The organism is Hyphobacterium marinum (genome assembly GCF_036330325.1).
In the GTDB taxonomy this organism is placed as follows: Bacteria; Pseudomonadota; Alphaproteobacteria; order Caulobacterales; family Maricaulaceae; genus Hyphobacterium; species Hyphobacterium marinum.
This window is the reverse complement of the sequence record NZ_JAZDRO010000003.1, coordinates 1-394,286: the sequence shown is the minus strand read 5'-3', so window position 1 is coordinate 394,286 and position 394,286 is coordinate 1. Positions and strand designations below refer to the sequence as shown.

General features: G+C 63.5%; 378 protein-coding genes, 7 tRNA genes and 2 pseudogenes. 223 read left to right on the top strand and 164 right to left on the bottom strand.

The features are described 5' to 3' along the window. The 29 genes from V0U35_RS09645 to V0U35_RS09505 all read left to right on the top strand — a co-directional run. Positions 1–240: EF-Tu C-terminal domain-related protein (locus tag V0U35_RS09645; protein ID WP_507237444.1), on the top strand; the 240-nt coding region annotated here is incomplete at its 5' end. Positions 241–328: 88 nt separating this feature from the next. After that, positions 329–640, top strand: a complete 312-nt coding sequence (rpsJ, locus tag V0U35_RS09640; RefSeq protein WP_330196497.1) for a 30S ribosomal protein S10 — start codon at positions 329–331, stop codon at positions 638–640. Positions 641–644: 4 nt separating this feature from the next. Next, positions 645–1,484, top strand: a complete 840-nt coding sequence (gene rplC, locus V0U35_RS09635) for a 50S ribosomal protein L3 (RefSeq protein WP_373696393.1) — start codon at positions 645–647, stop codon at positions 1,482–1,484. Next, on the top strand, positions 1,481–2,119 hold the full coding sequence (gene rplD, locus V0U35_RS09630) for a 50S ribosomal protein L4 (RefSeq protein ID WP_330196496.1): 639 nt from the start codon (positions 1,481–1,483) through the stop codon (positions 2,117–2,119). Before rplC ends, rplD begins: the two co-directional genes overlap by 4 nt. Further along, a complete protein-coding gene (locus tag V0U35_RS09625; protein WP_330196495.1) occupies positions 2,119–2,427 on the top strand; it encodes a 50S ribosomal protein L23 in 309 nt (102 codons plus the stop codon). Before rplD ends, V0U35_RS09625 begins: the two co-directional genes overlap by 1 nt. A gap of 3 nt (positions 2,428–2,430) precedes the next feature. Further along, positions 2,431–3,267 (top strand): 50S ribosomal protein L2, encoded by an 837-nt coding sequence (rplB, locus tag V0U35_RS09620; protein WP_330196494.1) that lies wholly within the window; start codon positions 2,431–2,433, stop codon positions 3,265–3,267. A gap of 11 nt (positions 3,268–3,278) precedes the next feature. Further along, positions 3,279–3,557: a 30S ribosomal protein S19 gene (gene rpsS / locus V0U35_RS09615; protein ID WP_330196493.1), complete on the top strand. Its 279-nt coding sequence runs from the start codon at positions 3,279–3,281 to the stop codon at positions 3,555–3,557. Positions 3,558–3,561: 4 nt separating this feature from the next. Continuing rightward, positions 3,562–3,942, top strand: coding sequence for a 50S ribosomal protein L22 (rplV, locus tag V0U35_RS09610; RefSeq protein WP_330196492.1), 381 nt, complete (start codon positions 3,562–3,564; stop codon positions 3,940–3,942). Further along, positions 3,942–4,646, top strand: coding sequence for a 30S ribosomal protein S3 (rpsC, locus tag V0U35_RS09605; protein ID WP_330196491.1), 705 nt, complete (start codon positions 3,942–3,944; stop codon positions 4,644–4,646). The genes rplV and rpsC overlap by 1 nt, the downstream gene beginning before the upstream one ends. Positions 4,647–4,666: 20 nt before the next feature. Then, on the top strand, positions 4,667–5,080 hold the full coding sequence (gene rplP, locus V0U35_RS09600) for a 50S ribosomal protein L16 (protein ID WP_330196490.1): 414 nt from the start codon (positions 4,667–4,669) through the stop codon (positions 5,078–5,080). An 11-nt stretch (positions 5,081–5,091) separates the two neighbouring features. Next, positions 5,092–5,298: a 50S ribosomal protein L29 gene (gene rpmC / locus V0U35_RS09595; protein ID WP_330196489.1), complete on the top strand. Its 207-nt coding sequence runs from the start codon at positions 5,092–5,094 to the stop codon at positions 5,296–5,298. Positions 5,299–5,301: 3 nt separating this feature from the next. Beyond that, entirely contained in the window at positions 5,302–5,538 is a 237-nt protein-coding gene (gene rpsQ, locus V0U35_RS09590; RefSeq protein ID WP_330196488.1) for a 30S ribosomal protein S17, read from the top strand. A gap of 42 nt (positions 5,539–5,580) precedes the next feature. After that, complete coding sequence (gene rplN, locus V0U35_RS09585) at positions 5,581–5,949, top strand: 50S ribosomal protein L14 (protein WP_330196487.1); 369 nt, start codon at positions 5,581–5,583, stop codon at positions 5,947–5,949. A 2-nt stretch (positions 5,950–5,951) separates the two neighbouring features. After that, positions 5,952–6,269, top strand: coding sequence for a 50S ribosomal protein L24 (gene rplX, locus V0U35_RS09580; RefSeq protein ID WP_330196486.1), 318 nt, complete (start codon positions 5,952–5,954; stop codon positions 6,267–6,269). Next, a complete protein-coding gene (gene rplE, locus V0U35_RS09575; protein WP_330196485.1) occupies positions 6,262–6,822 on the top strand; it encodes a 50S ribosomal protein L5 in 561 nt (186 codons plus the stop codon). Before rplX ends, rplE begins: the two co-directional genes overlap by 8 nt. A gap of 49 nt (positions 6,823–6,871) precedes the next feature. Beyond that, positions 6,872–7,177, top strand: a complete 306-nt coding sequence (gene rpsN, locus V0U35_RS09570; RefSeq protein WP_330196484.1) for a 30S ribosomal protein S14 — start codon at positions 6,872–6,874, stop codon at positions 7,175–7,177. Between the two features lie 19 nt (positions 7,178–7,196). Then, a complete protein-coding gene (rpsH, locus tag V0U35_RS09565; protein WP_330196483.1) occupies positions 7,197–7,595 on the top strand; it encodes a 30S ribosomal protein S8 in 399 nt (132 codons plus the stop codon). Positions 7,596–7,608: 13 nt separating this feature from the next. Beyond that, positions 7,609–8,142: a 50S ribosomal protein L6 gene (rplF, locus tag V0U35_RS09560; RefSeq protein ID WP_330196482.1), complete on the top strand. Its 534-nt coding sequence runs from the start codon at positions 7,609–7,611 to the stop codon at positions 8,140–8,142. An 11-nt stretch (positions 8,143–8,153) separates the two neighbouring features. Then, positions 8,154–8,507, top strand: coding sequence for a 50S ribosomal protein L18 (gene rplR / locus V0U35_RS09555; protein WP_330196481.1), 354 nt, complete (start codon positions 8,154–8,156; stop codon positions 8,505–8,507). A gap of 11 nt (positions 8,508–8,518) precedes the next feature. Next, entirely contained in the window at positions 8,519–9,112 is a 594-nt protein-coding gene (gene rpsE, locus V0U35_RS09550) for a 30S ribosomal protein S5 (protein ID WP_330196480.1), read from the top strand. 12 nt (positions 9,113–9,124) lie between these two features. After that, positions 9,125–9,322 carry a 50S ribosomal protein L30 gene (rpmD, locus tag V0U35_RS09545; RefSeq protein WP_330196479.1) on the top strand — a complete coding sequence of 66 codons (198 nt, stop codon included), beginning with the start codon at positions 9,125–9,127 and terminating at the stop codon, positions 9,320–9,322. Positions 9,323–9,350: 28 nt separating this feature from the next. Next, positions 9,351–9,830 carry a 50S ribosomal protein L15 gene (gene rplO, locus V0U35_RS09540; protein ID WP_330196478.1) on the top strand — a complete coding sequence of 160 codons (480 nt, stop codon included), beginning with the start codon at positions 9,351–9,353 and terminating at the stop codon, positions 9,828–9,830. Positions 9,831–9,871: 41 nt separating this feature from the next. Continuing rightward, positions 9,872–11,218, top strand: a complete 1,347-nt coding sequence (secY, locus tag V0U35_RS09535; protein ID WP_330196477.1) for a preprotein translocase subunit SecY — start codon at positions 9,872–9,874, stop codon at positions 11,216–11,218. Beyond that, entirely contained in the window at positions 11,215–11,781 is a 567-nt protein-coding gene (locus V0U35_RS09530; RefSeq protein ID WP_330196476.1) for an adenylate kinase, read from the top strand. The genes secY and V0U35_RS09530 overlap by 4 nt, the downstream gene beginning before the upstream one ends. A 150-nt stretch (positions 11,782–11,931) precedes the next feature. Then, a complete protein-coding gene (gene rpsM, locus V0U35_RS09525; RefSeq protein WP_330196475.1) occupies positions 11,932–12,300 on the top strand; it encodes a 30S ribosomal protein S13 in 369 nt (122 codons plus the stop codon). A gap of 15 nt (positions 12,301–12,315) precedes the next feature. After that, positions 12,316–12,705, top strand: a complete 390-nt coding sequence (gene rpsK, locus V0U35_RS09520; RefSeq protein ID WP_330196474.1) for a 30S ribosomal protein S11 — start codon at positions 12,316–12,318, stop codon at positions 12,703–12,705. An 86-nt stretch (positions 12,706–12,791) separates the two neighbouring features. Then, entirely contained in the window at positions 12,792–13,811 is a 1,020-nt protein-coding gene (locus V0U35_RS09515) for a DNA-directed RNA polymerase subunit alpha (RefSeq protein WP_330196473.1), read from the top strand. Positions 13,812–13,847: 36 nt separating this feature from the next. Next, entirely contained in the window at positions 13,848–14,267 is a 420-nt protein-coding gene (gene rplQ / locus V0U35_RS09510; RefSeq protein WP_330196472.1) for a 50S ribosomal protein L17, read from the top strand. Positions 14,268–14,375: 108 nt separating this feature from the next. Further along, positions 14,376–15,824, top strand: coding sequence for a DegQ family serine endoprotease (locus V0U35_RS09505; protein ID WP_330196471.1), 1,449 nt, complete (start codon positions 14,376–14,378; stop codon positions 15,822–15,824). On the opposite strand, the gene V0U35_RS09500 is transcribed toward V0U35_RS09505, so the two are convergent. After that, the gene (locus V0U35_RS09500) at positions 15,821–16,225 is read right to left on the bottom strand and encodes a VOC family protein (protein ID WP_330196470.1); all 405 of its coding nucleotides are present in this window, start codon (positions 16,223–16,225) and stop codon (positions 15,821–15,823) included. The genes V0U35_RS09505 and V0U35_RS09500 overlap by 4 nt on opposite strands. Before the next feature lie 90 nt (positions 16,226–16,315). Then, positions 16,316–19,120, bottom strand: a complete 2,805-nt coding sequence (locus V0U35_RS09495) for an Ig-like domain-containing protein (RefSeq protein WP_330196469.1) — start codon at positions 19,118–19,120, stop codon at positions 16,316–16,318. A 118-nt stretch (positions 19,121–19,238) separates the two neighbouring features. Between V0U35_RS09495 and V0U35_RS09490 the strand changes: the two genes are divergently transcribed. Next, complete coding sequence (locus V0U35_RS09490; RefSeq protein WP_330196467.1) at positions 19,239–20,546, top strand: replication-associated recombination protein A; 1,308 nt, start codon at positions 19,239–19,241, stop codon at positions 20,544–20,546. Positions 20,547–20,626: 80 nt separating this feature from the next. After that, positions 20,627–20,998 (top strand): hypothetical protein, encoded by a 372-nt coding sequence (locus V0U35_RS09485; RefSeq protein WP_330196466.1) that lies wholly within the window; start codon positions 20,627–20,629, stop codon positions 20,996–20,998. 324 nt (positions 20,999–21,322) lie between these two features. On the opposite strand, the gene V0U35_RS09480 is transcribed toward V0U35_RS09485, so the two are convergent. Both V0U35_RS09480 and V0U35_RS09475 read right to left on the bottom strand, forming a co-directional pair. Then, positions 21,323–21,817, bottom strand: a complete 495-nt coding sequence (locus tag V0U35_RS09480; RefSeq protein ID WP_330196465.1) for a DUF805 domain-containing protein — start codon at positions 21,815–21,817, stop codon at positions 21,323–21,325. Positions 21,818–21,823: 6 nt separating this feature from the next. Then, the gene (locus V0U35_RS09475) at positions 21,824–22,441 is read right to left on the bottom strand and encodes a hypothetical protein (protein WP_330196464.1); all 618 of its coding nucleotides are present in this window, start codon (positions 22,439–22,441) and stop codon (positions 21,824–21,826) included. Between the two features lie 100 nt (positions 22,442–22,541). Here V0U35_RS09475 and crcB point away from each other — a divergent pair, with 100 nt between their 5' ends. The 9 genes from crcB to V0U35_RS09430 all read left to right on the top strand — a co-directional run bounded on the left by crcB (position 22,542) and on the right by V0U35_RS09430 (position 30,187). Next, positions 22,542–22,925, top strand: a complete 384-nt coding sequence (gene crcB, locus V0U35_RS09470; protein ID WP_330196463.1) for a fluoride efflux transporter CrcB — start codon at positions 22,542–22,544, stop codon at positions 22,923–22,925. Next, entirely contained in the window at positions 22,922–23,902 is a 981-nt protein-coding gene (locus V0U35_RS09465) for an RluA family pseudouridine synthase (RefSeq protein ID WP_330196462.1), read from the top strand. Before crcB ends, V0U35_RS09465 begins: the two co-directional genes overlap by 4 nt. Further along, positions 23,899–24,588 carry an HAD-IA family hydrolase gene (locus tag V0U35_RS09460; protein ID WP_330196461.1) on the top strand — a complete coding sequence of 230 codons (690 nt, stop codon included), beginning with the start codon at positions 23,899–23,901 and terminating at the stop codon, positions 24,586–24,588. The genes V0U35_RS09465 and V0U35_RS09460 overlap by 4 nt, the downstream gene beginning before the upstream one ends. Then, on the top strand, positions 24,585–25,334 hold the full coding sequence (locus V0U35_RS09455) for an ATP12 family chaperone protein (RefSeq protein ID WP_330196460.1): 750 nt from the start codon (positions 24,585–24,587) through the stop codon (positions 25,332–25,334). Before V0U35_RS09460 ends, V0U35_RS09455 begins: the two co-directional genes overlap by 4 nt. A 53-nt stretch (positions 25,335–25,387) precedes the next feature. Continuing rightward, on the top strand, positions 25,388–26,032 hold the full coding sequence (locus V0U35_RS09450) for a 2OG-Fe(II) oxygenase (RefSeq protein WP_330196459.1): 645 nt from the start codon (positions 25,388–25,390) through the stop codon (positions 26,030–26,032). 521 nt (positions 26,033–26,553) lie between these two features. Then, on the top strand, positions 26,554–26,697 hold the full coding sequence (locus V0U35_RS09445) for a hypothetical protein (RefSeq protein WP_330196458.1): 144 nt from the start codon (positions 26,554–26,556) through the stop codon (positions 26,695–26,697). Positions 26,698–26,706: 9 nt separating this feature from the next. Then, positions 26,707–26,892, top strand: coding sequence for a hypothetical protein (locus V0U35_RS09440; RefSeq protein WP_330196457.1), 186 nt, complete (start codon positions 26,707–26,709; stop codon positions 26,890–26,892). An 88-nt stretch (positions 26,893–26,980) separates the two neighbouring features. After that, on the top strand, positions 26,981–28,513 hold the full coding sequence (locus tag V0U35_RS09435) for an acyl-CoA carboxylase subunit beta (RefSeq protein ID WP_330196456.1): 1,533 nt from the start codon (positions 26,981–26,983) through the stop codon (positions 28,511–28,513). A 1,218-nt stretch (positions 28,514–29,731) separates the two neighbouring features. Further along, complete coding sequence (locus tag V0U35_RS09430) at positions 29,732–30,187, top strand: helix-turn-helix domain-containing protein (protein ID WP_330196455.1); 456 nt, start codon at positions 29,732–29,734, stop codon at positions 30,185–30,187. Between the two features lie 6 nt (positions 30,188–30,193). Here the strand turns inward: V0U35_RS09430 and V0U35_RS09425 are convergent, their stop codons facing one another. The 5 genes from V0U35_RS09425 to V0U35_RS09405 all read right to left on the bottom strand — a co-directional run bounded on the left by V0U35_RS09425 (position 30,194) and on the right by V0U35_RS09405 (position 38,499). Then, positions 30,194–31,084, bottom strand: coding sequence for a fatty acid desaturase family protein (locus V0U35_RS09425; RefSeq protein WP_330196454.1), 891 nt, complete (start codon positions 31,082–31,084; stop codon positions 30,194–30,196). 80 nt (positions 31,085–31,164) lie between these two features. Next, a complete protein-coding gene (locus V0U35_RS09420) occupies positions 31,165–33,039 on the bottom strand; it encodes a DUF885 domain-containing protein (protein ID WP_330196453.1) in 1,875 nt (624 codons plus the stop codon). Positions 33,040–33,130: 91 nt separating this feature from the next. Next, positions 33,131–34,975: a DUF885 domain-containing protein gene (locus V0U35_RS09415; protein WP_330196452.1), complete on the bottom strand. Its 1,845-nt coding sequence runs from the start codon at positions 34,973–34,975 to the stop codon at positions 33,131–33,133. Between the two features lie 132 nt (positions 34,976–35,107). Further along, positions 35,108–37,012, bottom strand: a complete 1,905-nt coding sequence (locus V0U35_RS09410; RefSeq protein ID WP_330196451.1) for a DUF885 domain-containing protein — start codon at positions 37,010–37,012, stop codon at positions 35,108–35,110. A gap of 104 nt (positions 37,013–37,116) precedes the next feature. Further along, a complete protein-coding gene (locus V0U35_RS09405; protein ID WP_330196450.1) occupies positions 37,117–38,499 on the bottom strand; it encodes a tetratricopeptide repeat protein in 1,383 nt (460 codons plus the stop codon). A 147-nt stretch (positions 38,500–38,646) separates the two neighbouring features. Here V0U35_RS09405 and V0U35_RS09400 point away from each other — a divergent pair, with 147 nt between their 5' ends. The 8 genes from V0U35_RS09400 to V0U35_RS09365 all read left to right on the top strand — a co-directional run bounded on the left by V0U35_RS09400 (position 38,647) and on the right by V0U35_RS09365 (position 49,825). Further along, a complete protein-coding gene (locus V0U35_RS09400) occupies positions 38,647–39,234 on the top strand; it encodes a hypothetical protein (protein ID WP_330196449.1) in 588 nt (195 codons plus the stop codon). 114 nt (positions 39,235–39,348) lie between these two features. After that, positions 39,349–39,612: a flagellar biosynthesis protein FliQ gene (fliQ, locus tag V0U35_RS09395; protein ID WP_330196448.1), complete on the top strand. Its 264-nt coding sequence runs from the start codon at positions 39,349–39,351 to the stop codon at positions 39,610–39,612. Continuing rightward, entirely contained in the window at positions 39,609–40,361 is a 753-nt protein-coding gene (fliR, locus tag V0U35_RS09390) for a flagellar biosynthetic protein FliR (RefSeq protein ID WP_330196447.1), read from the top strand. Before fliQ ends, fliR begins: the two co-directional genes overlap by 4 nt. A 3-nt stretch (positions 40,362–40,364) precedes the next feature. Then, positions 40,365–41,453 carry a flagellar biosynthesis protein FlhB gene (gene flhB / locus V0U35_RS09385; protein WP_330196446.1) on the top strand — a complete coding sequence of 363 codons (1,089 nt, stop codon included), beginning with the start codon at positions 40,365–40,367 and terminating at the stop codon, positions 41,451–41,453. A gap of 44 nt (positions 41,454–41,497) precedes the next feature. Next, entirely contained in the window at positions 41,498–44,035 is a 2,538-nt protein-coding gene (locus tag V0U35_RS09380; RefSeq protein ID WP_330196444.1) for an ATP-binding protein, read from the top strand. A 115-nt stretch (positions 44,036–44,150) separates the two neighbouring features. Then, on the top strand, positions 44,151–45,251 hold the full coding sequence (gene recA / locus V0U35_RS09375) for a recombinase RecA (RefSeq protein ID WP_330196443.1): 1,101 nt from the start codon (positions 44,151–44,153) through the stop codon (positions 45,249–45,251). A 133-nt stretch (positions 45,252–45,384) separates the two neighbouring features. Next, a complete protein-coding gene (gene alaS, locus V0U35_RS09370; RefSeq protein ID WP_330196441.1) occupies positions 45,385–48,036 on the top strand; it encodes an alanine--tRNA ligase in 2,652 nt (883 codons plus the stop codon). A 55-nt stretch (positions 48,037–48,091) separates the two neighbouring features. Then, positions 48,092–49,825, top strand: a complete 1,734-nt coding sequence (locus V0U35_RS09365) for a cation:proton antiporter domain-containing protein (protein ID WP_330196440.1) — start codon at positions 48,092–48,094, stop codon at positions 49,823–49,825. A 39-nt stretch (positions 49,826–49,864) separates the two neighbouring features. On the opposite strand, the gene V0U35_RS09360 is transcribed toward V0U35_RS09365, so the two are convergent. Further along, on the bottom strand, positions 49,865–50,380 hold the full coding sequence (locus tag V0U35_RS09360) for a hypothetical protein (RefSeq protein ID WP_330196439.1): 516 nt from the start codon (positions 50,378–50,380) through the stop codon (positions 49,865–49,867). 26 nt (positions 50,381–50,406) lie between these two features. Continuing rightward, positions 50,407–51,624, bottom strand: a complete 1,218-nt coding sequence (locus tag V0U35_RS09355) for an NADP-dependent isocitrate dehydrogenase (protein ID WP_330196438.1) — start codon at positions 51,622–51,624, stop codon at positions 50,407–50,409. A gap of 103 nt (positions 51,625–51,727) precedes the next feature. Between V0U35_RS09355 and V0U35_RS09350 the strand changes: the two genes are divergently transcribed. Then, positions 51,728–53,176: a hypothetical protein gene (locus tag V0U35_RS09350; RefSeq protein WP_330196437.1), complete on the top strand. Its 1,449-nt coding sequence runs from the start codon at positions 51,728–51,730 to the stop codon at positions 53,174–53,176. After that, positions 53,173–53,910, top strand: a complete 738-nt coding sequence (locus V0U35_RS09345) for an RNA methyltransferase (protein ID WP_330196436.1) — start codon at positions 53,173–53,175, stop codon at positions 53,908–53,910. The genes V0U35_RS09350 and V0U35_RS09345 overlap by 4 nt, the downstream gene beginning before the upstream one ends. Positions 53,911–53,927: 17 nt before the next feature. Here V0U35_RS09345 and V0U35_RS09340 read toward each other — a convergent pair whose 3' ends face one another. Continuing rightward, a complete protein-coding gene (locus V0U35_RS09340; RefSeq protein ID WP_330196435.1) occupies positions 53,928–55,031 on the bottom strand; it encodes a serine hydrolase domain-containing protein in 1,104 nt (367 codons plus the stop codon). A gap of 199 nt (positions 55,032–55,230) precedes the next feature. Between V0U35_RS09340 and rpsD the strand changes: the two genes are divergently transcribed. Both rpsD and V0U35_RS09330 read left to right on the top strand, forming a co-directional pair. Further along, the gene (gene rpsD, locus V0U35_RS09335; protein ID WP_330196434.1) at positions 55,231–55,848 is read left to right on the top strand and encodes a 30S ribosomal protein S4; all 618 of its coding nucleotides are present in this window, start codon (positions 55,231–55,233) and stop codon (positions 55,846–55,848) included. Between the two features lie 143 nt (positions 55,849–55,991). Beyond that, complete coding sequence (locus V0U35_RS09330) at positions 55,992–56,363, top strand: hypothetical protein (RefSeq protein WP_330196433.1); 372 nt, start codon at positions 55,992–55,994, stop codon at positions 56,361–56,363. Here the strand turns inward: V0U35_RS09330 and grxD are convergent. Genes grxD through V0U35_RS09315 form a run of 3 tightly spaced genes read right to left on the bottom strand, consistent with a single transcriptional unit; the run spans position 56,360 to position 57,806 of the window. After that, positions 56,360–56,695, bottom strand: a complete 336-nt coding sequence (gene grxD / locus V0U35_RS09325; RefSeq protein ID WP_330196432.1) for a Grx4 family monothiol glutaredoxin — start codon at positions 56,693–56,695, stop codon at positions 56,360–56,362. The genes V0U35_RS09330 and grxD overlap by 4 nt on opposite strands. Positions 56,696–56,733: 38 nt before the next feature. Further along, a complete protein-coding gene (locus V0U35_RS09320) occupies positions 56,734–57,579 on the bottom strand; it encodes an aldo/keto reductase (protein WP_330196431.1) in 846 nt (281 codons plus the stop codon). Next, positions 57,576–57,806 (bottom strand): BolA family protein, encoded by a 231-nt coding sequence (locus V0U35_RS09315; RefSeq protein ID WP_330196430.1) that lies wholly within the window; start codon positions 57,804–57,806, stop codon positions 57,576–57,578. Before V0U35_RS09315 ends, V0U35_RS09320 begins: the two co-directional genes overlap by 4 nt. Positions 57,807–57,892: 86 nt before the next feature. Between V0U35_RS09315 and V0U35_RS09310 the strand changes: the two genes are divergently transcribed. Next, entirely contained in the window at positions 57,893–58,930 is a 1,038-nt protein-coding gene (locus V0U35_RS09310; protein ID WP_330196429.1) for a M20/M25/M40 family metallo-hydrolase, read from the top strand. A 191-nt stretch (positions 58,931–59,121) separates the two neighbouring features. Here V0U35_RS09310 and purL read toward each other — a convergent pair whose 3' ends face one another. The 5 genes from purL to purC form a co-directional block, all read right to left on the bottom strand. Beyond that, the gene (gene purL / locus V0U35_RS09305; protein ID WP_330196428.1) at positions 59,122–61,326 is read right to left on the bottom strand and encodes a phosphoribosylformylglycinamidine synthase subunit PurL; all 2,205 of its coding nucleotides are present in this window, start codon (positions 61,324–61,326) and stop codon (positions 59,122–59,124) included. A 1-nt stretch (position 61,327) separates the two neighbouring features. Next, entirely contained in the window at positions 61,328–61,990 is a 663-nt protein-coding gene (gene purQ, locus V0U35_RS09300; protein WP_330196427.1) for a phosphoribosylformylglycinamidine synthase subunit PurQ, read from the bottom strand. A 4-nt stretch (positions 61,991–61,994) separates the two neighbouring features. Next, positions 61,995–62,234, bottom strand: a complete 240-nt coding sequence (gene purS / locus V0U35_RS09295; protein ID WP_330196426.1) for a phosphoribosylformylglycinamidine synthase subunit PurS — start codon at positions 62,232–62,234, stop codon at positions 61,995–61,997. Positions 62,235–62,363: 129 nt separating this feature from the next. Continuing rightward, positions 62,364–63,200 (bottom strand): TolB family protein, encoded by an 837-nt coding sequence (locus V0U35_RS09290; protein WP_330196424.1) that lies wholly within the window; start codon positions 63,198–63,200, stop codon positions 62,364–62,366. A gap of 59 nt (positions 63,201–63,259) precedes the next feature. Then, positions 63,260–64,018, bottom strand: coding sequence for a phosphoribosylaminoimidazolesuccinocarboxamide synthase (gene purC, locus V0U35_RS09285; protein WP_330196423.1), 759 nt, complete (start codon positions 64,016–64,018; stop codon positions 63,260–63,262). Between the two features lie 195 nt (positions 64,019–64,213). On the opposite strand from purC, the gene V0U35_RS09280 reads away from it, so the two are divergent. Beyond that, positions 64,214–64,537: a DUF1476 domain-containing protein gene (locus tag V0U35_RS09280; RefSeq protein WP_330196422.1), complete on the top strand. Its 324-nt coding sequence runs from the start codon at positions 64,214–64,216 to the stop codon at positions 64,535–64,537. A 1-nt stretch (position 64,538) separates the two neighbouring features. Here the strand turns inward: V0U35_RS09280 and V0U35_RS09275 are convergent, their stop codons facing one another. From V0U35_RS09275 to purB, 6 genes are all read right to left on the bottom strand, one after another. Beyond that, positions 64,539–65,027 (bottom strand): MgtC/SapB family protein, encoded by a 489-nt coding sequence (locus V0U35_RS09275; RefSeq protein WP_330196421.1) that lies wholly within the window; start codon positions 65,025–65,027, stop codon positions 64,539–64,541. 23 nt (positions 65,028–65,050) lie between these two features. Continuing rightward, on the bottom strand, positions 65,051–65,497 hold the full coding sequence (locus tag V0U35_RS09270; RefSeq protein ID WP_330196420.1) for a Cif family virulence factor: 447 nt from the start codon (positions 65,495–65,497) through the stop codon (positions 65,051–65,053). After that, entirely contained in the window at positions 65,494–66,054 is a 561-nt protein-coding gene (locus V0U35_RS09265) for a pyridoxamine 5'-phosphate oxidase family protein (protein ID WP_330196419.1), read from the bottom strand. Before V0U35_RS09265 ends, V0U35_RS09270 begins: the two co-directional genes overlap by 4 nt. Positions 66,055–66,125: 71 nt before the next feature. Continuing rightward, positions 66,126–67,145: a D-Ala-D-Ala carboxypeptidase family metallohydrolase gene (locus V0U35_RS09260; protein ID WP_330196418.1), complete on the bottom strand. Its 1,020-nt coding sequence runs from the start codon at positions 67,143–67,145 to the stop codon at positions 66,126–66,128. Positions 67,146–67,166: 21 nt separating this feature from the next. Further along, the gene (locus V0U35_RS09255; RefSeq protein WP_330196417.1) at positions 67,167–68,984 is read right to left on the bottom strand and encodes a L,D-transpeptidase family protein; all 1,818 of its coding nucleotides are present in this window, start codon (positions 68,982–68,984) and stop codon (positions 67,167–67,169) included. Between the two features lie 156 nt (positions 68,985–69,140). Continuing rightward, a complete protein-coding gene (gene purB / locus V0U35_RS09250; protein WP_330196416.1) occupies positions 69,141–70,442 on the bottom strand; it encodes an adenylosuccinate lyase in 1,302 nt (433 codons plus the stop codon). A 482-nt stretch (positions 70,443–70,924) separates the two neighbouring features. On the opposite strand from purB, the gene V0U35_RS09245 reads away from it, so the two are divergent. Continuing rightward, positions 70,925–71,611: a hypothetical protein gene (locus V0U35_RS09245; protein ID WP_330196415.1), complete on the top strand. Its 687-nt coding sequence runs from the start codon at positions 70,925–70,927 to the stop codon at positions 71,609–71,611. Between the two features lie 86 nt (positions 71,612–71,697). On the opposite strand, the gene V0U35_RS09240 is transcribed toward V0U35_RS09245, so the two are convergent. The 5 genes from V0U35_RS09240 to V0U35_RS09220 all read right to left on the bottom strand — a co-directional run bounded on the left by V0U35_RS09240 (position 71,698) and on the right by V0U35_RS09220 (position 77,034). Beyond that, the gene (locus V0U35_RS09240; protein ID WP_330196414.1) at positions 71,698–72,918 is read right to left on the bottom strand and encodes a threonine synthase; all 1,221 of its coding nucleotides are present in this window, start codon (positions 72,916–72,918) and stop codon (positions 71,698–71,700) included. Positions 72,919–73,126: 208 nt separating this feature from the next. After that, positions 73,127–73,816 carry a RadC family protein gene (gene radC, locus V0U35_RS09235; RefSeq protein WP_330196413.1) on the bottom strand — a complete coding sequence of 230 codons (690 nt, stop codon included), beginning with the start codon at positions 73,814–73,816 and terminating at the stop codon, positions 73,127–73,129. Positions 73,817–73,827: 11 nt separating this feature from the next. After that, the gene (gene map, locus V0U35_RS09230) at positions 73,828–74,661 is read right to left on the bottom strand and encodes a type I methionyl aminopeptidase (RefSeq protein WP_330196412.1); all 834 of its coding nucleotides are present in this window, start codon (positions 74,659–74,661) and stop codon (positions 73,828–73,830) included. Positions 74,662–74,773: 112 nt separating this feature from the next. Continuing rightward, positions 74,774–76,489 carry a M28 family peptidase gene (locus V0U35_RS09225; protein WP_330196411.1) on the bottom strand — a complete coding sequence of 572 codons (1,716 nt, stop codon included), beginning with the start codon at positions 76,487–76,489 and terminating at the stop codon, positions 74,774–74,776. A 77-nt stretch (positions 76,490–76,566) separates the two neighbouring features. Beyond that, complete coding sequence (locus tag V0U35_RS09220) at positions 76,567–77,034, bottom strand: acyl-CoA thioesterase (RefSeq protein ID WP_330196410.1); 468 nt, start codon at positions 77,032–77,034, stop codon at positions 76,567–76,569. Positions 77,035–77,112: 78 nt separating this feature from the next. Here V0U35_RS09220 and V0U35_RS09215 point away from each other — a divergent pair, with 78 nt between their 5' ends. Beyond that, positions 77,113–77,901, top strand: coding sequence for a competence/damage-inducible protein A (locus tag V0U35_RS09215; protein WP_330196409.1), 789 nt, complete (start codon positions 77,113–77,115; stop codon positions 77,899–77,901). Positions 77,902–77,992: 91 nt separating this feature from the next. Beyond that, the gene (locus V0U35_RS09210) at positions 77,993–79,894 is read left to right on the top strand and encodes a vWA domain-containing protein (RefSeq protein WP_330196408.1); all 1,902 of its coding nucleotides are present in this window, start codon (positions 77,993–77,995) and stop codon (positions 79,892–79,894) included. Positions 79,895–79,991: 97 nt separating this feature from the next. On the opposite strand, the gene V0U35_RS09205 is transcribed toward V0U35_RS09210, so the two are convergent. Both V0U35_RS09205 and V0U35_RS09200 read right to left on the bottom strand, forming a co-directional pair. Continuing rightward, positions 79,992–81,641 carry a M28 family peptidase gene (locus V0U35_RS09205; RefSeq protein WP_330196407.1) on the bottom strand — a complete coding sequence of 550 codons (1,650 nt, stop codon included), beginning with the start codon at positions 81,639–81,641 and terminating at the stop codon, positions 79,992–79,994. After that, complete coding sequence (locus tag V0U35_RS09200; RefSeq protein ID WP_330196406.1) at positions 81,642–82,262, bottom strand: helix-turn-helix domain-containing protein; 621 nt, start codon at positions 82,260–82,262, stop codon at positions 81,642–81,644. Positions 82,263–82,414: 152 nt separating this feature from the next. Between V0U35_RS09200 and V0U35_RS09195 the strand changes: the two genes are divergently transcribed. From V0U35_RS09195 to V0U35_RS09150, 10 genes are all read left to right on the top strand, one after another. Further along, positions 82,415–82,501: transfer RNA gene (locus V0U35_RS09195), tRNA-Leu, on the top strand. 141 nt (positions 82,502–82,642) lie between these two features. After that, positions 82,643–82,822, top strand: a complete 180-nt coding sequence (locus V0U35_RS09190) for a hypothetical protein (RefSeq protein WP_330196405.1) — start codon at positions 82,643–82,645, stop codon at positions 82,820–82,822. 54 nt (positions 82,823–82,876) lie between these two features. Beyond that, the gene (locus V0U35_RS09185; RefSeq protein WP_330196404.1) at positions 82,877–83,497 is read left to right on the top strand and encodes a hypothetical protein; all 621 of its coding nucleotides are present in this window, start codon (positions 82,877–82,879) and stop codon (positions 83,495–83,497) included. 102 nt (positions 83,498–83,599) lie between these two features. Continuing rightward, positions 83,600–84,814, top strand: a complete 1,215-nt coding sequence (locus V0U35_RS09180) for an efflux RND transporter periplasmic adaptor subunit (RefSeq protein ID WP_330196403.1) — start codon at positions 83,600–83,602, stop codon at positions 84,812–84,814. Beyond that, on the top strand, positions 84,811–85,608 hold the full coding sequence (locus tag V0U35_RS09175; RefSeq protein WP_330196402.1) for an ABC transporter ATP-binding protein: 798 nt from the start codon (positions 84,811–84,813) through the stop codon (positions 85,606–85,608). The genes V0U35_RS09180 and V0U35_RS09175 overlap by 4 nt, the downstream gene beginning before the upstream one ends. Beyond that, positions 85,609–86,820 carry an ABC transporter permease gene (locus tag V0U35_RS09170; protein ID WP_330196401.1) on the top strand — a complete coding sequence of 404 codons (1,212 nt, stop codon included), beginning with the start codon at positions 85,609–85,611 and terminating at the stop codon, positions 86,818–86,820. A gap of 29 nt (positions 86,821–86,849) precedes the next feature. Then, on the top strand, positions 86,850–87,461 hold the full coding sequence (locus V0U35_RS09165; RefSeq protein ID WP_330196400.1) for a DNA-3-methyladenine glycosylase family protein: 612 nt from the start codon (positions 86,850–86,852) through the stop codon (positions 87,459–87,461). A gap of 60 nt (positions 87,462–87,521) precedes the next feature. After that, complete coding sequence (locus tag V0U35_RS09160; RefSeq protein ID WP_330196399.1) at positions 87,522–88,475, top strand: hypothetical protein; 954 nt, start codon at positions 87,522–87,524, stop codon at positions 88,473–88,475. 80 nt (positions 88,476–88,555) lie between these two features. Then, positions 88,556–89,338, top strand: a complete 783-nt coding sequence (locus V0U35_RS09155; RefSeq protein ID WP_330196398.1) for a hypothetical protein — start codon at positions 88,556–88,558, stop codon at positions 89,336–89,338. Positions 89,339–89,392: 54 nt separating this feature from the next. Next, complete coding sequence (locus tag V0U35_RS09150) at positions 89,393–89,827, top strand: DUF1489 family protein (RefSeq protein WP_330196397.1); 435 nt, start codon at positions 89,393–89,395, stop codon at positions 89,825–89,827. Positions 89,828–89,831: 4 nt separating this feature from the next. Here the strand turns inward: V0U35_RS09150 and panC are convergent, their stop codons facing one another. After that, the gene (gene panC / locus V0U35_RS09145) at positions 89,832–90,704 is read right to left on the bottom strand and encodes a pantoate--beta-alanine ligase (protein WP_330196396.1); all 873 of its coding nucleotides are present in this window, start codon (positions 90,702–90,704) and stop codon (positions 89,832–89,834) included. Positions 90,705–90,773: 69 nt separating this feature from the next. On the opposite strand from panC, the gene V0U35_RS09140 reads away from it, so the two are divergent. The 3 genes from V0U35_RS09140 to V0U35_RS09130 all read left to right on the top strand — a co-directional run bounded on the left by V0U35_RS09140 (position 90,774) and on the right by V0U35_RS09130 (position 92,681). Then, complete coding sequence (locus tag V0U35_RS09140; RefSeq protein ID WP_330196395.1) at positions 90,774–91,247, top strand: SPOR domain-containing protein; 474 nt, start codon at positions 90,774–90,776, stop codon at positions 91,245–91,247. 88 nt (positions 91,248–91,335) lie between these two features. Continuing rightward, entirely contained in the window at positions 91,336–92,226 is an 891-nt protein-coding gene (locus V0U35_RS09135) for a division plane positioning ATPase MipZ (protein WP_330196394.1), read from the top strand. After that, positions 92,226–92,681: a DnaJ domain-containing protein gene (locus V0U35_RS09130; protein WP_330196393.1), complete on the top strand. Its 456-nt coding sequence runs from the start codon at positions 92,226–92,228 to the stop codon at positions 92,679–92,681. Before V0U35_RS09135 ends, V0U35_RS09130 begins: the two co-directional genes overlap by 1 nt. A 3-nt stretch (positions 92,682–92,684) precedes the next feature. Here V0U35_RS09130 and V0U35_RS09125 read toward each other — a convergent pair whose 3' ends face one another. Continuing rightward, positions 92,685–94,070 carry a D-alanyl-D-alanine carboxypeptidase family protein gene (locus V0U35_RS09125; protein ID WP_330196392.1) on the bottom strand — a complete coding sequence of 462 codons (1,386 nt, stop codon included), beginning with the start codon at positions 94,068–94,070 and terminating at the stop codon, positions 92,685–92,687. 161 nt (positions 94,071–94,231) lie between these two features. Here V0U35_RS09125 and V0U35_RS09120 point away from each other — a divergent pair, with 161 nt between their 5' ends. The 3 genes from V0U35_RS09120 to clpA all read left to right on the top strand — a co-directional run bounded on the left by V0U35_RS09120 (position 94,232) and on the right by clpA (position 97,777). Then, complete coding sequence (locus V0U35_RS09120) at positions 94,232–94,936, top strand: phasin family protein (protein ID WP_330196391.1); 705 nt, start codon at positions 94,232–94,234, stop codon at positions 94,934–94,936. Positions 94,937–95,115: 179 nt separating this feature from the next. Then, positions 95,116–95,445 (top strand): ATP-dependent Clp protease adapter ClpS, encoded by a 330-nt coding sequence (gene clpS / locus V0U35_RS09115; protein ID WP_330196390.1) that lies wholly within the window; start codon positions 95,116–95,118, stop codon positions 95,443–95,445. Positions 95,446–95,449: 4 nt separating this feature from the next. Beyond that, positions 95,450–97,777 carry an ATP-dependent Clp protease ATP-binding subunit ClpA gene (clpA, locus tag V0U35_RS09110; RefSeq protein ID WP_330196389.1) on the top strand — a complete coding sequence of 776 codons (2,328 nt, stop codon included), beginning with the start codon at positions 95,450–95,452 and terminating at the stop codon, positions 97,775–97,777. A 10-nt stretch (positions 97,778–97,787) separates the two neighbouring features. On the opposite strand, the gene V0U35_RS09105 is transcribed toward clpA, so the two are convergent. Next, on the bottom strand, positions 97,788–98,861 hold the full coding sequence (locus V0U35_RS09105) for a helix-turn-helix transcriptional regulator (protein WP_330196388.1): 1,074 nt from the start codon (positions 98,859–98,861) through the stop codon (positions 97,788–97,790). A gap of 165 nt (positions 98,862–99,026) precedes the next feature. Here V0U35_RS09105 and V0U35_RS09100 point away from each other — a divergent pair, with 165 nt between their 5' ends. Further along, entirely contained in the window at positions 99,027–99,848 is an 822-nt protein-coding gene (locus tag V0U35_RS09100) for a DUF2306 domain-containing protein (protein ID WP_330196387.1), read from the top strand. Between the two features lie 36 nt (positions 99,849–99,884). Here the strand turns inward: V0U35_RS09100 and V0U35_RS09095 are convergent, their stop codons facing one another. From V0U35_RS09095 to V0U35_RS09075, 5 genes are all read right to left on the bottom strand, one after another. Next, the gene (locus tag V0U35_RS09095; protein ID WP_330196386.1) at positions 99,885–100,313 is read right to left on the bottom strand and encodes an HIT family protein; all 429 of its coding nucleotides are present in this window, start codon (positions 100,311–100,313) and stop codon (positions 99,885–99,887) included. Between the two features lie 27 nt (positions 100,314–100,340). Further along, on the bottom strand, positions 100,341–100,754 hold the full coding sequence (locus V0U35_RS09090; protein WP_330196385.1) for a type II toxin-antitoxin system VapC family toxin: 414 nt from the start codon (positions 100,752–100,754) through the stop codon (positions 100,341–100,343). Then, positions 100,751–101,116, bottom strand: a complete 366-nt coding sequence (locus tag V0U35_RS09085; RefSeq protein ID WP_330196384.1) for a DUF7662 domain-containing protein — start codon at positions 101,114–101,116, stop codon at positions 100,751–100,753. The genes V0U35_RS09090 and V0U35_RS09085 overlap by 4 nt, the downstream gene beginning before the upstream one ends. Positions 101,117–101,209: 93 nt before the next feature. Further along, positions 101,210–102,352 (bottom strand): GNAT family N-acetyltransferase, encoded by a 1,143-nt coding sequence (locus tag V0U35_RS09080; RefSeq protein WP_330196383.1) that lies wholly within the window; start codon positions 102,350–102,352, stop codon positions 101,210–101,212. Between the two features lie 13 nt (positions 102,353–102,365). Beyond that, positions 102,366–102,827, bottom strand: a complete 462-nt coding sequence (locus V0U35_RS09075; RefSeq protein ID WP_330196382.1) for a RidA family protein — start codon at positions 102,825–102,827, stop codon at positions 102,366–102,368. A gap of 132 nt (positions 102,828–102,959) precedes the next feature. Between V0U35_RS09075 and V0U35_RS09070 the strand changes: the two genes are divergently transcribed. Then, positions 102,960–103,850 (top strand): alpha/beta hydrolase family protein, encoded by an 891-nt coding sequence (locus V0U35_RS09070; RefSeq protein WP_330196381.1) that lies wholly within the window; start codon positions 102,960–102,962, stop codon positions 103,848–103,850. Here the strand turns inward: V0U35_RS09070 and V0U35_RS09065 are convergent. Both V0U35_RS09065 and V0U35_RS09060 read right to left on the bottom strand, forming a co-directional pair. Further along, positions 103,819–105,090, bottom strand: a complete 1,272-nt coding sequence (locus V0U35_RS09065; RefSeq protein ID WP_330196380.1) for a DNA polymerase IV — start codon at positions 105,088–105,090, stop codon at positions 103,819–103,821. The two genes, V0U35_RS09070 and V0U35_RS09065, sit on opposite strands and share 32 nt — an antisense overlap. Next, entirely contained in the window at positions 105,087–105,965 is an 879-nt protein-coding gene (locus V0U35_RS09060) for an ROK family protein (RefSeq protein WP_330196379.1), read from the bottom strand. Before V0U35_RS09060 ends, V0U35_RS09065 begins: the two co-directional genes overlap by 4 nt. Positions 105,966–106,150: 185 nt before the next feature. Here V0U35_RS09060 and V0U35_RS09055 point away from each other — a divergent pair, with 185 nt between their 5' ends. Both V0U35_RS09055 and V0U35_RS09050 read left to right on the top strand, forming a co-directional pair. Continuing rightward, a complete protein-coding gene (locus V0U35_RS09055; RefSeq protein ID WP_330196378.1) occupies positions 106,151–106,516 on the top strand; it encodes a response regulator in 366 nt (121 codons plus the stop codon). Positions 106,517–106,527: 11 nt separating this feature from the next. Next, entirely contained in the window at positions 106,528–107,895 is a 1,368-nt protein-coding gene (locus tag V0U35_RS09050) for a PleD family two-component system response regulator (protein WP_330196377.1), read from the top strand. Between the two features lie 59 nt (positions 107,896–107,954). Here the strand turns inward: V0U35_RS09050 and rpmG are convergent, their stop codons facing one another. The 5 genes from rpmG to topA form a co-directional block, all read right to left on the bottom strand. Continuing rightward, positions 107,955–108,122, bottom strand: a complete 168-nt coding sequence (rpmG, locus tag V0U35_RS09045; RefSeq protein WP_330196376.1) for a 50S ribosomal protein L33 — start codon at positions 108,120–108,122, stop codon at positions 107,955–107,957. 86 nt (positions 108,123–108,208) lie between these two features. After that, a complete protein-coding gene (locus V0U35_RS09040; protein ID WP_330196375.1) occupies positions 108,209–109,402 on the bottom strand; it encodes an MFS transporter in 1,194 nt (397 codons plus the stop codon). Between the two features lie 39 nt (positions 109,403–109,441). Continuing rightward, positions 109,442–110,092 carry an NUDIX hydrolase gene (locus V0U35_RS09035; protein ID WP_330196374.1) on the bottom strand — a complete coding sequence of 217 codons (651 nt, stop codon included), beginning with the start codon at positions 110,090–110,092 and terminating at the stop codon, positions 109,442–109,444. After that, positions 110,089–112,350 carry a ribonuclease R gene (gene rnr, locus V0U35_RS09030; RefSeq protein WP_330196373.1) on the bottom strand — a complete coding sequence of 754 codons (2,262 nt, stop codon included), beginning with the start codon at positions 112,348–112,350 and terminating at the stop codon, positions 110,089–110,091. Before rnr ends, V0U35_RS09035 begins: the two co-directional genes overlap by 4 nt. A 23-nt stretch (positions 112,351–112,373) precedes the next feature. Continuing rightward, on the bottom strand, positions 112,374–114,950 hold the full coding sequence (topA, locus tag V0U35_RS09025; RefSeq protein WP_330196372.1) for a type I DNA topoisomerase: 2,577 nt from the start codon (positions 114,948–114,950) through the stop codon (positions 112,374–112,376). A 165-nt stretch (positions 114,951–115,115) separates the two neighbouring features. On the opposite strand from topA, the gene V0U35_RS09020 reads away from it, so the two are divergent. Beyond that, on the top strand, positions 115,116–115,316 hold the full coding sequence (locus tag V0U35_RS09020; RefSeq protein ID WP_330196371.1) for a hypothetical protein: 201 nt from the start codon (positions 115,116–115,118) through the stop codon (positions 115,314–115,316). Here the strand turns inward: V0U35_RS09020 and dprA are convergent. Genes dprA through V0U35_RS09000 form a run of 4 tightly spaced genes read right to left on the bottom strand, consistent with a single transcriptional unit; the run spans position 115,298 to position 119,312 of the window. Beyond that, entirely contained in the window at positions 115,298–116,428 is a 1,131-nt protein-coding gene (dprA, locus tag V0U35_RS09015; protein ID WP_330196370.1) for a DNA-processing protein DprA, read from the bottom strand. The two genes, V0U35_RS09020 and dprA, sit on opposite strands and share 19 nt — an antisense overlap. Then, entirely contained in the window at positions 116,425–117,024 is a 600-nt protein-coding gene (gene plsY / locus V0U35_RS09010) for a glycerol-3-phosphate 1-O-acyltransferase PlsY (protein WP_373696399.1), read from the bottom strand. Before plsY ends, dprA begins: the two co-directional genes overlap by 4 nt. Before the next feature lie 21 nt (positions 117,025–117,045). Then, a complete protein-coding gene (locus tag V0U35_RS09005) occupies positions 117,046–118,347 on the bottom strand; it encodes an amidohydrolase family protein (protein ID WP_330196368.1) in 1,302 nt (433 codons plus the stop codon). Further along, positions 118,344–119,312 (bottom strand): aspartate carbamoyltransferase catalytic subunit, encoded by a 969-nt coding sequence (locus V0U35_RS09000; RefSeq protein WP_330196367.1) that lies wholly within the window; start codon positions 119,310–119,312, stop codon positions 118,344–118,346. Before V0U35_RS09000 ends, V0U35_RS09005 begins: the two co-directional genes overlap by 4 nt. Before the next feature lie 86 nt (positions 119,313–119,398). Between V0U35_RS09000 and V0U35_RS08995 the strand changes: the two genes are divergently transcribed. From V0U35_RS08995 to V0U35_RS08985, 3 genes are all read left to right on the top strand, one after another. After that, on the top strand, positions 119,399–119,905 hold the full coding sequence (locus V0U35_RS08995; protein ID WP_330196366.1) for a GNAT family N-acetyltransferase: 507 nt from the start codon (positions 119,399–119,401) through the stop codon (positions 119,903–119,905). Next, entirely contained in the window at positions 119,906–120,823 is a 918-nt protein-coding gene (locus V0U35_RS08990; RefSeq protein WP_330196365.1) for an MBL fold metallo-hydrolase, read from the top strand. A 113-nt stretch (positions 120,824–120,936) separates the two neighbouring features. Next, the gene (locus V0U35_RS08985; protein WP_330196364.1) at positions 120,937–121,443 is read left to right on the top strand and encodes a DUF1993 domain-containing protein; all 507 of its coding nucleotides are present in this window, start codon (positions 120,937–120,939) and stop codon (positions 121,441–121,443) included. Between the two features lie 5 nt (positions 121,444–121,448). On the opposite strand, the gene V0U35_RS08980 is transcribed toward V0U35_RS08985, so the two are convergent. Both V0U35_RS08980 and ruvX read right to left on the bottom strand, forming a co-directional pair. Next, complete coding sequence (locus V0U35_RS08980) at positions 121,449–122,378, bottom strand: AEC family transporter (protein WP_330196363.1); 930 nt, start codon at positions 122,376–122,378, stop codon at positions 121,449–121,451. Beyond that, positions 122,375–122,830 carry a Holliday junction resolvase RuvX gene (gene ruvX / locus V0U35_RS08975; RefSeq protein ID WP_330196361.1) on the bottom strand — a complete coding sequence of 152 codons (456 nt, stop codon included), beginning with the start codon at positions 122,828–122,830 and terminating at the stop codon, positions 122,375–122,377. The genes V0U35_RS08980 and ruvX overlap by 4 nt, the downstream gene beginning before the upstream one ends. Before the next feature lie 358 nt (positions 122,831–123,188). Here ruvX and V0U35_RS08970 point away from each other — a divergent pair, with 358 nt between their 5' ends. The 4 genes from V0U35_RS08970 to V0U35_RS08955 all read left to right on the top strand — a co-directional run bounded on the left by V0U35_RS08970 (position 123,189) and on the right by V0U35_RS08955 (position 126,927). Then, positions 123,189–123,578 carry a hypothetical protein gene (locus tag V0U35_RS08970; RefSeq protein WP_330196360.1) on the top strand — a complete coding sequence of 130 codons (390 nt, stop codon included), beginning with the start codon at positions 123,189–123,191 and terminating at the stop codon, positions 123,576–123,578. Beyond that, positions 123,575–125,221: a hypothetical protein gene (locus V0U35_RS08965; RefSeq protein WP_330196359.1), complete on the top strand. Its 1,647-nt coding sequence runs from the start codon at positions 123,575–123,577 to the stop codon at positions 125,219–125,221. The genes V0U35_RS08970 and V0U35_RS08965 overlap by 4 nt, the downstream gene beginning before the upstream one ends. 39 nt (positions 125,222–125,260) lie before the next feature. After that, complete coding sequence (locus V0U35_RS08960) at positions 125,261–126,052, top strand: enoyl-CoA hydratase-related protein (protein WP_330196358.1); 792 nt, start codon at positions 125,261–125,263, stop codon at positions 126,050–126,052. 74 nt (positions 126,053–126,126) lie between these two features. After that, the gene (locus V0U35_RS08955; protein WP_373696398.1) at positions 126,127–126,927 is read left to right on the top strand and encodes a DUF817 domain-containing protein; all 801 of its coding nucleotides are present in this window, start codon (positions 126,127–126,129) and stop codon (positions 126,925–126,927) included. Here the strand turns inward: V0U35_RS08955 and V0U35_RS08950 are convergent. After that, positions 126,915–128,048, bottom strand: a complete 1,134-nt coding sequence (locus V0U35_RS08950; RefSeq protein ID WP_330196356.1) for a serine hydrolase domain-containing protein — start codon at positions 128,046–128,048, stop codon at positions 126,915–126,917. The genes V0U35_RS08955 and V0U35_RS08950 overlap by 13 nt on opposite strands. Positions 128,049–128,233: 185 nt before the next feature. Between V0U35_RS08950 and V0U35_RS08945 the strand changes: the two genes are divergently transcribed. After that, positions 128,234–130,195 carry an acetyl/propionyl/methylcrotonyl-CoA carboxylase subunit alpha gene (locus V0U35_RS08945; protein ID WP_330196355.1) on the top strand — a complete coding sequence of 654 codons (1,962 nt, stop codon included), beginning with the start codon at positions 128,234–128,236 and terminating at the stop codon, positions 130,193–130,195. Positions 130,196–130,262: 67 nt separating this feature from the next. Here the strand turns inward: V0U35_RS08945 and V0U35_RS08940 are convergent, their stop codons facing one another. Further along, positions 130,263–130,625 carry an endonuclease domain-containing protein gene (locus V0U35_RS08940; RefSeq protein ID WP_330196354.1) on the bottom strand — a complete coding sequence of 121 codons (363 nt, stop codon included), beginning with the start codon at positions 130,623–130,625 and terminating at the stop codon, positions 130,263–130,265. A 196-nt stretch (positions 130,626–130,821) separates the two neighbouring features. Between V0U35_RS08940 and gatC the strand changes: the two genes are divergently transcribed. The 8 genes from gatC (at position 130,822) to V0U35_RS08900 (ending at position 135,751) form a co-directional block, all read left to right on the top strand. Next, a complete protein-coding gene (gatC, locus tag V0U35_RS08935; RefSeq protein WP_330196353.1) occupies positions 130,822–131,109 on the top strand; it encodes an Asp-tRNA(Asn)/Glu-tRNA(Gln) amidotransferase subunit GatC in 288 nt (95 codons plus the stop codon). Beyond that, entirely contained in the window at positions 131,109–131,597 is a 489-nt protein-coding gene (locus tag V0U35_RS08930) for a GNAT family N-acetyltransferase (protein ID WP_330196352.1), read from the top strand. Before gatC ends, V0U35_RS08930 begins: the two co-directional genes overlap by 1 nt. A 10-nt stretch (positions 131,598–131,607) precedes the next feature. Further along, on the top strand, positions 131,608–133,059 hold the full coding sequence (gatA, locus tag V0U35_RS08925) for an Asp-tRNA(Asn)/Glu-tRNA(Gln) amidotransferase subunit GatA (RefSeq protein WP_373696397.1): 1,452 nt from the start codon (positions 131,608–131,610) through the stop codon (positions 133,057–133,059). A gap of 2 nt (positions 133,060–133,061) precedes the next feature. Further along, entirely contained in the window at positions 133,062–133,385 is a 324-nt protein-coding gene (locus V0U35_RS08920; protein ID WP_330196350.1) for a DUF2185 domain-containing protein, read from the top strand. A 10-nt stretch (positions 133,386–133,395) separates the two neighbouring features. After that, positions 133,396–133,614 carry a hypothetical protein gene (locus V0U35_RS08915; protein WP_330196349.1) on the top strand — a complete coding sequence of 73 codons (219 nt, stop codon included), beginning with the start codon at positions 133,396–133,398 and terminating at the stop codon, positions 133,612–133,614. Continuing rightward, positions 133,611–135,104 (top strand): Asp-tRNA(Asn)/Glu-tRNA(Gln) amidotransferase subunit GatB, encoded by a 1,494-nt coding sequence (gene gatB / locus V0U35_RS08910; RefSeq protein ID WP_330196348.1) that lies wholly within the window; start codon positions 133,611–133,613, stop codon positions 135,102–135,104. Before V0U35_RS08915 ends, gatB begins: the two co-directional genes overlap by 4 nt. A gap of 228 nt (positions 135,105–135,332) precedes the next feature. Then, positions 135,333–135,464, top strand: coding sequence for a hypothetical protein (locus tag V0U35_RS08905; protein WP_330196347.1), 132 nt, complete (start codon positions 135,333–135,335; stop codon positions 135,462–135,464). A 146-nt stretch (positions 135,465–135,610) separates the two neighbouring features. Then, entirely contained in the window at positions 135,611–135,751 is a 141-nt protein-coding gene (locus V0U35_RS08900) for a hypothetical protein (protein ID WP_330196346.1), read from the top strand. Here the strand turns inward: V0U35_RS08900 and V0U35_RS08895 are convergent, their stop codons facing one another. Together V0U35_RS08895 and V0U35_RS08890 are read right to left on the bottom strand one after the other, a co-directional pair. Further along, positions 135,752–136,693, bottom strand: a complete 942-nt coding sequence (locus V0U35_RS08895) for an isopenicillin N synthase family dioxygenase (protein WP_330196345.1) — start codon at positions 136,691–136,693, stop codon at positions 135,752–135,754. A 145-nt stretch (positions 136,694–136,838) separates the two neighbouring features. Further along, entirely contained in the window at positions 136,839–137,228 is a 390-nt protein-coding gene (locus V0U35_RS08890) for a hypothetical protein (RefSeq protein WP_330196344.1), read from the bottom strand. A gap of 230 nt (positions 137,229–137,458) precedes the next feature. Here V0U35_RS08890 and V0U35_RS08885 point away from each other — a divergent pair, with 230 nt between their 5' ends. Beyond that, positions 137,459–138,187, top strand: a complete 729-nt coding sequence (locus V0U35_RS08885; RefSeq protein ID WP_330196343.1) for a glutathione S-transferase family protein — start codon at positions 137,459–137,461, stop codon at positions 138,185–138,187. On the opposite strand, the gene V0U35_RS08880 is transcribed toward V0U35_RS08885, so the two are convergent. After that, positions 138,184–139,224 (bottom strand): hypothetical protein, encoded by a 1,041-nt coding sequence (locus V0U35_RS08880; RefSeq protein WP_330196342.1) that lies wholly within the window; start codon positions 139,222–139,224, stop codon positions 138,184–138,186. The genes V0U35_RS08885 and V0U35_RS08880 overlap by 4 nt on opposite strands. A gap of 358 nt (positions 139,225–139,582) precedes the next feature. On the opposite strand from V0U35_RS08880, the gene V0U35_RS08875 reads away from it, so the two are divergent. Further along, positions 139,583–139,855, top strand: coding sequence for an SEL1-like repeat protein (locus tag V0U35_RS08875; RefSeq protein WP_330196341.1), 273 nt, complete (start codon positions 139,583–139,585; stop codon positions 139,853–139,855). 19 nt (positions 139,856–139,874) lie between these two features. On the opposite strand, the gene V0U35_RS08870 is transcribed toward V0U35_RS08875, so the two are convergent. Next, positions 139,875–140,612 (bottom strand): polysaccharide biosynthesis/export family protein, encoded by a 738-nt coding sequence (locus V0U35_RS08870; RefSeq protein WP_330196340.1) that lies wholly within the window; start codon positions 140,610–140,612, stop codon positions 139,875–139,877. Between the two features lie 92 nt (positions 140,613–140,704). On the opposite strand from V0U35_RS08870, the gene V0U35_RS08865 reads away from it, so the two are divergent. The 3 genes from V0U35_RS08865 (at position 140,705) to V0U35_RS08855 (ending at position 144,178) form a co-directional block, all read left to right on the top strand. Next, a complete protein-coding gene (locus tag V0U35_RS08865) occupies positions 140,705–142,213 on the top strand; it encodes a GumC family protein (RefSeq protein WP_330196339.1) in 1,509 nt (502 codons plus the stop codon). 73 nt (positions 142,214–142,286) lie between these two features. Then, positions 142,287–142,922 (top strand): hypothetical protein, encoded by a 636-nt coding sequence (locus V0U35_RS08860; RefSeq protein ID WP_330196338.1) that lies wholly within the window; start codon positions 142,287–142,289, stop codon positions 142,920–142,922. Further along, on the top strand, positions 142,919–144,178 hold the full coding sequence (locus tag V0U35_RS08855) for an O-antigen ligase family protein (RefSeq protein WP_330196337.1): 1,260 nt from the start codon (positions 142,919–142,921) through the stop codon (positions 144,176–144,178). Before V0U35_RS08860 ends, V0U35_RS08855 begins: the two co-directional genes overlap by 4 nt. Here the strand turns inward: V0U35_RS08855 and V0U35_RS08850 are convergent. From V0U35_RS08850 to V0U35_RS08840, 3 genes are read right to left on the bottom strand one after another with little or no spacing between them, the layout of a single operon-like run. Next, the gene (locus tag V0U35_RS08850; protein ID WP_330196336.1) at positions 144,164–144,922 is read right to left on the bottom strand and encodes a polysaccharide deacetylase family protein; all 759 of its coding nucleotides are present in this window, start codon (positions 144,920–144,922) and stop codon (positions 144,164–144,166) included. The genes V0U35_RS08855 and V0U35_RS08850 overlap by 15 nt on opposite strands. Further along, positions 144,919–145,851 (bottom strand): glycosyltransferase family 2 protein, encoded by a 933-nt coding sequence (locus V0U35_RS08845; protein ID WP_330196335.1) that lies wholly within the window; start codon positions 145,849–145,851, stop codon positions 144,919–144,921. Before V0U35_RS08845 ends, V0U35_RS08850 begins: the two co-directional genes overlap by 4 nt. Continuing rightward, positions 145,848–147,305, bottom strand: coding sequence for a lipopolysaccharide biosynthesis protein (locus V0U35_RS08840; RefSeq protein ID WP_330196334.1), 1,458 nt, complete (start codon positions 147,303–147,305; stop codon positions 145,848–145,850). Before V0U35_RS08840 ends, V0U35_RS08845 begins: the two co-directional genes overlap by 4 nt. Positions 147,306–147,459: 154 nt before the next feature. Here V0U35_RS08840 and V0U35_RS08835 point away from each other — a divergent pair, with 154 nt between their 5' ends. After that, positions 147,460–148,554 (top strand): GNAT family N-acetyltransferase, encoded by a 1,095-nt coding sequence (locus tag V0U35_RS08835; protein ID WP_330196333.1) that lies wholly within the window; start codon positions 147,460–147,462, stop codon positions 148,552–148,554. Positions 148,555–148,598: 44 nt separating this feature from the next. Beyond that, entirely contained in the window at positions 148,599–149,732 is a 1,134-nt protein-coding gene (locus tag V0U35_RS08830) for a glycoside hydrolase family 5 protein (RefSeq protein WP_330196332.1), read from the top strand. Here V0U35_RS08830 and V0U35_RS08825 read toward each other — a convergent pair. The 5 genes from V0U35_RS08825 to V0U35_RS08805 all read right to left on the bottom strand — a co-directional run bounded on the left by V0U35_RS08825 (position 149,729) and on the right by V0U35_RS08805 (position 156,437). Next, complete coding sequence (locus V0U35_RS08825; protein ID WP_330196331.1) at positions 149,729–151,234, bottom strand: exopolysaccharide biosynthesis polyprenyl glycosylphosphotransferase; 1,506 nt, start codon at positions 151,232–151,234, stop codon at positions 149,729–149,731. The genes V0U35_RS08830 and V0U35_RS08825 overlap by 4 nt on opposite strands. Before the next feature lie 97 nt (positions 151,235–151,331). Continuing rightward, positions 151,332–152,429 (bottom strand): ferritin-like domain-containing protein, encoded by a 1,098-nt coding sequence (locus tag V0U35_RS08820; RefSeq protein ID WP_330196330.1) that lies wholly within the window; start codon positions 152,427–152,429, stop codon positions 151,332–151,334. 95 nt (positions 152,430–152,524) lie between these two features. Then, positions 152,525–153,478, bottom strand: coding sequence for a sterol desaturase family protein (locus V0U35_RS08815; protein WP_330196329.1), 954 nt, complete (start codon positions 153,476–153,478; stop codon positions 152,525–152,527). Next, positions 153,479–153,895 carry a glycosyltransferase family protein gene (locus V0U35_RS08810; protein WP_330196328.1) on the bottom strand — a complete coding sequence of 139 codons (417 nt, stop codon included), beginning with the start codon at positions 153,893–153,895 and terminating at the stop codon, positions 153,479–153,481. A gap of 73 nt (positions 153,896–153,968) precedes the next feature. Then, on the bottom strand, positions 153,969–156,437 hold the full coding sequence (locus V0U35_RS08805; RefSeq protein WP_330196327.1) for a TonB-dependent receptor: 2,469 nt from the start codon (positions 156,435–156,437) through the stop codon (positions 153,969–153,971). Positions 156,438–156,629: 192 nt separating this feature from the next. On the opposite strand from V0U35_RS08805, the gene V0U35_RS08800 reads away from it, so the two are divergent. The 6 genes from V0U35_RS08800 to V0U35_RS08775 all read left to right on the top strand — a co-directional run bounded on the left by V0U35_RS08800 (position 156,630) and on the right by V0U35_RS08775 (position 165,956). Then, the gene (locus V0U35_RS08800; protein ID WP_330196326.1) at positions 156,630–157,859 is read left to right on the top strand and encodes a serine hydrolase domain-containing protein; all 1,230 of its coding nucleotides are present in this window, start codon (positions 156,630–156,632) and stop codon (positions 157,857–157,859) included. Continuing rightward, positions 157,852–159,456, top strand: coding sequence for a GMC family oxidoreductase (locus V0U35_RS08795; RefSeq protein ID WP_330196325.1), 1,605 nt, complete (start codon positions 157,852–157,854; stop codon positions 159,454–159,456). The genes V0U35_RS08800 and V0U35_RS08795 overlap by 8 nt, the downstream gene beginning before the upstream one ends. A 10-nt stretch (positions 159,457–159,466) precedes the next feature. Continuing rightward, complete coding sequence (locus V0U35_RS08790) at positions 159,467–160,876, top strand: coniferyl aldehyde dehydrogenase (protein ID WP_330196324.1); 1,410 nt, start codon at positions 159,467–159,469, stop codon at positions 160,874–160,876. 4 nt (positions 160,877–160,880) lie between these two features. Further along, positions 160,881–161,630 carry an SDR family NAD(P)-dependent oxidoreductase gene (locus tag V0U35_RS08785; protein ID WP_330196323.1) on the top strand — a complete coding sequence of 250 codons (750 nt, stop codon included), beginning with the start codon at positions 160,881–160,883 and terminating at the stop codon, positions 161,628–161,630. Between the two features lie 203 nt (positions 161,631–161,833). Next, entirely contained in the window at positions 161,834–164,131 is a 2,298-nt protein-coding gene (locus V0U35_RS08780) for a penicillin acylase family protein (RefSeq protein WP_330196322.1), read from the top strand. A 139-nt stretch (positions 164,132–164,270) separates the two neighbouring features. Then, positions 164,271–165,956, top strand: a complete 1,686-nt coding sequence (locus V0U35_RS08775) for an alkaline phosphatase D family protein (protein ID WP_330196321.1) — start codon at positions 164,271–164,273, stop codon at positions 165,954–165,956. 549 nt (positions 165,957–166,505) lie between these two features. Here V0U35_RS08775 and V0U35_RS08770 read toward each other — a convergent pair. Next, positions 166,506–168,266 (bottom strand): N-acyl-D-amino-acid deacylase family protein, encoded by a 1,761-nt coding sequence (locus V0U35_RS08770; RefSeq protein ID WP_330196320.1) that lies wholly within the window; start codon positions 168,264–168,266, stop codon positions 166,506–166,508. 187 nt (positions 168,267–168,453) lie between these two features. On the opposite strand from V0U35_RS08770, the gene V0U35_RS08765 reads away from it, so the two are divergent. Beyond that, positions 168,454–170,619, top strand: coding sequence for a S8 family peptidase (locus V0U35_RS08765; protein WP_330196319.1), 2,166 nt, complete (start codon positions 168,454–168,456; stop codon positions 170,617–170,619). Here V0U35_RS08765 and V0U35_RS08760 read toward each other — a convergent pair. Continuing rightward, positions 170,616–171,536 (bottom strand): bile acid:sodium symporter family protein, encoded by a 921-nt coding sequence (locus V0U35_RS08760; protein ID WP_330196318.1) that lies wholly within the window; start codon positions 171,534–171,536, stop codon positions 170,616–170,618. The two genes, V0U35_RS08765 and V0U35_RS08760, sit on opposite strands and share 4 nt — an antisense overlap. A gap of 169 nt (positions 171,537–171,705) precedes the next feature. On the opposite strand from V0U35_RS08760, the gene V0U35_RS08755 reads away from it, so the two are divergent. From V0U35_RS08755 to V0U35_RS08740, 4 genes are all read left to right on the top strand, one after another. Then, positions 171,706–172,161, top strand: coding sequence for a baeRF12 domain-containing protein (locus V0U35_RS08755; RefSeq protein WP_330196317.1), 456 nt, complete (start codon positions 171,706–171,708; stop codon positions 172,159–172,161). Positions 172,162–172,252: 91 nt separating this feature from the next. Beyond that, positions 172,253–173,488 (top strand): parallel beta-helix domain-containing protein, encoded by a 1,236-nt coding sequence (locus V0U35_RS08750; RefSeq protein ID WP_330196316.1) that lies wholly within the window; start codon positions 172,253–172,255, stop codon positions 173,486–173,488. 4 nt (positions 173,489–173,492) lie between these two features. Next, complete coding sequence (locus V0U35_RS08745; RefSeq protein WP_330196315.1) at positions 173,493–174,632, top strand: SO2930 family diheme c-type cytochrome; 1,140 nt, start codon at positions 173,493–173,495, stop codon at positions 174,630–174,632. An 87-nt stretch (positions 174,633–174,719) separates the two neighbouring features. Continuing rightward, on the top strand, positions 174,720–175,028 hold the full coding sequence (locus V0U35_RS08740) for a hypothetical protein (protein ID WP_330196314.1): 309 nt from the start codon (positions 174,720–174,722) through the stop codon (positions 175,026–175,028). A gap of 96 nt (positions 175,029–175,124) precedes the next feature. Here the strand turns inward: V0U35_RS08740 and V0U35_RS08735 are convergent, their stop codons facing one another. The 8 genes from V0U35_RS08735 to V0U35_RS08700 all read right to left on the bottom strand — a co-directional run bounded on the left by V0U35_RS08735 (position 175,125) and on the right by V0U35_RS08700 (position 186,598). Then, the gene (locus V0U35_RS08735; RefSeq protein WP_330196313.1) at positions 175,125–176,951 is read right to left on the bottom strand and encodes an ABC transporter ATP-binding protein; all 1,827 of its coding nucleotides are present in this window, start codon (positions 176,949–176,951) and stop codon (positions 175,125–175,127) included. 32 nt (positions 176,952–176,983) lie between these two features. Then, positions 176,984–178,411 (bottom strand): sulfotransferase family protein, encoded by a 1,428-nt coding sequence (locus V0U35_RS08730; RefSeq protein WP_330196312.1) that lies wholly within the window; start codon positions 178,409–178,411, stop codon positions 176,984–176,986. A gap of 4 nt (positions 178,412–178,415) precedes the next feature. Beyond that, a complete protein-coding gene (locus tag V0U35_RS08725; RefSeq protein WP_330196311.1) occupies positions 178,416–179,264 on the bottom strand; it encodes a sulfotransferase family protein in 849 nt (282 codons plus the stop codon). Positions 179,265–179,387: 123 nt separating this feature from the next. Next, complete coding sequence (locus V0U35_RS08720; protein WP_330196310.1) at positions 179,388–180,620, bottom strand: ABC transporter permease; 1,233 nt, start codon at positions 180,618–180,620, stop codon at positions 179,388–179,390. Next, a complete protein-coding gene (locus V0U35_RS08715) occupies positions 180,617–181,300 on the bottom strand; it encodes an ABC transporter ATP-binding protein (protein ID WP_330196309.1) in 684 nt (227 codons plus the stop codon). The genes V0U35_RS08720 and V0U35_RS08715 overlap by 4 nt, the downstream gene beginning before the upstream one ends. A gap of 2 nt (positions 181,301–181,302) precedes the next feature. Further along, positions 181,303–182,787, bottom strand: coding sequence for an efflux RND transporter periplasmic adaptor subunit (locus V0U35_RS08710; protein ID WP_330196308.1), 1,485 nt, complete (start codon positions 182,785–182,787; stop codon positions 181,303–181,305). Between the two features lie 186 nt (positions 182,788–182,973). After that, the gene (locus V0U35_RS08705) at positions 182,974–184,038 is read right to left on the bottom strand and encodes a pentapeptide repeat-containing protein (RefSeq protein WP_330196499.1); all 1,065 of its coding nucleotides are present in this window, start codon (positions 184,036–184,038) and stop codon (positions 182,974–182,976) included. A 517-nt stretch (positions 184,039–184,555) separates the two neighbouring features. Continuing rightward, positions 184,556–186,598 carry a DUF3857 domain-containing protein gene (locus V0U35_RS08700; protein ID WP_330196307.1) on the bottom strand — a complete coding sequence of 681 codons (2,043 nt, stop codon included), beginning with the start codon at positions 186,596–186,598 and terminating at the stop codon, positions 184,556–184,558. Positions 186,599–186,926: 328 nt separating this feature from the next. Between V0U35_RS08700 and V0U35_RS08695 the strand changes: the two genes are divergently transcribed. Continuing rightward, positions 186,927–187,709, top strand: a complete 783-nt coding sequence (locus V0U35_RS08695; RefSeq protein WP_330196306.1) for a S1/P1 nuclease — start codon at positions 186,927–186,929, stop codon at positions 187,707–187,709. A 13-nt stretch (positions 187,710–187,722) separates the two neighbouring features. On the opposite strand, the gene V0U35_RS08690 is transcribed toward V0U35_RS08695, so the two are convergent. The 5 genes from V0U35_RS08690 to V0U35_RS08670 form a co-directional block, all read right to left on the bottom strand. Continuing rightward, positions 187,723–193,077, bottom strand: a complete 5,355-nt coding sequence (locus V0U35_RS08690; protein WP_330196305.1) for an SIR2 family protein — start codon at positions 193,075–193,077, stop codon at positions 187,723–187,725. Between the two features lie 110 nt (positions 193,078–193,187). Beyond that, positions 193,188–196,337 (bottom strand): efflux RND transporter permease subunit, encoded by a 3,150-nt coding sequence (locus V0U35_RS08685; protein ID WP_330196304.1) that lies wholly within the window; start codon positions 196,335–196,337, stop codon positions 193,188–193,190. Positions 196,338–196,343: 6 nt separating this feature from the next. Beyond that, positions 196,344–197,411 carry an efflux RND transporter periplasmic adaptor subunit gene (locus tag V0U35_RS08680; RefSeq protein ID WP_330196303.1) on the bottom strand — a complete coding sequence of 356 codons (1,068 nt, stop codon included), beginning with the start codon at positions 197,409–197,411 and terminating at the stop codon, positions 196,344–196,346. Next, positions 197,408–197,965, bottom strand: coding sequence for a TetR/AcrR family transcriptional regulator (locus tag V0U35_RS08675; protein WP_330196302.1), 558 nt, complete (start codon positions 197,963–197,965; stop codon positions 197,408–197,410). Before V0U35_RS08675 ends, V0U35_RS08680 begins: the two co-directional genes overlap by 4 nt. Before the next feature lie 161 nt (positions 197,966–198,126). Next, positions 198,127–198,217, bottom strand: a tRNA-Ser gene (locus V0U35_RS08670). A 1,065-nt stretch (positions 198,218–199,282) separates the two neighbouring features. Here V0U35_RS08670 and typA point away from each other — a divergent pair. Continuing rightward, positions 199,283–201,112: a translational GTPase TypA gene (gene typA, locus V0U35_RS08665; RefSeq protein ID WP_330196301.1), complete on the top strand. Its 1,830-nt coding sequence runs from the start codon at positions 199,283–199,285 to the stop codon at positions 201,110–201,112. A gap of 103 nt (positions 201,113–201,215) precedes the next feature. On the opposite strand, the gene V0U35_RS08660 is transcribed toward typA, so the two are convergent. The 5 genes from V0U35_RS08660 to V0U35_RS08640 all read right to left on the bottom strand — a co-directional run bounded on the left by V0U35_RS08660 (position 201,216) and on the right by V0U35_RS08640 (position 207,004). Beyond that, positions 201,216–201,590, bottom strand: coding sequence for a VOC family protein (locus V0U35_RS08660; RefSeq protein WP_330196300.1), 375 nt, complete (start codon positions 201,588–201,590; stop codon positions 201,216–201,218). Then, the gene (locus V0U35_RS08655) at positions 201,590–203,449 is read right to left on the bottom strand and encodes a M28 family metallopeptidase (RefSeq protein WP_330196299.1); all 1,860 of its coding nucleotides are present in this window, start codon (positions 203,447–203,449) and stop codon (positions 201,590–201,592) included. The genes V0U35_RS08660 and V0U35_RS08655 overlap by 1 nt, the downstream gene beginning before the upstream one ends. 157 nt (positions 203,450–203,606) lie before the next feature. Next, positions 203,607–204,134: a hypothetical protein gene (locus tag V0U35_RS08650; protein WP_330196298.1), complete on the bottom strand. Its 528-nt coding sequence runs from the start codon at positions 204,132–204,134 to the stop codon at positions 203,607–203,609. Further along, positions 204,131–206,077 carry an acetate--CoA ligase gene (gene acs, locus V0U35_RS08645; protein ID WP_330196297.1) on the bottom strand — a complete coding sequence of 649 codons (1,947 nt, stop codon included), beginning with the start codon at positions 206,075–206,077 and terminating at the stop codon, positions 204,131–204,133. The genes V0U35_RS08650 and acs overlap by 4 nt, the downstream gene beginning before the upstream one ends. 60 nt (positions 206,078–206,137) lie before the next feature. Continuing rightward, positions 206,138–207,004 carry an MBL fold metallo-hydrolase gene (locus tag V0U35_RS08640; protein WP_373696392.1) on the bottom strand — a complete coding sequence of 289 codons (867 nt, stop codon included), beginning with the start codon at positions 207,002–207,004 and terminating at the stop codon, positions 206,138–206,140. A gap of 96 nt (positions 207,005–207,100) precedes the next feature. Between V0U35_RS08640 and V0U35_RS08635 the strand changes: the two genes are divergently transcribed. The 9 genes from V0U35_RS08635 to hisIE all read left to right on the top strand — a co-directional run bounded on the left by V0U35_RS08635 (position 207,101) and on the right by hisIE (position 214,352). Continuing rightward, positions 207,101–207,460 carry a rhodanese-like domain-containing protein gene (locus tag V0U35_RS08635; protein WP_330196295.1) on the top strand — a complete coding sequence of 120 codons (360 nt, stop codon included), beginning with the start codon at positions 207,101–207,103 and terminating at the stop codon, positions 207,458–207,460. A gap of 524 nt (positions 207,461–207,984) precedes the next feature. Beyond that, positions 207,985–208,302: a YerC/YecD family TrpR-related protein gene (locus V0U35_RS08630; protein WP_330196294.1), complete on the top strand. Its 318-nt coding sequence runs from the start codon at positions 207,985–207,987 to the stop codon at positions 208,300–208,302. Then, a complete protein-coding gene (gene hisG / locus V0U35_RS08625) occupies positions 208,299–209,186 on the top strand; it encodes an ATP phosphoribosyltransferase (protein ID WP_330196293.1) in 888 nt (295 codons plus the stop codon). Before V0U35_RS08630 ends, hisG begins: the two co-directional genes overlap by 4 nt. Further along, on the top strand, positions 209,183–210,493 hold the full coding sequence (gene hisD / locus V0U35_RS08620) for a histidinol dehydrogenase (protein ID WP_330196292.1): 1,311 nt from the start codon (positions 209,183–209,185) through the stop codon (positions 210,491–210,493). The genes hisG and hisD overlap by 4 nt, the downstream gene beginning before the upstream one ends. After that, a complete protein-coding gene (gene hisB, locus V0U35_RS08615) occupies positions 210,490–211,623 on the top strand; it encodes an imidazoleglycerol-phosphate dehydratase HisB (RefSeq protein ID WP_330196291.1) in 1,134 nt (377 codons plus the stop codon). Before hisD ends, hisB begins: the two co-directional genes overlap by 4 nt. Positions 211,624–211,628: 5 nt before the next feature. Continuing rightward, positions 211,629–212,225 (top strand): imidazole glycerol phosphate synthase subunit HisH, encoded by a 597-nt coding sequence (gene hisH, locus V0U35_RS08610; RefSeq protein WP_330196290.1) that lies wholly within the window; start codon positions 211,629–211,631, stop codon positions 212,223–212,225. Beyond that, positions 212,225–212,959 carry a 1-(5-phosphoribosyl)-5-[(5-phosphoribosylamino)methylideneamino]imidazole-4-carboxamide isomerase gene (locus tag V0U35_RS08605; RefSeq protein WP_330196289.1) on the top strand — a complete coding sequence of 245 codons (735 nt, stop codon included), beginning with the start codon at positions 212,225–212,227 and terminating at the stop codon, positions 212,957–212,959. Before hisH ends, V0U35_RS08605 begins: the two co-directional genes overlap by 1 nt. Next, positions 212,941–213,708 carry an imidazole glycerol phosphate synthase subunit HisF gene (gene hisF / locus V0U35_RS08600; RefSeq protein ID WP_330196288.1) on the top strand — a complete coding sequence of 256 codons (768 nt, stop codon included), beginning with the start codon at positions 212,941–212,943 and terminating at the stop codon, positions 213,706–213,708. The genes V0U35_RS08605 and hisF overlap by 19 nt, the downstream gene beginning before the upstream one ends. Beyond that, positions 213,705–214,352 (top strand): bifunctional phosphoribosyl-AMP cyclohydrolase/phosphoribosyl-ATP diphosphatase HisIE, encoded by a 648-nt coding sequence (gene hisIE, locus V0U35_RS08595; RefSeq protein ID WP_330196287.1) that lies wholly within the window; start codon positions 213,705–213,707, stop codon positions 214,350–214,352. The genes hisF and hisIE overlap by 4 nt, the downstream gene beginning before the upstream one ends. Here the strand turns inward: hisIE and V0U35_RS08590 are convergent. Beyond that, positions 214,315–215,466 (bottom strand): hypothetical protein, encoded by a 1,152-nt coding sequence (locus V0U35_RS08590; protein WP_330196286.1) that lies wholly within the window; start codon positions 215,464–215,466, stop codon positions 214,315–214,317. The two genes, hisIE and V0U35_RS08590, sit on opposite strands and share 38 nt — an antisense overlap. Positions 215,467–215,514: 48 nt before the next feature. Beyond that, complete coding sequence (locus V0U35_RS08585; protein WP_330196285.1) at positions 215,515–216,867, bottom strand: formimidoylglutamate deiminase; 1,353 nt, start codon at positions 216,865–216,867, stop codon at positions 215,515–215,517. Between the two features lie 58 nt (positions 216,868–216,925). On the opposite strand from V0U35_RS08585, the gene hutI reads away from it, so the two are divergent. From hutI to hutU, 4 genes are read left to right on the top strand one after another with little or no spacing between them, the layout of a single operon-like run. Beyond that, positions 216,926–218,140: an imidazolonepropionase gene (gene hutI, locus V0U35_RS08580; protein WP_330196284.1), complete on the top strand. Its 1,215-nt coding sequence runs from the start codon at positions 216,926–216,928 to the stop codon at positions 218,138–218,140. Beyond that, positions 218,137–219,669, top strand: a complete 1,533-nt coding sequence (hutH, locus tag V0U35_RS08575) for a histidine ammonia-lyase (RefSeq protein WP_330196283.1) — start codon at positions 218,137–218,139, stop codon at positions 219,667–219,669. Before hutI ends, hutH begins: the two co-directional genes overlap by 4 nt. After that, a complete protein-coding gene (hutG, locus tag V0U35_RS08570; protein ID WP_330196282.1) occupies positions 219,669–220,481 on the top strand; it encodes an N-formylglutamate deformylase in 813 nt (270 codons plus the stop codon). The genes hutH and hutG overlap by 1 nt, the downstream gene beginning before the upstream one ends. Next, entirely contained in the window at positions 220,478–222,145 is a 1,668-nt protein-coding gene (hutU, locus tag V0U35_RS08565; RefSeq protein ID WP_330196281.1) for a urocanate hydratase, read from the top strand. The genes hutG and hutU overlap by 4 nt, the downstream gene beginning before the upstream one ends. Positions 222,146–222,289: 144 nt before the next feature. Here hutU and V0U35_RS08560 read toward each other — a convergent pair whose 3' ends face one another. From V0U35_RS08560 to V0U35_RS08545, 4 genes are all read right to left on the bottom strand, one after another. Then, positions 222,290–222,595: a GIY-YIG nuclease family protein gene (locus V0U35_RS08560; RefSeq protein ID WP_330196280.1), complete on the bottom strand. Its 306-nt coding sequence runs from the start codon at positions 222,593–222,595 to the stop codon at positions 222,290–222,292. A gap of 238 nt (positions 222,596–222,833) precedes the next feature. Continuing rightward, complete coding sequence (locus V0U35_RS08555; protein ID WP_330196279.1) at positions 222,834–223,880, bottom strand: 2-oxoacid:ferredoxin oxidoreductase subunit beta; 1,047 nt, start codon at positions 223,878–223,880, stop codon at positions 222,834–222,836. After that, positions 223,877–225,706, bottom strand: a complete 1,830-nt coding sequence (locus tag V0U35_RS08550) for a 2-oxoacid:acceptor oxidoreductase subunit alpha (protein ID WP_330196278.1) — start codon at positions 225,704–225,706, stop codon at positions 223,877–223,879. The genes V0U35_RS08555 and V0U35_RS08550 overlap by 4 nt, the downstream gene beginning before the upstream one ends. After that, the gene (locus tag V0U35_RS08545; protein WP_330196277.1) at positions 225,703–227,511 is read right to left on the bottom strand and encodes an FAD-dependent oxidoreductase; all 1,809 of its coding nucleotides are present in this window, start codon (positions 227,509–227,511) and stop codon (positions 225,703–225,705) included. The genes V0U35_RS08550 and V0U35_RS08545 overlap by 4 nt, the downstream gene beginning before the upstream one ends. 242 nt (positions 227,512–227,753) lie before the next feature. Between V0U35_RS08545 and V0U35_RS08540 the strand changes: the two genes are divergently transcribed. From V0U35_RS08540 to V0U35_RS08525, 4 genes are all read left to right on the top strand, one after another. Further along, the gene (locus V0U35_RS08540; RefSeq protein WP_330196276.1) at positions 227,754–228,956 is read left to right on the top strand and encodes a glycine C-acetyltransferase; all 1,203 of its coding nucleotides are present in this window, start codon (positions 227,754–227,756) and stop codon (positions 228,954–228,956) included. Positions 228,957–229,347: 391 nt separating this feature from the next. Further along, the gene (locus V0U35_RS08535; protein ID WP_330196275.1) at positions 229,348–230,565 is read left to right on the top strand and encodes a hypothetical protein; all 1,218 of its coding nucleotides are present in this window, start codon (positions 229,348–229,350) and stop codon (positions 230,563–230,565) included. 220 nt (positions 230,566–230,785) lie between these two features. Next, positions 230,786–231,823 (top strand): L-threonine 3-dehydrogenase, encoded by a 1,038-nt coding sequence (gene tdh / locus V0U35_RS08530; RefSeq protein WP_330196274.1) that lies wholly within the window; start codon positions 230,786–230,788, stop codon positions 231,821–231,823. Between the two features lies 1 nt (position 231,824). After that, a complete protein-coding gene (locus tag V0U35_RS08525) occupies positions 231,825–232,493 on the top strand; it encodes a nitroreductase family protein (protein WP_330196273.1) in 669 nt (222 codons plus the stop codon). Between the two features lie 4 nt (positions 232,494–232,497). On the opposite strand, the gene V0U35_RS08520 is transcribed toward V0U35_RS08525, so the two are convergent. Both V0U35_RS08520 and V0U35_RS08515 read right to left on the bottom strand, forming a co-directional pair. Then, positions 232,498–232,683: a superinfection immunity protein gene (locus V0U35_RS08520; RefSeq protein WP_330196272.1), complete on the bottom strand. Its 186-nt coding sequence runs from the start codon at positions 232,681–232,683 to the stop codon at positions 232,498–232,500. 105 nt (positions 232,684–232,788) lie between these two features. Next, positions 232,789–234,432, bottom strand: coding sequence for a long-chain-fatty-acid--CoA ligase (locus tag V0U35_RS08515; protein ID WP_330196271.1), 1,644 nt, complete (start codon positions 234,430–234,432; stop codon positions 232,789–232,791). 144 nt (positions 234,433–234,576) lie between these two features. Here V0U35_RS08515 and V0U35_RS08510 point away from each other — a divergent pair, with 144 nt between their 5' ends. Further along, on the top strand, positions 234,577–235,557 hold the full coding sequence (locus V0U35_RS08510) for a threonine ammonia-lyase (RefSeq protein WP_330196270.1): 981 nt from the start codon (positions 234,577–234,579) through the stop codon (positions 235,555–235,557). A gap of 307 nt (positions 235,558–235,864) precedes the next feature. Here V0U35_RS08510 and V0U35_RS08505 read toward each other — a convergent pair whose 3' ends face one another. Further along, a complete protein-coding gene (locus V0U35_RS08505; protein WP_330196269.1) occupies positions 235,865–237,895 on the bottom strand; it encodes a lytic transglycosylase domain-containing protein in 2,031 nt (676 codons plus the stop codon). Between the two features lie 148 nt (positions 237,896–238,043). Here V0U35_RS08505 and dapA point away from each other — a divergent pair, with 148 nt between their 5' ends. Beyond that, positions 238,044–238,925, top strand: a complete 882-nt coding sequence (gene dapA, locus V0U35_RS08500) for a 4-hydroxy-tetrahydrodipicolinate synthase (RefSeq protein ID WP_330196268.1) — start codon at positions 238,044–238,046, stop codon at positions 238,923–238,925. Then, entirely contained in the window at positions 238,922–239,380 is a 459-nt protein-coding gene (smpB, locus tag V0U35_RS08495; RefSeq protein WP_330196267.1) for an SsrA-binding protein SmpB, read from the top strand. The genes dapA and smpB overlap by 4 nt, the downstream gene beginning before the upstream one ends. On the opposite strand, the gene V0U35_RS08490 is transcribed toward smpB, so the two are convergent. After that, the gene (locus V0U35_RS08490) at positions 239,377–240,033 is read right to left on the bottom strand and encodes a uracil-DNA glycosylase (protein ID WP_330196266.1); all 657 of its coding nucleotides are present in this window, start codon (positions 240,031–240,033) and stop codon (positions 239,377–239,379) included. The genes smpB and V0U35_RS08490 overlap by 4 nt on opposite strands. Positions 240,034–240,036: 3 nt before the next feature. Beyond that, positions 240,037–240,594, bottom strand: a complete 558-nt coding sequence (locus V0U35_RS08485) for a LabA-like NYN domain-containing protein (protein WP_330196265.1) — start codon at positions 240,592–240,594, stop codon at positions 240,037–240,039. Between the two features lie 54 nt (positions 240,595–240,648). Here V0U35_RS08485 and folK point away from each other — a divergent pair, with 54 nt between their 5' ends. The 14 genes from folK (at position 240,649) to V0U35_RS08415 (ending at position 253,482) form a co-directional block, all read left to right on the top strand. After that, complete coding sequence (gene folK / locus V0U35_RS08480) at positions 240,649–241,152, top strand: 2-amino-4-hydroxy-6-hydroxymethyldihydropteridine diphosphokinase (protein ID WP_330196264.1); 504 nt, start codon at positions 240,649–240,651, stop codon at positions 241,150–241,152. 98 nt (positions 241,153–241,250) lie between these two features. Further along, a complete protein-coding gene (gene rpoZ / locus V0U35_RS14010; protein WP_373696391.1) occupies positions 241,251–241,616 on the top strand; it encodes a DNA-directed RNA polymerase subunit omega in 366 nt (121 codons plus the stop codon). A 6-nt stretch (positions 241,617–241,622) separates the two neighbouring features. Continuing rightward, the gene (locus tag V0U35_RS08470; RefSeq protein WP_330196263.1) at positions 241,623–243,854 is read left to right on the top strand and encodes a RelA/SpoT family protein; all 2,232 of its coding nucleotides are present in this window, start codon (positions 241,623–241,625) and stop codon (positions 243,852–243,854) included. A gap of 1 nt (position 243,855) precedes the next feature. Beyond that, complete coding sequence (pyrE, locus tag V0U35_RS08465; protein WP_330196262.1) at positions 243,856–244,443, top strand: orotate phosphoribosyltransferase; 588 nt, start codon at positions 243,856–243,858, stop codon at positions 244,441–244,443. Next, complete coding sequence (locus V0U35_RS08460) at positions 244,440–245,198, top strand: pyridoxine 5'-phosphate synthase (RefSeq protein ID WP_330196261.1); 759 nt, start codon at positions 244,440–244,442, stop codon at positions 245,196–245,198. Before pyrE ends, V0U35_RS08460 begins: the two co-directional genes overlap by 4 nt. Continuing rightward, on the top strand, positions 245,195–245,389 hold the full coding sequence (locus tag V0U35_RS08455) for a hypothetical protein (protein ID WP_330196260.1): 195 nt from the start codon (positions 245,195–245,197) through the stop codon (positions 245,387–245,389). The genes V0U35_RS08460 and V0U35_RS08455 overlap by 4 nt, the downstream gene beginning before the upstream one ends. 192 nt (positions 245,390–245,581) lie before the next feature. After that, on the top strand, positions 245,582–245,992 hold the full coding sequence (acpS, locus tag V0U35_RS08450; RefSeq protein ID WP_330196259.1) for a holo-ACP synthase: 411 nt from the start codon (positions 245,582–245,584) through the stop codon (positions 245,990–245,992). Then, on the top strand, positions 245,989–246,660 hold the full coding sequence (rnc, locus tag V0U35_RS08445) for a ribonuclease III (protein ID WP_330196258.1): 672 nt from the start codon (positions 245,989–245,991) through the stop codon (positions 246,658–246,660). The genes acpS and rnc overlap by 4 nt, the downstream gene beginning before the upstream one ends. A 4-nt stretch (positions 246,661–246,664) precedes the next feature. Further along, positions 246,665–247,615 carry a GTPase Era gene (era, locus tag V0U35_RS08440; RefSeq protein ID WP_330196257.1) on the top strand — a complete coding sequence of 317 codons (951 nt, stop codon included), beginning with the start codon at positions 246,665–246,667 and terminating at the stop codon, positions 247,613–247,615. Positions 247,616–247,822: 207 nt separating this feature from the next. Further along, positions 247,823–248,554, top strand: a complete 732-nt coding sequence (gene recO, locus V0U35_RS08435; protein ID WP_330196256.1) for a DNA repair protein RecO — start codon at positions 247,823–247,825, stop codon at positions 248,552–248,554. A gap of 79 nt (positions 248,555–248,633) precedes the next feature. Further along, entirely contained in the window at positions 248,634–250,976 is a 2,343-nt protein-coding gene (parC, locus tag V0U35_RS08430) for a DNA topoisomerase IV subunit A (RefSeq protein ID WP_330196255.1), read from the top strand. A gap of 53 nt (positions 250,977–251,029) precedes the next feature. Then, positions 251,030–251,584 (top strand): LemA family protein, encoded by a 555-nt coding sequence (locus V0U35_RS08425; protein ID WP_330196254.1) that lies wholly within the window; start codon positions 251,030–251,032, stop codon positions 251,582–251,584. Between the two features lie 9 nt (positions 251,585–251,593). Continuing rightward, positions 251,594–252,622, top strand: coding sequence for a M48 family metallopeptidase (locus tag V0U35_RS08420; RefSeq protein ID WP_330196253.1), 1,029 nt, complete (start codon positions 251,594–251,596; stop codon positions 252,620–252,622). A 47-nt stretch (positions 252,623–252,669) separates the two neighbouring features. Further along, on the top strand, positions 252,670–253,482 hold the full coding sequence (locus tag V0U35_RS08415) for a hypothetical protein (protein ID WP_330196252.1): 813 nt from the start codon (positions 252,670–252,672) through the stop codon (positions 253,480–253,482). On the opposite strand, the gene V0U35_RS08410 is transcribed toward V0U35_RS08415, so the two are convergent. The 7 genes from V0U35_RS08410 to V0U35_RS08380 all read right to left on the bottom strand — a co-directional run bounded on the left by V0U35_RS08410 (position 253,479) and on the right by V0U35_RS08380 (position 261,178). Next, positions 253,479–254,027 carry a GNAT family N-acetyltransferase gene (locus V0U35_RS08410; protein WP_330196251.1) on the bottom strand — a complete coding sequence of 183 codons (549 nt, stop codon included), beginning with the start codon at positions 254,025–254,027 and terminating at the stop codon, positions 253,479–253,481. The genes V0U35_RS08415 and V0U35_RS08410 overlap by 4 nt on opposite strands. Next, positions 254,020–255,612, bottom strand: a complete 1,593-nt coding sequence (locus V0U35_RS08405) for a TRAP transporter large permease (protein WP_330196250.1) — start codon at positions 255,610–255,612, stop codon at positions 254,020–254,022. Before V0U35_RS08405 ends, V0U35_RS08410 begins: the two co-directional genes overlap by 8 nt. Before the next feature lie 6 nt (positions 255,613–255,618). After that, a complete protein-coding gene (locus V0U35_RS08400; protein WP_330196249.1) occupies positions 255,619–256,398 on the bottom strand; it encodes a TRAP transporter small permease subunit in 780 nt (259 codons plus the stop codon). Between the two features lie 3 nt (positions 256,399–256,401). Beyond that, on the bottom strand, positions 256,402–257,529 hold the full coding sequence (locus tag V0U35_RS08395) for a TRAP transporter substrate-binding protein (RefSeq protein ID WP_330196248.1): 1,128 nt from the start codon (positions 257,527–257,529) through the stop codon (positions 256,402–256,404). Between the two features lies 1 nt (position 257,530). Beyond that, complete coding sequence (locus V0U35_RS08390; RefSeq protein ID WP_330196247.1) at positions 257,531–258,301, bottom strand: arginyltransferase; 771 nt, start codon at positions 258,299–258,301, stop codon at positions 257,531–257,533. 56 nt (positions 258,302–258,357) lie between these two features. Continuing rightward, positions 258,358–260,190, bottom strand: coding sequence for an SLC13 family permease (locus V0U35_RS08385; protein ID WP_330196246.1), 1,833 nt, complete (start codon positions 260,188–260,190; stop codon positions 258,358–258,360). A gap of 76 nt (positions 260,191–260,266) precedes the next feature. Beyond that, on the bottom strand, positions 260,267–261,178 hold the full coding sequence (locus V0U35_RS08380) for a flagellar motor protein MotB (RefSeq protein ID WP_330196244.1): 912 nt from the start codon (positions 261,176–261,178) through the stop codon (positions 260,267–260,269). 83 nt (positions 261,179–261,261) lie between these two features. Between V0U35_RS08380 and V0U35_RS08375 the strand changes: the two genes are divergently transcribed. Genes V0U35_RS08375 through V0U35_RS08365 form a run of 3 tightly spaced genes read left to right on the top strand, consistent with a single transcriptional unit; the run spans position 261,262 to position 263,635 of the window. Further along, positions 261,262–261,735: a flavin reductase family protein gene (locus V0U35_RS08375; RefSeq protein WP_330196243.1), complete on the top strand. Its 474-nt coding sequence runs from the start codon at positions 261,262–261,264 to the stop codon at positions 261,733–261,735. After that, positions 261,736–262,611 carry an NAD(P)-dependent oxidoreductase gene (locus V0U35_RS08370; protein ID WP_330196242.1) on the top strand — a complete coding sequence of 292 codons (876 nt, stop codon included), beginning with the start codon at positions 261,736–261,738 and terminating at the stop codon, positions 262,609–262,611. 7 nt (positions 262,612–262,618) lie between these two features. Continuing rightward, positions 262,619–263,635, top strand: a complete 1,017-nt coding sequence (locus V0U35_RS08365) for a TIGR00341 family protein (RefSeq protein WP_330196241.1) — start codon at positions 262,619–262,621, stop codon at positions 263,633–263,635. A 63-nt stretch (positions 263,636–263,698) separates the two neighbouring features. Here V0U35_RS08365 and V0U35_RS08360 read toward each other — a convergent pair whose 3' ends face one another. Then, positions 263,699–264,025: a hypothetical protein gene (locus tag V0U35_RS08360; RefSeq protein ID WP_330196240.1), complete on the bottom strand. Its 327-nt coding sequence runs from the start codon at positions 264,023–264,025 to the stop codon at positions 263,699–263,701. A gap of 146 nt (positions 264,026–264,171) precedes the next feature. Here V0U35_RS08360 and V0U35_RS08355 point away from each other — a divergent pair, with 146 nt between their 5' ends. Both V0U35_RS08355 and V0U35_RS08350 read left to right on the top strand, forming a co-directional pair. Next, positions 264,172–264,804 (top strand): trimeric intracellular cation channel family protein, encoded by a 633-nt coding sequence (locus V0U35_RS08355; RefSeq protein ID WP_330196239.1) that lies wholly within the window; start codon positions 264,172–264,174, stop codon positions 264,802–264,804. A 1-nt stretch (position 264,805) separates the two neighbouring features. Beyond that, on the top strand, positions 264,806–265,225 hold the full coding sequence (locus V0U35_RS08350) for a hypothetical protein (protein WP_330196238.1): 420 nt from the start codon (positions 264,806–264,808) through the stop codon (positions 265,223–265,225). Between the two features lie 303 nt (positions 265,226–265,528). On the opposite strand, the gene hemB is transcribed toward V0U35_RS08350, so the two are convergent. Further along, positions 265,529–266,515, bottom strand: a complete 987-nt coding sequence (hemB, locus tag V0U35_RS08345) for a porphobilinogen synthase (RefSeq protein ID WP_330196237.1) — start codon at positions 266,513–266,515, stop codon at positions 265,529–265,531. Between the two features lie 93 nt (positions 266,516–266,608). On the opposite strand from hemB, the gene V0U35_RS08340 reads away from it, so the two are divergent. The 8 genes from V0U35_RS08340 to V0U35_RS08305 all read left to right on the top strand — a co-directional run bounded on the left by V0U35_RS08340 (position 266,609) and on the right by V0U35_RS08305 (position 272,594). Continuing rightward, on the top strand, positions 266,609–267,745 hold the full coding sequence (locus V0U35_RS08340) for an isobutyryl-CoA dehydrogenase (RefSeq protein WP_330196236.1): 1,137 nt from the start codon (positions 266,609–266,611) through the stop codon (positions 267,743–267,745). Between the two features lie 64 nt (positions 267,746–267,809). Continuing rightward, complete coding sequence (locus V0U35_RS08335) at positions 267,810–268,067, top strand: type II toxin-antitoxin system Phd/YefM family antitoxin (RefSeq protein WP_330196235.1); 258 nt, start codon at positions 267,810–267,812, stop codon at positions 268,065–268,067. Beyond that, the gene (locus V0U35_RS08330) at positions 268,064–268,480 is read left to right on the top strand and encodes a PIN domain-containing protein (RefSeq protein ID WP_330196234.1); all 417 of its coding nucleotides are present in this window, start codon (positions 268,064–268,066) and stop codon (positions 268,478–268,480) included. The genes V0U35_RS08335 and V0U35_RS08330 overlap by 4 nt, the downstream gene beginning before the upstream one ends. Position 268,481: 1 nt before the next feature. Beyond that, a complete protein-coding gene (locus V0U35_RS08325; RefSeq protein ID WP_330196233.1) occupies positions 268,482–269,540 on the top strand; it encodes an enoyl-CoA hydratase/isomerase family protein in 1,059 nt (352 codons plus the stop codon). 3 nt (positions 269,541–269,543) lie between these two features. Next, complete coding sequence (mmsB, locus tag V0U35_RS08320; protein WP_330196232.1) at positions 269,544–270,437, top strand: 3-hydroxyisobutyrate dehydrogenase; 894 nt, start codon at positions 269,544–269,546, stop codon at positions 270,435–270,437. A gap of 83 nt (positions 270,438–270,520) precedes the next feature. Next, on the top strand, positions 270,521–271,012 hold the full coding sequence (locus V0U35_RS08315; protein ID WP_330196231.1) for a MarR family winged helix-turn-helix transcriptional regulator: 492 nt from the start codon (positions 270,521–270,523) through the stop codon (positions 271,010–271,012). Between the two features lie 119 nt (positions 271,013–271,131). Next, the gene (gene hemA, locus V0U35_RS08310; RefSeq protein ID WP_330196230.1) at positions 271,132–272,346 is read left to right on the top strand and encodes a 5-aminolevulinate synthase; all 1,215 of its coding nucleotides are present in this window, start codon (positions 271,132–271,134) and stop codon (positions 272,344–272,346) included. Next, positions 272,343–272,594: a DUF6898 family protein gene (locus tag V0U35_RS08305; RefSeq protein WP_330196229.1), complete on the top strand. Its 252-nt coding sequence runs from the start codon at positions 272,343–272,345 to the stop codon at positions 272,592–272,594. Before hemA ends, V0U35_RS08305 begins: the two co-directional genes overlap by 4 nt. Before the next feature lie 11 nt (positions 272,595–272,605). On the opposite strand, the gene V0U35_RS08300 is transcribed toward V0U35_RS08305, so the two are convergent. After that, on the bottom strand, positions 272,606–273,043 hold the full coding sequence (locus V0U35_RS08300) for a Ros/MucR family transcriptional regulator (protein WP_330196228.1): 438 nt from the start codon (positions 273,041–273,043) through the stop codon (positions 272,606–272,608). 217 nt (positions 273,044–273,260) lie between these two features. Here V0U35_RS08300 and glyA point away from each other — a divergent pair, with 217 nt between their 5' ends. The 10 genes from glyA (at position 273,261) to V0U35_RS08250 (ending at position 282,246) form a co-directional block, all read left to right on the top strand. Continuing rightward, a complete protein-coding gene (gene glyA / locus V0U35_RS08295) occupies positions 273,261–274,562 on the top strand; it encodes a serine hydroxymethyltransferase (RefSeq protein WP_330196227.1) in 1,302 nt (433 codons plus the stop codon). 13 nt (positions 274,563–274,575) lie between these two features. Further along, positions 274,576–275,061 (top strand): transcriptional regulator NrdR, encoded by a 486-nt coding sequence (nrdR, locus tag V0U35_RS08290; RefSeq protein ID WP_330196226.1) that lies wholly within the window; start codon positions 274,576–274,578, stop codon positions 275,059–275,061. Then, on the top strand, positions 275,058–275,735 hold the full coding sequence (locus V0U35_RS08285) for a RibD family protein (RefSeq protein WP_330196225.1): 678 nt from the start codon (positions 275,058–275,060) through the stop codon (positions 275,733–275,735). The genes nrdR and V0U35_RS08285 overlap by 4 nt, the downstream gene beginning before the upstream one ends. A 6-nt stretch (positions 275,736–275,741) precedes the next feature. Beyond that, positions 275,742–276,365 (top strand): riboflavin synthase, encoded by a 624-nt coding sequence (locus V0U35_RS08280; RefSeq protein WP_330196224.1) that lies wholly within the window; start codon positions 275,742–275,744, stop codon positions 276,363–276,365. Beyond that, positions 276,362–277,480 carry a 3,4-dihydroxy-2-butanone-4-phosphate synthase gene (gene ribB / locus V0U35_RS08275; RefSeq protein WP_330196223.1) on the top strand — a complete coding sequence of 373 codons (1,119 nt, stop codon included), beginning with the start codon at positions 276,362–276,364 and terminating at the stop codon, positions 277,478–277,480. The genes V0U35_RS08280 and ribB overlap by 4 nt, the downstream gene beginning before the upstream one ends. Continuing rightward, the gene (gene ribH, locus V0U35_RS08270) at positions 277,477–277,905 is read left to right on the top strand and encodes a 6,7-dimethyl-8-ribityllumazine synthase (RefSeq protein ID WP_330196222.1); all 429 of its coding nucleotides are present in this window, start codon (positions 277,477–277,479) and stop codon (positions 277,903–277,905) included. The genes ribB and ribH overlap by 4 nt, the downstream gene beginning before the upstream one ends. Continuing rightward, positions 277,902–278,390: a transcription antitermination factor NusB gene (gene nusB / locus V0U35_RS08265; protein WP_330196221.1), complete on the top strand. Its 489-nt coding sequence runs from the start codon at positions 277,902–277,904 to the stop codon at positions 278,388–278,390. Before ribH ends, nusB begins: the two co-directional genes overlap by 4 nt. Further along, complete coding sequence (thiL, locus tag V0U35_RS08260; protein WP_330196220.1) at positions 278,387–279,358, top strand: thiamine-phosphate kinase; 972 nt, start codon at positions 278,387–278,389, stop codon at positions 279,356–279,358. The genes nusB and thiL overlap by 4 nt, the downstream gene beginning before the upstream one ends. A 45-nt stretch (positions 279,359–279,403) precedes the next feature. Then, complete coding sequence (locus V0U35_RS08255; protein WP_330196219.1) at positions 279,404–279,904, top strand: hypothetical protein; 501 nt, start codon at positions 279,404–279,406, stop codon at positions 279,902–279,904. A gap of 170 nt (positions 279,905–280,074) precedes the next feature. Further along, a complete protein-coding gene (locus tag V0U35_RS08250; RefSeq protein ID WP_330196218.1) occupies positions 280,075–282,246 on the top strand; it encodes a sodium-translocating pyrophosphatase in 2,172 nt (723 codons plus the stop codon). A gap of 81 nt (positions 282,247–282,327) precedes the next feature. On the opposite strand, the gene V0U35_RS08245 is transcribed toward V0U35_RS08250, so the two are convergent. Next, on the bottom strand, positions 282,328–282,834 hold the full coding sequence (locus tag V0U35_RS08245; protein WP_330196217.1) for an outer membrane protein assembly factor BamE: 507 nt from the start codon (positions 282,832–282,834) through the stop codon (positions 282,328–282,330). Positions 282,835–282,975: 141 nt separating this feature from the next. On the opposite strand from V0U35_RS08245, the gene V0U35_RS08240 reads away from it, so the two are divergent. The 6 genes from V0U35_RS08240 (at position 282,976) to V0U35_RS08215 (ending at position 286,583) form a co-directional block, all read left to right on the top strand. Continuing rightward, the gene (locus tag V0U35_RS08240) at positions 282,976–283,476 is read left to right on the top strand and encodes a ubiquinol-cytochrome C chaperone family protein (RefSeq protein WP_330196216.1); all 501 of its coding nucleotides are present in this window, start codon (positions 282,976–282,978) and stop codon (positions 283,474–283,476) included. A gap of 71 nt (positions 283,477–283,547) precedes the next feature. Then, positions 283,548–284,612 carry a phosphate acyltransferase PlsX gene (gene plsX / locus V0U35_RS08235; RefSeq protein ID WP_330196215.1) on the top strand — a complete coding sequence of 355 codons (1,065 nt, stop codon included), beginning with the start codon at positions 283,548–283,550 and terminating at the stop codon, positions 284,610–284,612. Continuing rightward, positions 284,609–285,589, top strand: coding sequence for a beta-ketoacyl-ACP synthase III (locus V0U35_RS08230; protein ID WP_330196214.1), 981 nt, complete (start codon positions 284,609–284,611; stop codon positions 285,587–285,589). The genes plsX and V0U35_RS08230 overlap by 4 nt, the downstream gene beginning before the upstream one ends. Before the next feature lie 74 nt (positions 285,590–285,663). Further along, the gene (locus V0U35_RS08225; protein ID WP_330196213.1) at positions 285,664–285,969 is read left to right on the top strand and encodes an integration host factor subunit alpha; all 306 of its coding nucleotides are present in this window, start codon (positions 285,664–285,666) and stop codon (positions 285,967–285,969) included. A gap of 8 nt (positions 285,970–285,977) precedes the next feature. Further along, positions 285,978–286,412 (top strand): MerR family transcriptional regulator, encoded by a 435-nt coding sequence (locus tag V0U35_RS08220; protein ID WP_330196212.1) that lies wholly within the window; start codon positions 285,978–285,980, stop codon positions 286,410–286,412. A 93-nt stretch (positions 286,413–286,505) separates the two neighbouring features. Then, a tRNA-Pro gene (locus V0U35_RS08215) sits at positions 286,506–286,583 on the top strand. Positions 286,584–286,590: 7 nt separating this feature from the next. Here V0U35_RS08215 and V0U35_RS08210 read toward each other — a convergent pair. The 3 genes from V0U35_RS08210 to V0U35_RS08200 are packed head-to-tail and all read right to left on the bottom strand — an operon-like array spanning position 286,591 to position 289,501. Beyond that, positions 286,591–287,121 carry a paraquat-inducible protein A gene (locus V0U35_RS08210; protein ID WP_330196211.1) on the bottom strand — a complete coding sequence of 177 codons (531 nt, stop codon included), beginning with the start codon at positions 287,119–287,121 and terminating at the stop codon, positions 286,591–286,593. A gap of 57 nt (positions 287,122–287,178) precedes the next feature. Beyond that, on the bottom strand, positions 287,179–288,303 hold the full coding sequence (locus tag V0U35_RS08205; RefSeq protein WP_330196210.1) for an acyl-CoA dehydrogenase family protein: 1,125 nt from the start codon (positions 288,301–288,303) through the stop codon (positions 287,179–287,181). A gap of 13 nt (positions 288,304–288,316) precedes the next feature. Further along, positions 288,317–289,501 carry an acyl-CoA dehydrogenase family protein gene (locus V0U35_RS08200; RefSeq protein WP_330196209.1) on the bottom strand — a complete coding sequence of 395 codons (1,185 nt, stop codon included), beginning with the start codon at positions 289,499–289,501 and terminating at the stop codon, positions 288,317–288,319. Positions 289,502–289,680: 179 nt separating this feature from the next. Between V0U35_RS08200 and V0U35_RS08195 the strand changes: the two genes are divergently transcribed. Continuing rightward, positions 289,681–290,703: a COX15/CtaA family protein gene (locus V0U35_RS08195; RefSeq protein WP_330196208.1), complete on the top strand. Its 1,023-nt coding sequence runs from the start codon at positions 289,681–289,683 to the stop codon at positions 290,701–290,703. On the opposite strand, the gene V0U35_RS08190 is transcribed toward V0U35_RS08195, so the two are convergent. Further along, complete coding sequence (locus tag V0U35_RS08190) at positions 290,700–291,719, bottom strand: hypothetical protein (protein ID WP_330196207.1); 1,020 nt, start codon at positions 291,717–291,719, stop codon at positions 290,700–290,702. The two genes, V0U35_RS08195 and V0U35_RS08190, sit on opposite strands and share 4 nt — an antisense overlap. Further along, on the bottom strand, positions 291,692–293,119 hold the full coding sequence (locus V0U35_RS08185) for an alkaline phosphatase PhoX (protein ID WP_330196206.1): 1,428 nt from the start codon (positions 293,117–293,119) through the stop codon (positions 291,692–291,694). The genes V0U35_RS08190 and V0U35_RS08185 overlap by 28 nt, the downstream gene beginning before the upstream one ends. Positions 293,120–293,337: 218 nt before the next feature. On the opposite strand from V0U35_RS08185, the gene rplM reads away from it, so the two are divergent. Further along, positions 293,338–293,808 (top strand): 50S ribosomal protein L13, encoded by a 471-nt coding sequence (rplM, locus tag V0U35_RS08180; protein ID WP_330196205.1) that lies wholly within the window; start codon positions 293,338–293,340, stop codon positions 293,806–293,808. Continuing rightward, positions 293,805–294,305 (top strand): 30S ribosomal protein S9, encoded by a 501-nt coding sequence (rpsI, locus tag V0U35_RS08175; RefSeq protein WP_373696390.1) that lies wholly within the window; start codon positions 293,805–293,807, stop codon positions 294,303–294,305. The genes rplM and rpsI overlap by 4 nt, the downstream gene beginning before the upstream one ends. A 60-nt stretch (positions 294,306–294,365) precedes the next feature. Here the strand turns inward: rpsI and V0U35_RS08170 are convergent, their stop codons facing one another. Next, the gene (locus tag V0U35_RS08170) at positions 294,366–295,235 is read right to left on the bottom strand and encodes a helix-turn-helix transcriptional regulator (RefSeq protein ID WP_330196204.1); all 870 of its coding nucleotides are present in this window, start codon (positions 295,233–295,235) and stop codon (positions 294,366–294,368) included. Positions 295,236–295,413: 178 nt separating this feature from the next. On the opposite strand from V0U35_RS08170, the gene V0U35_RS08165 reads away from it, so the two are divergent. Further along, a complete protein-coding gene (locus V0U35_RS08165) occupies positions 295,414–297,036 on the top strand; it encodes an MBL fold metallo-hydrolase (protein ID WP_330196203.1) in 1,623 nt (540 codons plus the stop codon). Positions 297,037–297,104: 68 nt separating this feature from the next. Here the strand turns inward: V0U35_RS08165 and phaC are convergent, their stop codons facing one another. After that, the gene (gene phaC / locus V0U35_RS08160; protein WP_330196202.1) at positions 297,105–299,081 is read right to left on the bottom strand and encodes a class I poly(R)-hydroxyalkanoic acid synthase; all 1,977 of its coding nucleotides are present in this window, start codon (positions 299,079–299,081) and stop codon (positions 297,105–297,107) included. A 102-nt stretch (positions 299,082–299,183) separates the two neighbouring features. On the opposite strand from phaC, the gene V0U35_RS08155 reads away from it, so the two are divergent. The 9 genes from V0U35_RS08155 (at position 299,184) to V0U35_RS08115 (ending at position 304,357) form a co-directional block, all read left to right on the top strand. Continuing rightward, the gene (locus tag V0U35_RS08155) at positions 299,184–299,510 is read left to right on the top strand and encodes a hypothetical protein (RefSeq protein WP_330196201.1); all 327 of its coding nucleotides are present in this window, start codon (positions 299,184–299,186) and stop codon (positions 299,508–299,510) included. Positions 299,511–299,557: 47 nt separating this feature from the next. Next, positions 299,558–300,514 (top strand): class II fructose-bisphosphatase, encoded by a 957-nt coding sequence (gene glpX, locus V0U35_RS08150; protein WP_330196200.1) that lies wholly within the window; start codon positions 299,558–299,560, stop codon positions 300,512–300,514. Continuing rightward, positions 300,514–302,304, top strand: a complete 1,791-nt coding sequence (gene recJ / locus V0U35_RS08145; RefSeq protein WP_330196199.1) for a single-stranded-DNA-specific exonuclease RecJ — start codon at positions 300,514–300,516, stop codon at positions 302,302–302,304. The genes glpX and recJ overlap by 1 nt, the downstream gene beginning before the upstream one ends. 67 nt (positions 302,305–302,371) lie before the next feature. Further along, positions 302,372–302,446, top strand: a tRNA-Glu gene (locus tag V0U35_RS08140). Positions 302,447–302,593: 147 nt separating this feature from the next. After that, on the top strand, positions 302,594–303,121 hold the full coding sequence (locus V0U35_RS08135) for a cold shock domain-containing protein (RefSeq protein ID WP_330196198.1): 528 nt from the start codon (positions 302,594–302,596) through the stop codon (positions 303,119–303,121). Positions 303,122–303,177: 56 nt separating this feature from the next. Beyond that, complete coding sequence (locus V0U35_RS08130) at positions 303,178–303,753, top strand: DUF192 domain-containing protein (protein WP_330196197.1); 576 nt, start codon at positions 303,178–303,180, stop codon at positions 303,751–303,753. 66 nt (positions 303,754–303,819) lie between these two features. Further along, positions 303,820–303,896 (top strand) — tRNA-Pro (locus V0U35_RS08125). Between the two features lie 43 nt (positions 303,897–303,939). Beyond that, positions 303,940–304,245, top strand: a complete 306-nt coding sequence (locus V0U35_RS08120) for an ETC complex I subunit (RefSeq protein WP_330196196.1) — start codon at positions 303,940–303,942, stop codon at positions 304,243–304,245. Positions 304,246–304,280: 35 nt separating this feature from the next. Then, a tRNA-Arg gene (locus V0U35_RS08115) sits at positions 304,281–304,357 on the top strand. 1 nt (position 304,358) lies between these two features. Here the strand turns inward: V0U35_RS08115 and metC are convergent. Then, complete coding sequence (gene metC, locus V0U35_RS08110) at positions 304,359–305,504, bottom strand: cystathionine beta-lyase (RefSeq protein ID WP_330196195.1); 1,146 nt, start codon at positions 305,502–305,504, stop codon at positions 304,359–304,361. A 92-nt stretch (positions 305,505–305,596) separates the two neighbouring features. Between metC and V0U35_RS08105 the strand changes: the two genes are divergently transcribed. Further along, entirely contained in the window at positions 305,597–306,625 is a 1,029-nt protein-coding gene (locus V0U35_RS08105) for an amino acid ABC transporter substrate-binding protein (RefSeq protein ID WP_373696396.1), read from the top strand. On the opposite strand, the gene V0U35_RS08100 is transcribed toward V0U35_RS08105, so the two are convergent. Further along, positions 306,622–307,449 (bottom strand): sulfurtransferase, encoded by an 828-nt coding sequence (locus V0U35_RS08100; protein WP_330196193.1) that lies wholly within the window; start codon positions 307,447–307,449, stop codon positions 306,622–306,624. The two genes, V0U35_RS08105 and V0U35_RS08100, sit on opposite strands and share 4 nt — an antisense overlap. Further along, positions 307,446–308,447 carry a cysteine synthase A gene (locus V0U35_RS08095; protein WP_330196192.1) on the bottom strand — a complete coding sequence of 334 codons (1,002 nt, stop codon included), beginning with the start codon at positions 308,445–308,447 and terminating at the stop codon, positions 307,446–307,448. Before V0U35_RS08095 ends, V0U35_RS08100 begins: the two co-directional genes overlap by 4 nt. A 143-nt stretch (positions 308,448–308,590) precedes the next feature. Between V0U35_RS08095 and V0U35_RS08090 the strand changes: the two genes are divergently transcribed. Continuing rightward, on the top strand, positions 308,591–309,211 hold the full coding sequence (locus V0U35_RS08090) for a cupin domain-containing protein (RefSeq protein ID WP_330196191.1): 621 nt from the start codon (positions 308,591–308,593) through the stop codon (positions 309,209–309,211). 9 nt (positions 309,212–309,220) lie between these two features. After that, the gene (locus V0U35_RS08085) at positions 309,221–309,883 is read left to right on the top strand and encodes a DUF6134 family protein (protein WP_330196190.1); all 663 of its coding nucleotides are present in this window, start codon (positions 309,221–309,223) and stop codon (positions 309,881–309,883) included. On the opposite strand, the gene V0U35_RS08080 is transcribed toward V0U35_RS08085, so the two are convergent. The 4 genes from V0U35_RS08080 to V0U35_RS08065 are packed head-to-tail and all read right to left on the bottom strand — an operon-like array spanning position 309,880 to position 314,747. Further along, positions 309,880–311,127: a class I SAM-dependent methyltransferase gene (locus tag V0U35_RS08080; protein WP_330196189.1), complete on the bottom strand. Its 1,248-nt coding sequence runs from the start codon at positions 311,125–311,127 to the stop codon at positions 309,880–309,882. The genes V0U35_RS08085 and V0U35_RS08080 overlap by 4 nt on opposite strands. 10 nt (positions 311,128–311,137) lie before the next feature. Further along, positions 311,138–311,926: a DUF1365 domain-containing protein gene (locus V0U35_RS08075; RefSeq protein ID WP_330196188.1), complete on the bottom strand. Its 789-nt coding sequence runs from the start codon at positions 311,924–311,926 to the stop codon at positions 311,138–311,140. Positions 311,927–311,928: 2 nt separating this feature from the next. Beyond that, the gene (locus tag V0U35_RS08070) at positions 311,929–313,290 is read right to left on the bottom strand and encodes an NAD(P)/FAD-dependent oxidoreductase (RefSeq protein WP_330196186.1); all 1,362 of its coding nucleotides are present in this window, start codon (positions 313,288–313,290) and stop codon (positions 311,929–311,931) included. After that, a complete protein-coding gene (locus V0U35_RS08065) occupies positions 313,287–314,747 on the bottom strand; it encodes a cryptochrome/photolyase family protein (protein WP_330196184.1) in 1,461 nt (486 codons plus the stop codon). The genes V0U35_RS08070 and V0U35_RS08065 overlap by 4 nt, the downstream gene beginning before the upstream one ends. 117 nt (positions 314,748–314,864) lie before the next feature. Between V0U35_RS08065 and kdsA the strand changes: the two genes are divergently transcribed. Then, complete coding sequence (gene kdsA / locus V0U35_RS08060; RefSeq protein ID WP_330196183.1) at positions 314,865–315,713, top strand: 3-deoxy-8-phosphooctulonate synthase; 849 nt, start codon at positions 314,865–314,867, stop codon at positions 315,711–315,713. A 70-nt stretch (positions 315,714–315,783) separates the two neighbouring features. Next, positions 315,784–317,262 carry a D-glycero-beta-D-manno-heptose 1-phosphate adenylyltransferase gene (rfaE2, locus tag V0U35_RS08055; RefSeq protein ID WP_330196182.1) on the top strand — a complete coding sequence of 493 codons (1,479 nt, stop codon included), beginning with the start codon at positions 315,784–315,786 and terminating at the stop codon, positions 317,260–317,262. Here the strand turns inward: rfaE2 and V0U35_RS08050 are convergent, their stop codons facing one another. Beyond that, positions 317,263–318,477, bottom strand: a complete 1,215-nt coding sequence (locus tag V0U35_RS08050; RefSeq protein WP_330196181.1) for a DUF3089 domain-containing protein — start codon at positions 318,475–318,477, stop codon at positions 317,263–317,265. It abuts the gene before it with no gap. A 134-nt stretch (positions 318,478–318,611) separates the two neighbouring features. On the opposite strand from V0U35_RS08050, the gene V0U35_RS08045 reads away from it, so the two are divergent. After that, positions 318,612–319,283 (top strand): DUF502 domain-containing protein, encoded by a 672-nt coding sequence (locus V0U35_RS08045; protein WP_330196180.1) that lies wholly within the window; start codon positions 318,612–318,614, stop codon positions 319,281–319,283. Here the strand turns inward: V0U35_RS08045 and recG are convergent. Beyond that, positions 319,267–321,354, bottom strand: a complete 2,088-nt coding sequence (gene recG / locus V0U35_RS08040) for an ATP-dependent DNA helicase RecG (protein ID WP_330196179.1) — start codon at positions 321,352–321,354, stop codon at positions 319,267–319,269. The genes V0U35_RS08045 and recG overlap by 17 nt on opposite strands. 65 nt (positions 321,355–321,419) lie before the next feature. Here recG and V0U35_RS08035 point away from each other — a divergent pair, with 65 nt between their 5' ends. Together V0U35_RS08035 and mfd are read left to right on the top strand one after the other, a co-directional pair. Next, positions 321,420–321,704, top strand: coding sequence for an FAD assembly factor SdhE (locus V0U35_RS08035; protein WP_330196178.1), 285 nt, complete (start codon positions 321,420–321,422; stop codon positions 321,702–321,704). Then, positions 321,701–325,195, top strand: coding sequence for a transcription-repair coupling factor (gene mfd / locus V0U35_RS08030; RefSeq protein WP_330196177.1), 3,495 nt, complete (start codon positions 321,701–321,703; stop codon positions 325,193–325,195). The genes V0U35_RS08035 and mfd overlap by 4 nt, the downstream gene beginning before the upstream one ends. A gap of 4 nt (positions 325,196–325,199) precedes the next feature. Here the strand turns inward: mfd and V0U35_RS08025 are convergent, their stop codons facing one another. Then, positions 325,200–326,504 (bottom strand): diguanylate cyclase domain-containing protein, encoded by a 1,305-nt coding sequence (locus V0U35_RS08025; protein WP_330196176.1) that lies wholly within the window; start codon positions 326,502–326,504, stop codon positions 325,200–325,202. A gap of 299 nt (positions 326,505–326,803) precedes the next feature. On the opposite strand from V0U35_RS08025, the gene V0U35_RS08020 reads away from it, so the two are divergent. Continuing rightward, a complete protein-coding gene (locus V0U35_RS08020) occupies positions 326,804–327,721 on the top strand; it encodes a YihY/virulence factor BrkB family protein (protein WP_330196175.1) in 918 nt (305 codons plus the stop codon). On the opposite strand, the gene V0U35_RS08015 is transcribed toward V0U35_RS08020, so the two are convergent. Then, positions 327,718–328,767, bottom strand: coding sequence for a hypothetical protein (locus tag V0U35_RS08015; protein ID WP_330196174.1), 1,050 nt, complete (start codon positions 328,765–328,767; stop codon positions 327,718–327,720). The two genes, V0U35_RS08020 and V0U35_RS08015, sit on opposite strands and share 4 nt — an antisense overlap. Positions 328,768–328,925: 158 nt before the next feature. Between V0U35_RS08015 and V0U35_RS08010 the strand changes: the two genes are divergently transcribed. The 5 genes from V0U35_RS08010 (at position 328,926) to V0U35_RS07990 (ending at position 334,985) form a co-directional block, all read left to right on the top strand. Beyond that, entirely contained in the window at positions 328,926–329,630 is a 705-nt protein-coding gene (locus tag V0U35_RS08010) for a CoA transferase subunit A (protein WP_330196173.1), read from the top strand. Continuing rightward, positions 329,630–330,004, top strand: a complete 375-nt coding sequence (locus V0U35_RS08005) for a DUF2511 domain-containing protein (protein WP_330196172.1) — start codon at positions 329,630–329,632, stop codon at positions 330,002–330,004. Before V0U35_RS08010 ends, V0U35_RS08005 begins: the two co-directional genes overlap by 1 nt. 18 nt (positions 330,005–330,022) lie before the next feature. After that, positions 330,023–330,661, top strand: a complete 639-nt coding sequence (locus tag V0U35_RS08000) for a CoA transferase subunit B (RefSeq protein WP_330196171.1) — start codon at positions 330,023–330,025, stop codon at positions 330,659–330,661. 116 nt (positions 330,662–330,777) lie between these two features. Beyond that, entirely contained in the window at positions 330,778–333,876 is a 3,099-nt protein-coding gene (locus V0U35_RS07995) for an efflux RND transporter permease subunit (RefSeq protein WP_330196170.1), read from the top strand. Between the two features lie 8 nt (positions 333,877–333,884). Continuing rightward, entirely contained in the window at positions 333,885–334,985 is a 1,101-nt protein-coding gene (locus V0U35_RS07990; RefSeq protein ID WP_330196168.1) for an efflux RND transporter periplasmic adaptor subunit, read from the top strand. A 12-nt stretch (positions 334,986–334,997) separates the two neighbouring features. On the opposite strand, the gene V0U35_RS07985 is transcribed toward V0U35_RS07990, so the two are convergent. The 3 genes from V0U35_RS07985 to V0U35_RS07975 form a co-directional block, all read right to left on the bottom strand. Further along, on the bottom strand, positions 334,998–336,380 hold the full coding sequence (locus V0U35_RS07985) for an L-serine ammonia-lyase (protein ID WP_330196167.1): 1,383 nt from the start codon (positions 336,378–336,380) through the stop codon (positions 334,998–335,000). Between the two features lie 11 nt (positions 336,381–336,391). Continuing rightward, on the bottom strand, positions 336,392–336,658 hold the full coding sequence (locus V0U35_RS07980) for an Lrp/AsnC ligand binding domain-containing protein (protein ID WP_330196166.1): 267 nt from the start codon (positions 336,656–336,658) through the stop codon (positions 336,392–336,394). Between the two features lie 63 nt (positions 336,659–336,721). Further along, entirely contained in the window at positions 336,722–338,338 is a 1,617-nt protein-coding gene (locus tag V0U35_RS07975; protein WP_330196165.1) for an AMP-binding protein, read from the bottom strand. Between the two features lie 89 nt (positions 338,339–338,427). Between V0U35_RS07975 and pcaF the strand changes: the two genes are divergently transcribed. Next, positions 338,428–339,618: a 3-oxoadipyl-CoA thiolase gene (gene pcaF / locus V0U35_RS07970; protein ID WP_330196164.1), complete on the top strand. Its 1,191-nt coding sequence runs from the start codon at positions 338,428–338,430 to the stop codon at positions 339,616–339,618. On the opposite strand, the gene V0U35_RS07965 is transcribed toward pcaF, so the two are convergent. From V0U35_RS07965 to V0U35_RS07905, 13 genes and pseudogenes are all read right to left on the bottom strand, one after another. Continuing rightward, on the bottom strand, positions 339,615–340,010 hold the full coding sequence (locus V0U35_RS07965; RefSeq protein WP_330196163.1) for a RidA family protein: 396 nt from the start codon (positions 340,008–340,010) through the stop codon (positions 339,615–339,617). The genes pcaF and V0U35_RS07965 overlap by 4 nt on opposite strands. Beyond that, the gene (locus V0U35_RS07960; protein WP_330196162.1) at positions 340,010–341,179 is read right to left on the bottom strand and encodes an acyl-CoA dehydrogenase family protein; all 1,170 of its coding nucleotides are present in this window, start codon (positions 341,177–341,179) and stop codon (positions 340,010–340,012) included. Before V0U35_RS07960 ends, V0U35_RS07965 begins: the two co-directional genes overlap by 1 nt. A 4-nt stretch (positions 341,180–341,183) precedes the next feature. Further along, on the bottom strand, positions 341,184–341,993 hold the full coding sequence (locus tag V0U35_RS07955) for an enoyl-CoA hydratase family protein (protein ID WP_330196161.1): 810 nt from the start codon (positions 341,991–341,993) through the stop codon (positions 341,184–341,186). Between the two features lie 11 nt (positions 341,994–342,004). Continuing rightward, positions 342,005–342,763, bottom strand: a complete 759-nt coding sequence (locus tag V0U35_RS07950) for an SDR family NAD(P)-dependent oxidoreductase (RefSeq protein WP_330196160.1) — start codon at positions 342,761–342,763, stop codon at positions 342,005–342,007. Beyond that, on the bottom strand, positions 342,760–345,045 hold the full coding sequence (locus V0U35_RS07945; RefSeq protein WP_373696395.1) for a bifunctional salicylyl-CoA 5-hydroxylase/oxidoreductase: 2,286 nt from the start codon (positions 345,043–345,045) through the stop codon (positions 342,760–342,762). The genes V0U35_RS07950 and V0U35_RS07945 overlap by 4 nt, the downstream gene beginning before the upstream one ends. Continuing rightward, positions 345,042–347,111, bottom strand: a complete 2,070-nt coding sequence (locus tag V0U35_RS07940) for a 3-hydroxyacyl-CoA dehydrogenase NAD-binding domain-containing protein (RefSeq protein WP_330196158.1) — start codon at positions 347,109–347,111, stop codon at positions 345,042–345,044. The genes V0U35_RS07945 and V0U35_RS07940 overlap by 4 nt, the downstream gene beginning before the upstream one ends. After that, positions 347,108–348,349, bottom strand: a complete 1,242-nt coding sequence (gene kynU / locus V0U35_RS07935; protein WP_330196157.1) for a kynureninase — start codon at positions 348,347–348,349, stop codon at positions 347,108–347,110. The genes V0U35_RS07940 and kynU overlap by 4 nt, the downstream gene beginning before the upstream one ends. Then, entirely contained in the window at positions 348,346–348,975 is a 630-nt protein-coding gene (gene kynB, locus V0U35_RS07930) for an arylformamidase (RefSeq protein ID WP_330196156.1), read from the bottom strand. Before kynB ends, kynU begins: the two co-directional genes overlap by 4 nt. 6 nt (positions 348,976–348,981) lie before the next feature. Beyond that, the gene (gene kynA / locus V0U35_RS07925; protein ID WP_330196155.1) at positions 348,982–349,830 is read right to left on the bottom strand and encodes a tryptophan 2,3-dioxygenase; all 849 of its coding nucleotides are present in this window, start codon (positions 349,828–349,830) and stop codon (positions 348,982–348,984) included. Positions 349,831–349,930: 100 nt separating this feature from the next. Next, positions 349,931–351,763, bottom strand: a complete 1,833-nt coding sequence (locus tag V0U35_RS07920; protein WP_330196154.1) for a M2 family metallopeptidase — start codon at positions 351,761–351,763, stop codon at positions 349,931–349,933. A gap of 102 nt (positions 351,764–351,865) precedes the next feature. Further along, complete coding sequence (locus V0U35_RS07915; RefSeq protein ID WP_330196153.1) at positions 351,866–352,285, bottom strand: hypothetical protein; 420 nt, start codon at positions 352,283–352,285, stop codon at positions 351,866–351,868. Between the two features lie 365 nt (positions 352,286–352,650). Beyond that, positions 352,651–353,280 (bottom strand): annotated as a pseudogene (locus V0U35_RS14005) (division plane positioning ATPase MipZ); the annotation flags it as partial. Between the two features lie 134 nt (positions 353,281–353,414). Beyond that, entirely contained in the window at positions 353,415–356,648 is a 3,234-nt protein-coding gene (locus tag V0U35_RS07905; protein ID WP_330196151.1) for an amidohydrolase family protein, read from the bottom strand. Positions 356,649–356,835: 187 nt separating this feature from the next. Between V0U35_RS07905 and V0U35_RS07900 the strand changes: the two are divergent. Both V0U35_RS07900 and V0U35_RS07895 read left to right on the top strand, forming a co-directional pair. Beyond that, positions 356,836–358,452 (top strand): annotated as a pseudogene (locus tag V0U35_RS07900) (phytoene desaturase family protein); the annotation flags it as partial. Between the two features lie 18 nt (positions 358,453–358,470). Beyond that, positions 358,471–358,872 carry a DUF1801 domain-containing protein gene (locus tag V0U35_RS07895; RefSeq protein WP_330196150.1) on the top strand — a complete coding sequence of 134 codons (402 nt, stop codon included), beginning with the start codon at positions 358,471–358,473 and terminating at the stop codon, positions 358,870–358,872. A gap of 6 nt (positions 358,873–358,878) precedes the next feature. On the opposite strand, the gene V0U35_RS07890 is transcribed toward V0U35_RS07895, so the two are convergent. From V0U35_RS07890 to V0U35_RS07880, 3 genes are all read right to left on the bottom strand, one after another. Next, entirely contained in the window at positions 358,879–359,733 is an 855-nt protein-coding gene (locus V0U35_RS07890; RefSeq protein WP_330196149.1) for a universal stress protein, read from the bottom strand. Positions 359,734–359,743: 10 nt separating this feature from the next. Further along, a complete protein-coding gene (locus tag V0U35_RS07885; protein WP_373696394.1) occupies positions 359,744–361,252 on the bottom strand; it encodes a SulP family inorganic anion transporter in 1,509 nt (502 codons plus the stop codon). Positions 361,253–361,496: 244 nt separating this feature from the next. Next, positions 361,497–361,584: transfer RNA gene (locus tag V0U35_RS07880), tRNA-Ser, on the bottom strand. Positions 361,585–361,696: 112 nt separating this feature from the next. On the opposite strand from V0U35_RS07880, the gene V0U35_RS07875 reads away from it, so the two are divergent. The 7 genes from V0U35_RS07875 to mazG all read left to right on the top strand — a co-directional run bounded on the left by V0U35_RS07875 (position 361,697) and on the right by mazG (position 368,021). After that, positions 361,697–362,620, top strand: coding sequence for a septal ring lytic transglycosylase RlpA family protein (locus V0U35_RS07875; RefSeq protein ID WP_330196147.1), 924 nt, complete (start codon positions 361,697–361,699; stop codon positions 362,618–362,620). 94 nt (positions 362,621–362,714) lie between these two features. Next, on the top strand, positions 362,715–363,848 hold the full coding sequence (locus V0U35_RS07870) for a D-alanyl-D-alanine carboxypeptidase family protein (protein ID WP_330196146.1): 1,134 nt from the start codon (positions 362,715–362,717) through the stop codon (positions 363,846–363,848). A gap of 6 nt (positions 363,849–363,854) precedes the next feature. Next, positions 363,855–364,493 carry a dTMP kinase gene (tmk, locus tag V0U35_RS07865; RefSeq protein ID WP_330196145.1) on the top strand — a complete coding sequence of 213 codons (639 nt, stop codon included), beginning with the start codon at positions 363,855–363,857 and terminating at the stop codon, positions 364,491–364,493. Then, complete coding sequence (locus tag V0U35_RS07860) at positions 364,490–365,530, top strand: DNA polymerase III subunit delta' (RefSeq protein WP_330196144.1); 1,041 nt, start codon at positions 364,490–364,492, stop codon at positions 365,528–365,530. The genes tmk and V0U35_RS07860 overlap by 4 nt, the downstream gene beginning before the upstream one ends. 10 nt (positions 365,531–365,540) lie before the next feature. Next, positions 365,541–366,323 (top strand): TatD family hydrolase, encoded by a 783-nt coding sequence (locus V0U35_RS07855; protein ID WP_330196143.1) that lies wholly within the window; start codon positions 365,541–365,543, stop codon positions 366,321–366,323. Beyond that, positions 366,320–367,171, top strand: coding sequence for an MBL fold metallo-hydrolase (locus tag V0U35_RS07850; RefSeq protein WP_330196142.1), 852 nt, complete (start codon positions 366,320–366,322; stop codon positions 367,169–367,171). The genes V0U35_RS07855 and V0U35_RS07850 overlap by 4 nt, the downstream gene beginning before the upstream one ends. 40 nt (positions 367,172–367,211) lie before the next feature. Next, positions 367,212–368,021 (top strand): nucleoside triphosphate pyrophosphohydrolase, encoded by an 810-nt coding sequence (mazG, locus tag V0U35_RS07845; protein WP_330196141.1) that lies wholly within the window; start codon positions 367,212–367,214, stop codon positions 368,019–368,021. 3 nt (positions 368,022–368,024) lie between these two features. Here mazG and hflX read toward each other — a convergent pair whose 3' ends face one another. From hflX to dusB, 8 genes are all read right to left on the bottom strand, one after another. Continuing rightward, a complete protein-coding gene (hflX, locus tag V0U35_RS07840) occupies positions 368,025–369,332 on the bottom strand; it encodes a GTPase HflX (RefSeq protein WP_330196140.1) in 1,308 nt (435 codons plus the stop codon). Beyond that, positions 369,329–369,586 carry an RNA chaperone Hfq gene (gene hfq, locus V0U35_RS07835; RefSeq protein ID WP_330196139.1) on the bottom strand — a complete coding sequence of 86 codons (258 nt, stop codon included), beginning with the start codon at positions 369,584–369,586 and terminating at the stop codon, positions 369,329–369,331. Before hfq ends, hflX begins: the two co-directional genes overlap by 4 nt. Continuing rightward, positions 369,514–370,560, bottom strand: a complete 1,047-nt coding sequence (locus V0U35_RS07830) for a D-amino-acid transaminase (RefSeq protein ID WP_330196138.1) — start codon at positions 370,558–370,560, stop codon at positions 369,514–369,516. The genes hfq and V0U35_RS07830 overlap by 73 nt, the downstream gene beginning before the upstream one ends. Before the next feature lie 9 nt (positions 370,561–370,569). After that, complete coding sequence (locus tag V0U35_RS07825) at positions 370,570–371,922, bottom strand: potassium transporter TrkG (RefSeq protein ID WP_330196137.1); 1,353 nt, start codon at positions 371,920–371,922, stop codon at positions 370,570–370,572. Between the two features lie 65 nt (positions 371,923–371,987). Further along, complete coding sequence (gene trkA / locus V0U35_RS07820; protein WP_330196136.1) at positions 371,988–373,361, bottom strand: Trk system potassium transporter TrkA; 1,374 nt, start codon at positions 373,359–373,361, stop codon at positions 371,988–371,990. A 24-nt stretch (positions 373,362–373,385) separates the two neighbouring features. Next, positions 373,386–374,789, bottom strand: a complete 1,404-nt coding sequence (gene ntrX, locus V0U35_RS07815) for a nitrogen assimilation response regulator NtrX (RefSeq protein WP_330196135.1) — start codon at positions 374,787–374,789, stop codon at positions 373,386–373,388. Positions 374,790–374,792: 3 nt separating this feature from the next. Continuing rightward, the gene (locus V0U35_RS07810; protein ID WP_330196134.1) at positions 374,793–376,970 is read right to left on the bottom strand and encodes a sensor histidine kinase NtrY-like; all 2,178 of its coding nucleotides are present in this window, start codon (positions 376,968–376,970) and stop codon (positions 374,793–374,795) included. A gap of 142 nt (positions 376,971–377,112) precedes the next feature. Continuing rightward, entirely contained in the window at positions 377,113–378,096 is a 984-nt protein-coding gene (dusB, locus tag V0U35_RS07805; protein ID WP_330196133.1) for a tRNA dihydrouridine synthase DusB, read from the bottom strand. Positions 378,097–378,170: 74 nt separating this feature from the next. Here dusB and V0U35_RS07800 point away from each other — a divergent pair, with 74 nt between their 5' ends. Together V0U35_RS07800 and V0U35_RS07795 are read left to right on the top strand one after the other, a co-directional pair. Then, positions 378,171–379,340 (top strand): bifunctional 2-C-methyl-D-erythritol 4-phosphate cytidylyltransferase/2-C-methyl-D-erythritol 2,4-cyclodiphosphate synthase, encoded by a 1,170-nt coding sequence (locus V0U35_RS07800; protein WP_330196132.1) that lies wholly within the window; start codon positions 378,171–378,173, stop codon positions 379,338–379,340. After that, positions 379,337–379,831, top strand: a complete 495-nt coding sequence (locus tag V0U35_RS07795) for a CinA family protein (RefSeq protein ID WP_330196130.1) — start codon at positions 379,337–379,339, stop codon at positions 379,829–379,831. Before V0U35_RS07800 ends, V0U35_RS07795 begins: the two co-directional genes overlap by 4 nt. Here V0U35_RS07795 and V0U35_RS07790 read toward each other — a convergent pair. The 4 genes from V0U35_RS07790 to V0U35_RS07775 form a co-directional block, all read right to left on the bottom strand. Then, complete coding sequence (locus V0U35_RS07790; protein WP_330196129.1) at positions 379,814–380,314, bottom strand: type II toxin-antitoxin system RatA family toxin; 501 nt, start codon at positions 380,312–380,314, stop codon at positions 379,814–379,816. The two genes, V0U35_RS07795 and V0U35_RS07790, sit on opposite strands and share 18 nt — an antisense overlap. After that, complete coding sequence (lipA, locus tag V0U35_RS07785) at positions 380,311–381,279, bottom strand: lipoyl synthase (protein WP_330196128.1); 969 nt, start codon at positions 381,277–381,279, stop codon at positions 380,311–380,313. The genes V0U35_RS07790 and lipA overlap by 4 nt, the downstream gene beginning before the upstream one ends. A gap of 118 nt (positions 381,280–381,397) precedes the next feature. Continuing rightward, on the bottom strand, positions 381,398–382,621 hold the full coding sequence (locus V0U35_RS07780; RefSeq protein ID WP_330196127.1) for a DUF8173 domain-containing protein: 1,224 nt from the start codon (positions 382,619–382,621) through the stop codon (positions 381,398–381,400). A gap of 48 nt (positions 382,622–382,669) precedes the next feature. Next, complete coding sequence (locus tag V0U35_RS07775) at positions 382,670–383,536, bottom strand: DUF4097 family beta strand repeat-containing protein (protein ID WP_330196126.1); 867 nt, start codon at positions 383,534–383,536, stop codon at positions 382,670–382,672. 229 nt (positions 383,537–383,765) lie between these two features. Between V0U35_RS07775 and V0U35_RS07770 the strand changes: the two genes are divergently transcribed. Further along, positions 383,766–385,418: an AMP-binding protein gene (locus V0U35_RS07770; RefSeq protein WP_330196125.1), complete on the top strand. Its 1,653-nt coding sequence runs from the start codon at positions 383,766–383,768 to the stop codon at positions 385,416–385,418. Here the strand turns inward: V0U35_RS07770 and V0U35_RS07765 are convergent. From V0U35_RS07765 to lpdA, 3 genes are all read right to left on the bottom strand, one after another. After that, entirely contained in the window at positions 385,415–386,140 is a 726-nt protein-coding gene (locus V0U35_RS07765) for a hypothetical protein (RefSeq protein WP_330196124.1), read from the bottom strand. The two genes, V0U35_RS07770 and V0U35_RS07765, sit on opposite strands and share 4 nt — an antisense overlap. 104 nt (positions 386,141–386,244) lie before the next feature. Then, the gene (locus V0U35_RS07760; RefSeq protein ID WP_330196123.1) at positions 386,245–386,904 is read right to left on the bottom strand and encodes a bactofilin family protein; all 660 of its coding nucleotides are present in this window, start codon (positions 386,902–386,904) and stop codon (positions 386,245–386,247) included. Between the two features lie 80 nt (positions 386,905–386,984). After that, on the bottom strand, positions 386,985–388,397 hold the full coding sequence (gene lpdA, locus V0U35_RS07755) for a dihydrolipoyl dehydrogenase (RefSeq protein WP_330196122.1): 1,413 nt from the start codon (positions 388,395–388,397) through the stop codon (positions 386,985–386,987). 240 nt (positions 388,398–388,637) lie between these two features. On the opposite strand from lpdA, the gene V0U35_RS07750 reads away from it, so the two are divergent. The 5 genes from V0U35_RS07750 (at position 388,638) to V0U35_RS07730 (ending at position 391,520) form a co-directional block, all read left to right on the top strand. Then, positions 388,638–389,246, top strand: coding sequence for a phage tail protein (locus V0U35_RS07750; protein WP_330196121.1), 609 nt, complete (start codon positions 388,638–388,640; stop codon positions 389,244–389,246). Positions 389,247–389,287: 41 nt separating this feature from the next. Next, positions 389,288–389,881 (top strand): phage tail protein, encoded by a 594-nt coding sequence (locus V0U35_RS07745; RefSeq protein ID WP_330196120.1) that lies wholly within the window; start codon positions 389,288–389,290, stop codon positions 389,879–389,881. 15 nt (positions 389,882–389,896) lie between these two features. Further along, positions 389,897–390,502: a phage tail protein gene (locus tag V0U35_RS07740; protein WP_330196119.1), complete on the top strand. Its 606-nt coding sequence runs from the start codon at positions 389,897–389,899 to the stop codon at positions 390,500–390,502. A 118-nt stretch (positions 390,503–390,620) separates the two neighbouring features. Continuing rightward, positions 390,621–390,833: an alpha/beta hydrolase family protein gene (locus tag V0U35_RS07735; protein WP_330196118.1), complete on the top strand. Its 213-nt coding sequence runs from the start codon at positions 390,621–390,623 to the stop codon at positions 390,831–390,833. 15 nt (positions 390,834–390,848) lie between these two features. Then, the gene (locus tag V0U35_RS07730) at positions 390,849–391,520 is read left to right on the top strand and encodes an alpha/beta fold hydrolase (protein WP_330196117.1); all 672 of its coding nucleotides are present in this window, start codon (positions 390,849–390,851) and stop codon (positions 391,518–391,520) included. Positions 391,521–391,612: 92 nt separating this feature from the next. Here V0U35_RS07730 and V0U35_RS07725 read toward each other — a convergent pair whose 3' ends face one another. Further along, a complete protein-coding gene (locus V0U35_RS07725; RefSeq protein ID WP_330196116.1) occupies positions 391,613–391,984 on the bottom strand; it encodes a cupin domain-containing protein in 372 nt (123 codons plus the stop codon). Positions 391,985–392,219: 235 nt separating this feature from the next. Between V0U35_RS07725 and V0U35_RS07720 the strand changes: the two genes are divergently transcribed. Continuing rightward, positions 392,220–393,305: a serine hydrolase domain-containing protein gene (locus V0U35_RS07720; RefSeq protein WP_330196114.1), complete on the top strand. Its 1,086-nt coding sequence runs from the start codon at positions 392,220–392,222 to the stop codon at positions 393,303–393,305. Between the two features lie 18 nt (positions 393,306–393,323). On the opposite strand, the gene V0U35_RS07715 is transcribed toward V0U35_RS07720, so the two are convergent. Then, a partial coding sequence (locus V0U35_RS07715) for a 2-oxo acid dehydrogenase subunit E2 (protein WP_330196113.1) occupies positions 393,324–394,286 on the bottom strand: 963 nt, incomplete at its 5' end.

Here is a 394,286-nt window from a genome sequence, read left to right as displayed (position 1 = left end):
GAGGGTGGCCGTCACACGCCGTTCTTCTCGAACTACCGTCCGCAATTCTACTTCCGGACGACGGACGTGACCGGTGTCGTGACCCTGAAAGAGGGTACCGAGATGGTCATGCCGGGCGACAATGTGGAAGTGACGGTGGAACTGATCACGCCGATCGCGATGGACCAGGGCCTGCGCTTCGCCATCCGCGAAGGCGGCCGCACCGTCGGTGCCGGCGTCGTGTCGAAAATCATCGAGTAGTTAGGCAAGGCATAACGGCGAGGGGTGGCCCTGACATCGGTGGCCACCCCAAGCCTTTAAAGGAAACTGGAAAGACGGAATCGGACCCATGGAGCAAAGTATTCGCATTCGCCTGAAGGCGTTCGATCACCGCGTGCTCGATACCTCGACGCGTGAAATCGTCTCCACGGCCAAGCGCACCGGCGCAACGGTCCGCGGACCGATTCCGCTGCCGACACGCCTTGAGAAATTCACCGTGCTGCGTTCGCCGCACATCGACAAGAAGTCGCGTGAGCAGTTCGAAATCCGGACGCACAAGCGCCTTCTGGACATCGTTGACCCCACCCCGCAGACCGTGGACGCGCTGATGAAGCTCGACCTGTCGGCCGGTGTGGACGTCGAGATCAAGCTCGGAGCGTAAGATCATGCGCACTGGAGTTATCGCCAAGAAGCTCGGCATGACCCGGGTTTTCGCCGAGGACGGCGCGCACGTGCCCGTCACGGTGCTGCACATGGACGGCTGTCAGGTCGTCTCCCAGCGCACCGACGAGCGCGACGGCTACACCGCCCTGCAACTCGGTGTCGGCTCGGCCAAGGCCAAGCGGACCTCGAAGGCCATGCGTGGCCACTTCGCCAAAGCGCAGGTTGCGCCCAAGCGCAAACTGGTCGAGTTCCGCGTCTCGGGTGACAACCTGATCGACGCCGGTGCCGAACTGACGGCTGACCACTTCGTCGTTGGCCAGAAGGTCGACGTCGCGGGCAAGTCGATCGGTAAGGGTTTTGCCGGTGCGATGAAGCGCTGGAATTTCGGTGGTCTTCGCGCCTCGCACGGCGTGTCGATCTCGCACCGTTCGCACGGTTCGACCGGTCAGTGCCAGGACCCCGGCAAGGTGTTCAAGGGCAAGAAGATGGCCGGTCACCTCGGCGACGAGCGCGTCACGACCCAGAACCTGGAAATCGTGCGCGTCGATGCCGACAAGGGCCTGATCCTGGTGCTCGGTTCTGTTCCGGGTGCGGCGGGTTCCTGGGTTGAAGTCCGCGACGCCGTGAAAGGCGTCCGCGCCGACGACCTGCCGATGCCGGGCAAGTTCCGTTCGCTCGATGAGCAGAACGCGCCGGCCAAGGACGACAAAGCCGAAGCCCCGGCGGACGAAACCGAAACCGTGACGGCGGACGCCGAAGCGGCTCCGGCGGACGACGCGGCGGCGACGAATGAAGCGCCGGCGGCGGAAGCCACCACCGGTGAAGAGGAAACCAAGTCATGAAAGTCGATGTGAAGACCCTCGCGGCCAAGGATGCCGGCGCGGTCGATCTCGACGACGCGATCTTCGGCATCGAAGACGTCCGGGCCGACCTTCTGCAGCGCGTTGTCAAATGGCAGCTCGCGCGCCGTCAGGCCGGGACGCACAAGGTGAAGGAACGCGGCGAGATTGCCCGGACCAAGAAGCGTTATGGCCGTCAGAAGGGCGGCGGGACCGCCCGTCACGGCGCGCGCTCCTCGCACATCTTCGTCGGCGGCGGCGTGGCCCACGGCCCGCGCGTGCGCAGCCATGCTCACGAGCTTCCCAAGAAGGTCCGTGCCCTGGCGCTGAAGCATGCCCTGTCCTCGAAGGCCGGTTCGAAGACGCTCTTCGTCCTGGACGACGTGGACATGAAAGCCCCGAAGACCAAGGACGTGCGCAAGGCGCTCGCCAATTTCGGTGGCGGCAGCGTGCTGATCATCGACGGTGACGAGGTCAATGCGAATTTCGCACTGGCCGCGCGCAACGTCCCCAATGTCGACGTGCTGCCGGCACAGGGCCTGAATGTCTATGACATCCTGAAGCGCGATGCGCTGGTCCTGACCAAGGCTGCTGTCGAAAAGATCCATGCCCGCTTTGGCGTGGAAGGAGCGGCATAATGGCGACCAAGACCAAAATTGCCGCGAAGCATTACGACGCGCTGATCGCCCCGGTGATCACCGAGAAGTCGACGCTTCTGTCCGAAGCCGGACAGGTCGTCTTCAAGGTTCCGCTTACCGCGACGAAGACCGAGATCAAGGAGGCCGTCGAGGCCCTGTTCAAGGTCAAGGTGACCGGCGTCAACACGCTTCGCACCAAAGGCAAGACCAAGCGCTTCCGCGGCATTGCCGGCCGGCGCTCGGACGAGAAAAAAGCGATCGTGACCCTCGCCGAGGGTGACTCCATTGACGTGACGACGGGGCTGTAGGCCATGGCGCTCAAGACATTCAATCCGACTTCACCGGGCCGCCGCGCCCTGGTGCTCGTCGACCGCTCCGGTCTCCACAAGGGACGTCCGGAAAAGTCGCTCGTGGAAGGTCTGACCAAGAAGGGCGGCCGCAACAATGCCGGCCGCGTCACCGCCCGCCGTCGTGGTGGTGGTGCCAAGACCCTTTACCGCATGGTCGACTTCAAGCGCCGCAAGCTGGACGTCACCGCGACGGTCGAGCGTCTGGAATACGACCCGAACCGGTCGGCTTTCATCGCGCTGGTCAATTATGCCGATGGCGAGAAGAGCTACATCCTGGCTCCGCAACGCCTGGCGGTTGGTGACGAGATCGTCTCCAGCTTCAAGACCGACGTGAAGCCGGGCAATGCCATGGCTCTCAAGTCGATGCCGGTCGGCACCATCATCCACAATGTGGAGATGAAGCCGGAGAAGGGTGGCCAGATCGCGCGTTCCGCCGGGGCCTATGCCCAGCTGGTTGGCCGCGACGGTGGCATGGCGCAGGTCCGCCTGATGTCGGGCGAGCTGCGGGCCATTCCGGAAACCTGCTTTGCTACGGTTGGTGCGGTGTCCAATCCGGACCACATGAACAGAAATCTCGGGAAGGCGGGCCGCAAGCGTCTGCTGGGCAAGCGCCCGGCTGTGCGTGGCGTGGCCATGAACCCGATTGATCACCCGCATGGCGGCGGTGAAGGCCGCACCTCGGGTGGACGTCACCCGGTCACCCCTTGGGGCAAGCCCACAAAGGGCCGCAAGACCCGCAAGAACAAGGCGACCGACAAATTCATCATCCGCTCGCGTCATCAGCGGAAAAAACGGTAGGGAGCGCGAATATGCCGCGTTCAGTTTGGAAAGGTCCGTTTGTCGACGGATACCTCCTGAAGAAGGCCGAAGCCTCCCATGCGGAAGGCCGGAAAAAGCCGATCAAGACCTGGTCGCGCCGCTCGACGATCATGCCGCAATTTGTCGGCCTGACGTTCCAGGTGCACAACGGGAACAAGTTCGTCCCTGTCCTCGTCACCGAGGACATGGTCGGCCACAAGCTCGGCGAATTCTCGCCCACGCGGACCTATTACGGTCACGCGGCGGACAAGAAAGCCAAGAGGGGCTAGGGCGATGTCGAAGACGAACAATCCCCGCCGGGTTGCTGACAACGAAGCGCGCGCCAAGCTGCGCATGATCCGGATCAGCCCGCAAAAGCTGAACCTGGTCGCCGCTTCGATCCGCGGCAAGTCCGTTGAGAAAGCGCTCGCCGAGCTGGAATTCTCGCGCAAGCGGATTTCGCTCGAAGTGCGCAAGACGCTGCAGTCGGCGATCGCCAATGCGGAAAACAACCACGGTCTCGACATCGACTCGCTGGTCGTCGCCGAAGCCTATGTGGGCAAGAACCTCGTGATGAAGCGCTTCCGGGCGCGCGCACGTGGCCGCGGTGCCCGCGTGATGAAACCGTTTTCCGAACTGACCATCGTCGTTCGCGAAGTTGAGGAGGCCGCCTGATGGGCCAGAAGGTCAATCCGATCGGGCTCCGGCTCGGCATCAACCGCACCTGGGATTCGCGCTGGTACGCGAATACGGGCGAGTACGCCGAGCTGCTGCACGAGGACATCAAGATCCGCAAGATGCTCAAGGAGCGTCTGAAGAATGCCAGCGTCTCGAAGATCATCATCGAGCGGCCGCACAAGAAATGCACCGTCACCGTTCATACCGCCCGTCCGGGTGTCGTGATCGGCAAGAAGGGTGCGGAAATCGAAGTGCTGCGCAAGGATCTCCAGAAGATCGTCGGCGGCGAAGTCTTCCTGAACCTGGTTGAGGTTCGCAAGCCGGAAGTCGACGCCAACCTGGTCGCCGAATCCATCGCCCAGCAGCTTGAACGCCGCGTGGCTTTCCGCCGCGCCATGAAGCGCTCGATGCAGACGGCGATGCGCATGGGCGCGAAGGGCTGCAAGATCATCTGCGGCGGCCGTCTGGGCGGCGCGGAAATCGCGCGGACCGAGCAGTACCAGGAAGGCTCCGTGCCGCTGCACACGCTGCGCGCGGACATTGATTACGGTACGGCTGAAGCCTCGACCGCGATGGGAATCATCGGGATCAAGGTGTGGGTCTACAAGGGCGAGATCCTTGAGCACGACCCGCTGGCACAGGAACGCCGCCTTCAGGAATCCGGCGAGCAACGCGCTCGCACCGGAAGCCGGGCCGCTTAAGGGGACGACGGAGCGAAGTTATGCTGCAACCGAAACGCACCAAGTTCCGCAAGGCGCACAAGGGCCGCATCAAGGGTGCGGCCAAGGGTGGCTTTACGCTGAACTTCGGCTCGTATGGCCTGAAGGCGATGCAGCCGGAACGCGTGACCGCGCGCCAGATCGAAGCTGCCCGCCGGGCCGTGACGCGCCACATGAAGCGTGCCGGCCGCGTGTGGATCCGCATCTTCCCGGACGTGCCGGTTTCCAAGAAGCCGACCGAAGTCCGGATGGGTAAGGGTAAGGGCTCGCCCGAATTCTGGGCCGCCAAGGTCAAGCCCGGCCGGATCATGTTCGAAATTGACGGTGTGCCCGATGCCGTGGCGCGTGAAGCGCTCGCGCTCGGTGCTGCCAAACTGCCGGTGAAGACGAAAATCGTCACCCGGATCGGCGAGTAGGAGCTGAACCGATGAACGCTGCCGACGTCCGCGCGATGAGCGACGACCAGCTGAAGGAAGAGCTCCTGAAGCTGAAGAAAGAACAATTCAACCTGCGTTTCCAGCGCGCTTCCGGCCAGCTGGAGAACACGGCCCGCATCCGCAAGCTGCGCCGCACGATTGCGCGCATCGAGACGGCCCGGACCGAGCGTTCGGCGCAAGAAAGCAAAGGGAGCTAGGCGATGCCCAAGCGCATATTGCAAGGCGTCGTGGTCAGCGACAAAGGCGCGAAGACGGTTGTGGTCCGCGTGGAACGGACGTTCCTGCACCCGCTGCTTCGCAAGACGGTGCGTCGGAGCAAGCGCTACCACGCCCATGACGAGAACAATGCGTTCAAGACTGGGGATTCTGTGATGATCCAGGAATGCGCGCCCAAGTCGAAGCTCAAGCGGTGGGAGGTCGTTCCGGCCAACGCCTGATCCCAGGTGTGACGGAGCAGACCCCGATTTAGGAGGAATGCGATGATCCAGATGCAATCCAATCTGGACGTGGCCGACAATTCCGGCGCCCGCCGTGTGCAGTGCATCAAGGTGCTGGGCGGCGCGAAACGCCGGTACGCCCACGTGGGCGACATCATTGTCGTCTCGGTCAAGGAAGCGATTCCGCGCGGCCGCGTGAAGAAGGGCGAAGTGCGCAAGGCCGTGGTCGTGCGCGTCGCGAAAGACATCAAGCGCAAGGACGGTTCGGTGATCCGGTTCGACACCAATGCCGCCGTCCTGGTGAACAACAACAACGAGCCTGTCGGCACGCGGATCTTTGGCCCGGTTCCCCGCGAACTGCGCGCCAAGAACCACATGAAGATCGTCTCGCTGGCACCGGAGGTGCTCTAACCATGGCTGCGAAGATCAAGAAGGGTGACAAGGTCGTCGTCCTGACCGGTCGCGACAAGGGCAAGACCGGCGAAGTGATCAAGTCGATCCCGTCGGAATCGCGCGTCGTCGTGCAGGGCGTGAACGTGGTCAAGCGCCACAATCGCCCGTCGCAGGGTTCGCCCGGCGGTATCGAAACCAAGGAATTGTCCATCCACGTCTCCAACGTGGCGCTTGCCGACCCGAAGTCGGGCGAAGCGACACGTGTCGGCTTCACCACGCTGAAGGACGGCAAGAAGGTGCGCGTGGCCAAGAAATCAGGCGAGGTCGTCGATGGCTGACACCAAGACATATGAGCCGCGGCTGCGCTCGCGTTACCGCGACGAGATCCGTGACCGGCTGAAGGAAAAGTTCGGCTACACCAACCCGATGCAGATCCCCCGCATCGAAAAGGTCGTGCTGAACATGGGCGTCGGCGAAGCCGCCCAGGATTCCAAGAAGCTGCAGGGCGCGGTTGACGATCTGGAACGCATTGCCGGCCAGAAGCCGGTCAAGACCAAGTCCCGGACCTCCATCGCCGGCTTCAAGCTGCGCGAGGACCAGTATATCGGGACCAAGGTCACGCTGCGTCATGACCGCATGTATGAATTCCTCGACCGGCTGGTGACCATCGCTTTGCCGCGTCTGCGGGATTTCCGCGGCCTGAACGGCAAGAGCTTTGACGGTCGGGGCAACTACGCCCTGGGCCTGAAGGAGCACATCGTGTTTCCGGAGATCGACTATGACAAGGTCGAGAAGATCCGTGGAATGGACATTGTGGTCTGCACGACCGCGAAAACCGACGAAGAAGCGAAGGCCCTGTTGGCCGAGTTCGATTTTCCGTTTTCGAACTAACGCGACAGGAGAGCGGGACCATGAGGGTTCCGCACGCAGGAGGAAGTAAATGGCGAAGACAAGTGCCGTCGAGCGGAATCGCAAGCGCCAGAAGCTGGCCAAGCGCTATGCCGACAAACGCGCCGAGCTGAAGGCTGTCGCCCGCGACACCGAAAAGCCGGTCGAAGAGCGGTTTGCCGCTCAGCTGAAATTGGCTCAGCTGCCGCGCAATTCCGCGCCCAGCCGGATCCGCAACCGTTGCGAGATCACCGGCCGGCCGCGCGGTTTCTACCGCAAGCTGCGTATGTCTCGGATCGCGCTGCGCGACCTGGCCTCGAACGGGTTGATCCCCGGCATGGTCAAGTCGAGCTGGTGATTGGGAGGGTTGAAGAACAATGTCTATGAATGATCCTCTTGGCGATATGCTCACGCGTATCCGCAACGCCCTGATGCGCAACAAGAAGACGGTGGCGACGCCGGCTTCCGCGATGCGCAAGCGCGTCCTGGACGTGCTTCAGGCCGAAGGCTTCATCCGCGGCTACAGCGAAGTCGAGCATGCCGATGGCAAGCGCGAGTTCGAGATCGAGCTGAAGTATTTCGAAGGCGAACCGGTCATTGCCGAGATCCAGCGGGTCTCCAAGCCGGGCCGCCGTGTCTATTCAAAGGTGAAGGACCTGCCGCTCGTGTCGAACGGCCTCGGCATCGCCATTGTCTCCACGCCCAAGGGCGTGATGTCGGACAATGCGGCGCGCGAAGCCAATGTCGGCGGCGAAATCCTTTGCCACATCACCTGACGGGAGCGCACTGATGTCACGCATCGGAAAATTGCCTGTCGAAATTCCGTCAGGCGTAGAAGTCAATCTCAACGGCCGCGATCTGGCGATCAGGGGACCGAAAGGCCAGCTCGCGCTGACCCTGGTCCGCGACGTCAAGGCTTCCAAGGAAGCCGAAGGCATCGTGATCAAGCCGTCCGACGAGTCCAAGCGCGCCCGCGCCATGTGGGGAATGACGCGCGCCCTGGTCGCCAACATGGTGGCTGGTGTGTCGCAAGGCTTCTCCAAGACGCTCGAGCTTGAAGGCGTTGGTTACCGCGCCCAGATGCAGGGTTCGAACCTGAAGCTGGCGCTCGGCTACAGCCACGACGTCGTGTACGAGCCGCCGCAAGGCATTCAGCTGGCGACGCCCAAGCCCACCGAAATCACGGTGACGGGTGCCGACAAGCAGCAAGTTGGCCAGGTTGCCGCGGAAATCCGCCGCTTCCGTGCCCCCGAACCCTATAAGGGCAAGGGCGTGCGGTATGCCGGCGAGTATATCCGCCGCAAGGAAGGCAAGAAGAAGTAGGACGCGCAACGATGAAATCGAATCGGGAAAAGAACCAGCGCCGTGCCCTGCGCAACCGTTCGCGGTTGCGCAAGGTCGCCAATGGCCGCGCGCGTCTGTCCGTGTTTCGCTCGTCGAAGCACATCTACGCTCAGATCATTGACGATGTGAACGGCCGCACCCTGGCCGCCGCTTCCACCAAGGAAGCCGACGTGAAGGGTTCGGGCGCGAATGTCGCCGCGGCGAAGGCCGTGGGCGAGCGGATCGCGGAACGGGCCAAGAAGGCCAAGATCAAAGACGTCGTCTTCGATCGCGGCGGTTACATCTATCACGGGCGCATCAAGGCGCTCGCAGACGCTGCCCGCGAGGGCGGCCTGAACTTTTAAGGGAGCGGCTCATGGCGCGTAACAACGAAGATCGCGGACGTGGACGCGGTCGCGGCCGGGACCGGGACCGCGAGGAGCAGGGCGACGAACTCGTCGACAAGCTCGTTCACATCAACCGCGTCGCCAAGACGGTGAAGGGTGGCCGGAACTTCCAGTTCGCGGCGCTCGTGATCGTCGGCGACCAGAAGGGCCGGGTCGGCTTCGGACAGGGCAAGGCGCGCGAAGTGCCGGAAGCCATCCGCAAGGCGACCGAAGAGGCCAAGAAGTCGATGGTCCGCGTTCCGCTGCGCGAAGGCCGTACGCTGCACCACGATTCCCCGGGCCGTCATGGCGCGGGCAAGGTGGTTCTGCGCGCTGCGCCTCCGGGAACCGGCGTCATCGCCGGCGGCCCGATGCGTGCGGTGCTCGAAACCCTCGGCGTCCAGGACGTGGTGGCCAAGTCCACCGGTTCCTCGAACCCGTACAACATGATCCGGGCGACATTCGACGCGCTGAAGAACCAGCGCAGCCCGCGCTCGGTTGCTTCCAAGCGCGGCCTGAAGGTCGGCGACCTGGTGGCCCGGCGCAATGACGGGGCTTCGGCTCCCGAAGCGCTTGAGGCGTAAGGAGAGCTGATTATGGCTGCGAAGAAGAAAACACTGCGCGTGCGGCAGACGGGGTCCCCGATCCGCCGCCCGAAGGATCAGCGTCAGACGCTCGTCGGTCTCGGCCTCGGCCGTATCGGCCGCGTGCGTGAACTGGAAGACACCCCGGCGGTTCGCGGCATGATCGCGAAGGTCAGCCACATGGTGGAAATCGTCGAAGAGAAGGCCTAGAGCGCCCGGCTCTTTGAAGGAGAACGACATGCGTCTCAACGAATTGCGCGACAATGATGGCGCGACGAAAAAGAAGATCCGCGTCGGACGCGGCATCGGGTCCGGCAAGGGCAAGACCGGCGGACGCGGTGTGAAGGGGCAGAAGTCCCGTTCCGGCGTCGCGATCAAGGGCTTTGAGGGCGGCCAGATGCCGATCCACATGCGCCTGCCCAAGCGCGGCTTCAACAAGCCGAACCGTGCGTCCTATGCCGAGCTCAATCTCGGTGGTCTGCAAAAGGCGATCGACGCCAAGTCGATCGACGCAAAGAAGGCCATCGACGAAGCGGTCCTGGTCGAAGCCGGCGTGATCCGCCGCAAGACCGACGGCGTGCGCCTCCTTGCGAAAGGCGAGCTGAAGACCAAAGTAGACATCACCGTTGCCGGTGCGTCGAAGGCTGCGGTCGAAGCGGTCGAGAAGGCGGGTGGCAAGGTGACCATCACCAAGCCCGCTCCGGCAGCCGAGGAATAGGCGGCGCGTCATTCAACTCGCCGTTTTGACAAGGGGACGCCATGGCCTCCGCCGCTGAACAGCTTGCCCAGAACATCAACTTCTCCTCTTTCGCCCGCGCGAAGGAGCTGCAGAAGCGTATCCTGTTCACGCTTGGCGTCCTTATCGCCTACCGCATCGGGACGTATATCCCGGTGCCGGGGATCGATCCGGTTCAGTACGCCGCCGCGTTCTCGAACCAGTCGGGCATGCTGGACGTCTTCAATGTCTTCTCCGGCGGTGCCGTGGAGCGTATGGCGATCTTTGCGCTCAACGTGATGCCGTACATTTCTGCGTCCATCATCATGCAGTTGATGAGTGCGACCATTCCAAAGCTGGAACAGCTGAAGAAGGAAGGCGGGGAAGCGGGCCGCAAGCAGATCAACCAGTACACGCGGTATCTGACGGTGCTGCTGGCCGCCGCGCAGGGCCTGGCAATCGCCATGGGCATGTCCCAGTCCGATCCCAATACCGGTGCGTCCATTGCGCTCAATCCTGGCCTGTTCTTCATCATCACCACTGTAACGACCTTCGTCGGCGGCACCATGCTGCTGATGTGGATGGGTGAGCAGATCACCGCACGCGGCGTCGGCAACGGCGTTTCGCTGATCATCTTCGCGGGCATCATTGCCGAGCTTCCGCGCGTTCTCTTTGCGACGCTGGAACAGGGGCGCATTGGAGCCATCAACCCGGGCTTCGTGGTGGCGATGATCGCGCTGGTCCTGGCGATCCTGGTCTTCGTTGTCTTCATGGAGCGTTCGCAGCGCCGGCTTCTGGTTCAGTATCCGAAGCGCCAGCAAGGCTCGCGCATGGTCGGTGGCGAGACCTCCTTCCTGCCGCTGAAGCTGAACACGGCTGGTGTGATCCCGCCGATCTTCGCCTCGTCGCTGCTTCTCCTGCCGGCCACTGCTGCCAGCTTCATGTCGCAGTCGGGACCGGACTGGCTGCTCTACATCACGTCGAACCTGGGACCGGGCCAACCCGTCTTCCTGGCGCTCTATGCGGCGATGATCATCTTTTTCACCTTTTTCTATACGTCGATCGTGTTCAACCCGGAAGATACGGCGGACAATCTGCGCAAGTATGGCGGCTTCCTGCCGGGCATCCGGCCGGGCAAGCGGACGGCAGAGTATCTCGATTACGTGCTGTCTCGGCTGACGCTGGTTGGCGCGCTCTATCTGACCATCGTCTGCCTGATTCCGGAAATGCTGCGCGGCCAGACCGGCGCGTCCTTTGCACTCGGCGGGACCTCGATCCTCATCGTCGTGTCGGTCACGCTCGACACGGTCTCCCAGATCCAGTCCCACCTGCTGGCCCACCAGTATGAGGGCCTGATCAAGAAGACCAAGCTGCGGGGCCGTCGCCGATGAACCTCGTACTGTTCGGACCGCCGGGCTGCGGCAAGGGCACGCAAGCCAAGCGCATCGTCGAAAGCCGTGGCTGGATTCAGCTGTCGACGGGAGACATGCTGCGCGCCGCGATTGCGTCGGGTTCCGAACTGGGCCGCCGCGTGGACGGCATCATGGCCAGCGGAGCCCTGGTCTCCGACGAGATCGTCATCGAGCTGATCGCGGAGCGTCTCGGCGAGGCCGAAGCGGCCGGCGGGGCGATCTTTGACGGATTCCCGCGCACCGTCGCCCAGGCCAAGGCACTTGATGAGCTGCTGGCCAAGCGCGGACAGAAAATCGATTCGGTGATCCGTCTTGTCGTCGACAATGACGAGCTGGTGACCCGCATGGCCAAGCGCTCTGCTGAACAGGGCCGGGCCGATGACACGGTCGAGGCGTTCAAGACGCGCTTGTCCGTGTATGAAGAACAGACTGCGCCGCTGATCCCTTACTATGAGGGTCAGGGCGTCCTGCATGACGTGAATGGCATGGGCTCGATGGACGCTGTCAGTGCGGCCATTGCGGACGTGCTGGACAAGGGATGAAGAAACGCGCTTGACCCCGTTGACGGGGACAGGCTCGGCACTATAGATAGCGCCCTTCGCGAAACGGGCGGCGAGCGACCTTCTCCCTTCAAGGCAAGGGGGCAGGGCGCGCATCGTCCGTGAAGGCGTGACCAAGGTTAGGAGAGCATCGTGGCCCGTATCGCCGGCGTCAACATACCGACGAATAAACGTGTTGAGATAGCGCTGAGCTATATCCACGGCATTGGTCCTGCAAAGGCCAAGGAAATCTGCGAGAAGGTCGGCCTGGCCCGCGAGCGCCGGGTCCATGACCTGACCGACGCGGAAGTGCTGCAGATTCGCGAAGTGATCGACCGCGACTACCAGGTCGAGGGTGATCTGCGCCGCGACGTGGCCGTCAACATCAAGCGCTTGATGGACCTGGGCAACTATCGCGGCCTGCGGCATCGCCGCGGCCTGCCGGTCCGTGGTCAGCGCACCCACACCAATGCCCGTACCCGCAAGGGCCCGGCCAAGCCGATCGCCGGCAAGAAGAAGTAAGGGCGGAGAAGTCTTATGGCCAAAGAGCCGACACGCGTCCGCCGTAAAGAGCGGAAGAACATCATCTCAGGCGTCGCGCATGTGAACGCCAGCTTCAACAACACGATGGTGACCATCACCGACGCGCAGGGCAATGCGATCTCCTGGTCGACCGCCGGCGCGAACGGCTTCAAAGGGTCGCGCAAGTCGACCCCGTATGCCGCGCAGATTGCCGCTGAAGAAGCCGGCAAGAAGGCGATGGAACACGGCATGAAGACGCTGGAAGTGAACGTCTCCGGTCCGGGTTCGGGCCGCGAGTCGGCGCTGCGCGCCCTGCAGGCCGTGGGCTTCACCATCACGACCATTCGCGACGTCACGCCCATTCCGCACAATGGCTGCCGTCCGCCGAAGCGCCGCCGCGTCTAGACAAGCGCCGCTTCACGACAACGCATTACGCATCGCGCGTACCGGACCGGTCCAGGTCACGCGCGACACCGAGAGGGGCAAGACCCGTGATTGAGAAGAACTGGCAAGAACTGATCCGCCCGATGAAGCCGGAAGTGAAACCCGGCCACAATCCGGAACAGCACGCGACCATCGTCGCCGAGCCGCTCGAGCGCGGTTTTGGCATGACGCTGGGCAATGCCCTGCGCCGTGTCCTTCTGTCCTCGCTGCAGGGCGCGGCCGTCACCGCGTTGCAGATCGACGGCGTGGTGCACGAATTCTCGTCCATTCCGGGCGTGCGCGAAGACGTCACCGACATCGTCCTCAACATCAAGCAAATCGCCCTGCGCATGCATGGTGAAGGCCCCAAGCGCGTTGTCCTGCGCAAGACCGGCCCGGGTGTCGTCACCGCCGGTGACATCGAGGAAACCGCCGACGTTGAAGTCGTCAACAAGAAGCACGTCATCTGCACGCTCGACGAGGGCGCGGAGATCCGCTTCACGATGACGGTCAACACCGGCAAGGGCTATGTCCCGGCCGACCGCAACCGTCCGGAAGATGCGCCGATCGGCCTGATTGGCGTCGATGCGCTCTACAGCCCGGTCAAGCGGGTCGCCTACCGCGTGGAAAACACCCGCGAAGGCCAGGTGCTCGACTATGACAAGCTCATTCTCGACATCGAGACCGACGGAACCGTGACGCCGGAAGATTCCGTGGCCTATGCCGCGCGCATCCTGCAGGACCAGTTCCAGATCTTCATCAACTTCGAGGAAGCCGTCGAGCAGCGCCCGGCCGAGGACGACCGTCCCGAGCTGGACTTCAACCCGGCGCTCCTGAAGAAGGTTGATGAGCTCGAGCTGTCCGTGCGTTCGGCGAACTGCCTGAAGAACGACAACATCGTCTATATCGGCGACCTGATTCAGAAATCCGAAGCGGAAATGCTGCGGACTCCGAATTTCGGCCGTAAATCCCTCAACGAGATCAAGGAAGTTCTCGCCCAGATGGGTCTCCATCTCGGCATGGAAGCGCCGAACTGGCCGCCGGAGAATATCGAGGATCTCGCCAAACGTTTCGACGAGCACGCCTAGGCATCGGCCAGGCCTCTACTCAAAGGAGAATGCGTCATGCGCCACGGCGTCGCCCATCGTAAACTCGGTCGCACGACCACGCACCGCAACGCCATGTTCGCGAACATGGCCGCGTCGCTGATCGAGCACGAGCAAATCGTCACGACCTTGCCGAAAGCCAAGGAAATGAAGCCGTTCATGGACAAGCTGATCACGCTCGCCAAGCGCGGCGATCTGCATGCCCGCCGGCAGGCCATTTCCAAGGTCCGCAATGTCGAACAGGTGTCCAAGCTGTTCGAGACCCTCGGTCCGCGCTATGCCGAGCGCGCCGGTGGCTACACCCGCGTCCTGAAGGCCGGTTTCCGCCATGGCGACAACGCGCCGATGGCCGTGATTGAACTGGTCGACCGTGACCCGGAAGCCCGCGGTGCCGCTGATCGCGCCCGCGAGGCCGAGTTCGAGGCTACGGACGAGTAAGACTCTCGTCATTATGAATTCACGGGAAAGGCGGCTTGCTTGCGCAATGCCGCCTTTTTCTTATCTCAGTATCCGGTTTGAAGTCCGATCCACCTTAGGAGTATGCCCATGACCCGCCTTGCGCTGATTGCTGCAACCAGTCTGGCCGTCCTTCTGACGTCGTCCTGTGAGGCACAGGAGCCGGAAAGCCCAGCCCTGGCTGGTAGCGCACAGGAAACCGAAACCCTTGCCGAACCGAGTTTCCGGACCGTTCCGGAAAGCCAGACCCAGATGCAGCTGTCCTTTGCGCCGATTGTGCGCGAGGTCGCTCCGGCCGTGGTGAATGTCTATTCCTCGCGCGTCGTACAGCGCCCGGCGATGGACCCGTTCTTCGAGCGCTTCTTCGGACGCCAGGGCCCGCGCTCGCAAACGCAAAGCTCACTTGGTTCCGGTGTGATCATCGATCCGTCGGGTGTCATCATCACCAATAATCACGTGGTTCAGGGCGCGACCGAATTGCGCGTCGTCCTTAATGACCGCCGCGAATTCGAGGCGGAAATCCTGCTCGCCGACGAGCGCACGGATCTGGCGGTCCTGCGTATTGAAACCGACGTGCCTCTGCCCTCTGTCCCCTATGCCCAGCCGGGCGCAGCAGAGATTGGCGATCTGGTGCTGGCGATCGGCAACCCGTTCGGCGTCGGCCAGACCGTGACGTCGGGCATCGTCTCTGCGCTGGCGCGCACCGAAGTCGGCGTCTCGGACTTTGCCTTCTTCATCCAGACCGATGCGGCGATCAATCCGGGCAATTCCGGTGGTGCACTGGTCAATATGGACGGCGCGCTGATCGGCGTGAATTCAGCCATTTATTCCCGCTCGGGCGGATCGAACGGGATCGGCTTTGCCATCCCCATCGAGATGGTCCGGCGTGTCGTCGATGCGGCCCTGACCGAAGGTGAGCTGATCCAGCCCTGGCTGGGCGCACGCCTGCAGACCGTGACCGGGGATATCGCCGCCTCGCTCGATCTCGATCGCCCGCGTGGGGCGCTGGTCTCGGACATTTATCCGGGTGCCGCTGCCGAAGAAGCCGGGCTGGAACGCGGCGACATTGTGCTCGCCATCGACGGTGTGGACGTCAATGACGAGCCGGGTGCGCGCTTCCGCTATGCCACGCGCGCTGTTGGGGACACGGCGGACTTCACCGTGCTGCGCGACGGTGGCGAACGCACGATCCGCGTACCGGTCGACGTGGCTCCGTCCGACCCCGCTCCCGAACGCCGCCAGATTGCCGGCCGCAATCCGCTGGCCGGGGCCGAGGTGGCGAACCTCTCGCCGGCGTTCAACGAGGAAATCGGGTTCGACCCGTTCGTGCGCGGTGTCATCGTCCTCTCGGTGCAGCGCGGCTCGGCTGCGGACTATTTCGGCTTCCGTCCGGGTGACCGGGTGCTGGAACTGCAAGGCGCGCCGGTGACGACGGTCGACCAGCTGACCGATACGGTGGAACGCGATGATGACGTCAAGGATTGGCCCATCGCCATCGAACGGCGCGGCCAGCGCATGGAACGCACGCTTCAGCTCTAAGCGTCGTGGCCCTCTTTCAGCGTCACCACGCTCCAGACATGTCCGAACGGGTCGCGCAGCTTGCCCTGACGCCCGTAGAACTCGTCTGAGAGCGGGCGGATGACGCTTGCGCCGGCCTTCACGGCGCGGTCGAACCAGGTGTCAGCGTCGTCGACCGACAGGTTGATGGTGAAAGTCGTACGCCCATCCAGGCTCGGCGGGGCAACATTGCCGATCTGGTCCTCCATGTCCGGGAATTCGTCGGCCAGCATGACGATGCCGCCATTGATACGCAGCGCGGCGTGGCCGAGCTTGCCTTCCCAGTCATATCGCTCCAGCTCTTCCGCCTCGAAAGCGGACTTGTAGAAGGCGATGGCGGCGTCCCCGCCGCGAACGCTGAGATAGGGTACAACACCGTCCATGTTCCCGGCCCTCCTGCCGATTGCGCCACGCGCGCTCAGGACCAGTCTAGTCCCGAACGCGAAAGCTTTGAAACCGGGAGGGCGTACCGGCTAGCGCGTGTAGTTCTCGCACTCGGCCATCGTGGCGACGCCCTCGACCTTGCAGATCTGCACCTGGCCGAAATTATTGCCGGTGTTCGGTCCGCGGAAATTGACCGCGTAATAGGGCACTGGCCCGCGGCTTTGTTCCGGGAAGACACCGGCAGCAAGGCTGCCATCGCCATTCTCGCCATTGACGATGAAGTCGAACCGGTCGGTCACCGTCAGGCAGAGGAATTCGATGATATCCTCGGCCTCGTCGATGGAGACCGTGCCGGTTGCATCACCGTTGAAATTGGCCAGGCGGCGTAGCATCCGCGCATTGGTGGGGCGGTCCGGCATGCAGTTCGAAAAGGCTTCGAGATTGACCGTCCCGGTCGCGGGCTGTGTCGCCCCGGTCGAGTTGATCGCCTGGAACTGGAAGCTGACCGAGTTTCCGGTCTCGGGCAGTTCGATTTCGAGGATGCCGGTGATCTCATCGAAGGTGTGCGGGACGCTTGGCGGCGTCACGAGGGCGAACCGGTCAATGTCGCCGCCCGCATGGTTGTCTAGATCGACCCGATAGGTGCCGCCCAGATCGTCGCCTTCGGCGAAGCTGGACACAGTTGGCAGGGGCAGGGCGGTGATGGTCACGCCCACGCTGGCCGCGGTGGCGGCACCCGACCCGTTGAGCGCCTGATAGGTGAAGCTGTCGCTGCCCCCGACCGGGCCGGCCGTATAGGTGAACTCGCCGGTCGCCGCGTCCAGTGTGACCGAGCCGAGCGTGGGCTGGGACAGGATGGCAAAGGAGTCCGCGTATCCCGTTACGTGATCAGCCAGCGATCCACTGACAGTCTTGGTGGCCTGGACTGTTGCCGTGAAGGCCTCAACGGTGGGTGGCTCGAGACCGGCCTCGTTGCGGATGGCGACAGAGGTCGATCCGCGTACCGTACCTCCCACTTCCATCTGGACCTGGAAGCGGCTGCGGGACGCGAACGGTGTCGGCCAGGCCGTGCTGACGAAGACGGCGAAGGTCGGTGTCTCGCCGGCCCCGATGTCCAGCGTAAGCGTGTCTGCCGGGGGTGCCATGCACGCGCCGGTCCCGCCGGTCTGGCACACCTGTCCGGTTGCGGGCAGGGACGGGTCGAGCGACAGCGCCCGGACCGTGACGGTGCCGGCACCGCCGATATTCGCGGTTGCAACCGAGAAGGCCCCGCGGCGGCCGGCCGGGATGTCGACGATGCCATTGCCGTTCAATGTCGCAGCTAGCGCAATGATGTCAGGCCCGCCACCGGCATCGGAGCCGAGATTGACCGTGTTCAGCCCCGCCGTGATCTCGGCCATGGGCACATTCGCGCAGGAGGCAAAGGGGGCGAAAGAGACACCGGAGACATCGGTGGACGGCGTCAGGGAAATCACGAAGGTCTGGACGCCACGGGCCGGGATATCGACCGGCGTGTTGACGTCGCCAACGGCCCCGTTGGTCGCCGGGTCGGTCCGTTGATAGGTGAAGCCCGCGCGGTCGGGTCCGTGATGGGAGATCCGGCAGTCTTCGGCCACGACCGTGTTCGGATTGATCACGGTCATGAAGGCCGTTGCAGCCTGCCCAGTCTGAACAAAGCGGCTGGTCGGCAGGACGGCGGAACGCAACCGGTTCAGTGGAACAGCCGTCTGTCGGTTGCCCGCGACGCTGTATTCGCGCAAGGCGCGGGACGCGTCTGCGGCCCGGGGTTCGCCAACGGGAATTCCGCAGATACTGCCCCGGTCAGGACAGGTCCGGGTCGGATCGGAAAACTCCAGCTGGCGGGCCTGTCCGTAGGACATCAGCGAGCCATAGATGCCACCGAGCGCATAGTCGTTGCTGATCAGGAAACCGCGCGCCCAGTCGACCGGCAAGCCCTGGCTGTCATCTGTATCGAGCCCGTGGGCCAGACCGAGATTGTGGCCGGTCTCGTGGGCCATGACCGCGCCGTTGTGACAGACATTGTACTGGGGTGCGATATTGTACTCGCGTGTCGGGTCAAGAATGAACGCGATACCGCAGAAATTGTCGCGGCCAGACACCTGCACGCGGTTGATTGAGTAGATGTCCGCCCCTAGCCGGTCAATGGCGGCCCCGGCACCCTCAAACCCGTTGGTTTGGTTGAAGATTTCACTGAGCAGGGTGTAGCCCCCGCGTTCGGCGGGCAAATCGACAAAGCCCATATCGGCAATCGAGGCCGACATCGCGACGTTCGAGTTTTCGAAAGCGGTGGTGACGCGCCCGACGTCGGCTGCGGCGAGATCCACGAGGCCCCAGCCATACTGGTCGATCATGCTCTGATCGTAGGCATAGAACATGTCGACAACGCCATTGCCTGCACTCGGGGCCGAAACCGGAGGGCGGCCCGAGGTGAGCGGTGCCGGTACAGCATCTGGTCCCTGGGCGGTGTCCGGCGCGGGCCGCAAGGTGGCGTAGCCATTGCGGTGGCCCTCGACCTGCCAGCTGCGGCCATCGATCAGGAGCGTGCCGAAGTCGGCATTGAGGCCGCGCGACAGGTAGAGTTCACCTGCACCATCGAGGCTGTATGCCGACAGTGCGGTTCCGCCTGACAGCGTGGGGCCAACCGAGCGAATGCGCAGCGTCTCGGTCGATCCGTCCGGCATGGCGAGGTGCAGCGTTCGCCCCGCACGTTGAGCAAAGATGTCCGGATTGAGTTGGAGGCGAACGACGCGTTCGGCGACCGCCTGCTGGTCTTCGGCCACGTCGGACTCGAGCGTCCAGACAGACAAATCCTCTCCCGACGCGGCCGCAGAAAACGACAGCGCACCCAACGCAAACACAATTTTCCGGAACATTCCCAACTCCCTGACTGGCATCCAATAAACAAACAAAATCACAGGGTTGCAACAATTTAAAAACGCAATCTGACATGACAGGCTTCGCGCCGCGGCGGAAGCCGCCTAAAAGAAGCCCATGAGCAATTTGTTCGAAGCTGCCGGCCTTGATGACGGAGCTCCCCGGCCGCTGGCCGACCGGCTGCGCCCGAAATCACTCGATGAGGTCGTCGGCCAGGATCACCTCCTCGCCGGCACGGGCCCGATCGCGCGGATGCGGGCGCAAGGCCGGCTTGCCTCGATGATCCTGTGGGGTCCGCCGGGTGTGGGGAAGACCACTATTGCGCGCCTGTTGGCGACCGATTCCGGTCTCGAGTTCGAACCCATCTCGGCGGTCTTTTCCGGTGTCGCGGATTTGAAGAAAGTGTTCGACCGGGCGCGGGCCCGGCGGCAGGCCGGAAGGGGCACGCTGCTTTTCGTTGACGAGATTCACCGCTTTAACCGCGCCCAGCAGGACGGCTTTCTGCCCGTGGTGGAAGAAGGCGTTGTTACGCTGGTCGGCGCGACGACCGAGAATCCGAGTTTCGAACTGAATGCGGCGCTCCTGTCGCGCGCGCAGGTCCTGGTCCTCAAACGGCTGGATGCGGCAGCGCTCGGCCTGCTTCTGGACCGCGCGGAAGCGGAGACAGGCAAGTCGCTTCCGGTCGAGGCCGATGCCCGCGAGGGCCTGATCGCGATGGCCGACGGGGACGGGCGCTATCTGCTCAATCTCGCCGAGGAATTGTTTGCGCTCGACCGGACCGGGAAGATGGATCTGCGCGAGATCGGCGAGGTGCTCCAGCGCCGCGCGCCGGTCTATGACAAGGACCGCGAGGAGCACTACAACATCATCTCCGCGCTGCATAAGTCCGTGCGTGGGTCGGATCCGGACGCCGCGCTCTACTGGCTGGCGCGGATGCTGGAAGGTGGGGAGGACCCGCTCTACATCGTCCGGCGCGTCGTGCGCATGGCAAGCGAGGATATCGGCCTCGCGGACTCGTCGGCCCTCCACGCCGCGCTCGCAGCAAAGGATGCCTATGATTTCCTCGGCTCGCCCGAAGGCGAGCTCGCCATCGCGCAGGCGGTCGTCCACATGGCCTGCGCGCCGAAGTCGAATGCGGTCTACAAGGGCTACAAACGCGCGAGAGCGGCCGCGCGCGAGACCGGCTCGCTGATGCCGCCCAAACACATCCTCAATGCGCCGACCAAGCTGATGAAATCAGAAGGCTATGGCGCGGGCTATGAATATGACCATGACGCGGACGGCGGGGTTTCGGGGCAGGACTATTTCCCTGACGAGATGACGGACCGCCCGGTTTTCTACGAGCCAAAGGATATCGGCCGGGAAGCTGCCATTCGGGAACGGCTCGAACGCTGGCGCGCCAAACGGGTATCACGGCGCGGATAGACCTCGATTCGAAAATCCCTCTTGCCAGAGTTGCAGCGGGTGTGGGATTCTCGTTCCGTCCTTTGGGGGAGGGAATTTCCATGAAAGTTGATCGTCTGTTCTTGCTGCTTGGCTTGCTCTGGCTGCTGGGTGGCATGGCTCTGGGCGAGCATATGGGCCGCACGCAGGACCACGGCCAGATGCCGACCCACGCGCACATGATGCTGGTCGGCGGCGTGCTGTCGATCCTGTGGGCGATGATCTACCGCGTGTGGTCGGTGCCGCTGGGCATTATCGCCTGGATCCACCTGATCGTGCACCAGGCCGGGGCCGCTGTGATGATCTATGCGCTCTTCGGCCTCTATGGTGAAGGCGACCCGGCGACCTATGGCCCGATCGCGGGCATGTCAGCGGTGGCCATTATGCTGTCGGCGCTGATCATGCTGATCCAGGCGTTTCGTGCGAAGGGCTGAATCAAAACGGGAGCCGGCATGATGCGCGGCTCCCGTTCGTGAATTTCGTGCGCTCCGACCCGTTTGACCGGCCGGAGCGGGGATGGCCTGTTACGCAATCGTCGGGGCAATCGCGATGATCATCCCGCCGGTGACGGCGGCGACGAAAACGAGTTGCGCGAAGACGGCGAGGCTCTGGTTCAATCGACTCATGTGTTTACCCTGGTCTTTTTCTTGGCCCGGCGGCACATCCACCGGGCGAGCGCAGAGATAAACCTTTAGATTGCCGGGACAATCGCCGTTCGGCCAACAGAGCCATGCTGAAATGCATGGCTGGAGATGCATCTACTTTGGCGGCGGGCCGTAGCGGTTAGGGGCGGGATCGCCATCAGCGGCGACGGCATGCCAGCGCGTGAATTCGAGCAGGAAAATGATCGCGGCGATGGTGCCTATCATATAAAGGGCCCGGCCCTCGGCGAACGCCCAGGCGCGCAGCTCGGGCATCAGCCATGCCGCCAATCCAGCGATGGCGAGGAAGGGCACGGGCGTAATCAGCACCAGCCAAAGCCCGGTCCGCCCAAGATCGTGCAGCCGCCGGATAAGCCAGAACTGGTGCAGGAGGGTTTGGAGGGCGAGGAGCGCCAAGAATGCTCCGCCGGAATTCACCAAAGGAACGTCGGGGAAAATCAACCCTAGAAAGTGGCCGCCGATCAGAACCGCTGCAACAATAGGGAATATCCAGAGTGAACTCCGGCCGTTACCGAAGGGGCTTTGCCAGTATGGCCCGGCAGGTCCGGCTCGGCCAAAGGGATGGAGCGCAATGAGAACCGCTCGAAACATGCTGTACTAACCTGTTGCCGGCGGCGGACCGTAGCGGTTGGGTTCGGGGTCGCCGGGCGTTCTCAAGAGGTAGGCGTTGAACGGCCGGTAGACATGTGAGTGAAGCCAGAAGCTGGCGATCAGCGCTCCCATGGGCAAGACAACAAAGCCCACAATGAAAAGAATTCCCCAGATAACAGATCCGCCGAGACTACCTGTGGGGATGAGCCCGGAGGAGACTAATTCATTGGCTGCCAGGACCGCGAAAAGGAAAGCCCAGACCGGAATACGCCTGATGGCATAGCCGCTGAGCGAACGGTCGAGGTCGTGGAGCCGTTTGGCTGACCAGCAGAACCTTCGGTATTCTTCCAGCAGTAAGAGCGGAACAATTGCCCTTATAAAATAGGGCATTGGCATGACCAGCGCCTCCTCCAGCAAGCTTTCCAAAACCGGGAAGAGCTGACCAATGGCAACGCCGATCAGAATGATGGTCGGCCCCCAACCAATGAAAAACTGCACAACAGAGCGCCGGTTTTCGAGTGGCTCCTGTGCCATATCAATTGGGCGTGGCGTACGCCCGACGGGAAGCCAGGCACCCAGCCGATAGGTAATGTTCTCCGTCGTGTTCGGCGTCGCGTCCGTCATCTGGCAACTCTAGAAACGAAGCCACATCGCCTGCAACCGCTTTTCAGCCAATGCCATCCCCTTGCCACCTTGCGCGCACGGGCGTATCCCGCGCGGGAGTATGACCAATCTTCTTCTCATCGCTGCGGGCGGGGCCATCGGGGCCGTGTCGCGCCATCTGACCGGCCAGTGGGCGCTGCGCGCGCTGGGGCCGGAATGGCCGCACGGGACGTTCCTCGTGAACGTTATCGGCGGCCTCATGATGGGCGGATTCATTGGCTGGCTGTCGCAGGCGGGCCGGGCCGATGCCAATGCGCTGCGCGCTTTTTTCGCCGTCGGGATACTCGGTGGCTTCACGACGTTTTCGGCGTTCTCGCTCGATGTCGTGGTGATGATTGAGCGCAAGCAGTGGTTCAACGCGCTCGGCTATACGCTGGGCTCGGTCGTGCTGGCCGTTCTGGCGCTGTTCGTGGGTCTACTGATTGCCCGGCGGGTCTTCGCATGAGCGGGGTTCAGAAACTGACCATTGGCGAGGGCGATGACGGCGCGCGGCTGGACCGCTGGCTGAAGAAACGCTTTCCGCACGTCCCCAATGGCCGCATCCAGAAGGCGCTGCGCAAGGGCGAGATCCGCGTCGATGGCGGGCGGGCCAAAGCCGACACGCGCCTCGACGCTGGGCAGGAAGTGCGCATTCCGCCTTTCCCCGAGCCGAGCGAAATCCGCCATGACGACCGCCTGTCCAAGGACGAGATCGCCTATGCGCGTTCGCTGGTGATCTATGAGGATGCCGACGTGCTCGCATTCAACAAGCCCGCCGGTCTGGCCGTGCAGGGCGGGTCGAAGACGACGAAGCATCTTGATCGCCTCCTGTCCGCCTTCGGGGAGGGTGACCGCAAGCCGCGCCTCGTCCACCGGCTCGACAAGGATACGTCCGGCGTTCTGGTCGCAGGCAAGTCGCTCAATGCCGCCTCGAAACTGGCGAAAGCATTTCAGGCGCGCGAGACGGAAAAATACTACTGGGCGGTTGTTGTTGGCGTGCCGCGTCCAAGGACGGGCGAGATCAAGGGCTTCGTCAAGAAGAGCACGGACGGGGGTGACCGCGAGCAGATGGTTGCCGCCGAGCATGGCGAGCCGGGCGCGCAATACGCGCTGACCCGCTATGCCGTCGCCGCTGAGGCCGGGCAGAAGGCGAGCTGGGTCGTTTTGCGCCCGATCACGGGGCGCACCCACCAGCTGCGCGTTCACATGGCCGGCATGGGCTATGCCATTGTCGGCGACCGCAAATATACGTGCGACCGGGAAACGCCGGGCGAGCTGTCCAATCGCCTCCACCTCCATGCCCGCCGCCTGGTCCTGCCGCTGGGGCGCGACCGGTTGGTGATCGAGGCCCCGCTGCCCGAGCACATGGCGCGGACCTTCGCCGCGCTGGGCTTTGACGACGACCTCATCGACGAGGCGGAGATGGAAGAGGTGCTGGGATGAGTGCGCCGCTTGCCCTGTTTGATCTCGACGGGACGCTCGTTGATTCCCGCCGCCTGATCCACGCCTCGATGGACGACGCCTTCCGGTTAAACGGGCTGGGCGGCTGTGCCTACGATCATGTCCGCACCATTGTCGGGATCGAGCTCAGTGCTGCGATCCGGCTGCTCCTGCCGGACGATGCCGAAGACGCCTTGGTGGATGGCGTTTTCAACACCTTCCGGGAAACCTTTGTCAGGTTGCGTGAGGAAGATGCTTCACTCGAAAGCCTTTATCCCGGCGCGCGCCACATTCTCGAGACATTGGCCACCGATGGCTGGGTGCTGGGTGTTGCGACCGGCAAGCCCCGGCGCGGGCTGGATCATATTCTGACCACGCACGATCTCGGCGGTGTCTTCGCTACGCTCAACACCTCCTGTACCGGGCCGGGCAAGCCCGATCCGCGCATGGTCAATGACGCGCTGCGCGAGACCGGACTTGCGTCCGACGCTTGCGTGATGATCGGCGATACCAGCCACGACATTGCAATGGCGGTGAATGCGAAGGTTAGGGGGGCCGGTGTCACCTGGGGCTTCCACACCCGCGAGGAAATCGAAGCCGCTGGCGCGCACGACATCCACGACGATTTCGCCTGCCTTCAACGCGGGCTTGATCGCTTCGCGCGGGGCCGCAAGGAGGTTGCCGCATGAGCCGGTTCGAAACCAAGCCTGGCGTGAAAGTCCCCAGACCCGAGGACACGCGCCCGAAGCGCTTCTACAAGGCCGCCGGGACAACACCGGCGGACGGCGGTTTCGCGGTCACGCTTGATGGGCGTCCGGTACGCACGGTGATGAAGCGTCCGCTGGTCCTGCCGACAAAGAAGCTGGCCGAGGCGGTGGCGGCTGAATGGGATGCGCAGGGCGAGCGGGTCGACCCGCCGTCCATGCCGCTGACCCGGCTGTCCAATGTGACGGTTGACCAGGCCGGCGAGCGCCGCGATGCCTTCATCGCCGAAGTCCTGAAATATGCCGAAACCGATCTGCTGCGCCATCGCGCGGACGGGCCTGGTGAGCTGGTTGAAACGCAGACGCGCGTCTGGCAGCCTTTCCTTGACTGGGCGGAGCAGGATCTGGGCGCACACCTGCCGGCTGTCACAGGTATTCTGCCTGCCGACACGCGCCCCGAAGCGCTGGATGCGCTGAAGGCCCGCGCCGAGATCTACGATGACTGGCGGCTGACCGCGCTGGTCCAGGCGGCGTCCCTGTCCTGTTCGGCGGTGCTGGGCTTTGCGCTCGTGGAGGGCAAGGCCGATGGCGAGACGGTGTTCGCTGCCTCACGCGTCGACGAGGATTTCCAGGCGAGCCAGTGGGGCGAGGATTCCGAAGCCGCCGCCGCGGCTGCCGTTCTCAAAGGCGAGCTGCAAGCCTGCGCGCGACTCCTCGCCGCGCTAGGCTGACGGCACATCCGGGCCTAGATTGGCCCGTGAAAAAGAGTTCAGGAGCGTGAGCGATGGCGAAGACCGGCCCCGGCGGCATTCTCGATTTCGACGTTTTGCGCGGCGCGGCGACGCGGACCGAGCCCTACAGCTATTTCGTCGCGGAAGGCGCGCTCAACGCGGAGGAAGCAGCCTCGGTGCGCGCGGACTACCCCGAGATCGCCAAGCCGGGCTATCTGCCGCTGTCGAAGCTGGAAGCCACCGGCGCGTTCGAGCGGCTGATGGCTGATCTCAACAGCGCCGAGTTGGCGCAGGTGCTGACCGAGAAATTCGGTGTCGATTTCACCGACAAGCCACGCATGATCACCGTGCGCCGTCTGTCGCAGAAGTCCGACGGGCCGATCCACAACGATTCCAAATCGAAAATCCTGACCATGCTGACCTATCTCAATGCCGAGTGGGACGGCACAGGCAGGGGCTGTATCCGCGTCCTCAATGGCCCGGATGATTTTGAGGATTACGCCGAGGAAGTGCCGCCGCTGGAAGGGTATGTCTTTGCCTTTCTGCGCTCGGACAATTCCTGGCACGGGCATCTACCGTTCGAAGGCGAGCGCTATGTCGTCCAGACCACCTTCCTGACCAGCCAGGAAGAGCTCGACCGCAAGGAAAACCGCGGCGGGCTGCAGTATTTTCTCAAGAAGCTGAACCCGTTCCAGTAGGGCGGTTTTCGCCAAAGCGAAAGCTCATGTGATTTCCTCCTCTCCCCCTTGGGGGAGAGGATTGAGGTGAGGGGGTCGTGCCGGAGTGTGCTTGATCCTCGGCCAACCCCTTACCTTGGCCCTCTCCCCTTTTAAAAGGGGAGAGGGAAAGCTCTGTTTCCCACCCTCTCCGCCTCCCCCGGACCAAGTCCGGGGTCGACACCTCTCCCATCAAGGGAGAGGAGGAAGGACACGAGAAAGGGGAGAGGGAATACGGGTGTCGCGCATACGCGTCCCCGTGCTAGCGTCCCGGTGACCGCTACACCGAGTTTCAGCCCCGTGATCCGCCTTGCTGCCGCCGCCCTGACCGCTGCGCTCACTGCGGCGGCTGTCCATGCCCAACAGGCCGTGCCATGGGTCTATGACGCCACGTCTGTGTTTGGCTGGGAATACAGTGCGGACTCCACCGCTGAACTCGGCCTGCCGACCTGGATTCAGACGGGCGTTGCCCGGAGAATCGGTTCGCAAGCTGCAGTATTTCCATGGCTGAGATGGTTGGCGCCTCCTGGGCGGACTATGGCCAGTATTTCACATCGAGTACGCCACAGAGTTTCGCGGCGCAGATGGCGCAATCGGGCACGATTGTAACCCATGCCTATCTGACGACCGTGTTCGAGATGGATTGACGCCGGGCCATGCGCAACCTCCTGACCACCGACCATGAGGGCACACCGGTTGATCTGGTCAGCGTCATCATTGGTGGTGCCGACCACATGGTGACGATATCCTGCGGCCTGCCGGGCGGGATGCTGATGGGCCATCTCCAGCCCTTCCAGGATTTCATCGAGGGCGTCCGCATCGAAACGCAACGGCCGCGATAGCATCCCCCCATCCGCGTCCGGGAATTGCCCCTTCTGCCCCGCCGGTGCTAACTGGCGCAATACGAAATCACGACAGGATTGCCCGCCCATGAAAGACGTTCTCGAAGCGCTGGAGCAGAAACGCGACGCGGCCCGCAAGGGCGGCGGAGAGGCGCGGATCGCCAAGCAGCACGAGAAGGGCAAGCTGACCGCGCGCGAGCGGATCGAACTCCTCCTCGACGAGAATTCGTTCGAGGAATGGGACATGTTCGTCGAGCATCGCTGCACCGATTTCGGCATGGACGACAAGAAGATCCCCGGTGACGGCGTGGTTACCGGCCACGGCACGATCAATGGCCGCCTGGTCTATGTCTTCTCCAAGGATTTCACCGTGTTCGGCGGCTCCCTGTCGGAAACCCATGCCCAGAAGATCGTCAAGGTGCAGAAGGCCGCGATCCAGAACGGCGCGCCGGTGATCGGCATGTTCGACGCGGGCGGTGCGCGCATCCAGGAAGGCGTCGCGTCGCTCGCCGGTTATGCCGACATCTTCCTGCAGAATACGCTGGCATCCGGAGTGGTGCCGCAGATTTCCGTCATCATGGGCCCGTGCGCGGGCGGGGACGTCTATTCGCCCGCCATCACCGACTTCATCTTCATGGTGAAGGACACGTCCTACATGTATGTGACCGGCCCGGACGTCGTCAAAACCGTCACCAACGAGGAAGTCTCCCACGAGGACCTTGGCGGAGCATCGGTCCACGCGAAGAAATCCGGTGTCGTCGATGGCGCGTTCGAGAACGATCTCGAAGCGCTCGTCCAGATCCGCCGCCTCATCGACTTCCTGCCGCTCTCGAACCGGGAAACCCCGCCGACGCGGCCCGTCTATGACCGGGCGGAACGCTCAGAAGCCAGTCTCGACACGCTGGTACCGGGCAATCCGAACAAGCCCTATGACATTGTCGAGCTTATCGAGAAGGTCGCCGACGAGGGCGATTTCTTCGAAATCTCGCCCGATTTCGGCAAGAATATCGTCGTCGGGTTTGGCCGCCTCGACGGCCAGCCGGTCGGTTTCGTTGCCAACCAGCCGATGAGCCTTGCCGGCGTGCTCGACATCGACGCCAGCCGCAAGGCGGCGCGCTTCGTGCGCTTCTGCGACGCTTTCAACATCCCGATCGTCACCTTCGTCGACGTGCCGGGCTTCCTGCCCGGGACCAAGCAGGAGTATGGCGGCCTCATCAAGCACGGCGCGAAGCTGCTCTTTGCCTACGCCGAGGCCACCGTGCCGAAGCTGACCGTCATCACCCGCAAGGCCTATGGCGGGGCCTATGACGTGATGAGTTCAAAACACCTGCGTGGCGACGTGAACTATGCCTGGCCGACCGCGGAAATCGCGGTGATGGGCGCGAAAGGCGCGGCGGAAATCATCTTCCGGGCCGATGCGAGCGATGCAGAGAAGATGGCCGAGCACGCCAAGAATTACGAAGACCGCTTCGCCAATCCCTTTGTCGCGGCGGGGCGGGGCTATATCGACGACGTCATCCAGCCGCGCAATACGCGCAAACGCCTCATCCGGGCGCTGCGGACCTTGAAGAACAAGAAGGCCGAGAACCCCTGGAAGAAGCACGATAATATTCCGCTTTAGGGATTTTCCCCCGGCGGGCGAATGAGCTTCTCAATTGCCGAAGAGAGCTTCGGGGCGGCGATCAGTAACGCAAAAGCCAACAGTACGACCCAGTAAGGTGGGGTCGAAGCCAGGAGGATTGCAAAAGCGAGGATCGCCGTTGATCGATTGTCAGTTTGGGGAACCATCAGACGCACCTCGCCATTGAGCTGATTTGTGCGAATCAGATGGAAAAATTATTGGACCCCGATTTTTTCCACCTGTCAAACGCACCGTAATAGTTAATTGCAACATTTGTTCGTGGTTTGTTCGATTTGTAATTGTAAGAGGCTAGCAAGTTGTAATAATTTCAAATGCTTAGAGTTAGGAGTGCTAAATCGGTCTGCTCGTCGAGCCGGCGTTGTTTGTCATATTGATGTTGTGGGAGATGCCTGCGCCGGAGGGTATATTGCGGAAAATATACAGTAATCGTTTTTCTGTCCGGTGTGATCACGGTCCAATTGGGATAGCTGACGTTTCCAGCTTGAATTGACTAGACCCCGGTCTTTGCTGCGCAAAACCGGGGAACGTCAGTAAAGGCTTTGCGCACGCCTGCTCGAACAGATTTCTCCGGGGTTCCTGCGGAAGCAGGAATCCAGTCTTACGGTAATTCGCGCATCTGGATCCCGGCTTTCGCCGGGACCGCGTGAGTTGGATTTTCGCCGATAAGCCATGCCCGTTTCCCCGACGAAAGTCGGGGCCCAGACGTCCTGTTGACTGGGTCCCGGCTTCCGCCGGGAAAACAAATTCACACTTCACCGCAGGGCGAAGTCCCTCATGGTCCATGGATGCCAAGGCCCCGCCGGCGGGATCTTGGCATGGCCCGAATAACAGACCCCTCACCCCGACCCTCTCCCTGGAGGGAGAGGGAGAGCGCTTATTCTCCTTCCCCTTGATGGGGAAGGTTGCCCGAAGGGCCGGAAGGGGTCTGTTACCGCAACTAAACTCTGTCATCCCGGACGGCGAAGCCGATCCGGGACCTGAAACCCGGGCGCTCGATGTTCAAGGTCCCGGCTTGCCCCTACGGGTCAGCCGGGATGACAGCTCCCATCAAGGGAGAGGAGAAACGAACTGGCTCCTGACGGCCCGCTGGCATGACACTGGCGGGGTGTTGGCGGCCGCCTGACGTAGCGGTGGGTGCGGGGTTCGCGCTTTCTCCCGGGGTGTTTATGGTTCACCCAACGACTGGAGATCGTGACGATGGATATCACCCCCGATGCCGCGAAAATCAAACGCTGGCGCAATGAACGCGGCTGGTCGCAGGAACATCTGGCCGAACTGGCCGATGTCGGACTGCGTACCATTCAGCGCATCGAGAATGGCGAGAATGCCTCCCGCGATTCCCTGACCGCCCTGGCGGCGGCGTTCAATGTCGATGTCATGGCTCTGGCGCTCGATGCCAAGTCGGAGGCCGCGCGCATGGTCCGCGCCGAGCAGCTCAAAGGCCTCGCGGTGTTTCGCCTGGTGTTCTGGATTCACCTCGGCAGCTGGGCGCTGGGCATGCTGATCTTCGCCGCGATCTGTGTGGCCATGGGATATCTGATCATGCTGCCGCCGGCCATGTGGTGGACGGTCGGCCTCGCCGGTCACGGCCTGGCCCTGTTGATCTTCACCCTCGCGGTCCGCTTTCAGGGCCAGTTCGAGTCGGGGAAGTAGGGCGGCCTAATCCGCCCGTACGGCCTTCTTCAGCATGGCGGGATAGCCGTCCGTGACGCAATCAAACCCCGCGTGATAGCCGCGCGCATTCAGCGTGCGGTGCAGGCGGGGCAGGTTATAGGGCGGTACCGCCGCGAAGAGGTGGTGTTCGAGGTGGAAATTCACCCGGTTAGGCGCGACCAGCAGGCGCTCGATCAGGTTGGCGCGCGTGGTGTGGGTGTTGCGGCGCGGTTCGGGATCATAGCGGTCCATCGCCACGCCATGTTCACCGATATTGCGCATCCGCATCAGGGCGGGCAGCACGAAGAGGCGTGCGATCCACCATAGCGCATAGGCCCACAGGGCTCCGGCGAGCGTAAGGGCGGCCACCAGCACGGTCTGGAAGACGAGGAAGGGCGCTTTGCCGGCCAGCGTCGCGTCCTTCCAGGAGAATATGATTTCCTTCACGCCCGTCTGCCCGGTCAGGTCGCGGATGAATTTGCGGCGCAGGCTGTCCTTTGGGACGGGGTAATTCTCGACAAGGCGGTGGTCGGGATCGTCCGGCGTACCGGCATATTTGTGGTGGTCGAGATGATAGGCCCGGTAGGCGAGGAAGGGCGCGTCGATGGCCGCGCCGCCAATCCACTTGCCGGCGATTTCGTTCATCCAGCCGGTTCGGAATAGCGCCCGGTGCGCGCAGTCGTGCATGGCAATGGCGAAGGCGAGCTGGCGTCCGGCAATCACGAGAACCGCAAGCGGGCTGAGCCAGGGCTGCCAGATCGCGGCGGCGAAGGCTGCGGCCAGAAGGAGAAAGTCTCCACCCAGCATGGCGAGGCCCCGCCAGTCCGAGGCGCGCGACAGCGCCCGCAACTCCTCGCGGGAAAGGGCATCGGAGAGTTTGACCGGAGCCGTGGTCATGGGGTGGAGATTACGCCGCTTCGGTGCAGGGGGCAAAACAGCCCCCGCCCGTCGGGGCAGGGGCTGTCGGGTGCGCCCGGCTAGTTGGCGTTGCCGGAATAGGCTCCGCCAGAGGGGGAATGCTGCCGGGCGATCCAGTCATTGACCTGCTCTTCCAGGATGACGAGCGGAAGCGGTCCGTTCGACAGGATCAGGTCGTGGAAAGCGCGGATATCGAAGTCATCGCCGAGTGCGGCCTCGGCCGTGCGGCGCATTCCCAGTATCCGGTTCTTGCCAATCAGATAGGCGGTCGCCTGACCGGGCAGAACGACATAACGCTCGACTTCATTGGTGATATTGCCAATGGGGTTGGGCGTGTTTTCTGCCATGTAGGCAATTGCCTCTTCGCGCGACCAGTTCTGATCGTGCAGGCCGGTGTCAACCACGAGCCGGCTGGCCCGGAGCAATTCCAGCGCAAGCCGCCCGAAATTCATGTAGGGGTCCTCGTAGACGCCCATTTCGAGAGGGAGAAACTCGGCATAAAGCCCCCAGCCTTCGTTGTAGGCCGTATAGGCCGTGAAGGCGCGGAACATGGGGATGCCGTCCAGCTCCTGCTGGATGGAGCGCTGCATGTGGTGTCCCGGAATGCCTTCGTGATAGGCCAGCGTCGCCATCTGGTAGATGGGCATGTCTGCCATGTCGTAGAGGTTGGCGTAGTAGACGCCGGGGCGTGACCCATCGAGGGCCGGGTTCTCGTAGAAGGCCTTGCCGGCGAATTGCTCGCGGAAGGGCTCGACCCGCCACACTTCGATATCGGCCTGCGGCAGGCGTCCGAAATAATCCGGCAGGCGTTCGCGCATGTCGTCGATGATCGCGGTGGCGGTGGCGAGGTATTCCTCGCGGCCCGTATCATCGTTCGGATAGTAGAATTGCGGGTCGGTACGCATGAACTCGAAGAAGTCCTGCAGCGTCCCGTCAAAGTCCACTTCGGCCATGATGCCGCGCATCTCCTCGTGGATGCGGGCCACTTCCGACAGGCCGAGCGCGTGGATTTCCTGTGCCGTCATGCCGGTCGTGGTGTAGACGGCCAGCCGGTCGGCATAGAAGTCATCCCCGTCCGGATAGATCGACACGCTATCGGATTGCGTTGCCATCGACCGCTGGGCCTCAAGGCTTTCTGCCAGTCTGCGGTAGACCGGACCCCAATTCTCCAGCAGCGCCGTTTCCGCGCGCGCGAGCAGGACGTCACGCTCGTCCTGGCTGATCTCGAGGGCTGCGACCTTGCGCTGGAAATCCGCCCAAACCGGGTGATCCGGGCCGTCATCGAACGGCGCGCCACTGGCCAGTGCCCGAACTGTTTGCAGGACACGGTCATACACCCACTCCGGGGCAACAATGCCCATCCCGGCGCGGGTTTCGGACTCCTCGATCAGCACGTCCAGGAATTCGTCAACGCCTTCGATACGCTGGATATAGGCGTCGGCGTGGCTGACCTCGCTGATCCGGTGCTGGCCGCTCAGGATTGCGACTGTCCCCGTGTGCGGACCGAACAGCTGATTGAAAATGATACCGTGGCGGCGGAACGGGAAGCTGGCGCGCGCCCGTTCGGCTTCGTACTCGAACAGGCGGTAGGAAATCTGCGCTGATGCATCGAGGGCGTCGAAGTCGAAAGTCTCTCGCATATGGGTCAGCCGGGCCTGGCCCAGCTCGTACATTTCAACGCCAAACGCATCGGACGGATTGTTCCACCGGCCGTAATCCTCGTCGATGATGCCCTGGCCGGTTTTCGCGAGCGGAAACAGCTGGAGATCCGCGTCGAATATCTCGGCGAACCGGGCGTTCAGCCGGTCGCTCTCCGTCTGCTCGGCTTCAGACTGGACCGAACTGGCCGCGGCGAGGGTTTCCGCGAACGCCCCAGCGGAAACCCCACCAAGCGCAACGATGGCGCTGGCCGTTGAAATTAAAAACCGTTTCATTGTTCGTCATGCACCCCTTGGAGGAAAAGGCGCATGATGGCGATTGAATTATGAAACGGCTTTAGCGTTTAAATTAAGATTGCGACACGAACTAGCCGCCGCCGTTCTCGATCCAGGTCTGGACCCGCTCCTCGAATATGGAGAGCGGCATCGCGCCTTGCGTCAGGACGACATCGTGGAAGTCACGGATGTCATAGGCATCGCCCAGAGCCTCCTCGGCCACGCCGCGCAGGCGCAGGATCTCGTTCATGCCTATTTTGTAGGCCGTCGCCTGACCCGGATAGACGATGTAGCGGTCGATCGCATTCTGCACGTCACCCATCGGGTTGGGCGTGTTGGTCGCGAGATAGTCGATCGCTTCCTGCCGGTCCCAGCGATAGTGGTGAATGCCGGTGTCGACCACGAGACGGCAGGCCCGCCACAACTCCATCGCCAGCCGGCCGAAGTCGGAATAGGGGTCGTCATAGAAGCCGTATTCCAGCGGCAGGTATTCCGAATACAGACCCCAGCCTTCGGTATAGGCCGTGTAGCCGCCAAAACGGCGGAAGGCGGGCACGCCCTCCAGCTCCTGCATGATGGCGAGCTGCATGTGATGGCCCGGAATGCCTTCGTGATAGGCCAGCGCCTCCATCTGATAGGTCGGCATGTCGGCCATGTCGCGCAGATTGGCGTAGTAGATGCCGGGGCGCGAACCGTTCGGAGCTGGGCGGCCATAGAAGGCCTTGCCGGCTGATGCCTCACGGAATTCCTCGACCCGGCGGACTTCCAGTTCGGCTTCGGGGAAGGTGTTGAACATTTCCGGCAGCGTGTCGCGCATAGTATCGATCAGCGCGGTAGCTTCGGCGAGGTAACGTTCGCGGCCCTCGTCGTCATTGGAATAGTAGAATTGCGCGTCTGTGCGCATGAATTCGAAGAATTCCTGCAGCGTGCCGTCGAACCCCACCTCGGTCATGATGTCGCGCATTTCGCCATGGATGCGTTCGACTTCGGCGACGCCAAGCGCGTGGATTTCCTCGGCGGACATGTCGGTGGTCGTGTAGCCGGCCAGCAGGAAGTTGTAATAATGCTCGCCGTCCGGCACGTGCCAGATGCCGTCATCGGTGCCGGCAGTTTCGGCCTGTTCCTCGAACATGGCGATCAGCCGCTCATAGGCCGGGCCGACCGTGCCGGTCAGGGCGGCTGCCGCGTTGGCGATCAGGCGCGCGGTCTCGTCTTCGCCCAGCTCCAGAGCCGTTACCTTGGAGCGGAAATCAGCCATCAGCGGGCTATCCTCACCGCTGTCATCGAAGGGGGTGCCGGAAATGACATTGCGCGCCGTGACAATCATCGGCTCGTAGGTCCAGAGCGGGGTCGACACCCCCATGTCGAAGCTGGTGCGCGCATTGGCGATATTCTGGTCGAGATAGGTCCCGACATTGTTCAGCCGGCCGATATAGGCCTCGGCGTCCTCGACCGTATCGACCCGGTGCGAATTGATCAGGAAGGACGGGATGCCCATGTGCGGGCCGGAACGCGGTGTGAAGGTGTAATTGTGGTTCCGCCACTGCCAGGCGTCTTCGGCACGTTCGGCATCGTACTCGAACAGACGCCAGGACAGTTGCGCGCTTTCGTCGAGCGCATCGAAATCGAAATTCTCGCGCATGTAGGCGAGGTTTTCCTGGTTGATGCGAAGCGTTTCGGCGGCGAATTCCTCGGTGACCGTGTTCCACTGGTCATAGCTGGTCTTCATCCCCAGGAATGTCTGGGTCATGGGCGATCGGGCGATGCCGGCCTCGAAGACGTCCTGGAACCAGTCATTCAGCCGCTCGCTCTCGGTCTGTTCGGCTGCGGCCACCTCGGCGGCGGGCGCGGGCGTCTCCTGGTAGAGGGCTGACGATCCAGCGGTGAGGAGAGCGGTTGCCGAAGCACCAAGCGCGAGCAGTTTCAGGAGCGTCATGATCAGTCCTTTAGATAGGGTTCAACGGCTTGCCAGAAAGCCGCAAACGCGTTTGCAACGAAGGTGACGGTATCGGCAATAACTGTCCAGTCCGGCAAGTGAGCCGGATTGAACAGGCGTCGACCCGGGCAGTTATTCGGCGGCCGACGCCTCCTCAATGTAGTCGTCGACCATATCGCTCAGCAGGGATAACGGAACAGACCCGTTACCGAGCACGACGTCGTGAAATTCGCCGTAGTCGAAGTCGTCACCGAGCGCGTCCATCGCCCGTTGGCGCAGGTCGAGAATGGTCAGCATCCCCATCTTGTAGGATACAGCCTGCCCCGGCCAGACGATATAGCGCCGGACTTCGTTGGTAATGTCGCCTTCGGTCATGGGCGTGTTTTCCATCATGTAGTCGATGGCGTCCTGTTCGCTCCAGTCGAGCGCATGGATTCCGGTATCGACGACCAGGCGGGCGGCGCGAAAGACCTCGTATCCCAGTCGTCCGAAATCCTGGTAGGGATCGGTGAAGAAGCCCATGTCCTTGCCCAGATTCTCTGTGTAGAGCGCCCAGCCTTCGCCATAGGCCGAATACCAGGTCGTGCGCTGGAACATCGGCACATCATCCAGTTCCTGGCTGATGGCGATCTGCATGTGATGGCCCGGCAGGCCTTCGTGATAGGCGAGCGTTTCCATCTGGTAGACCGGCAATTCGCGCATGTCTGACAGGTTGACATAGTAGGCCCCCGGCTCAGACCCATCGAGCGGTCCGGGCTCGTAGAAGGCACCGGTGGCGGTTTCGATCCGGTAGTCTTCTACGGCGCGGACTTCCATCGCCGCTTGCGGCAAGTGACCGAAATAGTCCGGCAGCACATCGCGCATGCGGTCGATCATTGCCGTGGCTTCGGCCAGGTAGCGCTCCCGTCCGGCAACATCGTTCGAATAGTAGAATTCGTCGCTCTCGCGCAGGTGTACGAAGAAGTCCTGGACCGTCCCTTCAAAACCGACCTCGGCCATGATTTCACGCATTTCGCCGTGAATCCGGTCGACTTCGGCCAGACCGATATCGTGGATTTCCTGAGCCGTGACGTCGTTTCGCGTCGTGTAATTGGCCAGCTGGGACGCGTAATAGGCTTCGCCCCGCGGCAGGCGCGACACGCCGTCGATCTCGATCTGGCGGGCCCATTCGGCATGGGTTTCCATCGTTTCGATCAGCGTCTCGTAGGCCGGGCCAACCGAGTCGAGCAGGGCCGTCCGTGCGGCGTCGAGCAGGGCATTCGCGTCGTCTTCGGGCAGGTCCAGAGACGCGACTTTCGCCTGGAAGTCACTCCAGAGCGGGCTGTCCGTGCCGCTGTCATCGAAGGGCGCACCGGTGATCATACCGCGCGCTGTGTTGATCACGACCGGATAGGCAAATTCGGGCGGCAGAACGCCGTTGCGGGCGCGCTCATCGGCCTGCTCCACCGAAATGCGGATTGCGTCACCCAGGCCGTTCAGGCGGCTGACATAGGCTTCCGCCTGGTCCGCATCGGCGACGCGATGATAGCCGATCAGGATGCTGGGCAGGCCCGAATGCGGCCCGAAGAACTGGGTGTAGATATAGTTGTGATCCCAGAATTCGGCCTGTTCAATCTGGTTTTCAAGCACGAACTCGAAGAAGCGATAGGACACCTGAGCGCTTTCGGTCAGCGCATCATAATCGAAGTCGGAACGCAGCCGGGCGAGGTCGTTGCGGGTCCGCTCGACAGACGCCTCGAAGGCCGCGCGGCTGGGATCATCCCACTGTCCATAGGCTTCAAGATCATCGGTCAGTCCCAGCGTGGTCTGCGTGATCGGCGAGAAGGCCAGCTCCCGCTGGAACCGTTCCTCGAATAAGGCCATGAGGCGGTCGGTTTCCGTGGCTTCGGCCTCGGCGGCGTTACTGGTCGTATCCGCAGCGGCGGCGGTTTGGCCCGTGGCCGGCTGGTCTGTTGCGGCATCCACCGCATCGTTGTTGGCCGGGCCGCACGCGGCCAGCAGGGCTGCGGCGCTTACACTGAGAAGAAATACACGCATGTCGATGAAGACCTCCCCGTCCTCGAATTTGCGAATTCATTGACGCCTTCTTAACAAGAAGCGCGCAGGTTTAAAGCTGACGAATTGGTAATCTGCCCGGCGCGTTACCGTGCCGGCAAAACGGCGTCGACCAGGCGCTGGAAGCGGTCATCAGTGTGCAGAGGCGCGAAGGCGGGATCAATGAGCGCAAATGGGGCCGCGCCTGATCCGGCGGCAATTGCCTGCTCAAGGCGGGCCAGAGTCCCCTCCCGGTCGCCAACCAAAGCGTAGGTGTAGGCCAGTGCAAGATCGTCAACGGTCCCGTTGCGGTCGGCGGTGAGATAGCGGGACAGCCGCCACTGATTGAACGCGTCGACGGCCTGCTGCGGCGGAAGGTCAAGAATGGCGGACATATCCGCCTCGGACGTTCCGGTCTGGTCAAGGAGCGTTCGAACAGCAGGCAGGGCCTCCTGGTAGCGGCCCTGCATGACACGTGCGCGAAGAATGCAGAGGGGGAAGGCCGGGGAGCCCGGTTCGAGCCGGGAAGTCCGTTCGCACACGTCCGCTGCCGCGTCGTAGCGGCCGGCATAATAGAGGAACCAGCCGTAATCAGCCTCGATCAGCGTCGAGGCCGGATCGATGCGTCGAGCCTCTTCCATATGGGTGAGGGCTCGGTCGAAATCTCCGGCCAGCGCGTCCAGTGCCGCCAGACCATGGTGAACGGAGGCCCGTTCCGGATCGAGATCCAGAGCGCGTTCGAACGACTGCCGGGCGGCAGGCCAGTCCCAGTCCCGCAGCATGTACAACGCGCCAACGACGTCATGGGTGGCGGCTTCATCCGGTGCCGCAGCCTGGGCGCGCTGTACGAAAGACTGCGCCAACTCATAATCGGATTGTGCCAGGGCAGCCTTTGCCGCACCGGCAAGCGCCCGGGCGTCATCCGGGCTGTCGGCAAGGGCGGCCTCGAAATACGCAAGACTGCGACGCGCGGCATCCGGTCCGCTTCGGCCAAGCAGGTATTCGCCAAGGCGGACATCCTCCGAAACGGGCGGCGGGGCCTCCAAACGGTCCGCGCCATTGGTTTGCCAGTAGGTGAATACTGCCAGGCCCGCCGCCGTGACGGCGATCACCAGCGCCGTCAAGACGGCTTTTGACCGTCCGGCAGATTCCGTTTTCACCGGCGAGACAAACCGGTAGCCCTGTCGCGGCACGGTTTCGATGAAGACGGGGTTGGCCGCGTCGTCGCCGAGCGCGGCGCGGATCTGGCGGATGGCGACATGCGTGCTGCCAGTGAAATCGACGGTTCTGTCCGGCCAGACGGTTTCACGTATCTGGTCTTGCGTGACCAGGTCCCCGCCACGCGACAGCAGCAGGTTCAACAGACGCAATGGCTGAACCGGCAGGGCGACCTTGGCACCATTCCGATAAAGGCCCAGCGGGCGGGATCGGAGCCGATAGGGCCCGAACCGGTAACTCACAGCGCTGGGCGGGGTCGAGTGGTGCGGCATGGAGGGATTGTCGCGAGACAACGCGCAAAGGTCGAGGGGTTAAGCGCAAACAGAGGCCGCCGTAAGACTAATTAAGGCGATGCCGGCTTGCCTGTGCCGGTCGCAGGCGCAGGCTCCGGGCCGGTATCAATTGTCCCGGAGTGCCCCATGCTGGCCCTTGCTTCCCGAACCCTCATTTCAGCGCTTTTGCTGATTTCTCTCATGGCCGCGGCCCGGGCGCAGGACGCAACACCGGATCGCACGTTCGGCCCAATCGAAATCCATTTCGCACACATGCTGACAGGCAGCGGCCAGTGGCGGACGCCCAATGAGGACTTTGACCCGGAAGACCCCAACGGCATGTCGTTTTACGGGGCTGACTACCGACTGTCGGACGACCGGTCCCATGTCATTGCCGAGATCACGGGTGTCACGCCGGACGGCCGGCGGGCCGTGTTCTGGACGATCTACTTTTTTCACAACCCGGTGACGGGCGAGGTCGTGTCCTCCCAGGTGGGCTGGAATGGCGCGCTTCTGACCGGGCATGAATCTGTTCTCACCGAGCCTTTGGCCTTTGGCGACAGCCACGTCTCCGACCAGATCGCGCACAATCCGGACGGGTCGATGCACATCCTCCGTCACGAGATCATTCCGGTGGATCGGCGTACCCACACGACCCAGACCTATCGGCGGGGTGAGAACGGGAGCTGGGAGCCCCAGAATTTCCGGACCTGGACGCTGCAAGTGACCGACTAGGCCGCGCTGGGCTGTCCGCCCCCGCGTTTACCTTAATTGACTCTTTCTTAACGCGAACGGCGCGAGCGTACGCTTGGTTTCAGGCCTGATTTCTGGCGCACGGATTCGCGAAACATGAACGGCAGTGAAGTCATTGATCTGGGGCGCGATGCGATCTGGCTGATGCTGGCCATGTCCGCGCCGATCATGCTGGTCGGTCTGGCGGTCGGCGTGACCATTGCCCTGTTCCAGGCGCTGACCCAAGTGCAGGAAATGACCCTGGTCTTCGTGCCGAAAATCATCGCCATTTTCGTCGCGCTTCTGATTTTCCTGCCTTTCATGGGCGCGCTGATGTCGGCCTTCATGAACGGCATCGCTGACCGGATCGCGATGCCATGACGCTGGAACTCCCGGCGCTGATCTATGCCGCCGCGCTGATCTTTGCGCGGCTGGGCGCGATCCTGATGCTGATGCCCAGTATCGGCGAGCCATCGATCCCGCCGCGAATCCGGTTGGCGTTCGCGCTCCTGTTCGCGCTGGCGCTGGGCCCGGCCATCGCGCCGAGCCTGCCCCCCATGCCCGAACAACCGATGGCCATGGGCGGACTGCTGGTCTCTGAACTCTTGATCGGGCTGATGATCGGGGCCGTGTCGCGCATGTTCCTCTCTGCAGCGGCCATCGCCGGACAGGTGGTCGGCATGCAGTCGGGCCTTGCCATGGCGCAGTCCTTTGACCCGACGCAGGGGCAGCAGGGCGCGCTGATGGGCGCATTTCTGAACCTGCTTTTCATCGCGCTGATCTTCGCGACCAATCTGCACCATTTGCTGCTGCAGGCCGCCCGCGGGTCCTACATGGTCTTCCCCGCTGGCGAAATCCCGTTGATCGGGGATGCCGCGCAATGGGCTGTCACCGCCTTTGTCGATGCTTTCCGGATCGGCGTTCAGATTGCCGCCCCGCTAATCGTGTTCGGTCTCATCTTCTATCTGGCGCTGGGTGTGCTGTCGCGCCTGATGCCGCAGGCGCAGATCTTCTTCATCGCCATGCCGTCCAACATTCTCGCCGGGTTTTTCATCGTGGCGATTTCACTCGGCACGATGGCGATGGTCTGGCTGGAGCGCATGGAGCGTTTCGCGGTGGAGTTCGGATAGGCCATGGCCGACGATCAGGACCCAAGTCAGAAGACAGAAGAGCCGACACCGCGACGCCTTCAGGACGCACGCAAGAAGGGCGATGTCCCGAAATCGCAGGAAATTCCGGGCTGGTTCGTGCTCGCGTCCGGGCTCGTCGTCATGGGGGTGATGGGCCCCGGCATGGCACGGGAGCTGTCGGGCACGCTGACACTATTCCTGGCCAATCCGCACACGATGAGTGTCGACCCGGCCGGGTTGATGGCACTGGTCCAGTCCGCCGTCTGGCGCGTCGGACTGGTGGTCGCGTTCGCCTTTCTGCTGCTCGCCGGGGCGGGCCTGGCCGGTCATTTGATCCAGACGGGGTTCCTGTTCACCACCGAAAAGATGAACCCAAAGCTGTCCAAGCTGAACCCGGTGGACGGTGCCAAGCGCATGTTCGGCCCGCAAGGGATCGCGAACTTCCTCAAGGGCATGGGCAAGATGACGCTGGTCGCGGCGGCGGCCTTTTTAGTCGTCTGGCCCAAGCGGGACATGCTGGCCGAGCTGCCCGCGGTCGACCTCGCAGCCATCCTGACCATTGTCCGCGATTCGGCAGTTCAGCTGATGCTGGCGGCGCTCGCCGCCTATGCGGTGATCGCCGCACTGGATTTCCTGTTCCAGCGGCAGAATTTCATGAAGCGCAACCGCATGTCGCGGCGCGAACTCCGTGATGAGCTGAAACAGACCGAAGGCGACCCGATGGTGCGGGCCAAGTTGCGCCAGATCCGCCAGGACCGGGCGCGCCGGCGGATGATGGCCGCCGTACCCGAGGCCACAGTCGTTATTACAAACCCGACGCACTTTGCCGTGGCCCTGAAATACGAACAGGGCGAAACCGCCGCGCCGGTCTGCGTTGCCAAGGGCGTCGATGCCGTCGCGCTGCGCATTCGTGCGCTGGCCGAAGAGAACGCGGTACCCATTGTCGAAGACCCGCCGCTGGCGCGGGCGCTTCACGCCAGTGTCGATATCGACGAGGCAATTCCGAAAGAACACTACACGGCCGTCGCCAAGGTCATCGGCTACGTGTTGTCACTTTCCCGCGGGCGGGCCAGACGGCCCCAAGCGATGTAATCTTGATACGGACGGCGATTCGATTCGCCTGAAGGGAGCAGGGAATGGCTGGACTTGTGAAACCGCTCAAAGCGATGCGCTCGCCCATTCCGACCCGGGGGCTCGCGCGTGGCCTGTTCTGGATGGCGGGCCTGGGCACGGTCGGGGCGCTGGGCGTTGCCTTTTTCGCGGCTTCGGAAGCTGGCGGTCACGGTTTCATCCTCTTGTCAGGCGCAGCCGCGGCGGCCTTCCTCCTGCTTTACGCGCTTGCCGCCGGCGAGGCGGCAGGACGCTCCCTGAAAGAGAAGGCCAGCCGGACCGAGCCGCCGGGGGCCACGCGGCTCGCCTATGAGGCGCTGGAATATCTCGATGACCCGGTCGTCGTGACGGACCGGCGCGGCGCGGCACGCTGGGGTAATGCGGCCTATCGCGAGTTGAGCGAAGGTGCCGGACGGCTGGGCCAGAGCCTGGGCCTGCCGGCGCTCGACCGGGTCTGGCCGGGCGGCGGTGATGGAGCCATCTATCGCCTGTGCAAGGCTGCCGCAGCGGGCGAGGTGCGCCGTGAGCGCATGCCGGCCCTGTGCCGGGACGGTCACGATGATCGCCTGTTCGATGTCGAGGCCCGGCCCTCGGGGCCCTACAACATCGTCTGGCGGTTTTCGCCGGTTCACGACGTTCGCACTGGCGGTGCCGATGCGCCGGTCGACTGGACGGACCGCTCGCCTGTGGGACTGTTCTCGGTGTCTGCCGACGGGCAGCTTCTCGAAGCCAATACGACCCTTCGGTCATGGCTGGGAATTGAGGCCGGGCAACCACTTCCTGCGCTGGGCAAGATGCTGGCGGGCGAGGGCGCAAAGACCGTTCTGAAATCGCGCGGCAATCCCGATGTGTCACGCGTCGATGCACGCCTACTGGCGCGCGAAGGCGTTGAAAGCCCCGTCGCCGTGGCGATCGAGTGGGAGACCGGCAAAGCTCCCGTCGGCCGCGCGGTCGTCTATGGCCTGTCAGCGACCGGCGCGCCTCCCGGTGTCGCCCAGGCCATGACCGGGACCGCGCCCGCGAAGGCCGGGCGGACTTTCGACGAAATGTTCGTCTCGGCCCCGTTCGGGGTGGCCAGACTGGACAACGCCAATCCGGAGCTGTCGATCATCGAGGATGCCAATCCGGCCCTGATGCAGCTCTGCGGCGGCTCTGCCGTTCCCGGCGTGCGCTTTGCTGACCTCTTTGACTGGGGTGAAGGGCGTAACGCCGAAGAGACGTTCGCCAAGGCCATGAGCGGGCATGGCGAGCCGGCTGAAGTTGTCCTGAAAGGCGAACCGCGCCGCGATGCCCACCTGGTCTTCGCGGCTGCACGGGGCGGTAAGCGGGCGGCCTATGTGATCGAGATTACCGCCTGGAAGGAACTCGAGCGCCAGTTTGCCCAAGGCAACAAGATGCAGGCGGTCGGCCAGCTCGCGGGCGGTGTCGCGCACGATTTCAATAATCTGCTTACCGCGATCCGGCTTAACACCGACGAATTGCTGGGCCGTCACCCGGTCGGTGATCCGTCCTATGGCGAGTTGCAGTCGATCAACCAGACGGTCGCACGTGCAGCCGGGCTGGTGCGCAAGCTTCTGGCCTTCTCGCGCAAGCAGACTTTCCGCACCGAAACGCTGGAACTGCCCGACGTGCTGTCCGATTTCTCGGTTCTGCTGCGTCAGATCCTGGAGGAAAGCGTCAAGCTCGAGATCGTTCACGGCCGTCAGGTCGCGCCGATCCGCGCCGACAAGGGGCAGCTGGAAACCGCCATCCTCAACCTCGCCGCCAATGCCCGCGACGCGATGCGCGAATCGGGAGGCGGCACGCTGACCATCCGCACTTCGATGGCCACTGCGGACGATGTCCGCGCTGCCGGTGCCCCGAACCCGGCTGCGGGGGACTGGGTCCAGATCGCGGTGTCGGACGAGGGCTGCGGCATGAGCGCGGAAACCCGCGACAAGATTTTCGAGCCCTTCTTCACCACCAAGGCGGCCGGGCAGGGGACGGGGCTGGGCCTCGCCACGGTTTACGGCATCGTCAAGCAGTCCGGTGGCTTCCTGTTCGTGGACTCCGAACCGGGCAAGGGCTCGACTTTCCGTATCTTCCTGCCGGCTTATGAGCCGACCGAGGTGGAGAAGACCGAAGCCGCCGAAGAGAAGGCCGCCAAGGCGGTCGAGCCGGAACCCGCCGATCTCGCTGGCCGCGGACGCATCCTGCTGGTCGAGGACGAGGACGCGGTGCGCGCTATCGCCGCCAAGACGCTGACCAAGCGCGGCTATGAGGTGATCGAGGCGTGTGACGGTGAGGAGGCGCTCGACATCATTATCGAGCAGGAGGGCGGATTCGATCTCCTGATCTCCGATGTCGTCATGCCGGGGCTGGACGGGCCGGGGCTGCTGGAAAAGGCGCGCGACCGGCTGGGGTCCACCCGCGTCGTCTTCATTTCCGGCTATGCCGAGGAACAATTCTCCAAGACGCTGAGTGCGGAGACCGATGTCAGCTTCCTGCCCAAGCCGTTCACGCTGACCCAGCTCGCCGAGAAGGTGAAGTCGGAAATCGGCGCTGCGGCCAAGACAGCAGCCTGATTTCGTCAGGTTCCCGACCAGCTAAATGTTCCGGTTGTGTTCCCGGAACAAATGCGGTACATAGTCTATCAATTGCCCCGCTCGCGGGGACGTGAGACAAGGGAGCAGGACGCAAATGGCTGAAGGCGCGATTAGACTTGTGAAGAACGGTGATCCCAATAAACGCAAGGCGCTCGATGCGGCGCTGAGCCAGATCGACAGGGCTTTTGGCAAGGGCTCGGTGATGAAGCTGGGCGAACGCCCGCACATGGATATCGAGGCGGTTCCGACCGGTTCGCTGGGGCTGGACATTGCCCTGGGGATTGGCGGTTTGCCCAAGGGGCGCATCATCGAGGTCTATGGTCCCGAATCATCGGGCAAGACGACGCTGGCCCTGCACAGCGTCGCCGAAGCGCAGAAAATGGGCGGTGTCGCTGCATTCGTCGATGCCGAGCATGCGCTTGATCCGGTCTATGCCGGCAAGCTGGGCGTCGACGTGGGTGAGCTTCTGGTTTCCCAGCCCGACACCGGTGAACAGGCGCTGGAAATCGCCGACACGCTGGTGCGCTCCGGCGCGGTCGACATTCTCGTGATCGACTCGGTCGCGGCCCTGACGCCGCGCGCCGAACTGGAAGGTGAGATGGGCGACAGCCTGCCCGGCCTCCAGGCCCGGTTGATGAGCCAGGCGCTGCGCAAGCTGACCGGCTCCATCGCCAAGTCGCAGACCATGGTCATCTTCATCAACCAGATCCGGATGAAGATCGGCGTGATGTTCGGCAATCCCGAAACCACGACCGGCGGCAATGCGCTGAAATTCTATTCCTCGGTCCGGCTCGACATTCGCCGGATCGGCCAGATCAAGAACCGTGACGAGGTGATTGGCAACCAGACCCGGGTCAAGGTGGTCAAGAACAAGGTTGCCCCGCCCTTCCGTGAAGTCGAATTCGACATCCTGTATGGCGAGGGCATTTCCAAGACCGGCGAGCTCATCGATCTCGGCGTGAAGGGCAATGTGATCGAGAAGTCGGGCTCCTGGTATTCCTACAATTCCGAGCGCATCGGCCAGGGCCGGGAGAATGTGCGCCAGTTCCTGCTGGACAATCCCGACATCGCCGCGACGATCGAGGCTCAGGTCCGCAAGAATGCCGGACTGATTGCCGAGGAAATGCTGGTCGGCCCCAGTGCCGAGGACGATACCGGTGAGGGCGATCCGGGCGAGGATGCCATCGCCAGCTGATCGGCCAGCGTTGACGGCGGTGTGCGTGCGCACCGCCTGTCATCTGAAGTTTTAGCAAACAGGCGCTTGGCGATGCCGGGTGCCTGTTTCTATATGTGCGCGACAGACACGCCCGCCCCGGGAAGGACACTCTATGACGAGCTTGCGCGACATCCGCAGCGCATTTCTGGACTATTTCGCGCGCAATGGTCACGAGGTCGTGGCCTCAAGCCCGCTCGTCCCGAAGGACGATCCGACACTGCTCTTCACCAATGCGGGCATGGTGCAGTTCAAGAATGTCTTCACCGGACAGGAGAAGCGGGCCAATCCGCGTGCCGTCTCGTCGCAGAAATGCGTCCGCGCGGGCGGCAAGCACAATGACCTCGACAATGTCGGTTACACCGCGCGCCACCACACCTTCTTTGAAATGCTGGGGAATTTTTCCTTCGGTGACTATTTCAAGGCCGAGGCGATCGAACATGCCTGGTCACTGATCACCAAGGATTTCGGTCTTCCGGCCGACAAGCTTCTCGCGACGGTCTATGCCGAGGATGACGAGGCCGCCGCGCTCTGGAAGTCGATTGCCGGATTGCCGGATGAGCGGATCATCCGCATCGCCACGTCGGACAATTTCTGGATGATGGGCGATACCGGGCCGTGCGGCCCGTGTTCGGAGATATTCTACGATCATGGCCCGGATATTCCCGGTGGCCCGCCCGGTTCGCCGGATGAAGATGGTGACCGCTTCATCGAGATCTGGAATCTCGTCTTCATGCAGTTCGAGCAGCAGGAGGGTGGCGAGCGGATCGCTCTGCCCAAACCCTCGATCGATACCGGCATGGGGCTGGAGCGTACTGCTGCCATTCTCCAGGGCGTCCACAACAACTACGAAGTCGACCTCTTCAAAGCGCTGATCGCAACGTCTGAAGACGTGATCGGTGCGAAGGCCCAGGGCGAAGCGCTCGCCAGCCACCGGGTCATCGCCGACCATCTGCGCTCGACATCCTTCCTGCTGGCCGATGGCGTCAGCCCGTCCAATGAAGGCCGTGGTTATGTCTTGCGGCGGATCATGCGCCGGGCGATGCGCCATGCCCACCTGCTGGGTGCCCAAGACCCGGTGATGCACCGCCTGGTCCCGGCGCTCGTCGAGCAAATGGGCGAGGCCTATCCCGAACTTGGTCGGGCGCAGGCCGCGATTGAATCGACGCTGGAAGCGGAAGAGGAACGCTTCCGCCGCACGCTGGGCCGGGGGTTGGCGCTGCTTGACGAGGCAACCCGCGGGATGAAGACCGGTGATGCCCTGCCGGGTGAAACCGCGTTCAAGCTCTATGACACGTACGGCTTTCCACTTGATCTGACGCAGGACGCGTTGCGCGCCCGCGGCATGACAGTTGACGAAGCCGGGTTCGAGACCGCAATGGACCAGCAGCGGGAAACCGCGCGGGCCAGCGGATTCTCCTCGGGCGAGGTCGCACCGGATGCGGTGTGGGCGAAACTGCGTGAAACGACCGGTTCAAGCGACTTCCTCGGGTATGACAGTCCCGAAGGCGAGGGAGCGCTGAAGGGCATCGTGACCGGTTCGGCTCCGGTTGAAACTCTGGAATCGGGCCAGAATGCTGAACTGGTTTTTGACCGTACGCCCTTCTACGGCGAATCCGGTGGCCAGATCGGCGATGCCGGTGTGATCGAGTTTGCCAATGGCGCGCGTTTTGTCGTCGACGACGTCCAGAAGCGCGCCGGCGATATTCATGGCCATGTCGGCAAACTCGAGAGCGGGTCGATCCGGCTTGGCGATGCAGCAAAGCTGCTGGTGGACGATGGCCGCCGCCGCCGGACCCGGTCCAACCACTCTGCGACCCACCTTCTGCATCGCGCGCTTCGCGATGTGCTGGGCCCGCACGTGACCCAGAAGGGGTCCTATGTGGGCCCCGACAGGCTGCGTTTCGACTTTTCCCATCCCAAGGCGCTGTCGCCGGACGAGCTGGCGCGGATTGAAGCCGATGTGAACGCGGTTATCCGCCAGAACGACGCCGTGACGACCCGCGAAATGTCGCCCGACGATGCCATCAAGGCCGGGGCGCTGGCTCTGTTCGGCGAAAAATATGGCGACACGGTCCGCGTCCTTGCCATGGGCGAAGACACCGATAGCGGCAAACCCTATTCGGTCGAACTCTGTGGCGGCACCCACGTGGCGCGCACGGGCGATATCGCGCTCTTCAAGATCGTCGCAGAAGCGGCGGTGGCGTCTGGTGTGCGCCGGATCGAGGCGCTGACCGGCGAGGCCGCCCGCCTGTGGCTGGAGAACCAGGCGGGCCTCGCACGGACCGCGGCCGACGCGGTCAAATCGCCGGTGGCCGACCTTCCGGCCCGTGTTCAGGCCCTGCTGGACGACCGCAAGCAGCTGGAACGCCAGCTGGCGGACGCCAAGAAAAAACTGGCGCTCGGCGGCGGTGCCGGACCTGCGGACAGTGGCCCGGAGGATGTCAGCGGCGTCAAGTTTATCGGCAAGGTCGCCGAAGGCGTTGGTGGCCGAGACTTGCGCGGCCTGATCGACGAAGCCAAGGCCAAGATGGGGTCGGGCGTCGCTGTCTTCGTCGGCGTCAATGACGGCAAGGCTGCGCTGGCCGTGGGTGTGACAGAGGATCTCACCGGGCGGTTCAACGCCGTTGATCTGGTCCGTGCCGGGGCCGAAGCCATTGGCGGCAAGGGCGGTGGCGGACGCCCCGATTTCGCCCAGGCTGGTGGACCGGATGGCGGCAAGGCTGACGCGGCGCTGGAATCGATCCGCAAGGCTATTGCAGGCTAAACCGCGCCGCGAAATGCGCTAGGCTCACCGGATTGGAGAATCGGGAGCGCCGCGCGTGGACACTCAGCCCTGGTTGAAGGACGTTGTCGTCTTCCTGGTCGCGGCAGGTGTCGCGGCACCGGTCTTCCGTGCCCTGGGTCAAAGCGCCGTATTTGCCTTCCTGGTCACGGGAATTGCGCTCGGTCCTTTCGGGCTCGGCCGGTTCGCTGGCGAACTTCCCTTCCTCGAATTTGTTACCATCGGCGATCCGCATGCGGTCGAGCCCTTTGCCGAACTCGGTGTGCTCTTCCTGCTGTTTCTGATCGGGCTGGAGTTGTCGTTCGAACGATTGTGGGCGCTGCGCCGCTATGTCTTCGGGCTCGGCGGGCTGCAGGTCATTGCCTCGGCCGCCCTCATCGCGGGTGCCGCCGCGCTCCTTGGCCTGCCACCCGCGGCGGCGCTAGTGGCAGGGCTCGCGCTGTCCCTGTCGTCGACGGCGATCGTCATGCAATTGCTGACCGAATCCCGCCAGGCGGCGAGTGCGACCGGGCGCACGGCTTTTTCCGTCCTCCTGTTCCAGGATCTGATGGTCGCGCCCATCCTGATGACCGTGGCCTTCCTCGGTGTCGGGGAGGGGACACGCATTTTTGCCGCACTGGGCGAGGCGTTGGTCGCCGGCCTGCTGGCGGTGGGCCTGATCTTCCTGGTCGGGCGGTTCATCGCTCGCCGGGCCTTCCGGCTTGCGGCGTCCGCCGGCGGCCGGGACATGATGCTGGCCCTGACCTTTCTGGCCATTATCGGCGCGGCCGGCCTGACCGGATGGGCGGGCCTGTCGCTGGCGCTCGGGGCCTTCCTCAGCGGGCTTCTGCTGGGCGAGACGGAATATGGCCCGCAGATCGAGATCGACCTCGAACCCTTCAAGGGGCTGCTGCTGGGCCTCTTCTTCATGACGGTCGGGATGAGCCTCGATCCGGTCGGTCTGCTGCCCAACCTGCCCCTGATTGCCGGTCTGGCGGCCGGGCTTATTGTACTGAAGGGCGGTATCGTCTTCGCCGCAGCGCGCGGATTCGGCTTGCCCTCTGGGCGGGCCGTCCAGGTCGCAGGGCTGATCGGACCGGGCGGGGAGTTTGCCTTTGTTGTCGTCGGGGCGGCGATCGCGGCCAGCGTGCTGGCGCCGGGTATCGGCGGGATGATCACCGCCATTGCCGGCCTGTCGATGCTGGCAACGCCGCTGCTCGCGCGACTGGGCAGCCATGCGGCGCGAAAGCTCGCCCCGGCCGATCATGAGGTGGACGGTCCGGAACAACGGCCCGGCGGCCGGCAGGGTCATGTCATCATTGCCGGTTATGGCCGGGTCGGACGCACGATTGGTGAGCTGCTGGCCAGCGAGAATGCCGATGTGTTGGCGCTGGATATCGACCCGGAACGGGTCTCGGCCTGCCAGGATCGCGGGGTCGAGATTTTCTATGGTGACGCCAGCCGGTCCGAAACGCTGGCCAAGGCCGATGCGGCACAGGCGGCGCTTGTGATCATCACGCTCGATGATGCGGCAAAGGCCGAGAAACTGGCAAAGGCGCTGAAACAGTCAGCACCGGGCGCACGGTTCATCGCACGGGCGCGCGACCGGGACCATGCAGACCGGCTGCTCGCAGCCGGTGCCGATTTCGTCATCCACGAAACAGTCGAAGTCGGCCTTCAGCTTGCGGGCCGGGCACTGCAGGAGTTCGGCTTGTCACCCGATGCGGCCCGCGCCCGGCTCGCGCAGGTACGCGAGGCGAGTTATGCCGAACCGGATCTGGAGAGCGACTAGATTTGTTGTGTCACTGAGCCAGACTGGCTCGCGCAGGTCTTACCGGGGTTCGCCGGCTTTCAGCGCAGGCAGGAGACCCAGCCCTTCCCAGAGTGCGAGATAGACCAGAAATAACAGGGCGATGGCGGCGGCCGGCGGGTCCAGCCATCCGGTCGGCCGCAATACGGGCAACAGAACGAAGAGAATCAGCGTCAGCGATATGCTGAAGGAAACGGTCACCCGGATCAGGCGGCGCGCTGTCCGGCCGGCGCTCCAGGCCCCCAGACCGGCAATTGCGGCCAACAGAATGCCCGCGACCTCTCCAAGAGCGATCGGAGCATGGCCAAGTTGTTCCAGAATGGCGGCGAGGAAACTGCCGCCGACAAAGGCCCCGATGACGGTAACGACAATCCGGACCGACAGCCAGACGGGAGAAATCGCCGGTGCGGGCACGGTCTCGCCTTGGCGGGACATGAGGAGGGAGCCGATCCGCCGCCGCAAATGCGGCGAGCGGATCGCTTCAAACAGAATCGCAGCCACGAGGCCGCTCAGGACGGAAACCAGAAAAGCGTTCATTCCGGACCTGCCCGTACCCTTCCTTCTCAGCCCTTCATGGCGGTTTCGAAACGCTCGGCAACCTTCTCGAGGAAACCTTCCGTCGTCAGCCAGCCTTGCTGATCGCCGACGAGGAGGGCGAGGTCCTTGGTCATGTAGCCGGCTTCGACCGTCTTGATGATCGTGTCTTCAAGCTTGTCGGCAAAGCCCATCACGGCCTCGTTGCCGTCCATGCGGCCGCGGTGGTGGAGGCCCTGCGTCCAGGCAAAGATTGACGCGATCGAGTTGGTCGAGGTCTGCTCGCCGCGTTGATGCTGGCGGTAGTGACGCGTCACCGTGCCGTGCGCGGCCTCGGCTTCGACCGTCTTGCCATCGGGGCTCATCAGCACCGAGGTCATCAGGCCCAGCGAGCCGAAGCCCTGCGCAACGGTGTCGGACTGGACATCTCCATCGTAGTTCTTGCACGCCCAGACGAAGCCGCCCGACCACTTCATCGCGGCGGCAACCATGTCATCGATCAGGCGGTGTTCGTAGGAGATGCCGGCGGCGGTGAAGCTTTCGGCGAATTCGGCGTCATAGACTTCCTGGAACAGGTCCTTGAAGCGGCCGTCATAGGCTTTCAGGATCGTGTTCTTGGTCGACAGGTAGACCGGCCACTTGCGCTGCAGGCCATAGTTCAGGCTGGCGCGGGCGAAGTCGCGGATCGACTCGTCGAGATTGTACATGCCCATGGCGACACCGGAGGCGGGGAAGTCAAAGACTTCGAATTCCATCGGCTCGCCGCCGCCTTCGGGCTCGAATTTCATGGTCAGCTTGCCCGGCCCCGGAACCTTGAAATCGGTCGCGCGGTACTGGTCACCGAAGGCATGCCGGCCGACGACCATCGGCTTGGTCCAGCCCGGCACCAGGCGCGGGACGTTGGAGATTACGATCGGTTCGCGGAAAACCACACCGCCGAGAATGTTTCGGATCGTGCCGTTGGGCGAGCGCCACATTTTCTTCAGGCCGAATTCCTCGACCCGGGCCTCGTCCGGCGTGATCGTCGCGCACTTCACGCCTACGCCGTAATGCTTGATGGCCTCGGCGGCCTCGACCGTGATCTTGTCGTCGGTCTCGTCACGCTTCTGGATCGACAGATCGTAGTATTTCAGGTCGATATCGAGATAGGGCAGGATCAGTGTGTCCTTGATCATCTGCCAGATGATGCGGGTCATCTCGTCACCGTCGAGCTCGACAACCGGCGTATCGACTTTGATTTTGGCCATCGGATGGAATCCTTGTCATTTGAGGATGAGTTGCGCGGGCTATAACAGGAAGCGCGAACAGGTCAAAATGGGCCAGTGCAGGAACGGGTCTGCGGGGACACTTATGCGAATTGAATCCTGGTTTGCGGGCGGCGCTGCGGCGCTCCTGCTGATGTCGTGCGGCGCGCCGGCCGCGGTTGTCGACGACGCGGCGTCGGCGGACGGCTTGATGCTGGACGGAACGGGCGTGACCGCTGTCGTCACTGCCCTTGATGACGGACGGTTCGAGGTCGCCTATCGCTTCGCCGAACCGCAAACGGGCTATTTTTTCTCCCGGTCGGGCGGCGATTATCGGACTGCACACTGGGCGTCGCTGGACGATGGCGTGACGCTCGAGCGGGTTGGTGGTTTTGACACGCTCCTCTTCGACGGACCGCGCACCGAAGCGCGCTTCGTTGTCGAACCCTGGTTCGGTCAGATTACGGGCGACTATTCGCCCTACGTTCAATTTTCCGATGGCGCGGTGGCGCTGTTTACCGGCCAGTTCGAAATCCTGCCTGTCGCGGACCGCGATGCGGTCCTCGCGCTGGATGGCGACATCCGGGCCTGGAGTGGCGAGCAGCCCGTCCTGGGCGTCCGGATCGTCTCGCCGGACCGCATGGTGATGAATGGCGAAGTGCTGACCGGTCATGCCGACGATATCAGCCAGGGCGACGGCGCGTTCGTTTATATCGGCGACGGCGAGATCGAGACGGGCGAGAGTTTTGTCGGCGTACTCGACGGGGCATTGCCGGCCTGGATCCGGGAACGGTTCGATTCTGATCTGGCGACGATTTTCGGCGCGCTGGAAACGGGGTGGGGGTTCGAGCTGCCGCAGCGGGCCAGCGTGTTCTTCGCATTCGAGGGCTATGACAATCCCGGCTTTTCCAACAAGGGCGGGGCGACGCGGTCGCTGTTGATGCTGCAGTCGAGCGGTCAGGCCCTGCGGGAGCCATCCCCCCAGGTACTGGCCTATCTGCAATGGTTCTTCGCCCACGAAGGCGTACACCTGTTCCAGAATGCCGCGGGTCTTTATGCCTCGACCTCTGACCATGCCTGGATCACCGAAGGCGGTGCCAACACGATGGCCAATGCCGTTCTGGCCACGCTTGACGGTCTCCCGGAAGGGCGACGTCTGGCCGAATACCGCCGGTCCTATGCGGGCTGCCTGCGCAGTCTGGCAGCTGGTCCGTTGACCGAGGCGGTGCGCCGCGGCGACCATGAGGCCAGCTATCTCTGCGGTGACCTGATCGGCCTGATGAGCTGGGCGGCGACGCCGGATGCCGACATCTACATCATTGGCGAGGCAGTTGGCGGACGCACGACGGACCAACCAGGCACGACTGGTGAGATGTATTTCGCGACGTTGATCGAGCTGGGGGCCGACCCGGCCGTGGTCGACCAGCTTCGGGCCCTGGTCGGTAGTCGTCTGGCTGATCCGGAATCGGCACTGCGCGCCGCGATGGTGGCGTCGGGACTGAACCCTGTATTCGACGAGGCCGGGCAATTGAGCGAACTGGAATTCCCGCAATGACATCGCCAGCCTTCATTCTCGTGACGCCGCAGATGGGCGAAAATATCGGGGCAGCAGCGCGCGTGATGGGGAATTTCGGTCTGCCGGACTTGAGGGTCGTCGATCCGCGCGATGGCTGGCCCAATCTGAAGGCGGAATCGGTGGCGGTCGGCTCTCCTGTCCTGAAAAACGCGACGCTGACCTACACGCTGGACGATGCGATCGGCAATCTGACGCGGATCTACGCCACTACAGCCCGGCCGCGCGGGATGGAAAAGCGGGTGTTGACCCCGCGCGAGGCCATGGCCGAAGCCCGCGCCGCGACTGAGGCGGGCGAGGCAGTCGGCATTCTTTTCGGAGGTGAAAAGTCGGGCTTGCCCAACGAGGCGGTGTCGGGGGCGGACGCGATCATTACCCTGCCGGTCGAACGCGATTTCTCGTCGCTCAATCTTGCCCAAACGGTTGGCGTGCTCGCCTATGAGTGGCGGGCTGGCGATCCTGCGCCCGACGATTTCGAGCCTGTAAGCGACCCGGCGAGCAAGGCCGATATGGAACGGCTCTACGATCACTTCATTGAGGAACTCGACCGGGCGGGGTTCTTTCACCCGCCGGAGAAGACACCGCTGATGGTCAACAATCTGCGCGCCGCACTGGCCCGCGCCCGCTTTACCGAGCAGGAGGCCCGCACCTTCCGCGGAGCGATCAAGGCGCTCGCCCTCGGCCGCGGCAAGGCCCGGATCGTCCGGGAGGACTAGGCTCGCGTCCGGCGTTGTCAGTCAGCGGACGCTGCAATCGCTTCGATCAGCTCGTAGGCAAAGTCCGGGGCTTCGAAGCCCTTTGAATTGGCCTGGACCGCAAGGGCGATCCTCGTCTCGCTGTCATAGAGTGCTGCAGACCGGTAGCCGCCGAAATCGCCGCCATGAGACAGCCGGTATTCGCCGGTCTCATAGCGCCGGACAAAGATGCCTAGCCCATAGCCGCTCGTTCCGGCGTCGTTGAAGGCATTGATATCGCGGCGCATGATGTGCCCGGCATCGGCTTCAGCTCCGCTACCTCCGAGCGCGGCAAACAATCGCGCGAGATCGGCCGGTGTCGTGACCAGCCCGCCTGCCGCCCATTCGTGATCGAGATTGCGGTGCAGGCGGTGACCCGTGGCGGTGCGCCTTCGTCCGAACAGTCCCGGAACGTGGCCATCGGCAAGCCGGTCGAACTGGCGTCCGGCGAGCGGCGTGGTGTCGGTCATGACCTCATCGAGCAAACCGGTCTCGTCGAGGAGTTCGTGGTAAGTTCGGCCCGTGGCCACCTCGAGAACGAGCCCTGCCATGATGTAGTGGGTGTCCGAATAGGCGTAATGAGCACCCGGCTCGCCTGAGGGGCGGTCATTCGCGACAAAGGCAATCGTGTCATCGGGAGCGAATCCGCGATCGCCGCGCGTCAATCCGGCGAGAAAGTAGTCAATGTCTTCGAGATAGTCCGGCACGCCTGCAGAGTGATTGGGCAACATGCGCAGCGTGATGGCGTCCCGATTGCGGAGCCGGTCCCACCAGGGGCGGTCTGACAGCCAGTTCGAGACCGGCGCGTCGAGATCCAGCATGCCGTTCCGGGCCAGCTGGACGGCCAGCAGCGCCGTGACAGACTTGCCGACACTGCCCGAGAGGAAACGCGTTTCGCAGGTCACCGGGCTCCGGGTGCGGGTGTCGGCCATGCCGGCCACAGCGCATACCACATCCCCGTCCGGCAGAATGACGGCGACGCTGATGCCGGGTGCAGCCCCCTGTTCGACGGCAGCGTCGATGCGGGACTGGAGGGTGGCTTCGATCTGAGCGGAGCCAGCCGATGTGATGGCGAGGGCGAATGCTGCGAAGGCAATAAACATGCAGGCTGGTTACGGCGTATCGTGCGTGCCCGCAAGGCGCACTCACCTGTGCCCGTTGACATATCGCCCATCGTGGCTAAAACCCGCGCTTCACCGGCCTCCGTGGGGCTGGTGTGTGACGGAAGATGCGTGAACCGCCGTTTCAATCGCAGGATCCAATCCGGGAGCCTGCCGGGCCGCGTCGCAAAAGAGAGAAGACATGTCAAAGCGCCAGTCGCAAAAGTACAAAATCGACCGCCGGATGGGCGAAAACATCTGGGGTCGTCCGAAAAGCCCGATCAATTCACGTCCCTACGGTCCCGGCCAGCACGGTCAACGCCGCAAGGGCAAGACGTCCGACTTCGGCCTGCAACTGATGGCGAAGCAGAAGCTGAAGGGCTATTACGGCAACATCACCGAGAAGCAGTTCCGCCGCATTTATGCCGAGGCCCAGCGCCTGCGCGGTAACACCGCCGAACAGCTGATCGGTCTTCTGGAAAGCCGCCTGGACGCCATCGTCTACCGCGCGAAATTCGTGCCGACCGTCTTTGCCGCGCGCCAGTTCGTCAATCACGGCCACGTCAAGGTCAATGGCCGCAAGGTCAACATCGCGTCCTTCCGCTGCAAGCCGGGTGACGTCATCGAAGTGCGCGAAAAGTCGCGTCAGATGGCCCTCGTGCTCGAAGCACTGGAAAGCCAGGAGCGTGACTTCATCGATTATGTCGATGTCGACGCCAAGGCGATGAAGGCGACCTATGTGCGCACCCCGGATTTCGCGGAAGTGCCGTATCCGGTCCGCATGGAACCCAACCTGGTCGTCGAATTCTATTCGTCCTGACCGGTCCGGTTTCAGACTGACATTGAAGAAAGGCGCGGAAACCGGATTTCCGCGCCTTTTTTCCTGACTGCCGGAACCCAGCCTTGCCAGTGGCGCACCCGGTGTGATCAATTCCCCTTCGCTTTTCAGGAGACTCGATTCCCATGCTCATCCGCGCGCTCTGCCTTTCCGGTCTTCTTGCCCTTTCGGCCTGTTCGACGGTTCAGCGGATACCGGGGGTGCCGGGCGGAAACAGGGAAGACGAAACGGCGCGGCTGGAAACCATTCTCGACGCGCGTATCGTGGGCAACGACATTCTGGTCGTTCGGGTGGCGTCCAACGGTTGCACGCAGAAGGGCGACTTCGCGGTTACGGTCCGCCGGCGCGGCGGCGAGCACGACGTCACGATTGAACGCACGCGCGAAGACTACTGCCGCGCGCTGTTACCCAATGGCGTGGAAATCCCGTGGGGGTTTGAAGAACTCGGCGTCCGGCCCGGAAGCCAGGTCCGCGTCGTCAATCCGGTGGCGGGCTAGGCCGCAGCAGGCGCAACGCCTTTTTCGCGCAGATAGGTCTGCAACTCGCCGGCCTCGAACATTTCCTTGACGATGTCGCAGCCCCCGACGAATTCGCCCTTCACATAGAGCTGGGGGATGGTCGGCCAGTCGGAATAGACCTTGATACCGTCGCGGATCGCCGGGTCTTCCAGGACATTGACCGATGCATACTCGACCTGGAGATGATCGAGGACCTTGGCCACGACGGACGAGAAGCCGCATTGCGGAAAAACAGGTGTGCCCTTCATGAAGAGCAGCACGTCATTGCTGTCCACCAAAGCCTTGATGTCGTCCTGAATCGTGTCGGTCATGGGAGTGTCCTTTCGACGGGCATTGCCTTGGTCTTCAGCTAGGAGGGCGCGCGTGTGCGGTCAAGCCCGGCACGCCTGGCATTCTCAGCCAGGTGCGTGCCCCGCGTCGTCAGTGACAACACACTATCGACATGCGGATGCGCCAGCGCAGCGCTCATGGCGTCTTGCGGATTGCCACGCGCGGGTGGCGCAGCGGGGCCTTTGACGGTCTGCAGCGCGGCACGGGCGAGATACCAGAGGTCGCCCCGGCTGTGGGGCCAGCGCCAACGCCCTCCGGCCCCGGCCATGGCTTCAATCCCGATGACGCCAATGCCGGCGGTATGGGCACGGTCCAGGATATCGGCTTCTGTCTGGCTGAGGCCGCTGTGACAGGGGGCCATCAACACGTCAAACAGATCATGAGCCAGTACGGCTGCGGTCGCGTCTCCGCGCGTGCAAAGGCCGATATGCCGCGCTTTTCCAGCGGACTCTATCCGCGCGAGCGCCTCAAACAGGTCCGGGGTCAATTCATTGGAGTGGGGACCGTGCAGGAGCAGGATGTCGGCGTGGCCGGTTCCCAGGCGGGAAAGGCTGGCGTCGAGCGATGCGGTGATTCCGTCCGGAGAGAAATCACGCTGACCGCGCGCCGGAATGCCGGCCTTTGTCGCGATGATCAAGCGCGACCGGTCGCGGCCGGCGAGCGCCTCGCCCAGGCGGGACTCTGCTTCGCCATCGCCATAGGCCGGCCCGGTATCAAACAGGGTAAGACCCAGATCGATGGCCTGGTGGATCAGGGTGATGGTGTCTTGACGCGGCACGACCGGAGAGGCGTGGGGACCCGTCACGCCGAATCCGAGCGGCGACACCGGCAGTCCCGTCCGTCCCAGCGTGCGCACCGGCGTCACGGCGTACGGGTTTCAAGCGCCAGGGCGTGCAACTCGCCGCCCATCCGGCCCTGAAGCGCCGCATAGACAAGCTGGTGCTGTTTCACGCGCGGCATTCCGCGAAAGGCCTCGGCCGTGACGACGGCCCGGTAATGGTCGCCGTCGCCGGCCAGATCAATGATCTCGACCTTCGCACCGGGAATACCCTCCCGGATCAGGCTGGCAATGTCGTCGGCTTGCATGGGCATGGGTGGAATCGCCTCTGGTGAACGCGCTGGGTTCCCTTTAGACCAGAAAGCGAGGGACGGTCTCAACAGCCTCGGGAAAAATTCGCATGTTCACGCGCTTGTCCACTTCCGTTTTCGGGGCTCTTGTCCTGCCACTCGCCGCCTGCGTCAGCCTTGAGGCTGCGGCACAGGATACCGGCACCACACAGGCCGAGCTCGACGGCGCGGCTGCACTCGCAGACCTGCGAGCGCTCTCCGCTGACTTCATGGATGGGCGCGGCACCGGCACACGCGGCGCAGCCATTGCGCGGAGCTATATCACCGACCGTTTCACGGAAATCGGCCTGACGCCTGTCTATGAAGATTATGCGCGTGATTTCACCTACAGGACCAACAATTCGGATGAGGACCGCGAAGGCACCAATCTCGTTGGTCTGATCGAGGGGACGGGCGAGGGCGGACCGGTGATGGTGATCACCGCGCATTACGACCATCTGGGCAATTGCGATGGTGAAATCTGCAATGGCGCGGACGACAATGCGTCCGGCGTGGCAGCGATGATTGCCGTGGCCGGGGCGCTGGTGGCCGACCGACCGGAACATGACATCTACATCGTCGCGCTTGATGCCGAGGAAGTGGGTCTGCGCGGCGCGCGGGCGCTGGTTGCGGATTTCCCCATCCCTCTGGAGCGTGTGGCGCTCAACATCAATCTCGACATGCTTGCGATCAATGACGAGAACGAGCTTCCCGCCGCCGGAGCCTTCCATTTCCCCTTCCTGCGCGAACGCATAGAGCGGGCGGGTGCGGTCGAACCGGCGCAGCTTATCCAGGGCTATGATTCACCGGATTGGGGCCCGCAGGGCGACTGGACCTATTCGTCCGACCATGCCGCCTTCCACGATCAGGGCATTCCGTGGATCTATTACGGCGTTGATTTTCATGAACATTATCACCAACCGACCGACGAGTATGAAGTCGTTCACCAGGACTTCTTCGTGGCCAATGCCCGCACGGTCCTCAATGCGGTACGCCTGTTCGATGACGAGCTGGACGCCATTGCCGCCGACCTTGCCGAGATGCAGGCCAACGCACCGGTAGCGGAAACCACCGCTGAGGGTTCGATGGTCAAGCCCGGAATGGAATAATTCTTCCTCTCCCCTTTGGGGAAAACAAAGACACATGAAATCCCGGACGGCGAAGCCGATCCGGGACCGTGGGCCATGATGGAGGCCCCGGCTCTGCGCCGCTGGCGCGGCTCGGCCGGGGTTTCAGGTGTTGGCGCTGGGCGATCGGTTATCTCTTCGCTTTTCGAAAGCGGAGAGGGAAGCCGGAGGCCCTACCGCTCCATCAACGCGGGCAGGAAGGCCTCGTTGACTTCGCGCAGGGCGGCCAGGCTCGCTGCTGACTTGCCTTCCACACCGACCGCGTCACCGCCGGCGGCACCGACGAGACGGGCCGGGACACCGGCGTCGCGGGCGGCATCGAGCAGATCGGCCGCCTTGCCGGGGTCAACAGCCAGCAGATAGCGGGCCTGGTCTTCCCCGAAGAGGAAGCCGGTGAGCGGAACCGGCGTATCGGCGAGCAGGGTCGCGCCGACATTCGACCCCATCGCCATTTCGGCGGTGGCGACCAGAAGGCCGCCGTCTGAGAGGTCATGGACGGCCCTGGTCTCACCGGCGCGGATGAGGCCGCGCACGAAATCGCCATTGCGCTTTTCGGCGGTGAAATCCACAGGGGGCGGGGCACCGTCTTCGCGGCCCTCGACTTCGCGCAGATAGAGCGAGGCTCCAAGCTGACCGGTCGTGTCGCCAATGAGGACCAGCGCGTCGCCTTCGCTCATGCCGCCAAAGCCGGAGCGTTTCGTCAGGTCAGGGATCAGGCCGACCGCTCCGACGGCCGGGGTTGGCGGGATCGCGACGCCATTGGTCTCGTTGTAGAGCGAGACATTGCCCGACACGACGGGGAAGGAGAGGGCGGCGCACGCGCCGGCCATGCCTTCCACGCACTCGGCGAACTGGCCCATGATTTCAGGACGTTCCGGATTGCCGAAATTGAGGCAGTCGGTAATCGCGATCGGGTCTGCACCGGAAGCGGTCAGATTGCGCCAGGCTTCAGCCACGGCCTGCCGCCCGCCCTCAATGGGGAAGGCCTGACAGTAGCGCGGCGTGCAGTCGGTCGTGATAGCCAGCGCCTTGTTAGTGCCGTGGATACGCACGATGGCCGCATCGCTCGGGTCTTCAGAGCTCGCCGCCGTGTCAGCCATGACGTGGCGGTCATACTGTTCCCAGATCCATCGTTTCGACGCGAGATCAGGACAGACCATCAGGGTCAGCAGGGCTTCGGCGATGTCGTCCGGTTCAGCCACGTCCTTGCCGGTGATGGCAGGCGGGCGCGCGGCGCGCGTCCACGGACGCTCATACATCGGCGCGTCTTCGGCGAGCGGATCGAGCGGAATGTCGCAGACCGTCTCGCCCTTGTGGGTGAGCACCATGCGGCCGGTATCGGTCGTCTCGCCAATCGTGGCGACGTCGAGTTCCCACTTTTTAAAGATCGCCTCGGCGACCGGTTCCTTGCCGGGTTTCAGAATGAAGAGCATGCGCTCCTGGGATTCCGAGAGCATCATCTCGTAAGGCGTCATGCCGGTTTCGCGCTGCGGCACGTCGTCGAGATTCATCAGGAGGCCGACCTGGCCCTTGCCGGCCATTTCCACCGACGAGGAGGTCAGCCCGGCCGCGCCCATGTCCTGCACCGCCGCGATGGCGTCGGTGGCCATGAGTTCGAGACAGGCTTCGATCAGCTTCTTCTCGGTGAAGGGGTCACCGACCTGGACGGTGGGGCGTTTTTCTTCGCTCTCGTCGTCGAATTCAGCCGAGGCCATCGTCGCGCCATGGATGCCGTCGCGGCCGGTTTTCGAGCCGACATAGACGATGGGCTGGCCCGGCTCCGCGCCGCGCGCATAGAAGATGTTGTCGGCATCCGCGAGCCCGACCGCCATGGCGTTGACGAGGATGTTGCCGTCATAGCCGGAATGGAAATTCGTCTCGCCGCCGACCGTCGGCACGCCAACGCAATTGCCATAGCCGCCGATGCCGGCCGCGACGCCCGCGACGAGGCGGCGCGTCTTGGGATGGCTGGGCGAGCCGAAGCGCAGCGCATTCATCAATGCCACGGGACGTGCGCCCATTGTGAAAACGTCACGCAGAATGCCGCCCACGCCCGTCGCCGCGCCCTGGTAGGGCTCGATAAAGGAGGGGTGGTTGTGGCTCTCCATCTTGAAGATGCAGGCCTGACCGTCACCGATATCGACGACGCCGGCATTCTCGCCGGGGCCCTGGATGACCTTCTCGCCGGTTACCGGGAATTTCTTCAAGTGAACACGGCTCGACTTGTAGGAGCAGTGCTCCGACCACATCACCGAAAAGATGCCGAGTTCGACGATATTCGGCGCGCGGCCGAGAATTTCGACCGCCTTGGCGTATTCGTCCGCGGGCAGGTGTTCGGCGGCGATTTCCGGCGTGATGCCGTCAGCATACTGGGTCATGTCACGCACTCCCCAGCAGGCTTTCAAAGACGGGCAGGCCGTCCGTTCCGCCGTGGAATTCGTCCACCGCGCGTTCGGGGTGGGGCATCATGCCCATGACATTGCCGCGCTCATTGACGATACCGGCGATGTCGCGGGCCGAGCCGTTCGGATTGCGGCCATAGCGGAAGACGACCTGGCCATTGCCTTCCAGCCGGTCGAGCGTTGCCTCGTCGGCAAAGTAATTGCCGTCATGGTGCGCGACCGGGATGACGAGATCGCGCTTGCCGCCATAGGCGGAGGTGAACTGCGTATTGCCGTTTTCCACCGACAGCGGCGTCTTTTCACAGACGAAGAGCAGGTCGGCGTTGCGCATCAGCGCGCCGGGCAGGAGGCCCGTCTCGATGAGAATCTGGAAGCCGTTGCACACGCCCAGTACCGGCGCGCCGCGCTCGGCATGGGCCTTGACCGCCGGGATGATCGCCGAGGTGCCGGCCATCGCGCCGCAGCGCAGGTAGTCGCCATAGGAAAACCCGCCCGGAACCATGACGAATTCGGTACCGTCGGGCAGGGCGCTTTCCTGGTGCCAGACCATGGCCGGCTTTTCGCCGGTGACGCGGGCAATCGCGTCGTGGGCATCACGATCACAATTCGAACCCGGGAACACGATGACAGCGGATTTCATCGGCCTACTCGATCTCGACCGCGTAGCTCTCGATCACCGGATTGGCGAGGAGGCGTTTGCACATCTCGTCGACCCGGGCTTCGGCGGCGGCGGTGTCGCTGCCGTCGAGGTCGAGCTCGATCAGCTTGCCCTGACGGGCGGCTGTGACCTCATCAAAGCCCATATTCTTCAGGGCACCGGCAACAGCCGCGCCCTGGGGGTCCAGAACGCCGGGTTTCAGATAGACGTGGATGCGCGCTTTCACTGGCTCAACTCGCAATTGGGGGCTCGGATGTTGAGCACTCCATAAAGCGGACTCGCCGCCAGCGCAATTGAACGCGGGCATTCGGGGTGCAGTCGGGCGGATGCTCGCGGACCGTGCTTGCTAGTCAGTTCAGTCCTGGTCTGAACATCCGTGGATGGCCGGTAAATCGGACACGCTGACCCGGTAGAGATCGGTATCGCGGGAGAAATAGAAGACACGGCCGTCCGCGCTGGTTCCGGGCGCATATTCGGCGGCAGCCGTGTTGATGCCGGGGCCGAGATTGACTGGTTCGGACCAGCCGTCGTCCCCGAGGCAGGACAGGGCAAGGTCCGGTCCGCCAAATCCGCCATCGAGGTTTTCAAACACGATCATCCGGCGGCCATCAGGAGAAATAAGCGGATTGGACACGCGCGGGTCGCGGTTGATCGCGCCCGGCGCGACGGCCGTCTCGTAACCCTCAGGACCGTCTGGCCGGGCCAGCCAGATCTGCCGGTCGGCGCCAGTCCCGTCCCGGACGGTGGCGAAGGCGATGGTGCCGTCAGCGGCCACAGTCGGGTAGATATCCGGTCCCGGCCCGTTGATCGCATCAATGCGGCGTGGCTGGCCCCACGCGAAGCCGTCCCAGTGCACCTCCCAGATGTCCCAGTTGGGGGCGTCGTTACCGCGCAGGCTCATGAAGACGAGGCGGCCCGTGCCCGGCTGGAAATAGGCGTCGGCATCGCCCGCCGGATCGGCGAAGGGAACGGGTTCAGGGGCTGACCACGCGCCATCTGCGCCTCGGCGGCGCTGCCAGAGCTGGGGCAGGCTGTCAGGCGGCTGGAAGGTGAAGACGTTCAGCGTCCCGTCGTGATAGTCGCTCGGGGCGAAAGTCCGCCCCTCGGGCATGCCGGTTTCGACCCGTTCAATAACGGGATCAGCTTCGGGCTGGCTTGCGAACAGGCTCAGAACCAGAGGCAGAACAAGCATGGGGCAACTCCCGAAGCGGCAGACAGGTGAAGCGCGTCTGCCAACTCCAGCCAACCATCCTAGAGGTCGGATTCGTCGTTCGCGGCGCGCTGCGTTTCGCGCATGATACCGAGACGCCGCGCGACTTCAGCATAGGCTTCGGTCACGTTTCCGAGATCGCGCCGGAAGCGGTCCTTGTCGAGCTTCTCATTGGTCTCGATGTCCCACAGGCGGCAGGAGTCCGGGCTGATCTCATCAGCCAGGACCGTGCGGACCATGTCGCCCTCATAGAGCCGGCCGAATTCGAGCTTGAAATCGACCAGGCGGATACCGACTGCGGCAAACATGCCCGACAGGAAATCGTTGATCCGCAGGGTCAGTGAGATGATGTCGTCGAGTTCCTGCGTCGTCGCCCAGCTGAATGCCGTGACGTGTTCTTCGGCAACCAGCGGATCACCCAGCGCATCGTTCTTGTAGCAGAATTCGACGATGGACCGGGGCAGGGGCTCGCCCTCCTCGATGCCGAGGCGCTGGCAGATCGACCCGGCGGCCACATTGCGGCAGATAACCTCGACCGGGATGATCTCGACTTCGCGGCACAGCTGTTCGCGCATGTTGAGGCGGCGGATGAAGTGCGTCGGCACACCCATCCGGCCCAGATTGACCATCACGAATTCGCTGATGCGGTTGTTGAGGACGCCCTTGCCCTCCAGAGTCGCCTTCTTCTTGTTGTTGAAGGCAGTCGCGTCATCCTTGAAATACTGGACGATGGTCCCCGGTTCGGGGCCTTCGTACAGGATCTTGGCTTTGCCTTCGTAGATTTTCTTGCGGCGGGCCATGGCCGTGCTCCGTGGGCGAAAAAGCGCAACGCGGCCCGAATCGCTGTGCAGGGCCGCGTATCAGGGGCAGAAACTAGACTCGCTCCGCCAGTCCCGCAACGCGGCTGAAAGGTCCCGCGTTGCGCGATTGATTTAGGCGCTGGGCCAAGCTAACGAAAGCGCTCAACGCAGCCGGAATTACGGGGAGACGCCGCCATGTCGGGAATGGATGATCGCGAAAAGGGTTTTGAAGGGCGTTATGCGCTCGACCAGGAACTGGAATTCAAGGCTGTCGCCCGGCGCAACAAGCTGCTCGGCCTGTGGGCCGCGGAATGGATGGGCAAGAGCGGTCCCGACGCCGAAGCCTATGCCAAGGAAGTGGTGAAGGCCGATTTCGAGGAAGCCGGTCACGAAGACGTCTACCGCAAGGTGAAAGGCGATTTCGACCGCGAGGGCGTGGAAGTCTCCGAACACCAGCTGCGCCGCAAGATGGACGAGTTGATGGCCGAGGCCCGTCAGCAGGTCCAGGCCGGCCAGTAAGCTAGGCCCGGCTTTGCGACTCCTCCTTGCCGATGCGCTTCTGGAGGAGGCCGAGGGCCGTTAGGATCAGTACACCTATCAGGGTCGCCGCGAGACCGATCCCGTAGAATCCGGCACCCGCCGCCACGCCGATGGCCCCGGCCAGCCACATGCCGGCAGCCGTTGTCATGCCGTGAACCGCCCCGCGCGCCTGGATGATCGCGCCGGCCCCAAGAAACGCGACACCCGCTGTTACGGCCTCGATAATCCGCAGGAGGTCGGCCTGCGCGGCTTCGCCGGTTTCGGTGGACAGATAGGCCAGCTCGATGGCCATGATGGTGAAGAGGGCGGCCGCCACGCAGATCAGCATGTGGGTGCGCAGACCGGCGCGGTGCCGGTTCAGCTCGCGGTCGATGCCGATGGCCATGCCGAATACCGCCGCCGCTGCGAGACGGGACAGAACGGCGGGGTAGGGCGTATGCGTCGAGAAGATGTCAGCGACGGCATCCATCCTCACCCAACGCGGTGGCCCGTTCAGGGTTCCGAGAGTTCCGCCGGCAGTGCCAGCCCCTCGCGCTCATTGTCCCAGATCATGGCCATGATCCGCCAGCGTCCGTTTTCGTCGCGGAACAGCTGGATCGAATTGATGCCCCGGCGTTCCGGGGCCGTGTCTTTCCGATTGCTGCGCGCTTCATAGGCGCTCCAGGCATGGGCGATATTGCCGAATATCCGGATCTCGCAGCCCAGCGCGATCTCGAAGAAATCATTGTTGGCAAAGAAGTCGCGCGTATTGTCCCGGTACTCCTCCGGCGACATGATCGTCATTCGCGGATGCCCGTTTTCGTCAATTGTCGTGCGGATCTGGCGCGCTTCGGGGTGAAAGACGTCTTGCTGGGTTGACCAGTCGCGTGGTCCTGCGGGACCCGAGATCATCGCATACATGCGGGCGAGCACGTCGCGGATCAGGTCTTCGTCGCTCATTCGGAAGTCTCCGGACGGACAAGGCCGGGAAGGCCATCAATGGATTGGGCGTTGCTGGCATAGCGGCGTTCCCGCCACTCTTCATCTGACCGGTGGGCGTTGGTCCGCAGAAGCTGGTCGCGCTCGCCGGCAAATTCGTAGAACGGCACGCCCCAGCCGCAGGAATCCTGGATGCGGGTGATGTCGGCGGTGATGACGGCCCGGACTTTCCCGAGATCGGGAAAGGCCCCGACAGCTTCGTCGAAGCCCTCATCGCCAAAACAGACGGCTTCGCCCCTGCCGTAAAGCCGGAGAATATTTGGCTTCCCCTCAAACGCGCAGAACATGAAGGTGATGCGCCCGTTCTCGCGCAGATGGGCGACCGTCTCGATCCCGGACCCGCCGAGGTCGGCATAGGCGACACGGTTGGACCCCAAAATCCGGAAACTGTCATAGCCTTTCGGCGAGACATTCACGTGACCGGATGCGGCGCTGGGCGCGGTCGCGACAAAGAACATCTTCTGCGCGCCAATGAAGGCCGCGACCCGGTCGTCGATGGAGTCGTGGAGCTTGGACATGCGCGGAAGACTAGCGTCCCGGCGCGCGCGAAGCTCGTTACAAATCGTTCCGGTTTGTGTCCAAGACCGGCCTAGCCGTTCCGTCCCCAGCGCGCCGCGTGGCCGCGCCCGTCAATATGGACGAACGGACCATGGACAGCGTTGGCGCTATACGCCCCGATACCGCCCTCGGGCATGGCCGGATCGGCCGTGTAGAGACTTTCGGCATAGTCGTAGAGATATTCCGCGTCGGCGCGGGTAATCCGTCCGTCACCGTCGAGATCGTCCATCACGCCGTCCCCGCCCACGACATCGGGATAGATGTCGGCGGCATCGCCATACATGTGCCGGGAAAATCGCGCCGACCCGATCGCCGTGTTGTAGAAGGGCGTGCGATAGCCGCTCATCACGAAGAAGCTGGACGCCTCGGTCAGGCCCTCGGCCTGCATCGAGGCCAGCAGGGCTTCGAGGCGTGTGAGCATGGTGGGTGAAACCAGCAGGAATTTCGGCCAGTGGCCGGGCTGCTGCTTGCAGATGAACTGGCCGATGGTGAAGTTGGGAGAAACCGGCGCGTCCATGTCCGCCTCGGTCAGGCGGATAAGGCCTTCCGGGGCATCGGCGGGATATGTGCCGATCCGGTAGCCTTCGAGAATTTCTTCCTCGCCCAGCGGGGCGAGAACGAAAACCGAGACTTCGACCGTGCGGCCCGCAGCGTCAGTCATCACGAGGCGATGGGTGCCCGGTGTGTCCGGCGCAGTCCAGTCGGCCATGTCGGCGTCCTGGGCCAGCATCTCGCCATTCATTTCAATGCTGAGCGGCAGGTTGGATGCCAAGGCAATGGTTTCGCCCGGCATGACCAGATGGTGCCAGACCGGATGCGGGACAGTCTCGCCATCCAGCGAAACCGTGAGGGGTGTCGCGGAAAGGTCCACCGGTTCACTGGCCGCGATGGCGACTTCGCCGCCGTCAGGCGGTTCGGCCAGCGCGCGATCGGATGCCGGCTCGTTTGCGGCCTCGGCGGCCGCGCCGCCCAGCATCTGGAAATGAGGCAGGAAGGTAAGGCCGGCCCCGGCCAGGGCGGCGGCTGCCACCCCCGTCATCAACACTTTCATGTCGTCTGGTCTCGCTCGATATCAGCTTTCGCCATTACCGGGCAGCGTGAGTTCCCACTCGGCGAGGGCCGTAATCAGCGCCTCGTCGCGATCATAAATGTCGCGGTGGAACATCACCCCGCCCTGATCGTCCATCTCAACCGTGTAGTAGAGAATATAGACAGGAATGGGGCGATCCAGATCGACACGCAGCTCTTCGCCCGTGTCCCAGGCCGCGTTCATCGCGGTGACGCCCGCGTCCGCACCACCGGCCCGGGCGACCCAGCGCGCCATGTCTTCAGGATGTTCCAGGCGGATACAGCCCGACGAGAAGGCGCGGATCGAGCGGTCAAAAAGCGACTGGCTCGGCGTGCCGTGCAGATAGACCGAGTGCCGGTTGGGGAACATGATTTTCACCGGTCCCAGCGCATTGCGGGCGCTCGGGTTCTGCACCAGGCGGTATTGGTCCGCTACGCCTTCCGCGTTCCAGTCAATGAGGCTTCCATCGACGCGCTCGCCGGTCTGGCGGTCGAGGACGTAATAGCCGCCATTGGCCAGAAAATCGGGATTGCTGCGAATGTCGTCCAGCTTGTCGCGCTGCAGGATGCTTTCCGGGACATACCAGCGTGGATTGGCCACGATGTGCTCGATGGAGTCCGAGAAGATCGGCGTCTGGCGGCTGCGCATACCGACAATCGACCGCATCGAGATTGTCGCGCGGGCATTTTCATAGCCGTCGACCCGGAAGGCCGGGATGTTCACGCGGACATGGGTGTCGCCAAAGTCGCGCGGTGCCCAGCGCCAGCGCTCCAGATTGGCGTCAATCCGCGCCAGCTTCTCCTCGGCGGTGACATTCAGTGCGGCGATCGTATTCGGCCCCAGCACGCCGTCCGTCTCCAGCCCGTTATGTTCCTGGAAGTCGATGAGCGCCGCTTCCAGCGCGGCATCAAAGCGGTGGCTGGCCGGAACCGCGTCCTCGGCGTCATCTTCCGGCGTCTCGCTTTCCTTCATGTGGGATGGGGCGTTCTCTGCAAACAGCATGAGCCGGCTCGGCTCGGGTGCGAAGCCTTCTTCCCGCAAGCGCTGGCGCACGGTTTCCAGCACCGCGTGTTCGTCGCCGAGCTCCAGCGCGCCTTCGATGTCCGGAACGGGCGTAAACCCGCCCTGTTCAACGTGCCGCACGTAGATTTCTCGTGCCTCCAGCAGGGCCGTATATTCGGGATGGGCCGGGTCAAGGTCGCGATAGTCAAAACGGCCTTCACCCGCGAAAGCGAGCTGGCGATGCAGCGGTTCAGGGTCGACCGCTTCAATCTGGGCAGTCAGTTCCGGAACATCGTTGAGCGGGCCGTTACGCATGTGATCCGCCGCGGCAATGAAAACCCGGGACAACAATATGTCCGCTTCGGCGCGTTCAGCCGGATTGCGGCTGGCAAGGGCATTCACCGCCAGGTCGACGCGGTCCATCAGCGCCGGATCAACGGCGATGCCGCGCCGTTCCGCGTCACGCAAAAACACCTGCAGGTCCCGGGCACCGGACCGCGACCAGATCGGATCAAAAATGCGGGTGGCATACGCCTCGAGAAGCGGGGAGGGCTGGCTTTCTGCTGCTTCGACGGTGTCGGGCGAGGGGGCGGCTTCCATCAACCCGGTTTCGATCAGGGCCGAGACACTGCCCGCCGGGATGACACCGCTCGGGCCAGCCTGTTCGCCGACAATATCGGCTTGCGAGACGGCAATGCCGGCCTCGCTGAAGAAGGGGGCGGGCGTCGCGGAGTTCGATTGGGTGGTCATCGCGGTCGTGCCCGCCACGAGCGCGGCTGCGGCGCTGGTTGCGATCAGAATCGACTTGGAAAACAGCATGTCGGCACCTTTGTCCCGTGTTCAACACTTTGACAAAGGAACGCCGGAAACCCGGCGGGTTGTTCCAACTCACTGCAGTGAAAAAATGCAGCAAGTGAATGGAACCAAAGCAGATTTCAGGCGTTTGTTGGGTCTGGATTATGCGCTTGTGTGTCTTTAGTTCGCGAACACGCGCGCGAAAATCGTATCGACATGCTTGAGGTGATAGGCCTCGTCGAAACACGCATCGATCTGCTCGGTCGAGAGCAGCGTCGTGACCTCGTCGTCGGCCTTTAAGTGGTCGACCAGCTTTCCGCCCTCATCCCAGGTCTTCATCCCATTGCGCTGAACCAGCCGGTAGGAGTCCTCCCGAGAGGCTCCGGCCTGGGTCAGCGCCAGCAGGATGCGCTGGGAATTGTGGATACCGCCATAGGCCTCGAGATTTTCCCGGCAGCGGTCGGCATGGACGATCAGCTTTTCGATCATGCCGGCGGTGCGGTGCAGGGCGAAATCGAGATGGACGTTGGCGTCCGGTCCGATCCCGCGTTCCACCGAGGAGTGGGAGATGTCCCGCTCGTGCCAGAGGGCGACATTCTCCATCGCCGGGGTGACGGCTGAACGCACGAGGCGCGCCTGACCGGTCAGGTTTTCAGTCAGGATCGGGTTGCGCTTGTGCGGCATGGCCGACGAGCCCTTCTGGCCCTTCGAGAAATATTCCTGCGCCTCACGGACTTCCGAACGCTGGAGGTGACGGACCTCGATGGCGAGATTCTCGATCGCCGAGGCGATGAGGCCCAGCACGGCAAAATAGTTGGCGTGGCGGTCGCGGGGGATGACCTGGGTCGAGACGGGTTCGACCGACAGACCCATCTGCTCGGCGACATGGGCTTCGACGCGCGGATCGATATTGGCGAAAGTGCCGACCGCGCCGGAAATGGCGCAGGTCGCGATTTCCTCGCGGGCGCGCACCAGGCGCTCGCGGTTGCGGGCGAACTCGGCATAAAAGCGCGCGAATTTCAGCCCCATCGTCGTCGGCTCGGCGTGGATGCCGTGGCTGCGCCCGATGCAGACCGTGTATTTGTGTTCCTCGGCGCGGGTTTTCAGCGCGGCGAGCACCCGGTCGAGTCCGGCGAGCAAGAGGTCGGCGCTGTCGCGCAGTTGAACCGCCAAACAGGTATCGAGCACGTCGGAACTCGTCAGCCCCTGATGGACGAAACGGCTGTCCGGCCCGATGAATTCAGCCAGATGCGTCAGAAAGGCGATGACGTCGTGTTTGACCTCGGCCTCGATCTCGTCGATCCGCGCGACCGAGAATTCGGAGTCTTTGGCTTTCCACACGGCCTCGGCCGCGCTGGCCGGGACAACGCCCAGCTCGGCGAGCTTCTCGGTCGCGTGCGCCTCGATCAGATACCAGATCCGGTACTTGTTGGCGTCCGACCAGATGGCCGCCATTTCGGGACGGGTATAGCGGGGGATCATGGCAGCCTCGTCATTGCGCGTCGCGGATGGGCGGCGTGATGGGCCGGGCAGGGGCTTTGGTCAAGAGGAAGACCCCTCACCCTGACCCTCTCCCTGCAGGGAGAGGGAAACAGGTCCGCGCGTTCCAACCCTCTCCCTCGAGGGAGAGGGTGGCCCGTCAGGGCCGGGTGAGGGGGTCAGAGAGCTCCCCAATCCACCTCTTCATGCCGGTTCAGCGTCTTGGCGCGATCAGGCATCGGATATTTGAGGCCATTGCCGCAGTTGAACATCATGGCCGTCGCGTCATTTCAACCCGTTGTCGGAGTTGGCTGGTTGGTGGCAGTGGCCTACTGGCCGCAATCCGTACGGTTTTGATACCAAGTCGCCGCAATGCGAGTGCTTGCCGTGACCGGTAGGTCTTTAAATAATTCAATGAATTGCGTCCATGTTGACTCACCACATTTAATTCTTATCCTTATATTAGATTTACGTTGGGGAGATTTATGAAGAAAGCAATTGTATCCGCATTTATTGTCATGTTTGCAACGGGTTGCGCGATGTCGGGGATGACCTCGTTTGGCAATCAACCAACGGTCAATTTTGAGAACCAGTCCTTCGAGTTTCAGTCTGCAGAGGATGCAGGTGTCCTGTCAGAAGTCTTGGCAGTAACACTTTATGACGACGAAGGGTTTATTCCGGGTGACCCGAACTGGATACAAGTCACACTTCGGGTGTCCAACAATTCAGATAGCACGATTCACGTCACAGAAGTTCGCCAGCAATTAGGGACCGGTGCCATACTGCAGGTTGCAAGTTCAGGGTTGGAATTACTGGACCAGCCCAGTACCGCGCGGATGGTGGTGGAGGGAGCGACGCTTTCTGCTGGCGGCATGATTGTTGGCGCATTTGTGTTCCCGCCAGCAACGTTGATAGCAGGAGGAATTGGAGCATATCGTTGGCTTAGCCGCATGGATCGGCAAGAACGGGTCACAGAAGCCTTTCGTCGCAGATCGCTGGCAATGGGGTCTCTTCCCCCCGGCGGCAATATCACCGGCCTAGTTTGGGTACCCGCGCTGGAAGACTTTAGTGGGATGTTGGTAGTGGTGCAAAAGCAAGGCGATACTCGAACTCTTATTTTGCAGCGTTCATACAATGATGCACTAGCCGCGAATGAAGTAGAATTGGACTAATGCAATATATGTGCTGTTCTGTCTCGTAAGTGTGAAATGGGCCGTCTGATGTCATCAAGCCATCGAGTTTGAAGACACGCGCAATTCTAATATTTTCCCCAATCCACCTCTTCATGCCGATCCAGCGTTTTCGCGCGGTCCGGCATAGGGTATTTGAGGCCATTGCCGCAGTTGAACAACATGGCCGTCGCGTCGGACTCCAACCGTCTGTCCGCCACCGCCTGCCTGTAAGCGGCGAGCGTCGCCGCGCCTTCCGGGCAGAGGAGGAGGCCGTCTTCACGGCCGCAGAGCGTGCGGGCGTCTTCAATGGCGTTTTCATCAACCGCAATGGCAAAGCCGCCGTTCCGGCGCACCGCATCGAGAATCAGGAAGTCGCCGATGGCCTTGGGCACGCGGATGCCCATCGCCTTCGTGTGCGGGTCCAGACACTCCTCGGCGTGGGTTTCGCCGGCCTCATACGCCTTGACGATGGGCGCGCAGCCGGCCGCCTGAACCGCGATCATTTTCGGGCGTTCAGGACCGATCCAGCCGAGCGCTTCCATCTCGTCGAAAGCCTTCCACATGCCGATTAGGCCGGTGCCGCCGCCGGTGGGATAGAGGATGGCATCGGGCAGTGACCAGCCCATCTGGGCGCACAGCTCCAGCCCCATCGTCTTCTTGCCCTCGATCCGGTAGGGCTCTTTCAGCGTCGAGACATCAAACCAGCCCATCGCGTCCTTGCCCGCCGCGACCAGCGCACCGCAATGATGGATGAAACCGTTGACTTGGGTGACATGCCCGCCATGCAGGGCGATCTCGCGCAAATTGACTTCCGGCGTGTCCTCCGGCGCGAAGCTCCAGCTTTCCATGCCAGCGCGGCTGGCATAGGCCGACAGCGCTGCACCGGCATTGCCATTCGTCGGCATGGCGAGGCGTGACAGGCCATAGGACTTCGCCATCGCCACGGCGAGTGCCAGGCCGCGCGCCTTGAAGCTCCCCGTGGGCAGGCGGCCCTCGTCCTTGACGATCAGGCGGCCCGTGCCTCCGCAGGCACGCATGGTCGCGGGTACGTCGATCAGCGGCGTGTCGACTTCTCCCAGCGCGACGACGTCCGCGTCGCGCGCGACGGGTAACAGCTCGCGCCATTTCCAGAACCCGCCCTCGCGCGACCAGATTTCGCCGCGGTCGAGCAGCGGCTTCGCCTTCTCCAGGTCATAGCGCGCCAGCAGCGGCTTACCGGCGTCGGAAAGGTTGTGCGGCTGATCCTTCGAATAGCGCTCACCATTCGCCGAGCATTCGAGATGGGTGAAGAAATTCGCGAAACTCATCGCCTGTCCCGGCCGCCCGTGCCGGGACCTACCGGCGTGCGGTGATCTTGTCATCGCGAGAGGCGAGGGGACAAGGGGTGCAGTTTCCTCCTCTCCCCCTTGGGAGAGAGGATTGAGGTGAGGGGGTCCAGCAGAACAAGGCGCCAGCCTGTCACCAACCCCTCACCCCGGCCCTCTCCCCTATCTCAAGGGGAGAGGGGGAGAACCCCTAAATAAGCCCCAGCTGTTTGAAGCTGGCCGTGGTTTCGCGACCGATCACCAGGTGGTCGTGCAGGACGATGTCGAAGGGCTGGGCGGCCTCGGCCATCTTCTTGGTCATCACCACGTCGGAATGGCTGGGGGTCGGATCGCCAGAGGGATGGTTGTGAACGAGGATAATGGCGCTGGCCTCGTGGGCGAGGGCGCGTTTGACCACTTCGCGCGGGAAGACCGGGGCGTGATCGACCGTGCCGCGGCTCATGATTTCGTCGGCGATGAGGCGGTTCTTCTTGTCGAGAAAGAGGACGCGGAATTGTTCTGTACGCTCATGCTGGAGCGCGGTGCGGCAGTAATTGACGAGCGCCGACCAGGACGAGACCACCGGCTTGTCGATGACGCCTTCGCGGGCCATGCGCGCCGAGATCGCCTGCAGGAGTTTCAGATCGGCCGCGACACGCGCCGAAACGCCCTTGATTTCGGTGAGGCGCTCGATCGGGGCCGCCGCCACGCCGCCAAGATCACCGAAGGCGGCGATCAGTTCCTTGGCGAGCGGTTTGACGTCGCGGCGCGGGATCGCGTTGAACAGGAAGAGTTCGAGCAGCTCGTAGTCAGCGAGGGCATCCCCGCCCGCGCTGGTGAAGCGAGCCCGCAGTCGGTCACGGTGACCGGCATGATGGGGAGTTCCGTCCGCGCCCGCCATGCCGTCCCGGTTCAGCCGGAATAGGGGGGCTTGTGCTGCCCGGTCGGGGACTCGGTGAAGATTTCCACCCCGTCCTCGGTGACGCCCACCGAATGCTCGAACTGCGCCGACAGCGACTTGTCGCGCGTCACCGCCGTCCAGCCATCAGCGAGGATTTTCACGTCCGCGCGCCCAAGGTTCAGCATCGGTTCGACGGTGAAGAACATGCCGGGTCTCAACTCGGCACCTTCGCCCTTGCGGCCATAGTGAAGGATGTTCGGCGTGTCGTGGAAGATGCGGCCAATGCCATGGCCGCAGAAATCCTTGACCACGGAACAGCGGTTGAGTTCGGCATAGGTCTGGATCGTCGCGCCGAGGTCACCGAGCGTAATGCCCGGCTTGATCGAGCGGATGCCCGCCATCATCGCCTCATAGGTCACGTCGATCAGGCGTTCGGACTTCCGGCGCGACTCACCGGCGACATACATGCGGCTGGTGTCACCATGCCAGCCATCGACGATGGCGGTGACGTCGATATTGACGATATCGCCATCCTTCAGCGGCTTTGTTCCCGGAATGCCATGGCAGACGACATGGTTGATCGAGGTGCAGGACGACTTGGTGTAGCCGCGATAGCCGAGCGTGGCCGGCACGCCGCCATGGTCGAGCATGTATTCGCGGATCAGGTCATCGATTGCCTGCGTCGTCACTCCGGGCTGCACATGGGGGATGATGTAATCGAGCGTCTCGGCCGCCAGACGGCCCGCCTTGCGCATGCCTTCAAACCCGGCCGCGTCATGCAGCTTGATCCGCCCGTCGCGGGTCAGCGTGTCGTCGTCTTCCTGGATGTCGTAGGCGAGGTTCATTGATCGTCTTCGTAATGGCTTGTCTGTGGCACATATAGCGAGGGTGCGCGGTGATGGAAACGCCGCGCACCCTGAAGTTTTACACCGGGCCCGTTGATGGCCGGGTTAACACTCAGTCTCCGGAGCCGAAATACTCGCCGAAGAAATCACCCTCATTCCAGGTCAGCGCCTCGTCGGCATCTGCGATTTCGCGCGCGATGATGTAGTTAATGTTCGCGAACTTGGCCGCCTGGTCATAGAGCAGGTCGAGATCGAGCTGGTCGCTGGCCCGGTGATAGTGGGTGTTGAGAAAGCCCATGAAGCCTTCACCTTCGTCCCAGGCCGGGTTGGGCGAGGAGAATCCCGTCATCAGAAACAGGGACGGGACGCCCTGGCGCACGAAATTGTAGTGATCGGACCGAACGAAGAGGTTCTGCTGCGGGATCGGGTCATCGCTGATCGTTACCCCCAGGCGTGCGGCGGCGCGTGTGGCGATCGGGCCGAGTTCGGACCGTTCGGCACCAAACGCGATCACGTCAGAGAACTCATAGACGATAACCGGCATGTCCAGATTGACATTCGCGACCATGGCGTCATGCGGCACGGTCGGATTGGTTGAGAAATACTCCGAGCCCAGCAAGCCCTTCTCCTCGGCCGCGAGGGCAACGAAGACGACGGACCGGCGCGGCGCGCCTTCTTCCATGAAGGTGCGGGCGGTTTCGAGCATCACCGAAACGCCCGAAGCGTTGTCCACGGCACCGTTGCAGATGTGGTCTTCGGGACCTGATACGCGGCAGCCGCTGATCACGCCGGTCTGTTCCTCGGGGAAGGTGCCGATATGGTCGAGGTGGGCGGTCAGGATGACGTATTCATCGGCCAGTTCGGGATCGGTTCCGGGCAGGATGCCGACGACATTGGGTTCCTCGTAGAGTTCGCGGACCGACCGCTGGGTAATCGACACGCTTGTGCCGGTCGCGAAGCTGGAGGGGCCGTTTTCCATCGCCGCGACCGCCTCATCGAGCGACATCGGAGCGTCAGCGAAGATTTCGGCGGCGACATCGGCGGAAATGGTCGCGCTGGCGACGAGCTGGCGATATGCCTCCTCGGCGGCTTCGGGTGCAAGCTCCACGCTGGAGCGGCCCACGTAATTGCCATAGGTGCTGGCAAATTGCTCGGCCCCCATCGAAGAGATCGTGATCATGCCAATCGCGCCGTGCGCGGCGGCCGTGGCCCGCTTGGTCGAACTGCGCTGCTGGTGGGAACGCTCGTCGGACGCCATGATATCGGGCGCGCCGCTCATCACGACGACAATCCGGCCCGTCACGTCGATGCCGGCATAATCGTCATAGTCGTGATGGGGCAGGGTCAGCCCGTAGCCGACGAAAACAACCTCGCCTGTGGCCGTGCCGTCGTCGAGCGCGGGGTTGGCACTGATGAACACGTCCTCGCCATGCGTGTAGGAAACGGCATCCGCGCCTTCACCTACAGTCAGGGACGACGCGTCTGCGTCGACCGAAACCCGCTGGAAGGGGGCCATGGCGAAGTAGCCATTGTCATCGCCGCCGGGCTCCAGGCCCATGAGGCGGAACTGCGTCGCGACATAATTGGCCGCCAGCAGGAATTCTTCAGACCCCGCGTCGCGGCCGCCCATCAGGTCGTGGGCCAAAAAACGGATATGGGCTTCGATATTGCCAGCGGAGATATCCGGAAGGCCGGTACCCGCGGACCCGGTCTGTACCGTGGCCGAGTTAGCCGAGGCGGTGTCCATCGTGGTGGCGGCCTCGTTGCCTTGCGAACAGGCGCTCAGTCCCAGCCCGGCCGCGGCCAGGGCGGCATAAATCGCTTTCATGGACATCTCCCAGCAATCCAAATCAGTCAGCGCGCGGACTATAGGCACGCGGTCCGCCCCGGCAATGCGCAAGGGCTTTAATTTTCCGTCACGAGTGCGTCAGCAACGGCGGGCAGGACCCGGTAGTGCCGTTTCAGGGCTTCGCCCATACGGGCGGGGCGTCCGGTCGAAAGCTTGAAACAGACGAGCTTCCAGACGCTCCGGAAGACGGTGTCCCCGGTGTCGGCGCGGCGGAACTGGAAGCGGCGTTCGGCTCGCAGCCGTCTGTCCGACATCGTCACCCAGACGGCAGCTTCGATCCGGTCCCCCGCGCGCAGATGGCCGAGATAGTCAGCCTCGGACCGGACGATCGCCATGCCGAGGTCGTAGGTGGCGAAGTCCTTGCGCGGATACTCGGGAACATCGGCATCCCAGTGCGACCACGCCGTCTCGTCGGCCCAGTTGAGATAGCGCGCATTGTTGACGTGACCGAATTCGTCTTCGTCCGCCTTCACAGCCGTAATCGTGTGAATATGGGGGCAGGGCAGGTCCCAGCTGTCATGCATCTCGTCTCTCCCAACACGGTCGTCGCCAGCTATCACATCTGGTCCTATATAGCCTGTGAAAGTAGAGGGAAGGCCTCCATGGCAAAACCAAAACGCGTAACCGCAGGCGTGCTGCTGATTGGTGACGAGCTACTGTCGGGCCGGACCCGGGACGTCAATCTGCAGGAAATCGCGACCTTCCTCGCGCCGCTGGGCATTGCGGTGGCCGAGGCGCGCATCGTATCCGACGAGGCTGACCGGATCGTCATGGCGCTCAATGCGCTGCGCACGTCCTGCACCTATGTTTTCACCACCGGAGGGATCGGCCCGACCCATGACGACATCACGGCCGATGCGGTCGCGGCGGCTTTCGGTGTGTCCATCGACGTGCGCGATGATGCGCTTGCGGTGATCGAGGACTGGTATTCGCGCTCCAAGACACCGCTGACCGAGTCTCGCAAGCGCATGGCGCGGATCCCCGATGGCGCGAGCCTGGTCACCAACCCGGTGACTGGCGCACCGGGATTCCAGATCGGCAATGTCTTCGTGATGGCCGGGGTCCCGAAAATCATGCGCGGCATGCTGGAAGATGTCGCGCACAGGCTGGAAGGCGGGGCGGTAACCCACGCCATTACCGTCTCTGCGGGCGGGCTGCGCGAAGGCGACCTTGCCGAAGCGCTCCGCACCTTGCAGGCGGGTACACTGGAAGTCTCCATCGGGTCGTATCCCTTCTTTATCGAGACCCGTGACGGCGCGCCCAGGCGCGGCACCAACCTGGTCGCCCGTTCCACAGACCAAGGTGCCCTGAACTCCGCCGGGGAGGCCCTGATGCAGATCGTCCGGGACGCCGGTGGCGAACCGGTGCTGGAGGATGGCGCGAAGCGCTGAATCCCGAAATCGCCCTTTTTTGGCCCGAACCTCGTTGCTTTCGCCCGGAAGGGTAGTAGCGCTGGGGAATCGCAAGGGAAGGGGAGACTTCATGCGAAACCGTTTTCTGATGGGCGCGGCGGTGTGCGCCGTCGCGCTGACATCTTTTCCGCAAGCGCCGGAAGCGTCCGCACTGACGCAGCGCCGTCCGGCTCCTGAACAGGCCGATATCTTCGAAGCCTGTCCGACTCTGGTGGCCCATCGCGCCGGCCGCGAAAACAATGGTTATGCCGGTCGTATCCGGACCGCCGCCACCGGAACGCCGCCACCTCCTGCACCGCCGCCTCCGCCACCCCCTCCACCGCCGCCGCCACCGCCACCGCCTCCCGCTCCTGAAGCTGCGGACTCCAGCGATTCCGTCGCCGTTACCGGTAGTCGGCAGGAACGGGAATTCAGCGCTAACTCGCCGCTGCAGGTCGTTGATGCGGCGACAGTCGCGACAACGGGTTTGCCAAGATCCGCTGGTATCGCCAGTCCCCAACTGCAGCCCCAGCCCATGCCCGGCGATATCGACCGGGAGCGCTATGAGGACGTGGATGCCAACCCGGTCCGGGTGACGGCGGAAGAACCGGTCTCGACCTTCTCCATCGATGTCGACACGGCGAGCTATGCGGTCGTGCGCCGTTTCCTCAATGATGACAGCCTGCCGCCGCGTGACGCGGTGCGAATCGAGGAAATGGTCAATTATTTCGACTATGCCTACGACCTGCCGGAAAGCCTGGACGCGCCATTTGCGGCCAATGTCACCGTGACGCCAAACCCGTGGAATGCCGAGACCCAGCTCCTCCATGTCGGCATCCAGGGCTATGACATTCCGGCCGATGAGCGTCCGCGTTCCAATCTCGTCTTTCTGGTCGATGTCTCGGGTTCCATGGGAGCCCCGGACAAGCTGCCGCTGGCCATGGCCGGCCTGCACATGCTGACCGACGAGCTCGACGACGATGATACGGTCTCGATCGTGGTTTATGCCGGTGCCGCCGGGGCGATCCTGGAACCGACGCGCGGCGAAGACCGGCACTGCATCCATGCAGCGCTCGACATGCTCGAAGCGGGCGGGTCGACCGCTGGCGGAGAAGGCCTGCGTCTCGCCTATGAATTCGCCGAGGAGAATTTCGACGCGGACGCGGTCAACCGGGTCATGCTGCTGACTGATGGCGATTTCAATGTCGGCATCACGTCAGACGAAAGACTGGAAGATTTCGTCGCGCGCAAGCGTGAGAGCGGCATCTACCTTTCGGTGATGGGGTTCGGCCGGGGCAACTACAACGACCAGCTGATGCAGACCATCGCCCAGAACGGCAATGGCATCGCGGCCTATATCGATAGCGAGCGTGAAGCCCGGCGTTTCCTCGTGGAGGAAAGCTCGTCCGCGCTCTTCCCGATTGCCAATGACGTGAAGATCCAGATCGAGTTCAACCCGGCCATGGTCGCCGAATACCGGCTCGTGGGTTACGAGACCCGGATGCTGAACCGCGAGGATTTCAACAATGACGCGGTCGATGCCGGCGAGATTGGCTCGGGTCATTCGGTGACGGCGATCTACGAGATCACGGCGCCGGATTCAGACGCCCGCCTGGTTGACCCGCTGCGCTATGGTACGCCAGAGGCAACGGGTGAAGCCGGGACAGAATTCGCCTTCCTGCGTATCCGCTACAAGCGGCCCGGCGAAGACGAGAGCATCCTGATCGAACGCCCGGTGACACTTGATGACGCCGTGTCGGACCTGGGCGAGGCGAGTGCCGACACGCAGTTCTCGATCCATGTCGCGGGGTTCGCCCAGATGCTGCGCGGTGACCCGTATATCGCGGAAAGCGACTACGGGTTCGGATCGCTGGCACACGCCGCGTCGCTGGTCCAGGGCGAGGATCCGTACGGCTATCGCGCCGAGTTCGTGTCGCTGGTCGAGCGGGCGGGCCGCGTCGCCGACCAGTCGCCCCTAAAGCCCGGCAATTAGAGCCTGGAAAGACACGACGGCCCGGCTTCCTTTCGGAATCCGGGCCGCGATGCCCCCGCGCTGGCCGGTGATCGGCTGAGGGACCGAGAAGCCCCGGTCAGCGCAGCATGGCATCCCTCAAGCGCCGGTAGGGCGTGTCGAGATAGAAGTTCGGGTAGCGGTCGTCATTGGCGACCGAATGCCCGGCTTCGAAATAGATACGGGCGTCGCCTTCGATCCCGCCCATCAGCCAGGCCTCGGCGTCGTACTCGTCGGCAGCGTGGTGGTATCCGCCGGTCATGTAGGCTGCAAAGCGTGGCAGGATGTCGGGGTCGGCCTCGACCTGGGCTTCATTCGGGCTGCCCACGGCATAGATGCCCGGCACACCGACCTTGATGAACGGCCAGTGGTCGGACCGGAAAAATCCGCCCGCCGCCGGGTTGGAATCTTCCTGCAGTTCGCGGCCAAGCCGGGCCGCCGCGTCACCCAGAATGTCCTCCAGTTCGCTGGTCCCCAGTCCCGGAACGGTCATGGCCTGCCAATGATCGGCAAAGGGGAAGTGGGCATCCATGTTAAAGACCGCGACCGTGTCGGCCAGCGCGCAGGCCGGGTCGGAGATATAGTGCTCGGTACCCAGGAAGCCCCGTTCCTCGGCCGCCGTGGCGAAGAAATAAACCGAGCGGCGCGGGTTGGTGTCGAGCGATCCATAAGCCCGCGCCAGATTGATCAGCATCGCGGTGCCGGTCGCATTGTCGAGCGCGCCGTTGAAGATCGTATCGTCGGTCGGCGCGAGCGGGTTGATCCCCATATGGTCCCAGTGCGCGGTGTAGATGACGCACTCCTCGGGCGCTTCGCTGCCCGTGATACGGCCAACGACATTGTTGGTCTCGGCGAGTGAGACCTGGCCCTCCAGAGTCCCGGATGCCGTCAGCTCGCTTTCAATGGCCCGGAAACCGCGTGTCGCGGCTTCGGTATAGACGGTGTCGAAATCCAGTCCCGCCGCGTCGAAAATGCGCCGTCCGGCCTCCTCGCTGACATGGGCGACCATGGTCAGATGGTCACCGTCGTCCTCGGTGAGGAAATACTGGGTGCCGCCGACACCGCCGGACGACAGGGTTGCCCACGGATAGCCCGCGCTCTGTTCGGTATGGATCAGAATCACCGCGCTCGCGCCCTGCGCTGCGGCGGTCTCGAACTTGGTCCCGACGAGGCCGTGGACTGTCAGGGCATTGCCATCGAACAGGGTTTCGTCATTGGTAGCGGTGCCGGGATCACCCCGGAACAGGACCAGCGTGCGGCCGGTCAGGTCGAGGCCCGCATAATCATCCCAGTCCTCTTCCGGCGCGGTAATCCCGAAGCCACCGAAGACGACAGTGCTGTCCGTCAGTTCCAGCCTTTCCCCCGGTTGTCCGGCAAACAGGACATAGTCGCTCGCCAGCGCGAGGCCGAGGGTGCCGGAAGGACCGGACAGGTCGAAGTCCGCGGTATTCCTCTTGACGTATTCGGCGATGCCGAAGGGCTGGAAATAGCTGTCGTCAAAGGCCGGGCCGGCACCGGCTTCCTCGAACCGCGAAGCGATGTAGTCGATGGTCAGGCGTTCGCCCCGTCCGCCGGGGCCGCGGCCCTCGAATTCGTCAGACGCCAGAACGGCGACGTCGGCGGCGATATTTTCCCCGGTTATGGCGTTGTAGGCCGTGTCGAAGTCATCCGCAGTGGCCGGGGCGGCAAAGGCGAATGCGGCGAGCGATACCGCGATCATACGTGTCATCTAGCTGTCTCCGTTTGTCGAACCGGCGTTGCGGGTTTCGGGAAGGGGGGCGAGCGCCCAGGCGAGCGAGACGGGCCGCCCGTTTTCGGCATTCGACGACCAGAGAAGATCGGCGATGGCATCGAGATGGTCGTTGATGGCTGCGAGTGTCGCGGCATCCGGCCGGGCTGCGAGCCGGAAGAAACCGTGATTGCGTTCGGGGCCTTCTGCATGCGTGTCCGCCATGGAGAAGGCATCGGCCACATCACGCTCGGCCTGGCGCAGAATAGCCATGGCGGTGTTGGACAGGCGCGTCGCATTGGCGGGATCGCCGAAGGCCCGAAGAAGCCGCATTTTCGGGGCAGGTGTCCGGTACAGGGTCTGCGGCTTCTTCGCCCCGGGCATGCGGCGCTGACCGGCGATTTCCACGAGACCGACGGCCAGCAATTTCTTCACATGGTGATAGACGGCCGTCGGCTTCAGGGCCGCAGCATAGGCAAGGTCTTCGGGACACATGGGGCCGTCGACGGCGAGCCGGTCGAGCAGCGTCATGCGCGTGGCCGAAGCCAGGCAAACCATCTGGTCGGGATCGAGAATCCAGTAGGTGTCCGGGTGATCGGGGTCGATGTATGAGCGTGTCATGCACCCAAATAATCAAAATAACGCCAAATTATGAAATTAAAATTTGGACAGCCTGCAGACGAGCCCTGGTTCTGACTCCCGACTACGGTGTTCAGCGCGGCTTGTGGTCTAGGAAGCCGGCGGGAAACTTCATATGAATGCGGATCGTCAGTGCGGGCGTGGCGGAATTGGTAGACGCGCCAGACTTAAAATCTGTTGGGAGTAATCCCGTGCCGGTTCAAGTCCGGCCGCCCGCACCACTTTTTCCCGTTATGGCCAGCTCCCGTCCGGTGAAAGATTCCACCGGAGAGGCGACCTGCTTTCTAGCGCAACCCAAGCGCGATCTAGACAACACGCAAAAGTTGTGGATTCCTTCCCGGCGCTAACCAGGGGAGGAAAGCATGAAACTTGGACAGAAACTCGCCGGCGGGCTGTTGCTCGCCCTCGCGGTCGTCTCGCAGGCCATGGCCTCGCCGTGCGCCAGTGCCTGCCTCGGCCAGTGCGAAGGCCTCTATGGCGGGGATTTCACCATGTGTTTCGGCACATGCTACAATGCCTGCACGATGGCCGAAATCGAGTAGCGGAGCGGGCGCGGCGGGGCTGCGGTCCCGCCGCACCGTCCGGAGTTGCCTTTCATGATCGACGTATTTGCGGCGCTGACCCTTTTCCTGCAATCCGGGACGCAGAGCGACTTGTGTGGCCCGATCGGACCGATCACACCGCTTCAGCCCGGCTATTCCGCCACTTATGAGGGCCGGCTCAATGGCGCGCCCTATCCGGTGGTCCTTCGCAATGTCGTCGCGGGCAGCGACGGCCTGCGGGTCCGCTATCACCAGGGCGCGGGTGCCGGCGCTGACGAGATCGGCATGGACGAGGGCACGCTTCTCGACACGATTGGCGGCGTGCTTCTGCCCCTGCGTGTGCTGGGGTCTGGGGGACAGACTGTTCAGGAGTGGCGCTATAGCCGTGACCCCGGCCCGGCAATTGCGGCGCTGGCCCCGGGGCAATCAGTCCGGTTCACGGTTGAGGGGCCCGGAGGCCGCCGCGAGGAACACACGGTGACGCTGACCGGGTGCGGCGTGGTCGATGTCGGGAGCGAAACCCATCCGGTCCACACCTTCCATCTGCAATCGTCCGGTGACGGGCCCGCGCAGAACAAGCAGGTTTCCCTGTCTTCGCGGACGGGGTGGTGGCTGCGTGAAGAGAACAGCCGAACGGGACTTGTGATGACGGCGGTTACGCTTTCGGAGCCCTAGTGTGGGCAAGACTTTCTCAAGCATGGATTGTGAATTTTGTTGGCAGAATGCGGCCTGGCTGTTATATCGTCTCCTTCGGGCGAAGTAGCCGAGGGGGAGGGCATGAACGGACGCGCACTGGTCGCGATCCTGTCTGCCCTCGCACTGGCGGGCTGTAATGCTGCGGCCCGGGAATCCCGCACCCAGTACGAAACGGCCGCCGTTGAGCGCGGTGACATTCAGGACATCGTCCCGGCTGTTGGCCGCATTCAGCCCGCGACCCAGGTCGAGGTTGGTGCCGAGATTTCAGGCCGGCTGACCGGGATTTTCGCCGACTTCGGTGATCCGGTCGCGGAAGGCCAGTTGCTCGCGCGCATTGACCCGGCCCCGTTTGAAGCCCGCCTGACCCAGGCCCGGGCCGCGGCCCGTACCGCGCGGGCCCGTCATGAAGTCGCCCGGATCGAACAGGAGACGGCTGATCGGGAGCTTGAGCGCGGCGAGGCACTGGTCGAACGCGGCACGCTGCCGCAATCCCAACTCGATGAGCGCCGGGCAAGGCTCGATACCGCCACGGCCAGGCTTGCTGAAGCCGCCGCATCGCTGGAACTCGCCGAAAGCGGGGTTGAGCAGGCCGAATTCGATCTGTCCCGCACCGAAATCCGAAGTCCGATCGACGGCTTCGTCCAGGACCGGCTTGTCGAAGCCGGGCAGGCCGTCAGTGCTGCCCAGAGTGCTCCAACCCTGTTCCTGGTCTCGGCGGACCTGTCACGGGTCGAGATCGAGGCTCTGGTTGCCGAAGGCGACATTGGCCGGGTCCAGCCCGGAATGCGGGTCCGGTTCACCGTTGATGCCTATCCTGACGAGACCTTCGAGGGCGTGGCGGGACCGGTCAGGCCGTCGCCGCGCACGCAGGGGCGCTTTGTCAGCTATCCGGTCATCATAGAGGCCGAAGACCCGCAACAGCAGCTGTTGCCCGGAATGACGGCTTCGGTCGAATTAGTTCACGCCGAGGCCCGCTTCGTCCTTCGCGTTCCGGTCGCGGCGCTCTATGTGATTCCAACGGACTGGTTCCCCGAGGGGATCACCGACGATGATATACGCGCCGTCGGGATCGAACCGGATTTCCCGACCGAGAATTTGCGCCGGGCCGCCTATATCGGCCTTGTTGCCGGACGGATGATCCGCCAGGGCCAGCGCCGCCTGTTCGTCCTGCGCGATGGCGCGCCGCGCATGCTGGCGGTGCGGCTCGGGGCCGAGGACGAACAGTTCGTCGAAATACTCGAGGGCGACCTCGCCATCGGGGACCAGGTGATCACACGGGAGCTCGGGCCGTCATGACGTCCCGGGTGGCCCAGCGTCCCGACATCCGGGCCACCCTGCACCGCCTCTTCGGCTGGCTGCGGCCGGCCGCAGAGCCCGCCAGACCAGCTTGCTCCGAAGCGCTGCATATCCGGATCGACCAGTTGTCGCGTCACTACCGATCCGGCCGCGACAGGGTGACGGCGCTGACCCTGGCCGGGACGATGAGTTTCCGCAGCGGCGAAGTCACGGTGATCGCGGGACGGTCCGGTTCGGGGAAATCCACGCTCCTGAACATTCTCGGGGCACTCGACAGTCCCAGCGGTGGTGAATTCCAGATCGACGGCGGATGTTGCCTCAGTCTTTCCTCGTGGGGGAAGGCGCAGGTCCGCCGCAACAATATCGCCTTTCTGTTTCAGGATGGCGGCCTGATCGAACGGATGAGCGTGCTGGACAATGTCCTGCTGCCGCTTCGCTTTTGCTCGGACCGCCATGCCAATGCCGTGGAGCGGGCACGGGCCGCCATCGAGGCAGTCGAGCTTGGCGGCAAGGCCAACCGGCTCGTCCATTGCCTGTCTGGGGGTGAGCGCCACCGGGTCGGACTGGCCCGCGCCCTGGCCCGTGAAGCGCGCCTGCTGATCTGCGACGAGCCGACGGCCGCGCTCGATGCCACGACCAGTGAACTTGTGCTGCGCCTGTTGCGGAAGGAAGCGGAGCGGGGGGCGTGCGTGATCGTGGCGTCGCACGATCCGATTCTTCTCAAAGCCTCGCATTTCGCGACCCGCACGATCACGTTCGAGGGCGGGCGGGTCCAGTCGATCGAAGGCGGTTGAATGCGGCCGCTGCACGATGCGGCCCTGGCGATCTGGTCTGTGACCAGCCGGCCGCTGAGATCAGCCCTGATGGTTCTGATTCTCGGGACCGGCGTGGCGGCGGTCGTCCTGTCCATCGGTATCCTGCAGGGCTTTTCTGTCGAGATCGAGCGACTGTCCTATGGGGCGTATGCGCGGTCCGTTGTGATCTCGCCGAATTTCTATGCGCCCGAACGCGCCGTCTCGCCGCAACTGACCGATCTCGACCGGCTGCGTGACGGCCTGCCCCAGCCCATCGACGGAGCCGCTGCGTGGCGGATTGCGCGGCGCATTCCGGCGCAATCGCTCCACGGGCGGCGGGATATCGACGTTTACGGTGTCATGGGTGATTACCGGTTCGAGGCCGACATGCCACTGGCGAGCGGACGCCTACTCAGCCGTGAGGACTTGCAGGGGTCCCGGCGCGTTTGCCTTCTGGGGCACCAGGCAGCTGGCGATCTCCTGCCACGCGACGCCGGCCCGCTCCGCCGTATCCGGGTCAATGGCATTTCCTGTGATGTCGTCGGGGTGTTCGCGCCGGGTGATACCCGGCTGGCGGCACGGTTTGCCGATGCCGTGATCGCGCCCTTCCATGTCACGGCACGCTATTTCACGGCGAATACCAGCCTCGCGCCGGGAGAGGCAGACCGGCTGACCGTCGTGTTGCGAAACCGGGATGACCTCCATTCGGCGACGATTTCCGCAGACCGCCTGTTGCGGCGGCAATACGGGGCTCCGCTCTCGCAAGCCTCACCCTTCCTCTATGCCGATCCGGGGGCACCGGTTGCGAGCCTGGAGCAGCAACGCACGCTGATCGCGCGGCTATTGTTCGCGATCGCGGCGATTTCGCTGGCCGCAGCGGTGATCGGCTATGGGGCGAACACCTGGTCTGCCGTTACCATGCGGCGGCGCGATATCGGCCTGGTGATGGCCCACGGTGCCTATCCGGGGGATATCTTCCTCCAGTTTTCCGTCGAGAACCTGCTTCTCGGACTGGCCGGAGGGCTTGCGGGCATGGCGATGGCAGTGGCCGGCGGTGCCGTCATGGAGTCGATCTGGGGGTGGACGGTGATCCTGGATCTCGACGCCTTTGTGCTGGCCTCGGCGGTCGGTGCCGCAGCGGGCTTCGTATCGGGCGTGATTCCGGCCTACCGTGCCGCGATGCTGGACCCCAGCATCGTTGTCCGGAACTGATAGTCGCGCCAGCGACGCCGAGAAAACCAATGCCCCATCGCGCCATTCACGCCCGCTTTGTCGAGACCGCTGCCCCGATCAGCCCGGCGCTGGCCCGCGCGATCGAGATGGCCGGGCCGTTGGAGATGCGCAGCCGCGCCGATCTACCTTTTGGCGAGTATCTGTGCCGGGCGATCACAGGCCAGCAGCTGTCCACCAAGGCGGCCAGCACAATCTGGGGGCGGGTCGAGTCCAGTGCCGGGGGCGGTGATCTGTTGTCCCATTTCTGCGAGGACAATACTGATCTATTGCGGAGTTGCGGCCTGTCCGGGGCCAAGACCAGGGCGATCTGCGCCATCGCGCGCACGGCACGGGAGGGCGGGCTGGATGCGGAAGAACTTCGCGCCCTTTCCACACCGGATCGTGCCGCGCGCCTGACCGCGATCTGGGGTGTCGGGCAGTGGACGGCGGACATGATGAGCATGTTCTATTTCGGTGACCCGGATGTCTGGCCCGATGGTGATGTCGCTGCGCGCAAGACGCTGGAACGCCTGACCAGCCCGCGCCGCAAGACCGTCCGGACCGCTTCGTTCTTTGCGCCGCATCGCTCGTACCTGGCGCTTTACATGTGGAACCATGTCGATGCCCCGCCTGTGGAATAGGCGCTAGCGGCCAATTGGCCTGAATCCTGCTCGCCTGACACGCGAACAGGAGGAATGGCCATGAACGGGACAGGCGAAACGGTCACTGCGGGCGAAGTCGTCTCCGGTTGGGACGCAGGTACGCGCGCGAACTTCCGCCAGAAGGTCGTCGTCGCCCGCCACAATCTGCACGAACGCCCGGAATTCTCCGACGCTGCGCTGGCGGCCCTGATCGAGCGGCATCCGCGCGACATGACCGATTTCTGCACGATGGGCGACCTGGACGAGGGGGCTGACAGCTGGCGCGCCGGCGATCCGGGCGACCGCTCGGGAGCCGAGCTGATGGACAGCGTCCGCAAGGGCAAGCTGTGGATCAATCTGCGCCGCGCGATGACCGATGACGCGGTCTATCGCCCGCTCTTCGAGGCGATGGTCGCAGACATGAAGCGGCTTAATCCCGGCTACCGGGCACTCAATCACGAGAGCGGCATCCTGATTTCATCGCCGACGGCGCAGGTCTTCATCCATTCCGATGTGTCGGAGACCATTCTCTGGCATGTGCGCGGCAAGAAGCGCATTCGCGTCTATCCGGCCGAAGCCCCTTACGTGACCGACGAGCGTATGGAGGCGATCCTCCATCTCGAACAGACAGAGGACCTACCCTTCGATCCGTCCTGGGATGATGCCTGCGAGGCAGTCGACCTGGAGCCCGGCATGTTCACCGCGTGGCCGTTGCATGGGCCGCATCGGGTGCAGAACCTGGAAGGGTTGAATGTCTCGGTGACGATGGAGATCGTGACACCGGAATCGATGCTCAAAAACGGTGTGCTGCACGCCAATGGCGTTCTGCGCCGCAAATTCGGGATCAATCCGAAATCGGCGGATACGGACGGGCCGGGAGCATATCTGAAACTCGTCCTCTCCAAAGCTTCGAAGAAGCTGTTCCGCGAGAACAAGCCGATGCCCAAGAGCGAGCGCACCTTTGATATCGATCCCGATGCCCCCACGGGCTTCCGCGACCGGGGTGCGGCCTGACAGCTGCTTCTGGACGCACTGCGATCCGCGTGATCTAAATCGCTCTGGCGGGGCAGATCACGCTCGGGAGTTCTCGTTTCATGAAATGGATGATTGCCGCGGCCCTGCTGGCTGCGAGCTGTGCTGGCGCGTCTGCACAAGATGACCGCGCCCTGCCGCCGCTGGTCGAACGGGCCTTTGCCGCCGGGACCGAAGCGCCGGACGAGGCGCACTGGCAATTCACCATGGTCGCCGACATGGGCGAGCACGGGCAGTTTACCGCGCGGTTCGACAGCACCCGTCCCGAGGCCGAGCGCTGGACACTGATCGAACCGGCGTCACCCGACCAGATGAGCGATGATTTGCGGCAGACCTGGGAAAACACCCGTGAGCCCGATGATGATGACGCGGCAGAAGACGAAGCCGACTCCGACGACGGAAACAGCCGCTCTTTCAGTGTTGGCGGTGGCGGGTCCGGCCTGTTCTTCGGGGCCGGCAGTACGGATTTCATTGCCGGCGGTGTCCGGGAAATCCGTAACACGCCCAACCAGATCATCTACGCATTTGATCCTGACCTGGCCGATGACGACGAGGACGATGCCATGGCCCGCACGTTGGGTGAGAATCTGCGCGGCGAGCTGACAGTCGCGCGGCGCGATCCGTTCGTTGAACGCTTGCGCATCCATGCCCCGGCCTCGTTCAAGCCGAACTTCATGGTGCGGATTCACGCCTTCGAGATGGAGCTGGATTTCGAGCGGCGGGACGGTCTGCCGGCTCCGGTCATGACCCGCTTCCTGACCCGGGTCGAGGCCAGCGCAATGATGCAAAGGGTCAATCAATTCGTCGAGTTCCGCTTCTCGGACATCGTCTATACCGCGCCGTGAATTTTGGCCGCCCGCTTTGACGCCGGGGAGGAGTCGTCCTAGCTCAGCCCTGTCATGACGCTGCATCTCATCAAGCTGTGCGTGGGTGTGGACTCGGTGGAGGATCTTGAATCCTACCGGGCGGCCGACCTTGCGCGTGCAAAGGCTGCTGGCGAAGCGCCCGTGTCACGGCACGTAACGCGTATGACACCAAAACAGGCCGAGGACGTGCTGGATGGCGGCAGCCTCTACTGGGTGATCAAGCGGGTCATCCAGTGCCGCCAGCGTATCCTGTCACTCGACGAGGTGACGGGACGAGACGGCATCAAGCGCTGCGCCATCGTCATGGACCCGGAAATCGTGCGGACCGCACCGGCACCGCGGCGACCGTTTCAGGGCTGGCGGTATCTCAAGCCCGAAGACGCGCCGGCCGACCTGACCGAGGCAACCGGCGGGCTGGAACTGCCCGACGAATTGCGCCGCAAGCTGATCGAGATCGGGGCCTGGTAGGCCGTCAGGCGGGATCGGCCGCGAAATTGTCGATGAGGCGGGTTTTCCCCAGCCAGACCGCTCCGAGCACGCGGGCCGGCCGGTCGATGGGCCCGGCGGGCAGTTCGGCCAGCGTTTCCGCGCACCGCGCCTCGACATAATCGACACCGTCAAACCCGTTGGCGGCTTTGGCGAGGGCACGGGCCTGCGCGGTGGCGACATCATCGCCGCGTTCGAGTGCCTGGGCGAAGTCCTTCAGGATTTCATTGAGGCGGACCGCCCGGGCGCGCTCGTCCTGCGAGAGGTAGACGTTGCGCGAAGACAGGGCGAGGCCGTCGTCTTCACGCACGACAGGTCCGGGAATGATCGCGACGCCATGGTCGAGATCGGCGGCCAGCCGCCGGATGACGAGAAGCTGCTGGTAGTCCTTTTCGCCGAAGACGGCGATGTCAGGCCGGACCTGGTTGAACAGCTTGGCAACGACGGTCGCGACACCGTCAAAAAAATGTGGCCGAAAGTCGGTCTCCAGGCCTTCGGACGGGCCGCCGACCTGGACCTTTAGGGCAAAGCCCTCCGGATACATCGCCCGCGCAGTCGGTGCGTAGAGCAGGTGGCAGTGGGCTTCGGCGAGCTTCGCCGCATCGGTTTCGAGCGTGCGGGGATAGGCGTCGAAATCCTCGCCCGGTGCGAATTGTGCCGGATTGACGAAGACGCTGGCGACGACGCGGTCACAGTGGCGAAGCGCAAGCTCGACAAGGGAGATATGCCCGTCATGGAGCGCGCCCATGGTCGGCACGAAACCGACCTTCAGCCCGGCGCGCCGCCAGGCCATGACGGCCTTGCGCAAGTCCGCCGGAGTGTCGACGGCGGTAAGGGGCAAGTGGGGCAGATCGCTCATCCTGCCTCCGCGTCTAGCGCCACGTCTCAAGGGAGGCAAGCGCCGCCGACTCGCGCTAGGAGATCCGGCATGAACTGGCGATTCGCTTTTGCTTTGCTGATCCTGCCGCTCGCCGCCTGCGCGACGACGTCACCCTTTGGTGGATCATCGGCCATGCCGGAATCTGCGACCGAGCCCGTTGCCGAAGCGGTTGAACCGGTCGTCCAGGACGCCGCGGTGGTCATCGACCCCGAGCCACTGCCGGACATGACCGGCGCGCGCAGCCTGTTTCATGCCATCCACATTGCCTCCTACCGGGGTGAGGACACGGCGCGGTCGGGCTGGCAGACACTCTCGGCCATGTTCCCCGAGGCGCTGAACGGGCTGGCGCCGCGTGTCGAGGGCGTCGACATTCCGGGCCAGGGATTTTTCCTGCGGCTGAAGGCCGGCCCGTTCTATTCGGCGAGCGAAGCAGACGCGGCCTGCGCCCCCTTCCGGGCGGCAGGCGTGTGGTGTGTGCCGGTCGATTTTACCGGCGAAACGCTGGCCATGACTGGGGAATGATACCGCGTATGCGGCCCGCGCTTTCTAAGGGCCGCGAAACACTTAATCTTGCTTCCGGTCATGTCAGCCCGGTAGAGCCAGCAGGGTAATGTCCGAAACCGCGACCACGCAGGCGACCTCCAAGATCCGTTTTCCCTCCGGGGGCGGCGGTGCGCGCACCTGCCATGTCATCGTCATCGGCAATGAGAAGGGCGGGGCGGGCAAGTCGACCGTCGCCATGCATCTCGCTGTCGCCCTGATGCGCATGGGCCGGTCCATCGGCGTCATGGACCTGGATATCCGCCAGCAGACTTTCGCGCGCTATCTCGCCAACCGGCGGCGTTGGTGCGAGACACGCGGCGTCGACCTGCCCATGCCGATCGAGGAGTCGCTGGAGCCGAGTGCGGAACGCCACCTCGACGCCATCGAGGCGCAGGAGGCTGAGCGGTTCAAGGCCGCCATGGCCCGGCTGAAGGCCCAATGCGATTTCATCCTGATCGATGCGCCGGGCAGCGATACCTTTTATTCGCGGCTCGCCCACGGCGCGGCGGACACGATCATCACGCCGGTCAATGACAGCTTCGTCGATTTCGACCTTTTGGCCGAGATTGATCCGGACACCTTCCAGGTCGGCCGGCCCAGCCTTTATTCCGAACTTGTCTGGGATTGCCGCAAGCGCAAGGCGGTCAAGGAAAAGAAGTCGATCGACTGGATCGTCATGCGCAACCGGATGTCCATGCTCGACGCGCGCAACAAGCGCCGGGTGGGTGAGGGGCTGAAGGCGCTGTCGGCGCGGATCGGCTTCCGCCTCGCCCCAGGCTTCGGCGAGCGCGTCATCTATCGTGAGCTGTTCCCGCTCGGCATCACGCTGCTCGATCTCACCGAAGACGGGTCGGCGGTCGCGTTCACCATGAGCCATGTCGCCGCGCGGCAGGAGCTGCGCGATCTGCTGATCGTTCTGAAACTCCCCGGCCTCGCCGGTGAGCGGATACCGTTCTGATGTTGCCGCTGGTGCTGCTTGGCCTGGCGGGCCTCGTCGTGGCGATGGCCGTGGTTGGCGCGATGTCGCGGACCAACCCGAAACGGGCGCAGCGCTTGTCGCGCATGCTGCTGGGCGTCGGGGCCTGCTTTGTCGGCGCAGTCATGACATTGCGCGGCCTGGCCGTGCTGGGCACACCGATCATCGGCGTGGGGCTGGTCCTGCTTGGTCTTTCAGCACGGTCGCCGCGGGCGCAAGCCGGGGCGGGTGGTCCGCAAACGCCGCCGCGCCGCAGCGGAACGATGACACGGCGCGAGGCGCTGGAAATCCTGGGGTTGGAAGACGGGGCCGGCGAGGCGGATATCCGCGAGGCCTACAAGTCGCTGATGAAGAAGATGCACCCGGATGCGGGTGGCTCGGATGCACTGGCCCGGCAGATCCAGGAAGCGCGCGACACGCTGTTGCCGAAACGCTAGGGGTCAGGCCCCGGGAGCGACAGCGAAGCAGGCTTCGCCGCGTTCGGCGAGCAGGCGGCAGACGCTGCGAGCGGTTCCTTGCGTGACCCCTTCGAACCGGGCCCGGTAAACAACACGACCACCGCTGTCGACACCCGGCGTCGCCGTCCGCGCGCTGGTCAGGTCCGTCATCAGGTCGCGGATGGTCTCCAGCCGGGCCTGTGCGGCGGCTTGCGCGGAATAGGCCCCGACCTGGACCGCCCAGTCACCGGCGTCGGATTGCTCAACCGCCGCCGTGCGGACCTGCACCGGCTCGGCCGGAGGATCGATATCGCGCAAGGGAATAGCTTCCAGTTCTGCACCGTCAGTGTCCGGCGCGGACCCCGTTACCGGGGTGGCCGGCAGGCTGGCCCCGTCATCGACCGGATTGGCTTCGGCATCATCGGCCATGACCACGCGCAGGGCGGGCAGGGCGGCTGACGAGCCCTGTTCAGTCGGACCACGCAGATTGAGCGCGGCGACCTCCATGGCGATGGCGTCCTGTTCGCGGATCGGGTTGAGGCGCGGCGTCAGTTCAGCGGCGGCGACCAGCATGGTCTCGCGCATGCGCAGCGAGCGGAAGGCCGCATTGACCAATTGTGTGGCATGGGCGTCGCGCGAGGCGGCCGTCGGTCCGCCCATGACGACAGCGACGATGCGGCGGCCATCGCGTCCTGCAGTCACGGCGATATTGAAGCCCGAGGCGCGGATATAGCCCGTCTTCAAACCGTCCACGCCGTCGACACGGCCGACCAGATTGTTGTGCGAGCGGTAGGTCCGCCCGTCCCAGACGAAGCTGCGCTCGTTGAAATAGGAGGCGTATTGCGGAAAGTCGCGGCGCAGGGCGGTCGCCAGCCGGGCAATGTCACGCGCGGTCGTGGTCTGGCGGGAATCGGGAAGGCCGGAGGCGTTGCGGAAGGTCGTATGGGTCAGGCCCAGTTCGCGGGCGCGCTCGGTCATGCGCGTGGCGAAGGCGCGCTCTGTGCCCGCCAGATGCTCGGCCACGACCACGGCGACATCATTGGCGCTGCGGATGACCAAGGCGCGAATCGCCGTGCGCGCGTCGATCGTGTCCCCGACCGGTATGCCGAGGCGCGATGGTTCCTGGTCGGCGGCATGGCGGGAGACCGTCATCTCGTCGGTCAGCGCGACCTCGCCGTCCTCAATTGCCTCGAAGAGGAGGTAGAGCGTCATCATCTTGGTCAGGGATGCCGGATAGCGCTGGGCGTCAGCGCGCCGCGCATGCAGGACCTCGCCGGTGGATTCATCAACCACGAAAGCCGCATAGCGCGGATTATTGGCCTCTGCGGGGGTGACCGCAAAGGACAAGAGGGCGCTTAGCCCGACCATCCACAACACAAAGGCGCGCATGGGGCGGCATTCCAGCGGCGAAGGATTGCCAGCCCGTTAAAAAGGGCTGAACGAATATTTTGCTGCGCTGCACAAATTATCCTTGACGCAAGTGCGAACAATCCCCATACATATGCTGCAACCGCGAAATGCGGCTAACAGGAAAGAACAGGCAAAGCGCCATGAATGACAACAAGACCCGAGCTGTCGATGCTCCGGTGAAAGCCGTCGAAGCCGCCAGCACGGCCACCAAGGAAACGGCGAAAGCCGAAACCAAGGCCGCGAAAGCTGCGGTGGACGCGTCTGCGAAAGTGGCCAAATCGACCGTGAAAACCACCAAGACCGCCACCAAGAAAGCGGTCAAGACCCCGAAGAAAACCGTCCGCAAGGCCACCAAGGCGAAAGCGGCGAAGTCGAACACTCCTCCCCGTAAAGGAACCAAGATCATGACCAATGCCCAAACCAAGAAGGTCCAGGACACCATTCAGACCATGACTTCTGCCGGCAACGAAGCCTTCCGTGAAGGTTTTGAAAAGTCGCTGAAGTCAGTCAACGAAATCAACGCCTTCTCGAAGGACAACATGGACGCCGTGATGGCGTCTGCCACCGCCGCCGGCAAGGGTATCGAAACCCTCAATGCCAACGCGGTCGCCTTCGCCAAGAAGTCGATGGAAGACACCGTGTCCGCCACCAAGGCCATGACCACCGCGAAATCGGTCCAGGACATGATCGAAGTCCAGGCCGACTTCATGAAGTCCTCGATGGACGCCTACCTGGCCGAAATCAACAAGGCCACCGACCTCTATGCCGGTGCCGTGAAATCTTCGCTGAAGCCGCTGAACGATCGCGTCGCGGCGACGGTCGAAATGGTTCAGTCGCAGCGCTAAGCCGCGACAACCAGAGACAAGTCTCCCCACTGGCCCGGCGCGCGAGCGCCGGGCCTTTTCTTTTGTCCGATTGCCTTTTTCGTGCCGCACTGAGACGAAAAACTGCGCTCAACCGGTCGCAGGGGCTTTTCGCGAGCCATCCGATGCATATCTAATGGGGCAGGCCGAGAGCGGATTCGATGAACGATCGCCCCAAAAAGCCCACGGGTCCGGAACGCGAAACCGGCGTCGCGACCCGAACGCGCCCGCAGACCAAGAAGCCGTCCCTCTACAAGGTGCTGCTTCTGAACGATGATTACACGCCGATGGAGTTCGTCGTGGAGGTGCTTGTGCGCATCTTCAACAAGGCTCCGGAAGAAGCGGCCCGGATCATGCTTCACGTTCACCAGAACGGGGTTGGATTGTGCGGCGTGTTCACATTCGAGGTGGCCGAAACCAAGGTCGCCCAGGTGATGGATGCGGCGCGCCGCGCCCAGCACCCGCTGCAATGCACGATGGAAAAGGAATAGTCTGTTGCCCTCATTTTCCGCTTCGCTGGAAGACACGCTTCACCGGGCGCTCGGCTTTGCCAATGAGCGCGGCCACGAATATGCGACGCTGGAGCACCTCCTGCTGGCGCTGGTGGATGACGGTGACGCGAGCGCGGTGATGCGCGCCTGTGAACTCGATCTCGACGAGCTCCGCGCCACGCTGACCGAATATGTCGACAACGAGATGGGCGAGCTCAACGTCGATGATGACGAGGATGCCAAGCCGACGGCCGGCTTCCAGCGCGTGATCCAGCGCGCGGTGATCCATGTCCAGAACGCCGGGCGGGAAGAAGTGACGGGCGCGAATGTGCTTGTGGCCCTGTTCGCCGAACGGGAAAGCCATGCGGCCTATTTCCTCGCCGAGCGGGACATGACCCGCTACGACGCCGTGAACTTCATCTCCCACGGTATTGCCAAGAAGGCCGGTGCCGCCGAACCCCGTCCCGTAAAGGGCGCGATCGAGGACGAAAGCGAGAAGCCGGAAAAGGAAGAGGACGCGCTGTCGAGCTATTGCGTCGACCTCAATGCGAAGGCGAAAGAAGGCGGGGTTGATCCGCTGATCGGGCGCGAGGCCGAGGTCGAGCGCTGCATCCAGGTGCTCTGCCGCCGCCGCAAGAACAACCCGCTCCTGGTGGGCGACCCCGGCGTCGGCAAGACCGCCATCGCCGAAGGCCTGGCCCGCAAGATTGTCGAGGGCGACGTGCCTGAAATCCTGGCCGAAGCAACGATCTATTCGCTCGACATGGGGTCGCTGCTCGCCGGAACGCGCTATCGCGGCGATTTCGAGGAACGTGTCAAACAGGTCGTCAAGGAGCTGGAAGCGCGCGACAACGCCATTCTCTTCATCGACGAAATCCACACGGTGATTGGTGCCGGTGCCACGTCCGGCGGCGCGATGGACGCGTCAAATCTGCTCAAGCCCGCGCTTCAGGCCGGGGCGCTGCGCTGCATGGGGTCGACGACCTACAAGGAGTACCGCCAGCATTTCGAGAAGGACCGCGCGCTGGCCCGCCGCTTCCAGAAGATCGACGTGGTCGAGCCCAGCCAGGCGGACTCGATCAAGATCCTGCAGGGGCTGAAACCCTATTTCGAGGACTTCCACGACGTGAAGTTCACGAGCGACGCCATCAAGACCGCGGTTGAACTGTCGGCGCGCTATATCGGCGACCGCAAACTGCCCGACAAGGCGATTGACGTGATCGACGAGGCCGGGGCGCGCATGCGCCTGCTGCCGCAATCGAAACGCAAGAAGACGATTGGCGTGCGCGAGGTCGAGGATGTGGTTTCGAAAATCGCGCGCATCCCGCCGAAAACCGTGACGAAGGACGATGCCACGGCGCTGAAATCGCTGCCGGTCGACCTGCGCCGCGTCGTGTTCGGCCAGGACGATGCCATCGAGAAACTCTCCGCTGCGATCAAGCTCGCCCGGGCAGGCCTGCGCGAACCGGAAAAGCCCATCGGCTGCTATCTCTTCTCCGGCCCGACAGGCGTCGGCAAGACCGAGGTCGCACGCCAGCTCGCGTCCATCCTCGGCGTCGAGCTGCACCGGTTCGACATGTCCGAATACATGGAGCGCCATACGGTCAGCCGCCTGATCGGCGCGCCTCCGGGCTATGTCGGCTATGATCAGGGCGGGCTTCTGACCGATGCGGTCGATCAGCATCCGCATGCGGTGCTATTGCTCGACGAGATCGAGAAGGCCCACCCGGACCTCTTCAACATCCTGTTGCAGGTCATGGATCACGGCGCGCTGACCGATGCGAACGGCAAGAAGGTCGATTTCCGCAATGTCGTCCTGATCATGACGACGAATGCCGGAGCGTCTGATGCGGCCAAGGAAGCGATCGGCTTCGGGCGCGGCAAGAAGGACGGTGAGGATACTGCCGCCATCGAGCGGCTGTTCACGCCGGAATTCCGCAACCGTCTGGATGCCATCATTCCCTTCAATGGCCTGTCAGCGGCAATCGTCGGGCGCGTGGTCGAGAAATTCGTCCTGCAGCTGGAAGCCCAGCTTGCCGACCGCGGCGTGACGTTCGAGCTGACGGACGCAGCGTCCGAATGGCTCGCCAAGCGCGGCTATGATGACCGTTTCGGGGCGCGGCCGCTGTCGCGGACGATCCAGGAATATGTCAAGAAGCCGCTCGCGGACGAGATTCTCTTCGGGCAGCTGAAGAATGGCGGTCTTGTGAAGATCGATGTCGACGCCGCCGACGAAGACCGGCTCGATTTCGACATCACGCCGGGCGACCGGCTGAAACCGAAAAAGCCGCCCAAGGGCAAGACGAAGAAAACCAAGGAACCGGTGCGCTAGAGGCGTCGCGTCACGACGTGACGAGGCCTTTTGCAGATGCGTCGCCGTCCGCACCGCGCCGGTATTCGCGCGGTGTCTGGTCTGTCGCGTCCCGGAAGGCGCGGTTGAAGGGGCCCAGCGACGCGAACCCGCTTTCCAGCGCGATATCGAGGATTGACCGGTCAGCAAATGCCGGATCGCGCAGCATGGCCTTGGCGTGGTCGACGCGAAACCGGTTCACAAATCGATTGAAGTTCGCTTCGCCCAGCCCGGCGGCAATCGCGCGCGAAACCTTGTAGTCGCGCTCCTGCAAGCGGCGGGCTATGTCGGCGACTTTCAGATCAGCATCGAGATAGGCCCCGGACTCCACGAGCTTGCGGATCCGGCGGCCGAGATCGACATCGTCGGTCGACGGATTGAGCCGCGCCGGGGCGGGCAGGGGGTGCCGCAGCCGGTAGCGCAGGACGATGGTCATCGTGGTCAGTATGGTCAGCGCACAGGCTGCCTGAATGGTCGCCGTCACATCCGGCGAGATCACGTCGAGACGGCCATGATCAAACAGGAAGACGCAGATCCCAACGCCGCAGCCAAAACTGACAAGGAAGAGAATCCGCATTTGCCGCTCGCCGCGGGACAGGCGTGGGCCCCAGCCTTTCAGGCCCTCGCGGAAAGCGAGCGCGAGCGCCACTGAACTGAACAGGGTCTGGACGCCATCGAGCCGGTCGGATGCGCTGGCGATGAAACTCTCGCCCACCCAGCGGTCTGCCCCCGTCGCCAGTGCCATCTGGTCGAAAATTGTCGGTATGAAGATGCCCGCCAGAATGACCGCCGCGAACCAGCCGAACTCGAATGTCCGGCGAAAGAGCGCGCGCGCTGTCAGCCAGAATACCGAGCAGGTCGCGCACGTCATGACTGCGAGCAGGGGATAGGCCGGTCCCAGAGATGCCCCGAAAACCTCGATCAGCATCACCGCGACGAACCCGGCGCAGAATATCGACCACAGGCCGAAGAGGGGCTGCGGCAGGCGTTTGAAAAAATTGGCACCGATCCAGCCTGCCGCCATACCGGCGGATACCAGCTTAACCGTGGCTGCGAGTGCGAGCATGTCCCCCTCCGTTCGCCGCCATCATGCCCCAGCCCTGTGAATTCCTGCAAATGGCCGAAAAATCTTTCGCCGTTTTCCAAATCGGCGAGAGGACAGCCTGGCGATCCGCCATGTCTTGGCGCGATCCGGACTCCCCCCGGAGCGTTGGAACGAGAAGGAATTGCCATGGTGGCCATCGACACGCCGGCCCCGCGAAAGCGGCCAATCACCGCGCACTCACTTTTGAAGGCCAGTGCCATTGCCTGGTTCATACCTGCGGCTATCGGCCAATGGCTGTTCGCGTATTACGTGCTCGCGGCCTACGGTCCGTCGACGGCTACGGGACAGTGGTCGGAATGGGACCAGACCGGCCTGATGCAGGGCTACACGGTGGGGGACCTGATCGGAAATCTGGTCTTCATTTCCCACGTGCTGCTGACTGCCGTGATCACGGTGGGCGGAACCCTGCAATTGGTGCCGCCGCTCCGGAAGCGTTATCCGGCCGTGCACCGTTTCACGGGCCGGACCTTCCTGATCGTTGCGGTCATCCTTGCCGTGGGCGGCATCTGGATGATCTGGGGCCGGGGGAGCCGCCTGACCGATATCGGGGGCTGGGGGACGACACTCAACGCGGTCCTGATCCTGGTTGCCGCTGCCATCGCGGTGACGTTCGCCGTCCGGCGGCAGATTGACCGGCACCGGCGCTGGGCGATGCGGCTCTTCATCTTCGTCAGCGGCGTCTGGTTCACCCGTCTTGGCTACATGGCCTGGGCGATCCTGACCGGCGGGACCGGCATGAGCCGGTCACTGGACGGGCCGTTCGACCTTTTCATCGCCTTCGGCAGCTACCTCGTTCCGTGGGCCGTACTCGAGATCTATCTCGCGGCCAGCGACAGCCGGTCAGACGTGTTCAAACTGTCGACCGCGGGCCTGACACTGGCCGCCACCGCGGTCACGGCGATCGGTGTCTTCGGGGCGTGGAATGTCATGTGGAGTCCGCACATTTAACAGGGCGGGGCGACGAACCGGCCCTCTCGATGTCCGCTAGAGTGCGGCGGCGATCTTCGCGGCCTGGTCCTTCAGGACGTCCATGTCCGCCTGACCGCCGCCGTGGCGGCCGAGAGCCTCGCCCTCCCAGCGCGGGATAATGTGGAAATGGGTGTGAAAGACGGTCTGGCCGGCGGGCGCGCCATTGAACTGGGTCACGACGATACCGTCGGGATTGAACGCCTTGCGGGCCGCAGCCGCAAGGCGTTTGACCCGCACCATCGTCTCTTGCAGTGCGGCATCGTCGAGTTCGAGAAGGTTGCGTGACTTCGCCTTGGGCAGGACCAGGAAATGCCCGCTCGACTGTGGGAAGATATCCATGAAGGAGAGGACGTGATCGTCCTCGTAGACTTTCACGCACGGGGCCTCGCCGCGCAGGATTTTCGCGAAGATATTGGCGTCGTCATATGTGCCGGTGAGGCTCATGGGTTGCTCCGTCTTTGTTCCTGCGGCTCAGCAGGACATCACACCGACATGCCCCTCGCGTCCATACCGCAACAAGCATTTGTCACGCGTGACGATAACCAGACCGTCCTCACGAGCCGTGGAAAGTATGATCCGATCCGCTGGATCCTTGGGCGGGATACCTGGTAACTGCGCTGATCGTATCAGAATTTTCGCTGATGCCTCGATAACGGTTGCGCCCGACAATGCGACAAGGCGGTCAAACCACACTTCCGGCGGCATCGCGATGGAGATGCGGCCCCGTGCCGCGAGGGTCGCGATCTCCCAAGCCGTAAATGCCGAAACGTTCAAATTTCCTGTCTCTGCGGAGCTCTCTATGGCGTCGATCGCTGCATAGTCCATCCGGTCGCCATTCATCAGCCAGATCGCCGCGCATGTATCGAGAAGGAGGCGGTCGGTCACTTCAGACGGCCCGCATCCGCGCTCCAAAGCTCGCCGGCCGGGTCGGTCAGCTTGCCCGACTGTACCTGCACGAGATTGCGCAGCGCGCCGTGCAGAGGCGGGCGATGGGTATTCTTCACCGCTTGGATTCTGCGAAAGACCAGCCTTTCCCTTTCCATGTCGATGTTCTCCGCACGGTACCCGGCTTCGAGCCACGCGCGTTCATGAACATGGCTCGCACCCCGGTTTCCCCACCACGGGCGGTGCGTCCGGGCTGACGGCGGCAATGCCTTGCCGAGAATTTTCTCAATTTCATCAAAGGTCATGGGGACGGCGTCCCGGGATTGATCAGCTAGAAACCGTTCCAATGGTTCGTACTTCATGGCGGGTTCTCTCGTCGCAGGTGATACATAGATAAAATATGTAATCACTACCATAAATCATGTCAATTAACTATCTGGCGTGTCTCCGACGACTCAAGATTTCCGATACGGCATTTCGGTCGCGACTGCAGCGATTTCGGCGCGAACGGCGGCGCGTTCGCGCTCCAGATACTCGGTCAATGCGTCGCGCAATCCCGGATCGGCAATGTAGTGCGCCGAGCGGACCTCGACGGGGCGATAACCGCGCGCGAGCTTGTGCTCGCCCTGCGCGCCCGCTTCCACGCGTGAGAGGCCATGGTCGATCGCGAAATCGATGGCGCGGTGATAGCAAAGCTCAAAATGAAGCAACGGCTTTTCGACGAGGCTGCCCCAATACCGGCCGTAAAGCGCCTCGGAACCGATGAAATTCAGCGCGGCGGCGATAAAGCGCCCGTCCTGTTTCGCCATGACCATGAGGATATTGTCAGCCATTCGCTGGTGGACGAGATCGAAGAATTCGCGATTGAGATAGGGCGAACCCCATTTGCGGGAACCGGTGTCCTGATAACAGGCAAAGAAAACGTCCCAGTGTTCCGGCGCGAGCGCATCGCCGGTCAGTGAAACGACCTCCAGCCCGTCCTGGGCCTGCGCGCGTTCCTTCTTCAGCGCTTTTCGCTTGCGTGAGGAGAGGGCGGCAAGGAAGTCGTCATAGGTCTCATAGCCGTCATTGAACCAGACGAATTGCCGGTCGATGCGGGCCAGGAGGTCCAGCCCGTCGAGGTCGGACGCGTCCCGCTCCCCGGGAAAGTTCACGTGCCAGCCCGAAACGCCCCACTGGCCGGTCAGGCTGATTGCCGCTTCGGCGAGCGCACGGCGGACCCCTGTGTCAGGCGAAAGAAGGCGGCGGCCCGTTGCCGGGGTGAAAGGAACAGCCGATAGAAGCTTGGGATAATACCGCCCGCCGGCGCGCTCATAGGCATCCGCCCAGGCATGGTCGAAGACGTATTCGCCATAGGAATGCGCCTTGGCGTAGAGCGGCAGCGCGCCGCATAGCCTTCCGTTCTCGTCTTCGGCGATGATGTGGCGCGGCGACCAGCCGGTGTCGTCGCTGGCGCAGCCACTGGCTTCCAGCGCCTCGAGAAAATCCCAGCTCAGGAATGGATCGAATGCCTCTCCGGGCGGATTGGCGGCCGCGTCCCAGGCTGCACGGTCAACGCCGCTGAGCGAGGATATGGCGCGGAGCGTGATGTCGGTCATGCGGCTATGGCTTTCACGCCACCTCGAACACACCGTCGATTTCCACCGCTGCGCCAAGGGGCAGGACGGGGCAGGCAACCGCCGAGCGGGCGTGGCGGCCCTTGTCGCCAAACACTTCGACCATCAGGTCCGAACCGCCATTGATGACTTTGGGAATGTCTGTGAAGTCCGGAGCCGCGCAGACGAATCCGCCCAGTTTCACGACGCGGCGCAGGGCCGACAGGTCGCCGCCGCACGCCGCCTTGAGCTGGGCGACGAGATTTATGGCGCACAGGCGCGCGGCAGCCTGCCCCTCTTCGAGGTTCATCGTCTCCCCGAGACGGCCCGCAACGAGGCCGTCCGGTCCGATGGAGATCTGGCCCGAAATGAAGACCTGGTTGCCGCTTTTGACGAAGGGCACGTAATTCGCGACCGGCGCGACCGGTTCGGGCAGCGTGATGCCAAGCGCGGACAGGCGGGCGTCGATATCGGACATGGCGGAGGCTCCATCTGGATCGGTTTGACCCTTGATAGGGGCGGGCCGGGCCGTGCGCAACGCGGCTTGACTTGACGCGCGCGTCATCGGGCAGAAGGAGGCAAGAAGCGCGATTGAAGGACAAGAAACGCCATGACCGGCCACGATGTCCGAACCGAGTCCCTGACGATCCGGGCGCGTGACGGCTATCCGTTGGCCGCGCACGCAGTCGTGCCGGAGCGGCCAAAGGCGGCCGTGCTGATCTCGTCGGGGACGGGTTTCCCGAAGGAATTCTACACCCGGATCGCCGAGCATGGCGCTGCGCGCGGCTTTGCCTGTCTCCTCTACGACTATCGCGGCATTGGCGGTTCGGTTCCGGAAAGCCTGCGCGGCTTCAAGGCGGACATGACGATCTGGGGGCGGCGCGACATGCCCGCCGCCATTGACGCCGCCGGGGCGTTGGCACCGGGCAAGCCGCTTTTCACGGTGGGCCATAGCGTCGGCGGCCATCTGATCGGGTTTGCGCCGAATGCGGACAAGGCGCTGGCCCATGCCTTCGTCAATGTCGGGTCGGGCTATTGGGGCAAGCACGCGGCCCATTACAAGCCGCAAGCGTTATTCTTCTGGCTTGCTTACGGTCCGGCCTGTCTGGCCGCGCTCGGTCATATCCCTGGCGGCGGTTTGTGGGGCGGGACTGCGCTCCCGAAGGGCGTGTTCACGCAGTGGCGGCGCTGGTGTTTCCAGCCCGATTATTTTTGCGGTGAGTTGCCCGACTTGCGGCCGAACTGGTTTGATGATGTCACCGCGCCGATCCGGTCCTGGGGGATGACGGACGACCCGATTGCCAACCGCGCCTCGACGCCGGATCTGTTGCGCCTCTATTCGCGCGCGCCGGTCGAGGAGATCTGGCTGGACCCGGCCGAGCTCGGCCAAACGGTCATTGGCCACCAGGGCCTGTTCACGCGCAAGGGCGAGGCGTTCTGGCCCAAACCCTTCGACTGGTTCGAAGAGGTCATGGATCGCGGCGAAGCGACCGGCCCTTGATGACGGCCTTGCCGCCGAATTTCTCCCGTGCCCGGTCCATCGCCCGTTCGGCGGCAGCGCGCTTGAGCGCATTCGGATCGAGCAAGTCCCCGGCATCCGGAGCGGCATCCTCCAGTCCCGATAGGCCGATACCGATCAGCCGGTAGGCCGTACCGTTCGCCTCGGGCGCGAGAAGCTCACACCCGACCCGGTATAGCGTGTCGGCCAGCTGGGTTGGCGCGCGAAGTGTTCTCCGGCGGGTAATCGACTTGAACTTCGCCGTTTTCAGTTTGAGCGTCACGACAGTGCCGGAGACGGCTTTGACTTTGGCCTGGGCGGCGGTCTTTTCGCACAGCGACCAGAGCCGTGATTCCAGCCCGGCCCGGTCGGCAATGTCGCGATTGAACGTGGTTTCGCTGGAAATGCTCTTTCGCTCGCGGTCAGGGGAGACCCGGCGGTGATCCTCGCCGCGCGCCAGCCGGGACAGGCGCAATCCGGCTTCGCCATACCGCTGGGCCATCGCCTTGTCGCCGTGGCGCAGGACATCGGCGAGCTTGCGGATTCCATCGCGCTGCAGGCGGGCAGCGAAAGCGGGACCGACGCCAAAGACCGAACCGACCGGGCGGTCTTTCAGGAAATCACCCGCCTCGGCCTCACCGATCAGGGCAAACCCGTCCGGCTTGTCGAGGTCGGAAGCGGTTTTGGCAAGGAACTTGTTGTAGGAAAGCCCGACCGACACAGTCAGTCCGGTCTCGGTGAAGATGTGCCGCTGCAGCTCCAAGAGGGTCAGGGCGGGGGGGTGCCCATGCAGGCGCTGCGTACCGGTGAGGTCCAGGAAAGCCTCGTCGATGGAGAGCGGCTCGACCAGTGGTGTGGCCGCTTCCATCATTTCCCGGATGCGCCGGCCTTCGGCGGCATAGACGCTGCCGCGTGGCTGCAGGACGACGGCGTCGGGACAGCGCTTCAAGGCTTGGAACATCGGCATGGCGGACCGCACGCCATAGAGCCGCGCGACATAGCAGGCGGTCGCGACCACGCCGCGTTGCCGCCCGCCGATAATGACCGGCTTGTCGGCGAGGGACGGATCATCGCGCTTTTCGATCGCTGCGTAGAAGGCATCGCAATCGATATGGGCAATGGACAGCGCGTTGATTTCGGCGTGGCGCAACAGGCGCTTGCTGCCGCAAGCGGGGCAGGTGGACCGTGTCTCCGGTGGCAGTGGCGTCAGGCAAGTCCGGCAATAGCCCGGATCGGTGCTCATTCCTTCGCACTCCACAGCATCGCCGCACCGCGCACGCCGGATGCGTCGCCATGTTTGTGCCTGAGGACACGCGTGTTGAGCACGTCTGAGAAGACCTGATCGCGCAGGGCCGTCTCGACCGCTTCAGGCAGTCCGGCCGTATTCGATACCCCGCCACCGAGGATGATCGCGTCCGGGTCGAGAATGTTCACGACGGTCGACAGGGCGCGCGCCAGACGGCCGGCATAGATTTCGACTTCGGCGGGGCCTGCCAGAATGGCCGCACTGTCAGTCTGACGTCCTGTACGGCTTTCATGCTCGGCCGCAATCCCCGGGCCGGAGAGCCAGGCCTCGACACAGGAGACCTGGCCGCACCAGCAGTCCGGGCCGGGATACTCCTCTTCTGTCAGGCGGGGCAGGGCGGTGTGGCCCCATTCCCCGGCGATGTTCTGGGCACCGGAATGGAGCTGGCCGTCGATGACGATTCCACCGCCCACCCCTGTCCCGAGGATGACGCCGAAGACGGTGCGACACCCGGCTCCGGCCCCGTCGGTGGCTTCGGCCATGGCGAAACAGTCCGCGTCATTGGCGAATCGCGTGGGCCGACCCAGTGCCGCAGACAGGTCCGACCGGAAGTCACGGCCATTGAGCCAGGTCGAGTTGGCCCCGCGAATCAGTCCCGTTGCGGGGCTCGCCGATCCGGGATGACCGACGCCGACCCGCCCAATGGGTCCGTCTTGGCGTTCGAAATCTGTTACGAGCCCTGCAACGGCGCGAATCGCAGCGTCATAGCCAGAAGGCGTTGAAATCCGTTTGCAGGCAAGGGTTTGGCCCGCGTCGTCGAGCGCGATGGCCTCGATTTTCGTGCCGCCCAGATCAATGCCCGCCCTGACCATGGTTTTGCCCGGAATGCCTTTATGATTAAGGATGTTGTTCTTATCTTGTTCCGGAAGGGGAAGGAAGTCGCGCCCTGACTCACCGTTGATTAAGGAAGATCGGGTTTACTGTCTGCGGGGTGTCAAAGCGTGTGCGAAACGCGCACAACAAGCACGGGGAACGCGACGGCGTCATGCTTCAGGTCATGTCGAAGAAAGTTCTCATCGTTGAGGATAACGAGCTGAACATGAAGCTGTTTCATGATCTTCTCGAAGCTCATGGATACGACACGCTTGGCACCAAGGACGGGCTGAAGGCGCTGGAACTGGCGCGGGAGCACCGTCCCGATCTCATCCTCATGGACATTCAGCTCCCCGAAGTGTCGGGTCTGGAAGTCACCAAGTGGATCAAGGACGATGACGAGCTGTCCGGCATTCCGGTCGTCGCCGTCACCGCCTTTGCCATGAAGGGTGATGAAGAGCGCATTCGCGAGGGCGGATGCGAGGCCTATCTCTCCAAGCCGATCACGGTCACGACCTTTATCGAGACCGTGCAGCGGTTTCTGGCCTAGGGGACAGGACGATGAGCGCCCGCATCCTTGTTGTTGATGACCAGGAGCCGAATGTCCGGCTGCTCGAGGCGCGCCTGAAGGCTGAGTATTTCGAGGTGGTCACGGCCACGAACGGCTCCGATGCGCTGGTCGCTGCGAAATCCCAGCAACCCGATATCGTCCTGCTCGACATCATGATGCCCGGCATGGACGGGTTCGAGGTTTGCCGCCGGCTGAAGGCCGATACCGCGACACGCCATATCCCGGTGGTCATGGTGACCGCGCTCGATCAGCGCGAAGATCGTGTCTCGGGTCTGGAATGCGGAGCCGATGACTTCCTGACCAAGCCGGTCGACGATCTGACCCTGTTTGCGCGAGTCCGCTCGCTGCTGCGCCTGAAAGTCGTCCTTGATGAATTGCGGACCCGCGACAGCGCGACGCCGGATGCCGGCGATCTCGTCGACGCTGATCCCAAGGCCAAGCCCTGGGCGCTGATTGTTGCCGGTGACGAACGCGCCGGGGCTCATCTGCAATCGAAACTGCCTGCCTGCACACAGTCAAAGGTCGTCACCGACCCGGCCCTGGCGGCCCGAGTGGCGGTCAGCGGCGTTGATATTCTGCTCATCGACCTGACCAGCCCGAAATTCGATGGCCTGCGTCTGTGCGCCCGCGTGCGCTCGGAAGCGGCGACCCGCCATGTGCCGATCATTGCCGTGGTCAGCCCCGACGAGGTGGAGCGCAGCGTGCGCGCGCTGGATCTCGGGGTTAGCGACATCATTCACCGGCCGGTCGATGCGCAGGAGCTGAACGCCCGTATCCGGACGCAGTTGCGCCGGAAGACCTATGCCGACCGCTTGCGGGCCCGGCTCGACGAGAGCCTGGAAATGGCGATCACCGATCCGCTGACGGGGCTGCATAACCGGCGCTATATCGCGTCACGGCTCAACCAGGCAGTCGACGCGGCGGCCAATGGCGGGGCGACCGTGTCCGTGCTCATCGCGGACCTCGACCATTTCAAGCGGATCAACGACACGTTCGGCCACGAGGGCGGCGACGCCATCCTGAAACAGTTCTCCGACCGGCTGCGCGGCGGATTGCGCGCGCTGGATCTCGCTGCCCGCTATGGCGGCGAGGAATTCGTCATCGTGATGCCCGAAACCGGTCTGGAAGAGGCGCGCGCCGGGGCGGAACGTCTGCGCGCGGCGACCGCAAATAACCCGTTCAGCCTGCCGCGTGGCGAGGCCGCGAAGGAAGTCACCGTGTCGATCGGTGTCGCCGAATTCGCTCAGGGCGATTCTCCGGACACGCTACTGCGCCGCGCCGACAAGGCGCTCTACCGGGCCAAGGCGGAAGGGCGCAATCGCGTGATCGCGGGCGACGCCCAAACGAAAGCGGCCTGACGTTTCCGCCAGGCCGCATGAATTCCTGATATCCCGAAAACTCCGGGAGAGGCGCGATCCTACTTGATCTTGCCTTCCTTGAATTCGACGTGCTTTTTCGCAACCGGGTCGTACTTCTTCAGCACGAGCTTCTCGGTCATGGTGCGGGCGTTCTTCTTCGTCACGTAGAAATAGCCCGTATCAGCCGTCGAATTAAGGCGGATCTTGATGGTTGTCGGCTTCGCCATGACGAAATCCCTGAAAATGGTCCATGCGGAAAGGGCGGACACCGCCCGCCACGAAGGCGCGGAACATACGCGCGGGCGCGTCCTTGTCAACTGTCCTGCGCGCCCGTGCTGCGGCGCTTGCCGGCGGGCAGGGCGGCGAACAATAGAAAGGCCGCCGCCAGCACGGTCAGCATGATCAGAACGCCTTCCGGGTCGCGGGCATCCATGGCCCAGCCGCCCGCTGGCGGGGCGACAAGTGAGCCCAGGCCATAGGTGAAGATGAAGGCGGCGTTGGCGGCCGCAATCCCGCCGCCGGTAAAGCGTTCGCCGATCAGCGACAAGCCAATCGTGTAGAGCCCCATCGTCACGCCGACATAGACAAACATGATCGCGTAGATAGGCAGCGTTTCACTGCCTGCCAGCCAGACCGCGCCCGGTCCGGCGAGACAGATCAGCCCGATGGCCCGGATGGCGTTGGCGCGTCCGAACCGGTCGGCCAGCCAGCCCAGGGGAATTTGTAACACGATGCCGCCCACAGCACCGGCGGCCATCATGAAGCCGATAGCATGCGGCTCCAGCCCGATTCGCGCGCCATAGACCGGCATCAGCGAGAAGAAGACCGTCTCGGTTGCGCCAAAGAGGAGCGCCGCCGCAATGGCGAGCCGGGCGGTTCCGGCCGCGCGCAGCATGGAGACAAGGCCGGCGTCGTCTGTTCCCGGGGCTTCCACGTCGGGACCGCGCAACAGCGCAATGGGGAGCATGCCCGCGAGGAACAATGCGGCCCCGGCCAGCCACGGTGCCCAGCCTTCATGGCCGAGGCCCGCGAACAGCAGGCCGCCAGCCCCGAACCCGCTCGCCAGCGCTGTGGCATACATGCCGAGAATTGTCGCGCGCCGCGCCGGATCGGCGATCTGGTTGATCCAGGTCTCCGAGGCGACAAAGACAATGCTGACCGCGATGCCCATTGCAAAGCGGGCGACGAACCAGAAGGCGACGTCCGGGAAGAACGGAAAGAGCGGCAGGCTGAGTGCCGCGAAGGTGAGGCTCGCCAGGATCAGCGCTCGGCCCTTCACGATCTGCAACAGGCGGGGCACGAAGGGCGCGGCGGCTATCGTGGACAATGCGGCCACTGCGCCGTTGAGGCCCACGATCAGACCCGAACCGGTCATGGTTTCCAGGTTGAGCGCCAACACCGGCATCAGCAGCGTGAAGCCGCACCCCGACAATGTCGCGCAGATGATCGCCGCGGCCATGGAGCGCGGGCGGGCGAGATCAGGAGAGAGGAGGGCGCGGGCGATCATCCCCGCCCTATAGCGGGCCTTTCCGCCCGTGTCCCGTCACTAGAGCGTGTCGAGCCGGACTTTGCGGGCGAGTTCGCGGATATGGCGCGGGCGCGCCTCAGGGTCAGCGATATGGCGCTCGAGCTCGCCGAGCACGAAATGGGTCACCTTGGGCAGTTCCAGTTTCCGTGCCGCCTGAAGGTCGACCCAGCGCACATCCTCGAGCTCTTCGCGGCTGCAGGCGCCGGTCTCACACATGACTGATGAGATATCAGCGCGGAAGAACCACGCATCGAACCGGCGCACTCGTCCGGGCGGCGTGATCGCCCGCGCGATCAACGTCAGGCCCGAGAGGTCCGGCTTGGCTCCCGCCTCGCGAAAGGGCTCCCAGGCGGCGTGGCGCGAGCGCATCTGTCCGCGCCGGGCGATCAGGTGTCCCGTCTCCTCGGCGGTTTCACGGATGGCGGCGACCGCGATGGCGCGGGCACGCCGTTCAGACAGGACCGTCTCCATCGCCTCGCGCGAGCGGTCGTCGAGATCTCCGGAATAGGCCGCAAAATGGTCGGCGCGGTCGACGCGGCCGCCCGGAAAGACATAGCGCTGCGGCATGAAGGCATGGGCCGAGGAACGACGGCCCATCAGCACTTCCATCTCCTCGCCCGCGCCGCGCGTCAGCAAGAGTGATCCGGCGAATTTCGGCCGCAGCGTCACCGCCTGCGGCCCGTCTTGCGCTTGCCCTTGTGGCGCGGGCCGCGCTTGCCCGGCTTGCCGGGGCGGCGGCCTGAGGGACGCTTGCCATTCCGGCCTTCCGGCTCGGTCAACATGTCGAGCAACAACCCGCCGGTGATCGGCGCGGCCTCGTCGATACGCACCCGGACCGGCATGCCAAGACGATAGATCGCTCCGGTCCGCTGGCCGACGAGGGCGTGCGCTTTCTCGTCGTGATTGAACCGGTCGTCGCCAAGGCGGCTGATCGGGACCAGCCCGTCCGCGCCGGTCTCGTCGAGTTTTACGAAGGCTCCGAAGCGCGTGACACCCGTAATCCGTCCGGCGAATTCGCCGCCGACATGTTCGGCGAGATAGAGCGCGATGAAGCGGTCCGTCGCGTCGCGCTCGGCAGCCATGGCCCGGCGCTCGGCGGTCGAGATGTCACCGGCGATGGCGTCGAGCTGGCTGGCCTCGGTTTCGGTCTGGCCGTCATCGCCCAGCTTCAGCGCGCGGATGAGGGCACGGTGTACGGTCAGGTCCGCGTAGCGCCGGATCGGTGAGGTGAAGTGGGCATAGCGGCGCAGGTTGAGGCCGTAGTGACCCGGGTTCTCGATCGAATAGACGGCCTGGGACTGGGTGCGCAGGACAACCTCGTTGACCGTGAGATAGTGCGGGCCGCCCTTGGCCTGTTCCAGCAGGCGGTTGAAGCGGTCCGGACGCGGCGGTTCGCCCTTCGCCCATTTCATGCCAATGGTCGGCAGGAAGTCGGCCAAGGCGTCGATCTTTTCAACGCTTGGCGGTTCGTGGGCGCGATAGATCAGCGGGACGCGCTTCTGTTCGAGCGTTTCCGCGGCGGCGACATTCGCCTGGATCATGCACTCTTCAATCAGCTTGTGGGCATCGAAGCGGGAGCGTTCCTCGACACCCAGCACGCGGCCATCCTCGCCGACTTTCACCTTGCGTTCGGGTGCATCAATCTCCAGCGGGGCGCGGCGTTCCCGGGCGGCACGCAGTGCGGCGTAAGCGCCCCAGAGCGGCTTCAGAACGGGCTCGAGCAGCGGACCGGTCACGTCGTCCGGGCTGCCGCCGATGGCGGACTGGGCTTGCGTGTAGGAGAGCTTGGCCACCGAGCGCATCCAGCCCCGGATAAAACGGTGGCTGCGTTTCTCGCCCGATTTGTCGAAAATCATCCGTACGGCCATGCAGGGCCGTTCCTCGCCCTCTCGCAGCGAACAGAGATCGTTCGACAGTTTCTCCGGCAACATCGGCACGACACGATCCGGCAGATAGACCGAATTGGCCCGTTTGAGCGCCCCCCGGTCGAGCGGCGAGTCCGCGGTGACATAGGCCGCGACGTCAGCGATGGCGACGAGCACGATCCATCCACCCGCATTGGCCTTGTCGTCATGGGGTGCGGCCCAGACCGCGTCGTCATGGTCGCGCGCGTCGTCCGGGTCGATGGTGATCAGGGGAATATCGCGCAGATCCTCGCGATTGCCCTGGCGAACCGGTTTGATCTTCTCGGCCTGCGCCGCCTCGGCCTCGGAAAATCCGGTGGGTATGCCGTGGGCGTGCAGGGCGATGACCGATCCGGCTCCGGCGGCGCTGGCATCGCCGATCACTTCGACGATTTGCGCGGTCTTCAGCCCGTGGTGGCGCTCCTTGGCAATTCGGCAGAGCACAAGATCGCCGTCGCGTGCCTTCTCGGCGTCGCCGCGCACCGGGACGAGCTCATGGCGTGATTTGCGGTCGACCGGAACCAGCCGGGGCTGACCCTTGCCCTTTCTGAGGACACACAGAATGGCGTGCGCACTCTGGCCGAGACGGCGGATCAGGCGGGCCTCGTATCCGCCTTCGCCATCGGGTTCGAGGCGGACCAGCGCGCGGTCGCCGACCCCCAGGGCCGGTCCGCCGCGCCCGCCCGCGCCTTCGCCGGGAGCCATACGGATGCGCGGGGCGTCGCCGCGCGGCTTATGCGGACGGGCCAGAAGCTCGCCATCGGTGTCGCGGTCATGGATTTCCACGACGGTGACACCCGGTAGTGTCTCGGCAATAGCCCAGCCATGGCGGCCTTCGCGGTGGATCGCCTTTTCGGCTTCCAGAGCGCGCAGGGCCGATTTCAGCCCCGCCTTCTGGGCGCTGTTCAGTTTGAGTTCGCGGGCGATTTCACGCTTGCCGAAGCGACCCGCGCCCCGGCGGATCGTTTCGAGAAGGGTCTCACGGGTAAATCCGTCTTCGGCGTCGTCAAAGCTGGCGGTCAAACTGTCCTCTCAAGGGGCCGCCGCTAGTCCTTGGCCTTGGCAGCTTTGGCCGTTTTCTTCTGGGCCGGTGCCTTCTTCTTCGGCGCAGCTTTCTTCTTCGCTGCGGGCTTCTTCTTGCCGCCCTTGGCCTGTTTGGCGGCGACAAGCTCCATCGCCTGTTCCAACGTAACCGATTCCGGCTCGGTTCCCTTGGGCAAAGTGGCGTTGACCGACTTGTATTTCACGTAAGGCCCATAGCGGCCATTCATGACCTTCACCGGCGAACCGTCATGCTCACCGAGATCTTTCAGCGCCGTCGGGCCGTTGCCGCGCGGATTGTTCTTCTTGTCCTCAAGAACGGACACAGCCCGATTGAGGCCGATTTCGAAGACTTCGTCGATGCTTGGCAGGTTCGCATACAGCTTGCCATGCCGCACGAAGGGACCGTAGCGCCCCAGGCCCGCCTCGATGATTTCACCGTCTTCGGGATGCGGTCCGACAGGGCGGGGCAGGGTGAGCAGTTTGAGCGCTTTTTCCAGCGTCATGTCCGCCTTCGACCAGCCCTTGGGCAAGGAGGAGCGTTTTGGTTTGTCCTCGCCCGCAACGGCCATTTCTACATAGGTGCCGAAGCGCCCGTCCTTCAGGTAGACGGTTTCGCCGCTCTCCGGATCGGTGCCGAGATCTCCGTCGCCCGCGGCTTCGGCGTCCTCGTCGGTCGCGCCCAACTGGCGGGTGAATTTGCAGTCCGGGTAGTTCGAGCAGCCCAGGAAGGCCCCATACTTGCCCAGCCGCAGGCTGAGGCGGCCTTCATTGCAGGAGGGGCAGAGGCGCGGGTCTGAGCCGTCTTCCTTTTCCGGGAAGATATGCGGCGCGAGCGCCTCGTTCAGCGCATCCAGCACAGCGCCGATACGCAGCTCGCCAATGCCCTCGACTGCGGACGAGAATTCGGTCCAGAAATCGCGCAGAAGCTGTTTCCAGTCGAGCTTGCCGGCAGAGACCCGGTCGAGCTGGTCTTCCAGGTCGGCGGTAAAGTCGTACTCGACATATTTGGAGAAGAAATTCTCCAGGAAGGCGATGACAACCCGGCCCTTGTCCTCGGGGACAAAGCGGTTCTTCTCCATGCGCACATAGTCGCGGTCGCGCAGCACGGTCAGCGTCGAGGCATAGGTCGAGGGGCGGCCAATGCCGAGCTCTTCCATCCGCTTGACCAGCGAGGCTTCGGAGAAGCGCGGCGGCGGCTGGGTGAAATGCTGGTCGGCATGGGTCTTCTTCGCCTCGGCACCAGCGCCTTGCGTGACTTTCGGCAGGCGGTTTTCGCCTTCGTCCTCGGTGTCGTCCGTGCCTTCCTGGTAAAGCGTCAGGAAACCGTCGAACAACAGGACCGAACCGGTCGCGCGCAGCGCGAGATCGCCGCTGGCGTCAGACAGATCAATCGTGGTCCGTTCAAACCGCGCGCTTTCCATCTGGCTGGCCACGGCGCGTTTCCAGATCAGCTCGTAGAGCCGGGCCTGGTCTTCATCGAGGCGAAGGTCCTTCGGCGCGCGGGCGAAATCGGTCGGGCGGATCGCTTCGTGCGCTTCCTGGGCGTTGCGTTGCTTCGACTTGTAGATTCGCGGCGAGGCGGGCTTGTAGAGGGAGCCGAAATCGCGCCCGATCACGTCGCGGACCTGGCTGATGGCCTCCGGGGCCATGTCGACACCGTCGGTCCGCATATAGGTAATGAGACCCACCGTCTCGCCGCCGATATTCACACCCTCATAGAGCTTCTGGGCGGTCCGCATCGTGCGCTGGGCATTGAAACCGAGCTTGCGGGCGGCTTCCTGTTGCAGGGTCGAGGTCGTGAAGGGAGCGTAGGGGTGGCGTTTGGCAGGCTTGGCCTCGACGGCGCTGATCGACAGGCTGGCGGCCTTGATCGCGTCGGCTGCGGCGGTCGCCGTGTCGCGGTCACCGATGGAGAGCTTCTCGACCTTCTCGCCCCGGAAGCGGGTGAGGCGGGCGCGAAAGGGGTCCGAACCGCCCGAGACGATGTCGGCATCAACCGACCAGTATTCCTGCGGGCGGAATTTCTCGATCTCGAGCTCGCGCTCGCAGATCAAGCGCAGGGCGACCGACTGGACCCGGCCGGCCGAACGGGCACCGGGCAGTTTGCGCCAGAGAACGGGAGAGAGCGTGAATCCAACGAGATAGTCGAGGGCCCGGCGGGCGAGATAGGCATCGACCAGTTCCATGTCGATGGCGCGCGGATGGCGCATGGCCTCATCGACGGCCTGCTTTGTGATGGCGTTGAAGGCGACGCGTTCCACCCGCACGTCCTTCAGGACGCGGCGCTTGGTCAGCGCTTCGAGCAAATGCCAGGAAATCGCCTCACCCTCGCGATCCGGGTCAGTCGCTAGAATCAGCCGGTCGGCCCCTTTAACAGCGTCAGCAATCGCCTTGACCCGCTTGGCCGAGGCGGCATCGACTTCCCAGTCCATGGCAAAGTCGTCGTCGGGACGGACCGAACCGTCCTTGGGCGGCAAGTCGCGGACGTGGCCGAAACTCGCCAGCACCTCGAAATCGCCCCCGAGATACTTGTTGATGGTCTTGGCTTTGGCAGGCGACTCGACAACGACGACGTTCATGGAAGGTCCGGATTCGTGGGGATGACTGGCATTCGAATTTGGCGCGGGAACGTGGGGGAGGCCCTCGACTCTGTCAACTCGCGCCTGCCTTGCAATTTGAAAAAGCCCTGCGTACAAATACCCCTATAGGTTGATTGGCTTCGGGGGGATTCGCAGGTGCGGGAAATGGATCACGGGGCGGGCTTCGCCGCCATGCGCGGCAATGGCGGCAAGGACACGGCGGACTTTGTCGCCGATCTTCTTGAGAACCTCTCCACCCTGTCCCGCGAGGCCGGTCTGTACCGGTCCAGCGTCCTTATTGCTGCGGCGATATCCGTCGTACAGCTGGAAGCCCGGCACCGCGAAAGTCAGGACGGGTCGGGATAGGCCGCGCGGACCTGCCCGCCCGGCGCAACTTCGGCCCGGCCCGCCAGTTCTAGTTCCAGTAAAGCCGCCATGACCAAGCCGGCCGGCGCGCCGGTTTGCCGGGACAACTCGTCCGCCGAGACCGGTGACGGCGACAGGAGGTCGGCGATGCGCTCGCGGATGTTGTCGATATCGTCGTCTGCAATTCCGGCGAGGTCCGGATCCGGGCTGTAAGGCGGGGGAGACGGCTCGGCGGCGTCCCGGCGGAGACCACCCAGGATGTCGAGAACATCGTCGACACCTTCGACCAGCGCCGCGCCGTCGCGGATGAGCCGGTTGGAGCCCTTGGCGCGCGGATCGAGCGGTGAGCCGGGAACCGCCATCACCTCGCGTCCCTGTTCGGCGGCCAGCCGCGCGGTGATCAGCGAGCCGGACCGCATCGCCGCTTCAACCACCACGGTGCCGAGTGACAGACCCGAGATCAGCCGGTTGCGGCGCGGGAAATCGCGCGCGGTCGGTGACATGCCGAGGCGCGACTCGCTGACAATCAGGCCGCGCCGGGCGATCTCGCGATGCAACTCGGCATGTTCAGGCGGATAGATATGATCAATGCCGCCAGCGAGCACGGCGATCGTCCCGCCATTCAGTGAACCGTTATGGGCCGCGCCATCGATCCCGCGCGCCAGACCGGAGACGACGATCACCCCGGCGTCGGCGAGGCCCTGCGCCAGTTCCCGCGCAAAGCGCACGCCGACGGCCGAGGCATTGCGGGCACCGACAATGGCGCAGCTCGTCCGTTCGTTCGGATTGAGGGGGCCCATCACCGAAATGACGGGCGGGGGCGGGTCGATCTCGGCAAGGCGCGCCGGATAGTCCGGCTCGCAGGCCATCAGGATTTTCCCGCCGATCTCTTCAGTGGCCTCGAGTTCGGCTTCGGCCTCCTCGCGGGACGGTGAGGTCAGAGGAGTCGAACGACCGCCTCGCCGCGCGAGATCAGGCAGGGCGTCGAGGGCTTCAGAGGCAGTACCGAAACGCGCGATCAGTTTGGCAAACGTGACCGGCCCGACTTGCGGCGTGCGGGCGAGGCGCAGCCAGGCGGTCCGTTCGGACGGGCTGAGCGCCTCGCGGTTCAAGCCGGCTTTCTGCCGATGCGCGGCTCTTCGCCAGCGAGGATGCGCGCGATATTGGCGCGGTGCCGCCAATAGATGAGGACAGCCAGGAAGAGGGACAGCAGGGCAACGCCCGGCTTGTCGAACGCATAGGCGATGACGGGGGCCGCTGCGGCCGCGACGAGCGCGCTCAGGGACGACATGCGCATCAGGAGCGCCATGCCGATCCAGACGAGGGCCGCGAGCACACCGACCGGCCAGGCGACGGCGAGGATCGTTCCGAAGAAGGTGGCGACGCCCTTGCCGCCCTTGAAATTCAACCAGACGGGGAAGCAATGGCCGAGGAAGGCCGCACCGCCTGCAACAAGCCCTGCCTCGTAGCCGAGCAGCCACCAGAATATCAGCGCCGCAATCCCGGCCTTGGCGGCATCGAGAACGAGCGTGGCAGCGGCCAGATCCTTGCGGCCGGTGCGCAGGACATTCGTGGCACCAATATTCTTCGAGCCGATCTCGCGAATGTCGCCGAGGCCCGCCATGCGGGTCAGCACCAGGCCGAAGGGAATCGAGCCGAGCAGGTAGCCGCCAAAGGCGGCCATGGCGAAGGCGATGGCACTCCACATCGTCATGTCAATACTCGACCTCTAATTGTCTTGCGCAAACACCATCGCGCCTTTGACGAAAAGCTGCAAGACCCGGCCCTGGAATCGCCGCCCCTCAAAGACCGAGTTGCGCCGGACCGAACGTCCGTCCTGCGCATGCGCGACCCAGGGCGCATCGCCGTCGATGAGGGCAAGGTCGGCCGGTGCGCCGACCGCAAGCCGTCCTTGCGGCAGACCGAGCAGGTCGGCGGGGCCGGAGGTCACGGCGCGCAGTGTGTCGATCAGCTCGAGCTGACCATCATGGACGAGACCCAGCAGGGCGCCGAGCAGGGTTTCAACGCCTGTTGAACCCGGCACTGCATCGCCGAAGGGGCGGGCCTTGGCGTCGGCGGGCAGGGGCCGGTGGTCGCTGACAACGGCATCGACAAGCCCGGAGCGGATTGCCTCGACCATGGCCTGCCGGTCGCTTTCAGCGCGTAGCGGCGGGGTCAGGCGTTTGGTGCCGGAAAGGTCAGCAGCGTCGACGTCGTTGAGGGACAGATGAGCGATGGACGCCATCGCGCCAATCTCCAACCCTTTGCGCCGGGCACGGGAGAGGGCTTCGCACCCTTCCTCGGTGGAGAGCCGGTCAATGATGACGCGTCCGCCGGTCATTTCGGCGAGCGCCGCGAACCGGTCGATGGCCATGCGTTCGGCGATGGCTGGTTCAGCGGCAAGACCGAGGCGCGCCGCCCATTCGCTTTCGCTGGCCGCCGCGTCCGCGCCCAGTGTTGCGTCGCACGGGCGCAGCGCCACCCAGGTCTCAAAACCGCTGGCATAGGCGAGGAGGCTGCGCAGCGCGCCGGCGTCGGCGATTGCGCCGTCGCCCTGCGAGACATAGAGCGCGCCGGCATCGCCCATCAGGCCGATCTCGCTCATCGCCTCGCCGGCAAGGTTGCGCGTGGCTCCCCCAGCGGCGTGGAGGCGCAGGCGCTGCGGCCGGAAGTCGTGACGCAGGGCGCGAAGGCCTTCGGGCGTATCGAGCGGCAAGCTTGCATTCGGCGCGACGACCAGCGTGCCGATCCCGCCCGCTGCGGCCGCAGCGCAGAGCGTATCGAGCGTCTCCCCGCCGGGGGTAAAGGCCGGTTCTATCGCCGCACGCAGGTCGATGAGTGCTGGCGCGAGGATCGCGCCTTTCGCGTCGATCAGCTCGCCGTCGAAACCGTCATCGGTGAGGTGTGAGCCGCGCACGGCGGGACCGATGTCAACGATGCGGCCATTCTCGACCAGGAGGCCGCCGGCTTCGTCGCGTCCGCTCGCCGGATCAACGAGGCGGGCATTCAGGATGGCGAAAGCCCGGCTCATTGGCGGCGCTCCTCGTTCTTGCGGGCCAGCGTGCCGATGGCTTCCAGCACCGCCATGCGCATGGCGACACCGGCTTCGACCTGATCAAGGACGAGACTGCGCTCTTCGTCATCGGCGAGCGCGCCGTCGATCTCCACGCCACGATTCATCGGTCCGGGGTGCAGGACCAGCGCGCCGGGCGAGGCGGCTTCGAGCCGCCGGGCTGTTAGGCCGTAGAAATGGAAATACTCGCGCAGGGAGGGGATATAGCCCGCCATCATCCGCTCCTGTTGCAGGCGCAGCGCCATGACCGCATCGCATCCGTCGAGCGCGTCGTCGAGATCGTGGAAGACTTCGGCACCCCAGCGGTCGGCATCAAGCGGGAGCAGGGTGGGCGGGGCGCAGAGCCGCACTTCGGCCCCGAGCAGGTTGAGGAGCTGGACGCCAGACCGCGCGACACGTGAGTGGAGCACATCGCCAACGATCAACACCCGCCGTCCGCCCAGGGGCCCGAGACGCTGGGTCAGCGTGAAGGCGTCCAGAAGCGCCTGCGTCGGGTGTTCATTCATGCCGTCCCCGGCATTGACCACGGCAATACCAGTGGCATCAGAGACGAAAGCCGCCGCGCCGCAGGCCTTGTGGCGTACGACCAGTAGGTCGGGGTTCATCGCCGCCAGTGTCTTCACCGTATCCAGCAGGGTCTCGCCCTTGCTGGTCGAGGAGGAGGCCGCGGAGAAATTCACCACGTCCGCGCCAAGGCGTTTTCCGGCGATCTCGAACGAGGCCTGCGTCCGTGTGGACGGCTCGAAGAAGAGGTTGATCTGCGTCAGGCCGCGCAGTGCGTCGGCCTTTTTCGCCGGTGTGCGGCAAACCTCCAGCCAGTGCTCGGCCCGGTCGAACAGAATGTCGACATCCAGAGGGTTGAGATCGGCAATGGAGATTAGCCGCCGGTGGGGAAAGTCGTAGCTGAATTCGGCGCGCGTCATTCAAACGTCCTGACGATTTTCGGCGGTATACGGCGGGCGCGCGACTCGGGCAAGATGCGAGGCGAGCGGAAGGGGAGGCCGGTGCGGTGAAGATACGTCCTATGGCGCAGGCCGACGCGCCCGATGTGCTGCGCGTCTATGCCGAGGGTATCGCCACCGGTCATGCCACCTTCGAGACCGAAACACCTGACTGGGACGGGTTCGACCGGGCGAGGCTGAAAACGCCGCGCCTCGTCGCCGAGATCGATGGTCGGGTCGAAGCCTGGGCGGTCATGTCGGGCGTTTCCTCGCGTTGTTGCTATGCCGGGGTCGGGGAAAGCACGATCTATGTCGGCGAAGCCGCACGGCGGAAGGGCGTCGGCAGGGCATTGCTGACCGCCCTTATCGAAGCCAGCGAGGCGGAGGGCTACTGGACTCTCAACGCCGGTATTTTTCCGGAGAACGTGGCCTCCATCGCTTTACATGAAGCGTGCGGCTATCGTCGGCTGGGCCGGCAGGCCCGCGTCGGCAAGATGCGGCACGGGCCGATGGCGGGCCAGTGGCGCGATGTCGTCCTGATGGAACGCCGTAGCGACCGCGTGGGGGTGGAATAGATGATTTCGATACTGGCCAGCCTGCTGCTCGCGACTTCGCCGGAAACCTGTCCCATCGAACTCGTCGTTCTCGGTACCGCGCAGGATGGCGGTTCACCGCAGATGGGCCAACATGCCGACCCGGCCTGGACGGACGCCAGCGAGCGCCGCCTGACGGTTTCGCTGGGCCTCGTCAATCACGACACACGCACCCGTTTCCTGTTCGAGGCGACACCGGATATCCGCACCCAGTTCCGTGATCTTGACGCGATCGAGGCCGGTGACGGGGAGGGGCCGGTGCTTGACGGCGTCTTCCTGACCCACGCGCATATCGGTCACTACACCGGGCTAATGTTCCTCGGACATGAGTCCATGGGCGCGCAGGGCGTGCCGGTCTTTGCCCTGCCGCGCATGGCCGAGTTCCTGCGTACCAACGGTCCGTGGAGCCAGCTCGTCACCTATGGCAATATCGATCTGCGCGAGACGGAGGCCGATGACGGGTTCGGGATCACCGACGACGTCATGGTGCGAACCTTCACCGTTCCGCACCGGCAGGAGTTTTCAGAAGTCGCCGGATTTCGCATCGACGGGCCGAACCGCTCTGCGATCTTCATCCCCGACATCGACAGCTGGGAAGAATGGGAGGCGGAAGGCGTCGATCTCGACGCACTCATCGCATCAGTTGATCTCGTTTTCATCGACGCGACCTTCTACGCCAACGGCGAAATGCCGGGCCGCGACATGAGCGGTTTCCCGCATCCCTTCGTCACCCATTCGATGGAGCGGTTCGCACACCTTCCGCTGATCGAGCGGGCGAAGATCCAGTTCATCCACGTCAACCACACCAACCCGATCCGCTTTACCGGCAGTCCGGAAAGTCGGGCGGTGGAAGAGGCAGGTTATGGCATCGCAAGGCGCGGGGACCGGCATTGCCTGTAGGCTGGTAGCGTCTCGATAATGCTGCATGGCTGAAATTCGGACCGGGTCTCTCGTTTAGGCGCGAGCGAATACCTATCTGACGGCCTCAATCAATCACGGGGAGCGAACTTTCCATGTCTCACACAACGTCGGGCGTCGCGCTGGCGCAGATCGGCCAGTACTACCGCGCCATGGGTGGCATGCTGGCCACGGCCGCCGAACACGCCAAGGCGCACGGCGTCGAGGAGTCGGTGTATCTGAACTGGCGGCTCGCCGCCGACATGTTCCCGCTGGTGCGCCAGGTGCAGATCGCGACCGATTTCGGCATTCGTGGCCTGTCACGCCTGGCCGGAACCGATCCGGTCAGCCTGCCCGACACGGAAACCAGCTTTGCCGAGCTGCAGGCGCGCCTGACGAAGGCGATGGAGGTGATTTCAGGCCTCGACACGGCAGCCATTGACGCCGATCCGGCCGGCGATGTGACCTTCCCGGCGGGCCGTGACCAGACGATGACGCTGCCGCGCGGCGTCTACGCCACAAACGCCATAATCCCGAATGTCGGTTTTCACGCTTCCATGACCTACGCCATCTTGCGCCGGATCGGGGTCCCGCTTGGCAAGCGCGACTTCATGGGGCTGTAAGACCTTCAGACCGGCGCGATCCGTGTGGCGATTTCCATTGCTAGCGGAATGGTCAGCAGCGACAGCAGGGTCGTTGCCGTGACGTCGCCGGCGGTCAGGCGGCTGTCGCCGCCCATTTGTTGAGCCAGCACATAGGCCGACGCCGCGCTGGGGGAGGCGCCAACCAGCACGACAAGCGCAAACGCGTCGCCTGTCGCGCCGAGCATCCACGCCATCAGGCCGAACATGACCGGCGCGATGGCGAGTTTCAGCACGACCGAAATCGCCAGCAGGTGTGGACGTTCCTTCAGCGCCGCAAAGTCGAGCCCAGCGCCCACAGACAGCAGGATCAACGGCAGCGCCGCCCGGCCGATCAGGGCGAGGATGTCGGCGACGGCTCCACTCTGGAACAGGCCCAACGCATTGGCGGCCGCGCCGGCAAGGCAGCCGAGGATGAGCGGGTTGGTGACGATCCGCAGTGCCACGCTGCGCAGGTCCGGCTTTGCGCCTTCGCCCCAGACCGACAAAACGGTCACGGCCATGATGTTCACGATGGGGATCGTGACCACCATGATCAGCGAAACCAGCACCTCGCCCTCGGTTCCCCAGGCAATGACGGCGAGCGCGAGGATGAGAAGACCGTTCCAGCGTGCCCCGGCCTGGAAGATCGAGGTGAAGGATGGCCCGCTCGCCGGGATCAGCGGGCGCAGGGCAAGGATCAGCGCTCCCATGCCGAGGAAACCCGCGGCTACCGCCAGGATCGCCGGGCCTACCGTAATCCCGTCGAAGTCAGCCGTCGAAATGACCGAGAAGAGCAGGGCAGGTGACAGGCCGACATAGGTCAGCCGCGTGATGCCTGGCCAGGCGTCGGCCTTGACCAGACCCGAGCGCCGAAGTGCCCAGCCCAGGGCGATGACGCCAAAGACCGGCAGGAGCGAGGCGAGAAGCGGGCTCATGCCTTTGGTGCCGCGATGGCATTGATCGCGCTTTGCAGGATCACGGCGGCGGCATGGGCGTCAATGACAGCCTTGCGGTCATCCCGCTTAATGCCGAGCGCGATCAGGCGCTCTTCGGCTTCATGGGTCGATAGGCGTTCGTCCTGATAGGCGAGGGGAATGTCGCGCAGGCGCAGGAGGTTGGTCCCGAGCGCGCGCGCCGACTGCACGCGCGGCCCGGCACTGCCGTCCATATTGACCGGCAGGCCGATCACGAGGCCACAGCATGTGAATTCGTCATAGAGGGTGAAAATGCGGGCGGCATCAGCGGTAAATTTGCCGCGCCGGATCGTCTCGACCGGAGTGACGATGGCCCGGTCGCTCGAACTGACTGCCACACCTATGGTTTTTGCGCCCGGATCGAGTCCGAGAAGCGGGCCGGGCGGCAGATCGGTCAGGGCAAGTTGCGGCATTGGCTCTCCCCTGCGCCCGATGGCTGGCAAGGTCAAGCAGCGGCCCGGAATTCGCGTGAGAGGTGAAAGTGATTGCCTAATGGGCCGTGTCAGGCGTGTAGTCGGAAGAAATCAGAACCGACGGCACTACACCCTATGCGCGAATGTGCGGACATTTCGGCCTGCTTGGGGGGGGGATGACGAGCCGCTATCTGGCAGAAATGTCAGAGAAAAAGCGGGCTATTGCCGCATGAGTTCAGCCTGCGTGTAAATTCGCCTTACAGGAGAAGGCGCTTTCCTTAAGATAAATTAACAAGATGGTTTCTTATCGAGCTCGACTTGGGGTAAACTCGGGCGAGGAAATCGGAGGGGACGCCGTATGGAATTTCTCGACACCGTCAAAGGCTGGTTCGCGCCGGTCTGGGACTTTTTTGAACCGGGCCTGATCGCCTACGCCGGTGACGGCGCGGCCATCAGCTGGATGCCGCTGGCAATCCAGCTGGGCGTGATCGCCCTTGTGCTCACCATCCTGATGCGCAGCTTCGGGGCTATTCTCATCTTCACCGTTGTCGGTGTAATCATCCACGTCATCGTGGATGTCGTCATGCCGATGGTCCGTGAAGGCGCGGCCTTCGCAATGCCGCCCTTCATGGCCGATGGTGGCGTCAACATGGTCTATCTGGGCTATCTCGCGGCACTCGCCGCCGGATACTTCCTGGCCATTATTGTCCTGTCCATCCTGAAAGGGCTGGTGTTCCGGGGCGATTGATCGGGTTCCTGGGGAGGGACTACGACACGAGAGCGGCCGTCCGGGTGACCGGGCGGCCGTTTTTGGTTTCGGTTGAATTCAATGAAGCATTTCCAGAACATTTGGTGACACAGTTTTCCTGCTTTATTTTGCCTTCGTTTCGATTGGAGAAGAGGGAGAGGCAATCGATGGGAAGCGGAAAAGCAGTAATTCTGGTCGCACTGTTGCTCATGGTGTCGGCGTGTTCCCAGCCAGGTGCCAATGAGCTCCGGCGAGCCAATGAATGGATGGAGATTGGCGAAACGGAAAATGCGCGAACGGAAATCTACGCGCTGATCCAGGAATATCCCCAGCATATCGAAGCCCGGCGTTTGCTCGCCGAGAGTTTTTTCATGGATGCCCGAAGTGGAAGAAATGCCGCGACGAATCTCGAACGGGCGCTGGGCGTCATGAATGAGGTCAGGCGGATCGATCCCGACAGCGAAGTGATCTCAGAGATCCGGGAGGGCTCGATCAGGGTTCTGAATGAGGCCCTGCTTCGCGCCAGCGATTACCAATTGCGGGCACTTCTTAACATTGCGGAGCAGGTTCATTCAGTCGAAACTGTAGATCCGCTGCTTATGGTAATGGGTAATCCTGACGATACCCTTGCCAATAGGGCGCTTGAAATAGTGGGTGTAATTGACCCTGATTATATTGTGCCCCGGCTTCGTGCTCTTGCTGACAGTTCCGATGCTCACGTGGCGGAGCGCTCAATTCTTCTACTTTGGGAACAATTTGGAGAGGATTCGGCCCGGGCCAGAGCAGCAGAAATTTATTTCGCACGACTGCGAAACTCCAGCCAGCTCGACGGTGCTCGCGCTTTGGCGCGTCTCCTGAGGCGGACAGGTGTCGCCGAGCTTGGCCAGCCCTTGCGCGAATTTATCGAGGGCAATTATCGCAATAGCCGGATCGGCGGCGGCGTGGTGGCCGCATTCGAGCTTTATTCGTCGGAATTTCCCGACGAAGCGGATGCGCTTGTCGGTGACTATCTATCCGGTACAGTCAGATCGAACATATCGGCCCGGGCGTGTTCGAATTTCGGCCTGGCCGTCCAGGCGCATCTGCAGCGCAATTCCAGTGAGAGGAATATCGAATACGCGCGGGCATTGCTTGGTCTTTATGTCCTGGAGCAAAGTCAGCGCAGCGACTGCAGGGCCCGGCTCGAGGCCACCGCAAACGCGCTCGACAACCAGAGTTGGCATACGCTTCGCACGTTTTACTCGCCTGGTGGCTGGGCGATCTTCACAACCATGATCCCCGGACACCTGAATGATCTTCGCGGGGGTGCCAATCCCTCCAGCTACGCGGCCCGTCGCTGGGATTTATATGCCGATCCTTCCGGTGAAGCGGCCCGCCGGGTCCAGCGTCTTCTTGCTGCCTTGGGCCCCTATAGTGCATTTAGCGGTGGACGGCGAATTCGGTTTGAACCGTACTACCTTGGATGTGAAACGCCCACGGAGTGCAGACTGTATATGAACCTCGTTGAGACTTCGCGAGGAAATACCCGTGGCGTTGGGCGTCTCCTGGTCCGTGTACAGTCCATTGGTTCGAATGCCGACCAGCCGTGGGTGATTACCGGAGTCGACACAGCCGAGTTGGACGGTCAGAACCTGCTTGAATAGAAATGTTGCGAGCACCGAAGCTTTCAAGGCTATATCGACATGTCCGACCCCGTCCTTCTGAATATCACCCGCGGCCAGACCGCCGTCGTCACGCTGAACCGGCCCGAAAAGCGCAATGCTTTCAATCGCGCGATGATCGACGGGCTGGCGGAAATCTTCGAGCTCATCGCCAAGAACGACGACGAGGTCAGGGTGGTCGTCCTGCGCGGGGCGGGCGAGACGTTCTGCGCCGGGGCCGATCTCAACTGGATGCGGGATGCGGCTGATTACACGCTCGACCAGAACCGCGAGGATGCCGAAGCGCTGGCCGAGATGCTGCGCCGGCTCCATGACCTGCCGCAGATGACGATCGCCCTGGTGCAAGGCGCTGCCATGGGCGGCGGGGCCGGTCTTGTCGCGGCCTGCGACATCGCCGTGGCGGTCAAGGATACCGCCTTCCGCTTCTCCGAAGTGCGCCTGGGACTGACGCCGGCGACGATCTCGCCCTTCGTGGTGAAGGCCATCGGGCCGCGCTGGGCGCGGGCGCTGTTTGCGAGCGCCGAAAGCTTCGATGGCGACTTCGCGCACAAGATCGGCCTCGTCCAGTATCTTGTTGAAAACGCCGATGAACTCGGCGGCATGAATGAATATCTGGTCAAGCTCGGCTTTGCCGCCGCGCCCGGTGCTGTCGCCGACGCCAAAGAGCTGGTCGATCACGTCACAGGCAAGGATATCTCCCACGGGCTGATGAAGGATCTCGCCAAGCGCATCGCCCACCGCCGGGCCAGTGATGAGGGAAGGGAAGGCCTCACCGCCTTCCTGGAAAAGCGCAAACCGAACTGGGCGGAGTAGAATTACGGGTGAGTCTCTGTCGCGATCCGCGCGGGTGGCTGCATGACCGGCATGTCGCCTGGCGTGCGGCGTTCGTGCGCGGCTGGTTTACCCAATTCCTGTTCGAATTCATCAGCTTCGGAGTGAAGCAGGCATGGGCCTGCCTGTTTGGCGGGGCGATGGTGGTCCTGCTGCTGGCCACGCATTTCTTCTATCCGGACGATGCGCCGCTGGGGCGGTACGACTTCCTGACGCTGTCGGCACTGGCGATCCAGATCGCCTTGCTGGCCACGAAACTGGAGAGCTGGGAGGAGGCGCGGGTCATCCTCGTCTTCCACATCGTCGGCACGGCGATGGAGATTTTCAAGACCGGGGCGGGCTCCTGGATCTACCCCGAAGACGCCTTCCTGCGTATCGCGGGCGTGCCGCTTTTCTCCGGCTTCATGTATGCGTCTGTTGGCAGTTATATCGCTCGTGTCTGGCGGATTTTCGACTTTCGTTTCGTCCGCTTCCCGCCACTTTGGCTCCAGGGGCTTCTGGCGCTGGCGATCTACATCAATTTCTTCGCCCATCACTACACGATCGATATCCGGCTCGGCCTCTTCGTGGCGACGGTGCTGATCTACGGGCCGTGCCTCCTCTGGTTCCGTCCCGATGAACGCGAGAGGCCGATGCCGCTCGTTGTCGGCCTGCTGCTCGTTGCGCTGTTCATCTGGTTTGCGGAGAATATCGGGACTTATGCCCGGGCCTGGGCCTATCCCGGTCAGGACGGGGAGAGCTGGACCCCGGTCTCCATTCAGAAACTGGGGTCCTGGTATCTCCTGATGATCATTTCCTTCGTCCTCGTCGCGGGGGTGCACCGGCGCGGCAAGGGGATCAAGGATCAGTCGAGATAGCCCTCCGCAATCCGGGTCGCATAGCCGAGGATATCCTGCGGCGTGCCGCCGAGATTGCTCATCAGGGCCACGGCAACACCATGTTCCGGATAGACAACCAGGACGGCACGCGCGCCTTCCTGCATCCCGGCATGGTGATAGCGGACCCGTCCGGTCGCGTCGGTATCGATCCGCCAGCCCAGGCCCACCAGCGTCTCTTCGCCATCGGCGAGTGTCTGGTTGGTGAACATGTCGGTGCGGGTGGCCTCTGACAGGAAGCCGTCACCAAGGACGCCGGCACCGAAACGCACCAGATCGGACGGCGTGGCGATAAAGCCGCCACCCGCCCATTTGTAGGCCGGGTTGATGTCGAGCGCGTTGGCGACCTCGCCGGTCACGGTGGCGTCGATGCGCTGCTGCACGAAGTCGATCGGGTCATAGAACCCGACACGGTTCGGCGTCACCTGCAGCGGCCGGTCCGGACCGAGCGTGTCGAGCCCGAGCGGTACGGTGATCTGGGCTTCCACCAGCGAGAGGAAGTCTTCGCCAGTAGCGGCCTCCATGACGGCTGCGGCGAGCGTGTAGCCGAACGTCGTATAGGCGTAGGCCGTGCCCGGTTCGTTGACGAGCGGGTCCTCGATGAAGAGAGCAAGCGCCGATGCGGAATCCGGATAGAAGCGCCGGTCAATAATGCCGCCGGGAGCGGTGGGGTCAAAGTCCGCTCGGCCATAGTGGCGAACGCCGCCCTGGTGACCGAGCAGCTGGCGCAGCGTCGTGGCGCGGTGGTGTTCGGGCAGGTCCGGCATCCAGGTCGAGATCGGCGCGTCGAGATCTATGACGCCGTCATCGGCCAGGCGCGCGGCGAGGGTGGCCGTCACGACTTTCGACACGCTGCCCAGCCGGAAGCGGTGGGAGGTCCGGGCCGGAGTGCCGGTTTCGATATTGTCGGTACCGAACGCTTGCGCCCAGGCGATATCGCCGTCGGCCCAGACGGCACCGGAGAAGGCTGGGACCGGTGTTTCGGCCATGACTTCCACCATTATGGCGTTGGCGGCTTCGCCGGGAGGAACCTGGGCCAAAGCGGTGGCCGGGGGGCTGAACAGCAGGAGCAGGGCGAGCAGGCGCGGGAGTGTGGTGATCATGGGAATGTCCTTCCTCTTTTCGGGTTTCAATCGACCGTCACGACGCTAGAGCGCGGCTCTCGCCCTCGTCAACTAATTAATTAGTATATTAATCAGGACCGACGACCCGAGTGTCTGCCGCCTTGACCTGAAACGGGTTTTCAGGCGCATAGGGGGAAGCACTGAAACGCCGCAACGGGACGCCCATGTTCAAGACATTGCTCATCGCCAACCGGGGCGAGATCGCCCGCCGCGTCATGCGCACAGCGCGGCGTATGGGGATCAGGACCGTGGCGGTCTATTCCGAGGCCGACGCGGATGCGCCCCATGTGCGCGAAGCCGACGAAGCGGTGCTGATCGGTCCGGCCCCGTCATCGGAAAGCTATTTGCGTGCGGACAAGATCCTCGAGGCGGCCAGAGGGACCGGTGCCGACGCCATCCACCCGGGCTATGGCTTCCTGTCAGAGAATGCCAAATTCGCCGAGGACTGCGCCAAGGCGGGGATCGTGTTCGTCGGGCCACCGGCTGATGCCATCCGCGCGATGGGATTAAAAGATCGGGCCAAGGCGTTGATAGAACAGGCTAATGTGCCGGTCACGCCGGGTTATCATGGCGATAATCAGGACCCGGAACATCTTAAAAATGCCGCCGATGCGATCGGCTATCCGGTGCTCATCAAGGCCATCGCCGGGGGTGGCGGCAAGGGGATGCGCAAGGTCGACCGGGAAAAGGACTTCCTGGCCGCTCTGGAAAGCTGCCGCCGCGAAGCACAGAAATCCTTTGGCGAGGATGCGGTCCTCATCGAGAAATTCATCACCAATCCGCGCCATATCGAGGTCCAGATCTTCGGCGACAGCCGCGGCCGGGTCGTGCACATGTTCGAGCGCGACTGCTCGCTGCAACGCCGCCACCAGAAAGTCATCGAGGAAGCGCCCGCACCGGGCATGACGCCGAATGTGCGCGCCGCCATGTGTTCGGCCGCCGTCCAGGCCGCAAAGGCCGTTGGCTATGTCGGGGCCGGAACGGTGGAATTCATCGTCGACGGGTCAGGCAAACTTCGTGAAGACGGCTTTTATTTCATGGAGATGAACACACGTCTTCAAGTGGAACATCCGGTCACCGAGATGGTCACCGGGCTTGATCTGGTCGAGCTTCAGCTACGCGTTGCCGCCGGCGGGTCGGTCCCGGAACAGGACCAGATTTCCCTCAAAGGCCACGCCATCGAGGCGCGTCTCTATGCCGAGGACCCGGCGAGCGGTTTCCTGCCGAGTATCGGCCCGCTCGACATTCTCGACCTGCCGACCGGCGATCCGCGCATTCGTGTCGATACCGGCGTGGAACAGGGCGGTGAGGTCTCGCTGCACTATGATCCTATGATCGCCAAGGTGATCGCCTATGGCGGCGGGCGCGACGAGGCAATCGGTGCGCTGAAAGGCGCTCTGGCCGAGACCCATGTCTATCCGGTCAAGACGAATGGCGGTTTTGTCATCCGTTGCCTGGATGATGCCGACTTTGCGTCCGGCAATGTCTCGACCGGTCTTATTGGCGACAAGCTCGATGATCTCCTGCCGCCGAAATTCGAGCTCCAGGCGGCGCTCCTTGCGGCCCGCGCCGTGCTCGACGCCGGGCCCGGTCACGGCCGGGCCGGGGGCGTCTGGTCCGCCGGTGACGGCTTCCGGCTGAATGCCGATCCGGTGCGCCAGGTCCGCTTTGTCCGTCCGGGCGAAACCGATGCCATACCGGTCAGCCTCTCGAGCGGCACCGGGCGTGACATCACCGGTATGATCAACGGCAATGCCGTTGCGGTGTCTGCGAGCCTTGCGGCTTCTGCGCGGCTGGTGCGCGATGACGCCGGCCTGACGGTCTTTGCCGGCGGCGAAACCCACCGTTTCGATATCCCGCGTCCCGACGCGGCGGCCGATGCACTCCAAGCCGGTGGGCTGGTGAAGGCCCCGATGCCCGGCAAGGTGCTCTCGGTCTCGGTCAAGGATGGCGACACGGTCTCCAGGGGCGACACGCTGCTCGTGCTCGAAGCCATGAAGATGGAACACGCGCTGACTGCCCCGCGCGACGGGGTGGTGGAGAGCGTCTCTGTGTCCGCTGGTGCCCAGGTCGGGGAGGGCGACGCGCTCGTCACCCTCGCCGAGGATGGCGAAGAGGCGGCTTAGGGTATTCTGGTTGGCGCGAGGCGCGCCTCACCCTCTCCCTTCAGGGAGAGGGAAGACGGCGAAGCCGTCAGGGTGAGGGGTCTTTTCGCCTTGCGTCGAGCATTCGCAGCGCATCGAGAATGCGCTCGTGGACGCCATCGGGCGTTTCATTGACGTCATTGTTCCAGAAGCGGATGACCGTCCAGCCGAGGGCTTCCAACGCACGGGTTCGGATTTCATCGGTAGTGGAGTTGGCATGTTGACCGCCATCGACTTCGATCACCAGCTGGAGTTCGAAACAGGCGAAGTCGAGCACGTAGGTCTCGATCGGCTGCTGACGCCGGAACTTGAAACCAAGCGGGCGCTGCCGGAGCATGCGCCAGACCGCGTGTTCTGGTCGCGTCATGTCACGCCGCAACCGGCGTGCAACGGGTGTCAGGCGTTCAGGCATCGGCCAAACCTAGCATGAAGACCCCTCACCCAACCCTCTCCCTGCAGGGAGAGGGCTAATTCGCGTCAGCCACCTTCCCCATCAAGGGGAAGGAGAGCGCCACAACAATCCCCTTCACACAGCGAAAATCTTGCGCTGCAGCACGGGCGTTGATACTCACCGGGCTTCGCTTTTTCCAAAGGCCGGAGCCGTTCCCATGTCCGTCACTCAGGATGATGTCCGCCGTATCGCCCGCCTGGCCCGGATTGCCGAGCCGACCGAGCGCCTCGAGGCGTTGACGGGTGAACTCAACGGCATCCTGCAATGGGTCGAACAGCTCAATGAAATCGATGTCGACGGTGTCGAGCCGATGACGACGCCGGTGGCGTTTCCGCTGCCGCAGCGCGACGATGTCGTGACCGATGGCGACAAGCGCGATGCTGTCCTGGCGAACGCGCCAAAGTCGGAAGAGGGCTTCTTCGTGGTGCCCAAGGCGGTGGAGTGATGACCGTCACGGTAGCGGCCGAGGATCCGCGTTCAGACGATGCGCGCGCGCTGATCGCGGCGCTCGATGCCGAATTGTCGGGTCTCTACGAGCCGCAATTCAATCATTTCGTCTCGGGTGAGGGTCTGGCCGGTCCGGGCATGCGGTTCTTCGTGGCGCGTGACGGGTCGGGCCAGCCGGTCGGCTGTGTCGCCATGCGGCCCTATGAGGGTTTTGCCGAAATCAAGCGCATGTTCGTGGCGCACGGAGCGCGCGGGCAGGGCATTTCACGCCTTTTGCTCGACGCGGTCCACGATGCGGCGCGCGCGGACGGGTTCGAATTCATGCGTCTGGAAACCGGTGACCAGCAACTCGCAGCAATTGGCCTTTATGAGTCGGCCGGCTACCGGCGCTGTCCGGCCTTTGGCGATTACCCTGCCGATAGCCCCCATAATTTCTGTTACGAGATCCGGCTTTCGCCGGCTGAAACGATGGTTTCCCATGTCTGATCTTCTGTCCCTGTCGCTTACCGAGATCACCGCGAAGCTGAAAAGCCGCGAGGTGTCCGCCACAGAGCTGGCCGACGCCGCCCTGTCGGCAAGCGAGGCGGCCAATGGTGCGCTGAACGCGTTTTCCAGCTTCGATGCCGACAAGACGATGGCGATGGCCAGGGCCAGCGACGACCGTCTGGCGAAGGGCGAGGGCGGCCTCATCGAAGGCGCGCCCATCGCCATGAAGGACCTCTTCGCGGTCGAGGGCGTCGAGACCGCGGCCTCGTCGAACATCCTGAAAGGCTTCAAGCCGACCTATGAGTCGACCGTGTCGGCCAAGCTGTGGGAGGCGGGCGGCGTTTTCCTCGGCAAGACGTCGATGGACGAATTTGCCATGGGCTCGTCGAACGAGACCTCGAACCAGGGACCGGCGGTCAATCCGTGGCGCACGGGCGACGCGAAACTCACCCCCGGCGGATCGTCGGGCGGGTCCGCAGCGGCGGTCGCAGCCGATCTCTGCTTCGGCGCAACGGGCACCGATACCGGCGGATCTATCCGCCAGCCGGCGGCCTTCACCGGTACGGTCGGTGTGAAAGGCACATATGGCCGTTGTTCGCGGTGGGGCGCGGTGGCGTTTGCCTCCTCGCTCGACCATCCGGGGCCCATCGCCAAGACAGTGCGCGATGCCGCCGTGCTGATGCAGGCGATGTCGGGGCACGATCCGAAAGAGTCTACCTCGCTGCCCAATGCCGTGCCGGACTTTGCGGCAGCAGCGGAGCGTGCGGTGAAGGGCATGCGCATCGGCGTGCCGAAGGAATACCGCATGGACGGCATGCCCGAGGAAATCGAGACGTTGTGGTCCCAGGGCGTCGACATGCTGAAAGATGCGGGCTGCGAGATTGTCGACGTGTCGCTGCCGCACACGAAATATGCGCTGCCGACCTATTACATCATCGCGCCGGCGGAAGCCTCGTCCAACCTCGCGCGCTATGACGGCATGCGCTACGGCAACCGCGTCGAGGGCAAGGACCTCACCGACACCTATGAGCAGACCCGCGCCGCCGGGTTCGGCAAGGAAGTCCAACGCCGTATCCTCATCGGCACCTATGTGCTCTCGGCCGGGTATTACGACGCCTATTATCTGCGCGCGCTGAAGGTTCGACGCCGGATCCTCGAAGACTTCAAGACGGCGTTCGAGCAGTGCGACGCGCTGCTGACGCCCTCCACGCCATCTGCGGCCTTCGAGATCGGCTCGCGCTCGAACGACCCGATTGCGATGTATTTGAATGACATTTTCACCGTGACGGCCAATATCGCGGGTATTCCGGCCATGTCGGTACCGGTGGGGCTCGACAAGGATGGCCTGCCGCTCGGCCTGCAGGTGATCACCCCCGCGCTCGATGAAGAATCCATGTTCGCCGTCGGTGCGGCTCTGGAAGCCCAGGCCGGCTTCACCGGCAAGCCCAAGAAGTGGTGGTAGGGATGGCTGAAGAAAAGCAATCCAAACCCCTTTTGCCCAAGGGCATCTGTGTGGCCTCGAACCGCATCATGCGCGATGGCAAGCCGGTGGGCTGGGCCTATCGCGAGGCGGTGAAGGCGGATGATTCCGGTTGGCGCTTCTTTGCCGGTGACGAGAGCGAAGCCTATTCGAATGATCTCGACAATTTCGCCTTCCACGACATCAACGCCGTGGCGAAGCACGACCCGTCCATCGCCGAGATTGCCGAACTGCCCGAAGGCTCCTCCTACGAGAAGCTGTCGACAGGTGAGTGGCGCTCCATGGATCTGGACCCGGACGATGCCTAGACCCGCGGCCATGAAACTCGTGCGCCCCGCCATCTGGATCGGCGGCCTCGTCGCCATTCTCGGCGCGCTGATGCTGCGCGGTCATATCGCGACGGCCAATCCGCCGCTCTATGGCGGGATCGCGCTCGGCGTCGGTATCGCCTTTCTTCTTTTCGCAATTCTGGCCGTGATGGCCTGGCGGGTGCTGAAAAGCGCCGCCGACACTCAGGATTCCGGACCTAAAACATGAGCGATCACAGCTACACTCTGACCGGCGCGACCGGCGACTGGGAAATCGTCGTGGGCATGGAAATCCATGCGCAAATCCTGTCGCAATCGAAGCTGTTTTCCGGGGCCTCGACCGCCTTCGGTTCGGCCCCGAACACGAATGTCAGCCTGGTGGATGCGGCGATGCCGGGCATGCTCCCCGTTATCAACAGCTTCTGCGTCGAACAGGCGGTGCGCACCGGTCTGGGCCTCAATGCCCAGATCAATCATTTCTCGCGCTTTGACCGGAAGAACTACTTCTATCCCGACTTGCCGCAGGGCTATCAGATCAGCCAGTTCGCCCACCCGATTGTCGGCGAGGGCGTGATCGAGTGCGAACGCGATGACGGCTCGATCTTCGAGGTCGGTATCGAGCGCCTGCACATGGAGCAGGACGCCGGCAAGTCGATCCACGATCTCGATCCGGACGCGACCTATGTCGATCTGAACCGCTCCGGCGTGGCGCTGATGGAAATCGTGTCGAAGCCGCATGTGCGCTCGCCCGCCGACGGCGCGGCCTATGTCAAGACGATCCGCACGATATTGCGCTATCTGGAAACCTGTGGCGGGGATATGGAGAAGGGCCAGATGCGCGCCGATGTGAACGTCTCGGTCTGCCGTCCGGGTGACTACGAGAAATTCGCCGCGAGCGGGGATTTCTCCCATCTCGGCACGCGCTGCGAGATCAAGAACGTCAACTCGCTGCGCTTCATCATGCAGGCGATCGAGTACGAGGCGCGCCGCCAGATCGACATCCTGGAAGAGGGTGGCAAGGTCGACCAGCAAACGCGGCTGTTCGATGCCGACAAGGGCGTCACGCGCGCGATGCGGTCGAAGGAAGAGGCCCACGACTACCGCTATTTCCCCGATCCCGACCTGCTGCCGCTGGTGCTGGATGAGGCCTGGGTAGACGGCATCCGCGCCAATTTGCCCGAATTGCCCGCCGACAAGCGCAAGCGCTTCGTCACCGAACTGGGCCTGTCGGACTATGACGCCAGCGTGCTGGCGGCCGACAAGGAACGCGCCGCCTATTTCGAGACGGTGGCCGAGGGCCGCGATGCGAAACTCGCGGCCAACTGGGTCAATAACGAGCTCTATGGCCGCCTGAACAAGGAAGGCCTCGACATCACCGATTGCCCGGTCAGCGCCGCGCAGCTGGGCGGACTGGTCGGCCTCATCTCCGACATGACCATTTCGGGCAAGATTGCCAAGGACGTATTTGAAATCCTCTGGGAGGAGGGCGGCGACCCGGCTGAGATCGTCGAGTCCCGGGGCCTCAAACAGGTCACCGACACCGGCGCGATCGAAAAGGTCATTGATGACCTCATCGCCGCCAATCCCGAACAGGCCGCACAGGTCAAGGAAAAGCCCAAGACGATGGGCTGGTTCGTTGGCCAGGTGATGAAGGCGATGGGCGGCAAGGCCAACCCGCAAGCCGTCAACGAGATCCTGAAAGCCAAGCTGCTGGATTAGCGGTTGGTCTTCATGGGCCCTTGGGCTTGCGCCAAGGGTCCGGACTTTTTGCTGGATTCCAGCTTTCGCTGGAACTCCGGATTATCTCTTCGAACCAGTGCTGGACGCGCGTCCCCAATCCTGAACTCCGGGAACTCTGCCTGCTCATGCCGCGTTCAGCTGGTGTGGGTGAAACCCTGCCTTGTCGGCGCGGGAGAGGCCCGCACGGCGCTTGGTGAGAGCAGGGACATGCACAAGACTTTCGAAACCCATCATGACGTGCTGAAGGCTCCGAAGACCTGGCAGGACCAGGTGACGAGCGTCACGACCACGGCGGTCTTTGTTCTGTTGGCGCTCAGCGTCGCGGTTTTCGCCCTTTAGGTCCATGCGCGGCCCTGCCGGATCGGCAGGCTCTATACCTCCGATCAAATCATTGAATTTGATTGGAAACCGGATCGCCCCATCTCTCCGCTCGGAACGAAACACGGCACTTGGCCGTTATTCAGTCAAACCAGCAGGAGAGATTCATGCGCGAGGAAGTAGAAAAGACCGAAGCCCGCCAAGGCGAACGCAAACGCTGGCAGGAGCATGTCCTGCTCTGGTCGACCTTGGGGGGCGCTGCCATCCTCGCCGTGGCCGTTGCGATTTTCGTCGGGACGACCGGCTGACTATTTCAGCCCGATCTCGCGCAGGCGTTCTTCAAGATAGGCCTGTGACGTGATCGGTTCGGGGTAGTGGTCGGGATTGTCGGCGCTGATGCAGTTCTCCAGCGTCCGGATTTCGTAACCCGGCCGGAAATGCAGGAAAAAGGGCGTCGAATAACGCGAGAAACCTTGCCGTTCCGGAGCCGGATTGACCACGCGGTGGCTCGTTGACGGCAGGACATTGTTGGTCAGCCGCTGCAACATGTCCCCGATATTCACGACAAGGCAGCCTGCGGGTGGATTGATGTCGATCCATTTCCCGTCACGCCGGTCCTTGACCTGCAGCCCGGCTTCCTCGGCCCCCAGCAGTAGCGTGATCGTGTTGATGTCCTCGTGCGCGGCGGCCCGGACCGAGCCTTCGGGCACCTCGGCCTGCGGCGGGTAGTGGAGCAGGCGCAATACCGAATTGCCGTCACGGACCGTGTCGACAAAGAAATCCTCCGGCAGGTCCAGATGCCGGGCGATGGCGGCAAGGATGATCGCGCCCAGACGGTCCAGCTCGGCATAGAGGTCGTGGACCGCGTCCCAGTCGCTGACCTCCTCTGGCTTCAGATTATCGGCCATCCATTGCCTGTGGGGATGCCCGTCGGAAAGGTCGCGTCCGACATGCCAGAATTCCTTCAAATCCTTGGCTGTCGCGCCCTTGGCATTTTCGGTGCCGAAGGGCGTGTAACCGCGAGCCCCGCCACCGCCCGCGATGAAATAGCGGCGCTTGGCGTCTTCCGGCAGGGCGAAGAAGGCTTTCGTCGCCGCCAGCGCGCGGTTGATCACTTCCGGGTCGAGCCCATGATCAGCGATGACGGCAAACCCAAACCGCCGGAAACTGCCGCCGAGTTGTGCGGAGAACGCGTCCTTGTCGGTGTCGTTCAGCGACAGGGATATGGCGGGAATGGTAGCGTCGGTCATGAATATTCCGGGGCGCAGACTTCAGGGTTTCGGGCTTTCCCATACCCCCGAATGGCGAGCAACGGAATGGCAGGCGTGCAGGCCCCATAAGAAACGGCGCTGGAGCCGATTGACTCCAGCGCCGCATCTGTCAGTCGCAAAAGCCTTATTCCGGTGTGTCGTCGTCGGACGGTTCGCCATCATCGTCGGTGGCTTCCTGGATGGCTTCGCCTGCGTCTTCCATGGCTTCGCCGGCTTCATGGGCCAGGCCTTCCATGGCTTCGCCCGCTTCATGCGCCATGTTTTCCATGGTTTCACCGGCGTCGCCGGCAGCCTCTTCCATGTCCTCACCGGCGTCGTTGGCGGCGTCTTCCATGTTCTCGCCGGCGTCGCTGGCGGCGTCTTCCATCGCCTCGCCCGCGTCGTTTGCGGCGTCTTCTATGGATTCACCTGCCGCTTCCATATTGTCTTCGGCCGCTTCCTGTTCGGCCGGCGTGCAGGCAGCCGCACTCGCCAGAATCAGCGCCAGCGCGGTCGTTCCAATAACTCGTTTCATGACAGGTATACCTTCCCCTTTGCAGTGCCGCGCGGAACGCCCTCTGGTCCCGCTTCGCGGTCACACCGGTCCTTATTGTCGCCGTGTTCCGGCAAGTTTTCAAGCAAGATGACATTCTGGAAAGGTTAGAGTGCGCGCAAATCCTTGCGGCAAAGGCTTTGGTTTCCCACTCTATTGGAACCCGGACACCCACCCGATCTGTCGCCGAACTCAAGAACAGGACATGACCCATGGCTTCAAGCGCGCCGATTGAGCTCTATTACTGGCCGACCCCGAATGGCTGGAAAGTCAGTATCGCGCTGGAGGAGATGGGCCTGCCCTATGAGATGCGGCCGGTGAATATCGGTATCGGCGAACAGTTCGAGCCCGGCTTTCTGAAGATCAGTCCGAACAACCGCATGCCGGCGATCATCGACCCGGATGGCCCGGACGGCCAGCCGGTCTCGGTCTTCGAGTCCGGCGCGATCCTGCAATATCTCGCGCGCAAGTCAGGTCAGTTTTACGGGTCAAACGAGCGCGAGCGCATCGCGGCCGACGAATGGCTGTTCTGGCAGATGGGTGGTCTGGGGCCGATGGCAGGACAGGCGCACCATTTCCGGTCCTATGCCAGAAAGATCGAGCCTGATGAAAGCAAGCTCGAATACGGCGCAGCGCGCTATACCAACGAGGTCAACAGGCTCTACGGCGTCCTCGAGACGCGGCTGGCACTGGGGCATGATTATATCGCCGGGCCATACTCCATTGCCGACATGGCGATCTGGCCGTGGATATTGCCGGATGGGCAGGGGCAAGACCTCAACGATTTTCCGCACCTGAAAGCCTGGCATGAACGCGTCGGGCAACGACCGGCTGTCCAGGCCGGCCGGGCCGTGGGTAAGGAATTGCGCGGAAATCTTGCCGCTGACGGCAAGGATGCGGAAGCCGCGCGAAAGCTTCTCTTCGGTCAGCGGGCCCGCTAGCCGGCGTCCAGCAACGGCGCGGGGTCGTGCGCGGGCAAGCGGCGATCAAGCTTGAGGGTTTCCGCCCAGCCTGAAATCCGGAACAGGTCGCCCGCGTGGCGGTCGCGCAGCGCCGAGCGCTCGGCTGAGCGCCGCTGAGCGGAATAATCGCGCTGACCGTCCTTGGAGTGACGCCGGTAAACGGCGTCCGCCGCGCCGGGGCAGGGCGGTCCGTCCGGGTCCAGGTGGCAGCGGGCCGCCTCGGCTCCCCGGGCCGGGTCTTTGAGGAAGTCGCGGGCGTTGAGCGTACGCAGGCGCGGGCCGAACCGCTCGGCAAGTGCAAACGTCCGTTCCATCTGGGAGCGCCAGACCAGGGTCGCCGCTTCCAGGTCCGTCATTTTCATCGCCGCTTTCTGACTGACCTTTGCCACGGGTTCGTTTTCGAAGGCGAGGACATCGAGAAGCTGGCGGATGAAGACCGCGCCCTGCAGGCCGCGCGCCATGACGGACAGCAAAAAGTCCTCAAGCCCGGAATAGAGGAAGATGACCTTCATGTCCGGGAAGGCATCCAGAATGTCCGCAGCGAGCGGGGTGTCGGAATTGGTCAGCTTCAGGATGGCGGTTTCGCCATTGACCGGTGAAGCCCCTGTCTGGGTCAGGGTGAAGTCCATCAATCGCTGGCGCGCGCTGCGGTCCTGCCACAAGGCATGCCCGTGCCGGCGGAAGTCGGCGAGATCGGTCATGGCCTTGGGCTCGCGTGCCACCAGCCGCTTACCGGGATGGGACAGGGCCTTGGCCATCAACGTCGAGCCGCACAGCGCGTTGTGAAGGATCAGCCCAGCAGGGTGAGAGTGCGCGCCGACCCGATAGCGTGTCAGTGCCAATTGAAGCGGTTCGTGCCGAGTCTCGATGGCCAGGGGCGCGACGCGGTGATCCCAGAAGGGCGCAGCACGAAGGACGGCCGGATCACCGATACGATGCAGGACGGCCTCGCTCCGGTGAAAGTCGAGTGCATGCAGCCGCCAGAAAGCCTGTGTGTCCGCGCTGGATGCGTCCATTGGTGTCACGCTGCCGTCCCAAATCCGAAGCTGAAGGCCAATCTTGGAATTCCTAGCTTACGAGAGCGTCACGTTGTCATGTCAATATTGAAATAAAACAGTTAGTTAGTGGCCTGTTTCTTACCAATACGACAGACCTTGGCCACATGTCTTTACCTGTTTGCCTCGTGAAAGACTCTGGAAAGATTGCCTAACGGATTTAAACCATTAAGGCGTAATAACCCTGATTTTTCTTAACCTTATGGCAAAACCCTTCGATCAGGCTCCAGCGTGTTCGGAGTTATCCGGACATGGGTGGACCGCGGAGACATGAGGGCGAGAACAGCCCCGGATCCGCAACAGATGATGGGGGGCCAGAATGGCTTTCACCGATATCGAAACGGCCGAGGCGCACCAGGCGATCCTCAGCGATCCGAATGGCGACGACCTGTGCAAGCTCGGCTTGCTTTACTCGACCGGACAGGGCGGTGCGATCGACTTTGTCGAAGCGCACAAATGGTTCAACCTGGCAGCCCTGATGGGCAGCGAGGCGGCCAAGCACTATCGCCGCGAACTGTCCGACGAGATGGACCCGGCCGATGTCGCGACTGCGCAGCGCGCGGCTCGCGAATGGCTCTCCACACGTCACTAAGCAGTCCCGGCAATGCGGCCTAGTTGTTCGTGATCGCGTCGGCGATTGCGTAAGAGAAGGCCTGATCCAGCGGCAGGATGCCGTAGACATATTGTTCAATGAACAGTGTGACTTCGGACACCGTCGTGCGCGGGACGAAGACGATGTCGTGGCGCCGCAGCGGGAAAGGGTCGGCTCCGCCATCCCCGCGCAGCGCGGCGCGCAGGTCCACGACCCGCATCATGACGCCGCCATTGGCCGCCCGGCGCAGGACAACGACCTCGCCGCGCGCTGCCGTATCGCGGAAACCGCCCGCCAGCATGACCGCTTCAAGCGCGCCGATGCGGGACGGCATCGCGAACAGGCCGGGCGAATTGACCTGGCCGCCGACAATGATGTTCTGGTCGCCGAACGTGTTGGGCGTCACTTCCACAATGGGATCGCGCAGCGTGCCAACATAGGCATCGGCCACGCGGCCTGCAGCCTCGGGCGCGCTCAGGCCCGCAACCATGATGGATGGTGCGAGCGGGAGATTGACCCGTCCGTCCGGACCGACCGTCGCCGTACGCGACAGCTCTGGCGCGCTGTGAACTGTGATGTCGAGCGTATCGCCCGGAAAGAACCGGAAAGCGGGATCGTCCTGACGCCAGTCTTCGAACCTCACCGCTTGCCAACGCTGGCTGTCCTGTACGCGTTCGTAGGCGGTATCTTCCGGCCCACCGAGCATTCCGCACGATGACACGAGCACTACGGTCGGGATGAGGGCGAGTAAGCGCATGGTGGACCCTGAGTTCTGATTCCTTATGAGGCCTGAAGATTTGGCGCTTTGGATAAGGAAAAATTAATCGGCCCGGCGGCTCTATCGGGGCCATGACGCAGGCGCACTTTCACGACCGCGATTCTGCTTCGCCCGCCGCGGACGGCCGTCCGCCGGCGCGCGGGGAACTTGACCTGTTCGATCTCGCTGAACTGGCCTGGGGCGAGCGCTGGCTGATCGCCATCATCTTTGCCGTTGTGTTCCTGGCCGGTGCAGTCGCGTCGATCGTGTTGCTCAAGCCCAGTTTTCAGGCCCATTCACGTCTGCTCGTTCTGCTTGACGAGGCGGACCCGACGCCCGGCGCGGCTGGTTCGGGCGGGGCCTTCATGCTCGAGCAGGTGCTGCAGTCCGAAGCCGAGATTCTGAATTCCGATGCGGTCCGGCGGCGGGCTGTCGAATTTATCGGGCCGGCGGTGATTCTCGGTGAGTCGGGCAACGAGGCGGATGCGCTGAAAGTCCTGCGCGACGGCTTCTCGATCAACCGGGCACCGAATGCGTCGGTGCTGATCCCGGTATTTGAACACGCCGATCCCGATGTTGCAGCCCTGTCGCTCAATGCCGTTGTCGATTCCTACCTCTCCTACCGTGTGGAGGTGCTCGTTGGGGACGGGGTCGGCGGTGTCGTCGGCCGGCGGGCCCAGGCGAGTGCCGCGCTGGAATCTGCGCAGGACGCGCTTGACCAGTTCCTGATCTCGAACGGATTGTCCGACTTCGAAGCGGACCGGACGGCCGCCGTCGAACGGGTGCAGTCGCTGCGCAACGCGATCCTGACGGCCGAAGCGGAGCGCCTCGCCGCAACAGCCGGCGCTGCGGCGATTGCCGAACGTCTCGCCAATGTGCCGGAATCGATCGAGCACTACGTCGAGAACGGGGCGTCCAACCGCCTGCTGGACCTGCGCCTCGAGCGAGAGAGCCGGCTCGCCCGCTACCAGGCCGACGCGCCGCCCGTAGTCGCGATCGAACGGGAAATCAGCGAACTGGAAGCCTTCATCGAGGAGGGCGGCGCAAACGGGATGGGGCAACGCCGGGTCGGTGCCAATCCGGTGCGCCAGGGCCTGGAGAGCGAGCAGCTGCGCCTGGAATCGGTCGCGGCCTCTGAAACACGGCGTATCACGACCTTGCGGTCGCAGCTCAATGAGGCCGAATCCCTGGTCGCGCGGATGCGCGGCCTGACGCCCGAGTATCAAAGGCTATCCCAGAACGTCACTGCGACCGCCGAGGCCGCCGCCCTGCTGGCGACGCAACAGGCCGAAGCCCAGGCCCGCAGCAATGCCGCTCCGGGATCGGAAGATTCGGTCCGCGTCATCGAGCGCGCCGTGCCGCCGGCCGAGGGATCGTCGCTGAAGAAGCTGGGCGTGGCCGCCGCCTTCCTGTTTGCGGCGGCGCTGGCCCTGTTCGCGGGTCTGCTGCGAGGGTATTGGCGGCGTCATCTCTTCGACGGTGGGGGTGGTGCGGCCGCAGCCCGGCCCCGCAAACCGTCGCGGGCCGCGAATTCCAACACAAGGCCGCTGGCCACGGTCAGCAATCTGCCGGTCCTCGCCCGGATTCCCGATCGCAGCTGAAAATTCGGACCCCGTTAACCCCTTTCAGGTGATCTAGCCGCTGGACCCAATTGCCGGGATTCGCGGTTAGACGATGATCGATCTCACGCCCGAAATGATCGAATTTGCACAACGCCTTGAGCCGATTGCGCGGCCGGGCGGTCATGGGCGTACGCTCATGTTCATGGGCGCGGGGCAGGGTACCGGAACGTCCACGCTGGCGCGCGAATTCGCCCGGGTTGCCGCGGCGCGGTCCCGGCGCGGCGTCTGGCTGTTTGATCTGGATTACGCGAAGAACCCGCAGCGCAAGGCGCTCGCGCCCGATCCGGGCCCGGTCTTCGATGCCGGGTTCGGACGGGAACCCTTCTGGAAAGTCGAGCCCGAAGGGGCGAAGGCAAGGATGGTCGCCCGCAAGGTGTCCGACCGGCTCTATGTGACCGAATTCCAGCGCGCCCCTGGCGCGGTCAAGCGCCTGTCGCTGCGTCCTGCGGAAAGCTACTGGTCGGCCGTGCGCCGTTCCATTGATCTCGCCGTCATCGACGCGCCGGGCATGAACCGGGCGGTGCTGGCGCTGGTGCGGGATATGGAAGGGGTGATCCTGATTGCCGATGAGCGCCGGCCGGGCACGGATGCCATCGAGGCCCGCCGCGCGGCCATCGAGTCCCGCGGCGGCATCGTCGCCGGCGTGATCCTGAACCGCGGACCTGATCCGGCCCGCTGGGCTGCATGACCGATTTTTCCGTTCGGCTGGACCGCTGGCGCAGCGCGCCGCGGATCGGCTTCCTGCGCCCGCTAGAGTACGGGCTGGCGCTGCTGATCCTGCTTCTGATGTCGCAGGCCCTGCTGGGGCCGCTGCTGGCGAGCGAGGCGGATCCGGAAGGCGCGACCCTGCTGCGGGTGATGTGGCTGCCGGTCTATGCCATCACGGCGATCTGGTTCGTAACCCGGCCCATGGCGGGACTCTCCACGGCCCTTCGGATACCGCTCATCCTTATCCTGTCAGCCCTGTGCATGGTCTCGATGATGTGGTCGCTGGACCCGTCTATGACGCTGCGGCGCGGCTTTGCGCTCGTCATGACGACGGCCTTTGGTATCGCGCTTGCGTCGCGCTGGTCGTGGCGCGACCTGGTCGGGATGATCGCGATCACCTTCGCCATTTTAGGCGTCGGCAGTGCGATGGCCTCCCTGGCCGCGCCGGGCTTTGCCGTTCACCAGGATATCCATGTCGGGGCCTGGAAAGGCCTCTGGTGGGAAAAGAATACGCTCGGCGCGATGATGGCATTCGGGGCTGCGGCCAGCCTTGCCGCCGCGGCGCAGTTTGACCGGCACCGCCTGCTCTGGTGGGGCATTGCCGCCTTCGAGGCCGGCATGGTGTTGATGTCAACGTCCAAGACGGCGCTGCTGGCGCTGTGCCTGGCGCTTGCCGGAGCGATCGGGATCGCGCTGGTACGGCGGGGGTTCGGGTTCGCGACGCTGATGATCTTTCTCGCGGTGGTCGGGGGCGGGATGCTGGCGCTGGTGCTGACGCTCGCACCGATGGCGGCGCTGGAAGCCCTGGGGCGGGATGCCACCCTGACCGGACGGACCGATATCTGGGCGGTGCTGATCGGCCAGATCGCGGCCGCGCCCTGGACTGGCTACGGCTATGGAGCCTATTGGGCGGCGGAATACGGCCCGGTCTTCTGGGTACGCCAGCAGACACAATGGCCGGTCCCGACCGCGCACAATGGCTGGCTGGAGACCGCGCTGGCACTGGGCATTCCCGGCGTGGTGCTGATGGCGCTCTCCTACACGGCGACCCTGTTCCGGGCCTTGGCACGCCTGTTTCGGGGGCGCGAGACCTATTGGGCGCTGACCTTTATCGCGCTGGTCGGCCTGATCAGCCTGACGGAAAGCAATCTGCTGCAGCGCAACGGACTGACCTGGGCGCTGTTTGTCGCGACGTCGGCGAAACTTGCGATGCCGCGACGGTCAGGCGGACGCTAGCCGCTCCAGGACGGATTTCACGGGCAGAACCTCGACGCCGGATCGGGCCACGGCCTCACAAACCCGCGCCAGCTGGTCCGGCGTGCAGCCCCATTCTGTCGGGTCCTGCTGGACGTCGTGGATGTAGTAGATGAGCCAGCCCGGCTCGTGTCCCATCTCGTCCAGCCAGCCGAGCGCCCGGTCGACCCCGGCGTCGCCGCCATCAATGCCGACCGCCTTCAGGAGATGCCGGTCCGCGCCGTCGCGATTGATGCCGGGCTGGACACCCCGCAGCGTGTCGTAACGAGCACCGAGCGCGCGTTTCACCGCCGGTGTCGCCTCGCCATAGGGGAAGGCGAAGTTTGTGATCGCGACACCCAGGCTTTCCAGAGACTGCGTGTTGGCTGACGCGTCTTCCAGAGTGACGGCCAGCGGCGCACTCGCCGCATCAAGATGGGTTGTCGTGTGACAGGCAATCTCGTGGCCAGCGTCAGCAAGGCGGGCAATATCCCCCGCATCGAACATCGCGCCGTGATGGGTGTCGCCGTTCATGAAGCCGGTCGCGGCATACCAGGTGCCGCGCCAGCCCCTTTTCTCAAGTTGATTTGCCCCTGTATCGACCGCCGATTTCGGGAAATCGTCAAAGGTGAAACTGACAAACTGGCTTGCCGGAATTGCGAGCGGTGCCCGAGCGAGCCGGCGCGCCAGCTGGCGCTTGACCTTGCCGGCCAGGCCGCCGGACGGGATGTAGGCTTCGGCGCTCATGACAGTGCCTCCGCAGCCCAGCTGGCCCGCCACAGTTTCAGCGCCAGCGTACGCAGGCGTAGCGGCGCAGCAGGCATGCGCGCCAGGAGTGACCAGAGGCCCCGGAGGGCTTGCTGACCGGGCAGGGCGCGCATCGTCCGCGCCGCTTTTGCACCGGGCAGGCGGGCGAGTTCAGGGTGTTTGCCGAGGAGGCGGGCATAATTCGTCGCGGCATCACGGAATTTCGCCAGCAGGACCGGGGCCTCCTGCCAGCCGTCATGGCGGGCGGGATTGTCGAGATGAATGAGCCGCCCGGCCTTGTCGGCACGGACCGCCCAGTCGACATCCTCCCAGCCCCAGCCCGTAAATCCGTCATCGAATGGCGTCCGGGCCATCAGGCTGGCGCGCACCAGAAGGTTACTGGAACAGACCGCGGTTGCCCCGATCCGGGTGCGCGAGGCGGCGTCATGGACATCGCTGGTCGCGGCCAGCGCGGCGTGAAGGCGATGGCGCGGATCGGTCGCGGGACCGGGCGAATAACCGCCAAAGGCCGCATCGAAATCGTCAACGTCTATCGCTTCGAGATAGGCCGCGAGAAATCCGTCCGGCACGTCCATGTCAGCATCCAGATAGAGCAGCCAATCCCCGCGCGCGGCCGCTGCGAGGCGATTCCTGGCTGCGGCCCGCCCGACATTGCGGGCGGCTGTTACGAGGCAGGCCGGAACCGGCAGGCTTTCCAGCGCCTGTTCAACCCTCGCATTGAGATCAGGGTCGGGGCGGCCGTCATCAAAAAGCACGATCTCGACCGGCTTTTCGAGTTCGGCGGCCTGTCCAGCGAGCGTTTCAAGCAGCGGGACAGGATTATCCCGGTAGAAGGGGGCCACTACGGAAAGAACCGGCTTGCCGGCCTCCATCGCCGCCGGATTGACGTATTCGCGGGTCGCACTCATGACGAGGCCTCCGCCGGTTTGAGCAGGGCACGGGCATCGCCAATCCAGGACCGGCAACCTGCGGCATCCAGCGCCAGGGCCGCCGCGCCATAGACCAGCGCGCCGGTGACGGCCTTGATGATCAGGGCCAGCATGGCGGTATCCGGGACGGGGATGGCGAGGACCGCTGCGGCCATGGCCCCGGTTGCCAGGGCGGCCTTGCCCCAATCCCTCCAGGGCAGGGGCAGGGCGAAGATGCGGCGGCCCAGAATGGCGCAGGCGACGAGGCCGAACCCGTAGGCGATCACGGTTGCGGCGGCGGCTCCGGCGATGCCGAAGAGCGGCAGGAAGACCAGGTTGAGGGCGATATTGAGCACCGCCGCCACCGCCATGATCGTGGCCATGGAACGGGTGCGGCGCTTCAACGTGAAGGCCTCATGGAAATAGTAGGTCATCATCCCGTTCATCAGTCCGGCCAGCGCAATCCAGGGCAGGATGGTGATGGCCCCGGCGCGGAATTCCTCGCCGACCATGACCGCGGCCAGCGGTGCCGCAACGAGGGCCAGCCCGGCGGCGGCGGGGAAGGCGATCAGCCCCATGATGCGCGCAGTACGGCCGGCCAGTTCCCGGGCGGCGTCCATGCCGCGATGTTCCAGCGCGGCGATGGTCAGCGGGGCCGCTGCTGCGCCCAGCCAGATGAAGATGATGTCGAGTGTCCGATCCGCGAGGCCGTAACCGGCAGCATAAATGCCGACGGCGGACTCACCCAGCATCCCGGCGATGAGAAAACGGTCGCCTGCCGAGAGCAGGTGTTCAAAGACGAGAGAGATCGAGACGGGCAGGCCGTAAGCCAGATACACGGCAGCCCGGCGCGCGCGTGCGCGGCCGTTCCGCATCCTGGCAAACTGTCCCGGCAGGTCGAACACCAGTGCGACAATGGCCCCGATCGCCATTCCGGCGAGCGGACCGGCGGCACCGAGCGGCGTTGCCAGAAGAAGTCCGATGCCGACGGCAAAGCCCAACAGCAGGTTAAGGGTCTCCAGCCCGGAATAGGCGGCGACCTGACCGGCTGCACGCCGGGTTTCCTGTCCGATATGCAGGGCTGATTTAAGCGTTAGCGCCGCCAGCGCGAAGCCAAGCGCGGTTTTCAGTTCGGCACTGAATGGCAGCAGGTAGAGCGCCAGCGCGCCTGCCGCGAGCACGAAAACTGCAAGACCTGCATAGACGAGATAGGCGGTGCGCAAATGAGCGGCCAGGCCATTGCGGCGGTCGGACCGGGCGTGGAAGCGGGCAACGGCGGCATCGAGCCAGGAAAACAGGGCCATGCCGCCCAGATGCATGACTGTGATGGCGAGCGCGTAGCGGCCATACATGTCGGTCGGCATCAGGCGCGTCAGGATTGCCACGCCGCCGAATCCGACAAGCGCCTGTGCGGCCTGTACCGGCAGATATCCAAGGAGATGGCGGCCGAGCATGGAGTCTGGCGTCCGATCGAGTTGTTGCAACGACGGAAAGCCTAGCCAAAACCGCCTAAGACGCGGTGAACGGACGCGATCCAATTTCGAAAGAAAGCGGAAACCACCCGTCTTTACCGTGCCGGGCAGAATCGATGGAAGGATTGGGTTCCGCATGGCTTCGCAAGCCCTTATGGCCGAGCTGAAACGGCCAAGCGCACTCAGTGCCGCCGAACGCGACGCCTGGATAGCGTTCACCAATGCCAATCCGGCGCTTGCCAGTCCGTATTTCCGGCTTGCTTTTGCCGAATGCTGTGAAGCGGCCCGCGACGACACAAGGGTGATCGTTGCCCGGAAGGGCGGGGCCATCTTCGGGTTCCTGCCGCTTCAGATCGGCCGTGTCAGTTATGCCCGGCCGCTGGCAGGTCCCCTTGGTGATGTGCATGGCGTCATCACCGAAGGCGACACGGAAATCGATATTCCGTCCTGGCTGAATGCGGCTGGCGTACCGCTGTTCGAATTTCACAGCGCGCTGGCCATCCAGTCCTGCTGGCGGCCCGGAGAGGCCTGGCGTGACGGCTCCTGGATCATCGATCTGGCCAATGGCTACGAGGCATTCGAGGATGACCGGTCTGCCGTTGAGCCGAAGGCTTTCCGTAATATCCGGTCGCGCCGCAGGCGGCTTGAAGCCGATCACGACGTCGCCGAGTTCCGGATGGACGATCGCCGCCCGGAAGTTCTGGAAACCCTGTTTGCGTGGAAAAGCGCGCAGTACCGGCGCACCCAGGTCTTCGACGTATTTTCGGTGCGTTGGGCCCGTGACCTGATCACGGAGATTGCCCGGCGTGATGACGCCGGCTTTCGCGGAATTGTGTCGAGCCTGACGATCGACGGTGAACTGGCGGCAATTCATGCCGGCATGGCCAGCGAGACGCGCTGCCACTACTGGTTTCCGGCCTATGACCCGGCCTTTAACAAGGTCAGCCCCGGCTTGCTGTTGCTGCTCGAAACCGCGCGTGACGCGGCTGACAAAGGCCTGACCAGCGTCGAGCTGGGACCGGGTGATTATGATTTCAAACGCAATCTGGGCGGATACCAGATCCCGCTTTCGGCGGGCTGCATGGTGACACGGTCGCCGGCTGCTGCACTGAGGCATGCGGCCCGGGCGCTGGCGGACACGGTCGAGCGCGCGCCCCTGGGGCCGATGAAAACGCTGCCGCGCCGCCTGTTGCGCCGGGCCGACAAGCTGTCGGCTTTTTACGCGGTATGATTTCGGCAACCCGGCGCGGGGTGTTGATGGCAGGGGCGGCAGGCTTGTTACTGCCGGGATGCGGCCCGCGGATCGAGACCCGGCTGGACCTCTGGAACAACGCGACCGGACCCCATTTGCGCGGTGCCTGTTTTTCACAACGCCGTGTCATTCCCGATCTCGATGGTGAAACGTTTCTTGGCAGCGGACCGGTCGGCGCGCCGATTTCCGATGATGCCCTGGCCAGCCTGGCGCGTAGCGGGGCTAATCTCGCCCTCCTGTCCCATCCGGGTATTTATACCGAACGTCCGCCCTACCGGTTCGACGAGCCCGTGGCGGAGCACTTGATCGACCTCGTGGACCGGTGTGCGCGGGCCGGCCTGTATGTGGTCGTGGCTTTCCGTTCCGGGCCGGGACGAACCGAGTTCAGCCTGCACCGGGATTCCGCGGGTGACTGGTTTCCGGCGGACCTGGTTGATGAACGGGTCTGGCAATCGTCGGAGGCGCGCAATGCCTGGTCGGCGATGTGGGGGCATGCGGCGGTCCTGCTGCGTAACCGCGCGAATGTGGCCGGCTATCTGCTAATGGTCGAACCGAACGCCAACCAGGCGGCCCTGGGTCCCAATGGCGAAGCGATCGACATCTGGGACGCCGACAGGCTGCGCGACACACTGTCGGGCACGCAGGGGGACTGGCCCGCGATGGCGTCCGCCATGGCCCGGTCGATCCGGAGTTTCGATACGGAAACGCCCATCCTGGTCAGCCCGGACGGGTATGCGAATGCGCGCTTTGCGCCATTGCTGGATCTCGAGGCCGTGCCGGGCATGGTGCTGGCGATCCACGACTACGAGCCGCGCGCCTACACCCATGGCGATGCCGGGTCCGGCGAATTCTATGACCCGGCGGATGCGCCGGTCATGCCGCCCGAAGCGGCGCGCTGGATGCTGGGGGAGTTCGGCGTTCGCCGCTGGATGCCGGGATCGGGCGGATTTATCGCGGCCCGTATGGACGCGCTCGAACGCGCCGGTGCGGCATCGGCCTATTTCCGGTGGGATTCCGGTTGGCAACCCTATGAGTCGCAGGAGAATGCCTGGAACCCGCTGTACGGAAGCGATCCGGCGGCGGACAGCCCGTCAGATCTGTCCCCGGTGCGGGGTGCGCTGGAAAATGCCTGGCGGGCCAACCGGATGCGGCCCTAGCGGATATTGATCTTGTCGCCGAGCAGGGCCGGCAGGGTCCGCAGCATGATCCACAGATCGAACCACAGGCTGGCGCGGGCGATATATTCCACGTCATAGCGGACGCGTTCGCGCGCGGCTTCGGGCGTGTGGAGCGGTCCACGCGACCCATTGACCTGGGCCCAGCCGGTCAGGCCCGGCTTGACGCGGTGACGGTGCGCGTATTCGGCCACGAGGGACGAAGTCGGCGCGGCTCCGGTGGTCATGCCGGGCGCGTGCGGACGCGGCCCGACCAGCGACATGTCGCCGGTCAGCACATTCCAGAGCTGGGGCAATTCATCCAGGCTCGACAGGCGCAGGATACGGCCAATCCGGGTGACACGCGGATCATCGCGTTCGACCTGGCGTACGGCTCCGTTCGCCGTGCACTTGTCGGTGCGCATGGAGCGGAATTTCAGGACCGTGATCGGGCGGCCGTTAAAGCCTTCGCGCGTCTGGCGGAAGAGGGCAGGGCCGGGCGAGTCGAGCTTCACCAGAAGCGCCAGAAGGGCCATGACCGGCAAGGCGGCCGCGAACATGAGCGAGCCGATGACGAGGTCTTCGAGACGTTTCAGGATCAGCCAGCCCGGTTCTGCGCGCGTGCCGGACAGCTGGGCGGCGGGCGCATCGGCGATCGCTTCCAGCGAGGTCGCGGACGGGTCGAAATCGTCAAAGTCGAGCAGGAGACAGACCGGTTGCGGCAGGACGCCCAGGCGCTTCAGGAGCAGGCGCACCCGTTCGGCGGCCTTGGGCGTCACGGTGATGACGATCCGGTCGACTTCATGCAGCAGGGGCCAGGCGGCCAGGTCATCGAGGTCGCCGAGATACGGCGTTCCGGCCAGGCGCGACGGCGCGCGCGACCGGCGGTCATCAAAGACACCTATAATGTTCACCGCCGCGCTGCGCCGGTTTGCCTCGATCAGCTTGCGGGCATTGGCGGTCGCACCGATGACGACGATATTGGCTGCGAGCCGTCCGGACTTGGACCAGTACTGGATAAAGAAGGCATAGGTCAGATGCAGTACGCCAAGAGCCGAGGCCATCACCATGGATTCCACGGCCGCGGCCGGAAGCAGGGCGGGCTGGGCCAGCGCGACCGCTCCGAGCGTGAGCAGACCGGCGAGGCCCGCAGCAACGACCGTGCGGGCCATCCGGTCCCAGGCCGGGGTCGAGGGCGTGACCCGGTAAAGGCTGAAGGTCCGCATCGCACAGGCGGACAGCACGCCCATGACCAGCATCGGCCAGAGCAGGGGCGCAAACATCGTCGCCGTCGCCACGCACAGGGCCAGAAGAACGAATGTGTCGGTCAGTTGCAGGGCCCGGCCGAGCGCGGCGCGGTCTATCCGGTCCTGGGGCGGGCTGACAGCGGCGCGGGCTTCGGCCAGTGCCATGGCAGCCACGCCGCTGACCTGCGCGCGAAAGCCGGCTGACAGGTCATTGGCCGGCGCGTTGGGGCCGCCGAAAGCTGGGCGTCGATCACTCATTGGTCCGGTCCGTGAAATTTGTCCCGGACGGCACAATGAACCGTTAGCCCGAATATTCGGTTGAGAAGCGTGGTTTAAATAGGCTTAAGGCGCGCGCCTATTCCGCCATGCCCGCGACCGCATGCACATAGGCTTCCCGCGCGCCCTTGGGATCGATCTTCTGGGCGTCGAACGTCTTGGCGATACGCTCGTCATCGTCCTGCAATTGCTGGGGATCAACCTCGGCATAATGCATCACGCCCATGTCGGCATAGGCTTTCTGGACCTTGTCACCCCACAGGCCGATATCCTTCACGATCGGGACGATGCGCTGGAAGAGGAGGGTGCGGTAGAGTTGGGTGATTTCCGAGTTCTCGGCCCATTCCACGCATTCCTTCACCGGCAGGCCGAGCGCTTCATAGACTTCCGTCGCGTCCGTCATCCGGCCGCGCATCAGGTAGCAGGCTTCGACCAGGAATTCCTCGCGCTCGTCGCGTTCGGCCTGGGTCAGTTCGGGGTAGTAGTCGCGCAGCGACAGGCGTCCGAAGGCAACGTGGCGCGCCTCGTCTTCCATGACATAGGCGTTGACCATGCGCGCGAGCGGATTCTGGGCGATGTCGCGGATCGTGCCGAAAGCGGCGAGCGCGAGCCCCTCGATGACGACCTGCATCGCCAGATAGGTCATGTCCCAGCGCGAATCGCGCAGGGCTTGGTCGACCAGCTCCTGCAGCGGGCCGGTCATCGGATAGGCGACGCCGAACTTGTCGAGCAGCTTCTTGTAGGCCTCGACGTGGCGGGCCTCGTCCATCACCTGCGTGGCGGCGTAGAACTTCGCATCGAGGTCGGGGACTTGCTGGACGATCTTGGAGGCACAGAGCAGGGCCGCCTGCTCGCCTTGCAGGAATTGCGAGATATTCCAGGCCTGACCATGGCGGCGCGATTCCATGCGCTCCTTCTTGGTCATCTTCTCCCAGATCGGAGAGCCGTAGAGCCCATTGGCCTCTTCGGGCATCTGCATCGGGTTTTCGAAGTCGAGGTCCTGGGTCCAGTCGATGCGGTTGACCGCATCCCACTGCATGTCCTTGCCCTTCTGGTAGAGGTGCATGAGCGTGTTGCGGCCCTCGTCGAATTCCCAGTCGAAGACGGCTTCGAAATCCTGGGGAACGGTCCATTTCGGATCGATGTCCGGGATGGGATAGGTGTCGCGCAGGCTCATGATTTCTCTCCCGACAGCATCAGCGCCTCATAAAAGTGAACGCTGTTTACTTTCGGGCAGGATGCTGGAAATTCAGCGCATGCGCAAGAGGAGAGCTATTCGGCCGGGACAGGAGCGGGCTCTTCGGCGTTGTTTGCGCCCGTGTCGTCCGCGCCCGCAGCCTGCCGTTCTGCCCACAAGGCCTTGATCTTCTTCGAGGTCAGGCGCGAGCCGTCCGGCGACCAGCCCGGCGGCGCGAAGATGTAGCCGAGCGCGTCTTTCGGCGATTTCGACCCGGCGACGTCTTTGGCAATTCCCCACCATTCGTGCAGCGAGATGACGAGCGGATTGTAGGTGCCGAGATTCCTGACGATGCCGTAGCGGCAAGCCTCGTCAGCGCGCTCCTCCTCGAACGTACCAAACATCTTGTCCCAGACGATAAAGACGCCTGCGTAATTCCGGTCGAGATAGCGCGGATTGGTGGCGTGGTGGACGCGGTGGTGCGAGGGCGTGTTCATCACCGCTTCGAACCAGCGCGGCATTTTTCCGATCGCCTCGGTGTGAATCCAGAACTGGTAGATCAGGTTCAGACCGCCGACGAAGGCGACCATGCCGGGCGGGAAGCCGATCAAAATCAGGATCGATCCCAGCCACATGAATTTCAGCGTGAAGACGCTGAACCAGGGCTGCCGCAGCGCGGTGGTCAGATTGTAGTGCTGGGAGGAATGGTGGACGACATGGTCGGCCCAGAACCAGCGCACGGTGTGGGCCCAGCGGTGGGACCAGTAATAGATGAAATCATCGGCGACGAAGCAGAGGATCCAGGCCCACCAGACATAGCCGATGTTGAGAACGCCAAAGCGCGCGATGAGGAGAAACCAGGCCGCCGCGATGAAACCGAGGACGACGCCGGACACGGTATTGCCCAGCCCCATGACGAGGCTGGCGGCGCTGTCCTTCGGCTCGAAGGAGGCCTTGCCGGTCGTGCGTGCATAGATCAGTTCCGCGATCACCAGGATCACGAAGACGGGGATGGCGATCATGATGGGATCGACGAGTTCGATATCCATTCAGGTCTCCAGCGCCTCGATCCGTGCCGCCCAGTCATGGGCCGTCTGGGCGTCGCCGGTGTCCACGGTGACGGGACGCATCGTATCACCCCTAAAGGTGAGGGAAAGCGACCCGTCGTCGCGGGCCTCCACGCTCTTAAAACCGTCGCGCGGGACCAGTCGCGTGACAAAGCCGGCACCACGGGCGGCGACGACGCCGATTCGCGGGCTCTGTGTGTCGAGGACCAGTGCGGACAGGCTGTCCCTGGCCAGCAGGCCTTCGCCGGGCGTGAACACGAGGTGGTCGTCCTGGAGGCGCGCAATCGCCACTTCGAGCGATCCGATGCGCGATGGTGTCCAGCCCCCCAGCCAGACATTGAGCGCGACCAACAGAGAGATCGCGATCCCGGACCCGAGGAGGATGTAAAGCGTCGTCATGGTGGATCCAGCCTAGAACGAAAAGGAGCGGGGACCAGCCCCGCTCCTCATCATGCCATATCTGCGGTCGCGACTAGCGGCGCAGGCGCAGGGTCACGCCATAGGTGCGCGGATCGCCCGGATAGGCGTTCAGGCTGCCCGGCTGACCGACGGAGCTGAACTCGCCGACGAGGTATTCTTCGTCGGTCAGGTTGCGGCCCCAGAACTGCAGGCCCCAGCTTTCGTCCTCGGCACCGAAGCCGAAGCTGGCGTTGAACAGGGCGAAGCCTTCCTGGACCTTGCGGGGGTCCAGATCGCCACCGAGATTGCGGCCCGAGGTGTAGAACACTTCGCCGCGCAGGAAGGCGGTGGTGTTCTCGGCCACCGGGAAGAACCAGGTCGCCGTGGACGTCGCCGTCGTCTTGGCCGCACCGGCCAGCTGGCGGCCCGACAGGTCCTGCGTGCCGGCAATCAGGCACTGGGCGGACATGTTCAGATCGTCGCAGGGCGCGTTGGTGTAGGTCTCGTACTCGGCGTCGAGCAGATAGGTGAGACCACCCGTCCAGAGGAAGGACTCGTTCGGACGCCACATCGATTCGATTTCGACGCCGCGCACAACCACTTCACCGGCATTGTCGAGCACGAAGGCCGTACCGTTGAAGTTGTTCGACTGGAAGTCCTCGAGATTCTGGCTGAAGGCCGCAATATCGAGGCGCATCGTGTTGTCAAACAGCTGGGTTTTGACGCCAACCTCGATATTGGTCGAGATTTCCGGATCAAATTCCAGCGCATTGGCGATCGCCGCGGTCGAGGAGACGTTGAAGCCGCCCGCCTTGTAGCCGGTCGAGTAGCTGGCATAGACGTTCAGCGTGTCGGTGACGTCATAGGACAAGATGATGTTGCCCGACAGATTGTCTTCCGAACGTGCCGACGCGTAATCGGGGGCCGGCGGGCTGAACTGCAGCGGCGTCAGGCCGAGCAGCGGGTTCACCGCCGGGTTGGTCGACCCTGCGGTCGCCGCAGCCTGGGCCTGGGCGGCCGCCCCCGGATTGGCGGCGATGTTGCCCGGCGTCGGCGGCAGGCCGGTCAGCTGGAAGAAGACGGCGGCGAAGATCTGCTGGAAGCCGATCTGCACAAAATCAAGCGCCGAGAAGGGGTCCTGAACGAGCAGGTCGGCGTCGATCGTCTTGTCTTCATCGGTATGACGCAGACCCGCCGTGATGGTGAAGCGGTCGGTGACATGGAAGTCGAGCTGACCGAAGACCGACCAGCTTTCCGTGGTCAGGTCATAATTCTCGGTCCGGCCCTGTCCGGCCGCCAGGAAGGTGCCAGCCGGAACACCCAAACCGTTCTCGAGCGCGGTGATGGCACCGCCCGAGACCAGGTCCGCGAACGGGCGAAGATCGGTCCCGTAACGCGTGTTGTCCATGTGGGTCATGTTCTGGTCGAAGAAGTAGACGCCGGCCAGCCAGTCAACCCGGTTGTCGCCGGTCGAGGTTGCCCGGAACTCCTGGGTGAAGGTGGTGTATTCGGTGTCCAGTCCGCGGATCGGCGACAGGTTCAGATCGGTGAAGTCCGCGTCGATATTGTTGGTGTCGCGGAAATACCGCATCGCGGTGATCGAGGTCAGCTGGAAGCCGTCGAAATCGACATCGACCTGGCCGGAGAGGCCCCGCGTATCAATCTGGGTGCGGACCGAGCCGTCGAATGCGACCTGACGCGCGAACGGATCGGGAGCCAGAACCGTGCCGCCGAGGAAGGCCATCGCACCGGCATTCTGCGGCAGGTGGAAAGAGAAGGGAGCCGCGCAGCAACGCTCGTCGACATTGCCGACATCACCGATCAGGCGAACCGAGACATTGTCGCCAAGGTCGGTTTGCAACTGGCCGCGCATCGACCAGCGATCACGGTTGTTGATGGTCTCTCCCGTCGTGATGTTGTCGAGGAAACCATCACGCGTATTGCGGTTGAAGTCGAAGCGGACCGCCGCATTGCCGCCGGCGATCGGGCCGGTGACCGTTCCGCGGAAGATGCGGGAATCGTAATTGCCGATCGTGACTTCGCCGGCAGCGGCGAATTCGTATTCCGGGGCCTGGGTGATGAAGTGAACCACACCGGCCGGGGAGTTCTTGCCGAACAGGGTCGATTGCGGGCCACGCAGGACTTCGACGCGCTCCAGCGACAGGAAGTCGTTGATGGAGGCACCCTGGCGGGAGCGATAGACGTTGTCGACGAAGACGGCGACAGACGGCTCGAGGCCGACATTGTCCGCCGAGGTGCCGAGGCCACGGATCGCGAACTCGGTCACGCCCGAGCGCGAGAATTGCGACACGCGCAGCGACGGTACGAGTTGTTGCAGGTCGCGGACGTCGCGAACCTGGCCGAGCGTGATCTGCTCTTCGGGCACGGCAGACACCGCGATCGGGGTTTCCTGGAGGGTCGCCTCGCGCCGTTGCGCTGTGACGGTGATGGTGTCGACCTGAGCCGCGGCGAGTCCCGCGGTAAACAGGCTGGCAGCCATGGCGGTCGAGCACATGGCAATGGCACGAATGGATGTCTTCATGATTCTCCCCTTATGGCACCGTGGTCCCATTGTTTTTGACGGTGCAGGCATTGTTGTTGCGCGCATAACACCATTCTTCGCGGCGTCTGTCAGTAGCGTACGCGCAACAGGTGAGTGCGAAATCAGCACACACATGACGAATTGTGCTTATCGTTGGATAAGTGAACAATGTTTAAAAACGGGGAGAGCGGAATGATCACACGGATTGCAGGCGGGCTTTTGCTGCTCGTGGTGCTGGCGGTTTCGATTGCTGCAGCGTGGTTTTACCGGCCTTGGTCGGAATATTCACCGGCGGGTTACCAGGCGGCGGGAGACCCGGCGCGCCTTGTCGAGCTGTCACAGGACATGCGTTCGGTTTTCCCCGGACGCACGATTCAGGCACGCAATCCCGAACCTCTGCCACGCAATGATGCGCCGCTGGAGGTCAGCTTTGACTGGCAGGGTGAAACGCGGACGCTCGATCAGTATCTGACCGACTCGACCTCGCTCGGCCTGGTGGTCCTGCACAGAGGTGAGATCGTCCACGAATCCTACCGCAGTGGCGCAAATCCCGAGTCCCGCCTGACGACGTGGTCGGTTGCCAAGAGTTTCGTCGCATCGCTGATCGCGATTGCGATGCAAGAGGGGCATATCGCCTCGCTCGACCAGACCGTGGCCGAGTTTGTGCCCGCCTATACTGGCACCGATTATGGCGACACGTCGCTGCGCCACCTGCTGATGATGTCGTCGGGTATCGATTTCGTGGAGGACTATTCGGCCGAGGATTCGGACATTCGCCGCCTGTTCTTCAACGCCTTCATTTTCGAACGCGACATTGACTCCATGATCATGGAATTCGAGCGCGATACCGAGCCGGGTACCGAACTCGATTACATTTCCTCGAATACGCAGGCGCTGTCTGCCGTGGTGCGCGCCATCTACGGCATGCCGCTGGCCGACATCGTCGAGGAGAAAATCTGGACGCCGCTTAACATGACCGGCGAGGCCTACTGGTCACAGAATGTCGAGGGCGATCAGGGCATTGCCGTGGGGTATTGCTGCCTCAATGCCCGCCTGGTCGACTTTGCCCGCTTCGGCCAGTGGTATCTCCAGGATGGGGTATGGGACGGCGAGCGCCTGTTGCCCGAAGGCTGGGTGCAACTGGCGACGCGGCCCAATGCGCCGTTCCAGGAGCCGGGGCCGGACGCGATCTACGCGCCGCGCGGCTATGGCCTGCATTTCTGGATCCCCGACAATCCGCAGGGTGAGTACTACGCGGCCGGGATCTATGGTCAGTATGTCTGGGTCGATGAGCGCCGCGACGTCGTGATCGCCCGGTTTGCTGCCGATCCCGAGTGGGGCGCACGCACCGAAGAAACCTTTGCCGTCTTCCGCGCGATCGCCGAAGCTGTCTCTTCCATCGGAGAAAGCGGCGATGAGTGAGGCGCGTGAATTCGACTACGTGATCGTCGGGGCCGGTTCGGCCGGCTGCGTGGTGGCGGAGAGTCTGTCACGGGATCGCGACGTCACGGTCTGTGTGCTCGAAGCCGGCGGGCCAGACAAGGATCCCGCCATCCGCACGCCCATGCTGCTGGCCAAGGTCGTCAGCGGCGGGCCCTATAACTGGTCCTACGAGACCGAGCCCCAAGCCGAGCTGCACGACCGCCGCCTGTTCTGGCCGCGCGGCAAGACACTCGGCGGTTCCTCCTCGATCAACGCCATGCACTATATGCGCGGGGCGCACGAGAATTTCGATGAGTGGGGCGAGCTGGGGGCGGACACCTGGAACTGGGCCGATGCGCTTGCACGCTTCAAGGCGATGGAGGACCAGCAGCGGGGTGCGGACGCCTGGCACGGCACCGGCGGTCCGCTGCGGGTCGAGGATATCCCGAAACTCAACCCTCTGACCGAGCTCTATTTCGAGGCCGCGCGCGAGCTTCAATACCCGGAAAATCCCGATTTCAACGGCGAGAAGCAATACGGGTTCGGCCCCTACCAGATGACGATGAAGGGGCCGCGCCGCTGGAGTGCGGCAGACGCCTTCCTGCGCCCCGCCATGGAGCGCGGCAATGTCACCGTCATCACCCACGCGCTGGCCCATCGCGTGCTGCTGGAGAATGGCCGTGCGCGCGGCGTCGCGCTCGACATAAAGGGCGAGGCCGCCGAAATCATCGCGCGCAAGGAAGTGATTCTTTCGGGCGGGGCGATCAACTCCCCGCAATTGCTGCAGCTTTCAGGGATTGGCGATCCGGACTGGCTGAGGGCCGCGGGTGTCTCGGTCGAGCATGAACTGCCGGGCGTGGGCCGCAATCTGCAGGACCATCTCGACATCGCCGCGATCATGCGCACGAAGACCGCGCGCTCGATCGGCAATTCCTGGAAGCGCACACCAAAGAACCTCGCCGACGTGGCGCGCTGGATGATCCGCGGAGACGGCGATTTCACCATCAACCCGGTGCAGGGCGGGGCGTTCCTGAATTCCTCGCTGGCCGGCGACCTGCCCGATCTTCAGCTGGTCTTCATTCCCGGCCTGTCGGTCGACCATGGCCGCACGACGGTCTTCGGCCATGGCGTGACGCTGCATGTCTGCCATCTCTATCCGGAAAGCCGGGGCGAGATCCGGATCCGGTCGAACAATCCGGCCGAGCATCCGCTGATCGACCCGAATTATCTCGCCCATGAGGGCGATCTGACCGCGCTGATTGACGGGCTGGAAATCGTCCAGCGCATCCTGATGGCCCCGGCCTTTGATGACGAACGGGTCGGCATGTTCCGCCCGTCCGAAATCCTGGAATCCCGTGACGCGATGGAAGCCGACATTCGCGGCCGCGCCGAGACGCTCTACCATCCGACCTCGACCTGCGTGATGGGTAAGGGCCCGATGGCCGTCGTCGACCCGGAGTGCCGGGTCTACGGGGTGAAGGGTCTGCGCGTGGTCGACGCCTCGGTGATGCCGCGCCTGGTGGGCGGGAACACGAATGCGCCCACAATGATGATTGCCGACAAGGCCGCCGAGATGATCCGGGCTTCTGCCGGATAGGGAGACACACATGAGCGACGAACAGCAGATCGAGCGGATGAAGACGCTTCTGGACGCGCAGAAAAAGGCGTTCGCGGCTGACCGGCACCGCTCCATCGACGAGCGCAAGGCTGACATCGAGAAAGTCGGCGATCTCGTCAAACACCACGCGAAAGACATCATGGACGCGATTGCCGCCGATTATGGTGCGCGGTCCTGCGCCGAAACCCAGATCGCCGAGATCGGCTTCACGATCAGCGCGGCGAAACATGCGCGCAGCCATGTCGCCAAATGGGCCAAGCCGAAGCGTGCCTCGGTCCCACTGACGCTCGCGCCGGGCAAGGCCTATGTGCGCCGCGAGCCGAAAGGCGTGGCGGGGATCATTTCGCCCTGGAATTATCCGCTCCAGCTGGCCTTCACGCCGCTCATTGCCGCACTCGCGGCTGGCTGCCGGGCGATCATCAAGCCATCGGAATTCACCCCGCGCACCGCCGAGCTGATGGCGCGGATGCTGGCTGAAGCCTTTGACGAGAACCATGTCGCCGTCATCACGGGCGGCCCGGCGGTCGGGGAGGCGTTCGCCAAGCTTCCCTTCGACCATCTCTTCTATACCGGCTCGACCCATGTCGGGCGGCTGGTGGCGATGGCGGCGGCGGACAATCTGGTCCCGGTGACGCTGGAGCTGGGCGGAAAATCGCCGGCCATCATCACCGAGGACTATGATTTAACTGAAGCCGCCAAGCCCCTGACCTGGGGCAAGTATTTCAATGCGGGCCAGACCTGTATTGCGCCGGATTATGTGCTCGCGCCGAAGGACAAGGTGCGCGCTACCGGCGAGGCGATCTTGGCGGAAGTCCAGTCCTATTACCCCGAGCCGGGCAGCGATCCCGACTACACCGCGATCATTTCCGACAAGCATCACCAGCGCCTTTCGCGCATGATCGAGGAAGCGCGCGCCGGGGGCGCAACCATCCTTCAGCCCGAGATGGGCGAGACCGGCAATGTGCGCAAAATCCCGCCGACCATCGTCCTCGACCCGCCGCTGGAATCAAAACTGATGCAGGAGGAGATTTTCGGCCCCGTCCTGCCCGTGCTCGGCTACGAGACGCTCAACGGGGCGATATCCTTCGTCAATGACCGTGACCATCCGCTCGCGCTCTATGTCTATGCCAAGGACAAGGCGGTGGCGCGGCGTGTGCTGGACGCGACGATGTCCGGCGGGGCGAGCGTGAACGCCTCCATGCTGCACATGTCGGTCGAGGGCATGCCCTTCGGCGGTGTCGGCAAGTCCGGCTACGGGGCCTATCACGGCGAGCACGGCTTTTTGACCTTCAGCCATGAACGCGCCGTCTTCGAAGCGCCGGTCTGGCACCCGTCGCGCTGGATCGCGCCGCCCTATGGCAAGCGCTTCGACTTCATTTCCAAACTGCAGATGAAATAGGCTGATGGGCGGACTTTCAGGCAAACGCATTCTCGTCACTGGCGCGTCGCGCGGGGCGGGGCGGGCTATCGCCAGGGCCTGCGCCGAGGCCGGCGGGCAGGTCGTCATCCACTACAACGCCAACCGGGGTTCCGCCGAGGCGCTGGCCGGTGAGATCGGTGAGGCCGCGCTCGGCCTGATCGGCCAGGATCTGGGCGAGGCGGGAGCCGGTGTAAAACTGTGGACCAAGGCCGATGCCGAGTTCGGCCCGCTCGACGCGCTGGTCAACAATGCCGGCATCTACCGCGCGACGCCGCTCAATGATGACCGGCAGTGGGAGGCGGGCTGGGCCGAGCAGATCGCGGTCAATCTGCGCGCGCCCTGCGACCTGATGCGTGCCGCCGTGACGGCATTCCAGCGCCGGGGCGGTGGAGCCATCGTCAATATCGCTTCGCGCGCGGCCTATCGCGGCGACGGGCCGGACCATTGCGGCTATGCGGCGGTGAAGTCCGGACTGGTCGCGGTGGCCAAGACGCTGGCGCGCGCGCATTCAGGTGAAAACATACTGATCTATACGCTGACGCCGGGCTGGATCGAGACCGACATGGCCCCGAGCCGTGTCGAGGCACGGGCCGCTGCAGTTGCGGACATCCCGCTCGGCAAGGTCGCCCAGCCCGAGGAGATTGCTGCGATGACGGCGTTTCTGCTCTCTGGCGATTGCCCTTCGGCGACAGGCAGCGTCATCGACATCAATGGCGCGAGCTATGTGCGATAGGGTTTCCCAAAAGTGTTGAACCCCCGGGCCGGCCGCAGGCCGTAACCGGGGCCTTGGACAGTTGCAGCGAGGTCCCGGATCGGCTTCGCCGTCCGGGATTTCAGTCGAGTTTTCAAACCAACGTAATCCGGGACTCCCCATCCCCGCATGGCCTGATAAGGTCGCGGGTGAACAATGTTCACACCGGTGGGGGAGAGACGGGGATGATGCGCTGGATTGTCGGAGGCGTTGCGGGACTGCTTGGCCTGGCAGTTGTGCTGGTGATCGCGGTCAGCGGCTGGATGACCTGGCGCTTCTACGATACGAGGCCGCAAGTGTCCGGCACGGTCGAGCTCGCCGGAATTTCGTCCGATGTCTCCATCGTGCGCGACCAGTATGGCGTGCCGCACATTTTCGGCGAGACCGAAGCCGATATCTTCTTTGCGCTCGGCTACGCCCACGCGCAGGACCGCTTCTTCCAGATGGACATGATGCGCCGCTATGTGCACGGGCGGCTGTCCGAAGTGCTGGGCGAGCGCACCATCCGGGTCGACGCCCGCAACCGTATTCGTGGCTATCACCTTGTCGCTGACGCGGCGGTCGAGAATCTGAGCCCCGAGGCCCGCGCCGCAGTCGAGGCCTATACCGCCGGGGTGAATGCCCGCCTTGAGCGCGGCACCCCGTCGCCGGAATACGCCATTCTGCGTTTCTCGCCGGAGCCTTGGCAGCCGCGCGATTCTGCCGCCGTCGTCGTCTACATGGCGGATTCGCTCGCCGCCGGTGAATACGAGGAAATGAACCGGCGGCTCCTTGAAACACTTTTTACCGCCGATCAGATCGCGGAATTCCTGCCCGGTTATCCGGACTGGGCCCCGACCATGCTGCAAGCGGAGGACTTTCCCGCGCCGGACGGCGATGTCCCGGCACCGGAGACCGATGTTCAGGACGATGTGAATGGCGGCTCGAATGCGTGGGTCCTGTCCGGGGAACACACGGCGACCGGCGAGCCACTGCTGGCGAACGACCCGCATCTGGGACTCTCGGCACCGGGCATCTGGTATTACGCGCACCTCGCGCTGCCTGACGGCCATGTCGTCGGTTCGACGGTGGCGGGGGCACCGCTGGTGGTCCTCGGCCGGAATGACGTCTCGGCCTGGGGGTTCACCAATACCGGGTTTGACGTGATCGATTTGCGTCCCGTGCCGCCCGGCTCCATGGCGACCACCGAGCGGAGCGAAGTTATCCATGTTTCGGGTGGCGACGATGTCGAAATCACCGTCCAGGAAACCGAATCTGGTCCGATTCTCGATCCGGACTGGTTTAATCTCAATGGGTTCGGGGAAAGTGACGTCATCCTGATGAGCACGGCGCTGGACCGGTCCAACGACGTTGCGGATGTCTCCTACCGCATCATGAAGTCGCGCAACTGGGCCGAATTCGTCGAGGCGGGCCGAGGCTATACCGCGCCGATGCAGAACATGCACTACGCCCATATCGACGGTACGATCGGCTATACGACGCCGGGCCTCGTCCCGCTGCGGGCCGAAGACGGCAGTTGGTCAGGTTTTATCCCTTACGAGGATTTGCCGCGTGTCGAGAACCCGCTCTCGGGCCGTATCGCCTCGGGCAATAACCGCATCGCGCCGGACAATTATCCGTATCCGACGCCGGGCGAGTATTCGATCTTCCGCGCAGTGCGGATCGACGAAATGCTGAACGCGGTCGACCAGCACGACATGGCAAGCTTCCATGCCGGGCAGATGGACGTGACCTCGGCGCAGGCCCAACGTCTCATCCCGGTCATTGAGGCCAGCCTGCCGCGCACCGCCGCCGGTGAGGACGCCCGCGTCCACCTGGCCGTCTGGGACGGCGAGATGGGTATGGAGCGCTCCGAGCCGCTGCTCTATGCGCTCTGGTACCGCGAACTGGCGCGCGAGATTTACGCCGACGAGCTGGGTGAGAATTTCCGCCGCTTCCTCGGCAACCGGCGCGGCTTCATCGACAATGTCCTTGTCGGTGGCCAGACACACTGGTGTGACGACATCACAACCGCTGCTGCGGAAACCTGTGCCGACGCGGTTGGAGCTGCGCTGGACGCGGCCATGGCGATTGGCGTCGAGCGCTATGGCGCTGATCTGGATGCCTGGAACTGGGGCGACGTTCACCAGGCCGTCTTTGATCACCCGGCCTTTACCGGTGTGCCCTTCCTCGACGGGCTCTTCACCGTACGCCAGCCGGTCGGCGGGGACGGGTCGACGCCCAATGTCGCCGTCTATTCGATTGGCGCGGACAATTTCGACGTCTTCCACGGACCGTCGCTGCGCGTCGTCTATGACCTCTCGGACCTTGATGCCTCGCGCTACATGCATGCGCCGGGACAGTCGGGTCATCCGCTGTCCCCGCACTACCGCGACCTAGCGCCGATGTGGGCGGCGGGCGAGAGTTTCGAACTGCGCACCGACTGGACACCGGAGAGCCCGCCAGAAGGGTCGCGGACGCTGGTGCTACGGCCGGCGGGGTAGTGTTCACTGAGATTCCCCGAACACGTCGGGGAATGACGCAGAAATTTGAGGGCTGGCGCTGAAAAAATTGCGTCATCACCCGCTTTATGCGGGTGATCTTTGGCAAGGGACAGCAAGGGACAGCAAGGGAGACACCGCCATGACCATTCGTCTGAACCGGCGCCAGGCGCTTCTCGGCGCGACAGCAATCTCCCTGACGGCGGCCGGGTGTGGCACCTCCCGGCCCGCGCCACCGGAGCCGAGCGGACCGTTCCGTCATGGGGTCGCGTCGGGCGAACCGGACGCGACGAGCGTGGTGCTCTGGACAGCGATCACCGAGGATGGCGGCGGCGAACGCGGCGTGGAAGTCGCCCGGGACGAGGGCTTTACCGACATCGTCTTCGAGCAGTTCGAGACGATCACCTATATCCGCATGAACCCGGTCACGACCGTGAAGATTCTGGCGACAGGTCTCGAACCCGGCACGACGTATTTCTACCGGTTCCGGTTCAATGGCGAGCATTCGCCGGTCGGGCGGACGAGGACCCTGCCCGAAGGAGATACCGGCCAATACCGTGTCGCGGTGTGTTCGTGCTCGAATTATCCGGCGGGATATTTCAACGCCTACGCCGAGCTGGCTGCGCGAGACGAAATCGATCTCGTCCTGCATCTGGGTGATTACATCTACGAATACGGGATGGGCGGCTATGCCACCGACGACGCCGAGGACATGGACCGCGTTCCGGTCCCGGCTCATGAATGCCTGACGCAAGCCGACTATGCGGCGCGGCATGCCCTCTACAAGTCCGATCCGGACCTGCAGGCCGCACATGGTGCCAAGCCCTGGTTCATCATGTGGGACGATCACGAGGTCGCCAATGATGCCTGGGCGGGCGGGGCGGAGAACCATAATCCGGACAATGGCGAGGGCGCGTATTCCGACCGCCGCGCCGGCGCGCTGCGCGCCTTCCACGACTGGAACCCGACCCGGGAACCGGAGGACATGATCGGCACGGCGCGGCGCATCGAGATCGGTAATCTCGCGACCATCGCGCTTACCGAAAGCCGCCATACGGCCCGCACTGAACAGCTGACCTTCGACAGCTTCCCGATCCCGGCCGATTCCGAAGACACACCGGAAAACCGCGCACTGGTCTCGCAATGGCTGGACGAGGTGGTTGGCGACCCATCGCGGGAAATGCTGGGTGCTGCGCAGATTGCCGAGATCGCAGATCTGTTTGCCGCCTCGCGTGAAGACGGCAAGCCCTGGCAGATCCTGGGCGGGCAGGTCCTGTTGGGGCGCGTGACGATGCCGAATTATGTCGAGGTTCTGCCGGGTTGGTTGAAATGGCTGGTTCGCCGCCGCGACGATTTGGCGTGGGACTATGTTCAACGCTCCCGGTTCGAAAGCCCGTTCAGCTTTGACAGCTGGGATGGTTATCCGGCCGAGCGTGAGCGTCTCTACGCGGCGTTGCGCGACGCCTGTGGCCAGTTCGTCGCGATTGCCGGCGACACACACAATTTCTGGACCTGTGATTTGCGCGACGATACCGGCGACCGGCTCGGCTTCGAGTTCGGCACGACCTCCATCACCAGCCCGTCACCTTTCGAGGCGGTGCCCGCGCCCGGCGTCCATTTCGGCCGCATCACCGAGGCGAACAATGACGAAATCCTCCACCACGAGCCCTATGCGAAAGGCTTCATGGTGTTGACCCTGGCTCCGGAAGCCATCGAGACCGAATTCGTCGAGGTCTCGACCATCAAGAAGCGCGGCTATACGCCTGCAACCGAGAGCCGCTGGCGAGTCTCGCGGGGTGACGGCGGGATGGAGATCGAAGCGGTTTGACACGAATCTTCCTCTCCCCCCTGGGGGAGAGGATTGAGGTGAGGGGGGACGTGCCGGATTGTGCTCGACTTGAACCAACCCCTCAACCTGACCTTCTCCCCTTCTAAAAGGGGAGAGGGAATAATGTTTGGCCGCGAGACTATCTCCGTGTCCTTGGGTCAAGCCCAAGGACCGAACCTGTGTTAACGGCAATTTCTCCTTCCCCTTGAGGGGGAAGGTGGCCCGCAGGGCCGGAGGGGGAAGCTCCCACCGTCTGCGTTTCCCCGACGAAAGTCGGGGCCCAGTTTCTTGAGCTCTGGATCCCGGCGTCCGCCGGGAAAACCCTAGAGTGCGTCACCACAGCGCGTCAGTCCCTCATGGTCCATGGATGCCAGGGACCCCTGCCGGCGGGGCCTTGGTATGACGCTTTCTGGAGCGCACAACCCTTCCTCATGCTGAGGTGCTTTCCGTCAGGAAAGCCTCGAAACACGTTGTGCCTGCCCTCCCATCCTTCGAGGCCCGCTGAAGCGGGCACCTCATGATGAGGAGTGCTACATTCCAGGACGAAACTTACTGCCCAGCCCGCACCAGCCGGCCGGGACGGGCATCGGTGACTTCATCATTTTCGACAACGGGCACGCCGGAAACCAGCGTGGCGCGATAGCCCTTCGCCTTCTGCAGGAGGCGCCGACCGCCAGCGGGCAGGTCCGAAACCATGTAGGGCGGGAGGACGTTCAGGCGATCATGGTCGATGATGTTGAGATCGGCCTTCTGCCCCACCGCGATACGGCCCCGGTCCGTGAGTGAAAGAAAGTCGGCAATGTCGGCGGTCAGCATCTGTACCGCGCGGGGCAGGGCGATGCGTTCGCCGCGCTTCCGGTCGCGCGTCCAGTAGCTCATCAGATAGGTGGGAAGCGAGGCGTCGCAGATCGTGCCGACATGCGCCCCGCCATCGCCGAGCCCCTGCAAGGCCGCCGGGTGCGTCATCATCTTGAAGACATTGTCGTAGCTGCCTTCGGTGTAGTTGTAGATCGGGAAGTAGATCAGCTCCTTGCCGTCGCGCATCAGCACGGTGTCGTAGAGCTTTTCCATCAGCGGCATACCCTCGGCCTCGGCCTGTGCAGCGAGTGAGTTTTCCGGCGGCTGTTCGTAATCGGGATTGTCGCCGAGACGGAAGAGCTTGGTCGCGACGAAATCGATATGCTCCATCAGCAGATCGGCGAGCGGCGGCACGGACGAGCCGGGCCCGGAGAGCTTGTCGGTCTTTTCAGAGAGGATTTTCGCCTTGAACTCGGGCGTCTTCATGATGGCCACCCGCTCCTCAAACGGGAGGTGAGCGATTTCCTTGTAGCTGGGATAACCCATGAAGAAGTGGAAGGTGCATTGCAGGCCGAGGAACACGCCGATGCCGCGCGGGGCAGTCTGCACGCGCATGTCGACGCCTTCGCTGCGTATGGCCTCGGTTTTCTCAAGGATGCGCAGCCACTGGTCGGGCGCGAAGTCGCGCTGCATCAGCGAGACCGAGAATGGACGCCCCCCGGCCGCCTTGGCGTATTGCTCCAGCACTTTCCACTCGGCCTCGAACCGGTCTCCCTCACGTTCGAGGTCGAAGTCGGAGACGGCCTGCACGACACCATGATCGAGGCCTTCAAAGGCCGAGGCGATGCCGGTCAGCTCCCGCGCCGTGGCCTCGGATGATGGTGTGAAATCGCCGTCGGCGGTCTTGTGAACATCGCTGCGCCCGGTCGAGAAGCCGATGGCACCGGCTTCGACGGCGGCGCGGACGAGGTCGCGCATTGTCGCGATGTCGTCCTCGGTCGCGTCTTCCTCGGCAATGGCACGGTCACCCATCACGTAAACGCGCAGCGGGTCGTGGCCGATATGGACGGCGACGTCGATGGTCCGGTTCTGCGCGTCGAGCGCATCCATATAGTCTGGGAAGCTCTCCCAGTTCCATTTGAGACCTTCGGCGAGTGCCGTGCCGGGAATGTCTTCGACGCCTTCCATCAGCTTGATCAGGCGCTCGTGGTCGGTGGATTTGACGGGCGCGAAGCCGACGCCGCAATTGCCCATCACGGTGGTGGTGACGCCGTGACAGACGGACGGCTCCATGCGGTCGTCCCAGGTCGCCTGTCCGTCATAGTGGGAATGCAGATCGATAAAGCCCGGCGTGACGATACAGCCCGAGGCATCGAGAGTACGGCTGGCGTCTTCGGGGCAATCGCCCAGGGCGACAATCCGGCCGTCACGAATGCCGATATCGGCGCGGATGCCGTCCCCGCCATTGCCATCGAAAACCGTGCCGCCGGTGATCTTGATATCGTACGCCATGATGCCGGAAATCCCTTCGCCAATCCTTTTGGGGGGAGCCTATCGGGGGGCGGGGCAATGTCCAGATGCCGTGTCGATCTGCCACCGCAGCTGACGACCAAAGTTGAATTTTTTCTCATGAGGCGGAAAGGCAATCGAATTAATATAGTGCTTTATTAAATGTGGAATCGAACGAGGGACCGCATCCATGAAGCCGATAAGCTTGCCTATCCTTCTGGCGGCAGCCCTGTGTTTGCCGGCCACCGGGGTCGCTGCTGACCCCGCAGACCGTACTGCCAGCCCAATACCGCGAACCGGGCTGGCCGGAACGGAGGAAGGGGGCCCGCTGCGCGCCCCGGATGGCCGGCAAGTCCTGCTGGTCGCGCTGCAGCCTGACGCGTTGGCTGCCGATACGCGACAGGACGCACTCTTCGACCGGCTCGAGGACGTCGCCGGCCCGGGGATCACCGTGGTGCAACGCTTCCGCTACGTCCCGGCCGTGCTGGTCATGGCATCCGACGCGGAGGCTGTCCGGCTGCGCGCGGATCCGCGTGTCCGGTCCGTGCATCCGGAATTGCTGGCGGATGAGACATTGGCGTCGGGGGTGCCGATTACCCAGGCCCCGGCGATGTGGAGCAACGGCATTGAGGGGCACGGACGGTCCATTGCCATCCTCGATTCCGGCGTTGACCAATCGCATCCGGCCTTTGCCGGGCGGATCCGGGATTCAGCCTGTTTCGGCGCGCCGATTGCCGGATATGAAGACAGTTTCTACAGCCTGTGCGCAAACGGAACGACCCGCGATACGGGGTCGGAGAACGCGGGCGATGCACGCCTGTGTGAGGGTTTCCGGCAGTGCGAGCACGGGACGCTGGTCGCCGGGGCTGCGCTCGGGCAGGGCGGTCCGGTCAATGGTGACGGCGTGGCGCGTGGGGCCGACCTGGTCGTGGTGCAGACCAAGGCGGGCTATACCGGTGATGTCTGCGCTGACGGAATCCGCTGCCGATCCGGGACGATTTCCGATCTGATGCTGGCGCTGGAATGGCTTTATGACGAGCGCGACCGGCTTGACCTCGCCGCGATTAATATGAGCGTTGGCTTTTATCGTGCCGATGCCGCCAGCGGCGAATGCGGGGACCATCCGATGGAAGTCATCGTGCGGCTTTTGCGTGATGCCGGGGTCGCCGTGACGGCGGCGAACGGCAATGACGGGGAATCGCTGCAGCATTTCCCGCCTTGCCTGCCGTCGACCATCGATGTCGGCGCGACGGACGATTTTGACCGGGTAGCCAGCTTTTCCAACAATTCGGCAGCGGTGGAGCTGATGGCACCGGGTGTCGACCTGACCCTGCCTGCGCCGGAATTCTATGCCGAGAGTGGCTATTTCACCGGAGCGGGGACTTCAGCGGCTGCGCCGATGGTCGCAGGCGCGTTCACACTCCTGGCGCAAGCCCATCCGCGGGCGACAATCGAGCAGCGGCTGGATGTCCTTCAAACCACGGGCCGGCAAGTCATTGATGTCCGGCTGGACCAGGACGGTGTGCCCTTCAATGTTATCCGGCCCCGCATCAATATTGCCGACGCGGCGACGTCGCTGGACACTGTCTTCCGCTATGGGCCCCGGCTTGGTGCTGCGGTCCTGCCCCAGATGCGGTCGATCGGGCCGGGTGGTACGGCCACGGCCTTTGCCACGCTGGTCAATGCGTCGGAGTATCCGGCCACGCAGTGCCGGATTACGCCACCGGCTCATTTCGAAGGCGTGTTCAGTTTCACCCGGACCGATCCGGCGACCAATGCCGTCATGGGGGTGGAAAATGCCCCCGTGGATATTCCGGCCGGCGGATCGGCCAGCTTCGTGTTCGCGATGACCCCGTCTGCGGAATATGACAGCATGGAAATGACCCTGAATTTCCGCTGTGACGGCGGTTTTGGCGCGCCGGGCATTCGCGGCGTAAACCGCTTCATCCTGTCCGCTGACAATCAGGCCGTCCCCGATCTGGCCGCCGTTTCGGCGACGTTGAGCGGTGACGGTATCGTGCGGTCAACCGTTGGCGGCGCGACAGCTTTTGCCGTGTCGGCCGTCAATATCGGCACGGCGGATGACATCACGGTCTCGGTCACCGACGGCGGGCGCGATCTGGGTGCGAGCATCGATATCTGCCCAACCGACCCGGCCACGGGAGCCTGTTCGGCACCGCGTGCAGCAACCGCCACGCGGTCTCTGGCCACCAACACGGTCGGGACCTACTCGATCTTCGTGCAGACGCCGGACGCCATTGACTTTGATCCGGCGCGCAATCGCCTTTCGGTAGAATTCAGGGATACGGGCGGGGGCCTGCGCGGGGCGACCAGCGTGGCGATCCGGGCCGATTAGGCCCGATCGCCGCGCCGGTCGATCAGCCGGAACGCGCTGGCCAGTGTCGACCCGGCAATCAGGTGCCAGACGGCCCAGATCGCGGTGACGGCGGCCGCTCCACCAAGGCCCTGGAACTGGCTGAGCAGGATGACGAGGCCTAGCCCGGAATTCTGGATGCCGATCTCGAATGTCAGCGCCCGGCGCGAGGGTATGTCGAGGCGCAGCACGCGTCCTGATACGGCACCGAGGCCGAAGGCCGCTGCGTTATGGGCGATGGCCACCGGCAGGACGATCAGCCCCGTCCCGATCAGCAGCGCCCAGTTGCCGTAAAGACCCAGGACGACCAGTACGAATATCGCCACCAGCGACGCGGTATAAAAGAGCGGCTGGATCCGGGCGGCAAACCGCGGCCAGACGCCGGACACGGTCATGCCGATGGCGAGTGGAACAGCCATCAACAGCGCGACCTGGATGATGAAAGGGCCGGCCTCCAGTTCAATGCGTCCGATCAGGGCCGCGGTCGGCGGATAAAGGCTGGCCCAGAACAGGATCGACACGGGCGTGACCAGAAAGGCCAGCGCGCTCGACAGGGCCGTTAGCGATACTGAGTAGGCGGTGTTGCCGCGTGCCGCCATGACGAAGATGTTCGAGATGTTTCCGCCGGGACAACAGGCAACAACGATCATGCCGAGCGCGACCGATGGCGTCGGTGCGATGAGGGCCGCGAGCCCGAGCGACAGTAGCGGGAGGCCGAGGATCTGGGTCAGTGCACCGCCCGCAAACATGACGGGTCTGGTTTTCAGGAAGGCAAAGTCGGACGGCTTCAGGCTCAGCGCGACCGCGAACATCATCATCGCCAGCACGACAGAAAGCGCGATCTGGGTTTCGGAATTGATGGAAACCAGTGAGGCGTCGAGCGCGGCGGGATCGGTCATGGGCGGACTCCGGCCGGGCGCGGGTCAAAATTCATCGAACGAAGTCTCCCAACCGGTCATGTGTGGGTATTGGGGACTGGACCGGGACGGGATGCAAGGGCCAGTGAACGACGCGGGCGTTGATGCGTTTCCCTGTCACAGTATTTTTTTTGATCAGGAGACACACCGGATGACACACGGACCGCAAAAGACCCTCTGGGTTGTCGCCATGGATGGCGCGAAGGCTCTGATCTATCGCAATGAGGGTGACGCGGACTACCCGGTTCTCAAACCTGTCGAGATCGAGAAACAGGACGTTCCCCCGACCCGCGAGATCGTCTCCGACAAGCCCGGGCGGATGTTTGACGGGACCGGCCACCGCAGCGCCATGGATGAAGGCGATGCCCATCAGTACGAGGAAGCGGAGTTCGCCAGGGACACGGTCGAATTCCTCAACGCGCATGCCCTGAAGGATGACTATGGCCGGTTGATAATCTTTGCGGCCAGCCGCACGCTCGGCGTGATCCGGCCCGAATACCATGACGCCCTGAAGGAGCGGCTGATCGGGGAGTTCGACATCGATGTCGTCAATGAGCCGGTCGATGCGCTGGAGAAGCGCGTGCACAAGGCGCTGGAAAGCGCCTGACATCTCGACAGGGCCGGGCGGTGCGGCCTAGTCTCCCCGGAAAGGGTGAACGCTGTTCAATGTTCACCTCTGACACGGGGAGAGGGCCGACATGACACGACTGACCGGACGCATTGCCGCGCTGACCGCTGCTGCCTTTCTGCTGACCGCCTGTGGCGGGGGTAATGAGAGGCGTGATGTTTCCGATGCGGACCGCGATTATGCCGCGACGCTGATGGAGCAGCTGATTGATGCGCAGCCCGGCGAGGTCATCGAGATTCCGGCCGGCGTATTCGTCTTCGACCGCTCGCTGTCCCTGACCGTCGATGGCGTGACCATCCGCGGCGCGGGCATGGATGAGACGGTCCTGTCTTTCTCCGGCCAGACGTCCGGGGCGGAAGGCCTGCTAGTGACCGCCAGCGATTTCACCATCGAGGACCTCGCCATCGAGGACACGCGCGGCGACGCGCTGAAGGTCAATGAAGGCGACAACATCGTCATCCGCCGCGTGCGGACCGAGTGGACCAATGGCCCGGACACTGAAAACGGGGCCTACGGCATCTATCCGGTGCAAACCACGAATGTGCTGATCGACGGGGCGGTTGCGATCGGGGCGTCGGACGCCGGTATCTATGTCGGCCAGTCGCGTAATGTGATCATCCGTAACAGCCGGGCGGAATTCAACGTCGCCGGGATCGAGGTGGAAAACACCGTTGGTGCGGACGTTTACGACAATGTCGCGACCAACAATACCGGCGGCATCCTGGTGTTTAACATGCCGAACCTGCCCCAGCCGGGCTATCAGACGCGCGTCTACAACAACCGAGTCTTCGGAAACAATACCGGCAATTTCGGTCACCCCGGAACACCGGTCGCCAGCGTTCCGGCCGGGTCGGGTGTCGTCATCAACTCCAACGACCAGGTCGAGATTTTCGACAACGAGATTTCCGATCACCGCACGGCAAACATCATCATCTCCTCTGTCCATTCGACCGGGTTTTCCGATCTCGGGACACAGGAGAATTTCGACCCGTACCCGGAAGCGATCTATATCCACGGCAATACGTTCGGCGAGGGCGGGGGCAATCCCGACCATCTCGAGCTTCAGGCCCTGCGCATTGCGATGTTCGGGATCACCGGCAATATCCCGGACGTCTTGTGGGACGGCTATGTCGATCCGGCCAAGATGGAAGACGGCGCACTTCCAGCCGATCTGCGCATCTGCATCGATAACGGCGACGCCCAGATGCTCAACGTCGACTTCCCGAACGGGAACGACAATCCGCACATTGTCGAGGATACGGCCTGCACGCTCGATCGCCTGCCGGCGATCAGCCTGCCTGGCTAAGGCCATGGGTATTCCACGCGTTCTTTATGGCCTGACCGCAGCCCTCGCGCTTGCGGGTTGTGAAGGCGCGTCCTCGCCCGGGCCCGAGCCGACCTTCATTGCAGATGGCAATCCGCCGACCTTGAGCGACTGGGGCATGCTGGCGGCCCGGGACGGACAGCTGATCGCGGGCGAAGGCGTCGAGCCCTACGATCTCGTCACGCCGCTTTTTTCCGATCATGCCGGGAAGTTCCGCACGGTCTGGATGCCCGAAGGCGCGAGCGCCCACTATTCCGAAGACGGCGTTTTCGACTTTCCGGTCGGCACGGTGATCACCAAGACCTTCTTCTATGCCAACGGGCCGGATGGCGGCCTGATGCGCGGTGACGAGGCCACGAACGTCTGGGCCGAACCGGAAGTACTGGATCTGTCGCGCGTCCACCTCGTCGAAACCCGCATCCTGGTGCGTCGCGAAGAAGGCTGGACCGCCTTGCCCTATGTCTGGAATGCGGAACAGACCGAGGCGCGCCTGATGCGGACGGGCGATGCGCAGACGTTCGAGGTCGCGAGTGCAGCGGGCGGTATCAATACGGTCAATTACCTGGTCCCCAACGTGAACCAGTGCGCGGGCTGTCACGCGACCAACAACACGACGCGGCAGATCCAGCCCATCGGGCCGGCGGCGCGTCACCTCAATCGTGAATTCGACTATGCCGAAGGGACCGGTAACCAGCTCGAACACCTGATCGCTGTGGGATACCTGACCGGTGCGCCGGCGGCAGGCGACGCGCCGCGTGCTGCGGACTGGACGGATACGTCGCTGCCGATTGGCGACCGGGCGCGGGCCTGGCTCGATATCAATTGCGCGCATTGCCACAACCCGGCAGGACCGGCCGATACGTCAGGCCTCTATCTCGATCCGGGGACGGAATGGGGACCGAATTTCGGCCTGTGCAAGACGCCCATCGCCGCCGGGCCGGGGTCGGGCGGACATCGCTATGACATCGTGCCGGGAGATCCCGACCAGTCCATCCTGATCTTCCGGCTGGAATCCTTGCGGCCCGACGTGATGATGCCGGAACTGGGGCGCTCCATCGTCCACGAAGAGAGCGTCGCCCTCATCCGCGAGTGGATCGAAACGCTCGACGGCGACTGTGACGCCTGACGGGTCTTATCGCCCTTTCATCGCCATGCTAGATTCGTCCCGGACACGAAACCCGAAGGGGGTTTCGCCAGACCGGGGAAAACCATCATGCTTTCAATACTTGCCGCGCTCCTGCTTCAGGCCAGTGGCATGCAGCCCTTGTTCGACCATGGCCTTCAGGTCAGTTCGGACTCGGTGACCTATGTCGTCTTCTTCGAGGAGGACGGGCGTTATTCGACCAGTGTCGGGATCCACGGCACGTGGGAGATTGTCGACGGCGAATTGTGCACCACGCGCTCGACGGGCGAGCACAACTGCCAGCCGCTGATGATGGACGGGCTCGAAACCGGTTCAAGCTGGACCGGCGAGAATGCGGCCGGCGAAACCGTGACCTTCACGCTGGTGCCCAGGGAGTAGGGCGCACTCTCTGAAACCCCGGGCGGCGAAGCCGAACCGGGGCCTTCATCAATTTCTGAGGTCCCGGCTCGCTGACGCGGCCGGGGTTTCAGCTACCTACTCCCTGTAAAATTCCGCCTGCTTGTCGAACATGGCGCGGTAGCGGCCATCGGCGGCAAGGAGGGCGTCGTGCGTGCCCTGTTCCACGATCCGGCCCTTGTCGAGCAGGATGATGTGGTCGGCGTGTTTCAGGTTCGAGAGGCGGTGGCTGATCAGGATGACGGTGCGCTGCGTTTCGCCGGTGGCTTCGAGGATCGCGGCCTCGGCTTCGGGGTCGAGCGCGGCGGTTGGCTCGTCGAGGATAAGCGTGTCGGCCCCCTCGCGCAGCATGGCACGTGACAGGGCGAGGCGCTGCCACTGACCGCCGGAGAGCTCGCGCCCGTCGAGGAATTGCCGCGACAGCTTGGTGTCGAGTCCTTCGGGCAGGTCTTCGATGATCGGCAGGGCGAGGCCCTTGCGGGCGGCTTCGAGCAGTTTGCCGCTGTCTGTGACGCGCAGGCCTTCGCCCATGGCGATGTTTTCACCGACGGTGAGATTGTAGCGCTGGAAAGGCTGGAACAGCGCGGCGGTCCGGGCATGGAGGGCCACCGGGTCCCAATCGCGCACGTCCAGCCCGTCGAGCAGGACCCGGCCCGAATCCGGCACGTAGAGCCCCATCAGCAGCTTGACCAGCGTGGTCTTGCCCGAGCCATTGGCCCCGACAATCCCCAGCTTGGTGCCGGGCGGGATATGGAGCGAGACGCCATCGAGGGCCGGGCGTTTTGTATTCGGATAGGTGAGGGCAATACTCTCCAGCCGGTATCCATCGCCGGGCTGAGGGCCTTCGGTCGCGGTTCCGCGCGACGTGCCTTCGGTGAGCGCCAGAAGGGCGTAGAGGTTCGACATGTAGAGGAGGTCCTCATAGCCGCCGCCAATGGTGGCAAGCAGCGAGGTCATGGTGTTCTGGCCCTGTTTGAGGAGGGCGGCATACATCGTCATCAGACCCAGCGTGATGGACCCGGTGACGGTTGCCCAGACGACCCAGACCTTGCCGCCCATGAAGATGGCTGAGCTGACCACGATAAGCGCCATGCCGATGGCCGTACGGCGCGACTGCAGCTTGCGGTCCTCGCCGAAGAGCCAGTCGAACAGGCCGGCATGACGGGAGGAGATCGCCTCATTGCTCCCGGCGTGAATGCGCTCGACCGCGGCGGTTTCGCTGGTCATCAGCGTTTCGAGATAATTGCGGCGACGCATTTCCGGTGTGCGGCCGGTGTAGAAGCGGAAGGCATCAGCGGAAAAGCGCAGTTCGCTGGCAAACAGGGGCAGGCCGCCAAGCAGGACAATCAGTACCGCCAGCGGCGAGAATGTCCACAACACGGCGGCGAAGGTGACAATGGTGAGGGCGTATTGCCCGGCCTCGAATATCCGCGTCACCAGGCCATAGGGCCGCGCCGCCGCATGCTGACGCGCCAGAATGATCTGCTGCTGGACGTCGGCAAGTTCGATGGTCTGCAGATCAAGGCGCAGCGTCTTGTCAAAGATGAGCCGGCTGACGGCATAGCCCAGCTGGGCGTGGAGAATGCGTTTGAGAAAGGTCAGCAGGCGGCGCAGCGCCAGCATGCCACCAAGCACCATCGCCTCGACGCCGGTCCAGATAAGCGCCTCAACGCGGTCGGCTTGTGTCCCACTCTCAATCGCGGCGAGGATGGCATCGATGATCAGCTTGGCGATATAGGCCGCCAGAGCCGGTGCAACGGCCAGCAGGATCGTCGCCGTGCCGATGGCGAGCGTCAGTTTCGGCGCGGTGCGCCAGACGAGCGCCATGGCGCGTGCGCCATGACCGAGCCCTTCCTTCAGGCCCGGAACCGGGATGTCAGCGAAGGGGTGCTCGGTCTTGGCCATGACGGCCCTTATAGCCGCTTTCTAGCCCGCCGTTACTCCGCGACCGCTGCCGTCGCGCGGGCTTCCGATACGCGCTGCGTGAGGACATTGCCCTTGTGCGGGAAGGGCTGTGCGGGGAGCGGGCGGCCGAGGAAGGGGGCCAGCTTCTCAAAGCCCTCGCCATTGCAGATATCGATGATCAGGAGGTCTTCGGGACGGTCCTTGAAATACTCCATGACCTCGCGGACATGGCGGTCATAGACCCAGGAGAAACGTTCCGGCACGAAATTGTAGCAGCCATAGACGGCCGCGCGCAGGAGCTGGCGGACGAGGAGATGGGTTTCCTCATCCGGGTCATCGGTCTGCTTGAAGGCCGGCCGGTTGAACCAGTGGTTCTGGCAGGAACGTAGCCAGCTCTCCTTGTCGCGTACGGTCAGGATGAACTTGCTGCCCGGATAGGCCTGGTCGAACTGCTGGTAATAGGGGACCGTCGTGATGTCGGTCAGCCCGTCATAGTCCTTCAGGAGCGTCAGGTCGTATTGTCCGTTGGCGAGCTCGGTATAGGTGTCCTCGTCAATTGGGTAGTGCGAGGTGTCCCAGCCGAGAATCTGCAAAGCGCCGGTCAGCGAGCGCGTGCCGGTGCGCGACAAGCCGAGGCCAAAGACTTTCGGCTTGTCGTCGGACGCGCCGTATTGCTGGCGATGTTCGTTTTTCTCCAGCCAGGCCTCGAGCTCTGCCATGGTGAACTCGCCCTTTTCCTCGATACCGAGCCGGTCCAGTTCAGCCTTCGCGTGCTCGGGCAGGGCCTCGATGAAGGCGTGGACTTCGGCCGGCGTCGCGGTCTTGGAGACGAGGCGGCGCGTGTAGTCGATGGCGTGGCGGGCGACCATGAAGTCATCAACGCCATTGGCCGATTCCGGCCAGCGCTTCATTGCCATGTCGAGGCGGCGTCGCTGGACGCGGTTGCGGCTGCGCAGCTCGCGCAGCGCGTATTTCATGAAGACGTGGCGGTAGAACTGGAAGTGGTCGTGCAGGATGTCGAAATTGCGGAACTGCTTGCTCATCCGCAGCGGCTTCATCGCCAGATTGCGCAGGCGCGATTCCGGGCGCAGCACGTATTTCATGTCATCAAGCGGCGGTTCGATGGACGCCATCTTGCGCACCAGGTCGATGCGGGTGATGTGCACGCCACAGTGCAGGCGTCCGCGGAAGCGGTCGCTGACATAGCTGTCGATATAGGCCGCATCGAAGGTCTCGATCATCGTGCGCATGTCCTCGAGGATGAGGCAGTCGGCATCGAGATAGACGACATAGTCGCAGTCGTGCGGGATGCGCAGCATCTGGTTCACGCACTCGGTGAAGGGACGGACATCGTCGATGATGTGGATTGCGTCCGGGCGAATATGGCGCTTGGCCAGTTCCAGCGCGACAGAGCGGGTGCGTTCGTCGATTTGCCGGAAAACGAGATCGATCTTGGCCATTTGCCTATTCCCCCCACTTCAGAGGCTGGTTGAAGTCGCCGGCAACCGTCTCGAAGAGGGCGGCGTGCGCGTCTGACAATTCGCGCTTCCAGCGCAGGTCGAGCCGGATCGCGTCCGGGTGTTTCTCATAATAGCCGCGCGTACGGTCGGTCAGCGTGACGAAGGCGTCTTCGGGGTCCTTCAGCTGGCCGCGCGCGGCGACATACTGCGTTCCGCTGTTCCCGCCAAGCGGATGTTGCGGTGTCTCGTGAAAGCGCAGCATGGCCGCGTCAAAGGGCAGGCCGAGGAAGGCGCAGAGGGCGCGGGCGGTGGCTTGGGGTTCGGTCGCAAGCTCTTCATAGCGCAGGCGCAGTTTGGGGCCGTCGAAACCCTCGAACAGGGCTTCGCTGCGCGAGATCTGGCTCATCCAGTCCTCGATTTGACCGGCCGGATCGCGGTCGGGATATTTCCTCAGGCGCGAATTGATGACGGCGCGCCCGTCGCGGGTCAGGAAGATCAGATAGGGCTGACCGCCGGCATCGCTCAGCTCGCCTGCGCGCTCGGTAATCCAGGCCGGGTCCTTGGTGGAATCGACGATGACCGATGCGCCGGTGTGGACGGCGATCTGGGGGTAGAGCGCGCGCGAGCGGTCCCAATGGAAGCGCGACCAGACTTCGCAAGCTTCACCGCAGATCTTGCAGACACGCTTGCGCAGCGGCTTCTTCTCGTCGTGCAGATAGCGAATCTTGCCGCCTTCACCGACGTAGAACGCGCCGGGAAGGCCGTTCAAAATCATGCCCAGCAGTGTCGAGCCGGAATGGCCCGCACCGCATATCATCACGCCCTTCAGGCGCGTTTCGTCGTGCATGTCCATCGCCCGTCTGTCCTTCCGCCCCCAAAGCGAAAGGTGTCCCCCGCGATCGCTCGTTTTGGAGCCTGTTTTGCGTGATATTGCAAGCGAATTCCCCGCAAACGCGACGCGTTTGCCGGGGGGCGACTATTCGAAGCGCAGCGCCTCGATCGGGTCGAGCCGGGACGCGCGGAAGGCCGGGTAGAAGCCAAAGAAGACCCCGACAAAGGCCGAGGAGCCAATCGCGAGCGCGGCAACAACCGGCTGGATGGCCACCGGGAAATCGCCCATCGAACCGACGATGAATGTGCCGATCACGCCGATCCCGAGGCCAATGAGGCCGCCGGTGACACAGAGCACCACGCTTTCGATGAGGAACTGGTTGCGGATGTCGCGGCGCTTCGCCCCGACCGCGAGGCGCAGGCCGATCTCGCGGGTCCGCTCGGTCACCGAGACCAGCATGATGTTCATGATGCCGATCCCTCCGACCAGCAACGAAATGGCCGCCGTTGCGGCAAGGAGAAGGCCCAGCTGGTCCTCGGTCTCGTTTTGCGCACGGATGAATTCGGCGAGGTCGCGGACGTTGAAGTCGTCTTCCGCGCCGGGCTGAATGTTGCGGCGGATGCGCATCATGTACTCGATGTCGGAGCGGACCCGGGCGACGTTCGCGCCGCCTTCGACTTCGGCATAGATACCGAAGACAGGGTCGCGGACACCGAATTCATAGCCGAATATCCGGTCGCGACCGGTCGTGATCGGCACGAAGGCGACATCGTCCTGGTCGGAGCCCCAGTTGGACTGGCCCTTTTCCTCCAGCACACCGATCACCAGCATGGGCGTCGTTCCCACACGAATTGTCTGGCCCAGAGGGTCGTTGCCGCCAAAAATCTCGTCGGCAACGGTTTGGCCAATGACAACGACCCGGGCACCGTCCTCGACCTCGTCGCGGTTGAAGACCCGGCCTTCGACGGTGAACCAGTCGCGGGTCTCGAAATAGTCCTCGTTCACGGCCTGGATACGCGTTGTCCAGTTTTCACCGTCGCTGACGATCGCGGCACTTCCCGACATCTCCCCCGAGGCAGCGGCAATGCCGTCAACTTCGGTCCGGATCGCTTCGACATCGGCGTCCGACAGGAATGTCGCCGTGCCCGCCCCGCCGCGCCGGCCGCCGCGGGAATTCGATCCGGGCCGGATGATGAGCAGGTTCGCGCCGAAGCTGGAAATACGTTCCTCAACGGCCTGTTTCGCGCCTTCGGAGATCGACACCATGACGATGACCGAGCCGACGCCGATAATGACGCCGAGCATGGCCAGTACCGTGCGCAGGGCGTTGATGCGAAGCGCAGTCAGGGCGACGCGGACGGATGCGAGCAAATTCATCGCCGGTCCTTCACGATCTGTCCGTCCCGGAAGACGATCTGGCGGCGGGCATGGGCGGCGATCTCGGCCTCGTGCGTGACGAGGATGATGGTCATGCCTTCCCGGTTCAGCCCGTCGAAGATTTCGAGGATTTCCTCGGACGTTTTGGAGTCCAGCGCGCCGGTCGGTTCATCGGCGAGCAGGATGGCCGGGTCGTTGACGAGCGCGCGGGCGATGGCGACGCGTTGCTGCTGGCCGCCCGAGAGCTGGGCCGGGTGGTGGTCCATACGCTCGCCCAGCCCGACCTGTTTCAGGCGTGCGATGGCCCTCTCGCGCCGGACGCTCCACGGCAGGCCGGCATAAAGCAAGGGTAGGGCGGCATTCTCGATCGCGGTGGTTCTGGAAAGAAGGTTGAATTGCTGAAACACGAAACCGACCTTGCGGTTGCGGAAGTCGGCGAGTTCGTCCGCTTTCAGGCCCTGCAGGGGTTGGCCTGCGATGGAGAGCTCGCCGCTGTCGGGCCGGTCGAGCGCGCCGAGCATGTTCATGAAGGTCGACTTGCCCGAACCCGACGCGCCCATGATGGCGACATAGTCGCCTTCCTCGATGGTGGCCGACACACCGCGCAGGGCATGAACCTGCGTATCACCCATCTGGTAGGTGCGCGTCAGGTTGCGGCATTCGATGAGGGGCGCAGCCATGCCTATTCGACGGGCCGCGCACGGGTGACGACGGCTTCGCCGGCTTCCAGCTGGCCGCCGAGGACTTCGGTGCGCTGGTTGTCGGCGACGCCGATGCGGATATTGCGTTCCTCGAACATGCCGTCCGCGTTCTGGACATAGATCGTTGCGGACTGGCTTTCGGATGCCGCGGCCTGCATCTGGCGGTAGCGGGCCATCTGTTCGGGCGTCAGCACACCCGACAATGCTTCAGCGATCCGCGCACCCATGGCCGACCGATCCGGCGGCGTGCCGCTTTCAGCTTGCGCGCGCATTTGCGAGAAGACCTGGCGCATGGCTTCCTGGGCGTCGCGCTGCTGGTCCTCGGTCATTTCGAGTTCCTCGGCCATGCGCGCCATCATGCCGCCGGGACCACCGCCGCCCGGGCCTCCGCGTCTGCCGCCACGCTGACCTTGAGGCGCGCCAGCGGGTTCTGCTGCCGCGATGACACGGTCTTCCAGCGGGCCGGACGGGCGGAATCGCAGGGCTCCATTGGGCACAGAGAGAACGCCCTCGCGCTCACCAGTGATGATGTCGAGATTGGCCGTCATGCCGGGCAGGAGGCGGCCGCCCGGATTGTCCGCCGTGATCACGACCGTATAGGTCACGACGTTCGCGGTGTTGGTCGCCGCAAGGCGGACCTGCTCGACCCGGCCCTCATAGGTGCGCCCCGGAAAGGCATCGACAGAGAAACTTGCCGGTTGGCCCTGTGTGATCTGACCGATATCGGACTCGTCGACCTGGGCGTCGATCTGCACCACGGACAGGTCCTGCGCAATGGTGAAGAGGGTGGGGGCTGACATGCTGGCCGCGACGGTCTGGCCGACGTCGACAACGCGGTCGATGACGACGCCGTCGATCGGTGCGCGGATGACGGTGCGTTCGAGATCGATACGTGCGCCTTCCAGCGTCGCTTCGCGTTGTTGCAGCGCGGCGCGGGCATTGGTGATTTGCGCGAGCGCGACGGCGCGTTCCGATCGGGCCGACTCCAGCTGCGCAGTCGCGGTCTGGAACGCCGCATCGCTGGCGATGCCGCGCGCGTGCAGCGACTCGATCCGCGCGAATTCTTCCTGCGCAACAGCGAGGTTGGCGTCGACCCGTTGCAGGGAGGCGCGTTGCAGCTCGACCTGCGCTTCGGCGGTCGCCACGGCGGCTTCGCTTTCGCGGACCCGGGTCTCGAATGTCTGCGGATCAATGCGGGCGATTACCTGTCCGGCTTCGACCGGCGAATTGTAGTCGACCATGATTTCGGCGAGCTGGCCGGAAAGCTGGGAGCCGACCTCGACGGTCACCCTGGCGCGCACCGATCCCGAGGCCGAAACCGAGCGGCGGATGTCGGTGGTTTCGGCTTCTGCGGTCTGGATGGTGAATTCGCCCGTCGGGGTGTCATCCCGTCCGAAAAAGAACCAGAGACCGGCGATCAGGGCGAGGAGGAGCGCGCCGGCTCCGGTCAGCATTTTCGTGATCATAAGCTACCAGTCTGATTGAGGCCGGGTCACCGGCAACGTCCCTGAATCAATATACGTAACTGATAACACTATCCGTCGCGCGAACCACAGTTGCAGGGGGATGGATGCCGACTGGACGGCAGAAGGGTCGCGTCAACTGTGCGGGGCGGGATAGCTCACCGAGGTGCGAGCCAGATCGTTGCCGCGTCAATCAATCAGGGAATCCGGCTCTACGGACACGCCGAGTTTGGATTCAATCCCCGGTGAAAAAGTGACATTTACGACCTTGCAGGACTCAAACCCCGTCCGCCTGACGGCATTGGCACCGACCCTGACAGCACCAATTTCGGCACCACGGAAGTTTGCACCGTTCAATAGACAATTCTTGAACACCGTCCCGCGGATGTCGGCATGTTCAAAAGAGGCCCCGCGCAGGTCACAGTCGATGAATTGCGAACAGGAATTGAGCGATTGAGAAAAGTCGCCGCCGATTGCGCACACACGGGTGAATTTCGACATGGGGATCTGGCGGTCACTGAAAGCATCAGCAATGGGACGGATATCCTCGTCTTCAAGTTCAAGCAGACGGCCGGATTTGCCATTCATCGCGGCCCAGGTTTCGGCATGTTCGATCAATGACCGTATCTTGGCCGCGCGTTCGCGCGCATCTGGTGTCGGGTCCATGACGCAACTTTTCAGCGATTCAGGCGCAATGCGAACGCGCTTCATGTCGATATCAACAAGAATGGTATTCTCGAAAACAGCACCTTCCAGGACGGCCCCGTCTAGATGGGATCCCGTGAGGTCCGCGCCGCTAAAATCGGCTCCCTGTAGCCGGGCACCGCTCAGCTTGGCACGCTTCATTGAGCAATCCCGGAAGTCTACTTTGCGCGCGGTAGGTCCGGTCTGACTGCCCGTGTTCCAGGCTGTGAACTTGCCTTCCTTGTCGGACTTGATCAGCAGGGCATCGCGGAAATCGGCTTCATCCAGATTGGCCCCGTACAGGTCAGCCCCGCGCAATATGGTTCCGCGCATGTCCGCCCGATAAAGGTTTGCCCCCCGGAGATCGGCATTGGTCAGATCCGTGCAATAGTAATTGGCGAATTTGAATGCCGTAAGGGCGAACCGGCTTCCCGTCAGGTTGGATCCCGAAAAATCCGCTTCATCAAGCTGGCGCCGTTGGAATGTACAGCCAGACCAATCCGCAAATTTTGCAATCAGCTTTCGTCCGCCGCGGCGGCGCTGTACGTAGTTTTCATGGTCCGTGACCATTTGGGCCATATAAGTCAGGGACGCAGACGATTGGGGCATTCTCTCAGTCCAGATCGATCACCCGGCCAAGACGGGTGCGTGACTCCGATTGCCTCTAACACCAACAGTATACGGATTTGACGAGGTCGGCCAGATTTACTTGAAGAACTAGGCCGGAGCAGGGGAACGGCAAGGCGATGACAGTATTTTCGGTATAACTATATGATCGATAATAAGTAATATGTACTTCGAGGCAGTGTAGGGCCTCGAGCGCACGGGTTGGGATATTAGGAAACGGGCTACGATTGCGCTGGCGTTGCGTCAGTTGGATTGCGGGTCGAGTGAACGGATATCGGAGCCAGATGACGAGGGGCGATACGACAGACGCACAACATGCGAACGAATAAAAAACGATGCTTATCGGCCGGACTCCTGCGGTATGCGGTTCGCAGGTCAACGTAAATGGGAGCCGGCTAGTTAAACCCCGAAGCGTTCTGTTGGTTGTGACACCCGTGCCGGCGCTACGGGGCCACGCAATTCACGGCTCCTCTCCGTCCTTCGTGGGAGCCTCGCCCGCCCAGGCTTCGAGATAGATGTAATCGGTCAGCCGCCGGTGGTCTGCCAGGGCCGCCTCGATCGTCTCGGGCGGGACTTCGGCGACGCGGGATTCGAGTTCAGCGGCATAGGTCAGAATGGCCCCGTCGAGTGAGGCTTCCACCTCGAACCGAAAGACGTCGTTCTCGATCCGGGTGTTGGGCAGGTCAGGTACGGTCCAGTCCCGCCCGGCACCGAGATCGACCGTGATTTCATGCCGGAGATGGAGGGGGAAGGCGGCCACCATCGGCATTTCGCGGTCCGCATCCCCAATATCCGGCAGGACATTGGCGAGGCCGTGGGCCTGGACGTGAAAGCTGTCGAGCGGTGCTTCGCGTTCGAGGTCCCCGCCAACACGCAGCACCATCGAGACAATGATCTGGTTGAGAACATCATCATCGATCAGGCGCGGTGTTTCGAGGATTTCCGCGGCTCCATAAGTCTGTGCATAGTAGCGTGTCAGGGCGTCACCGAATGCGCCATCGGTGACATCAAGCCCGAGGCTGCGAAATTCGTCGGCCCGGATGCCGGCCTGAATATAATCGATATGCAGGTCGATGCTGTCATCGCTCTCACTGAGCTCGTAACGCTCGCGCAATACTGACATCGGCCGGTCACCCCGATCGATATCCATGTCCACCAGCGCACCGGTCCGGCCATCCAGCGGCAGGGCAAACCCGTAATCGGGCTGGGTGATGGATTCCAGCGTTCCCGATTGTGGTGAAAAGGTCGGATCGAGCCAGTAGTCCCGTCCGCCGATCCGGACACGGGCAATCACATGGTCGAAGGCGAGCGGTGTTGGCGCATAGCGGTCGATGACCGGGCCCTGGGCGGCGCTCACCAGGGCCGCGTGGGCGTCGATGTCCAGCGCTGCAAGCAGGGACAGGAACAAAAGTGTTTTCGCCTTGCAGTCGCCGGTACGCAGTCGGAGGGTTTCGCGCGTGCGCTGCGGCACATATCCGCCATCGCCCAGGACGGTTGCGAAATAACGGATATCGGTCTGCACAAAGCGAAGGGCCGCGGCGGCCTGTTCGGCGGGCGTGGCGTACTGGTCGGCAATCTCCGCAGCGATGTCGGCGATTTCTTCGTTGAGGTCCTCTTCGAACAGGGGGCGTCCCCACCTCGCGATGTCCTCCCAGCTGTCGAACTCGGAAACGATGAGGATCGGCCAGGCTGCGTACCAGGCCGGCAGGACGGCATCCTGGGGCCGTGGCGCGAGTGGCTGGGGCGCTATCTCCAGGACCAGCTCCCGGCGTGTCTCCCGGACGTCGACCTCCGGGCCGTTGCCGAGCAGCGCCCATCGTGATCCGCGCGGCCAGCGAGACCGCAGCGCGTAGGTATCGATGGGCAGGACGGTTGCGGGCTGGAACAGCTGGGTCGAAACACCGGCAAATGCCGACGGCGCGCCGTAAAGGGTGGCCCCGATGTCGACGATGTCACCGGGGCGTACCTCGCCATAGCGCAGGATCGCCGTCACGGTCCCGGTCAGTATTTGCTGATCGAGCAACTCCTCCCGGCGGGCGAAATCAACAGCGACGCGTTCCAGCCGGTCTTCGGTCACGCCATCGCGGGTGACCCGTACATGGTGGATTTCGAGACGGTTGTGGACAGGATCGAACTGGAGCCGGAACTGGGCGAGCGCATCAACCGTCTGGAGGGTTTCCGGCCGGGCGACATAGCGGGTGTAGACTGCATCTTCAGCGCCCGTTGCATCATGCTGGGTATCGGCCAGGATGACCCGGATGCCGCTCGGGGCCCGTTCGGGATCAATCTCGAGACCGGCAAGGTCGATTTCCTCGACAAAATCCGGGGGCGGAGAAAAAGCGACGTCGTGCGCCGGATCCTCCGGGAGGGCTGCCGCGCGTTCTGCCGGTGCCGGGGCCGTTGCAGGCTCGCCACCGCCGGTCTGGCCCAGCCAGTAAACGGCCCCGCCGCCCGCAATCGCGGCGACAATAACCAGATTGAACATCCAGACAAACGATCTCATGGCGACCCCACACGCCGTCCCACCCGAAGGTCATCCTAGAGGGGATGACCGGTCTGCCAACTGAATTCGATCTTCAGTTCGCGCCAAGCAGGGCCGTTTCCGCCAGCCTGTGATCCAGCCGTGACGGGGTTCTGGCGCTTCTCTGCAGGATATTTCACCGCCGGCCATCCCCCGGTCCGGACGCTTGAAATGCGGGCAAACCGTCGACGTCATTGACGCGAATTCGCGATTGCCGCCAAAGTTGCGCGCCTATCCGGCATTGGCTGTCAGCGGCAGTCCTGTCTTGATCATCAACCGCGGCCAGGTGGCCCAGTCCCGGGAATTTCTGATGAAACGAATGCTCGCCATCCTGTCAGCCCTCCTGATCTCTGCCGCGCCAGCTTCGGGCTGGGGCAAGATCGGTCACCGCGTGACCGGGGCCATCGCCGAGCGATACCTGACCGACGAGGCGCGCGCGGCAGTGCGCGACATCCTGGGCGTGGAAACGCTGGCAGAAGCGGCCGAATGGGCGGACTTCATGCGGTCAAACGACGAGGAATTCTGGCGCAATTCCAGCAGTTTACACTATGTCACGGTCCCGGTTGGCACCGCCTATGACCCGGCAAACGCGCCGCAATCGGGCGATGCGTTCACGGCGCTGGAACGATTCTCGGCCATGGTCGTGGACGCGGATGCACCGCTGGAGGACCGCCAGCTGGCCTTGCGGATGATCGTGCACATCATTGGTGACCTGCATCAGCCCTTCCATGTCGGCAGCGGCGAGGACCGCGGCGGTAATGACGTGACGGTGGTGTGGTTCGACACCGTTACCACGCTGCATCTGGCCTGGGACGAGGACATGGTCGAGTACGAGCAGTTGTCCTACACCGAGATGACCGACTGGCTCGACGCCCGGATCACGCCCGAACTGGCTGCCGAATGGATGGATCCCGATCCGCTGGTCTGGATCGCCGAAAGTGCGGCGGTGCGGGACTCGCTTTATCCCGACGACGCGGAACTACGCTACGACTATTTCTATGAGCACCGCGACCTGATGCGCCTGCGCCTGTCGCAGGGCGGGGTTCGCATCGCGGCCTATCTCAACGCGTTGTTTGCCGAGGAGGTGGAATAGGGGAGGGGCGGGGTTACAGGCCGAACTTGAACAGTCTATCGTCGCCAGCCGGATCGTTCATGGTCGATCCAGCTCCGAATGGCCGGCTTAACAGCAGGCGTTGCCCGCGTTCGACAGCGACCTGGAATTCATGCCGTTCCGCCATCCGCGTCGACACCTGCAGGAGATAACGCCCCTGCTCGAGCAACCCGCGGGACAAATAGACCATGCCCTGCAGCTGCATGGCACTGATCCGGCTCAGCCGTAGCCCATGATCAAGCGAAACTGCCAGGGCCTCCTGCGCGCATTCGCCGGCCAGCTTGTTTTCACCTTGGGACAGGTGGATCGTGCCCCGTGCGGTCGCGGCATAAACCTGTAGCCCATACAGCCCCATGCGAATGGCGTAATCGTGGGCCGTCTGTACCCGGGCAAGGGCTTCGCCCATCAATCCCTTGTCAGCCGCAAAGGTTCGCGCCTCGGCAATCCGGGAATAATGCAATAGATCAAGATACTGTCCGGACTGGGCGGCTGCGATGGAATTCTCCAGGGCCCGCCGCGCCCGCTTCATCCGGCCGGTTGCCCGTTCAAGATCGCCAAGATACCGCTCGAACAGGGCGACGCCCCGCAGCCGTTCATTGTGGTTCAGGACTTTCAGCGCGGCCTCATAGTGCTTTCGTGCGCGCTCGAAGCGGCCCCTCTGATGCAAGATACGCCCGAGATAGCCCTGTGCCGCCGCCGCGACGTGACTGACGTGTTCCTGCTCCGTCCAGCTGTCCGGTTCACGCCTGGTTTCGGAACATTCCTGGTTCCGGATCCAGCGCAGCTTCGTCCGTGCGGCCTTGAAATTGCCGCGCCGCACATCCGCGACGGCCAGGTTCAGGCTGATACGGGCGGCGTTGAATGTTCCCGGCTTGCCTTCGATTTTACGGTTCTGAACTTGCGCCTTGTTCAGGAGCGCGTAGGCATCAAACAAGCGGCCCTGTGCCAGCGCTGTGACGCCACGTTCGTTGTAGAGCCATACAATTTCGTCCTGATAGTAGGCCTGGAGCGATATCTTCGCGGCGTCTTCCTTTGGCCATCGCTGTGCGGTCATGGCCAGATCACGCAGGCGGGTCAGGTGTGCATCGAATACGGTGGCGTGGTCACCTGACATCGTCTCATTGAGCGCGGAAACGCGGGACAGGTTCGAGACTGACAGCGACGACCTCACCAGTCCCAGCGCGGCGCGCAGGGCCATATTTGTCGTTTCTTTTCGAAAGGATTCGTCGGCACCGCGCCAAGTGTCGGGTCTTGCCAGTGCGCGCGCCAAGCTTGTTACAAAGCGGAACTGGTCGGCATCCAGCGGTAGCTTGTCCCGTGGCTGGGCACTGTAAACCGAGAGGTCGTAGAGATTGACTTCACCGCGCCCGCGGCTGCTCCCTCCGAACTGACGCAAAAGATAGCTCCGCATTTTGCGGTGGAGGGCGTAGCGGGGTTTGCAGACTGACTCGCTGCGAAACTCTTCGTCCGCCTTGTTGCGGGGCTGGACCGGAATAACCAGAACGCGGGAAACCATGAGGGACAAGACATGACTGACGATGGTTTCGCGCCCTTTGCATGAGCGAATGTTCTGAAGTGTGGGGTCTATTTCTTTATTCTTATTTGGAATAGCCGCCAGGGACTGAAGAAAGGCTGCTTCATAGGATTTGAAAACGTCGACAATACCCGGGCATACGGTCAGTACGGCGGCCTCGACCGGGGCATCAATATAGGCGAGGTGGCGCAAGATCATGTTTTCGAGCGCGTTGTGGGCCCGCTCTGTCGTTGTTTCGGGGCGTTGCGCCTCGGACGTGTAGCACTCGATCACCTTGCCGATAATCTCGTCACAGGCTTTCATCGGCGGGGAACTGGCTGCCAGCTGGCGCAGCATCGAAATCCAAGTTTTGGCGGATGCATATCCGGTCTGGGATTTCTTCAGCGCTGCGAAGAGCATCGCCTGGATATAGAGGCAGCTGCCCGTGTTTTCGTAGATGAAAGCGATTGCGTCGAGGAGCGACTGGATTTCATTCGGGCGTTCAGTTTCCTGTTTTCCACCGGAACCGCCGGTTTCGCTTTCGGGACGATGGAATGCGGCCTGCTTTGCCCGGAGCAGCTCTTCGAAACTCACGGCGAGCCCGAGAGCTGCCTCGCAGTTCCCGAACTCGACCGGCATGAAGTCAAGCAATCCGACCCTGCGCGCGGTTGACGACGCCTTGTCGTCCGAACCGTTTTCGAGGGCAGCGAGTTTCTCAATCTCGCGCAAAAGCTTGCGATCCGGCAGCTTCCTGGCAATCAGTATAACGTCAACAGGCGCATCGGTGCGGCCCAGAAGCGCTTTGAAAAAGGCTTCGACTTCCTTTGTCAGCGCATTGCCGCGTTCATTGAAGAAAATATCGAAATTGTTGACGACAATGACCTGCCGACCGGCCTGTGCTCCGGTACGTCGCTCAAGAGCACCTATCAGCCTTTCAATTCGCGACCGGGTTCCACTCTGTGTTGTATCAGTTGACAGCCCGGCTTCGGGATCCGTCGGATTCTCAAGAAATCCGACAATACCTTCAAAGATCGCGGAAAAATCGGCCGAGAAGGCGGTATTGACGAAGTAGGCTTCGGTGTAGGTGAAACGGCTGAAATGCCGCCAGTCATTGAAGATCTGGAGTTGATGGAAAAACAGGCCTTTTCCGCCACCTTCGGGTAGCTGGACGAGGAGTGTCCGGCGGTCGTCACCGAAAACCTGCAAAGCCTCCTTGAGTGCGTCCCGGCGCGCATTCCAGGCAAGGCCGGCGGGGAAGGTGATCCCGTCTGACAATGACACGGTGCGCTGTACATTTTTGTCCCACTTCACCCTCGTGAATAGTCCGTGACGGACATAAGATTTCAGTTTACGGTCTGTTTCGGTGCCTTCAGGACTGTTATTGACCTCATTGAATTCCGCTTGCCTTGCCAGCGGCGTTTCCTGCCAGGTTTCCCACCAGTAGTGCCAACAGGCGCGCAGATATTCGAGCTCGTGATCAAGCGCGATAGTGATGACCTTTTCGCGAAGTTTCTCGACAAAGTCCTGATACTCGATGGTCGCTTCGCGGTGTAGATGCGCTTGGCTTGAACACCCGGGTTTGCCGAGGATTGCCTGTCTGAATTTGTGCAGGAGAAATATGAAAGCGTCGCGATCGATTCGAATTCGGGCGGTTCGCGGCAGGCACTGTCGAAGCCACGCATGATACTCGCTGGCGACACTGGCCAGTGTCGTATTGACGTCTATGTCCGGCAAGGCAGCCTTAAGCTGAAAACCATTGGCACGCATCACCGGGAAATCCGGAATGCCGGCACCGGATTTTGGGAATTTCTCAAAGAATGCCCGCAAACGGTTATTGGTCGGCCAGGGCCTGCGGCTTTCTACCTTTTCGTCTTCACCCTTCAGGGCATCTTCCAACGCTGCAAGGACTTCCACCTCCTCGCCCAGTTCGGCGACGTCTGATGGTTCCGGCGTTTCTCCCTCATCGAAAGGCCGAAACAAGGGGTGAAAATTTTTCTGGAGGTCTCCGGAACTATGACCGGCCAGACTGTCTTCCTCGTGTGGCCGGGCACCGAAATAAATCGTCTGAACCGAATACCGGTTGAACAAGTTGACCAGTTCGATGTCCCGGTCCTGCTTGTTTTTCATCGCCGGCATAAGGGCGAATACGGGACGGGCCGTGTCGCGTCCGCGCTTGGTCACAAACTGGCGTAGCGGACGCAAGAGATCCGCCTCGCTCAGGCCGGACCCCACAAACAGGACAGAATTGCCTTCGAAAACGACATTCAGCGCCTCGTCGAGTACCCGCCGCGACGCATCCGTATTCATGTAGGTTGCATTATAGTCCGTATCCCCGAGGACCATGTGCTGCGGGGCGTCAGCGCGGCCATGCAGGTGGAAAATGTCGGCATAGAGTTCCGAATTTCCAGCGGCGAATTCTATCAGTTCAGCGGCTGTGCCCGGTTGCAAGACGCTGGATCGGCTTTCGTGCCCAGACCGGCTGCGTCGGCGGAGTGTCAGCGCACTGAGATCGGGGCCGTTCCCGCTTGAGCGCTGCTCGCCTTCGACAACCCGATGAGCGCGTTGGGGACCCTTGGACAGGGCATCGGTGAACGCACCGATCAAATAGTCACCATGTTCAAGATAGCGTTCGATTTCGAAATCGTAATTGGTCGTCAGAAATCGGCGGATTTCCAGGCCGGTAAACAGCTTGGCGACCGGATCCACGATGGGCCGCGCGAAATAGAGCCGTTCTGATCGATCCTCTACGCCTTCAAAAACGCTTCCGGCAGCTGGTGTGCCTTGTTGCGGGTTCGGGGCAGCCGTGCCGGTGTCGTTGGCAATGGCCTTCCATGTGCTCTCAGCTAGTGCGTGTTTTTCGACCAGGCTGGTGATTGCCTGGTGGCGCGCGCGAATGGCACCAAACAGGACGGCAAAAAAGCTGCGCCTGTCAGACCGAAGAACATTCGGTGCTTTTCCCGGCGGACCGCTTGTCGCGTGCGGGTGGGGGACCAGGAGGGCATGATTGGCTTCTGGAGACAGTGGTGCGCCTCCGCCTGGACCGTCGCTTGCTTGGCTGCCGTCGATCCGCTTCGCCCGGGCCGCGTCTTTCTCAAATTCCTGCTTGATGCGATCAAACAGCCATTGTTCAGCGTCGCTGCCCGGTTCACCCGTATCAGGAAACTGTTTGATCAGCTCATCAAATCGATCCCTGCTGTAGAAGTTTCGGAACGCTTCCTTGCCAGGCTCGATTTCGGAATGTCCAGGCTTATCGTGGCTGGGGCAGATTGCGTTGATCTCGGTTTCGCAAAGCAAAGGACTCAGCGTTGGTTCGTTGTCATCCTTACGCAATGAACCCAGGTGCCGGATACGGTTTTCAAATTGCTCGCGAACATAGCGGTCATTGTCGCCGATCTCCCTTGCAAGGTATTCGCGCAAGGGAAATTTGGGCGGGCCATAATAGCGCGTGATTTCCTGTTCCAGCCGTTCGCACAGGTCGAGCGCGAGCATGTTTGCTTCAGCCTCACCCAATGTATTTCTTTTGGGGTTGAGGGCGCTCAACGTCTTGTTCAGCGAACGAATGACCGGGTCGCCACTGGCCTTGACGTTGTTGTCGCACTCATCTGGCTGACCATGTTCCTCTCGCCTGAGTTTTAGTAACTCACTGAGAATATGTTTTTTCGCAAGCCGGACCAGTTGGTTCCAGGTCACATGGCCGTAAGCCATGCTGAGGCCGGCACCGGAAAACACGACGACTCGACGGATATTCAGGGCTCGATAGAAGTTGCGGCGCGACGATTGGCGGATCCGGTCAGCCGACGGCGCGGTGCGCGAAATGTCGCCTTCAATTTCCGTCAACGTGCATCCCCCCGGATACGACCCAAAATTGTCAGGGAGACTAGAACGGACGCCCTTGGCAATGCCAGACTTTTCCGCCCTCAAGCGTATCGGAATGAACTCCTTCGCCTCTAAACCGACCCATCGGCCGCCGCCGGTGAAGCATTCCCACGCCCCCGGCCCGGAGCTCCGGCAGGGCGGATACCGAAGAAAAGCGCGTACAAAACCGGTACCGCGACCATGGTCAGGATCGTGGCGAAGGTCAGTCCGCCGATAATGGTCACTGCCATCGCCTGGAAGAAGGCGTCAAACAGAAGCGGTGCCATGCCCAGAACGGTTGTCGTCGCGGCCAGTAGGACCGGTCGCAGGCGGCTGATGCTTCCGTCGCGGACGGCCGCATACCGATCCGTGCCAAGCGCGATCCGCTGATCGATTTCATCGACCAGCACGATCGCGTTCTTGATCAGCATGCCGGACAGTGAGAGCAGGCCGAGCAGGGCGGTAAAGCTGAACGCCACACCGGTCAGAAGCAGTCCGATGACCACGCCATTGACCGCCATGGGAACGATCGCCCAGATGATCAGCGGCTGACGCACTTTCGCGAACAACAGGAAGGAAATGGTCAGCATGATGATGAGGGTGAAGGGCAGCTGGCTGCCGAGCGCCTCATTGGCATCGCGCGAGCCTTCGTATTCGCCACCCCATTCACGCTGATAGCCATCGGGCAGGTCGACGGCGTCAATGATGGCGCTGAACCGGCCGAATGCCTCCGCGGCGGTTTCCCCTGGCAACGGATTGGCCTGAACCGAAATGGTGCGGACCCGGTCGCGGCGCTGGATCAGGGCTTCCTCCGACCCGAGTTCGAAACGCGAGACGACCTGGGATATCGGCACATAGGCCTGTTGGGCCGGGCTCCAGACCAGGCGGTCCTCGAGATCGCTGGCCCCGGTCCGTTCGTCGGCCGGAGCCCGGGCAATGATCGGAATCAGGGTTTCACCATCGCGATAGACGCCGATGCGGGCCCCGTCGGTGGCAAAGGTCATCATGTCGGCGATGTTCTGACGTGTGACGCCCGTCGTCTCGGCCCGCGCACGTGTGATGACCGGCCGGATGACCGGCGTCTGGTTGCGCCAGTTCGTGCGGATGTCGATGACGTCGCCATCGGACTGCAAACCGCTGACGGACTGATCGGCCAGTGCCCGCAGGGCCGCCGTATCCGGTCCGGAGAAGCGGGCTTCCAGCTTGGCACCGGCGGCCGGGCCAAAGACGATCCGGTCCACCCGGGCTTCCACGTCGGGAAACCGGGAGCGGACATGGTCGAGTATCTGGCGCTCCATGTCGTCGATGAGATCGATATGGCCCGTCCGCACGATGATCTGGGCATAGGAAGTCGACGGCTGTTCAGACGTGTAGGTCAGCATGAAGCGCGTCGCCCCGGCTCCAACGAAAGTGTCGAACTGGACGGTTTCCGGGAGATCGGAGACGAACGTGCCGACGTCGCGGGCGATCTGGTCGGTCCTCAGGATGTCGGTGCCTTCCGGCGTCTGGAGGTTCACGAAGAAAATCGGCGTGTTCGTGTCCGGGAAGAAGGACTGCCGAACCGAACCGAAGCCAACATAACAGGCCATCGTGGTGGCGATCAGCAGCGCCAGCACGCCCCAGCGCCACCGCAACGCTCTCACCAGAATGGCGCGATAGGTTGAAAACAGCGGACCCTGATAGAGGGCGGCCTCGTCGAGGTCCTCGTCTCCGGCCGCAATCGCCTGCTGCCTCTGGGCACCGAACAGGGCGTGGCCAACCATGGGTACGACCGTGACCGCCAGCACCCAGCTGAGCAGCAGGGAAATGGCGATGACGGCAAACAGGGAGAATAGGAACTCGCCGGTTGAATCCGGTGACAGGCCGATACCGGCAAAGGCCATGATGCCGATGACCGTCGCCCCCAGCAGTGGCCATTGCGTGCTCTTGACGGCATTCTCGGCGGCTTCCAGGCGGGGCAGGCCCCGGCGCACGCCCATCAACATGCCTTCCGCAACGACGATGGCGTTGTCGACCAGCATGCCCATCGCGATGATCAGGGCACCGAGTGAGATCCGTTCCATCTCGATGCCGAACATATTCATGAAGAAGATCGTGCCCGACACGGTCAGGAACAGGGCGGAGCCCACTGTCAGGCCGGCCCGCCATCCCATGAAAATCATCAAAACGCCGATGACGATACCGATCGACAGGGCCAGGTTGACCAGGAATTCGTCGATGGATCGCTCGACCACCGCGTGCTGTTCGTAGATGGGGTGGATATTGAATCCGAGCGGCAGACGGGCTTCGAGCTCCTGCAGCCGGGTTTCCACGGCGCGGCCAACATCAACGATATTGGCATCTGACTGGCCGGCAATGCCCAGTGTGAAGGCTCGCTCATTGTCATGATAAATGAGGCTGAGCGGCCGTTCGACCGGGGCCCGGCTGACGGTTGCGAAATCCGACAGGCGCACCGGATCGGCCCCGTCACCCGGTGTCACCAACAGGTTCCGGATCGCGTCAATGCCGGAGAGGGTTTGCGGGATGTCGAGACGGACATAGCGTCCGCCCATCGCGGTATTCCCGGCTGAAACGACCGTATTTTCCGTTCCGATCGCCTCGAGCAGTGTGACGTAGGAGACACCCAGCGATGCGAGCTCCTCCTGCGGGACGTCGATATAGATACGCTCTTCGGGCTCGCCCTCGATCGCGACGCGGGCCACGCCGTCGACCACCAGCAATTCCCGGCGCAGCATTCGGGCGACATCGCGGATACGGTCATCGGAATAGCCGTCTGCCGTGACGGCATAGAAGATACCGTAGGTATCCCCGAAGTCGTCATAGACCACCGGTGTACCGGCACCCGGCGGCAGCGCCGGGGCGGTGTCGCTGATCCGGGCCCGGACCCGGGTCCAGATTCCCGGCAATTCGTCACCGTCGAACGTGTCTTCGATCACCACGTGGATCTCGGACATGCCAGGTGAGGATTCCGAGCGAATTTCATGAACTTCGGCGAGCTGCTGAAGAGCGGTTTCGAGCTGTTCGGTGACCTCTTCCTCGACCTCCAGGGCCGTTGCGCCCGGATAGGGGGTGAAAATCACCGCTTCCTTGATCGTGAACGCCGGGTCTTCCAGGCGGCCGATGCTGAAGAAGGCCTGCATGCCGCCGAGCAGGCAGAACAGGATCACGATCCAGGTCAGAACGGGGCGTTCGATGGAAAGGCGCGCGAGCGAGATCGCCGCGTTCGGTCGGTTCTCGGTCATGGTGGCCTATCCGCGCGTGGCCGGGGCATCGAGCGGGCGCACCGCCATGCCGTCCTGCAGCGCACTGACCCCGGCGGTGACAATGGCATCTCCGGCTTCGATGCCGGCCGTCACGCGGATTTCGTCATTGGTGAGTTCGCCGGTGGTGACGGTGCGGCGCATGACCGTGCCACTGGCATCGTCATAGACGAATACGATCGGACTGCCGTCCGGCGCATAGCCGAGCGCGCTGACCGGGACATGCACATGACCGGGGCGGCGCGTCTCCGATGACAGGTCCGCGTAAACCGTTGCCGACATGCCGGGCAGAATATTGGCCGGGATATTGGCGGGCAGGGCGAAGATGCCGCGATAGGTCTGTGACGAGGAATCCGCTTCGCTGACAAGTTCGCGCGGCTCCAGGCGGAATCGCTGATCGGGCAGGAAGGTGAAGCTTGCTTCGATACTGACCAGGTCGTCGGCGTTGAACGTGGCGATCAGGTCTTCGGCGATCGGTATGGAAATCCGCAACTCGCTGAGGTCCTGAATCCGGGCAACAGGCTGGCCGGGGGCCAGGACGGCGAAGTCATCGACCAGGACGCGACTGACCAGCCCGCTGAACGGGGCGGTCAAGGTCGCGTTCTGCAGGTTCTGGCGCGCATTCCCGAGCGCAACGACGCGCAGGTCATATTCGGTCTGCGCGGACTCCCTCGCGGCGGCCGAGGCGATACCCCGTTCGAACAGGGTTTGCTGGCGCTCGAGATTGGTCTGGGCCTGCTGAAGCTGGACGCGCGCTTCGCGTTCGGCCCGCTGGAAGTCGTCCAGCACCAGCTGGGCCACGCGATCGCCTTCGGCGACCTCAAGGCCGTCGGTCACGTCGAGCACCGCCAGTTGGCCGCCGACCTGAAAGGCCAGATCGACCGAGCGCCGGGCTTCGACGCGTCCGACAAACTCATAGCGGCGTTGCGGGCCGATCAGTTCGACCGTTTCGACCTGCACGAGCCGTGCTGGCGGGGCAGCGTTTTCCTCGGGTGCGCCGCAGGCGATCAGCGCAATCGGCAGCAGGCCGACTGCCAGCAGGGATTTCAGGGTCATGAGTGCAGTGTCCATGTCATGTCGATCAGGCGCTCGCGGATCGCGTCGCGGATATCGGGTGTGAAGACGTCGAAGCCGAGCAGGGCGCGGTGATGAAGCCCGTCCAGCGCGAGCATGATGATCTGGGACATCACCGGGTCGCTGGACCCGTCTATGAAACGCTGGTCGACCTCCCGGAGAAGCCTGTGCGCAGGCTCAAGCCGCGCAGGTTCCTCGCTGATCGCGGCAAGCAGCGCCTGGGCGACCTGTTTCTGGTGATCGTTCTTGACGGACATTGCCCTGGCGATGTGCGGCTGGACCGGTTCGCCGGCAGCGCGCGCCGTGTCCTCGGCCATGGCAAGCTTCTCCTCGAAGCTTTGCACCATCCGGAACACCATGCCGTCGAGCAGGGCGCTCTTGTTGGGGAAGTGATAGAGGACACCGCCTTTTGAGATACCGCTGCGTTCCACGACAGCATCAATGGTCAGACGGCGTGCGCCGGATTCTGCGACCACTTTCTCCGCGGCGTCCAGAATCGTTTCGCGCGTGTCATTTCGGGGTTTTTGTTCGGTCATCGGTATGGGTCCGCTCAGTCGAGCGGCACGGACTATACCGTCCAGATGGTACAGTCAATACCGTCCAGCCGGTACAGTGAGTTTGACGGCTGGCGACGCGGCAAGGCCCCACAGACTAGGGTCATGCCTCCAAAACCAGGCAGAATCTCAAGAGCGGAAAGTGGCGGAGAGGATGGGATTCGAACCCACGATACCCTTTTGAGGTATACTCCCTTAGCAGGGGAGCGCCTTCGACCACTCGGCCACCTCTCCACGGACGGTCTTAGCCGTCCTTTGCGTGCATGATCAAGCCGCGCGTGCGGTCTTGCGCAGGCCATGGAAGAGATGACAATGGATTTCTATTGGTAGGAAATTTCAAATTAAATATACTGCAATGAGACCATTTTACCCTAATAATCCAGAGATTCTATGCATGCCATTAAAAATAATTTCTATGCGCGTGTCGCCTCGTATTGTTGGTGTGGATTGTTTTGAATTTAAGTATGCGCCGACATTCCTAATACCCTGAAGGTTTAAGATCATTCCTGTAGTTCTTAGTGCGGGATTCCTTAAGGATGAAATCATTCGCTCAGAAGAAGTGGGGCTCCTATGAGCCAGATGGTTTCGGATTTTTATCCAAGCGCTAATTTGCGCCTTATCTCTTGAGCTTATTGTTGTAAATTTATCGGAATGCGCACTAATTAGCCACCTTCGAACTATTGATTTGATGTGGTCGTAGTCACGGAAGCTCATATTGTTGTTTTGGGTTGCCAATGATTTTACCGTTGTAATATCGAGGTGGCGAGGCGGAGAAAGGGATCCATATAATCTGAATATACTTATATTATTATTGCTTAATTCTTCGATAATCCTTTGTTCAAGGTATTTATTAAATTGTGTAGAATCGTTATTTATGTACGATGCGATAATATCATTTAAAAAAGCCTCCCATAATACAGCGGAATTCAGAAAGGACATTTCGGCGATTTTATTTTTATCGTTGCGAGATGCGGTTTTTATTAACCTCGTATATAGAGATTTTACAGAATCTAATTCACCTCTGAAAACACTTATTCTATCGGGTATTCGTATTTTTCTCATTTTAGGGTGTTGGGGGCTTGTTGTTGGGATTCGATTAGTTTGTTCGTTCTGGAAACAATATATCAGGTAGTGAATTAGGGTAAATCTAGGAGTGAAAAAACCAGCAAGGCATTTCTACCCGCACAGATGCGTGATTCAAATGGTCACGAAAATGCCGCTGTCACGGCACTAGCCGGATGGCCCGCGCCCCTGTATGAGGCGCGCCCGAGAGCCGTTTCGTCCCAGAAAGTCCATTCCATGTCCGCATCCGCCGCCAAGCTGCGCAATATCGCCATCGTCGCTCACGTCGACCACGGCAAGACCACGCTCGTTGACCAGCTCCTGAAACAGTCCGGCACGCTTGGCGACCGCGCGGAAGTCTCCGAACGGATGATGGATTCCAACGACCTGGAGAAAGAGCGCGGCATCACCATCCTCGCCAAGAATACGGCGGTGACCTGGGGCGACTGGCGCATCAACATCATCGACACGCCCGGCCACGCCGATTTCGGCGGCGAGGTGGAGCGCGTCCTGTCGATGGCCGATTCCGTGTTGCTGCTGGTCGATGCGGTCGACGGGCCGATGCCGCAGACCGCCTTCGTGACCAAGAAGGCGCTGGCGCAGGGGCTGAACCCCATTGTCGTTGTCAACAAGGTGGACCGGCCTGGTGCGCGACCCGACTGGGTGGTTGACCAGACGTTTGACCTGTTCGACCGGCTGGGCGCGACCGACGAACAGCTCGACTTCAAGGTGGTCTATGCCTCGGCCCTGCAAGGCTGGGCGAGCCTCGACACCGAGGCGCGCGAGGGCGACATGATCCCGCTCTTCCAGATGATCGTCGACACCGCGCCGCAGCCGCCGGTGGACGAAAATGGTCCGCTTCAGCTGCAGGTCAGCGCGCTGGATTATTCCAGCTATACCGGCGTCATCGGCATCGGCCGGATCCGCCGCGGGCGGCTGGCGAAAAACCAGCCCGTCACGGTCATCGGCGCGGACGGCAAGACCCGCAAGGGCCGCGTCCAGCAGGTGTTCGGCTTTCACGGGCTGGAGCGCGTGGAACGCGACTCGGCCAATGCCGGCGACATCATCACCTTTACCGGCATCGAGGAGCTGAAGATCTCCGATACGCTCTGCGCGCCCGATGCGGTCGAAGCCCTGCCGCCGCTCAGCGTCGACGAGCCGACCATCGCCATGACCTTTCAGGTCAATGATTCTCCGTTCGCGGGCCGGGAAGGCAAATACGTCACCAGCCGCAATCTGGGTGACCGTCTGCAGCGCGAGCTCATTCACAATGTCGCCCTTCGCGTTCAGCAGCAGGATGACGCTGACAAGTTCAAGGTGTCCGGCCGGGGTGAGCTTCACCTCTCGGTCCTGATCGAGACCATGCGCCGGGAAGGCTATGAGCTGGCGATTTCGCGTCCGCAGGTGCTGACCAAGGAGATCGACGGCGTGCTGTGCGAGCCTTGGGAGAATCTCGTCGTCGACCTGCCCGAGGATGCCCAGGGCGCGATCATGGAAAAGCTCGGCATGCGCAAGGGCGAGCTGAAGGACATGGTGCCGGACGGGCAGGGGCGGGTGCGGCTCGACTACAAGATCCCGACGCGCGGCCTCATTGGCTTCCGGTCCGAATTCCTGACGGCGACGTCCGGTGCGGGCCTGATGTTCCACACGTTCGACCATTTCGCGCCGCGTGCGGCGGGTGAGATCGGCCAGCGCCACAATGGCTCGCTGGTCTCGATGGTGGACGGCAAGGCGCTCGCCTATGCGCTGTGGAACCTCCAGGAGCGCGGCAAGCTGTTCATCGGCCACGGCGCGGAAGTCTATGAGGGCATGATTATCGGCATTCACAGCCGCGACAACGATTTGCCGGTCAACCCGACCAAGGGCAAGCAACTGACCAATGTGCGTGCCTCTGGCGCGGACGAGGCGGTCGTTCTGACGACGCCGGTCCGCACCACGCTCGAATTCGCGCTGGAATTCATCAATGACGACGAGCTGGTCGAGGTGACGCCGAAATCCATCCGCATCCGCAAGCGCTTCCTGAAAGAGCACGAACGGAAGAAGGCAAGCCGCGCCGCGTCGGCCTAGGGGGCACGAGATGCCCCGCCTGAAGCGGGGCATGACGCAGTTAGATATGCGGAAATTTGCGTCATTCCCCGGCTTGTCCGGGGAATCCCGGGCGAACTAACCCTCACGCATCGGGCAGCATGGGCGCGCCGCCTGGGTTTTCCTGCACCAGAACCAGGTGCCCGTCCGGGTCGTGGAAAGCGAATTCGCGTCGTTCGTCGTCATAGCTGACCGGACCCCATTCGATGGGGATCTGGTCTTTCAGGGCGCGGTGCATGCGGCGGACATCGTCGACCCGCAGCGTGATCGTGCCCTTGCCGTCGCGAGCCGGCCGCGTCGGTCCCGGTTCATAAAGGCTCATCCGCGCGCCATTTTTCGCGAGGCGCAGGACGACGCGGCGGCCGTTTTCGGTTTCATGGCCCTGTTCGCGGAAGGCGAGCACGCCGCAATAGAAGGCCGCGGCGCGCTCGAGATCCCGGACCGGGATTTCAGCGGCCATTACTCGCCGCTGTCCTCCATCATGGCATCACGCAGACCACGGAATTCATTGCCCTCATACCAGTTCGGCCAGTCCTCGGAGTTGAGGATGCGCCAGCCGGTATTGGCCATCAGGGTGACGTCGCGGGCCAAGCCGTCGAAGTCCCAGTCGTGCGAGAATTCATCATCCGGCGCATGATAGGCGCGGGCCCGGTAGGCGGCCTGCATTTCCTCGCCATAGGCTTCGCCATGTTCGATGCTGATTGACCCGCCATCGGCGTAGAGCATCGGCACGCCCAGCTTGGCCAGCGAGATGTGGTCAGAGCGATAGAAATACCCCGCTTCCGGATTGGGGTCGGGTGACAGGGTCCGGTCCTGTTCCGCGGCCGCCTCGGCAAGGAATTCCTCGACTTCGGACGCGCCATATCCCACGACGACCACATTGCTAGTCGCACCGACGGGCAGCATGCCGTCCATATTGATGCCGGCGACGATCTGGTTGAGCGGAACCAGCGGATCAACGGCGAAATAGGCGGAACCGAGCAGTCCGGATTCCTCGGCCGTCACGGCAACGAAGAGGGCTGACCGTTCGGGCGCGTCACCACTGGCGAAGCGTTGCGCGATTTCGAGAAGGGCGGACGTGCCGGTCCCGTTGTCGACCGCGCCATTATAGATCCCGTCCTGGCCCTCGAACGCCGGCCGGCTGCCGATATGGTCCCAGTGCGCCATGTAGAGCACGTATTCGTCCGGGCGCTCCGAGCCGCGGACGACGCCCGCGACATTCCGTGAATCCATCTGGCGCACGCTGGTTTCAAGGTGCGCGTCGAGCGTGACGCCGTCGAGCTCGATCGGCGTGAATCCGGGCGTCTGGGCCCGGGTCTTCAGCTCGTCATAGTCGTAACCCACAGCGCTGAGGAGTTCGCGCGCGCGGTCGTTGTTGATCCAGCCTTCGACCGGGGAGAACTGCACGGCACCCTCGGGGCGTTGCAGGTCGAATTGCGGGCCTGACCAGGAGTTCTGGACGACATTCCAGCCATAGCTGGCCGGATCGGTCTCGTGAATGACGATGGCCGCAGCCGCACCCTGGCGCGCGGCTTCCTCGTATTTGTAGGTCCACCGCCCGTAATAGGTCATGGCGCGGCCATTGAAGAGATCCGGGTCTTCGGTCTCGAAACCCGGATCATTGACGAGGATGAGGACAGTGCGTCCTTCCACGTCGAGACCGGCATAATCGTCCCAGCCATATTCCGGTGCGACGACGCCATAGCCGACGAAAACGACGTCGGTGCCGGCCAGATCAATGACGTCCTCCAGCGTGCGGGTGCCGATCACGTATTCAGAGCCCATTGCCAGGCCCATCGGCTCGCCATTGATGGAGATGTCCATCGAAGACGCCGGCTCGTCGAGCGTGGCCTCGACCAGCGGGACTGGCTGGAAATAGGTGCCGTCCTCGCCCGCCGGCTCCAGACCGGCGGCTTCCATCTCGTCAGCAATCCACTGGCTCGCCGCGATGCCGCCGGGCAGGGCCGGGGCGCGGCCTTCGAACTCGTCGGACGCCAGAGTCTGGATACGCCAGGCCATGTCGCTGCCGGTGATCCCGGTCGACGTGTCGCAGACCGGCGGACGTGACGTGTCGGAATTGGCCAGCGACTCACCGGTGAAGGGTACGGTCGGGTTGTCCGAGCCGGAGTTGGCGTAGAGGGCTGCACAGCTGCCGTCCGCCGCCGCGCTTTCCACCATGTCGCCTGAGGCGACATCATCACCGCCGGTCCCGGCCAATGCGGTTTCCCTTGCGGGATCGCTGGCCGCCGTGTCGTCGGCGGGTTGGGAACAGGCAGCGGCCAGAAGGCCGGTCACCGAGATGAGCCAGAGATGTTTCATGTTGTGTTGCCCCCAATGTTTTTCACGCCCGTCGAGCGGGTGCCGGAATAGTTGCCTTATGTGTGCATCTCAGGCGGCCGCGCGCAAGGGAGGGCGGATGCCCAAATAGGTCCGGGCGAAGGGAGCCAGTCGAATTGCTGCCGACCCAAGGGGCTCGCTATCCAATCCCGCTTTGCGCCGTGGCCAGTGCGCACAGGTCCGTCATCCGCCAGCCTTCGGCGGTGTTGACGAAGCGGCAGCGGAAATAGTCCTGGCGGTGCGTGCCCCAGGGCGTGAACATCACCGCTTCCGGTGACAGGCCCATCGGCGGGCGCAGCGCGTCATAGCGGGCCCGCTGATAAACGACGATCTCGCGCTGTGTCGCCGGGTCGGCGACCGGCATGTCGAGGACACAAGGGGGCGGCTGGGTCAGGACGCCAAGCAGCGTCCCGCCGGTATAGCCCTGCGAGCCCCAGAGGTGATTGTTCAGATAAGGGTCGTTGCGCAGCAGTGCATTGCGCGCCGGGCCCTGAGCTGAGTTGGCGATCAGCGTCTGGCGGTCGCGGCCAATGACTGCGCGGAAGATCTGCATCTCCTGCGCGTTCGGTGCGCGGCACATCGGCTCTACGGGACCGGAAGTCGTGGCGCATCCTGCAACCGGCAAGAGGGCGGCAAGGGCGGTCAATGTATGGCGAAGCTTCGTCATGTGTTCTTCCGGTTGGCAACGAGATCGTCCACGACAGCCGGATCGGCGAGGGTCGTGACGTCACCCAGATTGTCGAACTCGTTCTCGGCGATCTTGCGCAGTATCCGGCGCATGATCTTACCCGAACGGGTTTTCGGCAAGCCCGGCGCGAACTGAATGGCGTCGGGTGTGGCAATCGGGCCGATTTCCTGGCGGACGTGCTGGCGCAATTCCGCCGACAACTCGGGGCTGCCATCGACGCCCTGGTTGAGCGTCACGAAGCAGTAGATGCCCTGGCCCTTCACATCGTGGGGGAAGCCCACTACGGCGGCCTCGGCCACATCCTTGTGAGACACGAGCGCGCTTTCGACTTCGGCGGTTCCGAGCCGGTGGCCCGAGACATTCAGGACGTCGTCCACGCGTCCCGTAATCCACCAATAGCCGTCCTCGTCCCGTCGCGCGCCGTCGCCGGTAAAATAGAGGCCCGGATAGGTCGCGAAATAGGTTTCGAAGAAGCGCTGGTGATCGCCATAGACGGTCCGCATCTGGCCCGGCCAGGAGCCGGTGATGACGAGATTGCCGCTGGTCGCGCCGTCCAGGAAATTGCCTTCCGCATCGACGAGGGCGGGCTTGACCCCGAACATCGGCGTCGTCGCCGAGCCGGGCTTCAGGTCTGTCGCGCCGGGCAGGGGGGTGATCAGTGCTCCGCCGGTTTCGGTCTGCCACCAGGTGTCGACGATGGGGCAGCGCTTCTCGCCAACCACCTCGTGGTACCAGGTCCAGGCCGCCGGGTTGATCGGCTCGCCGACCGTGCCGAGCAGACGCAGCGATTTGCGCGAATGCTTCTTCACCGGCTCGTCGCCAAAGCGCTCCAGCGCGCGGATCGCCGTCGGGGCGGTGTAGAGGATTTCGATCTGGTGCTTGTCGACGACGGCCCACATCCGATCCGGGCCGGGATAGGTCGGGACGCCTTCAAACATGACCGTCGTCGCGCCGTTCGCGAGCGGCCCGTAAACGATATAGGTGTGGCCGGTGACCCAGCCGACATCGGCCGTGCACCAGTAAATCTCGCCCGGGCGGTAGTCGAAGACGTATTCGTGCGTCATCGAGGCCCAGACCATGTAGCCGCCGGTTGTGTGCAGAACGCCCTTCGGCTTTCCGGTGGAGCCCGACGTGTAAAGGATGAAAAGCGGGTCTTCCGCCTCCATCGGCTCGGGCGGGCAGTCGAGGTCTACGCGCTTGGCGACGTCGTGATACCAGTGGTCGCGCCCTTCCGTGAAGCCGACCTTGCCGCCGGTGCGGCGGATCATCAGGACGGCCTTGACGCCCTTGGCCTTTTCCAGCGCCTTGTCGACATTGGCTTTCAGGGGGATGGTTTTGCCGCCGCGCACGCCTTCGTCGGCGGTGATGACGAATTCGGACTGGCAGTCCTCGATCCGCCCGGCAATCGAGTCGGGCGAAAATCCGCCGAAAATCACCGAGTGGACCGCGCCGATGCGCGCGCAGGCGAGCATGGCATAGGCCGCTTCGGGAACCATGGGCATGTAGAGCGTGACACGATCGCCCTTTTTCACGCCGATGGCCTTCAAGGCATTGGCGAAGCGGCGGACCTCATCATAGAGCTGGCCGTAAGTGATGCGGGCGTCGTCGGCCGGATCGTCGCCCTCCCAGATGATGGCGATGTCGTCCTTGCATTCGGGCAAATGCCGGTCGACGCAATTGGCGCAGGCATTGAGCACGCCGTCCGCGAACCAGTGAATGTGGAGGTCGTCCTTCGTCCAGGAGACATCGCTGATTTGCGACGGGGCCTTGATCCAGGAAATCCGCTTCAACTCCTCGCGCCAGAAGGCTTCCGGATCCTCAACCGACTGGCGGTATTTCATCGCATAGGCATCAGCCCCGATCTTCGCCCGGCGGGACCAGTCCTTCGGTACGGGAAGGCGGGACGGGAAGTCGTCGGCCATGGCGGTGTGTCTCCTGATGCGGGATGGATGGACGTACCCTAGCGCGATCCGAGGGGCAGGTCACAAGGCGTCGAGCGGAATCTTGATGTAGCGTTGACCGCTTTCGTCGGGCGGGGGTTTCTCGCCGGCCCGCATGTTGATCTGCACCGATGGCAGGATCAGCTGGGGCATGGCGAGCGTCTTGTCCCGCGCGGTGCGCATGGCGACGAACTCGTCTTCGCTGACGCCCTCGCGCACATGGATGTTGCCGCGCTTCTGTGCGCCGACTGTCGTTTCCCAGGCAAAGCCGTCGCGGCCCTTGGTCTCGTAGTCATGACACAGGAACATGCGGGTCTCGTCCGGCAGTTCGTAGAGCCGGTGAATTGATTGGTAGAGCTGGCGGGCATCGCCGCCCGGGAAGTCGCAGCGGGCCGTGCCGAAATCGGGCATGAAGAGCGTGTCGCCCACGAAGACCGCGTCACCGATCAGAAAACTCATGCAGGCCGGCGTATGGCCCGGCGTCCAGATGGCGCGGGCCTCGATATTGCCGACCTGGAAGGTCTCGCCGTCAGTAAAGAGGTGGTCGAATTGCGAGCCATCGGCACGAAACGCAGCCTCGGCCCCGAACAGCTTGCCAAAGACGCGCTGGACCTCGCGGACATTCTCGCCAATGGCGATTTTCCCGCCGAGCTGGGTCTTCAGCCAGGGCGCCGCCGACAGGTGATCGGCGTGGATATGGGTTTCGAGGATCCAGTCAACGGTCAGGCCCGCCTCGCGGACGTGATCGGCCACGCGCTCAGCATGGGTCGTCGCGGTCCGCCCCGAGGCGGCGCAATAGTCCAGCACCGGATCAACGATGGCCGCGCGCCGGGTTTCCGGGTCGGCAACGACATGGCTGACCGTATTGGTGCCGTTGTGAAAGAAGCTGGTGACGTCGGGCCGGTCCATCATCCCTGTCCTGGCTGGCGGTTGTTTTATCAGGTTGCACAAGAATCGACACTGGCGAAAGATGGGGGCGCATCAATCAAAAGGGGGAATCGCGCGATGACGATGGGCGGACTGGACGATCTCGAACCCAATGAGGTCCATGACCTTCTGAAAGCGGGGAAGATCATCCTCATTGATGTGCGCGAACCGCGCGAATACGGCACCGAGCGCATTCACGGTGCGCTATTGCACCCTCTCTCCACCCTAGAGCCGGCCGCGATGCCGGTCGATGCCCAGCGCCGGGTCGTGCTGCACTGCGCGGCCGGGCGCCGGTCCGCCATGGCGGCGATGCGCTGTCAGGATGCGGGCGTGCATGTGGATGCCCATCTTGCCGGAGGGCTCGGAGCCTGGAAGGCGGCCGGCCTGCCAACGATCGAGATCGACCCAGAGACCGGAAATATCGTCGACAAGGGGTAGGGGCTTTCCAACCCGTATTCCTGTCTACCCGGCTGACCCAAAGGGGCAAGCCGGGGCCCTGAACATAGAGCGTGGCGTTTCGGCGACCGCATTTTCCTCTCCCCCTTGGGGGAGAGGATTGAGGTGAGGGGGTCAGGCAGGACTTGGAGCGACGCTTTGACCAACCCCTCACCCTGACCCTCTCCCCTTGGAAAAGGGGAGAGGGAGAAACCATAGGGTCCCGGATCGCTGCGCGTCCGGGATGACAACAATCTTTGAACCCCATCTCGGTGTCATCCCGGCCAAGCCGCGCGAGCGGTGCAGAGCCGGGACCTCGAACATCAAGCGCCCGGTTTCGGGTCCCGGATCGGCTTCGCCGTCCGGGATGACATGCTTCTTGGGTCACGTACTTAAACAAAATCAGTGCCTTAAGTCTCAACGTACGGAGCCCACTGAACAAATTTCATCCAATTCACACATGCCTGGTTGTTTTAGCGTGCTAAAACGATATATGTCGCTGCGACCTGAAAACAGCGGTGAACCCAATGACCGATTCAACCCCGCCCAAGCCTCGCCAGGCCCCCGATATCGACAGCCTCGCCGAGGCCTTTGTCGTCCTTGATAACGGGGCAGAGGCTGTCCGTTTCCTCAAAGACCTGTGTACACCGGGCGAGATCGCCGCGCTCGCCGAGCGCTGGCGCGTCGCGCGCCTGCTCGATGGCGGGGGCAAGACCTACCGCCAGATCGCGCAGGAGACCGGTGCCTCCACGGCGACGGTGACGCGCGTTGCGCGCTTCCTGATGCAGGAGAGCAATGAGGGCTACCGGCTCGTGCTCGATCGGCTTAAAGGGGCGAAACGATGAGCGAGGCGCGTCTCAATCTCGCTGTCCAGAAGTCCGGTCGGCTCGCCGAGGGCGGCATGTCGCTGTTGAAGCGGGCGGGCCTGCGCTTCGGGTATGGCCGCGACGCGCTGCACCGGCGCGCCGAGAACATGCCGCTCGACCTGTTGCTGCTGCGCGATGACGATATCCCGAGCTTCGTTGCAGGCGGGGCGTGTGACTACGGCATTGTCGGCGAGAACGTGCTCTATGAGGCGCAGGCGCGGTCGGAACGCTATGGCGGGCTGGAAGTCGTCCTCCGCCTTGGATTCGCCGGTTGCACGCTGAAACTCGCTGCACCCAAGGACGGGTCTGTGCGCGGGGTGGAGGACCTTGAGGGACGGGCGGTCGCGACGTCCTATCCGGGACTGACGCGCCGTTACCTGGAAGAGCGCGGCATCATCGCCGAGATCGTCGAGATGCGCGGCTCGGTGGAAGTGGCACCGCGCCTGGGGATCGCTGACGCGATCTGCGATCTCGTATCGACCGGTGCGACGCTCGAAGCCAATGGCCTGGCCGCCTTCGAGACTGTTCTGGAAAGCGAGGCGGTGCTGATCCGTCGCCGCAATGGCCGCAACGGTCCGGTGGCCGAGGTCGCTGCAACGCTGATACAGCGCGCCGAGGGCGTCATCGCCTCGGCCCAGACCAAATACATTCTCCTGAATGCACCGACGGCGAAACTGCCCGACATCAAGGCTCTACTGCCCGGTTCGGATGCGCCGACGGTGGCGGCTGTGGCGGGCCGTGATGATGTCGTCGCCGTCCACGCCGTCTGCCGTGAGCAGGTGTTCTGGGAAACGCTTGAAAAGCTGAAGGCCGCCGGGGCTCGCGCCATCCTGGTCCTCCCCATCGAGAAGATGATGGCATGAGCGCGATGCTGAAATCTGTCGACTGGGCCTCGCTGGACGCCGCAGACCGCGAGCGCCTGTTCGCGCCATTGCCGGCTCAGGCCGGGGCCGAGGCCGCTGCGGTGGAGATCGTCGAGGCGATACAGCGCGGCGGCGACGCGGCACTGCGCGATTATGCCCGCCGCTTTGATGGCTGTTCGGCTGAAGCCTTCCGGGTGCCACGCGAGGCGCTTACCGAGGCCCGGGCGACGCTGACCTCCGGTGACGAGGACGCGATCCGTGCGGCAACAGACGCGATCCGGCGCTTTCACGAGCTCCAGGGTCTGAAAAGTTATGCGGTCGAGACCTGGCCGGGCGTGACAGCCTCGCGGCGGGTCCTGCCCATCGGGTGCGCAGGCCTTTACGTCCCGGCGGGCAGTGCGCCCCTTGTTTCGACCTTGTTGATGCTCGCCATCCCGGCGCAGATCGCTGGCGTGCCCGAGATCGCCGTCTGCGTGCCGCCGGGCCGCGATGGTCAGGTCAATGCGGCCATCCTGGCTGCCGCAGACCTCCTCGGTCTTGAGAACATCTTTGCCGTTGGCGGAGCTCAGGCGATAGCCGCCATGGCCTTCGGGCTCGGAGGCGTACCGAAGGTTGACCGCATCTTCGGCCCGGGAAACGCCTATGTCGCAGCGGCGAAAACCCATGTTGCGCAAATGGCCGGTGGCCCGGCGATCGATCTGCCAGCCGGTCCCAGCGAAGTCATGGTCATGGCTGACGGCGAGGCCGATCCCGATTTCGTGGCTGCCGATCTCCTGGCCCAGGCCGAACACGACGCACTCGCGCGGGTGACGCTGGTGTCCGCGACCGAGGATGTGCGGCGTGCGGCGCTGTCGGCCCTGGAACCACGCCTCGCTGGCCTGCCCCGAGAGGCGATTGCCCGTGATGCGATGGCGGCATCGGTCTGTGTTCTTGCTCCCGGGGAGCATTGGGCCGATGTGGTGAACACGGCAGCGCCCGAGCACTTGATCCTGCACATGGCGGTGGCCAATGAATTCGCCGAACAGGTCCGCAATGCCGGGGCGATCTTTGTCGGTCCCTGGTCACCGGAATCGATGGGCGATTACGCCGCCGGGCCCAATCACACCTTGCCGACGGGACGGGCGGCGCGCAGCTGGTCGGGCGTGACGGTCGAGTCCTTCCAGAAGACAATCACCATGGTGGAGGCAAGCCGCGATGGTGCCGACGCCATTGCGCCCACGGTGGAGGCGCTGGCCGCGCTGGAAGGGCTCGATGGGCACAGGCAGGCCATGAAGGTGCGCCGACAGGCCGGGGAGGGCCGGTCGTGACGGGGTTTCTCGATCTTGCCGCACCGGCATCCCGGCAAGACGGGCTTGAAGACCTGCGGCTTCGCGCAGCAGCGTCGCTCGGGGTTCCAGCCGATAGCGTGGTACTGGCCGCGACGCCGGAGGCTTTCGCGCTGGCGGGCCTGGACGCGGCTGCTGCGGACGTGATTGGTCCGCCGGATTGTCCGGTCGCAGTGCTGTCGGTCGCGGCGATGGACGAGACGCCGCGTACGGTCGAGGCCACGCTGTCCTCGCTGGCGATCAAGACCGCGCTGGAGGCGCTGGCCCCCGTTGCGATGGCAGCGCGGCAGGAAAATGCCGCCCGGCAGATGGCGCTGTTAAAGGCTTGCGCCAATGCGCTGGAGTCCTGGCCCGAAACCGGCGCGGTACGCGTGTCGCGTGACCGGCTCGACATTGTCGCGGCGGACCCCGATGCCCTGGCGAACCGGCTGGATGCTGCCGGTATACGATACGGGTCCCGTGGCCAGGGCCTTCTCAGCCTTTATTGCGATCCCCTGGACCGGGCCGAGGCTTTGGCGGACAGGCTGGGGGTACGGCCCCCGCGCCGGGCGGTGCGCCGCCGCAAGACAGCGGAGACCGACATCACGGTTGCCATCGATCTCGACGGCGACGGTACGGCACAGATCGCGACGGGCATCGCCTTTTTCGATCACATGCTGGAACAGGTCGCGAGACATGGCGGCTTCGCTTTGCGCGTGACCGCATCGGGTGATCTCGATGTCGATGCCCACCACACGGTCGAGGATGTGTGCCTGGCACTCGGCGCGGCGCTCGCGGAAGCGCTTGGCGACAAGCGCGGCCTGGCGCGGTTCGGGTTCGAACTGCCGATGGACGAAGCGCGGGCCGGGGTCTGGATCGATCTTTCCGGCCGGCCCTATGCGGTGTTCAACGGGGACATCCCCGGCGACCGCGTTGGCGGTCTGCCGGTCGAGATGGTGCCGCACGCCTTCCGGTCGCTCGCCGAGGCGTTGAAGGCGTCGATCCAGGTTGATGTGTGCGGCGAAAATGCCCACCACATGACCGAAGCCTGTTTCAAGGCGTTCGGGCGGGCCCTGCGCCAGGCCATCCGGATTGAGGGCAACAGCCTGCCTTCCACCAAGGGCACGCTCTGACCGTCATGACCGTTGCGATCATTGATACCGGATGTGCCAACATCCTGTCCGTGCAATGCGCGCTCGACCGGCTCGGTGCCGTCTTTCGCCTGGCTGCCGCGCCAGACGAGGCGGTCGGCGCGGACCGGTTGATCCTGCCCGGTGTCGGCACGGCGTCTGCTGCCATGCGGACCCTGCGCGCGCGGGGCTGGGTGAATGCCCTGAAAGCGGAAAAACGGCCGCTGCTGGGGATTTGCCTCGGGATGCAGCTTCTCTTCGAGCAGTCCGATGAGGATGGAACGGCTTGCCTGGGACTGATCCCGGGCCGGGTCTCACGCCTTGTACCGCCTGAGGGCGCACCCTGGCCGCACATGGGCTGGAACCGGCTCAACTTCGTCCCGGGAGAAGATCCGCTGCTTCAGGGCGTTGATCCGGGTAGTCACGTCTACTTCGTGCACGGCTTCGCGGCTCCGAACGGTTCCGCAACCGTTGCGACGTGTAGCTTTGGCCAGTCCATTCCGGCGGTTGTCCGGAAAGAAGCGATCACCGGATGCCAGTTTCATCCCGAGCGCTCGTCCGCTACCGGGCAGCGCATCCTGGCGAATTTTATCGGGGGTCTGTGATGCAGCTCTATCCCGCAATTGACCTGCTTGATGGCCGCGTCGTTCGCCTGCGCCAGGGCGCGTTTGATGCCGTCACCGACTATGGCGGTGATCCGTTGGCGTTGGCAGACGCCTGGAAAGGGCAGGGGGCCGACTGGCTCCACGTCGTTGATCTCTCCGGGGCACGGGATGGCGCGCAAGCCCAGCTCGATACCGTCGCCGGGATTGCCCGAACAGGCCTGGCGATCCAGTCGGGCGGTGGCATTCGCTCGGAACGCGATCTCGCATGTCTTTACGGCTCCGGCGTCAAGCGGGCGGTGGTGGGCAGTCTCGCGGTGATCGATCCGGACCGGGTATTACGCTGGCTCGAGCGCTTTGGCGCCGACCGGATCGCGCTCGCCTTCGATGTCCGCAGGGTCGAGGGCGTCGCCTATCCCGCGATCAGGGGCTGGACCGAGACGCCGGGCGTCACGCTGGACGCCCTGCTGGAAATCTATTCGGCCAGCGGGCTCCGACACGCGCTCGTCACGGATATCGGCCGAGACGGGGCGCTGAATGGCCCTGCACTGGACCTTTATGCTGATCTGGGCCGCCGTTATCCCGATATCGCCTGGCAGGCGTCGGGCGGTGTCTCGTCACTCGCGGATTTGCGGGCGCTCCGGCAAGCCGGCGTTGCCGGGGCGATTACGGGCCGTGCTGTGCTTGATGGCCGATTCTCCGTGAGGGAGGCATTGGTATGCTCGCGCGGCGAATAATCCCCTGCCTGGATGTTCGTGATGGCCGTGTCGTCAAGGGCGTACGTTTCCGCGACCACGAGGACGTTGGCGACATTGTCGAGCTTGCGGCACGCTACGCGGCGGAAGGCGCGGATGAGCTTGTCTTCTACGAAATTTCCGCCAGTCCGGACGGGCGCGTGGTCGAGCCGGAATGGATCTCGGCGGTCGCCCGCGAGCTCGACATTCCATTCTGTGTGGCCGGAGGCATATCCAGCTCGGATGCGGCCCGGGCGCGCCTGTTTGCCGGGGCGGACAAGATTTCGGTGAACTCTCCGGCCCTGTCCGATCCGTCTCTGATCGACCGCCTCGCGGCCGAGTTCGGCAGCCAGTGCGTCGTGGTCGGCATCGACAGCCGCAGGGACGACGGCGGGTGGCGCGTGCACCAGTTCACCGGCGATCCGTCGAAATCCCGCCAGCTCGGACGCAGGACGCTCGACTGGATCGCAGAAGCCACCGGCCGAGGGGCGGGCGAAATCGTGCTCAACTGCATGGACCGTGATGGTGTTCGCGACGGCTATGACGTCGATCAGCTTGCGGCGGCCCGCGCGGTCTGTCCGGTGCCGCTGATCGCGTCCGGCGGAGCCGGACGGCCGGAGGATTTCCGGACTGTCTTCGAGGGTGCCAATGTCGATGGGGCGCTGGCGGCCAGCGTTTTCCACCGCGGCACGATCGCCATTCCCGACCTCAAGGCCTTCCTCATGCAAAACGGTATCGAGATACGCCCATGACCGACGCACCCGACATTGATTTTGACAAGGGCGAGGGCCTCGTCCCCGCCATCGTTCAGGACGCGGCGACGCGCCAGGTCTTGATGCTCGGCTACATGAACCGCGATGCGTTCACGCGTACGCTGGAAACCGGCCAGGTGACGTTTTTCAGCCGCTCGAAAAACCGGCTCTGGACCAAGGGCGAGACCAGCGGAAATACGCTCTCACTGGTGTCGATACGCTCCGATTGCGACCGGGATACGCTACTGGTCGAGGCCCGTCCGGCCGGGCCGGCCTGTCATACCGGCTCGGTCTCCTGTTTTGATGATGGCGACGCGCCCGGCCTCGGTTTTCTGGCCCGGCTTTCAGACGTGATCGCGTCGCGGCGCGATACCGATCCATCCGGGAGCTATGTCGCGAAGCTCCTTGCGGCGGGGCCGCAACGCATGGCCCAGAAAGTCGGCGAGGAAGGCGTGGAAACCGCGCTTGCCGCCGTGAGTGGGGACATCGCGGACCTGACCGGTGAAGCTGCGGACCTGGTCTTCCACCTGCTGGTGCTGCTGGAGGGCAAGGGTGTCGGATTCGACACCGTTATCGCGGAGTTGCGAAGGCGGCACGCCGAAGCGGTCAGTCCGCCCCAAAAGTCCAGTGAAGGTCGAGACTGACGCCCGTTCCATTTGAGACCGGCGGCAGGCCGGACGGGACATCAACGCCCTCGACGGACGTCTCCACAAACTCTGCACTCCCACCGCCCGACAGGTATTCGCGGAACAGATAGGACAGGGCGATCACCGCCGGGTGGTTGGTTTCCTGTTCTATCTCGCGTCCCCCCATCCCCATGGCCTCGCGTTCACGGAAGGTCTGGACGACCGGATCGGCAAGATCAGGGTCAGGCGTGATCGTGACACGCCAGCCCTGCGCCGTTTCGCTGGCCGACGCGACAACGTCGCCCACATGGCCGGTTTCGGCGGACAGAAGCATGCCGGTCACATCGTTGGACTGGAGCGTATGCCGGAACACGGCTTCGCCGTTCTCGATGGTCAGCGTCCACCGCCCCGCGACTGACCAGCTCCAGTTGCTGCCGCCCTGCGTCATCGCATAGTCGAGCGTTCCGGTGACGCCATCTGGTGCATCACCGCACACCAGCAGGCTGACGCTGCCTGTCAGCAGCAGCGACGCGCTCATCGGAGGCTGGACAAGGTAGGTTTCCGGCAAGGGCGCGAACGGCTCGGCCGGTGCGCCGGATGGCAACGCCGGCGGCAGATTGGGGATCGTCTGCACCCGCGCCGGGAACGCGGCGTTCGCAGCGGTGATCGCGCCGGGACCATATCCGGAGACGGTCAGACAGCCACCATCAGGATCGGGCAGGCCCGCATCGAGTGTGACGGTAAAGGCGGTCAGATCATGGGCCGGCCAGGGTTGCGTCAGGGGCAGGGTCACGGTGCAGGCTCGACCGTGGCTGCACGGGATGATCTGGCCCGCGACCGGAGAGAGGTCGAGGGGCTGGGCCGGAAAGTTGACGGCCATGTCGCCGGCCGCGGCCATGGCCGTGATCTCGAAACCAGGCATGACGGCCTGCTCGAACAGGGTTGAGACCGGCAGAGGAGCGGGGGGCTGCATGCCATCGCTGCTCGGATAGGCAACATCCAGGGGGCCGAGCATTTGGGCCGGGCCGGCAATGGCTTCCGGCGCGGTCATCAAACGCACCTCCAATGACTGCGCACTGGCGACAGCCGGAAGTGCGAGGGTGGCCAGTGCGGCCAAGCCGAAAAACTTCATGTCATCGCCTCCCTGTCCGAGACAGGGTTGGCGCTGATCAAAGCGCGGTCAAGCCATCAGCCGGGTCATGGCTCCGCGATATCCTCGTGCAATCTCGTCTCGCCGGATGTGACGGCCATCGCGCACAACGTGCCGCCCGGCAGACCATACATCGCTAACGCAGGCCCGCCCACCCGAGAAAATCCAGGCGTCGAGAATGGCATCGCCGGACTGGCCAGAGAGGAGCGGATGCTGCGTGTCGAGCGCGACGAGATCAGCCCACAGGCCCGTTTTGATCCCCCCGCTCGCGCGCCCAAGGGCTTGGGCACCGCCAGACAATGCGGAGTCATAGAGATGGCGTCCGGTCGATTGGCCGGGTTCAGCCATGACATTGCGGCGACGCTCGCCGAGGCGCTGGCTCCATTCAAGCAAGCATAATTCTCCCACTGCATCGGCGCGGATATGGCTGTCAGTTCCAACGCCCCAACGGCCTCCGGCTTCGCGATAGGTGTGTCCCGGGAAAATGCCGTCGCCGAGATCGGCTTCCGTCGTCGGGCAGAGGCCGGCAACCGCGCCCGAGCGCGCCAGTCTTGCCGTTTCCTCCGCTGTCATATGGGTGGCATGGACGAGGCACCACCGCTCATCAACATCGACATGAGAAAGCAGCCAGTCGACCGGGCTCTGGCCGGACCAGTCGAGACAGGCCTCGACCTCGCGGACCTGTTCGGCGATGTGGATATGAACCGGTCCATCGGAAGCGCCAGCCAGCACCGCCGTCATCTGGTCGGGCGTCACGGCCCGCAGGGAATGAAAGGCGACGCCCAGCCCGTCGTCATCGCGCGTCAGGTGCGCCCGGGCGCATTCGCGCAGCCGCAAAAAGCCGTCCGGGTCGTTCAGGAAGCGTTTTTGGCCCTCGCCCGGCGGTTTGCCGCCAAAGTCGCTGTGTGCATAGAGGACGGGCAGGTGGGTGAGGCCGATTCCGCTTGTGGCGGCCGCCGCCGCGACGCGGCCGGACATTTCGGCGGGATCGGTATGGACTGCCCCGTCCAGGTCGTGGTGCAGATAGTGAAACTCGGCGATGGCCGCGAAACCGCTTTCCAGCAGTTCGACGTGGAGCTGTGCGGCGATGGCCTCGACGTCCTCTGGGGTGAGAGCGCGGACAAAGCCGTACATCGCCTCGCGCCAGGACCAGAAATCATCATCACCCGTGCCACGCCGCTGCGTCAGCCCGGCCATGGCGCGCTGGAAGGCGTGGCTGTGCAAGTTGCACAAGGCTGGAAGCAGGATATCGACGCATTCAGCGTCATGATCCTGCGTCTCCGGTACGACCGAAGCGATCCGTCCATCTGCACCAATTCCGACAAGCACGTCGCGTTGCCAGCCATCGGGTGTCAGGGCGATTTCTGCTAGAAGCTTGCGCATCGGAGCCTTCCTCTGACATGAGGGTTATCCCGGATTCGCCCGCAACGGGAGGGCGCGCATGCGCTTTGACCGACTTCTTACCCATGCCCGGCTCGCGACCATGGCCGCGAACGGTCGCCCCTATGGCGGAACGGACGCCGATGCCGTTGGCATACGCGACGGGCGGATCGTGTGGATCGGGACGTCGGAGGACCTTCCGGACAGTGTCGAGATCCATGAACGCGATGACCTCGATGGCCGGTGGGTGACGCCGGCCCTGATCGACTGCCACACCCATCTCGTCTTCGCCGGTGACCGGTCAGGCGAATTCGAACGGCGGCTGGCGGGGGAGAGCTATGAGTCCATCGCGCGGTCCGGCGGCGGCATCAAAAGCACCGTCAATGCGGTCCGCTCAGCGACCGCAGCCGAGCTGGCTGCCACGGCATTGTCGCGTCTCGATGCGCTGAACGCCGAAGGTCTAGGAACTGTAGAAATAAAAAGCGGTTACGGGCTAAACTTCGAGTCCGAAATTAACATGCTCAAGGCCGCCCGATCACTTGGGTTAGTTTCCGGCGTGCGGGTGCGGACAACGCTGCTCGCCGCCCACGCCGTGCCCCCGGAATATGCCGGCAAGGCCGACGCTTATATCGACGAGGTCTGTATCCCGCTGATCGCCGAGGCCGCGCGCCAGGGCCTCGCCGACGCCGTCGATGCCTATTGCGAGGGGATCGGGTTTTCGCCCGAACAGGTCCGGCGTCTGTTTGAAGCCGCAAAGGCGGCGGGGTTACCGGTCAAGCTTCATGCCGACCAGCTTTCCGACCTCGACGGCGCGGCGCTGGCGGCCGAGTTCGGCGCGTTGAGCGCGGACCATCTCGAATACACGAATGAAGCCGGTATTGCGGCGATGGCCAAGGCGGGGATGACGGCAGTGATCCTGCCGGGGGCTTTCTATTGCCTCAATGAAACGAAGAAGCCGCCTATCGCGGCCCTGAGAGAGGCGGGTGTACCGATGGCGCTCGCGACCGACGCCAATCCCGGCACGTCGCCGGTCTTGTCGCTGCTGACCATCGCCAATATGGGCTGCACGCTCTTCGGCATGACGGTGGAGGAAGCCCTCGCCGGGATTACACGGGACGGTGCCCGCGCCCTGGGGCTTGGGAACGAGATCGGCACGATCGAGACCGGCAAGCGCTGCGATCTGGCGATCTGGGATGTGGAACGTCCGGCGGAATTGGTGCAATGGATTGGTGCCAAGCCCCTCCACGGGCGGATACTGAACGGAGAGTGGGCGTGAGCGCCATTTTTATTCGACCCGGCGACATGACGCTGCGCGACTGGCGCGACATTTATCACGGCGCTGGCATAGCCTTGGATTCCGAGACGCGGGACGCTGTCGACGCAGGCGCTCAGGCCGTTCAGGACCTGATCGCCTCGGGCCGCGCGGTCTATGGCGTCAATACCGGGTTCGGCAAGCTGGCGACCGTGCGCATTGGCGATGATGATCTCGGCGAGCTCCAAGCGCGCCTGGTCCTGTCCCATGCCGCCGGTGTTGGCGAGCCGGTCCCGGGCCCCATCGTCCGGCTGATGATTGCGCTGAAGATGGCCTCGCTCGGACGCGGGGCGTCGGGCGTGCGCTGGCAGGTGATCGCGGCACTGCAAGGCCTGCTCGACAAGGGCGTGACGCCCGTCATTCCCGGGCAGGGATCGGTCGGGGCATCAGGCGATCTCGCGCCGCTGGCGCATCTCGCCGCCATTCTGATGGGGGAGGGCGAAGCGATTGTCGCGGGCGAACGGATGCCCGCCGCCAAGGCGCTGTCGCGCGCCGGTCTGGACAAGCTGGTTCTGGGACCGAAGGAAGGCCTTGCGCTGCTTAACGGGACGCAATTCTCTACCGCCCACGCGCTCGCGGGCCTGTTCGAGGCCGAGACCGCCTTCCAGAGCGCGCTCGTCACCGGTGCAATGAGTGTTGATGCGGCGCGCGGGTCGCTCTCGCCTTTCGATGCGCGAATCCACGCGGTGAGGGGACATGCCGGCCAGATCGAGACGGGCGCGGCCTATCGTGCACTGCTCGATGGCAGCGCCATCGTCGACTCCCATGCCGAGTGCGGCAAGGTGCAGGATCCGTACTGCCTGCGCTGTCAGCCGCAAGTGATGGGGGCCTGCCTCGATCTGTTGCGCCAGGCCGGCTCGACGCTTCAAACCGAGGCCAATGCCGTCACCGACAATCCGCTGATCTTTGCCGAGGGGCCGACGTCGATCTCAGGCGGGAATTTCCACGCCGAGCCGGTCGCCTTTGCTGCCGACATGATCGCGATGGCGATCTGCGAGATCGGCTCGATTTCGGAGCGCCGTCTGGCGCTGCTCACCGATCCGAACCTGTCTGGCCTGCCGGCCTTCCTGTCGCCGTCGCCGGGACTGAATTCAGGTTTCATGATCCCGCAGGTGACCGCCGCCGCGCTGGTGTCTGAGAACAAGCAGCGTGCCCATCCGGCGAGTGTGGATTCCATCCCGACCTCGGCCAACCAGGAAGACCATGTCTCGATGGCCGCGCATGGCGCACGCCGCCTGCTGGCGATGGCAGAAAACCTCCACGCCGTCATCGGTATGGAAGCGCTGGCCGCCGCGCAGGGCATGGACTTCCACGCGCCGCTGACCTCGTCGGAACCGCTCGAAGCGGCGAAGGCCGTGCTGCGTGCCGAGGTCCCGAAGCTGGAGGATGACCGCTTCTTCGCCCCGGATATGGAGACGGCAACAGCCCTGGTTCGCACCGGGCGGTTCGTTCATGCCGTCGGTGGCAATCTCCCCGGTGTGGCGGGGTCGTGATGGCGGACATCTTTGACCTCAAGCGCGGCAAGGAGCCGCTCGTCGTTTCCATCCCGCATTCGGGTACCGAAGTGCCGGAGGAGATCCGCGCGCGTCTGACATCCGCCGCCGACGGCCTGCCGGACACGGACTGGCATGTCGACCGGCTCTACAATTTCCTTTCCAGCATGGGCGCGACCGTCATCAAGGCGAACTATTCGCGCTATGTGGTTGATCTCAATCGCGATCCGACAGGGGCGTCACTCTATCCGGGACAGGCGACGACGGGCTTTCTGCCTGAAACGCGCTTTGACGGCGAAGCGCTCTATGCCGACGGTGACGAACCCGGTGAGGATGAGATCGAGCCGCGCCGCGCGCGCTATTTCGACCCCTATCACCGGGCGCTGAGCGAAGAGCTGGCGCGGATCCGGGCGATCCACGGCTATGTCGTGCTCTATGACGCGCACTCTATCGCCTCGGCTGTGCCGCGCCTCTTCGACGGCGAATTGCCGGTCCTCAACCTTGGGACCAATGGCGGCCAGTCCTGCGCCCGCGAAATCGAGCAGGCGGCGGTGAAGGCCATGCTCGACCAGGAAGACTTCGAGGCCATCGCCAACGGGCGTTTCAAGGGTGGCTGGATCACCCGCTCCTATGGCCGTCCGCAGCACAATGTCCACGCCCTGCAAATGGAATTGGCGCAGCGCGCCTACATGGATGAGGCAAGCGGCGAATTCGACGGGGCGCGCGCGAACCTACTGCGCCCGGTCCTGAAAACCATCATCGAACGCGCCCTCGCGGCGGCGGAAAAACTGCACTGGGAAATCACCAAATGAGCGCCAACCGGATCGACAATGCCCGCGTCATTCGCGCCAAACGCGGCACCGAACTCGACGCCAAGTCCTGGCTGACCGAAGCGCCGCTGCGCATGCTGATGAACAATCTCGATCCGGACGTGGCCGAAAAGCCCGAAGAGCTCGTTGTCTATGGCGGGATCGGCCGCGCTGCGCGCGACTGGCAGAGTTTCGACCGCATCGTTGGTGCGTTGAAGGAGCTCGACGCCGACGAGACGCTGCTGGTTCAGTCCGGCAAGCCGGTCGGCGTCTTCCGCACCCATGCCGACGCGCCGCGTGTGCTTATCGCCAATTCCAACCTCGTTCCGGCTTTCGCCAACTGGGAGCATTTCCGCGAGCTCGATAAGAAAGGCCTGATGATGTACGGCCAGATGACGGCCGGGTCGTGGATCTATATCGGCTCGCAGGGCATCGTTCAGGGCACGTACGAGACTTTCGCTGAAATGGGCCGCCAGCACTTCTGCGGCGACCTGAAAGGCAAATGGATCCTGACCGGCGGGCTTGGCGGCATGGGCGGGGCGCAACCGCTTGCCGCCGTCATGGCCGGGGCCTGCATGCTGGCGGTCGAGTGCCGACCGTCGCGCATCGAAATGCGCCTTCGCACCCGCTATCTCGACCACAAGGCCGAAACACTCGACGAGGCGCTGGAACTGATTGAGACCGCCTGCGCCGAAGGCCGGGCGATTTCGGTCGGCCTTCTGGGCAATGCGGCGGAAGTCTTCCCCGAGCTCGTGAAGCGCGGCATCCGCCCCGACGCCGTCACCGACCAGACCAGCGCCCATGATCCGGTCAATGGCTATCTGCCCGCCGGCTGGACGCTGGAAGAGTGGGATGCGGCCAAGGAGGCCGATCCGGACCGCGTCGCGAAAGCCGCCAAGGCGTCGATGGCCGAACAGGTGAAAGCCATGCTCGCCTTCCACGAAATGGGCATCCCCACGGTCGATTACGGCAACAATATCCGCCAGATGGCCAAGGACGTCGGGGTCGACAACGCGTTCGACTTCCCCGGTTTTGTTCCCGCCTATATCCGACCACTCTTCTGCCGGGGCATCGGACCGTTCCGGTGGGCAGCGCTGTCGGGTGATCCGGAGGATATCTACAAGACCGACGCCAAGGTGAAGGAGCTGATCCCGAACGACAAACACCTGCACAACTGGCTCGACATGGCGCGCGAGCGCATCGCGTTCCAGGGCCTGCCCGCGCGGATCTGCTGGGTGGGGCTCGGTCAGCGACACCGGCTCGGTCTTGCCTTCAACGAGATGGTCGCGTCAGGCGAACTCTCGGCTCCCGTCGTCATAGGGCGGGACCACCTTGATTCAGGCTCGGTCGCGTCGCCCAACCGCGAGACCGAGGCGATGATGGACGGCTCGGACGCGGTCGCGGACTGGCCGCTCCTCAATGCGCTCCTCAACACCGCGTCGGGCGCGACCTGGGTGTCGCTCCATCATGGCGGCGGGGTCGGCATGGGCTGGTCGATCCATTCCGGACAGGTGATCTGTTGCGACGGGACGCCCGAAGCGGCCAGACGCGTCGAGCGCGTGTTGTGGAACGACCCCGCGACCGGCGTCATGCGCCACGCTGATGCGGGCTATGACATCGCTAAGAACTGCGCGCGCGAGCAGGGGCTGAACTTGCCGAGCGTTTGAGCCGGGGAATGCCATTACCCCCTCGCGTCATTCCCCGGTTCATTGGGGTGATCTTTGCTGATCTGAGATGCCCCGCATACAGCGGGGCATGACGCTTTAGGTTTCATATAGAACGGCGTCATCACCCGGTTTATCCGGGTGATCTCAAGCCCGCGCGATCCGGTCCCAGAGATCTTCCCAATCCGGATTTTCCGTCTCAATCAGATTGACCTTCCATTGGCGCGGATACTTCTTCAGCCGCTTTTCGCGTTGAATGGCCGCCGCTATCAATTCGTGAAGCTCAAACCAGACGAGGCGTCGACAATTGTAACGGCGGGTAAACCCTTCAGTCAGGCCGTTGCGATGCTGATAAACGCGGTGGAGAAGTTGGGACGTGACTCCCGTATAAATTGGACCGTTCTTGCGGCTGCTCATCATATAAACGCCGATGAGGCTGTCTCTGACGATCATTGAAGGAACATGCAACTAAAAGGTGCTCTGGGCAAGCCGTGGCACAACGAACTTATTTGCAGCTTGAGTGCGTCATTCCCCGGCTTGTCCGGGGAATCCGAGAGGAAGGAGATGCCCCGCATAAAGCGGGGCATGACGCATTAGAAGTTAGTTGGACCGGCGTCATCACCCGGTTTATCCGGGTGATCTCTGGGCCGTTGGGATACCCCGCATAAAGCGGGGCATGACGCCACAGCCCCTAACAATACCCCTTCATGATCTCCGCCAGCTTCGCCTTGCCGGGCGAGAGGCGGTCATAGGGCAGGGCATTGAGCGGCGTGTCGGGCAGTTTGGCCATGTCGGCCATGTCGCGGCGGGTCTCGTCGATATAGATGAGCCCGGTCAGGATTTCCTTGCCTTCGGAGCGGCGCAGCATGTCGAAGGCCTGGTCGCGGTCGCGCGGATCGTAATTGTCCCCGGTCTTTTTGAGGCGCACCGAGCCGTGATGCAGCGGCACGCTGATCGCCTCGCCGGCTTCGTACTGGGCGGTGATTTCCTCGCCGGTGGGCACGAAATCGGCATGCACGACCGGGTGATAATATTCGTAGGTGTGGGCATAGCTCTTGGTCGACCCGGCGTGGTCATTGAACGTCACGCACGGGGAGACGACGTCGATGAGGGCAAAGCCCTTGTGCATCAGGCCCGCCTTGATCAGCGGAACGAGCTGTTTCTTGTCACCGGAGAAGCCGCGCGCGACATAGGTCGCGCCGAGCGTCAGGGCCAGCGCAACCGGGTCGATCGGGGTCTGCTCGTTGACTTCGCCCTTCTTGGCCTTGGTGCCGATATCGGCCGAGGCCGAGAACTGGCCCTTGGTGAGGCCGTAAACGCCGTTGTTCTCGATCACGTAGAGCATGTTGAGATTGCGGCGGATGGCGTGGGCGAACTGGCCGATGCCGATGGAAAGCGAGTCTCCGTCGCCCGACACGCCGATATAGTGGAGCTCTGTATTGACCGCCGCGGCACCGGTCGCGACCGATGGCATGCGCCCGTGAACCGTGTTGATGCCGTGCGACTGGCCGAGGAAATAGGCGGTCGTCTTTGACGAACAACCGATACCGGAGACCTTGGCCGCGCGATGCGGTTCGATATTGAGCTCGTGAAACGCCTGGACGAAGGCGGCGGTGATGGAATCGTGCCCGCAACCTGCACACAGCGTCGACATCACGCCTTCATAGTCGCGCACGGTCAGCCCGCGCGCATTGCGGCGCAGGTGCTTGTCGACGCGGGGCTTCTTGATCGAAGTCATGACGTTGTCTCCGCGATGTGGGCGCGAATGGCGGTGCAAATGATGCGCGGGTCGGTCGGCATGCCGCCCCAGTCGAGAATGGATTTCAGTGTCTTCTTTTCCGCCGCCGTCTCGTTGACGAGGAGGCCTTTGAGCTGCGCGTCGCGGTTCTGTTCGACAACGAAGACCGTCTCGTGTGCGGCGATGAAGTCTTCTACCGACTGGTGGAAGGGGAAGGCCCGCACGCGCATGTAGTCGAGCGCGATGCCGTCGGCTTTCAACCGGGCGATGGCTTCCTTGACCGCACCGTCGCAGCCGCCAAGCGACAGGATGGCGAGCGGCGTCTTTTCGCCGGCCATCTGCGAGACGGGTTTCGGGACGAAATTCGCAGCATTGCGCCATTTCTGGTCGATGCGGACGAGCACGTCCTGATAGGCCGCCGAGTCCTCGGTATAGGCCCCGAACTTGGTATGGCCGGAGCCGCGCGTGAAGAAGGCTCCTTTCGGGTCTTCGCCCGGAATGGTGCGGTAGGGGATGCCGTCGCCGTCGACATCGAGATAGCGGTAGAATTTCTCGATCTTCGCCAGATCGTCGGAATGCAGGACCTTGCCCCGGTCGGGCTGGAAACTGTCGTCCCAGTCGAACTTCTCGACCATCCAGTCATTCATGCCGATATCGAGATCGGAGAGCACAAAGACCGGCGTCTGGAAGCGTTCGGCGAGATCAAACGCCTCGACAGCCATGTCGAAGCATTCCTTCGGATCACAAGGGAAGAGGACGATATGCTTGGTGTCGCCATGGCTCGCATAAGCGGCGAGCTGGATGTCGCACTGCTGGGTGCGGGTCGGCATGCCGGTCGAGGGGCCGACGCGCTGGATATCGAACAGCACTGCCGGCACTTCGGAATAATAGGCAAAACCGATGAATTCGCTCATCAGCGAGATGCCGGGCCCGGAGGTCGGCGTGAAGGCGCGCGCGCCATTCCAGGAGGCCCCGATCACCATGCCGATGGCCGAGAGCTCGTCCTCGGCCTGGATGATGCAGTAATTGTTCTTGCCGGTGTCGGGATCGACGCGGAGCTTCTCGCAAAACCCCTTGAACCCGTCCATCAGCGAGGTCGAGGGGGTGATCGGATACCAGGCGCCGAAGGTCGCACCGGCATAGACACAGCCCAGCGCCGCGGCGGTGTTGCCGTCGATCATGATGTGGTTCGACGTCTGGTCGGAGGCCTCGATCCGGATGGGCAGGGGCGTCTCGTAGTGCTCCTTGACGTAGTCGTAGCCGATACGCACGGCCTGCATGTTCAGCGTGACGAGTTTCGGCTTGGTGCCGAAGCTCTCCTCGACGAGGGACTGGATCACCTCAAGGCTGATATCGGTCAGCGCCGCGACCGCGCCGACATAGGCCATGTTCTTCATCAGGACGCGGGTGCGGGCATTCTCGAATGTGTCGTTGCACATGCGCGCCAGCGGTACGCCGATGACGGTGATGTCGTCGCGCGCCAGCAGTTTCGGGCGCGGCCAGGTCGAATCGTAAAGCAGGCAACCGCCCGGTGAGACAGCGGCGAGGTCCTGCGCATAACTCTCGGCATTCATCGCGACCATCAGGTCGAGCTCACCGGAGCGCGCCGACCAGCCGTCCTTGGTGACGCGGATCTCGTACCAGGTCGGCAGGCCCTGGATGTTTGACGGGAAGAGGTTCTTGCCGACAACCGGCACGCCCATGCGGAAGACAGCCTTCATCAACAGGCCGTTGGCGCTGGCCGAGCCGGTCCCGTTCACATTGGCGATCTTGATGACGAAGTCATTGACCCGCGCCTGCGCACGGGTTTCGGTCACGGCATTCATTCGGCGGCCCTCGGAGCCGCGCGTCCGCCATGAACGTCGTCGGCGTGCGGCAGGTGGATGTTCGATTGCGCCATGTCCCAGGCCGCCGTCGGGCAGCGCTCGGCGCACAGGCCACAATGCAGGCAAAGGTCTTCGTCCTTGACCATGACGCGTTGGGTCAAGGGCAGGTCTTCGGAGATGTAGAGCGGCTGCTCAAGATTGTCCGACGGGGCCGACAGGCGCTCGCGCAAATCGGCTTCCTCGCCATTGGGCGTGATCGTCAGGCAATTGACCGGACAGATGTCGATACAGGCGTCGCATTCGGTACAGAGCGGCGCGGAGAACACCGTCTGGATGTCGCAGTTGAGACAGCGCTCCACCTCGGTGACGATCTGGTCGGGCGTGAACCCCAGCTCGACTTCGGTATCGAGATCCTTGAAGCGTTCGCGCAAATCGACATGGGTCATCTTGCGCCGGTCGGACGGGTCATAGTCGTTCGAATAGCGCCACTCGTTGTGGCCCATCTTGGTGGTCGAGAGGGTCAGGCCCCGCGGCGGACGGTCGGCGATGTCCTCGCCCTGGCAATACTTGTCGATCGAGATGGCGGCCTGGTGGCCGTGCTCGACCGCCCAGATGATGTTCTTCGGACCGAACGCGCTGTCGCCGCCAAAGAAGACGCCGTCGCGGGTCGACTGGAAGGTGTCTTCGTCAACGACCGGAACGTCCCACTTGTCGAACTCGATCCCGAGATCGCGCTCGATCCAGGGGAAGGCATTTTCCTGGCCGATGGCGAGGATGACGTCGTCGCAGGGGATGGTCGTCTCGCCGGTCACGCGCGTCGCGGTGATGCGGCCGCGCGCGTCGGTGTCATACTCCATAAGCTCGAACGTCATGCCGGTCAGCTTGCCGTTCTCGACGACGAAGGCTTTCGGCGAATGATTGACGAGGATTTCGACATTCTCCTCCTCGGCGTCTTCCAATTCCCACGGAGAGGCCTTGAAGAATTGCCGCGGCTTGCGCGCCATCACTTTCACGCTGTCCGCGCCAAGGCGAAGCGAGGAGCGGCAGCAATCCATCGCCGTGTTGCCGACGCCGATGATGAGGACTTTTTTCCCGATGGACTCGATGTGGTCGAAGGCCACCGATTCCAGCCATTCGATGCCGATATGGATATTGGCGTCACCTTCGGCGCGGCCGGGCAGGTCGAGTTCCTTGCCCTTGGGCGCGCCGGATCCGACGAAGATGGCGTCATAGCCGTCATCGAGGAGCGACTTGAACGAGTTGATCCGGTGGCCCGTCTTCAGGGTCACGCCCATGTCGAGAATGTAGCCGATCTCGTCGTCGAGTACCTGTTCGGGCAGGCGGAAGGACGGGATGTTGGAAATCATCAGCCCGCCGGGTTTTTCCAGTGCTTCGAAGATCGTGCACTCGTATCCCAGCGGGGCGAGATCGTTGGCCACCGTCAGTGAGGCGGGGCCGGCACCAATGAGGGCGATCTTCTTGCCATTGGTGTGCGCGGGCTTTTTCGGCAGGCGGTCGGTGATGTCATCGCGGTGGTCGGCGGCGACGCGTTTGAGGCGGCAGATCGCAACCGGCTCGTCCTCGACCCGCGTACGCCGGCAGGCCGGCTCGCAGGGCCGGTCGCAGACCCGGCCGAGAATGCCCGGAAAGACGTTCGATTCGCGGTTGAGGATATAGGCGTCCGAATAGCGCCCTTGCGCAATCAGGCGGATATATTCGGGAACCGGCGTATGGGCCGGACAGGCCCACTGACAGTCCACGACCCTGTGAAAATAGTCCGGATTGCTGACGTCTGTCGGCTTCATGCGGATCGTCCTGACGGGCGGTGTCCAGACACCGGCCCCTTGCCCCTTATGCGGCACCGGGCGGGTCCCGGCGCGAAGGGTCAGCTTAGGACGGGAGAGGGGGGCGTTGCCAAGCCTTTTGACCGTAAAAGGGCGTTATTTTTGCCTGTTGCGAATGGCTCGCACGCGGCGTGCCCGATTGCCCGGCGCGGCGGGCTCGGCTATCCCCGAACCGATCAACCAACACGAAGAGGCCGCGCCCCATGTCCGACGCTTTTTACGCCCATCTGCGCCGCACGCTGGAAGAGATCGAGGCGGACGGCCTCTACAAGCGGGAACGGGTCATCGCCTCCCAGCAATTTTCCGAGATCGACGTGTTGCGCGAGGCGGGCGAGGATCACGTCATCAATTTCTGCGCCAACAATTACCTGGGTCTCGCCAACCGACCGGAATTGATCCGCGCGGCCAAGGATGCGCTTGACGAATTCGGCTATGGCGTCGCCTCGGTGCGCTTCATCTGCGGGACGCAGACCGTTCACCGCGAGCTGGAAAAGGCGATTGCCGACTTTACCGGCCAGGAAGACGCCATCCTCTATGCGGCGGCCTTCGACGCCAATGGCGGGGTGTTCGAGCCGCTTCTGGATGCCGAGGACGCGATCATTTCCGATGCGCTCAACCACGCCTCCATCATCGACGGCGTGCGCCTGTGCAAAGCGAAGCGTTTCCGTTACGCGAATTCCGACATGGACGATCTGGAAACCCAGCTGAAAGCCGCCGACGCGGCCGGTTCGCGCCACAAGCTGATCGTTACTGACGGCGTCTTCTCGATGGACGGCTATATCGCGAAACTGAAGGACATTTGCGATCTCGCCGACCGCTATGGCGCGATGGTCATGGTCGATGATTGCCACGCGCATGGTTTCATGGGCGCGAAGGGGCGCGGAACGCCGGAACATTGCGGCGTGATGGGCCGGGTCGACATCATCACCGGCACACTCGGCAAGGCGCTTGGCGGGGCGATGGGCGGCTTTACGGCGGCCAGGCAGGAAGTCGTGGACCTCCTGCGCCAGCGGTCACGGCCCTATCTCTTCTCCAACTCGCTCGCGCCCGCTATAGCGGGGGCGAGCCTGAAAGCGCTGAAAATGGTTGCCGAGGGCGACGATTTGCGCGCGCGCCTGTTCGATAACGCCAAGCGCTTCCGCAAAGGCATGAGCGAGGCCGGGTTCGATCTTTTGCCGGGTGAACACCCGATCATCCCGGTCATGCTGGGCGATGCAAAACTCTCCCAAGACATGGCGTCGATGCTGATGGAAGAAGGCGTCTATGTGATCGGCTTCTTCTATCCGGTCGTGCCAAAGGGCAAGGCCCGCATCCGCACCCAGATGAGCGCGGCCCACACGCCCGAACAGATCGACCGCGCTGTGGCGGCCTTTACCAAGGTCGGCAAGAAGCTCGGGGTTATCTAGACACTGGACTGGCTCCCGGCTTCCGCCGGGAAAACGGAATAGGTGCGCCATCACCTGGCTTGTCCGGGTGATCTCCTGTTAGCACTGAGATGCCCCGGACAAGCCGGGGCATGACGCGGGTTGAGAGTAACTGCGTGCTTCGAGGCTCGCCTGCACCTCGCACCTCAGCATGAGGACGGTTTGTGCATTCTATCCCCCTCATCCTGAGGTGCCCGCGTTAGCGGGCCTCGAAGGATGGGCGACCTCGCTCCTCGGCCAAACAATTCGCCCCCTGCCACAATCCCGGTCGAATCTCGTGTAAGTTTCTCCCCTGGGAAGAGGGTTTTGCATCCTTTTGCCCCGCGGTGCGCATCGTTAGGTGTGCTCGGGGCAAGAACGGGGAGAAACTGTTATGAACGACACACCACGCAATGACGCGGCGGCTGCGGCTGCCCGAGACGAAGGCAGCCTGTCTGCCAGCAGCGCACGTCCGTCTGACGAGATGCTGCCCTTCCTGAACAATTTCCACGACATCTTCACCACGCTCGGCGTCGTCATCCTGATGGCCGGCCTGGTTGTCGGCGCAGGACAGATCATGTCCGGCCTCGAATTTACCGAGGAGAGCTTCTCCTGGCAGGCGACGCTGATCGGCCTCATCGCCGGTATCGCCGTCGTGCTGTGGGGGATTTCGGCCATCCTTGTTGGACGCCAGCGGCGCATCCTGCCCGGCATCGTCCTGTCGGCCGGTTTCATCGGCGCGGCGGCCATTGTGCTGGTCTGGGGCTATGCCCAGTTCCTGATCCACGGTCTCGGGATCAATGAGGCGATGCTGGAAAGCCGCTTCAATGGCATGGACGACATGGAGTTCGGGCGCGAGGCCGTGCAGGCGGGTCTGGCCCAGCTACCCATTTCGTTACGCATCCTGCCGGTCGTAATCGGCCTGAGTGCGCTGGTTCCGGCCATCCTTTATTACACCGCTTTCCGCCTGCCGTTCGCGGGCGGTCTGGTGGGCGTCGGCCTCGCCGCCACGGCGGTGTTGACCCTCTTCACCCTCGATCCCTACACGACCGGCATTTACCTGCCGTCCGTGATGGTGGCCGCGGGCGGGGCGCTATTGCTGGCCGGTATCGTTTTCGACATGCGTGACCCGGGCCGGGAAACCCGGCTCGCCGGAACGGCTTTCTGGCTGCATTTCTTCGCCGCGCCGATCCTGTTGAGCGCGGTCCTCAATGTGACGCGGCTGGGCTGGACGTTCGACGAGGCGGATTTCGCCAATCCGGAAAACACCAACCTTCTGGCTGCCTTGGCCGCGGACAATGGCAATGCCACGCAGCTGGCCATCGTTGCGTTGACCGTGATCGCGATCTTTGCGCTGGTGTCGCTGCTGATCAATCGCCGGGCGCTCATCGTGTCGGGCCTGTTGACGGCAGGCATCTCCATCGGCGTCATCGTCAACGCGTCGGGCCTCGGCGTCGGCGGGGTGATTGCGGTGACGCTGCTGGTGCTTGGCGGGATCGTCGTCCTGCTCGGTGCGGCGTGGAACCCCGTGCGCAGCGTGCTGCTCGCCCCGTTCCCGCGGTCGGGACCGCTCGCGCGCCTCTTCCCGCCGGCGAGCGGGGTGGTGGGCTGACCGTTTTCCTCCCCCGGCTGCGGGGGAGGAATTGGCACCCCACCCCAACCCTCCCCTTGAGGGGAGGGAGGAGGGCGCCAGCCCTCAGGGTGGGGTGAGCCCAGCTACCAAGAGATGCCCCGGCCCAGCCGGGGCATGACGCCTTGCTTTGCCCCCATGACGCGGGCGAAAAAACTCGCTATGGCAGGCGTCGAATTCGCTGCCGGAGTTGCGCGCCATCATGAAAGCCCTGTCCAAGCTGAAGCCCGAAGAAGGCATCTGGATGATCGAGGACGCGCCGATGCCCGAAATCGGGCCGGACGATGTGCTGATCAGGATCAACAAGACGGCGATCTGCGGCACCGACATCCACATTTACAACTGGGATGACTGGGCCGCGAAGGAAATTCCGACTCCGATGGTCGTGGGGCACGAATATGCCGGCGTTGTCGAAGCGGTCGGTTCGGACGTGACCCGGATCAAGGTCGGCCAGCGCGTGTCGGGTGAAGGCCATGTCATCGGCGGCAAGTCGCGCGCGGCGCGGGCGGGGAAATTCCACCTCGACCCGGACACCAAGGGCATCGGCGTCAACATTCCCGGGGCCTTCGCCGAATATCTGAAATTGCCCGCGTTCAACGTCGTGGAACTGCCCGATGATGTGCCGGATGAGCTCGGCGCGATCCTCGATCCGCTCGGCAATGCGGTCCACACCGCGCTGCAATTCGATCTCGTCGGCGAGGACGTGCTCGTCACCGGCGCGGGTCCGATCGGCATCATGGCGGCGGCCGTCGCCCGCCACGCCGGGGCACGTCATGTCGTCCTGACCGATATCAATCCGGATCGGCTGAAACTGGCCGAGAAAGTCGTGCCGCACCTTACACCGGTCGATACGTCCAAGAGGGATCTGCGGGATGTGATGGACGGCCTGAAAATGCGGGAAGGGTTCGACGTGGGCCTTGAGATGTCCGGCGCGCAACCGGCCTTCCAGCAGATGATCAACGCCATGGTGATGGGCGGCAAGATCGCCATGCTCGGCACGCCGGCCAAGGCCTACACGATCAATTTCGCCGAGATCATCTTCAAGGCGCTGACCGTGAAAGGTGTCTATGGCCGGGAGATGTTCGAGACCTGGTACAAAATGATCGCCATGCTCCAGTCGGGCCTCGACGTGTCGGGCATCATCACGCACCAGTTGCCCGTATCGGAATTTCAGCAAGGCTTCGACGCCATGCGCTCGGGCAAGTCCGGCAAGGTGGTTCTGGACTGGACGGCGGCCTGATATGCCGCCCAAGACCGTCCCGCTCGACTTCACCGAAAAGCCTGAAGACCAGATGCGCGCCGAAGCGCTGGCCTTCTACGAGGATATCAAGCGCCGCCGCACGGTCCGGGATTTCTCAGACCGCGACGTGCCGCGCGAGATTGTCGCGAACGCGATCCGGGCGGCCGGGACCGCGCCGTCCGGGGCCAATCACCAGCCCTGGCATTTCGTCGCCATCCGTCCAGGCGAGATCCGCACCAAGTTGCGGGCGGCCGCCGAAGCGGAGGAAAAGGCATTCTACGAAGGCAAGGCGAGCCAGGAATGGCTCGATGCGCTCGAACCGCTCGGGACCGATGATCACAAGCCCTATCTCGAAACCGCGCCATGGCTGATCGCCGTCTTCGCGCAGCGCCGGGGCGGGGTGACGGTCGGGGAAACGAAGAAGAATTACTATGTCGCGGAAAGCGTCGGCATTGCCTGCGGCATGCTGCTGACCGCGTTGCACCGGGCCGGGCTCGCTACGCTGACCCATACGCCCAACCCGATGACCTTCCTCACAGAGATCTGCGGGCGGCCGTCCGACGAAAAGCCCTACATGCTGATCGTCGCGGGCTATCCGGCCGAGGGCGCAAGCGTGCCTGAACACGCGCTGGTCAAGAAGTCGCTCGACGACATCACGACCTGGCTCTAGAGGCTCAGGCCTCGCGCACGCGGCGGTCAGATGCCGTGACCGACCAGATCAGCGTCACCAGCCAGCCGATGACGGTCCAGCCGAAGATCAGATTGGTCAGGAAGATCGCAAAGGCGTTGTGGTGTCCCCGGACCAGCGCGATCAGCGCAGGAATGAAATACATCACGATGCCGACGAGCAGGGCTTCCATGGCTCAGAGTCTCCTTATCGAATTTCGATAAGAAACTAGGGCTGTTCATTGTGGTGCGCAATGACCGGGCAGGGGGATTGTGCGGGACTGCGTCCCCCTCGTCCGCTACTCCTCCGCGTTCGGGAACTGATAGTCCCGGAACATGTCCCGCAGCTTGGTCTTCAGGATCTTGCCCGTCGCGCCGATCGGCATCTCGTCGATGAAGACCACGTCGTCCGGCACCCAGAGTTTCGGCACTTTGCCGGCGAGGTATTCGCGGATAGACGCGCCATCAGGTTCGACGCCCGGAACGGGCTGGACGATGAGGAGCGGGCGCTCCTGCCATTTCGGGTGATATTTGCCGATGACGGCGGCCATGCCGACATGCGGGTGGCCCATGGCCGCGTTTTCCAGGTCGATGGAGGAGACCCATTCGCCGCCGGTCTTGATCACATCCTTGGAGCGGTCGGTGATGGTCATGTAGCCGTCACTGTCCAGATAGGCGACGTCACCGGTCTTGAACCAGCCATCGTCCGTGAAGCTCTCTGCGCCGGCACCGCGGTAATAGCTCTTGGCGATCCACGGCCCCCGCACGTGGACGTGACCGCTGGTTTCGCCGTCCCAGGGCAGTTCGGTCCCTTCGTCGTCGACAATGCGCATCTCGACGCCATAGACGAGGCGGCCCTGTTTGAGCTTGACCTTGACGATCTCGTCGTCGGGCAGGCCTTCGTGCTTGGGCAGAAGTGCACTGACCGTGCCGAGCGGGCTCATCTCGGTCATGCCCCAGCCCTGCTGCATCGTGACGCCATATTCGCTCTCATAGGCCCGTAACAGCGCTTCGGGCAGGGCGGAGCCGCCAATCAGGACGCGTTCGACGGAATCGATGCGCTTGTTGTTTTCGCGCAGATACTGCAACAGGCCGAGCCAGACTGTCGGGACGCCGGCGACATAGCTGACGTTTTCCGATTCGATCAGCTCGTGCAGGCCTTCGCCGTCAAGCCGTGCGCCTGGCATGACCAGTTTTGCGCCGGTCATCGGCGTGGCGTAGGGGATGCCCCAGGCATTGACGTGGAACATCGGCACGACCGGCATCAGTGTACCGCGTGACCCAACGCCGATCACGTCGGTGGCACAGCTGGCCATGGCATGCAGGACGGTCGAGCGGTGCGAATAAAGGACGCCCTTCGGATCGCCGGTCGTGCCGGACGTGTAGCAGAGCCCGGCGGCGGAATTCTCGTCGAAGACCGGCCATTCATAATCGGCCTTGTGGGCACCGATCAGGTCCTCGTAGGACTTGCACTTGGTCTGCACCGCGCCGGTGTGTTCAGTGCCGGCCATCAGCACCCAGTTCTTCACGCTCTTGCAGTGTTTCGCGATTCCATCGACCAGCGGCGCGAACGTGGTGTCGAAGAAGACGGCGCGCGCCTTGGCGTGTTCCAGCATCCAGATAATCTGGGCGGGGTCGAGGCGCGGATTGACGGTGTGGATCACTGCACCGACGCCGGATACAGCGTAGTAGAGTTCGAAATGCCGGTGCGAGTTCCAGGCGATGGTCGCGACCCGGTCGGATTCCTTGATTTTCAGCGACTTGGTGAGCGCATTGGCCAGCTGGCGCGAGCGGTCATGGGCATCGGCATAGCCATAGCGGTGGATCGCGCCCGACTCGGGCAGGCGCGTGACGATTTCGCGGTCGCCATGACACCGGGCCGCATGCTGCAGAATGCCCGAAATCATCAAGGGCATGTCCATCATTTCGCCACGCATCAGCATTTTTACTTCACTCCCCGTTTTATCGCGTCGCCGCTTTGGGCGATTTCGCTTATGAAACGCGGGATGGCCCGGAAGTGCAACGATTTTGCGGGCGATTTCTGAGGCAAGGCGGCGTTTTAGCTGCAAGGGAGTGAGTGTAGGCCGATGAGTGAACTGCCCGGTTACGAGGATGTCCTGTCGGCTGGCCGCCAGCTGGAGGGCCATGCGGTCCGCACGCCCCTGCTGGAATCGTCGGTTCTTAACGAACGCCTGGGCGGACGGGTGCTGATCAAGCCGGAAGTGCTCCAGCGCACGGGATCCTTCAAGTTTCGCGGGGCCTATAACCGACTCTCCAGGATGACAGCCGCCGAGCGCAAGACCGGCGTTGTGGCGTTTTCTTCCGGCAATCACGCGCAGGGCGTCGCGCTTGCCGCGCATCTTCTGGGCATCCCTGCTGTTATCGTCATACCGACCGATGCGCCCCAGGTGAAGGTTGCCGGCGTGCTGCGCTATGGCGCGGAGATCATCAGCTATGACCGCGAGACCGGTGACCGCGAAGCCATCGCCAGCGAACTGGTCGAGGACAATGGCGCGACGCTGGTCCCGTCCTTCGACGACCCGTTCATCATCGCCGGGCAGGGCACGTGCGGGCTGGAAATCGCGCAGGATTGTGCCGCGCAAGGCATTACACCGGATCTGCTCCTGTGCGGTGCCGGCGGGGGCGGGCTGATCGCCGGGACCGGGCTCGCGGTCCTGCATCACTTCCCAAAGACTGAAATCTGGGCGGTCGAGCCAGACGGATTCGACGATCATGCGCGCTCGCTTGAAGCCGGAAAGCGCCTGTCCAACAACCGCCAGACCGGCTCGATTCAGGACGCCATCATGACGCCCGCGCCGGGCAAGCTCACCTTCCCGCTCAACAGGGACCAGCTCGCCGGAGCCGTGTCCGTCACTGATGACGAGACGCTCGACGCGATGGCGTTCGCCTTCTCGCACCTGAAACTGGTCGGCGAGCCTGGCGGGGTGTCATCGCTGGCAGCGCTTCTCGCTGGCAAAGTTGCGCTGGACGGCCGCACGGCCATCGCCATCCTGACGGGCGGCAATGTCGATCCGGCGATTTTCAAGCGGGCGCTGGAGCGGGCCTGAGGTTTAAACGTCTCTACGGGTGTCATCCCGGCTGACCCGAAGGGGCAAGCCGGGACCTTGAACATAGAGCGTGACAAGGTTTCAGGTCCCGGATCGCTTCGCGTCCGGGATGACAAATCTTATAGTTTTTTGCGGTGACCGCTACTTCCTCTCCCCCTTGGGGGAGAGGATTGAGGTGAGGGGGTCCAGCAGGGCTTGACGAAAACCTTCTGCCAACCCCTCACCCTGACCCTCTCCCCTTGGGAAAGGGGAGAGGGAATTACGGGGCCCATGGATCAAGTCCAAGGGCCGAATTGGAAAAGCCACATCAGAAGTTCGGAGAACCCCGGTTGATGTCTTCCAGGATTGTCAGCGGCACCGGCTGGTTGTTGTTCAGCCGCCAGCGATAGACCTGCGTATTCTCGATGACCCGCTGGACATAGTTGCGGGTCTCGGAAAATGGGATGCTCTCGATCCAGTCGATCGGGTCGACGCCGGCTGCGCGCGGATCGCCATAGTCCTCGATCCAGCGGTCGGTGCGGTGCCCGCCGGCGTTATAGGCGGCGAGCGCGATGATATAGGAGCCGTAATTCTCGTTGATCACGTCCTGCAGATGGCGCTGGCCGAGCCGCATATTGTACTCCGCGTCATAGGTCAGCCAGTCGAACCGGTAGGGCATGCCCAACTGCCTTGCCGTGGCCCGGGCTGTCGCGGGCATCATCTGCATCATGCCGCGCGCGCCTGCACCGCTGACCGCGCCGGGGTCGAATTCGGTTTCCTGGCGGATGATGCCATGGACGAGGGCCGGTTCGGGCAGGGCGACCGTGCTGCTGCGCGGCAGGTCGATTACGGGGTAGGACGCCTCGGCAAGGATGTTCCAGCGATAGCTGGCGGCCTTGGCGGCACGCACGGCCTGTCGGCGGCGCAGATAGTCATAGGCGAGTTCGGTCAGGAGGAGGGATTGCGCACTCGTCTCCAATTCGTCGTCGAGGTGATAGCTGAAGACGGTGAAGTAATAATCTTCGTCCATTTCCGCGAGCAGGCGCAGCGCCCGTGTCACGGGCCGGCTTTCAAAGGCGGCGCGCTCTTCGGCGGTCGGGACAGGCTGGGGCGGGAGATCGAACATCGGTGTTTCGCCACCGGCGAGTTCGACCATAGCCATCTGACCGTAGAAGGTCGTGCCGTGCTCGGCGGCCTGCTCGTAATAGCCGCGCGCGGCCGTTGCATCCCCAGCGGCTTCGGCGGCGCGGCCCTGCCAGTAGCGCCCGCGCGAAACCGAGACCGGATAGGAGACACCCTCGGCCAGGCGCGTGAAGTGCTGCAACGCGTCCTGCGGACGGTTAAGGTAGCGCAGCGCCAGCCACCCGGCGACGAATTCGGCGTCGGCAAAGTCGGCTCCGGACGACATGCCGTTGGCCGCGGCGAGTTCGTAGGCCGTGGCGTAATCCCGGTCGCGAATGAGGTTAAGGATGGCGAGACGGCGCTCCAGCCACATGTCTTCCAGCGCGCTGTCGAGATAATATTCGCCCGGCAGATCGCGCAGCATTTCCAGCGCGCCGTCATCAAGATTGGCGCGGCGACGCCAGCGGGCGCGTTCATAGACAAGCCCGGGGTGATTGGAGAGCGAAGCGGGCACGGCCGCGACGGCAGCGTTCACATTGCCGCTGCGCCCGGCGAGCGCGATGCGGGCATTGGAGAGTGTGCGCCAGGCGGAATCGAGTTCACCGATGACGCCGCGAGCCGCTGAATACTGGTTGGTCCAGATCAGCATGTCGACGCGGGCCTGGTGGTCTTCCTGGCGCAGGAGGGAGCGGTGCGAGTCCAGGACTTCGCGCTGGCGGTAGAGGCGCAGGGAGTGGTTGCGCCAGGCATCGCGGATCTGTTCGGCCCCGGCGTTGCGCTGGCCCATCACCAGCAGCGCTTCGCCAAAAGCGATCTTGCCTTCGCCGGAGAGTGGCGGATGCAGCTGGAACCAGCCATTGATGAAGGCGGCGGTCAGGCCCGATGTGCCGATCTTGAACTCGGCTTCGCGCTGGATGTTGGTGTATTGCGGCCAGCCTTCCAGCTCGGTCAGGGCCAGATCGAGATCGAAGAAGCTGGCCGAGGCATCAGACGTCGCGATGCGCCACAACAGGATGTTGCGGGCGACCGGATCGGAGAGGCGCTGACGAAAGCTGCGCACCTCGGCCCAGTCGCCGTCGGAGGCCGCGCGCATCCCGGAACGCAACATTTCCGCGTCGTGATCATCGAGATATTGCGAATGGTTGGGCCGGTCCGGCTTGATCCGGGGCGCGGGGTTGGCAAATGCCGAGACGGGCAGAAGGAGGGCGCAGACGAGGGCGAGAGCGCGCACGAGCATGGGTGAGAACAGACCTTTGGCGGCGGAAACCGTCCCCATCATGAGGCCGGACCGGGGCAACTGTCCACAGCGATCTGGAGCGCTTGGCCCGGCGCGGCGCGGGCGATATGGTCCGCGCCCGATCTCTGATGACGCAAGGTGACAGGCCATGTTTCGCGGTTCCCTGACTGCACTGGTGACTCCGTTCAAGAATGGTGCCGTTGACGAAGATGCCTTCGCCGCGCTCGCCGAACGTCAGATCAATGCGGGCACGCACGGGCTTGTTCCCTGCGGCACGACCGGCGAATCCCCGACGCTCGAAGCCGACGAGAAGAAGCGCCTGATCGCGCTGACGGTCGAGATCGCGGCGGGCCGGGTGCCTGTCATCGCCGGGACGGGGTCGAACGCCACGGCCAGCACGATTGCCATGCAGCGCTACGCCAAGGAGGCCGGTGCCGATGCGGGCCTCGTCGTCGCGCCCTATTACAACAAACCCAGTCAGGACGGGCTTTTCGCCCATTTCAAGGCGGTCAGTGATGCCGTCGATCTGCCGATCATCGTCTACAACATTCCGGGCCGCTCCATCGTCGACATCCAGACCCCCGCCATGGCGCGGATCGCAGCCCTGAAGAATGTCGCGGGCGTCAAGGATGCGACCGGTGATATCGGCCGGGTCAGTGCCTACCGGATCGCGATAACCGGCGAATTCTGCCAGCTTTCCGGCGAGGACCCGACGGCCATCGCCTACAATGCCCATGGCGGGCAGGGGTGTATCTCGGTGACGTCGAATGTCGCGCCGGATTTGTGCGCGCAGATGCAGGAGGCGAGCCTTGAGGGGCGTCTCGATGACGCCCGCGCCATTCAGGACAAGCTCTACCCGCTGCACCAGGCGCTCTTCCTGTCGCCCAGCCCCGGCCCGGCGAAATACGCCCTGTCGCTGATGGGACTGTGTTCTGACGAGTTGCGTCTGCCGCTGACCGGGCCGGACGAGACGGTGAAGGCCGCCATCCGCGCCGCGCTCGATCATGCCGGTCTGGAGTATTCGGCATGAGGAAGGACGGGGCCGTTGCCATCAACCGCCGCGCGCGGTTCGATTACGAGATCGAGGAGACGTTCGAGGCGGGGCTTGCGCTGCAGGGCAGCGAGGTCAAATCCCTGCGCGAAGGCCGGGCGAATGTCGCCGAGGCTTATGCCGGGCCGGAAGGCGACGAGATCTTTCTCGTCAATGCCGACATCCCGACCTTCGGGCCGGCGAACCGCTTCAATCATGAGCCGCGGCGCAAGCGCAAACTCCTGCTGAAACGCAAGGAGATCAACAAGCTGATCGGGGCGGTGGCGCGCGAAGGGCGCACGATTGTGCCCTTGCGGCTCTTCTTCAACGGTCGCGGCCTCGCCAAGCTCCAGATCGGTCTCGCCAAGGGCAAGAAGACGATCGACAAGCGCGAGACGGTCAAGCAGCGCGACTGGAATCGGGACAAGCAGCGCTTGATGAAGAAATACGGCTAAGAGCCTAGAAATTTACAGATATCGAAAAACACATCATCGAACATGGCTTCGGTGAGACGACCCGTATTCGTGTTGTAACGCGAGCAGTGATAGCTGTCGAAAAGCCGGACTTTCCCATTCGGTCCGTCAAAATCCGCCGCTGCACGATGGGCGAATTTCGCGGCCGCAACCCGCTGACCCAGCGCCCGTAGCGTGTTGTCGTGGGCGATCTTCCCGAGCGCCAGTACCGCCGTCAGCCGGGGCAGGGAGGCGATGCGGGCTTTCAGGAAGGGACGGCATTCGTTCATTTCCGCGCCGACCGGCTTGTTCTGCGGCGGGACGCAACGCACCGCATTGGTGATCATCGTGTCCTTAAGCTTGAGCCCGTCGGCGGCATGGCCGGCATAGTCTCCTTGAGCAAAGCCATGGCGCAGTAGCGTCGCGTAGAGAAGGTCGCCGGCATAATCGCCGGTAAAGGGCCGCCCGGTCGCGTTCGCGCCTTTCAGGCCCGGGGCCAGCCCGACGATCAGCAGGCGTGCGTCCTGCGGCCCGAATGAGGGGACGGCTCCGTTGAAGAAATCCGGATATTGCCGCTCATTCTCGTTTCTGAAGGCAACAAGGCGCGGGCAAAGCGGGCAGTCCGGCTTCGGTTCGGCCGGGGCGGTTACCGTCACGGATCAGTTGTCGTCATCGTCGCGCGGCGGGCGCGCGGCGCGGCCCACGAGCGACTGCAGGTCAGCGAGATCAATGAAATTGTCGGCCTGGCGGCGCAGATCGTCGGAAATCATCGGCGGGCTGGCCTTCATCGAGGAGACGACTGTCACCCGCACACCCTTGCGCTGGCAGGCTTCCACGGCGGCGCGGAAATCACCGTCGCCGGTAAAGAGGACGATGTGATCGAGATGCGGGGCCATTTCGAGGAGATCGACGGCAATCTCGACATCCATGTCGCCCTTCACCCGGCGCCGGCCGCTGTCGTCGGTATAGTCTTTGGCCGGCTTCGTGACGACGTTGAAGCCGTTATAGTTGAGCCAGTCGACGAGCGGGCGCAGCGGCGTGTAATCCTCATGCTCGAGAAGCGCCGTGTAGTAATTCGCGCGCACCAGCCGACCGCGCTTGCGGAACTCGTCGAGCAGCTTGCGGTAATCGATGTCGAAATCGAGCGCTTTGGAGGTCGAAAACAGGTTCGCGCCATCGATGAAAAGGGCAATGCGGTCATTGGGATAAAATGTCATTGTCTGTAACTCCGGATTGAATGGTCACTCAAAAAGCAAGGCGCGGACGGCCTCGTGGGTATCTATATCGCCTTGGGCAGCAATCTGCCCTTCAACACCATGCCGCCGCAGGATGTCTTGCGCGCGGCCCTGACGGATTTGCCGGGGGTCGGCGTTCGCGTCGCAGCGGTCTCCCGCTTCTGGCGCTCACCGGCCTGGCCCGATCCGTCCGCCCCTGCTTACGTCAACGCGGTGGCGCGCGTCGAGACTGATCTTCAGCCGCGCGCGCTTCTGAAGGCGTTGCAGGCGGTCGAGACAAAGTATGGCCGCCAGCGCAGCGTGCCGAATGCGTCGCGCACGCTCGACCTCGATATCCTCGATTACGGCGGCCTCTTTTTCGACGAGGCCGGCCTCGTCCTGCCGCACCCGCGCCTTGCCGAACGGGCCTTCGTCCTTCTGCCGTTACAGGACATTGCGCCGGACTGGGTGGAGCCGGGAGAGGGGCGGACACTCGATCAATTGGTGAGGGGTCTGGCTCCTGCAGAGGCGGCCAAACTCCATCTGCTCGAAAATAGCTGATATTGCACCGCCGCAACCCCTTGCGGTGCGGGCGAGGGCGGAGTAACTACGCCGGTTCTTAGCCTCCGGCTATCGAAAGAAAAAGGAGAGCCCGGCTCATGGCTCGCGTCACCGTCGAAGACTGCATCCAAAAAGTCCCGAACCGCTTCCGCCTGGTTCTGCTGGCCGCCCACCGCGCCCGCAACATCTCGGCGGGGTCCGAACTGATGCTGGACCGCGACAATGACAAGAACCCGGTCGTGTCCCTGCGCGAGATCGCGGAAGACAAGATCGGCCTCGATGCCCTGACCGAGAGCCTCGTCTCCGGCCTGCAACGTGTCCTGCCGAGCGAGGAAGAGGAAGACGCTGCGGACGAAGTCGTGGCGGCGATCGAAGCGCGTCCGCAAACGGCCGAGCCGGACGAGGCGGAAATGCTCAAAGCGCTTCAGAGCGACCGCGACGGCGCGCCCGACACGCGTTTCTAGAGCGGTTTGAACGCGGCCGGCACCCCCGCGAAGACCCTGCACGCCGATCATGCGTATACCAGCGCGGACGACCTGATCGCCCGCGTCCGCAAGTATGACCCGAGCGCGGATGCCGACCTGATCCGCCGCGCCTATGATTTCGGGCGCGAAATGCACGCGCCCCAGACCCGTTATTCCGGCGAGCCCTACCACACCCATGTCGTCGACGTGGCGATGAACCTCGCCGAACTGCGCATGGATACCGCGACGATCTGCACCGGCCTCCTGCACGACACGGTCGAGGACACGCCCGCCACGCTTGGCGAGCTGAAGGAGAAATTCTCCGAGGAGATCGCCCACCTGGTCGATGGAGTCACCAAGCTCGGCAAGATGGAGCTGACGTCGAAACGCACCCAGCAGGCGGAAAACCTGCAGAAGCTGATCGTCGCCATCTCGACCGACATCCGCGTGCTGATCGTCAAGCTGGCTGACCGCCTGCACAATATGCGCACGCTGCACCACATCCCCAAGGTGGAAAAGCGTGAGCGCATTGCGCGGGAAACCCTCGAAATCTACGCGCCTCTGGCCCGACGGATGGGGATCAACCGGATCTGCGTGGAACTGGAAGACCTCTCGTTCAAATATCTCAATCCGGCGGCGCACGAGTCCATCGTCGCGCGCCTCAATGACCTGCGGCACCGGCATTCCGATGCGGTCTCGACCGTGTCCCAGGCCATCGGCCAGCGCCTGATGCTGGCCGGGATCGAGCCACGCGTCTTCGGGCGGGAAAAGCGGCCCTATTCGATCTGGCGCAAGCTGGAGCGCAAGGGCCAGACCTTCGACGAGATCGCGGACATCTATGCCTTCCGCGTCATCGTGCCGACGCCGGACGATTGTTATCGCGCGCTTGGTGTCGTGCACCAGACCTGGCGCTGCGTTCCGGAGCGCTTCCGCGATTTCATATCCACGCCCAAGCCGAACAATTACCGCTCGCTGCATACGACCGTGATCGGACCGGACAGCGTGCGCGTGGAACTCCAGATCCGTACCGAGGAGATGGAGGACATTGCCGAAAGCGGTGTCGCCGCGCACTGGCGCTACAAGGGCCAGAGCTATGGCTATGACGCGGCCTCGGCCAAGGCGGCTGGCGGTGATCCGCTGGAGCGCCTGCGGCCTTTCATGGAAATCCTGGAGCAGGGCGGCGACCCGGAGGAATTCCTCGAGCACGCCAAGCTCGAAATGTTTGCCGATCAGGTCTACGCCTTCACCCCGAAAGGTGAGCTGATCGCGCTGCCGACCGGGGCGACGCCGCTCGACTTTGCCTATGCGGTCCATACCGAGTTGGGGCACACCTGCGTGGGTGCCCGGATCAACGGCCGCGACCGGCCGCTGCGCACTCAATTGAAGAATGGCGACGTGGTTCACATTCTGCGTGGCGGGGTGCGTCAGCCGCCACCGGGCTGGGAAGATCTCGTCATCACCGGCAAGGCGCGCGCCGCCATCCGCCGCCTGATCCGGTCATCCGAACGCGACGAATTCGAACGCATCGGCAAGATCATGGCCGAACATGCCTTCCGCCGCGAGGACAAGACCTTCCGCGAGGAGGATCTGGGTGAAGCGCTCGACCGGCTCGAAATTGGCTCGGTCAGTGATCTCTATCTCGCGCTTGGACGCCGCCGGATCACGACCGCCGACCTGCTCGATGCGGCATTCCCGGGGCGCACGGATGATCGCGAAGAGACCACGAGCAAGCGCGAACTGATCCGCGACGAGAAGGCCCGGCTGTATGTGCGCGGGCGTGGTCTGACCCAGGGCGTGACCCTGCACTTTGCGGCTTGCTGTTCCCCGCTCCCCGGCGACCGCATTGTCGGTCTTCTGGAGCCTGAAAAGGGCGTGACCATCCACACGATAGATTGCGAGGCCCTGTCGGACTTTGACAGTTTCGATCCCGATCTCTGGATTGATCTGGGCTGGACACCGGAAGCGGAACACAATGCCGTCTCCATCGGCCGGGTCCGCGCTGTCATGCACAACGAACCGGGCGTGCTGGCCGAGATCGCCACCGCCGTGGGTGAGAATCGCGGCAATATCGCCAATCTGAAAACCATCAAGCGCGAGCCGGACTTCTTCGAGATGCAGTTCGACATCGAGGTGTTCGACGCGCGCCATTTGTCGAACATCGTTTCGGCCCTGAAAATGTGCGAAAGCGTCGTCGACGCCGAACGCGCCAAGCTCGACCATGAGGACAGCCAGACCTGACATGACACGCGACGACGTCCTGAATGAATTCCGCGCCGCCGGAGCCCTGCTCGAAGGCCATTTCCTGCTGTCCTCGGGCCTGCACAGCCCGGTTTTCCTGCAAAAGGCGAAAGTCTTCGCCGATGCCCAGCGCACCGCGAAACTGTGCGCAGCGCTGGCCGACAAGGTTCGCGCGACGTTGACGGACAGCCCGACCGTCATCGTCTCGCCCGCTGTCGGCGGGATCGTCCCGGGCTATGAGATGGGCCGCCAGATGGGCCTGCCAGCCATCTATGTCGAGCGTGAAGACGGTGAATTCCGCTTGCGCCGGGGCTTCGAACTCTCGCCTGAAGACAAGGTGCTGGTCGTGGAAGACATCGTCACGACGGGCCTGTCGTCGCGCGAATGCATCGACTCGCTGAAATCCACCGGCGCGACCGTGCTGGCCGAGGCCTGTATCGTTGATCGCTCGGGCGGCAAGGCCGATGTCGGCGTGCCGCTGATTGCGCTCGCGACGGTCGAGTTTCCCGCCTACGCGCCCGATAATCTGCCGCCCGAACTTGCCGGCACCGAAGCCATCAAACCCGGCAGCCGGGATCTGAAAAAATGAGCGCGAATTACGTCCGCCTCGGGGTCAATATCGACCATGTCGCGACGATCAGGAATGCGCGCGGCGGGCCGCACCCGGACCCGGTACGTGCGGCGCATATTGCCGAGGAAGCGGGCGCGGATGGCATTACGGCCCATTTGCGCGAAGACCGCCGCCATATCGGCGACAACGACATTACCCGCCTGTCCAAGGACATCGGCCTGCCGCTGAACCTCGAAATGGCTGCGACCGAGGAAATGCTCGCCATCGCGCTCAATCACAGGCCCCACGCCTGCTGCCTGGTGCCGGAAAAGCGCGAGGAACGCACCACCGAAGGCGGGCTCGATATCGCGGCGCAGCACCGCCACGTCGCGCCCTTCGTGGAGAAGCTGAAAAGCGCGGGCATCCGCGTCTCGCTCTTCATCGAGCCCGATCCGGTCCAGATCGCCGTCGCCGAGGCGATGGGGGCCGATATCGTCGAGCTGCACACTGGGGCCTATTGCGAGGCCTTTGCCGAAGGCGATCGGGCGCGCGTTGACCGGCATCTCGACCGCTTGCGCGAAGCGTCGCGCGAAGGCCATGGGCGGGGCCTTGAAATCCATGCCGGGCATGGTCTGACCTTCGACACGGTCAAGCCCGTCGCGGCGATGGCCGAAGTACGCGAACTCAATATCGGGCATTTCCTGATGGGCGAGGCGCTCTTCGTCGGCCTTCGCCCGGCGGTGGAAAAAATGCGCGCCCTGATCGCCGAGGCCCGCAGCGAGGCGGCGGCTTGACGCTGTTCGAGCACAATCATTCGATTGGCTCGACGACCGCTCGTATTGCAATTTTCTTTTTCGCTGCGTGGTTCTTCATCCGGGCACCTTTGGTCGGAGAAATTCTGGGTGAACCCCGGCCGTTCTCCTCTTTGGGATATCGCTTTATCGATTTTCCGGTCTGGCTGGCGGTTTCCGCCTTTGCATCCTAGATGGCCGTTCTGGGCTATTCCTTCGTCAGACGCCGCCGGGCCTTTCTGATTTCGGCAGGTTTATTTGTCTTTGCGTTCCTGTTGGGGCATGTGATCGGAACGCTACCGCTTGACCGTGTGTGGCCTTATCTGGCCATACCGGTGATCATCTTGCTGATTGCGGCCTATCTCAGTGACGATTTGAGGATTTAGATGATCATCGGCATCGGTGCGGACCTGATGGATATACGGCGGATCGAAAAGTCGCTGGAGCGTTTCGGCGACCGGTTCACCAACCGCTGTTTTACCGACATCGAGCGCGCCAAGTCCGACAAGCGCCGCATGCGCGCGGCGAGCTATGCCAAACGCTATGCTGCCAAGGAGGCCGGGGCCAAGGCGCTCGGCACCGGCATTGCGCGCGGCGTATCCTGGAAGGAAATCGGCGTCGTCAATCTGCCGGGCGGCAAGCCGACGCTGGAACTCAAAGGCCGGGCGCTCGACTGGCTCAAACGCCTGACGCCGGAAGGGATGGAGCCGCTGGTTCACATCACCATCACCGATGATTTTCCCTACGCGCAGGCCTTCGTCGTGATCGAGGCGATCCGCCCGGGAGAGGGCGTGTGAACCTCTCCAAACTCCAGGACCGGCTCGGCTATGCCTTCACCGACACCAAAAGGCTCGAGCGCGCGTTGACCCATGCCAGTTTCGGGGACGGTGCGCAGCGTGAGAACTCCTATGAACGTCTCGAATTCCTCGGTGACCGGGTGCTCGGCCTTCTGACAGCCGAGCGTCTGTTCTCTGACTTCACCGACGCCCGCGAAGGTGCGTTGGCACCGCGCCTCAACGCGCTGGTGTCACGCAAGGCCTGCGCCAAGGTCGCCCGGCGGTTTGATGTCGGTCACCTCATCCGGCTCGGGAAGTCGGAAGAAGCCCACAACGGTCGGGACAATGAGTCCATCCTCGGTGACGTTATGGAAGCCATTCTCGGCGCGGCCTATCTCGATGGCGGGCTGGACGCAGCCAAAGCCATCTATGAGCGCGGCTGGAATTCCGATATCGAGGCCATCGCCGCGCGTCCTGCGAACCCGAAATCGCAATTGCAGGAGGCACTGGCCAAGCGCGGCGCGGTGCCGCGCTATGACGTAGCCGAGCGCGGCGGGCCGGACCATCGTCCGGTCTTTACTGTCCATGTCTTCGTGGATGGCTATGAGCCGGCAAGGGGCACGGGCGGCAGCAAACAGGCGGCCGAGCGTGCCGCTGCGGAAGCGTTTTTGAAGCGGGAGTCGCTCTAAAGCCATGACCACCGAAACCAAACCGACCCGCGCGGGCTTTGCCGCCATTATCGGCGCGCCCAATGCCGGCAAGTCGACCCTGACCAATGCGCTCGTTGGCGAGAAAGTCTCCATCGTGACCCGAAAGGTGCAGACGACCCGCTTTCCGGTTCGCGGCGTGGCGATGCTGGACGCGGCCCAGATCATCCTTGTCGATACGCCGGGCGTCTTCGCGCCGCGCCGCCGCCTCGACCGGTCGATGGTTCAGGCCGCCTGGGCCGGTGCGCAGGATGCCGACGTGATCGTCCATGTCATCGACGCGGCAGGACGGATTGCCGACGCAGCGGGCAAGGCGACCGGCGCGCAAAAGCGCTGTGTCGAGGATGACGACCGGGTCATTGAAGGCTTGAAGGATCACGGCCAGCGGGCCATTCTGGCGCTCAACAAGATCGATCTCGTGCGCCGCGACGAACTGCTGGCCGCAGCGCAGGCCCTGCACGAGACCGGCGTCTATTCGGACATTTTCATGCTCAGCGCGGAGACCGGTGACGGCGTCGCGGACCTGAAAAAAGTGCTGGCGAAAGCCATGCCGGAAGGTCCTTTCCTTTATCCCGAGGACCAGGCCGCCGACATTCCGCAGCGCGTCATGGCCGCCGAGATCACGCGCGAGAAGCTCTATCTGCGCCTGCATGAAGAACTGCCCTACATGGCGACGGTCGAGACCGAGAGCTGGCAGCCGCGCAAGGACGGCTCGGTGCGCATCGAGCAGACGATCTATGTGGAACGCGATTCCCAGCGTCCCATCGTGCTCGGCAAGAAGGGCGCGACGATCAAGACGATCGGCGAACTCGCCCGCACCGACATGGAAGACGCGTTCGGGTGCCGGGTGCACCTGTTCCTGAATGTCCAGGTCCAGCCCGGCTGGGCGGACAACCGCAACCGCTACACGGCGATGGGTCTGGAGTTTGATGTGTGATCCATCTCCCTTTTTCCTCCCCCGTTCACGGGGGAGGGGGACCGCGAAGCGGTGGAGGGGGGATGCCTGATGAGATTCCCCGAATAAATCGGGGAATGACGCATTGAGACGCGGATTGGTGACGCAAAGTGCCGCGAACACTCCTACGATTACATCGCGTCATGCCCCGGCTTGTCCGGGGCATCTCTTTGGTCAAGAAAGCCAGCTATGGAATGGACCGGATCCGGCATCGTTCTCGCGGTTCGCCCCCATGGCGAGACAAGCGCTATCGTCGAGCTTCTGACCGAGGCGCAGGGTCGGCATGCGGGCCTCGTGCGCGGCGGACGTTCGCGCGCGACGCGGCCGCTCCTGCAGCCCGGAAACGTGCTGCGCGCGACCTGGCGGGCGCGTCTGGAGGACCACCTCGGCAATCTCGCCATCGAAGGCGAGCACCTGCGCGCGGGCGATTTCATGGACGATCCGCTCGCACTGTCGGGCCTCAATGCCGCCTGTGCGCTCGCCTGTGCGGCCCTTCCGGAGCGTGAACCGCATCCGGAAGTCTTTGCAGCCTTCCACGTCTTTCTCGACGCGCTTCAAGACCCCGATCTCTGGCCAGCGCTCTACGTGCGGTGGGAGGCGGGCCTGCTCGCCGATCTTGGCTATGGCATTGACCTGCGGCGCTGTGCGGTGACGGGCGTCAGCGACGGCCTGACCCATGTCAGCCCGCGTTCGGGCCGGGCGGTGTGCGCGGCTGAGGCCGAACCCTACAAGGACAAGCTGCTGGCCTTGCCGGGCTTCCTGCGCGACTCGCAGGCCGGTGTGGAAGCGGGCGATATTGCCAACGGGCTGGCGCTGACCGGCTATTTCCTCCAGCGCCGTGTCCTCTGGCCAACCGACCGTGACCTGCCTGAGTCTCGCGAGCGGATGATACAGCGCCTGAAGGACGCCGAACGGCTCTAGACCGACTGAACCGCCCCCGCGCATTCGATGGCCAATGCCTCTAACCTGATCCGGAGACGAATCAGGGGACGAGCAGGACATGGGCGAGCTGATCACGCCAGAAGGCGGCGAGATTTTCGAGGAACCCTTCGACGAGGCGCTGTCCAAGCGCTATCTCGCCTATGCGCTCTCGACCATCACCCAGCGCGCGCTGCCCGATGCGCGCGACGGAATGAAGCCGGTCCACCGGCGCATCCTCCACACGATGCGGCTCCTGAAGTTGAACCCTGAGGAGGCGTTCAAGAAATCCGCCCGCGTTGTCGGCGACGTGATGGGCCGCTTCCACCCGCATGGCGATCAGGCGATCTATGACGCGATGGTGCGCCTCGCGCAGGATTTCGCCTCGCGCTATCCCCTGGTCGAGGGGCAGGGCAATTTCGGCAATATCGACGGCGATAACGCCGCGGCGATGCGCTACACCGAGGCGCGGCTGACGCGCGCGGCCGAATTGCTGCTCCAGGACATCGATCAGGGCACAGTCGACTTCCGCGACACGTATGACGGGTCTGACGAAGAGCCGGTCGTGCTGCCCGGTGCTTTCCCCAACCTGCTGGCCAATGGCTCGACCGGGATCGCGGTCGGCATGGCGACCTCCATCCCGCCGCACAATGCCTATGAGTTGTGCCGGGCGTCACAAGCCCTGATCGCCGATCCGGAGATCACAACCGCTGGGCTGATGAATTTCGTGCAGGGACCGGACTTCCCGACCGGCGGGCTCTGCGTCGAACCGCGCGCCGCGATCCGCGAGGCCTATGAGACGGGGCGGGGCGGGTTCCGCCTGCGCGCGCAATGGGGGGCGGAGGAATTCCTGGGCGGGACGTGGAAGCGCGTCGATTTCAAGGACATGGATGCCGACGCCATCGACGCCTATTTGAATGCCCGGTCGAAATGGCGGCTCGTCATCGACCAGATCCCGTACCAGGTTCAGAAATCCAAACTGATCGAACGCATCGCCCAGCTGCTCGATGGCAAGAAACTGCCGCTTCTGGACGATGTGCGCGATGAGTCCGCCGAAGACATCCGTGTCGTGATCGAGCCGAAGACGCGCCTCGTCGCGGCGTCGTTGCTGATGGAATCGCTCTTCAAGCTGACCGAGCTGGAGGTGCGCATCTCGCTCAACCTCAACGTCCTGGATGCCTCTGGCACGCCGCGTGTCATCGGTCTGAAGGAAGCGCTGCGTCTCTGGGTGCATCACCGCCGCGAAGTCGTGGTGCGCCGGGCCGAGACCCGGCTTGCCAAGGTGGAAGACCGGCTCGAAGTACTGGCCGGCTACATCATCGTCTATGCCGATCTCGACGAGGTGATCCGGATCATCCGGTTCGAGGACGAGCCGAAACAGACGCTGATGGCGACCTTCTCGCTGACCGAGCGGCAGGCCGAAGCCATCCTCAACATGCGTCTGCGTGCTTTGCGCAAGCTGGAAGAGCTCGCCATCCGCAAGGAAGAGGCCGGATTAAAAGACGAGCGTAAGGAACTGAAATCACTTATAGGTTCGGAAACAGAACAATGGGCTAAGGTCGATGCCGAGATCGGCGCGGTCGCCGAGGAGTTCGGCCCACGCACGCCGCTCGGCAAGCGCCGCACGCGTTTTGGCGATGCGCCCGAAACGACCGCAGATGCCGTTGCCGAAGCCCTGATCGTGCGCGAACCGGTGACCGCGGTCATCTCGGAGAAGGGCTGGGTCCGGGCGCTGAAAGGCCACGGCCACGACATCGCCGCCATCGCCTTCAAGGAGGGCGACCGGGCCATGTTCGCGGTGAAGTGCGAAACCACCGACAAGCTGATCCTTTTTGCCACTGACGGGAAATTCTACGCCATCGATGCCTCGAAACTGCCCGGCGGGCGCGGGCATGGCGAACCGCTGCGCCTGCATGCCGGTCTGCCCGAGGACGCCGACCCGGTGGCGCTGTTCAAGCACGATCCCGAACGCCGCCTGCTGGTCGCGTCAGCGGCGGCGAACGGTTTTATCGTCAAGGAGGCTGACGTCTTCGCGTCGAAGAAGGGCGGCAAGCAGGTGCTCAATGTCGGCGACGGTGAGGCCGTGGTCTGTACCCCGGTCGAGGGCGATCATGTCGCCGTGCTGGGGCAGAACAAGAAACTCCTGGTTTTCCCGTTGGAAGATTTGCCGGAAATGACGCGCGGCAAGGGTGTCCGCCTGCTGGGCGGGAAGGGCGCGATGCTGGCCGACGCGACGGTCTTTGCCGCTGAAGACGGCTTGTCCTGGATAGACGGGGCGGGCCGCCGGCAGACCGCGGAGGACTGGCGCAACTGGACCGGCAAGCGGGCCCAGGCGGGCAAGCTGCAGCCCAAGGGCTTCCCCAAGACCTCACGCTTTGCACCGCGTGACCCCGCAGTTATGGCGCGCGTCGCCGATTCATCCTAACTAGTAGGACAACAGGGCACCGGGCCCGGATCGTTACTGGAGACCAGCACACCATGGAATGGATCATTCTCTTAATCGTCGTTGGCGTCGTCGCCTTCTTCATCATCGGTATCTACAACCGGCTGGTGGCGCTGCGTCAGACGACCAACCAGGCGTGGGGCGATGTCGACGTCCAGCTGAAACAGCGCCAGGACCTCGTCCCCAACCTCGTCAACACCGTGAAAGGCTATGCCAGCCACGAGAAGGAGACGCTGGAAAAGGTCGTCCAGGCCCGTCAGGCTGCGGTTTCGGCCGACAATGTGAAGGATCAGGCCCAGGCGGAAAACATGCTCACCGGGGCGCTGCGCCAGATTTTCGCGCTGTCGGAAGCCTATCCGGACCTGAAGGCCAACGAGAATTTCCTCTCGCTGCAGAACGAGCTCGCCGATCTGGAAAACAAGATCGCCGCGGCCCGCCGCTTCTTCAACAACGCCGTCAGCGAATTCAACACGGCGGTCGAGCAATTCCCGGCGGTTCTGCTGGCCGGGCCGTTCGGCTTTGAAAAGCGCGACTTCTTCGAAGTCACTGATCGCGCCGCGGTGGAAAACGCGCCGTCGGTCAGCTTCTAGGTTTCGGGCATGCTGGGCGCGGCCGGCCTTCGCACCCATATCTGGAACAATAATCTCAAATCCCTGCTGCTGCTGGCCGGGTTTCCGCTCCTGCTGTCGCTTCTGGCCTTCGCGGCCGCAATCCTGCTGGGCGGGGCCACGGACGGCGGTGGCAGCTATGGGAAAGATGGCAGCTACTCCTCCGCTCCGCTGATCGATTGGGACGGGGCGCTGGCGGCCTGGCCAGCCATGCTCGCCGTTTCGGGTGCCGTCGCCCTTGTCTGGTTTGTCATCGCCTGGTTTGGCCACCAGAAGATGATCGACATGTCCACAGGGGCGAAGAAAGTCGAGCGTTCCGAGGAGCCCGAACTCTACAACCTCCTGGAAAATCTGTGTATTTCGCGCGGTATTACCATGCCGGCGCTACGCATCATCGAACGCCCGGAAATGAACGCCTATGCCAGCGGGCTGACCGAGAAACAGTATTCGGTGACGGTGACACGCGGCTTGATGCAGGCCCTGAACCGCGAGGAACTGGAAGCTGTCCTCGCCCATGAGCTCAGCCATATTCGCCACCGGGATGTGCGCCTGCTCGTCATCTCGGTGATTTTCGTCGGCATCTTTTCGTTCGTGGCACAGATCGCCTTCCGGGGGCTTTTGCACGGCGCGTTCTCGCGGGTCGGCGGATCGCGGCGCGGCAGTGGCGGCAATGCCATCATCATCATCCTGATCGTCATGGCGATTGTGGCGCTGACGTATATTCTCGCCATCGCGATCCGCTTCACCCTGTCGCGGCGGCGCGAATACATGGCCGATGCCGGGGCGGTCGAACTGACCCGCAATCCCGACGCGATGATCTCGGCGCTGGAAAAGATTTCTGGCCGTGCCGCCATCGAGGACGCGCCCGAAGGCGTACGCGAGATGATGATCGAGAACCCGCATACGGGTTTTGCCGGCTGGTTTGCGACCCACCCACCGATCGAGAAGCGGATCGAGGCGCTGATCGACTATGCCGGCGGGGAACGGCGCATGCCGCAATCGGCAGCTTTGGAAGTTTAGTCGCTATTACCGCTCTTCCCCGCTAGGGTGCGGCAAGGGGAAGTTCCATGACACAGCTTAAGCGTTTCTCGGGCCTGTTGACGGCGCTCGCACTCACGGCTTGCGCCACGCCCGTTTACCAGACCAGCAATCCGTCCTGCGAACCGCCATCCTCCTATCCCAAATACGGCCGGGACGGGCACCAGGACACGACCTATATTGTCGCGCTCATGGCGGGACACAGCCCGAATGATGCGGCGCTGTTATCCTTCTACAATCAGGCCGCTGATGACATATGGCTGCGGTTTTCCGCGCCACCGGTCACGTTCTGGGGCTCCGTCACGAACTGGGGATACCGGCATCGCATCATTGCCGTGCTGCACAGCCTGCACGGCGGTGATGCGTCGGCCGTGGTCGCCCGCCGCCAACGCCTGGCACGCGAAATCGCGTTGGCGCGCCCGGACGATTCCGAGTATTTCTGGACGACCGGCTTGATGCTGCATGCGCTTGGCGACAGTTTTGCCCATACCCGCCCGGATGGCCGCGCCTATGGCGAGCTCTATGGTCACGCCTTTGCTGGTCATTTGCCCGACATCATCGGCGATCGTCCCGACCTGTATCTCTCGTATGTCGAAACGATGTTCGACGCGCTGGAAACCGAGGGGGCTGACCGTACCGCTCTGGAGGATTATTCGCGCCGGATCCGCGAACTGGCCGGCATGGACCATGAAGCCTACCGGACAGCGGTGATCGCCTACCGCGATAGCCTGGCCTCAACGCCGGTTTTCGACTGCGACGTGCTGGCAGACCGTCTGACTATGGGGGAGGTCAACCGCTTTCTGACCAGGCTCGAAACCGCACTGACGACCACAGGAGGCTAGGGGAGGCGACGGTAGAGACGGGTCGGATTGCCATTCAGCTCTGTGACCGTCTCCAGCACAAAGCCGCACTTTTCCGCGACCCGGATCGAGGCGAGATTGTCCGCCTTGATGATGCAGACGGTTTGCGCCCCTGAAAACGCGGTTTCGCCCCATGTCAGGGCGGCCATCACCGCTTCGGTGGCGTAGCCCTTACCGCCATGGCGGGCATTCAGCACCCAGCCGGCTTCCGGGATACCGTGAATGTCCGGGACCATGTCGCGCTTGAAGTCACCGAAGCCGACTTCGCCGACATAGTCGCCTGTCGCCGTTTCCTCGACCGCCCAATAGCCATAGCCGAGCATCGCCCACAGGCCAAAGAAGCGAAGCAAACGCGCCCAGCTTTCGCTCCGGGTCGACGGCTTGCCGGAAATGTACTGCGTCGTGCGTTCATCGCCCCAGAGCGCGGCGGAGGCTTCGAAGTCGGAAAGCCGGTGCCCGCGCAAGGTCAGGCGGTCCGTCGCGATGATTGGGATGTCAGCCGGACCCCGGCCCGGCAGCCTAATCATACAGCAGTCCGGGCAGGGCCGTGGCGAGCCATGGCAGGCGGGCGACCAGTCCAATGACGACGATCTGGATCGCGACGAAGGGCGCTGCGCCGCGATAGATCGCGCCGGTCGTGACTTCAGGTGGCGCAACACCTCTCAGGTAGAAGAGCGCAAAGCCGAAGGGTGGCGTCAGGAAGCTGGTCTGGAGATTGAGCGCCATTAAGACGCCGAGCCAGACCGGGTCGATCCCCATCATCAACAGGATGGGCGCGACGATTGGTACGACGACGAAGGTGATCTCGATGAAATCCAGGAAGAAGCCGAGGACGAACATTACCGCCATGACGACGAGCAGCGCGCCCCACTTGCCGCCCGGAACGGCTTCGAGCGCCGCCTGAACCGTCGCGTCACCGCCGAGTTCCCGGAAGATGAGCGAGAAGAGCGACGCCCCGATCAGGATAACGAAAACCATCGAGGAAATACGCGCCGTCGAGGTCATCACCTCATCGAGAACGCCATTGCGCTTCAGTCGGTAAAGTGCCCAGCCCGCGCCAAGAATGAGCAGGCCGACGAGGCCCCAGGCGAGCAGCATACCAACCTGATCGCCGCCACTGGCCTCTTCGCGGCCGAGGCGAAGATCGACGAAGAAGGTCAGGGCGATCAGGCCGACGAGCGCAGCGGCACCCAGCGCGCTGATGATCTGCCCGCGGCGCGGATTGCGGTCTGCGCCGGCATTGCGGACACCGGCGATAAAGGTGGCCCCGACCGCACCGATGGCAGCCGCTTCGGTCGGCGTCGCCAGACCGCCCAGGATCGAGCCGAGCACCGCGACGATCAGGGCCAGGGGCGGGACGAGTGCATGGAGCAGCTTGCCCCAATCGGTCGCGCCTTCACTGGCGGGCGCAGCCGGGGCGGCCTTCGGATTGAGGGTGGCGACGACGATCTGGTAGCCGACATAGACCGCGACCAGCAGGAGGCCGGGGATGAGCGCCCCGGCGAACAGGTCACCAACGGACACGATATCCGGCGCAAAAATGCCCTGCGCCCGTTGTGCTTCCTGATAGGCGTTCGAGAGCTGGTCACCGAGGAGGACGAGGACGATGGACGGCGGAATGATCTGGCCGAGTGTTCCGGCCGCCGCAATCGACCCGGAGGCGAGGGCGGGCGAATAGCCGCGCTTGAGCATGGTGGGCAGGGAGAGGAGGCCCATCGTCACGACAGTCGCGCCGACGATGCCGGTCGAGGCAGCCAGCAATGCGCCGACAACGACGACCGAGATGCCGAGCCCGCCGCGCAGCGTGCCGAAGAGCGTGCCCATGGCTTCAAGCAATTCCTCGGCGACGCGGGATTTTTCCAGCATCACGCCCATGAAGACGAAGAGCGGGACCGCGACGAGGATCTGCTTGTCCATCTCCATCATGTTCCCGTAGATGCGCTGCGGGAACGCCCGGAAATGGATGGGGTCGAAAATGCCGAGCCACCAGCCCAGCAAGGCGAAGGCGATGGCGACACCGGCGAGTGTGAAGGCAACCGGATAGCCCCGGAGCAATGCGGCGAACGCCGCGATGAACATCAGGAAGGGCAGGAGGCTGATCAGCAGGTCCATGACCGTCTAGAGCTCCTGTTCCGGAGCTTTGCCCATCACGGGCGGCGTTCGGCCTGAGATCGTCAGCGCTGCGCGTGCGGCCATGGAGGCTCCCTGCATCATGAGGAGCACCGCGAAGACCGGGATGGCGGTCTTCAGAAGAAAGACCAGCGGCAGGCCGTCGCTTTCGCGGGAACGCTCGAAGATCCGCCAGGCGGCGCTGACATAGGGGCCGGATGCCGAGAGGATCAGCCAGCACATCGGTATGAGGGCCAGATAGACGCCGGCGAGTTCTGTCCACGCCTTCTTTCGCGGATTCATCTTCGAATAGAGGATGTCGACACGGACATGACCGTCGGCGAGCAAAGTTGCTCCGGCCGAGAGCAGGAAAAGCAGGGCGTGAAAATAGATCACGGATTCCTGCAGCTTGGTCGAGGCGATGCCGAAGACATAACGCTGGATCACGACCGTGGCCGTGACGATAACGAGCGCGAGCGCGAACCAGCGCGCCATGTCGCCGACCGTCGTGTTGATCGCGTCCAGCGTCCTGATTGCCCCGCGCAGCCCGCCTTCCGTACTCGCGGGAAGTCCGGCAAACCGGCCCCAGAACGCAGCGAGGACCGGGATGAGGAGCAGGACGCTGAGCAACATCCCCGCCATGGACAGCATCCGGCCCGCACGAACGGACAGGGAATGCAGATTGGCCTCCGACCAGGCCGAGAGCGCGCCGCCGGTCACTGAGTCAATCAGCAACACCGCGATTGTCGCGGCGATGATCACTAGCAGCAGGATGTCGCCGGCACGCATGGCCTAGCCGCCGAGGACGAGTTCGCGTTTCTGTGCGTAGGGGAATTCGGAGACGTTCCCCCATTCCCGGCTGCGGCGGCGGGACTCGGCATAGCTTTCATAGATGCGCCGCGACAGCGGGTCGGCATTGGCCACGTCGGCGACAACCTGCTCGGAGATGGCTCCGACCCGCCGCCAGATATCGTCACTGAAGGCGCGCAGCTGAACGCCATGGTCATTGCGCAGCACGTCGAGCGCAATGGCGTTCTGATGCTGGAATTCGGCGAGCGACTGGTTGTTCGCGGCCCGGCAGGCCGCCTGGATGATGGCCTGGTGGTCACTGTCTAGACTGTCCCAGACACCGCGATTGATGCCGAGGCCGAGGCAGGAGCCCGGCTCATGGAAACCCGGTCCATAGTAATACGGCGCTTCACGATAGAAGCCGAAGGCCAGATCATTCCACGGACCGACCCATTCGGTTGCGTCGATCGTTCCATTCTGGAGGGCCGGGTAGATCTCGCCGCCGGAAAGGGCGACGGCGGCACCACCAAGTTCGCGTAACACACTGCCGCCAAGCCCGGGAATGCGCATGCGCAGGCCGCGAAAATCCTCCAGCGTGTTGATTTCGCGCTTGAACCAGCCGCCCATCTGGTGGCCGCTGTTTCCTGCCTGGAAGGCTTTGACGCCGAATTCGCCGGCCAGCTCGTCCCAGAGTTCCTGACCGCCGCCGAACTCGCACCAGGCCATGATTTCCTGAGCGGTCATGCCCATCGGTACGGCAGTGAAGAAGTTGAAACCCGGCGACTTGCCCTGCCAGTAATACTCGGCGGCGTGGTACATGTCCGCGGTGCCGGTCGAGACGGCATCGAAGGCTTCGAACGCCCCGACGATCTCGCCCGCGGCATAGACGCGGATATTCAGGGATCCGCCCGACATTTCGTTGACGAAGCGCGCGACATTGTCCGCCGCCGTGCCAAGGCCCGGGAAATTGGCCGGCCAGGTCGTGACCATGCGCAACTGGCGCGTCCGATTTCGGTTCACCGCCGGTGCGGCCGGCGCGCTGTCGCTGGAATCCTGCGTCCCCTGACCACATGCCGTGGCCACGCTTGCGGCCGCCACGGTGGCTCCGCTCAAGAAAGTCCGACGGTCCATCTCACTCCCCCTGTCCGGCACCGGGTTCGGTCCCGGCGTCCTCCGTTGTTACCTGTTCCAGGTCGCGCCAGCCTGACGAGGTGAGCACCTCGACCGGGCGATACCGCGCCTTGTAGTCCATCTTTTCGCTGCCGGGCACCCAATAGCCCAGATAGACGTGCTCGAACCCGTTCTGCCGCGCCCAGCGTACCGCATCAAGGATCATGAAGCGTCCAGGACTGCGGGCCTGATCATCGGGATCGAAGAAGCTGTAGAGCAGGGACGGGCCGTCCTTCAACCGGTCGATCAGGGCACCGGCACGCAGCCGGCCTGTCTCGTCGCGGTATTCCACGATGTCGGTGCGTTGGGCCCCGTCCTCGACCATCATCAGATAGTCGGCAAAGCTCATCCCGGCCATGTCTCCATCGCCGTGACGGGTATCGAGATAACGGGACAGTAGGTCATATTGCTCGGCCGTTCCTTGCGCGACGGTTTCCTCGCGCTCCAGATTGGCGTTGCGCTTCAGGATACGCTTGGCCGAGCGGGTCCATTCAAACCGGGACACCGGAATGCGTACCGACTGACAGGCATGACAGCCCTCGCAGGCCGGGCGGTAGAGCACCGACTGTGAGCGCCGGAAACCCGCATGGGTCAGTGCATCGTTCAGCGCCGGACCTTCGCCCGGATCAAGCCGGGTAAAGAGTTTCCTCTCCTCGCGGCCGGGCAGGTAGGGACAAGGCCCTGGCGCGGTCAGGAAGAAGGGGATTTGCCGTGTCGAGAACGGATGCGTCACGTCGGCTGTCCTTGGGCGTGGCGAATAAATGTCCTCACGAGCCTAGCCATTCTGCCTCAAATCCCGAAACGAACGGCTGCATAGACCGTGAAGACGATCCACATGATCACGACCAGTGGCGCACCGGCCCTGATGTAGTCGGCGAACTTGTAGTGACCGGGGCCCATCACCAGCAGATTGGTCTGATAGCCGATGGGGGTCGCGAACGAGGTATTGGCCGCGAACAGTACCGTCAGCGCAAACAGCATCGGGTCGGCCCCGAACTGGTTGGCGGCCCCGACTGCGATGGGCGTGAACAGGATCGCCGTGGCGTTGTTCGAGAGTACGTTCGTCAACAGCGCTACGAGTATGAAGAGCGCGGAGAGAAGCGCCACCGGTCCGAAAGGCGCGAATATCCCGACGACGAGGCTGGCCAGGAAGTCGGCGGCACCCGTCGACTGCAGGGCCGTGCCGAGCGCGAAGGCCGAACCGACGAGCAAATAGACGCGCATGTCGATTGCGCGTGCCGCCTGGCGGGCATTCAGGCAGCCGGTCGCAATCATCGCGACAGCCCCGAATATCGACGCGTGGACGATGGGCAGAAGATTGGTTGCGGCGAGTACGATCACGCCACCGAAGATGACCAGCGAAGCCGTGGCCCGGCGCGGGTCGCGCAGATCGGTCGTTGCCCATGCCATGAGCAGCAGGTCGCGGTCGTTGCGCAGACGGCGCATGGCGTCGGCGGTTCCGAACAACAGCAGGACATCGCCGGCCTCAAGCCGGATTTCGCCCATCTTCTTGCGGATCATGCGCGACCGGCGCTGGACGCCCAGGACGACCGTATCGGTGAGGTTCCGGAAGCCGGCCTGTTCAACCGTTCGTCCGGTTATGCGTGAGCCCGGCGGGACAACCGCCTCGGACAGGGCGAGTCTTTCGCCAGGCGTCGGGTCTTCGCCCGGCCCTGCGGTCTGAAGCAGCCCGCGCAGGAATTCGGCGCGTGTGGACAGGAGGTCGGACAGCGTCTTGCGGGTCGCGGCAACGATGACGAGATCTCCGGCGCGCAGCTCGATCTCGTCAAATGGCGGCAAATAGGCGTGTTCACCGCGCTGGATCATGCGCACGGTCATGTTGGGCAGGTCGGCGAACATGCCGGCCACCGGCGACTTTCCGACCAGCGGATGATCGCGCGTCACTTCAATCTGGGCGATGAATTGCTTGCCATCGCCGCCGGCGATCTCGCTCTCCATGGTCGCGCGGTCCGGAAGCAGGCGCGGCAGGACAAAGGCGGAATAGACGACCCCGACGCCGGCGAGGATCAGGCCGGGGCCCGTCGGACTGAAAAATTCCAGTCCGTCTCCGGTCAGTGTCCGCAGGCTGTCAGAGACGAGGAGATTGGTCGACGAGCCGATCAGCGTGGTCATGCCCGCAAGGATGCAGACATAGCTCAACGGGATCATGATCTTGGACGGCGAGCTGCCCATCCGCCCGGCGATGGCTACGAGGATCGGGATGAACATCACCACGACCGGTGTGTTGTTGATGAAGGCACTGACCACGAAGACAAAACCGAAGATCGACAACAATGTCGTCATCGGATGGCTTTCATAGGACTCCAGCAGGCGCTGCGTCGGGCCTTCCATGGCCCCGGTCTGGAAAATGCCCTGTCCGACGACCAGCAGGGCCATGATCGTCATCAGGGCCGGGTTGGCGAAGCCGGCCAGGATGTCCCGCGCGCCCGGATTGCCTTCAGGCAAAGGGAAAACCTGGAAAAAGAGGAGGCCGACTGCCACCACGGCCGCCGATACGACCTCGATGGGATAGCGCTCCCAGATGTAGAAGATAATGGCGACGCCGACGGCGGCCAGAATGGCCCACATCTGCCAGAGATAGGGTGCGCTAGATTCGATCATCCCGTCAGCTTAGCGGGATTTTCTCCTCGTGCATGTGCTGATTTTGGCGAGACCTGCAGCCCGGCCGAACGGTCTGCTAGAGACCGTGACCGGGCGGGAGAACGGGGGCCTCACGCAGAAGCGTGATCGAGATGCGGCGATTGCCCGACAGGGTCGGATCATCCGGGAAGAGGGGTTCTGACCCGGCCTTGCCCTGGACTTCCGCGATCCGGTCATCGGACAGGCCCGACTGCTGGAGAATGCGGCGCGAGGCATTCGCGCGGTCAGCCGACAATTCCCAGTTGGTGTAGGTCGCCGACGGGTTCGGTCCGGCATCGGTATGCCCCGTGATCGACAGGCGGTTGGGCAGATTGCTGGCGATCTCTGCAACGGCGCGCAACAGGACGATGGCGCGGTCGTTCGGCTCGGCGGCTCCTGGGCGGAACATCGGGCGGCCTTCCTGGTCGACCAGCTGGATGCGCAGGCCCTCGGGCGTCTGCTCGATGATGATGTGGTTGGACAGCTCGGCAAGCTCGGGCATGTCCTGCATCGCCTGGCGCAGGGATTGTTCGGCGCTCTGGAATTCGGCTTCTTCGCGGCGGGCGAGGGCATTGGCCATCGCGTCCGCGCTGATATCGGCGGAGGTCGATTGTTGGGCCGGATCGGGCTGAACCTGCTCATCGCTCGGCGTGTCGCGCTGCGCGTCCGGCGACAGCCGCTCGATAACCGCCGAGGACCCCTGGCTTTGCGCGCCGTCTTCACCGAGCGCTGTACCGCCCAGCACACCGCCCGAACCGGACGTGGACGGGCTAACGCTTGCTGGCGCGAAATAGTCGGCGATGCCGCGCTTCTGTTCCGGGGTCGTGGTATTGATGAGCCACATCAAGAGGAAGAACGCCATCATCGCGGTCACGAAGTCGGCATACGCGACTTTCCACGCGCCGCCGTGATGGCCGTGGTCACCGCCTTTCTTGACTTTCTTGATGACGACCGCTTGATCTCCGGCCATGCGCTCTACCCTTTTACCACCCGGGGCGCTTTTAACCCGGCTACGGTTAAGGTCCGGTTTCAATCGCCGATTCGGAGGTCTTCTTGGTCGATCCGCGCGAATTTCGCGACGCCATGTCCCGCTACCCAACAGGTGTCACGCTGGTGGCCGCCCGTCATGAGGGTGCGGCGCTGGCGATGACCGTGAACTCCTTCGCCTCGGTTTCGCTCGAACCGCCGCTTATCCTGTGGTCGGTCGGACGCGACACCGAGCGCTACGCAGCGTTCAGGGCGGCCGAAGACTTTTCGATCAATATCCTGCGCGACACCCAGATGGACCTTGCCCCGCGTTATGCGCTGGATGCCGCGCTCGATCCGGCCGACTGGGATCTGGAGGGAGAGGGCGCGCCTGTCCTGAAGGACGCGCTGGCGCGCCTGCATTGCCGCCGCTACGCCGTCCATCCCGGCGGCGATCACGATATCATCGTTGGCGAGGTCATGAAGGTCGACTGCGGGGCGGACGAGGGCGCACTGACCTTCTTCCGCAGCCGCTACGGCCGGGCCTCGGTGGAGGATTAGATGGCCGAATGCACATTTCTCGGGCTTGGGGTCATGGGTTTTCCCATGGCCGGACACCTGACCACCAAGGGGCATGCTGTCACCGTCTGGAACCGGACCGCCTCCAAGGCGCAGGACTGGGCCACTCGCCATGATGGCAAGGCGGCGGGCAGCGTCGAGGAAGCCGTGTCCAGCGCGGATTTTGTGTTCCTCTGCCTGGGTGATGACCCGGACGTCCGCGCGGTCGCCGACATTGCCCTGCCGGCGATGAAACGCGGTGCCATCCTCATCGATCACACCACCGCCTCGGCCGGGTTGGCCCGGGCGCTGGCCGAAGAAACCGCTGGCCGCGATATCGGCTTCATCGATGCGCCGGTGTCGGGCGGGCAGGCAGGAGCGGAAAACGGCCAGCTTGCCATCATGTGCGGCGGAGAGCCGGACGTGTTTGCTCGCGCAGAGCCTGTCATGGACGCCTATGCCAAGGCCGTCACGCTGATCGGGCCGGCGGGATCGGGTCAGCTGACCAAGATGGTCAACCAGATCTGCATCGCCGGTGTCGTGGAAGGACTGGCGGAGGGCATTCATTTCGCCAAACGGTCGGGTCTCGATCTGGAGAAGGTCATTTCCGCGATTTCCAAGGGAGCCGCCCAAAGCTGGCAAATGGAAAATCGCTGGCAGACGATGGAAAGAGGCGAATTCGAATTCGGCTTTGCGATTGACTGGATGCGTAAAGATCTTCGTATTGCACTTGAAGAGGCACGGGAGAATGGGTCCCGGCTTCCAGTCGCGGCGCTGGTCGACCAATTCTATGCCGAGCTCCAGGCGATGGGCGCGAACCGGTGGGATACGTCCAGCCTGATCGCGCGGCTGGAATCACCCGGAACCAAACGGAGCTGAGACGCCAATGCGGCTCATCGAGATCACTTTTCCCGAAAGTGTCGATACCAAGCCTCTCCTGAAATCCTGCCTGCGCGCCGAGCCGGTCGATTACCGGCTTGATCCCGCCGATGAACGCGGCCGCCGACTCTTGCGTCTGGTCTTCCGGTCCGGGGACGGGCAGGAAGCGATCGATGCGGTCCAGTCCCTGCTGGCGGACGAGACGGACTGGCGGCTGGTCGTGCTTCCCATCGAAGCATCCCTGCCGGCCGAGGAGAAACCCGAAGAAGAGCCGGCCGAAGACGAGGCCCAGAAGAAGCACCGCAAAACGATTGCCTTGCGCGAAGAGCTCTACGAAGACATTTCCAAGGGCGCGGTCCTCAACCGGGATTTCCTCTTGCTGACAGCGCTATCCGCCGTCGTGGCGGCGCTCGGTCTCAACGCCAATAATGTCGCCGCGGTCATCGGGGCGATGGTGATCGCGCCGCTCCTGGGGCCAATCCTGGCCTTTGCCTTCGGCTCCGCACTTGGCGATCTTGACCTGATGCTGAAATCGGCCCGCACGGCGATGACGGGCCTGGTTGTAGGCCTCCTTGTCGCCATGGCGCTCGGTGCGGCGATCTCGGCCAATCTCGGAAGTGACGAGCTCGTCTCGCGCACTTTCGTGGGCGTGGATGCGGTGGCCCTGGCTCTCGCCGCCGGGGCGGCGGCAGCCCTGTCGATCTCGACGGGCGTGTCGAGCGCCCTGGTCGGTGTCATGGTCGCCGTGGCGCTGTTGCCGCCCTCGGCGGCGGTCGGCATCTTCCTCGGCGATGGCGAGTGGGGCTTGGCCCTGCGGGCGGCACTCCTGCTGGCTATCAATGTTGTCAGCGTACTGCTGGCCGCCCTCTTCATTTTCCGCGTGAAGGGGGTAAGGCCGCGGACCTGGCTGGAGCGCCGGTCGGCCAAGCGCTCGGTCTTTATCAATTATGGCGTCTGGGCGGTGTGTATCCTGGTGCTGACCGTCATCGCCTGGCGGATCGCGCCGGTCGAAGTCCTGCCCTGAGACCAGAAAACCCCGCCTGCCAATGCCGCAGACGGGGTTTTCAGGTTAGGCATCGTTGAGGCGTTACTTGCTGTCCATGCCGGGGATGAGGCGCTCGGCGGTCGCCATGACGATGACCATGAGCGAGGCGGCACCAAGGACCGCGCCGTAATTGCCGAAAATGGCGGTGATATACTCGCCCGCCGCCGGGATACTCCCCAGCGCGGCGTTGCCGCCGGCAATCAGGAAGATGGCCGCGATCAGCAAGGAACGCCGGTGGTCTCCGACCACGAAGAACCCGCTCGCAAGGCCCAGCAAGGCCAGGATCAGGGCGGCATACTCGAACGTGAAGAAGGCAAACGCGATTGCCGCGAGTGCCGCGACAAGCCAGATAATTTTATTCAGTCCCATAATTCTCCCCTTTGTGTTACGGGCCGGGGGTGCGCCGTCGTCACGCGGCGGTTTTTTGAATCCCGGGCCGGGTACGCGAAAATACACTGCGTGAGTCGGCCCGGGTTTCAAATCACTTTTTTTGCCGGATACGGAGATAAGCCGAAATGAATGTCGAACTGGTTTTCGCCATTCTTGATTATGCCGGTGTCGGTCTTTTTGCCTTTTCCGGCGGAATGCTGGCAGCGCGCAAAGAACTCGATCCCTTTGGCGCGCTGATCGTCGGCGCGGTGACCGGCATGGGCGGCGGAACGCTGCGCGACATCCTTCTCGGACAACTGCCCGTCTACTGGATCGAAACCCCCGAGTATTTCGGTGTTGCGCTGCTGGGCGCGCTTGTCGGCTATTATACGTCACCCTGGGCGCAGGCACTCGCGAGCCGCCGCAGCGCGCTCGTCTGGGCTGACGCGGCGGGCCTCGCCGTGTTCTGCGTCATCGGCGCAAGGGCCGGCCTGGCGGTCGGCGCGCACTGGTCCATCGCCGCGCTGACGGGTGTGATGAGCGCCGCGTTCGGCGGTCTCATCCGCGACATCATCGTCAATGACGTGCCACTTGTGTTGAAAGAAGATATTTACGCGCTCGCGGCGCTGGCCGGCGCAGGGGCCTATATCGGCGCGGTTTCGCTTGGCGCGGATGCCAGTCTCGCCGCCGTCGGCGCGGCGCTGCTCGCCTTTGGACTGCGCGGCTGCGCGATCCTTTTCAAATGGTCGCTGCCGCCGATAGGGAAGCTGGGGGAGTAGGGTGCGCGTTCTCCAGCCCATCTGTGCATCAACCGGTCTCGCGGCCTGCGGGCTGGATGTCGACGATCCCGAACCGGCCGAGCTGGCCGGTCCCTGGGTGGCGCAAGGATATGACGAGGCGGTGATGGTGATGATGCAGGCGACGGGCGGGTTTCAGGTCAGCCTGAGGTGTGCGACCGGCGAGAGCCACCAATTCGGCGGCGACTGGCATCTCTATGAAGGGCTGGAGGAGGAGGCGCGCCTGCGCTTCAGTGCCATGCCCGCCTATGACCACGAGACGGGCCGTTTCTGCGGTCCTGACGGCGCGCGTCCCGAGACGCAGGAATGGGGGGTGCGTCTTGAACGCCGCTGGCCGGAAGGCACGCTGCGCCTCACCATCGACCGTGACCGGGGCTACTGGCTGGAGCCGGTGGAGGAGTAGGTCTGGTTTTCACCCCATCCCAACCCTCCCCTCATGGGGAGGGAAGAGGGCGTCAGCCCTCAGGGTGGGGTGTGCTTCATGATGGATGCCCCGGACAGGCCGGGGCATGACGCCATTCAAACCGACGTTTCCCGGAAGGCGCGCGAGCGCCTGTCCGGGATCCAGAGTCGCGATTCTGGACCCCGGTCCTTGCTGCGCAAGACCGGGGCGCGTCTTCGCAAACACACGAAGCCCCGGCCGCAGAGCCGGGGGTCTCCTGCAAGCAATCGAAGACGATCCGGACCGGCTTCGCCGTCCGGGATTTCAGCCTTGATTCAGCAATCTCGCCGCACGCGGCGCAAAATACGTTACAACCCCGCTGGCACCGGCGCGCTTGAAAGCGAGGAGGCTTTCCAGCATCACCCGCTCGCCATCGATCCAGCCATTTGCGGCGGCGGCCTCGATCATCGCGTATTCGCCGGAAACCTGGAAGGCGAGGGTGGGCACGCCGAACGTCTCGGACACCGATTTGACGATATCGAGATAGGGCAGGCCGGGTTTGACCATGACCATGTCCGCGCCTTCCTCGAGATCGAGTTCGACCTCGCGCAAACATTCATCGGAATTGGCCGGATCCATCTGGTAGGTCTTCTTGTCGCCGGTCAGGGCGGCGGCTGAGCCGATCGCCTCGCGATACGGTCCATAGAATCCCGACGCGTATTTGGCAGCATAAGAAAGGATGAGCGTGTCGGTAAAACCGTTCTCTTCCAGCGCCATGCGGATCGCGCCAATGCGGCCATCCATCATGTCGGACGGGGCGATGACATCGCAACCGGCACGGGCCTGGACCAGAGCCTGCTCGACGAGGGCATCGACCGTGGCGTCATTAAGGATCACGCCGCCCTTCATCACCCCGTCATGACCGTGCGTGGTGAAGGGATCGAGCGCGACATCGCAGATCACGCCGATTTCCGGCGCGGCGGCCTTGATGACTTTGATGGCTTGCGGGATGAGCCCGTCGGGATTGAGGGCTTCGGACCCCGCAGCGTCCTTTCTGGCCGGATCGATATGGGGAAAGAGCGCCATCGCCGGGATGCCGAGATCGCGTGCTTCAATCGCGGCGTCGCGCAGCGTGTCCAGCGTCAGGCGGTTTACGCCCGGCATGGCGGCGACGGGTTCGGGCGCGTCCTGATCGGAAATGATGACGGCCCAGACCAGATCGTCGGGCGTCAGAACGTGCTGGCGCACCAGGCGGCGGGTCCAGCCGGCCTGGCGCAGGCGGCGCATGCGGGTGGCGGGATAGGCGGGCATGATCTTGAGAGCGTCCTTCCTTGCCTGCTTGCCCCCCGCGCGGCGGCGCGTTAGGGCAGTCGCGATTATCTATTAGCCTGACGGAGCCCAGCTTTGAACTTCGCGCTGACCGAAGACCAGTCCCTGATACAGGACGCGGCCCGAAAATTCGCCGAAGACCGCATGAAACCCCACGCGGCCGAATGGGACGAGAAGAAAATCTTTCCCGAGGACGTGCTGCGCGAAGCCGCAGAAATGGGCTTTGCCGGTGTCTATGTGCGCGAGGATGTCGGCGGGTCGGGCATGACCCGGCTCGACGCGGCGCTGATCTTCGAACAGCTGGCGCGCGGGTGCACATCGACGGCGGCCTATATCTCCATCCACAATATGTGCGCCTGGATGATCGACACTTGGGGCAGCGATGAGCTGCGTCAGCGCATCATCCCCAAGCTGATGACGATGGAGCATTTCGCCTCCTATTGCCTGACCGAACCCGGTGCGGGATCGGATGCCGGCAATCTGCGCACGAAAGCCGTCAAGGACGGCGAGGATTACGTTCTCAACGGCTCGAAAGCCTTCATTTCGGGCGGTGGCCGGTCGGACATCTATGTCGTCATGGCCCGCACCGGCGGGGACGGGCCATCGGGCATTTCCACCTTCGTGGTCGAGAACGGCACCAAGGGCCTCTCTTTCGGAGCCAACGAGAAGAAGATGGGCTGGAATTCCCAGCCCACAGCGGTCGTCAATTTCGAGGACTGCCGCATCCCCGCCGCCAACCGGCTCGGCGAGGAGGGCATCGGCTTCAAGATCGCGATGAAGGGCCTTAATGGGGGGCGCGTGAATATCGGGGCCTGTTCGCTCGGCGGGGCCAGCGAAGCCTTCGATGTGGCCAATGACTACGTCAAATCGCGCCAGCAATTCGGCAAGCCGATTGCCGGTTTCCAGGTCACGCAGTTCAAGCTCGCCGACATGGCGACCGATCTCGAAGCAGCCCGGCTGATGCTCTACCGCGCGGCCAGCGCCATCGATGCCGACGACCCGTCCGCGCCGAAATTCTGCGCGATGGCGAAGCGCTTCGCGACTGATGCCTGTTTCGACATCACCAACCAGGCGCTGCAGCTGCATGGCGGTTATGGCTATCTGAAGGATTATCCGATCGAGCGCATCCTGCGTGATCTGCGCGTTCACCAGATCCTTGAAGGCACGAACGAGATCATGCGCGTGATCATCGCAAGGGATGTGATGAAATAGAGCTTCCTTGCCGACGGAGCCGAAGTCTGACTATATTTCTGGTCAGAAATTATGGAGGCCCGTCATGCGCGAAGTCGGTGTGCTCGAAGCCAAGACCCATTTGTCGAAGCTGATCGAGGAAATCGAAGCCACGGGCGAGGAGATCGTTATCACCCGCCACGGCAAGCCGGTAGTGCGGCTCTCAAGAGCTGCAAAGGCTAGCCGGCCAATGAATTCGGACGAATTGCTCGCCAAACTGAAGGCGTTCCGGAATAGCCAGATGGCGGTCGCGGATCTTGACCAACAAAGTTGGGAAGAGCTGAAGGAGGCGATCCGGTCGTGAGTCCGGTCGTCGTCGATGCGTCAGCGGCTGCAGCATGGCTGATCCGGTCGCAGGCCTCATCAAATGCTGACGCGTTCAGGTCGCGGTCTGGAATGCGGTTGATCGCACCAAGTATATTCGCGTGGGAAATCTGCAATCTGTTGCGGCTGTTCGCATCGCGCGGCGCGTTCGAACTCGACGCGGGGCTGGCATCGCTGGACGCTTTGGGTGTGTTCGTGGAGCCAACAGTATCCGGGGAGCGCATCTTCGAACTCACGCGGTTCGCGCACGGTGTGAGGCTGAGCCTTTTCGATGCGGCCTATCTCGCGCTGGCGTTGGAAGCCGAGGCGGAACTGGTATCCAGAGACGGTCACCTGTTGACCGTGGCGCTGGCGAACGGCATCCCATGCCATGATCTCAGAGTCCGGAGCTGACATGACCGACGAAATCATTGCCCGCAAGGTCGGCCAGGTCGGCCGCATCACGCTCAACCGTCCCAAAGCGCTGAATGCCCTGTCGATGGGTATGGTTCACGCCATGACCGAGGCGCTGGTGGCCTGGAAGGATGACGACACGGTCAAGGCCGTCGTGGTTGATGGCGAGGGCGAGAAGGGTTTCTGTGCGGGCGGTGATATCCGCATGCTCCACGACAGCGGCAAGGCCGGCGGCGAAGACGCCTGGCGTTTCTGGCATGACGAATATCAGCTCAACACGCTGATCAAGCTTTACCCCAAGCCTTATGTCGCCCTGATCGACGGCATCACCATGGGCGGCGGCGTCGGCATTTCGGTGCATGGCTCGCACCGCGTGGCGGGTGACCGGACGATGCTCGCCATGCCGGAAACCGGGATCGGCTTCTTTCCCGATGTTGGCGGGACGTATTTCCTGCCGCGCCTGTCGGGCGAGACCGGCATGTGGATGGGGCTGACCGGCGCGCGCCTGAAAGCCCCCGACGCGCTCGCGACAGGCATCGCCACGCACTACACGCCGTCGGACGATCTGCCAGGCCTGATCGCGGCGCTGGAACAGGCCGATCTGTCCGGCGAGGACGATCTGGAAGTCATCCTCGAGGAATTCTCCGGCGATCCGGGCGACAGTGATCTGGCGCTCACCAATGGCCTCATCGACGCGGCCTTTGCCGGGGATGATGTCGCGGCGATGGTCGCGCGCATTGAAGGTGCGGGCGATCCGTGGTCGCAAAAGCAGGCGAAAATCCTTGCGACCAAGTCACCGACCGCGCTGAAACTGACCTGTGCGGCGCTGCGGTCTGGTGCGGACAAGGACTTCAAGGATGTGATGGCGCAGGAACTGCGCCTCTCGGTGCGCTGTCTGGAGGGGACCGACTTCTACGAGGGCGTGCGCGCCGTCATCATCGACAAGGACAATGCCCCGAACTGGTCGCCGGCGACGCTCGATGCGGTCGATGACGCGGCCATCGCGGCGTATTTCGAACCGCTTCCGGCGGACAAAGAACTCAGCTTTATCGGAGACTAGGCCATGGCGACGGTTGCATTCATCGGACTTGGGAATATGGGCTCGGGCATGGCCGCCAATCTGGTCAAGGCGGGCCATGACGTGCGGGCTTTCGACCTGTCGGCGGACGCCATCAAGCGCGCCGAGGACCACGGTGCAAAGGGCGCGGGCTCGGCGAAGGATGCTGTCTCCGGCGTTGATGCCATCGTCTCCATGCTGCCTGCGGGCAAGCATGTCCGCGCCGTCTATGAGACCGACGTTTTCCCGCATGCGCCCAAGGGCTGCCTGATGATGGATTGCTCCACGATCGATGTGGACAGCGCCCGTGCGGTTGGGGAAGCCGCGGCCGCCAAGGGATTCGACTTTGTCGATGCGCCGGTGTCCGGCGGTGTCGCGGCGGCCGAGGGCGGCACGCTGACCTTCATGGTCGGCGGCCCGGCGACAGCTTTTGCCAAGGCTGAGGCCTTCCTGTCATCGATGGGCAAGGCGGTGATCCATGCCGGTGATGCCGGGGCGGGGCAGGCGGCCAAGATCTGCAACAACATGCTCCTCGGCATTCACATGATTGGCACGTGCGAGGCCTTCGCGCTGGCCGAAAAACTGGGCCTCGACCCCCAGAAATTCTTCGATATTTCGTCAAAGGCTTCGGGCCAGAATTGGTCGATGACCAGCTATTGCCCGGTTCCGGGTCCGGTGCCGGCTTCACCGGCCAATCGCGACTATCAGCCCGGATTTGCGACCGCGATGATGCTGAAGGATTTGAAGCTCGCCATGGACGCGGCCCAGACCGCCGGGGCGACCACGCCGATGGGCGCGCAGGCCGAAGCCCTCTACGCCATGTTCGACAATATGGGTGGCCGAGCAAAGGACTTTTCCGGCATCTACAAGTTGCTCGATGGCAGCTGGAAAACCGATTAATCGGATTTTAGAGGCTTTTCGCTAGCCTTCCTCCCAAACCGGGAAACACCGGTAATTTTGGGTGTAGTGGGAGCGACAAGCTCATGGCTTTTGCAGAATCGATCGACGCCTCGGCCGGGGTGCGCCCGGACTATCTTGAAATGCTGCAGCGCGTGGAACGCCTGCACCGGCAATTGCTCGACGTGGTCAAGGACGAACTCGACCGGACCGGAATTACCGATCTGACGAGTGTCCAGGCACTGCTGATCTTCAATATCGGCGACACCGTCCTGACGGCTGGAGAGCTGCGAACGCGCGGGCATTATCTCGGCTCGAACGTCTCCTACAATCTGAAGAAGCTCGTTGATCTGGGCTATATCGCCCAGGAGCGTTCCGAGGATGACCGGCGGACCGTACAGATCAGCCTGACCGAAGCGGGGCTCGCCGTCCGTGACCGGCTAGAGCACTTGTTCGCGCGCCAGTCCGAAGCGCTGGAGCCATCCGGCGGCCTAACCGAGGAGCACATGGCGGCGACCAACACCGCCCTGACCCGGATTGAGCGTTTCTGGACCGATCATATCCGCTTCCGGCTCTAGACGCCGGACCCGTTTCACCTGCGTCAGTTCGTCCGTCTCGCTTTCCCGACAGAAGGCGGTCTATAAGACCTTTGACTATTCATCGGGATGGAAGAGGGTCCGCCAAGGCGGAGACGGACATGGACTATACCGAAGCCTTTACCAGCGCCGTCGCCCGGGTCCGGGCGGAAGGCCGCTATCGCGTCTTCGCCAACCTTCGCCGTTACAAGGGCCAATTCCCGCGCGCGCGTTGGCGGACGCCTGATGGTGATGTCCGTGATGTCACCGTGTGGTGTTCCAACGACTATCTCGGCATGGGGCAAAGCGCTTGCGTCACCGAATCAATGAAACAGGCCATTGATGATGTCGGGGCCGGGGCCGGCGGTACCCGCAATATTTCCGGCACCACGCATTACCATGTCGAGCTGGAGCGCTCGCTGGCGGATCTGCACGACAAGGAAGCCGCGCTACTCTTCACGTCGGGCTATATCGCCAATGAGGCAACGCTTGCCACGCTCGGCAAGATCCTGCCTGGGCTGATCATCTTTTCCGATGCGCTCAACCATGCCTCGATGATCGAGGGTGTGCGCGGCGCGCGCTGCGAGAAGCATGTCTGGCGACACAATGATGTCGCCCATCTCGAAGAGCTCCTGAAAGCGGCACCCGCCGGTGCGCCGAAACTGATCGCGTTCGAATCCGTCTATTCGATGGATGGCGATGTCGGTCCGATCGAGGCGGTCTGTGATCTCGCCGAGAAATACGGTGCGCTGACCTATCTCGACGAGGTCCATGCGGTTGGTCTTTATGGCCTGCGCGGCGGCGGTATCGCCGAGCGCGACGGCCTGCTCGACCGGATCGACATCATCGAAGGAACGCTCGGCAAGGCTTTTGGTGTCATGGGCGGCTATATCGCCGCGGATGCCGTGATCGTGGACGCCGTGCGGTCCTGGGCCCCCGGCTTCATCTTCACGACCTCGCTGGCTCCGTCACTGGCGGCCGGTGCGCGCGCCAGCGTTGAGTACCTGAAATCCGCGCACGAGCTGCGCGAGAAGCACCAGGAACGCGCCGCCACGCTGAAAGCCCGCGTCCGCGAGGCCGGCCTGCCGCTGATGGAATCGGAAACCCATATCGTTCCGATCAGGGTCGGTGATCCGGTCATGTGCAAGCGGCTTTCCGACGCGTTGCTTGATGATCACGGCCTCTACGTCCAGCCGATCAACTATCCGACCGTGCCGCGCGGCACGGAGCGCCTGCGCTTTACGCCGACCCCACTGCATGACGACACCATGATGGACGAGTTGGTCGAGGCGCTCGAAGAAGTCTGGACTCGGTTCAAGGCGGTCCGCGCCGCGTGAGTGAGGCGGATCGCACCTCACCCCTGGCGGGGCGGGAAGTCCTGATCGAATTCATTGAAATCGGAACCTCGGTCCGCGTTGCCGCTGTTGACGCGGCCACGGGCGAGGAAGTTGTCATCCAGGCCGCCCGCACGACACCGCGCGGCGAAATGGAGCGGGTGGCGCTGGCCAAACTGGCGCGCAAGCTGGGCCTTGCCGGCAATGAAAAACGACCGGGCACTGGGCCCGGCCGCGGTATCAAGGTCTGAAAGCAGGCCGCTTAGGACTTGCGCTTGCGGGCGGCCTTGCCGCCCTTGCCAAGACCGATGTCCTTGGCGAATTGCGACCGGCGGCGCGAATAGGCCGGAGCCACCATCGGGTAATCGGCCGGCAGGCCCCACTTGCGGCGGTAATCGTCCGGCGACATGTCGTATTGCGAGCGCAGGTAGCGCTTGAGCATTTTCAGTTTCTTGCCGTCTTCAAGGCAGACAATGTAATCGTCATTGACCGACTTGGAGATCGGAACAGCCGGCTTGGCACGCGGTTCGGGCTTCTCGGAGCCGCCGCTCACTTCACTCATGGTCGAGTGCACCGACTTGATGAGATCGGGGATTGAATCGGCCGGGACAGAATTGTGCGTGAGGAAAGACGCGACAATATCGGTCGTCATCCGCAGCAATTCTTCATTGTCGATCACGGGGAGGGCTTCATCATTCATTATTGCACCTGAAAGTTGTTGGTTGATTGCGGTGAATTGATGCCTGAACCAGTGGATACACGCGCTATGTTTCAGTGACAAGTCTTGTCGGTACTGAAAACTGAAATAATTTCAGCGAATACAAAAATATTGCATAAGTTCGCGCGACAGGCTTGCTGCATTGTCACGCCTGCCGCTGCCGCCTATCAAGAGATTGTCAAAGTGCAAGGAGTTCGACATGCCCGACAGTGCCGCCACGAAGCAGGATCGCTTCTTTTCGACCGGGCTGGGTCAGACTGATCCCGAGCTGGCCGCCGCGATTCGCGACGAGATCCATCGTCAGCAGGACCAGATTGAGCTGATCGCGTCGGAGAACATCGTGTCGCGGGCCGTTCTGGAAGCGCAAGGCTCTCCGCTGACCAACAAGTATGCCGAAGGGTATCCGGGCAAGCGCTACTACGGCGGCTGCGAGCATGTTGACCGGGCCGAGACGCTGGCCATTGACCGCGCCAAGGCGCTGTTTGGTGCCGAGTACGCGAATGTCCAGCCGAGTTCCGGCAGCCAGGCCAACCAGGGTGTGTTCCTGGCGCTGCTGCAGCCCGGTGACGCCATCCTGGGTCTCAGTCTCGATGCCGGCGGGCACCTGACCCACGGCGCGCGTCCGAACCTGTCCGGAAAGTGGTTTGACGCCCATCACTATGGTGTACGCGAGACCGATGCCCAGATCGACATGGATGCGCTGCGCGCCCAGGCAATGGAGTTGAAGCCCAAGCTGATCATTGCGGGTGGCTCGGCCTATCCGCGCGTGATCGATTTTGCCGCCTTCCGCGAGATCGCTGATGCCTGCGGTGCGCGGCTGATGGTCGACATGGCCCATTTCGCCGGTCTGGTCGCCGGCGGGGCCTATCCCAATCCGGTGCCGCATGCCGATGTGGTCACCACCACGACACACAAGACACTACGCGGACCGCGGGGCGGGATGATCCTTTCGCGTGATGCCGAGCTGGGGAAGAAGTTCAACTCCGCCATCTTCCCTGGTCTCCAGGGCGGGCCACTGATGCACGTCATTGCCGGCAAGGCCGCGGCGTTCGGCGAAGCGCTGCGCCCGGATTTCAAGGATTATGCGAAAGCCGTCATCGCCAATTGCAAGGCGATGGCCGGTGCTCTGGAAGACGCCGGTTATGCGCTGGTATCAGGCGGAACAGACAGCCATCTTGCGCTGGTCGACCTGCGCCCGAAAAAGCTGACCGGAGACATTGCCGAAAAGGCGCTCGAACGCGCCGGGATGACCTGTAACAAGAATGGCGTGCCGAACGATCCGGAAAAGCCGACCGTCACGTCGGGGCTGCGGATCGGGTCACCGGCCGGCACAACGCGCGGCTTTGGGACAGCCGAGTTTGCCCAGATTGGCCGCTGGATGGCCGAGGTCCTTGACGCGCTCGCAGCCAACCCCGCCGGCGATGCCGAGGTCGAACGCCGTGTCGGGGACGAAGTGAAGGCCCTGACGGTCCGTTTTCCGATTTACCCCGAATTGAGGTAGGACACCGCCACCTATGCGCTGCCCGTTCTGCAATCACGACGACACTCAGGTGAAGGATTCCCGTCCCGCCGAAGACGGGGCCGCTATTCGCCGCCGCCGGCAATGTCCGGCCTGTGCGGCCCGCTTCACCACGTTCGAGCGGGTTCAATTGCGCGAGCTGACCGTGATGAAAAAGAGCGGGCGACGCGCACCGTTTGACCGGGACAAGATGACCCGCTCGGTGATGCTCGCCTGCCAAAAGCGGAACATCGACCCGGACAAGATCGAACAGGCGATTTCGGGCATTATCCGGCGCCTGGAAAGCAGCGGTGATGCGGAGATTGAATCGGGCCGTATTGGGCAGCTGATCATGGACGCGCTGAAGAATCTCGATCAGGTCGCCTATGTCCGCTACGCGTCTGTCTACAAGGATTTCCGGGAGGTCGAAGACTTCCGCGAATTCATCAAGGATGAGCGCCTCGGCCCGAAGGGCGAGGTCATACCGCCGTCCGGCGAATGACCGCCCGCAAACCGGTCCTGACCCTGAAACTGGCGACCTCGCTGGATGGGCGTATCGCACTCGCCAATGGCGCGTCGCAATGGATTACGGGCGCGGAGGCACGAGCGGAAGTACATCGCCTGCGCGCGGCAAGCGACGCGGTTCTGACGGGTATCGGCACGGTCCTGGCGGACGATCCGCTGATGACGGCACGCCCTGATGGCGAGCTCGCCGAGAGACAACCGTTCCGCGCCGTTCTGGATACACGGCTGCGTTTTCCCGAAACCGCGCAAATGCTGGCCGACACGTCAGGGCCGGTGCTGATCTATTGCGGACGCGACGTACCGGGCCATGCCGTATCGCGCCTGCAGGAGAAAGGGGCCGAGATTGTCCCTGTGAGCCGGTTTGACGGGCCGTCCATCGCCTTTCGGTCGGTGATTGAGGATCTGGTGCAACGCGAATGCAATTCGATTCTGATCGAAGCCGGCAGCCGGGTTGCCGGTGCGGCGTTACGGTCCGGCCTCGTCGACCGCATCGAATGGTTTCGCGCTCCGGTCATGCTGGGCGGGGACAGCCGTCCGGTCCTGGATGCCTTGGGGTTTGAAAGACTGGACGAGGCCCCCATCTTTACCCGCGAGCAGGTAACCGAATGCGGGCCCGACCTGCACGAAACCTATGTCCGCGCAAAAGGCTGAAGACCCATGTTTACCGGACTTGTCAGCGCCATGGGGCGTGTCATCGCCGTTGAGCCTGGGACCCGACACCATTTGACGGTATCCTCGCCCTATCCCGCCGCCAGTTTCGAGACGGGCTGTTCCATCTGCCATGCCGGGGCCTGCCTGACGGTCACGGAGTTCCGGGCCATCGAGGGTGGTACGGCCTATTCGGTGGAGATTTCACCGGAGACCCTGAAAGCCACGATGCTCGGCGCGCTGGAGGAGGGGGACCGGATCAATCTCGAGCGTTCATTGAAAGTGGGCGACGAACTCGGCGGGCATATCGTGACCGGCCATGTCGATGGTGTTGGCCAGGTCGTCGACCGGGAGGATGGCGGCGAGTGGATCACCTTTCACATTGCCGCTTCGGGCGATCTGTCACGCTATATTGCCCGCAAGGGCTCAATTGCGGTCGATGGCGTATCGCTGACCGTCAATGCGGTCGACGGGCATGTGTTCTCGGTGATGATCATTCCCCACACCGCACAGGCCACGACGCTAGGCGAAATGCAGCGCGGGCAGGCGGTCAACCTTGAGGTCGACCTGATGGCGCGCTACGCCGCGCGTCTGGCCGAGACGGCCCCGTCCGCACCGGAAGCGCCGCGATGAGTTCACCCATCTCTCCTGTCGAGGATATCCTCGAGGACGCCCGCAACGGGCGCATGTTCATCCTCGTCGATGCCGACGACCGCGAGAATGAGGGTGATCTCGTCATCCCCGCCCAGTTCGCCACGCCCGATGCGATCAATTTCATGGCCCGGCACGGCCGTGGCCTGATCTGTCTGTCCCTGACTGCAGAACGGGCGAAAGCGCTCGATCTCAAGCTGATGTCGGCAGAAAACCGTACCCGTCACCAGACGGCTTTCACGGTTTCCATCGAAGCCAAAGAAGGGGTGTCGACCGGGATTTCTGCCCATGACCGCGCGCGCACCATTGCCGTGGCGACGGACCCTGAGAAAGGCGCGGACGATATCGTCACGCCCGGGCATGTCTTTCCCCTGGTTGCCCGTGACGGCGGGGTGCTCGTCCGGGCGGGTCATACCGAAGCGGCCATCGATGTGGCCCGGCTGGCCGGGCTGCACCCGTCCGGCGTGATCTGCGAGATCATGAACGAAGACGGCACGATGGCGCGGATGCCCGATCTTGTCGCCTTCGCCCAGCTGCATGGGCTGAAGATCGGCACGATCGCCGACCTGATTGCCTACCGGCGCGGCAATGACCGCTTTATCGAACGCCGGATCGAAACCGAATTCACCAGCCGATGGGGCGGACCGCTTAACCTTGTCGTTTTCCGCAACACGCTGGACGGGGCCGAGCATGTCGCGCTTGTCAAAGGCAAGCCGTCCGGCGACCAGCCGACGCTGGTCCGCATGCACAAGGTCAGCTTTGCCGATGATGTCCTGTGCGCTGATGGTTCGCGCGGCGGCCTGGCCGAAGCCGGGGTCAGGGCGCTGGTGGCCCATGACGGTCCGGCGGTGATGGTCTGCATCCGCGAGACCAATCCCAATGCAATCATGGAACGCTTTGGCGCGCAGCCGACCGACGCGCCGGATGAACGCGAAGCCCGGCGCTTGCGCGAATACGGCGTGGGTGCGCAGATCCTGCTTGATCTGGGTGTGCGGGAAATGATCCTTGCCACGACCGCCCCGCAAACCATTATCGGCCTTGACGGCTACGGGCTCTCCGTGACCGACGTGCGCGAAATTTCCGGAGCCGCGACATGATTGAACGCCCCCGCATCCTGATCGTCGCGGCGACCTTCTACCGCGACATTGCCGACTCGCTGATCGCCGGCGCAAAGGCCGCGATGCCCGATTGCGATGTCGAGCTGATCGAGGTCCCCGGTGCCTTTGAAATCCCCGCCGCCATTTCCATGGCAGACCGGTCCGATATGCCGTTCGACGGCTATGTGGCGCTTGGCTGTGTCATCCGTGGCGAGACCAGCCACTACGACTATGTCTGTGGAGAATCCGCGCGCGGCCTGATGGACTTGTCGCTGGCTGGCATTCCCATCGGCTATGGCATCCTGACAGTTGAAAACCGGGAGCAGGCCGAAGTGCGGGCTGGCAAGAAGAACAAGGGCAAGGACGCAGCCGAAGCGTGCCTGGCCATGTTGGCACTGTCGCGCCGCTATGAGGTGCCGGCATGAGCGCGCCCGCCGAAACCGACAGCGCGCGGCGGGCCCGCCGCCGGGGTGCCGCGCGTCTGGCCGCCGTCCAGGCGCTCTACCAGATGGACATGACCGGGCGCGGCGCGTCCGGTGTCATTGCGGAATTCCACGAGGCCCGCTTCGACCAGGAGGGCGACGATACGGCCCTGACCGACGTGGACACCGACTTCTTCGACGGGCTGGTGTCCGGTGTGGTCAAAAACCAGCGCGATATCGACGGATTTGCCGCCAAGTCGCTGGCCAAGAACTGGAAGCTGGACCGGATCGACGCGACGCTGCGGGCCATCCTTCGGGCGGCCAACTACGAACTCCTCAATCGCGCAGACATTCCCGCGCGTGTCATTATCGATGAATACGTCGCCGTCGCTGCGGCCTTCTTCGACGGGCCGGAGCCGAAATTCGTCAATGCCGCACTCGATGGTGCGGCCCGCCGGGCCCGCCAGGGCGAACTCGCGGGTAAATGAGCGGCGAGGGCGAGTTCGGTTATATTCGGCGGCGGTTGGCCCCGCTCGCCTCGGGCTACACCGGTGCCTTCAATCTCACAGACGACGCGGCGGTTCTGGCCGTCCCGGTCGGATGCGAACTGGTTGTCACGTCCGACACGTTGATCGAGGGCGTGCATTTCCTTCCTGGTGACCCGCCGGAGACGGTAGCGGTCAAGGCGTTGCGGGTCAGCCTCTCCGATCTCGCGGCAATGGGGGCCGAACCACACGCCGCGATGCTGTCCATTTCCTGGCCGAGGGATGGTTCAACCGATTTGCGGGACCGGTTTACGGACGGACTCGCCGAAGAATTGTCCGTACGCGCCGTGCCGCTCATCGGGGGCGATACGACCGTCACGCCCGGTCCGTGGACCATCACCGGGACGTTGTTCGGTTCTCTTCCCGCTGGATCAGCCGTGCGCCGCGCCGGGGCGAGGGCGGGCGACCATGTCTACGTCACCGGGACAATCGGCGATGCGGGCCTGGGCCTATTGTCGCTGCAAGGGGAGGCCGGTCTGGGTGCGGCCGTCGAACGCTATCGGATACCGCCGGTCCGGACGGCGCTCGCATCGCATCTTCGGGGACGGGCCAACGCGATGATCGACATATCCGACGGTCTTGCAGCCGATGCCGGGCATCTGTCGACGGTCAGCCAGGTGGCGCTGGACGTCACGCTGGCGGACCTTCCCCTGTCCGGCACGGCGAGAGACTGGGTGGCAAGACAGGACGATCCCGACATCGCCCGCGCACGGCTCGCCGGGTATGGCGATGACTATGAGCTTCTGTTCTGTGCGCCAGCGGACTGCCACCACGCCATTCAGAGGGCCGCCCGGGAAACCGGAATTCCCATCACGCGGATCGGGCAGGTGAAAAAGGGCGAGGGCGTCCGCCTGCTGGATGGGTCAGGTGCGCCTGTTCAAATTGATTCGGCCGGTTTCACTCATTTTTGACGGGTTTGCTGTACCAACCGACGTCCTGTCCCGGGAGGTATCGCCATGCCCCGTTTCCTGATCGCGCTCTTTGCGCTGACCATTGGAACTGCACCAGTTGCGCTTGCCGCAGGTGGTGGCGGCGGCGGTGGCGGAACCCGCGACGGCAACCGTATCCAGGCCAGTTTCACGCTAGATGACGGGGACGATAGTGAAGACCCCGCTGACAGCCACGGAACCGACGACAATCCGCGCGTCATCATCCTGCCCGCGATCGTGTCCCCGTTGGTCGAGGACGACCGTCTGCGCGGCTATGCGTATCTGCAGGTGCGGATGATGGTTCGCGAAGGCGTCGATGCCTGGGACATCCGCGAGAACGCGCACTATGCGCTCGACGCGATGATCCGGGCGAGCCACCGCGAATCGATCACCAGCGCGGACGGCATGGGCATTGATCGCGACGTGGCCAATCGGGTCTGGATGGCGGCGCTGTCCGAACAGTTCGGCGCGAATGTTATTGAAAGCCTCGCGATTTCTTCGCCTGATACGCGCCTGATCCGGCGCTGATCCCCTACAAATGAGCCTTTCTGAACGGTGTGTTGCGCACCGTGACGGGCTTGTGCATATTTCCGGCACCTCTGGGGAGGGGCCAATCTGTTTCCGTTCGCCGTTCGGCGTGTGGGTCAGGCAACCCCCTGCCTTCCCGACCACGCTCAACACGAACGAGGCTCATAGCCATGCAACTGGAACTCTTGTTGGTCATTGCGGCCGGCCTGCTTGCCGTCCTGTACGGCGTATTTCAGAGCCGATCGATCCTGTCGGCTGACGCCGGCACCGACAAAATGAAAGAAATCGCCGCCGCGATTCAGGAGGGCGCGAACGCCTATCTGAAGCGGCAGTATATGACGATTGCCATGGTTGGCGTCGTTGTCACTATCGTGGTCGGCCTGCTGCTCGGCTGGCTGGTGGCCCTAGGCTTCGTCATCGGTGCGGTCCTGTCCGGCGTCGCCGGCTTCATCGGCATGCTGATCTCGGTGCGGGCCAATGTGCGGACCACGCAAGCCGCGACCCAGAGCCTGGCTGGCGGCCTGTCGATGGCCTTCCGCTCGGGTGCTGTGACCGGCATGCTTGTGGCGGGCCTCGCCCTGCTGGGTGTCGCGGTCTATTTTTTCCTCCTGACCGAGTTGCTCGGTGTTGCGGCGACTGACCGCACCGTCATCGACGCGCTTGTCGCGCTCGGCTTCGGGGCCTCGCTCATCTCGATTTTCGCCCGTCTTGGCGGCGGCATCTTCACCAAGGGTGCGGATGTCGGCGGTGACATGGTGGGCAAGGTCGAAGCGGGTATCCCGGAAGACGATCCCCGCAACCCGGCCACCATCGCGGACAATGTCGGCGACAATGTCGGCGACTGCGCGGGCATGGCGGCTGACCTCTTTGAAACCTATGCCGTGACTGTCGTCGCGACCATGGTTCTGGCGTCGATCTTCTTTGCCGGTGCGGCTGCGTCGGCAATGATGTTCCTGCCGCTCGCCATTGGCGGGGTCTGCATCGTGACCTCGATCATCGGCACTTTCTTCGTGAAGCTGGGCAAGTCGAACAACATCATGAACGCCCTTTACAAGGGCTTCGTGGTTTCGGCCGTGCTGTCGCTGTTCGCGATCTTCGGACTAATCTACTTCACTGTTGGGCTCGACACCGAGTTCACCACGTCGGGTGGCCTGGCCATTTCCGGCATGGACCTGTTCCTGTGCGGTGTGATCGGCCTCGTCGTGACCGGCCTGATCATCTGGATCACCGAATACTACACCGGTGTTTCGGCCCGTCCGGTCCGCTCCGTGGCGCAAGCCTCGGTCTCCGGTCACGGAACCAACGTCATCCAGGGTCTGGCCGTGTCGCTTGAAGCCACCGCGCTTCCGGCCCTGGTCATCATCGGGGGCATCATCGCGACCTTCGTGCTGGCGGGCCTCTTCGGCATTGCCATCGCGGTGACGACGATGCTGGCGCTGGCCGGCATGGTCGTGGCGCTCGATGCCTTCGGCCCGGTGACTGACAATGCTGGCGGCATCGCCGAAATGTCGGGCCTGCCCGAGGACGTTCGCAACACGACCGACGCGCTCGACGCGGTGGGCAACACGACCAAGGCCGTGACCAAGGGCTATGCTATCGGTTCGGCTGGCCTCGGTGCGCTCGTCCTGTTCGCGGCCTACACGGCGGACATCCAGCACTTCATCGAGAATGCCGCTGACGGCAGCTTCTTCTCCGGGCTGGTCTATGGCGGAACGGAAGTTGCGGCGAACGTCGTCAACTTCTCGCTCTCCAACCCCTATGTGGTCGTTGGCCTCCTGTTCGGTGGCCTACTGCCCTTCCTCTTTGGCGGCATGTCAATGATGGCCGTGGGCCGCGCCGCGCAGTCGGTCGTGGTCGAGGTGCGCCGTCAGTTCCGCGAGAAGCCGGGCATCATGCAGGGCACCGAAAAGCCGGACTATGGCCGTGCGGTAGACCTGCTGACCAAGGCCGCCATCCGCGAAATGATCGTGCCGTCCATGCTGCCGGTGCTGTCACCGATCGTCCTGTTCGGCGTGATCATGCTGATCGCGGGCACTGGTCCGGCCCTGTCGGCTGTCGGCGCGATGCTGCTCGGCGTGATCGTGACGGGTCTCTTCGTCGCCATCTCGATGACCTCGGGCGGTGGTGCCTGGGACAACGCCAAGAAGGCGATCGAGGACGGCTTCACCGATTCCGACGGTGTGCTGCATGAGAAAGGCTCTGAAGCCCACAAGGCAGCGGTGACCGGCGATACGGTTGGCGATCCCTACAAGGATACGGCCGGTCCGGCGGTGAACCCGATGATCAAGATCACCAATATCGTGGCGCTCTTGCTCCTCGCCGTTCTGGCTCACAGCTTCTAGGGCCGGGACCGAAATATCCGATAGTGAAAAGCCCCGGCCATCGGCCGGGGCTTTTTGCTGTCTGGCAGTGAATAGAAAACCCTAGCGGCGGCGGGGTCCGCCAGCGCCGCCCGGCAGGTTTTCTTCGCCGGTGAAGGTATCGGACGGCAGGCGGCCGATATTGCCGAGCAGCTGTTCGAGCAGGCTGAGTTCGCGTCCGCGGGTCGGGGTCTCGCGATCCACATAGGCGACGCGGCGGCCGTCTTCGAGACCGTATTCCTCGACGGCGGCGACGGTGCCGGCATCATCGAAATGAACCGCGAAGATGCGGCGCTCACGGGTGCGGGATCGCTGATAGGCCAGCGACTCGCGCGTTTCGGAAATGTAGTACCAGGTGCGGTCGCGCATGCCCTCGTCGAGAACCCCGGCAACGCCGCTGGTCGATGGCGAACCCAGGCGGTTCATCAGGGTCGCGCGCGTGTCCTCGCCCGGCGTGATCACCGGTGCTTCACCTTCGATGTAGCGATAGCCGTGGTTCTGCAGCGTCGGCGTGCAGGCGGTGGCTCCGGCGAGCACAGCGGCCGCGAGAAGAAGGCGGGTACGAAACATGGGCACGGGCGTCCTTGACGTGAAAGTTTGAATGTTCCGGCGCGTTGACCTAACCGGTCGTGACCTTAGCTTCAAGCGTTCAAAAAGAGGAGAGGCTGGCGCATGTTCCCGTTTTCGAAAAAAAACCGAGCGCGAAAAGCCGTGGGCGACAGCCTGTATCAGGCCGCCGTGGGCCGGGCTCGCCAGCCCGTCATCTATCGTGAGCAGGGTGTTCCCGACACGCCGGAAGGCCGGTTCGAAATGATCTGCCTGTACATGTCGGTCCTGATCGAGCGGCTGAACCGGGAAGGGGAGACCGGCCGCGCCGTCGCCCAGGAAACGTTTGATGCCATGTTCCGGGATCTCGACGGTGCACTGCGCGAAATGGCGGTTGGAGACCTCAGCGTATCAAAAAAGATCAAAGCCCTTGCCAGCCATTTCTACACAGCGCTTGAGGCCTACACACCTGCGATAAAGGAAGGCGATGCCGTGGCCCTGTCCTCGGCGCTGGCCGAGACACCCGATCTTGATGCGCGGCCGAATATCGAGGCCCTCGCTTCCGGGGCATTGACCTGGCGCGGCGGGCTCGCGGAATGCCCGGGCGAGGCGCTTCTACGCGGCGAGACCTGTGTGTCGTCCCCGGAGATGTCGGCCTCCGCTTGAAACGCCTTTGTGATGGGCTAAGGTCCGCCCTCGCGCCGCGCACGGGCCGAGCTGTCTGAGCCAAGTCACATATGCCGATCCCTGTCAGTATTTCGGTCGATGCCATGGGAGCCGATAGCGGTCCCGCAATTGCGGTCGACGGCATCGAGGTCATTCTGAAGCGCAAGGCGGGCACGCAGGCCCGCTTCCTGCTGCACGGTGATGAGGCCATTCTAAAGCCGCTCGTGGACGCCAAGCCCGAACACGTGCGGTCCCGTATCGAAATCCGGCATTCCGACAGTGAAGTCCGCATGACCGACAAGCCGAGCGAGGCCGTGCGCCGGTCACGCGGGTCGTCGATGTGGAATGCGATGGTTTCGGTGAAGGACGGGGAAGCTGCGGCGGTCGTCTCCGCTGGCAATACCGGCGCGCTGATGGCGATCTCGAAAGTCGTCCTCAGAATGAAGAAGGGGGTTCACCGCCCCGCCATCGCCGCCAGCTGGCCGACGACGCGCGGGCACACCGTGGTGCTGGACGTCGGCGCAAATGTCGAATGCGGCCCGTCGCAACTCGTCGAGTTCGCGATCATGGGCGAGGCCTATCACCGTGCTGTGCACGGCTCGACCGATCCCACCGTCGGTCTTCTGAATGTCGGCCAGGAGGAATTGAAGGGCAATGACGTGGTGCGCGCCGCCGACCGGCTGATTCGCGAGGCGCATCTGAAGCTCAACTATCATGGCTTCGTCGAGGGCGATGACATTTCGCTCGGTCGCACCGATGTGGTCGTCACCGACGGTTTCAGCGGCAATATCGCCCTGAAGACTGCGGAAGGTACGGCCAAGCTGGTCGGGGCCTGGATGCGCGACGCCTTTACCAGTTCGCTCAGCGCCAGGCTGGGAGCCATACTGCTCTCGATCAGCGGTCTGAAGCAGCTCCGGGCACGGCTCGACCCCCGCACCATCAATGGCGGCGTATTGCTGGGTCTTAATGGCATGGTCGTGAAAAGCCATGGCGGCACAGATGGGGAAGGGTTCGCAACTGCGCTTGGCATCGGAATCGACCTTGCGCCGAGCGGGTTTCTGTCCGAGATCGAAGGCAATCTCAGACGCTTGGCCGAGGCCGAGGAAACCGAAGCGGCCAAGGAGCCTGCCGAGTGACCCAATTGATGGCCCGCGTCAGCGGCGTCGGAAGCTATCTGCCCGAGCGCATCGTCACCAATGACGAGCTGGCGCGGACGGTCGACACGAGCGACGCCTGGATACGCGAACGTACGGGTATCAAACGCCGTCATATTGCGGCAGACGGCGAAACCACGGTCGATATGGGCGAGATGGCCGCCCGCCGTGCACTCGACAACGCCGGTCTGGACGCATCCGAAATCGATCTCATCATCGTGGCAACGACCACCCCGGACCTCGTCTTCCCGTCTTGTGCAACAATGATCCAGGGACGGCTGGGCATCACGCAAGGCGCGGCGTTCGACGTCCAGGCGGTGTGCTCGGGGTTTATCTACGCGCTTTCCATCGCTGATGGACTGATCCTGACCGGTCAGCACCGCAATGTGCTGGTGATCGGCGCGGAAACCATGTCGCGCATCATCGACTGGACCGACCGGGCGACCTGCGTGCTCTTTGGTGACGGGGCCGGGGCCTTCGTCCTGCAAGCCGGTGAGTCGCAACGCGGCAAGCCGTTCGGCCGCGGATTGATCGGCGCGTATATGCGCGCCGATGGCTCCTTCCTCGACCTGCTCCGGACCACGGGCGGTGTGTCGTCCAGCCAGTCTTCCGGGTTGCTGACGATGCAGGGCAACGCCGTCTATCGCCATGCCGTCACCAAGATCTGCGAGGCGATGACGACGCTGATGGAGCGCCATGGCGTGACCAGCGCGGATATCGACTGGTTCGTGCCCCACCAGGCCAATCAGCGCATTCTCGAAGGCGTTGCCAAACGCCTCGGGATCGCACCGGACAAGGTGATTTCTACGGTCGCCGACCAGGGCAATACGTCGGCGGCCTCCGTGCCGCTCGCTTTTGACCAGGCCGTTCGGGATGGACGCATCCAGCGCGGTGATCTTTGCCTGCTCGAAGCCCTCGGTGGGGGTTTCACTTGGGGTTCGGCCTTGATTCGGTTTTAATCACTTTTTATGGCCCGCGTTGACGACCCGCCATTGTGCGGAATAGCCTGAAACTCTTCTATCGGGGGAATGACATGGCCGGAAAAACCCTAACGAGAGCCGACCTTGCCGAGGCGGTCCATCGTGACGTCGGATTGACGCGTCAGGAATCATCCGATTTGGTTCAATCGATGCTGGGGATGATTTCCGACACGCTGGCCAGCGGCCAGTCGGTCAAGCTGTCGTCCTTCGGCTCCTTTCAGCTTCGCGACAAGAGCGGACGGATTGGACGCAATCCGAAGACCGGCGAAGAAGTGCCGATCGATCCGCGCCGTGTCCTGGTCTTCAAACCGTCGCAGGTCTTGAAGGAAAAGATCGATACTGCTCTGGCCAAGGGCTGATACCGGACATGGCCGACAAGTCGCCTGACGCCTATCGCAGCATCAGCGAAGCGGCGAGCGAGCTCGATCTGCCTGCGCACGTCCTGCGCTTCTGGGAAAGCAAGTTTCCGCAGCTCAAACCGGTCAAACGGGCCGGGGGGCGGCGATTCTATCGCCCGGGCGACATTGCGCTGCTGCGCGGGATCAAGCGGCTGCTCTACGAGGACGGCTTTACCATCAAGGGCGCGCAGAAATATGTGCGCGAGCAGGGTGTTGCTGCTGTCGGAGCACTTGCCGCCGAGGATGGCACCGCCGAGCCTGAAGCGCCGCGGCTGGCCGAACGCTATGTCCCGTCCTCTCAACCGGCTGCACCCGCATCGGCTGGAAGCGGGCTGGCTCCCGTCCTCGAACGGCTGGAACATGCCAAGAAGCGCCTCGACGACGCGCTCGCCCAGGGGCGTTAATCACGCGCCGCGCCAGATGGTTGCGGCGCGCTTCGCCTGACCCTATAAGCAGCCTCCCCATCCGGCTTTCGTGGCCGGAAAATGAGAGTAAGTCGGAGCGTGGCGCAGCCCGGTTAGCGCACCGGTCTGGGGGACCGGGGGTCGCGAGTTCAAATCTCGCCGCTCCGACCATTTTTCCTCACACAACCCGTCGATGCCCCGCCGCGATGCGGCCCGACGCCAGCATCAGGCAGGCCGCCGAGGCGGTGAAGAAGTAGAGGCCCGGCAGTTCGGCCGCGCTGGCAACGCCTGACCGCCCCAGCGTGAAGACAACGAGGGCGGCAATGAGCACGTCCATCATCGTCCACTTACCAAGCGTCTCGACAAGCCTCGCTTCCCGGCGGCTGACCGAGCCCGGAGCGGCAAGGTGCAGCCGGATGAGGCCGAGGGCTTTCAGAGCTGGAAACACCATTGAAAACACAATGACGACAGTGGCGAGGAGCCAGTCCTCGCCCTGGACGAGGGCGCGCGCGACGTCGATGAGGGAGTAGGCGTCCCGCCAGAAGATGAAGCGCTGCGTCTCCAACATCGGTAGGGTCAGGCCAAGTGGCAGAAGGATGATGCCGAGCAGGAGGAGGGCGCGGGCCAAGGCTCCGCCGGTGCCATTGCGGTCCCGTGGATGGGCCGGGCGCGGCGGCGGGGCAGGGGCGTGCAGTTCGCTATCGGCCATGCCGACGCTCTCCTCCATGACGCCCCCGCGCCCGTTTCTAGCACGAGGTGGCGTTGATCAGTAACCGCTTGTCGAGGCGACCTTGTCCGAGTGGTAGCGGTCGTCGCCGAGGAATTCCCCGGCGGCCTGGGCGCGCTTGTAGAAGAAGCCGATCTCGTACTCGTCCGTCATGCCCACACCGCCATGCAACTGGATGGCTTCAGCGGCGGCAAAGCGGGAGACTTCCGTGGCCTTGGCCTTGGCCGCGGCGATCCACAACGGGGCCTGAGACGGCTCGTTGTCGAGCGAGCGCAGCGCCTTCATCACCAGTGAACGGGCCAGTTCGATTTCGCACAGGAGTTCGGCGGCGCGGTGCTGGAGTCCTTGAAAGGACCCGATCTCGGTTCCGAACTGGGTGCGTTCTTTCAGGTAGGTCAGTGTCCGGTCAAAGCTCTCCTCGGCGATGCCGAGCGCTTCCGCCGCGACGCAGGCTGATCCGGCCTGCAAGATGAAGGCGAGGGCGGCGGTACCGTCCTCGGCTTCCGACAGGCAGGCATCGCCGTCGAGCTTGACATCCTTGAAGTCGATATCAGCCGGCACATGGCTGTCGACCGTGCGCCGCATGGTCCGGGTCACACCGTCAGTCTTGGGATCAACAAGGAAGAAGCCTGTCCCGCCGTCTTCGGTTTTCGCCACGACGATCAGCATGTCCGCGCCATTGCCGCAGGCGACAAAACGCTTCGAGCCGTTGAGACGGAAGCCATTGCCGTCCTTCACAGCGGTCGTGTCGATGCGTTCGGGGTGATGGCGCGCGGCTTCATCAATGGCAAAGGCGTAGACGGCTTCGCCGTTCGCGATCTTCGTCAGGTGTTCGCTCTTTTGGGCCTCGGTTCCGGCGAGGCGCAGGGCCGTGGCTGCAAGAATGGCAGACGGGATATAGGGTGAAGCAGTCAGCGTGCGGCCCATCTCCTGTAACAGAACGCCAGCAGCGGAATAGCCCATGTCGACGCCGCCATAGGCCTCCTCGATGACGACGCCGTTCCAGCCCATTTCCGCCATGCCGCGCCAGACAGCGTGACGGAAACCGTCCTTGCAGCCCTCGTCACGCAAGCGGCGCAATTCGGAGACGGGCGATTTTTCCGCGAGATAGGCTTTCGCCGCGTCGCGGAGCATTTGTTCTTCTTCGTTCAGCACATAGCTCATTGGTGCGGCCCCCTTACGCGCCCGGCAGGCCAAGCACGCGCTTGGCCAGAATGTTCAGCTGGATTTCCGAGGTGCCGCCCTCGATCGAGTTGGCGCGCGAACGCAGCCATTCGCGGGCCGACTGACCGTCCGACGGGTCGTCACCTTCCCAGAGGAGGCCGTCGGCCCCCAGGGCTGACATGTTGAGCTCGTGACGGCGCTTGTTCAGCTCGGTACCGACATATTTGAGCATGGACGCCCGCGCGCCGACGCCCTGTCCGGCATCGGACTCGTCTTTCACGCGTTGTAGCGTGGCTTCAAAGGCGAGGGCGTCGATGGTCAGGCGGGCAACATCGCCGCGCAGGATGGGGTCGGCGAGCTTGCCGCCATCATCGACTTCACCCGATTTGTGCGCGGCCATCACCGGGTTCATGCCACCGAACATGCCGCCGGCGGAGACGATATTCGTCCGCTCGTGCGAGAGGAGGTATTTGGCGATGTCCCAGCCCTTGCCGGCTTCGCCAATCCGGTTGGCCTTTGGCACGCGCACCTCGTCGAAGAAGGTTTCGCAGAAGGGCGACTTGCCCGAGATCAGCTTGATCGGCTTGGTCGAGACACCGTCGGTCGCCATGTCGATCAGGATGAAGGAAATGCCTTCATGCTTGGGCGCGTCCGGTTCGGTACGAACCAGCGCGAAAATCCAGTCAGACTTGTCGGCATAGCTGGTCCAGACCTTCTGACCGGTGACGACATAGTCGTCGCCGTCGCTGACGCCCTTGGTGCGCAGTGAGGCGAGATCGGAACCGGCTCCGGGTTCGGAATAGCCCTGGCACCAGCGAATCTCGCCGCGAATGATTTTCGGCAGGTGTTCGTGTTTCTGTTCTTCAGAACCGTATTTCAGCAATGCCGGTCCGAGCATCCAGATTCCGAAGGAGGTGAGGGGATCGCGCGCCTGGATCGCCTTCATTTCCTCTTTCAGGATTTGCGCTTCGTCCTTGGAAAGGCCGCCGCCGCCGTATTCTTTCGGCCAGGTCGGCGTGGTCCAGCCGCGTTCGGCCATCCGGTCGAGCCAGAGTTTCTGGTCGTCGCTGAAGAATTCGAAATCGCGGCCGCCCCAACAGACTTCGCGTTCATCCTTGATCGGCCCGCGCATCGACGCCGGACAGTTCGCCTCCAGCCAGTTGCGGGTGTCCTGACGGAATGTCTCCAGTTCGCTCATGTCTCTCCCCTAATCTCCCTTTGGTTCAAGACTAGCGCCTCACCGGTATGAGGCGAGGATAAAAATCTGCATTTTTCAGCGCACGGGATGCATGGAGACCCGGCGCGGCGCGATGGCGCACTACCCTTGCCTTTGCCGGCCAGTCGGCTAGGTGGATGGCGAACTCGCCGGAGACCGCCATGACCACAGCCCCGCAAACCAGCAAGCCGGTATTCTGGTGGCTTGTCGTCGTCGGCGCCATGGTGTGCGCGATGATCCTCGTGGGCGGGGCGACCCGGTTGACCGATTCCGGTCTGTCGATCACCGAGTGGAAACCCGTGACGGGTGCCATCCCGCCGCTGTCTCAAGAGGCCTGGCAGGCCGAGTTCGACCTCTATCGCGCCAGCCCGGAATACCAGCTCCAGAACCGCGGCATGTCGCTGGCCGAATTCGAGTTCATCTACTGGTGGGAATGGGGGCACCGTTTCCTGGGCCGGATGATCGGCCTCGTCTTCTTTTTGCCGCTGGTCGTGTTCTGGGTGCGCAAGCAGATCCCGCAGCGATTGAAGCCGCGCCTGGTCGGCCTGCTTTTCCTGGGCGGGCTGCAAGGCTTTGTCGGCTGGTGGATGGTCGCGTCCGGCCTCGTCGACCGGGTCGATGTCAGCCAGTACCGGCTGGCCGCTCATCTCAGTCTCGCTTTCGTCATCCTCGGCGTGACGCTCTGGCTAGCGCTGGAAGCCCGCAACGGCCCGACGCCGGCTAACGGGCATCGCCTGACGGGATGGGCGCTCGGTTTCTGGTGTCTTGTCCTGATCCAGATCGCGCTCGGGGCCTTCGTTGCCGGGCTGGATGCCGGGCGCATCTTCAACACCTGGCCGGGCATGGACGGGCGGATTATCCCCGAAGGCTATCTCTCGGGCATGAGCTGGTTCCAGGCGGCGTTTGAAAGCCTGCCGGCGGTCCAGATGCACCACCGCTGGACGGCCTATCTGATTGCAGTCCTGACAGTCGTTTTCGTCATGGCCCTGCGCCGGACGGGACGGCCGGAATTGCGCAAGAGTGCGCATGGCCTCGCCATGCTGGTCGGGCTCCAGATCGTTCTGGGGATCGCGGCGCTGCTGGCTAGCGCGCCGCTTTGGCTCTCGCTGTTGCACCAGGGCGGAGCCATTGCGCTCTTCCTCATGGCCGGTGTCACGACCCGGCGTTTGCGGGTGGCGGCCTAGTTCGTCGCGAGTGTCAGGTCGCGGGCGAAGGATTCGCGCGCCACGACGCGGACACGTCCGTCAGCCTCGTCGACCGCGGCAATCAGGCCGGACTGATATGACGCGCCGCCAAAGGACACCTCGGAAATCGCGAGTGCCCCCGGTCGGTCGATGCCGGGTGTCGATAAGCCATCAATGATGCGCACCGGTGCCAGCGGCTGCAGTGTCCGCGCGTCAAAGCTGCGCAACGTGTCGTCCTCGCCATTGGACGCGAGCAGGACAGGCCGCCCGGCGATGACGCCTGCGGCAAGGCTGAGCGCGTTATACCCCGCCTGAACCCCGGTTCCCGAACCGGATTCGATTCGCGTGATACTTGTGGTCGGGCCACTGACGAACAGCGCACCATCCATGGAGGCACAGGTCCGGGCCGGTCCGTCCAGACGGATGGCGCGGACCCGTTCCGCGCCGATCAGATCGCCGCCATTATCGGAAATCCGCCAGACTTCCGCGACCGCCTCGCGGCCTAAAACCGCGATTTCAACGAAGCCGGCCCCTTCGCGAACAAAACACAGCGCGGCCGCGCCACCGTCCAGGACGATGGGGGAGAGCGGCGCTTCGATCGCATCGGGTCCACTGCGCAACAGGACATAACCCCGGACGCCCCCCGATTGTGTATCGACGCCAAGGATGAGCGGCAGGGCTTCGCCGCGCAGGGCGAAATTCGGTGCCACGGCGAGGCTGGTCAGCCGCGATCCGGTCACGCGGGTCACACTTTCACCGTCGGCGTTGTAGAAATCGAGACCGCCATCGCGCGGCGCAGTGACGATGAGGCCCGCCCACGGCGTATTCGTGTCCGGTACGAAATCGACGGCAAGAACACCGCCCTCGACCGGCTCGAACGCGGCTGTCACCGTGATGTCGGCGATGGCCGCACCGTTGGCGGTGTCACCCACCTCTTCAGCAGGTGTCTCGTCTGCGGCCGGCTGGCAACCGGCCAGCGCCGCCCCGATCAGGCCCGCAGCGAGCGCTGATCCCACGGACCGCGAATGGCGAAGGTCCGCCCCGGTCTCGACTGAACGTTCACGAAGAGGGTTGATCCATCGGGAGAGAAACATAGGCCGCAAAACTCTTTGAAACTGTTGTCGTCACCGCCATCGGCGTTGTGGGCGATGGTATAGACACGTCCCTCCGGCGTCACGCCGCGAATGTATTGATGGTCGGGGCCGTCTTCAGCAACGATCAGATCGCCCCAGGGCGCAAAGGTGATGTTGTCCACCCACTGGATGACTTCGGTGTCCTCACTCTCGACAAACAGTTCAAGCTGGCCGGGCTGGGACCGCTCTGCGGGCGTGCCCTCGGCGGGGCTGGGCCGATAGCGCCAGATCTGGCCGGCATGCAGCGGGCCGCCATCTGTGCAGGTGAAATAGATCGCGCCTTCGCCGCCATACCAGCAGCCTTCGCCCCGCGTGAAATGCGCCGCACCCTGGTCGATGGAACGGGCGGCGATATCACCGTCCGGGTTGTCGATCTCGTCAAGATCCATCCAGTCGACATCCAGGATTGTGCCAGGCATGACACGCTCGCTGTTTTCCCAGTTGCGCAGATCCATGCCGGGCTGACCGCGCACGGCCAACCCCTGCAACCGGCCACCGCGCCAGAGTTCGTCCGGGTGGTCGGGAATGAAGCGGTAGAACATGTTGGGGTGACCGGGCCAGTCCTCGGTCTGGTAGACGATGCCCGTGCCGGGGTCGACAGCAGCGGCCTCGTGCTTGAACCGGCCCATGCCACGAAGCGGGACCGGCTCGATCAGACCGTCCGCCTCGACCGGGACCTCGAAAACATAGCCGTGGTCGCGTGTCACCGCTTCCCCAGCGCGTTCGATCGTTTCCTCGCAGGACAGCCAACTGCCCCAGGGCGTCGGCCCGCCCGCACAATTGTCATAAGTCCCGGCCAGCGACATGAATTCGCGTTCCACCCGAAGCGTGTCCGGATTGAGGATGACATGGGTGGTGCCGCCCAATTGCGGCGAGCCGTCCGGCTGGAAGTCCCAGACCCGCGACCGGTCGATCCGGTCAAGGCGCTCGGCGTTGATCCCGAAAGCCGACACGTCTTCCTGGCCGGGGCGGAGTTCGTGATTGCGGATCAGGACGATTTTCCCATCCGCGTTCGGGAAGGCGGCCATACCATCGAAGTCGCCGGGGGTCAGCAGCCCGTCGCTCATTTCCCGGCCGGTCTCGGAGATGATTCGGTAATTGAAACCCCGCGGCAGGTCGAGCAGACCGTTGCTGTCGCGATAAAGCGGGCCGTACCCGTCCACCTGGCTGGTGTAGTTGCCATTGAACCGGCGCGGGCTACAGGCCGAGAGGGCGGGGAGGCAGGCAAGAGCGGCGGATGTCGCCGCAGCGCTGCGCAGGAAAGAACGGCGGGAAAATGACATGGGGATAGGCTCCGGTAATCCGGGTAATCTCATAGGCGATGATGTGCGATCTCGCGACCCTGTCATGGACAATTCACGAAAGCGGTATTCAGTTACCGTCATTATAAGTCACTCTTTCTGCATAGAATTTCAGACGGTCTGTTGACGAAAGTGTATTCCGGGCTTAGGGACGCGCATCGAATTTCTGGCACAAGCCACAAAAGACGAGACCTGAACCCATGAAGACCTTCTCCGCAAAGCCGGCGGAAGTGACGAAGAACTGGATTGTCGTCGACGCGGAAGACGCCGTCGTCGGTCGTCTGGCTGCGTTCGTCGCGACCCGCCTTCGCGGCAAACACCGCCCGGACTACACCCCGCACGTTGATGTGGGCGACCATGTCGTTGTCATCAACGCCGACAAGGTCCGCTTCACCGGCGTGAAGATGAAAGACAAGCGCTATTACCGCCACACCGGACACCCGGGCGGTATCAAGGAGACATCTCCGGCGAAAATCCTCGAGGGCAAACACCCCGAGCGCGTCGTAGAGCTGGCCGTCCAGCGCATGATGCCGAAGGACAGCCCGCTGTCCCGCGCGCAATTCTCCAAGCTCCGTGTCTATGCCGGCACCGAGCACCCCCATGAAGCCCAGCAGCCGGAAACCGTCGACTTCAAGGCGATGAACCGCAAGAACGCGCGGAGCGAATCATGACCGAACAAACGCGCTCACTCGAAGACCTCAAGGACGCGCTGAAAGGCGCGGACTCGCCGATCGCCGAAGCGGTCGCCGAAGAGGCGCTTCCCGAACCGAAGATCGACCAGCACGGCCGCGCTTATGCGACTGGCAAGCGGAAGGACGCCATTGCGCGCGTCTGGATCAAGCCGGGCAACGGCAAGGTCACCGTCAATGGCCGCGACCAGGAAATCTACTTCGCCCGTCCGGTGCTGCGCATGATGCTGCGCCAGCCGTTCGAAATCGCCGGCCGCGTTGATGGTTATGATGTCATCGCCACGGTGAAGGGCGGGGGTCTCTCCGGCCAGGCCGGTGCGGTCCGCCACGGCATTTCCAAGGCTTTGACCTATTACGAGCCCGAACTGCGCAAGGCGCTGAAGGCCGAAGGCTTCCTCACCCGCGACAGCCGGACGGTCGAGCGGAAGAAGTATGGCCGCAAGAAAGCTCGCCGCAGCTTCCAGTTCTCGAAGCGCTAAGCGAGCTATTGCATTCCAGACTATCGAGCGGGCGGTCCCTTGGGGCCGCCCGTTTTCGTTTCAGTGCCGGTTCGCGATGTCATGCCGGGCCGCAATATCGCGAAAACGTCCCGGTGGAAGGCCAAACAGCTTGCCGAATTCGCGGGTCAGATGGGCCTGGTCGGAATAGCCTTCATCCAGGCAGATACTGCTGATGGCGTCGCGCCCGTCGAGAAGGCGGCACAATGCCTTGTGAGCCCGCACGCGCTGACGAAACTCGCCGATGCTGCAGCCCATGGCGTTCCGGAAGTGCCGCGTTAGCGTCGTGGCATGCACACCGGCCTCGGCCGCCAGTTCGACAAGGGAGAGGACCGAATGGCTTTCCTCTGTCAGACGGTCGGCTACCCCCGGGACCCAGCCGGGGCTGTCGGTGGCGCGGGCGCGATCGGGGAAAGCCGCTGCGACAGTCTCGTACAACAGGCTGTCGATGACCAACTCGTCATCGCTGGCCAGGAAGGCGCATGCCAACCGGTCGATTGCGTGTCTCTGGTCGAGTGAGGGCAGGGCGCTGAGCGCGGACATGCCCCGTGTGACCGGTCCATCCGCGATCCGCTCAAGGTCGAGCTGAATGCCGAAAAATGCGGCTTTCGGGCTCAGGATGGCGTCCGAATGCTCGAACCATTCGGGATGAAAGGCCGCTTCGCCGGGGCTGAATTCCATCTCGCTGTCACGGGTGCGCGAGACGTATCCGCCCGTCAGCAAACGGCAGATGAAGGCCCGGTCGTGGGCATGACTGGGCAAGTCGCCGCTGCGAGCATGGGTAACAATCGACAGGCTGTATCCACAGCCGGTTCGAGCCGCTGGCACCCGCCCCAGGTATTCGCCATCGGTCAGCAGCCGGTGCCGATGGGGTTCACCGGCTGCGCTGTGTTCGTGCGTACAAAGGGTCATGACCCCTCCCGCCTTCTCCAGGGGTCATCATGACGGGTGCGGGGCCGGGGCTAGATTAAATCCTCGTCACGTGGAGAAACCGTCATGCCCCTGCTTCGATCATTCAAGCGGTACCTGGCCGCTCATGCCCAATCTGACCGCCACCCTTGTCTGACGACCCTCTGGAAAGGCTGGTCACATGATCACACGCTCGACCCTGTTTGCTGCACTTCTGCTTGCTGGCGCATCGTCCGCCACCATGGCCCAGACGCAGGACTGGACGGCTGAAACGCTCCTGACCCGGATGTATGATGCCCATGGCGGTGGCGCGGTGGACGGTATCCATTCGCTTGAGTTCGAAACCGTGGGCTATTTCCACGGACGCTTTCAGAGCCGCCATACCGAACCGCCCTGGGACCTCATCCCGATCCGGCAGTACACGGCAATTGACTTCGAGAACCCGCGCGCGGCCCGCGATGTGCTCTCCGCGTGGCCGGGCGGACTGACCATGGGCTACCGCTCGATCATTGATGGTGACACTGACTGGCACCTCAATACCATCGCCCGGATCTACGAAAGCGGGACATTCCACGGCTACAACAGCACGATGGGATCGGTCCGGGTGCGTTTTCCGGTCTATTTCGTCCAGTCCCTGCTGGAGGATACGTCACGTGTTTCGTCGATCGGCAGCGAGACGCGTTCGGGCATGGACTACCTCACGCTCGTCTATGACGAGGGATCGACGATGTATATCAACCCGGAGACCTTCCTCATCGATTCCGTTGAATACAGCGCGGCCAATCACATGGTCGGCCGGGAGGTCGATTACCGTCGTGTCTATGACAATTACACCGACGTTGGCGGTATCATGGTGCCCCAGCGTTATCTGATGTGGGTGGAGGGGCTGCCTTATTACGACCTCTCCCTGCCGACCATACGGTTCAACACTGATATCGGCCGCCACATGGAGATCCCGGACAACTTTGTCGAAGTGGCCAATACCGACGCCTATAGCGGCCAGATGGAAATCGGTGTGCGTGAGGTCGCCGATGGCGTGTACGCCGCAGGGAATGGCGAGACACAGATCCTCTATGTCGAGTTCGACGATTATTTCGTTGCCATGGAGACGGGCGGTTTCCCCAGCTATGCGGAAAACACGCATGCGGCGATGCAGCCGTACATGAATGGCAAGCCGCTGCGCTACATCATCCCCACGCATTATCACGACGACCACCTGATCGCGGTGCACTACTACGCCCGGATCGGCGCGACGATCCTGACGACCCGCGACAAGGAAGCCTATATCCGCGAGCTTCTGAACCGGACCTGGGGCGCGCATGGCCCAGTCACAGACGCCACGTTCGAATATATCGACGGACCGGTGCGGACCTTCACTGACGAGACCAACCGGTTTGACGTTCACGTCTATGCCGACGCCCCGCACACCGAGAACATGCTGGTCGGCTATGTCGCGGGCTCAGGGATTCTCTTCTCGGGCGACACGGTGATCGGATGGATCCAGCCCGAGCCCGGCATTGTGCGTCAGGGTGCGCCTTATGCCGCGCTTCACCTCGACCAGTGGGTGCGCGACCGTCAGGCGGCTGGCGAGATGGGTGCGGTCAACGAGTATGTGAATGTCCACGGCGTGCCGTATTCGCTGGCCGAATGGCGCCAGATGCTGGCGACCGAACGGACCTTCACGACGCTGCCGGACAATGAGGCAATGCCGGTTCTGACCTGGTTCGAGCGCTACGGTCTCAATGACAACACGACCAGCGACCCGGACCTTGAAATCCGCCACGGCGCGCGCACCACGAACTAGGCGCGGACCCTATCGGAGGGAGGAAGCGGGCGGCCTTGGAGGGGAGGGCCGCCTGTTTTCTATGGCCTCTAGCTCTTCACCAGTACATAAGTCCCCGGTGCGTCGCACAGGGGTTTGAGTTTGCCATCACCGGGTGTGCGGGCCGGGACGTCCTTGCCGGAGCGCTCATAGAGCCAGTCGCGCCAGTTCTCCCACCACGAGCCGGGATGCTCCTCGGCGCTTTCAAGCCAGGCCTTAACGGTGTCGGGTAGATCGGTGTTGACCCAGTGCTGGTATTTCTTCGCTTCGGGGTGGTTGATGACCCCCGCGATATGGCCGGACCCGGCCAGCATGAAGTTGACCGGCCCGCCGAATTTCTGCGCGCCGCGATAGACGGACGGGAAGGGCGCGATGTGGTCTTCGCGGCTCGCTTGCATGTAGATCGGGACGGTGACCTTGCCGAGATCGAGCGTGTGACCGCCGATCTCGACCTCGCCTTTCGACAGGCGGTTCTTGCGGTACATCGTGTCGAGATACCAGAGGTGCAGGGCCTTGGGCATGCGCGTCTGATCGGCATTCCAGAACAGCAGGTCAAAGGCCTGCGGCTGGCGGCCAAGGAGGTAGTTCGACACCACGAAGGACCAGACGAGGTCGTTGGACCGCAGCATGTTGAACGTGTCGGACATGGTGCGCCCGTCGAGCACGCCGCCTTGCGCGTCCATCAGCCGCTCGATCTCGGCCATCCAGGCGTCATCCACGAAGAGCAAGAGATCGCCAGCGAGTTCGAAATCGGTTTGCGCGGCGAAGAATGTCGCCGAGGCGATGCGGCCTTCCTCGCCTTTCGCGGCCAATAGGGCGAGGGCGGATGCGAGCATGGTGCCCCCGATACAGTATCCCACCGCGTTGACGCTGGTTTCGCCGGTGGCTTCCTCGATCGCGTCGAGTGCGGAAAAGAGGCCCGTTTCAATATAGTCGCCGAACGTCTTGTCCTTCAGGCTCGGATCGGGATTGACCCAGGAGATCAGGAAGACGGTGAAGCCTTGCTGCGTCAGCCAGCGCACCATCGAGTTCTTCTGGCGCATGTCGAGAATGTAGTATTTGTTGATCCAGGGCGGCGCGATCAGGAGCGGGCGCTTCTTCACCGTTTCGGTCGTCGGTTCATACTGGATGAGTTCGATCAGTTCGTTGCGGAAGACGACCTTGCCGGGCGTTGTGGCGATGTCAGTGCCGATCTTGAACCCTTCCAAATCGGTCTGTGAGAGGGCCAGCCGCCCGCCGCCGCGTTCAAGGTCCCGGGTCAGGTTCGCCAGGCCCTTGGAGAGGTTCTCACCCTTGGTCTGCAGCGTCTCGCGCAGGACATCGGGGTTGGTCAGCGCGAAATTGGTCGGGGCCATCGCGTCGACCATCTGCTTGGTCAGGAATTCGACCTTTCGCTTGGCAACCGGGTCGACGCCGTCGACATTCTTCACCAACCCCATCAGGAAATTCTGATTGAGCAGGTAGGACTGCTTGATCGCGTCAAACAGCGGGTGTTTCGACCAGTCCTCGCTGCGCCAGCGCTTGTCACCCGGATCCGGGGTGACGACTTCCTCGGCCTCCCCGGCGACGACCTTGCGCGTGGTGGAGGACCACAGATCGAGATAGCCTCGCATCAGCCCGGCCTGGGCATCCATCAGTTTTTCCGGGTGGGTCAGGATCTCGGTCCAGACCGCGCCGAATTCGGGCGCGTTATTGGCCTGCTCGGTCTGCGGCATCATCGGATCGCCGGCGAGCGCCTGGCGCATCACGTCCGACATCAGCTTTTGCGAGTTCAGCGAGGCCTGCATCAGATTGCGCGAGATGTGATCGAGTGTCTCGAGGTCCGGAGCCGACATCGCCGTCCAGTCCTGCTGCGCACCTGGCGTAGGTTTTGGTGCAGCTTTCGCGGCCGCGGGCTTCGGAGCGGGCTTCTTTGCCGCCGCCTTGCGGGGCGCAGTCTTCTTTGCCGCCGACGTCTTCTGTGCGGCTGCCGGTTTTGGCTTTGTCGCGGCTTTGGTCTTGCGGGGGCGTTTGGGCGTCTCGGCCATGACGTCGGCGTCTCCTTGGATCGGCTGGCATCGAACGGGTGACAGCGGCGCTCTTGAGCGTATACATAGCCCGGCGCGCCTCCAAGCGCAGGAGACCGACTCATGGCCCGAATTTTCGCAATCCTGCTGCCGGTTTTTGCTGCGGCCTGCGCCGTGCCGGACCTGCCGGGCGGTCCGGCCGAGGATCCGCGCTGGTATGATGCCCGCGTTGCCGGGGAAGAGCAGGCGACCGAAGCGCCCGATACAATTCCGGCACTTGTCATCACGCCCGAAGAAGAGGCCGCGCGCGCCGCATCACAGGCCGCCACGCTGGCGGCGGGTGATGCCATTCGCAACGACGACCGCGCCTCTGCCGAAACCGATTACGACACCGATTCCTACGCGGAGGCCGCGCGCGAGCGCGCCAATCCGCCCGCCCGTCCGGACTGATCCGGCCCAACCCTTTTCTGACGCCATTCCTCGCTGGAGCCTGATGCATGAGTGACGCCCGTAACATCCAACGCCTGGTTTTCGATGCGGCCCGGGCCGCCGAGGACGCCGCCATAGCCGCTGCCGCCTGGGTTGGTCGCGGTGACAAGGAGGCTGCAGATCAGGCCGCAGTCGACGCGCTGCGCAACGGGCTGAACTCGATGGACATGCGCGGCCGGATCGTCATTGGCGAGGGCGAGCGCGATGAAGCGCCCATGCTTTATATCGGCGAGGAAGTTGGCACCGGCGAAGGCCCGGAAATCGACATCGCGCTTGATCCGCTGGAAGGGACCTCTCTGACCGCGAAGGGCATGGCCAATGCACTGGCCGTTCTGGCGATCAGCCCGCGTGGTGGCCTGCTTCATGCGCCCGACACCTACATGGACAAGATCGCGACCGGGCCGGGCCTGCCGGCCGGGACGATCGATCTCGACAAGTCCGTAACCGAGAATGTCGAAGCCATCGCCAAGGCGAAGAAGGTCAAGCCGTCCGAGGTGACGGTCTGTGTGCTGGAGCGCGAACGCCACCAGTACATCATGGATGCGCTGCGCGCGCTCGGCGCGAAAGTCATCCTTATCCCCGATGGCGATGTCGCCGGTGTGATCTCGACCACAGAACGCTCCAGCGGCGTCGATCTCTATATCGGTCAGGGTGGCGCGCCCGAGGGCGTGCTGGCGGCGTCCGCGCTGCGCTGTGTCGGTGGCCAGATGCAGGGACGGCTCTTCTTCCGCAATGACGATGAACGCGGCCGCGCCGCCAAGACCGGCATCACCGATCTGGATCGCAAGTACGACCTGACCGAGCTGGCCTCGAAGGATTGTGCCTTCATCGCGGCGGGCGTGACCGATGGCACGATGGTCCACGGCGTGCGCCATTCGGGTGGTATGGTCGTGACCAATACGGTCATCATGCAGTCGGCTGACAAATCGGTGCGGCACCTGCGCTCGCGCCGCCCGCAGGGGTAATGGCCGCGGCAACGGATACCTCCCCAGCTCCGCCCTTCCTCGGCGTGGATCAATCGGTCACGGGCAAGGCTTGGCGGCTGCGCGAGGCCGATGACGCCGCCGTCGCCGACATGGCGCGTGCGGCCGATATTCCGGACCTTCTGGCACGTCTGCTGGTGTCCCGCGGGATCAGTGCCGATGATGCCGAGCGGCATCTCGATCCGAAACTGCGCGACTGGTTTCCCGATCCGTCATCCTTTGCCGACATGGATGCGGCCGCTGCTGCGATCTGGGATGCGGTCGAGGCCGGGCAGGCCTTGGCCGTGTTTGCAGACTATGACGTCGATGGTGGCACTTCTGCGGCCCAGCTGATCCGCTATTTCCGCACGCTCGGGCGTCGGCTCGATCTCTATGTGCCTGACCGTATTGCCGAAGGCTATGGTCCCTCCAAGGAAGCGTTTGAAGTCCTCAAATCGCGTGGCGCAGACCTGGTGATCACCGTCGATTGTGGTGCAGCGGCTGGCGAAGCACTGGAAGCCGCACGCGATATCGGCCTCGACGTCGTGGTCGTCGATCACCATTTGATGGGGGCGGAATTGCCGCCCGCCAAGGCGGTGGTCAATCCAAATCGCGCGGATGACAAATCGGGATGTGGCCACATGGCCGCGGCGGGCGTGACCTTCGTCCTGCTGGCTGCACTGAACCGGGAAGGGCGCCGGCGCGGTGTCTTTGGCGACACGCCTGAGCCCGATCTCTTTGATTTCATCGATCTCGCCGCCCTTGGGACTGTCTGCGACGTGGTGCCGCTGACCACCGTCAACCGCGCCATTGTCGCGCAGGGCCTCAAACGCATGGGCGGGTGGGCCAATACGGGACTGAAGGCACTCGCGGACGTGGCCGGGGTCGAGACAACACCGGGGACCTATCACGCCGGTTTTCTGCTCGGGCCGCGCATCAATGCCGGTGGCCGCGTGGGGCGCGCTGATCTGGGGGCAAGGCTCCTGTCGACCGATGACCCGGCGGAAGCCGCCGAAATCGCCGCAGAGCTGGACCTGCTCAACAAGGAACGCCGCGAAATCGAGGCCGAAGTCCTCGATGCCGCCTGTGCCCAGATCGAAAGCATGAACCGGGATGTGCCGGTGCTGATCGCGCACGGGCCGGACTGGCATCCCGGCGTCATCGGTGTCGTCGCGGGCCGGGTGAAGGAACGCTATGGCCGCCCGGCCATCGTCATCGGCGTCAGTGAAGGGGTTGGCAAGGGTTCGGGCCGGTCAGTACCGGGTGTCGATCTGGGGACGGCCATTGGAGATGCGAAGCGGGCGGGCCTGCTGCCATCGGGCGGCGGTCACGCCATGGCTGGCGGGCTGACCGTGGCTGAGGCCGATATTCCGGCGCTGACCGAATTCCTGCAGGGCGCGCTGGCTGACCAATTCGCTGCCGCCGGAGATGCGATGGCGCTGAAGATCGATGGCGTCCTGTCACCGGCGGGCGCGACCGAAGCGCTCGTGACCAAGTTGATGGCCGCCGGACCCTTCGGTCAGGGCAATGGCGAGCCGCGATTCGTCCTGAATGATGTGCGTGTCGTCTATGCCGAGCGTGTCGGCGGTGCCCATGTCCGTTTCAGCCTGGCTGCGCCGACCGGCGAGCGGATTGGCGGTATTGCCTTCCGCGCAGCAGACGGCCCGCTTGGCGAGGCATTGCTGGGCGGCGAGGGCCCGGTCTGGCATGCTGCGGGGCGGCTGAAGCTCGACGAATGGCGCGGGCGGCGGCGTGTGGACTTTCACCTGGAAGACCTCGCTCCGGCGGACTGACAATCTTGCCGAAAGGGTTCTTGCGTACCCGGCAAACGCGCTATATACGTCCGCACCTCGCGACTGCGGGCCCTTCGTCTATCGGTTAGGACGCCAGGTTTTCAACCTGGAAAGAGGGGTTCGATTCCCCTAGGGCCTGCCACGCGATCTTTCCTTGAAAACCAGTAATTTGACGGCTGTTCGCCGAGCCGGACCGGCACGTTCGTCTGTCCGGACACGTCGTTTTTTCTCCACATTCGTGAATTTGTGTTAAGATTTCCCCTCTGGGTTGTTTGAGTAGGGGTGAAACATGCGAGGCGACGAGTCCGAATCGACCAGCCTATCCGGACCTTTCCGGGTCACGGGCGTGGTCAAATGGTACGATCCCGCGCGCGGATACGGCTTTCTTGAAACCAGTGACGGCGGGGGCGACGTGTTATTGCATGCCAGCTGTCTGCGCCTATCCGGACATGGCTATGCGGCCGAGGGGGCCAGCGTCACCTGTCTGGCGATGGCCGGAGCCAAGGGCCGGCAGGCCGTCGAAGTGCTGGAAATGTCGGGCGGCATGGCGGCAGAGCCGCGTCCGCGGCGCTTCCATCCCCAGCCCGACCGGGCCGAAAGCCTGCGCCCGGCGGTCGTCAAATGGTTCGATGCGGGCAAGGGCTACGGTTTTCTGACCTGTGACGGTGTGGACGGCGATGTCTTTGTCCATGCGGTAACGCTGCACCGGGCAGGCATGGACGAGATCCATCCCGGCGAAGCCCTGCAGGCGCGCTGCACGGACGGGCCGCGCGGGTTGTTGGCCGCAGAAATCCGGCCGGCACAGGCGGCGCACTGATCAAAGCCGCACCGGGGAGATTGCGCGTTTCAAACGGCGCGGCTAGCGTGCGCGCCATGTCACGTTTTGCTCTTCTTTCGCTGGCTCTGCTGCTCACCGCACCGGCAGCCGCCCAGCTTTCCGACGCGCCCGCCGGCGATCCGGCGAATTCCGAGACCGTTATTGATTTCGGCGCGCCCGAAGCCCTGTCAGTCGTCACCGGTGACGGGGTTCTCGAATTCTCGGTACTGCTCGCCGACGAGGATGACGAACGCGCGCGCGGGCTGATGTTCCGTTCCGAACTGGGCGACAGTGAAGGCATGCTGTTTGACTACGGCCAGCCCCAGCAGGTCTCGATGTGGATGCGCAACACCGAGATTCCGCTCGACATCATCTATGTCGACAGCGATGGCGAGATCCTGAAAATCTTTGCCAATGCTCAACCCTATTCCCTGCGTACGCTGCCATCCGAATTCCCAGTGCTTGCAGCGCTGGAAGTCCGTGGGGGCCTGTCGCGCGAGGCCGGGATCCGCCCGGGCGACACCGTGCGCCACCGGATATTCGGCAATGCCGATGCGATGGCAGACGAAGAAATGGTCGAGGCGGAAACGGTGGATGACTCTGCTGAAGGTGACAGCGGCGGCGAGGAATAGAGGCGTGCAGGCGGGCTTGCCGCTTGCGTGCGCGGAACGGGCTGACTAAACACGGCTTCCCGTTGGCGGGGCGTAGCGCAGCCTGGTAGCGCATCTGCTTTGGGAGCAGAGGGTCGCAAGTTCGAATCTTGCCGCCCCGACCATGGGACCGGACGAGTACAGGAACGGCGAGAAGGGGCGAGGGCCATGTTCGCGAAAATCTACAGACCGTCGCGCAATGTGATGCAGTCCGGCCGGGCCAAGACACGTGTCTGGCTTCTGGATTTCGATCCGGCAACGGCGCGCCGGCCCGATCCGCTCATGGGCTGGACGTCTTCGACCGACACCAACGGGCAGGTGCGGCTGAAATTCGATACCAAGGAAGCGGCCATTGCCTATGCGCGCAAGCATGGCATCGCCTTCCAGGTGACAGAGAAGACCGAGCCGATGCGCCGGGAAAAATCCTATGCGGCGAATTTTGCGCCGGGCCGCAAGGAACCGTGGTCACACTGACCCGGGCTTCGCGCCTGCGTCAGCGCAGGGCATCAGCTTCCGTAGCTCAACTGGATAGAGCGCCCGCCTTCTAAGCGGATGGTTGCAGGTTCGAGTCCTGCCGGAAGCGCCATTTATCCCGCTGTCGCGGCAAATCCCTTCCCCAGATCCGCAATCAGGTCCTCGGGGTCTTCCAGCCCGATGGCGAGGCGGATCAGCGCGCCGTCATGGCGCTGTGACGCCACGCGCTTCAACTGCGGGTCACAGTGAATGGCGAGGCTCTCATATCCGCCCCAGGAAAAGCCAAGACCGAAGAGTTCGAGCGTGTCGAGGAAGGCCTCGGACCGCTTGCGGTCATAGCCGGGCAGGGTGAAGGCGAAGACGCCGCAACTGCCGGAAAAATCACGCTTGAAAATCGCGTGATCGGGGTGTGAAGGCAGGGCGGGATGGATCACGGTTCCGACTTCTGGCCGGTTTTCCAGCCAGCGGGAAATGTCCAGTCCGCTTGCGCCGCTGCGCTCGATCCGGAGGCCGAGCGTTCTGAGGCCCCTCAAGGCCAGCCAGCAATCGTCCGGCGAGGCGTGCCAGCCATAAACGGTCTCGGCCCATTTCAGCTTGTCGGCGGCCTCACCGCGCCCGAGCGCGGCCCCGAGCAGGAGGTCGGAATGCCCGCCAGCATATTTGGTCAGTGCCTGGCAGGCGATGTCGGCACCCAGATCAAGCGGCTTCATCAACCAGTTTGCACTCCAGGTATCGTCGACAAGAACCACAGCTCCGGCACCATGCGCGGCTTTCGAGATGGCAGGAATGTCCTGAAGCTCGAAGGTCAGCGATCCGGGCGATTCCAGAAGGACCGCCACCACGGTGTCATCGAGCCGCTCTGCAATGCCTGACCCGATACGCGGATCGACATACTCCACGGTGACGCCGTATCGCGTCAGGCCCTCGTCCAGAAATCGCCGCGTGGGGCCATAAATGCAATCGGCGGCGAGGACGCGGCCGCCGTTCTTGGCCAGCGCCAGCAGCGGCAGGACGAGGCTGGAGAGGCCAGACGGCGTCAGCGCGCAATAGTCAGCACCGGAAAGCTCGCAGAGCGCATCGCGCAGCGCGCTCTGGGCGGACAGGCCGAAACGGCCATAATGCGTGCGCCCGGCTGGCGGATTGTAGAGCTCGGCCGCTGTTCCGGCGAGAACCGTCGAGCCGCGCGCGACCGGCGGATTGACCAGGCCATCGCGGGCCTGGCTGCGTCCTGTCCTCGTCAGTCGGGTATCGCGCTTCATTTCCGGGCCGCTCCTCTGTATCGTGCCTGCCGACACAAGCCTTTAAGGGTCAAGCTGCCGTGACGCCAGTCTCCCTGATTTTCCGTGGCCGTTTGCGCCGGGCGGTCTCGTTCGCCATTGGCGCAATCGCGGGACTGGCGGTCGATTCCGCGGAAGTGGCCAATTCCGGCGTGACGATGCGCGGGATCGAGACGCGCGGCTATCTGCGTTGCGGCGTGGATGTCGGGCTGACTGGATTTGCCGAGCAAGGTGAGAATGGCGCGTGGCAGGGCTTCGACGTCGATCTGTGCCGCGCCTATGCGGCGGCTCTTCTGGGGCGGGCGAATGCGGTTCGATTCGTGCCGCTGACAACCAGCGAGCGGTTCGATGCGCTCGACAATGACGATATCGACATCCTGATCCGGAATACCAGCTGGACCTTTGCCCGCGATGTCGGTCGCGGCTTCGATTTTGCCGGCATTGCCTATTATGACGGCCAGGGGTTCATGGCTCCGGCCGATCTGGGTGTGACCAGCGCCCGGGATCTCGACGGAGCGCGGGTCTGCGTGCAGGCCGCAACGACCAGCGAACTCAACCTCGTCGATTATATCGAGACCAACAACCTGGCCATGGACGTCATCGCCTACGAGACCGCGCTCGAAGGATTGGCCGGTTACGAGAACGGCGCATGTGACGTCTATACGAATGACCTGTCATCACTGGCGGGTTTGCGGGTCAGCCTGGCCGATCCGGAAAACCATATTCTTTTGCCCGACGTGATTTCCAAGGAGCCGCTTGGCCCTGTCATCCGGGAAGGGGACGCCGCCTTTGCCGACACGGCGCGCTGGATCCTCAACACGCTGATCGCCGCCGAGGAGCTGGGCGTGACGTCTCAGAATGTCGACGTTCGGGCCCGAACCAGTACAAATCCGGAAGTCCAGCGCCTGCTCGGCGTGTCGGACGGATTCGGGGAGCGATTGGGTTTGGAGAATACCTACGCCCGGACCATGATCGGAACCGTCGGCAATTACGCGGAAATCTTCGAGCGCAATCTCGGTGCGAATTCGCGCCTGGGCCTCCAGCGCGGCCTGAATGCGCAATGGACTGAAGGCGGGCTCCTCTATGCCCCACCCTTCCGCTAGCCGCGTTCAATCCTTGCGCCAGGGCGGGAGCCCCATTCCACCCACGAGCCGTCATAGACGGCTGCTTCGATTCCGAGGCGTGCTAGGGCGAGCGCCGTAATACAGGCGGTCACGCCCGACCCGCAACTGGTGATGATCGGACGCGCCAGATCGACACCTCGGCCCTTGAAGATGTCTTTCAGTTCGACCAGGGACTTCATCGTCCAGTCCGGGTTGATCAACTCGGTGAAAGGCGCGCTGATCGCTCCGGGCATGTGACCACAGGCCAGTCCCGCCCGGGGTTCCGGTGTCTCTCCGGAAAACCGGGTTGCTGGCCGGACATCGACAATCTGGGCCGAGCCGGTGTCGATCGCTGCATTTACACTCTCGAAATCGGCTTTGAGTGCGGGCCGAAAGGCAGTTTCCGGTGACCGGGCGCTGTTGTTCGCGTGTACCGTAATGCCTTGGGCTCTACCTGCCGCAAGCCAGGCCGGCATGCCGCCATCGAGGATCCGCGTGTCGATCCCCATGGCCCGGAACATCCACCAGACACGGGGTGCGCTGAACAGGCCGATCCGGTCATAGATCACCTGGGGCCGGGACGGATCAATGCCGAGACGGGCGAGATGTCCTGCAAAATCTTCTGGCGTTGGAAGCATGTGGGGAAGGGGGTTCGTTGGATCCTTCACCATGTCGATATCGAACGGGATTGCGCCCGGTATGACAGCATCAGTCTTCGGCTGTGGTCCGCCCTCGAAGGTCCAGGTCGCGTCGATGAACTGCGCTGTGCCGTTTTCCAGAAGCGCAATCGCCTTGTTGGCGCTGATGAGCGGATCGTGACTCATGCGAGCCAGGACGGGATGGGCAGGCCCTTTTCCTTCAGGAAATCGGGATTGTAGAGCTTGGACTGGTAGCGGCTGCCATGATCGCAAAGCAGCGTCACGATGGTGTGGCCCGGCCCCATGTCCTTGGCCATGCGGATGGCCCCGGCAATGTTGACGCCCGCAGAACCACCCAGGCACAGGCCTTCTTCCTGGACCAGATCAAAGAGGATGGGCAGGGCTTCCTCGTCCGGGATGCGATAAGCCTTGTCGACGACGACATCTTCGAGATTGCCGGTGACGCGGCTCTGGCCGATGCCTTCGGTAATTGAATTGCCAGAGGAACACAGCTCGCCTTCGGCATAGTAGCCGTATAGCGCCGCGCCGCCTGGATCGGCGAGGCCGATGGTCACGTGTTTCGCCTGTTCCTTCATCCACATCGACACCCCGCCCAGTGTGCCGCCGGAGCCGACCGAGCAGATGAAGCCGTCGACATCGCCATTGAGATCGCGCCAGATTTCCGGCGCGGTCGTGTCGTAATGTGCTTGCCGGTTGTCAGTGTTGTCGAACTGGTTGGCCCAGATCGCGCCATTCGGTTCGGTCGCGTTCAGCTCCTCGGCCAGGCGGCCCGAATACCGGGCATAGTGATTGGGGTTGGCGTAGGGGACGGCATCGACCTCGACCAGTTCGGCACCGAGCAGGCGGATCGCATCCTTCTTCTCTTTCGACTGGGTCCGGGGGAAGACGATTACCACGCGGTAGCCCAGGGCGGCTCCAACCAGTGCCAGGCCAATCCCGGTATTACCTGCGGTGCCTTCCACGATTGTGCCGCCCGGTTTCAGCCGGCCATCCCGCTCGGCGGCCCGGATAATCCCCAGCGCCGCACGGTCCTTGATTGACCCGCCCGGGTTGAGAAATTCCGCCTTGCCCAGGATTTCGCACCCGGTCTCTTGCGATGCCTTGTTCAGGCGGACGAGCGGCGTGTTGCCGATCAGGTCGATGACGCTTTGCGCGGCAACCATGGCAGATCTCCATAACGGGCGGGCCTGTCCGCAAAGCTAGGGAGCGCGCTTCCCCGCCGCAACCGCCTGGCGCGCCGGAATTGATCCGATTGACGCACCGGAACGTAAAGACAGGCAGATGATTGCAACGGAGTAGGCCTGACATGCAGGGCGAGCCGCCTGCCCATTGGTGGATCGACGCAGCCAGCGGAGCTGCTCCGCGCGCCGTGCGGGGGTTGTTTGCCTGCCTGGTCGAACTGAACCCGGAAGCCCGTGAAACAGCCGAGTCGCTCGATCTGCTCGGAGCCTTGATGCTGGAAGACGCGGGCGGCGAACCGGTGGGGGACTTGCCGATGCCTCGTGCAGACCTGTCGGGGGTCGTGGCTGAAGACAGGGTTCAGGATAGAGTTTTCCCGTCACCCTTGGTCCGGCAGGGATTCTCCGAACACCACATTCCATGGCGCAGCCGGCTCGGTGGTGTCCGGGCGCGGCGCATCGACGCCTGGTGCGAACCCGGGGTCGATGCCCGCCTGTTTGCGCTCGATGCCGGATCGGGGATCCCTGCGCACGACCACCGGGGCGAGGAATTCACGCTGGTGCTCGACGGTGGCTTTTTCGACCAGGCGGGCATCTATCATCGCGGGGACATGGCCTACGCCCGTGATGGATACCGGCACAAACCTATCAGCCTGCCGGGCGAGAGCTGCTTGTGCGTCACGGTATCGATCGGTGGCTACCGGTTTTCCAATCCGTTCATGGCGCTGGTGGAACGAATCCTGAGATAGGAGTGAATAATGAGCCGTACGCTGATATCCGCGCTGATCCCGCTGACGCTGGCCGCGCTGCCCGCCGAGGCCAACAATGCCCCGGCTGGCGATAGTGTCATAGCCTTCGACGTGCTGCGCGGCGGCCGCGATCTCGGGACTCACATCATCCGCTTCGACCGCCGGGGCGACAGGCTCGACGTAACGACGGATATCGATCTGCGTGTCGTTTTCGGCCCCTTGACCGTCTTCCGCTACGAACATGACGCGATCGAGACGTGGCAAAATGGCGAACTCGTCGCCTTCCGGTCCGAGACCCGCAAGGATGGAGAAGACCTGACCGTGACCGCCGAGCGCAATGGAAACAGCTGGACAATTGACGGTACCGGGTATGATGGCGACCCGCTGACCAACACACTGCCGCTGACGCTGGCGCTATCAAGCCACTGGAATGGCTATGACGTGGTCTCGGACACGATCTTCAACACCGAAACAGGCGAGGCCATGCCGGTCGAGATCGAAGACCTTGGCACGGAAACCCTGACGGTGATGGGCGAACGCATCGAGGCCCGGCGCATCCGATTGTCGGGCAGCCTGACCGTGGACCTGTGGTACGCGCCGGACGGCGAATGGCTTAAATGTGCGTTCGAGGCCCGGGGCGAGCAGGTTGAATATGTCCGGGTGGAGGCTTAGCGCGACAGTGCGTACTGGGCGACGCTGACCCGTTCGGTGCGGAATCCGGCTTCGCAATAGGCCAGATAGAACAGCCACATGCGACGGAAACGTTCATCAAACCCTTGGGCCTTGATGTCGTCCCAGGCCCCGGAGAATGACCTCGCCCATTGCGCCAGCGTATCGGCGTAATCCCGGGCGAAGGATTCCATTGATTTGAGGGTCAGTCCGGCGCGATCAAACTCGCCTTTCAGACGCTCCACGCTCGGCAGGATGCCGCCCGGGAAAATGTAGCGCTGGATGAAGTCGGCGCGCTTGCGGTAGCTTTCGAACACGTCATCGCGGATTGAGATGATTTGCAGGCCGGCCTTGCCGCCCGGCTGGAGGCACTGGGCCACCTTGTCGAAAAAGGAGGGCCAGTACTCCTCGCCAACCGCCTCGAACATCTCGATGGAGGCGACGCGGTCATACCTGCCGGTCTCGTCGCGATAGTCCTGCAGCTTGATATCGACCTTGTCTCCAAGCTGGAGGCGCTCCATGCGCTCAACGGCATAGTCGCGTTGTTCCTTCGACAACGTCAGGCAGGTCACTTTCGCGCCGATATCGCGCGCCGCGTATTCTGCAAAACCGCCCCAGCCACAGCCGATTTCCAGCACATGATGGCCGGGCTGAAGATCAATCGAGCGGGCCAGGGCCGCGTACTTCTCGCGCTGCGCGTCCTCCAGCGACTGTCCCGGGCTGGTGAAGCGCGCGGAGGAATAGGTCATCGAGGGGTCGAGCCAAAGCGCGTAGAAATCGTTGCCGAGATCGTAGTGGGCGCTGATATTGCGTTTCGCCCCGGCCCGTGTGTTCGGGCGGAGGCGGTGGTAGATCCAGTGAAAGAAGCGGGTTACGGGTCCGCCCTGGGTGAGGGACTGCATGGCGTCGAGATTGGACGCGAAAAGTTCCAGCAGCTTGGCAAGATCGGGCGTGTCCCAGTCGCCATCCATGTAGCTTTCACCGAACCCGATATCGCCCCCGGCGACGGCCCGGCCCACGAAGCGGAAATCCTTGACGATGATGGCGGCGTTAACGCCGGGTTCCCGGCCTTCAAACCGCAGCGTCTGACTGTCGGGCGTCGTCAGGTCGAGCCGGCCCTTGCGGAGCTTCAACAGCAGTCTGAGGCCCAGTTTTGCGGCGGCGGGTATGCCGCGCAGGCCAGTGAGCGTCTCCTTCGTCGCGAGTACCGGAGCGCTGTCTGTCGCGGTGAGACCTGTGTCGGTCATGGGTTCAACCTTATGATGAAATGGGTTTCGGGCCAAGATGAACACGCGTGACCGCTGGTTCTGGCGGTGCCGGACGCTGATGGTAACGCCCGCCCTTGAGCCAGAGTTTCACGGCTTCGAGGTGGATCGCGGCGATTGTTTTGAAGGTGGAGAAGGGCTGGGCTGCGAACAGGCGCAGGAAGCCCGCCGTGGTGGCCGCCTTGCCTGTCATCGCCATGGATGCAGAGAAGTCAGGGCCGGCGGCACCACTCTTCACGATGGACAGGCGGAAGCGGCGATCTGCGCTGTTCAGGGCAAAGCGGTACCGGCCACTAACATCGAAGAAGGGCGAGACGTGAAACCTCTTGTTGGCCGCGTGGGTCGCTGGCCCCTTGGATCCAAAGGGCGCGACATAGGCATGGACGTCGCCGAACGTGTTGTGGACCTCATAGATCGCCCCCAGCAAATGCCCGTCTTCGTCGCGCGCTTCGAACACGGAAATGGGATTGAACTGGTAACCCAGCACACGGGGTTGGCAGAGCAGGGTGACGCGCGCGGTATCGGGCAACATCAAACCGGCTTCAGCCAGTTTTTCGCGGGCCCAAGACGCCAGGTCGCTGCCGTCCCGTGCGCCGTGATCGCGTGGATGGACGGAGAACAGGTTGAACCGGCCCACGGAAAACAGGCGTGAGGCACGGCCGGCATCGTCCAGCCGCCCAAGATCGATACGCACGAATGCCAACCGGTAACTGAAGGCGTGGACGAACGGTTTGGTCCGTTTGTGCAGGGTTTGTCCGGTAAAAATGGAGAGCGCGTCCATGCCTATTCTGCCGCCGTCCGGGCCGCTGGCAGGGCGGTTTCCGTCTGACGTGAACCCCATTGCCCGCCATCAACATCGCCTTCGGCGAAGTCCCAGGGAATGCGTCCGCCGAGGCGCAGGGCGATACGGAGCCCGCTGCGCAGCCCGTCCTCGTGAAACCCATAGCCAAGCCAGGCTCCGGCAAACCAGGTTTGGCGCGGCCCCTGAATGCGGTTGAAGGTCCGCTGTGCGGCCATGGCGGCTGTGGTGAACTGGGGATGGTCGTACTGGAATTCTCCAAAGGTCAGTGACGGGTCGGGTTTCCGGTCCGGGTTGAGCGTTACGTAGAGCCGATAGCGCCGGTCGATCCCCTGCAGCCGGTTCATGTCATAGGTGACACACGGCGCGCTTCCCGCGTCATCGCGGACATAGTTCCAGGCCGCATGGGCGGCGCGTCGGGATGGCATGAGTGACGGGTCACGGTGCAGAATTGCCGTGTTCGGGCTGTAGCGGATGGCACCGAGCAGCGCGGCCTCGTCATCGTCCATATCGGTCAAGAGGGCGCGGGCCTGGTCGGAGTGGCAGGCGAGTATGACTTCGTCGAAGTGCTGCCAGCCGTCGGTTGTCTGTACTTCAGCACCACCGGGAACACGCCGGACCGCTTTCGCCGGATCGGCCAGGCGGACCCGGCCTTCCAGATCAGCCGCGATGCGCTGGACATAGGCTCGGCTGCCGCCTTCGACGGTGCGCCATTGCGGCCGATCGAGATGCATCAGGCGATGATTGCGGAAAAAGCGAATGAAGCTCTCTGCCGGATAGTCGCGCATGTCGTCTTCGGTTGCCGACCAGATCGCTGCCCCCATGGGCAAGAGGTAGTTGCGCAGGAATCGGTCACTGAACCCCCGCAAGGCCAGATAGGCCCCCAGCGTGATGCCGCGCAGATGACCGGCCTCGAGATCGGCGGGTGCCTGACGGTTGAATCGCAGAAGATCACGCAACATGGCGATGAAGGAGGGCCGTGCGAGATTGCGCTTTTGCGCGAAAATCCCGCCTAGCCCGTTCGAGCACCATTCGACATCCCCGCCTAGCGAGAAGCCGAAACTCATGTCGGTCTGTTTTGACGGGACGCCGAGGTGATCAAACAGCGCGATCAGATTGGGATAGTTCAGCGGATTATAGACGATAAATCCGGTGTCGACCGCAATCTGATTGCCATCATAGTCGATGTCGACCGTGTTGGCGTGCCCGCCCAGCCGCTCGCGCTTTTCAAACAGCGTCACGTCGTGAACATCGCGCAACGCCCAGGCGGCACCGAGACCGGATATACCAGCCCCAATGACGGCAACAGACTTGCGCCGGTGCGGGAAGAGGGGGGTGATCGTCATGCAGCTGACTTCAAATCCTTGAACGCGGCGAGGGCGCGTTCGCGCGCCGCCGAATGATCGACAATGGGTTTGGGGTAATCGGTGCCGAGCCTGACCCCGGCCTCGTCGAGGACGGAGTCCGGGGCCTCCCAGGGACGGTGAATCCATTTCGCCGGCAGAGCGGCGAGCTCGGGAACGAATTCGCGGACATATTCCCCGTCGGGGTCGAATTTTTCGCCCTGGGTGAAGGGATTGAAGATGCGGAAATACGGTGCGGCATCGGCCCCGGTACCGGCAACCCACTGCCAGCCGGCCGAATTGTTGGCGAGGTCGGCGTCGACCAGCGTGTCCCAGAACCAATCCTGACCCTTGCGCCAATCGATCAGCAGATGCTTGACGAGAAAAGACGCCGCGACCATCCGCACCCGGTTGTGCATCCAGCCCGTTTGCCACAGCTGACGCATGCCGGCATCGACGAAGGGATAGCCGGTCTGGCCTTTCGACCAGGCCTTGAAGCGTTGGTCGTCATTCTGCCAGCGGAAGCTGTTGAACTTGTCCTGATGGTTCGCTTCAGGGAAATCGGGGAAGTGGAAGAGGAGGTTGTGGGAGAATTCCCGCCAGCCAATCTCGGAAAGGTATTTCTGGGGATCCTTCCGCCCCACACCGTCACACGCATGGGAGACCGCTGACCAGATTTGACGGGGGCTGATCTCTCCAAAATGGAGGTGAGGGGACAGGCGCGATGTACCGTCGCGGTCCGGGCGGTCACGATCGTCGGCATAGCTGTTGATCCGGGAATCGATGAAATCACCTGCAGCGTCTCGCGCGCCGTCCTCGCCCGGTATCCAGACCGGTTCGAAGCCGGCCGCCCAGTCGGGTTTGGTGGGGAGCAGACCCCAGTCAGCCAGATGGTCACTGGCAATGGCTGTTTCCGGAGCGCTGAGCGACTGTGGCGCTGGCAGGGGATCAACACGGCCGAGATGCTGGCGCGCCTCCCGCCAGAACGGTGTGAAGACCCGGAAGGGGTCGCCTGCCTTGGTCGCAACCGTCCAGGGTTCGACCAGGAGGCCGCCATTGAAGGAATTGACCTGAACACCCGCATCGTTCAGCGCCGACTTGATCTTTTCATCGCGCTCGCGGGCATACGGTTCGTAGCAGCGGTTCCAGACCACGCGATCTGCACCGGTTTCCTCGATCAGCTTGGGCAGCAGGTCGGCAGCCTTGCCCCGGCGTAGAACAAGTGGCGTTCCGGCACCGCGAAGGGCTTTGCCGAGTTCCTTCAGGGAATGGTGCAGCCACCAGCGTGAGGCCGATCCCATCGCCCAGTGACCCGGCGTCTCGTCGTCAAGGATATAGACCGGGATGACCGGGCGATCCGCATCCGCGGCATAGTGGAGGGCCGGGTTGTCGGCCAGCCGCAAGTCCTGGCGGAACCAGACGATGACGGGAACGGCAGAGTTGGAGTTGGCTGCGGACAAAAGTGATCGGGCCTTCTATTCTTTTCAGCGCTTATTACGTATGAGCGGCCCAGGCGGATCATGCCCGCCCGCGTCTTTCTGTGCGGGCCGGTCCGAACCCAGTGAAGGAGACTGCCCGTGACAGCGCCCAATTCCGTTATCTCGATTGCCCGTGATGGGCGCGGGCCGCTTGAGATCGGCAATGACAGGAAACTGACCTTCATCGCCGGGCCATGTGCCATGGAAAGCCGCGAACACGCGCTCGATGTCGCCGGACAGCTGAAAGAGATCGCCGACCGGCTCGATGTCGGGCTGATCTACAAGACGTCCTATGACAAGGCGAACCGCACCAGTCTTTCGTCCGAGCGCGGGCTGGGCCTTGAAGAGGCGATGCCGATCTTCGAAGAGGTTCGCGCCACGACCGGCTTGCCGGTGCTCACCGATGTGCATACCGCCGAGCAATGCGGACCGGTCGGCAAGGTGGTCGATGTCATCCAGATTCCGGCCTTCCTGTGCCGGCAGACCGACCTTCTCGTCGCTGCTGCGCAGACCGGCTGCGTCATCAATGTGAAAAAGGGCCAGTTCCTCGCGCCTTGGGACATGAAAAATGTCGTCGCCAAGCTGACCGGCGCGGGCAATGCGAATGTGATGGCCTGCGAACGCGGTGCGAGCTTTGGCTATAACACGCTGGTCTCCGACATGCGTTCATTGCCCATTCTTGCTTCGATCGGCTGTCCGGTCGTGTTCGATGCGACCCACTCGGTCCAGCAGCCGGGCGGGCAGGGTGCGACCTCGGGCGGTCAACGCGAATTTGTGCCGACACTGGCCCGTGCCGCCGTCGCGGTCGGCGTCGCCGCCGTCTTCATGGAAACCCACCCCGACCCGGATAATGCACCGTCGGACGGGCCCAACATGGTGCCGCTCGACCAGTTCGAGGCGCTGGCGGCGCGTCTGCTTGAATTCGATGCCCTGGCCAAGGGCTGGTAAGCCCTGAGTGGACAGGCCAAGGACCCACGTCTAGACGTGGACGAATGGCGCTGAGCGGGCGGGCACAGACATGGACATAGCCGATCTCTCTGACCTTCTGAACCGGATCGAGGGCTGCCGCGTCCTGTGCGTCGGTGACCTTGTGATCGACCAGTTCGTCTATGGCGAGACCCGGCGGGTCTCGCGCGAAGCGCCGGTGCCCATCCTCGATGAAAAGCGCCGCGAGACCATGCTGGGCGCTGCGGGAAATGTGATCCGCAATGTCGTCGCCCTTGGCGGAAAGCCGGTACTCGTCAGCGTGGTGGGGGACGATCCGGAAGGTCAGACCGCCGCCAGCCTGCTGCAGGCCGAAGGCGTTGACCCGGCGGGCCTGCTGGCCATCAAGGGCGGCCGCACGGGTACGAAAACCCGGTTTGTCTGTAATGGCCACCAAATGCTGTGCGTGGATCGCGACCCCGACGGGACGCTCTCGGCGGCCGATACCGCAGCACTTCTCGACCGGATTCGCGCTGCGGCCCAACAGGCCGATGTCGCCATCCTGTCCGACTACGGTCGGGGTCTGGTCAGCCGCGACGTGTCACAGGGACTGATCGCGGCCTGCCGGGAGGCAGGTATCCGGGTCTGTGTCGATCCTCGCGGCAAGGACTACAGCCGTTATGACGGCGCTTCAATAATCAAGCCCAATGCGCTTGAACTAACTGAAGAAACCGGAATCGATATCCGGGGCGATGACAGTGCTTTGGCGGCACTGGACGCCGCCATGGCACGCCTCGAGCGGACCGACGCTATCATCGTGACCCGGTCCTCGGCCGGCATGACCGTTCGCGAGCGTAGTGGCGAAACCCGCCATGTCCGCTCGCGCCCGCGTCAGGTCTATGACGTCTCGGGTGCCGGCGACACGGCCATTTCCATGTTGTCACTGGCGCTCGGTGCCGGGGCAGGCCTGCACTTGGCCATGCGGGCTGCAGACCGCGCCGCCGGCGTGGCCGTTGGCAAGGTCGGTACCGCGACTGTCAGTGCGGCCGAAATTCTCGACGATGAACGCGCGCAGGGGTTCGAGGATGCCCGCACCAAGCTGCTGACAGCGGACGCCGCCGCCCAGACCGCGGCCCGCTGGCGTGCGCATGGCCTGAAAGTCGGCCTGACCAACGGCTGTTTCGATATTCTCCATCCTGGACACGTCTCTTTGCTGCGCCAGGCGCGAGCCGAGTGTGACCGGCTGATCGTTGCGCTCAATTCCGATGCGTCGGTCAAGCGGCTCAAGGGCGAAGGGCGCCCGGTCAATAACGAGGTTTCCCGTGCCACGGTTCTGGCCTCGCTGGCCTCGGTCGATCGCGTGGTGATCTTTGGCGAGGATACGCCGGCCGACCTGATCGAGGCGCTCGCGCCGGACCTCTATTTCAAGGGCGCGGATTACACGGTCGAACAGCTGCGACCGCTTGGTGGCGATGCCGTCGAACGCCATGGCGGGCGCATTCACCTGATACCGCTCGAAGACGGGCACTCCACAACGTCGACCCTGGCGCGGGTGGCCCGGTCCAAATCCTGATCAGTCAGCCCGGTCCGGGATCGGCCTGACGGGGGCATCCTCTATTTCCTCAGGCGGAGCCAGGTCGGGCACGGCATTGGCCTCGCGCTCGGCAATGTCGCGCCAGCTGGCCAGCCGCGCCTGCGCGTCAAGGCGCAAATCCTCGTAAAAGAGATTGTAAGGCGGCAAGCGGTAATTCTCTGCCAGCCGTCCCGGACGCCGCAGGGCAGCGGAGCGGGGCTCCTCGGTCATCAGGATGCCGTCGACGCACTGTGCACCCGTCTGGGCGGGCAGGGGGGCGGGTGCAACTCCGCTTTCGAATCCGTCTGCGGCGACGCCGCCGCGATGCAGGCGCGCGGGCGCGTAATCGGTTACCCGGCGTCCGAGGATCGGATTGACGCACAGCAGGCCCCGGCCTTCGACGAAATCCAGTCCGCCATTGGGACGCCAAGAGGCCGTGCGCTCGGTCAGGATGCGGATCCGCTCGTCCTCATCCGGGCCCGCGGAGGCATAGGCGACAATGCACCTGACGGCCTCGGGCTGGGCACAGGGCGTGATGCCGTCCAGACGCGTTTCGAACAGGTCGAGCGGCACGGTCGTCTCGATCAGATAGGCCGCGACCAGACGCCGCCGCAGCGTACCGTCGCCCGCGACACGGCGCATCAGGACATTGAGCGCATGCAGCCCGCCCTGACCGGTCCCGGCGACGATGAAGGGCCGGTCATCGCCAATGGCCGACACGAATGCGTCAAAGGCATCACGGACATCACGCGCGGCAAAAGTCCGCGCGGTGATGCCGTCCTCGCGATTGTTCATGAAGGCGTAGAGCGCGGCCTGGCGGTAGCGTGGAATGAACAGCGTGCCCGCTGACCGGTAGGGGGCGGCGAAATTGGGCAGGTCGCTGGTTTCTATACTGGTGTTGGCCCGCACGTCATCGAGCGGCGCATTCCAGTGACTGCCGCCGGGGAAGGTCGTACCGTGAACATAGAAGACGGCGGCCATTTCGGGGTCGCTCAGATCACCGCGCTCAAACCAGGCACTGGCTTGCCGGTAATCCGGCGCGGGCGGCGGCGTGTAGGTCTGAAACGGTTCGCCGGGGTCCTGGAAGGTCTGGTAGATCTGGTCGCGCAGCGCCCAGGCGGCGAGTGCGATCAGGATCGCCCCGGCGATAGAGGCAATCACCACCATCCGCGCGGCCAGCGGGGCGAGGGTTGCGCGCAGGAAACCGTTGCTCACCAGATCAACCTCCCGGCAACCGTCCCTGGTCCATTGTCGCGAGGCGCGACGCGGCATAGGCTCGCCTTGCGTTCGGGGGCGGCGCACAACATGACGGGCGGTCTGGCGTCTGGACGAATGATGGGAGTGCTCCCTTGCTGCGGTGGCTTCGTAACAGCTTTCTGACCGGTATCGTCGTGGCGCTGCCCGTCACGGTGACCGTGTGGCTGATCTTTCTCGTCGTCAACTTTGTCGATGGTACGATCAAGCCGCTGATTCCGGAACGCTATAATCCGGAGAGCTATCTGCCTTTTGCCCTGCCGGGTCTGGGTGTGGTCATCGCGGTCGTCGCGCTGACCCTGCTCGGTGCGCTGGCCGCGAATTTCTTCGGCCGGACGCTGATCTCGATCGGGGAGCGCTTTCTCAATGGCGTGCCGCTGGTGCGCAATATCTATGGCGCGGTCAAGCAGATCGCCGAAACGGTATTCTCCAGCCGCAAGACCTCGTTCAAGGAAGTCGTGCTGGTCGAATTCCCGACCAAGGGGTCCTATGCGGTGGGCTTCGTATCTTCCAGCGCCAAGGGACAGGTCCGCGAGTCGGTGGGCGAGGACACGATCGGCGTCTTCGTGCCGACGACCCCGAACCCGACATCGGGATTTCTGCTGTTTACCCCGCGCTCAAAGACCACGCCCCTGGATATGAGTGTCGAGGAGGCGGCGAAGCTGATCATCTCGTTCGGCCTGGTGACACCGGAAAAGATCGCGGCCGATATTCGCGCCGCGAAAGGCATCAAGGACGACACTGGCCCGGCTAACCCGACCGCATGAGCCGGATGCCCTGGTCCTGCTCGAAGAGATAGAGGAGGACCCGCAAGGCCTCGCCACTCTCGCCGGTAAAATCGGGGTTCTGCCCGACCGCAAGTTTCGCGGCGTCATTTGCCAGTGCGATGAGATCGGCATGGGCCTCGACATCAACCAGCTTGTACGCGGGAAGTCCGCTCTGTTTCAGCCCGAGCGGGTCACCGGACCCGCGCAGGCGCCAGTCCTCCTCGGCGATGCGGAAACCGTCATTGGTTTCACGCATGATTTCCAGGCGCGACCGCGCGGTTTCGCCCAGCGGCCCCTGATAGAGCAGCAGGCAGGTCGATGCCTTGTCTGACCGGCCGACACGGCCCCGCAGCTGATGCAGCTGGGCGAGGCCGAAACGCTCGGCGTGCTCGATGATCATGATGGTCGCATCGGGCGCATCGACACCGACTTCGATCACGGTCGTGGCCACGAGAATATCGAGCTCACCGCGCCGGAAGGCATCGGAAACGGCTTCCTTTTCGGCGGCTTTCATTCGACCGTGAACGAGGCCGACCCGGTCCGCCCCGAAGATCATGGACAGGTGGTGGTGCCGGTCCTGCGCCGCTGACAGGTCGGAGAGATCGGATTCTTCCACCAGGGGACAGACCCAGTAGGCGCGCTCGCCGCGCTTTACCGCCCGTTCGATCCCGGCGACGACATCGCCCAGCCGGTCCATCGAAACGAGGCGTGTATCGGGCGGTTTCCGCCCCGCCGGCTTCTCGTCGAGCCGTGAGACGTCGAGATCGCCATAGACGGTCATGGTCAGTGTGCGCGGAATGGGCGTGGCCGTCATTACCAGCGAGTCCGGGCGCGCGCCCTTGGCCGACAACTTCATCCGGTCCGAAACGCCGAACCGGTGCTGCTCGTCGATGACGACAAGGCCAAGATCGTGAAACTCCACGCCTTCCTGGAAGAGGGCATGTGTGCCGCAAATGACCTGAACCTCGCCGCTGGCTAGGCCAGCGAGAATACCGGCCCGGGCGTTCCCCTTGTCACGCCCCGTCAGTGCCGCGACCTTGATCCCGGCCGCCCCCAATAGCGGTTCGAGTGTCTTGGCATGTTGGCGCGCCAGGATTTCCGTCGGGGCCATCACTGCCGTCTGCGCGGCTGCCTCGGCGGCGCGGGCTGCGGCGAGGGCGGCGACAAAGGTCTTGCCCGCGCCGACATCGCCATGCAGGAGGCGCGTCATGCGCTGCGGACGGGCCATGTCGGCGGCAATGTCCTCAAAGGCACGGGTCTGGGCCCCGGTTGGGTTGAAGGGCGCGCTGACAAGGACGCGCTCGACCAGTTTGCCGTCGCCTTCCAAGGCCCGCCCGGTCTGGGAGCGGCGATGCGCGCGCGTGATCTGCAACGTCATCTGCCGGGCGAACAACTCGTCGAAGGCCAGCCGCTGCCGGGCGGCGCTGGCGGGATCGACATCCGCGACGGTTAGCGGGGTGTGCAGTGTTTCGATAGCAATGCGCCAGTCCGGCCAGCCCCTGTCATGACTGACGGTAGACGGAATCCATTCGGGCAGGGCCGGCAGATCCTTCAGGGCACCGGCAATCGCCTTGCGCAGGGTCTTGGGGCTTAAGCCGGCCGTGAGCGGATAGACCGGTTCCAGCGCGGGGGCGGTGGCGGCCTCCTCGACCGTCATGATGAGGTCGGGATGCGCGATCTGGATTTCAGACCCGAAGCGTTCGAGCTTGCCCGAGACGACACGGGTTTCGCCTTCGGGCAGGGTGCGCCTGAGATAGTCTGCGCGCGGGTGAAAGAAGACCAGGTGGAGGAAACCCGTCTCGTCGGACAGGCGGACCTTGTAGGGTTTGAAACTGCCGCGCGGCGGCGCGATATGGGTTTCGACCTGCGCTTCGATCGTGACGATCTCGCCGGTCGGGGCCGAGGCGATTGGCGACGTCCGGCTGCGATCGACAAGTCCCGTGGGCTTGAGGAAGAGCAGATCCTTCACATGCGGCCCGGCGAGTTTCTCTACCAGCACGGCGATCCGGGGGCCAATGCCGGGCAAAACCCGCGTCTCGCGGAAGAGGGGAAAGAGAATCTCCGGGCGCATAAGGGCCAACTTGCGGCAGCTTGGCGCTTCACGCCAGCGTTCGCGCGGCCTATATGGCGGCACGCATGACCAATCCTGTCGACATACGCCGCAAGCAACTGGCTTTCCGGGCCAGCCACCGGGGCTTCAAGGAAGCCGATCTCGTGCTGGGTGGATTCGCCAGTGCGAACCTTCCCGGCATGTCCGAAGCCGAGCTCGATGAATTCGACCAACTGCTCGGCCTGGCGGACCAGGACATCTATGACTGGGTCATGGACCGGGCGCGTCCCGACACGAACGAACACGACGCCCTGATCGCCCGCATTCGCGCTTTCGTGAAGGGCGGCGGCGCGGTCGTGGATCGCGCATGAGCGATATCGAGGCCATTGCCCGCGAACCCGGATCGGTCACGGTCGGCGGGGTGCCGGAAGGTCATGACGCGCTGGTCGCCACACAGGCGGCACGGACGCGCGGCGGGATCACGCTGTTTGTCGCCCGGGACGAATCGCGCGCGGCCGCCTTCCTCGCGGCGTGTGAATTCTTTGCGCCGGACCTCGACCGGCTCAACCTGCCGGCCTGGGACGTCCAGCCCTATGACCGGGTCTCGCCATCGCCCCGGATTGCGGCTCGCCGGGCCGGGGCCTTGTCGCGGCTGGCCCAGCGTAAGGCCGACGACCGGACGCCACTGATCGTGGTCACGACGATCAATGCCGTGACGCAGCGGGCCGCGCCACGCGATCTCATGGCCAAGGCCGGGTTTGCCGCCCGTCCCGGTGCCATGATCGACCAGGAGGCGCTGAAGACCTATTTCGCGGTCAATGGCTATTCGCGGGTCGCGACCGTCATGGAGCCCGGTGATTTCGCCATCAGGGGCGGCGTGATCGATGCATTCGCGCCGGGCATGGCCAAACCGGTGCGGCTCGATTTCTTCGGCGACACGCTGGAATCGCTTCGGGCGTTCGACCCGGAAAGCCAGCGCACGCTGCGGCAACTGAAATCGGTGAATTTCGATCCGGTCTCGGAAGTCCTGATCGACCCGGAATCCATCTCGCGTTTTCGCAGCGGCTTCCTGTCGGCTTTCGGTGCCGCAACCGACAGCGACACGGTCTATCACGCGGTTAGCGAAGGCGTCCGGGCGTCGGGAGCTGAACATTTCCTGCCGCTTTTCCATGAGCGGCTGGAGACGGTGCTCGACTATGCCGGCGAGGGCGCGCTGATCATCCTCGACGCGCTGGCTGGCGATGCGCTGGACGAACGCGGTGAGACGATCACCGACTATTTCGACGCCCGCCAGCAGGCCAATGAAAGCGGCGGCAAGGGTACGTTGTCGCCGGCGGTGTTCCGGGCCTTGAAGCCGACTGCACTCTACGTGCTGCCAAAAGGCTTCAACGAAGCCCTCGCCGGGCGGACGGTCCGTCGCTTTTCGGCTTTCGCCGATCCGGCGCTTGATGCCATCAATCTGGACGGCAAGCAGGGCCGCGTCTTCGTTGCGGAGCGGGCGAGCGAGAGCACCAATGTATTCGATGCGGCCACGGCCCATGTCGACGCGCTCCGCAAGGCGGGCAGGCGCGTCCTGCTGGCGTCCTGGAGCGAAGGTGCCTCTGACCGGCTCGGGACAGTGCTGGGCGATCACGGGCTCGCGCCGATCTTCCCGATTGATGACTGGTCGCAAGCCGGGGAGGGGCCGAAAGACGCGGTCCTGCGCGCCGTTTTTCCCCTGGAGCGCGGCTTCGAGACCGGTGATCTCGCCATCCTGTCTGAACAAGACATTCTCGGCGACCGGCTGGCGCGGCCGCGCGGACGCAAGCGGTCGGCCGATGTCATCCTGCAGGCCGGGTCCCTGTCGGCGGGCGATCTCGTCGTGCATGCCGATCATGGCCTGGCGCGCTATCTCGGCCTGAAAACGCTGACCGTCCAGGATGCGCCGCACGACTGTCTGGAACTTGAATATCACGGCGGAGCGAAACTCTTCCTGCCGGTGGAGAATATCGAACTCCTGTCGCGTTATGGCGCGGACAGCGAGGACATCCAGCTCGACCGGCTGGGCGGTGCCGCGTGGCAGGCCCGGAAGGCCAAGGCCAAGAAACGCCTGCGTGACATGGCGGCTGATCTCATCCGCATTGCGGCGGAACGCCATGCCCGCACCACCGACACGATCGACCCGCCCAGCGGCATCTATGACGAATTCTGTGCCGGTTTCCCCTTCGCCGAAACGGAAGACCAGCTGAACGCCATCTCCGACGTGTTCGAGGACTTCGCCAAAGGCCGCCCGATGGACCGTCTGATCTGTGGCGATGTCGGCTTTGGCAAGACCGAAGTCGCGCTGCGTGCTGCCTTCGTCGCGGCGATGTCGGGCAAGCAGGTTGCCGTGGTCGCGCCGACGACGCTGCTCGCACGGCAGCACTATGCGACCTTCACCGAACGCTTCCGCAACTGGCCGGTAAAGATCCGCCGCCTGTCGCGTCTGGTGCCAGGCAAGGAAGCCACGGCCACGAAGGCAGAACTGGCCGAAGGCAAAGCCGAGATCGTCATCGGTACACACGCGGTCCTGTCCAAGACCGTGAAATTCGCCGATCTCGGCTTGTTGATCGTCGACGAGGAGCAGCATTTCGGGGTCAAGCACAAGGAACGCCTGAAGGATTTGCGCGCCGACGTGCACGTTCTGACGCTGACCGCGACGCCAATCCCGCGCACGCTTCAGCTGGCGCTAACCGGCATTCGCGACCTCTCGATTATCGCCACGCCGCCGGTCGACCGGCTGGCCGTGCGCACCTATGTCGCGCCCTTCGATGCGGTAACCATCCGCGAAGCCCTGCTGCGCGAGAAGTACCGCGGCGGACAGGCCTATTTCGTCACCGCCCGGATCGCCGATCTGGACTCGCTTGCCGAATTCCTGCGCGAACAGGTGCCCGAGGTCAGCTTCATCACGGCCCATGGCCAGATGGCTCCGGGGCGGCTCGAAGACATCATGACGGCCTTCTATGAGGGCCGGTATGACGTGCTGTTGTCGACGACAATCGTGGAGTCCGGGCTCGACATTCCGACTGCGAACACGCTGGTCATCCACCGCGCGGACCGGTTCGGCCTGGCCCAGCTTTACCAGCTGCGCGGCCGGGTCGGACGTTCGAAGACCCGGGCCTATGCCTATCTGATGACGCCGCAGCATCACCGCATGACGGCGTCTGCGGAAACGCGGTTGCAGGTCCTCCATTCGCTCGATTCACTCGGGGCCGGCTTCACGCTGGCGAGCCATGACCTTGATCTGCGTGGCGGTGGTAATCTCCTCGGCGAGGAACAATCGGGGCACATCCGTGATGTCGGTGTGGAACTTTACCAGTCCATGCTGGAAGAGGCGGTGGCGTCGCTGAAAGGTGATGACGGCGCAGATGACCGCGACTGGTCACCGTCGATCAATGCCGGTGTCTCGGTTCTGATCCCGGAAGACTATGTGCCTGATCTCGATGTCCGGCTGTCGCTCTACCGGCGCCTGTCGCAGCTTGAGACGCGGGATGAACGCGAAGCGCTGGCCGCCGAGTTCATTGACCGCTTTGGGCCGCTACCGGAGGAGGTCGAACATCTTTTGCGGGTCATGGCGATCAAGCATCTGTGCAAGGTGGCGGGCGTTGCCAAGCTGGATGCGGGTCCGAAAGGGGCCGTTGTCCACTTCCGAAACAATGAGTTTGCCGACCCGGCGGGTCTTATCGGGCTGATGGGCTCCAACCCGGAAGCCTTCAAGGTCCGGCCCGATCAAAAGCTCGTCCTGATTGGTAATTGGCCGGAAGGGCAGGATCGTTTGCGAGGGCTGGAGCGCGGAATGTCACGCATTGCCGACCTTGCGACGCGCGCGAAGAAGGCAGCGTAGACCCTTAAACAACCTGTGTTTTTGGTAGCGCCATAGCCCGAGCCGCGCGCTCGATAAAAGCTTCGGCGGTTTCCTCGCCTTGCGCGTCGATGGCCGCCGTCCGCACCGTCAGCCGGAAGGGTTTGAGCGGATCATCCCCTTCAAAGGCCGTGCAGTCGGCAATCGCTGCGACCCGCTCTGCGACACAGGCCGCACCATCGGCATCCGTCATTGGCAGGATGGCGGCAAAGAGATCGGTCTCCAGCGCCACGGCGCAGTCCTCGGCCCGCAAGAGATGACGCAGCATGGAGGCAAACTGGCGGCGGGCATCGCGAACGACGGCATTAGACTGCTGGCGTTCAGGGGTATCGAGCTGCAACAGGACCAGGGCGGTGGAGCGTCCCGTGCGCCGGGATGCATTAAGCAGGTCCTGAAGATGCGCCATTCCGAAACGCCTCCGGAACAGGCCCGTGTCTTCGTCCAGAGTTTTCGGCGTCCGGCAGGCTTCCAGGCGGCGCTTGGCCGCGCGGCGGCGACGGCGCTCTTCGGCGAGGATCAGGATTCGGCCCCGGATTTCCTCGTCCCGCGCATTGTCGGGCAACAGGTCCGACACGCCGCGGGCAAAGGCTTCCTCGGCTTCATCCTTCAAACCGGCCCGCGCCAATAACAGGACCGGCGTGTGATAGAGGCGCGTGTTGCGGCGCATCGCCGAGGAAATGGTGAAGGCGACGTCCCGGCTTTGCATGGCGTTGAGTACGACAGCGTCAAACGGACGCTCGTGCAGATAATCGAAGGCCGAATAAGAGGAAAATGCTGCGATGACTGACGTGTCTGCATCGTCCAGCGCATGTCGTAAATTCATGAAGCGGGGTGTGGCGTCGCCGACGAAAAGGACACAAGGCCGGCTCTCGTCATCGGGTTCGTCGATCAGGGAATGATCGAAGACATTGGCCGCCGCCCGCCGGCGCAGCACGATTTCTTCCATGGTCCTGAGCCGCGTCAGTGTACGTATGCGGGCTGCGGCCTGCGTTGGCGAGGCTGGCGGATGAAGCCAGGCGTCTGCGCCACAGGGCAGGGGGTTGAATTCGCTGATGGCCAGAACCGGCACCGTCTTTCCGGGCGACTGGCGGACACGGGTGATGTCGGCGGTCATCGCCTCTGGTTTGCCACCCGTGAGAATGACCGCATCCCAGGCGGGACGGTCCAAGAGCGTGCCGTCGTCGTTTTCCGGCCAATCTGTCAGGGCGAATCCAAGCGCATCAATGCCCTTGACCGCAGCTGCGGCTTCGCCGCTCGCATCACGGATCAAGACGTTGAGCGTGCGCCCCATGCTTCCCCCCGGCTCCACCGAACCGACGAAAGACTGTCACATTCGGCCCCTGACGCAAACCGCCGAATGCGCCGGGCGGAACAAATCGAAGGCTGACTGTTGCACGACGGCCCGTTCATGAACGGTTCAAGCGCGGCCTGTCAGCTTCACCCTCGAGTTCGGCGGACACTTCTTGTCCCTCGCACGTCCGCCGTCTCGGCCGGTCCCCACCGGTCTTGACACCAGATGGAACGCCGGCTGTCCCCAACAGTCGGCGTTTCGCTTTACGCCTGACCCCGCAACGCGCTATCTGGCCTGCAATGCAGCGCTTTTACACGCCCCTCCGTATCCTCCGCCGTCTGTCGGCCCTGGTGGCCAATTGGCCGATTGTCGGGGTCATTGTCCGCGCCATCCGCCGGACGATGGCGCGCGAAGTCATGCTGTTTGCTGGCGGCGTGTCTTTTTTTACGCTCTTGGCCCTGTTCCCGGCCATTGCCGTTCTGGCCTCGATCTACGGCATTGCCTTCTCGATCGATGACGCCCAGGTCCAGATCGAACGCTTCGCCGGCATTCTGCCCCAGACCGCCCGGGACTTCGCCTTTGACCAGATCGCGCGGATCGCCGTTCAGTCGAATACCAGCCTTTCCATTCAAGGTGGGATCGCGCTGTTGATCTCGCTGTTTGCCGCGGCGCGCGGGGCCAAGGCCCTGATCGCCGGCCTCAATCAGATCGCCCGGGTCGGGGATTTGCGGAACATTTTCAAATTCAACCTGCTCGCCATGGGCGCGGTACTGGCGGGCGGCCTGCTGGTCGGCCTCTCCAACATCGTTATCCTGACCTTTCCTGTGCTGTTGCGCTCGGCGGGCCGCTGGCTGGGCTTCGAACAGGTCAATGTCGGGGCGGTGCTGAATGAGTGGACGATCTCAGCCAGCGCCATGACGCTCGCGCTCAGCCTGATGTATCGCTATGTGATGCGCCGGGCCGGCGAAGTCAGCTGGACGGCGTCCATCATCGCTGCCGGTGTCTCGACTTCGCTCTGGCTCGCCATTTCCGCCCTGTTCTCGCTTTACGTGTCGAGCATCGTTCATCCGGGGGCCTATGGCTCCATCGGCGCGCTCGTTGTCTTCCTTTTGTGGATCTACTGGGGAGCCTATGCCGTCTTCTTCGGGGGTGCGCTGGCCATCGAGATCGACGGGCGCGAGCGCCCGCCTGAAGGCGAGCTGGACCTGCCGGTCTAGCGCGCAGCGATGTCCAGCGGATGCGGCAGGGGCAGGCTGGCGGGCCGGCTCAATGTCAGTTTCGCGGCCCAGGGCTCGATCAGGTCAAGCGTATCCTTGTGTGTGGCCTCGAGCGCTGCGGCATCGCGTTCCCGGCGTTCGGGATCATAGGCCTCTCCGGCATCTTTCGAATTCTCGCGGAAGACAGGGCCGGTGGCCGCTGCGGCAATGCGCGCACTGCCGTGACGGAGTTTCAGGTGGCGCGAAACCGCTGTCAGGACGGCCTCGGGCCGGTCCAGCAGCGCGGTGAAGTCGAGCGAGGCCAGATCGCGGTCCCGTTCCAGTGCCCCGGCAAACGCTTCCATCTGGTGACGCCAGACGAGGGCGGCGACCTGAAGGTCGGTGAAGCCCATGGCCTGACGATGCGGGATCGCGCCCAGCCCACCGGGGTCGAGCGAGAAGATGTTGTATTGCAGGCGCATGAAGCCCTTGCAGGGTTCGCCCTTCTTGATGACTGAAATCAGGAAGCTGCGCAGATCGCCGTAGAGGAGGAGGGCAGGTGCGCCCGCCTCCCGGACGGGGGTGATAAGGTTGTTGCCCGAATTGGTCGGCTTGACCAGAACCCGCTCACCCTTGGCAAACTGCCGTCCGAGCAGGCCGAAGATGAAGGCGCTCAGCCGTTTCGCCCGCGCCGGATCTCGCTTGAGCGCTTCATCGACGCGCAAGGCATTGGCGAGGTGCATCAAAATGTCCGGCTCTTTCAGTGCGAGGCACGCCCCGGGCGCATCCAGGGCTTTTGCCAGCAGGGTCGAGCAACAGAAGGCCGAATGGAACAGGAAAGCCGGCATCCGCACCTTGCGCGCCTTGTCAGCGTCCCAGGCCGCCAGGGCCTCGGACAGGCGGACGTCGCGGCGATCAGAAATGACCGGAGCCATGCGCTGGTCCAGGAAGGGCGTCTTCGCCAGCCCGTCCCGGCTTACACGGGCAAAGCGGAGCGTATCCCGCCCGGTGTCCATCGCTTCGGGAAACCAGCCCGGATCAGCAAGAAGGTCATCGAGTTTCGTCATGGGCTGCAATGGCCTTGTCCAAATTCCAGAGCGCATCTGGCCCCGCTTCCGCAAAGGCGCTAAGAGGAGGCCAAACTGGAATGATTGACCGCGTCCGGCAAGGCTGCCCCAGCAGACCGGCGGCGCGATCATCCGACCAATCAGAGCGGAGGCCGTGAATGGGCAAGGTTTATACGGATGCGGCGGCGGCGCTGGACGGCGTGCTGTTCGATGGCATGACCATCATGGCGGGCGGGTTCGGTCTGTGCGGCATCCCGGAAAACGCGATTCAGGCGATCCTCGAATCGGGCGTGAAAGACCTCACCATCATCTCCAACAATTGCGGCGTGGACGGCTTTGGCCTGGGCAAGTTGCTCGATGCTAAGCGCATCCGGAAAATGGTCTCGTCCTATGTTGGCGAGAACAAGGAATTCGAACGACAATTCCTCTCCGGCGAGCTGGAGCTGGAATTCAATCCGCAAGGCACGCTGGCCGAGCGCATCCGCGCGGGCGGGGCGGGTATCCCCGGCTTCTACGTCAAGACTGGCGTCGGCACGGTGATCGCCGAAGGCAAGGACCACCGCGAATTCGACGGTGAAACTTATATCATGGAGACGGGGCTGAAGGCCGACCTCTCCATCGTCAAGGGCTGGAAGGCCGACCCGCAAGGCAATCTGATCTACCGGAAGACGGCGCGGAACTTCAATCCGATGATGGCCACCGCAGGCAAGGTGACGGTCGCCGAGGTCGAGGAGATCGTCGAGCTGGGTTCGATGGACCCCGATTGCATTCACACGCCGGGCATTTTCGTCCAGCGCCTGTTTGAAGGGCAATTCGAAAAGCGGATTGAGCAGCGCACCACGCGTCAGCGGGAATCAGCCTGATGCGGGCGTTGGTTCCGTTTCTGCTTGCCGGTGCGGCGCTGGTAACCGCGTGCGAAGCTCCGCAAGACGATATCGATGTCGACGCGATCCGGGAAACGGCCCGCGAAAGCGCGCGGGCAGGCGATGTCACGGCTGCGGAATTCGGCGATGACTGGCCGTTCACGGTAGACAGCGGCCGACTGTCCTGCCGCGCGCCGCGTCAGGCCCTGTTCTACGCCAATGGCCGGACCTATCCGCTCAATGGGGCCGCGAGTGCGCGGTCCATGGATCATGGATATGCATCGCTGGACCGGATCTGGCGCGACAATCCCGACATTCCCGGTACGAAAATCTCGGTGGGACCGATGATTTCCCGTGCCCTGGAACTTTGCTGAGAAGAGGCAGACGACACGATGGCCTGGACCCGTGATGAAATGGCGCAGCGCGCCGCGAAAGAGCTTGAAGATGGCTTCTACGTCAATCTCGGAATTGGAATTCCGACCTTGGTTGCCAACTACATCAGTGAAGACATTGATGTAACGCTTCAATCTGAAAACGGTATGCTCGGCATGGGCCCCTTTCCTTATGATGACGAGGTTGATGCCGATCTGATCAATGCCGGCAAGCAGACCATCACCGAGCTGCGCCGGACCAGCTATTTCTCGTCTGCGGACAGTTTCGGCATGATCCGCGGCGGGCATATCGACCTGTCCATTCTCGGGGCCATGGAAGTCTCGGAATCCGGTGATATCGCCAACTGGATGATTCCGGGAAAAATGGTGAAGGGAATGGGCGGTGCGATGGATCTCGTCGCCGGCGTCAAGCGTGTTGTCGTGATCATGGACCATTCTTCCAAGGCCGGTGACCCGAAGCTCCTGAAGGCGTGCACGTTGCCGCTCACCGGGACGGGGGTGGTTGACCGCATCATCACCACACTCGGCGTGTTCGACGTGGTTGAGGGCGGACTGGCACTCATCGAACTGGCACCCGGGGTGACGGTTGATGAAATCAAGGCGCAGACGGAAGCCACGATTGCCGAGGTCCGGGTCTAACGCCCCTGGTCTGCGCGGCGGTCTCCAAACCCGCGTGAACCAAACGTAATCTGACTGTATGGGCACGGCGAGGTCTCCCGCTCCATCACGGAGCGACGAGGGGAGAGCCATTCGCCATGTTCCTGACGCGCTTTGCACTGAAAAATCCGGTGGCCGTGCTGATCGGCCTGTTGCTGCTGACCGTGATCGGGGCGGCGAGTTTTATACAGCTGCCGATGCAGCTGTTTCCAGATACCAGTCGTCCGCAGCTCTTCGTGCAGACGTCGTGGCGCTCAGCCTCTCCCCAGGAACTCGAATCGGAAATCGTCGAACCGCAGGAACAGGCCCTGACCGGCCTGACCGGCCTCGAGGAAATGCGGGTCAATATCGGTCAGGGCGGGGCCTTCATCGCCCTGACCTTTGCCAATGGCACGAATATGGACCAGGCGATGATCGAGGTCGTCAGCCGGATGAACCAGCTGCCGCCCATGCCACTCGATGCCTATGGCCCGAACATCTTCAATGGCGGTGCGATGGGCGGCGGCGGCGAAATGCTGATCTATTTCTTCATCCAGCTGCAGCCCGGCAATCCCAATGACGTCGACGACTATGCCGATTTTGCCAACAACATCGTCGCACCGCGCCTCTCGGCCATTCCCGGCGTCGCAAACGCCCAGGTTAACTGGGGGCTGAGGAACCGCGAATTCCAGATCGTGCTTGATCCGTATCGCGCGGCAGCCCTTGGCGTGACTATCCCCCAGATCGTCGCGGCGCTGAACGGCAATCGCGATGTGTCCGGTGGCAACGCCACCATTGGCCGGCGCGCCTTTACGCTCAACTATGAGGGCGAATACGATCCCCGCGAACTCAACGAGCTGGTCATCGACTGGCGGGACGGCAGCCCGGTTCGCTTAGGCGATATCGCGACCGTTGGAATCGAGCTGGGTGAGCGGCAGGGATTTGCCTACCAGAATGGCAATCCGGCCATCGGCATCGCGGTGTCGCGTCAGAATGGCGCGAACTTCCTCGCCACGCTGAATGCGGTGAAGGATGAAGTCGCCAACCTCAACGAGAACGAGGCCGCAGCCCTTGGCCTGACCATTCAGCCGTCATTTGACGCCTCGGTCTTCATCAACCGGGCGATCAATCTTCTCCGGACCAATCTCGTCTTCGGGATCATGCTGGCCATTGGCGGGCTATGGCTGTTCCTGCGCCGAGCGCGGGCGACGATGATCATTGCGCTCGCGATTCCCGTCTGCCTGCTCTCGACGCTGATTGTCCTGTTCCTGCTGGGCCGGTCGCTGAACGTGATTTCGCTTGCGGGTCTCGCCTTTGCGACGGGGATGGTGCTCGACGCCGCCATTGTGGTCCTTGAGAATATCGTACGAAGACGGGAGGCGGGGGAAGACCCTGAAACCGCCTCGGACAAGGGTGCCGGCCAGGTGTGGGGTGCGCTCTTTGCCTCGACCACGACGACAGTTGCCATCTTCCTGCCGATCATCTTCCTGGATGATGCGGAAGGTCAGCTGTTCGCCGATCTTGCGATCACCATTGCGGTTGGAGTGGCGCTGTCGATGGTCGTGGCGGTGACGATCCTGCCGGTCGCTGCGGCGCGTTTCGTGCGCTCCAAGAATGACAAGCGGCCTCAACCGATCCTGTCTCGGATCGCGGATTTCATCATGTTCACCTCGGATCGTCCCGTCCGGCGCTATGGCCTGATCGGCGGGCTGATCGCGGTGCCGCTCGCCGCGACCTGGTTCCTCCTGCCCAATCTCGATTATCTCCCGCCGGTCAAACGCGACGCCATCGACGCCTTCTTCATGTTGCCGGCCGGTGCGGACGTGGAATGGGTGCGCTCCGACGTGGTCCAGCCGGTCATCGAACGGCTTGAACCCTACATGTCCGGTGAGCGCGAACCGGCCTTGCGGAATTACTATATCGGCGGACAGGGCGGCCAGTTCGCGACCCTTGGTGTACGCCCGCAGGACATTGGCGATGTGCGCGAGCTGGAGCGTCTGGTGCGTGACGAGATCGTCCAGGGTATCCCGGACGTGAACGCCTTCGCGGCGCGCGGCGACCTGTTCGGCAATTTCGGTGGCGGCGGCAACGTGCAGGTCAATCTGCAATCGGCCGACCCCGAGGCCCTGGCCCGAGCGGCGGGCGAGGGGATGCGCCTCCTGCGAGAGCGTTTCCCCAATGTGAATATCAATGCCAACCCGTCCCCCCAGGCGACCCAGCCGAGCTATGCAATCCGCCCCAATGACCGGCGCATCCAGGAAGTCGGCTGGTCCCGGGCCGGCGTTTCCAGCATCGTGTCCATGCTCGGTGACGGCCTGTTCGTCGGAGAATATTTCGACGGTGAGACGCGGTTGAACATGATCCTTCGGACCGAAGGCTGGAATTCCTTCCAGGAGCTGGAAGGCGTACCGGTCGCGACGCCCAGTGGCGCGGTCCTGCCGCTTGGCGATCTGGTCGAAGTCGAGGAAACACTGGTCCCGGGCGGACTGCAGCGCGTCGATCGGCGCCGGACCATCACGCTCTTCATGTCCCAGCCCGAGGACATGACGCTGCAGGAAGTGCTCGAGGCGATCCGTACCGATGTCGAGCCGGCCATCTATGACGCCCTGCCGTCCGACGGCTCTATCAGCTATGGCGGGTCGGCGGACAGTCTGGACCGCGCGGTCACGACGATGACGCAGAACTTCCTGTTCGCGCTGTTCATCCTTTTCCTGATCCTGGCCGGTCTGTTCCGATCGATCCGGGATTCAGTGATCGTGCTCATTACCATCCCGCTGGCGACCGTCGGCGGGGTAGCGGTGCTGCGTATCCTCGATACGGTCCTGCAAAGCGTCGCCCAGCAACGCCAGCCGCTCGACCTGCTGACCATGATGGGCTTCATCATCCTGCTCGGTCTGGTCATCAACAATGCAATCCTGCTCGTCGACCAGACACGGCAGGGCGAACGTGAAGGCCTCAGCCGGCGTGAAGCGGTTGACCAGGCGCTGCGCTTGCGGATGCGGCCGATCTTCATGTCCACGCTGACCTCCATTCTCGGGATGACCCCACTTCTGGTCTTCCCGGGCGCAGGCAGCGAAATCTATCGCGGCCTCGCTGCAGCGATTGTCGGCGGCATGAGCGTGTCGCTCGTCTTCACCCTCTTCCTTCTGCCAAGTCTCTTGCGGGTCGGTGAAGTCCGAGCCGTTCCGTCTCCTGCGCGCCTCGCGCCTGCCGAGTGAGTCCTTCCATGATCCGCCTGACATTCCTGATCGCCGCAATTCTGCTTTTGTCCACGCCCGCCCTGGACGCGCAGCAACCGGGCGGCGGCCCACCGCCGGCCGCGGTGCGCACCGATGTCGCGGTCAGCCGTGACATGGCTCCGACGATCCAGAGCCCGGCGACGGTCCTGAGCCGGTCGGATTCCCGTATCGCGGCTGAAGCTGCGGGCCGAGTTGTCCACGTCGCTGAACCGGGCGACTGGGTGGAGGCCGGTGAACCGGTCGCGCGACTGGACGACCGTCAGGCCCGCCTGCAACTGGCGGAAGCGCGCTCGCGCCACGCCCGCCTGTCGGAAAATGCCCGCTTCCAGGAAGAAGAATTCCAACGCTGGACACGTCTCGCCGAAGCGGGGACCGCCCCGCAAACCCGTCTGCGGGAGGTCGAACTCGCTCGCAACCTGGCACAACAGGAACGATCCGAGGCCGCCAGTGCGGTCCAGCGCGCCCAGCTTGATCTGGACCGCACCGAGATTCTCGCCCCGTTCAGCGGCCGTGTGGCAGAACGCCTGATCGAGGTTGGTGAGTATTCCGCGCCGGGCGCAAATATTGTCCGTCTGGTCGATACCAACTCACTGGAAGCCCGCGCGCAGACGCCGGTCGCGGTCGCCCCCTATATCGCCGTTGGTGACATGATCCATGTCAGTGACGGTACGACCGGTATGGACGCTGCGATCCGCGCCATCGTGCCGGTCGGGGATTCGGTATCCCGGACCTTCGAGATCCGTGTCGATCTGGAGGACGCTCCCTGGATCATCGGAACAGCGGTGCGGGTCTCGGTCCCGACCGAAACACCGCGCCATGTCGTGGCCGTACCGCGTGATGCATTGGTCTTGCGCACACAGGGAAGCCATGTCTGGGTTGTCGCCGAGGACAATACGGCGCGTCAGGTCCAGGTCCGCACCGGTGCCCAGGATGGCGAATATGTCGCCGTTGAGGGCGAGATTGGCGCGGGTGACCGGGTCGTTGTGCGCGGCGCGGAAAACCTGCGCCCGGGGCAGCCGCTCAATATCCTTGATGATGCCGAGACGGCCGGCGGTGGCGATGGCCCCTCGAACGTTTCGCCGACCTGACCGCGCTGGCCGTCAGCACATCGGAACGTTCGCGGCGAGCCCGCCGGTCGAGGTTTCCTTGTATTTGTCGGACATGTCTTTCGCGACATCGGCCATGGTCTTGATGACCTGATCGAGGCTGACCTTGTGGTCGCCCTGGCCTTTCAGGGCCAGTCGGGCCGCATCAATCGCCTTGATCGCGCCGATGGCGTTGCGTTCGATACAGGGGATTTGCACGAGCCCGCCGACCGGGTCACAGGTGAGGCCCAGATTGTGCTCCATGCCGATCTCGGCGGCGCATTCGATCTGGGAGTTACTACCGCCCAGCGCGGCCGCGAGACCGCCCGCCGCCATCGAACAGGCGACGCCAACCTCGCCCTGACACCCGGCTTCCGCGCCGGAGATCGAGGCATTCTTCTTGTAGAGCGCGCCGATGGCCGCAGCGGTCAGGAAGAAGCGCACCATGGCGTCCTTGTCGCCGGAACGTCGGTGATGCCGGTCGTAATAGCGCGCGACCGCCGGAATGATCCCCGCTGCGCCATTGGTCGGGGCGGTGACGACGCGCCCGCCCGCGGCATTTTCCTCGTTCACGGCCATCGCCCAGAGATTGATCCAGTCCATGGCGGTCAGAGGGTCGGTCTCGGCGCGCTCGGGGTGATCGAGCAGGTCCTTGCGGATGCCCGGCGCGCGGCGTTTGACCTTCAGCCCGCCCGGCAGAATGCCTTCCTGGCGCAGGCCGCGCGAAATGCAGGCCTCCATGGCCTGCCAGATCTCGTTGATGCCACTGCGGACCGCCTCTTCGGAGCGGAAGGCGGTCTCATTGGCCATCATCAGTTCGGGAATGGTCAGCCCGGCCTTGTCCGCCTGATCAAGAAGCTCGCGTCCGCTGTCGAAGGGGTAGGGTTCGCCGGTCTGGTCCCCGGCGGCGGAATTACGGCCCGCTTCGGCCTCGTCAATGACGAAACCACCGCCGATGGAATACCAAATTTCCTCCTTCAGGACGTCGCCATTCTCTTCATAGGCGCGGAACTTCATCGCGTTTGAATGAAAGGGCAGGCGGGTTTCGCCGCGCATTTTCAGATCATGGCGAATATGGAAGGGGATGCGGTGTTCCCCCAGGAGATTGATCGTCTCGGTCTCGCGAATAGCCGAGATAATGCCCGGCACGGCATCTGGATCGGTGGTCGAGGGGACGCATCCTTCCAGCCCTAGTAACACGGCCGTATCCGTCCCATGGCCCAGCCCGGTCAGGGCGAGCGAGCCATAGAGTTCTGCCTCGACCTTGGCGATGGCAGGCAGCCCGTCTTCATCGGCGAAACGGGTCAGGAAGGCGCGCGCGGCGACCATCGGTCCCACGGTGTGCGAGCTCGACGGGCCGATCCCGATCTTGAAAAGGTCAAAGACGCCGAAATGCATGGGAATGGCTCCTAGTCGTCGCCGAGTCCCCGGTCGCTGGTGAAAGCATTGAAGCAGAGCAAGGTCTGGGTGTCCTTGATGCCGTCCAGCGTCTGCACCCGCTGCGTCACGAATCGGCCAACATCAGCGTCGGATTCAACCGAGAACTGGGCCAGCAGATCAAAGCTCCCGGAGACAGAATGAACCTGGCGGGCCTCCTCGAGCTGATCGACCAGCGCCGCGGCTACATCATAGGTCCGCCCAAGCTCGCATTTGATGAAAACGTAAAACTGGCGCATCGATTTCTATTCCCTGGACGGTGTTTGCCGGCACCCTAATGCGGGCCGCGCGCTTCGGCCATATCAGCTGTGCGCCTCGCGCAGTTTGAACCGCTGGATTTTGCCGGTCTGTGTCTTGGGCAGGGCATCGGTAAAGACAATGGATCGCGGGTATTTGTAGGGCGCGATCGTCGCCTTGACGAAGTTCTGCAGGTCCTTTGCCAGTTCCTCATCCGGCTCGTGGCCAGGTTTGAGGACGATATGCGCCTGGACGATCATGCCCCGATCCGCGCACGGCGCGCCTATCACGGCGCATTCGGCGACCGCACCATGCATCAGAAGGGCCTGTTCGACCTCCGGCCCGGCGATGTTGTAGCCGGATGAGACGATGAGATCGTCATTGCGCGCGACGAAGTGGAAATACCCGTCCGCGTCGCGCCGGTAGAGATCACCGGTGATGTTCCAGCCGTCCTGCACATAAACGTCCTGCCGGTTGTCATCGAGATAGAGACAGCCCGTGGGGCCACGCACGGCCAGCCGGCCGATCTCGCCATCGGGGACGTCCTTGCCGTCCGGGCCGATGACGCGGGCCTCATAGCCCGGAACCGCTTTGCCGGTCGCGCCGGGGCGGATGTCGTCACCACTGGCGGATATGAAGATGTGGATCATTTCCGTCGCACCGATCCCGTCGACGAGGCCGATGCCGGTCTTGTCCCTATAGGCTTGCCAAGTCGCCTTGGGCAGGTGCTCGCCTGCCGACACCCCGCCTTTCAGCGATGACAGATCATACTGGTCCCACAGCCCCATGATCGCTCGATAGCCGGTCGGGGCGGTGAAGGTGTGGGTGACGCCATACTCCTGGATCGTTTCGCACAGCGCCTCGAAGCCGGGCTTCGACGTCAGCGCGACCGAGATACGCGCCCGCGCCGGAAAGACGAGAAACGCCCCCAGCCCGAAGGTGAAGGCGAGCGGCGGCGTGCCGGCGTAGATATCGCCGGGCTGAGGCTTGAGTGTGTGCTTGCCGAACGTGTCGGCCATCGCCAGCACGCTGCGGTGAAAATGGACGCAGGCCTTGGGTTGGCCCGTCGTGCCGGAGGTGAAGGCGAGAAGGGCGATGTCGTCGGCCGCCGTGTCGACATTGTCAAAATGGGGCGACGCATGGGCGGTGAGGTTTTCCAGCTCACTTTCCTGACCCCATTCGACAACGCGGGCGGGGAAGGGCGCGCTGTCCGCCGCGGCGCGGACTTCATCGGCCATGCGCATGTCGCAGAGCGCCAGCGAGACTTCCGCCTTTTGACAGACCGTCACCAGTTCGCGTGCGCGCAGCAGCGGCATGGTCGCGACGACAATGCCTCCGGCCTTGATGACACCGTACCAGGCGATGAAGAGGTCGGGGCAATTCGGTCCGTGCAGGAGCACACGCTCGCCGGTCTTCATCCCCAGTTCGCCCGTCAGGACATTGGCGATGCGATTGGCTTCGGCGAGAAGCTGGGCGTAGGTGAGGGTGCGGTCCTTGGAATAGATGGCGACGGTGTCGCCATGACCGTCCGCGACGGCGGTATCGAGAAGTTCAGCGGCGCAATTGAGGCGTTTGGGGTAGGCGAGTTCGGGCAGGTCAAATCGGAATTCCGGCCATCGCTCCGGTGCCGGCAAACGGTCGCGGGCAAAACTGTCGGCATAGCCCGAGGGTTCGAGTGTCATGCGCATCCTCCCCTTGGCCGAGACCAGCGCCTATTGTTGTTTTCGAGTCGCGCCGGACGGACAGGCAAAACACTAGCACGGGCAGGACGATGACAAGAGAGGCTTTCATCTTCGACGGGACGCGCACGCCGATCGGGCGCTATGGCGGAGCCCTGTCGAGCGTCCGCGCCGACGATCTCGCCGCTCACCCGATCAAGGCCTTGCTGGCGCGCCAGAGCGAACTCGACCCCGAAACCATCGATGAGGTCATCCTCGGCTGCGCCAATCAGGCCGGCGAGGACAATCGCAATGTCGCGCGCATGGCAGTGTTGCTGGCGGGCCTGCCACACACCGTGCCGGGCGTAACGGTGAACCGGCTCTGCGCCTCGGGTCTCGAAGCGGTCGGGCAGGCGGCCCGCGCCATTCGTTGCGGCGAGGCCGACCGCATCATCGCGGGCGGGGTGGAAAGCATGTCGCGCGCGCCCTTCGTCATGGCCAAGCCCGATGCGGCCTTTTCCCGCGCGGCGGAACTCCACGACACCACGATCGGCTGGCGGTTCGTCAATCCCGAGATCGAACGGCTCTATGGCGTCGACTCGATGGGCGAGACGGCGGAAAACCTCGCCAGCGAACACGGCATTTCCCGCGAGGACCAGGACGCGTTCGCGGCCCGCTCGCAAACGCTCGCCCATGCTGCTGCCGGTCATCTCGCCGCGCAAATCGCACCGGTGTCCATCCCGTCGCGCAAGGGCGAACCGGTCGAGGTCTCGGCCGACGAGCATCCGCGCCCGGACGTGACCGTGGACGGTCTCACCGAGCTGAAGCCCGCTTTCCGCAAGAACGGGTCGGTCACGGCGGGTAATGCCTCGGGCGTCAATGACGGGGCCGCGGCGCTGCTGATTGGATCGGAAGAAGCAGGGGACAAGCCGCTCGCCCGGATTGTCGCCTATGCGACAGCCGGCGTGCCGCCCCGCACAATGGGAATCGGTCCGGTCCCGGCGAGCGAAAAGGCGCTGAAACGGGCCGGGCTTTCGATGGACAGGATCGACGTTATCGAACTCAACGAAGCCTTCGCCGCGCAAGTTCTGGCCTGCACGCGCAGCTGGGGGATTTCCGATGACGACCCACGCCTCAACGCCTGGGGCGGGGCCATCGCGCTCGGCCATCCCCTGGGCATGAGTGGCGCGCGCCTCGCGCTCACCGCCGCGCAGCGCCTGCATGCTGAACAAGGCCGCTACGCCCTCGTCACCCTCTGCGTCGGTGTCGGGCAGGGCGCGGCGATGGTGCTGGAGCGGGTTTAGGTGGTTGGCACCACAGCCGTGGTTTCAATCTCGATCTTTGCCCGTGATTCCATCAGGGCGGAAACTTCGACGAAGGCCATGACGGGGTAGTTGCGGCCCATCATCTCTTTCCAGATCGCACCGATGGCCTTGCCTGCGGCGAGGTATTCCTCCCGGCTGGTAACATAGCCGGTCATGCGCACGACATGCTCCGGCCCCGCCCCGGCCTCGGCGAGAACGGCGAGCGTGTTTTTCAGGACCTGACGAAATTGCTCGGCGAAGTCGTCGGTCCGGAATTCGCCGGTCTCGTCCCAGCCGATCTGGCCGGCGACGAAGACGAGGCGGCCTTCGGCCTCGATGCCGTTGGAATAGCCTTTCGGGCGCGGCCAGCCGGGCGGATTGAGGATGCGCATCAGCCGCCTCCCAAAATCTGTTTGGCGATGACGAGTTTCTGGACTTCCGACGCGCCTTCATAGATGCGAAGCGCCCGTATCTCGCGGTAAAGCGCTTCAGGCACCGAGCCTTTCGTGACGCCCAGCCCGCCGAAAATCTGCACCGCCGTGTCGATGGCTGTCTGCGCGGTCTCGGTGGAGAAGAGTTTCGCCATCGCCGCTTCGCGGGTGACGCGCGGCGCACCAGAATCCTTGGCCCAGGCCGCGCGGTAAATCAGAAGCGCGCTGGCGTCGATATTGAGCGCCATGTCGGCCAGCTGGCTCTGCACCCCTTGTAGATCGGAGAGTGTGCCGCCGAAGAGCTGACGCGATTGTGCCCGGCCGAGTGCTTCATCGAGCGCGCGCCGGGCGAAGCCGAGCGCCGCGGCCGCAACCGTCGAACGGAACACGTCCAGCGTCGACATGGCGTATTTGAAACCCGATCCGGCCTCGCCGATGAGAGCGTCCTCGTCTACATGGCAATCAGTGAAAGCGAGCCGGGCGAGGGGGTGGGGCGCGATGGTCTCGATCCGCTCGGCGGTCTTGAGACCGGGATTATCCGCATCGACGATAAATGCACTGATCCCGCGCGCGCCCGGCGCTTCGCCGGTCCGGGCGAAGACCACGTAGAAGTCCGCGATGCCGCCATTGGAAATGAAGGTCTTCTCGCCATTGAGGACAAAGCCATCACCGTCCCGCTGCGCCGAAAGGGCGAGGGCGGAGACGTCCGATCCGGCGTCGGGTTCGGTCAGGGCGAAGGCTGCGATTTTCTTTCCGGCGGCGACATCCGGAAGATACGCGGATTTCTGGGCGTCCGAGCCGAAGAGGCTGATCGTCCCCGAGCCCAGCCCCTGCATGGCGAAGACGAAATCGGCCAGCCCGGAACGGTAGGCGAGATGTTCGCGCACCAGGCAGAGCGAGCGCACGTCGAGCGTTTCCGTCGCTCCGCCATAGGCGACCGGTACGGCGTATCGAGTGATGCCGGCATCGGCCAGTCCGGCGAGAATATCCCGGCATTCGGCGTCGATATCGCCATGATGAAGAAAGCCGCCGGAGCCGAAGGACTCTTCCGCAAAACCGCGGACATGCCCGGCGAGGTCGTGATGGGCCTCGCTCAGGAACGGCCAGTCGAGGAAGCTGTGATCGGCCAAGGCGTCAGTTTCCTTCAAAGACCGGCTTCTCCTTCGCGATGAAGGCCCGGTAGGCGCGCTTAAAGTCTTCGGTCTGCATGCATATGGCCTGGGCCTGGGCCTCGGCCTCGATTGCCTGGTCGATCCCCATGTCCCATTCGGCATTGAGCTGGGTCTTGGTCACGCCATTGGCAAATGTCGGTCCGGCGGCAAGGCGCGCGGCCCAGTCGGCGGCCTCCCCAGCGAGGGCGTCGGGTTCGACCAGCCTGTTCCAGAAACCCCAGCGCTCGCCTTCCTCGGCGCTCATCGTGCGGCCGGTGAAGAGGAGTTCGCTCGCCCGGCCCTGACCAATGATGCGGGGCAGGATGGCGCAGGCCCCCATGTCGCAACCGGCCAGACCGACCTTGTTGAAGAGGAAGGCGCATTTGGCCTGCGGCGTGGCAAGGCGCAGATCGCTCGCCATGGCGAGGATGGCTCCCGCCCCGACGCAGATACCGTCGACCGCGGTGATGACGGGCTGCGGGCAGGCGCGGATGGCTTTAACGAGATCGCCTGTCATGCGGGTGAAGTCGAGCAGGGCCGGCATGTCCATTTCGGTCAGCGGGCCGATAATTTCGCGCACATCGCCGCCGGAGGAAAAGTTTCCTTCCGCGCCGGTCAGGACAACAGCCTTCACATCCTTCGCAAAGACGAGCGTGCGGAAGGTGTCCCGCAATTCCGCATAACTTTCAAAGGTTAGCGGATTTTTCTTCTCGGGTCGGTTGAGCGTCACCGTGGCGACGCCATCGGCGAAGGACCAGAGAAAATGTTGCGGAGCGAAGGTGGCGGGATTCATCAACCGGCCTCTTACGGCGCGCCGCCATCAAGGGCGATGGCCTGACCGTTTACGGTGAAGGAGTTGGGATGGCAGAGCCAGGCGACGGTCTCGGCGACCTCTTCAACCTGGATCATGCGTCCTTGCGGGTTCATCTTGGTGAGTTCGGCCACCGCCTCGTCGCGCGAGCGCTTGGTGTTGGACATGATGGTCTGGATCGCGCCTTCGGCCATGTCGGTCTCGACATAGCCGGGACAGACTGCATTGACCGTGACCTTCGTTTGCGCCCACTCGACAGCCAGCGCCTTGGTCATGCCGACGACAGCATGTTTCGAGGCGCAATAATGGGAGATGTAGGGTCCGCCGCGCAGGCCCGCGACGCTGGCGATATTGACCACGCGGCCATAGTCGCTGCTCATCAGATCACCGACGACCGCCTTGGTGCAGCGGAATACCCCATCGACATTGACGTCCTGGATGCGCCGCCACTCGGCTTCGTCGAGCTTGTGGAAGGGCCGGCCCGAGGCGATCCCGGCATTGTTGACGAGGATGTTGATGGCACCGCCTTCACGGGCCTTCGCAAAGGCGGCTTCGACCGAACCCGCATCTGTCACGTCGCACTGGACAGCGAGAGCGCCATCAATACCGTTGGCGGCCTCTTCCAGACGGTCGAGCTTGCGGCCCATCAGGACGACGCTCGCGCCGCCTGCAGCCAGCCGTTTCGCTGCCGCCAGGCCAATCCCGCTACCGCCGCCTGTGATGACGGCACGCCGTCCTGCAAATTCGCTCATACTTTCAGATCCCCCATTTCGGCTGCGCGTTCGAGATTACGCGCCAGCTGTGCGATGCCCGCCCGGTATTGCGGCGGAATGTCTGCTTCTCGATAGCCCAGTTCGGCTGCCGCGCGCAAAGTCCAGTTCGGATCGGCAAGGTGCGGCCTTGCGAGCGCGACGAGATCGGCGCGTCCCGCGGCAAGGATCGAATTGACGTGATCGGTCTCGTAGATATTGCCCACCGCCATCGTCGCGCAGTGCAGCGTGTTGCGCACCTGGTCGGAGAAGGGCGTCTGGAACATGCGGCCATAGACCGGCTTGGCGTAAGGCGTGGTCTGGCCTGCCGAGACATCAATCAGGTCCGCACCAGCCTCAATGAAGGCTTGGGCTATCCGCACCGTGTCGTCGCCGGTAATGCCGTCATCCTCCAGCCAGTCGGTCGCCGACAGGCGCACCGCCATGGGTTTCGCCGCCGGCCAGACAGCCCGCATGGCGGTAAAGACTTCCAGCGGGAAGCGCAGCCGGTTTTCGAGGCTGCCGCCATACTTGTCGGTCCGCTTGTTGGTCGCTGGCGTGATGAAGGAGGAAAGGAGATAGCCGTGCGCGCAGTGCAGCTCGACCATGTCGAACCCGCAGGTGAGCGCGCGCTTGGTGGCGGCGACGAAATCGTCGCGGACCCGGTCCATGTCGTCGCGGGTCATCTCGCGCGGGACCTGGTTTTCGTCCTTCCAGGGGATGGGTGAGGGCGCCATGATCGGCCAGTTGCCCTCCTTAAGCGGGCGGCTGTCGCCCTCCCAGCTAAGCCGGGTTGAGCCCTTGCGGCCGGCATGGGCGAGCTGGATCGCCATTTTCGCCTTGGAATGGGTATGGACGTAATCGACGATCCGCTTCCAGGCTTCGGCCTGCTCGTCTGTATAAAGACCGGCGCAACCGGGACTGATTCGTCCGTCGGCGCTGACATCGGTCATCTCGGTATAGAGTAGCCCGGCACCGCCCATTGCCCGCGCGCCGTAATGAACAAGGTGGAAGTCGTTCACCAGGCCGTCTTGGGCTGAATACATGCACATGGGCGAGACGACGACGCGGTTGGCGAGTTCCATGTCGCGCAGCCGGAACGGCGCGAACATGGGCGGGCGTTGATCGGCCCCAACCTTGCCCGCAAACCAGCGTTCCACGCCTTCGAGCCACGCCTTGTCGCGCAGGCGCAGATTTTCATGGCTGACGCGCTGCGACCTTGTGAGGAGGGAGTAGGCGAACTGGATCGGCTCGAAATCGAGATAGCGATCAAGATGTTCGAACCATTCAGTCGAATTTCGCGCCGCGCTTTGCAGCTTGAGGACCTCAACCTTCCGCGTCTCCTGATAGTCGTGCAGGCCTTCGGCAAGCGGCTTGTCTGACGACGTCAGAACCTCGGCGAGCATGATCGCGTCTTCCAGCGCCAGCTTTGTCCCCGAGCCAATGGAGAAGTGCGCGGTGTGCGCCGCATCGCCCAGCAGCACCACCTTGCCGTCGATCCAGGTCTCGCAGAGGACGCGGCGGAAATTGAGCCAGGCCGACCCGCGCAGATGCTTCGCATTGCTCATCAGCGCGTTGCCATCGAGATAATCGGCAAAGAGCGCTTCGCAGGTCCGGCAGGTCTCGTCCTGGTCCATCGCGTCGAAGCCGAGCCCGCGCCAGGTGTCTTCCGAACACTCCACGATGAAGGTCGAGAGATCGTCATCGAAGCGGTAGGCGTGCGCCCACACCCAGCCATGCGGAGTCGGCACGAAGGCGAAGGTGAAGGCGTCGAAGACCTTCTTCGTCCCGAGCCAGACGAATTTGTTGGCGCGGACATCGATGTCGGGCTTGAACACGTCGGCGCGCGATTCCCGGATCACCGAATTGATGCCGTCGGACGCGACGATCATGTCGCAATCGTCAAACCGGGAAAGGTCGGGACCGATCTCGGTTTCGAAATGCAGGCCGACACCCAGCTCCCGCGCGCGATCCTGCAGAATGTTCAACAGCCGCTTGCGCCCGATGCCGCAAAATCCGTGACCGGTGGAAGTCTCCTTCGCGCCATCCAGGAACACGTCGATATCGTCCCAGTGGGCGAGGCTGTCGCCGATGGCTTTCGCACTTACCGGATCGCTGGCGAGGAGATTGTCCATCGTCTGGTCGGAGAAGACGACGCCCCAGCCGAAGGTGTCGCCCGCCTTGTTGCGCTCATAGACATCGACACTGCACTCGGGGTCGCGCAGCCGCATCTGGATCGCGAAATAGAGCCCGGCCGGGCCACCGCCGAGACAGGCGATATTCATGGTTTCGACCACGCGCTCAAACGCCCGCCCTCGCTGGCGAGTTGCGCCAGCAGCGGGGCCGGGGTCCACCATTTGCCGTGCGGGCCGGCGGCATAGGCGCGCACGCGCTGCAGCACATGTTCAAGACCAAGACTGTCGGCATGGAACATCGGCCCGCCGCGCCAGCGCGGGAAGCCATAGCCGTTGGCATAGACGACATCGATATCCGAGCCGCGCTGCGCGATGCCTTCGCCCAGCAGCATCGCGCCTTCATTGACGAGGGCGAGGATGCAGCGCTCGACGATTTCGTCCGCGCCGATCTCGCGCCGGGTGATGCCGTGCTCTTTTGCCAGCGCCTCGGTCATGGCCGTGACCTGCGTGTCCGGGACGGGCGTGCGTGAGCCGCGCTCGTAGAGATAGACGCCCGCGCCGGTCTTCTGGCCCTTGCGGCCCATTTCGACCAGCCGGTCCTGGAGCGCGGAGGCGAGGGGTTCGTAATCCTCACCTGCGACGAGGGATTTGCGGTTGTCATAGCCGATGTCGAGCCCGGCCATGTCGCCCATCGCCATCGGTCCCATCGGCATGCCGAAGTCATAAAGCGCCTGGTCGATGGCTTCCGGGGCCGCGCCCTCCATCATCAACAGGCCCGCCTCGCGGCCATAGCCTTTCAGCATCCGGTTGCCGATGAAGCCATGGCAAACACCGGACACCACGCCGACCTTTTTGATCGCCTTGGAGACGGCGAGCGCGGTCGCCAGCGCCTCGCCGGATGTCTTTGCACCTCGCACGATCTCGAGCAGGCGCATGACATTCGCCGGCGAGAAGAAATGCATCCCGAGAACGCGCGACGGGTCACCGATGGAGGCGGCAATGGCATCGACATCGAGATAGGAGGTATTGGTCGCGAGGATCGCGTCGGCCCGGCAGGCTTTTTCCAACTCAGCGAAGACCGCTTTCTTCACGTCCATGCGTTCGAACACGGCCTCGATGACGAGGTCACAGCCGGCAAAGCCGTCATAGCCGCCCGCCGGGCTGATGCGGGCAATGCGCGCGTCGCGCTCGGCCTCGCTCATCCGGCCCTTGGCCGCGCTGTCGGCATAGAGTTTCGCGATCCGCGCCAGCCCGCTTTTCAGGGCTTCGACATTGGCGTCGAAAATCGTCACCGGGACGCCGGCATTGGCAAAGGCCATGGCGATGCCGCCACCCATCGTGCCGGCCCCGACGACGCCGACCTGTGTGACTTTCTGGGGCGAGGCATCAAGACCATCAACCTTCGCCGCCATACGCTCGGCAAAGAAGAGGTGGCGCATCGCAGCCGATTGCTGGCCGGTGATGAGCCCCATGAAGAGGTCGCGTTCCTTCTCCAGCCCGGGGTCGATATCGAGCGTCACTGAGGCTTCGACCGCCTCGATGGCTTTCAGCGGGGCGGCTTCACCCCGGCGGCGCGTGGCGGCAAACTTGCGCCAGGTCTCCGACGCTTTCTCGTCGGCCTCCGGATTGGGAAGATCACGCACGCGGCGCTTTTCATGGATCGATTTGGCGAATTCGATGGCAGAGGCGAGCACGTCTTCGGTCGCGATGGAGTCGGCGAGGCCGAATTTCGCGGCTTCCGTCGCCCCGATCGGCTTGCCGGTGACGCACATCTCCATGGCGGGTCCCAGTCCCGAGAGACGCGGCGTACGCTGCGTCCCGCCCGCACCGGGGAAAATGCCGAGATCGACTTCCGGGAAACCGCATTTGGCTTTGGCATTGAACACCCGGAAATCGCAGCCCAGGGCGGTTTCCATACCGCCGCCGAGCGCCGTGCCATGGATCGCCGCGATGACCGGCACCGGGCAATCCTCCAGCGCCGCGATCATGTCGGGTAGGGAGGGGGACATCGGTGGCTTGCCGAATTCGGTGATATCCGCCCCGGCAAACCAGGTTCGGCCCGCACAATTGAGAACGACAGCCTTCGCATCGCCAACGTCTTTCAACGCGTCACATACGCCTGACCTGACGGCGTGGGAGAGCGCGTTTACGGGCGGATTGTCGACCGTGATGATCAGAATGTCGCCCTCGCGGCGGCTGGATACCGGTGTCGTCATGTCACGGCCCTCCGGGACTGGAATTGCGGGTCGCGCCAGGCCTCTTCGGCCATGACGGTGCGGATGGTCTCGACGGCCTGCCAGACATCCTCGAACCGGTTGTAGAGCGGGGCGAAGCCGAAACGGAGTATGTCCGGGGCGCGGAAGTCACCAATCACGCCGCGCGCGATGATCGCCTGCATGATGGCGTAGCCGTTTTCGTGATGAAAGCTCGCCTGGCTGCCGCGCTCGGCGGAGTCCGCCGGGCAGGCCGGTTCGAATCCATATTCGCTGCAGCGTTCGGCCATGAGGTCCAGAAATAGATCGCTGAGCGCCCGGGATTTCTCCCGCAATGCTTCCATACCGGCTTCGGCAATCAGGTCCACGCCAACCTCCAGCGCCGAAATCGCCAGAATGCCGGGCGTGCCGCACTGGAAGCGGTCGATACCTGGCGCTGGCCGATAGGTGTCATCAAAATCGAAGGGCGCTTCATGGCCCAGCCAGCCGGAGAGGGCCGGGAAGACCGCCTCGTGATGGCGTTTCGCGGCAAACAGGAAAGCCGGGGCACCCGGTCCGCCATTGAGATATTTGTAGCCGCAGCCGACCGCGAAATCGGCGTTGCTGGCATTCAAGTCGACCGGCACGGCTCCGGCAGAGTGGCTGAGGTCCCAGATCACCGGCACGCCCTTGTCGTGGGCGGCCTTGGTCACGGCCGCCATGTCGCGCATGCGCCCGGTCTTGTAGTGGACCTGGGTGAGGAGCAGGGCTGCCGCATCGGAATCGAGGGCCGCGATCACGTCATCGGGCTCGACCAGCCGTGTCGCGACCCGTCCGCCGGACAGCGCGCTCAATCCCTGCATCATGTAAACGTCAGTGGGGAAGTTGCCGCGCTCTGACAGCAAGACAGACCGCTTCGGATCAAGTTGAAGACAGGCGCTCAACACCTTGAATACATTGATCGATGTCGAATCAGCGATGACGACCTCATCGTCGTTCGCGCCGATCAACCCGGCGATCTTGGCCCCAACGCGCCTTGGCGCGTTGATCCAGTCATTCGTGTTCCAGGACCGGATCAGGTCTTCGCCCCATTCACGTGCGACGACATCGGCGATGCGGTCCGGTGTCGCTTTCGGCAGGCAGCCCAGCGAATTGCCGTCGAGATAGACAAGGCCGTCCGGGATGACGAAGCGGTCGCGGAACCCGTTGAGGGGGTCGGCCGCATCACGGGTGCGGATCTCGTCCAGCGTCGGCGCGCTCATGGTAATTCCCTCAATATGGCCCGCACGGGTGCTGCATCAGCACCGGCGATCTTCAGGGGAAGGGCGATGAGTTCGTAATCGCCGTCCGGGACGCCATCGAAAACCAGCCCTTCGAGGATACGCATGCCGGCCCGGCGGACCGCATTGTGCGCGTCGAGCGTCTTGGAGTCTTCCGGGTCAAGTGACGCCGCATCGGTCCCGACGAGCTTTACCCCGGCGAGGGCCATTTTCTTGATCAGGTCAGCGGATATGGCCGTGAAATCGGAATCCCATCGGTCGCGCGGGAAAGTGTCATAGGTGCGAAAGAGGACACGCTCGCAACGCGCATAAAGCGACGGGCTCACATCCTTGGCTTCGATCGCGCCTTTGGCGTGACGCGCGTCGATCAACCGGCACGGGCCGCAATAGACGGCAAGATCGACCGCATCGATAGCGTCGCCGTCGGCGTCATAGTGGAGGGGCGCATCGCCATGCGCCCCGGAATGGGTCGACAGGGTCAGTTTCGAGACATTGACCGGGCAGTCGCCTTCGAGCGCCCAGGTTCGTTCAATCTCAAAGGCGGTGTCGCCGGGCCAGACCGGCAAGCCGGCCCGGAGCGTCTGCGAGATATCCCATATCCTAGCCATGCCCGTCTAAAGCGAGGTCCGCACGGTCCAGAGCTCGGGGAAGAAATGCAGGTCCAGCGCCTTGACGAGATAGGAGACGCCGCCCGAACCGCCCGTGCCGCGCCGGTAGCCGATGATCCGCTCGACGGTTTTCATGTGGTTGAAGCGCCATTGCTGGAATTTGTGTTCGAGATCGACCAGCTTCTCGGCGAGTTCGTAAAGCTCCCAATAGGTCTCGACATCTTCATAGACCGCCTTCCAGGCGTCCTCGACGGCCTGTGAAGGCTTGTACGGTTCGGCCCAGTTTCGCTTGGTCACATCGTCGGCAAGGTCAAACCCCGCCTTGGCGAGCAGGCTCAGCGTCACGTCATAGAGGCTAGGGGCCTCAAGGGCCGCCACAACGGCCTTGTGCAGTGGCGGATTGGCTTTGTGAACGCGGGCCATGGCCGGATTCTTGTTGCCCAGCCGATATTCCAGCACCCGGTATTGATGGCTCTGAAAGCCCGAGGATTGTCCCAGCTGGTCCCGGAATTTCAGATAATCGGTCGGCGTCATCGTCGCGAGGATCGACCAGGACTGGGTCAGCTGTTCCTGGATGCGGGCCACGCGCGAAAGCATTTTCAGGGCCGGGCCGATATCGCCTTTTTCGAGACAGGCAATCGCGGACGAGACTTCGTGTATGCACAGCTTCATCCAGAGCTCGGAGGCCTGATGGATGATGATGAACATCATCTCGTCATGCTCGGCGGTGAGCGGCGCTTGCGCGCTCAACACCTGTTCCAGTCCCAGATAGGAGGCGTAGGTCAGCCCGCCTTCGGGTGTCCAGTGGATGTCCTCGCCCGAGACATCCACAGAGGTCTGTTTCGCGTCGCTCATGGTTTCCGGTCTATCGCTGCCCGGACCAAAACGGAAGCCGGGAATCGGAAGGGGCGGCACTTGGCCGCCCCTTCGTTGGTCATCAGTCCAAAGGAACGGATTACCAGCCGCACTCGCGGTCAGCATTCTCTTCCTGGAGATGGTCCATCAGCGGCTGGAAGTAGGCGATGATTGCCGAGCCATCCATCTGACGGGTGCCGGTGAAGGCTTCCAGCGCATCCGGCCAGGGCTGGCTCGCGCCCATTTCCATCATCGCGTTGAAACGCGCGCCGACTTCCTCGTTGCCGTAGATCGAGCAGCGATGCAGCGGGCCTTCCCAGCCGGCCATCTCACAGGCGGCCTGGTGGAACTGGAACTGCAGGATGTGGCTCAGGAAATAGCGCAGGTAAGGCACATTGTTGGCAATGTGATATTTCGAGCCCGGATCGAAGGCGTCGGCCGGACGGTCGACCGGCGGCTCGATACCCTGATAGCTCTGGCGCAGCTCCCACCATGCCGAATTGTAGTCGGCGGGTTCGATCTCGCCGCGCAGGACGCGCCAGCGCCACTGATCCATCATGACCGCGAACGGCAAGAAGGCGATCTTGTCGAGCGCCGTGTCCATCAGGAGGCCCAGATCGGCTTCGGCGCCGGGCATGTCGTCTTCGTCAAGCAGACCGATCTGGACGAGATATTCCGGTGTCACCGACAGGGCGATGAAGTCGCCGATCGCCTCGTGGAAGCCATCATTGGCCCCGCTTTGCAGCAGATAGTCCTGCTGGTTGTAGGCGCGCTGGTAGTAATTGTGGCCCAGCTCGTGGTGCACGGTGACGAAGTCATCGGCATTGACGCGCGTGCACATCTTGATGCGCAAATCTTCGACACTATCGAGGTTCCAGGCCGAGGCATGGCAGGCGACCTGACGGTCACGAGGCTGTTCGATCAGGGAGCGTTCCCAGAACGTGTCCGGAAGTTCTTCAAGGCCCAGTGAGCTGAAGAATCCCTCCGCCACCTCGACCATGCGGACCGGGGTGTAGTCGGCCTCGACCAGCAATTCATTGAGGTCATAGGCCGGTTCGCTGTCCCCGACGGCTGCGACATCGCTGAGCGAGGACCAGCCTTGCGCCCACATATTGCCGAGCAGGTCGGCGCGGATCGGTCCCGTTGCGGCCTGTACGTCATCGCCGTGAAGCTCGTTCAGATTGGCGCGGACATGGCAGTGAAGCTGTTCGTAGAAGGGCTCGACCTGGCCCCACAGGCGCTCGACTTCAGCTTCCATTTCATCGGCCGGCATGTCGTAGTTCGACAGCCACATCTGGGCGAGATTGTCGAAGCCGAGATCGCGTGCGCCCTGGTTGGCGATATCGACCATTTCGGCATAGTCCGCCGCCATCTGGGCTGGATCATAAGCCCGCCGCCAGCCATTCCAGACATGGCTCAGGAATTCGGGATCACGGCTCGTCCGCATGATGTTTTCGAGCTCGTTGTGATCGACCATTTCGCCGTCGATCTCCATCAAGCCGGCGGAATAGGCCGCGCCCATTCGCGTGGTCAGCTCGGACAGCCGCGCGGCGGATTCCGGATCGTTCGGAGCGGGCAGGGTGATACCGTTGCGCAGGACCGCGATTTTCCGGGCTGCGTCTTCGGGCAGGTCGAGATCGGCATAGCGGGCCGCCTCGGTCGCGAGCCGGACTGACATCTCGGTCGACTGCGTGCTCATGCGTTCGAGCAGCCAGTTCGTATCCTCGGTGATGAAGTTGTTCTGGACCCAGGCGGTGCGGGCTCCGAATTCGCCGAATTCACGCAGTTCCGCTTCGGCGTCAGCGAGGAATTCCAGCGCTTCTTCCACCGTCGGTTCGGTCGTCATTCCGTCTTCGGCATCCTGGACGGCCCAGGCCGCCCCACCGAGTGCCGTTACCATGGCCGCCAACGCGACCCCGTATCGCAAAGTCATCTGTAATCTCCCACGAGCCACCCACCTTGGCGGGGTGTTTCGCGGACGAGCATAAACAAGTTGGGGCGGGCGGGGGAAGGCGCAGTGTGCAAACCCGCGCTGTCAGTCCGCGTTGTCCGGGCGCTCCAGGCGTTTGAGGAAACAGGGGCATTGGCGCAGCGTCGTGGCGGCGAGCCGTTCCAGATGCGCACGAACCGCAGCGTTGATCAGCGCTTCCTCGCTGGTGTCGAGCATGGCGGCGGCAAAACGCAGCGCGCGCTTCTCCTTTTGTGTAAGCAGGCCGCCGCCGTCTGCCGAAGCGGGGGCGTCTGCCGATTCGACACAGGAGCCCAGCTTCAGCCGAGCGGACCGGTCAGGTGTCGATATATCCGGTTCCCGGCGATCGGCGGCAAATCCCGGTGCAGTCGGGCTCGGTGAGTCGGATTTGTGTGACATGGAGAGCGTTGACGGGGCCGAGGGTTCGGCACGGCCCTTTCGCATCAGCATGCCGCCATGCAGCGTGGCGAAACCATCGGCATTCATGGCTCTGCCCCCTAGTGCGTGCTGGCAGTCCGGCGTCCGAACACGCGGCGGCGCTCGGGCATGCCGGGTGGTGGGCCGGTGTCGCTCTTGCGCCGGTCTATCCCGTCCCAATTCCCGTTCGCCGGTTGCCGGGGTGTGAAAGCGGGGCGCGCGCCGGATTGAAACGGGGAGGGTATTTCAATCGGCGGCAGCGCGCCCCCGGACCCGGTCGGGGACTGATCGGGCAGGACGGAATCCACCAGTAGCGCCGGGTCGAGATCATCCTCGCCGGCATCGTCGTCGAATTGGTCTTCCGCCAGGGCGGGCGAGAGAAGGGATGTGGTGAGGTCGCGGACCGGCTGCCAGCCCGATTGCGGTCCCTTGATCCGGGCCAGCTGACCTTTCATGTAGGTCCACAGGGTCGAAATTTCCTGCGCGGACCGGGATTCGGGACGCACCTCGCTCGCCGTTCGCCCGTCGATCATGGCAGCAGCAAAATCAACCCGGTGGTGGATGGTAACCGGCGCGACGACGCCGTGCTGGGACAGCGCAACGGCGGTTTCGCCCGTGATCCGCGCCCGGGCGGTTGCGGAGTTGACGACGAAGAGGAGGGCCTTGCGATAGGCGTCGGCGATATCGACCGTGGGGCCGACCGCACGCAGATCGTGCGGGCTGGGGCGCGTGGGGGCAACCACGAGGTCTGCATGCGCAACGACTTGCCGGATCGACTCGGTGACGGCGGGTGGAGTGTCAATGACGATCAGGCGAAAGCCGTTGCGCTGCAGGTGCTCGATCCCGGGACCGAGCTGGCTGATGGCGACGCGTGCGAATGCCGGACGCGCCGCCGAACGTTCATTCCACCACTTGGCCAGACTTCCCTGGGGGTCGGTGTCAATCAGGGCGACAGGACCGTCGCCGGCCCGCTCGGCTTCAACGGCGATGTGTCCGGACAATGTCGTCTTGCCCGAACCGCCTTTCTGGGACGCGAAGACGAGGACTGCGCTCTGATCGGCCATTGGGGTGAAACTCCCGTTTTCGGAAGCCGCACCGGATGGAAAACGGCCTCCGGCAGTGTGTCTACCGGAGGCCGCCTATCATCGCGCTAAGGCGATGGTTCGGATTTAGCCGGAAAATTTCCGGCAAATTGCGTCTATTCCCAGAAGTAGGGCCGGCGGACGCGGTTGCCGGTGACGGTCTCGTTCATCGTGGCCGCCTCGTAGAGCCGGCCATTGAGCATGATCATCTCGACATCATCGGAATTGTGGATGTCGTCGAGCGGGTTGGCTGACAGGATAACCAGGTCGGCCAGCTTGCCATCCTCGATCGAACCGAGATCCCGCTCAAAGCCGAGATGGCGCGCCGGTGCAATCGTGGCCGCCCGCAGGGCCTGGAGCGGTGTGGCACCACCCCGGGCCAGCGACCAGATTTCCCAGTGTGCTGCGAGGCCTTCCTGCTGACCGTGCGCACCAATTGCCATCGTCACACCGCGGTCCGCGAGCATCAGGGCCGTCACGGCATTTTCGTCATCCACATAGTTATGCTCGGGGGCGATGGGGCGCCGGACCGTCCCGGCCAATTGATTGGGCGGCACGTGGCGCGACAGGATGGGGTGTTCCCAGACATTCATGTGGGCCCGCCAGTAGGGGTCACCGGCCAGACCGCCGTAGGTCACGACGATGGTCGGGTTATAGGCGACCTGGGTCTGGGAGAACATCGACAACACGTCCTCATAGATCATGCTGACCGGCAGGTTGTGTTCGATGGACGTATTGCCGTCTGCGACCATGGACATGTCCATGTGATAGTTTGCACCACCTTCGGCCACGACAATGACGCCGGCCTCATGGGAAGCCGCCACGACCTGCTGACGCTGGTCACGCCGGGGCTGGTTGTAGTTCTTGATGCCATGCGCGCCCTGGGCCGCCAGGCGGAAGACGTGTTCGCGGGCATCGCTTTCGTCATCGATGCGGGCGAAGAAACCCGGCGCGTGGGCGCCGTAGACCACTTCACCGGTGGAATAGGTCCGCGGCTGCAACTGAAGCCCGGCGCGCTGGTACTCACTAGCGACGAATATATGGCCGGCACTGCTGGACGGATCAAAGATCGTCGTCACGCCGAAAGCCAGGTGCGCGAGCGTCGACCAGTTTTCCTGCGGGATGATCCCGTCCGTCCCTTGCGGTCCATGGGCGTGGGCATCGATCAGGCCCGGGATGATGGTCCGGCCGGCAAGATCGACGGTTTCAGCACCGGCGGGGATCTCGACCGCATCGCGCGCCCCGACCGCCATGATGCGGTTGCCGTTGACGACCACGACGCCGTCCTCGATCACGCCACCGTCCTCGTCGGCCATGGTGATGATGCGGGCCCCGGTCAGAGCGACCATGCCTGTCGGGCGCGCCGTTTCGACGGTTATCGACAGCGACACGCCGGTTTCGGGCGGGGCGTAGCCTTCCGCGCCTTCGGGAACCGGACGGGAGGGCAGCATGTCCGCCACGCGGGCCGAGTAGAGCGTCGGCCCCATCGTCCAGTTCAGCTGAGCGGAGTCGTGCGACCATGACAGGAAGGTCGCGCCATTCAGGCTCGCTTCGGTCACCGGCCAGGCCGACGCCGACATGCCGGCCCCGACCGATTGCGGTCCTGGCGGCATGGGCATGACATAGGCGTCGTAGTTTTCGCGGAAAGCGACGTAGCGGCCATCCGGCGAAACCAGATAATCGGCCACCATGTCGGCGGTCACGTGGACGCGGCGGTCTCCGCCGCTCATGTCGACGCTGATCAGCTGACGCAGATTGTCTTCGAAGACGGTCAGGAAAACCCGGTCATTGCTGGCACCGAAATGCGGTTCATCGCCCGAGGCGAGAATGCGTTCCATCTCGCCTCCTGAAGCCGGGATCGAATAAATGCCCGTCGTTTCCGACCAGAGCCGCGACGTCAGGAAGCCGCCCGAATCCTTCTCGAAGACGATGGTCCGGCCATCGGGCGAGAATTGCGGACGGCGATAATGTCCGGGATCACTCGTGACGGCGCGGGAATTGCCGCCGCGAGCCGACACGGTCCGGATCGAGCCAAGCTCGGCATCGCTCCAGGTCACAAAGACGATCTGGGAGCCATCGCGCGACCAGGACGGGAAGAATTCGCGCTCGTCACTGTTCGAGCGGGTCAGGCGCTGCGGCGTGCCGCCCGACGCATTCATCACATAGAGACGGCCCAGCGATTCAAACACCACGCGCGAGCCATCGGGCGAGACTTGCGCGAAGCGTGGCATCTGCGTCTGGAAAGTGTCCGGTGCGACATCGACCTGCGGGCGCGGCGGATCGGCAACCGTGCGCGTGTCGGTGACGTGGAACGGAATGTCGGTGATCGTGCCATCCGCGACATTGACGCGATGGATGCCGCCATCGGCCCAATAGACGATGGAGGCCGAATCCGGCGTCCAGTCCATGTTCGGATACATGCCGGTGACGCCCCAGCTTTCCTGGTTGTCACGGTCGATGGCATCGACGAGCACACGCTCTTCACCCGAATTCAGATCCTTGACCCACAGCTGGGACTGCATCCGGTCCCGGCGCACGAAGGCGATCATGCGGCCATCAGGCGAGGGGGCAGGACGCACCGCACCACCCGCACCCGACACGGCGGTTTCGGTCTCGCCGGTCTCCAGCTCATAGCGCAGGATGTTGAACAGGTCGGTGTTGGAATCCTGTGCGTAGATGAAGGTGTTACCCGAGGTGATGTTCTGGGTGTAATAGACGTAGCGTCCATCAGCTGAGAACATCGGCTCGCCCAGCTCCTTCTGGAAGGCCGGATTGGGACGTTCGACCAGCGCAACACCACCGCCACCGGTGATGTGATACATCCAGATCTCGCCGGTGCCGGCCGAGCGCGACGTGGTGTAGTGCTTGCGCGCCGCGATGTATTCGCCACTCGGGTGCCAGGTCGGGTTGTTCAGCAAGCGGAAGCTCTCGTCGCTCACTTGGCGCGGATCGCTGCCATCAGTGTTCATCACCCAGATATTGTCGCCGCCCGCGCGGTCGCTGGTGAAGGCGATCATCGAGCCATCCGGGGAGAATCGCGGCTGGATTTCCCAGGCCATGCCCGAGGCGATATTCGTCGCTTCACCGCCGGACATCGGGATGGTGTAGATGTCACCGAGCAGGTCGAAGGCGATGGTCTGCCCGTCCGGGCTGACATCGAGGCTCATCCAGGTGCCTTCGCGTACATCAATGGAAATTTCGCGCGTTGGTATGGGCGGGGCGCTGACATCCCACTCGGTCGATTCTTCGGCTTCGGCCTCTTCACCCGCGTCCGCCATTTCGGCGTCCTGGGCGTTGGCGGGTACGGCAATGAGAAGGCTCGCAGCGAGCAGGCTCGTAATTCTGGACATGGTTTTTAAGCACCTCGGATTGAATAGGTCCGGTCGTTCAGACAGCGACCGCGACCCTATGGGCGGGATCAGCCCCGCGCAATCGCATTGAAGATTACACGCCTGTCATGTTGGGAATTGATCCCGCTCACCACTGGACGTGGACTGGCGGAGATGAAAGCGTCCGGCCACGGACTTTACGCGTGACTCGGCGGAGACCTTCATGACTGCGGCCCGGCACGACATTATCGTCATTGGCGGCGGGCATAACGGCCTCGTCTGTGCGGCCTATCTCGCCGAAGCCGGGCTGGATGTTCTCGTGTTGGAACGACGGGGCGTCGTTGGCGGGGCCGCCGTCACCGAGGAATTCCATCCCGGATTCCGCAACTCGACCTGTTCCTACACGGTCTCGCTGCTCAATCCGAAAATCATCGCCGACCTCGACTTGCCTCGGCATGGGCTGAGGATTGTCGAGCGCAAGGTCTCGAATTTTCTGCCGCTCGGCGGCGATTATCTGCTGGCCGGGGAGGGGCGGACGCAGGCCGAGGTCGCGCGCTTCTCCAAACGCGACGCTGAACGCCTGCCCGAGTATGAGCGCCGCCTTGAAGCGGTTGCCGACACGCTGCGCGCGCTGGTCCTGGAAACGCCGCCGAACATGACCGAGGGCGGACTCGCCGCAGCCATTCCCGAACTTCTCAAGTCGGCCAGCATTGGACGCAGGCTGGGCAACCTCTCGCTGGAAGCGCGCCGGGACACGCTCGACCTCTTCACCAAGTCGGCCGGGGACTGGCTCGACTTTTGGTTCGAGAGCGATCCGGTCAAGGCACTCTTCGGCTTTGACAGCGTCGTCGGCAATTTCGCCAGCCCCTACACGCCGGGTTCGGCCTATGTCCTCCTCCACCACGTCTTTGGCGAGGTGAACGGCAAGAAGGGTGGTTGGGGTCATGCCATCGGCGGGATGGGCGCGATCACTCAGGCGATGGCGGCGAGCTGCCGCGAGCGCGGCGTCACGATCAAGATCGGGGCTGGCGTGGACAACGTCATCGTCGAGGGCGGAAGAGCGGTCGGTGTCGTGACCGAGGACGGGCGCGAACACCGGGCAGGGCGCGTTGTCTCCAATCTCAACCCGTCGCTCCTCTTCGGTCGCCTGGTCGATGCGGCCCACCAGCCCGATGACTTCCGCGAACGGGTCGGACGCTATCGCAACGGATCAGGGACATTCCGGATGAATGTCGCGCTCGACCGCTTGCCCAGCTTCACCGACCTGCCGGGTGAGGGCGATCACCTGACCGCAGGGATCATCATGGCCCCCAGCCTTGCCTACATGGATCGCGCCTATATGGATGCGCGCCGCGACGGCTGGTCCAAAGACCCCATCGTGGAAATGCTGATCCCCTCAACGCTGGACGACACGCTCGCGCCGGACGGCCAACACGTCGCCAGCCTCTTCTGCCAGCATGTCGAACCGGTCCTGTCCGGCGAACGCAACTGGGACAACCACCGCGACGAGGTCGCTCAGCTGATGATCGCGACCGTCGACCGGCATGCGCCGGGGTTCGCGGACTCGGTGCTGGGCTATGCAGCGCTGTCACCGGCCGATCTCGAACGTGAATTCGGCCTCGTCGGCGGGGACATCTTTCACGGCGCGCTCTCGCTCGATCAGCTCTTCTCGGCGCGGCCTGTTCTCGGGCACGGGAATTACCGCACACCGGTGAGGGGGCTCTACCAGTGCGGCTCCGGCACGCATCCCGGCGGTGGCGTCACTGGCGCACCGGGGCATAATGCGGCGCGGGAAGTGCTGAAGGATGTGAGGCTGAGGCGATGACGAAGGGGGCGATGTCTGATGAGTGACCCGCAATCGGGAAAATCTGCTGCAGAGGAAATCGACGCCAAGATCGCCTCGCTCGGTGACTGGCGCCGCGATGTGCTGGCCAAAGTCCGTGCGCTGATCCACGAGGCCTTGCAGGACGTCACGGAAGCCGTGAAATGGCGCAAGCCGACCAATCCGGCCGGCGTGCCGGTTTGGGAGAAGGACGGCATCCTCTGCACCGGCGAGACCTATACCGGGAAGGTGAAGCTGACCTTCGCCAATGGTGCCGCGCTCGATGATCCGGCGGGCCTGTTCAATTCGTCCCTCGGAGGCAAGCAACGCCGCGCGATTGATATTCGCGAAGGCGACACGCTGGACCCGGAGGCGTTCAAGGCCCTTGTGCAGGCAGCAGCGGCGTTCAACGCCGCGCGCTGACGCCCGCTAGCGGAAGAGCATGACCGGGATCCGGCATTTGCGGATCATGGAGGTCGTGGTGCTGCCGATGATCAGCGTGCGGATGCGTGCGTGGCCATAGGCCCCCATGACCAGGATCGAGCTTCCGTGGGCCTCCACATGATCGGTGATGGCGTCTTCCGGCTCACCGCTCCGGCGCACCTGGGTCACGGTTTTTCCGGCCTGTTCCAGCGTATTTGCTGCAGCATCGAACGCCGCCTGGGCACCGCTGCGGGGTTCGCCCGCCATCAACAGGTCGATGGGCATGTCCCGGAAAAGCCGGCCCTTCGCGATATGATCGACCGCCTTACGAACGCTCTCGCCGCCGTCAAAGGCAATCAGCGCACGCTTCATGGGCGGAATGGACCGGGACGCCACCAGGACCGGTTTTTTCGCGGCCCGGACGATGCGTTCGAGATTGGACCCGAGATGGCTGGAGGCGAAATCCGCGCCTTCGCCGCGCTTGCCCAGCACGATGAGATCGGCATCGGGTTCGGCGTCGCGGACTGCCTCGATCAGATCGCCATGGCGCAGGCGTTCCGTCACGTTTGACACGCCGGCTGCCGACAGGCGCTCGCGTGCGCCTTCGAGAATGGCGCGGCCGCGCTCCTTGGCCAGTCGGGCCCGCTCTTCGTCATGGGCGGCCAGCTTGTCGAGCAGGGCCCGTTTCGCACCGAGCCCCAGAGAACCGGATAGGTTGGACGGCCCACTGCCGGTTTCGCGCCGCCCCAGCACGTGAAGCAGGTCAATCCCGGCATCGGTCTTCGCGGCCACCCAGGCGGCGAGGTCGCAAACGCTCTCGCCATAGGGCGAGCCATCAACAAGGAGGATGAGCTTGGTCATGGCTTGTCTCCTAATGTCCCATCAGACGGTCAAGTGCGCCCGGCCGGTCGTGGATCCCGAGCCGGTCGACCAGAGTCCGGCTGGCTTCGTTCATGCCGCGCAGTTCAACCGCGGCCCCTTCGCGGCGGAATTTCAGGACGGCCATGTCGACCGCCGCGACGCTGGACAAATCCCAGACATGGGCCTGACCGAGATCGATGACGACGTGATCAAGCGCCTCGCGGAAATCAAATGCGCGCAGGAAATCCTCGCTGGAGGCATAAAAGAGCTGGCCATCCACCGTATAGGTCCGCGTGCGGCCATCTTCGCTCAGAACACTGGTGACAGAGAAGGCCCGCGACAGCCGCCAGGCGAAGAAAAGGCCGCTGAGCAACACGCCAATCCCGACACCGATGGCGAGATTGTGCGTGGCCACGACACCGATAACGGTCGCGATCATGACAAAGCTGGAGCTTTTCGGATGATCCCGCAGATTGCGGATCGAACTCCAGGAGAACGTCCCGACCGAAACCATGATCATGATGGCCACGAGCGCGGGCATCGGGATGCGGGCGACCAGGTCGCCCAGCACCAGGATCATGAACAGCAGAAACACACCGGCGCAGAAACAGGATAAGCGTCCGCGCCCACCCGATTTCACATTGATCACCGACTGGCCAATCATGGCGCAGCCCGCCATGCCGCCCAAGAAGCCGGTGACAGTGTTGGCGAGGCCCTGGCCGATGCATTCCCGGTTCCGGTCGCTCGGCGTGTCGGTCAGGTCATCGACAATCTGGGCTGTCATCAGGGATTCCAGCAGCCCCACCGCGGCCACGGCCGCCGAATAGGGCAGGATGATCATCAGGGTTTCGAGGTTGACCGGAATGTCCGGGATCAGGAAAACCGGCAGCGTGTCGGGCAGCGCGCCCATATCGCCAACCGTGCGAACCCCGTCCCATCCGATGACGAAGGACAGGCCGGTCAGCACAATGATGCAGACCAGCGGGGAGGGGATGGCCTTGGTGATAAAGGGGAAGCCGTAAATGATCACCAGGCCCGCCGCGACCAGCACATAGGTCAACAGGCTGACATTGGTCAGCTCGGGCAATTGCGCGAGAAAGATCAGGATGGCCAGCGCGTTGACGAAGCCGGTGATCACCGAGCGCGAGACAAAGCGCATCAGATCGCCCAGTTTCAGTGTTCCGGCGACAATCTGCAGCAGACCTGCCAGCACGGTCGCGGCCAGCAGGTATTGCAGGCCATGCTCGCGCACCAGCGTCACCATCAGGACCGCCGTGGCGGCTGTCGCGGCGCTGATCATGCCGGGCCGCCCGCCGGTGATGGCCACGACGACAGCGATGGAGAAACTGGCATAGAGGCCGACGCGCGGGTCAACCCCGGCGATGATCGAGAAGGCAATGGCTTCGGGAATAAGCGCCAGCGCTACGACAAGACCAGCGAGGACGTCGCCGCGGACATTGCCAAGCCAGTCCTGGCGGATCCGGTCGAGCGACAGGGCGGGAAGGGCAGGCAGGGCCATGGGCATTCGTCCGGTCATTGCCGGTGCAACTCCGCGCGAAGGGGCGGAGCCGCCAGCCGGGCGGGTCAAGGTCAGCACGATCATTGGAAAGAAGCGCTGGTTCGGATGCGCGCATATTACCGTGGCACCCCGTTACGGGCGCGCTTAGCACACCGGCCGGTTTTCACAAGCCTTGCCCGGGCAATTCAAGGCCGCCATGCGTGAGTGCAAGGCGCAGGTGGGCGGAGCAGAATTTACCAGGCTGTGGCGGAGGGGGAGGGATTCGAACCCCCGGAACCTTTCGGCTCAACGGTTTTCAAGACCGCCGCAATCGACCACTCTGCCACCCCTCCGCGAGGCCGTTCTCTTACCGGCTCGCGCCAGCATCGCGCAAGACAGGCTTACCAGTCGCTAACTCTTTTTGCTAAGACTGCGCGCCGGCGATTAGTCCCGGGGAGAACGCGCATGACCGCTTTTCATCGTCACGCCCGTTTGTTTGTGGCGGGCCTTGCCGGCCTGGCCCTGACCGCCTGTGCCTCCTCGCCGGACCCGCAGGTGCGCCAGGCTTCGCGGACGCGGGCGCCGCAAATGGTCATCGTGCCGAACACGCCGGTCACTGATTTTCCCGTTATCGGCGGAGAGACACCGCGCTTCGGCAATCCGGACGATCAGAAAATCGGGAATCCCTACGAAGTCGCCGGACGGACCTATGTGCCGCGCCGCGACGACAGCTATGACGTGGTCGGGATTTCGTCCTGGTACGGGCCGAATTTTCATGGCCGGCCGACATCCAATGGCGAAATTTTCGACCAGGAGGCCCTGACCGCCGCGCACACGACGCTGCCCATCCCCAGCCTGATCGAGGTGACCAATCTGGAAAATGGCCGCCGTGCGGTGCTGCGCCTGAATGATCGCGGACCTTTCGTTGATGATCGCATCCTGGACGTCAGCCGCGCCGCGGCGCGCGAACTGGGCTTCCTCGGGGCCGGACTGGCGCAGGTCCGCGTGCGCTATCTTGGTCCCGCAGACGCAGAAGACCGGGCTGCGCCGTCGCGGATTTTCACGGCCGAGGACATTGCCGATGACCCCATTGCGGCGCGGGTTCTGGCCGCCGCAGAGCCGCCCGCATCGGGTGGCGACACGATTACGACGAGCGCGGGACTGCTGGCCCTTCAGGCCGGGGCCTTCGCCGAGCGGGCCAATGCCGAAGCCCTGCGCGCCCGCCTGTCGGGTGAGGGCGAAGCCTGGATCGAGGAAGCAACCGGGTCTGCCGGGCGGATTTATCGTGTCATCGTGGGGTCATGGCCCAGCCGCGCCGAAGCCGAAGCCGCCAGCCGGGGCCTGCGCCGTCACGGCATCCGCGATGCCCGGGTCGTGGCGCTCAACTGAACGGCCACTTTACGCCGCGCCTTCGACACGTTTCTATCGTCTCCTGTCACTGCCAGACCTGACTCGCCCCTTTCAAACCGGAGACGCGACCCCCGTGCGTACGCTCTTTGCCTGTCTCACCTTGATTCTTCTCGCGCCGGCCTCGCTGGCGCAGAATTTCGACACCGCGGCCAGCCACGCCGTCATTCTGGATTTCGAGACGGGCGAAGTCCTGTTCTCGAAGAATGGCGATGAGGCGATGCCGCCGGCCTCGATGAGCAAGCTGATGACGACGCTCATGGCGTTCGAGGCGCTCGACAACGGCACGATTTCGCTCGACACCGAATTGCCGGTCTCGGTCTATGCCTGGCAGACCGGCGGGACGACGTCCGGGTCCTCGACCATGTTTCTGGAACCCAATACGCGCGTTCGGGTCGATGACCTCCTGCGCGGTATCATCGTGCAGTCCGGTAATGACGCCTGCATCGTCCTGGCCGAGGGGCTGGAAGGTTCCGAAGGCGCGTTCGCCGACGCGATGACCGCCCGGGCCCGCGAACTGGGGCTGACCAGCTCCACCTTTGCCAACTCGACCGGCTGGCCCGATCCCGAACAGCGAATGAGTGCGATTGATCTGGCGCATCTCGCCGCGATCATCATTCGCGACCACCCGGACTACTACGCCATCTATGACGAGCGCGAATACACCTATAACGGTATCCGCCAGTTCAACCGCAATCCGCTGCTGGGCGTGTTTGATGGCGCGGACGGGCTGAAGACCGGCCATACCGAGGAGTCCGGCTATGGCCTTGTCGCCTCGGCCGAACGTGACGGGGTCCGCCGCATCATCGTGTTCAACGGCATGGGGTCCGAACGCGAGCGGGCCAACGAGGCCGAGCGCATGATGCGCGCCGCCTTTTCCGACTTTGACGTCTATCCATTGTTCGAGGCCGGTGCGACGGTCGGAGACGCCGAGGTCTTCATGGGAGAATCTGAAACCGTGGCGCTGCGCATCGATGACGATGCCGTGGTCGGTCTGCACCGCCGTGACCGCCGCGACATGACGGTGTCCATCATCTATGACGGCCCGGTCAGTGCCCCGATTGCCGAAGGCGATCCCATCGGGCGCCTGGTCGTCGAGACCGAAAGCGGCGTTGCCCGCGAGTTTCCGCTCGCGGCCGCCGAAAGCGTCGCGCGCAAGGGCATGTTCGGCCGCGCCATGGACGCGCTCGTCGGTCTGCTGCGGGGCTAGGACGGCGTGGCGCGCGGATATTTCATCTCGCTCGAAGGCGGGGAGGGAGCCGGAAAGACCACGCTCCAGTCCGGCCTCGCCAAGGCCCTGAAAGCGCGGGGACTGGCTGTCACCTGCACGCGTGAGCCGGGGGGCACGCCGGGTGCCGAGGCGATACGCGACCTTCTCCTGACAGGTTCGAATGACCGCTGGTCGCCGATGAGCGAGGCGCTGCTTTTTTACGCGGCCCGTGTCGATCACATTGAACGCGTCATCGCACCCGCACTGGAGCGCGGCGAATGGGTCATCTGCGACCGGTTTGCTGACTCCACCTCAGCCTATCAGGGGGCCGCGGGAGGTGTTCCTTCGAAACGCCTGATGGCGCTTCACGATGCCGCGCTGGGCGGTTTCGCGCCCGATCTGACACTCGTTGTCGATCTTGATCCCCGCACAGGCCTCGAACGCACCGTCGAGCGCGGGGAAGATGCGACCCGGTTTGAAAATTTCGATCTCGATTTTCACCACCGTTTGCGTCAGGCCTTCCTCGACATTGCCAAAGACGAGCCTGATCGCTGCGCGGTCCTAGATGGAACGCAGGCTCCCGACACGCTACTCGCCCGTGCGCTGGACCTTATCCGCGAACGATTGCTGGCACCGGCGGCATGACCGCAGACTATCCAGACGAGTCTGATCGCCAGCCGGGCTGTCCGCATCCACGCGAAACACACGACCTGTTCGGCCTGGACGACGCTGAAACCGCCATTCGCGCCGCCATAGACAGCGGGCGCATGCATCATGCCTGGCTGATCACTGGCCCGCCCGGGACCGGCAAAGCGACTTTGGCCTATCGTGCGGCGCGCTTCATGCTGGGTGCCAAATCGACAGGTGAGGGCCTGTCGGTCGACCCGGAAGACCCTGTCTCTCGCAAGATCACCGCGAACGCCCATCCCAATCTCTTGGTGATCCGGCGGCCCTGGGACGACAAGAAGTCCCGCTGGCGGGCCGAAATCACCATTCCCGAAGCGCGCCGCGCCGCTGATTTCTTTTCCAAGAGCGCTGGCGAACCGGGGTGGCGCATCGCCATCATCGACAAAATCGATGAGATGAATCGCAATGCCTTCAATGCTTTGCTGAAAACTCTTGAAGAGCCGCCGAAAAAAGGAGCGCTCTTCCTGATCGCCGATTCGACGGGGGGCTTGCCGCCAACGATCCGGTCGCGCTGCCGGCTTCTGACCGTCAAACCGCCCCATATCGACGAAACCACGGCCTGGGTCAGCGATAAAACGGGGGCGAGCGAGGCTGTGGCCAGCACGGTCGCGTCACGGGCCCATGGCGCGCCGGGACTGGCGCTGGCGCTGAAAGCGCTGGGCTCACAGGATATCGAGGACGATTTGCAGGTGATCATGGGCGCTCTGCCGGCGCTCGATGCCGGACGCGCCCGCCGGTTTGCGGCGCGGATGAGCGGGAAGGGGAGTGAGGCGCTGCGAGCCCATGCCTTTGAACGCCTGGCCGAGGTCACGGCCAATGGGGCCCGCTCTGCGGCCTTGTCCGGTAACGATCCGGAACCCTGGGTACAGGCCTGGCGCAGCCTCGGGGCGTTGTTCCGCGAGACCGAGGATCTCTATCTCGACCCGAAACAGGCCATGTTGAGCGGTCTGGCTCGCGTCCAGTCCGCGGCGCGCGAAAGCCGCGAACACGGGTAGGGCGGCCGGCATGCTGATCGACAGTCACGTCAATTTGCATGGCGAACAATTCGCCGACGATCTCGACGCGGTCATCGAACGCGCCCGCGCGGCCGGTGTGAAGCGCATGATCACCATCTGTTGCCGGCTGTCGGACTTCGCGGCGGTGTCGGCCATAGCTGAAGCCCATGACGACATCTGGTGCACGATCGGCGCGCACCCGCACCACGCCAAGGACCGGCCGGATATTACGGCGGGCGAGTTGATCGAGATCGCGGAACACCCCAAGGTCGTCGCCATCGGCGAGACAGGGCTTGATTTTCACTATGGGTACAGCCCGCGCGAGGACCAGTTCGCCAGCCTGACCGCCCATATAGAGGCTGCGCGCCGGACCGGTCTGCCGCTGGTCCTGCACACGCGCGAAGCGGATTCCGAGATGGCCGATATGCTTGAGGCGGAAATGGGGAAGGGTGCGTTCAAGCCGCTTCTGCATTGCTATACGGGCGGGCATGACCTCGCCCGACGGGCCGCGACGCTGGGGGCGTGGTTTTCCGCGTCCGGTATCGTGACCTTCAAGAAGGCCGAGGATGTCCGGACGGTCTTCCGCGACACGATCCCGCGCGAGAAAATCATCATCGAGACCGATTGCCCGTATCTCGCGCCGGTGCCGCATCGCGGCCAGCGTAACGAGCCGGCCTTCCTGCCGGACGTGGCGTTGGGATTGGCGGCCGCGCTCGACTGGCCGGTCGAGGACTGCATCGCCAGCACGGGCGAGGCGTTCTTTGCCCTGTTTGACAAGGTTCCGCGGCCATGAGCGCCACCTTCTTGCGCGCCACCATCCTTGGCTGCGGGTCGTCGGGCGGTGTGCCACGGCCCGATGGCGACTGGGGCGCGTGTGACCCGGCCAATCCGAAAAACCGCCGCCGGCGCTGTTCCTTGCTGATCGAAGGCGCATCGACGGCTGATGCGCTGGATGAAGGGCCTGTTACCCGAGTGGTCATCGATACGTCGCCGGATCTGCGTGAACAGGCGCTTTCGGCGGGTATCACGACGCTCGATGCGGTCTTGCTGACCCATGACCATGCCGACCAGACGCACGGGATGGACGATGTGCGGCCCTACGCCTTGCGCGCGCGGCGGCGCATGGCGGTCCATATGAGCGAGGAAACCCGGGCGAGCATCGTAACGCGCTTTGCCTACGCCTTTGTCCAGCGTGAAGGCTCGCCGTATCCGGCGATCCTCGACGCGCGGGATATCCCGAACTGGGGTGAAACGTTCGAGATCGATGGTCCGGGTGGCTCCATACCGGTGCGCGCATTCGAAGTCGGTCACGGCAAGATCAACGCGACGGGCTACCGGATCGGTCCGTTTGTCTACACGCCGGACGTCAACGAAGTTCCGGATGCGGCGTTTGACGTTATCAAGGGTGCCGCGCTTTGGATTGTCGACGCATTGCGCGACACGCCGCATCCGACGCATGCGAGCGTGGCGGACGCGCTGGCCTGGCTGGAACGCTCCGGCGTGCGGCAGGGCGTGCTGACCAATCTTCATGTCGATCTTGATTACGACGCTCTTACGACGCGTTTGCCGGACGGCGTCAGCGCGGCCTATGACGAGCGGCGCTTTGTCGGATTGCCGGATGGCACCATTCTGGAAGCCTAGTTATGTCTCATAATATTCATTATGCGCCTTTTTGATGTCCATGACCGCACCTGACCACACCGATCCCCTTCAGCGCCTCCTTGCCATCATGGCGCGGCTGCGCGATCCCGAGACTGGCTGCCCGTGGGATGTCGAGCAGACGTTCGAGACAATTTCGCCCTACACAATCGAGGAAGCCTACGAAGTCGATGACGCGATCCGGCGCGGCGACACCGACGCGATCCGCGACGAGCTGGGCGATCTCCTGCTCCAGGTCGTGTTTCAGTCCCGAATTGCTGAAGAAGCCGGTCTTTTCAACTTTGACGAGGTCGCCGCCGCGATCGCCGACAAGATGGTGCGTCGTCATCCACACGTGTTTGGTGACGCCCAGGAGCGCGACATCGACACTCAGTCGGCATCCTGGGAAGTTCAGAAGGCCGCCGAACGCCGGGAGAAGGATATTCATGGCCTGCTCGACGACATCCCCCTCGCCCTGCCCGCGCTGAAACGCGCCCAGAAGCTGCAGAAACGCGCCGGAAATGTCGGTTTCGACTGGCCGGACCCGGAACGGGTGCTGGCGAAGGTCGAAGAAGAGCTTGAAGAAGTCCGGGAAGCCATGGCCGCGGGCAATGCGGCCGATATTCAGGAAGAAATTGGGGATTTGCTGTTTGTTTGCGTGAATTTGTCACGAAAACTGAAAGTGAATGCCGAAGAGGCAACTCGCGATGCCAACGCGAAGTTCGAGCGCCGTTTCCGGCATATCGAGGCGCGCTTGAAGGCAGTCGGCAAGGATATGGCCGCAACACCGCTCGATGAGTTGGAAACGCTCTGGGACGAGGCCAAGGTCATCGACAAGGCCGGAAAGCCCTAGCGACTAATCCCTCAGATGTGCGTGAACACCCGGAAACTGGCTGGGGAAGCGCCCGGCATCTTCCGGCGACAGGCGCACCACCAGCGTCGTTTCGCCGGTCTTGGTGTCCGAGCGCTCATCGAGGACCGCACCATTCCTGTGCAGCCAGGCCACGGCCTCGGCATCCCCGGTTCCGGCGCGCACGACCAGAGTGGAAGCGGTCTGGGCCAGTGCCTTGTCGATCGTGGCCAACAGGCGCTCCACCCCCTCGCCGGTCACGGCCGAGGTCATGACGCGGGCGAATTTTTCGCGGTCGGGGAGCGGAAAGTCCGGATCGGCATCGTCGGGGATGAGATCAAACTTGTTGAAGGCCTCGACAACCGGTTGGCCATGCTCCGAACCCGCTTCGAGCGATTCCAGAATCTCCTCGACCTCGCGCCGGCGCATGGTGAGGTCCGGAGCTGAGGCATCGAGGACATGAACGAGAATATCGGCCTCGCGCACCTCTTCCAGCGTGGCTCGGAAGGCCGCGACCAGCTCGGTCGGCAGATCGGTGATGAACCCCACCGTATCGGACATCAGCGCCTTGACGCCGCTGGGGGTCTCAAATCCCCTGACCGTCGTGTCGAGCGTGGCGAACGGCATGTCCTTGGCGAACACGCCCGCGCCCGTGATCGTGTTGAAGAGCGTCGACTTTCCGGCATTGGTGTAGCCGACCAGCGCGACCATGGGATACGGCGCATCACGGCGATTTTTGCGGTGCAGGGCGCGCGTGCGCCGGACCTGGTCGAGTTCTTTGCGCAGCTTGGCCATCTTGTCGGCCAGCAGCCGGCGGTCGGTCTCGATCTGGGTCTCACCGGGACCGGCGAGGAATCCGCCACCGCCGCGCTGACGTTCCAGGTGGGTCCAGGTCCGCACCAGCCGCGAGCGCTCATAGGCGAGACGGGCCAGTTCAACCTGCAACCGCCCTTCCCGCGTGCGCGCCCGGCGGCCGAAGATTTCCAGGATCAGACCGGTCCGGTCGATGACCTTGACCTTCCACGCTTTTTCGAGATTGCGCTGCTGGACCGGCGACAGGGCCGTATCGACGACACAGACCGAAATCTCGTCGGCGTTCATCTCGGCGGCAAAATCCGCGAGCTTGCCGGATCCGAAATAGGAACCCGGATCAATCGCGCGCAACGGCGTGGTCTCGGCGCGCAGGACGTGCAGATCAAGGGCTTCGGCGAGGCCGGCCGCCTCTTCCAGCCGGGCGTCGGCGTCAAAGTCCGCCTTGGGCGGGACGGGAAGGAGGACGAAGGCGCGTTGTCGTGGAGACGCGGTGTCGATCAATCGTCACCGTCCCCGTCGCCCTGCTCGCCTTCAAACAGCGAGACCGGTGCCGATGGCATGATGGTCGAGATCGCATGCTTGTAGACAAGCTGGGACTGGCCATCGCGGCGCAACAGAAGGCAGAAATTGTCGAACCAGGTCACGATGCCCTGGAGCTTCACCCCGTTGACAAGAAAAATCGTCAGCGGCGTCTTGGACTTGCGGACCGCGTTGAGAAAAACGTCCTGAAGGTTCTGTTTCTTGTCATTGGACATGGTGGGTCGCGCTCCCGTCGTTGCTCGACTGTTCTGGCTGTGGGTTGGCCTGATGATATACGCCGCTTTGCGCGCCGCGCAACAGGCCGGGAGGCCGCCCGCGCGGTTTTTTTGTGCGCCGCAGCAACGGCACTGTCCTGATAGGCCGTTCGCAGTTCCGTGGTCAGCGAGCCGGGATGGCCGTTGCCGACGGGCTGACCGTCAATCGTCACCACCGGCATCAGCATTGAGGAGGCGTTGGTGATAAAGGCTTCCCGCGCGGCCAGGGCCTCGTCAACGGTGAAGGGTCGCTCCTCGAAGGTCAGCCCCCTGCCCTGCGCGACCGAAATCAGCGTCCGGCGCGTGATGCCATTGAGGATGGCATTGCTGGCCGGGCGGGTGACGAGTGCTCCCTCGGGCGTGACGATCCACGCATTCGACGACGAGCCTTCGGTGACAAAGCCGTCCCGGTCAGTCAGCCAGGCCTCCTGCGCACCGGTTTCCTTGGCCGCCTGTTTGGCAAGGACATTGGCGAGCAATGATACCGTCTTGATATCGCAGCGCGCCCAGCGCTGATCCGGCATCGTTTTCACGGCGATGCCCGTTTCTGCCTTTTTGACCAAGGCGGCGAAATCGACCCGCTTGGCCGTTGCGATGACGCAGGGCTTCACATCCGGGCCTGGAAAGGCGTGGTCGCGGCGGGCCTTGCCACGCGAGACCTGGAGATAAACCAGCCCGTTGCGCAAGCGATTGCGCCGGATCAGCTCGAACAGGGCTTCGGCGAGGGCTTCGCGCCCCACGGGCATGGCGATCTTCAGTTCGCCCAGTGAACGCTCCAGGCGGGTGAAGTGGCCGTCGCTGTCGAGGAGTGCGCCGTCCTTGACACCCCACACTTCGTAGACGGCGTCGGCAAACTGGACCGACCGGTCTTCAATGTGGATCGCGGCGGCGTTGTGCGGGACGAAGCGGCCATCAACATAGGCGATGCGGGACATGGGCTTCCTTCAGTGGCGGCGGACGAGCGCGATAATCGCGGCCGCCCCCGCCAGGACTTCAAGGCGGCCCAATACCATCAAGGTCATCAGGACGATGCGGCTGTAAAGGCCGAAATCAGCCCACAGGAAGTTCAGGCCGAAACGCTGATAGAGCGGACCCGTGTTTGACAGTGCCGCCGCTGCGGCGGTCCAGGCATGGTCGAGAGGCGCGCCCAGAACGGCCAGCGCCAACATGCCGATCGCCATGGTCGCGATGAAAGCCAGAATGGTCGACCACAGGGCGACCAGGGCCGCATTGCCGGTGTCCCCGCCCCGGAATTGCAGGCTGATGACACTGGACGGATCAGCCAGGCGCGCCAGTTCGGCAAAGGTCTGGTTCCACAAGAGCACGAGGCGGGAGATTTTGAGTCCGCCCGCCGTCGATGCCGCTGCGCCGCCCACCAGCGCCGCAAAGATCGCTGCCAGTGGCGAGAAGCCGGTATTGTCCGAGGCATGAAAGCCGCTTGTCGTGACGGCAAAGACGGATTCGGCAAGGCTGGCCACGACCGATCCTTCAAAGCCGGAGGCGATCATGAACAGCGCGAACACGGCGACGATCAAGATGGCCATCCCGCCTAGGTCAGGGTCATATTTGCGCTCGTTGCGCGAAAACAGATTGCGCAGGTAGGCGATGTTGAGCGCGCCTGCCAGACAGGCGAGCGTCACGACGATCAGGCCGAAGTCGGGCACATAGGCATCCAGAGCCCCCGGTCGCGGCGAATACCCGCTCGTGGACATGGACGAGAGGGCCAGACACAGCGCGTCAAAGGCCTCGGTGCCCGACAGCGTCAGGATCACGAAACACAGGAAGGTGAATGCGCTGTAGAGCGCAAAGACCCGTCGCGCCGCGAGGGCGAAATTCGAAAATACATTGTCCGGGTCGTGGGTCAGAAGGACCGATTTCTGCATTCTCGGACCGCTCTGGTCGAAAGCCGCGAGCAAGCCGGCCGCGAAGAGCAGGGTCGCAAACCCGCCCAGAAACCCCAGTGTGCACCGCCACAGAACCAGGGCCGGCCCGGCCGCCGCAGAATCCATCAGCACCGCGCCCGTTGTCGTGAACGCGGAATAGCTTTCGAACATCTGGCCGGTGAAATCGAGATCGGGTGCCAACTGGCCGATGGCCGGGATCGCAAACAGCGGCGTGAACAGCCAGGCGAGAAAGACGAAGGCAGAGACGTCCGCGATGGTCGAACGTTGAATGTGCCTCCGCGTGGCAACCCAGATCAGACCGCCGGCAAAGATCGCCGCCGCTGCGCTGACCAGAAAGGCCGGCGGAGCTTCGGAAATACCGAACAGGACGGCGATTGCCGCTGCGGCAGCCATGCCGAGACCCGTGGTGATCCAGACTTGCCCCAGGGGGCGGAGAAATCCGGCGCTGAGCACGGCCGTCAGAAATATTCCAGGCTGACGCGGAACATTTGCTCAACCTTGGAAACCATGGCTTTTTCAGAGAAAAACAGGACGCGATCATTTTCCTTGATGACGTTGTCGGCACCGGGGAAAAGCACTTCTTCACCCCGCACGACCGCGCCGAGCGCAATCCCGTCGGGCAGTTCGAGCGCGTCAAGCGGGCGGCCAAGCAGCGTCGAGGTCGCCATGGCCACCCCTTCGAGTGCTTCGGCCTTGCCCCCCGCGATGGACTGGAGACCGGTGATGCGCCCGCGGCGGATGTGCTGGAGAATGGTCGAGACGGTCGTGGCCCGCGGATCGACGAAGGCGTCGACGTCGAGCGACTCGCGCATCGTGTCGAAGGCCTGCTCGTTGACGAGGCAAATGGTGTGGCGGGCCCCTTCCCCTTTGGCCATTACCGCGCTCATCAGGTTGACCTTGTCATCATTGGTCACGCAAATGACCAGTTCGGCCCGGTCGGCTCCGGCCTCGCGCAACAGGCCAGGTGACAAGCCGTCGCCATGAAGGACAACCGTCTTCCTGAGCTGGTCGGCGGCGGCTTCTGCGCGTTTCTTGTCGGCCTCGACCAAGCGGACCTTCATCCCGCCAAGGCGCTCCAGGGCGCGGGCGACATAGACCCCGATATTGCCCGCACCGATGATGACGACGCGCCGGATATTCGGTGTCGCGCGACCAAACAGGTCGAGCGCGCGGTGCAATTGTTCAGGTTCGATGACGACATAGGCCTCGTCATCTGCCAGCAGCGGATCATTCTCGTCGGGCACAAACAGCCGCCCTTCCCGCTCGATGCCGGTGAGCATCAGGCGCAAATCGGGGAAGAGCTCGCGGATCTGCGCCAGCGAGGATCCGGCCACTGGCGATTCCTCGCTGACTTTCAGGCCCAGCAGCTGCACCCGGCCGCCAGCAAAGAGCGCCGAATCAAACGCACCGGGCGTTTCCACGCGCTGCAGGATCGCGCGACCGACTTCCAGTTCCGGTGAGATCACGACGTCAATGGGCAACGCCCCGGTCGCGAACAGGTCCCGCCAGCGCGGATCGAGATAGCTCTGCGCCCGCACCCGGGCGATCCGCATCGGTGTCCCGAACAGTGAATGGGCCACCTGGCAGGCAATCATGTTGGTTTCATCCGAGTGGGTCACTGCGACGATCAATTCGGCATCGGAAACCCCTGCGCGCTCAAGCGCATCGGGATGCGAGCCGTGACCGACGACACCGCGCACGTCGAGATCAGTCGTCACCTTGTCGATCAGTTCAGCCGACCAGTCGACAACCGTCACCGAATTGCCCTCGCGGGCCAGTGCCCGGGCGATGCCGTAGCCAACGCGCCCCGCTCCGCAAACGACCGCCTTCATTGTCCCCGCCGTCCCGTCATTGGACTATTCGTCCTCATCCAATTCGCCAGCTCTTGCGCTCGCCGGTGTCACACCAAGCGATTTGAGCTTCCGGTGCAAGGCCGAACGCTCCATCCCGATGAAGGTCGCGGTCCGCGAGATATTGCCGCCAAAGCGGGAAATCTGGGCTTTCAGGTATTCGCGCTCGAATTTTTCCCGGGCATCACGCAGCGGCAGGGCGATCATCCGCTCGGCATCGAAACCGGTCTCGTCAGTCTCGCGCCCGGCGACTTCAGACGGCAACGAGTCGAGTGTGATCGGCTGGTCGCTGGCCCCGGAGGCCAGGATCAGCAGCCGCTCCACATTGTTACGAAGCTGGCGGACATTTCCGGGCCAGTCATGGGCCTGCAGCGCCGCCATGGCATCATCGCCGATCCGGCGGCGCGGCAGGCCGGAATGGTTCGTCAGCCGCTCGATGAAGTGGTCCACCAGCAGCGGAATATCTTCCCGGCGCTCTGAAAGGGGCGGCACGGCAATCGGGACCACGGCCAGCCGGTGATAGAGATCCTCGCGGAAGCGTCCCGACGAGATCTGGGCCCGCAAATCCTTTGACGAGCTGGTGATGACACGGACATTGACCTGGACATCGGACTCTCCGCCGACCCGGCGGAATCGTTGATCGACCAGCATGCGCAACAGCTTGGTCTGGGCTTCGACGGGCATGTCTGCGATTTCATCAAGGAAGAGCGTCCCGCCGTGTGCCTGTTCAAGCAGGCCGATGCGGGCGACCAGGCCGTCCGAACCTTCCCGGCCGAACAACTCCTCCTCGACGCGTTCCGGTCCCATGCCCGCGGCATTGACCGCCACGAAACCGGCCTCACTGCGTGGCGACTGCGCATGAATGAGGCGGGCGACGAGTTCCTTGCCGCAACCGGCAGGGCCGGTGATCAGGATCCGGCTGTTGGTCGGGGCAACGCGATCAATGACGTGTCGGACCTGGGCGATGGTACCCGATGCTCCCACCAGTTCGGTATCGGTCGTTGACTTGGCGCGAAGCTCGGCATTTTCGCGGCGCAGCCGGCTGGCTTCCAGAGCGCGAGCCACGATCAGAAGCAGCTTGTCGCTCTTGAACGGCTTTTCGAGGAAGTCGTAGGCCCCCTTGCGGATAGCCGCAACGGCCGTCTCGATCGTACCGTGCCCCGAGATCACGATGACGGGGAGATCCGGGGATACCGCTTTCATGGCCTCGAGCAATTCGATCCCGTCCAGCCGGCTGCCCTGCAGCCAGACATCGAGAATCACCAGGGAGGGCTTGCGCGCTTTCAGTGCCTCAAGAGCGCCATCGGCATCGGCCGCCTCGCGCGCCTGATAGCCTTCATCTTCGAGAATTCCCGAGATGAGATCGCGGATATCATCTTCATCATCGACGATCAGAATGTCTTTTGCCATGGATCAGACCTCTGCCCTGGACGTTTCGGCATTTGCTTGGGTATCGGCGGATTCCGGGAAGACGAGGCGGACAATGGCCCCTCTTCCGGTTTCCGGAGTGTCGAGTTCGAGCGCGCCGTGATGGTCCTCCATCACGCGCTTGACGATGGCCAGCCCCAGGCCGGTGCCCTTCTCCCGGGTGGTCATGTAGGGCTCGGTCAGCCGTTCACGATCCGGGGTCGGCCAGCCCAGTCCATTGTCGCGCACCTCGATAGTGACCTGCCCGTTGGCGGACAACAACTCGACCGTGATCCGGCCCGTATCACCTTTCGAGCCTTCCTGGTCGCACCGTGCGGTCACGCTTTCAGAGGCGTTTTTCAGAATGTTGGCCAGCGCCTGTGATGCCAGGCGGGCGTCGCACTCGGCGTGGACGGGAACCGGCGGACGGTTGAAGCTGAACCGGATCGCGGGGCTGGCAACGCGCTGGGCGAAGACCGCCTCCTGGACCATCTCGCCCATTTCAACCGGACCGACATTCGGCGTGGGCATTCGGGCGAAGGTCGAGAATTCGTCGACCATGCGGCCAATGTCACTGACTTGCCGGATGATGGTGTCGGTGCAGCGATCAAACGTCTCCTGATCCTTGCCTTCCACACGATCACGATACTTGCGCCGGAGCCGTTCGGCAGACAGCTGGATCGGGGTAAGCGGGTTCTTGATCTCGTGAGCGATGCGTCGCGCGACGTCACGCCAGGCGGCATTGCGCTGTGCGGCCACCAGGCGGGTGACATCATCGAAGGTCAGGACCAGCCCGGCATCCTCATTCATGGCCGCGCGGACATTGAGGCTCAAAACCGTCTCGTCACTGCCCTGGAGCTCGACCTGGCGCTCAGCCACATGGCCCGCACGGCGGCGCGCCTCGGCGGCCGTGACTTCCAGCTCCGGCGCGACATCGCCGAGATGGGCACCAATCAGCTGCTCCTCGTCGCGTTCGAGCAGCAGGCAAGCCGACCGGTTAACCAGCGTGATCCGGCCCTCGTCATCCAGGCCCAGAACACCTGCGCTGACCCCGGCGAGAACAGCTTCGGTAAACGCACGGCGGTGCTCGGCCTGGGCGTGAGACGCAATGAGTTCCCGCCGCTGCCCCCGTAATTGCCGGGTCATCCGGTTGAAGGCGCGGCCGAGAGCGGCGATCTCGTCATCCTCGCGCTTCACTTCTACGCGCGAATCCAGATCTCCGCGGCGCACCCGTTCGGCGGCCGTTACCAAGTTGGCGACCGGCCGGACAACGCGCGTCGCGGCAGAGAGTGCCAGCCAGATAGCACCGAGCAGGATAAGCAGTGCGGCCTCGGAATAAATCAGGATGAAGACACCCCGCGTGCGGACTTCCCCGTCGCGGGTCTCACGATAGTCATCGAGCGCATCCTGTGCCCGGCGCAGCAGAGACAGGTCAACGTTCAGATAAACGTAGAGATACGCGTCATCATAGGCCGTCAGCTGCATCAGCGCCCGGCGGGAATCCCCCACGCTGGTGTCCTGATCAGAGTCGGTAACGGCGACATCGCCCTCCTCCTCCCGCGCCAGTTCAAACAGGCGCGCAGATGGCGGTGTGAAAGTCACCTCGTCTGACGTTTCCGCCCGCGCCAAGACGGTACCGTTACTGTCGATGACGTAGGCGGCCCGGAAACCGCGCACGATGGCCTGCTGACGGAGATACTGGACATACTGGATGCGGCTGGACCGGAACCCCTCGACCGGGCCTTCCTGGTTGAGGTCAAACGCCATCAATGGCATCTGCTCGAGTGCTTCGGCGGTTTCGCGCTCGATGGTCTCGCGCGCGACCGTGGCGCTGTTTTCGACGACCGTACTCACCCGCTCGCCAAACCAGTATTCGACCCCGCGCGTCAGTACGCCGCCGAGGAACACCGCGACCAGCAGGGTCGGCACCACCGCTGCCGCTGCGAACATAGCCAGAAAGCGCAAATGGAGCCGCGGAGCGGGCTCGCCATAACGCCGTCCCATGAAACGCCGGGCTACCCGGAAACCGACAATTCCGGCCAGTCCAAGGATCAGAACCAGATTGGTAATGAGTACCGGCATGACATAGGCATTGCCGGCTGCACCGCCCTGCCCGCCTTCAAGAAAGGCAAAGGCCGCCCAGCCAACCGCCAGAATGGCGACGACAAAGCCCGCACCGAGCATGCCCGTGACAATCCGGGGCAGGGCCGCCTTGGGAAGTGATAATTCGTCGGTGATCGCAAGAAATCCCGTTCAATCACGGGGAGACTGACCAAACTGTTGCCAAAGATCAACACCAATAGCACATATCGGCAACAGATCGTTATCAGGCGGCTTCAGCGCCCATGTCCTCCACGATCTCGCTCAAGGCCCGCTCTACAGTGACTGGGTCGGGCTCGCGGCACAGGCGCGCCTTCAGGGCAACGACACCATCACCGGGCAGCGCATCGATGAAAGATGCGAAATGCTTGCGCATCATCCGCAGCCCGATGTGATCGCCATAAAGCGCGATCGAGTCCGCAAGCTGGGCCTTGAGACCGTCCAGTTTGTCGGCCAGTGCCGTCTTGCGAACCTCCCCTTTCAGGGCAGCGTCGATTTCGCCAACCAGCCAGGGCAGGCCTTGCGAGGCGCGGCCAATCATGACGAGGTCCGCCCCAGACTGTTCAAGCGCCGTCCGGGCGCTCTGGGCATCGGTGATATCCCCATTGACGACCAAGGGGATGCTGATGGCTTCCCTGACCGCACGCACCGCGCGCCAGTCGGCTTGTCCCTTGTAGAACTGGCAGCGTGTCCGTCCGTGAACCGTGACGAGCTGGACGCCCGCCGCTTCGGCCCGGCGCGCCAGCTCCGGCGCATTGATGGACCGGTCATCCCAGCCGAGCCGCATTTTCAGCGTCACCGGGCGGTCGGTCGCCCCCAGCACGGCCTCGATCAGCGTCATGGCGTGATCGAGATCGCGCATCAGGGCGGACCCGGAAAGGCCGCGTGTGACCTGCTTGGCCGGGCAGCCCATATTGATATCAATGATGTCGGCCCCCTCGCCTGCCGCAATCCCGGCACCGAGGGCCATCCATTTTGCCTCGCGGCCGGCCAGCTGGACGATGTGCGGACCGCCGGCCTCATCGCGGGCGGTCTTCCGCAACACGTCCTCGCGGCCTTCGGCAAGCGCTTCGCTGGCCACCATCTCGCTGACGACATAGCCCGCGCCGAACCGGCGGGCCTGCCTGCGGAATGGCAGATCGGTCACGCCCGACATGGGCGCAAGCACGGCGCGCGCATCAATCGTGTGGGGACCGATCTGGATGGTCATGACCTGTCATGTCCGGCTACTGGCGACTTGCCCGTCAGGGCCGCGCAACCTACTCATCGACACAGACTGCCGCAATGGTACCAAAGGAAGTCGAAGCGTTGAGCTTTGCCGTCATCATCGTCGCTGCCGGAGGCGGCACGCGGGCCGGCGGCCCGGTCCCCAAGCAGTTCCGGACGCTGGGCGGCCGTCCCATGCTGCATCATACTATTGGGGCCTTTGCGACCCATCCGGAAATCGGGCGTATCGTGCTGGTGAGCAATCCGGCTCACCGCGACAGGCTTGGCGCATTGCCGTTAGAGGTGATCCATGCGGATGGCGGGCCGAGCCGCACCGCCTCGGTACGGGCCGGACTGGCTGTTCTGTCGGAGACCCCACCGGATCTCGTGCTGATCCATGATGCCGCGCGCCCCCTGGTCTCCACGCAGGTCATATCCGGTGTGCTTGACGGCTTGCGATCGTTTGACGCCGCCATACCGGCCCTGCCGGTCACCGATGCCCTGACCCGGCGTGATGCCGATGGCGCATTCGAGCCAGTGTCGCGCGACGGCCTCTTCCGGGTCCAGACCCCCCAGGGCTTCCACTTCCCGGCGTTGTGGGCCGCCTACCAGGCGCTGCCCGATGATGCCGACCTTCCCGATGACGCCGCAGTTGCTAAGCGGGCCGGAATGACACTCACGCTGACCGCCGGGGACGAGGAGAATTTGAAGGTGACTTTCCCCGATGATTTCGACCGCGCCGAGGAACGGCTAGAGCGGCGACGGATACCGGTGACGGGTAGCGGGTTTGACGTGCACCGTCTCGAGGCTGGCGATTCCATGATGCTGGGCGGAGTGCAGATTGCGGCCGGACTGTCTCTGATCGGCCACTCTGACGCCGATGTTGTCCTTCACGCCCTGACCGACGCTATTCTGGGATGCTGCGGACAAGGCGATATCGGTCAGCACTTCCCGCCCAGCGATCCGCAATGGAAGGGCCGGGCGTCCAGCGCCTTCGTGGAGCACGCGATGACGCTTGCCGCGGCCGCTGGCGTCATCCTGACCCATGTCGATCTGACGATCATTTGCGAGCGGCCGAAAATCGGACCCCATCGCGATGCCATCCGTGCCCGCGTGGCCGGACTGACAGGGCTTGGCGAGGCAGCGGTCAATATAAAAGCGACGACCACGGAAGGCCTCGGTTTTACCGGGCGGGGCGAAGGGATCACGGCCCAGGCCCTCGTCAGTGGATGGAAGGACGCTTCATGAGCGGAACAGACCCGTCCACCCTGGCCGCAGAGGTGCTAAAGGCCGCGCGCAAGAAAGGCCTGATGATTGCGACCGCCGAAAGCTGCACCGGCGGGCTTGTCAGCGCGGCGCTGACCGAAATTGCCGGCTCGTCGGACGTGTTTGAGCGCGGCTTCGTGACGTATTCAAACGCGGCCAAGGCCGATCTGTTGGGTGTACCGCAAGAACTGCTCAAGCGGCACGGCGCGGTCTCCGCCCCTGTCGCTCAGGCCATGGCCGAGGGGGCCCTCTCCCGCTCTCAGGCGGACATCGCGGTGTCGATCACCGGTGTCGCAGGTCCCGGCGCGAGCGACAAAAAACCAGCGGGGCTGGTCTACTTCGGACTGGCGCAGACCGGTCGGGTAACAGAAACCCGCGAATGCCGGTTTGATAACCTGAACCGTGCGGGTGTCCGGGCGGCTTCGGTCGACACCGCGCTTGACTGGCTGTTGGTGTCAGTCCGACGCGCCTGACGCGGCGTCGAGATCAAACTCTTCAGCCCCCACTTTCGGGTAGAGTTGATCGGCACGCGCCTTGAACGCTTGAATGATAAAGCCGACCGCGCGTTCCTTGTTGGCCGAGAGCAACATGTTCAGCATCGGATTGCTGAACTCGAAATCAATCACGAAATCGACAAGCGTCGAGCCGTCCGGCAATGCGGAAATCTGCCAACTGTTGGCCAGCGACCGAAATGGGCCCTTGACGAGTTCGACATTGATCCGGTGATCGATGTCATCCAGGGTCACGCGGGTAACGAAGCGCTCCGAGACAAATTTGTACCGCGCCTTTGCCTCGGCAACGAGACTCGAACCACGTTCGGTTTCTTCTCGAGATTTCACCCGCAGTGCAGTGATCAAATTGATGAATTTTGGATAGGCTTCGACGTCTCCGACCAGCGCATAGACATCCTCGGGGCTGTGACGGATGCGCAGGCGTTCCCTGACCCGCGAACTCATGAGCGCGCGATTTCAGCGTCACGCGCTGCGCGCAGACGCTTGAAATCATCCCCGGCATGATAACTCGACCGGGTCAGCGGCGAAGCCGAGACCATCAGGAAGCCCTTGGCCCGCGCGATCGTCTCGTAGGCCTTGAATTCGTCCGGCGTCACAAAGCGGTCCACAGGAGCGTGCTTGCGGGTCGGCTGGAGATACTGGCCGATGGTCAGGAAATCGACGCCGGCAGACCGCATATCGTCCATCACCTGCATGACTTCCGGCTTGGTTTCGCCCAGCCCCACCATCAGGCCCGACTTGGTGAATTGTGCGGGATCGCGCTCCTTGACCCGCTCGAGCAGGCGCAGCGAGTGGTAGTAACGCGCGCCGGGGCGGATGGAGAGGTAGAAGCGTGGTGCGGTTTCCAGATTGTGGTTGAACACGTCCGGACGCGCATCGATGACGATTTCCGCGGCACCGGGCTTGCGCAGGAAGTCCGGCGTCAGGATCTCGATCGTGGTGGTCGGCGACGCGTCGCGAATGGCATGGATGACGTCGGCAAAATGCTGGCCACCGCCATCGTCAAGATCGTCGCGATCGACCGAGGTGATGACGACATGTTCGAGACCCATCTTGACGACGGCTTCGGCGATACGGCGCGCCTCGTCGTGATCTACAGGTCCGGGCAGCCCCGTCTTCACATTACAGAAGGCGCAGGCGCGTGTGCAGGTATCGCCCAGGATCATGAAGGTCGCGTGCTTCTGGGCCCAGCATTCGCCGATATTCGGGCAGCCTGCCTCTTCGCACACCGTGACGAGACCGTTGTCTTTCACGATTTTGCGGGTCTCGGAATAGGTCTCGCCGATTGGCGCACGGACCCGGATCCAGTCCGGCTTGCGCAGGACGGGTGAATCCGGACGCTTCTGCTTTTCCGGGTGCCGCGCGGCGCGAGCATCGGCCGCGGCAACGGTATCAATCAAGGTAGCCATCGCGGCGGAACATGGAGCCAAGCCAGCACAACATCAAGCGCATAACCGCCTTGCGAATCAGCCGGACGCACCCGAGCCATGCGGCCCGGTGCGCCCTGCGTCTACGCCAGTTGAACCGTCAGACCGCGGTTTCCACCGGTTGCGGATCCTTTTTGCCCAGGGCCATGACCCAGGCCCCAAGGCCAATGCACATCAGGATGAGTCCGGCTGTCACACCCAGGAGCGGTACGACGCCCATGGCCGCGGCCGCGATCAGCACGACCAGCATGGACAGGGCCCGCAAGCCAAGCCCGGCCGGTTTGCCCCGGCGATTGAAGATGAGGTCACCCACCGCCATGGCTCCGAACGCGTAGGCCAGGAAGAGCAGCGGGAAGTACAGCACCGCCACGAATCCGGCCAGCGGTATGCCAATCAGCGTGATACACAGCAGGACGATCAGGGTCACAAGGATGACCGGAGAGAAGGCGAACAGGACCAGGCCGATCATGCCGCTGACCAGCGGACGATCGCGAAATTCGCGGGCAATCCGGGCCGTACCGCGCGGCGCAATCATGCATGCCAAAATACCCAGGAGGAAGGCGCTGGCGATAAAGCCCACGCTGATGATCGGGCCGATTGGTGCGAAATCCAGATCGAGATCGAGGTCGTGGAAATCTTCCCAGTCGCTGTCGAATCTGGCGATTTCGTGCTCGACCTCACCTGACACAACGGCGGCGGACCTTATCTCGGGCGGGTTCGGACCGCGGTGATGGATCCGGCCAGTCACGACCGCACCATCGCGCAGGATCAGTTCCCGGGCGCGGGTCTCCAGATCGCCCTCGATACGGCCATCAATGATGACTTCCGAGGCGTGGAATTCCACAGACCCGAGGCTGGTGCCCTGAAAGGTGATTTCCTCGCCGCCGGCTTCGACCCGTCCCGCACCGACAAAATCCCGTCCGAACTCGATCGCCCCGGCTCCAACGGCCGTTTCGCCTTCGATGCGCCCCCGGACATTGACGAAACCGCCCGCGAGGTCGGCATCTCCGCCAACATTGGCGTTGAATTCGATATTGCCAGCCGCCATTTCGACATCACCGGCTACTGTCCCCTCGAATGTGATCGACCCGCCAACGAGACGGACATCCTGACCGACGTCGGCATTGACGGTGAAGTCACCGCCAAAACCGCGAAGATCGCCGCCAATGCGACCGCTGAGCGACACATCGCCGGCCGCGATAACCAGATCGTCATCGCGGTCGATCCCGTGCAGCGTCACGTCGCCGCCAATGAACTGGGCCGCAGCGCCGGCCTGCAGTGCAGCGGCCAGCCCGACCGCTGCAATCAGTGTCTTGATAGACATGGGTTTCTCCTTGAGCCCCCCGGCGTCAGGAATCGGAAAACATGGACCCTAGGCCCGGTCGTGGTCGTCGAAAATGTCGTCGCAATCGCGCCCGGCACGATCTTCGGTCACGATCTCGCCAACCGAAGCGCCGGCACGGATATCGGGTTCATTATCCGACCAGATTCGCAGCGTGCCACTGATACGGGCATTGTTCAGGATCACGACATTGCGGGCGCAGACCATGCCGCCCTGGCGAAGCTCGCCCGTGATCTCGACAAGACCGTTCGCGCTGCCGGCGCGCGCGCCGTCACCGTCGGCCGAAGCCCGCCAGCTCCAGCGCCCCTCGCCGGGCTCGGCAGCCAGTTTGACCGGTCCTTCAATCACGCCGCCGACCCGCATTTCACGTGCGCCCGATGCATATTCGCCCCGGACATGGCCCGAGAAATCAATTTCGCCGCCTGCGGTGGACGCGTCGCCTTCAACCCGGAGATCGCGCGGCAGGTCGAGTTCACCGCCCGCGACATTCAACTCGCCGCCGATCGTTCCGGCGACACGAATGTCACCGCCGGCAATGCTGACATCAGCGCGGGAGTTTCCATTCCAGTCGATATCGCCGCCGGCAATCGACGCCTCGTGAACCGAACCACGGAAATTCACTTCGCCGCCGACGAAGGAAAGATCGCCGCCCACATCGAGATCAGCCTCGATATCGCCGCCGATAACACTGACATCACCGCCGACGCGGCCATTCAGGGTCATGTCACCGCCCATCAGGCTCAAATCGTCGTCCTGGTCCAGCGTCATGTCGATATTGCCGCCCATGGTCATCCGGTTTCCACCGTCCACAGACGTACTCATCGTGCAGCCCGTTCCAGCCAGGGACAGTGCCGCAATGGCACCGGCCGAGGCCGTTTTCAACAAAAGGGTATCCATCTAACGTCTCCGCATACGTGGCCACCATATCGGCGACCGGGACGCTCCCCAGCGACAATCCCCCTCTAACATATCGAATTTCGATATGAAAGCGATTTTTCGTTTTTCGATAAATTCAAAGCAGTCGATCTCCCTCAGTGAACCTGTCTCCTTTCCTATTTTCCCGCGCCTGCCTAATGTGTCGAAAACAAAACAGGACGGCCCGCGCGCCGCCACCGGGAGAATCGAAATGACCGACAGGCCCGCCGAGGCAGAGCCGCTCGTGCGCGAAGACAGCGGCGTTAGTGAATCGACAGACCCGGCACCGACGCCCGTCTCCTCGGACATTGTGTCCGGAGGTGAGTTTCCGGCATCCCGTTATACGCGCAGCGTGTTCGATGCCCTGCTCCGCGCACGCGCCAAGCATGGTGGCGACAAGATCGCCATCATCGATGCGGATGGCCGCGAGCTAACCTACGACCAGATCGTGCAAGGCTCCTTTGCGCTCGGAAACGCCTTGCGAAAAGGCCGGGGCAGCAAGGAGAAGGTCGCGATTCTCCTGCCCACCGGGGCGGGTGCCGCCCTCGCCTTCTTCGCGGTCCAGGCCTATGGGCGCATTCCGGCGATGCTGAATTTCACCGCGGGAGCCAAGGCGCTGAAGGCCGCTTGCCGTGCCGCCGAGGCGAAAGTCATCGTCACAGCCCGCAAATTCATCGAGCTGGGCGAGCTACAGCCGCTGGTCGACCAGCTAAGCGAAGAGCTGGACTTCATCTATCTGGAGGATATCCGCGACAATCTCGGCCCTATGGACAAGGCGATGGCGCTGATCGGAACGGTTGCGCCCTGGGCGATCAAGTCCCGGCCCAATCCGCACGACACCGCCGTGGTTCTGTTTACCTCAGGCACCGAGGGCGATCCGAAAGGCGTCGCGCTCAGCCACGTCAACCTGGTCTCGAACGTCGAACAGGCCGCGGCCCATGTGGACATCTACGAGACCGACATCGTCTTCAACCCGCTGCCGACCTTCCACTGTTTCGGCCTGACCGGTGGTTTGCTGCTGCCGCTCCTGGTCGGGGTGCCGGCCGTGCTTCACCCGACACCGCTGCAAGCGAAAACCATCGCCAAGCGCGTCGGCGAGACTAAGGCGACAGTCCTGTTCGCGACCGACACCTTCCTGGGGCAATACGCGCGCTCGGCACAGAAGGAGGACCTGGCCAGCCTGCGAATGGCGGTCTGCGGGGCCGAACGGGTCCGCGACGAGACGCGGTCACTGGTCCGCCGCCAGTTCAACCTGGAAATCCTGGAGGGCTATGGCGCGACCGAGGCGGCCCCTGTGGTCGCGGTCAATCAGCCCGGCCGCAACCGGCCCGGGACAGTCGGGCGGCTGATGCCCGGCATGGAGGGCCGGCTTGAGCCGGTCGAGGGCATTGACCGTGGCGGGCGGCTCATGATCCGCGGGCCGAACATCATGCAGGGATACATCTACACGACCAATCCGGGCGTGATCGTCCCGCTGGATGGCGGCTGGCACGATACCGGTGACATCGTCACCTTCGACGAGGAAAACTGCATCACGATCCGGGGCCGCCTGAAGCGTTTTGCCAAGCTGGGCGGCGAGATGGTGTCACTGGCAGTGGTGGAAAACTGCGCCACATCGCTCTGGCCCGAAAACCTCCACGCGGCAGTCACCCTGTCCGATTCCCGCAAGGGCGAGCAGATCGTCCTGGTCACCGATTACGACCAGGCCGACCGGGGTGATTTCGTCGGGTTCGCCCGCAATCACGGCATTGCCGAACTCGCGGTACCGAAGCGGATCGTACGCGTCAGCGAAGTTCCCGTCCTCGGCACCGGCAAGATCGACTATGTCGGCGTGGAGAAGCTGGCAAAAGCCGAACTCGGCTAGTCGCAGTCGCCGTCCCGCAGTTCAAAGCGGACATTCGAGCGGTCAACGCCGGATTCGAACGTCGGTTCGGAATCGGCCCGCACCAGCAGGGTGCCACCGATCCGCGCGCCCTCGCGGAATTCCACTTCGTGGGCACACACCTCGCCACCCTGGTCGAGACGCCCGGAAATATGGATTTCGCTGCGGTCACGACGGCGGAAAATCCCGCTGCGATGGTCGCCCTCGAATGACACTGCCTGAAAGGCGTGACCGCCGAATTCCATTTCACCGAATTCAACATCCATCCGGCCTTCATACGTGCCGTTCAGATCAGCTGCGCCAACGGACAGGTCGAATTCACCGGCAAACCGGCTGCCTTCGCTGATGTCGAGCGCGCCGGCGCTGATTTCGACATCGGACCCGAATTGGGCATTGATGTCGACGGCACCGCCCGAAATCTCGGCAAATCCAGCGAAGGATCCATTCAGATCGACCGCGCCGCCGCTCGCCTCAAGCTGTCCACCGACGTCAGCGTCAACATCCACGGCACCGCCGGAGACTTCGAGGTCGCCGCCAAAGCTGCCGCTGACATCCACACTGGCACCGGAGAATTCGCCGTCGCCCTCAACCGTGCCGCGATAGTCCACGGCAATGCCGGACATTTCGACAGACCGGTTCTGGGCCGAGGCGGAGGCTGCAGCCAGCATGCTCAATGCAGCAGCCGTCAGGAATGCGTATTTCATGTTCAAGCTCCCATCAGGATTGTCAGAGAGCCCCTTCCGGGGGCTCATCCTTGGCAATTTCGATCAAATGGCAAGTCCGGCATTTTCGTGCGGGCGGCCGAATACTAGATCCTGTCGCAATCGCGCCCGGCCAGATCGACATAGGTGACGTTCGTGGCCGATGCGTTGGGACGCTCATCAGCGATCACGGTCAAATTCCCGGAAATTCGTGCGGAATCGCGGATTTCAACGCGGCTCGCGCACACCTGCCCACCGGCCGCCAGCTCGCCGCTGATAATAGCCCGGCCGCTGGTCCTGTTCCCCTCGCCGATCACCTGGACCGGTTCGGCGAACCGGCCCGCCAGCCGGATATGCGCACCGTGCGCAAGCAATCTCCCGCCAACATCGCCCTCGATGACGATTCGGGCTCCCATCGCCGTCAGATTGCCGTCATAGCGCCCGCCAAGATACGCGGTCGCAGCCTCGATTTCGGTATTGCCGGCGACGGTGCCGGTAAACCGGACCCGTGCACCAGCCGCGCTGAGATTGCCGCCGACCCGGGCACTGGAGGTGACACTGGCACCGGCCAGATCGAGATTACGGCCAATATCGCCGCCGGACGCGACAATCATTCCGGCATATTCGGCGCTGCCCGTGGCGTCGACATCACCGGTCGCGACCATGCCCTCGCGCTCGACCGAGCGGTTTTCCGCCGGTCCATGTGAAGAATAGCTGCAGCCGCACAGCGCCAGCGCCGAGGCAGCCAGTCCCGAAATTATCCGCATCTTTCGTCTCCCGGTTTCATGCACGTGTCGTGCACATGTCCGGTTCTCAGATGCGTGACGCCGTGGAACTGGATGCAGTCCTACATGTGGAGCATGCGTCCGTAGGCGTCGAGCACGCTCTCATGCATCATTTCCGACAGGGTCGGGTGCGGGAAGATCGTGTGCATCAACTCGGCCTCGGTCGTCTCGAGCTGGCGGCCGATGACATAGCCCTGGATGAGTTCGGTCACTTCGGCCCCGACCATGTGGGCCCCCAGCAATTCACCGGTTTTTGCATCGAAGACGGTCTTGACGAGGCCCTGATCCTCGCCGAGCGCGATGGCCTTGCCGTTGCCGACAAACTGGAAGCGCCCGACCTTCACATCATGACCGGCGTCCTTGGCACTGGCTTCAGTCAGACCCACTGAGGCGACCTGCGGATTACAATAGGTGCAGCCCGGGATGTTGGATTTGTCGAAGGGATGCACATCCTTCTGTCCGGCCAGTTTTTCGACACAGACGACGCCCTCATGGCTCGCCTTGTGGGCGAGCCAGGGCGGTCCGGCGATGTCACCAATGGCGTAGAGTCCCGGGACATTGGTCCGGCCATACCCGTCATTGACGACATGGCCCTTCTCCAGCTTCAGGCCAAGCGCCTCGAGCCCCATATTCTCGACATTCGCCGCGATACCAATGGCGAGGATGACCCGCTCGACCTCGATCACCTCGGCCTCGCCGCCCGACTTGACGTGCACCTTCACCGACGTCGCACCCTTGTCGAGTTTCTCGACCTGCGCGCCGGTCATGATTTTCATGCCCTGCTTTTTGAAGCGCTTCTCGGCGAAGGCGGAAATCTCGGCATCCTCGACCGGCATCACCCGGTCCATCATTTCCACCACCGTCACCTCGGCTCCGAGCGTGCGGTAGAAGCTGGCGAACTCGATGCCGATCGCGCCGGATCCGATCACCAAAATGGATTTGGGCATGGTGTCCGGGACCATGGCCTCGCGATAGGTCCAGACCTGTTTGCCATCCGGCTCCAGTCCGGCCTGCGGGACGGTGCGGGCTCGGGCACCGGTGGCCAGAATCACGTGCTTTGCCGCGTAGCCGGTTTCCTTGCCGTCCTTGCCCTTCACGAACACTTTCGGAGCTGGTGCGCCTTTTTCCAGGCGGGCAAAACCCTCGATCACGGTGATCTTGTTCTTCTTCATCAGCCCCGCGACCCCGCCAGACAGGCGGCCGGCGACCTTGCGCGACCGGTCGACGACCTTGGCAATATCGAACGAGATGTTGTCCGCCTTCAGGCCGAATTCCCCAGCGCGTTCCATCAAGTGATAGATTTCCGCGGTCCGCAGGAGCGCTTTCGTCGGAATGCAGCCCCAGTTCAGACAGATGCCGCCGAGCTTGTCGCGTTCCACAACCGCCGTCTTCAGCCCGAGTTGCGCGGCCCGGATCGCAGCCACATAGCCGCCCGGCCCGCCGCCGATCACGATAAGGTCAAACTGGTCGGACATCGCATCTCACCCTTGTGCTTTCCATCGCGCTTCTTGCCGGTCGGAGGGCGGAAGATCAACTCATGGCTTGCAAAGCAGCCATGCGCATACGTCAGGATTAAATGCGCACCGGCTGTACCAATGCCGGTCAGCGGCCGCGGGTAGCGTGACCGATTATGCACAACTTTAATTTCAAATTCCTGTTGTATTTTTCTCCTCTCAAGCGAATGCTTTCCGTCTCACTCGGGAGGAGACAAACCCATGCGTTGGAAATCAGCCTTCATCGCCGTGCTGGCAAGTTCAGGCGCGAGTCTGTGCGCCGGAGCCGCTCTGGCCGCGCCAGATACCTATATCGGGCAGATCGTCGCGGTCGGCGAAAACTACTGTCCGCGCGAGTTCTTGCCAGCCAATGGCCAGGTACTGGCGATCAGTGACAACACGGCCCTGTTTTCGTTGATCGGTTGCAACTACGGCGGCAACTGCCAGAGCACGTTCGCGCTGCCCGATTTGCGTGGGCGGACGACCACCCATGTTGGAACGGGTCCGGGCCTTCCCACTGTTACCCAGGGCGAATACTTCGGTGCCCCGTCACATTCCCTGACAACCAGCGAGATGCCGGCGCATAACCACCGCCTGGTTGGTGCGGTTGATGGCGGCGGACAATACAATTCGCCGGGCGGTCATGCTCTGCCGACCTACACCGATCCGAATATCGACGTTTATGCCAATGACCCGCCGGAGCCCGGCGTGCAGTTGAACGCGGCCGTGGTGTCCCCAACGGGCAGTGGCCAGCCCTTCAGCCTGTATCAACCGACGCTTGGCGTGACGATGTGCATCGCGGTCGAAGGCCTCTACCCGCCTCGCAACTAGGACCGGCCCGCCCGGTTAACCAAGGATTTTCGGAGACTATCATGCTTAGACGCTCTCTATCGCTGGCGGCGCTTTCCGCCAGCCTCCTGTGCGGCGGCACGGCTCTCGCGCAGCAACCGCCCTTCGTCGGTGAAATCATGGTCACAGCCGGGACTTACTGTCCGCGGGGCTGGGCCGAAGCCAACGGGCAGCTTCTTCCCATCAGCCAGAACGACGCCCTGTTCAGCCTCTACGGCACGATCTATGGCGGCGACGGGCGTTCCACGTTCGGCCTGCCTGACCTTCGCGGCCGGATGGCGATGAATCATGGTCACGGCAATGGATTGAGTAATCGGATGCTCGGGCAAACCGCCGGCGAGCCGGATGTCACCCTGCTGACCTCGAACCTTGCCAGCCACTCGCACACTTTCAATGCCAGCAGCGTTGCCGGCACCAGCGCAACGCCGTCGGGATCGACGCTTGGCACCTATCCGGTTGGCACGAATGTCTACGGGGATGCGAATGCCAACGGACCGCAAATGAACCCTCAGGTCGTCGGTGAAACCGGCAACAACACACCGGTCTACATCCAGCAACCATCGGTGGGGGCACGCTATTGCGTCGCGCTCGTCGGTATCTATCCGTCGCGGCCATAGGTCAGGGAGATCACGATGAAACACGCACTTCTTCTCGCGGCCTGCGCGGCCGCAACCGGCCTTGCAGGGGTGTCCGCGCCCGCCCAGGCCCAGACCAGTGATCGCTATCTCGGCGACATCTTCATGGTCGGCTTCAACTTCTGTCCGCAAGGCTCGTCCGAAGCCAATGGCGCACTTCTGGCGATTGTCCAGAACCAGGCACTCTATTCGCTTCTGGGAACCACCTACGGCGGAGATGGCCGGAGCAGCTTCGCCCTGCCGGATTTGCGCGGGCGCGTTCCGGTCTCCTACGGAGCCGGACAGGGCGGATTACCGGACTATCCGCTGGGAGCCGCAGTGGGGTCCGAAACCACGACGATGGGGGCCCAAGGCCTGCCATCCCATTCCCACCCCGTTTACGGCACGTCCCACGAACACACGGAAGAAACGCCACTGAACAATACGCTCGCGACGTTCGATGACGGGCAGACGCCCTACTCGCCCTCGCCTGTCGATACGCCGATGTCGCCGCTGGTGGTGACATCGGCCGGCGGTGGCCAGCCCTTCAACAACATGGCCCCGAGCCTGACGATCCGGTATTGCATCGTCACCACCCAGGGGCTTTATCCACCGCGTCCCTGATGCAGATGGACTGACACGGTCAGGTGCGGCGCGTCCCGGTCACGGGGCGCGCCGTTTCCGTTTGGGCCCGACCCGCTCACCGGTTAGCCTGCGCCAGGCATCGGGGAGGAACAGCCAAATGACGATAGAGGCTCTCAGGACACCGGAAGACCGGTTCGCGGATCTGGACGGATGGAATTACAGCCCGCGCTATATCGACGATTTGCCGGGCTATGAGGGACTGCGCGTCCACTATGTCGACGAGGGGCCGAAGGACGGACCGGTCTTCCTCTGCCTGCATGGTGAACCGAGCTGGGCTTATCTCTATCGCAAGATGATCCCGGTATTTTAGAAGGCTGGCGGGCGGGTGATCGCGCCGGACTTTCTCGGCTTCGGCCGGTCGGACAAGCCGGTCGACGACGCGGTCTACACCTTCCACTTTCACCGCAATTTCCTGAAAGCCTTCCTCGATCGGATGGACCTCCGCGACATCTGCCTCGTGTGCCAGGACTGGGGCGGTCTTCTCGGCCTGACCCTGCCGATGGATTATCCGGACCAGTTCACGCGCCTCATCGTGATGAATACGGGCATCGGCGTCGGGATGGATCCGGGACCGGGTTTCCTCGCCTGGCGCGACTATGTCGCCAGCAATCCCGAATTCAATGTCGGTGACCTGATGAAACGCGCGACGCCGATCCTGAACGAGGCAGAAGTCGCGGCCTATCAGGCGCCCTTCCCCGATCCGCGATACATGGGCGGTGTCCGGCGCTTTCCGGCGCTCGTTCCGATCGATCCGTCGATGGAGGGTGTCGATACCGGCATGGCAGCGGTGAAATTCTGGAGCGAGGACTGGACCGGCGACAGCTTCATGGCGATCGGCATGCAGGACCCGGTGCTCGGCCCGCCCGCCATGCGCGCGCTACACAAGCTGATCCGGAACTGCCCCGAGCCGATGGAAATCGCCGATGGCGGCCATTTCGTGCAGGAATGGGGCGAGCCAATCGCGCGGGCGGCGTGTGAGAAGTTCGGGTTGCTGTAGTCTTATTTGCTGCGTCATGCCCCGCTTCATGCGGGGCATCTCTGTTTCGAGATTCCCCGGCCAAGCCGGGGAATGACGCAAAGCGATGCAATTCAGATATCCTCGACCACAGCCGTCAGATCGCCGCCGGCGTCGCCGGTGTTGACGACGCTTCCACGTTCCAGGAGCAGCATGTGGACCGGCCCCTCCTCGACCACCGGGCGGTGACGGACCCCCTTGGGGATCACGGTCATCTCGCCGGGGCCGAGAATGGCCGGTTCGGCATTCTCGATCTCGATACGCAGACGGCCTTTCGTGACGAGGAAGAGTTCATCCTCGTCCTCATGGTGGTGCCAGACGAATTCGTCTTCAGCCTTGGCCAGCTTGACCTCGTAGTCGTCGAGGCGCGCGATGCGCTTGGGCGACCAGATATCGCTGAACCGGCTGTGCTTGTCCGCGAGGTTGAGTACCGGGGGTGTTGTCATGAGCAGACCCTAACACCCCGAAGGCGTGAGAGAAGCCGGAATGCAATTCCTGATATCCGCCATACGGCCCTGGCGAGGGGGATCCGAAGCGAAAGGCTGTCCGCCTGCCCCGCCCCTGGCACCTGCCGGCTGCCCCAACTGAATTTATCGAAACCTCACGGTCACAGTCCGGACGGACCGGCCGGCCCAAGAGAAGACCGCACACCGGGGTCCAGGCGATAAATAGGGGAAGGTCATGTCTCGAACTACACTGCACTCACTGAAAACGGCGCTCGCTGGCTTGTCGTGCGTCACTCTTTGTTCAGGAGCACTGCTGGCCCAGGACATACCCGTTTGCGACGGCTATCCGCTCGAAACTGCCGTCAATCCCGCCGCCCTTGGCTGGAGCGACGCTGACCTGGCCGCACTGGACGTGCGAGCCGATGAGATCGGGACAGCGGCCATGATGATCCTGCAGGGCGGCGAAGTGGTGTACAGCCGGGGCGAGATCGAGCGTCCGTTCCTGCTGCACTCGCTGCGCAAGTCGGTCATGAGCGCGATGATCGGCGTGCTCGTCGACGCCGGAGCTCTCTCGCTTGATACGACGCTGGTCCAGCTTGATATCGACGATTTCGGGGGGCTGACGGATACCGAACGCACGGCCACCGTCCGGGACATCATTTCCGCGCGCTCGGGCGTCTATATCGCCTCGGCGGCGGAAACCCAGGCGATGGCTGACGCCCGGCCCGAGCGGGGTCAATATGCCCCCGGGGAGCACTGGTATTACAACAATTGGGACTTCAACGTTGCGGGACACATTTTCGAGCGGGTCTCGCACCGCACCTATAACGGGGCCTTCCAGCGCATGTTCGCAGAGCCGTTGTGCATGCAGGACTGGAATGCGTTTGATGCCTACCGCTTCTACACGCCCGGAACGGCCTTTGCGGCCTATCACATCCGGATTTCTGCGCGTGACCTGGCCCTGTTCGGCCAGCTGATGCTGCAGGACGGCCAATGGAATGGCGCGGAACTCCTTTCTGCCGACTGGGTCGCCGACAGCACGGCCACGCATTCACAAACCGGTTGGGACGGGGCCTGGGCCGGTGGCTATGGCTATATGTGGTGGAAACCGGCCGATGACGCGTCAGCCGAAGCCGCCGGGCTGGCCCCGGACATGTACACCGGTGCCGGTGCGGGCGGGCATTATCTGACCGTCATCCCCAGCCGGGACATGGTGATCGTGCACCGGATGGATACCGACCAGCCGGGCAATCCGCGCCTCGGCATGCGCGGATATGGCGACTTGCTGAGCCTGATCCTGGCGCTCGGCGAACCGGACTGACCGGCCGACCGGCCGCGCCTACATCAGCATCGTCACCGGGTCTTCGACGAAGCCCTTGAAGGCCGAGATCCAGGCCGCGCCGGTTGCGCCATCCACCACGCGGTGATCGCAGGTCAGCGTGACCGTCATGACGGTCGCCTTGGCCAGTGCGCCATCTGTGATGACCGGGCGTTCCTCGCCCGCGCCGACCGACAGGATCATGCCCTGCGGCGGATTGAGGATGGATGCAAAGGACTTTATTCCCATCATCCCGAGATTGGAGAGCGAGAACGTTCCGCCCTGGAATTCCTCGGGCTTCAGCTTGCGCTCGCGGGCCCGGGCGGCGAGGTCCTTCATTTCCGCAGAGATCTGGGCGAGGCCCTTGGCGTCGGCGTCATGGATGATCGGCGTGATCAGCCCGCCCTCGATCGCCACGGCGACCGAGACGTCGGCGTGTTTGTGGCGCGCGATGCGCCCATCGCCGATCCAGGAGGAGTTCGCCGCCGGCACACGCTTCAGCGCCAGGCCCGACGCCTTGATGAGGATGTCGTTGACCGAGACCTTCACGCCGTCGGGGGCCTTCTCATTGACCTGCTTGCGGAAGGCGAGCAGCGCGTCGAGGCGGCAATCCACGCTGAGTGGGAAATGCGGCACGTCGCGGAAGGATTCGGTCAGGCGCTTGGCCGAAATCTTGGTGATGTTGTCGGCTTTCTCGACCGCGTAGCGCGAAGCCGGAATGCCGAAGGGCGCGAGCGGCTCGTCGACATCAATGACCGGTGCCGGGGCGGCTTGAGGCGTGGCAGAAGCGGCTTGCGGCGCGGCGGCTTGCGCCGTGCCCTTGCCGGCCCCTTCCACGTCACGCTTGACGATCCGCCCGCCGGGGCCTGACCCGGTGATCGTGGCCAAGTCCAAACCGGCCTGCTCGGCCATGCGGCGCGCCAGCGGGGAGGCCTTGATGCGGTTCCCTGAATCCGAAACCGGTGCGTGCGTGGCAGCGGCCTG

Bases quoted from the DNA above. Each gene is read 5' to 3' on its own strand.
- rpsJ (WP_330196497.1), top strand. From the start codon at position 329: ATGGAGCAAAGTATTCGCATTCGCCTGAAGGCGTTCGATCACCGCGTG.
- rplC (WP_373696393.1), top strand. From the start codon at position 645: ATGCGCACTGGAGTTATCGCCAAGAAGCTCGGCATGACCCGGGTTTTC.
- rplD (WP_330196496.1), top strand. From the start codon at position 1,481: ATGAAAGTCGATGTGAAGACCCTCGCGGCCAAGGATGCCGGCGCGGTC.
- V0U35_RS09625 (WP_330196495.1), top strand. From the start codon at position 2,119: ATGGCGACCAAGACCAAAATTGCCGCGAAGCATTACGACGCGCTGATC.
- rplB (WP_330196494.1), top strand. From the start codon at position 2,431: ATGGCGCTCAAGACATTCAATCCGACTTCACCGGGCCGCCGCGCCCTG.
- rpsS (WP_330196493.1), top strand. From the start codon at position 3,279: ATGCCGCGTTCAGTTTGGAAAGGTCCGTTTGTCGACGGATACCTCCTG.
- rplV (WP_330196492.1), top strand. From the start codon at position 3,562: ATGTCGAAGACGAACAATCCCCGCCGGGTTGCTGACAACGAAGCGCGC.
- rpsC (WP_330196491.1), top strand. From the start codon at position 3,942: ATGGGCCAGAAGGTCAATCCGATCGGGCTCCGGCTCGGCATCAACCGC.
- rplP (WP_330196490.1), top strand. From the start codon at position 4,667: ATGCTGCAACCGAAACGCACCAAGTTCCGCAAGGCGCACAAGGGCCGC.
- rpmC (WP_330196489.1), top strand. From the start codon at position 5,092: ATGAACGCTGCCGACGTCCGCGCGATGAGCGACGACCAGCTGAAGGAA.
- rpsQ (WP_330196488.1), top strand. From the start codon at position 5,302: ATGCCCAAGCGCATATTGCAAGGCGTCGTGGTCAGCGACAAAGGCGCG.
- rplN (WP_330196487.1), top strand. From the start codon at position 5,581: ATGATCCAGATGCAATCCAATCTGGACGTGGCCGACAATTCCGGCGCC.
- rplX (WP_330196486.1), top strand. From the start codon at position 5,952: ATGGCTGCGAAGATCAAGAAGGGTGACAAGGTCGTCGTCCTGACCGGT.
- rplE (WP_330196485.1), top strand. From the start codon at position 6,262: ATGGCTGACACCAAGACATATGAGCCGCGGCTGCGCTCGCGTTACCGC.
- rpsN (WP_330196484.1), top strand. From the start codon at position 6,872: ATGGCGAAGACAAGTGCCGTCGAGCGGAATCGCAAGCGCCAGAAGCTG.
- rpsH (WP_330196483.1), top strand. From the start codon at position 7,197: ATGTCTATGAATGATCCTCTTGGCGATATGCTCACGCGTATCCGCAAC.
- rplF (WP_330196482.1), top strand. From the start codon at position 7,609: ATGTCACGCATCGGAAAATTGCCTGTCGAAATTCCGTCAGGCGTAGAA.
- rplR (WP_330196481.1), top strand. From the start codon at position 8,154: ATGAAATCGAATCGGGAAAAGAACCAGCGCCGTGCCCTGCGCAACCGT.
- rpsE (WP_330196480.1), top strand. From the start codon at position 8,519: ATGGCGCGTAACAACGAAGATCGCGGACGTGGACGCGGTCGCGGCCGG.
- rpmD (WP_330196479.1), top strand. From the start codon at position 9,125: ATGGCTGCGAAGAAGAAAACACTGCGCGTGCGGCAGACGGGGTCCCCG.
- rplO (WP_330196478.1), top strand. From the start codon at position 9,351: ATGCGTCTCAACGAATTGCGCGACAATGATGGCGCGACGAAAAAGAAG.
- secY (WP_330196477.1), top strand. From the start codon at position 9,872: ATGGCCTCCGCCGCTGAACAGCTTGCCCAGAACATCAACTTCTCCTCT.
- V0U35_RS09530 (WP_330196476.1), top strand. From the start codon at position 11,215: ATGAACCTCGTACTGTTCGGACCGCCGGGCTGCGGCAAGGGCACGCAA.
- rpsK (WP_330196474.1), top strand. From the start codon at position 12,316: ATGGCCAAAGAGCCGACACGCGTCCGCCGTAAAGAGCGGAAGAACATC.
- rplQ (WP_330196472.1), top strand. From the start codon at position 13,848: ATGCGCCACGGCGTCGCCCATCGTAAACTCGGTCGCACGACCACGCAC.
- V0U35_RS09505 (WP_330196471.1), top strand. From the start codon at position 14,376: ATGACCCGCCTTGCGCTGATTGCTGCAACCAGTCTGGCCGTCCTTCTG.
- V0U35_RS09500 (WP_330196470.1), bottom strand. From the start codon at position 16,225: ATGGACGGTGTTGTACCCTATCTCAGCGTTCGCGGCGGGGACGCCGCC.
- V0U35_RS09495 (WP_330196469.1), bottom strand. From the start codon at position 19,120: ATGTTCCGGAAAATTGTGTTTGCGTTGGGTGCGCTGTCGTTTTCTGCG.
- V0U35_RS09490 (WP_330196467.1), top strand. From the start codon at position 19,239: ATGAGCAATTTGTTCGAAGCTGCCGGCCTTGATGACGGAGCTCCCCGG.
- V0U35_RS09485 (WP_330196466.1), top strand. From the start codon at position 20,627: ATGAAAGTTGATCGTCTGTTCTTGCTGCTTGGCTTGCTCTGGCTGCTG.
- V0U35_RS09480 (WP_330196465.1), bottom strand. From the start codon at position 21,817: ATGTTTCGAGCGGTTCTCATTGCGCTCCATCCCTTTGGCCGAGCCGGA.
- V0U35_RS09475 (WP_330196464.1), bottom strand. From the start codon at position 22,441: ATGACGGACGCGACGCCGAACACGACGGAGAACATTACCTATCGGCTG.
- crcB (WP_330196463.1), top strand. From the start codon at position 22,542: ATGACCAATCTTCTTCTCATCGCTGCGGGCGGGGCCATCGGGGCCGTG.
- V0U35_RS09465 (WP_330196462.1), top strand. From the start codon at position 22,922: ATGAGCGGGGTTCAGAAACTGACCATTGGCGAGGGCGATGACGGCGCG.
- V0U35_RS09460 (WP_330196461.1), top strand. From the start codon at position 23,899: ATGAGTGCGCCGCTTGCCCTGTTTGATCTCGACGGGACGCTCGTTGAT.
- V0U35_RS09455 (WP_330196460.1), top strand. From the start codon at position 24,585: ATGAGCCGGTTCGAAACCAAGCCTGGCGTGAAAGTCCCCAGACCCGAG.
- V0U35_RS09450 (WP_330196459.1), top strand. From the start codon at position 25,388: ATGGCGAAGACCGGCCCCGGCGGCATTCTCGATTTCGACGTTTTGCGC.
- V0U35_RS09445 (WP_330196458.1), top strand. From the start codon at position 26,554: ATGGCTGAGATGGTTGGCGCCTCCTGGGCGGACTATGGCCAGTATTTC.
- V0U35_RS09440 (WP_330196457.1), top strand. From the start codon at position 26,707: ATGCGCAACCTCCTGACCACCGACCATGAGGGCACACCGGTTGATCTG.
- V0U35_RS09435 (WP_330196456.1), top strand. From the start codon at position 26,981: ATGAAAGACGTTCTCGAAGCGCTGGAGCAGAAACGCGACGCGGCCCGC.
- V0U35_RS09430 (WP_330196455.1), top strand. From the start codon at position 29,732: ATGGATATCACCCCCGATGCCGCGAAAATCAAACGCTGGCGCAATGAA.
- V0U35_RS09425 (WP_330196454.1), bottom strand. From the start codon at position 31,084: ATGACCACGGCTCCGGTCAAACTCTCCGATGCCCTTTCCCGCGAGGAG.
- V0U35_RS09420 (WP_330196453.1), bottom strand. From the start codon at position 33,039: ATGAAACGGTTTTTAATTTCAACGGCCAGCGCCATCGTTGCGCTTGGT.
- V0U35_RS09415 (WP_330196452.1), bottom strand. From the start codon at position 34,975: ATGACGCTCCTGAAACTGCTCGCGCTTGGTGCTTCGGCAACCGCTCTC.
- V0U35_RS09410 (WP_330196451.1), bottom strand. From the start codon at position 37,012: ATGCGTGTATTTCTTCTCAGTGTAAGCGCCGCAGCCCTGCTGGCCGCG.
- V0U35_RS09405 (WP_330196450.1), bottom strand. From the start codon at position 38,499: ATGCCGCACCACTCGACCCCGCCCAGCGCTGTGAGTTACCGGTTCGGG.
- V0U35_RS09400 (WP_330196449.1), top strand. From the start codon at position 38,647: ATGCTGGCCCTTGCTTCCCGAACCCTCATTTCAGCGCTTTTGCTGATT.
- fliQ (WP_330196448.1), top strand. From the start codon at position 39,349: ATGAACGGCAGTGAAGTCATTGATCTGGGGCGCGATGCGATCTGGCTG.
- fliR (WP_330196447.1), top strand. From the start codon at position 39,609: ATGACGCTGGAACTCCCGGCGCTGATCTATGCCGCCGCGCTGATCTTT.
- flhB (WP_330196446.1), top strand. From the start codon at position 40,365: ATGGCCGACGATCAGGACCCAAGTCAGAAGACAGAAGAGCCGACACCG.
- V0U35_RS09380 (WP_330196444.1), top strand. From the start codon at position 41,498: ATGGCTGGACTTGTGAAACCGCTCAAAGCGATGCGCTCGCCCATTCCG.
- recA (WP_330196443.1), top strand. From the start codon at position 44,151: ATGGCTGAAGGCGCGATTAGACTTGTGAAGAACGGTGATCCCAATAAA.
- alaS (WP_330196441.1), top strand. From the start codon at position 45,385: ATGACGAGCTTGCGCGACATCCGCAGCGCATTTCTGGACTATTTCGCG.
- V0U35_RS09360 (WP_330196439.1), bottom strand. From the start codon at position 50,380: ATGAACGCTTTTCTGGTTTCCGTCCTGAGCGGCCTCGTGGCTGCGATT.
- V0U35_RS09355 (WP_330196438.1), bottom strand. From the start codon at position 51,624: ATGGCCAAAATCAAAGTCGATACGCCGGTTGTCGAGCTCGACGGTGAC.
- V0U35_RS09350 (WP_330196437.1), top strand. From the start codon at position 51,728: ATGCGAATTGAATCCTGGTTTGCGGGCGGCGCTGCGGCGCTCCTGCTG.
- V0U35_RS09345 (WP_330196436.1), top strand. From the start codon at position 53,173: ATGACATCGCCAGCCTTCATTCTCGTGACGCCGCAGATGGGCGAAAAT.
- V0U35_RS09340 (WP_330196435.1), bottom strand. From the start codon at position 55,031: ATGTTTATTGCCTTCGCAGCATTCGCCCTCGCCATCACATCGGCTGGC.
- rpsD (WP_330196434.1), top strand. From the start codon at position 55,231: ATGTCAAAGCGCCAGTCGCAAAAGTACAAAATCGACCGCCGGATGGGC.
- V0U35_RS09330 (WP_330196433.1), top strand. From the start codon at position 55,992: ATGCTCATCCGCGCGCTCTGCCTTTCCGGTCTTCTTGCCCTTTCGGCC.
- grxD (WP_330196432.1), bottom strand. From the start codon at position 56,695: ATGACCGACACGATTCAGGACGACATCAAGGCTTTGGTGGACAGCAAT.
- V0U35_RS09315 (WP_330196430.1), bottom strand. From the start codon at position 57,806: ATGCCCATGCAAGCCGACGACATTGCCAGCCTGATCCGGGAGGGTATT.
- V0U35_RS09310 (WP_330196429.1), top strand. From the start codon at position 57,893: ATGTTCACGCGCTTGTCCACTTCCGTTTTCGGGGCTCTTGTCCTGCCA.
- purL (WP_330196428.1), bottom strand. From the start codon at position 61,326: ATGACCCAGTATGCTGACGGCATCACGCCGGAAATCGCCGCCGAACAC.
- purQ (WP_330196427.1), bottom strand. From the start codon at position 61,990: ATGAAATCCGCTGTCATCGTGTTCCCGGGTTCGAATTGTGATCGTGAT.
- V0U35_RS09290 (WP_330196424.1), bottom strand. From the start codon at position 63,200: ATGCTTGTTCTGCCTCTGGTTCTGAGCCTGTTCGCAAGCCAGCCCGAA.
- purC (WP_330196423.1), bottom strand. From the start codon at position 64,018: ATGGCCCGCCGCAAGAAAATCTACGAAGGCAAAGCCAAGATCCTGTAC.
- V0U35_RS09280 (WP_330196422.1), top strand. From the start codon at position 64,214: ATGTCGGGAATGGATGATCGCGAAAAGGGTTTTGAAGGGCGTTATGCG.
- V0U35_RS09275 (WP_330196421.1), bottom strand. From the start codon at position 65,027: ATGGATGCCGTCGCTGACATCTTCTCGACGCATACGCCCTACCCCGCC.
- V0U35_RS09270 (WP_330196420.1), bottom strand. From the start codon at position 65,497: ATGAGCGACGAAGACCTGATCCGCGACGTGCTCGCCCGCATGTATGCG.
- V0U35_RS09265 (WP_330196419.1), bottom strand. From the start codon at position 66,054: ATGTCCAAGCTCCACGACTCCATCGACGACCGGGTCGCGGCCTTCATT.
- V0U35_RS09260 (WP_330196418.1), bottom strand. From the start codon at position 67,145: ATGAAAGTGTTGATGACGGGGGTGGCAGCCGCCGCCCTGGCCGGGGCC.
- V0U35_RS09255 (WP_330196417.1), bottom strand. From the start codon at position 68,984: ATGCTGTTTTCCAAGTCGATTCTGATCGCAACCAGCGCCGCAGCCGCG.
- purB (WP_330196416.1), bottom strand. From the start codon at position 70,442: ATGATCCCCCGCTATACCCGTCCCGAAATGGCGGCCATCTGGTCGGAC.
- V0U35_RS09245 (WP_330196415.1), top strand. From the start codon at position 70,925: ATGAAGAAAGCAATTGTATCCGCATTTATTGTCATGTTTGCAACGGGT.
- V0U35_RS09240 (WP_330196414.1), bottom strand. From the start codon at position 72,918: ATGAGTTTCGCGAATTTCTTCACCCATCTCGAATGCTCGGCGAATGGT.
- radC (WP_330196413.1), bottom strand. From the start codon at position 73,816: ATGGCGGGCGCGGACGGAACTCCCCATCATGCCGGTCACCGTGACCGA.
- map (WP_330196412.1), bottom strand. From the start codon at position 74,661: ATGAACCTCGCCTACGACATCCAGGAAGACGACGACACGCTGACCCGC.
- V0U35_RS09225 (WP_330196411.1), bottom strand. From the start codon at position 76,489: ATGAAAGCGATTTATGCCGCCCTGGCCGCGGCCGGGCTGGGACTGAGC.
- V0U35_RS09220 (WP_330196410.1), bottom strand. From the start codon at position 77,034: ATGCATGACAGCTGGGACCTGCCCTGCCCCCATATTCACACGATTACG.
- V0U35_RS09215 (WP_330196409.1), top strand. From the start codon at position 77,113: ATGGCAAAACCAAAACGCGTAACCGCAGGCGTGCTGCTGATTGGTGAC.
- V0U35_RS09210 (WP_330196408.1), top strand. From the start codon at position 77,993: ATGCGAAACCGTTTTCTGATGGGCGCGGCGGTGTGCGCCGTCGCGCTG.
- V0U35_RS09205 (WP_330196407.1), bottom strand. From the start codon at position 81,641: ATGACACGTATGATCGCGGTATCGCTCGCCGCATTCGCCTTTGCCGCC.
- V0U35_RS09200 (WP_330196406.1), bottom strand. From the start codon at position 82,262: ATGACACGCTCATACATCGACCCCGATCACCCGGACACCTACTGGATT.
- V0U35_RS09190 (WP_330196405.1), top strand. From the start codon at position 82,643: ATGAAACTTGGACAGAAACTCGCCGGCGGGCTGTTGCTCGCCCTCGCG.
- V0U35_RS09185 (WP_330196404.1), top strand. From the start codon at position 82,877: ATGATCGACGTATTTGCGGCGCTGACCCTTTTCCTGCAATCCGGGACG.
- V0U35_RS09180 (WP_330196403.1), top strand. From the start codon at position 83,600: ATGAACGGACGCGCACTGGTCGCGATCCTGTCTGCCCTCGCACTGGCG.
- V0U35_RS09175 (WP_330196402.1), top strand. From the start codon at position 84,811: ATGACGTCCCGGGTGGCCCAGCGTCCCGACATCCGGGCCACCCTGCAC.
- V0U35_RS09170 (WP_330196401.1), top strand. From the start codon at position 85,609: ATGCGGCCGCTGCACGATGCGGCCCTGGCGATCTGGTCTGTGACCAGC.
- V0U35_RS09165 (WP_330196400.1), top strand. From the start codon at position 86,850: ATGCCCCATCGCGCCATTCACGCCCGCTTTGTCGAGACCGCTGCCCCG.
- V0U35_RS09160 (WP_330196399.1), top strand. From the start codon at position 87,522: ATGAACGGGACAGGCGAAACGGTCACTGCGGGCGAAGTCGTCTCCGGT.
- V0U35_RS09155 (WP_330196398.1), top strand. From the start codon at position 88,556: ATGAAATGGATGATTGCCGCGGCCCTGCTGGCTGCGAGCTGTGCTGGC.
- V0U35_RS09150 (WP_330196397.1), top strand. From the start codon at position 89,393: ATGACGCTGCATCTCATCAAGCTGTGCGTGGGTGTGGACTCGGTGGAG.
- panC (WP_330196396.1), bottom strand. From the start codon at position 90,704: ATGAGCGATCTGCCCCACTTGCCCCTTACCGCCGTCGACACTCCGGCG.
- V0U35_RS09140 (WP_330196395.1), top strand. From the start codon at position 90,774: ATGAACTGGCGATTCGCTTTTGCTTTGCTGATCCTGCCGCTCGCCGCC.
- V0U35_RS09135 (WP_330196394.1), top strand. From the start codon at position 91,336: ATGTCCGAAACCGCGACCACGCAGGCGACCTCCAAGATCCGTTTTCCC.
- V0U35_RS09130 (WP_330196393.1), top strand. From the start codon at position 92,226: ATGTTGCCGCTGGTGCTGCTTGGCCTGGCGGGCCTCGTCGTGGCGATG.
- V0U35_RS09125 (WP_330196392.1), bottom strand. From the start codon at position 94,070: ATGCGCGCCTTTGTGTTGTGGATGGTCGGGCTAAGCGCCCTCTTGTCC.
- V0U35_RS09120 (WP_330196391.1), top strand. From the start codon at position 94,232: ATGAATGACAACAAGACCCGAGCTGTCGATGCTCCGGTGAAAGCCGTC.
- clpS (WP_330196390.1), top strand. From the start codon at position 95,116: ATGAACGATCGCCCCAAAAAGCCCACGGGTCCGGAACGCGAAACCGGC.
- V0U35_RS09105 (WP_330196388.1), bottom strand. From the start codon at position 98,861: ATGCTCGCACTCGCAGCCACGGTTAAGCTGGTATCCGCCGGTATGGCG.
- V0U35_RS09100 (WP_330196387.1), top strand. From the start codon at position 99,027: ATGGTGGCCATCGACACGCCGGCCCCGCGAAAGCGGCCAATCACCGCG.
- V0U35_RS09095 (WP_330196386.1), bottom strand. From the start codon at position 100,313: ATGAGCCTCACCGGCACATATGACGACGCCAATATCTTCGCGAAAATC.
- V0U35_RS09085 (WP_330196384.1), bottom strand. From the start codon at position 101,116: ATGAAGTACGAACCATTGGAACGGTTTCTAGCTGATCAATCCCGGGAC.
- V0U35_RS09080 (WP_330196383.1), bottom strand. From the start codon at position 102,352: ATGACCGACATCACGCTCCGCGCCATATCCTCGCTCAGCGGCGTTGAC.
- V0U35_RS09075 (WP_330196382.1), bottom strand. From the start codon at position 102,827: ATGTCCGATATCGACGCCCGCCTGTCCGCGCTTGGCATCACGCTGCCC.
- V0U35_RS09070 (WP_330196381.1), top strand. From the start codon at position 102,960: ATGACCGGCCACGATGTCCGAACCGAGTCCCTGACGATCCGGGCGCGT.
- V0U35_RS09065 (WP_330196380.1), bottom strand. From the start codon at position 105,090: ATGAGCACCGATCCGGGCTATTGCCGGACTTGCCTGACGCCACTGCCA.
- V0U35_RS09060 (WP_330196379.1), bottom strand. From the start codon at position 105,965: ATGGTCAGGGCGGGCATTGATCTGGGCGGCACGAAAATCGAGGCCATC.
- V0U35_RS09055 (WP_330196378.1), top strand. From the start codon at position 106,151: ATGTCGAAGAAAGTTCTCATCGTTGAGGATAACGAGCTGAACATGAAG.
- V0U35_RS09050 (WP_330196377.1), top strand. From the start codon at position 106,528: ATGAGCGCCCGCATCCTTGTTGTTGATGACCAGGAGCCGAATGTCCGG.
- rpmG (WP_330196376.1), bottom strand. From the start codon at position 108,122: ATGGCGAAGCCGACAACCATCAAGATCCGCCTTAATTCGACGGCTGAT.
- V0U35_RS09040 (WP_330196375.1), bottom strand. From the start codon at position 109,402: ATGATCGCCCGCGCCCTCCTCTCTCCTGATCTCGCCCGCCCGCGCTCC.
- topA (WP_330196372.1), bottom strand. From the start codon at position 114,950: ATGAACGTCGTCGTTGTCGAGTCGCCTGCCAAAGCCAAGACCATCAAC.
- V0U35_RS09020 (WP_330196371.1), top strand. From the start codon at position 115,116: ATGGATCACGGGGCGGGCTTCGCCGCCATGCGCGGCAATGGCGGCAAG.
- plsY (WP_373696399.1), bottom strand. From the start codon at position 117,024: ATGTGGAGTGCCATCGCCTTCGCCATGGCCGCCTTTGGCGGCTACCTG.
- V0U35_RS09005 (WP_330196368.1), bottom strand. From the start codon at position 118,347: ATGAGCCGGGCTTTCGCCATCCTGAATGCCCGCCTCGTTGATCCGGCG.
- V0U35_RS09000 (WP_330196367.1), bottom strand. From the start codon at position 119,312: ATGACGCGCGCCGAATTCAGCTACGACTTTCCCCACCGGCGGCTAATC.
- V0U35_RS08990 (WP_330196365.1), top strand. From the start codon at position 119,906: ATGATTTCGATACTGGCCAGCCTGCTGCTCGCGACTTCGCCGGAAACC.
- V0U35_RS08985 (WP_330196364.1), top strand. From the start codon at position 120,937: ATGTCTCACACAACGTCGGGCGTCGCGCTGGCGCAGATCGGCCAGTAC.
- V0U35_RS08980 (WP_330196363.1), bottom strand. From the start codon at position 122,378: ATGAGCCCGCTTCTCGCCTCGCTCCTGCCGGTCTTTGGCGTCATCGCC.
- ruvX (WP_330196361.1), bottom strand. From the start codon at position 122,830: ATGCCGCAACTTGCCCTGACCGATCTGCCGCCCGGCCCGCTTCTCGGA.
- V0U35_RS08970 (WP_330196360.1), top strand. From the start codon at position 123,189: ATGGAATTTCTCGACACCGTCAAAGGCTGGTTCGCGCCGGTCTGGGAC.
- V0U35_RS08960 (WP_330196358.1), top strand. From the start codon at position 125,261: ATGTCCGACCCCGTCCTTCTGAATATCACCCGCGGCCAGACCGCCGTC.
- V0U35_RS08950 (WP_330196356.1), bottom strand. From the start codon at position 128,048: ATGATCACCACACTCCCGCGCCTGCTCGCCCTGCTCCTGCTGTTCAGC.
- V0U35_RS08945 (WP_330196355.1), top strand. From the start codon at position 128,234: ATGTTCAAGACATTGCTCATCGCCAACCGGGGCGAGATCGCCCGCCGC.
- V0U35_RS08940 (WP_330196354.1), bottom strand. From the start codon at position 130,625: ATGCCTGAACGCCTGACACCCGTTGCACGCCGGTTGCGGCGTGACATG.
- gatC (WP_330196353.1), top strand. From the start codon at position 130,822: ATGTCCGTCACTCAGGATGATGTCCGCCGTATCGCCCGCCTGGCCCGG.
- V0U35_RS08930 (WP_330196352.1), top strand. From the start codon at position 131,109: ATGACCGTCACGGTAGCGGCCGAGGATCCGCGTTCAGACGATGCGCGC.
- V0U35_RS08920 (WP_330196350.1), top strand. From the start codon at position 133,062: ATGGCTGAAGAAAAGCAATCCAAACCCCTTTTGCCCAAGGGCATCTGT.
- V0U35_RS08915 (WP_330196349.1), top strand. From the start codon at position 133,396: ATGAAACTCGTGCGCCCCGCCATCTGGATCGGCGGCCTCGTCGCCATT.
- gatB (WP_330196348.1), top strand. From the start codon at position 133,611: ATGAGCGATCACAGCTACACTCTGACCGGCGCGACCGGCGACTGGGAA.
- V0U35_RS08905 (WP_330196347.1), top strand. From the start codon at position 135,333: ATGCACAAGACTTTCGAAACCCATCATGACGTGCTGAAGGCTCCGAAG.
- V0U35_RS08900 (WP_330196346.1), top strand. From the start codon at position 135,611: ATGCGCGAGGAAGTAGAAAAGACCGAAGCCCGCCAAGGCGAACGCAAA.
- V0U35_RS08895 (WP_330196345.1), bottom strand. From the start codon at position 136,693: ATGACCGACGCTACCATTCCCGCCATATCCCTGTCGCTGAACGACACC.
- V0U35_RS08890 (WP_330196344.1), bottom strand. From the start codon at position 137,228: ATGAAACGAGTTATTGGAACGACCGCGCTGGCGCTGATTCTGGCGAGT.
- V0U35_RS08885 (WP_330196343.1), top strand. From the start codon at position 137,459: ATGGCTTCAAGCGCGCCGATTGAGCTCTATTACTGGCCGACCCCGAAT.
- V0U35_RS08880 (WP_330196342.1), bottom strand. From the start codon at position 139,224: ATGGACGCATCCAGCGCGGACACACAGGCTTTCTGGCGGCTGCATGCA.
- V0U35_RS08875 (WP_330196341.1), top strand. From the start codon at position 139,583: ATGGCTTTCACCGATATCGAAACGGCCGAGGCGCACCAGGCGATCCTC.
- V0U35_RS08870 (WP_330196340.1), bottom strand. From the start codon at position 140,612: ATGCGCTTACTCGCCCTCATCCCGACCGTAGTGCTCGTGTCATCGTGC.
- V0U35_RS08865 (WP_330196339.1), top strand. From the start codon at position 140,705: ATGACGCAGGCGCACTTTCACGACCGCGATTCTGCTTCGCCCGCCGCG.
- V0U35_RS08860 (WP_330196338.1), top strand. From the start codon at position 142,287: ATGATCGATCTCACGCCCGAAATGATCGAATTTGCACAACGCCTTGAG.
- V0U35_RS08855 (WP_330196337.1), top strand. From the start codon at position 142,919: ATGACCGATTTTTCCGTTCGGCTGGACCGCTGGCGCAGCGCGCCGCGG.
- V0U35_RS08850 (WP_330196336.1), bottom strand. From the start codon at position 144,922: ATGAGCGCCGAAGCCTACATCCCGTCCGGCGGCCTGGCCGGCAAGGTC.
- V0U35_RS08845 (WP_330196335.1), bottom strand. From the start codon at position 145,851: ATGAGTGCGACCCGCGAATACGTCAATCCGGCGGCGATGGAGGCCGGC.
- V0U35_RS08840 (WP_330196334.1), bottom strand. From the start codon at position 147,305: ATGCTCGGCCGCCATCTCCTTGGATATCTGCCGGTACAGGCCGCACAG.
- V0U35_RS08835 (WP_330196333.1), top strand. From the start codon at position 147,460: ATGGCTTCGCAAGCCCTTATGGCCGAGCTGAAACGGCCAAGCGCACTC.
- V0U35_RS08825 (WP_330196331.1), bottom strand. From the start codon at position 151,234: ATGAGTGATCGACGCCCAGCTTTCGGCGGCCCCAACGCGCCGGCCAAT.
- V0U35_RS08820 (WP_330196330.1), bottom strand. From the start codon at position 152,429: ATGAGCCTGCGCGACACCTATCCCATCCCGGACATCGATCCGAAATGG.
- V0U35_RS08815 (WP_330196329.1), bottom strand. From the start codon at position 153,478: ATGGATATCGAACTCGTCGATCCCATCATGATCGCCATCCCCGTCTTC.
- V0U35_RS08810 (WP_330196328.1), bottom strand. From the start codon at position 153,895: ATGACGACGCTTTACATCCTCCTCGGGTCCGGGATCGCGATCTCTCTG.
- V0U35_RS08805 (WP_330196327.1), bottom strand. From the start codon at position 156,437: ATGAAGACATCCATTCGTGCCATTGCCATGTGCTCGACCGCCATGGCT.
- V0U35_RS08800 (WP_330196326.1), top strand. From the start codon at position 156,630: ATGATCACACGGATTGCAGGCGGGCTTTTGCTGCTCGTGGTGCTGGCG.
- V0U35_RS08795 (WP_330196325.1), top strand. From the start codon at position 157,852: ATGAGTGAGGCGCGTGAATTCGACTACGTGATCGTCGGGGCCGGTTCG.
- V0U35_RS08790 (WP_330196324.1), top strand. From the start codon at position 159,467: ATGAGCGACGAACAGCAGATCGAGCGGATGAAGACGCTTCTGGACGCG.
- V0U35_RS08785 (WP_330196323.1), top strand. From the start codon at position 160,881: ATGGGCGGACTTTCAGGCAAACGCATTCTCGTCACTGGCGCGTCGCGC.
- V0U35_RS08780 (WP_330196322.1), top strand. From the start codon at position 161,834: ATGATGCGCTGGATTGTCGGAGGCGTTGCGGGACTGCTTGGCCTGGCA.
- V0U35_RS08775 (WP_330196321.1), top strand. From the start codon at position 164,271: ATGACCATTCGTCTGAACCGGCGCCAGGCGCTTCTCGGCGCGACAGCA.
- V0U35_RS08770 (WP_330196320.1), bottom strand. From the start codon at position 168,266: ATGGCGTACGATATCAAGATCACCGGCGGCACGGTTTTCGATGGCAAT.
- V0U35_RS08765 (WP_330196319.1), top strand. From the start codon at position 168,454: ATGAAGCCGATAAGCTTGCCTATCCTTCTGGCGGCAGCCCTGTGTTTG.
- V0U35_RS08760 (WP_330196318.1), bottom strand. From the start codon at position 171,536: ATGACCGATCCCGCCGCGCTCGACGCCTCACTGGTTTCCATCAATTCC.
- V0U35_RS08755 (WP_330196317.1), top strand. From the start codon at position 171,706: ATGACACACGGACCGCAAAAGACCCTCTGGGTTGTCGCCATGGATGGC.
- V0U35_RS08750 (WP_330196316.1), top strand. From the start codon at position 172,253: ATGACACGACTGACCGGACGCATTGCCGCGCTGACCGCTGCTGCCTTT.
- V0U35_RS08745 (WP_330196315.1), top strand. From the start codon at position 173,493: ATGGGTATTCCACGCGTTCTTTATGGCCTGACCGCAGCCCTCGCGCTT.
- V0U35_RS08740 (WP_330196314.1), top strand. From the start codon at position 174,720: ATGCTTTCAATACTTGCCGCGCTCCTGCTTCAGGCCAGTGGCATGCAG.
- V0U35_RS08735 (WP_330196313.1), bottom strand. From the start codon at position 176,951: ATGGCCAAGACCGAGCACCCCTTCGCTGACATCCCGGTTCCGGGCCTG.
- V0U35_RS08730 (WP_330196312.1), bottom strand. From the start codon at position 178,411: ATGGCCAAGATCGATCTCGTTTTCCGGCAAATCGACGAACGCACCCGC.
- V0U35_RS08725 (WP_330196311.1), bottom strand. From the start codon at position 179,264: ATGGACATGCACGACGAAACGCGCCTGAAGGGCGTGATGATATGCGGT.
- V0U35_RS08720 (WP_330196310.1), bottom strand. From the start codon at position 180,620: ATGAATTTGCTCGCATCCGTCCGCGTCGCCCTGACTGCGCTTCGCATC.
- V0U35_RS08715 (WP_330196309.1), bottom strand. From the start codon at position 181,300: ATGGCTGCGCCCCTCATCGAATGCCGCAACCTGACGCGCACCTACCAG.
- V0U35_RS08710 (WP_330196308.1), bottom strand. From the start codon at position 182,787: ATGATCACGAAAATGCTGACCGGAGCCGGCGCGCTCCTCCTCGCCCTG.
- V0U35_RS08705 (WP_330196499.1), bottom strand. From the start codon at position 184,038: ATGGTCACGGACCATGAAAACTACGTACAGCGCCGCCGCGGCGGACGA.
- V0U35_RS08700 (WP_330196307.1), bottom strand. From the start codon at position 186,598: ATGAGATCGTTTGTCTGGATGTTCAATCTGGTTATTGTCGCCGCGATT.
- V0U35_RS08695 (WP_330196306.1), top strand. From the start codon at position 186,927: ATGAAACGAATGCTCGCCATCCTGTCAGCCCTCCTGATCTCTGCCGCG.
- V0U35_RS08685 (WP_330196304.1), bottom strand. From the start codon at position 196,337: ATGACCGAGAACCGACCGAACGCGGCGATCTCGCTCGCGCGCCTTTCC.
- V0U35_RS08680 (WP_330196303.1), bottom strand. From the start codon at position 197,411: ATGACCCTGAAATCCCTGCTGGCAGTCGGCCTGCTGCCGATTGCGCTG.
- V0U35_RS08675 (WP_330196302.1), bottom strand. From the start codon at position 197,965: ATGACCGAACAAAAACCCCGAAATGACACGCGCGAAACGATTCTGGAC.
- typA (WP_330196301.1), top strand. From the start codon at position 199,283: ATGTCCGCATCCGCCGCCAAGCTGCGCAATATCGCCATCGTCGCTCAC.
- V0U35_RS08660 (WP_330196300.1), bottom strand. From the start codon at position 201,590: ATGGCCGCTGAAATCCCGGTCCGGGATCTCGAGCGCGCCGCGGCCTTC.
- V0U35_RS08655 (WP_330196299.1), bottom strand. From the start codon at position 203,449: ATGAAACATCTCTGGCTCATCTCGGTGACCGGCCTTCTGGCCGCTGCC.
- V0U35_RS08650 (WP_330196298.1), bottom strand. From the start codon at position 204,134: ATGACGAAGCTTCGCCATACATTGACCGCCCTTGCCGCCCTCTTGCCG.
- acs (WP_330196297.1), bottom strand. From the start codon at position 206,077: ATGGCCGACGACTTCCCGTCCCGCCTTCCCGTACCGAAGGACTGGTCC.
- V0U35_RS08640 (WP_373696392.1), bottom strand. From the start codon at position 207,004: ATGGACCGGCCCGACGTCACCAGCTTCTTTCACAACGGCACCAATACG.
- V0U35_RS08635 (WP_330196295.1), top strand. From the start codon at position 207,101: ATGACGATGGGCGGACTGGACGATCTCGAACCCAATGAGGTCCATGAC.
- V0U35_RS08630 (WP_330196294.1), top strand. From the start codon at position 207,985: ATGACCGATTCAACCCCGCCCAAGCCTCGCCAGGCCCCCGATATCGAC.
- hisG (WP_330196293.1), top strand. From the start codon at position 208,299: ATGAGCGAGGCGCGTCTCAATCTCGCTGTCCAGAAGTCCGGTCGGCTC.
- hisD (WP_330196292.1), top strand. From the start codon at position 209,183: ATGAGCGCGATGCTGAAATCTGTCGACTGGGCCTCGCTGGACGCCGCA.
- hisH (WP_330196290.1), top strand. From the start codon at position 211,629: ATGACCGTTGCGATCATTGATACCGGATGTGCCAACATCCTGTCCGTG.
- V0U35_RS08605 (WP_330196289.1), top strand. From the start codon at position 212,225: ATGCAGCTCTATCCCGCAATTGACCTGCTTGATGGCCGCGTCGTTCGC.
- hisF (WP_330196288.1), top strand. From the start codon at position 212,941: ATGCTCGCGCGGCGAATAATCCCCTGCCTGGATGTTCGTGATGGCCGT.
- hisIE (WP_330196287.1), top strand. From the start codon at position 213,705: ATGACCGACGCACCCGACATTGATTTTGACAAGGGCGAGGGCCTCGTC.
- V0U35_RS08590 (WP_330196286.1), bottom strand. From the start codon at position 215,466: ATGAAGTTTTTCGGCTTGGCCGCACTGGCCACCCTCGCACTTCCGGCT.
- V0U35_RS08585 (WP_330196285.1), bottom strand. From the start codon at position 216,867: ATGCGCAAGCTTCTAGCAGAAATCGCCCTGACACCCGATGGCTGGCAA.
- hutI (WP_330196284.1), top strand. From the start codon at position 216,926: ATGCGCTTTGACCGACTTCTTACCCATGCCCGGCTCGCGACCATGGCC.
- hutG (WP_330196282.1), top strand. From the start codon at position 219,669: ATGGCGGACATCTTTGACCTCAAGCGCGGCAAGGAGCCGCTCGTCGTT.
- hutU (WP_330196281.1), top strand. From the start codon at position 220,478: ATGAGCGCCAACCGGATCGACAATGCCCGCGTCATTCGCGCCAAACGC.
- V0U35_RS08560 (WP_330196280.1), bottom strand. From the start codon at position 222,595: ATGATCGTCAGAGACAGCCTCATCGGCGTTTATATGATGAGCAGCCGC.
- V0U35_RS08555 (WP_330196279.1), bottom strand. From the start codon at position 223,880: ATGACTTCGATCAAGAAGCCCCGCGTCGACAAGCACCTGCGCCGCAAT.
- V0U35_RS08550 (WP_330196278.1), bottom strand. From the start codon at position 225,706: ATGAATGCCGTGACCGAAACCCGTGCGCAGGCGCGGGTCAATGACTTC.
- V0U35_RS08545 (WP_330196277.1), bottom strand. From the start codon at position 227,511: ATGAAGCCGACAGACGTCAGCAATCCGGACTATTTTCACAGGGTCGTG.
- V0U35_RS08540 (WP_330196276.1), top strand. From the start codon at position 227,754: ATGTCCGACGCTTTTTACGCCCATCTGCGCCGCACGCTGGAAGAGATC.
- V0U35_RS08535 (WP_330196275.1), top strand. From the start codon at position 229,348: ATGAACGACACACCACGCAATGACGCGGCGGCTGCGGCTGCCCGAGAC.
- tdh (WP_330196274.1), top strand. From the start codon at position 230,786: ATGAAAGCCCTGTCCAAGCTGAAGCCCGAAGAAGGCATCTGGATGATC.
- V0U35_RS08525 (WP_330196273.1), top strand. From the start codon at position 231,825: ATGCCGCCCAAGACCGTCCCGCTCGACTTCACCGAAAAGCCTGAAGAC.
- V0U35_RS08520 (WP_330196272.1), bottom strand. From the start codon at position 232,683: ATGGAAGCCCTGCTCGTCGGCATCGTGATGTATTTCATTCCTGCGCTG.
- V0U35_RS08515 (WP_330196271.1), bottom strand. From the start codon at position 234,432: ATGCTGATGCGTGGCGAAATGATGGACATGCCCTTGATGATTTCGGGC.
- V0U35_RS08510 (WP_330196270.1), top strand. From the start codon at position 234,577: ATGAGTGAACTGCCCGGTTACGAGGATGTCCTGTCGGCTGGCCGCCAG.
- V0U35_RS08505 (WP_330196269.1), bottom strand. From the start codon at position 237,895: ATGCTCGTGCGCGCTCTCGCCCTCGTCTGCGCCCTCCTTCTGCCCGTC.
- dapA (WP_330196268.1), top strand. From the start codon at position 238,044: ATGTTTCGCGGTTCCCTGACTGCACTGGTGACTCCGTTCAAGAATGGT.
- smpB (WP_330196267.1), top strand. From the start codon at position 238,922: ATGAGGAAGGACGGGGCCGTTGCCATCAACCGCCGCGCGCGGTTCGAT.
- V0U35_RS08485 (WP_330196265.1), bottom strand. From the start codon at position 240,594: ATGACATTTTATCCCAATGACCGCATTGCCCTTTTCATCGATGGCGCG.
- rpoZ (WP_373696391.1), top strand. From the start codon at position 241,251: ATGGCTCGCGTCACCGTCGAAGACTGCATCCAAAAAGTCCCGAACCGC.
- pyrE (WP_330196262.1), top strand. From the start codon at position 243,856: ATGACACGCGACGACGTCCTGAATGAATTCCGCGCCGCCGGAGCCCTG.
- V0U35_RS08460 (WP_330196261.1), top strand. From the start codon at position 244,440: ATGAGCGCGAATTACGTCCGCCTCGGGGTCAATATCGACCATGTCGCG.
- acpS (WP_330196259.1), top strand. From the start codon at position 245,582: ATGATCATCGGCATCGGTGCGGACCTGATGGATATACGGCGGATCGAA.
- era (WP_330196257.1), top strand. From the start codon at position 246,665: ATGACCACCGAAACCAAACCGACCCGCGCGGGCTTTGCCGCCATTATC.
- recO (WP_330196256.1), top strand. From the start codon at position 247,823: ATGGAATGGACCGGATCCGGCATCGTTCTCGCGGTTCGCCCCCATGGC.
- parC (WP_330196255.1), top strand. From the start codon at position 248,634: ATGGGCGAGCTGATCACGCCAGAAGGCGGCGAGATTTTCGAGGAACCC.
- V0U35_RS08425 (WP_330196254.1), top strand. From the start codon at position 251,030: ATGGAATGGATCATTCTCTTAATCGTCGTTGGCGTCGTCGCCTTCTTC.
- V0U35_RS08420 (WP_330196253.1), top strand. From the start codon at position 251,594: ATGCTGGGCGCGGCCGGCCTTCGCACCCATATCTGGAACAATAATCTC.
- V0U35_RS08415 (WP_330196252.1), top strand. From the start codon at position 252,670: ATGACACAGCTTAAGCGTTTCTCGGGCCTGTTGACGGCGCTCGCACTC.
- V0U35_RS08410 (WP_330196251.1), bottom strand. From the start codon at position 254,027: ATGATTAGGCTGCCGGGCCGGGGTCCGGCTGACATCCCAATCATCGCG.
- V0U35_RS08405 (WP_330196250.1), bottom strand. From the start codon at position 255,612: ATGGACCTGCTGATCAGCCTCCTGCCCTTCCTGATGTTCATCGCGGCG.
- V0U35_RS08400 (WP_330196249.1), bottom strand. From the start codon at position 256,398: ATGCGTGCCGGCGACATCCTGCTGCTAGTGATCATCGCCGCGACAATC.
- V0U35_RS08395 (WP_330196248.1), bottom strand. From the start codon at position 257,529: ATGGACCGTCGGACTTTCTTGAGCGGAGCCACCGTGGCGGCCGCAAGC.
- V0U35_RS08385 (WP_330196246.1), bottom strand. From the start codon at position 260,190: ATGATCGAATCTAGCGCACCCTATCTCTGGCAGATGTGGGCCATTCTG.
- V0U35_RS08380 (WP_330196244.1), bottom strand. From the start codon at position 261,178: ATGGCCGGAGATCAAGCGGTCGTCATCAAGAAAGTCAAGAAAGGCGGT.
- V0U35_RS08370 (WP_330196242.1), top strand. From the start codon at position 261,736: ATGGCCGAATGCACATTTCTCGGGCTTGGGGTCATGGGTTTTCCCATG.
- V0U35_RS08365 (WP_330196241.1), top strand. From the start codon at position 262,619: ATGCGGCTCATCGAGATCACTTTTCCCGAAAGTGTCGATACCAAGCCT.
- V0U35_RS08360 (WP_330196240.1), bottom strand. From the start codon at position 264,025: ATGGGACTGAATAAAATTATCTGGCTTGTCGCGGCACTCGCGGCAATC.
- V0U35_RS08355 (WP_330196239.1), top strand. From the start codon at position 264,172: ATGAATGTCGAACTGGTTTTCGCCATTCTTGATTATGCCGGTGTCGGT.
- hemB (WP_330196237.1), bottom strand. From the start codon at position 266,515: ATGCCCGCCTATCCCGCCACCCGCATGCGCCGCCTGCGCCAGGCCGGC.
- V0U35_RS08335 (WP_330196235.1), top strand. From the start codon at position 267,810: ATGCGCGAAGTCGGTGTGCTCGAAGCCAAGACCCATTTGTCGAAGCTG.
- V0U35_RS08325 (WP_330196233.1), top strand. From the start codon at position 268,482: ATGACCGACGAAATCATTGCCCGCAAGGTCGGCCAGGTCGGCCGCATC.
- mmsB (WP_330196232.1), top strand. From the start codon at position 269,544: ATGGCGACGGTTGCATTCATCGGACTTGGGAATATGGGCTCGGGCATG.
- V0U35_RS08315 (WP_330196231.1), top strand. From the start codon at position 270,521: ATGGCTTTTGCAGAATCGATCGACGCCTCGGCCGGGGTGCGCCCGGAC.
- hemA (WP_330196230.1), top strand. From the start codon at position 271,132: ATGGACTATACCGAAGCCTTTACCAGCGCCGTCGCCCGGGTCCGGGCG.
- V0U35_RS08300 (WP_330196228.1), bottom strand. From the start codon at position 273,043: ATGAATGATGAAGCCCTCCCCGTGATCGACAATGAAGAATTGCTGCGG.
- glyA (WP_330196227.1), top strand. From the start codon at position 273,261: ATGCCCGACAGTGCCGCCACGAAGCAGGATCGCTTCTTTTCGACCGGG.
- nrdR (WP_330196226.1), top strand. From the start codon at position 274,576: ATGCGCTGCCCGTTCTGCAATCACGACGACACTCAGGTGAAGGATTCC.
- V0U35_RS08285 (WP_330196225.1), top strand. From the start codon at position 275,058: ATGACCGCCCGCAAACCGGTCCTGACCCTGAAACTGGCGACCTCGCTG.
- V0U35_RS08280 (WP_330196224.1), top strand. From the start codon at position 275,742: ATGTTTACCGGACTTGTCAGCGCCATGGGGCGTGTCATCGCCGTTGAG.
- ribB (WP_330196223.1), top strand. From the start codon at position 276,362: ATGAGTTCACCCATCTCTCCTGTCGAGGATATCCTCGAGGACGCCCGC.
- ribH (WP_330196222.1), top strand. From the start codon at position 277,477: ATGATTGAACGCCCCCGCATCCTGATCGTCGCGGCGACCTTCTACCGC.
- nusB (WP_330196221.1), top strand. From the start codon at position 277,902: ATGAGCGCGCCCGCCGAAACCGACAGCGCGCGGCGGGCCCGCCGCCGG.
- thiL (WP_330196220.1), top strand. From the start codon at position 278,387: ATGAGCGGCGAGGGCGAGTTCGGTTATATTCGGCGGCGGTTGGCCCCG.
- V0U35_RS08255 (WP_330196219.1), top strand. From the start codon at position 279,404: ATGCCCCGTTTCCTGATCGCGCTCTTTGCGCTGACCATTGGAACTGCA.
- V0U35_RS08250 (WP_330196218.1), top strand. From the start codon at position 280,075: ATGCAACTGGAACTCTTGTTGGTCATTGCGGCCGGCCTGCTTGCCGTC.
- V0U35_RS08245 (WP_330196217.1), bottom strand. From the start codon at position 282,834: ATGTTTCGTACCCGCCTTCTTCTCGCGGCCGCTGTGCTCGCCGGAGCC.
- plsX (WP_330196215.1), top strand. From the start codon at position 283,548: ATGCCGATCCCTGTCAGTATTTCGGTCGATGCCATGGGAGCCGATAGC.
- V0U35_RS08225 (WP_330196213.1), top strand. From the start codon at position 285,664: ATGGCCGGAAAAACCCTAACGAGAGCCGACCTTGCCGAGGCGGTCCAT.
- V0U35_RS08220 (WP_330196212.1), top strand. From the start codon at position 285,978: ATGGCCGACAAGTCGCCTGACGCCTATCGCAGCATCAGCGAAGCGGCG.
- V0U35_RS08210 (WP_330196211.1), bottom strand. From the start codon at position 287,121: ATGGCCGATAGCGAACTGCACGCCCCTGCCCCGCCGCCGCGCCCGGCC.
- V0U35_RS08205 (WP_330196210.1), bottom strand. From the start codon at position 288,303: ATGAGCTATGTGCTGAACGAAGAAGAACAAATGCTCCGCGACGCGGCG.
- V0U35_RS08200 (WP_330196209.1), bottom strand. From the start codon at position 289,501: ATGAGCGAACTGGAGACATTCCGTCAGGACACCCGCAACTGGCTGGAG.
- V0U35_RS08195 (WP_330196208.1), top strand. From the start codon at position 289,681: ATGACCACAGCCCCGCAAACCAGCAAGCCGGTATTCTGGTGGCTTGTC.
- V0U35_RS08185 (WP_330196206.1), bottom strand. From the start codon at position 293,119: ATGTCATTTTCCCGCCGTTCTTTCCTGCGCAGCGCTGCGGCGACATCC.
- rplM (WP_330196205.1), top strand. From the start codon at position 293,338: ATGAAGACCTTCTCCGCAAAGCCGGCGGAAGTGACGAAGAACTGGATT.
- rpsI (WP_373696390.1), top strand. From the start codon at position 293,805: ATGACCGAACAAACGCGCTCACTCGAAGACCTCAAGGACGCGCTGAAA.
- V0U35_RS08170 (WP_330196204.1), bottom strand. From the start codon at position 295,235: ATGACCCTTTGTACGCACGAACACAGCGCAGCCGGTGAACCCCATCGG.
- V0U35_RS08165 (WP_330196203.1), top strand. From the start codon at position 295,414: ATGATCACACGCTCGACCCTGTTTGCTGCACTTCTGCTTGCTGGCGCA.
- phaC (WP_330196202.1), bottom strand. From the start codon at position 299,081: ATGGCCGAGACGCCCAAACGCCCCCGCAAGACCAAAGCCGCGACAAAG.
- V0U35_RS08155 (WP_330196201.1), top strand. From the start codon at position 299,184: ATGGCCCGAATTTTCGCAATCCTGCTGCCGGTTTTTGCTGCGGCCTGC.
- glpX (WP_330196200.1), top strand. From the start codon at position 299,558: ATGAGTGACGCCCGTAACATCCAACGCCTGGTTTTCGATGCGGCCCGG.
- recJ (WP_330196199.1), top strand. From the start codon at position 300,514: ATGGCCGCGGCAACGGATACCTCCCCAGCTCCGCCCTTCCTCGGCGTG.
- V0U35_RS08135 (WP_330196198.1), top strand. From the start codon at position 302,594: ATGCGAGGCGACGAGTCCGAATCGACCAGCCTATCCGGACCTTTCCGG.
- V0U35_RS08130 (WP_330196197.1), top strand. From the start codon at position 303,178: ATGTCACGTTTTGCTCTTCTTTCGCTGGCTCTGCTGCTCACCGCACCG.
- V0U35_RS08120 (WP_330196196.1), top strand. From the start codon at position 303,940: ATGTTCGCGAAAATCTACAGACCGTCGCGCAATGTGATGCAGTCCGGC.
- metC (WP_330196195.1), bottom strand. From the start codon at position 305,504: ATGAAGCGCGATACCCGACTGACGAGGACAGGACGCAGCCAGGCCCGC.
- V0U35_RS08100 (WP_330196193.1), bottom strand. From the start codon at position 307,449: ATGAGTCACGATCCGCTCATCAGCGCCAACAAGGCGATTGCGCTTCTG.
- V0U35_RS08095 (WP_330196192.1), bottom strand. From the start codon at position 308,447: ATGGTTGCCGCGCAAAGCGTCATCGACCTGATCGGCAACACGCCGCTC.
- V0U35_RS08090 (WP_330196191.1), top strand. From the start codon at position 308,591: ATGCAGGGCGAGCCGCCTGCCCATTGGTGGATCGACGCAGCCAGCGGA.
- V0U35_RS08085 (WP_330196190.1), top strand. From the start codon at position 309,221: ATGAGCCGTACGCTGATATCCGCGCTGATCCCGCTGACGCTGGCCGCG.
- V0U35_RS08080 (WP_330196189.1), bottom strand. From the start codon at position 311,127: ATGACCGACACAGGTCTCACCGCGACAGACAGCGCTCCGGTACTCGCG.
- V0U35_RS08075 (WP_330196188.1), bottom strand. From the start codon at position 311,926: ATGGACGCGCTCTCCATTTTTACCGGACAAACCCTGCACAAACGGACC.
- V0U35_RS08070 (WP_330196186.1), bottom strand. From the start codon at position 313,290: ATGACGATCACCCCCCTCTTCCCGCACCGGCGCAAGTCTGTTGCCGTC.
- rfaE2 (WP_330196182.1), top strand. From the start codon at position 315,784: ATGGACATAGCCGATCTCTCTGACCTTCTGAACCGGATCGAGGGCTGC.
- recG (WP_330196179.1), bottom strand. From the start codon at position 321,354: ATGCGCCCGGAGATTCTCTTTCCCCTCTTCCGCGAGACGCGGGTTTTG.
- V0U35_RS08035 (WP_330196178.1), top strand. From the start codon at position 321,420: ATGACCAATCCTGTCGACATACGCCGCAAGCAACTGGCTTTCCGGGCC.
- mfd (WP_330196177.1), top strand. From the start codon at position 321,701: ATGAGCGATATCGAGGCCATTGCCCGCGAACCCGGATCGGTCACGGTC.
- V0U35_RS08025 (WP_330196176.1), bottom strand. From the start codon at position 326,504: ATGGGGCGCACGCTCAACGTCTTGATCCGTGATGCGAGCGGCGAAGCC.
- V0U35_RS08020 (WP_330196175.1), top strand. From the start codon at position 326,804: ATGCAGCGCTTTTACACGCCCCTCCGTATCCTCCGCCGTCTGTCGGCC.
- V0U35_RS08015 (WP_330196174.1), bottom strand. From the start codon at position 328,767: ATGACGAAACTCGATGACCTTCTTGCTGATCCGGGCTGGTTTCCCGAA.
- V0U35_RS08010 (WP_330196173.1), top strand. From the start codon at position 328,926: ATGGGCAAGGTTTATACGGATGCGGCGGCGGCGCTGGACGGCGTGCTG.
- V0U35_RS08005 (WP_330196172.1), top strand. From the start codon at position 329,630: ATGCGGGCGTTGGTTCCGTTTCTGCTTGCCGGTGCGGCGCTGGTAACC.
- V0U35_RS08000 (WP_330196171.1), top strand. From the start codon at position 330,023: ATGGCCTGGACCCGTGATGAAATGGCGCAGCGCGCCGCGAAAGAGCTT.
- V0U35_RS07995 (WP_330196170.1), top strand. From the start codon at position 330,778: ATGTTCCTGACGCGCTTTGCACTGAAAAATCCGGTGGCCGTGCTGATC.
- V0U35_RS07990 (WP_330196168.1), top strand. From the start codon at position 333,885: ATGATCCGCCTGACATTCCTGATCGCCGCAATTCTGCTTTTGTCCACG.
- V0U35_RS07985 (WP_330196167.1), bottom strand. From the start codon at position 336,380: ATGCATTTCGGCGTCTTTGACCTTTTCAAGATCGGGATCGGCCCGTCG.
- V0U35_RS07980 (WP_330196166.1), bottom strand. From the start codon at position 336,658: ATGCGCCAGTTTTACGTTTTCATCAAATGCGAGCTTGGGCGGACCTAT.
- V0U35_RS07975 (WP_330196165.1), bottom strand. From the start codon at position 338,338: ATGACACTCGAACCCTCGGGCTATGCCGACAGTTTTGCCCGCGACCGT.
- pcaF (WP_330196164.1), top strand. From the start codon at position 338,428: ATGACAAGAGAGGCTTTCATCTTCGACGGGACGCGCACGCCGATCGGG.
- V0U35_RS07965 (WP_330196163.1), bottom strand. From the start codon at position 340,010: ATGCGCATCCTCAATCCGCCCGGCTGGCCGCGCCCGAAAGGCTATTCC.
- V0U35_RS07955 (WP_330196161.1), bottom strand. From the start codon at position 341,993: ATGAATCCCGCCACCTTCGCTCCGCAACATTTTCTCTGGTCCTTCGCC.
- V0U35_RS07950 (WP_330196160.1), bottom strand. From the start codon at position 342,763: ATGAGCGAATTTGCAGGACGGCGTGCCGTCATCACAGGCGGCGGTAGC.
- V0U35_RS07945 (WP_373696395.1), bottom strand. From the start codon at position 345,045: ATGAATATCGCCTGTCTCGGCGGTGGCCCGGCCGGGCTCTATTTCGCG.
- V0U35_RS07940 (WP_330196158.1), bottom strand. From the start codon at position 347,111: ATGACGACACCGGTATCCAGCCGCCGCGAGGGCGACATTCTGATCATC.
- kynU (WP_330196157.1), bottom strand. From the start codon at position 348,349: ATGAGCGCGCCGACGCTGGACGAGATCCGCACCCGTGATGCGGCCGAC.
- kynB (WP_330196156.1), bottom strand. From the start codon at position 348,975: ATGGCTAGGATATGGGATATCTCGCAGACGCTCCGGGCCGGCTTGCCG.
- kynA (WP_330196155.1), bottom strand. From the start codon at position 349,830: ATGAGCGACGCGAAACAGACCTCTGTGGATGTCTCGGGCGAGGACATC.
- V0U35_RS07920 (WP_330196154.1), bottom strand. From the start codon at position 351,763: ATGACTTTGCGATACGGGGTCGCGTTGGCGGCCATGGTAACGGCACTC.
- V0U35_RS07915 (WP_330196153.1), bottom strand. From the start codon at position 352,285: ATGAATGCCGATGGTTTCGCCACGCTGCATGGCGGCATGCTGATGCGA.
- V0U35_RS07905 (WP_330196151.1), bottom strand. From the start codon at position 356,648: ATGTCCAGAATTACGAGCCTGCTCGCTGCGAGCCTTCTCATTGCCGTA.
- V0U35_RS07895 (WP_330196150.1), top strand. From the start codon at position 358,471: ATGAGTGACCCGCAATCGGGAAAATCTGCTGCAGAGGAAATCGACGCC.
- V0U35_RS07890 (WP_330196149.1), bottom strand. From the start codon at position 359,733: ATGACCAAGCTCATCCTCCTTGTTGATGGCTCGCCCTATGGCGAGAGC.
- V0U35_RS07885 (WP_373696394.1), bottom strand. From the start codon at position 361,252: ATGGCCCTGCCTGCCCTTCCCGCCCTGTCGCTCGACCGGATCCGCCAG.
- V0U35_RS07875 (WP_330196147.1), top strand. From the start codon at position 361,697: ATGACCGCTTTTCATCGTCACGCCCGTTTGTTTGTGGCGGGCCTTGCC.
- V0U35_RS07860 (WP_330196144.1), top strand. From the start codon at position 364,490: ATGACCGCAGACTATCCAGACGAGTCTGATCGCCAGCCGGGCTGTCCG.
- V0U35_RS07855 (WP_330196143.1), top strand. From the start codon at position 365,541: ATGCTGATCGACAGTCACGTCAATTTGCATGGCGAACAATTCGCCGAC.
- V0U35_RS07850 (WP_330196142.1), top strand. From the start codon at position 366,320: ATGAGCGCCACCTTCTTGCGCGCCACCATCCTTGGCTGCGGGTCGTCG.
- mazG (WP_330196141.1), top strand. From the start codon at position 367,212: ATGACCGCACCTGACCACACCGATCCCCTTCAGCGCCTCCTTGCCATC.
- hfq (WP_330196139.1), bottom strand. From the start codon at position 369,586: ATGTCCAATGACAAGAAACAGAACCTTCAGGACGTTTTTCTCAACGCG.
- V0U35_RS07830 (WP_330196138.1), bottom strand. From the start codon at position 370,560: ATGTCCCGCATCGCCTATGTTGATGGCCGCTTCGTCCCGCACAACGCC.
- V0U35_RS07825 (WP_330196137.1), bottom strand. From the start codon at position 371,922: ATGGCTGCCGCAGCGGCAATCGCCGTCCTGTTCGGTATTTCCGAAGCT.
- trkA (WP_330196136.1), bottom strand. From the start codon at position 373,361: ATGAAGGCGGTCGTTTGCGGAGCGGGGCGCGTTGGCTACGGCATCGCC.
- ntrX (WP_330196135.1), bottom strand. From the start codon at position 374,789: ATGGCAAAAGACATTCTGATCGTCGATGATGAAGATGATATCCGCGAT.
- V0U35_RS07810 (WP_330196134.1), bottom strand. From the start codon at position 376,970: ATGCTCGGTGCGGGCTTTGTCGTCGCCATTCTGGCGGTTGGCTGGGCG.
- dusB (WP_330196133.1), bottom strand. From the start codon at position 378,096: ATGACCATCCAGATCGGTCCCCACACGATTGATGCGCGCGCCGTGCTT.
- V0U35_RS07800 (WP_330196132.1), top strand. From the start codon at position 378,171: ATGGTACCAAAGGAAGTCGAAGCGTTGAGCTTTGCCGTCATCATCGTC.
- V0U35_RS07795 (WP_330196130.1), top strand. From the start codon at position 379,337: ATGAGCGGAACAGACCCGTCCACCCTGGCCGCAGAGGTGCTAAAGGCC.
- V0U35_RS07790 (WP_330196129.1), bottom strand. From the start codon at position 380,314: ATGAGTTCGCGGGTCAGGGAACGCCTGCGCATCCGTCACAGCCCCGAG.
- lipA (WP_330196128.1), bottom strand. From the start codon at position 381,279: ATGGCTACCTTGATTGATACCGTTGCCGCGGCCGATGCTCGCGCCGCG.
- V0U35_RS07780 (WP_330196127.1), bottom strand. From the start codon at position 382,621: ATGTCTATCAAGACACTGATTGCAGCGGTCGGGCTGGCCGCTGCACTG.
- V0U35_RS07775 (WP_330196126.1), bottom strand. From the start codon at position 383,536: ATGGATACCCTTTTGTTGAAAACGGCCTCGGCCGGTGCCATTGCGGCA.
- V0U35_RS07770 (WP_330196125.1), top strand. From the start codon at position 383,766: ATGACCGACAGGCCCGCCGAGGCAGAGCCGCTCGTGCGCGAAGACAGC.
- V0U35_RS07765 (WP_330196124.1), bottom strand. From the start codon at position 386,140: ATGAAATACGCATTCCTGACGGCTGCTGCATTGAGCATGCTGGCTGCA.
- V0U35_RS07760 (WP_330196123.1), bottom strand. From the start codon at position 386,904: ATGCGGATAATTTCGGGACTGGCTGCCTCGGCGCTGGCGCTGTGCGGC.
- lpdA (WP_330196122.1), bottom strand. From the start codon at position 388,397: ATGTCCGACCAGTTTGACCTTATCGTGATCGGCGGCGGGCCGGGCGGC.
- V0U35_RS07750 (WP_330196121.1), top strand. From the start codon at position 388,638: ATGCGTTGGAAATCAGCCTTCATCGCCGTGCTGGCAAGTTCAGGCGCG.
- V0U35_RS07745 (WP_330196120.1), top strand. From the start codon at position 389,288: ATGCTTAGACGCTCTCTATCGCTGGCGGCGCTTTCCGCCAGCCTCCTG.
- V0U35_RS07740 (WP_330196119.1), top strand. From the start codon at position 389,897: ATGAAACACGCACTTCTTCTCGCGGCCTGCGCGGCCGCAACCGGCCTT.
- V0U35_RS07735 (WP_330196118.1), top strand. From the start codon at position 390,621: ATGACGATAGAGGCTCTCAGGACACCGGAAGACCGGTTCGCGGATCTG.
- V0U35_RS07725 (WP_330196116.1), bottom strand. From the start codon at position 391,984: ATGACAACACCCCCGGTACTCAACCTCGCGGACAAGCACAGCCGGTTC.
- V0U35_RS07720 (WP_330196114.1), top strand. From the start codon at position 392,220: ATGTCTCGAACTACACTGCACTCACTGAAAACGGCGCTCGCTGGCTTG.